Annotated in this window: 374 protein-coding genes, 5 tRNA genes, 4 pseudogenes and 1 riboswitch (2 of these 384 cut by a window edge); of the genes and pseudogenes, 198 read left to right on the top strand and 185 right to left on the bottom strand. The window is 67.6% G+C overall.

All coding sequences use genetic code 11. From position 1 onward, the window contains the following. On the top strand, window positions 1-699 hold the 3' portion of the coding sequence (locus HL653_RS07745) for an SMP-30/gluconolactonase/LRE family protein (protein ID WP_171744012.1). The gene continues 189 nt to the left of window position 1, outside the view; only the last 699 of its 888 coding nucleotides appear in the window; its start codon lies beyond the left edge, outside the window; the stop codon is at window positions 697-699. Window positions 700-726: 27 nt separating this feature from the next. After that, entirely contained in the window at window positions 727-2,130 is a 1,404-nt protein-coding gene (locus tag HL653_RS07750; protein WP_171744013.1) for a sugar porter family MFS transporter, read from the top strand. Window positions 2,131-2,370: 240 nt separating this feature from the next. On the opposite strand, the gene HL653_RS07755 is transcribed toward HL653_RS07750, so the two are convergent. Together HL653_RS07755 and HL653_RS07760 are read right to left on the bottom strand one after the other, a co-directional pair. After that, complete coding sequence (locus tag HL653_RS07755; protein WP_216599961.1) at window positions 2,371-3,954, bottom strand: alpha-L-rhamnosidase; 1,584 nt, start codon at window positions 3,952-3,954, stop codon at window positions 2,371-2,373. A 1-nt stretch (window position 3,955) separates the two neighbouring features. Beyond that, window positions 3,956-5,515 carry a glycoside hydrolase 43 family protein gene (locus HL653_RS07760; protein WP_253717691.1) on the bottom strand — a complete coding sequence of 520 codons (1,560 nt, stop codon included), beginning with the start codon at window positions 5,513-5,515 and terminating at the stop codon, window positions 3,956-3,958. 279 nt (window positions 5,516-5,794) lie between these two features. Between HL653_RS07760 and HL653_RS07765 the strand changes: the two genes are divergently transcribed. Beyond that, window positions 5,795-8,887 (top strand): TonB-dependent receptor, encoded by a 3,093-nt coding sequence (locus tag HL653_RS07765; protein ID WP_171744015.1) that lies wholly within the window; start codon window positions 5,795-5,797, stop codon window positions 8,885-8,887. A 199-nt stretch (window positions 8,888-9,086) separates the two neighbouring features. Further along, window positions 9,087-10,670 carry a glycoside hydrolase family 28 protein gene (locus HL653_RS07770; protein ID WP_171744016.1) on the top strand — a complete coding sequence of 528 codons (1,584 nt, stop codon included), beginning with the start codon at window positions 9,087-9,089 and terminating at the stop codon, window positions 10,668-10,670. A 165-nt stretch (window positions 10,671-10,835) separates the two neighbouring features. Here the strand turns inward: HL653_RS07770 and HL653_RS07775 are convergent, their stop codons facing one another. Both HL653_RS07775 and HL653_RS07780 read right to left on the bottom strand, forming a co-directional pair. Then, window positions 10,836-11,735, bottom strand: coding sequence for a polysaccharide deacetylase family protein (locus HL653_RS07775; RefSeq protein WP_171744017.1), 900 nt, complete (start codon window positions 11,733-11,735; stop codon window positions 10,836-10,838). Next, window positions 11,732-12,955 carry an endo-1,4-beta-xylanase gene (locus HL653_RS07780; protein WP_171744018.1) on the bottom strand — a complete coding sequence of 408 codons (1,224 nt, stop codon included), beginning with the start codon at window positions 12,953-12,955 and terminating at the stop codon, window positions 11,732-11,734. The genes HL653_RS07775 and HL653_RS07780 overlap by 4 nt, the downstream gene beginning before the upstream one ends. Before the next feature lie 81 nt (window positions 12,956-13,036). On the opposite strand from HL653_RS07780, the gene HL653_RS07785 reads away from it, so the two are divergent. Then, a complete protein-coding gene (locus HL653_RS07785; RefSeq protein ID WP_171744019.1) occupies window positions 13,037-14,101 on the top strand; it encodes a LacI family DNA-binding transcriptional regulator in 1,065 nt (354 codons plus the stop codon). A 93-nt stretch (window positions 14,102-14,194) separates the two neighbouring features. Here HL653_RS07785 and HL653_RS07790 read toward each other — a convergent pair whose 3' ends face one another. From HL653_RS07790 to cyoA, 7 genes are all read right to left on the bottom strand, one after another. Then, window positions 14,195-14,731, bottom strand: a complete 537-nt coding sequence (locus HL653_RS07790) for a response regulator transcription factor (RefSeq protein ID WP_171744020.1) — start codon at window positions 14,729-14,731, stop codon at window positions 14,195-14,197. Beyond that, window positions 14,728-16,014 carry an ATP-binding protein gene (locus tag HL653_RS07795; protein ID WP_253717694.1) on the bottom strand — a complete coding sequence of 429 codons (1,287 nt, stop codon included), beginning with the start codon at window positions 16,012-16,014 and terminating at the stop codon, window positions 14,728-14,730. The genes HL653_RS07790 and HL653_RS07795 overlap by 4 nt, the downstream gene beginning before the upstream one ends. Before the next feature lie 20 nt (window positions 16,015-16,034). After that, a complete protein-coding gene (locus HL653_RS07800; protein ID WP_171744022.1) occupies window positions 16,035-16,712 on the bottom strand; it encodes an SURF1 family protein in 678 nt (225 codons plus the stop codon). Window positions 16,713-16,765: 53 nt separating this feature from the next. Next, on the bottom strand, window positions 16,766-17,146 hold the full coding sequence (gene cyoD / locus HL653_RS07805) for a cytochrome o ubiquinol oxidase subunit IV (protein WP_171744023.1): 381 nt from the start codon (window positions 17,144-17,146) through the stop codon (window positions 16,766-16,768). Continuing rightward, window positions 17,143-17,685 carry a cytochrome o ubiquinol oxidase subunit III gene (cyoC, locus tag HL653_RS07810; protein ID WP_253718009.1) on the bottom strand — a complete coding sequence of 181 codons (543 nt, stop codon included), beginning with the start codon at window positions 17,683-17,685 and terminating at the stop codon, window positions 17,143-17,145. Before cyoC ends, cyoD begins: the two co-directional genes overlap by 4 nt. Window positions 17,686-17,771: 86 nt before the next feature. Beyond that, entirely contained in the window at window positions 17,772-19,778 is a 2,007-nt protein-coding gene (cyoB, locus tag HL653_RS07815) for a cytochrome o ubiquinol oxidase subunit I (RefSeq protein WP_171744025.1), read from the bottom strand. A 13-nt stretch (window positions 19,779-19,791) separates the two neighbouring features. Further along, window positions 19,792-20,841: a ubiquinol oxidase subunit II gene (gene cyoA, locus HL653_RS07820; protein WP_171746839.1), complete on the bottom strand. Its 1,050-nt coding sequence runs from the start codon at window positions 20,839-20,841 to the stop codon at window positions 19,792-19,794. A gap of 164 nt (window positions 20,842-21,005) precedes the next feature. On the opposite strand from cyoA, the gene HL653_RS07825 reads away from it, so the two are divergent. The 4 genes from HL653_RS07825 (at window position 21,006) to HL653_RS07840 (ending at window position 26,525) form a co-directional block, all read left to right on the top strand. After that, window positions 21,006-22,319: an MFS transporter gene (locus HL653_RS07825; RefSeq protein ID WP_171744026.1), complete on the top strand. Its 1,314-nt coding sequence runs from the start codon at window positions 21,006-21,008 to the stop codon at window positions 22,317-22,319. 308 nt (window positions 22,320-22,627) lie between these two features. After that, window positions 22,628-24,223, top strand: a complete 1,596-nt coding sequence (locus HL653_RS07830) for a flavin monoamine oxidase family protein (protein WP_253717696.1) — start codon at window positions 22,628-22,630, stop codon at window positions 24,221-24,223. A gap of 5 nt (window positions 24,224-24,228) precedes the next feature. Continuing rightward, window positions 24,229-24,681: a cytochrome c gene (locus tag HL653_RS07835; protein WP_216599962.1), complete on the top strand. Its 453-nt coding sequence runs from the start codon at window positions 24,229-24,231 to the stop codon at window positions 24,679-24,681. 137 nt (window positions 24,682-24,818) lie between these two features. Continuing rightward, window positions 24,819-26,525, top strand: coding sequence for an Hsp70 family protein (locus tag HL653_RS07840; RefSeq protein WP_171744027.1), 1,707 nt, complete (start codon window positions 24,819-24,821; stop codon window positions 26,523-26,525). A 1,614-nt stretch (window positions 26,526-28,139) separates the two neighbouring features. On the opposite strand, the gene HL653_RS07845 is transcribed toward HL653_RS07840, so the two are convergent. The 5 genes from HL653_RS07845 to HL653_RS07865 all read right to left on the bottom strand — a co-directional run bounded on the left by HL653_RS07845 (window position 28,140) and on the right by HL653_RS07865 (window position 44,999). Then, entirely contained in the window at window positions 28,140-31,205 is a 3,066-nt protein-coding gene (locus tag HL653_RS07845) for a CHAT domain-containing protein (RefSeq protein WP_171744028.1), read from the bottom strand. Then, complete coding sequence (locus HL653_RS07850; RefSeq protein WP_171744029.1) at window positions 31,202-38,770, bottom strand: hypothetical protein; 7,569 nt, start codon at window positions 38,768-38,770, stop codon at window positions 31,202-31,204. The genes HL653_RS07845 and HL653_RS07850 overlap by 4 nt, the downstream gene beginning before the upstream one ends. After that, window positions 38,770-40,500 (bottom strand): ShlB/FhaC/HecB family hemolysin secretion/activation protein, encoded by a 1,731-nt coding sequence (locus tag HL653_RS07855; protein ID WP_253717699.1) that lies wholly within the window; start codon window positions 40,498-40,500, stop codon window positions 38,770-38,772. The genes HL653_RS07850 and HL653_RS07855 overlap by 1 nt, the downstream gene beginning before the upstream one ends. Before the next feature lie 318 nt (window positions 40,501-40,818). Beyond that, a complete protein-coding gene (locus tag HL653_RS07860; RefSeq protein WP_171744031.1) occupies window positions 40,819-42,453 on the bottom strand; it encodes an alkaline phosphatase in 1,635 nt (544 codons plus the stop codon). Then, window positions 42,450-44,999: a TonB-dependent receptor gene (locus tag HL653_RS07865; protein ID WP_171744032.1), complete on the bottom strand. Its 2,550-nt coding sequence runs from the start codon at window positions 44,997-44,999 to the stop codon at window positions 42,450-42,452. Before HL653_RS07865 ends, HL653_RS07860 begins: the two co-directional genes overlap by 4 nt. Before the next feature lie 154 nt (window positions 45,000-45,153). On the opposite strand from HL653_RS07865, the gene HL653_RS07870 reads away from it, so the two are divergent. The 6 genes from HL653_RS07870 to HL653_RS07895 all read left to right on the top strand — a co-directional run bounded on the left by HL653_RS07870 (window position 45,154) and on the right by HL653_RS07895 (window position 56,475). Continuing rightward, window positions 45,154-45,828 (top strand): response regulator transcription factor, encoded by a 675-nt coding sequence (locus HL653_RS07870; RefSeq protein WP_171744033.1) that lies wholly within the window; start codon window positions 45,154-45,156, stop codon window positions 45,826-45,828. Continuing rightward, window positions 45,818-47,164 (top strand): HAMP domain-containing sensor histidine kinase, encoded by a 1,347-nt coding sequence (locus HL653_RS07875; RefSeq protein WP_171744034.1) that lies wholly within the window; start codon window positions 45,818-45,820, stop codon window positions 47,162-47,164. The genes HL653_RS07870 and HL653_RS07875 overlap by 11 nt, the downstream gene beginning before the upstream one ends. Before the next feature lie 159 nt (window positions 47,165-47,323). Continuing rightward, complete coding sequence (locus tag HL653_RS07880; protein ID WP_171744035.1) at window positions 47,324-50,545, top strand: efflux RND transporter permease subunit; 3,222 nt, start codon at window positions 47,324-47,326, stop codon at window positions 50,543-50,545. Continuing rightward, a complete protein-coding gene (locus HL653_RS07885) occupies window positions 50,535-51,692 on the top strand; it encodes an efflux RND transporter periplasmic adaptor subunit (RefSeq protein WP_171744036.1) in 1,158 nt (385 codons plus the stop codon). The genes HL653_RS07880 and HL653_RS07885 overlap by 11 nt, the downstream gene beginning before the upstream one ends. Further along, window positions 51,685-53,109, top strand: coding sequence for an efflux transporter outer membrane subunit (locus tag HL653_RS07890; protein WP_171744037.1), 1,425 nt, complete (start codon window positions 51,685-51,687; stop codon window positions 53,107-53,109). Before HL653_RS07885 ends, HL653_RS07890 begins: the two co-directional genes overlap by 8 nt. A gap of 192 nt (window positions 53,110-53,301) precedes the next feature. Then, window positions 53,302-56,475 (top strand): CHAT domain-containing protein, encoded by a 3,174-nt coding sequence (locus tag HL653_RS07895; RefSeq protein WP_171744038.1) that lies wholly within the window; start codon window positions 53,302-53,304, stop codon window positions 56,473-56,475. A gap of 12 nt (window positions 56,476-56,487) precedes the next feature. On the opposite strand, the gene HL653_RS07900 is transcribed toward HL653_RS07895, so the two are convergent. From HL653_RS07900 to HL653_RS07930, 7 genes are all read right to left on the bottom strand, one after another. Beyond that, window positions 56,488-68,100 carry a filamentous hemagglutinin N-terminal domain-containing protein gene (locus tag HL653_RS07900; protein ID WP_171744039.1) on the bottom strand — a complete coding sequence of 3,871 codons (11,613 nt, stop codon included), beginning with the start codon at window positions 68,098-68,100 and terminating at the stop codon, window positions 56,488-56,490. Next, a complete protein-coding gene (locus HL653_RS07905; RefSeq protein WP_171744040.1) occupies window positions 68,097-69,851 on the bottom strand; it encodes a ShlB/FhaC/HecB family hemolysin secretion/activation protein in 1,755 nt (584 codons plus the stop codon). The genes HL653_RS07900 and HL653_RS07905 overlap by 4 nt, the downstream gene beginning before the upstream one ends. Before the next feature lie 483 nt (window positions 69,852-70,334). Next, window positions 70,335-71,747: an efflux transporter outer membrane subunit gene (locus HL653_RS07910; RefSeq protein WP_171744041.1), complete on the bottom strand. Its 1,413-nt coding sequence runs from the start codon at window positions 71,745-71,747 to the stop codon at window positions 70,335-70,337. Further along, window positions 71,747-72,622 carry an efflux RND transporter periplasmic adaptor subunit gene (locus tag HL653_RS07915; RefSeq protein WP_171744042.1) on the bottom strand — a complete coding sequence of 292 codons (876 nt, stop codon included), beginning with the start codon at window positions 72,620-72,622 and terminating at the stop codon, window positions 71,747-71,749. Before HL653_RS07915 ends, HL653_RS07910 begins: the two co-directional genes overlap by 1 nt. Then, window positions 72,619-72,828 carry a DUF1656 domain-containing protein gene (locus HL653_RS07920; protein ID WP_171744043.1) on the bottom strand — a complete coding sequence of 70 codons (210 nt, stop codon included), beginning with the start codon at window positions 72,826-72,828 and terminating at the stop codon, window positions 72,619-72,621. Before HL653_RS07920 ends, HL653_RS07915 begins: the two co-directional genes overlap by 4 nt. Beyond that, window positions 72,825-74,867: an FUSC family protein gene (locus HL653_RS07925; RefSeq protein WP_171744044.1), complete on the bottom strand. Its 2,043-nt coding sequence runs from the start codon at window positions 74,865-74,867 to the stop codon at window positions 72,825-72,827. The genes HL653_RS07920 and HL653_RS07925 overlap by 4 nt, the downstream gene beginning before the upstream one ends. Next, entirely contained in the window at window positions 74,867-75,316 is a 450-nt protein-coding gene (locus tag HL653_RS07930) for a MarR family winged helix-turn-helix transcriptional regulator (protein ID WP_171744045.1), read from the bottom strand. Before HL653_RS07930 ends, HL653_RS07925 begins: the two co-directional genes overlap by 1 nt. Before the next feature lie 262 nt (window positions 75,317-75,578). On the opposite strand from HL653_RS07930, the gene HL653_RS07935 reads away from it, so the two are divergent. Then, entirely contained in the window at window positions 75,579-77,171 is a 1,593-nt protein-coding gene (locus HL653_RS07935; RefSeq protein WP_171744046.1) for an isocitrate lyase, read from the top strand. An 11-nt stretch (window positions 77,172-77,182) separates the two neighbouring features. Then, a complete protein-coding gene (locus HL653_RS07940; protein WP_171742663.1) occupies window positions 77,183-77,365 on the top strand; it encodes a hypothetical protein in 183 nt (60 codons plus the stop codon). Window positions 77,366-77,420: 55 nt separating this feature from the next. Here the strand turns inward: HL653_RS07940 and HL653_RS07945 are convergent, their stop codons facing one another. The 4 genes from HL653_RS07945 to HL653_RS07960 all read right to left on the bottom strand — a co-directional run bounded on the left by HL653_RS07945 (window position 77,421) and on the right by HL653_RS07960 (window position 82,176). Continuing rightward, entirely contained in the window at window positions 77,421-78,410 is a 990-nt protein-coding gene (locus tag HL653_RS07945; RefSeq protein ID WP_171744047.1) for a rhodanese-related sulfurtransferase, read from the bottom strand. A gap of 166 nt (window positions 78,411-78,576) precedes the next feature. Further along, window positions 78,577-79,398 (bottom strand): IclR family transcriptional regulator, encoded by an 822-nt coding sequence (locus HL653_RS07950; protein ID WP_171744048.1) that lies wholly within the window; start codon window positions 79,396-79,398, stop codon window positions 78,577-78,579. Window positions 79,399-79,553: 155 nt separating this feature from the next. Beyond that, window positions 79,554-80,903, bottom strand: coding sequence for a glycoside hydrolase family 105 protein (locus tag HL653_RS07955; RefSeq protein WP_253718012.1), 1,350 nt, complete (start codon window positions 80,901-80,903; stop codon window positions 79,554-79,556). A gap of 172 nt (window positions 80,904-81,075) precedes the next feature. Next, on the bottom strand, window positions 81,076-82,176 hold the full coding sequence (locus HL653_RS07960) for an aldose epimerase family protein (protein ID WP_171744050.1): 1,101 nt from the start codon (window positions 82,174-82,176) through the stop codon (window positions 81,076-81,078). A 169-nt stretch (window positions 82,177-82,345) separates the two neighbouring features. Between HL653_RS07960 and HL653_RS07965 the strand changes: the two genes are divergently transcribed. Further along, complete coding sequence (locus tag HL653_RS07965) at window positions 82,346-83,638, top strand: sugar MFS transporter (protein WP_171744051.1); 1,293 nt, start codon at window positions 82,346-82,348, stop codon at window positions 83,636-83,638. Between the two features lie 192 nt (window positions 83,639-83,830). On the opposite strand, the gene HL653_RS07970 is transcribed toward HL653_RS07965, so the two are convergent. Next, window positions 83,831-84,604, bottom strand: a complete 774-nt coding sequence (locus HL653_RS07970) for a FadR/GntR family transcriptional regulator (protein WP_171744052.1) — start codon at window positions 84,602-84,604, stop codon at window positions 83,831-83,833. Between the two features lie 73 nt (window positions 84,605-84,677). Between HL653_RS07970 and HL653_RS07975 the strand changes: the two genes are divergently transcribed. The 4 genes from HL653_RS07975 to HL653_RS07990 all read left to right on the top strand — a co-directional run bounded on the left by HL653_RS07975 (window position 84,678) and on the right by HL653_RS07990 (window position 89,945). Continuing rightward, a complete protein-coding gene (locus HL653_RS07975) occupies window positions 84,678-86,153 on the top strand; it encodes an aldehyde dehydrogenase (NADP(+)) (RefSeq protein ID WP_253717702.1) in 1,476 nt (491 codons plus the stop codon). Window positions 86,154-86,238: 85 nt separating this feature from the next. Next, window positions 86,239-87,240, top strand: coding sequence for an AraD1 family protein (gene araD1 / locus HL653_RS07980; RefSeq protein WP_171744054.1), 1,002 nt, complete (start codon window positions 86,239-86,241; stop codon window positions 87,238-87,240). Continuing rightward, a complete protein-coding gene (locus HL653_RS07985; protein WP_171744055.1) occupies window positions 87,240-88,169 on the top strand; it encodes a Gfo/Idh/MocA family protein in 930 nt (309 codons plus the stop codon). The genes araD1 and HL653_RS07985 overlap by 1 nt, the downstream gene beginning before the upstream one ends. Before the next feature lie 222 nt (window positions 88,170-88,391). Next, window positions 88,392-89,945 (top strand): alpha-N-arabinofuranosidase, encoded by a 1,554-nt coding sequence (locus tag HL653_RS07990; RefSeq protein WP_171744056.1) that lies wholly within the window; start codon window positions 88,392-88,394, stop codon window positions 89,943-89,945. A 209-nt stretch (window positions 89,946-90,154) separates the two neighbouring features. Here HL653_RS07990 and HL653_RS07995 read toward each other — a convergent pair whose 3' ends face one another. From HL653_RS07995 to HL653_RS08010, 4 genes are all read right to left on the bottom strand, one after another. Next, the gene (locus tag HL653_RS07995) at window positions 90,155-90,445 is read right to left on the bottom strand and encodes a barstar family protein (protein ID WP_171744057.1); all 291 of its coding nucleotides are present in this window, start codon (window positions 90,443-90,445) and stop codon (window positions 90,155-90,157) included. A gap of 278 nt (window positions 90,446-90,723) precedes the next feature. Beyond that, entirely contained in the window at window positions 90,724-91,356 is a 633-nt protein-coding gene (locus HL653_RS08000; RefSeq protein WP_171744058.1) for a 2-dehydro-3-deoxy-6-phosphogalactonate aldolase, read from the bottom strand. Window positions 91,357-91,368: 12 nt separating this feature from the next. Next, window positions 91,369-92,277 (bottom strand): 2-dehydro-3-deoxygalactonokinase, encoded by a 909-nt coding sequence (locus HL653_RS08005; RefSeq protein WP_171744059.1) that lies wholly within the window; start codon window positions 92,275-92,277, stop codon window positions 91,369-91,371. Beyond that, on the bottom strand, window positions 92,274-93,131 hold the full coding sequence (locus HL653_RS08010) for an SMP-30/gluconolactonase/LRE family protein (RefSeq protein ID WP_253717705.1): 858 nt from the start codon (window positions 93,129-93,131) through the stop codon (window positions 92,274-92,276). Before HL653_RS08010 ends, HL653_RS08005 begins: the two co-directional genes overlap by 4 nt. A 167-nt stretch (window positions 93,132-93,298) precedes the next feature. Here HL653_RS08010 and HL653_RS08015 point away from each other — a divergent pair, with 167 nt between their 5' ends. Next, complete coding sequence (locus tag HL653_RS08015; RefSeq protein WP_171744060.1) at window positions 93,299-95,095, top strand: IlvD/Edd family dehydratase; 1,797 nt, start codon at window positions 93,299-93,301, stop codon at window positions 95,093-95,095. A gap of 344 nt (window positions 95,096-95,439) precedes the next feature. Here HL653_RS08015 and HL653_RS08020 read toward each other — a convergent pair whose 3' ends face one another. After that, window positions 95,440-98,445, bottom strand: a complete 3,006-nt coding sequence (locus HL653_RS08020; protein WP_253717707.1) for a TonB-dependent receptor — start codon at window positions 98,443-98,445, stop codon at window positions 95,440-95,442. A gap of 259 nt (window positions 98,446-98,704) precedes the next feature. Between HL653_RS08020 and HL653_RS08025 the strand changes: the two genes are divergently transcribed. Then, the gene (locus HL653_RS08025; RefSeq protein WP_171744061.1) at window positions 98,705-99,433 is read left to right on the top strand and encodes a FadR/GntR family transcriptional regulator; all 729 of its coding nucleotides are present in this window, start codon (window positions 98,705-98,707) and stop codon (window positions 99,431-99,433) included. Here HL653_RS08025 and HL653_RS08030 read toward each other — a convergent pair. Genes HL653_RS08030 through HL653_RS08060 form a run of 7 tightly spaced genes read right to left on the bottom strand, consistent with a single transcriptional unit; the run spans window position 99,399 to window position 105,630 of the window. Then, window positions 99,399-100,028, bottom strand: coding sequence for an LUD domain-containing protein (locus HL653_RS08030; protein ID WP_171744062.1), 630 nt, complete (start codon window positions 100,026-100,028; stop codon window positions 99,399-99,401). The two genes, HL653_RS08025 and HL653_RS08030, sit on opposite strands and share 35 nt — an antisense overlap. Then, complete coding sequence (locus tag HL653_RS08035) at window positions 100,025-101,416, bottom strand: lactate utilization protein B (protein WP_171744063.1); 1,392 nt, start codon at window positions 101,414-101,416, stop codon at window positions 100,025-100,027. Before HL653_RS08035 ends, HL653_RS08030 begins: the two co-directional genes overlap by 4 nt. After that, window positions 101,413-102,174, bottom strand: a complete 762-nt coding sequence (locus HL653_RS08040; protein WP_171746844.1) for a (Fe-S)-binding protein — start codon at window positions 102,172-102,174, stop codon at window positions 101,413-101,415. Before HL653_RS08040 ends, HL653_RS08035 begins: the two co-directional genes overlap by 4 nt. Window positions 102,175-102,179: 5 nt before the next feature. Next, window positions 102,180-103,151 carry an alpha/beta hydrolase gene (locus HL653_RS08045; RefSeq protein ID WP_171744064.1) on the bottom strand — a complete coding sequence of 324 codons (972 nt, stop codon included), beginning with the start codon at window positions 103,149-103,151 and terminating at the stop codon, window positions 102,180-102,182. Next, window positions 103,151-103,993 carry a rhamnogalacturonan acetylesterase gene (locus HL653_RS08050; protein WP_253717713.1) on the bottom strand — a complete coding sequence of 281 codons (843 nt, stop codon included), beginning with the start codon at window positions 103,991-103,993 and terminating at the stop codon, window positions 103,151-103,153. The genes HL653_RS08045 and HL653_RS08050 overlap by 1 nt, the downstream gene beginning before the upstream one ends. Next, a complete protein-coding gene (locus HL653_RS08055) occupies window positions 103,993-104,757 on the bottom strand; it encodes an SDR family NAD(P)-dependent oxidoreductase (protein ID WP_171744065.1) in 765 nt (254 codons plus the stop codon). The genes HL653_RS08050 and HL653_RS08055 overlap by 1 nt, the downstream gene beginning before the upstream one ends. 39 nt (window positions 104,758-104,796) lie before the next feature. Then, a complete protein-coding gene (locus tag HL653_RS08060; RefSeq protein WP_171744066.1) occupies window positions 104,797-105,630 on the bottom strand; it encodes an IclR family transcriptional regulator in 834 nt (277 codons plus the stop codon). Window positions 105,631-105,829: 199 nt separating this feature from the next. On the opposite strand from HL653_RS08060, the gene rhmD reads away from it, so the two are divergent. The 7 genes from rhmD (at window position 105,830) to HL653_RS08095 (ending at window position 112,750) form a co-directional block, all read left to right on the top strand. Then, a complete protein-coding gene (gene rhmD, locus HL653_RS08065; protein WP_171744067.1) occupies window positions 105,830-107,023 on the top strand; it encodes an L-rhamnonate dehydratase in 1,194 nt (397 codons plus the stop codon). 15 nt (window positions 107,024-107,038) lie between these two features. Beyond that, a complete protein-coding gene (locus HL653_RS08070; protein WP_171744068.1) occupies window positions 107,039-107,896 on the top strand; it encodes a fumarylacetoacetate hydrolase family protein in 858 nt (285 codons plus the stop codon). Continuing rightward, complete coding sequence (locus tag HL653_RS08075) at window positions 107,893-108,642, top strand: SDR family NAD(P)-dependent oxidoreductase (RefSeq protein WP_171744069.1); 750 nt, start codon at window positions 107,893-107,895, stop codon at window positions 108,640-108,642. The genes HL653_RS08070 and HL653_RS08075 overlap by 4 nt, the downstream gene beginning before the upstream one ends. Window positions 108,643-108,708: 66 nt before the next feature. Beyond that, on the top strand, window positions 108,709-109,617 hold the full coding sequence (locus tag HL653_RS08080) for an amidohydrolase (RefSeq protein WP_171744070.1): 909 nt from the start codon (window positions 108,709-108,711) through the stop codon (window positions 109,615-109,617). Then, a complete protein-coding gene (gene rhaT, locus HL653_RS08085) occupies window positions 109,614-110,690 on the top strand; it encodes an L-rhamnose/proton symporter RhaT (RefSeq protein ID WP_171744071.1) in 1,077 nt (358 codons plus the stop codon). The genes HL653_RS08080 and rhaT overlap by 4 nt, the downstream gene beginning before the upstream one ends. 110 nt (window positions 110,691-110,800) lie before the next feature. Further along, window positions 110,801-111,868: a glycoside hydrolase family 43 protein gene (locus HL653_RS08090; RefSeq protein ID WP_253717715.1), complete on the top strand. Its 1,068-nt coding sequence runs from the start codon at window positions 110,801-110,803 to the stop codon at window positions 111,866-111,868. Between the two features lie 3 nt (window positions 111,869-111,871). Beyond that, a complete protein-coding gene (locus tag HL653_RS08095; protein ID WP_253717717.1) occupies window positions 111,872-112,750 on the top strand; it encodes an alpha/beta hydrolase in 879 nt (292 codons plus the stop codon). Between the two features lie 86 nt (window positions 112,751-112,836). Here the strand turns inward: HL653_RS08095 and HL653_RS08100 are convergent, their stop codons facing one another. The 11 genes from HL653_RS08100 to HL653_RS08150 all read right to left on the bottom strand — a co-directional run bounded on the left by HL653_RS08100 (window position 112,837) and on the right by HL653_RS08150 (window position 130,312). Then, window positions 112,837-114,159, bottom strand: coding sequence for a DUF418 domain-containing protein (locus HL653_RS08100; protein ID WP_171744072.1), 1,323 nt, complete (start codon window positions 114,157-114,159; stop codon window positions 112,837-112,839). Between the two features lie 231 nt (window positions 114,160-114,390). Next, window positions 114,391-115,359: a family 43 glycosylhydrolase gene (locus HL653_RS08105; RefSeq protein ID WP_171744073.1), complete on the bottom strand. Its 969-nt coding sequence runs from the start codon at window positions 115,357-115,359 to the stop codon at window positions 114,391-114,393. Beyond that, the gene (locus HL653_RS08110; RefSeq protein ID WP_171744074.1) at window positions 115,356-116,870 is read right to left on the bottom strand and encodes an MFS transporter; all 1,515 of its coding nucleotides are present in this window, start codon (window positions 116,868-116,870) and stop codon (window positions 115,356-115,358) included. The genes HL653_RS08105 and HL653_RS08110 overlap by 4 nt, the downstream gene beginning before the upstream one ends. Window positions 116,871-117,035: 165 nt before the next feature. Next, a complete protein-coding gene (locus tag HL653_RS08115) occupies window positions 117,036-118,859 on the bottom strand; it encodes a beta-L-arabinofuranosidase domain-containing protein (RefSeq protein WP_171744075.1) in 1,824 nt (607 codons plus the stop codon). Next, a complete protein-coding gene (locus HL653_RS08120) occupies window positions 118,856-120,451 on the bottom strand; it encodes a glycoside hydrolase family 28 protein (protein WP_171744076.1) in 1,596 nt (531 codons plus the stop codon). Before HL653_RS08120 ends, HL653_RS08115 begins: the two co-directional genes overlap by 4 nt. Continuing rightward, complete coding sequence (locus tag HL653_RS08125) at window positions 120,451-121,566, bottom strand: glycoside hydrolase family 105 protein (protein ID WP_171744077.1); 1,116 nt, start codon at window positions 121,564-121,566, stop codon at window positions 120,451-120,453. The genes HL653_RS08120 and HL653_RS08125 overlap by 1 nt, the downstream gene beginning before the upstream one ends. Before the next feature lie 57 nt (window positions 121,567-121,623). Further along, window positions 121,624-124,650 carry a beta-galactosidase gene (locus HL653_RS08130; protein ID WP_171746848.1) on the bottom strand — a complete coding sequence of 1,009 codons (3,027 nt, stop codon included), beginning with the start codon at window positions 124,648-124,650 and terminating at the stop codon, window positions 121,624-121,626. 13 nt (window positions 124,651-124,663) lie between these two features. Continuing rightward, window positions 124,664-124,978, bottom strand: a complete 315-nt coding sequence (locus HL653_RS08135; protein WP_171744078.1) for an L-rhamnose mutarotase — start codon at window positions 124,976-124,978, stop codon at window positions 124,664-124,666. A 188-nt stretch (window positions 124,979-125,166) separates the two neighbouring features. Continuing rightward, the gene (locus HL653_RS08140; protein WP_253717719.1) at window positions 125,167-126,696 is read right to left on the bottom strand and encodes a glycoside hydrolase family 28 protein; all 1,530 of its coding nucleotides are present in this window, start codon (window positions 126,694-126,696) and stop codon (window positions 125,167-125,169) included. A 4-nt stretch (window positions 126,697-126,700) separates the two neighbouring features. Further along, window positions 126,701-127,936: a rhamnogalacturonan acetylesterase gene (locus tag HL653_RS08145; RefSeq protein WP_253717721.1), complete on the bottom strand. Its 1,236-nt coding sequence runs from the start codon at window positions 127,934-127,936 to the stop codon at window positions 126,701-126,703. Between the two features lie 9 nt (window positions 127,937-127,945). Further along, window positions 127,946-130,312, bottom strand: coding sequence for a glycosyl hydrolase 115 family protein (locus HL653_RS08150; protein WP_171744079.1), 2,367 nt, complete (start codon window positions 130,310-130,312; stop codon window positions 127,946-127,948). Between the two features lie 539 nt (window positions 130,313-130,851). Here HL653_RS08150 and HL653_RS08155 point away from each other — a divergent pair. From HL653_RS08155 to HL653_RS08175, 5 genes are all read left to right on the top strand, one after another. Further along, window positions 130,852-132,147: an oligogalacturonate lyase family protein gene (locus HL653_RS08155; RefSeq protein ID WP_171746851.1), complete on the top strand. Its 1,296-nt coding sequence runs from the start codon at window positions 130,852-130,854 to the stop codon at window positions 132,145-132,147. A 206-nt stretch (window positions 132,148-132,353) separates the two neighbouring features. Continuing rightward, window positions 132,354-133,409 carry an alpha/beta hydrolase gene (locus tag HL653_RS08160; RefSeq protein WP_171744080.1) on the top strand — a complete coding sequence of 352 codons (1,056 nt, stop codon included), beginning with the start codon at window positions 132,354-132,356 and terminating at the stop codon, window positions 133,407-133,409. 290 nt (window positions 133,410-133,699) lie between these two features. Further along, complete coding sequence (gene glk, locus HL653_RS08165) at window positions 133,700-134,698, top strand: glucokinase (RefSeq protein ID WP_171744081.1); 999 nt, start codon at window positions 133,700-133,702, stop codon at window positions 134,696-134,698. Between the two features lie 26 nt (window positions 134,699-134,724). Beyond that, window positions 134,725-136,614 (top strand): phosphogluconate dehydratase, encoded by a 1,890-nt coding sequence (edd, locus tag HL653_RS08170; protein ID WP_171744082.1) that lies wholly within the window; start codon window positions 134,725-134,727, stop codon window positions 136,612-136,614. Between the two features lie 399 nt (window positions 136,615-137,013). Beyond that, window positions 137,014-138,057 carry an LD-carboxypeptidase gene (locus HL653_RS08175; protein ID WP_253717724.1) on the top strand — a complete coding sequence of 348 codons (1,044 nt, stop codon included), beginning with the start codon at window positions 137,014-137,016 and terminating at the stop codon, window positions 138,055-138,057. Window positions 138,058-138,431: 374 nt separating this feature from the next. Here the strand turns inward: HL653_RS08175 and HL653_RS08180 are convergent, their stop codons facing one another. Continuing rightward, complete coding sequence (locus tag HL653_RS08180; RefSeq protein ID WP_171744083.1) at window positions 138,432-139,217, bottom strand: SDR family NAD(P)-dependent oxidoreductase; 786 nt, start codon at window positions 139,215-139,217, stop codon at window positions 138,432-138,434. A gap of 191 nt (window positions 139,218-139,408) precedes the next feature. On the opposite strand from HL653_RS08180, the gene HL653_RS08185 reads away from it, so the two are divergent. The 4 genes from HL653_RS08185 (at window position 139,409) to HL653_RS08200 (ending at window position 141,508) form a co-directional block, all read left to right on the top strand. Next, a complete protein-coding gene (locus tag HL653_RS08185) occupies window positions 139,409-140,020 on the top strand; it encodes a TetR/AcrR family transcriptional regulator (RefSeq protein WP_171744084.1) in 612 nt (203 codons plus the stop codon). Window positions 140,021-140,171: 151 nt separating this feature from the next. Continuing rightward, window positions 140,172-140,861 (top strand): hypothetical protein, encoded by a 690-nt coding sequence (locus HL653_RS08190; RefSeq protein WP_171744085.1) that lies wholly within the window; start codon window positions 140,172-140,174, stop codon window positions 140,859-140,861. Between the two features lie 130 nt (window positions 140,862-140,991). Then, the gene (locus HL653_RS08195; protein WP_171744086.1) at window positions 140,992-141,183 is read left to right on the top strand and encodes a hypothetical protein; all 192 of its coding nucleotides are present in this window, start codon (window positions 140,992-140,994) and stop codon (window positions 141,181-141,183) included. A gap of 148 nt (window positions 141,184-141,331) precedes the next feature. Then, window positions 141,332-141,508 carry a hypothetical protein gene (locus HL653_RS08200; protein ID WP_171744087.1) on the top strand — a complete coding sequence of 59 codons (177 nt, stop codon included), beginning with the start codon at window positions 141,332-141,334 and terminating at the stop codon, window positions 141,506-141,508. Here HL653_RS08200 and HL653_RS08205 read toward each other — a convergent pair. Together HL653_RS08205 and topA are read right to left on the bottom strand one after the other, a co-directional pair. Beyond that, on the bottom strand, window positions 141,492-141,896 hold the full coding sequence (locus HL653_RS08205; protein WP_171744088.1) for a hypothetical protein: 405 nt from the start codon (window positions 141,894-141,896) through the stop codon (window positions 141,492-141,494). The two genes, HL653_RS08200 and HL653_RS08205, sit on opposite strands and share 17 nt — an antisense overlap. 87 nt (window positions 141,897-141,983) lie before the next feature. Beyond that, a complete protein-coding gene (gene topA / locus HL653_RS08210) occupies window positions 141,984-144,554 on the bottom strand; it encodes a type I DNA topoisomerase (protein ID WP_171744089.1) in 2,571 nt (856 codons plus the stop codon). Window positions 144,555-144,740: 186 nt separating this feature from the next. Here topA and HL653_RS08215 point away from each other — a divergent pair, with 186 nt between their 5' ends. Beyond that, entirely contained in the window at window positions 144,741-145,436 is a 696-nt protein-coding gene (locus HL653_RS08215; RefSeq protein WP_253717726.1) for a CAP domain-containing protein, read from the top strand. 104 nt (window positions 145,437-145,540) lie between these two features. Further along, window positions 145,541-145,842 (top strand): annotated as a pseudogene (locus HL653_RS08220) (GIY-YIG nuclease family protein). Window positions 145,843-145,930: 88 nt separating this feature from the next. Here HL653_RS08220 and HL653_RS08225 read toward each other — a convergent pair. The 3 genes from HL653_RS08225 to HL653_RS08235 all read right to left on the bottom strand — a co-directional run bounded on the left by HL653_RS08225 (window position 145,931) and on the right by HL653_RS08235 (window position 148,064). After that, a complete protein-coding gene (locus HL653_RS08225; RefSeq protein WP_171744090.1) occupies window positions 145,931-146,902 on the bottom strand; it encodes an L-threonylcarbamoyladenylate synthase in 972 nt (323 codons plus the stop codon). A 168-nt stretch (window positions 146,903-147,070) separates the two neighbouring features. Further along, window positions 147,071-147,418 (bottom strand): GntR family transcriptional regulator, encoded by a 348-nt coding sequence (locus HL653_RS08230; protein WP_171744091.1) that lies wholly within the window; start codon window positions 147,416-147,418, stop codon window positions 147,071-147,073. A gap of 61 nt (window positions 147,419-147,479) precedes the next feature. After that, window positions 147,480-148,064 carry a nitroreductase gene (locus HL653_RS08235; RefSeq protein WP_171744092.1) on the bottom strand — a complete coding sequence of 195 codons (585 nt, stop codon included), beginning with the start codon at window positions 148,062-148,064 and terminating at the stop codon, window positions 147,480-147,482. A gap of 125 nt (window positions 148,065-148,189) precedes the next feature. Between HL653_RS08235 and HL653_RS08240 the strand changes: the two genes are divergently transcribed. From HL653_RS08240 to thiD, 6 genes are all read left to right on the top strand, one after another. Continuing rightward, window positions 148,190-149,980, top strand: coding sequence for a peptide MFS transporter (locus tag HL653_RS08240; RefSeq protein WP_171744093.1), 1,791 nt, complete (start codon window positions 148,190-148,192; stop codon window positions 149,978-149,980). Further along, complete coding sequence (locus tag HL653_RS08245; protein WP_171744094.1) at window positions 149,967-151,379, top strand: amidohydrolase; 1,413 nt, start codon at window positions 149,967-149,969, stop codon at window positions 151,377-151,379. The genes HL653_RS08240 and HL653_RS08245 overlap by 14 nt, the downstream gene beginning before the upstream one ends. Continuing rightward, on the top strand, window positions 151,376-152,674 hold the full coding sequence (locus HL653_RS08250) for an amidohydrolase family protein (RefSeq protein WP_171744095.1): 1,299 nt from the start codon (window positions 151,376-151,378) through the stop codon (window positions 152,672-152,674). The genes HL653_RS08245 and HL653_RS08250 overlap by 4 nt, the downstream gene beginning before the upstream one ends. 100 nt (window positions 152,675-152,774) lie before the next feature. Then, window positions 152,775-154,112, top strand: a complete 1,338-nt coding sequence (glmM, locus tag HL653_RS08255) for a phosphoglucosamine mutase (protein WP_171744096.1) — start codon at window positions 152,775-152,777, stop codon at window positions 154,110-154,112. Continuing rightward, complete coding sequence (locus tag HL653_RS08260; RefSeq protein ID WP_171744097.1) at window positions 154,112-154,294, top strand: hypothetical protein; 183 nt, start codon at window positions 154,112-154,114, stop codon at window positions 154,292-154,294. The genes glmM and HL653_RS08260 overlap by 1 nt, the downstream gene beginning before the upstream one ends. Continuing rightward, entirely contained in the window at window positions 154,291-155,127 is an 837-nt protein-coding gene (thiD, locus tag HL653_RS08265) for a bifunctional hydroxymethylpyrimidine kinase/phosphomethylpyrimidine kinase (RefSeq protein WP_171744098.1), read from the top strand. The genes HL653_RS08260 and thiD overlap by 4 nt, the downstream gene beginning before the upstream one ends. Before the next feature lie 167 nt (window positions 155,128-155,294). On the opposite strand, the gene HL653_RS08270 is transcribed toward thiD, so the two are convergent. Further along, complete coding sequence (locus tag HL653_RS08270; RefSeq protein WP_216599963.1) at window positions 155,295-155,837, bottom strand: DNA-deoxyinosine glycosylase; 543 nt, start codon at window positions 155,835-155,837, stop codon at window positions 155,295-155,297. On the opposite strand from HL653_RS08270, the gene modA reads away from it, so the two are divergent. The 3 genes from modA (at window position 155,836) to HL653_RS08285 (ending at window position 158,021) form a co-directional block, all read left to right on the top strand. Beyond that, entirely contained in the window at window positions 155,836-156,588 is a 753-nt protein-coding gene (gene modA / locus HL653_RS08275; protein ID WP_171744099.1) for a molybdate ABC transporter substrate-binding protein, read from the top strand. The two genes, HL653_RS08270 and modA, sit on opposite strands and share 2 nt — an antisense overlap. A gap of 145 nt (window positions 156,589-156,733) precedes the next feature. Then, the gene (gene modB, locus HL653_RS08280; protein WP_171744100.1) at window positions 156,734-157,420 is read left to right on the top strand and encodes a molybdate ABC transporter permease subunit; all 687 of its coding nucleotides are present in this window, start codon (window positions 156,734-156,736) and stop codon (window positions 157,418-157,420) included. Beyond that, a complete protein-coding gene (locus tag HL653_RS08285) occupies window positions 157,410-158,021 on the top strand; it encodes an ATP-binding cassette domain-containing protein (protein ID WP_171744101.1) in 612 nt (203 codons plus the stop codon). Before modB ends, HL653_RS08285 begins: the two co-directional genes overlap by 11 nt. A gap of 146 nt (window positions 158,022-158,167) precedes the next feature. Here the strand turns inward: HL653_RS08285 and HL653_RS08290 are convergent, their stop codons facing one another. From HL653_RS08290 to HL653_RS08310, 5 genes are all read right to left on the bottom strand, one after another. Then, window positions 158,168-159,232, bottom strand: a complete 1,065-nt coding sequence (locus HL653_RS08290) for an AI-2E family transporter (protein WP_171744102.1) — start codon at window positions 159,230-159,232, stop codon at window positions 158,168-158,170. Further along, window positions 159,229-160,053, bottom strand: a complete 825-nt coding sequence (gene proC, locus HL653_RS08295) for a pyrroline-5-carboxylate reductase (protein WP_171744103.1) — start codon at window positions 160,051-160,053, stop codon at window positions 159,229-159,231. The genes HL653_RS08290 and proC overlap by 4 nt, the downstream gene beginning before the upstream one ends. Window positions 160,054-160,060: 7 nt before the next feature. Further along, a complete protein-coding gene (locus tag HL653_RS08300; RefSeq protein WP_171744104.1) occupies window positions 160,061-160,570 on the bottom strand; it encodes a YbjN domain-containing protein in 510 nt (169 codons plus the stop codon). A 101-nt stretch (window positions 160,571-160,671) separates the two neighbouring features. Continuing rightward, window positions 160,672-160,965, bottom strand: a complete 294-nt coding sequence (locus HL653_RS08305) for an accessory factor UbiK family protein (RefSeq protein WP_171744105.1) — start codon at window positions 160,963-160,965, stop codon at window positions 160,672-160,674. 278 nt (window positions 160,966-161,243) lie between these two features. Then, entirely contained in the window at window positions 161,244-163,340 is a 2,097-nt protein-coding gene (locus tag HL653_RS08310; RefSeq protein WP_171744106.1) for a malate synthase G, read from the bottom strand. Window positions 163,341-163,445: 105 nt separating this feature from the next. Here HL653_RS08310 and HL653_RS08315 point away from each other — a divergent pair, with 105 nt between their 5' ends. From HL653_RS08315 to HL653_RS08325, 3 genes are all read left to right on the top strand, one after another. After that, window positions 163,446-164,336, top strand: coding sequence for a LysR family transcriptional regulator (locus HL653_RS08315; RefSeq protein WP_171744107.1), 891 nt, complete (start codon window positions 163,446-163,448; stop codon window positions 164,334-164,336). A 96-nt stretch (window positions 164,337-164,432) separates the two neighbouring features. After that, window positions 164,433-164,678 carry a type II toxin-antitoxin system ParD family antitoxin gene (locus HL653_RS08320; RefSeq protein ID WP_171744108.1) on the top strand — a complete coding sequence of 82 codons (246 nt, stop codon included), beginning with the start codon at window positions 164,433-164,435 and terminating at the stop codon, window positions 164,676-164,678. Continuing rightward, window positions 164,671-164,961, top strand: coding sequence for a type II toxin-antitoxin system RelE/ParE family toxin (locus tag HL653_RS08325; RefSeq protein WP_171744109.1), 291 nt, complete (start codon window positions 164,671-164,673; stop codon window positions 164,959-164,961). The genes HL653_RS08320 and HL653_RS08325 overlap by 8 nt, the downstream gene beginning before the upstream one ends. Window positions 164,962-165,059: 98 nt before the next feature. Here the strand turns inward: HL653_RS08325 and HL653_RS08330 are convergent, their stop codons facing one another. From HL653_RS08330 to HL653_RS08340, 3 genes are all read right to left on the bottom strand, one after another. Further along, window positions 165,060-165,545, bottom strand: coding sequence for a hypothetical protein (locus HL653_RS08330; RefSeq protein ID WP_171744110.1), 486 nt, complete (start codon window positions 165,543-165,545; stop codon window positions 165,060-165,062). Then, entirely contained in the window at window positions 165,538-166,095 is a 558-nt protein-coding gene (locus tag HL653_RS08335; RefSeq protein ID WP_171744111.1) for an RNA polymerase sigma factor, read from the bottom strand. The genes HL653_RS08330 and HL653_RS08335 overlap by 8 nt, the downstream gene beginning before the upstream one ends. A gap of 125 nt (window positions 166,096-166,220) precedes the next feature. Continuing rightward, window positions 166,221-166,787 (bottom strand): helix-turn-helix domain-containing protein, encoded by a 567-nt coding sequence (locus HL653_RS08340; RefSeq protein ID WP_171744112.1) that lies wholly within the window; start codon window positions 166,785-166,787, stop codon window positions 166,221-166,223. 201 nt (window positions 166,788-166,988) lie between these two features. On the opposite strand from HL653_RS08340, the gene HL653_RS08345 reads away from it, so the two are divergent. Beyond that, complete coding sequence (locus HL653_RS08345; RefSeq protein ID WP_171746855.1) at window positions 166,989-167,426, top strand: DUF6456 domain-containing protein; 438 nt, start codon at window positions 166,989-166,991, stop codon at window positions 167,424-167,426. Beyond that, complete coding sequence (locus HL653_RS08350; protein WP_171744113.1) at window positions 167,423-168,163, top strand: TlyA family RNA methyltransferase; 741 nt, start codon at window positions 167,423-167,425, stop codon at window positions 168,161-168,163. Before HL653_RS08345 ends, HL653_RS08350 begins: the two co-directional genes overlap by 4 nt. Before the next feature lie 120 nt (window positions 168,164-168,283). Here the strand turns inward: HL653_RS08350 and HL653_RS08355 are convergent, their stop codons facing one another. Both HL653_RS08355 and HL653_RS08360 read right to left on the bottom strand, forming a co-directional pair. Then, window positions 168,284-169,501 carry an FAD-binding oxidoreductase gene (locus HL653_RS08355; protein WP_171744114.1) on the bottom strand — a complete coding sequence of 406 codons (1,218 nt, stop codon included), beginning with the start codon at window positions 169,499-169,501 and terminating at the stop codon, window positions 168,284-168,286. A 588-nt stretch (window positions 169,502-170,089) separates the two neighbouring features. Continuing rightward, window positions 170,090-171,631, bottom strand: a complete 1,542-nt coding sequence (locus HL653_RS08360) for a sodium:proton antiporter (RefSeq protein ID WP_171744115.1) — start codon at window positions 171,629-171,631, stop codon at window positions 170,090-170,092. A gap of 218 nt (window positions 171,632-171,849) precedes the next feature. On the opposite strand from HL653_RS08360, the gene HL653_RS08365 reads away from it, so the two are divergent. Next, window positions 171,850-171,987 carry a hypothetical protein gene (locus HL653_RS08365; protein WP_171744116.1) on the top strand — a complete coding sequence of 46 codons (138 nt, stop codon included), beginning with the start codon at window positions 171,850-171,852 and terminating at the stop codon, window positions 171,985-171,987. Between the two features lie 147 nt (window positions 171,988-172,134). Here the strand turns inward: HL653_RS08365 and HL653_RS08370 are convergent, their stop codons facing one another. From HL653_RS08370 to HL653_RS08380, 3 genes are all read right to left on the bottom strand, one after another. Continuing rightward, on the bottom strand, window positions 172,135-172,326 hold the full coding sequence (locus HL653_RS08370) for a hypothetical protein (RefSeq protein ID WP_171744117.1): 192 nt from the start codon (window positions 172,324-172,326) through the stop codon (window positions 172,135-172,137). 123 nt (window positions 172,327-172,449) lie between these two features. After that, window positions 172,450-172,614 carry a hypothetical protein gene (locus HL653_RS08375; RefSeq protein WP_171744118.1) on the bottom strand — a complete coding sequence of 55 codons (165 nt, stop codon included), beginning with the start codon at window positions 172,612-172,614 and terminating at the stop codon, window positions 172,450-172,452. Between the two features lie 87 nt (window positions 172,615-172,701). Further along, complete coding sequence (locus HL653_RS08380) at window positions 172,702-173,325, bottom strand: TetR/AcrR family transcriptional regulator (RefSeq protein ID WP_171744119.1); 624 nt, start codon at window positions 173,323-173,325, stop codon at window positions 172,702-172,704. A 49-nt stretch (window positions 173,326-173,374) separates the two neighbouring features. Between HL653_RS08380 and HL653_RS08385 the strand changes: the two genes are divergently transcribed. Next, complete coding sequence (locus tag HL653_RS08385; RefSeq protein ID WP_171744120.1) at window positions 173,375-174,217, top strand: oxidoreductase; 843 nt, start codon at window positions 173,375-173,377, stop codon at window positions 174,215-174,217. A 40-nt stretch (window positions 174,218-174,257) separates the two neighbouring features. Here the strand turns inward: HL653_RS08385 and HL653_RS08390 are convergent, their stop codons facing one another. The 8 genes from HL653_RS08390 to HL653_RS08425 form a co-directional block, all read right to left on the bottom strand. Beyond that, window positions 174,258-176,054: an ATP-binding protein gene (locus tag HL653_RS08390; RefSeq protein WP_253717728.1), complete on the bottom strand. Its 1,797-nt coding sequence runs from the start codon at window positions 176,052-176,054 to the stop codon at window positions 174,258-174,260. A 79-nt stretch (window positions 176,055-176,133) separates the two neighbouring features. Continuing rightward, window positions 176,134-176,820 (bottom strand): response regulator, encoded by a 687-nt coding sequence (locus tag HL653_RS08395; protein WP_171744121.1) that lies wholly within the window; start codon window positions 176,818-176,820, stop codon window positions 176,134-176,136. Beyond that, on the bottom strand, window positions 176,817-179,486 hold the full coding sequence (locus HL653_RS08400; RefSeq protein WP_171744122.1) for a sensor histidine kinase KdpD: 2,670 nt from the start codon (window positions 179,484-179,486) through the stop codon (window positions 176,817-176,819). The genes HL653_RS08395 and HL653_RS08400 overlap by 4 nt, the downstream gene beginning before the upstream one ends. After that, window positions 179,483-180,064: a potassium-transporting ATPase subunit KdpC gene (gene kdpC, locus HL653_RS08405; protein WP_171744123.1), complete on the bottom strand. Its 582-nt coding sequence runs from the start codon at window positions 180,062-180,064 to the stop codon at window positions 179,483-179,485. The genes HL653_RS08400 and kdpC overlap by 4 nt, the downstream gene beginning before the upstream one ends. Window positions 180,065-180,075: 11 nt before the next feature. Further along, complete coding sequence (gene kdpB, locus HL653_RS08410) at window positions 180,076-182,112, bottom strand: potassium-transporting ATPase subunit KdpB (protein ID WP_171744124.1); 2,037 nt, start codon at window positions 182,110-182,112, stop codon at window positions 180,076-180,078. Window positions 182,113-182,290: 178 nt separating this feature from the next. Beyond that, window positions 182,291-183,994 (bottom strand): potassium-transporting ATPase subunit KdpA, encoded by a 1,704-nt coding sequence (kdpA, locus tag HL653_RS08415; protein ID WP_171744125.1) that lies wholly within the window; start codon window positions 183,992-183,994, stop codon window positions 182,291-182,293. A 10-nt stretch (window positions 183,995-184,004) separates the two neighbouring features. After that, window positions 184,005-184,130, bottom strand: coding sequence for a K(+)-transporting ATPase subunit F (kdpF, locus tag HL653_RS08420; protein WP_216599964.1), 126 nt, complete (start codon window positions 184,128-184,130; stop codon window positions 184,005-184,007). Window positions 184,131-184,400: 270 nt separating this feature from the next. Then, window positions 184,401-184,477 (bottom strand) — tRNA-Arg (locus HL653_RS08425). 104 nt (window positions 184,478-184,581) lie between these two features. On the opposite strand from HL653_RS08425, the gene HL653_RS08430 reads away from it, so the two are divergent. After that, entirely contained in the window at window positions 184,582-185,316 is a 735-nt protein-coding gene (locus tag HL653_RS08430) for a queuosine precursor transporter (protein WP_253718016.1), read from the top strand. Window positions 185,317-185,482: 166 nt separating this feature from the next. Here the strand turns inward: HL653_RS08430 and HL653_RS08435 are convergent, their stop codons facing one another. From HL653_RS08435 to HL653_RS08445, 3 genes are all read right to left on the bottom strand, one after another. Next, window positions 185,483-186,382: a DMT family transporter gene (locus HL653_RS08435; RefSeq protein WP_171744126.1), complete on the bottom strand. Its 900-nt coding sequence runs from the start codon at window positions 186,380-186,382 to the stop codon at window positions 185,483-185,485. Between the two features lie 164 nt (window positions 186,383-186,546). Beyond that, a complete protein-coding gene (gene purL / locus HL653_RS08440; protein ID WP_171744127.1) occupies window positions 186,547-188,781 on the bottom strand; it encodes a phosphoribosylformylglycinamidine synthase subunit PurL in 2,235 nt (744 codons plus the stop codon). Window positions 188,782-188,814: 33 nt separating this feature from the next. Further along, a complete protein-coding gene (locus HL653_RS08445; RefSeq protein WP_171744128.1) occupies window positions 188,815-189,645 on the bottom strand; it encodes a helix-turn-helix transcriptional regulator in 831 nt (276 codons plus the stop codon). A 101-nt stretch (window positions 189,646-189,746) separates the two neighbouring features. Here HL653_RS08445 and HL653_RS08450 point away from each other — a divergent pair, with 101 nt between their 5' ends. Both HL653_RS08450 and HL653_RS08455 read left to right on the top strand, forming a co-directional pair. After that, complete coding sequence (locus HL653_RS08450) at window positions 189,747-190,640, top strand: SDR family oxidoreductase (RefSeq protein WP_171744129.1); 894 nt, start codon at window positions 189,747-189,749, stop codon at window positions 190,638-190,640. 195 nt (window positions 190,641-190,835) lie between these two features. Next, entirely contained in the window at window positions 190,836-192,941 is a 2,106-nt protein-coding gene (locus tag HL653_RS08455; protein WP_171744130.1) for a TonB-dependent siderophore receptor, read from the top strand. A 311-nt stretch (window positions 192,942-193,252) separates the two neighbouring features. Here the strand turns inward: HL653_RS08455 and HL653_RS08460 are convergent, their stop codons facing one another. Beyond that, a complete protein-coding gene (locus tag HL653_RS08460) occupies window positions 193,253-193,633 on the bottom strand; it encodes a hypothetical protein (protein ID WP_171744131.1) in 381 nt (126 codons plus the stop codon). 183 nt (window positions 193,634-193,816) lie between these two features. Between HL653_RS08460 and HL653_RS08465 the strand changes: the two genes are divergently transcribed. Further along, a complete protein-coding gene (locus tag HL653_RS08465) occupies window positions 193,817-194,800 on the top strand; it encodes a cysteine synthase A (protein WP_367613597.1) in 984 nt (327 codons plus the stop codon). Window positions 194,801-194,935: 135 nt separating this feature from the next. On the opposite strand, the gene HL653_RS08470 is transcribed toward HL653_RS08465, so the two are convergent. After that, window positions 194,936-195,460 (bottom strand): PilZ domain-containing protein, encoded by a 525-nt coding sequence (locus HL653_RS08470; protein ID WP_171744133.1) that lies wholly within the window; start codon window positions 195,458-195,460, stop codon window positions 194,936-194,938. Window positions 195,461-195,676: 216 nt separating this feature from the next. Here HL653_RS08470 and HL653_RS08475 point away from each other — a divergent pair, with 216 nt between their 5' ends. The 21 genes from HL653_RS08475 to HL653_RS08575 all read left to right on the top strand — a co-directional run bounded on the left by HL653_RS08475 (window position 195,677) and on the right by HL653_RS08575 (window position 217,851). After that, window positions 195,677-195,952 (top strand): hypothetical protein, encoded by a 276-nt coding sequence (locus HL653_RS08475; protein WP_171742664.1) that lies wholly within the window; start codon window positions 195,677-195,679, stop codon window positions 195,950-195,952. A gap of 307 nt (window positions 195,953-196,259) precedes the next feature. Further along, the gene (locus HL653_RS08480; RefSeq protein WP_171744134.1) at window positions 196,260-196,769 is read left to right on the top strand and encodes a division/cell wall cluster transcriptional repressor MraZ; all 510 of its coding nucleotides are present in this window, start codon (window positions 196,260-196,262) and stop codon (window positions 196,767-196,769) included. After that, entirely contained in the window at window positions 196,766-197,728 is a 963-nt protein-coding gene (gene rsmH / locus HL653_RS08485; RefSeq protein ID WP_171744135.1) for a 16S rRNA (cytosine(1402)-N(4))-methyltransferase RsmH, read from the top strand. The genes HL653_RS08480 and rsmH overlap by 4 nt, the downstream gene beginning before the upstream one ends. Then, window positions 197,725-198,597, top strand: coding sequence for a hypothetical protein (locus HL653_RS08490; protein WP_171744136.1), 873 nt, complete (start codon window positions 197,725-197,727; stop codon window positions 198,595-198,597). Before rsmH ends, HL653_RS08490 begins: the two co-directional genes overlap by 4 nt. Beyond that, window positions 198,594-200,351, top strand: coding sequence for a penicillin-binding protein 2 (locus HL653_RS08495; protein WP_253717731.1), 1,758 nt, complete (start codon window positions 198,594-198,596; stop codon window positions 200,349-200,351). The genes HL653_RS08490 and HL653_RS08495 overlap by 4 nt, the downstream gene beginning before the upstream one ends. Further along, window positions 200,338-201,771: a UDP-N-acetylmuramoyl-L-alanyl-D-glutamate--2,6-diaminopimelate ligase gene (locus HL653_RS08500; RefSeq protein WP_171744137.1), complete on the top strand. Its 1,434-nt coding sequence runs from the start codon at window positions 200,338-200,340 to the stop codon at window positions 201,769-201,771. Before HL653_RS08495 ends, HL653_RS08500 begins: the two co-directional genes overlap by 14 nt. A 148-nt stretch (window positions 201,772-201,919) precedes the next feature. After that, a complete protein-coding gene (gene murF / locus HL653_RS08505) occupies window positions 201,920-203,287 on the top strand; it encodes a UDP-N-acetylmuramoyl-tripeptide--D-alanyl-D-alanine ligase (RefSeq protein WP_171744138.1) in 1,368 nt (455 codons plus the stop codon). A gap of 2 nt (window positions 203,288-203,289) precedes the next feature. Continuing rightward, complete coding sequence (mraY, locus tag HL653_RS08510; RefSeq protein WP_171744139.1) at window positions 203,290-204,360, top strand: phospho-N-acetylmuramoyl-pentapeptide-transferase; 1,071 nt, start codon at window positions 203,290-203,292, stop codon at window positions 204,358-204,360. Further along, window positions 204,357-205,739: a UDP-N-acetylmuramoyl-L-alanine--D-glutamate ligase gene (gene murD / locus HL653_RS08515; RefSeq protein WP_171744140.1), complete on the top strand. Its 1,383-nt coding sequence runs from the start codon at window positions 204,357-204,359 to the stop codon at window positions 205,737-205,739. The genes mraY and murD overlap by 4 nt, the downstream gene beginning before the upstream one ends. Then, complete coding sequence (locus HL653_RS08520; RefSeq protein WP_171744141.1) at window positions 205,736-205,900, top strand: hypothetical protein; 165 nt, start codon at window positions 205,736-205,738, stop codon at window positions 205,898-205,900. The genes murD and HL653_RS08520 overlap by 4 nt, the downstream gene beginning before the upstream one ends. A 1-nt stretch (window position 205,901) precedes the next feature. Further along, complete coding sequence (locus HL653_RS08525; protein ID WP_171744142.1) at window positions 205,902-207,188, top strand: putative peptidoglycan glycosyltransferase FtsW; 1,287 nt, start codon at window positions 205,902-205,904, stop codon at window positions 207,186-207,188. Continuing rightward, the gene (murG, locus tag HL653_RS08530; protein WP_171744143.1) at window positions 207,185-208,381 is read left to right on the top strand and encodes an undecaprenyldiphospho-muramoylpentapeptide beta-N-acetylglucosaminyltransferase; all 1,197 of its coding nucleotides are present in this window, start codon (window positions 207,185-207,187) and stop codon (window positions 208,379-208,381) included. The genes HL653_RS08525 and murG overlap by 4 nt, the downstream gene beginning before the upstream one ends. Then, on the top strand, window positions 208,378-209,796 hold the full coding sequence (gene murC / locus HL653_RS08535; protein WP_171744144.1) for a UDP-N-acetylmuramate--L-alanine ligase: 1,419 nt from the start codon (window positions 208,378-208,380) through the stop codon (window positions 209,794-209,796). Before murG ends, murC begins: the two co-directional genes overlap by 4 nt. After that, window positions 209,793-209,990, top strand: a complete 198-nt coding sequence (locus HL653_RS08540) for a hypothetical protein (protein WP_253717733.1) — start codon at window positions 209,793-209,795, stop codon at window positions 209,988-209,990. Before murC ends, HL653_RS08540 begins: the two co-directional genes overlap by 4 nt. Continuing rightward, entirely contained in the window at window positions 209,972-210,901 is a 930-nt protein-coding gene (gene murB / locus HL653_RS08545) for a UDP-N-acetylmuramate dehydrogenase (protein WP_171744145.1), read from the top strand. The genes HL653_RS08540 and murB overlap by 19 nt, the downstream gene beginning before the upstream one ends. Next, entirely contained in the window at window positions 210,898-211,386 is a 489-nt protein-coding gene (locus HL653_RS08550; protein ID WP_171744146.1) for a DUF4262 domain-containing protein, read from the top strand. The genes murB and HL653_RS08550 overlap by 4 nt, the downstream gene beginning before the upstream one ends. Beyond that, window positions 211,383-212,330, top strand: coding sequence for a D-alanine--D-alanine ligase (locus tag HL653_RS08555; protein WP_171744147.1), 948 nt, complete (start codon window positions 211,383-211,385; stop codon window positions 212,328-212,330). The genes HL653_RS08550 and HL653_RS08555 overlap by 4 nt, the downstream gene beginning before the upstream one ends. Beyond that, window positions 212,327-213,265: a cell division protein FtsQ/DivIB gene (locus tag HL653_RS08560; RefSeq protein ID WP_171744148.1), complete on the top strand. Its 939-nt coding sequence runs from the start codon at window positions 212,327-212,329 to the stop codon at window positions 213,263-213,265. The genes HL653_RS08555 and HL653_RS08560 overlap by 4 nt, the downstream gene beginning before the upstream one ends. 41 nt (window positions 213,266-213,306) lie before the next feature. Continuing rightward, on the top strand, window positions 213,307-214,563 hold the full coding sequence (ftsA, locus tag HL653_RS08565) for a cell division protein FtsA (protein ID WP_171744149.1): 1,257 nt from the start codon (window positions 213,307-213,309) through the stop codon (window positions 214,561-214,563). 121 nt (window positions 214,564-214,684) lie between these two features. After that, on the top strand, window positions 214,685-216,136 hold the full coding sequence (ftsZ, locus tag HL653_RS08570; protein WP_171744150.1) for a cell division protein FtsZ: 1,452 nt from the start codon (window positions 214,685-214,687) through the stop codon (window positions 216,134-216,136). 344 nt (window positions 216,137-216,480) lie between these two features. Beyond that, the gene (locus tag HL653_RS08575) at window positions 216,481-217,851 is read left to right on the top strand and encodes a lipopolysaccharide assembly protein LapB (protein WP_171744151.1); all 1,371 of its coding nucleotides are present in this window, start codon (window positions 216,481-216,483) and stop codon (window positions 217,849-217,851) included. 174 nt (window positions 217,852-218,025) lie between these two features. On the opposite strand, the gene HL653_RS24470 is transcribed toward HL653_RS08575, so the two are convergent. After that, the gene (locus HL653_RS24470) at window positions 218,026-218,154 is read right to left on the bottom strand and encodes a hypothetical protein (protein WP_301337964.1); all 129 of its coding nucleotides are present in this window, start codon (window positions 218,152-218,154) and stop codon (window positions 218,026-218,028) included. A gap of 135 nt (window positions 218,155-218,289) precedes the next feature. Here HL653_RS24470 and HL653_RS08580 point away from each other — a divergent pair, with 135 nt between their 5' ends. Both HL653_RS08580 and HL653_RS08585 read left to right on the top strand, forming a co-directional pair. After that, complete coding sequence (locus HL653_RS08580; RefSeq protein WP_171744152.1) at window positions 218,290-219,450, top strand: deoxyguanosinetriphosphate triphosphohydrolase; 1,161 nt, start codon at window positions 218,290-218,292, stop codon at window positions 219,448-219,450. 107 nt (window positions 219,451-219,557) lie between these two features. Continuing rightward, on the top strand, window positions 219,558-221,141 hold the full coding sequence (locus HL653_RS08585; protein ID WP_171744153.1) for a peroxidase family protein: 1,584 nt from the start codon (window positions 219,558-219,560) through the stop codon (window positions 221,139-221,141). 18 nt (window positions 221,142-221,159) lie between these two features. On the opposite strand, the gene HL653_RS08590 is transcribed toward HL653_RS08585, so the two are convergent. Further along, the gene (locus tag HL653_RS08590) at window positions 221,160-221,675 is read right to left on the bottom strand and encodes a CcdC protein domain-containing protein (RefSeq protein WP_253717737.1); all 516 of its coding nucleotides are present in this window, start codon (window positions 221,673-221,675) and stop codon (window positions 221,160-221,162) included. 74 nt (window positions 221,676-221,749) lie between these two features. Between HL653_RS08590 and HL653_RS08595 the strand changes: the two genes are divergently transcribed. From HL653_RS08595 to HL653_RS08630, 8 genes are all read left to right on the top strand, one after another. After that, the gene (locus HL653_RS08595; RefSeq protein ID WP_253717744.1) at window positions 221,750-223,474 is read left to right on the top strand and encodes a M20/M25/M40 family metallo-hydrolase; all 1,725 of its coding nucleotides are present in this window, start codon (window positions 221,750-221,752) and stop codon (window positions 223,472-223,474) included. A 261-nt stretch (window positions 223,475-223,735) separates the two neighbouring features. Further along, window positions 223,736-225,463: an arginine--tRNA ligase gene (gene argS / locus HL653_RS08600; RefSeq protein WP_171744156.1), complete on the top strand. Its 1,728-nt coding sequence runs from the start codon at window positions 223,736-223,738 to the stop codon at window positions 225,461-225,463. Between the two features lie 3 nt (window positions 225,464-225,466). Beyond that, window positions 225,467-226,279 carry an SPOR domain-containing protein gene (locus HL653_RS08605; RefSeq protein WP_171744157.1) on the top strand — a complete coding sequence of 271 codons (813 nt, stop codon included), beginning with the start codon at window positions 225,467-225,469 and terminating at the stop codon, window positions 226,277-226,279. Window positions 226,280-226,435: 156 nt separating this feature from the next. Continuing rightward, a complete protein-coding gene (gene nagZ, locus HL653_RS08610; protein WP_171744158.1) occupies window positions 226,436-227,446 on the top strand; it encodes a beta-N-acetylhexosaminidase in 1,011 nt (336 codons plus the stop codon). Window positions 227,447-227,621: 175 nt separating this feature from the next. Continuing rightward, window positions 227,622-228,371, top strand: a complete 750-nt coding sequence (locus tag HL653_RS08615; RefSeq protein WP_171744159.1) for a ScpA family protein — start codon at window positions 227,622-227,624, stop codon at window positions 228,369-228,371. A 220-nt stretch (window positions 228,372-228,591) separates the two neighbouring features. Next, the gene (gene scpB / locus HL653_RS08620) at window positions 228,592-229,107 is read left to right on the top strand and encodes an SMC-Scp complex subunit ScpB (RefSeq protein WP_253717751.1); all 516 of its coding nucleotides are present in this window, start codon (window positions 228,592-228,594) and stop codon (window positions 229,105-229,107) included. Between the two features lie 23 nt (window positions 229,108-229,130). Further along, window positions 229,131-229,385, top strand: coding sequence for a twin-arginine translocase TatA/TatE family subunit (locus HL653_RS08625; RefSeq protein ID WP_171744160.1), 255 nt, complete (start codon window positions 229,131-229,133; stop codon window positions 229,383-229,385). A 225-nt stretch (window positions 229,386-229,610) separates the two neighbouring features. Continuing rightward, window positions 229,611-230,366 carry a DUF6683 family protein gene (locus tag HL653_RS08630; protein WP_171744161.1) on the top strand — a complete coding sequence of 252 codons (756 nt, stop codon included), beginning with the start codon at window positions 229,611-229,613 and terminating at the stop codon, window positions 230,364-230,366. Between the two features lie 39 nt (window positions 230,367-230,405). Here the strand turns inward: HL653_RS08630 and arsC are convergent, their stop codons facing one another. The 3 genes from arsC to accB form a co-directional block, all read right to left on the bottom strand. Further along, complete coding sequence (gene arsC / locus HL653_RS08635; protein WP_171744162.1) at window positions 230,406-230,741, bottom strand: arsenate reductase (glutaredoxin); 336 nt, start codon at window positions 230,739-230,741, stop codon at window positions 230,406-230,408. A 182-nt stretch (window positions 230,742-230,923) separates the two neighbouring features. Further along, window positions 230,924-232,282: an acetyl-CoA carboxylase biotin carboxylase subunit gene (gene accC / locus HL653_RS08640; protein ID WP_171744163.1), complete on the bottom strand. Its 1,359-nt coding sequence runs from the start codon at window positions 232,280-232,282 to the stop codon at window positions 230,924-230,926. A 110-nt stretch (window positions 232,283-232,392) separates the two neighbouring features. After that, on the bottom strand, window positions 232,393-232,863 hold the full coding sequence (gene accB / locus HL653_RS08645) for an acetyl-CoA carboxylase biotin carboxyl carrier protein (RefSeq protein ID WP_171744164.1): 471 nt from the start codon (window positions 232,861-232,863) through the stop codon (window positions 232,393-232,395). Between the two features lie 162 nt (window positions 232,864-233,025). Here accB and thiS point away from each other — a divergent pair, with 162 nt between their 5' ends. After that, window positions 233,026-234,060 (top strand): sulfur carrier protein ThiS, encoded by a 1,035-nt coding sequence (gene thiS, locus HL653_RS08650; protein ID WP_171744165.1) that lies wholly within the window; start codon window positions 233,026-233,028, stop codon window positions 234,058-234,060. A gap of 121 nt (window positions 234,061-234,181) precedes the next feature. Here the strand turns inward: thiS and HL653_RS08655 are convergent, their stop codons facing one another. Further along, on the bottom strand, window positions 234,182-235,141 hold the full coding sequence (locus tag HL653_RS08655) for a fatty acid desaturase (protein WP_171744166.1): 960 nt from the start codon (window positions 235,139-235,141) through the stop codon (window positions 234,182-234,184). A 705-nt stretch (window positions 235,142-235,846) separates the two neighbouring features. Between HL653_RS08655 and HL653_RS08660 the strand changes: the two genes are divergently transcribed. Beyond that, window positions 235,847-238,642: a pitrilysin family protein gene (locus tag HL653_RS08660; protein WP_171744167.1), complete on the top strand. Its 2,796-nt coding sequence runs from the start codon at window positions 235,847-235,849 to the stop codon at window positions 238,640-238,642. A gap of 211 nt (window positions 238,643-238,853) precedes the next feature. On the opposite strand, the gene HL653_RS08665 is transcribed toward HL653_RS08660, so the two are convergent. Then, window positions 238,854-239,114, bottom strand: coding sequence for a hypothetical protein (locus HL653_RS08665; RefSeq protein WP_171744168.1), 261 nt, complete (start codon window positions 239,112-239,114; stop codon window positions 238,854-238,856). Window positions 239,115-239,272: 158 nt separating this feature from the next. Further along, window positions 239,273-242,638 (bottom strand): glycosyltransferase, encoded by a 3,366-nt coding sequence (locus tag HL653_RS08670; protein WP_171744169.1) that lies wholly within the window; start codon window positions 242,636-242,638, stop codon window positions 239,273-239,275. 183 nt (window positions 242,639-242,821) lie between these two features. Here HL653_RS08670 and HL653_RS08675 point away from each other — a divergent pair, with 183 nt between their 5' ends. Together HL653_RS08675 and HL653_RS08680 are read left to right on the top strand one after the other, a co-directional pair. Then, on the top strand, window positions 242,822-244,429 hold the full coding sequence (locus HL653_RS08675; RefSeq protein ID WP_171744170.1) for an MFS transporter: 1,608 nt from the start codon (window positions 242,822-242,824) through the stop codon (window positions 244,427-244,429). Then, entirely contained in the window at window positions 244,426-244,671 is a 246-nt protein-coding gene (locus tag HL653_RS08680) for a hypothetical protein (RefSeq protein WP_171744171.1), read from the top strand. The genes HL653_RS08675 and HL653_RS08680 overlap by 4 nt, the downstream gene beginning before the upstream one ends. Before the next feature lie 66 nt (window positions 244,672-244,737). Here HL653_RS08680 and HL653_RS24145 read toward each other — a convergent pair whose 3' ends face one another. Further along, window positions 244,738-245,928, bottom strand: coding sequence for an esterase-like activity of phytase family protein (locus HL653_RS24145; protein ID WP_171744172.1), 1,191 nt, complete (start codon window positions 245,926-245,928; stop codon window positions 244,738-244,740). A 202-nt stretch (window positions 245,929-246,130) separates the two neighbouring features. On the opposite strand from HL653_RS24145, the gene HL653_RS08690 reads away from it, so the two are divergent. Next, window positions 246,131-247,636: an AarF/ABC1/UbiB kinase family protein gene (locus HL653_RS08690; protein ID WP_171744173.1), complete on the top strand. Its 1,506-nt coding sequence runs from the start codon at window positions 246,131-246,133 to the stop codon at window positions 247,634-247,636. A 161-nt stretch (window positions 247,637-247,797) separates the two neighbouring features. On the opposite strand, the pseudogene HL653_RS08695 reads toward HL653_RS08690, so the two are convergent. Further along, a pseudogene (locus HL653_RS08695) lies at window positions 247,798-248,328 on the bottom strand (cytochrome c family protein); the annotation flags it as partial. A 98-nt stretch (window positions 248,329-248,426) separates the two neighbouring features. On the opposite strand from HL653_RS08695, the gene HL653_RS08700 reads away from it, so the two are divergent. Continuing rightward, entirely contained in the window at window positions 248,427-249,317 is an 891-nt protein-coding gene (locus HL653_RS08700; protein ID WP_171744175.1) for a prephenate dehydratase, read from the top strand. Window positions 249,318-249,460: 143 nt separating this feature from the next. On the opposite strand, the gene nudC is transcribed toward HL653_RS08700, so the two are convergent. Both nudC and mutY read right to left on the bottom strand, forming a co-directional pair. Continuing rightward, the gene (gene nudC / locus HL653_RS08705) at window positions 249,461-250,342 is read right to left on the bottom strand and encodes an NAD(+) diphosphatase (RefSeq protein ID WP_171744176.1); all 882 of its coding nucleotides are present in this window, start codon (window positions 250,340-250,342) and stop codon (window positions 249,461-249,463) included. After that, complete coding sequence (gene mutY / locus HL653_RS08710; protein WP_253718018.1) at window positions 250,342-251,406, bottom strand: A/G-specific adenine glycosylase; 1,065 nt, start codon at window positions 251,404-251,406, stop codon at window positions 250,342-250,344. The genes nudC and mutY overlap by 1 nt, the downstream gene beginning before the upstream one ends. Window positions 251,407-251,447: 41 nt before the next feature. Here mutY and HL653_RS08715 point away from each other — a divergent pair, with 41 nt between their 5' ends. Genes HL653_RS08715 through HL653_RS08745 form a run of 7 tightly spaced genes read left to right on the top strand, consistent with a single transcriptional unit; the run spans window position 251,448 to window position 258,223 of the window. Then, window positions 251,448-251,999: a DUF721 domain-containing protein gene (locus HL653_RS08715; RefSeq protein WP_253717759.1), complete on the top strand. Its 552-nt coding sequence runs from the start codon at window positions 251,448-251,450 to the stop codon at window positions 251,997-251,999. 5 nt (window positions 252,000-252,004) lie between these two features. Continuing rightward, entirely contained in the window at window positions 252,005-252,703 is a 699-nt protein-coding gene (locus tag HL653_RS08720) for a thioredoxin domain-containing protein (RefSeq protein WP_253718019.1), read from the top strand. Window positions 252,704-252,752: 49 nt separating this feature from the next. Beyond that, the gene (locus HL653_RS08725; RefSeq protein ID WP_171744180.1) at window positions 252,753-253,514 is read left to right on the top strand and encodes a thioredoxin domain-containing protein; all 762 of its coding nucleotides are present in this window, start codon (window positions 252,753-252,755) and stop codon (window positions 253,512-253,514) included. A 22-nt stretch (window positions 253,515-253,536) separates the two neighbouring features. Continuing rightward, window positions 253,537-256,953 carry a chromosome segregation SMC family protein gene (locus HL653_RS08730; protein ID WP_171744181.1) on the top strand — a complete coding sequence of 1,139 codons (3,417 nt, stop codon included), beginning with the start codon at window positions 253,537-253,539 and terminating at the stop codon, window positions 256,951-256,953. A 6-nt stretch (window positions 256,954-256,959) separates the two neighbouring features. Continuing rightward, complete coding sequence (locus HL653_RS08735; RefSeq protein WP_171744182.1) at window positions 256,960-257,193, top strand: hypothetical protein; 234 nt, start codon at window positions 256,960-256,962, stop codon at window positions 257,191-257,193. A gap of 1 nt (window position 257,194) precedes the next feature. Next, window positions 257,195-257,344 carry a hypothetical protein gene (locus HL653_RS08740; protein ID WP_171744183.1) on the top strand — a complete coding sequence of 50 codons (150 nt, stop codon included), beginning with the start codon at window positions 257,195-257,197 and terminating at the stop codon, window positions 257,342-257,344. Between the two features lie 48 nt (window positions 257,345-257,392). Further along, entirely contained in the window at window positions 257,393-258,223 is an 831-nt protein-coding gene (locus HL653_RS08745) for an aldo/keto reductase (protein WP_171744184.1), read from the top strand. Window positions 258,224-258,334: 111 nt separating this feature from the next. Here HL653_RS08745 and HL653_RS08750 read toward each other — a convergent pair whose 3' ends face one another. After that, entirely contained in the window at window positions 258,335-259,774 is a 1,440-nt protein-coding gene (locus tag HL653_RS08750) for a UdgX family uracil-DNA binding protein (RefSeq protein ID WP_253717764.1), read from the bottom strand. A gap of 169 nt (window positions 259,775-259,943) precedes the next feature. Here HL653_RS08750 and HL653_RS08755 point away from each other — a divergent pair, with 169 nt between their 5' ends. Beyond that, window positions 259,944-261,440 (top strand): glycosyltransferase family 39 protein, encoded by a 1,497-nt coding sequence (locus tag HL653_RS08755; RefSeq protein ID WP_171744185.1) that lies wholly within the window; start codon window positions 259,944-259,946, stop codon window positions 261,438-261,440. Window positions 261,441-261,560: 120 nt separating this feature from the next. Here HL653_RS08755 and HL653_RS08760 read toward each other — a convergent pair whose 3' ends face one another. Together HL653_RS08760 and HL653_RS08765 are read right to left on the bottom strand one after the other, a co-directional pair. Next, the gene (locus HL653_RS08760; protein WP_171744186.1) at window positions 261,561-262,622 is read right to left on the bottom strand and encodes an NAD(P)-dependent alcohol dehydrogenase; all 1,062 of its coding nucleotides are present in this window, start codon (window positions 262,620-262,622) and stop codon (window positions 261,561-261,563) included. Between the two features lie 79 nt (window positions 262,623-262,701). Continuing rightward, on the bottom strand, window positions 262,702-263,808 hold the full coding sequence (locus HL653_RS08765; RefSeq protein ID WP_171744187.1) for an NADH:flavin oxidoreductase/NADH oxidase: 1,107 nt from the start codon (window positions 263,806-263,808) through the stop codon (window positions 262,702-262,704). A 163-nt stretch (window positions 263,809-263,971) separates the two neighbouring features. Between HL653_RS08765 and HL653_RS08770 the strand changes: the two genes are divergently transcribed. The 6 genes from HL653_RS08770 to HL653_RS08795 all read left to right on the top strand — a co-directional run bounded on the left by HL653_RS08770 (window position 263,972) and on the right by HL653_RS08795 (window position 272,009). Next, window positions 263,972-264,979, top strand: coding sequence for an LLM class flavin-dependent oxidoreductase (locus HL653_RS08770; RefSeq protein ID WP_171744188.1), 1,008 nt, complete (start codon window positions 263,972-263,974; stop codon window positions 264,977-264,979). Between the two features lie 352 nt (window positions 264,980-265,331). After that, the gene (locus tag HL653_RS08775) at window positions 265,332-267,974 is read left to right on the top strand and encodes a TonB-dependent receptor (protein WP_171744189.1); all 2,643 of its coding nucleotides are present in this window, start codon (window positions 265,332-265,334) and stop codon (window positions 267,972-267,974) included. A 52-nt stretch (window positions 267,975-268,026) separates the two neighbouring features. After that, entirely contained in the window at window positions 268,027-268,674 is a 648-nt protein-coding gene (locus tag HL653_RS08780) for a GDSL-type esterase/lipase family protein (protein ID WP_171744190.1), read from the top strand. 257 nt (window positions 268,675-268,931) lie between these two features. Further along, window positions 268,932-269,909 (top strand): glycoside hydrolase family 43 protein, encoded by a 978-nt coding sequence (locus HL653_RS08785; protein WP_171744191.1) that lies wholly within the window; start codon window positions 268,932-268,934, stop codon window positions 269,907-269,909. A 118-nt stretch (window positions 269,910-270,027) separates the two neighbouring features. Beyond that, window positions 270,028-271,035 (top strand): hypothetical protein, encoded by a 1,008-nt coding sequence (locus tag HL653_RS08790; protein WP_171744192.1) that lies wholly within the window; start codon window positions 270,028-270,030, stop codon window positions 271,033-271,035. A 35-nt stretch (window positions 271,036-271,070) separates the two neighbouring features. Further along, window positions 271,071-272,009, top strand: a complete 939-nt coding sequence (locus tag HL653_RS08795; protein ID WP_171744193.1) for a hypothetical protein — start codon at window positions 271,071-271,073, stop codon at window positions 272,007-272,009. Between the two features lie 58 nt (window positions 272,010-272,067). On the opposite strand, the gene HL653_RS08800 is transcribed toward HL653_RS08795, so the two are convergent. Further along, the gene (locus tag HL653_RS08800) at window positions 272,068-272,937 is read right to left on the bottom strand and encodes an OmpA family protein (protein WP_171744194.1); all 870 of its coding nucleotides are present in this window, start codon (window positions 272,935-272,937) and stop codon (window positions 272,068-272,070) included. Between the two features lie 237 nt (window positions 272,938-273,174). Between HL653_RS08800 and HL653_RS08805 the strand changes: the two genes are divergently transcribed. Beyond that, the gene (locus HL653_RS08805) at window positions 273,175-274,263 is read left to right on the top strand and encodes a serine hydrolase (protein WP_216599965.1); all 1,089 of its coding nucleotides are present in this window, start codon (window positions 273,175-273,177) and stop codon (window positions 274,261-274,263) included. 151 nt (window positions 274,264-274,414) lie between these two features. Next, window positions 274,415-275,701 (top strand): MFS transporter, encoded by a 1,287-nt coding sequence (locus HL653_RS08810; protein WP_301337965.1) that lies wholly within the window; start codon window positions 274,415-274,417, stop codon window positions 275,699-275,701. A 176-nt stretch (window positions 275,702-275,877) separates the two neighbouring features. Here the strand turns inward: HL653_RS08810 and HL653_RS08815 are convergent, their stop codons facing one another. The 4 genes from HL653_RS08815 to polA all read right to left on the bottom strand — a co-directional run bounded on the left by HL653_RS08815 (window position 275,878) and on the right by polA (window position 282,854). Continuing rightward, entirely contained in the window at window positions 275,878-277,665 is a 1,788-nt protein-coding gene (locus HL653_RS08815; RefSeq protein ID WP_171744195.1) for an amidohydrolase family protein, read from the bottom strand. 245 nt (window positions 277,666-277,910) lie between these two features. Next, the gene (locus tag HL653_RS08820) at window positions 277,911-278,291 is read right to left on the bottom strand and encodes a VOC family protein (RefSeq protein WP_171744196.1); all 381 of its coding nucleotides are present in this window, start codon (window positions 278,289-278,291) and stop codon (window positions 277,911-277,913) included. A 57-nt stretch (window positions 278,292-278,348) separates the two neighbouring features. Beyond that, the gene (locus HL653_RS08825) at window positions 278,349-279,896 is read right to left on the bottom strand and encodes a lipopolysaccharide biosynthesis protein (protein WP_171744197.1); all 1,548 of its coding nucleotides are present in this window, start codon (window positions 279,894-279,896) and stop codon (window positions 278,349-278,351) included. 198 nt (window positions 279,897-280,094) lie between these two features. After that, window positions 280,095-282,854 carry a DNA polymerase I gene (gene polA / locus HL653_RS08830; RefSeq protein WP_171744198.1) on the bottom strand — a complete coding sequence of 920 codons (2,760 nt, stop codon included), beginning with the start codon at window positions 282,852-282,854 and terminating at the stop codon, window positions 280,095-280,097. Window positions 282,855-282,982: 128 nt separating this feature from the next. On the opposite strand from polA, the gene HL653_RS08835 reads away from it, so the two are divergent. Beyond that, window positions 282,983-283,471 (top strand): superoxide dismutase family protein, encoded by a 489-nt coding sequence (locus tag HL653_RS08835; protein WP_171744199.1) that lies wholly within the window; start codon window positions 282,983-282,985, stop codon window positions 283,469-283,471. Window positions 283,472-283,579: 108 nt separating this feature from the next. Here HL653_RS08835 and HL653_RS24150 read toward each other — a convergent pair whose 3' ends face one another. Next, window positions 283,580-283,906, bottom strand: coding sequence for a hypothetical protein (locus HL653_RS24150; protein WP_253717772.1), 327 nt, complete (start codon window positions 283,904-283,906; stop codon window positions 283,580-283,582). A 74-nt stretch (window positions 283,907-283,980) separates the two neighbouring features. Between HL653_RS24150 and HL653_RS08845 the strand changes: the two genes are divergently transcribed. The 9 genes from HL653_RS08845 to HL653_RS08885 all read left to right on the top strand — a co-directional run bounded on the left by HL653_RS08845 (window position 283,981) and on the right by HL653_RS08885 (window position 294,494). Beyond that, entirely contained in the window at window positions 283,981-285,222 is a 1,242-nt protein-coding gene (locus HL653_RS08845; protein ID WP_171744200.1) for a L,D-transpeptidase family protein, read from the top strand. A 67-nt stretch (window positions 285,223-285,289) separates the two neighbouring features. Then, complete coding sequence (locus tag HL653_RS08850) at window positions 285,290-286,945, top strand: M28 family metallopeptidase (protein ID WP_171744201.1); 1,656 nt, start codon at window positions 285,290-285,292, stop codon at window positions 286,943-286,945. A 35-nt stretch (window positions 286,946-286,980) separates the two neighbouring features. After that, window positions 286,981-287,637: a ribose-5-phosphate isomerase RpiA gene (rpiA, locus tag HL653_RS08855; protein ID WP_253717775.1), complete on the top strand. Its 657-nt coding sequence runs from the start codon at window positions 286,981-286,983 to the stop codon at window positions 287,635-287,637. Between the two features lie 50 nt (window positions 287,638-287,687). Further along, window positions 287,688-289,760, top strand: coding sequence for a transketolase (tkt, locus tag HL653_RS08860; protein WP_171744203.1), 2,073 nt, complete (start codon window positions 287,688-287,690; stop codon window positions 289,758-289,760). Between the two features lie 41 nt (window positions 289,761-289,801). Further along, window positions 289,802-290,779 carry a phosphogluconate dehydrogenase (NAD(+)-dependent, decarboxylating) gene (gnd, locus tag HL653_RS08865; RefSeq protein ID WP_171744204.1) on the top strand — a complete coding sequence of 326 codons (978 nt, stop codon included), beginning with the start codon at window positions 289,802-289,804 and terminating at the stop codon, window positions 290,777-290,779. Between the two features lie 10 nt (window positions 290,780-290,789). After that, complete coding sequence (gene zwf / locus HL653_RS08870) at window positions 290,790-292,223, top strand: glucose-6-phosphate dehydrogenase (RefSeq protein ID WP_253717778.1); 1,434 nt, start codon at window positions 290,790-290,792, stop codon at window positions 292,221-292,223. An 11-nt stretch (window positions 292,224-292,234) separates the two neighbouring features. After that, window positions 292,235-293,068 carry a Cof-type HAD-IIB family hydrolase gene (locus HL653_RS08875; protein WP_253717781.1) on the top strand — a complete coding sequence of 278 codons (834 nt, stop codon included), beginning with the start codon at window positions 292,235-292,237 and terminating at the stop codon, window positions 293,066-293,068. Next, on the top strand, window positions 293,065-293,751 hold the full coding sequence (gene rpe, locus HL653_RS08880; RefSeq protein WP_171744206.1) for a ribulose-phosphate 3-epimerase: 687 nt from the start codon (window positions 293,065-293,067) through the stop codon (window positions 293,749-293,751). The genes HL653_RS08875 and rpe overlap by 4 nt, the downstream gene beginning before the upstream one ends. Further along, on the top strand, window positions 293,748-294,494 hold the full coding sequence (locus HL653_RS08885) for an HAD-IIB family hydrolase (protein WP_171744207.1): 747 nt from the start codon (window positions 293,748-293,750) through the stop codon (window positions 294,492-294,494). The genes rpe and HL653_RS08885 overlap by 4 nt, the downstream gene beginning before the upstream one ends. 156 nt (window positions 294,495-294,650) lie before the next feature. Here the strand turns inward: HL653_RS08885 and HL653_RS08890 are convergent, their stop codons facing one another. The 3 genes and pseudogenes from HL653_RS08890 to HL653_RS24580 all read right to left on the bottom strand — a co-directional run. Then, window positions 294,651-297,944 carry a carboxypeptidase regulatory-like domain-containing protein gene (locus HL653_RS08890; RefSeq protein WP_253717783.1) on the bottom strand — a complete coding sequence of 1,098 codons (3,294 nt, stop codon included), beginning with the start codon at window positions 297,942-297,944 and terminating at the stop codon, window positions 294,651-294,653. Window positions 297,945-298,028: 84 nt separating this feature from the next. Continuing rightward, the gene (locus HL653_RS24475) at window positions 298,029-298,151 is read right to left on the bottom strand and encodes a hypothetical protein (protein ID WP_301337966.1); all 123 of its coding nucleotides are present in this window, start codon (window positions 298,149-298,151) and stop codon (window positions 298,029-298,031) included. Between the two features lie 106 nt (window positions 298,152-298,257). Further along, a pseudogene (locus HL653_RS24580) lies at window positions 298,258-299,100 on the bottom strand (purine nucleoside permease); the annotation flags it as partial. A 191-nt stretch (window positions 299,101-299,291) separates the two neighbouring features. Here HL653_RS24580 and HL653_RS08905 point away from each other — a divergent pair. Continuing rightward, complete coding sequence (locus HL653_RS08905; protein ID WP_171744209.1) at window positions 299,292-299,933, top strand: peptidylprolyl isomerase; 642 nt, start codon at window positions 299,292-299,294, stop codon at window positions 299,931-299,933. Between the two features lie 21 nt (window positions 299,934-299,954). On the opposite strand, the gene HL653_RS08910 is transcribed toward HL653_RS08905, so the two are convergent. Both HL653_RS08910 and HL653_RS08915 read right to left on the bottom strand, forming a co-directional pair. Beyond that, window positions 299,955-300,029, bottom strand: a tRNA-Gln gene (locus HL653_RS08910). An 89-nt stretch (window positions 300,030-300,118) separates the two neighbouring features. Next, on the bottom strand, window positions 300,119-301,207 hold the full coding sequence (locus HL653_RS08915; RefSeq protein ID WP_171744210.1) for a branched-chain amino acid aminotransferase: 1,089 nt from the start codon (window positions 301,205-301,207) through the stop codon (window positions 300,119-300,121). 96 nt (window positions 301,208-301,303) lie between these two features. On the opposite strand from HL653_RS08915, the gene HL653_RS08920 reads away from it, so the two are divergent. After that, window positions 301,304-301,801, top strand: coding sequence for a MarR family winged helix-turn-helix transcriptional regulator (locus tag HL653_RS08920; protein WP_171744211.1), 498 nt, complete (start codon window positions 301,304-301,306; stop codon window positions 301,799-301,801). A 48-nt stretch (window positions 301,802-301,849) separates the two neighbouring features. On the opposite strand, the gene HL653_RS08925 is transcribed toward HL653_RS08920, so the two are convergent. Together HL653_RS08925 and HL653_RS08930 are read right to left on the bottom strand one after the other, a co-directional pair. Beyond that, the gene (locus HL653_RS08925; RefSeq protein ID WP_171744212.1) at window positions 301,850-302,182 is read right to left on the bottom strand and encodes a DUF2218 domain-containing protein; all 333 of its coding nucleotides are present in this window, start codon (window positions 302,180-302,182) and stop codon (window positions 301,850-301,852) included. 336 nt (window positions 302,183-302,518) lie between these two features. Next, window positions 302,519-303,109, bottom strand: a complete 591-nt coding sequence (locus tag HL653_RS08930) for a PadR family transcriptional regulator (protein ID WP_171744213.1) — start codon at window positions 303,107-303,109, stop codon at window positions 302,519-302,521. Here HL653_RS08930 and HL653_RS08935 point away from each other — a divergent pair. Both HL653_RS08935 and HL653_RS08940 read left to right on the top strand, forming a co-directional pair. Next, on the top strand, window positions 303,080-303,631 hold the full coding sequence (locus tag HL653_RS08935; RefSeq protein WP_171744214.1) for a hypothetical protein: 552 nt from the start codon (window positions 303,080-303,082) through the stop codon (window positions 303,629-303,631). The two genes, HL653_RS08930 and HL653_RS08935, sit on opposite strands and share 30 nt — an antisense overlap. Continuing rightward, a complete protein-coding gene (locus HL653_RS08940) occupies window positions 303,628-304,938 on the top strand; it encodes a replication-associated recombination protein A (protein WP_171744215.1) in 1,311 nt (436 codons plus the stop codon). The genes HL653_RS08935 and HL653_RS08940 overlap by 4 nt, the downstream gene beginning before the upstream one ends. Before the next feature lie 42 nt (window positions 304,939-304,980). On the opposite strand, the gene pnuC is transcribed toward HL653_RS08940, so the two are convergent. From pnuC to HL653_RS08955, 3 genes are read right to left on the bottom strand one after another with little or no spacing between them, the layout of a single operon-like run. Further along, on the bottom strand, window positions 304,981-305,538 hold the full coding sequence (gene pnuC / locus HL653_RS08945) for a nicotinamide riboside transporter PnuC (protein ID WP_171744216.1): 558 nt from the start codon (window positions 305,536-305,538) through the stop codon (window positions 304,981-304,983). Next, window positions 305,535-306,680, bottom strand: coding sequence for a phosphotransferase enzyme family protein (locus tag HL653_RS08950; protein ID WP_171744217.1), 1,146 nt, complete (start codon window positions 306,678-306,680; stop codon window positions 305,535-305,537). The genes pnuC and HL653_RS08950 overlap by 4 nt, the downstream gene beginning before the upstream one ends. Before the next feature lie 25 nt (window positions 306,681-306,705). Next, window positions 306,706-308,967 (bottom strand): TonB-dependent receptor, encoded by a 2,262-nt coding sequence (locus HL653_RS08955; RefSeq protein WP_171746867.1) that lies wholly within the window; start codon window positions 308,965-308,967, stop codon window positions 306,706-306,708. 58 nt (window positions 308,968-309,025) lie between these two features. Next, window positions 309,026-309,135: riboswitch (TPP riboswitch) on the bottom strand. Between the two features lie 96 nt (window positions 309,136-309,231). Here HL653_RS08955 and dld point away from each other — a divergent pair. After that, entirely contained in the window at window positions 309,232-310,902 is a 1,671-nt protein-coding gene (gene dld / locus HL653_RS08960; RefSeq protein WP_171744218.1) for a D-lactate dehydrogenase, read from the top strand. A 97-nt stretch (window positions 310,903-310,999) separates the two neighbouring features. On the opposite strand, the gene HL653_RS08965 is transcribed toward dld, so the two are convergent. From HL653_RS08965 to HL653_RS08980, 4 genes are all read right to left on the bottom strand, one after another. After that, the gene (locus HL653_RS08965; RefSeq protein ID WP_171744219.1) at window positions 311,000-312,319 is read right to left on the bottom strand and encodes a c-type cytochrome; all 1,320 of its coding nucleotides are present in this window, start codon (window positions 312,317-312,319) and stop codon (window positions 311,000-311,002) included. Between the two features lie 9 nt (window positions 312,320-312,328). Next, window positions 312,329-314,098, bottom strand: coding sequence for a GMC family oxidoreductase (locus tag HL653_RS08970; protein ID WP_171744220.1), 1,770 nt, complete (start codon window positions 314,096-314,098; stop codon window positions 312,329-312,331). 44 nt (window positions 314,099-314,142) lie between these two features. Then, window positions 314,143-314,862: a gluconate 2-dehydrogenase subunit 3 family protein gene (locus HL653_RS08975; protein ID WP_171744221.1), complete on the bottom strand. Its 720-nt coding sequence runs from the start codon at window positions 314,860-314,862 to the stop codon at window positions 314,143-314,145. 223 nt (window positions 314,863-315,085) lie between these two features. Next, a complete protein-coding gene (locus HL653_RS08980; RefSeq protein ID WP_171744222.1) occupies window positions 315,086-316,381 on the bottom strand; it encodes a carbohydrate porin in 1,296 nt (431 codons plus the stop codon). A gap of 211 nt (window positions 316,382-316,592) precedes the next feature. On the opposite strand from HL653_RS08980, the gene HL653_RS08985 reads away from it, so the two are divergent. The 6 genes from HL653_RS08985 to HL653_RS09010 all read left to right on the top strand — a co-directional run bounded on the left by HL653_RS08985 (window position 316,593) and on the right by HL653_RS09010 (window position 321,591). Next, complete coding sequence (locus HL653_RS08985) at window positions 316,593-317,633, top strand: LacI family DNA-binding transcriptional regulator (protein ID WP_171744223.1); 1,041 nt, start codon at window positions 316,593-316,595, stop codon at window positions 317,631-317,633. A 119-nt stretch (window positions 317,634-317,752) separates the two neighbouring features. Further along, entirely contained in the window at window positions 317,753-319,228 is a 1,476-nt protein-coding gene (locus HL653_RS08990; RefSeq protein WP_171744224.1) for a TadE/TadG family type IV pilus assembly protein, read from the top strand. After that, window positions 319,225-319,821: a TadE/TadG family type IV pilus assembly protein gene (locus HL653_RS08995; protein WP_171744225.1), complete on the top strand. Its 597-nt coding sequence runs from the start codon at window positions 319,225-319,227 to the stop codon at window positions 319,819-319,821. The genes HL653_RS08990 and HL653_RS08995 overlap by 4 nt, the downstream gene beginning before the upstream one ends. Next, window positions 319,818-320,570 carry a TadE/TadG family type IV pilus assembly protein gene (locus HL653_RS09000; protein WP_171744226.1) on the top strand — a complete coding sequence of 251 codons (753 nt, stop codon included), beginning with the start codon at window positions 319,818-319,820 and terminating at the stop codon, window positions 320,568-320,570. The genes HL653_RS08995 and HL653_RS09000 overlap by 4 nt, the downstream gene beginning before the upstream one ends. A gap of 29 nt (window positions 320,571-320,599) precedes the next feature. Further along, window positions 320,600-321,475, top strand: coding sequence for a hypothetical protein (locus HL653_RS09005; RefSeq protein WP_171744227.1), 876 nt, complete (start codon window positions 320,600-320,602; stop codon window positions 321,473-321,475). Window positions 321,476-321,516: 41 nt separating this feature from the next. Then, a tRNA-Thr gene (locus tag HL653_RS09010) sits at window positions 321,517-321,591 on the top strand. A 98-nt stretch (window positions 321,592-321,689) separates the two neighbouring features. On the opposite strand, the gene HL653_RS09015 is transcribed toward HL653_RS09010, so the two are convergent. The 6 genes from HL653_RS09015 to HL653_RS09040 form a co-directional block, all read right to left on the bottom strand. Then, entirely contained in the window at window positions 321,690-324,503 is a 2,814-nt protein-coding gene (locus HL653_RS09015) for a TonB-dependent receptor (protein ID WP_171744228.1), read from the bottom strand. Window positions 324,504-324,722: 219 nt separating this feature from the next. Beyond that, window positions 324,723-325,103, bottom strand: a complete 381-nt coding sequence (locus HL653_RS09020) for a DUF779 domain-containing protein (protein WP_171744229.1) — start codon at window positions 325,101-325,103, stop codon at window positions 324,723-324,725. Window positions 325,104-325,258: 155 nt separating this feature from the next. Next, a complete protein-coding gene (gene adhP, locus HL653_RS09025) occupies window positions 325,259-326,290 on the bottom strand; it encodes an alcohol dehydrogenase AdhP (RefSeq protein ID WP_171744230.1) in 1,032 nt (343 codons plus the stop codon). Window positions 326,291-326,372: 82 nt separating this feature from the next. Then, the gene (gene adh / locus HL653_RS09030) at window positions 326,373-327,899 is read right to left on the bottom strand and encodes an aldehyde dehydrogenase (protein WP_171744231.1); all 1,527 of its coding nucleotides are present in this window, start codon (window positions 327,897-327,899) and stop codon (window positions 326,373-326,375) included. Between the two features lie 149 nt (window positions 327,900-328,048). Continuing rightward, window positions 328,049-329,005, bottom strand: a complete 957-nt coding sequence (locus tag HL653_RS09035) for a GAF domain-containing protein (protein WP_171744232.1) — start codon at window positions 329,003-329,005, stop codon at window positions 328,049-328,051. Window positions 329,006-329,127: 122 nt separating this feature from the next. Beyond that, window positions 329,128-330,198 carry an FUSC family protein gene (locus HL653_RS09040; RefSeq protein ID WP_171744233.1) on the bottom strand — a complete coding sequence of 357 codons (1,071 nt, stop codon included), beginning with the start codon at window positions 330,196-330,198 and terminating at the stop codon, window positions 329,128-329,130. Window positions 330,199-330,435: 237 nt separating this feature from the next. On the opposite strand from HL653_RS09040, the gene HL653_RS09045 reads away from it, so the two are divergent. Continuing rightward, window positions 330,436-332,871, top strand: a complete 2,436-nt coding sequence (locus HL653_RS09045) for a beta-galactosidase (RefSeq protein WP_253717785.1) — start codon at window positions 330,436-330,438, stop codon at window positions 332,869-332,871. Between the two features lie 252 nt (window positions 332,872-333,123). On the opposite strand, the gene HL653_RS09050 is transcribed toward HL653_RS09045, so the two are convergent. The 6 genes from HL653_RS09050 to HL653_RS09075 all read right to left on the bottom strand — a co-directional run bounded on the left by HL653_RS09050 (window position 333,124) and on the right by HL653_RS09075 (window position 337,076). Continuing rightward, a complete protein-coding gene (locus tag HL653_RS09050) occupies window positions 333,124-333,306 on the bottom strand; it encodes a hypothetical protein (RefSeq protein ID WP_171744234.1) in 183 nt (60 codons plus the stop codon). Between the two features lie 152 nt (window positions 333,307-333,458). Further along, complete coding sequence (locus HL653_RS09055; RefSeq protein ID WP_171744235.1) at window positions 333,459-334,937, bottom strand: NAD(P)(+) transhydrogenase (Re/Si-specific) subunit beta; 1,479 nt, start codon at window positions 334,935-334,937, stop codon at window positions 333,459-333,461. Window positions 334,938-335,046: 109 nt separating this feature from the next. After that, complete coding sequence (locus HL653_RS09060; RefSeq protein WP_171744236.1) at window positions 335,047-335,361, bottom strand: NAD(P) transhydrogenase subunit alpha; 315 nt, start codon at window positions 335,359-335,361, stop codon at window positions 335,047-335,049. Beyond that, on the bottom strand, window positions 335,361-335,723 hold the full coding sequence (locus HL653_RS09065; RefSeq protein ID WP_253717786.1) for an endonuclease domain-containing protein: 363 nt from the start codon (window positions 335,721-335,723) through the stop codon (window positions 335,361-335,363). The genes HL653_RS09060 and HL653_RS09065 overlap by 1 nt, the downstream gene beginning before the upstream one ends. Before the next feature lie 104 nt (window positions 335,724-335,827). Next, complete coding sequence (locus tag HL653_RS09070; RefSeq protein ID WP_171744238.1) at window positions 335,828-336,955, bottom strand: NAD(P) transhydrogenase subunit alpha; 1,128 nt, start codon at window positions 336,953-336,955, stop codon at window positions 335,828-335,830. Window positions 336,956-336,962: 7 nt separating this feature from the next. After that, window positions 336,963-337,076, bottom strand: a complete 114-nt coding sequence (locus HL653_RS09075; RefSeq protein WP_253717788.1) for an aa3-type cytochrome c oxidase subunit IV — start codon at window positions 337,074-337,076, stop codon at window positions 336,963-336,965. A gap of 297 nt (window positions 337,077-337,373) precedes the next feature. On the opposite strand from HL653_RS09075, the gene HL653_RS09080 reads away from it, so the two are divergent. The 3 genes from HL653_RS09080 (at window position 337,374) to folP (ending at window position 339,952) form a co-directional block, all read left to right on the top strand. Next, window positions 337,374-338,501: a site-specific DNA-methyltransferase gene (locus HL653_RS09080; protein WP_301337967.1), complete on the top strand. Its 1,128-nt coding sequence runs from the start codon at window positions 337,374-337,376 to the stop codon at window positions 338,499-338,501. A 166-nt stretch (window positions 338,502-338,667) separates the two neighbouring features. Beyond that, window positions 338,668-338,847 carry a hypothetical protein gene (locus tag HL653_RS09085; RefSeq protein WP_171744240.1) on the top strand — a complete coding sequence of 60 codons (180 nt, stop codon included), beginning with the start codon at window positions 338,668-338,670 and terminating at the stop codon, window positions 338,845-338,847. Window positions 338,848-338,854: 7 nt separating this feature from the next. Further along, window positions 338,855-339,952 carry a dihydropteroate synthase gene (folP, locus tag HL653_RS09090; RefSeq protein ID WP_171744241.1) on the top strand — a complete coding sequence of 366 codons (1,098 nt, stop codon included), beginning with the start codon at window positions 338,855-338,857 and terminating at the stop codon, window positions 339,950-339,952. A gap of 182 nt (window positions 339,953-340,134) precedes the next feature. Here folP and HL653_RS09095 read toward each other — a convergent pair whose 3' ends face one another. Next, window positions 340,135-340,791 carry a ribonuclease HII gene (locus HL653_RS09095; protein WP_171744242.1) on the bottom strand — a complete coding sequence of 219 codons (657 nt, stop codon included), beginning with the start codon at window positions 340,789-340,791 and terminating at the stop codon, window positions 340,135-340,137. Between the two features lie 150 nt (window positions 340,792-340,941). Here HL653_RS09095 and HL653_RS09100 point away from each other — a divergent pair, with 150 nt between their 5' ends. Continuing rightward, window positions 340,942-341,886 carry a glucokinase gene (locus HL653_RS09100; RefSeq protein ID WP_171744243.1) on the top strand — a complete coding sequence of 315 codons (945 nt, stop codon included), beginning with the start codon at window positions 340,942-340,944 and terminating at the stop codon, window positions 341,884-341,886. Here the strand turns inward: HL653_RS09100 and HL653_RS09105 are convergent. The 7 genes from HL653_RS09105 to HL653_RS09135 all read right to left on the bottom strand — a co-directional run bounded on the left by HL653_RS09105 (window position 341,870) and on the right by HL653_RS09135 (window position 355,027). Next, window positions 341,870-343,048, bottom strand: coding sequence for a glycosyltransferase family 1 protein (locus HL653_RS09105; RefSeq protein WP_171744244.1), 1,179 nt, complete (start codon window positions 343,046-343,048; stop codon window positions 341,870-341,872). The two genes, HL653_RS09100 and HL653_RS09105, sit on opposite strands and share 17 nt — an antisense overlap. A gap of 46 nt (window positions 343,049-343,094) precedes the next feature. After that, a complete protein-coding gene (locus tag HL653_RS09110; protein ID WP_171744245.1) occupies window positions 343,095-343,628 on the bottom strand; it encodes a CHAP domain-containing protein in 534 nt (177 codons plus the stop codon). A gap of 184 nt (window positions 343,629-343,812) precedes the next feature. Continuing rightward, a complete protein-coding gene (locus HL653_RS09115; protein ID WP_171744246.1) occupies window positions 343,813-344,058 on the bottom strand; it encodes a hypothetical protein in 246 nt (81 codons plus the stop codon). Window positions 344,059-344,232: 174 nt separating this feature from the next. Then, complete coding sequence (locus HL653_RS09120) at window positions 344,233-344,589, bottom strand: PilZ domain-containing protein (RefSeq protein WP_171744247.1); 357 nt, start codon at window positions 344,587-344,589, stop codon at window positions 344,233-344,235. A 240-nt stretch (window positions 344,590-344,829) separates the two neighbouring features. Further along, a complete protein-coding gene (rpoC, locus tag HL653_RS09125) occupies window positions 344,830-349,110 on the bottom strand; it encodes a DNA-directed RNA polymerase subunit beta' (RefSeq protein ID WP_171744248.1) in 4,281 nt (1,426 codons plus the stop codon). Window positions 349,111-349,234: 124 nt separating this feature from the next. Further along, the gene (gene rpoB / locus HL653_RS09130; protein WP_171744249.1) at window positions 349,235-353,404 is read right to left on the bottom strand and encodes a DNA-directed RNA polymerase subunit beta; all 4,170 of its coding nucleotides are present in this window, start codon (window positions 353,402-353,404) and stop codon (window positions 349,235-349,237) included. 297 nt (window positions 353,405-353,701) lie between these two features. Further along, complete coding sequence (locus tag HL653_RS09135) at window positions 353,702-355,027, bottom strand: methyl-accepting chemotaxis protein (protein WP_171744250.1); 1,326 nt, start codon at window positions 355,025-355,027, stop codon at window positions 353,702-353,704. A gap of 103 nt (window positions 355,028-355,130) precedes the next feature. Between HL653_RS09135 and HL653_RS09140 the strand changes: the two genes are divergently transcribed. From HL653_RS09140 to HL653_RS09150, 3 genes are all read left to right on the top strand, one after another. Continuing rightward, a complete protein-coding gene (locus HL653_RS09140) occupies window positions 355,131-355,661 on the top strand; it encodes a GNAT family N-acetyltransferase (protein ID WP_171744251.1) in 531 nt (176 codons plus the stop codon). Window positions 355,662-355,967: 306 nt separating this feature from the next. Further along, window positions 355,968-356,492, top strand: coding sequence for an acyloxyacyl hydrolase (locus HL653_RS09145; RefSeq protein WP_171744252.1), 525 nt, complete (start codon window positions 355,968-355,970; stop codon window positions 356,490-356,492). 137 nt (window positions 356,493-356,629) lie between these two features. Then, complete coding sequence (locus tag HL653_RS09150; protein ID WP_171744253.1) at window positions 356,630-358,726, top strand: prolyl oligopeptidase family serine peptidase; 2,097 nt, start codon at window positions 356,630-356,632, stop codon at window positions 358,724-358,726. 223 nt (window positions 358,727-358,949) lie between these two features. On the opposite strand, the gene HL653_RS09155 is transcribed toward HL653_RS09150, so the two are convergent. Continuing rightward, window positions 358,950-360,350: a M20/M25/M40 family metallo-hydrolase gene (locus HL653_RS09155; protein ID WP_171744254.1), complete on the bottom strand. Its 1,401-nt coding sequence runs from the start codon at window positions 360,348-360,350 to the stop codon at window positions 358,950-358,952. Between the two features lie 256 nt (window positions 360,351-360,606). Then, window positions 360,607-362,331 carry a fatty acyl-AMP ligase gene (locus HL653_RS09160; protein ID WP_253718020.1) on the bottom strand — a complete coding sequence of 575 codons (1,725 nt, stop codon included), beginning with the start codon at window positions 362,329-362,331 and terminating at the stop codon, window positions 360,607-360,609. Window positions 362,332-362,497: 166 nt separating this feature from the next. Between HL653_RS09160 and HL653_RS09165 the strand changes: the two genes are divergently transcribed. The 6 genes and pseudogenes from HL653_RS09165 to HL653_RS24585 form a co-directional block, all read left to right on the top strand. Further along, on the top strand, window positions 362,498-363,034 hold the full coding sequence (locus HL653_RS09165; RefSeq protein WP_171744256.1) for a regulatory protein RecX: 537 nt from the start codon (window positions 362,498-362,500) through the stop codon (window positions 363,032-363,034). A 181-nt stretch (window positions 363,035-363,215) separates the two neighbouring features. Next, on the top strand, window positions 363,216-363,740 hold the full coding sequence (locus HL653_RS09170; protein ID WP_253718021.1) for a cold-shock protein: 525 nt from the start codon (window positions 363,216-363,218) through the stop codon (window positions 363,738-363,740). Next, window positions 363,737-364,228 (top strand): DUF192 domain-containing protein, encoded by a 492-nt coding sequence (locus HL653_RS09175; protein WP_171744258.1) that lies wholly within the window; start codon window positions 363,737-363,739, stop codon window positions 364,226-364,228. Before HL653_RS09170 ends, HL653_RS09175 begins: the two co-directional genes overlap by 4 nt. 75 nt (window positions 364,229-364,303) lie before the next feature. Then, window positions 364,304-364,699, top strand: coding sequence for an NADH:ubiquinone oxidoreductase subunit NDUFA12 (locus HL653_RS09180; protein WP_171744259.1), 396 nt, complete (start codon window positions 364,304-364,306; stop codon window positions 364,697-364,699). Beyond that, window positions 364,696-365,193, top strand: a complete 498-nt coding sequence (mlaD, locus tag HL653_RS09185) for an outer membrane lipid asymmetry maintenance protein MlaD (protein ID WP_171744260.1) — start codon at window positions 364,696-364,698, stop codon at window positions 365,191-365,193. The genes HL653_RS09180 and mlaD overlap by 4 nt, the downstream gene beginning before the upstream one ends. Before the next feature lie 206 nt (window positions 365,194-365,399). After that, window positions 365,400-365,633: pseudogene (locus tag HL653_RS24585) on the top strand (DUF2155 domain-containing protein); the annotation flags it as partial. A gap of 32 nt (window positions 365,634-365,665) precedes the next feature. On the opposite strand, the gene aat reads toward HL653_RS24585, so the two are convergent. From aat to HL653_RS09205, 3 genes are read right to left on the bottom strand one after another with little or no spacing between them, the layout of a single operon-like run. Continuing rightward, the gene (aat, locus tag HL653_RS09195) at window positions 365,666-366,409 is read right to left on the bottom strand and encodes a leucyl/phenylalanyl-tRNA--protein transferase (RefSeq protein WP_171744261.1); all 744 of its coding nucleotides are present in this window, start codon (window positions 366,407-366,409) and stop codon (window positions 365,666-365,668) included. 53 nt (window positions 366,410-366,462) lie between these two features. Then, window positions 366,463-366,651 (bottom strand): oxidoreductase-like domain-containing protein, encoded by a 189-nt coding sequence (locus HL653_RS09200; RefSeq protein ID WP_216599966.1) that lies wholly within the window; start codon window positions 366,649-366,651, stop codon window positions 366,463-366,465. Further along, window positions 366,648-367,556: a LysR family transcriptional regulator gene (locus tag HL653_RS09205; protein ID WP_171744263.1), complete on the bottom strand. Its 909-nt coding sequence runs from the start codon at window positions 367,554-367,556 to the stop codon at window positions 366,648-366,650. The genes HL653_RS09200 and HL653_RS09205 overlap by 4 nt, the downstream gene beginning before the upstream one ends. A 94-nt stretch (window positions 367,557-367,650) precedes the next feature. Here HL653_RS09205 and HL653_RS09210 point away from each other — a divergent pair, with 94 nt between their 5' ends. The 3 genes from HL653_RS09210 to HL653_RS09220 all read left to right on the top strand — a co-directional run bounded on the left by HL653_RS09210 (window position 367,651) and on the right by HL653_RS09220 (window position 370,219). After that, window positions 367,651-368,532, top strand: coding sequence for an aldo/keto reductase family oxidoreductase (locus HL653_RS09210; protein ID WP_171744264.1), 882 nt, complete (start codon window positions 367,651-367,653; stop codon window positions 368,530-368,532). Between the two features lie 394 nt (window positions 368,533-368,926). Then, a complete protein-coding gene (locus tag HL653_RS09215) occupies window positions 368,927-369,976 on the top strand; it encodes an aspartate-semialdehyde dehydrogenase (RefSeq protein WP_171744265.1) in 1,050 nt (349 codons plus the stop codon). 167 nt (window positions 369,977-370,143) lie between these two features. Continuing rightward, window positions 370,144-370,219 (top strand) — tRNA-Trp (locus HL653_RS09220). A 114-nt stretch (window positions 370,220-370,333) separates the two neighbouring features. Here HL653_RS09220 and HL653_RS09225 read toward each other — a convergent pair. Then, a complete protein-coding gene (locus HL653_RS09225) occupies window positions 370,334-372,304 on the bottom strand; it encodes a S9 family peptidase (protein ID WP_171744266.1) in 1,971 nt (656 codons plus the stop codon). 275 nt (window positions 372,305-372,579) lie between these two features. Here HL653_RS09225 and secE point away from each other — a divergent pair, with 275 nt between their 5' ends. From secE to HL653_RS09250, 5 genes are all read left to right on the top strand, one after another. Next, the gene (gene secE / locus HL653_RS09230) at window positions 372,580-372,780 is read left to right on the top strand and encodes a preprotein translocase subunit SecE (protein ID WP_171744267.1); all 201 of its coding nucleotides are present in this window, start codon (window positions 372,580-372,582) and stop codon (window positions 372,778-372,780) included. 15 nt (window positions 372,781-372,795) lie between these two features. Then, entirely contained in the window at window positions 372,796-373,335 is a 540-nt protein-coding gene (gene nusG / locus HL653_RS09235) for a transcription termination/antitermination protein NusG (protein WP_171744268.1), read from the top strand. Between the two features lie 154 nt (window positions 373,336-373,489). Next, window positions 373,490-373,921: a 50S ribosomal protein L11 gene (rplK, locus tag HL653_RS09240; RefSeq protein WP_171744269.1), complete on the top strand. Its 432-nt coding sequence runs from the start codon at window positions 373,490-373,492 to the stop codon at window positions 373,919-373,921. Between the two features lie 3 nt (window positions 373,922-373,924). Next, on the top strand, window positions 373,925-374,623 hold the full coding sequence (gene rplA / locus HL653_RS09245; RefSeq protein ID WP_171744270.1) for a 50S ribosomal protein L1: 699 nt from the start codon (window positions 373,925-373,927) through the stop codon (window positions 374,621-374,623). Between the two features lie 143 nt (window positions 374,624-374,766). Then, window positions 374,767-375,492, top strand: a complete 726-nt coding sequence (locus HL653_RS09250) for an energy transducer TonB (RefSeq protein WP_171744271.1) — start codon at window positions 374,767-374,769, stop codon at window positions 375,490-375,492. A 154-nt stretch (window positions 375,493-375,646) separates the two neighbouring features. Here the strand turns inward: HL653_RS09250 and HL653_RS09255 are convergent, their stop codons facing one another. Next, window positions 375,647-375,973 (bottom strand): hypothetical protein, encoded by a 327-nt coding sequence (locus HL653_RS09255; RefSeq protein WP_171744272.1) that lies wholly within the window; start codon window positions 375,971-375,973, stop codon window positions 375,647-375,649. Window positions 375,974-376,043: 70 nt separating this feature from the next. Further along, entirely contained in the window at window positions 376,044-377,243 is a 1,200-nt protein-coding gene (locus tag HL653_RS09260) for a polyhydroxyalkanoate depolymerase (RefSeq protein WP_171744273.1), read from the bottom strand. Window positions 377,244-377,342: 99 nt separating this feature from the next. Here HL653_RS09260 and HL653_RS09265 point away from each other — a divergent pair, with 99 nt between their 5' ends. The 7 genes from HL653_RS09265 (at window position 377,343) to HL653_RS09295 (ending at window position 382,733) form a co-directional block, all read left to right on the top strand. Next, window positions 377,343-377,993: a glutathione S-transferase family protein gene (locus tag HL653_RS09265; RefSeq protein WP_171744274.1), complete on the top strand. Its 651-nt coding sequence runs from the start codon at window positions 377,343-377,345 to the stop codon at window positions 377,991-377,993. Continuing rightward, window positions 377,933-379,504, top strand: coding sequence for an NCS1 family nucleobase:cation symporter-1 (locus HL653_RS09270; RefSeq protein WP_253717789.1), 1,572 nt, complete (start codon window positions 377,933-377,935; stop codon window positions 379,502-379,504). The genes HL653_RS09265 and HL653_RS09270 overlap by 61 nt, the downstream gene beginning before the upstream one ends. Then, window positions 379,501-379,671: a hypothetical protein gene (locus HL653_RS09275; protein ID WP_171744275.1), complete on the top strand. Its 171-nt coding sequence runs from the start codon at window positions 379,501-379,503 to the stop codon at window positions 379,669-379,671. Before HL653_RS09270 ends, HL653_RS09275 begins: the two co-directional genes overlap by 4 nt. A gap of 6 nt (window positions 379,672-379,677) precedes the next feature. Next, window positions 379,678-380,421: a hypothetical protein gene (locus HL653_RS09280; protein WP_171744276.1), complete on the top strand. Its 744-nt coding sequence runs from the start codon at window positions 379,678-379,680 to the stop codon at window positions 380,419-380,421. 341 nt (window positions 380,422-380,762) lie between these two features. Next, window positions 380,763-381,278 carry a 50S ribosomal protein L10 gene (gene rplJ, locus HL653_RS09285; protein WP_171744277.1) on the top strand — a complete coding sequence of 172 codons (516 nt, stop codon included), beginning with the start codon at window positions 380,763-380,765 and terminating at the stop codon, window positions 381,276-381,278. A 69-nt stretch (window positions 381,279-381,347) separates the two neighbouring features. After that, entirely contained in the window at window positions 381,348-381,725 is a 378-nt protein-coding gene (rplL, locus tag HL653_RS09290; RefSeq protein WP_171744278.1) for a 50S ribosomal protein L7/L12, read from the top strand. A gap of 255 nt (window positions 381,726-381,980) precedes the next feature. Next, a complete protein-coding gene (locus HL653_RS09295; protein ID WP_171744279.1) occupies window positions 381,981-382,733 on the top strand; it encodes a DUF6683 family protein in 753 nt (250 codons plus the stop codon). Window positions 382,734-382,743: 10 nt separating this feature from the next. Here HL653_RS09295 and HL653_RS09300 read toward each other — a convergent pair whose 3' ends face one another. From HL653_RS09300 to purD, 3 genes are all read right to left on the bottom strand, one after another. Then, window positions 382,744-383,364, bottom strand: coding sequence for an HAD hydrolase-like protein (locus HL653_RS09300; protein ID WP_171744280.1), 621 nt, complete (start codon window positions 383,362-383,364; stop codon window positions 382,744-382,746). Window positions 383,365-383,395: 31 nt separating this feature from the next. Continuing rightward, on the bottom strand, window positions 383,396-383,941 hold the full coding sequence (locus tag HL653_RS09305; RefSeq protein WP_171744281.1) for a hypothetical protein: 546 nt from the start codon (window positions 383,939-383,941) through the stop codon (window positions 383,396-383,398). A gap of 294 nt (window positions 383,942-384,235) precedes the next feature. Then, a complete protein-coding gene (purD, locus tag HL653_RS09310) occupies window positions 384,236-385,519 on the bottom strand; it encodes a phosphoribosylamine--glycine ligase (RefSeq protein WP_171744282.1) in 1,284 nt (427 codons plus the stop codon). On the opposite strand from purD, the gene xseA reads away from it, so the two are divergent. The 3 genes from xseA (at window position 385,518) to HL653_RS09325 (ending at window position 388,302) form a co-directional block, all read left to right on the top strand. Next, window positions 385,518-386,951 carry an exodeoxyribonuclease VII large subunit gene (xseA, locus tag HL653_RS09315; RefSeq protein ID WP_171744283.1) on the top strand — a complete coding sequence of 478 codons (1,434 nt, stop codon included), beginning with the start codon at window positions 385,518-385,520 and terminating at the stop codon, window positions 386,949-386,951. The two genes, purD and xseA, sit on opposite strands and share 2 nt — an antisense overlap. Window positions 386,952-387,190: 239 nt before the next feature. Further along, window positions 387,191-387,388, top strand: a complete 198-nt coding sequence (locus tag HL653_RS09320; protein WP_171744284.1) for a DUF2093 domain-containing protein — start codon at window positions 387,191-387,193, stop codon at window positions 387,386-387,388. After that, window positions 387,385-388,302 (top strand): M23 family metallopeptidase, encoded by a 918-nt coding sequence (locus HL653_RS09325; protein WP_253717790.1) that lies wholly within the window; start codon window positions 387,385-387,387, stop codon window positions 388,300-388,302. Before HL653_RS09320 ends, HL653_RS09325 begins: the two co-directional genes overlap by 4 nt. A 64-nt stretch (window positions 388,303-388,366) precedes the next feature. On the opposite strand, the gene HL653_RS09330 is transcribed toward HL653_RS09325, so the two are convergent. From HL653_RS09330 to HL653_RS09340, 3 genes are all read right to left on the bottom strand, one after another. Then, window positions 388,367-388,624, bottom strand: coding sequence for a GlsB/YeaQ/YmgE family stress response membrane protein (locus HL653_RS09330; protein WP_171744285.1), 258 nt, complete (start codon window positions 388,622-388,624; stop codon window positions 388,367-388,369). A gap of 170 nt (window positions 388,625-388,794) precedes the next feature. After that, a complete protein-coding gene (locus HL653_RS09335; protein WP_171744286.1) occupies window positions 388,795-389,094 on the bottom strand; it encodes a DUF1153 domain-containing protein in 300 nt (99 codons plus the stop codon). 124 nt (window positions 389,095-389,218) lie between these two features. After that, window positions 389,219-389,473: a hypothetical protein gene (locus tag HL653_RS09340; RefSeq protein WP_171744287.1), complete on the bottom strand. Its 255-nt coding sequence runs from the start codon at window positions 389,471-389,473 to the stop codon at window positions 389,219-389,221. A gap of 263 nt (window positions 389,474-389,736) precedes the next feature. Here HL653_RS09340 and mnmA point away from each other — a divergent pair, with 263 nt between their 5' ends. Next, window positions 389,737-390,870, top strand: coding sequence for a tRNA 2-thiouridine(34) synthase MnmA (gene mnmA, locus HL653_RS09345; protein ID WP_171744288.1), 1,134 nt, complete (start codon window positions 389,737-389,739; stop codon window positions 390,868-390,870). A 124-nt stretch (window positions 390,871-390,994) separates the two neighbouring features. Here mnmA and HL653_RS09350 read toward each other — a convergent pair whose 3' ends face one another. Further along, window positions 390,995-391,537 carry a type 1 glutamine amidotransferase domain-containing protein gene (locus HL653_RS09350; RefSeq protein WP_171744289.1) on the bottom strand — a complete coding sequence of 181 codons (543 nt, stop codon included), beginning with the start codon at window positions 391,535-391,537 and terminating at the stop codon, window positions 390,995-390,997. 283 nt (window positions 391,538-391,820) lie between these two features. On the opposite strand from HL653_RS09350, the gene HL653_RS09355 reads away from it, so the two are divergent. From HL653_RS09355 to HL653_RS09365, 3 genes are all read left to right on the top strand, one after another. Continuing rightward, window positions 391,821-392,159, top strand: coding sequence for a P-II family nitrogen regulator (locus HL653_RS09355; RefSeq protein ID WP_171744290.1), 339 nt, complete (start codon window positions 391,821-391,823; stop codon window positions 392,157-392,159). A gap of 101 nt (window positions 392,160-392,260) precedes the next feature. Next, window positions 392,261-393,673, top strand: a complete 1,413-nt coding sequence (gene glnA, locus HL653_RS09360) for a type I glutamate--ammonia ligase (RefSeq protein WP_171744291.1) — start codon at window positions 392,261-392,263, stop codon at window positions 393,671-393,673. Window positions 393,674-393,983: 310 nt separating this feature from the next. Beyond that, window positions 393,984-394,505, top strand: a complete 522-nt coding sequence (locus tag HL653_RS09365; RefSeq protein ID WP_171744292.1) for a PilZ domain-containing protein — start codon at window positions 393,984-393,986, stop codon at window positions 394,503-394,505. Window positions 394,506-394,784: 279 nt separating this feature from the next. Here the strand turns inward: HL653_RS09365 and HL653_RS09370 are convergent, their stop codons facing one another. Next, complete coding sequence (locus HL653_RS09370; protein ID WP_171744293.1) at window positions 394,785-395,441, bottom strand: response regulator transcription factor; 657 nt, start codon at window positions 395,439-395,441, stop codon at window positions 394,785-394,787. 224 nt (window positions 395,442-395,665) lie between these two features. Here HL653_RS09370 and HL653_RS09375 point away from each other — a divergent pair, with 224 nt between their 5' ends. Together HL653_RS09375 and HL653_RS09380 are read left to right on the top strand one after the other, a co-directional pair. Then, window positions 395,666-397,678 (top strand): ATP-binding protein, encoded by a 2,013-nt coding sequence (locus HL653_RS09375; RefSeq protein ID WP_171744294.1) that lies wholly within the window; start codon window positions 395,666-395,668, stop codon window positions 397,676-397,678. A gap of 69 nt (window positions 397,679-397,747) precedes the next feature. Beyond that, window positions 397,748-399,325, top strand: coding sequence for a M28 family metallopeptidase (locus tag HL653_RS09380; RefSeq protein ID WP_171744295.1), 1,578 nt, complete (start codon window positions 397,748-397,750; stop codon window positions 399,323-399,325). 241 nt (window positions 399,326-399,566) lie between these two features. On the opposite strand, the gene HL653_RS09385 is transcribed toward HL653_RS09380, so the two are convergent. The 7 genes from HL653_RS09385 to HL653_RS09415 all read right to left on the bottom strand — a co-directional run bounded on the left by HL653_RS09385 (window position 399,567) and on the right by HL653_RS09415 (window position 407,121). Next, the gene (locus tag HL653_RS09385) at window positions 399,567-400,046 is read right to left on the bottom strand and encodes a hypothetical protein (protein ID WP_253717791.1); all 480 of its coding nucleotides are present in this window, start codon (window positions 400,044-400,046) and stop codon (window positions 399,567-399,569) included. A gap of 78 nt (window positions 400,047-400,124) precedes the next feature. After that, window positions 400,125-400,574, bottom strand: coding sequence for an Rrf2 family transcriptional regulator (locus HL653_RS09390; RefSeq protein WP_171744296.1), 450 nt, complete (start codon window positions 400,572-400,574; stop codon window positions 400,125-400,127). Window position 400,575: 1 nt separating this feature from the next. Next, window positions 400,576-402,459, bottom strand: coding sequence for a signal peptide peptidase SppA (gene sppA / locus HL653_RS09395; RefSeq protein WP_171744297.1), 1,884 nt, complete (start codon window positions 402,457-402,459; stop codon window positions 400,576-400,578). Window positions 402,460-402,724: 265 nt separating this feature from the next. Continuing rightward, a complete protein-coding gene (locus tag HL653_RS09400) occupies window positions 402,725-403,975 on the bottom strand; it encodes a dicarboxylate/amino acid:cation symporter (RefSeq protein WP_171744298.1) in 1,251 nt (416 codons plus the stop codon). Between the two features lie 2 nt (window positions 403,976-403,977). Further along, window positions 403,978-404,958 (bottom strand): N-acetyl-D-Glu racemase DgcA, encoded by a 981-nt coding sequence (gene dgcA, locus HL653_RS09405; protein ID WP_171744299.1) that lies wholly within the window; start codon window positions 404,956-404,958, stop codon window positions 403,978-403,980. After that, a complete protein-coding gene (dgcN, locus tag HL653_RS09410) occupies window positions 404,931-405,953 on the bottom strand; it encodes an N-acetyltransferase DgcN (protein WP_171744300.1) in 1,023 nt (340 codons plus the stop codon). The genes dgcA and dgcN overlap by 28 nt, the downstream gene beginning before the upstream one ends. Before the next feature lie 277 nt (window positions 405,954-406,230). Further along, complete coding sequence (locus HL653_RS09415; protein WP_253717797.1) at window positions 406,231-407,121, bottom strand: LysR family transcriptional regulator; 891 nt, start codon at window positions 407,119-407,121, stop codon at window positions 406,231-406,233. Window positions 407,122-407,197: 76 nt separating this feature from the next. On the opposite strand from HL653_RS09415, the gene HL653_RS09420 reads away from it, so the two are divergent. The 4 genes from HL653_RS09420 (at window position 407,198) to HL653_RS09435 (ending at window position 415,539) form a co-directional block, all read left to right on the top strand. Next, window positions 407,198-408,601 carry a 2OG-Fe(II) oxygenase family protein gene (locus HL653_RS09420; protein WP_171744301.1) on the top strand — a complete coding sequence of 468 codons (1,404 nt, stop codon included), beginning with the start codon at window positions 407,198-407,200 and terminating at the stop codon, window positions 408,599-408,601. 109 nt (window positions 408,602-408,710) lie between these two features. Then, window positions 408,711-411,509: a M14 metallopeptidase family protein gene (locus HL653_RS09425; protein ID WP_171744302.1), complete on the top strand. Its 2,799-nt coding sequence runs from the start codon at window positions 408,711-408,713 to the stop codon at window positions 411,507-411,509. A 171-nt stretch (window positions 411,510-411,680) separates the two neighbouring features. Continuing rightward, complete coding sequence (locus HL653_RS09430; protein WP_171744303.1) at window positions 411,681-414,680, top strand: TonB-dependent receptor; 3,000 nt, start codon at window positions 411,681-411,683, stop codon at window positions 414,678-414,680. 364 nt (window positions 414,681-415,044) lie between these two features. Then, window positions 415,045-415,539 carry a hypothetical protein gene (locus HL653_RS09435; protein ID WP_171744304.1) on the top strand — a complete coding sequence of 165 codons (495 nt, stop codon included), beginning with the start codon at window positions 415,045-415,047 and terminating at the stop codon, window positions 415,537-415,539. A gap of 76 nt (window positions 415,540-415,615) precedes the next feature. On the opposite strand, the gene HL653_RS09440 is transcribed toward HL653_RS09435, so the two are convergent. Beyond that, window positions 415,616-416,752, bottom strand: coding sequence for an FAD-binding oxidoreductase (locus tag HL653_RS09440; RefSeq protein WP_171744305.1), 1,137 nt, complete (start codon window positions 416,750-416,752; stop codon window positions 415,616-415,618). A gap of 163 nt (window positions 416,753-416,915) precedes the next feature. Here HL653_RS09440 and HL653_RS09445 point away from each other — a divergent pair. Continuing rightward, a tRNA-Gly gene (locus tag HL653_RS09445) sits at window positions 416,916-416,989 on the top strand. 86 nt (window positions 416,990-417,075) lie between these two features. On the opposite strand, the gene HL653_RS09450 is transcribed toward HL653_RS09445, so the two are convergent. From HL653_RS09450 to HL653_RS09485, 8 genes are all read right to left on the bottom strand, one after another. After that, complete coding sequence (locus HL653_RS09450) at window positions 417,076-418,515, bottom strand: CapA family protein (RefSeq protein ID WP_171744306.1); 1,440 nt, start codon at window positions 418,513-418,515, stop codon at window positions 417,076-417,078. Between the two features lie 44 nt (window positions 418,516-418,559). Then, the gene (locus HL653_RS09455; RefSeq protein WP_171744307.1) at window positions 418,560-420,692 is read right to left on the bottom strand and encodes a BatD family protein; all 2,133 of its coding nucleotides are present in this window, start codon (window positions 420,690-420,692) and stop codon (window positions 418,560-418,562) included. Continuing rightward, window positions 420,686-422,377 (bottom strand): VWA domain-containing protein, encoded by a 1,692-nt coding sequence (locus HL653_RS09460; protein ID WP_171744308.1) that lies wholly within the window; start codon window positions 422,375-422,377, stop codon window positions 420,686-420,688. Before HL653_RS09460 ends, HL653_RS09455 begins: the two co-directional genes overlap by 7 nt. After that, the gene (locus tag HL653_RS09465; protein WP_171744309.1) at window positions 422,374-423,417 is read right to left on the bottom strand and encodes a VWA domain-containing protein; all 1,044 of its coding nucleotides are present in this window, start codon (window positions 423,415-423,417) and stop codon (window positions 422,374-422,376) included. Before HL653_RS09465 ends, HL653_RS09460 begins: the two co-directional genes overlap by 4 nt. Next, on the bottom strand, window positions 423,414-424,244 hold the full coding sequence (locus HL653_RS09470) for a DUF58 domain-containing protein (protein WP_171744310.1): 831 nt from the start codon (window positions 424,242-424,244) through the stop codon (window positions 423,414-423,416). The genes HL653_RS09465 and HL653_RS09470 overlap by 4 nt, the downstream gene beginning before the upstream one ends. A gap of 68 nt (window positions 424,245-424,312) precedes the next feature. After that, window positions 424,313-425,293: a MoxR family ATPase gene (locus tag HL653_RS09475; protein ID WP_171744311.1), complete on the bottom strand. Its 981-nt coding sequence runs from the start codon at window positions 425,291-425,293 to the stop codon at window positions 424,313-424,315. A 23-nt stretch (window positions 425,294-425,316) separates the two neighbouring features. Next, a complete protein-coding gene (locus HL653_RS09480) occupies window positions 425,317-426,960 on the bottom strand; it encodes an amidohydrolase family protein (RefSeq protein ID WP_171744312.1) in 1,644 nt (547 codons plus the stop codon). Between the two features lie 4 nt (window positions 426,961-426,964). Then, the gene (locus HL653_RS09485; RefSeq protein WP_171744313.1) at window positions 426,965-428,629 is read right to left on the bottom strand and encodes an amidohydrolase family protein; all 1,665 of its coding nucleotides are present in this window, start codon (window positions 428,627-428,629) and stop codon (window positions 426,965-426,967) included. Window positions 428,630-429,227: 598 nt separating this feature from the next. Between HL653_RS09485 and HL653_RS09490 the strand changes: the two genes are divergently transcribed. Next, window positions 429,228-429,626 (top strand): RNA polymerase sigma factor, encoded by a 399-nt coding sequence (locus tag HL653_RS09490; protein WP_171744314.1) that lies wholly within the window; start codon window positions 429,228-429,230, stop codon window positions 429,624-429,626. 43 nt (window positions 429,627-429,669) lie between these two features. Here the strand turns inward: HL653_RS09490 and HL653_RS09495 are convergent, their stop codons facing one another. Both HL653_RS09495 and HL653_RS09500 read right to left on the bottom strand, forming a co-directional pair. Continuing rightward, the gene (locus tag HL653_RS09495; protein ID WP_171744315.1) at window positions 429,670-430,032 is read right to left on the bottom strand and encodes a hypothetical protein; all 363 of its coding nucleotides are present in this window, start codon (window positions 430,030-430,032) and stop codon (window positions 429,670-429,672) included. Window positions 430,033-430,138: 106 nt separating this feature from the next. Continuing rightward, complete coding sequence (locus tag HL653_RS09500; protein ID WP_171744316.1) at window positions 430,139-430,624, bottom strand: hypothetical protein; 486 nt, start codon at window positions 430,622-430,624, stop codon at window positions 430,139-430,141. Window positions 430,625-430,739: 115 nt separating this feature from the next. Here HL653_RS09500 and HL653_RS09505 point away from each other — a divergent pair, with 115 nt between their 5' ends. From HL653_RS09505 to HL653_RS09525, 5 genes are all read left to right on the top strand, one after another. Continuing rightward, window positions 430,740-431,075, top strand: a complete 336-nt coding sequence (locus tag HL653_RS09505) for a DMT family protein (RefSeq protein WP_171744317.1) — start codon at window positions 430,740-430,742, stop codon at window positions 431,073-431,075. Window positions 431,076-431,319: 244 nt separating this feature from the next. After that, a complete protein-coding gene (gene pdxH / locus HL653_RS09510) occupies window positions 431,320-431,913 on the top strand; it encodes a pyridoxamine 5'-phosphate oxidase (protein ID WP_171744318.1) in 594 nt (197 codons plus the stop codon). Beyond that, window positions 431,910-432,710: a PhzF family phenazine biosynthesis protein gene (locus HL653_RS09515; protein WP_171744319.1), complete on the top strand. Its 801-nt coding sequence runs from the start codon at window positions 431,910-431,912 to the stop codon at window positions 432,708-432,710. Before pdxH ends, HL653_RS09515 begins: the two co-directional genes overlap by 4 nt. A 126-nt stretch (window positions 432,711-432,836) precedes the next feature. Beyond that, window positions 432,837-433,577 carry a dienelactone hydrolase family protein gene (locus HL653_RS09520; protein WP_171744320.1) on the top strand — a complete coding sequence of 247 codons (741 nt, stop codon included), beginning with the start codon at window positions 432,837-432,839 and terminating at the stop codon, window positions 433,575-433,577. Window positions 433,578-433,784: 207 nt separating this feature from the next. Next, a complete protein-coding gene (locus HL653_RS09525) occupies window positions 433,785-433,979 on the top strand; it encodes a hypothetical protein (RefSeq protein WP_171744321.1) in 195 nt (64 codons plus the stop codon). Window positions 433,980-434,119: 140 nt separating this feature from the next. Here HL653_RS09525 and map read toward each other — a convergent pair whose 3' ends face one another. Next, the gene (gene map, locus HL653_RS09530; protein WP_171744322.1) at window positions 434,120-434,956 is read right to left on the bottom strand and encodes a type I methionyl aminopeptidase; all 837 of its coding nucleotides are present in this window, start codon (window positions 434,954-434,956) and stop codon (window positions 434,120-434,122) included. Between the two features lie 64 nt (window positions 434,957-435,020). On the opposite strand from map, the gene HL653_RS09535 reads away from it, so the two are divergent. Further along, entirely contained in the window at window positions 435,021-435,779 is a 759-nt protein-coding gene (locus HL653_RS09535; protein WP_253717803.1) for a molybdopterin-binding protein, read from the top strand. Here the strand turns inward: HL653_RS09535 and HL653_RS09540 are convergent. Next, on the bottom strand, window positions 435,752-437,002 hold the full coding sequence (locus HL653_RS09540) for an MFS transporter (RefSeq protein WP_171744324.1): 1,251 nt from the start codon (window positions 437,000-437,002) through the stop codon (window positions 435,752-435,754). The two genes, HL653_RS09535 and HL653_RS09540, sit on opposite strands and share 28 nt — an antisense overlap. Continuing rightward, the gene (locus tag HL653_RS09545) at window positions 436,999-437,718 is read right to left on the bottom strand and encodes a glutathione binding-like protein (RefSeq protein ID WP_171744325.1); all 720 of its coding nucleotides are present in this window, start codon (window positions 437,716-437,718) and stop codon (window positions 436,999-437,001) included. The genes HL653_RS09540 and HL653_RS09545 overlap by 4 nt, the downstream gene beginning before the upstream one ends. A gap of 127 nt (window positions 437,719-437,845) precedes the next feature. On the opposite strand from HL653_RS09545, the gene HL653_RS09550 reads away from it, so the two are divergent. Then, window positions 437,846-439,765, top strand: coding sequence for a S9 family peptidase (locus HL653_RS09550; protein WP_171744326.1), 1,920 nt, complete (start codon window positions 437,846-437,848; stop codon window positions 439,763-439,765). A gap of 181 nt (window positions 439,766-439,946) precedes the next feature. On the opposite strand, the gene HL653_RS09555 is transcribed toward HL653_RS09550, so the two are convergent. The 3 genes from HL653_RS09555 to HL653_RS09565 all read right to left on the bottom strand — a co-directional run bounded on the left by HL653_RS09555 (window position 439,947) and on the right by HL653_RS09565 (window position 441,143). Next, on the bottom strand, window positions 439,947-440,408 hold the full coding sequence (locus tag HL653_RS09555) for a MucR family transcriptional regulator (RefSeq protein ID WP_171744327.1): 462 nt from the start codon (window positions 440,406-440,408) through the stop codon (window positions 439,947-439,949). A 178-nt stretch (window positions 440,409-440,586) separates the two neighbouring features. Then, window positions 440,587-440,856: an SWIB/MDM2 domain-containing protein gene (locus HL653_RS09560; protein ID WP_171744328.1), complete on the bottom strand. Its 270-nt coding sequence runs from the start codon at window positions 440,854-440,856 to the stop codon at window positions 440,587-440,589. An 83-nt stretch (window positions 440,857-440,939) separates the two neighbouring features. Beyond that, window positions 440,940-441,143, bottom strand: coding sequence for a DUF2945 domain-containing protein (locus HL653_RS09565; protein WP_171744329.1), 204 nt, complete (start codon window positions 441,141-441,143; stop codon window positions 440,940-440,942). A gap of 83 nt (window positions 441,144-441,226) precedes the next feature. On the opposite strand from HL653_RS09565, the gene HL653_RS09570 reads away from it, so the two are divergent. The 3 genes from HL653_RS09570 to HL653_RS09580 all read left to right on the top strand — a co-directional run bounded on the left by HL653_RS09570 (window position 441,227) and on the right by HL653_RS09580 (window position 444,701). Beyond that, window positions 441,227-442,339 (top strand): glycosidase, encoded by a 1,113-nt coding sequence (locus HL653_RS09570; protein WP_171744330.1) that lies wholly within the window; start codon window positions 441,227-441,229, stop codon window positions 442,337-442,339. Window positions 442,340-442,885: 546 nt separating this feature from the next. Next, complete coding sequence (locus HL653_RS09575; RefSeq protein ID WP_253718022.1) at window positions 442,886-443,353, top strand: MucR family transcriptional regulator; 468 nt, start codon at window positions 442,886-442,888, stop codon at window positions 443,351-443,353. A gap of 178 nt (window positions 443,354-443,531) precedes the next feature. Then, a complete protein-coding gene (locus HL653_RS09580; RefSeq protein ID WP_253717805.1) occupies window positions 443,532-444,701 on the top strand; it encodes a multidrug effflux MFS transporter in 1,170 nt (389 codons plus the stop codon). Window positions 444,702-444,821: 120 nt separating this feature from the next. On the opposite strand, the gene HL653_RS09585 is transcribed toward HL653_RS09580, so the two are convergent. Next, complete coding sequence (locus HL653_RS09585) at window positions 444,822-449,012, bottom strand: translocation/assembly module TamB domain-containing protein (RefSeq protein ID WP_171744332.1); 4,191 nt, start codon at window positions 449,010-449,012, stop codon at window positions 444,822-444,824. Beyond that, complete coding sequence (locus tag HL653_RS09590) at window positions 449,012-451,084, bottom strand: autotransporter assembly complex family protein (protein ID WP_253717813.1); 2,073 nt, start codon at window positions 451,082-451,084, stop codon at window positions 449,012-449,014. Before HL653_RS09590 ends, HL653_RS09585 begins: the two co-directional genes overlap by 1 nt. A gap of 112 nt (window positions 451,085-451,196) precedes the next feature. On the opposite strand from HL653_RS09590, the gene HL653_RS09595 reads away from it, so the two are divergent. Further along, window positions 451,197-451,382, top strand: coding sequence for a hypothetical protein (locus tag HL653_RS09595; RefSeq protein ID WP_171744333.1), 186 nt, complete (start codon window positions 451,197-451,199; stop codon window positions 451,380-451,382). Window positions 451,383-451,849: 467 nt separating this feature from the next. On the opposite strand, the gene HL653_RS09600 is transcribed toward HL653_RS09595, so the two are convergent. Both HL653_RS09600 and HL653_RS09605 read right to left on the bottom strand, forming a co-directional pair. Next, complete coding sequence (locus tag HL653_RS09600) at window positions 451,850-452,140, bottom strand: hypothetical protein (protein WP_171744334.1); 291 nt, start codon at window positions 452,138-452,140, stop codon at window positions 451,850-451,852. Between the two features lie 151 nt (window positions 452,141-452,291). Further along, window positions 452,292-452,990, bottom strand: a complete 699-nt coding sequence (locus HL653_RS09605; protein WP_171744335.1) for a helix-turn-helix transcriptional regulator — start codon at window positions 452,988-452,990, stop codon at window positions 452,292-452,294. Between the two features lie 109 nt (window positions 452,991-453,099). Between HL653_RS09605 and HL653_RS09610 the strand changes: the two genes are divergently transcribed. The 3 genes from HL653_RS09610 to HL653_RS09620 all read left to right on the top strand — a co-directional run bounded on the left by HL653_RS09610 (window position 453,100) and on the right by HL653_RS09620 (window position 454,763). Continuing rightward, on the top strand, window positions 453,100-453,285 hold the full coding sequence (locus tag HL653_RS09610; protein WP_171744336.1) for a hypothetical protein: 186 nt from the start codon (window positions 453,100-453,102) through the stop codon (window positions 453,283-453,285). Continuing rightward, window positions 453,282-453,605, top strand: a complete 324-nt coding sequence (locus HL653_RS09615) for a hypothetical protein (RefSeq protein ID WP_171744337.1) — start codon at window positions 453,282-453,284, stop codon at window positions 453,603-453,605. The genes HL653_RS09610 and HL653_RS09615 overlap by 4 nt, the downstream gene beginning before the upstream one ends. A gap of 123 nt (window positions 453,606-453,728) precedes the next feature. Beyond that, window positions 453,729-454,763: a DNA topoisomerase IB gene (locus HL653_RS09620; protein ID WP_171744338.1), complete on the top strand. Its 1,035-nt coding sequence runs from the start codon at window positions 453,729-453,731 to the stop codon at window positions 454,761-454,763. A 130-nt stretch (window positions 454,764-454,893) separates the two neighbouring features. Here the strand turns inward: HL653_RS09620 and HL653_RS09625 are convergent, their stop codons facing one another. Then, the gene (locus HL653_RS09625) at window positions 454,894-456,132 is read right to left on the bottom strand and encodes a polyhydroxyalkanoate depolymerase (protein WP_171744339.1); all 1,239 of its coding nucleotides are present in this window, start codon (window positions 456,130-456,132) and stop codon (window positions 454,894-454,896) included. Between the two features lie 158 nt (window positions 456,133-456,290). On the opposite strand from HL653_RS09625, the gene HL653_RS09630 reads away from it, so the two are divergent. The 3 genes from HL653_RS09630 (at window position 456,291) to HL653_RS09640 (ending at window position 459,450) form a co-directional block, all read left to right on the top strand. Next, on the top strand, window positions 456,291-458,078 hold the full coding sequence (locus HL653_RS09630; protein ID WP_171744340.1) for an ABC transporter transmembrane domain-containing protein: 1,788 nt from the start codon (window positions 456,291-456,293) through the stop codon (window positions 458,076-458,078). Further along, the gene (locus tag HL653_RS09635) at window positions 458,075-458,461 is read left to right on the top strand and encodes a DUF1801 domain-containing protein (protein WP_171744341.1); all 387 of its coding nucleotides are present in this window, start codon (window positions 458,075-458,077) and stop codon (window positions 458,459-458,461) included. Before HL653_RS09630 ends, HL653_RS09635 begins: the two co-directional genes overlap by 4 nt. 536 nt (window positions 458,462-458,997) lie before the next feature. After that, window positions 458,998-459,450, top strand: coding sequence for a hypothetical protein (locus HL653_RS09640; protein ID WP_171744342.1), 453 nt, complete (start codon window positions 458,998-459,000; stop codon window positions 459,448-459,450). 30 nt (window positions 459,451-459,480) lie between these two features. Here HL653_RS09640 and HL653_RS09645 read toward each other — a convergent pair whose 3' ends face one another. Next, the gene (locus HL653_RS09645) at window positions 459,481-460,671 is read right to left on the bottom strand and encodes a LysR family transcriptional regulator (RefSeq protein ID WP_171744343.1); all 1,191 of its coding nucleotides are present in this window, start codon (window positions 460,669-460,671) and stop codon (window positions 459,481-459,483) included. A 109-nt stretch (window positions 460,672-460,780) separates the two neighbouring features. Between HL653_RS09645 and HL653_RS09650 the strand changes: the two genes are divergently transcribed. Then, window positions 460,781-461,373, top strand: partial view of a phosphoenolpyruvate carboxykinase (GTP) gene (locus HL653_RS09650; protein ID WP_253717815.1) — the 5' portion only. Its footprint extends 1,279 nt past the window's final position; only the first 593 of its 1,872 coding nucleotides appear in the window; it begins with the start codon at window positions 460,781-460,783; the stop codon falls past the right edge of the window.

A 461,373-nucleotide genomic window follows, 5' to 3' on the forward strand; every position in this document is an offset into this window, starting at 1 on the left:
TCGGCCGATGGCGCCATGATCTGCGGGCTCAAGACGGGGCTGCATCGCTTCGGGCCGGAAGGCTTCTCGCTGCTGGCCGAGGTGGAGGCGCATCTGCCGGGCAACCGGCTGAACGACGCGACCGTCGACCATCGGGGCGGGCTCTGGTTCGGATCGATGGACGATGCGGAGGACCGGCCGACGGGGCAGGTCTATCATTATGCGGACGGCGATGTGCGGACCGTGTCGCTGGAGCCGGTCACGATCACGAACGGGCCGGCGCTCTCGCCTGACGGGCGCACGCTCTATCATGTCGATACGCTGGGTGGCGCGATCCATGCCGTGACGCTGGAAAGCGGGCGCGAGACGGTTGAGGCGCGCCTCTTCGCGACGATCGATCCGGCCGACGGCTATCCCGACGGGCCCACGGTGGATGCCGAAGGCTGCCTGTGGATCGGCCTGTTCGGCGGCTGGGGCGTGCGGCGCTACGACCCGGCGGGCAGGCTGATGGAGGTGGTGCGCTTCCCCGTCGCCAACGTCACCAAGATCGCGTTCGGCGGCGACGATCTGCGCACCGCCTTCGCGACGACCGCGCGCAAGGGGCTTGATGCCGCCGCGCTGGCGGCCCAGCCTTTGGCCGGGGATCTCTTCAGTTTCGATCCGGGAGTGGCCGGCTTGCCCACGCACATGATCGCCCGGGGGGAAACGGTCCCCCTCTGATCATTCGAACAACGATAAGGACAGACAATGGACAGGACAGAGGAAGGACACGTCAATCTCGGCTTCGTGGCCGCCATCGTGGCGGTGGCGACGATCGGCGGGTTCATGTTCGGCTATGACAGCGGCGTGATCAACGGCACGCAGGAGGGGCTGGAAAGCGCCTTCGGCCTGTCCAAGCTGGGCACCGGCTTCAACGTGGGCGCGATCCTCGTCGGCTGCGCGGTCGGCGCGTTCGCGGCGGGGCGGCTGGCCGATCTGCTCGGGCGGCGCACGGTGATGATGATCGCGGCTTTGCTGTTCCTCGTCAGCGCGTTGGCGGCGGGCGCCGCGCCTTCGTCGGCGGTTTTCATCATCGCGCGTCTGATCGGCGGTTTCGGCGTGGGCGCGGCGAGCGTGCTCTCGCCCGTCTATATCAGCGAGGTGACGCCGGCCTCGATGCGCGGGCGGTTGTCCTCGGTACAGCAGGTGATGATCATCACCGGCCTCACCGGCGCGTTCGTCGCCAATTACGTGCTGGCGCACTGGGCGGGCGGATCGCAGGCGCCGCTCTGGCTCGGCTATCCGGCGTGGCGCTGGATGTTCTGGATGCAGACGATCCCGGCTGCCGTCTATTTCATCGCTTTGCTGTTCATCCCGGAGAGCCCGCGCTTCCTGGTCGCCAGCAAGCGCGAGGCGGAGGCGGAGACGGTTTTGACCCGCCTGTTCGGCGCGGCGACCGCCGGGCGGATGGTGAGCGAGATCCGCGCCTCTCTGTCGGTGGATCACCGGCCGCGTCTGTCGGATCTGAAGGATGCCGGTGGCCGGATCCGCCCGATCGTGTGGGCGGGCATCGGCATCGCCGTGTTCCAGCAGCTCGAGGGCATCAACATCGTCTTCTATTACGGGGCGGTGCTGTGGCAGTCGGTGGGCTTCAGCGAGGATGACGCGCTGAAGATCAACATTCTCTCGGGCGCGCTCTCGATCGGCGCCTGCCTCGCGGCGATGGCGGTGATCGACAGGATCGGACGCAAGCCTTTGCTGCTGATCGGATCGGCCGGCATGGCGGTGACGCTCGGCATCCTGGCTTTCTGCTTCTCGACCGCGTCGATGGCGGGCGGCAGTCTGCACCTGTCGGACGGGATCGGGCGGACGGCGCTGGTGGCGGCCAACGCCTACGTGATCTTCTTCAACTTCAGCTGGGGCCCGGTGATGTGGGTGATGCTGGGCGAGATGTTCCCGAACCAGATCCGCGGATCGGCGCTGGCGGTGTCCGGCTTCGCGCAGTGGATCGCCAATTTCGGGATCAGCGTGAGCTTCCCGGCGCTGGCGGCGGGCGTCGGCCTGCCCGTCACCTACGGCTTCTATGCGGCGAGCGCGTTCGTCTCCTTCTTCTTCGTCCGCGCAGTGGTGAACGAGACGCGCGGCCGGGCGCTGGAGCAGATGACGGGCTGATCGGGTTGGCGCCGTCGGGGGAGCCCGGCGGCGCGCACCTTGTTTCGTTGAAGATCAGCGATATCGTACCCGTTCGTGCTGAGCCCTTCGACTGCCTGCCAAGGCAGGCGCTCAGGATAAACTTCAGCCCCTTGGGCTGAAGTCGAAGCCCGTGCTGCACGCGATGTCGCCTGAAGCCCGTCCTTCGACTTCGCTCAGGACGGGAAAATTTGCAGATAAGCGGGTTGTCTGACCTGTCGGTCAGGACAACTGGGTCTGCTGGTTCGCGGAAAGGGCGAAAGCCTGGCGCGGCGTGCCCGGAAACAGCATCGCGCCTTTCTGGCGGGTGGTATCGATGCCAAGCAACGACAGCGGCTTGCCCTTCGTATCGGTCACCAGTCGCACGCTGCCACCTGTGACCTGCGCGATCTCGCGGCCGCCGAGACGCAAAACCGCGCCCCGATCCGAATAGACGATCTCGGTCGTCTCGCCGCCCGCCAGCTTCACCGACAGGTTCGCGCCGTGTGCGGCCGGATGGCCGGGGCGGATATTCCAGTGGAGCGCGCCGGGCTCCTCGCGCACGCCGATCAGGCGCCACGTATAATCCACCATCACCAGCGCGCTGGGGGAGTAACCGGGATTGTCGCCGGCCGTATAGGCGCCGGTGCGCGGATCGATCTGCTGGCGGAAGCTGGTGTCGGCCATGATCGCTCCGCACCAGCGGTCCATCATCTGCGCGAATTCGGCCGCGCGCCCATAATGATCGAACCAGCGGCCGGCGCGCAGGGCGGTGAGCGCCTGCGTGGCGCCGCCCCAACTGTTCGGCACGGGCGGCACGAAATGCGGATCGTCGAGCGCGATCGAGGGGAGCGGGTAGGGCGCCCAGAAGGCCTTGGGATCGTGGATCTGGCGCGTCCACAATCCGTCGAACATCGCTTGATCGGGCACATGTTCGCCACAGACGCGCGAGAGGATATCGGAGCGGATGCGGACGAACCGGCCCTCGGCATCCAGATCGTAGAAGGCGGCATCCTCGGCCACGTAGAGGCGCGAGAGGATCAGGCGGCGGATCGTGGCGGCCTGTTCGTCCCAGCGATCGGCCTCGGCCTGCTTGCCCAGCGCGCGGGCCATCTCCGCCAGCGCACGGCGACCGCCGAAGACGGTCGCGGAGAGATCGGGGCAGAGGCGGGGAAGCGAGGCGATCGGGTGATGCCGCTTCGCATTCTTGTTCGGGCATTGATTGGGCATGCCCGCCCAGCGCGGGCTGTTGTCGTGGCCGGTATCGTAGGTGCAGAAACCCTCGATCAGCCCGGTGCCGCGCGTGTTGCGCCAGCGCGTCAGCCAGCCGTCCCACGCGGAGCAGGCGCGATAGGCGCGCTCCAGCAATTCCGCATCGTCCGTGTCGCGTGCGAGCTCCCAGGCGGTGGCGGCGATCGGCACGACCATCTGGATCTGGCCGAAGCCCGTCTCGGCCAGCTTGTTGTTGGCGGGCAGCTGCCCGTCGGCGCGCTGCAGTTCGAAGAAGGTGAGGTGGCTGTCGCGCGCCACGTCCGGCCGGAACTTCGCATAGACGAGCGATTCGTGCGGGCCGCATTCCTGCCAGATGCCCTGATAGTTGGAGCCCTCGATCAGCACCGGGCGGCTGACATAGGGCATGGTCTGCACGTTGCGGGCGAGGACGGCGAGCGCGGCGTCATAGGCGGCCTGCCAGCGTGCGTTGGTGGTGGTGAAGCGCCGCGCGCCGTCGGGCAGGGGGGTGTCGGAGGTGGCGGCCCCCAGCGCCGCGCCCGAACCCGACAGGCCGAGCGTGGCGAGCCCGCCCGCGAGAAAATGGCGTCGCTGCATCTCAATCCTTCGGAAGGGTGGTGGCGGGATCGACATGGACCCAGTCGAAATCGGCAAAGCCGCCGGGGGCGCCGCGCGTGAAACTGAACAGGGCCGGGCGCGAGCCTTTCCACCAGGAGAAACGCGCCAGTTTGATAGGGTCGCCCAGCGGGGTGAAGCTGCGGCCGCTGTCGAGGCTGTAGCTGTAGCGGACCCTCTGATCGGGCGTGACGTCGGCGCGCAGATCGACCGGCATGTCGCGCCATGTGGGGCCGCGCGTCTCGACCCCCGCAGTGGCGAGCGTGAGCCACGTGCGGCCCTGCTCGCGGACAAGCCCGATCCAGCTCGGGCCGACGCCGAACAGCGAGAGGCCCGCCCGCTGGCCGTCGCTCATATGGGCGGGATCGATCCGGGTGGTGATGCGGCTGCGCGGGCCGATCAGGATTTGCGTCAGCGTGTTGCGCGCGGTGACGAGATGCTCGGCCGGCCCGGCGGTGAGGCGCAGGAAGCCGGGGCGGGCGGTGAGGCTCCATTTGGCGTCGTCGGGATTGTGGTTCCATTCCCATTGCGGGCCGAGGCGGCGGGCGGAGAATTCGTCGCTCGTCTGGATCCGGTCGGCGGTGGGGGCGTGGCCGGTATCGGGCATCGGCGCCTCCGCGACGGGCTCACCCGCCGTATCGCCGGGGATCGGCTTGCCGATGATCGGCCAGTCGTCCACCCAGCGCATCGGCTCCAGATAGGTGATGCGGCCGAACGCGCCGGTGCTGTTGAAATGGACGAACCAGTCCTGCCCGGACGGCGTCTGCACCCAGCCTCCCTGGTGGGGGCCCTCCAGCGCGGTGGCACCCTGCTTCAGCACGACGCGCCACTCATAAGGCCCACGAATGTCGTGCGCGCGCAACACCACCTGCGCGCCTTTCTCCACCCCGCCGAAGGGCGCGAAGATGTAGATATAGAAGTTGCGCCGGTAGAGCTTCGGCCCTTCGAGGATCGGCAGGTTCGCCTTGTCCTCGACGATCACCGTGCCGTCATCCAGCACGCTTTTTCCGTCGGGACTCATGCGGTGGAGGATCAGCGGCCCGGCGCCGTGGCGCGAATGGACGAGCCAGGCGCTGCCATCCTCGTCCCAGAAGGGGCAGGGGTCTTCCAGCCCCGCTTGCGCGATCACCTGCACGGGCTTGCTCCAGGGGCCTTCGGCACGGCGCGCGGTGGCCATGAAGATGCCTTCGTCGGGCGTCGGCCAGTAAGCGTAGAACAGGCCGTCGTGGAAACGGAGCGAGGGCGCCCAGACGCCGCCCGCATAGCGCGTGCCGCCGATCGGCTTGGATGTCGCATCGGTCAGCATGTGCGGGCCCGGCATGTCATATTGAGGCGCGAAGGGCAGGCGGGGCAGCACATGGCCCACGATCGTCCAGTGGACCAGATCGCGCGAGCGCAGCACGGGCAGGCCCGGCGAGAAATGGAAGCTGGAAGCGACGAGGTAATAATCGCGGCCGACGCGGATCACGTCCGGATCCGAATAGTCGGCATGAAGTATCGGGTTGGTATAGCGCCCCGACGAAGGGGAGATCGGAGTGGTCACGGGCGCGGATCCGCCCGCGATAAACGCGCAGCACGCGACCGCGCAGACCGACAATCGCTGTCGCCGCCAGACCATACATCCCCTCTTCATCCTGGCGAGAATCACCATTGACGGATTTGAACCTAATCCGTACCGTTAGGGCTAACAACACCGTTTCTTCGCTGTAATATGGTAACGCTACCATGCTGCGGCGCAATAAATCGGCGGGGCAGAACCCCGCATAACTCAGGCTGAGCTACCGTCTTTCGAACGGAGCCGCATGAAGAGGGGGAGGATCTGATGAAGGATTTCACGCGTCACCATTGCGCCCGCTATCTCGCGGGCGTCGCGCTTTTCGCCGCCGGCATCGCGCTGGCTCCCGCAACCGCACAAACCGCACCGCAACCGGGTGTCGCGCCCGCCGCCGAACCGGGCGAGGCGGCGGCCGCCGCCGACATCGTCGTGACGGGCTCGCGCATCGCGCGCACCGGCTTCGATGCGTCCACGCCCGTGAGCGTGGTCAATCAGGAGGACGTGAAGCTCTCCGGCAACGTCAATATCGAGAAGACGCTGGCGCAATTGCCGCAGGCGGTGGGCTCCGCGCTGGGCAGCGCCACCTCGAACACCGTGCCCGGCGGCTTCGCCGACGTGAACCTTCGCGGCTTCGGATCGACCCGCAATCTCGTGCTCGTCAACGGCCGTCGCTATGCCATCTACGGGCCGGAACAGGTGACCGATCTCAACACGATCCCGTCGACGCTCATCAAGCGGACCGAGATCGTGACGGGCGGCTCGTCCGCCGTTTACGGTTCGGACGCGATCACCGGCGTCGTCAACTTCATCATCCGCGACGATTTCGAGGGCGTGGAGGCGCGCACCCAGCTCAATCTGGACGCACCGACCGGCACGCCGGTCTACAATGTCGATCTGACGGCGGGTGCGAACTTTTCCGAAAATCGCGGCAACATCGTCGTGTCGGGCAATTATCTGCGCCGCAACCCGATCACGCGCGGCGATCGCGGCGCTTATGCCTATGACTCGCTGGTGGACGGCTGCGTCGTCGCGGGCACCGGCAGTCGGCAGCGCGCGGGGACGCCCTTCTCCGTTCCCGCCGGGCAGACCTGCACCGGCGCCGGCGGCCAGCTGGGCTTCATCGCCAGCGGCAGCGGCGACATTCCCAACGGCCGCTTCTCGGGCATTCCCTCCTTCGGCGGCACGAATGCGGGCCTGAACGCGGCCTATGCGGCGGCGGGCCTGAGCGGGCTCGGCTCGCGCGGCTTCACCTTCAACGATGCCGGCTCGGCGGCGCGGCCCGCGCTCACCCCGCAGGACGACTTCAACCTCGGGCCGTACAATTATCTGATCCAGCCGCAGGAACGCTGGATGATCAACAGCTTCGCCCATTACGATTTCACCAATTCGCTCACGGGCTACATGGAGCTGCATTATTCGAACAACGTGGTGGACGCGCAGCTCGCGCCCACCAATGTCGGCGCGACGACGTTGTTCAACGTCAACAATCCTTATCTGACGCCCGCCTTGCAGAACGTGCTGCGCCAGCTCGATCTCGCCGAAACCGGCCCGATCACGGTGAGCAGCGGCACGACATCGCGCACCACCACGCCGGGCGACGGCCTCGCCGCGATCACCGCCGGCCGCCGCTATCTGGAAACGGGCGCGCGCTTCGCGACCGAGCGGCGCAACGTGTTCCGCGGCGCCTGGGGCGTGCGCGGCACGCTCGGCGACGTGTCCGAAAATTATCTGACCAACCTGAAGTTCGACGTTTATTACACCTACGCCCGCAGCGAGGACACGCTGCTGCTGAAGAACGCCATCTCGCGCAGCCGCCTGCAATCCGCCTTGCTGTCGGTGGGCACGGCGGCACCGGTCTGCAACATCTTCGGGCAGAACATTACCCCGGCCTGCGCCTCCGCGATCACGATCAGCGCCACGAACAGCACGATCGCCGAACAACAGGTGGCGCAGGCGAGCATCACGGGCGATCTGCTGAAGCTGCCGGCGGGGCCGCTCGGCTTCTCGTTCGGCACCGAATGGCGCAAGACCAAGGCGGTCTTCACGCCGGACACCTTCCTCGCCTCGGGTGACGTGGCGGGCTACAATGCGGGCCTGCCCACCAACGGCCAGGTCTCGGTGAAGGAGGTCTTCGCCGAAGTCCGCGTGCCGCTGATCCACAACACGCCCTTCATCCAGAGCCTCGTCGCCAACGGCGCGTTCCGTTATTCGGATTACAGCCTGAACGGCATCGGCGGCGTCTGGACCTATCTAGGCGGGCTCGACTGGAAGGTGAGCCGCGATATCGCCTTCCGGGGCCAGTATCAGCGCGCGATCCGCGCGCCGAACGTGGGCGAATTGTTCGGCGGCACCAGCCGTTCGTTCATCACCGCGACCGATCCCTGCTCCAGCCGCGCGCCCACCGCGCAGCAGACGGCGGCGGTGCGCGCGCTCTGCGTGGCGACGGGAACGCCGGCCGCCAACGTGTTTACCGCCGCGATCCAGCCCAACGCCTTCTTCCCGGCGGATTCGGGCGGCAATCCCTCGCTCGGCGCGGAAAGCTCCGACACCTATACGGCGGGCGTGGTGCTGACGCCCAGCTTCATCCCGCGCCTGTCCGTCAGCGTCGATTATTTCAACATCTCGCTGAAGGGGGCGGTCGCGCAGCTGGGCGGCGGCCTGCAGAACACGCTGAACCTGTGCTATTATGTGATCCAGGACACGAACAGCGAGTTCTGCCGCGCGGTCGCGCGCAATCCGCAGACGGGCGAGATCAACGAGCCTTATGTGGTCTCGATCCGCAACGCGAACACCGGCAAGCTGAAGACCTCCGGCCTCGATATCGCGCTGCGCTATCGCCTGCCGGTGAACTTCACCTTCCCCGGTTTCGACGGCACCAGTTCGTTCGATTTCGGCACCAACGTCACCTATCTGGACGAGTTCACGTCCACGCCGGTGGCGGCGATGCCGAACATCCAGAACAAGTGCGCCGGATCGTTCGGGCCGACCTGCGGCCAGCCGCTGCCGCGCTGGCGGGGCGTGACGCGCCTCACCTGGAATCTCGAGGATTTCAGCCTGAGCCTGCGCCACCGCTATGTCGGCAAGGTGACGACCGATCGCTATATCGTGCCGGAGCGTCAGGGTTCGGCGGCGACGCCCGCGCTCAGCAGCATTCCGTACCCCACGCTGCGCGCGCAGAATTATTTCGACCTCTCGTTCAATCTGAACGTGACGAAGAATTTCGAATTCTTCGGCGGCGCGAACAATATCTTCAACAAGGAGCCGCCGGTCTCGACGCAGGGACCGAACGCGAACACCTTCTCCGCCACCTATGACGTGCTGGGCACCGAATTCTTCATCGGCGCCACGGCCAAGTTCTGATGGCGGAGGCCGGGGGCTCGTGTGGCTCCCGGCTGTCCCTGGAGTATCTGGTTGGCCAATATATTCGCCGTTCGTGCTGAGCGTAGTCGAAGCACGTGCTGCAAATGATGTCGCCTGAAGCCCGTCCTTCGACTTCGCTCAGGACGAACGGGTTTTGGTGGCGGCGCTTCGTGCCAGCCATCAAGTCGGGAGAGCGGATATGACACTGGATCGGCGCGCGATGATGATGTCGGGCGCATTCGGGATGGCGGCGCTGGCCGGGACGGACGCGGCGCGGGCCGCCCCGCCTGCGATCAGGGCGGGCGAGGCGGGCTGGGTCGATATCCGCCACTTCGGCGCGAAGGGCGACGGCATCGCGATCGACAGTCCCGCCATCGATCGCGCGATCGATCATGTCGCGGCGCGCGGCGGCGGCACCGTCTATTTTCCGGCGGGTACCTATGCCTGCTACACGATCCACCTGAAGAGCCGCGTGACCTTGTGGCTGGACAATGGCGCGGTCGTGCTGGGCGCGGCGCCATCCAATGGGCGCGGCTATGATCTGGCCGAGCCGATCGGGCCGTGGGGCGCGTATCAGGATTCGGGGCACGGCCACTGGCGCAACAGCCTGATCCACGGCGAGGGGCTGCACGATATCGCGATCGTCGGGCAGGGCCTGATCTGGGGCAAGGGCATCGGGCGCGGCGACGGCAAGGACAATTGGCTGAAGGATCCGGTCGGCCCCGGCACCGCCAACAAATCGATCGCGCTCAAGAATTGCCGCAACGTCACCTTGCGCGATTTCCGCATGCTGGAGGGCGGCTGGTTTGCGCTGTTGGCGACGGGCGTGGACAATCTGACGATCGACAATCTGCTGGTCGATACCAATCGCGACGGCTTCGACATCGACTGCTGCCGCAACGTCCGCATCACCAATTGCACGGTCAATGCGCCGTGGGACGATGCGATCTGCCCCAAGAGCAGCGGCGCGCTGGGCGAGATCCGCGTGACCGAGAATGTGACGATCGCCAATTGCCTCGTCACCGGCAATTATGTGGTCGGATCGGTGCTGGACGGCACGTGGCGGCGCATGCCCGCCGATTTCGGCAAGCTGATCCACGGGCGGATCAAGTTCGGCACCGAATCCAATGGCGGCTTCCGTAACATCACGATCACGAACTGCCTGTTCGAGGAGAGCCGCGGCCTCGCGTTCGAGACGGTGGACGGCGCGATGATCGAGGATGTGGCGGTGAGCAACATCGCGATGCGCGGCACGGTCGACGCGCCGATCTTCCTGCGGCTGGGCAAGAGGATGCGCGGGCCCGAGGGACGGCCGATCGGCACGATGAAGCGCATCCGCATCCAGAATGTGGTGAGTTCGGGGGCGACGATCCTGCCGTCCGTGATCGCGGGGCTGGCGGGGCATCCGATCGAGGACGTGTCGATCAGCGACGTGCATCTCCACCATGTCGGCGGCGCACCCGAGGCGATGGCCTCGATCCAGCCGCCCGAGGCGGAGCTGGGCTATCCCGAGGCGACGATGTTCGGCCCGCTGCCCGCCACCGGCCTGTTAGTGCGGCATGCGCGCAACCTGCAGCTCAGCAATATCGAGGTGGCGGTGGCGGCGCCCGATCCGCGCCCGGCGATCCGGCTGGAGGACGTGGCGGATGTGGACGCGTTCCGCGTGCGCGCGCCGAAAGGACCGGCGGTCTTCTCGCTCAAGGATTGCGCGGACGTGCGCCTGACGGGCAGCCGGGGGATCAAGGATCGGGACATTGAGGGAGCGGTGAACGGGGTGTTTTGAGATGTTTCTGCTCCCCTCCCTGGAAGGGAGGGTTTGGGGGTGGGTCGCTGGCGAGGGCACGATACGCTTTCCACAAGACGGCGATAATGCCGCTTACCCGCTCACCGGGCGGCGCGCGGAGAGCCACCCACCCCCTGCCCCTCCCTTCCAGGGAGGGGAGAAGGATTACCGACACATCCCGCTCAGCATCGGCGCGTAGCGGGTCGTCTCCATCATCGGTGTGCCGCGTGCCGCCATCCGCGCCTCCAGCGTGGGGGTGGGGTCGCGGCGGGGATCGAGATCGGCGGCGTAGAAGGGGTCGCGCGTCGCCTGTTCCAGCGTGACGAAGCGGACGCCTTCGCGCCGATATTGGGCGAGCAGGCGCGGCAGCATCCGCGCATCGAACGCGCCGAGATGCATCAGCAGCACATGCGGAATATCATGCCCCAGCGTGGTGACGGCCATCTGCCGCGAGGATTTCGCCGTCTCGCTCGCGGCGGCGAGATAGCTCTCCTCCAGCCGGGTGATCGCGGCGGCGTCGCCGGTCGCGACGCAGCGGGCGTAGGCATCGTTCCAGAGGAAATCGCCGAAGCTCATCGTCACGCCCGCGATGCGATAGCCGCGCTCGGCCAGTCCGGCGCGCACCGCCTGCCGCGCCGGATCGCGGCCCTCCGCCAGATAGGGGAAGCGCAGCCAGCGCCAGTCCTGCCCCTTCATCAGCGAGGACAGGAGCGGCGCGTTGCGATCCACCTCCTCCAGAAAGGCGGGCGCATCCACCTGATCGAGGCCCAGATGGCTCCAGCCGTGATTGCCGAGCGGGAAGCCCGCCGCGCGCCACGCCTCCAGCACGCCCGCCGTGTCCGGCTCGCGCTCCAGCCCGCGCCCGTTCACGAAGCCCCAGACGTGGCGGACATGCGCGTCCTTCAGCGCGGCGATGATCTGCTGCGCGATCGCCGTGCGCGTGGTGTTCGCGGGCAGGGGGCCGTGCGTCGGCAGATCGTCGAAGGTCAGCGCGATCTGCGGGGCGGGCGCGGCGGCCGTGCCCAGCGCCAGCGCGGCGGCGAGCAGCAGGCGCCGCGCGATCATGCGGATCGCGGCGGTGCTGCGCGGAAGGCGGCGGCGATCGCGTCGCGCATCGGCTTGGGCTGGAAGGCGGCGTCGAACGGGCAGGGGCGCTTGGGCGTGCCGTCCGGGCGCGGGCGCGATCCGTTCAGCCAGCTATAGCGATCGCTCAACCCCCAGCACATCACCGTATGGAGCTGCGGATAGGAGAGCATCAGATCGAGATAGGCGTGCGTATGATCCGCCACGAGCCGGTCGCGCGCGCCGATCGCGGTCGGCAGTGGATTGTCGTGCACGTCCAGTTCGGTGACGAGCAGGCGCAGGCCCATGCCCGTCACCTGATCGAGGAAGCGGCGCCAGGCGCGCTCGTCGAGCGAGCCGAGGCCGGTCGGGGAATCGCTATATTTGCTGCCGAGATGGCTCTGCACGCCCAGCGCATCCACGGGCGTGCCGCGCGCCTTCAGCCGCTCCAGCAGGCGCAGCACGGCATCGCGGTGGACGCCGTCATCCGCGCGCCAGCTCATATAATCATTATAGACCAGTTCGGCCTTCGGCGCTGCGGCGCGGGCCGTGCGGAAGGCGAGATCGATCGTGTCTTCGGCGCCGAGATGGCGGGAGAGGGCGGTCTCGCGCAGCTGGCCGGTATCGGAATCGATCGCCTCGTTGACCACGTCGAAACTGTCGACCACGCGGGCATAGCGGCGCGCGACCGTATCGACATGCCGGGTGAGCAGGCGGGCGGCTTCCTTGCGCGGATCGGGGCCGAAATCATAGGTCGCCAGCCATTCGGGCATCCAGCGTTCGGAATGCCACAGCAACGTATGGCCACGCACGCCGAGATGGTTTTCCTGCGCCCACGCCACGATGTCATCGGCGGCGCGGAAATCGAAGTCGTGCGCGTTCGGGCGGGTCGCGCCCCACTTCATCTCATTCTCGGGCACGATCAGCCCGCATTGCGCGGCATTGAGCGCGCGATAGGCGGGATCGCGGAAATTGGCGCCGCCGATCGTGCTGCCGAAGTGGATGCCCCTGGCGCGCGCGATCGTGGCGAGCGAGTCCGGTGGCGGAGCCGCACCGAGCAAGGGCAAAGCTGCGGCGGAGGCGAAGCCGGCGAGAATGTCGCGCCGGCGCGGTTGCTGGCCGGAGGTTTCGCCGGCGGCGGGGGCATGATGGGGTGCGATGATCCCTCTCCTGTCTGGGCCCTCTGACGGGGCTGGTCGGCGCGTATCCGATAGCGCTAACATTACGGAGCCGAAGCGGATTCGGCAAGCGGCGGCGCGTCGCTCAAGATTGCGCTCGCCCGGTGTTCGTGAAAGCAAGGGGCCATGACAGAGAAGAGCACGCGCCGCCGCCGTACGGCGCCTACGATCGGGGATGTCGCAAAGCGGGCGGGCGTTTCGCAGATGACCGTCTCGCGCGTGATCAACGGCGAGGCCAATGTCCGCGATACGACGCGTGATACCGTGAACGCCGCGATCGCCGCGCTCAACTATTCGCCCAATCCGGCGGCACGCAGTCTGGCGGGCGCGGGGCAGGTGCGGATCGGCATTCTCTACTCCAATCCCAGCTCGGCCTATCTCAGCGAATTCCTCGTCGGCGGGCTCGATCAGGCGAGCCGCAGCGACGCGCAGATCGTGGTCGAGAAATGCGAGATCGGCGATCATGAGGTGGAGGCCGCGCGCCATCTGCTGGCGGGCGGGATCGACGGAATCATCCTGCCGCCGCCCATCTGCGATTCCCTGCCGGTGCTGAAGGTGCTGGAGGAGGCGCGCATCCCGACGGTGGTGGTCGCCTCCGGCCGCCCGCCCGAAAAGATGCTGTCGGTGACGATCGACGATATGGATGCCGCGCGCGCGATGACGCGCCACCTGATGGCGCTGGGCCACCGGCGGATCGGCTTCGTGATGGGCAATCCGAACCAGACGGCGAGCGCGCACCGGCTGCGCGGCTATCAGGCGGCGCTGGAGGAAGCAGGGCTGTCGAGCGATCCCGCCCTGATCGCGCCGGGCCTCTATACCTATCGCTCGGGGCTGGATGCGGCGGACCAGCTGCTCGATCTGGACGAACCGCCCACCGCCATCTTCGCCGCCAATGACGATATGGCCGCGGCCGTCGTCGCGGTCGCGCACCGGCGCGGGCTGGACGTGCCGGGCGATCTCAGCGTGTGCGGCTTCGACGATACCGCGCTGGCGACGGCGATCTGGCCCGAGCTGACGACGATCCACCAGCCGATCGCGCGCATGTCCCGCGCCGCCGTGGAGGTGATGATCGCCTCGATCCGGCAGAAGACGCGCGCGCCCACGACCGGGCCGCATCATGTGCTGGATTATACGTTGATCCGCCGCCAGTCCGATGCGCCGCCACGGCGCAGGCCGCGCGCGCGCGAGTGAGTTTCGTGCTCCGGCGAAAGCCGGAGCCCAGAGCTTCGAACACGACGCTTGCGGCCCTGGACTCCCGCATTCGCGGGAGTACGGAAAGACGCGCTATCGCAGCGGCCGTTTCTCCAGCTTCCGGGCCAGCGTGCGGCGATGCATGCCGAGGCGGCGCGCGGTTTCGGAGATGTTGAAATCGGTTTCCAGCAATGTCTGGTGGATATGCTCCCACTCGACCGTCTTGATCGTGGACTGGCGGCCGTCGAGCGGGGCATCGGTGTCGCCGTCGGTGCGCGCGAAGGCGGCCTCGATATCGTCCGTGTTGGAGGGCTTGGCGAGATAGTAGGACGCGCCGAGCTTGATCGCCTCCACCGCCGTGGCGATGCTGGCGAAACCGGTGAGGACCACGATCCGCATCGCCGGATCCTGCTGGTGCAAAGTCTGCACGCAGGTGAGGCCGGACGCGCCACCCCCCAGCTTCAGATCGACCACCGCATAATCCGGGCGGCAGCTTTCCAGCAACGTCACCAGATCCTCGTGGCTGGCGGCGGTGGCGACCTCGTAGCCGCGCCGCTCGAACGAGCGTTTCAGCGTCCGCGCGAAGGCCGCGTCATCCTCGACGATCAGGAGCAGGCGATCGTTGCTCATGCGGCCACCGCCGCCGCGTCGTAGCGCAGCGCCGAAAGCGGCAGGGTCAGGCGCACGACGGCGCCGCCCTCGGGCCGGTTGGCGGCGGAGGCGTCGCCGCCCAGCGTGCGGAGGACGTTGACGAGCAGGAACAGGCCCAGCCCGCCGCCGGCGCGCCCCCGCGTGGAGCGATAGGGCTGGCCGAAATGTTCGAGGATTTCGGCCGCGAAGCCGGGCCCGTGATCGGCGATCTCCAGTTGCAGCGCGTCGCCCTCGCGACGGGCGGTGATGCCGATCCAGTCCGGCGAGAAATCGGCGGCATTGTCGATCACGTTGCCGATCACCTGTCGCAGCGCCTCATCGGAGACGATCGCCACGTCGTCGCCGAAGCGATCATCATAATCGACGATGCCGGAGAGGCGGCTGACGCGCCAGCCATTGACGATGCCGTCGAGGAAGGCGCGGACGGTGGTGACCTTCGGCGCCTCGCCGCGCGCCTCGCCCGCGGACATCAGGATGCCGCCGACGATCGTCTTGCAGCGGCCGACCGCCGATTCCATCTCGGCGACGTCGGCCATCAGGTCGATCGAGGGATCGGACAGGTCCATCCGCTTCCAGTCACCGAGGATGACGGAAAGCATCGAAAGTGGCGTGCCCAGTTCGTGCGCGGCGCCGGAGGCGAGCAGTCCCATGCGGATGATATGATCCTCTTCTGCGGCGCGCTGTCGCGCGCTGGCGAGCGCGGCGTCCCGCTGGCTCAGGTTGCGGCTGATGCGCGTGATGAACGCGACCAGCAGGATCGCGATGAGCGTGAAGCAGGCGAGATTGCCGAGCAGGTAGAGCGCCAGCGGATTGGCCTGATAGGGCGAGGGCAGGGCCAGCGGCGTCGCGCGGAAGGCCAGGATGCCGAGCGCGCCGCAGATGGCGAGCATGATCGCGGCGCTGGAAACGGGCTTGAGCAGGATCGCGCCGAGCACGATCTGCAGGAGGAACAGCGAGGCGAAGGGGTTGGCGAGGCCGCCGCTGTGGAACAATTGCCAGCCCAGCGCGCCCACATCCAGCAGCAGGGCCGCCGTCAGCTCCGCATTGGTCACGACCAGGCGGCGGCTGATCAGCGGCAGGCTGGCGGCGTTGATCAGCACCATCAGCAGCGGCGTCATCAGCAGCGGCACCAGCGGTAGCGGGATATCGAGCAGCCACTGCACCACCGCGATCGTCAGGAGCTGCCCGCCGACGGCGATCCAGCGCAGCTGGATCAGGAGCAGCATGTTGCGCCGACCCGCATCGGCCGCAGGCGGCGTCATCGAGTCTAGCAGCCGGTTCATCAGGCGGCGGGGTCTGGCCTGTCCCGCCGCTCGCGCGAGAAGCGCCAGGCGGCGCCCAGCGACAGGAGCGCCATGCCGAACCAGGTCAGCGCATAGACGAGGTGATTGTCGTTGAAACGGATCACGGTGAGGCCGCCCACCGGCTTGCCCGGCGCGTTCGCATGATCGTCCGCGTCGATGAAATAGGGTGCCATGTGATCGAGCCGCCTGGCGGCCGCGATAGCGGCTACGTCGCGCGAATACCAGCGATCGCCCGCCGGATCGTTGGTGCGCAGGAAGCCGCCCTTGGGCTCGCTGATCCGCAGCAGGCCCGTGACCGTGGCCGGCTCGTCGGTGTCGGTGCGGATCCGCACGCGCTGGTCGGGCGTCACGAAACCCCGGTTCACCAGCACCGTGAAGCGGCCAGTCTCCAGCGGCGTCATCATCCAGTAGCCGGAGCCCAGATCGGTCGCGGCGCGCACGAACGTGTCGCGACCGGGCAGGAAACGGCCCGTGACGGTCACCCGGCGATAGGCGTCGCGGTCGGCGGTGACGCGGGGCCAGTCGGCGGGGGCGGGCGGGGCAACGGGCGCGGCGCGCAGCCGGGTGTCGATCGTGGCGACCAACTGGTGTTTCCAGGCGCGGCGCTGCACCTGCCACACACCCAGCGATACGAAAACGGCCGCGAGCAGAAGCATCGCGGCCGTCGTCAGTATCCGTGCCACTCCCCCGGAGGAGGAGCGAGCCGCACTCACGGCATCTGCCTCATGTCGGCAGGCATCGGCATCATGTTCGCGTTCAGGTGGTACATCACCCAGATCGAGCCGCTCAGCATGATCACGACCACGATGATCGTGAAGATCAAAGCCGTCATCGACCAGCCGCCCTCGGCCTTCCCGCTCATGTGCAGGAAATAGATCATGTGGACGATCATCTGCACGACCGCGAAGCCGAGGATGACCGCGGCGGTCGTCCCGTTCGGCAGCGCGTGCGTCATCACGAGCCAGAAGGGGATCGCCGTCAGGATGACGGAGAGGACGAAGCCGATCACATAATCCTTGAGCGACCCGTGTGCCTCGACGGCGCCGTGGTGGCCGTGCCCATGATCGTGGCTGTGGCCGTGATCGCTCATCGCAGCATTCCCATCAGATAGACGAAGGTGAAGACGCCGATCCAGATGACGTCGAGGAAGTGCCAGAACAGGCTGAGGCACATCAGGCGGCGCTGGTTGGCGGCGGTCAGGCCGTAGCGGCCCACCTGCACCATCAGCGTGATCAGCCAGATCGAGCCGAAGGTGACGTGCAGACCGTGCGTGCCGACCAGAGTGAAGAAGGACGACAGGAACGCACTGCGCTGCGGGGTCGCGCCCTCGTGGATCAGGCTGGCGAATTCGGTCAGCTCGATGCCGAGGAAGGCGCCGCCGAACAGCAGGGTGACGAACAGCCAGCCCAGCACCTGGCCCTTGGCGCCGCGCTGCATGGCCAGCATCGCGAAGCCGTAGGTGATCGACGAGAAGAGCAGCATCGCGGTGTTCACCGCGACCAGCGGCAGCTCGAACAGCGCCTTGGGGCCGGGGCCGCCGGCATAATTGCCGCCGAGCACCGCATAGGTGGCGAACAGGATCGCGAAGATGAGACAGTCGCTCATCAGGTAGATCCAGAAGCCCAGCATGGTGCTGTGGCCATCGGGGTGCTCGTGTTCGTCGAGATCGTAGAAGCGCACGGCTTCGTCGGTTGCAGCGATCCGGGTCTGCATGATCAGGCCTCCATCGCCAGGACGCGGGTCCGCTCGGCTTCGGTGGCAGCCACCGTTTCCGCCGAGATGTGGTAATCGCGCTTGTAGTTGAACGTATGGCCGATCGCGACCGCGAGGATCCCGACGAAGCTGATCGCCGCGAGCCACCACATGTACCAGATCAGACCGAAGCCCATCGCCAGGCTCAGGCCGGCCAGGATCACGCCCGTGCCGGTATTCTTCGGCATGTGGATCGGGCGGAAGCCCTCCAGCGGACGCTCGGCCTTGCGGGTCTTCATGTCATACCACGCATCGGCGGAATGAATGATCGGCGTGAACGCGAAGTTATACTCCGGCGGGGGCGAGGAGGTCGCCCACTCCAGCGTACGCGCGTCCCAGGGATCGCCGGTCGTGTCGCGCAGCTCCTCGCGCTTCCAGATGCTCACCGCGAACTGCACCAGCATCGCGCCGATGCCGGCGGCGATCATCGCGGCACCGAAGGCGGCGACCAGGAAGAACTTCTGCAGCGAGGGATCGTCGAACACGCGCATCCGGCGCGTCACGCCCATCAGGCCCATGATGTAGAGCGGCGTGAAGGCGAACCAGAAGCCGGGCACCCAGCACCAGAAGCTCACCTTGCCCCAGAAGGTGTTCAGCTTGAAGCCGAAGGCCTTGGGCCACCAGAAGTTGATCGCCGCGAACAGGCCGAACAGCACGCCGCCGATGATCACGTTGTGGAAGTGGGCGATCAGGAACAGCGAATTGTGCAGCACGAAGTCGGCGGGCGGCACCGCGAGCATCACGCCGGTCATGCCGCCGATCACGAAGGTCAGCATGAACGCGACGGTCCACATCATCGGCAGCTCGAAGCGGATGCGGCCGCGATACATCGTGAACAGCCAGTTGAAGATCTTCGCGCCGGTGGGGATCGAGATCACCATCGTCGTGATGCCGAAGAAGCTGTTCACGCTCGCGCCGGAGCCCATCGTGAAGAAGTGGTGCAGCCAGACGAGGTAGGACAGGATCGTGATGACGAGCGTGGCGTAGACCATCGAGGTGTAGCCGAAGAGCTTCTTGCCCGTGAAGGTCGAGGTGACTTCCGAGAAGACGCCGAACATCGGCAGGATGAGGATGTACACCTCCGGGTGACCCCAGATCCAGATCAGGTTCACGTACATCATCGGGTTGCCGCCGAAGTCGTTCGTGAAGAAGTTGGTGCCGGCGTAGCGATCGAGGCTGAGCAGCACGAGCACGGCCGTCAGCACCGGGAAGGAGGCGACGATCAGCACGTTCGTGCAGAGCGACGTCCAGGTGAAGACGGGCATCTTCATCAGCGTCATGCCGGGCGCGCGCATCTTCAGGATCGTCACGATCAGGTTGATGCCCGATAATGTCGTGCCGACGCCCGCTATCTGGAGCGACCAGATATAATAATCCACGCCGGTGGCGGGGCTGTAGGCGAGGCCGGAGAGCGGCGGATAGGCCAGCCAGCCGGTCTGCGCGAACTCGCCGATGAACAGCGAGGCCATCACCAGCACCGCGCCCGCCGTCGTCATCCAGAAGCTGAAATTGTTCAGGAACGGGAAGGAGACGTCGCGCGCGCCGATCTGGAGCGGCACGATGAAGTTCATCAGGCCGGTCACGAACGGCATCGCCACGAAGAAGATCATGATCACGCCGTGGGCGGTGAAGACCTGATCGAAATGGTGCGCGTTCAGAAAGCCGTCATTGCCGTTGAAGGCCATCGCCTGCTGGCCGCGCATCATCACCGCGTCGGCGAAGCCGCGCAGGAACATGACGAGGCCCAGCACCATGTACATGATGCCGATCTTCTTGTGGTCGATGCTGGTGAACCAGTTGCGCCACAGATAGCCCCAGAGCTTGAAATAGGTGAGCAGGCCCAGGACGGCGATGCCGCCGAGCGCGACGCCGCAGAACGTGCCGACGATGATCGGCTCATGCAGCGGGAGCGAATCGAGCGAGAGCCGTCCGAAGATCGGGCTCAACGCGGGAGCGGGGAGGGATGACATCTGGCTTGGGCCTTCAGGAATGGGGGCGCGCGGCGCCGGGCGCCGCGGAGTTCAGGTCGGACGTCGGGACGGTGAGGGGCTTCACGGCCGGCCCGGTGGGCTGCGGCTGCTCGGCGGCCTTCTGCTCTTCGTGCGCGCCCTCTTTCGGGCTGCCGCCCTGCATGTCCATCTTCATCTGATCCCGCACGCACATCTTGCCGGGTTCGACGCACATGTTGACGATCGCATCGAACAGCTGCGGATCGGCGGTGGCGAAGCGCTGGACCGGCGCGTCCTCGCTCGGCTTGGCGAGCGTGAGATAGCCGGCACGATCGAGCGTGCCGCCCGCCGCCTTCACCTGCTTCACCCAGGCGTCGAAATCGGCAGGGGAGACGCTGTTCGCGGTGAAATGCATCTTGGAGAAGCCGGCGCCGCTATAATTGGCGGAGATGCCCTTGAAGCTGCCCGGCTTGTTGAAGACGGCGTTCAGCTGCGTCTCCATGCCCGGCATCGCATAGATCTGGCCGGCGAGCGCGGGGATGTAGAAGGAGTTCATCACCGAGGAGGCGGAGATGCGGAAATGGACCGGGCGATCGATCGGCGCCGCCATCTCGTTGACCGTGGCGATGCCATATTCGGGGTAGATGAACAGCCACTTCCAGTCGAGCGCGACGACCTCGACCTCCAGCGGCTTCACCGAGGCGGCCAGCAGCTTGTTCGCGTCGACGCGGGTGAGCGGGCGGAAGGGGTCGAGCGTGTGCGTGGCGACCCAGGTGAGCGCGCCCAGGCAGATGATGATCAGCAGCGGCGCCGACCAGATGACGAGTTCGAGCTGGGTGGAGTGATCCCAGTCCGGCTCGTAGCGCGCTTCCTTGTTGCTGGCGCGGTAGCGCCAGGCGAACAGCACGGTCAGCGCCATCACCGGAATGATGATCAGCAGCATCAGCGCCGTGGAGATCAGGACCAGATGGGCCTGCTGACGGGCGATATCGCCCGCGGGATCGAGGACGATCATGTTGCATCCACCAAGAAAAGGCAGCGCAGCGAGCGGCAGCCAGCGCAAAAGCCGGGCTGGACGGGTCATCTGGGTCATGGAAGCGGCCGCGTAAGCATCGTTTGCTGCACTGCACATAGGACATTTTGTCCCATCTCCGTAGCGCGTCCGTGTCGACTCGTGTAGCCTGCATGCAACTAAAAACGGGTGTCGAGCGATTCGTATCGGCAACGACACCTTCAGGAGAGGTGGTAATGTTTATGCAGACTACTGCGGAACGTGATGCCGTCGCCCTTCACACGAAAGGGCACAAGGTCGCACCCGATGAAATCGCGGTCGGCGTGATTATTGGACGAACGTCCGAATTCTTCGATTTCTTCGTGTACGCGATCGCCTCGGTGCTGGTTTTTCCGAAGCTCGTTTTCCCCTACGTGGATCCGCTGACGGGGACATTGTATTCGTTCGCGATCTTCGCCCTCGCCTTCATCGCGCGCCCCTTCGGCACGGTGATCTTCACCGCGGTGGACCGGACCTACGGGCGCGGCGCGAAGCTCACCGCCGCCTTGTTCCTGCTGGGCGGATCGACCGCCGCCATCTCCTTCATGCCGGGTTATGAGACGATCGGCGTGGGCGCGGCGCTGCTGCTGTGCCTGTTCCGCATCGGCCAGGGCCTCGCGCTCGGCGGATCGTGGGACGGTCTCGCCTCGCTGCTCGCGATCAACGCGCCGGAGGGCCGGCGTGGCTGGTATGCGATGCTGCCGCAGCTCGGCGCGCCGCTTGGCCTGATCGTGGCGAGCCTGCTCTTCACCTTCCTGCTCACCACCCTTCCGACCGAGGATTTCCTCAGCTGGGGCTGGCGCTATCCCTTCTTCGTGGCCTTCGCGATCAACGTGGTGGCGCTGTTCGCCCGCCTGCGGATCGTCGTGACCCACGAATATGACGAGCTGTTCCAGCAGGGCGAGCTGGAGCCGGCGCCGATCGCCGAAACCGTCCAGTCGCAGTGGCGCACGATCGCGATGGGCGCGTTCGCGCCGATCGCCAGCTTCGCTCTGTTCCACATGGTCACGGTGTTTCCGCTGTCCTGGGTGATGCTGTTCACGAAGGAAACGCCGATCAGCTTCCTCGCGATCGAGGCGGTGGCCGCGGCGGTCGGCATCGGCTCGATCATCATCTCGGGCTATGTCGCGGATCGGGTCGGCCGGCGCACGTTGCTGGGCGCCTGCGCGGCGGCCATCGCGGTGTTCAGCGGCTTCGCCCCGCAATTGCTGAGCGCGGGCGAGAGCGGCGAGATCGTGTTCATGATCGGTGGCTTCATCCTGCTGGGCTTGTCCTTCGGCCAGTCGTCGGGCGCGCTCTCCTCGCGCTTCACGCCGAACCATCGCTACACCGGCTCGGCGCTGACCTCTGATCTGGCCTGGCTGTTCGGCGCCGGCTTCGCGCCGCTGGTGGCCCTGCTGCTGTCCAGCCATTACGGGCTGCTCGCCTCGGGCGCCTATCTGCTCTCCGGTGCGATCTTCACGCTCGGGGCGCTCTGGGTGAACCGGGAACTGGCGAATTCGATCGAATAAGCCGTTCCACGATCGAATCCATCAAGACGCGGTCGCACTTCGGTGCGGCCGCGTTTTTTTCTGCGTTGAGCCGCGTTGTTGCATCCGGATCACGCAATGCATGACGAATGTGGGTTGGAAGTCGGGGCTCATATATCCGTTTGACTTGCGGAATCGATCACGGGCACACATTCCGTAGAGTGATTCCGAAACGGTCCTTTCGTGGGGAGCGAAAATAAGGATCGGGCGGAGGCATTCGGCAAGATGACGGCCTCCCGCGAGGAGCGCCGCGGCTGGGGGAGCAGGACCGAACCAAGGGGGAAGCCTGCGTGCTCGATGACACTTCCGCGCCCATGAACCGCCGGGCGCTGTTCGCGATGATCGGCCGTACGGCCGGCGTCGCCGCCATGTATCAGGCGATGGCCTCGCTCGCTTATGCCGCCGATTCCACCTTCACCGGGCCGATCAACCTGACGGGCGCGCCCAAGGGGTCCTCCGTGCTGATCCTTGGCGCGGGGCTGGCGGGCATGGTCGCCGCCTATGAGCTGGGCAAGGCCGGCTACAAGGTCCAGATCCTCGAATATCAGAATCGCGCGGGCGGGCGGAACTGGTCGCTCTATGGCGGCGATACCTATACCGAGCTGGGCGGCTTCACGCAGACGATCGGTTTCGACAACGGCCTCTATCTGAATCCCGGCCCCTGGCGCATCCCGCACCACCACAAGGGCCTGCTCCATTATTGCCAGCTGCTCGGCGTCCAGCTCGAGCCGTTCATCCAGCTGAATTACAACGCCTATGTCCATTCCACGAAGGCGTTCGGCGGCAAGCCCAGGCGCTATCGCGAGGTGGAGGCGGATTATGACGGCTATGTCGCCGAATTGCTCGCCAAGACGATCCAGCAGGACAAGCTCGATCGCCCCGTGACGAAGGAGGATCGCGAGATCCTGCTCCAGTCGCTGCGCCAGTGGGGCGCGCTCGACAAGAATTACACCTATTCCAAGGGGCTCACCGCCAGCGACCGGCGCGGCTTCGATCATCCGCCCGGCGGCGGGCTGGATGCGATGCCCACGCCCTCCGATCCGATCGGGCTGGAGGATCTGATCCGCTCGCGCCTGTGGCAGGCGATCGGCCAGTCCAAGGTGTTCGACGTGCAGCAGACGATGTTCCAGCCGGTCGGCGGCATGGGCATGATCGGCAAGGCGTTCGGCAAGCAGCTGGGCGAGATCATCCATTACAACGCCAAGGTCACCGAGATCCGGCAGGATGCGCGCGGCGTCACCGCCTCGTTCGTCGATACGGTGAAGGGCGGTGCTGTCCAGACGGCGCGGGCCGAATGGTGCGTCTGCACGATCCCGGCCTCGGTCCTCAGCCAGATCCCGATCAATGTCGGCGCGCCGATGAAGGCCGCGATCGATGCCTTGCCTTATTCGGCCTCGGCCAAGGTGGGCCTGCAGATGAAGCGGCGCTTCTGGGAGCAGGACGAGGGCATCTTCGGCGGCATCACCTACACCGATCAGATGAACCGCCTGATCAGCTATCCCAGCACCGATTATTTCAAGTCGGGCAAGGGCGTGCTGCTCGGCGCCTATACGTTCGGTTCGCCGGCGTCCGAATTCACCGCCATGTCGCCGGCGGAGCGGATCGAGAAGGCGCTGGAATGCGGCGCCAGCATCCACCCGCAATATCGCGCGGAATATGAAACGGGCGCGTCGGTCGCCTGGCATCGCGTGCCCTGGACGCTCGGCTGCGCGGGCAGCTGGACCGAGGAGACGCGCGCCGCGCACTACAAGGATATCTGCGCGATCGACGGACGGATCGTGATGGCGGGCGAGCATGTCTCGATGATCCCCGCCTGGCAGGAGGGCGCGGTGCTCTCGTCGCTCGATGCGATCGCGCGGCTCCACAAACAGATCGTGCAGAGGTGAGGGCGATGGACAAGGCGTGGATGGGCGGCATCGGGATGCGCCGGATCGGGCTGGTCGCGGCGGCAGGCACGCTGGCGGCGATCGCCGTCACCGGCGTCACCGGCATCGCCTCGGCCCAGCGCGCGAGCGGCTACAGCTATCAGTCCGGGCAGGACATCTACACGCATGTCTGCCAGGGCTGCCACATGCCGGACGGCAAGGGCGCCCAGGGCGCGGGCGCCTATCCGGCGCTGGCGGGCAATCCGAAGCTCGCCTCGCCGCTCTATCCGGTGCTGGTGATGCTGAAGGGGCAGAAGGCGATGCCCTCCTTCTCCGATCTCACCGACGCGCAGGTGGTGGAGATCACCAACTATGTCCGCACCAACCTGGGCAACCATTTCCAGGGGGCGGTGACGCTGGATCAGGTCAAGGCCCTGCGCTCACAGGCCGTCCAGCAAAGTACGGTGCGGCCGGGCTGATAGGCAGCGCGATCGTCGCATCGGCGTTGCCAGTTCGCCTGTAATCTCGAAATTTCCGTCACTCTTGACGCTGTGATCGCCCGTGTCGGCTGGTATCGGTCGGTGCCAGCCGCTACCTTGATCGGTGGGGGGCAAGAATGATCGTCGGTATCGATTTGGGCACCACCAACAGCGCGGTTGCGGTGTGGCGCAACGGTGTCGCCGAGCTCATTCCAAATGCGCTGGGCGATGTCCTCACGCCCTCGGCGATCAGCGTGGCCGACGACGGATCCGTCCTGATAGGGAGCGCCGCGCGCGAGCGGCAATCGACGGAGCCCACTCGCACGGCCACCGCCTTCAAGCGTTACATGGGCACGGAACGTCGCATGATGCTCGGCGCGATACATGCCAATGCCGAGGATCTGTCCGCGCTTGTCCTGAGAAGCCTCAAGGCGGATGCAGAGGCGTTTCTGGGCGACACGGTAACCGGCGCCGTGATTACCGTCCCTGCTTATTTCAACGATCGGCAGCGCAAGGCGACCCAGCGCGCCGGTGACCTTGCGGGCCTCCAGGTCAAGCGCCTGCTCAACGAACCCACTGCCGCTGCGCTCGCATTCGGATTGCAGACCCGTGAGGCGCGCGAGCCCTTCCTGGTGTTCGATCTGGGAGGCGGGACCTTCGATGTTTCCGTGGTCGAGATGTTCGACGGGATCGTCGAGGTTCGCGCTTCGGCCGGCGATAATCGACTGGGCGGTGAAGATTTCAATGCCAGTCTCGCAGCGATGATGCGCTCGCGGATCGATCCCGACGGCCGCTTCGCCCGGCATGATGCGCGGCTTGTGGAGGAGCGCCTGCTGGTCGCGGCGGAACGCGCCCGTCGCCTTCTCACCAGCCAGGATACGGCATTGTTTGCCGTCACGATCGGCGACGAGCGGTTCGAGGGCATCGTATCGACAGAGGAGTTTGAGGCGCAGGTCGCGCCCCTGCTCGCCCGGCTGCGCGATCCGGTCGTCCGTGCCTTGCGTGACGGAGGGTTGCGGGCGGAAGCGCTGAGCGAGATCGTCTTGGTCGGTGGCGCGACGCGCATGCCCGCCGTTCGTCGCGCGATCACCAAGATGTTCGGTCGTTTCCCGAGCCATGCGGTTCATCCCGATCATGCGGTGGCGCTTGGAGCGGCCATGCAGGCGGGCCTTCTCCAGCGCGATGCCGCGCTCGAAGAGATACGCCTGTCGGACGTGTGTCCGTTTACGCTGGGCATCAACGTCGCTGAACGGGATGCGCAAGGCAGGTTCCATAGCGGGCTTTATTCGCCCGTCATCGAGCGGAACACGCCGATCCCCGCGAGCCGCGAAAACCGCTATTCCACGATGGCGGACAATCAGCGCGAAATAGTCATGGACGTGTTCCAGGGCGAAGCTCGTTTGGTCGCCGACAATGTGAAGATCGGGACCGTGTCCGTTCCGGTGCCGCCGCGCCCGGCTGGCGGGGTCGAGGTGAAGGTTCGCTTCAGTTACGATACCAGCGGATTGCTGGAAGTGGACGTTTCCGTTCCGTTGACGGGTGTCACCCGAAATCTTGTGATCGTCGATGAGATAGACAGCCCCGATGCCGCGACGATCGCGGCACGGCGCGAGAGCTTGGCAGCCCTCAAGGTTCATCCGCGGGATCAGGCGGAAAATGCGCTTCTGCTGGAGCGAGCGGCCCGATGTTATGAAGATCATATCGGAGATGCCCGCATACAGATCGGCCAATGGGTCACCGCGTTCGAGGCGGCACTGGATGATCAGAGGCCGCGCGCCATCAGCGAGGCACGCCAACAGCTTTCGGCGGAACTCGACCAACTCGACGGAGAACGAATATTGTGAACGCCGTCGAAGTCTGGCGGCTGCTCGGCATCGCTCCCACCGGCGACGTCGCTGCGATACGGAGCGCCTATGCGGCCGCACTGAAGGCCATCGATGTCGACGCGGATCCCGAGGCATTCATTGCCCTGCGCGCCGCTCGCGAACGCGCCCTGACCGGTGCTGCTCTGCCGGTTCTGTCCGACACCGATGACGACGACTACTACGATGATGACTACGACGATGATGATCTCGGGCTTCATGATGATGAAGCGACGGATTTCATGCTCTTGCAGTCCGACCATAACGTCGTCGATCCCGCGATTCATCATCAGGCTTTGGTGGCATTGCTTCTGCCCGAAGGCGAGACGCGGTCCGAGGCCCTCGAGGCGCATGAGGTCGAGGCTCTTCTGTGGCATTTTGACGCGCTCGCGCGCGATCCGCAGCTCGATCAGGTCGATATGTTCGCCCATGCCTCCGAATGGTTCGCTCGGCTGATCGCCGAAGCTTGCCCGCGCTCGGACCCGCTGATCGGGCCAGCCGCCACCGTGTTCGGCTGGGGGAGCGAGGCCAGTGTCAGCGATACGCCGGCCTTGGCGTTCGTCCTCGGTCGTCGGGCTGCCCTCGCATTTCGCGAGAGCGTCAGATCTCCCGATCACGCACTGCATGGCGCCTGGAAAGAGCTGATCAAACCGACCGACGAACACAGTCGACGGGGCTGGGTCAGGCGCCGCAACGTGCGCGACCTCCTCACTACGATCCGCACGCGTTATCCGACGTTGGAACGCGAGTTCGATTGGTATCGCGTCCAGCTCTGGGACAGACCGGTTGTTCGAGTGACGCTGCGACGTGGCATCATCGCGTTTTGGATCGTCTATGTTTTCGTGCGAGTCCTCATCTCGGTTTTTTCAACCGAAGAATCTCCCCCGTCAGTTCCGGTCCCGCCGCCAAATATCGTCAATCCGCTGGTCCTGCCGGTTCCGGACATCGACGCTGCGCTGGAACAGATGATCGGCGACGATTTGCCCGTCTCCGAATTCCAGCAGCTTCATCCAACTCTCTATGGGCTCCTGCTGACGAACTGGAATATCGCCCAAACCGAAGGAACAGTGCGCGACATCTTCATCGGTAATGCCAAACGGCAGATCCTCCAGATGGCGGAATTCACGCTTGCCGTGGCGCAGCCCGACATCCAGATGCGGGCCATCAGGCTGAAGCTGGCGCGTGTTCGGGCAGCTCGATCAAAAGGATGGGATGCCTGCGCTGCCATCGCCGATCCATTCGGTGGGCTCGCTGGCGTGGATCCCGCGACCCGATTGCCGAGAGACGAGGCAAGGTTGGTCGTCGATACGTTCAGATCAACACGGTCTCCAACGATGGAGGAGATGCGATCCGGATTGAGCGCCTCCTTCAACCTTCCCGGGCGGATGGCCGCGCAAGTCGCGAATCGGGTAAGCCTGCCCCTTACCGAGGTGATGGAAGTGCTGCAATATGGCGGTGGCGCGCGTCAGCGCTGCCTGGTGAGTATCGGGATGCTCGGAGCAGCGATCGAGGAACAGGGGACCACAGGTGAAATTCTTCGTAGCCATCTTCTCGGGGGAGGTCAGCCCCGCGGGACGGTGATTCTGCCGGCGCCCCCTATCGCTCCGGCGTCACAGGCTTCTCGCCATCGCCCACTACCGCGAAGGCGGACCAGTAGAAGGGGTGGGAGGTTTCGGCGGCGGCCATCAGCTTGGTCTGGCCGGCGCGAATGGCGGCCGCGATCGGCGTGCCGGGTTTGGCCGTGAACAGGGCGGTGATCAGGCTGGTCGTCGCGCCATAATCGTCCGGGATCGGCCAGTGGCTGGCCACCACCGATCGCGCGCCCGCGCCGACGAAGGCGCGCACCAGGCCGTCCAGCGCGAAATTGCCGCCGGTGGCGATGCCCGCCTCGCGCGTGGCCTCCTCGGTCGCCATGCCCGCCGTGTCGCAGGCGGAGAGGACGACGAGGTCGGCATCCAGCTTCAGATCGAAGATCTCGCGGAAGCTGAGCAGCCCGTCCGACCCCTTGTCGCCGAACGAGGTGAGCAGAGCGGGCCGCGCCGGGCAGCGCGGATCGGGCGCGGTGACGAGGCCGTGCGTGGCGAAGTGGATCACGCGATAGTCGGCCAGATCGGTCCGTGCCTCCAGCGCCGTGTCGCTGAAGGCGGCGCCGGTGATGACCATGCCGCTGCCCGCGCCCAGCGCGCGATCGGCGATGCCCAGTTCGGAGGCCGAGATCGGATTGTCCCACGCTCTGGCCGGCCACTGGCAGTCCAGCCCCGTCTGCATCGCCACGCGCGTATAAGCCTGCTGCGGCGAGAGCGGCGCATTGTGGCCCAGCCCCAGATAGGTGCGCTTCCCCCGCGCCGGCGCTGCCGCGCGCACGTCGACGAAGGAGCGGGGCGAGACGGCGGTGGTGATGTCGCGATCGCGGCCCAGCCAGGCGATGCCGCGATAATCGAACGGATCGCCGTCGGGCCTCGCCGCCTGCTTCTCATAGGCGACCACGCCCGTCGCCTCGGTCACGAGCAGATTGGGCGGTAGCTGCAGCATCGGCCCGTCCGGCTCGAAGATCAGGCTGGTGATGTCGGCCATGTCCGCGCCGAACGGATCGAACAATTCGGTATAGAGCTTGCGCGCCAGCACCACGTTGAACGGATAGGTGACGGTCTTGCCATTTTCGATCGTGACGACGCTGGCGCGCAGGCTGGCCACCTCGTCGCCCAGCGCGTCGGCGGTGATCGGCAGCTTCGCCGCGCGCACCGCACCGGGCGTCACCATCAGCGCATAGACATCCTGATCGACGATGCGGAGCTGATAATAGGCCTCGCGCGCGCGCAGCGCCTTCTGGAGATCGGCCACCGTCATCTCCGCCGGCGCCAGCACGCGATAGCGCGGATAGACGGCGAGGCGCGATTGCAGCGCGGTCTGCTCGCCTTCCAGACGGGTGAGGTCGGCGCGGGCGGTTTCCACCTGCGCCTCGCTCGCCTTGCCGTCCGCCGCCTGCGCGGTGACCGTGGTGACCTCGCCCGCCGCGCGCGCGACATCGCGCGAGAGCGAGACCGACTGGCGGAACAAGGCCGCCGCCTCGTCGTCCCCGCCCGAAAGCTCGCGCGCCAGCACGGCCTGCGTCTGCGCGACGCCGGGGCGCACCATCACCTGATTGGCCGCGAACAACGCCTCGGCCGCCTTGGGATCGCTGTTGGCGCGTGGCGCGAGCAGGGCGAAATAGGGGGCGAGCAGGCTGCGCATCGCGACGGCCGAGCCCGGCAGCTTCAGGCTGTCGCTGACGATCTGGGCGTAGAGCGGAAGGGCGCGATCGGGATTGCCGCGCCGCGCGAGGAAAGCGGCGAGGCGCGCCCGCGCCGCCAGCTCGGCCGAGGATTGCGGATAATCGAGCGCGAGGATCTGCGCGGATTCGGCGAAGTGGCTTTCGGCGAGCCCATAATCCTGCCGCGCCTCCGCGATCAGAGCGAGTTCGGCCAGCCCCTCGGAGCGCAGGAACGCGACCGAAGCGACGCGCCCCTCGCGCACCGACAGGAAGGTGCGGTTGCCCTGCTCGATCGACTGGATCGCCTCGGGATAGCGGGCGAGCGTACGATAGGCGACACCGCGCAACTGCTGCGCCTGCCCGTCGAGGATCGTCGCGCGTTCGGCCGGACGCAACTTGCCGTCCAGCCCCGCCAGCCGATCGAGCGCGGCATTCTGGCGGTTGATCTGTTCGGCCAGGGTCGGGCTGATCACGCCGCCTGCGATCGCGCCGTCATTGCCCTGCCCTTCGATCGGCGGGACGGGCACGTCGAGCGCGGTGATCGCCTCGTTCGGCTCCAGCTGGTTCAGCGCGTGCATCGCGCGATAATTGCGGATCAGGCGGCTGGCGACCGGATCGGTGGTGCTGCCGATCGCGGCGGCCTGCGCGAAGAAGCCGTCGGCGGCGGCGAAATTGCCGAGGTTTGATTGCTGCAGGCCCTGGTTGGCGAGATATTCCGCCTTGCGCGCGGCATCGTCCCCGCCACCGTCGCGCTCCGTGAGCGTCTGGAAGAATTCGGCCGCCTCGGCGAAGCTGCCCGCATTGTTGCGCAGATAGGCCTGGCTCAGTGCCAGCTCGGGATCCAGCACGCCCGCCTGCACGCGGGCGAAGGCGGCGGGGTTTCCGGACTCGGTCGTCGCCACCTCGACCGTGCCGTCGACCGGCCTGTTGGTGACGAGCGTGGCGAGGGCGAGGCGCAGCGCGCTGTCATAGCCGCCCAGCCCCTCGGCGATATACCAGGTGCGGCCGCGCTGGATCGCATAGGCGCGGTAGGCGAGCTTGTCGGTCGGGCGTTCGCAGACGGTGAGGCGCGCGCCGGCGAGCCCGTCTATCTTCGCATCCTCGGCGGTGGCGCAGGTGACGCCCGAATGGCGTGCGGCGAGCAAGGCGGGCAGGGGATCGGCACCGGCATTGCGGAGCGCGAACAGGGCCCCGACCTGCGCGGTCGCGTCGCGGCAGACGAGGCCATAGCCGCGATCGAACATGTCCTTCAGCGCGGGATCGAGCGGCTGCGCCTGCGCGGTGCAGAGCACGCCCTTGCTGCCGATGCGGAAACTGTCCTGCACGGCGATGCCGCCGGTGCGCGGGGTGGCGGCGGTGACGGGGGAGAGCGCGAGCAGGGAGAGAGCCGCGCAGGCGAGCGAGCGGATCATCGCGCTTTCTCCCGCTCGGCTTTCCTGCGGGCATCCTCGTCGATCTGCTTCTTGCCGGTGGCGGGGCCGGAGCGCGCCGTCTTCTGCAGCGTCGTCATGCTTTCCCACAGGATCGGATTGCCCGCGCTCGCGACCGGATCGGTGACGATGGCGGGCGTGTTGAGCAGGCTGAGATCGATCGTCACCGGCTCGTCGAACGAGGGCAGGAACACCGTGTCGCGCGAGAAGGCGATCAGCGTACCGTCGATCACGTCGCGCACGATCGCGGCGACCGGCGGCGGCGTGATGACGGTCGTGGGCGGCGGGGTGACGAGACAGCCGCCGATGATCGGGCAACCATTCACCACGGACTGGGTGGAAAAGCCGGCCGTGCCGCTGGCCTGCCCCGAGGCGAAGCTGACGGCGGGCAATGTATCATTGTTGGTGGCGAAGCCGGCCGCATTCTGGATGCGGCCATAGACCAATACGTTGAAGCCGCCGGTCGCCTGCGTGCCGCCGCGGTTCGTGATCGCGAGGCCGCCCGTGCCCGCCGTGAAGCCCGCCGCCAGCGCGGCGCTGCCCGTATTCTGGATGATGACGCCGTCGGTCGCGGCCAGCTCGATCCGGCCCGCCTGGATCACGCCTTCGGCGCGGGGCTGGCCGGCGGCCGCCCCGATGGCGGCGGTGGTGGCGGCGGACAGCGGGCCGGCGAAGCTGGTCGTGCCGTTCAGCAATTGCGTGGTGCCCGCCTCGATCCGGTTCGCGCCGATCGCGAGGCGCCCGCCCAGCGTGGTACCGGCGAACACGCCGATCGATCCGGTATCGGAGAAGAGGCGCACCGTGCCCGCATTCAGGATCAGGCTCTGGCCGGCGCCCGCATCGTTGAAGCGCAGATTGCCGGTGATGCTGATCGTGCCGGATGAGGTGAGCGTCAGCGCGCCGCTCGCGCCGGTGATGTTGGCGGAGGCGCCCGCGCCGGTGCCGGAGACAGTGGCGTCCCGCACCGTCAGAGCGGGGCCGCCGTTGAAGCTGACATTGCTCGCCCGCACGCGCGACAGTTCGCCTGCGTCCAGCGTATAGCCGTTGCCGTCGCCGGTGCCGCCGAGGAAGGCCGGGCCGGTGCCCGTGACGGTGAAGGCGACGGTCTGCGTCGCGGCATTGCCGATCGATCCGTTCGCGCCCAGCCTGAGATTGCCGCTGGAGAAAGCGAGGTCGGGCCCGATCGTGGCGGCGGCGAGGCTGATGTCCGCCGCCGTGAGCCGCGCGAACTGGGCCACGTCGATCGCGCCGGCGAAGCTGGCAGTGCCGCTGGTGGTGGTGCGCAGGATCGCGGCGCTCACCGGGCCGCCGACCGAGACGGGACCGGCGATGGCCGTGCCGGTGGCAGTGATGTCGATCGCGCCGGCATTGGCCGCATCGGCGAGCAGGACATAGCCGCCATTGGTGCGCCGCGCGGAGATGGCGCCCGTCGTGATGCCAGTCTTCGCGAGCAACGCCGCATTGCCGCCCGCCTGCACATTGCCGGTGGTGAGCTGCGCGGTGCGGCTGACGGCGAGGATGTCGCCGCCCGAGGTCAGCGCGCCGGTCGTCACCGCGCCGTCCGCCTGCAGGGTCAGGGCGTTGGGGGTGGTGACGTCGCCCGTTGCGATCGTGGTGCCGCCGTCGATCAGGACGCTGTTCGCCGTGATCGCGCCGCTCGTCACGCCGCCCGTCGCCGCCACGCGCAGCGCGCCGGTGCGGACCGCGCCGGCGATCGTGGCGGTTCCGGCGAGACGCTGCGGGATCGCGGTGGCGAGCGTCGTATAGTCGAACGCGGGATTGATCGATCCGGACGGACCGACCAGCCCGGCGACAGGTTGCGACTGGGTGGCGGACAGGTTCGAGAGGAACGCCACGTCGCCGGCATTGGTGCCGGTGGTGATCGCCCCGGTGGATATGCTCTGCGGCGCCAGCAGCGCCACGCTGCGGGCGGCCTGCAACGCGCCCGTTGCGATGCTTCCCGCGCGCGTGACCAGTGCGATCGATCCGGCGCCGCTCGTCACCGCGCCGGTGCTGATGCCGTTGGCGGCGGCGAAGGCAACGCCGGTGCCGCCGCTGGCCGCGAGGGTGGCGATCCGCCCGCCCGCCGTGACCGAATAGGCCCCGCCGGCGCCGAGCGCGCCGCCGAGGAGATAATCACCGCCGACGATCACGGTGAGATCGTTGGTCACGCCGATCGCGCCGGGCACATTGGAGGGCGTGGAACCGTCACCGAAGGTCAGCGTGCCCGTCGCCTGCAGCAGGCCCGTGCCGATCCGGATCCCGCCACCCGCGCCGGTCGTCAGCGCATAATCACCGATCGCCTGTACGGTGAGGGAGGAGGCTGTGAGTATCCCGTCCGTGGCACCGATGCGGGAGACCGTGGCGGACGGGGTCGTGCCGGCATTGCTGACCAGCAGGTCCCCCACGGTCGCATCGCCGGACGCGACCGTGAAGCTGCTCGTGCCCGCCACGGTCGCGCCGCCGTTGGAGATGGCGGACGTATCGATGCTGAACGAGCCCGTCTGCGTGAGGGCTCCGCGCGATCCGCCATTGGCGCGCGCCGCGACGCCGACAGTGGCCACGCCGCCGGTGCCGTCTCCCGCCGCGCCGGTCCCGCCCGCATTGATCAGGCCCCCGCTGGCGCCCGCACCGCTGGCGAAGATGGTGACGTTGGCGGCGGTCACGGGGGCGCCGGTGGAGGCGAACGTGAGCGAACCACCCCGGCCCGCGCCGCCTGATCCCGCCACAACATTGCCGCCGCCGCCGCTCCCGCCGCTCCCGCTCACGTCGAAGATGGCGTTGCCGAAGGTGGCGGAGCCGGTGGTGGGCGCGGTGCCGCCGGGATCGGTCGTGCCGATGAAGGCCGTGCCGCCCGTTCCGGTGCCGCCATTGCCGCCCGCTCCGGCCGCGCCGCTCGGCAGCGGATCGCCGCCGAACGCACCGCTGCCGCCCACGCCCGCGACGGTGACCGAGACAAGGCTGCCCGCATTGGCGACGATCGTGCCGAACGCCGCGTCGGCCGAAATCTCCGCCGTGCCGCCCACACCGTTGCCGCCCGCAGCGCCCTGCACGCCGGGATCGGGCTGGAGGCCGTTGCCGCCGCGCCCGCCGGCGTCGGCCGTCACATTGCCCACGAAGATGCGCCCGGCACTGGTGGAGACGGCGTCGGCATTGGCGCCGGTGTTCGATCGTCCGATCAGCACCTGTCCGCCCGTTCCGGTGCCGCCCGCGCCAGCAGCGGACGCACCGCCGAGGCCGGTGGCCTGCACCTGGCCGAAATCGGTGCCGACCGACAGATCGACCGTGCCGTTCATGCCGACGATCCACGCCTGCCCGCCCGTGCCCGCGCCGCCACTGGCGGTCAGGCTGCCGCCGCCGCTGCCATTGGCGCTGACGAGGAAGCCGGTCGATCCGGTGATCGTGCCGCCATTGGCGATCAGATACGCGCCGCCCAGCGTGGTGCCGATCGTCCGTCCGCCGAAGCCCGCCCCGCCGACCGAGCCGGTGCCGTCGGCGGCGAGATTGATCGTGCTGGTGCGGACCTGGCCGCCCTGCGTCGCCAGCAGGCGGACGAACCCGCCCGTGCCGGTGCCGCCGATGCCGGTGAGCGGGCTGCCGCCCCGGCCGCTGGCGGAGGCGGCGATACCGCCCGTCACGTCCAGCAGGCCGGTGACGGCGATGTCGATGCTGCCGCCGAAGCCGTCGCCGCCGGTGGCGTTGCTCAGCCCGAACACATTGCCGCCGATGCCGGCCGACGAGAGGCTGAGCCCGCTGCTCACCCGGATCGTGCCCGAGGCATCGACGAGGATCTGGCCGCCCGTGCCCGATCCCGCCTGTGCGGCGAGGCTCGATCGGCCGCTGATCGCATCGACCGCGCCGATGAAGCCGTTGGTGACGGTGAGCGTGCGTCCCGCCGCCGCGCGGAGCGTGATCGCGCCGCCGATGCTGGCGCCGGGGCCTGCGGGCGGATTGGAATTGAAGACGCTGGCGGCCTGACCGATCGCATAGACCGTCGCCGATCCGATCGTGATGTTGGCGCCGGTCGCCAGGATCTGCGCGGTGCCGCCCTGCATCGTCGTGGTCGCGGGATCGCTGCCGCCATGGCCGCCCGCGCTGGCGCCGACGATCAGATCGCCCGTGGTGATCGCGCCGGTGCCGGCGGACACTGTGAAATTGCCGCCGGTCGCCGCGCCGCCGATCCGCCCCTGATTCTGGAGCTGGCTGGCGTTGGCGTCGAGGCTCACCTGCAGGCCGGCCGTCGTGATCGATCCGCCGCCACCACCGACATCGGGATCGGGCTCGGTGCGGATGGCGACATTGCCGCCCACGGCGCTGTCGCCATCGCCGCTGCTGACCCCTCCGGTCGCGGTGGCGCTGATCCGGCTCAGGTCGCCCAGCGTGATCGATCCCACATTGGCGATGAGGGCGATCGTGCCGCCGGTGGCGACGGTGCCGACACCCGTGCTGCTGCCGCCGCTGCGCGCACTGGCGCTGAGGACGGACGTCCCCGCCACGCCGAGATTGCCCGTCGAAGCCGTCAGCGTGACCGAGCCCGCATTCGCCTGCCCGCCATTGGTGGCGGTGCCGTTCGCGAAGCCGGCATTGGCGTCGGCCGTCGCCGTCAGCGTGCCGGCGAGCTGCAGGCTGCTCCCGGCCTCGATGCGGATCGCGCTGCTCTGGGCATCGCCGCCATTGCCATTCTGCCCGTTGCCGCCCGTGGCGAGCGAGGAGAGGGTGACGGCACCGCCGATCGTGGCGCCCTGCGTGGTGCCGGTTTCGACCAGCGAGACGACGCTCGCTGCGGCCGCCCCGCCGGTGAGGCCATTGCCGCCGGTGGCGTTGGCGGACATGTCGACCGTGCCCGAAATCGCGGTGGGAGCGGCCGCGCCGGATGAGGGCGCCAGCCTGACCTCGGCCAGCCCGCTTTGCGCGTCTCCGCCGGTGCCGGCGGGCGATGCGCCGCCGACAGCGTTGGAGCGGGCGATGATCGATCCGACCTGCACCGGGCCGCTGCTCTGCAGAAGCAGCGACGCGTTGACCGCGCGGCCAAAGCCCCCGGTTGCGCCCGCGCCCAGCCCTGCGCCGCCGGTGCCGTTCGCGAACGCGCCGAGCCGGGCGGCGGATACCGCCGCATCGCCGAAGACGCTGATGATCGCGCTGCCGATGCCAGATATGCCACCCCCCGCAAGGCCCGCTCCGCCCGATCCGGTGCCCGCCGTTACCGATCCGCCGATCGCCTGATTGCCGACGACGACGCCGGGCACCAGACTGGCATTGCCGGTCGATCGCGTCGCCGTCAGCGATCCGCCGCTCACGCGCAGCACGGCCTGCCCGCTCAGCGCGTCGCCGGCATTGCCGGTGCCGCCCGTCTTGTCGCCGCCCATCGCGTCGGCGCTGAGCGACAGCAGCGAGAAATCGAGGATGCCGGTCGTATCGACGGTGATCCTGCCGCCCGTGCCGGTGCCGCCCGTGCCGCCGCCCGCCGATGTGCCGCCATAGCCGAAGGTGCTGAGGAAGCCGAAGTCGGAGGTCAGCTGCGCGCCCGATCCGATGTTGACCGTAACGGTGCCGCCGGTGGCGTTGCCACCCGCCGAGGCGGCTCCCGATCCGCCATTGCCGCCGCGCGCGGTCGCGGTGATGCTGAGCCCACCCGGCGCGGTGAAACTGGTGACCGGGCCGCTGGTCGCCAGCATGGTAAGGCTCGCCGTGCCTGCCGTGGCATCGTACCCCGATCCCGTCGCGACGAGCGCATTGCTGCCCTGCGCGTCGGCGGAGATCTGCGCCTGCGTCGTCGCGGAGACGATGCCGCCCGGCCGCACCGTCAGGCTCGCCGTGCCGCCTGTTCCCGCTCCGCCGCTCGCCGAACCTGCGGCGGTAACGAAAAGACTTTGGCTGAGCTGCAGCTGTCCGTTCGCGATATCCGCCGTGGCCTGCCCGCCCGTGCCGGTCGCACCGGTGCCGACGCCCGTGGCGTCCACCGTCAGATTCTGCGCCGTGACTGATCCGCCGTTGATCAGAAGCTGGGACGTGCCGCCCTGGCTGGCCTGGCCGGACGTGCCGCTGCCGGGCGTCGTCACGTTGATATATTGCTGGGCGGAGATCGTGCCGCCGCCAGTGGCGCTGATGACGGCGCTGCCGCCGGTGCTGAAATTGAACGCCAGCGGATCATAGCCGATCCCCGTCGGCGCACCGGCCTTGATCGTGGCGTAGGAGCCGAGCGTGATCGCGCCGCCCGCGCCCGCCGAAAGCAGGGAGGAGCCGGGCACGTTGGGCCCGAACGAATCCATCGTCAGCGCGCCGGCGATCGCGATCGTGCCGTTGGTGGCGATGAGCGTCGTGCTCGTGCCGCCGAGCAGCGAGAGGTCGCTCGCGAAGGCGATCGGGCTGGTCAGGCCGGAGAAGCTCGAGAAATTGGCGACGTCGATCGCGTTGCTGGCGCGGGCCGCCACGGGGGCGTTGAAGCGCCCGCCCGTGGCCGGCGCGGGCGTGATCGCGCTGCCCTCGATGCTGATATTGCCGCCCGCGATGACGGGTATGCCCTGTATCTGCCCCTGCGTTGCGCCCGACGGATCGATCTGGAGATTGCCACCGGACACCAGATAGATGCCGCCGTTCGAGATCGTCACGCCATTGGCCACGTCGAAGCCGAAATAGCCGTCCGGCGCCACGATCATCGAGACCGCGTTGTTCTTCGGCACGGCCACGGCATAAATGCCGCGCTGGTTGGTGGCGGCGCCGGTCTTGTCGAGTTTGATCGTGCCGCGCAGCTCGACCGGAAAGCCGTCCGCGTCGGCGCCGGTGGTGACGCTGATGTCGAACAGGCCCTGATTGAACGTGAGGGTCGCATTCTCGGCCGCGACGAAGGCGGCCGCGCCGTTCACGGTGATCGTGCCGCGCGTGAACACCTTGGGTGCTACGAGCGCGACGTAGCTGTTCTCGTTGATCGCGTTGATCGTCGCCTGCGAGAGGACGCTGACCACGCCGTTCGGATTGGTGGAGGTCAGGTTGAAGGTGTTCGATCCGAGGCTGCCGGTGGGATCGGCGGTGGTGAGCAGCAGGCTGCCCACGTTGAAGGCAGATCCGTCGCCGAGGATGATGCCGCCGGGGCTGTAGAACCATACCGAGCCGCCGGTCGTCATGTTGCCGGCGCCATCGACCAGCTGGCTCGTGACGCGGCCGTTGAACGCGACCGGCCGGGTGGGATCGGCGGGGACGATCCGGTTGAGAATGGTGAAGTTCGGCCCGCCGGGGGCGCTCCGATAAAAGACGTCGGTATTGGCGTTCTGGAAATTGATCGGGTTGTTGACGCCGCCGCCGGTCGCCGCGTCGCTCGGCGTGAAGTTCAGCACGGCCGTGGGCGTGCTGACCGTGTAGATGTCCGTATTGGGCGTATTATAGTCGGCCGTCACGCCGCCGCTGATCAAGGTAGGCGCGGGCGACACATACGAATTGGGCGAGGTCGCCTGCCCATAAACCGGCCCGGCCAGCGCGGTGGCCAGCGCCAGCGTGGAGGCCGCGAGGGGGAGGCCGCGGGGCGAGCGGCGCCGGATCGGGGCAGCGGACATCAGCGGTCCTTCCACGGAAAGAGCCGGGTGGTGAGCGACATCAGGATGCGCGTGTCGCCGCGCTCGGTCTGCAGCCCGGCGCGCTTGGTGGGCACCGCCACCGTAAGGTCGAGCCGCACGCGGCTGGCGAAGCTGGTCCGCACGCCCGCGCCCAGCGACGTCAGGCTCTGCGGATCGCCCGCCACGTGCCGGTTCCACACCCACGCCGAATCCACGAACACGAACGGCTGCAGCACCAGATTGAGATTGGTGAAGGGCACGATCCGGTTCAGGCGCAGCTCGCCCGTGAAGCCCGCGCCGCTGTCGCCGATGATCGTGCCGGGATCATAGCCGCGCCCGATCGTATAGGTGCCGGCCGAATATTCCTCGAAGCTCAGCAGCGGATTGAACGCAACTTGCACGCGCGGCGCGATCGAGGCGGTGATCTGCGGCGTCAGCGCCGCTTCGGCATAGCCCGAGGCGCGCAGCAATGTGGCTTCCGCATCGCCATCCGATCGGCTGGGGCCGACGCGGCCGGGCACGGAGGTGCCGTCGGTCGCGTCGAAAATGCCGAGGCCGTGGCGCAGCTCCAGCGAGTAAGAGGCACGCCAGCGGGTGAGCTTCCCCTCGCGCACGTCGGCCGTGTCGCCGTCGATGCGCGCATAGGCCACGCGCAGATGATCGCGCGTCAGCAACGTGCCCGCGAAGCGCACGTCCTGATCGACATAGTCGAAGCCGATGGAGCCGCGCAGGTTCGCGCGCTGGCTGCGCAGGAAGGGATAGCTGGCCTCGCCCGTGGCGAAGAGCGTCTCGGCGCGCAGATTGCCGTTCAGGCCGACATCCGGCTTCGTCCACGCATAGGTGAAGCGGCCCGCGAAGGTGAGGCCTTCCGGCCCGACGCGGAAATCGTGCGCGAGCTGCAGGATGTGCTGCTCGTCATAATCGGAGGTGGAATAGAAGCCGATCGTCGTGCGGTCGCCGAGGCCGGTCAGGCCATAGAGGCGGCCGGTGAGCTGGCCGCCGAAACGCCCGGTGCTCTTGGCGGCGAAATTCTGGATGTTGAGATCCGCCTCGAACGGCGTGCGCGTGACGATCACGTCGCCCAGCAATTCGCCGGGCTTCGCGCCGGTCGGGCGCAGCACGAGGCGCACGTCATAGCCCGGCATGTCGCGCGCGAGCAGCAGGTAACGCTCGGCGGTGAAGCGGTTGAAGACGGGATCGTCGGTCAGCTTGTTGAGATAGGAGGCGATCAGCCGCTCGTTGCGGCCGGCATCGCCGCGCACGCGCACCGCCGTGAGCTTCGCGTACAGCACCTCGAACGTGACGCTGCCATTCTCGATCTTCTGCGTCGGCACCTGCACGGCGGCGAGATAGCCCTGCCGGCGCAGATAGGTGCCGACCGCGTCGCGTATCTCGCAGATCGTGCTGACGGGCCGATCGGCGCCCAGATAGCTTTGATAGACGGGCAGCAGATCGGCCGGATCGACCGGCCCCAGATTATGGAAGGCCGCGCCCGTGATCGTGACGCGGATATCCTTGTAGGCGGGATCGTCGAGCGGGCAGGGCGCGCGCTCGATATCGCCTTCCACCTTCAGCTTCGGCGCGCTCTGGACGGGCGCGGTCGTGCCGGGGCGGGTGACCTCCTCGCGCGTCGGCAGGCCGCCATTGGCCAGCGCGGAGGGCGGCGGCGCCACGCGCTGCGCCCCTGCCATCTGCGCCGTGCCGGCCCCCGCCAGCAGCGCGCACATCATGCCCCCCCGCCATCTCATGGCCGACGCGACGCCCCCCTACGATACCCCCAGCGCCGTGCACGGACTCTCAACGAATCCGGTTCGGCCCTAACGACTCGGTGGTCGGCCTTTTGGACTGAAATGTCCATACCGTAAGTGGCTGAAAATCGCCGTGGTATGGCTTCGGGGTGTTCGGTCGCAGAGGCCTGCTCGTGCGCCCCATGACCTCCGTTCGCACTGAGCCTGTCGAAGTGTCGTCCTTCTTTCCGTCCGCGTCAGGGAGAAGAAAGACGGTGCTTCGACAGGCTCAGTACGCGCGGGAAAGGAGAGCGAGTGTGGCTACGAAATCCGCTTCAGGCGGACGCCGTCGGCCTTCGTTTCGTAGCGGGCGATCCGGTCCGCCTTGTAGGGCTTGGCCAGGATCGGCACCGCGACATAATCGGCCTGTGCCGCCTCGCGGGCGAGCGTCAGGCGGATATAGCCCTTGGCGCTCTGGTCGCAGAAGACGACCTCCTCGCCGGCTTTCTCCAGCATCGGCCCGAGCGGGACGCCCGGCAGGCTGTCGCCCACCGACGGGCTCGTGATCGAGGAGACGCCGAACTCGGCCGCGACGAGCGTACCCTTGTCGTCGAACAGATCGTTCGCCCAGAAAGCGTGGCTGTCGCCCGACAGGACGATCGGGCGCGACCCGGCGGCGCGGAAGCTGGCATAGAGCCGCTCGCGCGCGGCGGGATAGCCGTCCCAGCTGTCCAGATTATAGGGCAGGCCCGCGCGGAAGCCCGCATCCGCCACGCGCACCTGCGCCGCGATCGGGGCAGGCAGGCTGTCGATGACCTCCTTCGCCACGGTCGGCCCCGGCACGCGCGCCATCACCACCTGATTGCCCAGCACCTGCCACGGCTTGCCCGCCGCGACGGACGCTTTCATCTCGCGCTCCAGCCATTCCCGCTGTGTCTGCCCGAGCATCTCGCGCTCGGGCCGGGCGCGCTCGACCAGAGCCGCCTTGATCGAGGCGGCGTCGACCGGCTTGCTGACCTCGTCCGCCTGCTGGCTGCGCGCGAGCAGGCGCGTCTCCACCATCAGCAACGTGGCGAGATCGCCGAACTGGAAATCGCGGTTGATCGCTTCCCATGGCTGGCCCGGAATCGGATCGCGGATCGGCATCCATTCGAAATAGGCCTGCATCGCGGCGGCCTTGCGCTTGTCCCAGTCGCCTTCGGTGGCGGGCTGGTGGTTCACCGCGCCGTGGACCCAGCTGTTGTCCGCGGTCTCGTGATCGTCCCACACGCAGATCCACGCGGCGCGGGCATGCGCGGCCTGCAGATCGGCGTCGCTCTTGTAGGAGGCGTGACGCAGACGGTAATCGGCGAGGGTCACGATCTCGTGCGCGGGCTCCACGATGCGGTTGAGCTTGCGCGCATTGGCGCCGCCATAATCCAGCGCCTCATATTCGTAGATATAGTCGCCGAGGAACAGCACCGCGTCGAGCTTCGGCTCCTGCGCGATCGTCTCGTAAGCGTTGAACAGGCCGTTGCCGTACAGCTGGCAATTGGCGACCGCGAAGACGAGCTGGTCGAGCTTGCCTTCGGGCAGCGTACGGAAGCGACCGACCGGAGATTTCACCCCCGCCGCCTCGAACCAATAGACATAGTCCTGGCCGGCCTTGAGCGTCTTCGGCTCGACCTTGACGGTGAAGTCGCGGGCGGGGCGGGCCTGCGTGGCGCCGCTCTCGATCGGCTGCGCACCGGCGTTTTCGGCGACATGCCAGCTGACGTCGACGGGCGTGGACCCCTGCGTCGTCACGCGCGTCCACAGGATCGCGCCGCGCGGGGTCGGATCGCCGCTGGCCACGCCGTGGGCGAAGCGGACGCCGCCCTTCGGCGCCGCCTGCGCGCCCGTCGCGGGCAAAGCGGCCGCCGCGCCCGAGGCGATCAGGCCGAGTGCGGCGCGGCGATCGATCGTGAACTGGCTCACTTGGCACCTCCGAAGCGGACGGTGGCGCTCACGCCATAGAAGCGCGGTTCGCCCGAGATGAAGGTCGGCATGCCGAGCGAGTCACCCGTATTGCCGGCGTCCTTGATGTATTTCTTGTTGAAGAGGTTCTCGACATAAGCCTCGATCCGCCACGCCTTGCTGTTCGGCTCGAAACCGAAGCGGGCATTGGCCAGGACATAGCCGCCCTGCTGCTCGTCCTGGATATTGTCGGCGACCAGAGCGGCCGGCGGTTGCTGCAGATCCGGCCGATCATTGTCGTCGTCGAAGAAGACCTTGCTCTGATAGGTCAGGCTCGGTGCGAAGCTGATCCGGCCGGGGCCGACCGGCAGATCCATGATCGCGCCGAGCGAGGCCGAATGATCGGGCGAGAGGCGGAAGCGGTTGCCGTCGCGCACGCCTGCCTTGAAGCGGCTGTGATTGTACGCGTAGCTGGCGATCACCGAGAGATAATCGGTCGCCACCCAGCGCGCCTGGCTTTCGAAGCCATAGCTCTGCGCCTTGCCCGCATTGATCGTCACGATCTGCGTGCCCTGCTGCACCGTCGTCTGGAAATTGTTGTAATCGTAATAGAAAACCGCGCCGTCGAGGAACAATTTGCGGTCCAGCAGCGCCGTCTTCACGCCTGCCTCGTAGCTGTCGACCCGCTCGTTCGGCAGCACGCCGAAGCGCGCGGCGCCGAGAGGGGCGGACGGCCCGGAGACGGAGAGGACCTGCGGCCGGCGGCCGCGCGCATAGGTGGCGTAGAAGCTCGCCTGATCGGAGGCCGCATAGCGCGCGGTGAAGCGCCAGGCGAAGCCGTCATTCTTCAGCGCGCTGTCCGTGCGATTGCCGTTGCCCGTGGTCGGCTGCGTGCCCAGGCCGAACAGCGGCACCGGATAGGCGGCCGAGGTCGGGATGTTGGCCGCGCCCGGCACGGCGAGCGCGCCGAGCAGGGCGGTGCGCGTGGCGGCGGGCTGCGAGAGCGCGCCGATCAGCCCGCCCAGGATCGAGCGGCCGTTGAGCACGGCGGCGCTGTAGCCCGTATGCTTGTCGTCATGCGAATAGCGCAGGCCCGCGCCGAATTCGAGCTTGTCGGTCACGCGATAGGTGACGTCGCCGAACAGATCGACCGAATTGGTGCGCGAATAATTGGTGCTGGTCTCGAGATGGCTGCCCTTGAGGTTCGAGGCGATCGCCACCGCCTGCGCGGCCGGCAGCGGCACGCCGTAAGCCGCGGCCACGCCCTGCAGCAGGGCGGAGGTGAAGGCCGTGTTGGCGAGCAGGGCGGCGGGCGCCGGATCGGTGGTCGGGCGACCGGGGATCGCGGCCGTGCCCGAGAGCGAGCCGGCGAGACGCGCCAGCAGCGCGCGCTCGTCAAACTGCGCGGGCGTGCGCTGCGATCCGCTCTCGTGGAAATAGCTGCCGCCGATGAAGGCCGTGATCGGGCCCTGCTCGAAGGTGAGGCGCAGCTCCTGGCTGGTCTGCTTGCCGCGCGCATCCTCGGCTGCCGTCAGCATCGGCAGCGAGATGCCGTCCGCGTCGAAGATCTCCAGCGCGTGGAACGTGCGATAGGCGGTGATCGAGTTGAGCGTCAGCGTGTCGTTGAGCTTCCAGCTGGCGAGGCCGGTGACGCCCCACACCTTGCGGTTCAGCCCCAGATCCTTGCCGCCCTCGAAGCCCGCGCCGGGCGCCAGCGCCGCGCCGCTGTTGCGGCCCGCATCGCCGATCACGGCGCCCGTGGTCGGGTTGGTCGGGCGATAGGAAATCGACTTGAAGGCGGTGCCGGCGGGCGAATCCTTCTGGTAATTGCCTATCAGGTCGAACGTGATCGCGTCCGTCTCGGCATGCAGCGTGCCGCGGATCGCGCCGGTATCCACCGAGTTGAAATCCTGGCCGCCCAGCAGATTGGGGATGAAGCCGTCGCGCTTGCGATAGCGGCCCGAAATGCGTGCGGCCACGCCCTCGCCCAGCGGTGTGTTGACCATGCCTTCCACGACATAGGCGTTGTAATTGCCATAATCGGCGCGGAGCATGCCGGCGAAGGCGGACGGATCGGCCTTGTTCTCGACGAGGTTGACCGCGCCGATCAAAGCCCCGCGCCCGTAGAGCGTCGACTGCGGGCCCTTGGCCACCTCGATCCGGTTCATGTCGAACAATTCGACATAGGAGCCGCGCGATTTGGAGATGGAAACGCCGTCCTGGAAGACCGAGACGCGCGGCTCGTTATAGGCCGAGCCGCTGTCCGAGGTGATGCCACGCATCACGAAGCCCGGATTGTTGGGCGACTGGTTCTGCACCTCGAAGCCCGGCACGAAGCGGGAGAATTCCTCGAAATCCTCAAGGCCCAGGCGCGACAATTCCTCGCCCGTCGTCACGCTCAGCGTGATCGGCACCTCGATCGGATTCTGCGCGCGCAGCTGCGCGGTGACGAGGATCTCGTCCGCGCTGACCGGCGCGGCGGCATCGACCGGCGCTTCGGCGGCGGCGTTCGATGCCGCCAGCGCGGCCAGGCTCGCCATGCCCAGAAGAGTGACCCTTCGCGTCATTTTCATTCCCCCAACCCGAGATGGCTTCCCCGTAGGGAGGGCGGATGACGCTTGGGTTGCACTTTGGGGGCAGGCATGTGTCGCATTCCCGGCGCGGCCCTGTTGGCGGGGCGCCAATCCGGTGTAGGGACGGGGCCTGATCGAAGGACGGCATGTGGCGCATATCCTGATCGTCGAGGATGACGAGCTGACCTCCGAGGTGATCGCGCGCGAATTGCGGCCGCGCGGTCATGAGGTGGTGCAGGCGCGCGACGGCGTCACCGGGCTCCGGCTGGCGCAGGAGCAGAGGTTCGATGCGCTGACGCTGGATCGGATGCTGCCGGGGCTCGACGGGCTCAGCCTCGTCTCGCAATTGCGCGCGGAGGGCGTGACGACGCCGGTGCTGATGATCTCGGCCCTGTCGGATGTCGACGAACGCATCGCCGGGCTGCGCGCGGGCGGCGACGATTATCTGGTGAAGCCGTTCGCGCCGAGCGAGATGGCGGCGCGGATCGAGGTGCTGCTGCGCCGCGTGCAGCAGGCCGAATCCACCGTGCTGCAGGTGGGATCGCTCCGGATGGACCTGATCCGGCGCGAAGTGTCCGTCGATGGCGAGCCCGTCCGCCTGCTGCAGATGGAATTCCGCCTGCTGGAGCTGCTGGCGCGCGGCGCGGGCGAGGTGATCGGCCGGCAGATCATCTTCGAGCGCGTCTGGGGCTATTATTTCGATCCGGGCGCGAACCTGATCAACGTCCATATCGCGCGCCTGCGCAAGAAGCTGGACCGGCCCGGCCGTCCCTCCGCGATCGTGACGGTGAAGGGCGAGGGATACCGGCTCGATGCCGTCTGACCGGCTTCGCTTCGGCGATATCCGCCGGACCAGCGCCTTCCGCCTGACGATCTCGCTGGGGCTGGTCTTCACGCTCGGACTGCTGGCGCTGCTGGCGGCGATCTATCTGATGACGGCGCGCGAGCTGACCGAGCGCAACGATCGCATCCTGCGCAGCATCGCGGATCGCCTGCTCGCGGTCGATCCGGTGCGGCTGCCCGCCAGCGTCGGGCAGGAGATGCGGCGCGAGCGGGACGGCTTCAATTATGTCGGGCTGATCGCCAGCGACGGCGAGCAGATCGTGGGCGACATCAGCATCGATCGCCCGGTGAAGCCCGGCCGCCCGATCGAGGTGATGGCGGGCACTGTCCCGATCCGCCTGATCGCGGTCCGCACCGGCACGGGCGAAACCATCCTCGTCGGCCGCGATTTCACGCAGGTGCGCGATCTGCGCCGGCGCGTGCTGGCGATCGTGGCGGGCAGCGGCATCGTGATCCTGCTGGGCGTGGGCGCGGGGGGAACCTGGCTCAGCCTCAGCCCGCTCCGGCGCGTGAGCGAATTGCAGACCGCCGCGCGCAAGATCTCGCAGGGGCATTTCGAGGTCCGCATGCCGATCACCGGGCGGCGGGACGAGCTCGATCAGTTCGCCGGCACCGTCAATGCGATGGTCGAGGAGGTCGGCCGCGTGGTGGCGCAGGTGAAGGGCGTCACCGATGCGATCGCGCACGACATGCGGACGCCGCTGATGCATCTGCGCGCGCTGCTGGACGAAGCGGCGGATTCACCCGAGGCGTCGCCCGCCATCGTCGCGCTGGCCGGGCGGGGGCGCGAGGAGCTGGATCATGTGCTGGCGCGCTTCGCCGCCTTGCTGCGGATTTCGGAGATCGAGACGGGTGCGCGCCGGTCGGGCTTCCGCGCCGTCAATCTCGCCGCGCTTTTGCGGGCCTCGCACCAGCTCTACGCGCCGCTCGCCGAGGATCGCGGGATCGCGCTGGAGCATCGCACGGGGGGGCTCACCACGATCGGCGCGGACGAACAATTGCTGTTCGAAGCGCTCAGCAACCTGATCGACAATGCGATCAAGTTCGCCGGCTCGACGGTGCTCATCGCGCTGCACGAAGAGCCCGAGGGGATCGAGATCGAGGTGCGCGACGACGGGCCCGGCATCCCCGTGTCGGAGCGCGAGGCGGTGCTGCGGCGCTTCCATCGCGGGTCCAACGCGGCGGACGTGCCGGGATCGGGGCTGGGCCTTTCGATCGTGGTGGCGATCGCGCATCTGCACGGCGCCACGCTGCGGCTGGAGGACGCCCATCCCGGCCTTTCGGCGCGCCTCCGCTTCCCGTACGAGACCGACTGACGGTTCGGTTCAGAAACCGCTCAGATTGAGCGACCCGGCGCAGGAAACGGGCTTGCGTAATTCCGCTGTCGCCGCCTTTCAGCGCATGTGAAATTCATTTCATTCGATTTTGTTACACGACAGGGCGATTTGGGTTGCTGTCGCCGCGACGGAATCATCATGCTCCAACTCGTCAAGATCGCTCTCTCCAAGCCCTACACGTTCGTCGTTCTGGCGATCCTGATCACCCTTTCGGGGTCGATCGCGTGGATGAAGACCCCCACCGACATCTTCCCGGACATCAAGATGCCGGTGATCGCGGTGGTCTGGTCCTATCGGGGTCTTCCCCCCGAGGAGATGGCCGGGCGCATCATCTATTATTACGAGCGCCAGCTCTCGCTCTCGGTGAACGATATCGAGCATGTCGAAAGCCAGAGCCTGAACGGCAACGGCGTGGTGAAGATCTTCTTCCAGCCGGGTACCGACATCCGCACGGCGACCGCGCAGGTGACCTCCGTCAGCCAGACCGTGCTGAAGCAGATGCCGCCGGGCATCACCCCGCCGCAGATCTTGAACTACAACGCCTCGACCGTCCCGATCCTGCAGTTGGCGCTGTCGTCGAAGACATTGTCCGAGGGCGCGATCTTCGATCTCGGCCAGAATGCGATCCGGCCGGCGCTGGCGACCGTGCAGGGCGCAGCCGTGCCGACGCCCTATGGTGGCCGCGAGCGCCAGATCCAGATCGATCTGGATCCCGCAGCCCTGCAGGCACGCCACCTTTCGGCGGCCGACGTGGGCGCGGCGCTGGCGGCGCAGAACCAGATCATCCCGGCCGGCACCGCCAAAATCGGCCAGTATGAATATAATATCCGCCTGAACAACAGCCCGGAAGTCATCGACGATCTGAACAAGCTGCCGATCAAGACGGTCGGCAGCAGCACGGTGCTGATGGGTGACGTCGCCCATGTGCGCGATGGTTCGCCGCCGCAGAAGAATGTGGTGCGCGTCGATGGCGGTCGCGCCGTTCTGATGACGATCCTGAAGGCGGGGTCGGCCTCGACCATCCAGATCGTGGATGGCGCCAAGGCGCTGATCCCGAAGCTGAAGGAAACGCTGCCGGCCGCATTGAACGTGCAGCCGCTGGCCGATCAGTCGCTGTTCGTGAAGGCCGCCGTCTCGGGCGTGGTGCGCGAGGGCGCGATCGCGGCGGGTCTCACCAGCGTGATGATCCTGCTGTTCCTGGGATCATGGCGCTCGACCGTCATCATCGCCGCCTCGATCCCGCTCGCCATCCTGGCGGCGGTGGCGGCCTTGTCGGCGGTGGGCGAGACGCTGAACGTGATGACGCTGGGGGGCCTCGCGCTCGCCGTCGGCATCCTGGTCGACGACGCGACGGTGACGATCGAGAACATCAACTGGCACCTCGAACAGGGGAAGACCGTCACCCAGTCGATCCTCGACGGGGCCGAGCAGATCGTGCGCCCGGCCTTCGTGTCGCTGCTGTGCATCTGCATCGCGTTCGTGCCGATGTTCTTCCTGCCGGGCATCGCCGGCTTCCTGTTCGCGCCGATGGCCAAGGCCGTGGTGTTCGCGATGATCGCCTCGTTCATCCTGTCGCGCACGCTGGTGCCGACGATGAGCAATTATCTGCTGCGCGATCACGCGACCGAGCATTCGGTGGCGGTGGCGGCCAGCCATGATGCGGGCGCCGGCCGCCCTCACACGCAGAACCCGTTCCGTCGCTTCCAGCATGGCTTCGAGAAGCGGTTTGAGACGGTGCAGACCTATTATCTGTCCCTGCTGGATTTCGCGCTGGCGCGCCGCCGCGTGTTCATCCCGGGCTTCCTTGCCGTCGTGCTGCTGTCGTTCGCGCTGGTCCCGATGCTGGGGCGCAACTTCTTCCCGTCGATCGATGGCGGCCAGATCAGCCTTCACGTCCGCGCGCCGGTCGGCACGCGCATCGAGGAGACGGCCGCGCAGTTCGACCGGATCGAGGCGCGTATCCGCAGCATCATCCCGGCGGACCAGATCGTGTCGGTGGTCGACAATATCGGCCTGCCGGTGTCGGGTACCAACCTCGCTTATTCCAATACGGGCGGCATCGGCCCGCAGGATGGCGACATCCTCATCAGCCTGAGCGAGGACCACAGCCCGACGGACGGTTATGTGCGGACGCTGCGGCGCGAACTGCCGCAGGCGTTTCCGGGCACGACCTTCTCGTTCCTGCCCGCCGACATCATCAGCCAGATCCTGAACTTCGGCTCGCCGGCGCCGATCGACCTGCAGATCTCCGGCCCGAACCGCGAGGCGAACGAGGCGTATGCGAACCGGATGATGAACCGGCTCCACCAGATCGCCGGCATCGCCGACGTGCGGCTGGAGCAGGCCAATGACTATCCGGAGCTGGCCTTCGACGTGGATCGTGCGCAGGCGGACCGCGTCGGCATCACCGAGAATGACGTGACGCGCAGCCTTTCCGTCAATCTGGCGGGCAGCCTGCAGGTGTCGCCGGCCTTCTGGCTCAATCCGAAGAACGGCGTCTCCTATCCGATCGTCGTCCAGACGCCCGAATATCGCACCGATTCGATGACCTCGGTGCAGAACATCCCCGTGACCGGCTCCAAGGCGGGCGATTATCAGCTGCTGGGCGCGCTCGGCTCGCTCCACCGCGAGGCGTCGCCGGGCCTCGTCACCCACTATGACATCAAGCCCTCGTTCGACATCTATGCGACGACGCAGGGCCGCGATCTCGGCGCGGTGGCGGGCGATATCGACGCGATCATCAAGGATATGGCCAAGGATCGCCCGAAGGGCACCACCGTCACGCTGCGCGGTCAGTCGCAGACGATGAACACGGCCTTCTCCGGGCTTATCCTGGGCCTGATCGGCGCGATCGCGCTGATCTATCTGCTGATCGTCGTGAACTTCCAGTCGTGGATCGATCCGTTCGTGATCGTCTCGGCGCTGCCGGCCGCACTCGCGGGCATCGTCTGGATGCTGTTTGCCACGCACACGCCGCTCTCCGTGCCCGCGCTCACCGGTGCGATCATGTGCATGGGCGTCGCCACGGCCAACTCGGTGCTGGTCATCAGCTTCGCCCGCGAACGGCTGGCGATCACCGGCGATGCGATGAAGGCCGCGGCCGAGGCCGGCGCCACCCGCTTCCGCCCCGTGCTGATGACGGCGCTCGCCATGATCATCGGCATGGCGCCGATGGCATTGGGCCTGGGCGAGGGCGGCGAGCAGAATGCGCCGCTCGGCCGCGCCGTGATCGGCGGCCTGATCTGCGCCACCACCGCCACCTTGCTGTTCGTGCCCGTCCTGTTCGCGATCGCCCACAGCCGCAGCAAGCGCGGCGCGACCCACGATGTTTCCACCGGAGAACTTGTCCATGCAGAGTGATGCCACGGCGCCCGCCGCGCCGAAGGGCCTCAAGACGGCCGGCATCGTTGCCGGGGTCGTCGCTATCGGCGTCGTCGCCGCCGGCGCCGTCATCCGCCACCGCGATACGCGCGAGGCGCAGGAGTGGTCCGACGCGCGATCGATCCCGACGGTGCATCTGATCGCGGTGCCTTCCGCCGCCTCCGGCGCACCGCTCTCGCTGCCGGGCACGATCGAGGCGTGGAACAACGCCAAGCTCTATGCCCGCGTCGGCGGTTACGTGAAGGCCTGGTATCGCGACATCGGCGCGGACGTGCCGGCCGGCACGGCGCTCGGCCAGATCGACACGCCCGAACTGGACCAGCAGATCATCCAGGCGCGCGCCGCCCTCGCCCGCGCCAGGGCCAATGCCGCGCTCGCCAAGAGCACGGCGGTACGCTGGAACGATCTGCTGACGACCAACTCCGTCAGCCATCAGGAAGTCGACGAGAAGAACGGCGATCTGCTCGCGCAGAATGCGGCAGTGCAGGCGGCCGAGGCCGATCTGGGGCGGCTGACCGCGCTGAAGGGCTTCGCCACGCTGCGCGCGCCGTTCGCGGGCGTGGTGACGCAGCGCGCGGCGGATATCGGCGATCTCGTCGGCCCCGGCACCAGCGCGCAGCAGCCGCTCTTCTCCGTCGCGGACATCCACCGGATGCGCGTCTATGTCAGCGTGCCGCAGGCCTATTCGGCCGCGATGAAGCCGGGCATGACCGCCACCGTCACCGTCCCCGATTATCCGGGGCGGACATGGAAGGGGCCCGTGATCGGCACGTCGGGCGCGATCAGCGGCCAGTCCGGCACGTTCCAGGTGCAGGTGGCGATCGACAATCCGGGCGAGGCGCTGAAGGCCGGCGGCTATGGCCAGGTGTCGTTCGACATGGCCGGGCGCGAGAGCGCGGTGCAGATCCCGTCCAACACGCTCGTCTTCCGCGCCGCCGGCACCGAAGTCGCCACGGTGGGACCCGACGGCAAGGTCCATCTGGTGGCGATCACGATCGGCCGGGATCTGGGGGGCAAGGTGGAGATCACGCACGGCCTGAAGCCGGGCATGAAGATCGTCGACAATCCGCCCGATTCCATCGCTGAGGGCGAACTCGTCCGGGTCGGCACGCAGAGCAATGGCTAAGCGCCTGATCGCGGTGCTGCTGGGCGCGGCGGCGCTTGGCGGCTGTTCCTTCGCGCCGCCCTACAAGCCGCCGGTCGCGCCGGCCCCGCCCGCTTTTAAGGAAGCCGGGCCGTGGCAGCCGGCGCAGCCCGCCGCCGCCTCGGCCGCGCCCGCCGACTGGTGGAGCATGTTCGGCGATGCCCAACTGGGCGCGCTGGAGGCGAAGATCGCCTCCGACAATCCCACGCTGGCGGGGGCGCTCGGCCGTTACGATCAGGCGCGCGCCTATCTGTCGCAGGCGCGCGCGGGCCTTTTCCCGGAGGTCGGCGTGGGCGCCGATCTCACGCGCAACCGCCAGTCGGACAATCGCCCGCTGCGTGGCCAGACCCAGCCCGATTATTATTCGTCGGCCACGGTGGCGGGCGATTTCGGCTATGAGCTGGATCTGTGGGGCCGCGTCCGCAACAGCGTGCGCGCCGGCAAGGCCGAGGCGGAGGCCAGCGGCGACGATGCCGCCGCGCTGAAGCTCTCGCTCGAAAGCGAACTCGCCACCACCTATTTCGCGCTGCGCGGTTACGATCAGCAGATCAAGCTGCTCGCCGCCACGATCGATGCCTATGCCCAGGCCGATACGATCACCAGGCATCGCTTCGAGGGCGGCATCGCCAATGCGCTGGATGCGGGCCGCTCGGGCGCGCAGCTGGCCGAGGCGCAGGCGCAATTGGAAGATGTGAAGGCGGCGCGCGCGCTGGCCGAACATGCGATCGCCAGCCTGATCGGCATGCCGGCCTCCTCCTTCTCGATCGCGGCAAGCGATGACGCGATCACCTTGCCCGGCGTGCCGGCGCTGCTGCCGTCGACCTTGCTGGAGCGTCGCCCCGATGTCGCCGCCGCCGAACGGCGCATGGCCGCCGCCAATGCCGCGATCGGCGTGACGAAGGCCGCCTTCTTCCCCGCCATCACGCTGGGCGGGCAGGGCGGCTATCAGAATACCGGCATACCGGGCCTGATGACCGCGCCGAACATATTGTGGTCGATCGGGCCCAGCGCCGTGCTGAACCTGTTCGATGGCGGGCGCCGTCGCGCGCAGGTGCGCGTCGCGCGCGCGCGATGGGCGCAGGCGACCGCCGATTATCGCGGACAGGTGCTGACGGCATTCCAGGAGGTGGAGGACAATCTCTCCCAGCTCCACTATCTCGGGACCGAGGCCGAGGCCGAGAACCGCGCGGTGGAGCAGGCCGCGATCGCCGAGCAGACGGCGGTCAATCGCTTCTCCAAGGGTGCGGTCAATTATCTGGACGTGGTGACCGCGCAGACCGTGGCGCTGCGCGTGCGGCGCACCGCGATCGAGCTGCGGACGCGGCAGTTGCAGGCGAGCGTGAAGCTGACGCGCGCGACGGGCGGAGGCTGGCAGCCGGGACAGCCGTTGAAGAACTGACCTTCATTCCCCCGCTCGTGCTGAGCGAAGTCGAAGCACGTGCTGCAAGCGATGTCATCTGAAGCCCGTCCTTCGACTTCGCTCAAGACGAACGGCTTTAGGGAGGGCTGTCGCGAGCTCCATCCCCAGTAGCGATCAGCCTCCCGAACCTTTATCATCCCGGATCACCGGGGGGTACGGGACATCAAGGGCATGTGGGCGAAGCGCGGGGCTCTGGTCGCGGTGGCGGCGCTGTTGGCGTCCGGCAGCGGCACGGCCGCGCCGCGCGTGCGGGGTGCCGCGCCCGACATCTTCGTGCTGGGCCGCGATGCGACCGGCGAGCCCTGTTCGGCCACGCGCAACTGGCGCGATCCCCGGCTGGGTGACGCGTTCGATTCCGCCTGGGGGCTGACCTGCCGGGGCGTCGCCGCCAGCCGTCAGCAGGGCTATGCGCTGCGTCTCGCCCCAACCCACGCCGCCGGGGCCGACGAGACGGATTGCGGCGCCCCGCTCCAGCAGACGATCGCGGGGATCGGCCCCGTCGAGACGCGGGCCTGCTATGACGAGACGCTGGCGACCGCCGCCGTGCGCGTGCGCTTCCGGCATGACGGGCGGCTCTATGTGGGCGCCAGCGCCTCCACCGCGCTCGGGCCGCTGGAGGCGTTGCTGCGGACGATCGCGCGCGTGGCGCCCGCGCCCGCCGATCGCGACGTGGTGGTGAAGCCGACGCTTGCCGCCGATCGCCTGCAACAGCCCGCGAAGATCGCGCAGGCGAAGGACGCGCGGGCGGGCTTCGATGCCGCCGCCGCCCTGCAGGCCAGCATCCAGCTCAATCATCGCGGCCTCTATGTGGAGGCGTCGCGCCTGCTGAACGACGCGCTCTCGCGCCTCGACGGCGAAGCCGCGCCGCTCACCCGCGTCGAGCTGGAGCTGGAGGCAGGGCTCGCCGACAGCAATATCCGCCAGTTCGATGCGGCGGACGAGCATTTCACGCGCGCCAACGCCGTCCTCTCCGCCCATGCGGGCGCGGATCGCGCGGCCGCGCTGGAGGCGAAGCGCGCCGTCTATCGCGGGCTCGATCTGCTCAACCGCCGCCAATGGGCCGAGGCCTATGCGGCGATGGGGGCCACGGATGCGCGCGACAATCCGCTGCTCGATCCCGCCACGTTGAGCGCGCTCAATCAGGCGCCGGCGGGGGCGGGCGTGTCGGCGGCGCTCTCCGCCGTCGACGGCGCCCAGCTCGCGCGACTGTTGCTGGAGGCGCAGCGCCGCTGGGCGCGGAGCGTTGCGTTGCTGGCGCTCGGCCGCACCAGGGACAGCAATGAGGAACTGGATCGCGCCGCCGAGGGGATTGGCGAACTCCAGCGCAGCGTCGATTCCGATGCGCTGGTCGCGATCAAGTCCCGCGTGCAGCGCCAATATGCGCGCGTCGCCGTGCGCGAGGGCAAGGTGGATCTGGCCCTGTCGCTGTTCGATTGCTCGATCGCGACGTTGCAGGGCCAGCCGCCCTCGCTGGCGAAGCCCTGCCCGCTCGATCGGCCGGTGCGCCGCGCGGGCACGCCCGGCAATGCCGAAGGCTTGATGATCGCGGAGACGGAGCTGGAGCGCACCTCCATCCTCGCGCGCCGCCCCGGCGTGGCGATGAAGGATCTGCTGGCGGCCTATGATGCGGGCGTGGACGCGCTGATCGCCTCCACCGATGCGAGCGGCATCGTCCCCTCGTCGCTCGAAAATTATCTGGAGACGCTGGCGACGCTCTACGCGCAGACCCCCACGGACGAGATTGCCGAGCGCTATTTCCGCGCGGTCCAATCGGTGGGCGAGCCGGCGATCGCGCGCCAGCTGGCGCAGCTCCAGTCGGTCGTCACGGGGGACGGGATGCTCGGCGCCAAGGTGCGTGACCGGGGCGAGCTGGAGCGGCAGATCGTGCAGCTGCGCTATGCGATCGCCTCCGCCCCGGCCGACGATGCGGCGGGGCTCGCCGCGCTGGAAAGCCAGCGGCGCGGCGCCGAGGCCAAGCTGGTCGATCTGAACGCGACCATCTCGTCCGACAGCCGCTATCGCGCGGTGGACGATCGCCCCGCCACTATCGCGCAGATGCGCGCGGCGCTCCGGCCGGGCGAAATCTATGTGAAGGTCAGCCGCCTGCGCGGCCGCGCCTGGGCGACGACGATCGACGGCGCGCATACGTGGATCTATCCGCTCGCGGGCACCAGCGACGATGTCGACGAGACGGCGACGGCCGTGCTCAACTCGATCCGCGACAATAGCGATACGCTGCCGATCTTCGACGTCGCCTCGGCCCACACGCTCTTCCGCCTGCTGGCCGGGCCGGCCGAGCCCGCGATCCTGGGATCGAAGGCGATCGTGTTCGATCTCTCGGGCGCTCTCCAGAATCTGCCGGCGAGCGTGATGGTGGCGGAGGAAGCCTCGGTGAAGGCCTATGCGGCCCGCGCCGAGCAGGAGCCGAACGATTACAGCCATGTGGATTTCCTCGCCGGGCGCGCGGAGATTTCGAACGCGCTGTCGCCGCGCTCCTTCCTGATCGCGCGGGCCCTGCCGGAATCGGCGGCAGCGCGGCCCTTCATCGGGTTTGGCCAGAATGCGCCGCCGATCGAGGGCGGGGCGCGGGATACGGCGCGGCCGATCTCGTTCGGCGTCGGCTGCCCGATGTCCTATCTCAACCTCGCCAACATCATGCGCGCGGTGCGCCCCGTCTCGGCGGCCGAACTCGGCATCGCCGCGCAGGCGCTGGGCGATCCCACCGCGCCCGAGGTGACCGGCGCGGCCTTCACCGATACCGCGATGATGGCGGCCAGCGATGCGGGCGATTACACCCGCTATCAGGTGATCCACTTCGCCACGCACGGTCTGCCGGAATCGCATTGGGGCTGCTCGGTCGTTCCACCGTCCTTGCTCACCACGCTGGGGGCGCCCGCGCCGATCGACCAGCCGCAGTCGGATGGCCTGCTGACCTTCTCGGAAATCGCCCGGCTGCGGCTGGACGCCAATCTGGTGGTGCTGCTCGCCTGCGAGACGGCGGCGGGCGTCTCCACGCGCGGCGGGCGTCTGGGCGGGCAGGATGAATCGGCGGCGACGCTGGACGGTCTGGTCCGGGCCTTCATCACCGCCAATGCGCGTGCGGTGCTGGCCACTTACTGGAAGGTGCCGGATGGCGAGGCGACCCTGGATTTCGTCCGCACGCTCTACACGACCGGCCGGACCGGGACGATCGGCGCGGCTTTGCGCCGCGCGCAGACGCAGGTGATCGAGCGGCCCGACATATCCCATCCCTATTTCTGGGCGCCCTTCTTCCTGGTGGGCGATGCGAGCAAGACGATGCTGTCGCAGCCGCTGCCGGCGACGCAGCATGTGGCGACGCGATAGGCGGCACCCGGCCTACTGCCTCGGCGCGACCGGCAGGTCCTCGCCGATCGAAGCGACCGAGGAGATGTCCGAGAAGAGCGACTCGTTGCTGGTCCCCACCAGCGGATCGAACGGCAGCGTCAGATCGTCGCCCGTGCGGAACACGTTCGCGCGGCTGGTGTCGAACACGCTGAGCGTCGGCTGGACGAGCGAGGCGGAGAGGCAGCCGCCGCCCGCCGCCCCGATCAGGCAGCCATTGGCGCGGCTGTTCGCGCGCGTGACCTGGCTGCCCACCACCAAAGTCGCGCCGCTCAGCAGCGAGGTGGCGTTGCTGCCGATGCCGTTGATCGTACCGAACATCGCGAAGGCGTTGGTGCCCGCCGACGGCAGCAATTGCAGCGTCTGCGGCTGGCCTTCGCCGCCGAGGACCAGGCCGGTCTGCGTGCCGGGCGTGCCCGTATTCTGGAACAAAGCGAAATTGCCGTAGCGCACGATCAGGCGGCCCGCCTGCAGCGTCACGGGATCGCTGTAGAGCCCGCCCGCATTGCCGAGCGTGGCATTGTAGAGCGACGAACCGGATTGCGAGACGAAGCGCGTGGTGGCGTCCGCCGCCGTGACGGGCGTGCCGCTTTTCACGCCGAGCGTATCGAGGAAGCCGCCGTCCAGCCCCACGCCGATCGTGTCCGCGCGCAGATCCAGCGTGGCGCCGTCGGCCATTACGCGCCCGCCGCCCGCCGCCGTCGTCGCCACGCGCAGAACGGAGGCGCGGTCGTCCGCATTCGCGCCGCCGCCCAGCACGATCATGCGCGCCAGCGGAGAGCCGGTGGCGGTGAAGCGGCCGAGCATGTCCATCCGGCCGGTGGTGCGGATCTGGAACAGGCTGCTGCCGGCGGCGGTCGCCAGCGCGAGATCGCCGATGCGGACCGAGCCGCTGCCCGCGTCGACGATCAGGGTCGCGGCGGAGAGGCGGGCCATCTCGGCGGCGGAGAGATCGAAATGACCGTCGCTGGTGGCGAATTCGGTGCCGGCGTCTGCGGGGGCATCGCCCAGCCGGGTGAGGTTGGCGGGCGTCCGGTTGGTGAGCGTGAGGCTGGTGGCGGTGATCGGGCCGGCAAGCGCGAGATCATTGGCCATGAGCGCGATCGACCGGCCGGTGACCGTGCCGAGCGTGGCCGTGTTCGCCGTGGTGATCGCGAGCGTGCCGGCGCCGCCGGCGATCGTGGTCGAGGGCGCGAAGGTTACGGCGCCGGTGGTGCCGTTCGCCGTCATCACGATTCCACCCGCGCCAGAGGAGAGCGTGAGCCCGGCATAGCCGGTGATCGCAGCGGCATCTGCCGTCAGCGTCACCGTGCCACCGGCGCTCTGCGCGACCGATGTGCCGGCAGCATTGCCCAGCGCGATCGCGGCGGCGCGGATCGCAGTGTCCCCGGCGATGCTGGCGGCACCGCTCACCGCCACGATGCCCGAGGCGGTGAGCGTGACCGCCGATCCGGCGAGCGACCCGAGCGCGAGATTGCCCGCCGTCGCGGTGATCGCGATCGGGCCGGTGGTGGAGAGAGAGTCGATCGTGGCGTTGCGCGCCGTGAGCGTGAAGCCGCGCGAGGGCGCGACGGCGGCCAGCACCTTCTTCTCGACCAGAGGCTGCGCGCTGGCCGACGTGCCGCTGGCGAGCGACCGGATCGTGACCTCGCCCGCCGCATCCAGCGTCACGTCCTGCCCGGCCGCGAGCGTGTCGATCGCCAGCGCGCCGCCGGACGCAAGAGTGGCCGCGCCGCCGATCGTGGCGCGGGTGATCGCGAGCAGCCCGCTCTGCGTCGTCAGCGCCAGCGCCCCGCCCGCGCGGACGTTCGCCAGCGTCATCCGGCCGGCGGTGGCGGTGAGGCCCAGCGCGCTGCCGAGCGTGTCCGCCGTGACCCTGCCCGCCGCCGTCAGGCTCAGCGCGCCGGCCGAGCTGGCGAGGCTGCCGATGCCGAGATCGGTGGCGGAGGTGACGCCGATATCGCCTGTCGCCGCGATCGTCCCCAGCGTGGCGCCCCCCGATCCGGCGGCGAGGGTGAGCGTGCCGCCGCTGGTGAGGCCGGTCAGATCGAGGGTGGCGGCGCGTATGTCGGCGGCGCCACCCGATGCCAGCTGGGTGGCGGTCAGCGTGCCCGCCGCGAGCGTCAGCGCGCCGCCGGCGCGGAGCGTGCCGACCGTGGCGGTGACGGGGGTCGAGAGGGCGATGTCGCCTGCGGCGGTGGCGGTGGTGAGCGAAAGGGCGCCACCTGTGGCGGTCAGCCGGATCGCGCCCGCGCCGCTCGCCAGATCGCCCGCCGTGATCGTGCCCGCCGTGACGCCGATGCCGCCGGCCGCGCGCGCGAAGGCGAGGTTGGCGGTGCCGGCGCTGATCGCCAGCGCGCCGCCGGTCGCGATGTTCGTCGCGCTCAGCAGGCCGGCGGCCTCGATCGCCAGCGATCCGCTTGTGGCGATCGGGCTGGAGAGGGTGAGATCGCCGCTGCTGGCCAGCACGGTCATGCCGCTGGCGTCGAGCGGGCCGAGGATGACGGGCGCGGGCGCGCCGCTCGCGCGGATCGTGGCGTCGATCGCGGTGGCGTCGCCCGCCGTGATCCCGGAGGGGGCGGACGCGACGGCATTGAACGTGAGCAGCGAAAGCGTGCGACCGACGCTCATCGATCCGATCGCGATGCGGCCGCTGCGGCCGGCGACGTCGGGATCGCCGGCGCGGATCAGCAGATCCCGCGCGGCGGTGGCGGTGCCGATCGCGGCGAGGCCGCCGGTGGTGATGAGGATATCGCCGCCACTGCCCCGCGCCGTCAGGATCGGGCTGTCGGTGGCGAGGCCGGTGACGGTGCCGTCCTGCGTGGTGAGCGTGAGCGCGCCGTTGCGGGCGGTGGCCGTGCCGAGCGTGATCGCGCCGTTGCTCGCCGAGACGGGCGCGCCGGAGCCGATGCCGCTGGACAGAGTGAGGTGGGTGCCCGCATCGAGCGCGGTGGCGGTGAGCGAGACGGCGGTGGCGGCCGCGCCGCGCTGGCGGGCGGTGAGGGTGAGCGCGCCGTTGTCGGAGTGGGTCGATCCGATCGCGATCCGGCGCCCGGCGATCGTGACGTCGCCCGCCGCCTGCAGATTGGCCAGGGTGATCGCGCCGCCCGCGTCGCCGCTTTCCAGCGTGGCGATGTCGACCGAGCCGGAGCGGCTGCGCCACTGGGCGGGCGCGGTCATGTCGCCCGCATTGCCGCCGATATCACCCCCGGCGGTGGCGTCGAGCGCGCCGCCCGCATCGAGAGCGTTGAGGCGCAGATCGGTCGCGGCCGCCAGCGTGACGGGGCCGTCCGTCGTCACGCTCGCCAGATCGAGCGCGCCGGCGCGGCTGGTGGCGGCGAGCGATGTGGCGGAGATGGTGCCCACCGTGGCGGTGGCGGCATCGATCGTCAGCGCGCCGCTGGTCAGCGAGGTCGCGGTCAGCGCGGCCTGCGTGGCGAGCGAGAGCGCGCTTGTGCTGGACACGCTTCCCAGGGTCAGCGCCGAACCCGCGCCGGTGAGCGCGATCGTGGTGGGATCGCGCACCGTCAACTGCGCGATCGTGAGCGGGCCGTCCTGCGTCAGCGCGGTCGCGGCGAGTGCGGGATCATAGGAAACGAGCGTGCGCGCGGTCAGCCGGTCGAGCGTCAGCGCGGCGCCGCTGCCGGGGCTGATGCGCGAGGCGGCGGTGGCGAGCGGGCCGGCGGTGAGGCTGGTTCCGGCGGCGAAGGCGATGCCGCCGGTCGCGCGCAGGATCAGGTCGCCCGCGCCGTCGCCATCCGCGTCGGCGGTGAGCGAGAGGCCGCCGCGGCCCGTGATCGTCCCCGCCGTCGCCACCACGGAGACGGCGCCCGAGGCGGTCTGGCCGATCGCGCTGCCGGCCGTGCCCAGCGCCACCGACGCGCCCTGCACCGCATAGCTTTCGGCCGAGACCGCGCCGGCCACCGTCGCGAGGCCGCCCGCCGTGACGGTCACGCCGATGCCGCTCAGCGCGACGAGGTTCGCGGCGCCCCCGGCGGTGATGCCGAGCGTGCGGCCCGCCGCGAGCGACGGCGCAGTGAGGCTGCCGGACGCGCTCACCCGCGCATCCCGGCCCGCGATCAGCGCGGGGAGGGTGAGGCTCGTCTCGCTGACGAGGGTGGCGTCGCCCGTAGCGCCGGTGACGGCCAGCGCACCCGTCACGGTGAGGTCGCCGCCGGAGCCCCGCTTCGCGAGCGCCAGGCTCGTCCCGGCGGTGGCATCGCCCAGCCGGAACGCGCCGGTGCGCGCGGTGAGATCGATCCGGTCTGCGCGGACGCTGCCGATCGTGGCGGTCGCGGCGCTGGCGCGCAGGAGGGTGGCGGCGGTCAGGCCGGGCGCGGTCAGCGCGCCGTCCGCCATGATGTCGATCCCGCCGGCGCTGCTGCTCCCCTGTCCGATCGTGGCATCGGCGGCGGCGAGGATCGTCGTGTCGCCGGCCGCCGTGAAGGTGGCGAGGGCGAGCGCGCCGGTGCGGCTGCGCGCGCCCAGCGTGCCGCCGCTGGCGAGGGTGGTGACGGTGAGCGTGCCCGCATCGAGCGTGGCATTGCCGCCCGCCGAGAGGGTTCCGATCGTCGCGATGCCGGCGGTGGCGGACAGCGTGGCGGCGCCCGTGGTGGTGATGCGATCGGCCCGCAGGCTTCCGGTCGCGGCGGTGAGCGTCGCCTGGGCGGAGTCGAGCGTCGAGAGATCGATCGAGGCCGCGCCGAGGGTGGCGCCTGCGCCGGCCGTCACCGGACCGACCAGCGCATCGCCGCCGAGCGTGACGGTGAGGGCGCGGCCGGCCGACAGCGCTGCGCGCTCGCCCGGCGCGTGCCCGCGCAGGCTGGCGGCGGTGATCGAGAGGTCGGCCGTGGCGCCGCTCGCGCGGGCCGTATCGATCCGGGCGTCGCCCGCCGACTGGATCGTGAGCCCGGTGGCGCCGGTCGCCTGGCCGATGCTGATCGCGCCGCCGGTGCTGGTGAGCGCCAGCGCTGCCGCACCGTTCGCCGAGCCGATATCGAGCGTCGCGCCGCCGATCGTGCCGGTGCCGCGGGCGATCAACGTGGTCGCGGTCAGGGCGCCGGAGGCGAACGCTGTGAGCGCGCCGTCGAGCGTCTCGATCCGGCCGAGCGCCGCCGTGCCGCTCGCGCCGATCGTGGCGGCGGCGGCGATCAGGTCGGCCGTGTCGATTGCGCCGGCGATGCTCGTCAGCGATGCGGCGCCGGTCACGCGCGCCAGCGGCAGCGTGATGCTCGCGGCGTGGATCGTGGCACCGACGCCGCTGGCGAGGCTGTCGATCCGGGCGAGGCCCGCATCCGCCGTGATGCCCGCGTCCGTGCCCGTCACGAGCGCGCCGATCGTGGCGCCTCCGGTGCGGGCGATGAGGGTCGCCGCGCCGGTGGTGGCCGTCAGCTGCGCGATAGCGAGCGACCCGCCGGTGATCGTCGCCGAGCGGGCGGCGGTGGCGCCGTCCAGCATCACCTGCCCGCCGGCCGTGACCCTTATGTCCCGCGCGGAGGAGAGCGTGGCGCGTGTGCCCGCGGTCGGGCCGCCGAGCGCGGCGGCGGTGATCGAGAGGTCGGCGCCGACGCCGGTCGTCGTCGCGGTGCCGATGCGGGCGGCGCCGACGGACTGGATCGTGAGGCCGGTGCCGCGCGCGATCAGCGTGGTCGCGTCGAGCGCGCCGCCCGCCGTGGCCGTGAGCGGGCCGCCGGTGGCCTCGATCCGGCCGAGCGTGGCGTCGGCCTGCGCCGCGATCAGGGCCGATCCCGCGACCAGATCCGCCGCATCGATGGCACCCGCAAGGCTGGTGAACGAGGCCGCGCCGGTCACACGCGCGAAGGGCAGGGCGATGCTGGCGGCGCGGATCGTCGCATTGCCGCCCGTGGTGAGCGAGGTGATGCTGGCGAGCCCGCCATCGGCGATGATGCCCGCATGGAGGCGGGTGACGAGCGTGCCGATGACGGCGTCGCCGCTGGTGGCAGTCAGGGTGGCGGAGCCGCTGGTGGTGGCGAGACGGGTGATGTCGAGCGCGCCGCCGGCGAGCGTCGCGTCGCGCGTGGCGCTGGCGGTCGCGATCAGCACATCCCCGCCCGCCGTCATCTGGATGTCGCGCCCGGCGCCCAGCGTGGCGCGTGTGCCGGCCGTGCGGCCGCGCACGCCTGCGGCCGAGAGGATCGTGAGGTCGGTGCCGGCGCCGATGCTGTCGATCGCGATGCCGCCGCCGCTGGCGGTGAGCGTGACGCCGCCGCCGGAGGAGATGCCGGTGGCGATCAGGTCGCCGCTCGTGCCGGTCAGCGTCAGCGGGCCGCTCGCGCTGGTGGCGGTGCCGAGCGTGACGCTCGCGCCCTGCGCCGAGGCGCCGGTCTGACCCGACAGGGTGGTGAGCGACAGGGCGCCGACGGCCGTGGCCGACGCCGTCCTGCCGCCGACGAGGCTGGTGCCGGAGAGGGTCGTTCCGGCGCTCGCCGCCGCCGCGCCCGTCGTCGCCGTCGCGGTGGTGACGATGAGCGCGCGGGAGGCGGTGAGCTTCATGTCGTGCGCGGCGGTGAGGGGGCCGAGCGCGGTGAGCGTGCCGGCGCCGCCGGTGGTGGTGAGGATCAGATCCTGGCCCGTGCCGGTCACGTCGATCCGTGCGGCCGTGAGCGCGCCGGTGGACGAGGCGTCGAGCGTCTGCGTGGTGGTGACGGTGCCGCCGAAGGTGAGCGCGCCGGTGGTGGCGAGCGTGGTGGTGAGCGCGTGCGTGATCGGCGCCGCGCCGGTCAGTCGGCGCGCCGCGACGATGCCGAGCGCGATCGCCTGCCCGGTGCCGCTGCGGATGCCGACGTCGCCGCTGGCGCTCGTGCCGCCTTCCAGGCGCGAGGCGGGATCGAGCGCAATGCCACCCGCGCCGTCGATCACGAGCGTGCCCGTGCCGGTGCCGCCCGTGTCGCTCCGCAGCGTGAGCCCCGCCTCGCCCGAGACGGTGCCGCCCGTCGAGGTGAGCAGGATCGAGGCGGCGCGTTGCAGCACCGTGTCCGTCCCCTCGCCGAGTCGAACCGAGGCGCCCGTCACCTGATAGGCGCGGCCTGCCGTCACGGCCCCTGTCACGGTGGCGGTGCCGGTGGCGGTGATCGAGACATCGGCGCTGCCGCCGCTCGCCGTGGCTGTCCCGACATTGGCATCGCCGGAAGACTGGATCGCGATGCCGGTGGCGCCCGTCGCCTGCGCGATGTCGATCGGGCCGCCGGTGCTGGTGAGCGACAGCGCCGATCCGCTGCTGGCCGTGCCGATGTCGAGCGCCGATCCGGATAGGGTCAGGCTGGTGTTGGCGCCGAGCGTGCCGCCATAGCTTTGCGCGCCGCTGCTGCCGATCGCGATGCGGCCCGCAGTGGACGTGATCGCGTCGGTGGCGGTGACGGCGGACGCGATCACCGTCTGGCCGATCAGGATGTCGCCGGTCGCGGTGATGCCGGCGAGGCCGATCGCGCCCGCGCGGTTGATCGTGACGGTGCCGGGGGAGGTGATCGCGCCCGTGGCGATGAACCCGCCGGTGCCGGTCGTGGTGATCGAGGCACCGGACAGACCCGCGACCTGGATCAGTCCGTTCGAGGTGAGCGAGAGCGCGCCGGGGGTGGAGAGGGTGCCTGCGGTCAGAGCGCCCGTGCCGCTGGTCGCGATCGAGGCGGCGGAGATCGTACCGGTCCGGGCCGCCCCGTCCGCCGCGAGCGTGACGGCGCCGGCGATCGAAAGCGCGCCGGTGGTGAGCGCGCCCGCTCCGGAGCTGAGCTGCAGCGTGCTGCCGAGCGTGATCTCGCCGGTCGTGATCGCCGCGGTGCGGGTGATCCCCGGCGTATACCCGCCGCCACCGACCGCGCCGAACAGCGAGGCGGCGGTGATGTCGCCCAGCGTGACGCGGTTGCCGATCAGGCGCGAGCCGATCTGGATCGGGCCGCCCCGGCCGGTGGTGCCGGCGATGAGCGCTGTGCCGCTCATGTCGATATCGCCGCCGGTGGATCCGCTCGTCACCAGGGTCAGCGCCTGATTGCCGTCGCCGTTGGTGTCGGCGTGGAGCGTGAGGCCGGAGCGGCCGGTGATCGTGCCGCCGGTCGCGCGGATCGTGATCGTGCCGCGTGCTTCCTGCACGGTGTCGACGCCTGCCGTGCCGAGGACGACCGAGCGGCCCGTCACCGCATAATCGCCGGGCAGCGAGAGCGCGCCGGTGACGGAGGCGATGCCGTTCGTGGCGGTGAGGCTGGCGTCGGTGCCGGCGACCAGGGTGGTCGCGGACAGATCGCCTGTCGTCGCCGTGAGCGAAAGCGCGCCGCTGCTGGCGGAGAGGGCGCCCAAAGACAAAGTGCCGCCGCTGATCGTGACGTCGCCCGTGCCGGCCGTGACCGAGGCGGCGGACAGTGCGCCCCCGGCCGTGAGCGATACGCTCTGGGCCGAAAGCGTGCCAGCAGTGAGGGTCGATCCCGTCGCGGTCAGGCTCAGCGCGCCGGTCAGCGCGACGTTGCCGACGCGGATCGCGGCGCTGCGGGTGAGCCCAGGTCCGAAGCCGGCGGTGCCGATTGCGCCCCCGAGGCTGGCGGCGGAGACGTCGCCCAGCGTGACGGCATTGGTGACGTCGCGCGAGCGGATCTGCACGGCGGACTGGCGCGCGGAGCCGCCGAGCAGGGTGGTGCCGGAGAAGGCGATCACGCCGCCGCTCGATCCGCTGGTGGCGAGGGTCAGCGCCTCGCCGCCGATGCCGTCGCGGTTGGATTGCAGCGTGAGGCCGGACAGGCCGGTGAGCGTGCCGCCCGTCGCCTCGATCGTGACCGCGCCGGTGGCGGACTGGGTGAGCGTGCCGGAGGCGGAGCCGAGCGTGACCGAGCCGCCGGTGACCTGATATGCGCCGCCCGTGACGCTGACGGCGCCGGCGATGCTGGCCTGCGTGCCGGCGGAGAGGGTGGCGCCGCCGGCGGTGGTGGTGAGGGCGCCCGTCGACAGGCTGAGCGCCGTGAGCGCGATGCCGGGCGCCGTCAGCGAGCCGACACTGAGCGGGCCGTTGGGCGCGGACAGGGAAAGCGGATTTTCGGTGATCGTGATGTCGCCGGTCCGGATTCCGTCCGCGTGCGTGGAGGTGAGCCCGTTGAAGAACAGGATATCGCCGTCGATCCGGCTCGCGATCCGGCCCGCGCGGATATCGGCGAACGAGATGGCGACATTCGTGTGCGGGACCTGGATCAGGAGCGCGGCGGGCAGGCTGGTATCGGCGTCGATCGCGATGTCGCCGCCCGTGTGCAGGTCCAGCCGGAGCGCGGCGGCGGGATCGGTGCTGGTCAGGCGCAGCGTCAGCGGATTGGCGCCGATGCCGGCCGCGTTGGGGGTGAGCGATCCGGCGGCGGTGCTCGCGATCGATCGCGCGGCGGTGAGCGTGATCGCGCCGGTCGCGGCCTGCGCGCCGCCCAGCCGGATATCGCTGCCGTTGACGGCATAATTGCCCGCGATGCCGACCGTGCCGTCGACGGTGGCGGTGCCGCCCGCCGTGATCGTGGCATTGCCGGCGGTGGTGGTGAGCGTCCCTGTGGAGAGCGTGCGCCCCGCCGTCAGCGAAAGGCCTCCGGCGGAGAGCGGGCCGAGCGCGGACAGGTCGGCCGTCGCGCCGTTCGCGGCGAGGGTCAGGGTCTGGCCCACGCCCGTCACGGCGATGTCGTGGGCGGTGAGCGCGCCGGTGGCGGAGGCGTCGAGCGTCTGCGTGGTGGTGATCGCGCCGCCGAAGGTGAGCGGGCCGGACGCGGCGAGCGAGGCGGTGAGCGCGTGGCCGGCATCCGCACCGGTGAGCCTGCGCGCCGCCACCGCGCCCAGCGCGATGGCCTGCCCGGCGCCGCTGCGGACGCCGATGCCGCCCGTGCTGCCCGTACCTCCTTCGAGGCGCGAGGTGGGATCGAGGGCGATGCCGCCCGCGCCGTCGATGATGAGCGTGCCCGCGCCGGTGCCGGCCGTGTCGCTGCGGAGCGTGAGGCCGGCATCGCCCGCGACGGTGCCGCCGGAGGCTGTCAGCAGGACGGAGCCTGCGCTCTGCAGTACGGCGGCGGCGCCGCTGCCGAGCTTTACCGACGAGGCCGCCACCTGATAGGCGCCGCCCGCCATCACCGCGCCCGTGATCGTGGCGGTGCCTGCCGAGGCGGTGACGCCGATGTCGGTGCCGGCGCTGATCGTGCCGATCGTGGCGTCGCCGGTGCTGGCGGTGAGCGTGACGCCGCCCGATGTGGCTGAGGCCCGCGTGATGCTGAGCGCGGCGCCTGTGATCGCGGCATCGGTATTGGCATCGATCGCGGCCGATCCGGCGGCGAGGCTCGTGGCCGTGATGCCGCCGGTGATGCTGGTGAGCGAGGCCGTGCCCGTCACGCTGGCGGAGGCGAGGGCGATGCTGCCCGCGTGGATCGTGGCGTCTCCGCCTGCGGTGAGCGAGGCGATCTGGGCGAGGCCGCCGTCCGCGGTGATGGCCGCATCGGTGCCGACGGTGATCGCGCCCGAGAGCGTCGCCGCGCCTCCGGCATCGATCGTCACGTCCTTCGCGCCGGCCGTGCTCAGCGTGCCCCCGGCCGTGATCGTGCCCGCTGCCGCGACGGCGAGCGAGGAGGCGCTGGTGACGGCCGCGCCGATCTCCGCTCCGGCGGCGCTGTTCACCCCGGCGGCGGTGAGCGCGACCTTGTCCGCCACCGCGCGATCCGCGCTCAGGATCACGCCGTGATCGGTGGCGGTGGCGCCCGCCGCGGTGACGACGCCCGACACCGACAGCAACGCATCGGCCATCGCGTCCTTCGTCGCCAGCGCGAGCGTGACGTTGCGGCCGGAGATGGTGCCGTTCACCGTGAAGGCGCCGGCGATGGCGGTGCCCTGATCGATCGTCATCGCCAGCGGACTGCCGGGCTGGGACATGATCGTCACGTCGGTGGCGGCGACCAGCCCGACATCGCCATCCTGCGCGGTGAGCGTCGCCGTGCCGCCGGTGCCGGTGCCGACCGCGACCGAGGCGCCGATCAGGACGAGATCGCTGCGCAGACCCGCGAGCGCGCGGCTGCCGGTGGCGGTGAGGCTGGCGCCGGCCTCCACCTCGATCCCCTTCGCCGCCGCGCCGGGGCCGAAATGCAGCGTGCCGCCTGTGGAGAAGAAATCGTCATCCAGCAGGGATAGGCTGCTCGCGATCAGCCCGCCGACATTCACGGCGCTGCCCGTCTTGAAGACGATGCCCGACGGATTGACCAGATAGACGGCGATGTTGGACGGCGCGTTGAGCTGGCCCGCGATCATGCTCTGCGGGATCGTCGTCACGCCGGTCGTGCCGTTCGTGGTGCCGACGACGCGGTTCAGCACGGACATGGCCGAGCCGGGCGTCGCGGCGGCATCGGTGAAGGTGACCGATGTGTCCTTGGGGATGCTGAAGCTGCCCCAGTTCAGCACGGTCGCCCTGTCGGCCAGACCGATCGAGACGGCGTCGGCGCCGAAGCTGCTGTCCGGCGGCGTGACCGCATTGCCGTGGCTGTCGATCCCGGACACGAAATCGCCCTTGCCCGGCAGCGACTGCGCGCGCGCGGCCGGGCCGCCGAGCACCAGGACGGTGCCGAGCGCGGTGGACAGGAGCAGGCGGCGCGCGGCGATCATCGGATCTGCGGCGCGAATTGCGCGGTGAGCGAGGCGAGGACGCGCGCGGGCGGCGGGCGATCGTCGAAGCTCAGCGCGCGATCGAACGGATGGGCGTAGGTGATCTCGAACAGCAGCCGGCCGGGAAGGGTGGCGCGCACGCCGCCGCCGGCCGAGCGCAAGGTGCGCTTCCCCTCGGTGGTGTTCTCGTCGAGATTGCGCAGCCACACGATATCGCCGAAGCCGAACAGCTGGATCGGCAGCGCGCGCAGGATCGGCAGATCGAAGCGCAGCTCGTTCTGCAGGCCGATCGCGCGATCGCCGCTGTTCGAGCCCGGATCGTAACCGCGCCCGATCGAGAGATTGCCGAGCGAGAATTCCTCGAAGTTCAGCAGGGGGTGCGGCGTCCACTGGCTGCGCATGCCGCTGCCCGCCGACAGCAGGCCGAGATGGACCGTGGCATCGAGATTGGCGCGCACGATCCACGCCTGCGGATCGCCGCCGAAGCGCGAGGGGGTGTAGCCGCTGCCGCTGCTGCCTTCGCTCCGGCGCGTGGCCCCCCAGATGCCGAGCCCGCGCCGCACCTCGATCGATCCGCTCAGCGCATAAATGTCCCTCCCGTCGGCGCGCATCCGGCGGAGATTGCCGGTGCCGCGCAGATAGGCGACGCGCAGCTTGTCGCGGTTGAGGGGCGTGGACTGGCCGCCGCCGAACACCTTCGTGCGCTGCTCGATCAGCTCGGCACCGCCCGCGATCGTCAGGTTGCGCGTCACGGTGCGGACGATCGGCACGGTCAGATCGAACCCGCCGATCAGCGAGCGGGAGCGCAGATCCAGCAAGCCCAGATCGGGGCGCGAATAGGCATAGCTGGCGCGGAGGCCGAACGTGGCGCCGCCGCTCCTGAGCCCGGTGATATAGCCGATCTGGCCCACCTTCTGCTCGCGGACCGTGCGCGTGACGGAGGCGCCGACATAGCCGAGATCGGACGGCGTGAGCAGGCCATACATCTCGCCGCGCACATAGGCCGTCTCGCGTCCGATCTGCTTCGATCCGTAATTCTGGACGTTGCCGAGCAGCGCGAACCGGCGGCGCACGATCGTGAGATCGCCGATCACGGCGCCGGGCGCGGTGCCGGCCGGGCGCAAAGCGAGCTGCACGTCGAGCCCCGGAATGTCGCCGGTCAGCAGCAGGATGCGCTCGGCATCATGCTCGTTGAGCGGGGCCAGCGCCTTCAGTTGCTCGATCCGCTGGAGCAAAGCGCGGCGATAATGGCCGGGCTCGCCGCGCACGCGGACCTCGACGATATGCGCGAGGATCACCGTCAGCGTCAGTTCGCCTTTGTCGATCTCCTGCGGCGGCACCTGCACCGAGGCGATGAAGCCCGCCTCGCGCAAGGCGGCGGTGGCGGCATCGCGGATACGGCACACGGCGCCGACCGGCTGCTCGCCCGGCTTCGGCACGGTGACGGCCGCCAGTTCCTGCAGGATCGCATCGGGCAGCGGCTTGCCGTCGGCGGCGGTGAAGCGGACGGTGCGCAGGTCCACCTGCACGGTGGACGTATCGAGCGGGCAGGGGGCGGTGCCGAGCGCCTCGCTGGCATCGACGCGCACGCTGGGGCCCGCAGGCGCCGTGGACTGGGGCGTCGGCGGCTGGATTTGCTCGCGGCTGGGCACGGCATCGGGCACGCGCTCCTGCGCGACCGCAGGCGATGCGACCGCCAACGCGGCGATCAGCCCCGGCGTCCCTGTTCCGATATACGCACTCTTACGCATTCACCCCCCCGGGCGCCTGCGCGGCCGGGGATCACACGTCCCGAGGGACGGGGGTGAGGACCGAATCGCGCGAGGGCGGGACGGTTCTTAACATTATCTTAGCGCTTACGATAACGGCTTCGTGGTTAAGGATGAGCCTGGTGGTGCGGGGCGACGGGGGCTGCATTTGAAGTTTGGATCACCCCGTTCTTTAGGCAGTGTTGCGAAATTTCGCTTTTACCCCCGTTTGCACTGAGCCTGTCGAAGTGCAGTTCTTCTTTCTCTGGCGTTTTCAAGAAGGACGGTGCCCTTCGACTGCCTGCCAAGGCAGGCGCTCAGGACAGGCCCCGACAAGCTCAGCACGAACGGAATTGGGGTTTCGGAATCTCATCGAGAGCCCGGTCCGCTATAGCGAGGCCCCACCCCAACCCCTCCCCTGAAGGGGAGGGGCTTTGATCCCGTCTCTTCACGGCTTGGGCCATGAGCAGGTAAAGGCGCGACGCCTTATTGCTGCCAGCCGCCGCCGAGCGCCTTGAACACGTCGACCTGCTCATCGACCAGCTGCGCGTTGGAGGCGGCGAGGGTCACCTCGGCGGTGGCCAGCGATGCCTGTGCGGTCAGCAGCGACAGGAAATCGGTGCGGCCGAAGCGGTAGAGCTTGCCGGCCTGATCGGCCGCCGTGGCGGCGCTGGTGCGGGCGCGGGCGAGCGCGGCATTGTGATCGCCCTCGCGCGCATAGGCCGACAGCGCGGTTTCCGTCTGGCGCAGTGCCTCCAGCGTGGTGGAATCGAACTGGGCGAGCGCCACGTCCGCGCTGGCGCCGGCCTGCGCGATCTGCGCGCGCACCACCGGACGGTTCGGGAAGCTCCAGGTGATGAGCGGGCCGACGCTGAGGCGGAAGTGATTGCCCGAACCGAAGGCCGAGATCGGCCCGGTGAAGCCGGTCGAGCCGCCGAGGCTCACCTGCGGATAGAGATCGGCGGTGGCGACGCCGATGCGCGCGGTGGCGGCGGCGAGCGCGCGTTCGGCGGAGCGGACGTCGGGGCGGCGGCGCAGCATCGCGCCGCCGTCTCCGATCGGGAGCGGCCGGTTCATCATCGGCGCGGCCGTGCAGCCCTCGGCCTCCTTCGGATAGTCGGCGGGCGCGCGGCCCATCAACGTGGCGAGGCGATAGAGGGCGGCGGTGCGCGTGGCGATCGTGCCGGGGATCAGTGCCTCGCTCTGGTCCACCGCGCTCTGCGCGCGGGTGACGTCGAAGGCGGTGCCGCGTCCACCGCGCTGGAGACGCTTCGTGACGTCGAGCGTCTGGCGCTGGAGCGTCAGCACGCGATTGTTGGCGGCCAGCACCAGATTGGCGGTGCAGACGGCGGCATAGGAGCGCGCCGTCTCGGCCGCGACCGTGACGCGCACATTGTCGCGCGCGGCGGCGGTGGCCTCGGAATCGCCCTGTGCCGCCTCGATCGCCCGGCGGATGCGGCCGGCCAGATCCAGCGGATAAGCGAGCGCGATGCCCATATCGTAATTGATCCGGCCGGGCAGCTTCTCGCCCGTGGCGCTGGGGCGCGCGTCGTTGGTGCTGGCGCTGATGTCGGTGGTGACGGCGCGACCCGCCTGCACCTCGCGCACGACCGCGTCGGCCAGGCGGAGATTGGCGTCGGCCGCCTTCAGATCGGTGTTCGCGGCCAGCGCTTCGGTGACGTAGCCGTCCAGCCGGGCATCGCCGTAGAGCTGCCACCAATGATCGGGCAAAGGCGCATCGACGAACGCCTGTTCGTGGCCGCTGGCGAAGGGGCCTTGCGCGGAGGGGCGGTTCACGGCGGCCTTTTCGGGCAGCCTATAGTTCGGCCCGGCGGTGCAGCCAGCGAGTGTGATCGCGAGCAGGCTCGCGGCCAGACCCGCGGCGAGGGGCGCGCGCATCACCTCTTCATCCCGGAATCGACCGTGACGGTGGCGGTGCGGCCGACGATCAGCGCCACGCCCGGCGGCACATGATCCAGCTTCACGCGCACCGGAATGCGCTGCGCGAGGCGCACCCAGTTGAAGGTGGGGTTCACGTTCGGCAGCAGATTGGCGGTGTCGCTGCGTTCGCTGTCGTTGATGCCGGCGGCGATGCTGTCGACGCGGCCGTGCAACGGCTGCTTCTCGCCCATCAGGTGGACCGTCACGGAATCGCCGATGCGGATGCGCGGCAGCTTGGTTTCCTCGAAATAACCCTCGACGCGGAGCGAATCCGTATCGACCAGCGCCAGCGCCTGCGTGCCCGCGCCGATATAGTCGCCGGGGTGGAGATCCAGATTGGTGACGGTGCCGTGGACGGTGGCGCGGACGGCGGTGCGCGACAGGTTCAGCTCGGCGGTGTCGCGCGTGCTTTCGGCCTGCTCCAGCGCGGCGCTGGCGGTGGCGACGCGCGCGACATTCTGCTCGTGCGTTTCCTTCGCCACCAGATCGCCCAGAGCCAGATCGCGCTGCGCCTCGCGCCGGGCCTGGTTGAGCGTGGCGCGCGCGCTGGCGATCGCGGCGAGCTGCTCGTCCAGCGCGGCCTTGTAGCGGGGGCGATCGACCACGAAGAGCAGGTCGCCCGGCTTCACCGCCTGATTGTCGCGCACGAAGACCTGCGTGACGAGGCCCGACACGTCGGGCGTCACGCGCACCACATCGGCGCGGATATGGCCGTCGCGCGTCCAGGGATCGACTTCATACCGGCGCCACAGCCAGAGCGCGACCAGCACGGCAAGCAGCACGACCACGAGGGTCACGAGGGAACGGCCGAGAGAGGCGAGCAGGGGCTTCATGACAGAAAGGGTCCGGTAAGCAGGGACACAAGTCCCAGGATGAGGATGAACAGGGCGACTTCGACCAGCGGCCGATTGGCGACGAAGCGATACAGGCCGAGCGCGGAGAGCAGCAGCGCCACCGGGATGGTGATGATCGCCGCCCCGATCGCGAGGAGCAGGATGGAGGGCAGGAAGACCCCCGCGATGGAAATCTCTCCGATCATGCGGCCAGTCCGTAGGCAGGGGCGGCCGGAAACAGGTTCCGGCGCAGCGAGGTGAGGGCGAGGACGCCCGCGCGGCGGCGATCGGGCGCCTCGCGATGCGCCATCACGGCCATCGCGGCGTCCACGTCGGCCAGCAGATCGGGCTCGGGCGGGGCGGGACGATCGGGGCGCAGCGCGCGATAATGGGCGCCGACCCCGTCCAGCACGGGCGTGATCGCGGCGGCCTCCTGCGGATTGCCCTCCAGACGCAGCTGGCGCAGCTCGCCCACCGACACGCCGATGCGCAGATCGACGAGCGCGTCCAGCAGGGGCTTGCCGGGATCCTCGCCCTGCTGCGCCAGGCGCGGCGCGAGCAGGCCGATGCGGTCCAGCATGCGCGCGACCCAGCCCTGCGCATCGGGCTTGCCCGGTTCGGTCGCGCGCTCGGCCAGCTCACGCCAGCCCGCCCGGATCAGGCGGCGCGCGCTTGTATCCGCGCCGATCGTCTGGAACAGGCCCACCGAGATCGAGGCGAAGAAGGCGCCGAGCAGCTGCGCGATCGCGCCGTTGAGGAACGTATCGAACGTGCTGCTGTAATGATCGTCGAGCCCCATCGTGCCGAGGCCGCCGATGATCCCACCCAGCACCAGCAGCATCGACCGCGGCCGATAGAGATACACGCCGGCGGCGATCGCGGTGGGCGCGAGCACGGCGGCGAGCGTCACGAAATCGGTCACGCGCGGGAAGATCGCGAACGCATAGACGGCCGAGATCACGGTGCCGATCGCGGTGCCGTAAAAGAAGGTGCGGATGGCGGGCGCGGGATCGTCGCTGCTGCCGAACAGCGCGCAACAGACGCCCGCGAGCAGGACTCCGGCGGCGCCGTCCGGCCAGGCGGTGCCGATCCAGAAGGTGCAGCCGAGCAGGATCGCCACCACGGTGCCGAAGGCGGCGCGCAGCGCGAAGCCGTGATCCTGATGCAGCGGGCGGCGCGTGCTGCGCGCGAGCAAGGCCGGGATGCCCGGCGAAACCGGCGCGCGCGAGGGCGAATTCATCTGATCCCGCAGATCGCGCGCGTGGCGGTGCGCGTCGATCAGCTCGGCCAGCCGCGCGAGCAGGCTCAGGCGCAGCGCATCGCGCCAGATCAGCGGCTCGGCCACGGGCGGCTCCAGCGCGCGGGCGCGGGCGATCAGGTGATCGGCGGTCGTCTGACGCTCGGCCGGCGGGGGCGGCACGCGCAGCCATTCGCGTATATCCTCGATCAACACCATCGCCTCCGGCCGGGGTGCCTCGCTGGAGCGGAGCAGCTCGGTGATGCGATCGTCGACCGCGCTGGCCAGCGGCAGCAGCATCGACAGCTCGGCCTGCAGCGCGCGCAGGGTGCGGACGCGCGGAAGCAGGCGCGCGGTGTCGAAGGGCAGGTGGATCGAGAGCTGGTGCAACTCGTTGATGTCGAGCGCGAGGCGGCGCCGATCACGATCCAGCGTGCGATCGGCGGCGCCGGCGAGCGAATCGCGCGACCAGCGCTCGGCATCCGCCAGGATCGCGTCGATGCGTTCCAGCAGCTTGGCCGTGACGGTCTGGGGCAGGATCAGGCCGTGGATGACACTGCCGCACAGGATGCCGATCGTGATCTCCTGCACGCGCAAAGCGGCGGTGGTGAAGATCGCGTCGGGCGTCTGGACCGAGGGGAAACCGATGATGCTCGCGGTATAGCCCGCCAGCAGGAACACATAGGATCGCGGCGTGCGATCGAGCAGCGAGATGTACAGGCACAGGCCCAGCCAGAGCGCGAGACCCAGCACCAGCAATTCCGGCGCATTGACGAGATGGGGCACCAGCACGACGGCGGCGGCGGCGCCCAGCACCGTGCCCAGCACGCGGAACACGGCCTTGGACAGCACCGCGCCCGCCAGCGGCTGCGCGACGATATAGGAGGTGGCGACCGCCCAGAACGGCCGGGTCAGGCCGATGCGGAGCGACAGATAATAAGCGAGCATCGCCGCCGCGAAGCACTTTACCGCGAAAAGTGCTTCCTGCCCTCCGAACCGCGCCAGCATCAGGGCCTCCGCGGCTGGGCGAAACAGGCTTCGAGATGCTCGGCGACGCGCAGCGCCGTCGCCAGATCCGTATCGGTCACGTCGGCGAGGATCTCGCGCCGCAATTCGCCGAACGCGGATTCGATCCGGGTGGCGAGCGCGCGGCCGCTTTCCGTGAAGCCCACGCGGCTGACGCGCGCATCCACCGGATCGCGCCGCCGCTCGACGAGGCCGGCATCCACCAGTTGATCCACGACGCGCACCAGCGAGGGGCCGGTGATGTCGAGATGGGCGGCGAGATCGGACTGGCGCACATCGTCCCCCAGCCGGCCGACCTGCACGAGCGCCCAGCCGCCGGCGGCCGAGACGCCCATGTCGCTCATCGCACGATCGGCGAATTGCCGCCACTTGCGCGATAACGGCAGCAGCGTGCGGGCATAGGCCGCTTCCAGTTGGTATCGTTCGGACATGATTAGGATGCTATTTAAATCGGAATGTTTTTCCTGCAACCGGAAAAACATTCCAATGATGGGTTGAAATGGTTGCGAAACGGGCCTGGCCGCTTCCGTTTGCTGCACTTGCGAACATATCCGGCACTCATCGGGCCTGTCAGTCTGTCATGATATGACAAAATGATATTGTCGTTCACATACAGAGCGTCGCTCATCGTCCTTGTTCGCTTCGGGCGCGGGCCGCATCTCGGCCGCATCGAACAACAGCCGCAGGTGAGTGATGACCTATCAGAGCCAGATCCGTGAAACCGCCACGCTGATCCGCGAGCAGAGCGGCGCGTGGGACGGGATCGATCCGCAGGCGGTCGCCCGGATGGTGCTGCAGAACCGTTTCCGCACCGGGCTGGACATTGCGCGCCACACCGCGACGATCATGCGCGCCGACATGGCCGCCTATGACGCGGATCCGGCCGCCTACACGCAGAGCCTCGGTTGCTGGCACGGCTTCATCGGCCAGCAGAAGCTGATCGCGATCAAGAAGCATTTCGGCTCCACCAAGGGGAAATATCTCTATCTCTCGGGCTGGATGATCGCGGCCCTGCGCTCCGAATTCGGGCCGCTGCCCGATCAGTCGATGCACGAGAAGACGAGCGTTCCCGCGCTGATCGCGGAACTCTACACCTTCCTGAAGCAGGCCGATGCGCGCGAGCTGGGCATGATGTTCCGCGAACTGGATGAGGCACGCGCGACGGGCGACACGGCGCGCGAACGCACCCTGATCGACGCGATCGACACGTATGAAACGCATGTCGTGCCGATCATCGCGGATATCGATGCGGGCTTCGGCAATGCCGAGGCGACCTATCTGCTGGCGAAGAAGATGATCGAGGCGGGCGCCTGCGCGCTCCAGATCGAGAATCAGGTTTCGGACGAAAAGCAGTGCGGTCATCAGGACGGCAAGGTCACGGTCCCGCATGAGGACTTCCTCGCGAAGATCCGTGCCTGCCGTTACGCGTTCCTCGAAATGGGCGTGCTGGACGGCATCATCGTCGCGCGGACGGACTCGCTGGGTGCCGGCCTGACCAAGCAGATCGCCTACAGCCGCGAGGCGGGCGATCTGGGGGACCAGTATAACGCCTTCCTCGATTGCGAGGAGGTGGCCGATCTTTCGTCGCTGCGCGGCGATGTCGTGATCGAGCGCGACGGCAAGCTGATGCGCCCCAGGCGCCTCGCATCCAACCTGTTCCAGTTCAAGGCCGGATCGGGCGCGGATCGCTGCGTGCTGGATGGCATCACGTCGCTCCGCAACGGTGCCGATCTGCTGTGGATCGAGACGGAGAAGCCGCACATCGAACAGATCGCTTCGATGGTCGATCGCATCCGCGAGGCCGTGCCCAACGCGAAGCTCGTTTACAACAATTCGCCGAGCTTCAACTGGACGCTGAACTTCCGCCAGCAGGTCTATGACGCCTGGGCGAAGGATGGGCGCGACGTGTCCGCCTATGAGCGCGGCGCGCTGATGAGCGTGATCTACGACACGACCGATCTGGCCGCCGAGGCGGACGAGCGGATCCGGTGCTTCCAGAAGGAGGCCAGCGCGCGCGCCGGCATCTTCCACCACCTGATCACGCTGCCGACCTATCACACGGCCGCGCTCAGCACCGACAATCTCGCCCGCGACTATTTCGGCGAGGCGGGGATGCTGGGTTACGTCGCCGGCGTGCAGCGCAAGGAGATCCGCGAGGGCATCGCCTGCGTGCGTCACCAGAACATGTCGGGCTCCGACATCGGCGACGATCACAAGGATTATTTCGCCGGGGAGGCCGCGCTGAAGGCGGGCGGCGTCCACAACACGATGAACCAGTTCGCGTAAGGAGAGAGACGATGGCGACCCAGATGACGATCGAACCGATGAGCCCCGAGCCCGCCCGCGCGCGGCCGGTCTTCTCGACCGAGGATGCCGATCTGCTGAAGACGGCGGTTCTGGCCTATATCCGGGCGAATGAGGATTCGCCGGAATCGGTGAAGTACAACAACCTTTACCACCGGCTCGGACGGCTGGGCTGAATGACCGTGCTCCTGCGAAAGCAGGAGCACGGAAACCTTGCTCCGGAGTTCGGCCCTAACCCCGCTTGGGCGGATGCGTGGACCCCACATGCTCCGCCCCCCGCGCCATCGCCAGTTTCGTCTGGCGGTGGCGTTCGGCATAGCCGGCGCGCTGTTCGTCGGTGCGATCGGCATGGCAGGCCGGGCAACTGACGCCCTCGGCATAAAGCGGCGAGGCGCGATCCTCGGGGCGGATCGGGTGCATGCAGGCGTGGCAAAGCTCGTGCGTGCCGAGCGTCATGCCGTGGCCCACCGCCACGCGCTGATCGAACACGAAGCATTCGCCTTCCCAGCGGCTCTGCTCTTCGGGAATCTGCTCCAGATAAGCGAGGATGCCGCCCTTCAGGTGATACACCTCGTCCAGCCCCTCGGCCTTCACGAAGGCGGTCGCCTTCTCGCAGCGTATCCCGCCCGTACAGAACATCGCGATCTTCGGGGCTGCGCGGCCGTTCGCGAGCAGCTCGTCCCGCCTAGCGCGGAACCAGTCGGGGAAGTCGCGGAAGGTGCGCGTCTCGGGATCGATCGCGCCCTGGAAGGTGCCGATCGCCACCTCATAATCGTTGCGCGTGTCGATCAGGATCGTGTCGGGACGGTCGATCAGCGCATTCCAGTCGGCGGGCGCGACATAATGGCCGACATCGGCGAGCGGATCGATGTCGGGCTGGCCCATCGTCACGATCTCGCGCTTGATGCGCACCTTCATCCGGTGGAACGGCATCGTCAGCGCGCGGCTCTCGCGCACGTCGAGATCGGCGCAGCCCGGCAGCGCGCGGATATGCGCCAGCACCCGATCGATCGCCTCGTCCGTGCCCGCGATCGTGCCGTTGATCCCTTCGTGCGCGAGCAGCAGCGTGCCCTTCACGCCCTGCGAACAGCAGGCGAGCGCGAGCGGGCCGCGCACCGCCTCCGGATCCGGGAAGGGCGTGAAACGATAGAGGGCGGTGACCCGGATCGGCAGATCGGCATCGATCGCCGCGCCGGAATCGGCTGGGCTGGGCGTGGACATGATCGGCGCCCCATAGCCGCATGCGGGCGTTTCGCACAGGGCGGGGGGGTTCTACAGTTCATAACCGTCACCCTGAACTTGTTTCAGGGTCCATCACCCGACCGTAGCGCCAAGCGGACGGGTCAGGTCATGGATGCTGAAACGAGTTCAGCATGACGTCGGAATTTTAGCCCAGCGTCCCGCTCTCTGGCACTGTTGCCGTCCAGCCCAGTGCGCGGCTGATCGCTTCGGCGGTCGCCTTCACCGCCGGGGCCAGTTCGCGCATGCGGTCGGGGCCGAGATAGATGCCCGCGCCCGCGATGCTGATCGCCGCCACGATCCGGCCGGAGACGTCGCGCACGGGCGCCGCGATCGCATGGATATGATCGGGCGGAGGGCCGACGTTCAGGACATGGCCCTGCGCGGCGGTGCGCTGCATCTCCGCGACCCATTCGGCCACGTCGCGATCCGATTGGGTCGCGCGCAACGCCGCTTCCAGTTCGGCGGCGTTGGCATCCAGCAGCAGAGCCTTGCCGAGGCTGGTATCCGCCAGGCGGCGGCGGGTGCCGGGCGTCGTCGTGACGGCGACGCGCTCGTTGCCCGCGCTGCGATGGAGGTGGACCGAGAAATCGCCGTCGCGCCGGCCGAGAAAGGCGGAGTGACCCGTCTCGGCGGCGAGATCGTCGAGGTGGCGCCGCGCGATCATCAGCAGATCGGTCTGCTCCTGCGCGCGCGCGCCCAGCTGGAGCAATTTGGGGCCGGCATGGACCTCGCCCATGGCCGAGATGGACACGAAGCGCCGGTCGGCCAGCGCCTGCACGAGACGCCACGTCGTCGTCTTGGAGAGGCCGGACTGGCGGATGAGGTCGGGCATGCGCGTGCGCTGGCCGACGATATGCTCGAGCATGTCGAGCCCGCGCTCCAGCGTCTGCGCGCCCGATCCGGTGGGCGCGGGGCGCGTCACGGTCGCCGCGGGGGCGGACTGGTCGCTGCGATCCGACAGCTTCACTCGAAACATCCCCTCGGTGTGGCTCCCCTCGGCCACTCTTCAGGATCCCCTATCGCCTATCCCAAGCGGCCGCGTCACCCCCTAGTTTTGGATCGGGTCCGATCGGGAGCGATTCCCGCCACGGGGTTGAGAGGCGTTTCGGTATCGGTCCGCCGTCACTTCCCCGCAGGCGGATCGAAGGCGAGGTCGATCATCGCCTGACGCTCGGCCATCGCGCGTTGCCAGTCGGCCAGTTGCTGGGGCGTGGCACCCACGGGCTTTTCGTGGAACGCGATCGGCAGGCGCACCGGGCCTGCGGGATCGCGCTTCGGCTCCGGGATGGGCAGGGCCGAGACGGGGCGGCCGAGTTTCATCACCTCCACGCCCGCCAGCAGGAAGGCGCCGGTGCCGTAGAGCGCATGATCGCCGGGCGCGGAGGGCACGGGCTGGTCGCCCGCGCGCTGGGCGAAGCCGAGCAGGCCGTCCGGCTGCACCTTGCCCGCCAGCCCCGACCAGGCGCGCTCGGCGCGCGGCAGATAGGCTTTGCGATCGAGCAGGCCGTGATTGACGCCCCACGCCATCGCATAGGTGAAGAGTGCGGCGCCGGTCGTCTCGGGGCCCGAAGGATCCTGCGGATCGAGCAGGCTGGCGGTCCAGAGACCGTCCTCCTTGCGCTGGAGGCGGCTTACGCTGTCCATCAGCGTCTTGAAGGCGGCGATGTAGCGCGGGCGCGACGGATGATCGGCCGGCATCACGTCCAGCAGGCGGGCGAGGCCGGCCGCGACCCAGCCATTGCCCCGGCTCCAGAACAGGGGCTGGCCGTTGCGCGTCTTCAGCGAACGGAAGCGCTCGTCGCGGAAGACGAGCTTATGCTCGGGCGACCAGAGCCGATCATAGACATGCCACCACTGGGCATCCATCGCCGCCAGATAGCGGGGATCGCCGGTCTGCGCGGACAGGCGGGCGAAGACGGGCGGCGCCATGAACAGGGCATCGCACCACCACCAGACGAGCTTGCCCGGCGGAGGCGGCGTCTGGAGCAGAGCGAGTTGATAATCGAGCCGCTGGCGGAGCGGCGCGATCTCGCCCGCCTCGCCGCTGCGCGCATAGAGTTCCTCATAGACGTCGCCGATCGCGATATTGTCGGCGTCCATCATATTGTGGGGCGACCAGGCGCCGAGCATCCCGAAATTATAATGTTCGGCCACGTCGCGCGCATAGGCGCCGGCGCCCGCCGCCTCCGATTCCCGCGCGAGGCGGCCGAGGCCGATCAGGAAGGTGGCGGAGATCCAGTTGACCGTCACGGCCCGCGCCCGATTGGGCGGGATCGCGATCGGCGTGGCCTTCAGCGCATCGATCTGCGCCGCCGCCGTATGGTTCAGCACGGCCAGCACCCGACCGGGATCGGGGATGGCGGCGGGATCGAAGCGGAATGTCTCGGCGTGATAGGCGGGCGGTGTTGCGTTTGCCGCCATGGGCGGCACGAGGCAGGCGGCAAGGGCGCAGAGCGACAGTGCGGCGGGCATCTTCACGAGCGGCATCTCCCCCGGATGCGAGTTCGGCTTTTTAGTCCCGTTCGCCCTGAGCCTGTCGAAGAGCCGTCCTTTCCTTCTGTTGTTCCGAGAAGAAGGACGGTGCTTCGACAGGCTCAGCACGAGCGGAGTTGAAGTTGGGTGGAAGGTTCAGTCCAGCCAGGCGTCAGCGGGCGGGTGCCACCGAGAGCTTGTAGATCATCACGTGCGAATAGGGCTTGCCCGGATCGACGCGGGCCGAAACGAAGCTCGGCTGGTTCGGCGCGTTCGGAAATTTCTGCGGCTCCAGCGCGATGCCGTCGCCCATCCGGTACAGATGACCACCCTTGCCGAGATAGGTGCCGTCGAGGAAATTGCCGGTGTAGAATTGCACGCCGGGCTCGGTGGTGAACATCTCCAGCACGCGGCCGGACTGCGGATCCTCCAAGCGGGCGGCGAGGCCGGGCTGCGCGGTGAGGCCCTTGTCCAGCGCGAAATTGTGATCGTAGCCCTGGCCGAAGCGGATCTGCTCGTCGCGCCCGTCGCGGATCCCGTCCATCACGACGCGCTGCTGGCGGAAATCGAAGACGGTGCCTTCCACGGGGCGCAACTCGCCCGTGGGAATCAGCGTGGCATCGACCGGCGTGTAGGCCTTGGCCGGGATCGTCAGCAGATGGCCGGTCGCGCCCTGCGGCGCGCCTTCGCCCGCCAGATTGAAGATGCCGTGATTCGTCATGTTGATGACGGTCGGCTTGTCGGTCTTGGCCGCGAACGCGATCGTCAGCGCATTCTGCTCGTCGAGCGAATAGGTGACGGTCACGTCGAGCGTGCCGGGATAGCCCGAGGCGCCGTCCGGGCTCACCAGCCCCAGCACCAGCTTGGCGACCGGGCCGCCCGTGGCCGAGATCACCTTCCACGTTTGCTTGTCGAAGCCGTGGCCGCCGCCGTGGAGCGAATTGGTCTTGTCGTTCAGCGGCAGCGCATAGGTCTTGCCGTCGAGCGAGAAGCGGCCACCGGCGATGCGATTGGCATAGCGGCCGACCGTGACGCCGAAGAAGTTGGGCTTGCTCTCGTAAGTGGCGGCATCGTCATAGCCGAGCACCACGTCCGCGATCTTGCCCGCGCGATCGGGCCCCTTCAGCGCCTGCAGCGTGGCGCCATAGGTGAGGATGCGGGCGGAGACGCCCTTGCCGTTCGACAGCGTGATCGCCTCGATGGGCGTGCCATCCTTCAGCGTGCCGGCCGATTCGCGGTGAATGTCGGCTGCCATCGCGGGGGCGGCTGTCATAAGACCTGCCACCAGACAGATGGACCGAAGTCGAGCATTTCCCAGCATTTCCTCTCCTGACGACGCCGTTGACGCATCCCTCGCCGCTATCTAGTCCGACAAATTAGTGCAGGACAAGCGCCGAACCGCGAGGAGGCGGAGTCGCTCGTCCGATAAGGAGACGGACCGAATGCCAGCCCCGATCAACGCCCCGGCCGCGAACCCAGCCGGATCGTCCGGCCCGCAGAAAAGCTACGGCCCGGCCCTGAGCCTGCTCGCCAGCCTCTTCTTCATGTGGGGCTTCATCACCGTCATCAACAATACGCTGCTGCCGCATCTGCGCAGCGTGTTCGACCTGAGCTACACGCAGACGACGCTGATCGAGAGCGTGTGGTTCATCGCCTATTTCTTCGCCTCGATCCCCTCGGCCAAGCTGATCGAGCGGATCGGCTACCAGAAGTCGCTCGTCGCCGGCCTCGGCATCATGGCGGTGGGCGCGCTGGGCATGATCCTGGCGGCGTCGATCCCGTCCTATGGCGTCACGCTGGTGATGCTGTTCGTGATCGCGAGCGGCATCACGTTGCTGCAGGTGGCGGCCAATCCCTATGTCGCCGTGATCGGCGCGCCGGAAACCGCCTCGTCGCGCCTCAATCTGGTGCAGGCGATGAATTCGGCGGGCACGATGCTGGCCCCGGCGTTCGGCGCCTACCTGATCCTCGGCCGTTCGGTGAGCGGCACCGCCAAGGAAGGCGCCGCGCTCACGCAGGCGCAGCGTCTGGCCGACGCGCATTCGGTGGTGCTGCCCTATCTGCTCGTCGCGGTGGTGCTGCTGATCCTCGCGGTGGTGATCGCCCGATTCCCGCTGCCGGCGATCGGGCAGGGCGCGACCAGCCGTGTCGACAAGGAAGCGCGCAAGAGCCTGTCACTCTGGAAGCATCGCGCGCTCGTCCTCGGCATCCCGACGATGGTCGCCTATCTGCTGGCCGAGATCGGCGTGGCCAATCTGTTCGTCAATTTCGTCAGCCAGCCGCAGATTGCGGACCTCACCCACGAGCAGGCCGGCAAGTATCTGACCCTGCTGTGGGGCGGCATGATGGTCGGCCGCTTCGTCGGCTCGGCCGTGATGCAGAAGTTCCGCGCGGAAGACGTGCTGGCCGTGTTCGCGGCCGGCGCGCTGATCGTGATGCTGATCGTGCTGGCCTCCAGCGGCCATGTCGCGATGTGGGCGCTGATTTCGGTCGGACTGTTCCACTCGATCATGTTCCCGACGATCTTCACGCTCGCGATCCGCGGCCTCGGCCCGCTGACCGAGGAAGGTTCGGGCCTGATGATCATGGCGATCGCCGGCGGCGCGCTCGTGTTCGTGCAGGGGCTGCTGGCCGATCATTTCGGCCTGCAGGCCTCGTTCGGCCTGACCGTGGCGTGCGAGGTCGTGACCCTGGCCTATGCGCTGTGGGGCGCGCGGGTGAAGGCCGAGGGATAAGCGGTTCGCCCGCTCATCCGGTTGGGATGAGCGGGCCGGCTGCCCTTCGAGCAACATACCCCTCGTTCGTCCTGAGCGAAGTCGAAGGACGTGCCCCCAGGCGATGTCGTTTGAAGCCCGTCCTTCGACTTCGCTCAGGACGAACGGTTTTTTCTCGTCATTGCGAGTGAGGGGGCTCAGGAGGCCGGGGCCTCACCCCACCATATTGGCGGTATCGTCCAGCGCGAGCGCGACCAGCACGCGCATCGCTTCCGCTGCCGCATCGGGATCGCCCGCCGCGATCGCATCATAGACGCGGGCGTGATCGGGGATGGCATTGCGCGGCAGAGGCTGGCCGCGCTGCTTGAACACCGTCGTCCAGCTCACCGCCGCGCCGATGCTGGCGCTCAGCACGATGATCGCGTCGTTGCGCGTGGCCTGCAGGATCGCGCGGTGGAAATCGCGATCGGCCGCGCGGCCCTCGTCCGTCGCCAGCGTATGCTGGCGCATCGCGGCCAATGCATCGCGCATCATCTTCAGATCGGTCCGGTCGCGCCGCTCGGCCGCCAGACGCGCCGCGGCGGGCTCGATGATCGAGCGCAGCTCGAACAGGTTGCGTACGAAATTCATGTGCGGCTGGCCGGAAAAGGCCCAGGCCAGCACGTCGGGGTCGAGCAGATTCCAGCGCGAGCGCGGCAGGACGCGCGTGCCCGCCTTGGGCTTGCTTTCGACCAGCCCCTTGGCGACCAGCACCTGCACCGCCTCGCGATAGGCGGTGCGCGAGACGTCGAGGCTTTCGGAGAAGGCGACTTCGCCCTCCAGCCGATCGCCGGGCGCATAATCGCCGCCCACGATCGCGCGCCCCAATTTGTTGGCGATGGCGCCATGCAGCCGCCGTCCCGTGCCGCGACGCGCGCGCCCGACGGTGGCCGGCTCCGCCGCATCCGCGCTGTTTATCCCGTCCAGATCGGGTCCCGTTCGCTCCATCGCGCGTATCAGTGCCCGAGTCGGATGCATCGGGCAATTGCCACCCGCATTCGGCGCGCTTATTGTCCGAGTAATGAGCAGCACCCCGATCCTCCCCGCCGTCGAAGCCGCCTGTGTCGCCGCCGAGGCCGCCTTCGACACCTATCGCGCCACGAGCCGGGAGGCGCGCGCCGCCTTCCTCGAGCGGATCGGCGACGAGATCATGGCCATCGGCGCAGACCTGATCGAGACGGCCTCGCGCGAATCGGGCCTGCCGACCGCGCGGCTGGAGGGCGAGCGCGGCCGCACCGTCGGCCAGCTGAAATTGTTCGCCAGCGTCGTGCGCGCGGGCCTCTGGATGGGCGTGCGGATCGATCCCGCGCTGCCGGAGCGCACGCCGCTGCCGCGCCCGGACCTGCGCCTGCGCATGATCCCGCTGGGCCCGGTCGCCGTGTTCGGCGCGTCGAACTTCCCGCTCGCTTTCTCCACGGCGGGCGGTGACACCGCCTCCGCGCTCGCCGCCGGTTGCCCGGTGGTGGTGAAGGGCCATCCCGCGCATCCGGCGACGGGCGAACTGGTCGCCGCCGCCATCCGCCGCGCGGTCGCGGCCTGCGGCATGCCGGAGGGCGTGTTCGGCCATGTGACGGGTGCGGGCAACGATGTCGGCGTGGCGCTGGTGCAGGATCCGCGCATCACGGCGGTGGGCTTCACCGGATCGCGCGGCGGCGGTCTTGCGCTCGCCAAGCTGGTCCAGTCGCGTCCGGTGCCGATCCCGATCTATGCCGAGATGTCGAGCATCAATCCGGTGCTGCTGATGCCGGCGGCGCTGGCCGCGCGCGGTGCGGCGCTCGGCACGGCCTTCGCCCAGTCGGTGACGATGGGCGTCGGCCAGTTCTGTACCAATCCCGGCCTGCTGATCGCGATCGAGAGCGAAGGCCTCGAAGCCTTCGTGCAGTCGGCGAGCGCGGCGCTGACGGGGGCCGCCGCCGGCCAGATGCTGACGCAGGGCATTCACGACGCATACGACAAGGGCGCCGAGGCGCTGGCCGGGAGCGCCGATGTCGAGACGCTGGCGCGCGGCCTGGAGGGCGATCGCAGCGATTTCGGTCGCGCCGCTTTCTTCTCGACCACGGCGGAAGCCTTCCTCGCCAATCCGGCGCTGGGGCATGAGGTGTTCGGTCCCTCGTCGATCCTCGTCCGCTGCAAGGACGAGGCGGAACTGAAGGCCGTAATCGCGGGCGCCGAAGGCCAGCTGACCGCGACCCTGCACATGGACGATGGCGACGAGGCGCTGGCCGAGGCGGTGCTGCCTTTGCTGGAGCGCAAGGTCGGCCGTATCCTCGTCAATGGCTGGCCCACGGGTGTCGAGGTGACGCATGCGATGGTGCATGGCGGGCCGTTCCCGGCGACGTCGGACGCGCGCACCACCTCGGTCGGCACGCTGGCGATCGATCGCTTCCTGCGCCCCGTCTCCTACCAGAATTTCGGGCAGGCGCTGCTGCCGCCCGAGCTTCGCGACGGCGCGGCGGATGTGCCGAAGCTGATCGACGGGAAACCCTCGCTCGGCTGAGAAAACACCAGACGAAGCCCGGCCGGGCGCCATTCAGAACAAGACCCGGCCGGGCATGATCCCCCATAGGAAGAGAGAAGAGCGGATGAGCCTGAGGCTGCTGCAGCATCGTGATGAAAATGGCGCGCGTTCCGTGATCGCGGCGCAGGGCGATCGGGCGACGATCGTCCCGGGTGCCACCAGCGTGCGAGAGCTGGCGCTGGCGGCGATCGCGGCGAGCCAGAGCCTGGCCGAAGCGGTGGCGGCAGCGGGCGAAGGCGCCGAGGTGGATCTGGCGGCGGCGCACGCGGCCGGCCGCCTGATCGCGCCGATCGACCATCCCGATACGGCGCACGTGATCCTGACGGGCACCGGCCTCACCCATCTCGGCTCGGCCGAGGGGCGCGACAAGATGCACAAGGCGGCCGCCGCGGCCGAGACGCTGACCGACAGCATGCGCATGTTCCTCGAAGGCCTCGAGGGCGGCAAGCCCGGCGCGGGTGCGATCGGCCAGCAACCCGAATGGTTCTACAAGGGCGACGGCCAGCAGCTGGTCGATCCCGGCGCGCCGCTGACGATGCCGAGCTTCGCCAAGGATGGCGGCGAGGAACCGGAACTGGCGGGCGTCTATCTGATCGGCGACGACGGCACGCCCTATCGGCTGGGCCTGTGCCTTGCCAACGAGTTCAGCGATCATGTGACCGAGCGGCACAATTATCTGTGGCTCGCCCATTCGAAGCTGCGCCAGGCCTCGATCGGGCCGGAGCTGCTGGTGGGCGATGCGCCCACGGATGTGCGCGGCGCCAGCCGGATCAAGCGCGACGGCGCGGTGATCTGGGAAAAGCCGTTCCTGTCGGGTGAGGACAACATGTCCCACACGCTCGCCAACCTCGAACATCATCATTTCAAATATGATCTGTTCCGGCGGCCGGGCGATCTGCACGTCCACTTCTTCGGCACGGCGACGCTCTCGTTCAGCGACGGCATCGCCACCCAGCCGGGTGACGTGTTCGAGATCGAGGCGGCGCCCTTCACGCTGCCGCTCGCCAATCCGCTGGCGCGTGCGCCCGGCGATGCGGCGGTGCCTTCGGTCGTGAAGGCGCTCTGATGCTCGGGCCGATCCGCGTGGCCGTCGTCGGCATGGGCAAGATCGCCCACGATCAGCATCTGCCCTCCATCTTCGGCAATGCCGATTTCCAGCTGGCGGCCACCGTCAGCTCGCGCGGCGAGGCCACGGGCGGCGTGCCCTTGTTCCGCACGCTGGACGAACTGCTGGCGAGCGACACCGCGTTCGACGCGGTCGCGCTCTGCACGCCGCCGCAGGTGCGCTATGCGCTGGCGCAGGCGTCGATCGCGGCGGGCAAGCATGTGTTCCTCGAAAAGCCGCCGGGCGCCACGCTCGCCGAAGTGGCGGTGCTGGAGCAATATGCGAAGGCGGCGGGCGTCACCCTCTTCGCCAGCTGGCATTCGCGCTATGCGGCGGGTGTCGGCGCGGCGCGCGCCTGGCTGGCGGGCCGCGACATTCACAGCGCCTCGATCGTGTGGCGCGAGGATGTGCGCGTCTGGCATCCGGGGCAGGCGTGGATCTGGGAGCCGGGCGGCCTCGGCGTGTTCGATCCCGGCATCAACGCGCTCTCGATCGCGACGCATATCCTGCCGCGTCCGTTCTTTTTGGAGGAAGGCACGCTGTCGCTTCCGGCCAACCGCGCCGCGCCGATCGCGGCGATGCTGAGCTTCCGCGATGCGCACGGTACGCCGATTGCGATGGACCTCGACTGGCGCCAGACCGGCCCGCAGACGTGGGACATCACGGTGGAGACGGATGCGGGCACGCTGAAGCTCTCGAAGGGCGGTGCCGAACTCTATCTGCCGGACGGCGAGCATAAGAGCGAGGATCACGAATATCCGGGCCTCTATGCGCGCTTCGCCCATCTGGTGAAGGCGGGCGAGAGCGACGTCGACATTTCGCCGATGCGTCTGGTGGCCGACGCCTTCCTGCGCGGCCGCCGCGAACTGGTCGAGGAGTTTCACGACTAAGGGGGGCTCTGCTCCCCAAGGCCCGTTCGTTCCGAGCGAAGTCGAAGAACGTGCTGCGAACGCAGCGCCTGAAGCCCGTGCTTCGACAGGCTCAGCACGAACGGATCAGGGGGCACATACTTCTCAGGAAGAGGGGAGAGCGCAGGGGCAACGAACCCTGCCAGCCCCGACAGGAACGAATAACCGGCCAGACCGGCCGGGCGAACAGGAGGGAAATCGCTGATGATCCGGAAGCTAGGCGGCGCGACACTGGCTTTGCTGCTGGCCACCACGCCGATCGCGGCCAGCGCCCAAGAGGCGCTGACGGCCACCGCCACGATCAAGGGCGATACGCCCGGCCCGGTCTATGACCGGCATATCTTCACCCAGTTCGCCGAGCATCTCGGCACCGGCATCTATGGTGGCCTGTGGGTGGGCAAAAACAGCAAGATCCCGAACACGCGCGGCTTCCGCAACGATGTGGTGACGGCGCTCAAGGATCTGGGCGTGCCCACGATCCGCTGGCCGGGCGGCTGCTTCGCCGACGAATATCACTGGCGCGAAGGCATCGGCCCGCAGGCCGGCCGCAAGGTGAAGGTCAACACGCATTGGGGCGGTGTGATCGAGCCGAACACGGTCGGCACGCACGAGTTCATGGACCTGCTCGATCAGGTCGGCGCCGAGGCCTATATCTCCGGCAATGTCGGCGACGGCACGCCCACCGAAATGGCCGAGTGGGTGGAATATATGACGGCCCCCGCCGGCACGCTGGCGGACGAGCGCGCGAAGAACGGCCACAAGGCGCCGTGGAAGGTGCCCTATTTCGGCATCGGCAACGAATTGTGGGGCTGCGGCGGCAATATGCGCGCCGACTATGCGGCGGACGAGACGCGCCGCTACGCCACCTTCGTGAAGGTCCCCTATGGCGAGAAGATCACGAAGATCGCCTCCGGCGCCAATGCCGAGGATTATCACTGGACCGAAGTGATGATGCGCGATGCGCAGAAGGCGGTCGGCGGCCTCTCGCTCCATTATTACACGGTGCCGCACGGCTTCGACAAATTCGCACCCTCGGCCGATTTCGACGAGGTCCAGTGGGCCGAGACGATGGCCCGGACGTGGAAGATGGACGAGATCCTCGCCAAGCATACCGCGATCATGGACAAATATGATCCGGCCAAGCGCATCTTCCTCGCCGTCGACGAATGGGGCACCTGGTACAAGGAGGACGAGGGCACGCATCGCGGCTTCCTGCGCCAGCAGAATACGCTGCGCGACGCGCTGGTGGCGGGCATCAACCTCAACATCTTCGCCAAATATGCCGATCGCGTGCGGATGACGGCCATCGCCCAGATGGTGGACGTGCTGCAGGCGATGATCCTGACGGACGGCGCGAAGATGGTGAAGACGCCGACCTATTACGTCTTCCAGATGTACAAGCCGTACATGGACGCCACCGTCCTGCCGATCGAGCTGAAGAGCCCGTGGTATGGCAAGGATCAATGGGCGGTGCCCGCCGTCAGCGGCTCGGCCGTGAAGGACAAAGCGGGCGTGGTCCATGTCGGCCTCACCAACGCCGATCCGAACCGCCCGGCGACCGTGACGGTGAGCCTGACGGGCGTGGCGGGCAGTGCGGTGAGTGGCAAAGTGATCACCGCCCCGGCAATGAACGCGCTCAACAGCTACGCCAAGCCGGAGACGGTGGTGCCCGTGGCGTTCAACGGCGCCACACTCAGCGGCGGCACGCTGACGGTGACGCTGCCGGCAAAGTCGGTGGTGATGCTCGATCTGAAGTGAGGTGAGGGGGCGGCGGGGCGGCGTGTCGCCCTTGCTGGTGGAAGGAAAGTCTATTTGATCCTCCCCCGCCAGGGGGAGGTGTCAGGCTTTAGCCTGACGGAGGGGGCGGCAGCAGGCTGGTCGCTGACCTCTCCCTCCGTCGCCTTCGGCGCCACCTCCCCCTGGCGGGGGAGGACGAGGAATGGCCGCTATGGGTGGAAAGCGGTCGCTTACCTCAACTCAAGGGCCACATCTTGCCCGTATTGTTTCCGCGCGTCGACAAACACCTGCACGGCCTCCCCGAGAAAAGCCCTCATAGCGTCTGACAGACCGGACACCCCCGCGATTACCACCGTGAATGGCGGCTCCACCTCGTTAATCCCACCGTATAAACTGTCGTCGAGGGCATTGAGGCTCCGACCGTGCCAGCTTGGCGCGCCAAGTGCGGGCAGGAGGGCAGCAAAGAAATCGTCCGGGGACATCCAAGCCGAGCCGTCGAGTTGAATGAGCTTCATCGGCATAGGCTGACACCTAACCCTTGTGTCCGCTAGTGGGGCGATGGCGGTCATCAGAAAACCACATCGCCACCCACCTGTAGGACAGCTACGTCGCAGTCCTACAGAAAACCAACCAGGTCATCGGCCACGGCTCCCCGAACCGGAGTCGTCCATGCCGGCCCGCACCGTCAGCACCCTCGGCCAGTCGTTTCACCCCGAGGCCCTCACGCGCGAGCGCATCACGCGCGGGCGCGTAGAGGCGAGACTTTCGTGTGACTTTGGGGCCGGAGCCCCGCCGGGCTTCAGCCCTTCACGCTCTCCCAGGCGGCCACCAGCGCGCGGGCGCGTTCGCCGACCGTCTCGGCGCTGTCGCCGGGCTTGTAGAGCGCGCCGCCCACGCCGATTCCGCGCGCGCCGGCCGCCAGCCATTCGCCGAGATTGGCCGCACCCGTGCCGCCCACGGCCCAGACATGCGCATCCTTCGGCAGGATCTCGCGCACGCCCTTCAGGTAGACGACGCCGAAACCGGTGGCGGGGAACAGCTTGATATGGCGCGCGCCCGCCGCATAGGCGGCCAGCCCCTCGGTCGGCGTGGCGAAGCCGGGCATGGGATACAAACCGTGCGCGATCGCGCCGGAGATGATCTCCGGGTTCGTGTTGGGCGTCACCACCAGATGCGATCCGGTGCCCGGCAACTGATCCAGCTGCGCGCGCGTCAACACCGTGCCCGCGCCGCACAACGCGCGGTCGCCATAGGTGGCCTGCAGCTTGGCGATGCTGGTGAAGGGATCGGGCGAGTTGAGCGGCACCTCGATGAAGCGGATGCCCGCCGTCACGAGTTGCTCGGCAACGGGCAGGATCTCGTCGGGCGTGATGCCGCGCAGGATCGCCACGATCGGCGGCGCGCCCGAAGCCAGCATGTCATCGATCGTCATGTCGAATATCCTTTATCGGGTGAGCGTGGCGAGGCCCGCCAGCGCGCAATGATCGCCTTCCAGCAAGATCGTGTCGCAGTCCGCCGCCGCAAGGGCCTGCGTATAGAGCGCGCCGAGTGCGGGCGCGCCGATCAGCGTGACGGTGGTGCCTGGTGTCGCAGCGGCAAGGCGGAGATTTTCGATCACCTCGGCGCCGATCGCGAGTCCGGAGAGGAAGCCGGTGGCCCAGGCGCGGCTGCGCCCGTCGATCAACTGGGCGGCGCGCGCCTCGAACAGGGAGGCGATCAGCGCGCCGGTCTGGCGGATGCGCGCGAGGCCCGCCGCGAAGCCATCCTCGCCGTCCGCCTCGCCCACACCCTCGTTGGACCCGAGGCGGGTGAGGATCGACTGGTCGCGCAGCAGTGCGAACAATTCGCCGGTGAACGAGGTCTGGAAGCGGGTGACGCGGCCTTCGTCCAGCTCCACCCATTTGCTGTGCGTGCCGGGCATCACCAGCAGGCGACGCCCTTCGCCCAGCGACGGATCGAGCGACAGCGCGCCGAAGATCTGCGTCTCCTCGCCGCGCATCACATCCGACGCACCCGCGAAATTGGCACCGCTCAGGCCGCCCGCGATCCGCACCGCGACGCCGTCGACCGCGGTGGTGGCGAGCTTGCCCGCCCAGTCCGAGAAGCCGGCGGGGCAGGGGACATACGGCGCCTCGACCAGCCCGTTCCGCGATCCGGCCATGCCGCAGAGCGTGAGCCCGGTGGCGCGTGCCGCGTCGGCCCAATCGCCCAGCGTGGCGGACAGGGCCTCGGCCGGCGATCCGGTCAGCTGGCCGATACCCAGGCCGTCGCGCCGATCCGCGACCGCGCCATCCTCCAGCCGGAACAGGCGCAGGCGGGTCGTGCCCCAGTCGCCGACGAACTGCGCGCTCATGCGGCGACGATCGCGCGGGAGGCGAGGCGACCGGGCACGTCCACCGGGAAGGCGAAGAGGCCGCCCGCCAACGGCTGATCGGCCAGTGCGGCCTCGTCCATATTGTCGCGCGCGGTGGTGGCGTAGGCGGTCTTCAGATCCGGCCCACCGAAGGCGATCTTGGTGATGTTCGCGACGGGGAAGCGCACGACCTGCACGATCGTGCCGTCCGGCGCATAGCGGCGCGCCGCCCAGCCTCCCCACAGGCCCACCCAGAGATGATCCTCGCTATCCAGCACCACGCCGTCGGGCGTGCCGTCGGCTGGATCGATCGTGGCGAAGATTTCACCATCGACCAGCATGTGGTTCGCGTCGATGTCGAAGCGCCAGATCAGGCCTGCGGCGGTATCGACATGATAGAGGAAACGGCCGTCGGTGGTGACGGCGGGGCCGTTCGTGATCGCGGCCTCTCCGCCCACGGTGCGCAGCGCGCCGTCCGCAAACAGGTGAACCGCGCCGGTCGGCAGCTCGCAGCCGAAATCCATCGATCCGAACCAGATGCGGCCGGAGGGATCGACGGTGCCGTCGTTCAGGCGATTGCCGTCGCGCATCTCCACGCGGGCGATCTCTCCGGTCACGCGCTCGCCGTCGAAATGCTCCAGCGCATGGCCGCGCCCGAGGACGAAGCCACCCGCCTCGTCGACGAGCAGGAAGCCGGGATAGCCGCCCGTCTCGATCGTGCGCTGCGCGCCGGTGGCGGGGGTGTAGGCGTGGACGCGTCCCGAGATGATGTCGACGAACCAGAGCGTGTCGGTGCGGTCATCCCACAGCGGGCCTTCGCCCAGGGTCGCTCCGATGGGCCAAACGCACTCCACATCATCCTCCCGCATCAGTCCGACAATTGTCTGATAATTCCCATGCCATGGCCTGCGCGGCGGCGCCAGCCCGCTGCCGCTCGCCCGAAACATGCGGGCAACGGATCCGATTGCACTCCCGAACGCAAGCCGATAAATACTCCTACATTTGGAAATTAGGACGGATCATGGGCGAGGAACGGAAATTTAAGCTGCGGTCGCGTGCGTGGTTCGACAATCCCGACAATATCGACATGACGGCGCTCTATGTGGAGCGTTACCTCAATTTCGGCCTCACGCTGGAAGAGCTGCGCTCGGACAAGCCGATCATCGGCATCGCGCAGACCGGCAGCGATCTTTCGCCCTGCAACCGCCACCATCTCGTTCTGGCCGAGCGGATGCGCGAAGGCATTCGCGAAGCGGGCGGCATCGCGCTGGAATTCCCGGTCCATCCGATCCAGGAGACGGGCAAGCGGCCGACGGCCGGCCTCGATCGCAACCTCGCCTATCTCGGCCTCGTGGAGTCGCTGTACGGCTATCCGCTGGACGGCGTGATCCTGACGACCGGCTGCGACAAGACCACGCCGGCTCTGCTGATGGCGGCGGCCACCGTGAACCTGCCCGCGATCGCCTTGTCGGTGGGCCCGATGCTCAACGGCTGGTTCAAGGGCCAGCGCACCGGCTCCGGCACGATCGTGTGGCATGCGCGCCAGCTGCTGGCGGCGGGCAAGATCGATGACGAGGGCTTCATCCGCCTCGTCGCCTCGTCCGCGCCGTCCACCGGCTTCTGCAACACGATGGGCACGGCCTCGACGATGAACGCGCTGGCCGAGGCGCTCGGCATGATGCTGCCGGGCACGGCCGCGATCCCCGCGCCCTATCGCGACCGGCAGGAGGCCGCCTACAAGACGGGCTTGCGCATCGTCGACATGGTGCGCGAGGATCTGAAGCCCTCCGACATCCTGACGAAGGAAGCGTTCCACAACGCGATCGTGGTCAATTCGGCGATCGGCGGATCGACCAACGCGCCGATCCATCTCGCCGCGATCGCGCGCCACATCGGCGTGGATCTGCCGCTGAAGGATTGGGAGACGGTGGGCCACAAGGTGCCGCTGCTCGTGAACCTGCAGCCTGCGGGCGAATATCTGGGCGAGGATTATTACCGTGCGGGCAATCTGCCGGCGGTGGTCTCGCAGCTGATGGAGCAGGGCCTGATCAACGAGGCCGCGCTGACCGTGAACGGCAAGACGATCGGCGACAATTGCCGTGGCGTCGCGATCGAGGACGAGAAGGTCATCTACCCCTTCGCCAAGCCGCTGAAGGAAGAGGCTGGCTTCGTCGTCTTCACGGGCAATCTGTTCGATGCCGCGATCATGAAGACCAGCGTGATCTCGCCCGAATTCCGCGATCGCTATCTCTCCAACCCGGACGATCCCGAAGCGTTCGAAGGGCCGGCGGTCGTGTTCGACGGGCCGGAGGATTATCATCGCCGGATCGACGATCCCGCGCTCGGCATCACGCCGGCGACCCTGATGTTCATGCGCGGCGCGGGCCCGATCGGCTATCCGGGCGCGGCCGAGGTCGTGAACATGCGGCCGCCGGCCTATCTGATCACCGAGGGCGTCACGGCGCTGCCCTGCATCGGCGACGGCCGCCAGTCCGGCACGAGCGGCAGCCCCTCGATCCTGAACGCCAGCCCCGAGGCGGCGGCGATGGGGGGGCTGGCGCTGCTGCAGACCGGCGATCGCGTGCGGATCGATCTGGGCAAGGGCACGGCCAACGTGCTGATCTCCGACGAGGAATTGGCGACCCGTCGCGAGGCTTTGGTGGCGGCGGGCGGCTATGCCTATCCGGCCTCGCAGACGCCCTGGCAGGAAATCCAGCGCTCGGTGGTGGGCCAGATGAACACCGGCGCGATCCTGGAGGGCGCGGAAAAGTATCAGCGCATCGCCCAGACCAAGGGCCTGCCCCGCGACAATCACTAAGCCGCGGTTCGATTACGGAATGACCGAGGCGGGGAGGAAACTCCCCGCCTTTTTTGTTGTCCGGCCTGCTTGGGGGTGAGGCGCGCATCGCGCTTGCGGTGCGGGATTGCGCGAACGGCTACGCTTCCTGCGTATGGTGATATCCGTTCGAACCCATCGTGCTCCTGCGAAAGCAGGAGCCCAGGGCTGCAAGTGTCGCGTTCGAAGCTCTGGGCTCCTGCTTTTCGCAGGAGCACGGGCGGACCGCCGGTAGCGCATTGCTCCCGGTCTCCTTCACGCCAAGAAAAAGGGAGGCAGGTTGCCCTGCCTCCCTGGAGGATCTCGTCGGGGAGACGATGAGAGGATCAGAAGCCGACGGTGACGCCCGCCGTGATCGTGCGGCCGATCCGCGTCTGGAACAACGTGTCCTGACGGGTGCTGTCCGTATAGATGCGGTTCTGCTCGTCGGTGAGGTTCGAGCCCTCGATCATCACCTTGATGTTGTCGGTGATGGCGTACGAGGCCGAGGCATCGACGAAGATCGTCTTGTCGTTGGTCTGCACGTCGCTGCCCGGCGAGGCCGGAACGCCGCGCAGGAACGGATCGCGATAGTTGATCGTGCTGCGGATGCTGAACTTCTTGTCTTCGTAATAGATGGTGCCCGAGGCGGTGTTCTTCGACAGGCCGAGCAGCGCCGCCGTCGTGGTGCCCGTGACGGCGCCGTTGGCGGTCGAGGTGATGTAGCTGATCTTCGACGTCACGTGCGTGAAGTTCGCCAGCACGCCGAAATTCTTCAGGAACGGCGACGACAGGAAGGTGAAGGGCAGCTGGCCGTTCACTTCGATGCCGTTCAGGTTGCCGCCCGGCGTGTTCTGCGGCTGCGAAACCGTGAACAGTTCGGTCGGTGCGGTGTTCGAGCCGGCCAGCAGCGCATCGGGCAGGCCGAGCGTGTTGAACGCCACGATCTGCGGCACGGTCTGCACGAAGGTGCTGATCTTCTTGTGGAAGTAAGCGACCGACAGCAGCGAGCCGGGGCGGAAATACCACTCGGCGGCCACGTCGAGGTTGGTGGCCTTGATCGGATCCAGGTTCGGGTTCTGGATCGATGCCGTGCGGGTGACGGCATTGATCGTGGTGCTGGGGGCGAGGGTCGCCAGTTCCGGACGCGCCATCACCTTCGAGGCCGACAGGCGCAGCAGCAGGCTCTTCATCGGCTCGATCACGATGTTCGCCGACGGCAGCCAATTGTCATAGGAGCGCTTGGCCGAGGTGAACACGCCGGTCACGCCGGTGGGCGACGAGCCGAGCGGGGCCGGGTTGAAGGCGCTCGAGAACTGGTAGGTGTGGACGAAGCGGACGCCGAAGTCGCCGCGGACGCCGACCGGCAGGCGATCCTGCAGATCGAACGTGCCCATCAGGTAGCCGCTCGATTCCTCTTCCAGAACCTGGGTGAGGCCGGTGCCGCAGGTGACGCCGCAGGTGCGGGCCGTATCGAGGCTGGCCGCCGCGATCAGCTTCTCCGGATCGAGCGAGGCCCAGCTGGACGGCGCGCCATGGCCCCACAGCTTGTCGACACCCGAAATCTGCATAGAGATGTCGGAGACCGAGGTGCCGGCCGGCAGCGACTTCGTGGTGATGTCGGCGGTGTAATAGCCGGTCGAGAGCGTGGTGAAGTTGCTGCGGCGGAACTGGCCACCGGCCTTCACATTGAAGAACTCGGCCACCTTCCACTTCAGGTTCAGCTCGCCGGTCATGCCCTTGGTGTCGTTGTAGCGGGGCGCGCCCTGGAAGCCGAAGCCGCCCAGCACGGTGCCGTCCGCAGTGCCCGGAGCATAAGCGAAGTTGCTCGGGTTCGACACGTCGAAGCCGAAGCCCAGCTCCGGCGTGCTGGAACCGTTATAGGCGAACGAGAAGGGCTGGTTGATCGCGTCCATATAGTACTGGAAGCGCTGGCGCGTCTGCAGGCGCGAATCGTTGATGCCGACGAGGCCGGTCAGCTCGAGCGAGTCGGTGAACTCATGCTTGAAGTTGAAGTTCGCCTGCTTGAAGGTCGAGACGAAATTGTCGACCAGGCCTTCCGAGCGGACGTCGACGCCGGTGTAGCTGGCGCTCTGGACCGAGCCCTGCGGCGACAGCGAGATCGACTGGATCGAGGTCATCGGCTGACCACCGTTCGAGGCCGAACGGCCGAACGAGATCGCCTCGATATAATTGTCGCGGCGCACGACGTGGAAGCGCGAATAGAGGAAGTCGATCGACATGTCGGTGCGATCGTCCGGCTGGAACTGCAGCGTGAAGGTGCCGCCGATGCGCTCCTGCTTCTGCTCCGAATTCAGATAGCGCGGGATACGCGGGAAGAAGGCACCGCTGCCGGGCGTGCCAGCGAGGTTGGAGCGCGTCGCGTTCTGGACGGTGTTATAGGCGTCGATCGCCGCCTGTCCGGTCGCGCGGGGATTGCCGGTGCTGCAGTTGGTCGCCGTCACGCCGCGCAGCGCCAGCTGAGCCGCCGTCTGGCCGGCGGTGTTGATCGGCACGCCGACGGGCGAGCAGAAGCCGCCATTGGTGTTCGACGACAGGATATCCACGGCCGAATAGCCGACTTCGCGGATGTTGCGCTTCTGATAGGCGAGCGATCCGAGGATGCCCCAGCGGCCGTCACCGAACTTCTTCGAAACGAGCAGCGAGCCGCGCGGGTTCACGTCCTTCGAGACCGTGTTGTACAGGCCCTTCACGGTCGCGCTGACCAGGAAATCCTTGTGCTGTTCGAGCGGCTTCGGCGCCGTCAGGTCGACGGTGGCGCCGAGCGAGCCTTCCTCGACATCGGCCGACGGCGTCTTGCGGACGGCCAGGCCGTTGAAGATTTCGGTCGGGAAGACGTTGAAGTCGAACGAGCGGCCGTTGTTCTGCGCGCCGTAAATGTCGGACGAGCCGGCCTGCGCCGTACCTTCCATGCCGTTGATGCGGACGCGGGTGAAGCCGGCGCCGAGACCACGGACCGAGATGTTCTTGCCTTCACCACCGTCGCCGCGCGCCAGGGCGACGCCCGGAATGCGCTGCATCGATTCCGCGAGGTTCGAATCCGGGAACTTGCCGATATCCTCGGCCTTGATGCTGTCGATCGCGGCGGTCTCGGTGCGCTTGTCGGCGAGCGCGCTATCGAGCGAGGCGCGGAAACCGGAGACGACGATTTCCTGAGCGTCGGTCGTGTCGGGATTGGCGGGCGGATTGGCAGGCGCCGCGGGGGCGGCCGGTGCGGGAGCGGCGGTCTGGGCGAAGGCCGGCGTCGCGGCGATCAGCGTGGCGATCAGAGCGAGAGACGAAGGACCACGGAAACGCGCAGTAAGGGACGAAACCTGGGACATTAAGATCATGCCTCCCCTAGTAGGGTGTGAAGGGACGCCTTGGTTCAGGCGTCTCATATAGTGAAACGAACGTCCAGTTTATAAACCGTCCTATTTCTGCTGGCTAGCCAATAATCAGACATATCGGCCGCTTCCGCGCTCATTCGGGCGTTTTGGGCGGGGCGTTGCAGCCGTGCATCAGCCCTCCGCCCGGTTGCGCGGAGGACGGGCGTCGCTTGTGGCGCGAGTCGGAAGGGTGCTAGCCGGGTGAGGTTTGCAGGGGACAGGGATGGTAGCGACCAGAGAGGCGGATCGGCCCGGCCTCGGCCGTAATCTCACTTACGGGATGGTCGATGCGCTGGGGCGGGCCATCGTCGTCGGCGAATTTGACGCTGCCGCGTTTCCGACCGAGGCGGAACTGGCCAAGCAGCATGGCGTGAGCCGATCGGTCACGCGCGAAGCGGTGAAGATGCTGACGGCCAAGGGGCTGCTCAGCGCGCGGCCGCGCCAAGGCACGGTGGTGCGCCCGCGCGAATATTGGAACCTGTTCGATACGGATATCCTGCGCTGGCTGCTGGAGCGGCGCTTCTCGCTGGATCTGCTGGTGCAGTTCAACCAGCTCCGCATCGCGCTGGAGCCGGAGGCGGCGGCGCTGGCTGCCGTCCACGCCACGGATGCCGAGCGCGGCGCGATCGGTGCCGGGCTGGATCGGATGCGTGATGCCGCGCGTGGCGAGGATGAGGGGCTCGCCGCCGACATCGCGTTCCACGTCGCGATCCTCGTCGGATCGGGCAATCCCTTCTACCGCCAGTTGAGCGACATGGTGGAAACCGCGCTCCGCACCTCGATCCGTTTCACCAACCGGATCGAGGGGCGCACGGCCAGCGTAACGGACCATGCGAAGGTCCACGACGCGATCATGGCGCGCGATGCAGCGGGCGCGCGGGCGGCGATGCATGCGATCATCGCCGACGTGTTCACGGTCATCGATGCGGCAGAGGCGCCTGCAGCAGGATGACGTGAAGGTAGCGGGGGCCGTGCGCGCCGCGCACGTAGGTGCCCTCGATATCGGTGGTGCCGGAAACGCCGGTCACCCAATAATGCGCGCGCGGCTGGGCGCCCGGCAGGATCGCCTCTTCCAGATAGGCGACGATCGCGTCGGCCTGCACCAGCACGATGTGATGGAGCGCCACGAAGTTCGGCAGCATCGGCGCTTCGGGGGCGGTCTCGAACACGAGCGAGCCGGTTTCGGCGACGCCGCAGCGGGCGATGGCCAGCACGGCGGGTTCCTCGGTCGCGGCGGCCGCGTGCAGCGTGAAGGCGGACCAGTCGGCTCCGCCCAGCCTCGGATCGGGCGGGAGATAGAGGGCGGGGGGCAGGCCCTGCTCCGCGCAATAGCGTGCGATGGCACCGGGCAGATCGGCCAGCGTCTCGATCCGGTCGTGCGTCGCGGCGATGCTGGGCAGGGAGAGCTTGGCGACGAAGGCGTCTTCCAGCGCGTTCGTGCCCAGGGCCGGCCGCTCGGGCGCGACCAGCAACGCGTCCGCCTCGATCGTGATGTTGCCGGGCGAGGTGGAGGTGAGACGCGAGAGGATCGCTTCGCGCGCGTTCATCGCCGCCGGCCTTTCTTATATTGCGCCATGAAGCTCTGCGCTTCGGGCGCGGGCATGTCGCGATGCGCGGTCCAGCCGTCCGCCAGCGGAAGCTTGCTGATCCAGCCCCGGCCGAGCACGCGCATCGAGCGCAATGCCATGCCGCTCGCCATCCGATAGAGCGCCGGGCGCCGCGCGAACCACGCCCAGACGCCCAGGCCCGCGCGCATCGTCTTGGGCTCCAGTCCCTCGCGCCAGCTCTTCTCGCGCCAGCCGCGCAGCAGCGTCGGCAGCGGGATGCGGACCGGGCACACTTCCTGACACTTGCCGTTGAGCGTGCAGGCATTGGGCAGATCACGGCTCTTGGCCAGGCCATCCAGCACCGGCGTCAGCACCGCGCCCATCGGCCCGGGATAGGTGCCGCCATAAGCATGGCCGCCAATCTGCCGGAACACCACGCAGTGGTTCATGCAGGCGCCGCAGCGGATGCAGCGGAGCATCTCCGCGAGGCCCTCTTCGCGCATCGTGGTGCGGCCATTGTCGACCAGCACGATGTGCATCTCCTCCGGCCCGTCGCGATCGCCGGGGCGGCGGGGGCCGGTGTAGAAGGTGGTATATTGGGTGAGCGCGGCGCCGGTGGCCGAACGCGCCAGCATCCGCAGCATGTGCGTGGCGTGCGCCATCGAGGGCACGATCTTCTCGATCCCCGCCGTCACGATCTGCATGCGCGGCGGCACCAGCGACAATTCGGCATTGCCCTCGTTGGTGACGGTGCAGATCGCGCCCGTATCCGCGATCAGGAAATTGGCACCCGATATGCCGACGTCGGCGCCCAGCATCTGCGTGCGGAGTTCGCGCCGCGCGCTTTCCGCCATCGCCGCGATCGTCTCTTCCTCGTGCGGGGTGCGATGCCTGGCCTTGAACAGGGCCGACACCTGCTCGCGCGTCTTGTGCATCGCTGGCCAGATGATGTGCGAGGGGCGCTCGTCGGCCAACTGGATGATATGCTCGGCCAGATCGGTTTCGACGCGCGTGATGCCGGCCTCGGCCAGCGCATGCGGCAGGCCGATCTCCTCGCCCAGCATCGATTTGGAACGCGCGACCGATCGGGCGCCCGCCGCCTTGCACAGATCGATCACGATCCGGCACGCCTCGTCGGCCGTGCGCGCCCAGTGGACCCTGGCACCGGCGGCGACGGCGTTCGCCTCGAACTGCTCCAGATAATATCCGAGATGGGCGATCACATGATCCTTGATCGCCGCCGCCCGATCGCGCGCGCGATCGAAATCGGGGAAGGCGTCGACGGCGATCGCGCGCTTGGCCTCGGCGGTGCCCGCCGTCCGTTCGACCGCGATCTTCAGGATGCGATCGGCCAGCGCCGCGTCGGCGCGATCCGTGAAGCCGCTCATGCCGGCTCGCCGATCGCCGCGCCGTCGCCCATGCCCGCAAGCAACTCGATCGTGTGGAAGGCGCGTACCGGCGTGCCGCGCCGGTGGAGCTTGCCCGCCATGTTCATCAGGCAGCCGAGATCGCCTGCCAGCAGCAGGTCCGCGCCGCTTTCCTCGATCGCGGCGGCCTTCTCCTCGACGATCGCGTTGGAGATGGCGGGATATTTGACGCAGAAGGTGCCGCCGAAGCCGCAGCACGTCTCCTCGCCCTTGAGCGGGACGAGATCGAGCCCCTCGACCGCCTTCAGCAGGCGGCGCGGCTGCGCCTTGATGCCGAGTTCGCGCAGGCCCGAGCAGCTATCGTGATAGGCGGCCTTGGTGGCGGGGAGGGTCACGTCGTCCGGGCGCCAGCCGCGCACCTCGTCCAGATAGGCCATGATCTCGTAGGTCTTGGCGGACACCGCCTGCGCGCGGGCGAGCCATTCGGGATCATGTTCGAGGATTTCGGGATAGTGGCTGCGGATTGTCCCGGCACAGGAGCCCGACGGGATCACCACAGCTTCGAACGGCTCCAGCATCGCGATGGTGCGGCGGGCGAGATCCTCGGCGGTGGCGCGGTCGCCGGAATTGAGCGCGGGCTGGCCGCAGCAGGTCTGCGCCTCGGGCACCACCACCTCGCATCCCGCCGCCTCCAGCGTGGCGAGCGCGGCGAAGCCGATGCGGGGCCGCATCGCATCGACCAGACAGGTAACGAACAAGGCAACGCGCGGACGCGACATCGACATCAAACTCCGTGGCGCCCCGCAAAGGCGAGGAACAGATCGGGCCACGCGGCGGTGACGGCCGATTTGGCGCCTATACCGAAGCCGTGGCCGCCCGCCTCGAAGAAATGGCTCTCCACCGGCACATTCTGCCGCTTCAGCGCCAGCATCATCGCGATCGAATTCTGCACCGGCACGGTCTTGTCGTCCACGGCATGGGCGATGAAGGTGGGCGGCGCATCGGCCGCCACATTCTGCTCCAGCGAATAGGCCTTCGCGCGCTCCGGGCTCGGGGTTTCGCCCAGCAATTGCCTGCGCGATCCGGTGTGCGAGAAAGGCCCGTCCATCATGATGACCGGATACATCAGCCCGGCGATCTTCACGCCGAGCGGCTGGCGATCGATCGCGTCGATCGGCTGGTAGCTGTCCTTCGCATCCTGCGTCGCCAGCCAGGCGGCGAGATGGCCCCCCGCCGAAAAGCCGATCACGCCGACGCGGGCCGGGTCGAACCCTTCGCGCGGCGCCATGCTGCGGATGGTGCGGAGCGCGCGCTGGGCATCCTGCAGCGGCGCCTCGGCCCCCGCCGTCCAGCCGTCGGCGGGCAGGCGGTAGAGCAGGATGAAGCAGGTATAGCCGGCGGCCGCGAACCGGCGGGCAATCTCATACCCCTCCAGCCCGATCGCGACGCGGATATAGCCGCCGCCGGGGACGAGCAGCATCGCCGCGCCATTGGGCTTCTTCGGGCGCAGCATCGTGAGCGTGGGCGTCACGACATGTTCGAAATAGGTGTCGTCGGGCGGGCTGTCCGGACGGCGCAGCGCTTCCTTCTCGATCACGGTGACGGCGTCACCACCGGGCGCCTTGCCCGGCCAGATCGGAAAGCGCGTGAAGCCCTGCGGCAGCGGGAACGCGGGCGTGGCCGCGCCGCATCCGCTGGCGTGGAGCGAGAGGGCCGCGACGGACGCAGCCAGGAGCGTGCGGCGATCGATATGCATCAGTGGCAGGCTCCCCGTCCGAGCGGCGTGGTGCGCGTGAGATCTGGGCGGTCGGCCAGGATCTTCTGCGAGATGGGCAGGTTCAGCCCCGCGAGCGCGCCCGCGACGAGATCGGCCACGCCGCGCGCGCCGAGTTCGCTGAAATGGGTGTTGTCCTGGATGCCTTTGGGGAAGTTCGGCGCCTGCTCGGCCGTGAAGTGCATGTAAAACCGCAGCGACGCGTCCGACCCGGTCTTGTCGAGCCAGGCGCGCGACAGGCTTTCGAGATCGATCAGCGGCGTGCCGGTCTTCTGGGCGACCTCGCGCATCACGTCCGAATATTCGGCGAAATCGGCCTGGGCGAGGCCGCGATCGTTGAACGAATGGCGCGCCACCGGCGTCACCAGCACGGGCGTGCCCTTGGCGCCGCGCACCATCCACACGAAGCGCGTCAGATTGTCGCGATAATCGGTCCAGGCGCGGGCGAAGCGCTCCGGCTTGCTGCGATCGGCATCGTTGTGGCCGAACTGGATCATCACCGTGTCGCCGGGCTTCACGGCGGCCATCAGCTTGTCCCAGCGGCCTTCGGACAGGAAGGTGCGCGTGCTGCGGCCGCCGATCGCGAAATTCTGGAGCGTCACGCCCGGCGCCAGCGCGCAGCGCAGCATCATGCCCCAGCCGGCCTGTGGATAGGCTTTCGACTGATAGTCGGAGACGGTGGAATCGCCCGCGATCAGGATAGCATTGGAGGGCAGAGGGGCGGGGGGCGCCTCCGTCGCCGTGGGAGGCGGTCCCGCGACGGCGGCCGGAGGGGGCGCCGCCGCAGGAGCGGCGAGCATCAGGAGGATGCCCGCGCCCAGCATTACTGCAGGTTCACGAACATGCCGCCATCGACGAGCAGAGCCGCGCCGGTGACGTAGGCCGCCATGTCGGAGGCGAGGAACACGATCGGGCCGGCCAGATCCTCGGGCATGCCGAGGCGGCCGAGCGGCGTGCGCTCTTCCATATATTTGCGCTTCTCGACGTCGGCGAGATCGTCCTTGTTGATCTCGGTCAGGACCGTGCCGGGCAGCACGCTGTTGCAGCGGATGCCGTACTTGCCGAGTGCGATCGCGGTGGACTGCATCAGCGAATGCACGCCCGCCTTGGTGGGCGTGTAATGCGTCTGGAATTCACCACCGACGAGCGCGGAGATGGACGAGACCGCGACGATCGCGCCGCCATGGCCCTGCTTCACCATCTGCTGGGCGGCGGCCTGCACCATGAAATAGGCGCCGTGCAGGTTCACCTTGAAGGTGCGCTCCACCACGTCGACCGGCATGTCGAGGAAGGCATGGAACGGGCAGATGCCGGCATTGCTGACCATCACGTCGACCTTGCCGAACGCGTCCACCGCCTTGGCGACGAAATCCTGCGCGGTCTGCGGATCGGCGACGTCGCCCTTCACCGCGATGGCGCGCTGGCCGAGCGCCTCAATCTCAGCCACGCAGGACGCCGCCGGGCCGTCGCTATGCGCATAGTTGATCACGACATCGGCGCCGTGCTTGGCCGCACCGATGGCGGCCGCGCGGCCGATGCCGGTCGATGCGCCGGTGACGAGTACGGTCTTGCCTTCGAGCAGCTTCACGATCGTCTGTCCTTTTCGTAGGTCCTTGGGGGTCGGGTGTCAGCGGCGGCCGGGCTTCGCGCGCGAGCTCCAGCCGAGATCGGAACTGATGCGCTCGGCCGTCTCGCGCACATTCGTGCCGAGCGTCTCCATGCGCGCATCGTCCATATATTGCGCCGCGCTCGACAGGCTGATCGCGGCGACGATCCGGCCGGATGCGTCGCGGATCGGGGCGGCCACGCAGCGTATCTGGTCCTCATTCTCCTCCAGATCGAAGGAGCGGCCCTTGGCGACATAATCCTGCATGCGCGCCAGCCACACCGCATAATCGGCCTTGGGCGCGCCGGAGGTCTGATCGGCCGTGAAGGTGCGCTGCCAGGCGGCTTCGGAGCCGTCGAGCAGGAGCGCCTTGCCCAGGCCGGTCGACGTCAGGGGATGACGGTCGCCCACGCGGCTGGAAATATCGACGCGGCGGCGGCCGGGAATCTTGTCCAGATAGAGCGCCAGATCGGTATCGAGTCGGCCGAGATGCACCGTATCCTCGGTCTGCTGCGCCAGTTCCTCGATATGCGGGCGCGCGATCTGGACGAGGTCGGTCTGCGACTGGGCGAGGAAGCCGAGCTGCAGCAGCTTGGGGCCGAGCTGATAGCCTTCGCGCGGCAGGAAGGTGAGGAAGCCGCGATCGATCAGCGCGTTGGCGAGGCGATGCGCGGTGGAGCGGGTGAGGCCCATGCGGGCCGACAGGTCGGCCAGCTTGATCGGCCCGTCGACAACCTGATCGAGCATGTCGAGGCCGCGAAGGAGGGTCTGGCTACCCTGTACCTTCGCTTTTTCCTCTCCCGCGGTGGAATTTTCCGCCGCTCCGGAATCTTCGTTTGACGCCGCTTTTCTCATCTAATAACATCCTATCCCATAAAGTGAGACAATGTAAACAGGCTAGCCGGGAGAGATCGGCGACCTTCGCGTCGTTTTTCCAGCCCATTCCGACATCCGAGACCGGCCATCAGTATCGCACATGATGGCATGATGTGTCGCGAAATCCCATCATGTGGATGTCGAGGCGCATCGCACGAAGCATTGGGAGTTTCAGACCGTGGCGATCGTTTCGTTGCCGAAGATCAAGCATGTCCGCGCCTTCACCGTGCGCGGCGGTGGTGCCGACTATCATGACCAGGGCGAAGGCCACTGGATCGACAACCACATCGCCACGCCGATGTCGAAATATCCCGAATATCGCCAGTCGCGGCAGAGCTTCGGCATCAATGTGCTGGGCACGCTCGTCGTGGAGATCGAGGCCGAGGACGGCACGGTCGGCTTCGCGGTGACGACCGGCGGCGAGCCGGCCGCCTTCATCGTCGAGAAGCATCTGTCGCGCTTCCTCGAGGGGCGCAGCCCGACCGAATATGAGAAGATCTGGGATCAGATGTACTTCTCGACGCAGTATTACGGGCGCAAGGGCATCGTCGTGAACGCCATTTCCGGCGTCGATCTCGCGCTCTGGGATCTGCTCGGCAAGCTGCGGCAGGAGCCGGTCTATCACATGCTGGGCGGCGCCGTGCGCGACGAGCTGCAATTCTACGCGACCGGCGCACGCCCCGATCTGGCCAAGGAATTCGGCTTCATCGGCGGCAAGATGGCGCTGCACCACGGCCCGGCCGAGGGCGTCGAGGGGCTGCACAAGAATATCGCCGAGCTGGCCGAGATGCGCGAGCGCGTCGGCCCGGATTTCTGGCTGATGTGGGATTGCTGGATGGCGCTGGACGTGGATTACGCCACCCGCCTCGCCATCGCCGCGCACGAACTGGGCCTGAAGTGGATCGAGGAGGCGATCAGCCCCGACGATTATTGGGGCTATGCCGCGCTGAAGCGCAACGTGCCCAAGGGCATGCTGGTGACGACCGGCGAGCATGAGGCGACCCGCTGGGGCTTCCGCATGCTGCTGGAGATGGATTGCTGCGACATCATCCAGCCCGACGTGGGCTGGTGCGGCGGCGTGACCGAGCTGCTGAAGATCAGCGCGATGGCCGACGCCGCGGGCAAGATGGTCGTGCCGCACGGCTCGTCCGTCTACAGCTACCACTTCGTCATCACGCGCCACAATTCGCCGTTCGCCGAATTCCTGATGATGCATCCGGGGCCGACCGAGGTGGTGCCGATGTTCCATCCGCAGCTGATCGGCGAACCCGTGCCGCAGAATGGCCGCCTCAAGGCGTCCGCGCTGGATGCGCCGGGTTTCGGCGTCGAGCTCAATCGCGACATCGCGATGCACCGTCCTTACACTCACTGATCGGAAGCCATTTCAATGAAGCTTGTTCGCTACGGGCCGGTTGGCCAGGAAAAGCCCGGCCTCGTCGATGCCGATGGCAAGATCCGCGATCTCTCCGGATTCGTGGACGATATCTCGGTGGAGACGCTGGCCAAGGCGCAGGCCGTCGATCCGGCCTCGCTGCCGGTGGTCGAGGGTGATCCGCGCTATGGCGTGCCCTTCAAGGGCATCGGCAAGATCGTCGCGATCGGCCTCAACTATCGCGACCACGCGATCGAATCGAACCTGCCGATCCCGACCGAGCCGATGATGTTCATGAAGGCTCTGTCGAGCCTCTCCGGCCCGAATGACGACGTGATCCTGCCCAAGGGCTCGACCCATTCCGACTGGGAAGTCGAGCTGGGCGTGATCATCGGCAAGACCTGCCGCTACGTCTCCGAGGAAGACGCGCTGGACAAGGTGGCGGGCTATGTCCTCGCCAACGACGTGTCGGAGCGCTTCAACCAGAAGCAGCGCGGCAGCCAGTGGAGCAAGGGCAAGGGCCACGACACCTTCTGCCCGGTCGGTCCCTGGTTCGTGACCCCCGACGAGGTGGGCGACGCGCAGGAACTGGACATGTATCTCGACGTGAACGGCACGCGGATGCAGACCGGCAACACGCGCACGATGATCTTCGATCTGAAGCAGATCATCTCCTACGTCAGCGAATATATCACGCTCTATCCGGGCGATCTGGTCATCACCGGCACGCCCCCGGGCGTGGGCGAGGGCAAGAAGCCCGAGGCGATCTACCTGAAGGCCGGCGACGTGATGGAGCTGGGCATCGCCAAGCTCGGCACGCAGACGCAGAAGGTCGTCGAGTGGCGCCAGCTGGGTGACGAGGTGATCGCATGAGCGTCTATGCGGGTCGTTTCGAAGGCCGCTGCGCGATCGTCACCGGCGGGGCCTCGGGCCTGGGCAAGGCGTCGGCCGCGCGGATCGTGGCGGAAGGCGGCAAGGTCGTCCTCTGGGATCTGAACGCGGAAGCGCTGGCGACGGCGAAGGAAGAGGTCGGCGCCACCCACGTCGTCGCGCTCGACGTCTCGAATGCGGAGGCGGTCGCCGCCGCCGCGCTCGAGAGCGAGCAGGCGCTGGGCAAGGTCGATATCCTCGTCTGCTCGGCGGGCATCACCGGCGCGACCGTGCCGGTGCACGAATTCCCGATCGACAGCTGGCTGAAGGTCGTCGACATCAACCTGAACGGGCTGTTCTACTGCAACCGTTCGGTCGTGCCGCTGATGCTGAAAAACGGCTATGGCCGCATCGTCAACGTCGCTTCTGTCGCGGGCAAGGAAGGCAATCCGAACGCCAGCGCCTATTCGGCGACCAAGGCGGGCGTGATCGGCCTCACCAAGAGCCTCGGCAAGGAACTGGCGGGCAAGGGCGTGATCGCCAACACGCTGACGCCGGCCACGTTCGAAAGCCCGATCCTGGCCCAGCTGCCGCAGAGCCAGGTGGATTATATGCGCTCCAAGATCCCGATGGGGCGTCTGGGCGAAGTGCATGAATCGGCCGCGATGGTCTGCTTCATGGCGTCCGAGGAGTGCAGCTTCACCACAGCCTCCACCTTCGACACGTCGGGCGGCCGCACCACCTTCTGATCCGATCAAAGCCGCGACCGGCCACAAGAGCCGGCGCGGCATTCTACCTGTTACCTGGAGAGGCCGATGGCCCCGATACCGTTCGTCGACGCCCATATCCACCTGTGGGATCTGAAGCATATCCGCTATCCCTGGCTCACGCCGCCGTTCGGCAGCGATGGCCCCAATGGCAGCGTCGAGCCTATCGCGCACGATTACGGCCCCGAGGATTATCGCGCGGACACGGCGAAGTGGAATGTCGTCGGCACGGTGCATATCGATGCCGGTGCCGATCCCGAGCAGGCGCTGGACGAGACGATCTGGCTGGAAAGCCAGGCCGAGCAGCATGGCCTGCCGAGCGCGATCGTCGCCTTCGCGCCGCTGCATGATCCGAATGTCGAGGCTTTGCTGGAGCGTCATGCCGCGCACCCCCGCGTTCGCGGCATCCGCCAGATCGTCAACTGGCACACGAATCCGCTGCGCACCTATACGCCGCACGACGTGACGCAGGACGATCAATGGTGGGCCGGCTTCGGCCTGCTCGGCAAGTATAACCTGTCGTTCGATCTGCAATGCTATGCCGGGCAGATGGCGGGCCTCGCCCCGCTGATCGAGCGGCACCCCGAAATCCCCGTCATCATCAACCATATCGGCATGCCGGTGACGACCGACCGCGAGGGCGTGACGCGCTGGCGCTATGGCCTGCGCGCGCTGGCGGCGAACCCGCATGTGGCGATCAAGCTCTCCGGCCTCGGCTTCATCGCGCGCGACTGGACGGCGGAGGGCGTGCGGCCCTTCCTGCTGGAGGCGATCGACATGTTCGGCACGGATCGCTGCCTGTTCGCCAGCGACATCCCGACCGACAAATTGTTCGCGCCGCTCGATCGCTATCTGGAAGCCTATCACGCGATCGCGGCCGATTTCTCCGAGGATGAGCGGCGCGCGCTGTTCGGCCGTAACGCCAACCGCATCTATAGACTGGGTCTGGACCTATGACGCCCAATCCGCTGATCGGCGTATTCTATCACTGGCTGGGCGGGCTCGCCTCCGCGAGCTTCTACGTGCCCTACAAGGGCGTGAAGCGCTGGTCGTGGGAGATTTACTGGCTCACGGGCGGCATCTTCTCCTGGCTGTTCGCGCCGTGGCTGTTCGCCGGGCTGCAGACGCAGGACCTGCTGGGCGTGCTGGGCCGCGCGCCCGCCGGCGCCAAATATTGGCCGATCTTCTTCGGCCTGCTGTGGGGCTTTGGCGGTCTCACCTACGGCCTGACGATGCGCTATCTCGGCCTGTCGCTGGGCATGGCGGTGGTGCTGGGTCTGTGCACCGTCTTCGGCACATTGATCCCGCCGCTGTTCACGGGCGAATTCCACGAAAAATTGCTCGCGACCACGTCCGGCAATGTCGTGCTGCTCGGCCTGTTCCTGACGCTCGTCGGCATCGTGATCGTCGCCGTCGCGGGCGCCAAGAAGGATGCGATGCTCACGGCCGAGCAGAAGAAGGCCGTGGTCGCCGAATTCGATTTCAAGAAGGGCATCCTGGTCGCGATCTTCTCGGGCATCATGTCCGCCTGCTTCGCCTTCGGGCTGGCGGCGGGCGAGCCGGTGAAGGTGCTGTCGGCCTCGGCCGGCACGGGCCCGCTGTGGACCGGCCTGCCGGTGCTGTGCCTCGTCATGTTCGGCGGCCTCGTCACCAACGGCATCTGGTGCGCGTTCCTGATCCTGAAGAACGGAACGGCCGGCCAGTGGACCGGGCAGGCCAGCGACGGCGGCGCCCGGCCTCCGCTGCTCGCCAATTTCCTGTTCAGCGCGCTGGCGGGCACGACCTGGTATTTCCAGTTCTTCTTCTACACGATGGGCGAGAGCCAGATGGGCCGGCTGGGCTTCTCCAGCTGGACGCTGCACATGGCCAGCATCATCATCTTCGGCACCTGCTGGGGCTTCGCCTTCCGCGAGTGGAAGGATGCGGGCCCGAAGATCAAGGCGATCGTGTGGGGCGGTATCGCGATGCTGCTGATCGCCACCGTCGTGATCGGCTACGGCAACCAGCTGGCGCTCGCGTCGGGCTCGTGAGGTCACGTCCTTCGTTCCCGTTCGTGCTGAGCCTGTCGAACCATCGTCCTTCTTCGTCCGACCGGGACGTAGAAGGACGGCCCTTCGACAAGCTCAGGGCGAACGGCTTCTTGACTGCTGTTGTTGCTGGCCTTCTGGCCGTTGCGCCGGCATCCGCCCAGCTCGCTCCTGCCCCTCTCGCTGCGCCGCTGGTGATGACGGACATGCACCTGCACGATCCCTGGATCGTCGCGGACGAGGCGAGCCGCACCTATTACCTCTTCACGCGCAACGAAGCGGCGATGACGGGCGATCGACGGCTCGGCACGATGGTCTATGCCAGCCGCGATCTGAAGCATTGGACGAAGCCCAGGCTCGCCTTCGTGCTGCCCGAGGGCAGATGGGCCGATGCCGGCGCGTGGGCGCCCGAAGTGCATCGCTGGAAGGGCAGATGGTATCTGTTCACCACCTTCCACAATGCGAAGGCGGTGATCGGCAAGGCAGGCCCGCGCGACACCTATCGGCGCGGCACCGTGCTGGCGGTGTCGGACAAAGTCGACGGCCCCTACACGCTGGTGCGCGGCGGCGAGCCGATCGTGCCCAAGGGTCAGATGACGCTGGACGGATCGCTTTACGTCGATCCGAAGGGGAAGCCGTTCGTCGTCTATTCGCATGAGTGGTGGCAGATCGTGGACGGTACGATCGAGGCCGCACCGCTGAAGGACGATCTCTCGATCGCCGGCCCGTCGCGCGTCCTGTTCAAGGCGAGCGAAGGGCCGTGGGTGGTCGGCCAGAAGCAGCCTGAAGGCGATACCGTGTTCGTCACGGACGGGCCGGAACTGTTCCGCACGAAGACCGGCACTCTGCTGATGCTGTGGTCCAGCTACGGCACGAAGGGCTATGTCGAGGGGCAGGCGCGATCGACGAGCGGCGGGATCGAGGGGCCGTGGGAACAGCTCGGCCCGCTTGTGCAGCGCGACAGCGGGCACGGAATGCTGTTCCGCACGTTTGACGGCAGGCTGATGATGGTGCTGCACCGGCCCTTCGCCAACGCGCTCGGCAAGCTTTACGAGATGCGCGACGAGGGCGACCGGCTGAGCGTGGTGCGCGAGGCGACCGAGCTGGATGGCGAGGCCTATCCCACGCACCCCTGCGTGGCGGGTCACAGCTCGTTCGACGGCGCGACGCCGGGCTGCTGAGGGATGACGGATGTGACGATGCTGGGCGCGGATACGATCCGGCCGCTGCGCGGGGCGACCAGCCAGGCTCCTTCGGGCGACGGGCTGGAGCGGGGCGACGATGCGGCCGCCTTCACGCTGGCCGACGACAGCGCCGCGCCCGAGGCGGCGGTGGTGACGGCGGTCGCGGTGCCGGTGCTGCTGGGCTACGCGCCGGCCAGGCCCAACGGCCGCGCGATGCTAATCCTCGGCGGGGGCGGCTATACCGCGCTGATGGCGGGGCGCGAGGGCGTGCAGGTGGCACGCTGGCTCGCGGGGCTCGGCTATCAGGCCTATGTGCTGATCCACCGCTTTCCCGATGCCGCCAATGGCCCGTCGGCCGCGCTGGACGACGCGATCGAGGCGATGCGGATGATCCGCGCCGATGGCGATGCGGGCGGCGTGGGCGCGGTCGGACTGTCGTCGGGCGGCCATCTCGCCGCCTGCCTCGCGGCCGCCTATCCGGCCGAGTGGGGCGAGGCGCCCGAACCCGCCTGCCGCCCGGACGTGGCGGTGATCGGCTATGGCCCGATCTCCACCAACGCCAGGGGCCGCACGATCATCGCCGACAAGCCGCCGCTGCCACCTGCGGAGAAGCAGGCGATGTACGATCGCCTCCAGCCCGATGCGCGGCTTCTGCCGGGGCCGCCGCCCGCCTTCATCGTCTATTCGGGCAACGATCCGGTCGTGCCGGTGGAGAATGGTTTCCGCCTGCAGCGCGCCTGGAGCGAGGCCGGGGGCAGTGTCGAGTTCCACGTCTTCGGCGACGCGCCGCACGGCTTCGCGCTGGATACGGTGGGCCAGTCGGTGTCGCTATGGCCGCAATTGTGCGAGGCGTGGCTGCGGCAGGTGGGGTTCCTGTAAGGGCCTGACGCTGAGCGGTTGGGTGGGCAACGAACGGGCGACCGCTAACGTCCCCAATGTGGACATTCGGTGGAATTGCTGTTGGCCTAGACTTGGCGCAAACGAGGCGTCTCCATTGAGAGCGGCTTCCAGCGACCATATGCGCCGGCCCTGATCAGCCACTCCGCAGGCCCCATCGAAAACTTGCGCAGCCACAGCACGGCAAAGATCCCGGTCGCGACCCAGATCGTGACGGCAACCGCCATCAAACCCGAAAAACTAAGTAAGCCGACCATTCCACAACCATAAAAGAAGATCGACGTCAGCACGGACTGAAGGCTGTAGGTGGTCAACGACATGCGCCCCAGCGACCGCAGAGCCGTGGCTTTGCCTAAGGCTCCGAAACGGAAAAGGAGCGTGAACAGCGAGAGATGCCCCACGCTCACACACAGGCGAGCGGGCTCGTAAATGAAAGAGCGAAGCGCGGATATCTCCGGAATGACGCGATGAGGTTCGGCCTCAAATCCCGTCCGGGCGAGCCATCCCAAAGCTGCCAGTCTTAGGGTCAAGCCGACACCGTATCCCACCAAACAGACAATGACATAGGTTCTGCTTTGGGCCTGGGCCGTAACAAATCCTGTCCGATAAAGGCCGAGGCCGATCAGCATGAGGCTCAGGCATTCGGCGACGCTCGGCCAACTCCATGTCGATAGATGGCGGGCAACCCAACCATTTGCGCTCCAGGCGAGAAGAGTTCCCAGATGAGTGCGTTGTTGGATTTCGTCGTTAACGGTCGAGGGGCTTGGATACAGCGCGTCATGAGCACCGCGTGCGGCATCCAGCGATTTTTGCTGCGCGGGGGTCAATGTCTGACTACGGGCCTTCGCATCCTCCGCTTGGGCCGCAACCACAAAATTCTGGCTGCGTTCGTAGGTTACATAGGCGCGCAATCCGCATAGTCCGAGAAGTATCAGGGCGGCAAAGAGCCACAACGTCCGCAGCCGAGATACGCGGAACGCCAACAGCGCGAGCCCGGCAATTCCATAATCCCAAAGAACTTCGCCCGGCCACATGAAAACGGCAAACTGAATGACGCCGAAACCCAGCAGGATCAGACACCGGCGTGTCCAAACATCTACGGGTGTGATCTGAGGATTCGGCCCCTCGGTTCGCTTGAGCATCAACGCCATGCCGACTCCGAAAAGCATCATAAACATTCCGCGGGCCGGTCCCTCAAAAAGAACCTGCAGAACACTCCATAAAATGCGATTCAAATCCCAGTGAGACGGATAGAGGAGGCCCTCGCGGTCTCCGACCGTCCCCATGACAACGACGTTGACGGGCAAAATCGCGCAAAAGGCTATTCCGCGCAACAGGTCGAGATTGGCGATCCGATCGCTGGCACTCGTCGATGTAATGGCATTGCTCATTCTTGCAGCCTCGACCGGTGCCCCGCGATTGCTAGCAGGGAGACGGCCGTTTTCCACCAATAACCGTCGTTCCCGCGAAGGCGGGAAGCCATGGATTCCACAACTTGTCGTTGAGCTTCCCAGCGGTGGCCTGCCGTCCATGGATTCCCGCCTTCGCGGGAATGACGAGGGGTGGGAGGCGAGGGGGCGCTCTCTATTCTAACGCCGCCTCTGTTCTAACGCCGCCGCACCCTACTTCAGCACCACCTCGGTCGGGGCGTTGCGGTCCACCGTCACCACGCCACCGGCCTCGTGCAACTCCGTCATCTGGATCACGGTGCGGCGGCCCCAGGCGGGGTTGGTGGCGGCTTGCGGTTCGCCGGTCTGGTGGACGAAATAGATCAGGTAGGCACGGTCACCCGCGACGATCACGTCGGGATGCTGGCCCTTGGCGCGGTCCGTCTCGGCCTGGCCCGCATCGGCCACCAGATAGTCGGACTGCCGCGTCCAGTGCGTGCCGTCATCGGAGCGCATCACCAGCAGCCCCTTCCACGCATCCGAGATCAGCCACCACTTCCCCTTCCAGCGGAAGGCCTTGGGGCCTTCGCCGGGGGTTTCGGTCAGGCGGTCCTTCACCGTCCAGTGGACGAGATCGTTGCTGTCGGCGGTGCGGATCGCCTTGTTCATCCGCTCATCGTTGAAGAACAGGCGATAGCCGCCCTCGGGCAGCGCCGCGACGCTGGCATCGATGATCCGGTCCGATCCCAGCTCCAGCCGCTCGCCGCACTGCCAGCTCTTCAGATCCTTGCTGGTGAGGTGGACGAGGAAGCGCGGCGCGTTCCAGTCCTTGAACACGCCCGGCACCACCGTGATCCACATGTGCCACAGGCCGTTGAAGCGCTCGACATCGGGCGCCCACAAGGTCTCGCCGGTGCAGGACTTGGGGATGGCCGCGATGCCGCCATAGCGCCAGTGTGCGCCGTCCTTCGATCGGGCGATGCCGATGTGGGTGGCGTGGAACCAGCTGACGTCCTTGGGGTCCGCTGCGGGCGGCAGCGAGGCGCGGCGGTTCGTGTAGAACATCACCCACTCGCCCGTCTTCGGATCGTGGACCGTCGTCGGATCGGCGGCGCCGTCATAAACTGGATCGCGGAACAGGGGTTTCGGGGCGATGACGGGCTGCGCCGTGGCAGCGGCTGCGAAAGCGAGAAGACCGATCATTTCGCCGCCACCGGATTGGCCCCCCACAGTTGGTCATAGCGCCAGCCTGACAGGTCCTCGACGATGTGGCCATGCTCGGGCGTGGTTGGTGCGGTGTGGCCGGCGCGCAGATGCTCGATCTCGGCCATCAGGATGCCGTGCGTGCGCGGCGTGAGGCGGAAGCGACTGGAGACGAAGATGCCGAAGGCCAGCATCGCGATCGTGCCCGCGCCCATCACGCCCACGATCGCGGCGATCGCGGTGGGGCTCTGCGTGGTCGCCTTCGAGACGAAGCCGGACCATTCCATCACCTGCCCCACGAGGATCACGGCGAGCGCCTGGCTCATCTTGCGCACGAACGTCATCACGCCGGCGAACGCGCCCTCGCGGCGGCGTCCGGTGACGATCTCGTCCACGTCGGCCATGTAATTGTAGGTAGCCCACGGAATGTAGTTGAGCGCGCCGCGGCCCAGCCCTGCGAACACCACCGGCACCCAGAAGAGAGCAGAGGTGGCGGGATAGCCCGCCGCATACATGGCGAGGAAGATCACCACGCCGATCGCGAAGCTGATCGCCGCCATGCGATAGGCGGCGGCGGGCGACAGCTTCAGCGCGAAATTGATCGCGAGGATCACCGCCACGAACTGCACGATATACGTCACGCCCACCAGATTGGCGACGATCGCGGTGGAGCCGGCCAGCGCGAAGATCACGAAATAGGTGAAGGCCGCGTTGTAGATGTCCTGGCTGATATAGCCGCCCAGATACATGCCGAGATGCAGGCGGAAGGCGCGGATGCGCAATGTGGAGAAGAGGTTGCGATAGAGCGCCTTGAACGCGGCGCCCAGCGTGGGGCTGCTGCGGGCGGCCTCTTCCTCGTCCAGGCCCGGCGGGCGGGCGCGTTCCCAGCTGAACGCGTAGAGCAAACCGGCGGCGGCCATGAACAGGCCGGAGAAGATGATGCCCATGTAGAGATAGGTGTCGGGCGAATCCGGGCCGAGCCAGGAGATCAGCCAGCCGGGCAGGAACGCCGCGCCGATCGCCGAGCATTGGCCGAGCAGGATGCGCGCGCCGGCGAACTTCGCCTTCGTCCGGTAGTCGGTCGACATTTCGGAGGCGAGCGTCTCGTAGGGGATGATCTCCATCGCGTAGACCATCTCGAACAGCACGTAGGTGACGAGATAATACCAGAAATTCTGGCCCGCGACCCACATGATGGCGAAGCTGGGCAAGAGCGGGATGGCGGCGAGGATGAAGAAGCGCCGCCGCCCGAATTTGCGCCCCAGCCAACTGCGGCCGATATTGTCGGAGAGATAGCCGATCGTGGGGCTGGTGAACGCATCCAGCACGCGCGCGACGCCGAAGATGATCGTCGCCTGCGCCGCGGAGAGCCCGCAGAAGCTGGTGTAGAAGATCAGGATCCACGTGCTGATGACGGCCATCGATCCCGCGCCCAGCACGTCGTTCGAGCCGTAGGCGACGAGATTGTACCAGCGCACGGGCCGGGCGGGGGGCAAAACGGCCGAGGCCATGATCGTCTTCTACTCCTCAACCATCCACGGGATGGGTTTCACTCAATTCCCGCTTGCCCTGAGCCTGTCGAAAGGCCGTCCTTTTCTCAGCGGGAGATAAGAAGGACGGTGCTTCGACAGGCTCAGCACGAACGGGGGATAGGGGGCTCTACATGCGTTGGTTCGCTACACCGCCACCACCTGATAGAGGCGGGTCGGGCGGGCGGCCTCGATGGCGGAATAGGGCAGGAAATCCTTGGGACCGCTGTCGGTGGCGACGGTCCAGCGCGGGTTCGTCCCGTCCTGCGTCGCGCCCAGCAGATCCTCGCGGCGGAAGGTGACGAGATGGTCGCCCGTCTGGAACAGGGCCAGCGGCCCGCGCATCAGCGCCACGCGGCGCGGCGTTTCGGCCTCCACCGCCTCCAGCCGCAGCGGCGTGGCGAAGGCGAGGCTCACCCGATCGCCATCGGACCAGGTGCGGACGATCTCGGCGAACTGGCCGGGGCGGATCGCGGCGCCGGAGGGCTGGCCGTTGACGGTGAGCGTCGCGCCCGCCGTCGCCCATGCCGGGATGCGCAAGCGCAGCGCGAAGCGGCGCGGTTTGCGCGTCGCGACGGTCAACTGCGTCTCTGGGGTGACCGGATAGGTGGTGCGCTGCGTGAGCGTCACCCCCTGCCAGCGCACCTCCGAGGGCAGATAGAGGTTCACGAACACGCCGCCTGCATCATGCAGATAGGCGCTGATGCCATAGTCGGCGACCAGCTGGCCGATCGTGCCCGAGCAGCAGGGGCATTGATATTCGAAATAGGTCTTGGCGCCGATGCTGCTGTAATCGGCATAATAGAAAGCGGTGCCATTGGGTTTCAGCGGCAGCACGCCCAGTGCCGCGTTGAACAGCAGGCGCTCCATCGCATCGCCCCAGCGGCTGTCACCGGTCGCGCGGATCAGCGAGCGGGCGATCTTGAAATGACCGTAGCAGCCGCACGGCGCCTCGAAGCTGGCATGGGTATTCTCCAGCGATTTGCCGAGCGCGCCCTCGCCGGGCTTCACGAAGCCTTCGGCCGGGCCCCAGCCGCCGGTGGCGAAGCTCTGCTGCTCGACGAACTGGAGGCCGTTGCGCGCGGCGCGCAGATGCTTCTCGCTGCCGTCCACCGCCCATGCCTGCATCGCCGACGAGAGCGCGTTGACGTGGCTGTAGGCGTGGTTGCCAGCCAGCACATTCTGCCCGGCCGCGAGCGGATCGAAATAGGGCGCGTCGTAGAGATAGCGCCGCGCCATCACGCGGTAGCGATCGCCGCCGCCCAGCGTGGCCGCGCGGTAGAGATTTTCGGGTAGCGTGTAGCTCTCGTCCCAGGTCTGCGCCTCGTTGGCGTGGGGACGCGCGCGCATCTCGGGGCGGGAGAGCGCCTTTTCGGGAAGGTGGGGCAAAGCCGCGTCGGTCGCCTTGCCCAGCAATGCCATCGCGCCGGGCGTGCCGGCATAGGCATGCGCGTCGATCAGGCCGACCGCGATCTTGTCATAGGTGTAGGCGGGAAGCGCGTAATTCTCGCCGTAGAAAGCCGAGACCAGCGTCGGCCCCATCGCATCGACCAGACGGCCGACCTTCGCGCGGGTGGCGGCATCGCCGGCGACAGCGGACAGGCGCGCGAGCGCGGACACATATTGCCCCAGCGTGTGGCCGGGGATGAAGCCGTGCATATCGCGCGGGGGCAGGAAATTGGCGGAGAAATTATACCAGCCGCCGAGGTCCGGTCCCGGCGCGGCGAGGCCCGCACGCTGGCGGAAAGGCTTGAGCAGCGCATCCTCGTCCATCGCCATCAAGGCGGCGTGGGTGGCGCGTTGCTGGTCGAGCGCGGGGCCTTCCAGCAGGGTGACGTCGCCATAGTCGAACTGGTCGATCGGCAGGCGCCGGCCGGAGGCTGCGGCTCCGGCGGCGGGGAAGGGCGCGGCGGCGAGGGCGGCGCTCCCCGCGATCAGCATGTCACGGCGAGAGGGCTGGAAGGCGCTCATGCGGTCGGCATCCTGACGATCCCCGCCGCGCGGAGGCCCGTGGTGGAACGCTGCGCGAAAACGGGCGACGCGGCCGGCACCTTCAGCCCCGTAATGTCGCAGCCGTCAACGTTGCCGAGCCACACGGCCGGCCGGGCATCGGCGGCGCGGGTGCGGACCTCGACATGCGACAGCTCGATATTGCGGGCATGGCGGACGAAGAAGCCGCTCGCCGGCAGCGGGCCGAACCGATCGGGATCGGGATAGGTGGTGTCGGCCTCGGGCGGATCGATCGCGGCCATCGCCGCATCGCCGCCGCCGGGCAGGCTGAGGAAGACATTGCTGATCTTCACATCCTCGACCGGGAAACCCTCCACGCCCGCGACGATCGCCGGATAGAGCGAGGTGCCCATGCAGGTGACATTGTCGATCAGCACGCGCCGCATCGATCCCACGGGCACGCCCTTGGGCCCGCGCATCCGCCGCCCCAGCCGCAGGAAGAGCGGAGCCGAGAGACAATCGCGCATCGTGATGTTGCTGACGGCGATATCCTCCATGATCGCGCCGTCCACCGTCTCCAGCGCGAGGCCCCAGCATTTGTCGAACACGCAATTGCTGATCGTGATGTTCTTGAAGCCGCCGTTCGATTCCGTGCCGCATTTGATGCGGCCGAGCAGCCACGTGTCGCGGCTGCGCTGGAGCGGCTTGTACGTGGCATCGAGCAGCGTGCCGACCACATAGCTGCCGGTGACGTGGCAGTTCGTGATGGTGACGTTCTCCGTCGGCCGCGCATAGCCCAGCGCGAACGAGGATTTGGGCACGATCGCGTCGTCATACGGCGAGTTCACCGTGCAATTGCTGACGCGCACATTCTTGCAGCAATCGATGTCGAAGCCGTCGCGATTGGTGTCGACCGTCAGATTGTCGATGACGAGATTGTCGACGCCGGTGGCGAGCAACGCGAACCAGCCGCCCTCCAGCACGGAGAAATCACGCAACTGCACGTTGCGGCAATTCTTGAGCGCGATCGATTTGCAGCCGACGCCGGGCAGTTCCGCCTTCGGCTTGTCGGGATCGGGATGGCCGCGGCTCAGCCCCTTGCCCCAGATCAGGCCATCGCCAACGATGGCGATGTCGTGCAGGCCTTCGCCGTAGATCAGGCTGTTGCGCCAGTGATTGTGGCCATAATCCTGAAAGGGCTCGATCGCCGGATCCTGCGGCTCGGCCGGATCATAGCCGCCGCGCGTGGTGCCCTCGAGCGGCACCGAGGCGGCGAGGATCGTGGCGCCGCGATCGAGGTAGAGCGTGATCATGCTCTTCAGGTGGATCGTGTAGCAGGCATAGGTGCCGGGCGGCACATAGACGGTGCCGCCGCCCCGCGACGCGGCGGCCTCGATCGCGCGATCGATGGCGGGGGAGTCGATCGTCCTGCCGTCGCCCTTCGCGCCGAAATCGCGGATGTTGAGGAAGCCGCCCGTGGGCGACACCCCCAATTGCCGCGCCGCGCGCACGGGCAGGGTCGTGAGCGCGGCAAGACAGGCGGCTCCGCCCAGCAGGTGGCGGCGGTGATAACCGCCCTCCGCCTGCAGGATCGAAGTCGCCTCGTTCCGCATCAGATGTAGGTCCGCAGGAATTCGCCCAGAGCGATCATCGCGAGGCTCTGGCCATAGGGCATCGAAGTCAAGGCGATGTCCTTGTAGAATTGCTGCGTGTCGCCCATCGCGGTGCCGAACGACACCTGCTTCAGCTCGCCCGCATCGTCGATATTGGCGAGGACGCCCTTCACCGCGCGGATGCCGACTTCCTCATAATGGCGCGGCAGATAGCCCTTCCGCACGCCCTTCAGGATGCCATAGGCGAAGCCCGCCGTGGCCGAGGCCTCGAGATACGAGGTCGGATCGACGATCAGCGTGTGCCACAGGCCGGTCTCGGCATCCTGCGTCTCGGCCAGAGTCTTCACCTGGGCGGCGAGCGTATCGATCAGGAAGGTGCGGAGCGCATCGCCCTGCGGCAGATCGAGGATCTCGATGATCTCGGGGATCGCGATCGTCACCCAGCAATTGCCGCGCGCCCACAGGGCTTCCGCGAAATTGTGGCGGCCGTTGAAATCCCAACCGTGGAACCAGAGGCCGGTCTTCTTGTCGAACAGATATTTGATGTGGATGAGGAACTGGCGCTTGGCCTCTTCCACATAATGCGGGCGGTTCAGCAGCAGGCCGATCTTGGCCAGCGGCAGCACCGACATCATCAGCGTGTCGTCCCACATCTCGCCGGGGTTCACATCGTTATAGACGATGTGCTGGAAGCCGCCTTCCTCCGTCTTGGGCAGGCCGTCCGGCGCCATCAGCCACTCGGCCCACGTATCCAGATACGGGATGTAGCGGGGATCGGGCTCGTACTCATACAGATAGGCCAGCGTGATGAACGGGGCCATCGTGTTGATGTTCTTGGTGGGCGTGCCCTCGGCGAAGCGGTCCTCGAACCACTGCTTGATCACCGCCAGCGCCTTCTTGTCGCCGGTCTGCTCGAACAGGCGCCACAGGCCGAACAGGCCGACGCCGTGGGTCCATTCCCAGCCGGCCCAGCCCTTGGTGTCGATGATCCGGCCGTCTTCCAGGTGAAGCAGGAACTCGCCCGTCTCGTCCTTGATGTTCAGCAGATTGTCGATGAGCTTGTCGATGGCGGTGGTGACGGTGCCGTGCGGCACGTCATGGGTAAGGGCGGCCAATTTAGTCTCCTGTTGAAAGCTGCGGCGCGGGGCGCCGGATGAAGCGGTTGGAAAAGATCATTTGAGCTGGGACGGAGTCGCGGGCGCCTCGACCATCTTCACGGGCACGCCGCCCTTCACGGTGCGCAGGCTGACGAGCTTCACACCCTCCAGCGCATCGCCGGGCGCGCCATCGGAGGTGACGGCCAGCGCGATGCTGTTCGCCCCGTGATGATTGAGGATGCCCTCGGGGATCGGGAAGATGCGCTGCGGGCCGACATGGGCGATGAACTGGCCCATATTCCAGCCGTTCACGAACATCAGCACGCGATATTTGGCGACCGAACGCGGGGTGTTCGTGTCGCCGAAGGCGAGCGCGATCGTCGTATCCTCGCCCTTCGGCACGGCGAGCGTGACGTTGGTGCGATACCAGCTGGTGCCCGCCTGCGCCGAGGTGGCGGGGACGGTGGCGGGCTTCCAGCCGCGATCGTCGAAGCCAGGCAGGTGCCAGCCCATCCGCTCGCCATAGAGGCCGCCGCTGTTGGCGGGGCCGCGCGCGGGATCGGGCAGATCCTCGCCGCCCTTCTTGCCCTGGATCCTCCAGTCGATCGGGATGGTGAAGCTGCGGCCGCCGGGCGCCTCCAGCGAGGCCGAGATGAGGCCGCGCGCTTCCTTGTGGAAATCGTCGCCGTCCAGATCCCAGTTATGGCCGTCATTGCGGACCATCACGCTCAGCACATGCTCGCCCGGCGCCTGTGCGGCGGCGGGCAGGGGGATGGTGGCGAGCGCGGTCGTGATCGGGCGGGGCAGGCCGCTGGCGATCTCGTTCTGGCCCACGAACTGCCCGTCGAGCCACACCTGCGCGAGGCCCGCGCCGCCGCCGCCATAGAACAGAGCGATCTGCTTGGCGTCCGCACCGCCCTGGAAGCGGCCGCGATACCAGACGTCGCCGTCATGAAAACCGTAGGGGTCCATCACGAGCGTCGGCTGGCCATCGGGCTTGGCGGTGATCGTCGCGCTGCCGCGATGGTCGATTGTCTGCCAGCCGCTGTCGTCGAACCTGGGATCGGCCTCGGGCGAGCCTGCGGCCATGCGCCAGTTGGCGAGTACGGGCAGCGTGACGGGGACGGGGCCGTCGAGCGGCTTGGCCGCCATGCGGCTGCCGATGGCCGAGGCCTTGGTGGCGACCGCCACGCCGTTCCAGCGCACCGCCTTCACGGCGGCCGGCGCCCAGATTTCGAGCGGGGTGGCGTCGGCGGTGTCGCCGGTCAGCGCGAGCGTGCCGCCGGTGGTGACGGCGGTGCGGACCAAAGCGGGGCCGCGCACCAGCACGTCGCTGCCCTGCGGCTTCCAGTAGCGCACGCCCTCGGCCTCGTCGGCGAGGATCAGCGTCAGCGCCGGGCGGCCGCCGCCCTCGATGCGGACGACGTTGCGGGCCTTGTGGTCGTAATTCAGGCGCAGATCGCCCTTGGCGGCATCGAAGCTGCTGGTGGCGGCGCCTTCCAGCACCGTCACCTTGGGCGCGGAGGCGTAGCGCAGCATCGTCTCGCCGCTCTCGCCCGCGCGGCCATAGAGCAGGATCAGATCCTGCTTGTCCTGCGTCAGCGCGGCCTGCACCTCCGAGGTGGAATAGACCAGCCGCTGGCCGCCGAGAGTCACGCCCGCCACCAGCCACTTCGCGTCATAGCCATTGAGGCGCATCGAGGCGGCGGCGGGGAATGCATAATGGCCGTCGGGCAGATCGGCCGTGATCGTGAAGCTGTCGTCGCTCTGCCCGTTCGAGGGCTTGTGCGTGACGAGCAGGAAGCGCGCGTCGCTCTCCGGGCTCTTGTCGTGATAGACCGAGATGTTGGGCGAGGAAACCTGCACTTCGCCCGCCGGCACCATGCCCGCCAGATCGGGCACGGTGGCGATCAGCCCGCCCAGCTGCTTCATCTCCTCGGCCTTTTCGCGCACTTCGCGCGCCTCGGAGATGGCCGAGCCATAATCGTAGCTGGCGAAGACGACGGGCGCGGGCTGCCAGCCCCAGCTGGTGCCGCCAAAGCCCATGTAGAAGCTCTGGATGTCGATGCCGTTGGCGAGGTTCGTGCCGTAGAAGACGCGCTGGAAGCGCTTGCCACGCTGGATCGCGTTGCACTCATAGCCGCCGTTCGATCCCCAATAATCGAACCAGCCGCCGCCGAATTCGGCAAGGAAACCCGGCGTGTTGGGCGAGGCGGAGGCACCGCCCTTGGCGCCGCCGGGGCCGTAAAAGCCCCATTCGGGTGCCGCCACGCCGCGCGTGGGCTTGCCCTCGACGGTGCAGGTGCCGCCGGGATAGCCATCGAACGCATACATGTCGTTCGGACCCTTCACGACATTTTCGATCGTGGAGTTTTCGGGCACCCAGTATCCGTTGCGGCCCTGATCATTGTGGAACAGCGGCAGCGTGATGCCGTCCGCGCGCGCCTTGGCGTACAGATGATCCATGTAGCGGCGCTGGGTGGGGCCGGTGACCGAGAGTTCATTCTCGATCTGGTGGAGGATGACCGTGCCCTTATGGCCCTTGCCGTCGCCGTTGATCTGGTGGCGCGCGATGATCGGGTTGATCTTGTCCAGCCACTCGTCGACCGCGGCGAGATAGGTGGGATCGTCGGTGCGGGCGCGGGCTTTCTGGTTGACCAGCCAGCCGGGGAAGCCGCCGCGCGACAGCTCCGCATTCACATAGGGGCCGGCGCGCGTGATGACGTAGAGACCTTCCTCCTCCGCCATCGTCAGCAGGCGATCCATGTCGCGGATGCCGGTGAAGTCGTACACGCCCTGCTTCGGGCTGTGATAGCCCCAGTCGAAATAGACGGCGACGGTGTTGAAGCCGGACGCTTTCATCTTCTGGAGGATGTCGCGCCACAGATCCGGGCTCGGCAGCCGGAACGGGTGCATCTCGCTGGACCAGATGACGAGGCGCTTGCCGTCGATCATCAGCGAGCGCGCATCATAGGAGACGCGGCCGAACGTCTTGACCGGCGCGGACAGATTCTCGGTCTGGTGGCCCACCTGCGCGCTGGCGGCGAAGGGGGCGGGGGCGAGCGCGCTGGCGAGCAGCAGCGGCAGCAGGCGGCGATGCATCACGATCCTCCCCTCAGGCGTGGTGGAAGATCATCGGAAGCGCCCATTCCCTGGGCTTGTTGCCGGGCTCCACCTCCATAAGGGGGGCCATATGATCCCACCAGCGCTTCATCACCGGATGATGCGGCAGGTCGGCCTGCTTGTTGTCGTCGGTCAGCTTCAGGACGGCGAACAGCGACAGCGTCTCTTCGTCGAGGAAGATCGAATAGTCGTAGATGCCGCTCTCCGTGAGCAGCGCCGACAGTTCGGGCCAGATTTCGTCATGCCGCTTGCGATATTCGGCGATAACACCGGGCTTCAGCTGCATCTTGAACGCCTGAATCGACACGACCCCTCCAAGTTCCATTATGTGGAATTGATATGTACATGATGGTACGTGGGTTGGGCGCGGGCGTCAAACGCGGAGTGCCGCCGTGGGGTCGATTTTCCCCGGTGCTCCTGTGAACACAGAAGCCCAGAGCTGCGAACGCGGCGCCTGAAGCTCTGGGCTCCTGCGTTCGCAGGAGCACGTGCCTCCTAACCGCGCCAGAGCGGCGTTCGCGTGACCTTCAGGCCGGGCGCATCCTCGATTCCGAAGGGCGGGCGCGCATCCGGCTTGGCGGTGGCCAGCGTCAGGCCGTCGATCGTAATGTCCTTGGCGTGGCGAATCCACAGGCCCCATGCCGGGAGCGTGCCGAACATGCTGGGTTCGGGATAGGCGGTGGCGACTTCGGGGGGAACGAGCGCCGCGTCCGCGGCTGTGCCGCCGCCATCATAGGTCAGGCGGATGTTGCGGAGCGTGACCTGCTCCACCGGATGGCCGGGCAGACCCGCGATCGAGGCGGCATAACGATGATCGATGCCGATCGCCTCGACATCCTCGATCAGCACATTGCGGATCGCGCCGACGCCGGTGCCGGCAGGGCCACGGCGGCGATCGCCAATGCGCAGGAAGATCGGCGCGGTCGTCACGTCGCGCATCGTCAGGCGGCGGGCGACGACATTCTCCAGCACGCCGCCATCCACCGTCTCCAGCGCGAAGCCGCGGCAATGGTCGAAGGTGCAATCCTCGACCAGCACGTTGCGATAGCCGCCGTTGCTCTCGGTGCCGAGCTTGATGCGGCCGGTGGGGCGATCGCGATCGGGCGCGAACTCCTGCGTGGTGCCGCGCGTGCCATCCAGCATCGTGCCGAGATCATAGCCCGAGACGGCGCAGTGGCGGATGACGATGTCCTCGGCCGGGATCGCCTTGCCCAGCGCGTAACTCGCCTTCACGACGATCGCGTCGTCATTGCAGGTGTTCACGCGGCAGCGCTCGACCAGCACGCCCTTCGTGCAATCCAGATCGATGCCGTCGCGATCCGTGTCGATGGCAAGATCGGTGATCGTCAGCGCTTGCGTGCCGGTGGCGAGGATCGCGAAATGGCCGCACTTCAGCATCGAGAAACCGGAGAGGCGGACGTTGCGACCGTTCTTCAGCGCGATCGCCTTGTTGCCCTGGCCGCGCATCGCGGCGGCGGCGGGCTCCAGATGGCCGATCGCGTTGGCGGGCAGATCCTTCATCGAGAGCGGCCGCTCGCCGGTCTGTGCCTTCCAGCGCGCGCCGGGGCCGTTGCGGGTGAGGCCGACGCCATGGATCAGGCCGGGGCCGACGATCGCGACATTCTCGACGCCGTCACCCCAGATCAGGCTGTTGCGCCAGTAGCTGTGGCCGTAATCCTGATAGAGCTGGTCGATCTCCTCTTCGGGCAGATCGTACTTGCCGGGATGCCGCGCCGGATCGGCCGCCTCGATCACCGCGCCCTTTTCGAACATCAGCGTGATGTCGCTCTTCAGCCGGATCGTGAAGCAGAGGTAGCGGCCCGCCGGAAACAGAACGGTGCCGCCGCCGGCCTTGGACGCCGCCGCGATCGCGGCGTTGACGGCGTCCGTGTCCAGCGCTTTGCCGTCGCCCTTCGCGCCATGATCGCGCACGCTGATGCGGAGCGCGGCATGGGCCGGGAAGGGAAGCAAGGCGGCGCTGGCGGCGGTGGCGAGGCCGAGGCCCATTTCTCTGCGGGTCATCATCGGATCAGCTCCCGGCGGGGCGCTGCGTCAGCACGGTGACGCTGGGCGGGATGGGCACGGTTTCAGGCATGGGCGGATAGGACGGCACGAAGGTGGGCATCGTCACGTGCGGGGCGAGGTCGGGAATGTTGGCGCGGATGCGTTCCGCGATCGCGCTGGCCAGCAGGTAAGCACCGTAATTGTCATTGTGGGTCTTGTCGGTGCCGTGCGCCATGAAGGCCCTGGGCGACAGGTCCGGGCCCAGCGCCTCGTAGATCTTCACGGTGTCGGCATTGAGGTCGATCAGCGGCACATGCTGCTCGGCCGCGACCTGGCGCACGACCTCGGCATATTCCGTCATCGTGCCGACGATCTTGCCGTTGGCATCGAAGTTCCGCCGCTCGGGCGAGGTGACCAGCACCGGATGCGCGCCGCGCCGCCGCGCCTCGGCGATATAGGCGCGCAGATAAGCGGGGTAGGTTTCCTTCGTATCGGCGAAGGTCTGGGGCCACTGGGACTTCTGGTCGTTATGGCCGAACTGGATGAACAGATAGTCGCCCGGCTTGATCGTCGAGAGGATCTTGTCGAGCCGCAGGCCGGTGAGGAAGGATTTCAGCGTCTCGCCCGATTTGGCGTGGTTCGCGACCACGACCTGATCGTCGAGCATCGCGGGGAGCATCTGGCCCCAGCTGGCGGCATCCTCGCCATATTGATCGGTGACGGTGGAGTCGCCCGCCAAGTAGATTGTCGGCACCGTGACCGGCTCGATCCGGATCGAGGCGACCTTGGGGTGGCCGAGAAATTCCAGTGTCAGCTTCTCGTCCCACGCATAGCTGGCTTTGTCGGTCGCATCGATGCGGACGGCGGTGCCGCCGGGCGCGGTGGGCGGGGGCGGGGGCAGGGTATCGGTGCGGACGTTGACGAGGAAGCTGCGCTCGACGAAGCGGCCCGGCCTGGTCGGCACGTTGAGCAGCATCAGGCGGCGCGCCTCCGCCTTCACCGTCGTATCGCCCGCCGCCCTGGCATCGCCCAGCTTCACGGTGACGCGGTAATTGCCCTCGGGCACGGCGGCCGAGAACAGGAAGGCATCGGGCGTGGCGCCGGGCTCGAAGCCGAAGCCGCCCTTCGTATAGAGACGATCGGGGGCGACCGGGGTGCCCGAGGCGGAGCGCCCGGCGGGGGCGAGATCGAAGCGCAGCGGGGCTGCGGGGGCGGTCGCGGTGTCGGCCAGCATGAAGAGGGCGAATAAGGGCAGGACCACGGTTTGTCCTCAGTGAGCGGTGGAGGAGGGAGCGGGGCGGAGCGTCAGCCGGTCGAGTGCGAGGCCGGTGCCGCGCGCGGTTATGACGATGTCGTGCGGGCCGGGCGAGAGGGTGAGGCCGGTCGACACGGTCAGGAGATTGTCGAGCACGCCCTGCGCCCAGCCGCCGCCTTCGGCCTGACGGGGGACGTCGATCCGGTGGGGCGCCGCACCGTCGATCGCGACGTCGAAGTGGAGCGCGCTGTCGTCGCCCTCGGGGAAGAGGGGGATCAGGCCGAGGTCCAGCGTGGCGGAGGTGACGGCGATCAGCCTGTATGAAAGGCGCGCGCCGTCCGCCTCGGACATTATCGAGCCTTCTCCGTGGCTTAGGCCGGAAATCAGGCGCCACCCCCGGGGGGTGGCGGCGGTTTCGGCTTCGATAATGATAGGGGCGTCCACTGCGGGTGTGGCGGCGGGCCAGGGGGCGGTTCCGGCGAGACCCTCGGCGGGGAGGGCGACGGGGGCGAGGCGGAAGCCGCGCCACTGATTGTCGGCGGGCTCCTCCGCCATGATGTAGCGCCATTTGCCGCCCGCCACCTGATCGTTGAAGCGGCGGGTGAGCGCCTTGATCCCGGCATCGGCATCCCGCGCGATGCCGGCGGCGACGCGGGCCTCGGCCGGGTGGGCGTCGATCAGCTGGGCGTACCGCTCCGAGGCGAACAGGCGGCGATTGGCGAGCGCCGAGGCGCGGACGGGATAATCGACCAGCTCGAAGAAGGCGTCCTTCAGATCGGCCGGGATCGACGCCTCCACCGCACCGGTCGCCTGCGTCAGCGCATCGAAACGGGCGAGGCGGGTGTCGATCTCGGTGCCGCTCCACGCGCTGAAGCGCGGCTTTTCGGACGGCAGCCACCATTGGAGATGCTCGGGGCGGCGGACGTAATTCAGGCGGTAATAGTCATCCAGCAGCCCGCCGATCGCCTTGCCCTGGCTCGCGCCGAACGTGGCGCCCGCCCACTGATCGAGGAAGGCGCGCTGGGTGCGGCCGCGCGCGGCGCCGATATCCCACGCCATCCCGAGAAACAGGCTGATGTCGATCTCGGCCGGCTTGATGTCGCCGACATTGGCGATCCAGACAGTGCGGATGCCGTTGTCGTAAGCGCGCAGCATCTCCTCCTGCACCAGAGCGGGCGGGGTGGTGCTGAGCCAGAGATAGGAGAGCGGGGCGCCGAGATAGGAGAGGTGATAATAGACGCCGTTGCCGCCCGGCCGCGCCTGCTCGGAAGCATTGGGGAAATGGCGGATGTAGCCGAAATTGTCGTCCGGCCAGATCAACGTGACGTCCTCCGGCACCTTCAGGCCGTGGCGATAGACGTCCAGCACTTCCTTGTAGGGCGTGAAGGTCTGCGGAATGCGGTTCGGATCCCGGCCGATCGCCTGCGCGAGCAGCGCGCGTTGATCGGCGAAGATCTTCGTGAGCAGCGCGACCTTCTCGTCATCGGTGGCGGCGCCGAGCAGGCCGGAATCGTGGATGCCGCGCATGCCGATCGGCCACAGATTCTCGTAAGCCGCATTGGCGGTGGCGCGCTCCTTCCAATAGGCCGAGACGCCCGCCGGATTGGTCGCATAGTTGAAGCGATCGGGGGCGTCCTTCCATTCGCCCACATTGTTGCGGAGCATCGGCTCGGCATGGGACGAACTCATCACGATCGCGTAGGAATCGGCGAGGCGGGCGTTGGCGGGATCGTCGTTGAAGGGCGTGCTGCTGTGATGCATCGCCGGCCAGAGCGTGTTCGCCTTCAGGCGCAGCAGCAGCTGGAAGATGCGCTCATAGGTCTTCGGGCCGATATTGCCGCGCGCGGGATCGTGGGTGCGCGAGGCCCAGGGGATCAGGCCCCAATCCTCGTCATTCAGGAAGATGCCGCGATAGCGCACCGAGGGCGGGCCGAAGCGGCGCGTGCCGGATGCTATGATCAGGCTGTCGCGGTGGCGCGGGGCGACGTCCGCCCACCACACCCAGGGCGAGACGCCGATCGCCTGCGACAGTTCATAGGCGCCATAAGCGGTGCCGCGCCGATCGCTGCCCACGATCACCAAAGCCTGCTCCACGCCCGGCAGCGGGCGGCGGACGGTGGCGATCAGGAAGCTCTCCCATGCACCCTTCAGTTGTCGGACATCCAGCTTGCCCGCCGCGACGAGACGATCGATCGACGCGCTGTGGCCGAGCGTGCCGAGCAGGATCGGCATGCCGCCGGCGGGGAGCGTGGTGAGGATGTCGGGGCGGTGGCCGGTGACGAGCGCGAGATCGTCGGCCAGATCGGCGGCGGCATGGCCGACCACGGCGGCATCGGCCGGATCCGTGACGATCGGGGCGACGGTGCCGGCGTTGGCGAGCACGAAAGCGCCGCGCGTTGAAGTGTCTGTGATCAGGGGGCGGCGGTATTCAGGTGCCTGAGAACCCGGCTGAAAGGTCGGCTTCGTCTTCGATCCGTTCGTCCTGAGCGAAGTCGAAGGACGGGCTTCGGGCGTACCGTTTGCTTCCCGTCCTTCGACTTCGCTCAGGACGAACGGAGAATTTGAGGCGGACGAGGACTTTTCGGCCAGCGCCTCAGGATGGGCGGGTGTGGGAGATGCCTGGATGTCGCTCGGACTTGCGGGAGCAGGGGGGACAGCAAGTGCTGCAGCAGGCGCCGCCAGAGCCGCGAGCGCGATCAGGATCGATCCGGTGAGCCGCTGGTGGAATCGCATCGCCGCGCTTTCAGTCCCCTGTCAGGCCGGATGCGAAGCGGCCAATCCGATTATCATATTTATCTGCCCTTTACGGGTGCGCCGGGTAAGGTGCAAGGCAAGCGGCGAGCGCGGACGGCTGCCATGTCCGCCGCACGAGGATGAGGGAGAGGCGGATGGGCTGGCGCACTGTCGCGGTCTGGTGTGGGATGGCGGCGAGCCTTGGGGCGCTGGTCGCGCCGGCTGTGATGGCCGCCCCGGCGCGGCAATGGGTCGATCCGGCGACCGGCCATCAGATCGTGCGGATCAGCGAGGCGCCGGGCACGGCCAGCCTCTATTTTCACCAGATGAGCTACACGCCGCAGGGCGACAAGATGGTGATCTCGGTGCCGGACGGCATCGCGGTCGTCACGCTCAAGGACTGGAGCCTGACGCCGCTGGTGACGGGCAAGGACCTCCAGTTGCTGTTCACCGGCCGCAAGACGCGCACCGCTTATTATGCGAGCCGCAAACGCGACGACGGGCCGGGCGTCACGACGATCTTCGCGGCCGATATCGACACCGGCAAGGTCCGCACGATCGCGACCGTCGCCAAGGGATCGATCGGATCGATCAACGCGGACGAGACGCTTTTGCTCGGCCAGTGGGCGGCGAGCGACAAGCCGCTGCAGCCGGACGGCACGCAGAAGAAGGGCCAGCCCGAAATCCGCCAGCAATTCGGACAGGCGAGCTATGCCGCCAACAAGCCGGACGGCACGCCCTACACCTTTGCCGAGGCCAAGGAGGTTCGCCTCAACGAGCGGCTGGAAGCGGGCATCCCGATGGAGATCTTCACGATCGACATCCGCACGGGGCAGCGCAAGGTGGTGGTCGCCTCGAAGGACTGGCTCAACCATATCCAGTTCTCGCCGACCGATCCGACGCTGATCATGTATTGCCACGAAGGGCCGTGGCATAAGGTGGATCGCATCTGGACGGTGCGGACCGACGGCAGCGACAACAGGATCGTCCACAAGCGCACGATGAACATGGAGATTGCCGGGCACGAATTCTTCAGCCCGGACGGCAAGTGGATCTGGTACGATCTGCAGACGCCGCGCGGCGAGGATTTCTGGCTGGCGGGCTATGAGATCGCGACCGGCCAGCGCAAATGGTATCATCTCGAGCGCAACTGGTGGTCGGTCCACTATAACCAGGCGCCGGACCTCAAGCATTTCTCCGGCGACGGCGGCGACAGCGAGATGGTCGCCCATGCGCCGGACGGCAAATATCTCTACCTGTTCACGCCGAAGGACGTGCCCGACGTGGCGGGCATCCATGCGGACGATGCCGCCAGCCTGATCTCGCCCGGCACGATGACGACCGAGAAGATCGTGGACATGGGCAAGCATGATTACCGGCTGGAGCCGAACATCACCTTCACGCCGGATGGGCAGTGGATGGTGTTCCGGTCGAACATGGAGGGCGCGCCGCATGTCTATGCGGTGAAGGTGGCGAAGCCTTGAGGGGTGGGGCGGTTCCTTTCTCCGTTTGTGCTGAGCCTGTCGAAGCACCGTCTTTCTTCTGACGTAGGTTGAAGGAAGAACGGCACCCTTCGACTGCCTGCCAAGGCAGGCGCTCAGGACAGGCTTCGACAGGCTCAGTGCGAACGGGAAGAGTGGGTGGGCGCTGGTTCCACCTCGGGGGCAGGTGAACGGTACGGGAGAGTGGGATGCGGATCGATCGGCGTGAGTGGATCAAGGGTGTGGCGGCCACCGCGATCGCGGCGGGGGCGGCGGGCTGGCCGCTGCTGGCCGCGACGTCCGCCGAGGCGGATCGCTTCGCCGGGGTCGATCCCGAGATGATCGACGATCTGCGGCTGGTGAAGGAGATGATCGTCACCGCCGACAATCTCCAAGCCTTCCGCAACCGGCCGCCCTCGGCGCACGCGCATCTGCTGCCCGAACCCGATCCGGCGACGCTGCCGGTCACGCCGCAGACGATCCCCGGTCTGCCCGGCCAGCCGCCGGTGAAGGTGGTGACCTTTGATGGCGCGCCGGGGCGCAAGGGGCGCGGCGCTCTGGTGTGGATCCATGGCGGCGGGTTCGTCTCGGGCGCGGCGGGGATCGGCGTGGGGCTGCGCGCGGCGGCGAAGGAGCAGGGCTGGCTGATCGTGTCGGTCGATTACCGGCTGGCACCGGAGGCGCGTTTCCCGGCCTCGCTCGACGACAATTATGCCGCGCTCAAATGGGTGCATGACAATGCCGACCGGCTGGGCGTCGATCGCGCGAAGATCGCGGTGGGCGGATCCAGCGCGGGTGGCGGCCATTCGGCGATGCTGGCGATCGCCGCGCGCGACCGGCGCGAAATCCCGGTGGCGTTCCAGGTGCTGATCTATCCGATGCTGGACGATCGCACCGCCAGCACGCGCCCGGCGCGGCCGGGGACGGGCCAGTTCATCTGGACGCCCGAGGCCAATCGCTTCGGCTGGCGATCCTTGCTGGGGCAGGCGCCGGGCGGCGCGACCGTGCCGGCCGGATCGGTGCCGGCGCGGCTGACCGACGTGCGCGGCCTGCCGCCGGCGTTCATCGGCGTGGGGACGCTGGACCTCTTCTACGATGAGGACATCGCCTATGCGACCCGGCTGGCGGGCGCGGGGATTGCGGTGGATCTGGCGGTGGTGCCGGCGGCGTTCCACGCGTTCGACGGCGTAGCGCCCACCGCGCGGGCGTCCAGGGCGTTCACGGCGCGGTGGATGAAGGATCTGGCGGCGGCGATCGGGGGGTAGTCCCAGTTCCGCCCCATGCTTGTATGGGGAGGGGGACCGCGCGCAGCGCGGTGGAGGGGAAGAACGCGCGGTTGATGGTGGGGGCGAGGCGCAGGGGCGGGGCATCGCCCCTCCACCATCCTGCGGATGGTCCCCCTCCCCATCTGCGATGGGGAGGAACTTTGGCCTCAAATCCCGCGCCAGAGTGGCGCATCCTCGCGTCCGTCGGCCATTTCCTCGTCTTCCCATCGCGGGCGGATATGCCGTAGGAGACCCGCGCGCACGGGCGGCCGCCCGCTGCGGGATCGGACATGACGGACAGGAGCGACGGAGCAATGGCGGAGGGAGAGCCTCTCGGCATCGTCGCCGATATCGGTGGCACGAATGCGCGCTTCGCCTGCGCGCAGCGCGACGAGAGCGGCAGGATCGCGATCTCGGACGTGCAGAAATATCGCACGGCGGATTATCCGAGCTTCGAGGCGGCCTATCGCCATTATGCCGAAAGCATCCATGTCGCGGCCAAGCATGGCGTGTTCGCGCTGGCCGGGCCGGTGGGCAAGGACGAGGTGAAGCTCACCAACAGCCCGTGGGTGCTGCGCCCGGCGGGGCTGGGCGATCGGCTGGGCCTCGACAGCGTGAAGCTGATCAACGATTTCGAGGCGATCGCCAACGCGGTCGGCGCATTCGGCCCGGAGGATTTCCGGCGGCTGGACGGCGACCGGTTCGAGAATCCCGAAAATGGCGTGGTGTCGATCGTGGGGCCGGGGTCCGGCCTCGGCGTGGCCTCGATCCACTGGAAGGACGGCAATCCGCTGATCGTGCCGTGCGAGGGCGGGCATGTCGGCTTCGCGCCGGCGGACGATGTCGACATCCACATGCTGCGCTTCCTGCTGGGTCGCTATCCGCGTGTCTCGGCCGAGCGGCTCGTCTCCGGGCCGGGGCTGGTGCAGGTGCATATCGCGCTGGCGGATCTGGAAAATCGCGCGATCGTGCCGCCGCAGCAGGTCTCCCTGTGGGAGGCCGCCCAATCGGGCCGCGATCTCCATGCTTATGCCTCGATGGAGCGCTGGCTGATGCTGCTGGGCACCGTCGCCGGCGATATCGCGCTGGCGCAGGGCGCGTGCGCGGTGGTGCTGGCGGGCGGAATCCTGCCCCGCATCGGCGAGAAGCTGGATACCGGACTGCTGCTCTCGCGTTTCCGGGCCAAGGGCCGTTTTGAAACGATGATGCACGGCATCCCTGTCGCCATGATAAGCCATGCCGAGCCGGGCCTGTTCGGCGCCGCGTCCGTGCTGGCCGCGTCTTTGTGATCACCCCGTACCTGCAGGACTGAGCCATGACCCTCGATCCCCGCATCGCCGCCGTCACCGACCGTATCATCGAGCGATCGCGGACGACGCGCGCCGCCTATCTCCGCCTGATCGCGTCCGAGCGGGAGACGGGGGTGGATCGCCCGCGCCTGTCGTGCGGCAATCTCGCGCACGGCTTCGCGGCCTCGGGCGAGGACAAGAAAGCGATCATCGCCCAGCGCGCGATGAACATCGGCATCGTCACCGCCTATAACGACATGCTCTCCGCGCATCAGCCCTATGGCCGCTATCCGGAGCAGATGAAGATCTTCGCGCGCGAAGTGGGGGCGACGGCGCAGGTGGCGGGCGGCGTGCCGGCGATGTGCGACGGCGTGACGCAGGGCCAGCCGGGCATGGAGCTGTCGCTGTTCAGCCGCGACACGATCGCGCTCTCCACCGCGATCGGCCTCAGCCACGGCATGTTCGAGGGCGCGGCCTTGCTCGGCATCTGCGACAAGATCGTGCCGGGGCTGATGATCGGCGCGCTGCGCTTCGGCCACCTGCCGACGATCCTGATCCCGTCGGGGCCGATGGGCACCGGCCTGCCCAACAAGGAGAAGGCCCGCATCCGGCAGGATTATGCCGAGGGCAAGGTGGGCGAGGATGCGCTGCTGGAGGGCGAGAGCAAATCCTATCACTCGGCCGGCACCTGCACCTTCTACGGCACGGCCAATTCCAACCAGATGATGATGGAGATGATGGGCCTGCACGTGCCCGCTTCCTCCTTCGTCCATCCGGGCACGAAGCTGCGTCAGGAACTGACCCGCGCCGCCGTCCACCGCCTGACCGAGATCGGCTGGAGCGGCGACGATTATCGCCCGCTCGGCCTGTGCGTGGACGAGAAGGCGATCGTGAACGCGGCGGTGGGCCTGCTGGCGACGGGCGGATCGACCAACCACGCGATCCACCTGCCCGCGATCGCGCGCGCGGCGGGGATCCTGATCGACTGGGAGGATCTGGACCGGATCTCGTCCGCCGTGCCGCTGATCGCGCGCGTCTATCCGAACGGGCCGGGCGACGTGAACGGCTATCACGAGGCGGGCGGCATCGCCTTCACGATCCACACCCTGCTGGAGGCGGGGCTGGTGCACGACGATATCCTGACCGTGTGGAAGGGCGGCATGGCGGCCTATGGCTGCGCGCCGCAACTGGACGCGGCGGAGAAGCTGGAGTGGGTTCCGGCTGTCGAGACGCGTGACGAGAAGATGCTGCGCCCGGCCTCGGCGCCGTTCCAGCCGGACGGCGGCATGCGCCTGATCGCGGGCAATCTGGGCCGCGCGATCTTCAAGGCGAGCGCGGTCGACCCCGAGCGTTGGACGATCGAGGCGCCGGCGCGCGTGTTCGACGAGCAGGACGATGTGGTGCGCGCGTACAAGGCGGGCGAGCTGTTCTGCGACGTCGTGATCGTGGTCCGCTTCCAGGGGCCGCAGGCGAACGGCATGCCGGAGCTGCACAAGCTGACCCCGCCGCTCAGCTCGATCCAGGACAAGGGCTTCAAGGTGGCTTTGCTCACCGACGGGCGCATGTCGGGCGCGTCGGGCAAGGTGCCGGCGGCGATCCACCTGACGCCCGAGGCGCTGGCGGGCGGGCCGATCGGCAAATTGCGCGACGGCGACCTCGTCCGCATCTCGGCCGACGACGGGCAGATCGACGTGCTGGTCGACCCGGCCGAATGGGCGATGCGCCCGGCGACCCCCCGGCCGCGCCAGCGCTCCGGCACGGGGCGCGAGCTGTTCGCGTTCATGCGCTCGGGCGCGTCGAGCGCGGAAGAGGGCGGATCGGCGATGCTGGCGGCGATGGAAGCGACGCTGGACGTGGCCGAGCCGGCGGATCCGCCGCTGATCGACAATGTCGAGGATCGCACGATCGACGCGTGAGGGCGTATCGACATTTGCCCCATCTGACCCGTTCGTGCTGAGCCTGTCGAAGCACGGGCCTCAGGCGACGTCGTTCGCAGCACGTTCTTCGACTTCGCTCAGAACGAACGGGGGATGGGAGGCGCTCACAGACTGTTCGGCCTACCTCGCGGGATGCGCGAACGGGGAAATGGCGGAATGTCGATTGGCCCTGAACGTTCACCGTCCGTCATTCCCGCGCAGGCGGGAATCCATTGTCGCGGCGTCGCCGATCTGATCGATAGGCTGCGGCTGATGGATCTCCGCCTGCGCGGGGATGACGAAAAGGGGCGTGGGAGGACGTAAGGGGCGTGGGAAAGAAGAAGCGGGATCCCGGCGCAAGGCCGGGATGACGGTGGTGGGCCTGGAATGGAGAACGGCATGATCGATCGGCGCGCGACCTTGCAGGCGATAGCGGCCATGGGGGCGGCGGGCGCGGCTTTGCTCACGGCTCCCGCACTCGCGACCCTGCAGCCCACCCGCAAGCCGCCCCGGCTGAAGGCGGGCGATACGGTGGGGCTGATCGAGCCCGCCGGTTTCACCGACGACGTCTATGATCTGGAGCCGGTGAAGGAGACGATCCGGGCGATGGGTCTCGTGCCCAAGGCGGGGGCGACGCTCGGCAAGAAATATGGCTATCTGGCGGGCGAGGATCGGGCCCGCGCCGCCGACGTCAACGCCATGTATGCCGACAAGGACGTGAAGGCGGTGTTCGCGGTGCGCGGCGGCTGGGGCTGCGCGCGCATGCTGCCCTACCTCGATTTCGCGACGATCCGCGCCAATCCCAAGCTGCTGATCGGCTATAGCGACATCACCGCGCTGCACATGGCGTTCGCCGCCCATGCCGGCTTCACCACGATCCACGGACCCAATGCGTCGAGCGCCTGGGGCAAGGCCTCGTGGGAGCCGTTCCGCGCGCTCGCCTTCGACGGCGCGACGCCGACCTACGCCAATCCGCAGAGCGTGGAGGACCGGCTGGTGCCGCGCCAGTGGCGGACGCGGACGATCAAAGGCGGGAAGGCGCAGGGGCGATTGCTGGGGGGCAACCTCACCGTGCTGACCGCGCTGATGGGGACGCCCTATCTGCCCGATTTCACGGGCGCGATCCTCTTCATCGAGGATACGAACGAGGCCGAATACCGGATCGACCGGATGCTGACCCAATTGTCGCTCGGGGGCGTGCTCGGCAAGCTGAAGGGTGTCGTCTTCGGCCAGTGCACCGAATGCGTGAATACGGGCGCGGGCTATGGCAATTTCACGCTCTCCGAAGTGCTGCAGCAGCATCTGGAGCCGCTCGGCATCCCCGCGTTCGAGGGCGCGATGTTCGGCCATATCGCCAACCAGTTCAGCCTGCCGGTAGGCGCGATGGTCGAGGTGGACGCGGATGCGGCGACGATCCGCGTGCTGGAGCCGGTGGTCAGCTAGAGCGGCTTTGGGCTGGGTTCATACATAGCCCCTCCCCTTCAGGGGAGGGGTTGGGGTGGGGCCTCACTGCGAGCGAACGGCCCAGCCGCACTGCCCCACCCCCGCCCCCTCCCCTGAAGGGGAGGGGTGATTCCAACCAGCCCGGCTTCGCTCCGATCGCCATTGCTTCGCTGCGCTCGTAATGACGACTATTAGCGGCGGCGCCTGTGGCCCTGGGCTCCTGCGTTCGCAGGAGCACGTCGGGGATCACATCGGCGTATCGGTCAAGCCGCCGTGGATGCGGCGCGCTGCGGCGGTGGTGGGGCGATCCGACATTCCCTTTTCCCGTCATCCTGAAACGAGTTCAGCATGACGGGAGGGGAGCGATGCTTACCTCACAGCGTATCGACCAGACCGCCATCCACCCGCAGCGCCGCGCCGGTGGTGGCCGAGGCCTGGGGCGAGGCGACGTAGACGATCAGGTTCGCCACTTCCTCCACGGTCGCGAGGCGCTTGATGAGCGAGCCGGGGCGATGGGCGGCGATGAAATCCTTGCCCTTGTCCTCGACCGATTTGCTGGCGTCGCCGTCGTCCAGCATCGCCGCCACGCCCTCGCTGAGCGTCGGCCCGGGCAGGACCGAGTTCACGGTGACGCCCGTGCCCGCCATCCGCTTGGCGAGGCCGCGCGCCACCGCCACGTCGGCCGTCTTGCTGACGCCATAGTGGATCATCTCGACCGGAATGTTGAACGCGCTTTCGGAGGCGAGGAAGATCACGCGGCCCCAGCCGGCCTGCTCCATCGCGGGCAGATAGGCGCGCGACAGGCGCACCGTGGACATCACGTTGACCTGCCAGTGGCGATCCCAGGCAGCATCGTCCGTCTCGAAGAAATCGCCCGGCTGGAAGATGCCGGCATTGTTGACGAGGATGTCGACGGCGGGCTCGGCCGCGAACAGGGCCGCGCAACCCTCGGCCGTGCCCAGATCGGCGGCGGCGGCGCGGACGGTGGCGCCCGGCACGGCATCGCGCAGGCGTTGCGCCGCGGCTTCGGCCTTTTCGGGGCTACGGCCGTTCACGATCACCGTGGCGCCGGCGGCGGCGAGGCCCTTCGCGGCGGCGAAGCCGATCCCCTCGGTCGATCCGGTGACGAGGGCGGTCTTGCCGCTGAGATCGATGATCATGCGATGTCCTTTGCTGGCGCCCGGACCGGGAGTCGGCGGGCGATACGGCCGCCAGATGGGGCCTCGCGGCGGATCGAAAAGAGGGGCTGCGCGGATTATATCGGGGGTGGCCCACGGCTCGTCCTGTGTGCCCCCGCCGCTCGTCTCCTGCTCATGGACATTTAACCCGGCGCCACTATATACCGCTCGGTATGGAAACCATTTGCGCCCCCGTGACGAAAGGTCGCCCGCGCGAGTTCGACCCCGAGGTCGCACTTGCCGCCGCCCTGCGCGTCTTCTGGAAACGCGGCTATGAGGGCGCGTCGATGGCGGAACTGACCGCCGAGATGGGGCTGACCAAGCCGAGTCTCTACGGGGCGTTCGGCAACAAGGAATCGCTCTTCAAGAAGGCCCTCGATCTCTACGAGAAAGAGAAGATGGCCTATATGCGCACCGCGCTGGAGGCGGAGACATCGCGCGGCGTGGCCGAACGGCTGCTGATGGGCGCGCTGGAGATGCAGCAGAGCACCTGCGATCCCAAGGGCTGCCTCGGCGTGATCAGCACGGTGGCGTGCAGCCAGGAGGCCGAATCGATTCGCGACGACGTGATCGCGCGGCAGGCCGGCTCCAAGCAGGCGCTGATCGATCGCTTCGCGCGCGCCAAGGCCGAGGGCGACCTGCCCGAACATATCGATCCCTGCGCGCTGGCGCGCTATCTGACCGCCGTGATGCAGGGGCTGGCCGTGCAGGCCGGCTGCGGCACCGGCTGCCCCGATCTGCGGACGATCGTGGATACGACTTTGGCCGTCTGGCCGGGGCGCTGATCGCGGGCTGACTGCGCCGCCGGGAGAGTGGTGGTGTTGCAGGGCGTTTTTTGCCCTATTTCCGATCATTCGGTTTCTCAGCGGGCTTGCTCGTCAACCGCCGCCGTCACACCCTGTCGGAATGAGAGACGGGTGGCGACGGATACGCGATGTGGCCGCGACGATTGCGGTCTTTTTGGCCGGTTGCGGCGAAGTTCAGGCCGAGCCGCGCGCGGTCAACACATGGGCCAGCAGGATGACGCCCGCCGTGTCCCGCTGCTTGATCAAACGGGAGCCGGACCTCATCGCGGCATGGCTTCAAACGCTTCCCGGGACGGCGGAGGAGGCGGCCCTCGTCAAGCGCAACGAGCCGCGATTCTCCGCCTGTTTCGATCCTTATGCCCAAGCTGCGGGAGGGTGGCTCGAGATTTACGACGCAGGGGCCATGCGGCCCGCTCTTGTTCGCGCCATGCTGCAGTCCCGACGGAAGACATTGCCGCGTGACCTTGGGGCATCGACGGACCCGCAGCGCTGGTATCAGCCATCTCCCGACGCCTCGCGGCCGGACATCGCAAACGCCATCGTCGTAGCGGATCTCGGACTGTGTCTGGCGAGGAAGGATTGGGCGGACGTGACGGCCTTGATCCATGCGGTCGATCCGGAGGTCGAAGGCGCCAATTTCATCGCCATGCAGCGCCGGCGCAACGCGGCGAAGACGGAAAATCTGGAAGTATCAAAAATTCTTCCGAGATTTATCCCTTCCATGGGCGGTTGTGTGCCGGAGGGGATCAAGCTGCGATTGGATCAGCAAAGGCTCAGGGATATCATCGATGAGGCGGCCTATCACCTGATCGTGGAATGATGCCGGGCGGGCGCTGATCGCGGCGCGAGTGTGGCGTCGATCTTCTCGTTTCTCGCTCTTTTCCGGTCCTTCCGGTTGCCGGATGATGCGAAAGTGTGCGGGTCCGGTGCCGGCGTAACGTCATGTCGGCATGACAGGATTTACCGGAGAAGTGCGGGAGGTCCCCGCACGGGATGGCGCGTTTCAGGTCGTGATCGTCAATGGCGTGACGACCGTCGCCCGATTGAGCGCGTCTTCGCGATCGGAAGCGGAGCGCATCCGCGACGATATCGTCCGCAGGTTCCGCGATCTGGACGCGCGCTGGCCCTGGATGTGGTTTTAAGCGGGCCGGGCAAAAGGGGCTCGGCGCTTGGGCTGATGGGCGCGAGCGTCCGCTCCCGGGCAGGCCGTCATTCCCGCTTGCGCGGGAATGACGGGGGAGGGGGCAGCGGGGCTTGCATCGACGGCCGATCGGCGGGACGGAGGCCCTCATGCGGACCCGGCAGAGCATTTGTGCGCGCAAGCGGCGCTTTGCGTCCGAAGAGGCGGCCGTGGCCGAGGCGCTGGCGGCTGCGATCACGCTCCGGCCCTATCGCTGCGATCGGTGCGGCGCCTATCATCTGACCAGCCGGACCAAGGGCAAGAGGCCGCTCACCCGCCCGGCGTGACCCGGCCTTGCCCCATCCAGCGCCCGGCCGCCTCCACGCTGTTGGCCGGCGCGGTGTTGAAGGCGATCGGGACGACGGGCGCGTGGCGATGGACCGCGTTCACCACCGCCTCGAACAATTCGAGATTGGCCTTCGGAATGCGGATGCCGCCGATCACGATGCAATCGTAGGGGCGGCTGGCCAGCTGCGCGGCGATCGGCGCCTCGGGCGGTCCCTTCAGATCGAGCAGGCAGAGATCGCAGGCGTCGCCCTGCTCCGCGAACAGGCGCTGCGCCTCGTGCAGCCCGGCCGCGATCGTGTCCGCATCCGCGCCCGGCGGCAGGTCCGGATCCGAAAAATCGACCGCGTTCGGCGCGATGCCGATGATGAGGACGTGACGACCGCTCATGCCAATCTCCCGGCGATGGCTGCACCCGTCGCCCCAACGCGGCAGCGGCGGAGAAGAACCGCCGCCGCCGGAGCTTATTTCGCCGCCTTACTTGGCGGCCTTCTTCGCGGGCGCCTTCTTCGCCGGAGCCTTCTTGGCGGGGGCCTTTTTCGCCGCCGCAGCCTTCGGGGCGGCCTTGGGCGCGGCCTTCTTCTTGCCCTTGGCCGGGCCCTTGGCGGCGCGCTCGGCCAGCAGCACCAGTGCGGCTTCCTCGGTCAGCGTCTTCGGGTCGGTGCCCTTGGGCAGGGTCGCGTTGGTCTCGCCGTCGGTGACATAGGGGCCGAAGCGGCCCTCCATCACCTTCACCGGCTTGCCCGTGACGGGGCTGTCGCCGAACGCCGCGATCGGCTCGCGCGAGGCGCCGCGCGCACCGCGTCCGCCGCCCGCCGCCGCCTCCGCCAGCTTGGTGACGGCGAGATTCATGCCCGTCTCGAACACCTCGGCGGTGGACTGGAGGCGCGCATATTTGCCGTCATGCGCCAGATAGGGCCCGTAGCGACCGATCGACGCGACGATCTCCTTGCCCGATTCCGGATGCAGGCCGACCGTGCGGGGCAAGGACAGCAACTTCAGCGCCATCTCCAGCTCCACCTCGCCCACATCCTTGGGGATGGAGGCGCGCTTGGCGTCCTTCTCGTCGCCGAGCTGGACATAGGCGCCGAAGCGGCCGGTGCGGCGCGTGACCTCGGCGCCCGTCACCGGATCGCGGCCCAGCTCGACCGGGCCGGTGTCGGCCGATTCCTCGCTGCCGCCCTGCGCGAAGCGGCGCGTATATTTGCACTCGGGATAGTTGGAGCAGGCGACGAACGCGCCGAAGCGGCCGCCGCGTAGCGCCAGACGCCCGTTGCCGCAATTGGGGCACAGGCGCGCATCCACGCCGTCGCCCTTGTCGGGGAACAGGAAGGGCTCGAGGAAGGTGTCGAGCGCGGCCGTCACCTCCGACGGCTTCTGCTCCATCACCTCGGCCGTCTTCGGCTTGAAATCGCGCCAGAAGGCTTCCAGCACGGCCTGCCAGTCGGCCCGGCCGCCGGACACCTCATCCAGCTGATCCTCGAGCCCCGCGGTGAAATCATACGAGACGTAGCGTTCGAAGAAGCGCTCGAGGAAGGCCGTCACCAGACGGCCGCTCTCGTTGGCGTGGAAGCGGTTCTTCTCCAGCCGCACATATTCGCGATCCTTCAGCGTCTGCAGGATCGAGGCGTAGGTGGAGGGGCGCCCGATGCCGAGTTCCTCCATCTTCTTGACGAGGCTGGCTTCCGAATAACGCGGCGGCGGCTGGGTGAAATGCTGCTCGGCCAGCACGTCCTTCTTCGCGGGCGCATCGCCCTCGGACATGCGGGGCAGGCGCTTCGCATCCTCGTCCCCCTCATCGTCGCGGCCTTCCTCGTAGAGCGCGAGATAGCCGGGGAAGAGCACGACCTGGCCGGTGGCGCGCAAGGCATTCTGGCCGGTGCCGTCGGTCAGCTCGACCGTGGTGCGCTCCAGCCGCGCCGAGGCCATCTGGCTGGCGAGCGCGCGCTTCCACACCAGCTCGTAGAGGCGCGCATGATCGCCGCCGCCGATCCGGTCGCGGCCGAAATCGGTCGGGCGGATCGCCTCATGTGCTTCCTGCGCATTCTTCGCCTTGGTGGTGTACTGGCGCGGCTGATCGGGCACGTAGCTGCCGTCATAGCGGTTCGCGATGGCGCCGCGCGCGGCCGAGATGGCGCTGTGGTCCATCTGCACGCCGTCGGTGCGCATATAGGTGATCGCGCCCTGCTCGTAGAGATCCTGGGCGACGCGCATCGTGTGGCTGGCGGAGAAGCCGAGCTTGCGCGCGGCCTCCTGCTGCAGCGTGGAGGTGGTGAAGGGCGGCGGGGGATTGCGCGTGAGCGGCTTGGTCTCGACGCTGACGACGGTGAACCGGCCCGCCTCGACATCGCGCTTGGCGGCCTCGGCATCGCCCTGGTTGCCGATCGAGAGGCGATCGAGCTTCTGCCCCTTCCAACGGACCAAGCGGGCGGAGAAGCCCACGCCATCCTGCTCCAGCGCGGCCGTGACCGACCAATATTCCTGCGCGCGGAACAGCTCGATCTCGCGCTCGCGATCGACGACGAGGCGCAGCGACACCGATTGCACGCGGCCGGCCGACTTGGCCCCCGGCAACTTGCGCCATAAAACGGGCGAGAGCGTGAAGCCGACGAGATAATCGAGCGCGCGGCGCGCCCGGTACGCATCGATCAGATCCTCGTCCAGCGCGCGCGGGTTCGCCATCGCCTCCAGCACGGCGGCCTTGGTGATCGCGTTGAAGGTGACGCGGCGCGTGTCGGCCGGCAGCACCTTGCGCTTCTTCAGCACCTCCTGAACGTGCCAGCTGATCGCCTCCCCCTCGCGATCAGGGTCAGTCGCGAGAATCAGCGACTCGGCGCCCTTCGCTTCATCGGCGATCGCCTTCAGCCGGCTCGCTTTGTCCGGATAGGTCTCCCATTCCATCGCAAAGCCCTGGTCCGGATCGACCGATCCGTCCTTGGCTGGGAGGTCACGCACATGACCGTAGGAAGCGAGCACCTTGTGGCCCGGACCGAGATACGCCTCGATCGTCTTCGCTTTTGCGGGGGATTCTACGACGACCAGTTTCATAAGATGACGTTGCCGTTCCTTCACATGTACGCGCGAGGGTGAGGTGCCGATGATAAAGACGTCAAGCGCCGGGATCCGTAACGGAATCGCAACAGGTCGTTTTCGGACCTTTCATGTTCTGCTAATGCCCCTCTGGTAGCACGGACGCTCATGACAGTTTCCGTCTCCATGGGGCAAAGGTAAGGCGTGCGAGCGTTTTGTGCATCGGTCGGCATTCTTGCGTCCGCATTCGCGGCGCAGGCGACCCATGCGCAGGCGCCGTCCTCTCCGGCGGCGCTCACCCGCGACGTTCTCGCCGCGCTGAATGCCGCGCGGACCGATCCGGCGGCCTATGCGGGCGGACTAAAGACCTATCGCGGCTACTTCAAGGCGAACATCGTGACGATGCCGGGCAATCCGGTGGATTTCGAGACGGTGGAGGGCACCGCGCCGGTGGACGAGGCGATCACGACGCTCGCCACGCAGGGCTCGCTGACGCCGCTGACGCAGGCGGACATCCTCGCCCAGGCGGCCGCCGATCATGTGGCCGAGCAGAGCGTGTCCGGCCGCACCGGCCATTATGGCGCGGACGGCTCCGCGCCGGGCGACCGCGTCGTCAAGCGCGGCGGCGGACCGATGGTGGCCGAGGTGATCGCCTATGGCGCGGTGGATGCGTCCGACGTGATCCGCCAGCTGATCGTGGACGACGGCGTGCCCGATCGCGGCCACCGCGCGGCCGTGTTCGCGGGCCACCTGCGCTATGCGGGCGTCGCGTGTGGCCCGCATCCCGAATTCAAGACGATGTGCGTGATCGACATGGCCGATACGCCGGATGGCCTGAGCGGCGGCGCGCTGCGCCGCGTGCGCGTGGCGGCGAGCGACAATACCAAGCCGCCGAAATAGGGTCTGGGGCGGCCCGGGACGGCTGTGATGGTGGGTACGGGGTTGCTCTTTCCACCGTCACCCCGGGCTTGACCCGGGGTCCCGCTTCTTGATCCTGATGCCCGATGGGACAGGAAATGAAGGGCGGCTGGGTCCATATCATGGCCGATCGCTATCGCGGCACGATGTCCGTGGCGTCACCGCTCATCTTGCGGCGCGGATCGATCAGCACCGGGCTGGTGCTGGATTGGATTTCTGTCGTCGCTACGGTCTCAAGTTCCTCGTCTGGGCGGAATTCTCGTCCAACATCCTCGACTGTATCGCGCATGAAAAGCGGCTGAAGCGGTGGCGCCGCGAATGGAAATTCACGCTGATCGAAACGGCCAATCCTGATTGGGAAGACCTGTCCGGTACCTTGATCGGATGATGCCAGAAGAAGCGGGACCCCGGGTCAAGCCCGGGGTGACGGGGTTCGGTAAATGCCCCTCAATAAGGCGGGGGAGGATGAGGGGTGGCTAATCCCTTGGCGCGGCAGCGCGGTGAAGGCGGTCGTTGATCGCGAGGCCGAGGCCTTCTTCGGGGATGGGCGCCACGGCGATGCCGGCGCGGGCGGACATGTCCGCTTCGTGGAGCGCGTCGAACAGGGCGGCGGCGGCCTCCACCAGATCGCCCGAGGGGGAGAGCGTGCGGTCGCCCGCGACGGGGCCGAAGCCGATCAGCCATTCGCCGGGCCGGGCTTCGGTCGCGCCGAGGCGGACGGGGTGCGCGGGGGCATAATGGCTGGCGAGCTGGCCGGGTGCCTCGATCGAACCGTTGTCGGTGGTGGAGACGGGCAGGCCGGTCGCCGCCGTCAGCGCCTCGGGCGTGATCGGGCCGGGGCGGAGCAGGCGGAGCGTTCCGTCCGTCGCGCCCACGCCCGTCACGCCCACGATCGTCGATTCCAGCCCGAGCCCGGTGGCGCCCGCATCCAGCACCAGCGCGATCCGGCCGTCGAGCGAGCGCAGCACATGGTCCGCGCGGGTGGGGCTGATCGTGCCGCTGGCATTGGCGGAGGGCGCCGCGAGCGGGCGGCCGCAGGCGGCGAGCAGCGCCTGCATCGCCGGGTGCGCGGGCACGCGCAGCGCCACGGTGGAAAGCCCGGCCGTCACCAGCGAGGCGATCGGCGCGCCCGCGCGCAACGGCGCTACGATCGTGAGCGGGCCGGGCCAGAAACGGTGCGCGAGCAGCCGGCCCGTCTCGCCCAGATCGGCGAGCGCGTCCGCCGCCGCCATATCGGGGACGTGCACGATCAGCGGATTGAAGGAGGGGCGGCCCTTGGCCTCGTAGATGCGGGCCACGGCGGCGGCATCGGTGGCGTCGGCGGCGAGGCCATAGACCGTCTCGGTCGGCACCGCGACGAGCGCACCCGCGCGGATCAGGGCGGCGGCTTCCGTGATCGCATCTGGCGCGTCGGGGGAGAAGGGCAGGCGGCGGGTGGCGGTCAACATCGTCTCACGGTCGAAAGCGGAGCCCGATCCTTACTCCGTTCGTGCCGAGCTTGTCGAAGCACGGGGAGGCAGACGGAAGAACGGCACTTCGACAAGCTCAGTGCGAGCGGATTTTGGGAATCGACAGGCTCAGCGCGAGCGGGATTTCGAGTTGCGCACCGGACGCCCTCAGGCGTGAAGATGGTCGAGCAGGTCGGCGGGATCGAGATCCAGGCGGCGGATGCGCTGGGCGATTTCGGGCCATTCGTCCTCGAGGAAGGATCGGCGCGCGGCGACGCGCAGCCGATCGGCCGCCCCCGACACCACGAACATGCCGACGCCGCGCCGCACGGTGACGATCCCGTCTTCCTGGAAGGTCTGATAGGCCTTGGCCACCGTCAGCGGATTGGCGCCATGTTCGGCGGCCAGCGCCCGCACCGAGGGAAGCGCATCGCCCTCCCGGATGCGGCCGTCGAGGATCATCGCGATGACGAGATCGCGCAGACGGAGATAGACAGGGCGATCGGCACTGGACATTGCGTTATGCTGTTCTAACACAGCATGGCGGAATGCGCAAGCCCCTAACCATCGTGTTAAGTCAGCGCCCCTGCCATATTGCGACGACGCTGTCGCGATCGGGGCGGGGGCGCTCGTCCAGCTCGGCCTGCGGCGTGCCGATGAAGAGGAAACCGGCGATGCGGGCATCGCGTCCGCCACCGAAGGCATGGCACACTTTGGGGGAGAAGGCCGCCCAGGTGGTGAGCCAATTGCCGACGAATCCCTCGGCATGCGCGGCCACCAGCAGATTCTGGCAGGCGGCGCCCGCCGACAATTCCTGCTCCCAGATGGGGATGTGGCTGGCATGGGCGGGGGTGGAGAGCGCCACGATCAGGCAGGGCGCCTGATGCGCGAACTGCTCGATCGCCTCGCGCGCCATCTTGCCCACCGTCTCGGCCTGCGCGGCATAGGCCTCGTGGAGCAGCTCGGCGAACTCCGCGCGCCTGTCCTGCGGCACGATCACGAAGCGCCACGGGGCGAGCTTGCCGTGATCGGGCACGCGCGTGGCCGCCGCCAGAATGCGATCGAGCTGGGCGGAATCCGGCCCCGGCGCACCCAGATCGCGGGCCTTGCCGGAGCGGCGTGTGGCCAGCAGAGCGGCCGCGGACGAGAGATCGTTGAACATGGATTGCCCGCTACCAGCACGGCCCCGCGCCAACAATCTCTTCCCACACGGGATTTCGCCGCTAGGTTCGCGCCCATCCAGCCGAGGGCACGCCCCGGCGCCAAAGCATTGAAGAAAAGGGTCGCATGGAGACCGCAACCGAAGCCTCCCCGGCAGAACCGGACATCAGCCACGTCAATCCGGCCGATGCAGAAACCTGGTTCGGCCACCCGCGCCAGCTCGCCCGCCTGTTCACCACGGAGATGTGGGAACGGTTCGGCTATTACGGGATGCGGGCGCTCCTCACGCTCTATCTCGCCAAGCATTTCCTGTTCAGCGACAGCACGACGACCGGCCTCTATGGCGGCTTCACCGCGCTGGTTTACCTCACGCCGCTGATCGGCGGGCTGATCGCGGATCGCTATCTCGGCTCCAAGAAATCGGTGAAGTTTGGCGCGATCCTGATGTCGCTGGGCTATTTCATCCTCTGCTTCGGCGGCCAGCCGGCCAAGCCCTTCGCCACGATCGAGGGCACGCGCTACGAGATCGTCGTGGATCAGGCGGCGGGCGGCGACCAGCAATATGTGATCGACAATGGCCGCCGCCTCGCCGTGAAGGGCCACGAGGACGGCACGGTCACGCTCACCAGCCCCGAAGGCGCGGTCGCGCGCACGATCGCCAAGGGCGGTTTCGTGCCCGATGGCGAGCGCTCCATCTTCTTCACGATGCTGATGCTGGTCGGGCTTTCGTGCCTCACGGTGGGCAACGGCTTCTTCAAGCCGAACATCTCGACGATGGTGGGCGCGCTCTACGCCAAGGGCGACAAGCGCCGCGATGCGGGCTTCACCATCTTCTACATGGGCATCAACCTCGGCAGCCTGTTCTCGCAATTGCTGTGCCCCTTGCTCGCCACCGTGGTCGGCTGGTGGGCGGGCTTCGGCCTCGCCGCGATCGGCATGCTCGTCTCCTACAGCCTGATCCAGTTCGATGGCGGCAAGCTGGCCGGCTATGGCGAGCCGCCGGCAGGGCAGGCCAAGGATCGCTCGCTGCTGATCTATGCGGGCGCGCTGATCGCCGTGCCGGTGGCGCTCTTCCTGTTCGTGAACCTGATGGATTCGAAGCCGCCCGAGGCCGGATCGGGCCTGCTCGGCTATCTGCTGGGCCTGCCGATCATGGGCAAGATCCTGTTCGGCAGCTTCATCGGCGCCGTGCCGGGCATCCTGATCTGGGCGTGGAAGGACGGCAGCCGCGTCGAATTCCAGATGATGCTCGCGGCGATGGTGATGATCGTCTTCAACGTCGTCTTCTGGACATTGTTCGAGCAGGCCGGATCGTCGCTGACTTTGTTCGCCGATCGCAATACGGACCTGTCGATCTTCGGCCTCTTCTCGATCTCGGCGGGGCAGACGCAGTTCTTCAACGCCTTCTTCATCGTCACGCTGGCGCCGCTCTTCTCGATCCTGTGGAACGGGATGGCCAAGCGCGGGATCGAGCCCTCGACGCCGGTGAAGTTCGGCATCGCGCTGATCGGCGTGGGCGTGGGCTTCCTCGCGCTCGTCTATGGCACCAAATTCGCCGGGCCGGATTTCCGCGTCTCGGTGTGGTGGCTGGCGCTGCTGTACCTGATCCACTCGGCGGCCGAATTGTGCATCTCGCCGGTGGGCCTCTCGATGATCACGAAGCTGAGCCTGGCGCGCGTCGTCGGCCTGATGATGGGCCTGTGGTTCCTCTCGATCGCCTGCGCGCAATATGTGGCCGGGCTCGTCGCGCAGGTGGCGAGCGTGGAGACGGTGGGCGGTCAGGTGACCAACCTTCAGGTGAGCCTGAACACCTATGCGGGCGTCTTCTGGACGATCGGCATCGCGGCGGCCGTGCTGGGCGCGGTGCTGCTGCTGATCTCGCCGCTGATCAAGAAGTGGATGAATGGTGTCAATTAAGCGAATTTCCGCGCTGGCCCTGCTCGGGCTGGCGGCCTGTTCGGCGTCCACGGACGCAAAGCCGAAATCGGCCTCCTCGTCCTCGCCCAAGGTGGCGGAGCCGTGGACGGGCGATCCCTTCCCCTCGACCTACCATGCCTATGCGGGCGTGCCGACTTTGCTGACCAACGCGACGATCCTCGACGGCGAGGGCGCGCGGATCGACAACGGGCAGATCCTGTTCGCGGACGGCAAGGTCGTCGCGGTCGGCCAGACGGTGCAGGCGCCGGCCGGGGCCACCGTGATCGACGGGCAGGGCAAGTGGGTGACGCCCGGCATCATCGATATTCACAGCCATCTGGGCGACTATGCCTCGCCCGCCGTGCAGGCGCATTCCGACGGCAACGAGATGACCAACCCCACCACGCCGGAAGTGTGGGCGGAGCATAGCGTGTGGCCGCAGGATCCGGGCTTCAGCCGCGCGCTGGCCAATGGCGGCGTCACCACGCTGCAGATCCTGCCCGGCTCGGGCAACCTGATGGGCGGCCGCTCGGTCGTGATCAAAAACGTCTATGCGCGCACCGTGCAGGGGATGAAGTTCCCCGGCGCGCCCTACGGGCTGAAGATGGCCTGCGGCGAGAATCCGAAGCGCGTCTATGGCGGCAAGGGCCGCGCGCCCTCCACGCGGATGGGCAATATCGCGGTCGATCGCCAGACCTGGGCGAAGGCGGTGGAATATCGCCGCAAGTGGGACAAATATGAGAAGGACGGCGGCGAGGCGCCCGCGCGCGACCTCGGCATGGATACGCTGGCGGGCGTGCTTTCCGGCCAGATCCTCGTCCACAATCACTGCTACCGCGCCGACGAGATGGCCAACGTCCTCGATATGGCCAAGGAGTTCGGCTACCATGTCGCGAGCTTCCAGCACTCGGTGGAGGCCTACAAGATCCCCGATCTGCTGAAGGCCGCCGACACCTGCGCCTCCGCCTGGGCCGACTGGTACGGCTTCAAGATGGAAAGCTATGACGGCATTCCCGAAAATCTGGCGCTGCTGGAGCATGGGGGCGCCTGCGCGACGATCCATTCGGACAGCCCGAACGGCATTCAGCATCTGAACCAGGAAGTGGCCAAGGCGCGCGCGGCGGGCCTGCGCATGGGGATCGATATCCCGCGCGAAGTGGCGTGGCGCTGGGCGAGCTACAATCCGGCCAAGGCGCTGGGCATCGCCGATCGCACCGGCAGCCTGAAGCCGGGCAAGATGGCGGACGTCGTGCTGTGGAACGGCGATCCGTTCAGCACCTACACGCGGCCCGAAAAGGTCTGGGTCGACGGGGCGCTGATGTATGACATGCACGATCCCAAGCGACGGCCGGTATCCGATTTCGAGCTGGGCCAGGCCGGCGAAGGAGACGTGAAGTGAAGCGCCTTGCTCCTTGGGCTTCCGTCGCGTTGGCCGCTTTTCTCGCCGCGCCCGCCTTTGCGGAAACGATCGCCTTCACCGGCGGCACCGTCGCCATCGGCGATGGATCGCAGCCCATCCCTAACGGCACGGTCGTCGTGAAGGACGGCCGCGTCGTCGCCGCCGGCGCCGGTGTCGCGGTGCCGGCCGGCGCGCGCGTGGTGGACGCCACGGGCAAATGGGTGTCGCCCGGCCTCGTCGCGGGCACCAGCACGCTCGGCCTCGCCGATGTCGAGGGCGTCTCCGAATCGAACGACCTTTCGACGAAGGGCACGCCCTTCTCGGCCGCGATCGACATTTCGACGAGCATCAACCCGGTCAGCGCGCGCCTCGGCGTCGAGCGCGCGAAGGGCATGACGCGCGCCGTGGTGGTGCCCGAGGCGGGCAACACGATGTTCGGCGGGCAGGGCGCGGTGATCGATCTTGGTGCCGATCCCGATCCCGTCACCAAGGCGCGCGCCTTCCAGTTCGTCGAGTTCGGCGAGACGGCGATGAAGCATGGGGGTGGCAGCCGCCCCGCCGCGCAGGCCCTGCTGCGCGCGGCGCTGGCGGCGGCGCGCAATCCGGCGCTGGCGGGCACGCTCGCCCGCGACGTGCTGGTGACGCGCGCCGATGCGGAGGCGCTGGTGCCGGTGATCGAAGGGCGGATGCCGCTGCTCGTCCATGCCGAGCGGGCGAGCGATATCCTTTCGGCGCTGGCGCTGACGCGGGAATTCCCGAAACTGCGTCTGGTGCTGCTGGGCGCGACCGAGGGCTGGACGGTGGCCGACCGGATCGCCGCCGCGCACGTGCCCGTGATCGCCGCCGCTTATGCCGACCTGCCCGAGCAGTTCGAGATGATCGCCTCCACCCAGTCCAATGTCGGGCGGATGGCGAAGGCGGGCGTGATGGTCGCGATCTCGTCGATCGATGCGGGCGAGGAAAGCTACGAGAGCTATCTCAAGCAGTTCGCCGGCAATCTCGTCGCACTGACCAAGGTGGATGGCGCCACGGGTCTCGACTGGGGCCAGGCCTTCGCCACGATCACCTCGCGGCCCGCGCAGGCGCTGGGCCTGGACGGCGAGATCGGCTCGCTCCGCCCCGGCCGGAAGGCGGACGTGGTGCTGTGGGACGGCGATCCGCTGGAGGTCGCCTCGGCGGCGGTCGCGGTGTGGATCGACGGCGTGCAGCAGCCCGCCGGCAGCCGCCAGACGCGCCTGCGCAATCGCTATGCCAATCCGGTGGAAGGCGCGCTGCCCAAGGCCTATGATCGGTAGGCTGGCGGAGATGCGCTGAGGCGGCGAACCGGTCCGGTATGCGGGCCGGTTCGTCCCGCACCGTCTGGTACGATCAGAACTGAAGAGTACGGAAACCGACATGTCCCGCAAATATTTCGGCACCGACGGCATTCGCGGCCGCACCAACGAGGGCGCGATGACCGCCGAGATCGCGATGCGCGTGGGTCAGGCGGCGGGCGCGCACTTCATGCGCGGCACGCATCGCCACCGCGTGCTGATCGGCAAGGATACGCGCTTGTCCGGCTACATGATGGAGAGCGCGCTGACGGCGGGCTTCACCAGCGTGGGCATGGACGTGGTGCTGGTCGGCCCGATGCCGACGCCGGCCGTGGCGATGCTGACGCGATCGATGCGCGCGGACATCGGCGTGATGATCTCGGCCAGCCACAATCCGTTCGCGGACAATGGCATCAAGCTGTTCGGCCCGGACGGCTACAAGCTTTCCGACGACACCGAGGCCGCGATCGAGCGCGCGATCGACGGGCGCGTGGCGCTGCCGCCCGCCGAGCAGATCGGCCGCGCGCGCCGGATCGAGGATGCGCAGGGCCGCTATATCGCGGCGGCCAAATCGACCTTCCCGGATCATCTGCGGCTGGACGGCCTGCGGATCGTGGTCGATTGCGCGAACGGCGCCGCCTACAAGGTCGCGCCCGAGGCCCTGTGGGAGCTGGGCGCGGACGTGATCGCGCTGGGCGTGTCCCCGAACGGCGTCAACATCAACGATCATGTCGGCTCGACCGACCCGAGCGCGGTGCAGGCCAAGGTGCTGGAGACGCGCGCGGACATCGGCATCGCGCTGGATGGCGACGCGGATCGCCTGATCGTGGTCGACGACCGGGGGCAGGTGGTGGATGGCGATCAGCTGATGGCGCTGATCGCCGTGTCGCAGGCGCGCGCGGGCGCGCTGAAGGGCGATGGCATCGTCGCCACCGTCATGTCCAATCTGGGGCTCGAACGCTTTCTGTGGGGGCAGGGGATCGCGCTGCACCGGACGCCGGTGGGCGACCGCTACGTGGTGGAGGCGATGCGCGCTGGCGGCTACAATGTCGGCGGCGAGCAATCGGGCCATATCGTGCTGGCCGATCATGCGACGACCGGCGACGGCCTGATCGCGGCCTTGCAGGTGCTGGCCGAGCTGGTTTCTTCCGGCAAGCCCGCGCACCGGCTGCTGCGCCAGTTCGATCCTTTGCCCCAGCTGCTGAAGAATGTGCGCTTCACCGGCGGCCAGCCGCTGGAGGACGAGAAAGTGAAGGCCGTGATCGCGGCCGCCGAACAAAGGCTGGACGGCAATGGCCGCCTCGTCATCCGCAAGTCCGGCACCGAGCCGCTGATCCGCGTGATGGCCGAGGGCGAGGATGCGCGCCTGGTCGACGAAGTGGTGGACAGCATCTGCGACGCGGTTCGCAAGGCCGCGTGATGCGGGCGGCGAGCATCCGGGCGGCGTTCCGCGTCGGCGTTTTCGGCGCGCTGGGTGGCGTGATCGCCGAGATGATCAACGGCCATGCCGGCGACCGCGTGGCGCTGGCCCTGTTCGCCGTCGAGGTGTGGGCGATCGCCTTCGTGGCCTGGCTGCTGGTCGAGGCGATGCGGCGGCGGTGACGATCCCGCGCATCCTCTCGATCGCCGGATCCGACAGCGGCGGTGGCGCGGGCATCCAGGCCGATATCAAGACGATCACGATGCTGGGCGGCCATGCGCTGACCGCCATCACCGCGCTGACCGCGCAGAATACGCTGGGCGTGACGCAGGTGACGCCGGTGTCGCCCGAGATGGTGGTGGCGCAGATCGACGCGGTCGTCTCCGACATCGGCGTGGACGCGATCAAGATCGGGATGATCGGATCGCCCGAGGTGGCCGACGCGGTGGCGGACCGGCTGACGGCCTTGTTTCAGGGGCGCGAGATCGTGCCGATCGTGTTCGATCCGGTGATGATCTCTTCCAGCGGCGCCGTGCTGGCCGATCCGGCGACGATCGCCGCCTTCGGCCGGCTGATGCGGCTTTCCGTGCTGGTGACGCCCAATCTGCCTGAGCTGGCCGCTCTGGCCGGTGCCGATGCGCTGCCGGACGAGGGAGCGCAGGTGGCGGCCGCGATCGGGCTGGTGCGCGATCATCAGGCGGCGTTTCTGGTGAAGGGCGGCCATGCCGAGGGACTGCGCTTGACCGACCGGCTGGTCGGCTGGAACGGCACCGTGGCAGAATGGAGCGGCGACCGGATCGAGACGCCGCACACGCATGGCACGGGCTGCACGCTCTCCAGCGCGATCGCGACCGGCCTGGGCGCGGGGCTGGAGCCGGAGGCGGCGATCACGCGCGCGCGCTTCTACGTGCGCTCCGCGATCGAGGCGGCGCCGGGGCTTGGCGCGGGCCACGGGCCGATGGGGCATGGGCTCGGGCGCGAGCATTTCCGGAGCCGGCCGCCGCTCAGGATTTGAGGTGCGGCGCGGGTGCGCTCTCCTTCGTGATCCGTTTGTATCGAGCGTAGTCGAGATACTCGCAGACTTCGAGCACAGCCGAGAAGCCGGGACAGATAGCGCGGGCTCTCGGCTGCGCTCGATCCCTCTGATCCCTCGACTTCGCTCGGGACGAACGGAAGGAGCGGTCAGAGGAAGTCCCGCAATCCCAGCCATTTCTCGCGCTTCGCCGCGCGCGACATGCCCGCATGCGCCGCGCTGGACGAGGGGAGATCCACGAGCGCCAACCCTGTCACGCCCGCCAGTTGCCGCCGCCCGTGCTTCGCGGATGTCGCGCCGTTGAATGCCACCGCCGCCAGATCCGGCAGGCCGCGCACGAACCCCGCAAGGTCGCGCAGTTCCGCCTCGCGGATCGCCTGATCGAGGCTGCCCTCGCGCCGGGCGCTGGCGATCACGTCCCACAGGCCGATCCGGTGCGCGCGCAACCGCTCCAGCCGCGTCTCGTATGGCAGACCCGGCAAATCCTCCCCGATCACCTCGCCCACCAGCCACCAGAAGGCATTGCCGGGATGGGCATAATAGCGGCCCTGCCGCAGCGATTCCTCGCCCGGCAGGCTGCCGAGGATGAGCAGGCGGGCGTCGGGCGCCACGCTGGGCGGAAAGGCGGTCCTGATTGTCATGTCCGTATCCGCTCGCGCATAAAGGGTGGCGGCCTTAAAGGGGAGCATCATGCGCCGGATCCTTCTCTCCCTCCTCCTGTTCCTCGGCTTCGCGAACGCGGCGGTGGCCGCGCCGCCGCTGGTGCTGGCCGCCGCCAGCCTGCAGGAATCGCTGAACGCCGCCGCCGATGCCTGGGCCAAGGCCGGGCATGAGCGGCCGACCTTGTCCTTCGCCGCCTCCTCTGCGCTGGCGCGGCAGATCGCGGCGGGGGCGCCGGCCGATCTGTTCGTGTCGGCGGACATCCCCTGGATGGATTATGTCGAGCAGCGCCAGCTGATCGCGCCCGGCACGCGCGTCGATCTGCTGACCAACCAGCTCGTCCTGATCGCGCCCGCCGGCGGCACGCGGCCGATGCCGATCCGCAAGGGCTTTCCGCTCGCGATCGCGCTGGGCAGCGACCGGCTGGCCATGGCCGATCCCGATGCGGTGCCGGCCGGGCTCTACGGGCGCGAGGCGCTGACGAAGCTCGGGGTGTGGACCGCGGTGGCGCCCAAGGTGGCGCGCGCGGAGAATGTGCGCGCGGCGCTGGCTCTGGTGGAAAGCGGCGAGGCGCCTTACGGCATCGTCTATCTCACGGATGCGATGGCTTCGGACAAGGTGAAGGTGGTCGGCACCTTCCCCGAGGCGAGCCACGCGCCGATCGTCTATCCGGCGGCGTTGCTGGCGACCTCGAAGAGCCCGGAGGCGACCCTGTTCCTGCGCTTCCTCGCCTCGCGTCCGGCCAAGGTGATCTTCCACCAGTACGGCTTCGGGGTGAAGTGAGGCACCCATCCGTTTCATCTTTTCCCGTTCGCACTGAGCCTGTCGAAGTGCCGTTCTTCTTTTCCGAGTCAGAAGGACGGTGCTTCGACAGGCTCAGCACGAACGGGTTTGAAGTGGGGCGCGTGAGAGCGGTCCGGGGCGGGACATGACCGCCGAGGATACGGGCATCGTCCTCCTTTCGCTCAGGGTCGCGATCGTGGCGGTGGTGCTGGTGCTGCCCGTCGCCTTCGCGCTGGCCTGGCTGCTCGCGCGGGGGCGCTTTCCCGGGCGCGTGATCGTCGATGCGATCGTGCATCTGCCGCTCGTGCTGCCGCCGGTGGTGACGGGCTGGGCGTTGCTGCTGCTGTTCGGGCGGATGGGGCCGATCGGGAGCCTGCTGGAGCGCTGGTTCGGCGTGACGGTGATGTTCCGCTGGACGGGCGCGGTGATCGCGGCGGCGGTGATGGCACTGCCGCTGATGGTGCGCGCGATCCGGCTTTCGATCGAGGCGATCGATCCCCGGCTGGAGGAGGCCGCGCGCACGCTGGGCGCAGGGCGCGCGCGCGTGTTCCGCACGATCAGCCTGCCGCTCGCGCTGCCGGGCGTGCTGGCGGCGCTGGTGCTGGGCTTCGCGCGTTCGCTGGGGGAGTTCGGCGCGACGATCAGCTTCGTGTCGAACATTCCGGGCGAAACCAACACGCTGCCGATCGCCATCTACAGCGCGATGCAGATGCCGGGCGGCGAGGACCGGGTGCTGCATCTGGCGATCATCTCGGTGATCCTGTCGCTGGGGGCGCTGGTCGCGTCCGAGCTGATGATCCGTCGTTCGGGATCGCGCGCGCATGTCCTTTGAGATCGACGTCCGGCGGCGGATCGGGGAGGCGGAGATCCGCCTGGCCTTTTCGTCCGGGCCGGGGCTGACGGCTTTGTTCGGGCCATCCGGTTGCGGCAAGACGAGCCTGCTCAACATGGTGGCGGGGCTGCTGACGCCCGATGCGGGCCGGATCGTGGTGGCGGGGGAGACATTGTTCGGCGACGGCGTGGACCTGCCGCCCGAGGCGCGGCGCGCGGGCTATGTGTTTCAGGACCGGCGGCTGTTTCCGCACATGAACGTGCGCGCCAATCTCGCTTACGGGCGGCGCGAGGGCGGGAGGCTGATGTCGCTGGAGGAGGTGGCGGATTTCCTCGGCATCGCGTCTCTGCTGGATCGGCGGCCGGCGACCTTGTCGGGGGGCGAGGCGCAGCGCGTGGCGATCGGGCGGGCGTTGCTGTCCGGCCCGCGCTTCCTGCTGATGGACGAGCCTTTGGTGGCGCTGGACCGCGCGCGCGCCGACGAGATCATGGGGCTGATCGAGCGGATCCGCGACGAGATGCGCCTGCCGATCCTGTATGTGAGCCACAGCCAGCAGGAGGTGGCGCGGCTGGCGACCCATGTGGTGGAGGTGTCGCGGTGAGCGGAGCTTCGTGATCTCCCCTCCCGCTTGCGGGAGGGGCCGGGGGTGGGCGCGAGCGGAGCGAGCTTGGCCTTACCTTTCTGCCCACCCCAAACACCTCCCGCAGGCGGGAGGGGCTTAAAAGGCATCGCATCGAAGGGGCCGCCTCACTCCCCCCTCGCGCCGGCCCCCACATAATCGCGCCAGAGCATGATCAGCACCGCCATCGTCGCGGGGCCCACGAACAGGCCGAGCAGGCCCAGCATCTCGACGCCGCCGAGGATGCCGATCAGCACGAACAGGAAGGGCAGCTTGGTCGCGCCGCCGATCAGCACGGGGCGGATGAAATGATCGGCCACGAACACCACACCCATGCCGATCGCGAACAGGATGATCGCCGTACCGACCGCGCCCTGGCCTACCAGCAGCGCGCCCGTGACGAGGAAGATCGCGGCCGCGCCGAACGGGATCATCGCCGCGACCGCCGTGACAGCGCCGAACAGCAGGGGATGGGGCACGCCGCACGCGACATAGACCACCACCATCGCCACGCCCTCGCCAATGCCCACCAGCACCAGCCCGTCGATCGTGCCGCGTACGGACAGGATCACCTGACCGCCCAACCGCCGGCCCGCCGGGCCCAGCAGCCGTTCGCCGGCGCGGGAGAATTGGGCGACGATCTTGTCGCGATCACGCAGCACGAAGAACAGCGACATGAGCGTGAAGCCGAAGATCACGCTGCGCAGGATCAGCCCCTTGCCCAGCAATTGCGACTGTTCGATCAGCACCTTGCTGCGGAGCCGGTGAAACTGCTCGCCCGCCGCCTCCGGCGTGGCGAGGTTGTCGTGCCACCAGGCGGTCACCTGATCGGAGAAGAGCGGCACGCGCGCCAGCCATTGCGGCTCGGGCAGGCCGTTTTCCTGCGCGTCCGCCAGCCAGGCGAACAGATATTTGGCCTCGCGTGCCGCCTCGACCGCGCCCATCGCCAGCGGCACCAGCACCAGCAAGGCGATCAGGGTGGTCCCGATCAGCGGGAGCGCGAGATCGCGCGCCCACGGCCAGCGCATCTCGGCACGGCGATAGAGCGGGTCGATCGCGATGGCGATGATGCCGGCCCAGACCAGAGCGGGCAGGAAGGTGCCGCCGATCCACAGGCCGAACGCCACGAGAGCGATGGTCAGCACCACCTTGGCGATGCGATGGAGGCGCGCGGGATCGCTCGCCCGGATCATCGCGCGGCGGCGGCCATTTCGCGATTGCGCAGGATCGCCGCGTCGATCGTATCGCGCATCAGCGCGCGCAGCGCGCTGGGCTCGTCCAGCACATCAAGCCCGGCGCGCGTGCTGCCGCCCTTGCTGGCGACGCGATCGGCGAGCGCGGCGGGGCTTTCGGGGCTGCCCTGCGCGAGCGCGGCGGCGCCGCCGACCGTGGCGAGCGCGAGGCGCGCGGCCTGATCGGCATCCAGCCCGGCATCGGCGCCGGCGGCGGCCAGCGCATCGACGAAGCGGAACAGGAAGGCCGGGCCGGAGCCCGCCATCGCCGTCACCACATCGAACAGCCGCTCATCCACCCATTCGGCGCGGCCGAGCGGCGCCATCAGCGCCTCGGCCCGCGCGCGGGCGGCGGCGTCCAGCCCCTCGCCATGCAGCGCGATCACGCCCCGGCCGATCGCGATCGGCGTATTGGGCATCACGCGTAGAATCGCATGGGGGGCGGGGAAGCGGCGGCGCAAAGCCTCCGTCTCGACGCCCGCAAGCATCGAGACGAGCAAGGTCGCCCGGTCCAGCACCGGCGCCAGATCGGGCACGACCAGATCCAGCACCTGCGGCTTCACGCCCAGCACCACCAGAGCGGGCACGGCGCCGTCGGCGGGCGGAGCCGTCAGCACGGTTACGCCGGGTGCGATCGCCTCGCCCGATTTGCGGATGACGGTGACGCGCGCGGGATCGAGCCCGGCATCCAGCCAGCGGCGGAGCATCGCCCCGCCCATATTGCCGCAGCCGACGAACCAGACAGGCCCTTCGATCGGAAATGTCTCTTCGATCGCGGCCATCTGCGCCTCAGGCCTCGCCGTGCGTTTCGATCAGCGCGGCGGCGATCGCCTCGGTGGGCGACTTTCCGCCCCACAGCACGAACTGGAAGACGGGATAGAAGCGCTCGCACTCCTCGATCGCGGCCTCGATCAGCGTCTCGCACTGATCGAGCGACAAGGCCGCCTCGTTCGAGGTGTCGAGCAGCGCGCCGTGGCGGAACAGCAGGATGCCGCTGGCCGACCACAGCTCGAAATGGCCAATCCAGAGCTGCTCGTTCACCAGCCCGATCGTCTCATAGACGGCGGTGCGGCGATCGGCGGGCACGCGGATATCCGGCAGGGTCAGGATCTGGAGGACGCGATCTTCCTCGCGCCACACGCCGCGCAGCTCATATTTGGCCCAGCTGCCCTGAACGTTCGCGATCAGCTCATCATCGCCGAGACGCTCGAACGTCCAGCCGTGGGCCTCGCAATATTGTTCCAGCGTATCGATGGCGCCGCCGCCGTCGCGGTCGGCCTCATATTCGTCCGCTATCATCGTGTTCCCGCCCTCCGGTTCCGCCGAGGGTTAGCGGCCGCCTGTCATTGTGCAAGCATGCCCACGCGCACGTGGGCATAAAGCTGTGGATAGTCCGGGAATCAATCCTGGACAGGTGGGGGATTGTCGGTGCCCTTGCCGCGCGATTTGGGCGCGGGCGCGGCCTTGAGCGCGGCGATTTCGGCGCGGAGCGCCTCCACCTCGTCGCGCGCGGCGGCCGCCATCGCCTTCACCGCCTCGAATTCCTCGCGGCTGACGAAGTCCATGCCGCCGAGCCAGCCCTTCAGCTTTTCCTTCGCGCCGGCCTCGCCCTCGCGGGCCATGCCGGCGAAGGTGCCGGCGACGCCGTTCGCCATCTTCACGAAATCCTCGAACAGGCGGTTTTCGGTCTGCATTGGTTGCTCCTTGGTCGAGGGGCTAGATGGGACGGAAGCGCGCGACGCGCAACCGCCGCGGACCGTCTCTCCACAGCTATGTAGGCGGCTGTGTGGCTTCCCGGCTGCGGAAGCGCCGGAAAGATCCGGAATCGACCGAAGCGGCTCTCGCGCGGACCTGCCAGATTCCGTTCGTGCTGAGCCTGTCGAAGCACCGTCCTTCTTCTTCACCCGTTGGGTAGAGAGAAGGGCAGCACTTCGACAAGCTCAGTGCAAACGGTGGAGAGGATTTGGCGACCTCAGCCCGCCAGCGCCTTTTCCTTCAGGCGGAAGGCGTGCAGCAGGGGCTCGGTATAGCCGTTCGGCTGCTCCACGCCTTCGAACACCAGAGCGCGCGCCGCCTGGAACGCGAGGCTCTCCTCTTCGCGCCCCGCCATCGGCTGGTAGAGCGGATCGCCCGCATTCTGCGCGTCGACCCGCGCCGCCATCCGCCGGAGCGCCGCATCCGCCTCCTCGGGCGTGGCGACGCCGTGCAGCAGCCAGTTGGCGATATGCTGGGACGAGATACGGAGCGTCGCGCGATCCTCCATCAGGCCGATATCGTGGATGTCGGGCACCTTCGAGCAGCCGACCCCCTGATCGATCCAGCGCACGACATAGCCGAGAATGCCCTGGGCATTGTTGTCCAGCTCGTCTCGCACTTCTTCGGGCGCCCAGTTGACCCCGCCCGCCAGCGGGATCGTCAGCAGCGCATCGAGGCTGTCGACCGGCTCTGCGCGCCGCTCCGCGCGCCGGGCGAAGACGTCGACATCGTGATAGTGCGTCGCGTGCAGCGTGGCGGCGGTGGGCGAGGGGACCCAGGCGGTGTTCGCGCCCGTGTTCGGATGGCCGATCTTCTGCGCCAGCATGTCCGCCATCCGGTCCGGCGCGGCCCACATGCCCTTGCCGATCTGCGCCTTGCCCGAAAGCCCGCAGGCGAGCCCGATCTGGACGTTGCGATTCTCGTAGGCGCGGATCCAGTCGGACGTTTTCATGTCGCCCTTCCGCATCATCGCGCCCGCGCGCATCGACGTGTGCATCTCGTCACCCGTGCGATCGAGGAAGCCGGTATTGATGAACACGATCCGGTCCTTCACCGCCGCGATGCAGGCGGCGAGATTGGCGGAGGTGCGGCGCTCCTCGTCCATCACGCCGACCTTGATCGTGTGGCGGGGGAGGCCCAGCAGATCCTCGATCGCATCGAACAGGGCGTTCGTGAATGCGACTTCCTCGGGCCCGTGCATCTTGGGCTTCACGATGTAGATCGATCCCGCGCGGCTGTTCGCGAAGCGGCCATCGCCGCGCAGATCGTGCAGCGCGATCAGGCTCGTCATGATGCCGTCGAGGATGCCTTCGGGCGCCTGATGGCCATCGGGCAGCAGGATGGCGGGGGTCGTCATCAGATGGCCGACATTGCGGATGAACAGCAGGCTGCGGCCCGGCAGCGTGAAGCCGGTGCCGTCGGGCGCGGTGTAGGCGCGGTCTTCCTCCAGCCGGCGCGTGAGCGTCCTGCCGCCTTTCTGGAAGCTGGCCTCCAGATCGCCGCGCATCAGGCCCAGCCAGTTGGCATAGGCCGCGACCTTGTCCGCGCCGTCGACCGCCGCGACCGAATCCTCGAGATCGACGATCGTGGAGAGTGCCGCCTCCAGCACGACATCGGCGATGCCGGCGGGATCGTCGCGCCCGATCGGATGCGCGCGATCGATCACGATCTCGATATGCAGGCCGTGGTGGCGCAGCAGCAGGTTGTCGCCCGCGCGGCCGACCAGCTGCGCCGGATCGGCCAGAACCGGATCGCCGCCGGCAAAGTCCGCCCAGCGTCCGTCCGCCAGCGGGACGGCGCGATCGAGGAAAGCCCTGGCCCAGGCGATCACCTGCGCGCCGCGCGCCGTGTCATAGCCGCCGGGCGTCGCCGTGCCCGGCAGCGCATCCGTGCCGTAGAGCGCATCATAGAGGCTGCCCCAGCGCGCATTGGCCGCATTCAGCAGGAAGCGCGCATTGAGGACGGGGACGACCAGCTGCGGTCCGGCCAGCTGGCCGACCTCCGCATCGACATTGTCGGTCGTGATCGCGAAGGGCTCGGGCTCCTCGACCAGATAGCCGATCTCGCGGAGGAACGCCTGATAGGCGGCGGCGTCGAACGGCCGGCCCGCCTGCGCCTGATGCCAGGCGTCGATCCGCGCCTGCAGATCGTCGCGCTTGGCCAGCAGGCGGCGATTCTCGGGGGCGAAGCGGGCGAAGATGTCCGCCATCCCCGCCCAGAAGGCGGCGGAGGTGACGCCCGTGCCCGGTAGCGCCTGTTCCTCGATGAAACGGACCAGATCCTCGTCGATCCGCAGCCCTGCTCTCTCGATCATCGTCACATCCTTCTCGCCCGAGTCCCGGCCCGGGAAGGTCTAGCGCGGCCTTCATTACCCCACTAGATCGTAAAATCTGAAAGCAGTTGTGCCTGAGAGGAACGAATGGATCGCGACTATGCCCTGTTCGCGCGCATCGTCGAGGCCGGTAGCCTCTCCGGCGCGGGGCGGGCTCTGGGTGTTTCACCGTCCTGGGTGTCGAAACGCCTGTCCGATCTGGAGGAAAGGCTGGGCGCGCAGCTGATCGCGCGATCCACCCGCCGTCTGACGCTCACCGCCGCCGGGGCGCGCTTCCATGCCGACGTGCTGGCGATCCTCGCCGCCGCCGCCGAGGCCGAGGCGCGCGTGAAGCGGCTCGACGCATTCCCCTCCGGGCCCTTGGCGGTGACGGCGCCCACCTCGTTCGGCCGCCTCCATATCGCGCCGCATCTGAAGCCGTTTCTCGATGCCTATCCCGCGATCGACCTGTCGCTGGATCTGTCGGACGGCTTCGTCGATCTGGCGGCGGAGCGGATCGACATCGCCGTGCGCATCACCGCCGCGCCCGATCCGCATTTCGCCAGCGACCGGATCGGCGACAGCCCGCGCGTCCTGTGTGCGGCGCCCGCTTATCTCGACGCCCACGGCGCGCCCGCCACGCTGGAGGAACTGGCGCGCCACCGCCTGCTCGCCGCACGCGGCCAGATGCCGTGGCGGCTGAGCGGGGCCGGGGGCGAAGAGGTGGTGAGCGCCGCCAGCGCGGTGGAGACGAACAGCAGCGAGGTGGTGCGCGAACTGGCGCTGGCGGGGGTGGGCATCGCCTTGCGCTCGCTGTGGGACGTGCAGGCCGATCTCGCCGCCGGGCGCCTCGTGCGCATCCTGCCCGCGCTGACGGGCCGCCATGAGACGGGGATCTATGCGGTGCGACCGGCAGGCGCGCGCCTGCGTCCCGCCGTGTCGGTGTTTCGGGACTTCCTGATGGGGGCGGTGGCGGAGGCGATCGGCGGGCAGGGATGATGCGAGCCGCGCCGGTCGCAGGGTCGCGCCGCCGCTTCTTGGGGCAGGCAGGATGTGATATTCCGCACCAATAGTATGATCGTGTGAGAGATGGACATGGCGACCGTTAGGAAGACGATCACGCTGACGGAGCAGCAGAATGCGTGGATCGCTGCCCAGATCGAAGCGGGCCATTACACCAACGACAGCGAGGCCATCCGCGATCTGATCCGCCGCGAGCAGGAGCGGAGCGCCGAGATCGAGAGCATCCGTCACGCGCTGATCGACGGCGAGCAGAGCGGCGAGCCGGAGCGGTTCGACTTCGCGGCGTTCAAGCGGCGCAAGGCCGCGCAATATGGCTGACTATCGGCTGAGCCCAAGGGCGCAGCGCGATCTGGAGGCCGTGTTCGACTACACCGCCCATCATTGGGGGCTGGCGCAGGCGATGCGCTATACGGACCTTATCGAGGCCGCCTGTGCGGACCTCGCCGAAGCCCCGCAGCATGCACAGGACTGCTCCCACATCCGGCCCGGCTATCGACGGCGCGGTATCGGGCAGCACGTCATCTATTTCCGGCCAACCGGATTTGGCATCGCTGTCGTCCGTGTCCTGCACCAGCGCATGGATGTTGCCAGACATTTGTAACGGCCAAGCGTGCCAGCGGCTCTCGCCCCGGTTGCGGGCATTCCGGATAGCGCTCTCCCGCTTGCGGAGGAGCGGTTTGGGCGCACGCCATAAGACGCTCAGCCGCCATCCCGTATGCTGGCCGTCAGCTGGGCTCGCCGCCGTTGCAGCGCCGCATATTGCCGGCTCGCGCGGATCAGCAATCCTGTCGCGGCGGCGATCAGGGCGAGGCCGATCAGCGCCGCAAGATCGGCGGCCGGCACCTCCGACATCACGCCGATCGCGGCCGAGCCAAGCGTGAAGAGCGTGGACGCGGCGACCGCGATCCAGCCGGCGATGACGCGGTGACGGGACAGCATCGTGCGCCGAAAGCACAATATCCAGCCGGCATATCCCGCCCAGGCGAGGTTCGTGATCACGAGAGTGACCATCGCCCAAAAGGTTCTGCCCGGCAGATCGGGCTCGGTCAGCAGGAGCGAGACGAGCGCGGCGATGGCCGCTATCGTCACGATCAGCAGCGTCAGGTGGCCGGCCTTCGCGCGGAACGACAGCTGGTTCTCGGCGATCGACATGAGGGCGCCGAGCTGGTTGGGTTGATCACGCATCCTGGTCCCCTTTGGTCATCGAATCACGGAGCATCTGGCGCGCCCGGAACAGCCGCGATTTCGCGGTGCCGATCGGCACGGCCTGCACATCGGCCAGCTCGGCGAGGCTGAGCCCTTCCAGATAGAATAATGTCAGCGCCTCCCGCTCGACGAGCGGCAGTCTCGCAAGCTCGGCGTTCAAGAGCAGGCTGCGCGTCTCGGCATCGGCGTCAGGCTCAGCCGCGGGCACATCGGCGACGGCGGCAAGCATGGCCGTTTCGGCATAACGGTGGCGCAGACGGTCGATCGCCACATGATGCGCTATGCCGAACAGCCAGGCGCGCAGCTTCGCCCCGTCACGCAGGCGCGGGATCCCGCGCAGCGCCCTGATCCAGACCTCCTGCGCCAGATCCTCGGCCATGTCCTGACCCGCCGTTCGCTGCAGATGATGCAGCAGCCTGCCCGACCATTGCTGGATCAACTCGACAAAAGCCGCCGGCTCGCCCAGCTGACACCGAACGATCAGAAGCTCGTTTTCGGCATCGCTTAGAGGTTCGGTACGGTCGCTCAAGCCCATCTCCGTTTCGCATCATAGTCGCGACAAAACGGGAAAGGTTCACGGCGGCGAGCGGCGCGCGCGATCGGGCGGCGGATTCCGTGTCGGGCGGCCGAGGGTCTTGCTGGCCCCAGCCGACCTCACCGCACCTCGCGCACCAGCCTCCGCACGACGCCGAGCCAGGCCGCATCGGCCACCACCGTCTGTCGCGCGCCGCTCGCGGGGGGCAGGAGCAACAGCCGCCCCTCCTCGCGCTGGATCACGCGGCCGAAGACGAAGCGGCCGGCGGGGCGGGGGGCGATCACGTCGCGGTTGAGCGCCTCGCCGAAGCGGGACGGATCGATCCGCTCGCACCACAGCACGTCGCCCGCGCGATAATCGCCCACGCTCTCGATCACGCGCACCGCCACCATGCCGGGCTCGGCCTCGGGCAAGGGCAGTTGCACCGGCTTCGACAAAGCGCGCGCGCCCTCCAGCCCCAGATCGGCCACGATCGGCAGATCGGCGCGCTCGGGCAGGCGGACGAGATCGGCGGCGGTGACGCCCAGCGCATCGGCGATCCGGTTGAGCCATCCGACCGAGACGGTGCGCGTGCCCATCTCCAGCCGGCCGATCGTCTGCGCGGTGGTGGGCGGCGCGCAGCGCTCGGCCACGTCCAGCAGCGTCATGCCCTTGGCGCGGCGGATCTCGCGGATGCAGGTGATCATGACGAACCCCTTGAGTTGCCGGTCGTGAACCAGATCGGTTCTTCTCTTTCCTACAGGATCGCCGTCATGGCAAGCGCCAGGCATCCGATCGAAGGAGACGAGTCGATGGCGAGCGAGGGCGCACGGCAGGACATGGCGGCGACGAAGATGGCACGGCCGGGGCGTTTGCTCGTGGAGCGCTCGCTGCCCGATCCGGACGGCATGCGGCCAGGTGGGGCTGGTCGCGCCCGGCGCAGCGTGACCGTGAACCTTGCCGAATCGCCGCTCGGCTGGCTGCATGCGCGCGGGCTCGTCTCCACGCGCCAGTTCGATGCGGGCGAGCGGCTGCGCGCGGACTGGACGATGGCCCAGCTCGGCCCCCGCGTCACGATGCGCTGGGATCCCGCGCCGGTGGCGCGCGGCGCGCGTGGGGCGGAGGCGCCGCTCGATCCCACGCTCGCGGGCATCGCCGCCAAGCGCCGCTTCGACGAGGCGATCGCGGCGGCCGGCAAGGGGCTGGCCGACATTCTCTGGCGCGTCGTGTGCGACGGGGCGGGGCTGGAGGCGGCCGAGGCCGCGCTCGGCTGGCCCAAGCGCGCAGGCAAGCTCGTGCTGCTGATGGCGCTCGACCGGGTCGCGGACTATTACCGGCTCCCGTGACTGCTCCCAAGAAACTCCGTGCCGATCAACTGCTCGTCGATCGAGGCCTCGTCGAAAGCCGCAGCCGCGCGCAGGCTTTGATCCTCGCGGGTCTGGTCTATGCGGGCGAGCGCAAGATCGCCAAGGCGGGCGACCAGATCGCCGACGACGTGCCGCTGGACGTGCGCGGGCGCGATCATCCGTGGGTGTCGCGCGGGGGGATCAAGCTGGATCATGCGCTGGGGCATTTCGGCTGGGACGTGACCGGCGCGGTGGCGATGGACGTGGGATCCTCGACGGGCGGCTTTACCGACGTGCTGCTCACGCGCGGGGCCGCGAAGGTCTATGCGATCGATGTCGGCACGAACCAGCTGGCGTGGAAGCTGCGGCAGGATCCGCGCGTGATCGTGCACGAGAAGACCAATGCGCGGGCGCTGACGGCGGAGCAGGTGCCGGAGCCGATCGACATCCTCGTCTGCGATGCGAGCTTCATCGCCTTGTCGAAGGTGCTGGAGCGGCCGCTGGACTTTGCGGGGCCGGAGGCGCGGCTGGTGGCTTTGATCAAGCCGCAGTTCGAGGCGGGGCGCGAGGAAGTGGGCAAGGGCGGCGTCGTCCGCGATCCGGCGATCCATGCGCGCGTGTGCGAGGAGGCGCGGGCGTGGATCGAGGGCAAGGGCTGGACGGTCGCGGGGATCGAGCCGAGCCCGATCACCGGGCCCGAGGGGAATGTGGAATTCCTGATGGCGGCGGTGCGATAGGCGTTCCTCACCCCTCCCTGGAAGGGAGGGGCCGGGGGTGGGTGGGTGCTCGCGAGCGACCCGCTTGTTGGGGTGGCCTTGTCGCAACGGGTGCTCTTGAGGCGCAGGTATCGCCTGCCTCTACCCACCCCCAGCCCCTCCCTTCCAGGGAGGGGAGCTTCCTGACTTTACGCAAACCGCTCGGGGCGGAACGTCTCCAGCAGGTCCGCCTTGGGGCCGCCCAGCACTTCGATCGCGGCGAGCTGGCCGATCAGGGGGGGCCTGCGTCATGCCGCTGTGCATCGCCGCGACATAGGCGTTGGCGCTGCCCGGCAGGTGACCGACGATCGGGAAGCTGTCCTTGGGCAGCACGCGGTGGCCGAGCGTGACCCTGTCCAGCTTCGCGCCCTTGATGGCGGGGACATAGGTGGCGGCCTTGGCGAGCAGCGCCTCACCCACTTCGCGCGTGGGGGGAACCGTGCTGACGCCGAAATTCTCGCCGGTCACGAAGCCGCCGTCGGCCGTCTGCTTGATGTTCGCGCCGGGGCCGAAAGCGAGGCGGGTCAGCGCGATCGGGCGCGCGACGGAGTGGGCGAGGATGCCGGGGGTCGAGTCCAGCGGCACGTTCGCGCCCAGCATCGCGGCGAGCGGCTGACAGCCCATGCCGCCTGCGATCACCACCGCGTCGGCCGCGATCGCGCCCTTGTCGGTCAGCACGCGGGCGACGCGGCCGTCTTTCTGTTCGAAGCCGGTCACCTTCACCGGATAGTCGATCTTGGCGCCCCGCGCGGCGGCGGCCTTGAGCAGCGCTTGCGTGGCGACGACGGGGTTCACCGTGCCCTCGGCATCGCTGAACGTGGCGCCCGCGACCGGGCCGGGCGTGACGCCGGGAAGCAGGCGGGCGATCTCGTCCGCCTCGATCGTGCGGATCGGATAGCCCCACGCCTGCTGCGCATGCACCGAGGCGGCGGCGCGGCGCGCATCGGCGGCGTCCCCGGTCCAGTCGACGCAGCCGCCCCACTGGACGGGCAAGGTGGTGACGCCCAATTCCATCTGCAGCCGGTGCCAGCCCATCATGCCGAGCAGGTTCAGCATGTGATAGGGGCGGGGGCGCTTGCTGCCCGCATTGAGCCAGGCGAAGCTGTTCATCGTGGCACCTGCCGCCGGCTTCTCCGCCTCCAGCACGGTGACGCGCGCGCCCGCCATGGCGAGATGATAGGCGATCGACGCGCCGATGATCCCGCCGCCGATCACCACCACCTGCGTGCCGGCCGCCGCACGGAGGGGAGCCGCCGCCAGCGCGGCCGTGCCCCAGGCGGCGCGGGTGAGCAGGGTGCGGCGCGACAGCATCAGGGTCATGACGGTTTCTCGAAGAAGGAAGGGCGGAGGAGGCCAGTCTAGCCGAGATGCGATCTGCTTCCACGGAAAGCGTCAATAAATCCGCTTTCTTCATCGGGAAGGGGCGTGGACGATCTATAGGATAGGGGTATCGGTGGAATCATGGGTGTCCGAAGCCGGTTTCCGGCGGCGGATCTGTCCCGGATCTTAACCGGGCATTCGCGGATTCGCGATATTCGGCCAGGGCCGGCGTGGGGTGCCGGCGCGTTCGTTGGGGGCAGGCATGATCAGGCTCATCTGCGCGATCTGCATCGGCGGGATGCTGAAATCGGTGGTGGCGAGGGAGTGCCGGCCGGATTCGGGCGAGTCCCGCTGGCGACTGGTTCGCAGCCGGAACTGACATCGTCCTCAGCGCCGATCGACATTCAGCCGCTGGATGTCGCCGGTTCAAGAAACCGTCACCCTGAATTCGTTTCAGGGTCCATGACCCGATCGTCGAGCCAGGCCGACCCGGCAGGTCATGGATGCTGAAACGAGTTCAGCATGACAGTCTGGAATGATGCCCAGTTCATTCCTGCACATTATCCGAGTGTCGATCCGCGCTAGCCGTCAGCTTTCGTCGATCCGGCGATCCTCGTCGCCCATCGCGGCGATCTGCTTCCAGTCCAGATCCTCCTGCAGCAGGAGATAGGCCTCCGGCCCCACCTGAAAGCTGGCGCGGAGTTCGTCCAGCCGCCGCCGCTCGGCCAGCGCGGCCGCCGTCGCCAGCGCGTTGCGCTCCGTCAGCGGTCCGCGCGCATCGGGCGATCGCGCCGCGTCGCGCGCCTCGCGATAGGCCTCGCGCAGGGCGTCGGCGGCTCCGCCTTTCTCGTCCTTCAGCCGATCGAGCGCCGCCTCGGCCAGAAGGGCGCGGGCATGGTCCAGTTCGGCCTGCGCCTCATCCTCGCGATTGAGGTTGAACCAGCGGATCATCGGCGCCAGCGTGACGCCCTGGATCACGAGCGTGGCCAGCACCACCGCGAAGGCGGTCAGCACGATCATGTTCCGCTGGGGGAAATCCTCGGGCAGCGCGAAGGCGGTGGCGAGCGTCACCAGACCGCGCATGCCCGTCCAGCCGATCAGGAAGGTCTCGCTCGGCCGCAACGGCGGGGTGCCGCCATGGCTCCGGTAGCGGGCGACGATATAGGCGCGGTAGCAGAAGGCGACCGCCAGCCGCGCGCCGATCACGCCCACCACCACCACGCCCGCGAAGCGCGCGGCGCGCCACAGATCGGTCGGGTCCATCGCGGTGAAGATGGTGCGCGCCTGCATCCCCATCAGCAGGAAGGCCAGCACGTTCGACAGGAACACCACCGTGGTCCACACCGCGAAGGCGTGGACGCGCATGCGCGGACTGTCCCGCTCGTCGACCGAGGCGGCGATCGTCATCGCGCTGGCGACGGTGGCCAGCACGGCCGACAGATGCAGCCGCTCCGCCACGATCCAGACGAGGAACGCATAGACGAACTGGAGCAGGATGCCGCCGTTCGTCTTTTCCACCAGCGGCATCACGCGGCGGGTGACGAGGCCGAACAGGATACCGAACAGGATGCCGCCGGGCGCCGCCAGCGTGAGACGCAGCGCGGTCGCTCCGTCCAGCCCGCCGCGCGACTGGATCGTGACGGCGGCGGTGAACAGCATCAGCGCGCTGGCATCGTTGAACAGGCTCTCGCCCTTCAGCACCGCCTCGATCCGGCGCGCGACGGGCAGGTTGGAGAGGACGGCGGTGGCGGCGGCGGCATCGGGCGGGGCGACGATCGCGCCCAGCGCCAAGGCGGCGGCGAAGGGCAGGGCCACCATCTGCACGCCGATCCATGCGACGAGGAACGCCGTGACCAGCACCGCGATTACCGCATAGACGATCAGCGGCAGCAGCATCCTGCGCGCGGCCCCGATCGGAAAATCGTAAGCGGCGTCCACCAGCACGGGCGCGATGAAGAGCGCCAGCGCGGTTTCGGGCGCGATCGGGATGGAGGGTGCGCCCGGGATCATCGCCACCGCCACGCCGGCCGCCGCCAGCATGCTGGGATACGGCAGGCACAGGCGCCGTGCGACCTGCAGCAGCAGGGTGGCGACGCCGACCAGCAGGAGCAGGCTTTCGAGAAAGGTCATGCTGGCCCGAGTGTATCAGAGGATCGGCGCGCGCCTACCGGGTCCGTTGCGTCGGTTCCGCGGGAGCGGATCCGTTTGACGGCGGCGCGCCTTGGCGGGAGCGTGTGCCGGGCGGGGTGGTTTTTCGGGGATGACGATGCGGGGATGAACCGGGGCCATCGGGGCGATGCCGCTGGCCGGGGGAAGCGGCCTGATGCCGACGGCGGCGTCCGCGCAAGATGCGTCCGCGACCGAGCGGGCCGCGCACGGCGCCTATCTACAGCAACGATCTCGCGACGTTCCTCGCCGACCTGACTGACGATGTCGTGCTGCAGGCGCCGGGCGCGTCGGAGATGGTCGGCAAGGCGGCGCCGTGAGCTGGCGAAAGCCGAACCTTTTACGTCACCCCGGACTTGATCCGGGGTCCCGCTATTCTCTCCGGGCCACCAAAAAGGAAGAAGCGGGATCCCGGATCAAGTCCGGGATGACGAAGGGACAGGATGAGGCTTCCGCCCCGCACCCGATCAGCTCAGGGTGATGGTGCCCCGTTCGAGCGGATCCAGCTGCGGGAAGGCCGAGCGCGCGCGGCGCGAATATTCGATCGAGAGCGCGTGATGCGCGCTGGCGATCTCGGGCAGATCGGCCCGCAGCGCACGCCGCGATTCTTCTCTCGCGCGGCGCATATAATATGCCGCGTCGGTCATGGCCTCCGTCATGACATCCTCCATCCGCTCGTGTTGGCCGAGTCGTTATCCACAGACCCTATCACCGAAGGGGCCGTTCGCCCAGCATGGCCCTCAGGCATTTGTTTTTCCCCGATTTCCGGGGCGGCTGATGCTTCAGGGACGCGGGCCGCGCTCCAGCTGCGCCGCGCGATGGCGATATTCGCTCGCATAGGTGAGCAACTGTGCCGACAGGACCGGATTGTAGACGCCCGCGCACAGCCGTTCGCAACGGGCCGCATCGGTGCGGAGCTTGCTCGCCTGGGTCTGCCACTCGTCCATCGCCGGACTCCTCTCTTCGACGATGTCTTATCCGGCGCGCGCCTTGCACCGCGATGTCAGAAATCCAACGAAAAGCTTAACCATGTTTCAGCGCGAACATGTGGCGAGCAGGACACGCCGCATCTCCGGCGGCGCGAAACCCAGCATCGCCATCGCGGCGGCGCGACGGGCGCTGGCGACCAGATCGGCATCGGCAATCTCTCCCGCCGTCCAGAAGGACAGCACGCCGCGAAACGCGAAGGCGAGCTGATCGGGCAGGAGCGCGTTCGCCCCGGCCGGATCGGCGAAGGTGGCGGCATCGCCCATCGCCTCTGCCCACAGCGCGCGGGAGCGGGCGAAGACATGGCCCGGCGCGGCGGCGGGTGCCCCCAGCGCGCCCATCACGACGCGGTTCACTTCCGGGCGCTCCAGCATCACCGACGCCGCGATCTCCATCGCCGCCAGCACGCGGGCGGGCCCCGGCTCCGGCGGTGCGGAGGCGGCAAGGCGCGCGTGCATCGCCTCGATCCGCTCGGCCGAGAGCGCGTGCATGATCGCGACCTTGCTGCCGAACTGGTTGAACGGCGTGGCGAAACTCACCCCCGCCTCGGTCGCGAGATCGCGCATCGAGAATTCGGGGCGTCCGGTGGCGAGCAGCCGTTCGGCGGCGCCGAGAACGCGCTCGCGTGTCGATAGCGCGGGAGCGGGAAGGGCGGGCTTGCGGGTAGGCATCAGCGGACTATATCATGATATAATACATCGGACGAGCATGGAGCATGATATGAGCGGCGAGACCAGGACATTTCTGATCACGGGCGTCAGTTCGGGGCTGGGCCGCGCCTTCGCGCGCGGCGCGCTGGCGGCCGGGCATCGCGTGATCGGCAGCGTGCGCAAGCCCGAGGACGGCGAGGCCTTCGCCGCGCTGGCTCCGGAGCGCGCGCATCCCCTGCTGCTGGATGTGACCGATTATGCCGCCATTCCCGATGCGGTCGTGCGGGCCGAAGCGGCGGCGGGGCCGATCGACGTGCTCGTGAACAATGCCGGCTATGGCCATGAGGGCGTGCTGGAGGAATCCTCGATCGAGGATCTTGAGCGGCAGTTCGCGGCCAATGTGTTCGGCCCGGTCGCGATGATGAAGGCGGTACTGCCCGGCATGCGCGCGCGGCGGCGGGGCCATATCGTCAACGTCACGTCGATGGGCGGTTTCATCACGCTGCCGGGAATCTCCTTCTATTGCGGCAGCAAGTTCGCGCTGGAGGGCATATCGGAGGCGCTGGGCAAGGAGGTGGCGGGCTTCGGCATCCACGTGACCACGCTGGCGCCGGGCCAGTTCCGCACCGACTGGGCGGGCCGATCGATGGACCGGACCCCGCGCAGCATCGCCGATTATGATGCGGTGATGGATCCGATCCGCGCGGGCCGGGAGGCGCGGAGCGGCCACCAGCTCGGCGATCCGGACAAGGCGGCGCAGGCGCTGCTCGCGCTGGTGGAGGCGGAGACGCCGCCGACACGCCTGTTCCTGGGCGAGGATGCGCTGGGGCTGGTGGATCAGAAGCTGGAAGCGATGCGGGCGGAGATGGCGGCGTGGGATACGCTGTCCCGATCGACCAATTTCACGGGATGAGGCGTGCCCGAGGGGGCGAACGCCGTGAACGCCCCCGCCGTCAGCGGCGGGGGCGATAGGCGTCGCGCAGCACGCGCGACAGCTCGTCCACCGAATAGGGCTTGTTCAGAAGATCGAACCCCTGCGACCCGTTGTCGGCGAGGACATGGCTGTAGCCGCTGGTCAGGACGACAGGCAGGTGCGGCCAGCGCGCCTTGATCTCCCGGCCGAGCTGCACGCCATCCATGCCGGGCATCACCACATCGGAGAAGACGATGTCGATGTCGGCATGATCCTGTTCGAGGATCGCGATCGCCTCGCGCGCATTGCCGGCGAACCGCGTCGTGTAGCCGAGATCGTCGAGCAGTTGCGACGCGAACTCGCCCACCTGCTCATTGTCCTCGACGATCAGGATGCTGGCTTCGAGGGCCGACACCGCTTCGGGCGGGCGCGCCGCCTCGACACCCTCCGGCGCCGGGACGCGGCGCAGATACAGGCTGAAGGTGGTGCCGACGCCCACCTCGCTCGCGACGTCGATCTCGCCGCCCGACTGTTTCGTGAACCCATAGACCTGGCTGAGGCCGAGACCCGTGCCCTTGCCGACCTCCTTGGTCGTGTAGAACGGCTCGAAGATATGTTCGAGCTGGTCCGGCCGCATACCCGAGCCGATGTCGATCACGGAGATCTTCACGAAATCGCCTTCGGCGGCCGAATGGCCCCTGCGGGCCGGAACGCCATCCTCGGCCTCGATCGCGATCGTGATGCGCCCGTCGCCGTTCATCGCATCGCGCGCATTCACCGTCATGTTGACGAGCGCCGTCTCGAACTGGCTGGCATCCACCTCGACGAAACAGGGCGCGCAGATCGGATCGATGACGAGTTCCACCCTCGAACCGACCACGGTGCGCAGCATATCGGCCACGGAGCCGACCTTCGCCGCCACGTCGAATATTTCGGGGCGCAGCGCCTGGCGGCGGGCGAAGGCGAGCAGCTGGCCGGTCAGCTTGGCGGCACGATCGGCCGTGTCCGCGATCGCATCGACATATTTGACGCGCTTCTCGGGCGTCAGCTCGCGGCGGCGCAGCAGATCGGCCGAGGAGCGGATGATCGTCAGCAGATTGTTGGAATCATGCGCGACCCCGCCGGTGAGCTGGCCGATCGCCTCCATCTTCTGCATCTGGCGCACCTGGCCCTCGGTCGCGATCAGCTCGCGCGAGCGCTCCTCGATCCGGACTTCCAGCGATTCGTTCAGTACGCGCAGCGCCTCCTCGGAGGCGGTGCGATCCAGCAGGTCCGCGGCCTGCCGCGCGAGGATGTCCATCAGGCGAAGATCGCGCTGGGTGGGCGTGTGCGGCGCGCTCCAGTGGGTGGAGATCATGCCGAGCAGCTTGCCGGTGCGCGACAGCAACGGCGTCGTCTGCGCGGAGCGGATGTTCGCGCGGCGGAAGGCGAGCAGATCCTCGGTGCCGGCGATGTCGGTCCACGTCTCGAAATCGGGGACGAGCGCGCGCTGGCCGCACTTCAGCGCCAGCGTGCAGCTGCTATAGGCGGTGGGGCGCACCCACTGCCAGAAGCCAATCGCCTCGGGCGGCAGGCCGCGATGCGCGAGAAGCTGCAGCTCGCCGCCATGGCCCGAGGGATCGCCGTGCGGGCAGAGCAGCTGCATCGTGCCATATTGGGACCGCATGATCGCCACCGCCGCCGCGACGATCTTGCCATAGAGTTCGACGCGATCCTGCTCGCCGATCAGCTCGACGCTGATGCTGTGGAGCAGATCGATATCGTCGAGCCCGGCATCGAGCGGAAGATCGGCCACGCCGATCGGCATCACCTTCTGGCCGAGAAGCAGATCGGTCACGTTGAAATCCCCAGGGAGGTGCGCTGACAAGCGAAACGATCATAGCAGCGAATGTTTCCGGCGGCGACGGACAGGAGGGTCAGCCTGCGGCCAGCCGATATCCGACGCCCAGTTCGTTGGTGATCAGGGCCGGCCGCATCGGATCGACTTCCAGCTTCTGGCGCAGATTGCGCACGACGATCCGCAGATATTCGATGCGCCGGTCATAGGCATCGGGCCAGCCGGCCTCCAGCATCTGCCGGTGCGTGACGATGCGACCCGGCGCGCGGGCCAGTTGCTCCAGCACGGCGAATTCCTTGCGGGTGAGGTGGACCTCGGCGCCGTCCCGCACGACGACCCGGTCGACCAGATCGATCCGGATCCCGCCCGCTTCCACCAGCGGCCGCGATCCCTGGGCCTGCAGCCCGTCCCGCAGCGTGGCGCGCAGACGGGCCAGCACCTCCTCGCTGTCGAACGGCTTGGTCACATAATCCTGCGCGCCGAGATCGAGCGCGGCCACCTTCTGCTCGGTCGCCTCGCGCGCGGAGACGACGATGATCGGCGCCGAACCGCTCTGGCGGAGCAACTGGACGATCTCCAGCCCGTCGCGATCGGGGAGGCCGAGATCGAGCAGGATCGCGTCCGGCCGGGCGGTGCGCGCCGCAGCGAGTGCCTCCGCGGCGCTGGTGGCCTCGATCGCGTCATAGCCGGCGCGGGTCAGCGCGCTGTGCAGCAGGCGCCGGATGTGGAGATCGTCATCGACGATCAGGATGCGCGCGCCGCTCATCCCTGGGCCTCGCCCTGATCGAGGATCAGGAGCCGATCGGGAAAGCGAAGGCTGAACACCGCACCCTGTCCGTCGGGGCGATTGGCCGCGCTGACGCGCAGGCCCATCGCCTCCGCAAATCCCTTGACGATGGCGAGCCCGAGGCCGGTGCCGCCCGCCGTCCGATCCGATCCTTCGAGCCGCCGAAAGGTTTCGAACACCTCTTCCTCGCGACCGGGCGGGAGGCCCGGACCTTCGTCGACCACCGACAAAGTGAGCGCATCATAGGAGCGTTCGGCGCGGATGACGACCGGCGTGCCGGGGGCGCCATAGCGGCCCGCATTGTCGAGCAGATTGAGCAGGCAGTGGTGGAAAAGCTGCGGATCGACGGATACCAGCGGCAGATCGGGGGACGCCTCCAGCTGAATGGCGTGACCCTCCAGGGCGCGCCGCGCGTCATGCACCGCGCCCGCCACCGCATCCGCCAGATCCACCGGCTCGGTATTGAGGCGGAGCGCACCGGCCTCCACGCGCGTCATGTCCAGCAGGTTGGCGACGAAGCGGTTGAGGCGCAGCGCCTCGCTCTCGATCGTGTCGAGCAGAGGATCGTGGGTCTTGCGGCGAAGCTCGGCGGCGGCGGCCAGCACCGACGTCAGCGGCGTGCGCAGATCGTGGCTGACCGACGAGAGCAGCGCCGCGCGCAGGCGATCCCGCTCGCGCACCGCCTCGACATCGCGCATCTCGCCTTCCAGCCGCAGGCGTTCCAGCGCCAGCGCGGTCTGATCGATCAGACTGCCGAGCAAGGCGAGCTGATCCGATCGGATGGGATCGCCGCCATCGTCCCGCGCGAGACCCATGATCGCCAGCACGGGCTCGCCCGATCGCAGCGGCTGGAATTGCCAGTCGGACGCCGTCAGCGTGCCCGTGCCGCGCCCGGCGGGCTGGCCCGTGTCATAGACCCATTGCGCGGCGGCCAGCTCCATCGTCTCCAGCCGAACCTCGCCCCCGCTGGTCGCCTGCACCACGAGGCCGGTCGGCTCCCGCTCCAGGATCAGCACGCGCAGCCCCAGCAGCCGCCCGATCTCCGCGCAGGCCGCTCTGGCGACGGCCTGCGCATCGCTGAGCGCGGTCAGCTGGCGCAGATAGCCCGCCAGCGCCGCATTGGTGCGCGCGCTGGAGGCGGCCAGATCGGCCTGGACGCGGACGCGCGACGTCAGCTGGCTGGTGACGAAGGCCACGCCGATCAGCACGAAGATGGAGACGACATTTTCGGGATTGCTCACCGAAAACGTGCCGACCGGCGGGAGGAAGAAGAAATTGTAGGCGAGGCTGGACGCCAGCCCCGCATAGAGGCCGGGGCGCAGGCCGCACAGGCTGGCCGCCACCATCACCGGCAGCAGATAGAGCAAGGCGATGTTGCCGACGTTGAGGAAGCTGAGGACCGTGGCGCCGAGCGCGGTGACCGCCGCCACCATCAGCGTCGCCCAGAGATAGAAAGACGGCCTGCCCCAATCGCCCGATCGCGGCGCAGTCGTGGATCGGGCGCGCGGGGCGGTCTCGCTGCCGGACGGCAGCACATGGACGGCGACGCCCGGCGTCTCGCGCACCAGACGATCCACGACCGAGCCGTGCCGCAGCTCGAACCAGCGGGACCGCACCGACTTGCCGACGATGAGCTGGGTCGCGCGCGCCTCAGCGACGAAGCTCTTCAGCCCCTCGATCACGTTGACCGCGGGCACCGTCGCCACCTGCGCGCCCAGCCGGGTGGCGAGCGCCAGCACGTCGGCGATCCGCTGATGCTCGGCCGCGCCGAGCTGGCGGGTGCGCGCGGTCTCGATATGAAGCGCCGTCCAGGGCGCGTGGAGGGCATCCGCCATGCGCTTGGCGATCCGGACCAGCCCTTCCGCGCCGGAGACTTCGCTCACGGCGACGACGATCCGCTCGCTTGCGCCCCAGGTGCCGGTCTGCGCGCTGGCCCGCAGATGCTCCAGCATCCGGCTGTCCACCGCCTGCGCTGCCCGGCGCAGCGCCAGCTCGCGCAGGGCCGAAAGATTGGATTTCGAGAAGAAATGGGCGAGCGCGCGCGTCGCTTCCTCGGGCAGGTAGACCTTGCCCTCCCGGAGCCGCTCGATCAGCTCGTCGGGCGGAATGTCGACGACCTCGATCTCGGCCGCCTCCAGGATCGAATCCGGCACCGTCTCGCGCACCCGGACCCGCGTGAACGAGGCGACGACGTCGTTGAGGCTTTCGACATGCTGGATGTTGACGGTCGAGAAGACGTCGATGCCCGCCGCGAGCAGCTCCTCGACATCCTGATAGCGTTTGGAATGCCGGCTGCCGTGGGCGTTGGTATGGGCGAGTTCGTCGACCAGCGCGAGCGCGGGCCTGCGTTCGAGCAGCGCGTCGAGATCCATCTCGGTGAGCGTGCGGCCCTCATAATCGAGCGCGCGGCGCGGCAGGATTTCGAGCCCCCGGGTCAGCGCCTCCGTCTCGATCCGGCCGTGCGTCTCGACGACGCCGACGACGACATCGATGCCCGCGCGGGCCCGTGCGGCGCCTTCGGACAGCATTTCATAGGTCTTGCCGACGCCGGGCGCCGCGCCGAGGAAGATCTTCAGGCGCCCCCGTCCTTCCTGCGCCGCCTCGCGCAGGAAGGATTCCGGGGACGGTCGGGCAGGCTCGCTCAATGCGCCGCCGTTCGATCCAGAGCGAGGTTGAGCGCCAGCACGTTGACGCGCTCCTCGCCGAGGAAACCGGCCAGCGGGTGCGCGATGTGCGCATCCACCAGCGCTTTCACCCGCGCCCCGGCGAGCCCGCGCGCTTTGGCCACGCGCGCGACCTGCGCGTAGGCGGCGTCCGGCGACAGATCGGGATCGAGGCCCGAAGCGCTGGCCGTCACGAGATCCGCGGGGATGGCCGTCACGCCCTCCGCCTTCCGTCTCGCGACATCGGCCTTGACCCGATCGACCAGCGCCTGCGCCGTCGGGCCATAGTTCGATCCCGACGATGCGAGGCCGTCATAGCCCTTGCCGGCGGCGGAAGGGCGGGTCTGGAAGTAACGATCGCTGGTGAAGCCCTGACCGATCACGGTGGATCCGATCACGTCGCCACGCGCGTCGCGCACGAGGCTGCCATTCGCCTGGGAGGGAAAGATCGCCTGGCCGATGCCCGTCATGGCCAGAGGATAGGCCAATCCGAGCAGCAGCGCGAACAGGATCGTCAGCACGATGGCGGGCCGCAGCGCGGTGGTGAAGTCGTTGCCCATGATGATGGTCCTCAGGCGAGACCGAGGCCGCTGACGGCCAGGTCGATGATCTTGATGCCGATGAACGGGGCGACGAGACCGCCCAGCCCATAGACGGCGAGGTTGCGCGTCAGCAGCGCTCCGGCCCCCATCGGCCTGTAGGCGACGCCCTTCAGCGCCAGCGGCACGAGCAGGGGTATGATGAGCGCGTTGAAGATGATCGCCGAGAGGATGGCGCTCTCCGGTGTCTTCAGCCCCATGACGTTCAGGACGCCGAGCCCCGGATAGAGCACCACGAACATCGCCGGGATGATCGCGAAATATTTGGCGACATCGTTGGCGACGGAGAAGGTGGTCAGCGCGCCGCGCGTCATCAGCAATTGCTTGCCGAGGCCGACGATCTCGATCAGCTTGGTCGGATCGCTGTCGAGATCGACCATGTTGCCGGCTTCGCGCGCCGCCTGCGTGCCCGTGTTCATCGCCACGCCGACATCGGCCTGGGCCAGCGCCGGGGCATCGTTGGTGCCGTCCCCGCACATCGCCACCAGGCGGCCGCCGGTCTGCTCCTTGCGGATCAGCTCCAATTTGTCCTCGGGCGTGGCCTGGGCGAGGAAATCGTCGACGCCCGCCTCGGCGGCGATGGCGGCGGCGGTCAGCGGATTGTCGCCGGTGATCATCACGGTGCGGATGCCCATCGCGCGCAGCTCGCCGAAGCGTTCGCGGATGCCGGCCTTGACCACATCCTTGAGGAAGATCGCGCCGAGCAGATGCCCGTCCCGCGCCACCGCCAGCGGCGTGCCGCCGGCACGCGCGATCTCGTCGGTGATCCGGCGGAGTTCGGTCGCGGCGGCGGTGGCGCCGAGACCGGGATGGGCGCGCAGGATCGAATCCACCGCCCCCTTCTGGATTAGCGCGCCGCCGGTGCGGATGCCGGAGATGCGCGTCTGGGCGGTGAACGGGATCACCTCGGCATCGTCCGGCAGCGCGGCCGTCGTCACCCCGAACGTCTCGCGCGCGAGCGCCACGATCGATCGTCCTTCCGGCGTCTCGTCGGCCAGGCTGGCGAGCGAGGCCGCGTCCGCCAGAGTCCGCGCGCTCGCCCCGCCGACCGGGCGGAATTCGCTGGCCTGCCTATCGCCGATCGTGATCGTGCCGGTCTTGTCGAGCAGCAGCACGTCGACATCGCCCGCCGCTTCCACCGCGCGGCCGGATTTTGCCAGCACGTTGAAGCGCACCAGCCGGTCCATGCCGGCGATCCCGATCGCGGACAGCAAGGCCGCGATCGTCGTCGGAATGAGCGTGATCAGCAGCGCCGCCAGGATCACGACGGGCACCGCGCCGCCGGCATAGGAGGCGAAGCCGGGGATCGTGCCGACCGCGATGAGGAAGATGATCGTCAGGCCGACGAGCAGGATGGTCAGCGCGATCTCGTTCGGCGTCTTCTGCCGTTCGGCGCCTTCGACGAGCGCGATCATGCGATCGAGGAAACCCTTGCCCGGCTCGACCGTGACGCGGACCTTGATGCGATCGGAGATGACGCGCGTGCCCGCCGTCACCGCCGAACGATCGCCGCCCGCCTCGCGGATCACGGGCGCGCTCTCGCCGGTGATCGCCGCCTCGTTGACGGAGGCCACGCCCTCGATCACCTCGCCGTCGGACGGGATGAGATCGCCGGTCTCGACCAGCACGATCTCGCCCACCTGCAACTGGGTCGCGGGGACGATGCTATAGGTATCGCCCACGCCCAGCAGCCTTTTGGCCTTCAGCTCGGCCTTGGCGTCGCGCAGGCTGGCGGCCTGCGCCTTGCCCCGGCCTTCGGCCAGCGCCTCGGCGAAGGTGCCGAACAGCACCGTCAACCACAGCCAGACGGTGAGCTGCGCCTTGAACGGCGTCGAGAGGCTGTCATGGCCGATGAAGATCAGGATGGTCAGCAACGTCGCTACGCAGGCGGTGACGAACATCACCGGATTGCGGACGAGCTGGCGCGGATCGAGCTTGCCGAACGCGCCGCCGATCGCGGGAAGGATCAGGTCGGCGGTGAACAGGGATTTGGTCGCTGTGCGGCTCATGAGAGAACCTCAAGGAGTGGATGGTGGATCGCGATCCTCCCCCGCCAGGGGGAGGTGGCGCCGTAGGCGTCGGAGGGGGCGGACGGCGGAGCGCTATCGAGGACATTCCCGTCCGCCCCCTTCGTCAGGCTGCGTCTGCCACCTCCCCTTGGCGGGGGAGGATTTCGTGAGCCGCCCATCAGAACAAGCTCCCCCGCACCATCGCGAGATGATCGGCGATGGGGCCGAGCGCGAGGCTCGGCAGGAACGTCAGGCCGCCCAGGATCAGAATGATGCCGACGAGCAAGCCCACCCAGAGCGGCCCGGTCGTGGGGAAGGAGCCCGCGCTCTCGGGCGTGGCCTTCTTCGCCGCCAGGCTGCCGGCGATGGCCAGCATCGGCACGATGACGAAGAAGCGGCCGACCCACATCGCGATGCCCAGCATCCCGTTGTAATAAGGCGTGTTGGCGGTGAGGCCGGCAAAGGCCGAACCGTTGTTCCCAACCGCGCTGGTGAAGGCGTACAGGATCTCGGCAAAGCCGTGCGGCCCCTTGTTGAGCGGCCCGGCCAGCCCCTGCTGCAGCACGCAGGACAGTGCGGTGAAGCCGAGGATGACGAGCGGCAGCACCGCGATCGCCAGCACCGCGAGCTTCACCTCGCGGGCCTCGATCTTCTTGCCGACATATTCGGGCGTGCGGCCGACCATCAGCCCCGCGACGAACACGGCGAGGATGGCGAAGAGCAGGAAGCCGTAGATGCCGGCACCGACGCCGCCGACGACGACCTCGCCCAGCTGGATGTTGAACAGGGGCACCAGCCCGCCCAGCGCCGTGAAGCTGTCATGCATCGCGTTGACCGCGCCGCAGGATGCCGCCGTGGTGACGACCGCGAAAAGGGCGGAGGCGGCCGCGCCGAAGCGCACGTCCTTGCCTTCCATATTGGCCCCGGAAACCCCGAGGCCGTGGAGGACCGGGTTGCCCGCCGCCTCCTGCCAGTAACTGACCGCCACGCCGCAGAGGAACAGGAAAGACATGGCTGCCAGGATCGCCCAACCCTGGCGGGTGTTGCCGACCGCCTTGCCGAACGTCCACGTCAGGCCGAAGCCGATCAGGAAGATCGACAGCATCTGGACGAGGTTCGTCAAAGCGCTCGGATTTTCGAAGGGGTGCGCCGAATTGGCGTTGAAGAAGCCGCCGCCGTTGGTGCCGAGCATCTTGATCGCTTCCTGAGAGGCGACCGGGCCGATGGCGAGCGTCTGTCTGGCGCCTTCGATCGTGTGGACGTCGACCGTCGCGGCGAGGGTCTGCGGCACGCCGCTCGCGATCAGGAAGATCGTGTAGACGATGCACAGCGGCAGCAGCAGATACAGCGTGACGCGCGTGGCATCCGCCCAGAAATTGCCGATCGTGTGCGTCTGCCGCCGCGCGAAGCCGCGAAACAGCGCGAAGGCCAGCGCGATGCCCGTCGCCGCCGACAGGAAATTGTGGATCGTCAGCCCCAGCATCTGGCTGAGGTTCGACATCGTGCTTTCGCCCGAATAGCTCTGCCAGTTGGTATTGGTGGTGAAGCTGATCGCGGTGTTGGCCGCGAGATGCTCGGACGGCGCGGCGAGGCCTTGCCCGTTCCACGGCAGCACCGCCTGCAGCCGCAGCACCGCATAGGTGAACAGCATCAGCGCCGCGTTGAACATCAGCATGTGCACCGCGTAGCGCCGCCAGCTCTGCTCGGCCGTGGGATCGATGCCGGCGAGCCTGTAGAAGCCCGTCTCCACGGGGCCGAGCACGGCGTGCAGCGGCGTGCGGCGCCCCTCGTACAGCGCGAACAGCCAGGTGCCGACCGGCTTCGTCAGCGCCAGCAAAAGTCCCAGAAAGACGAGGATCAGGATCCAGCCCTGAAGCGTCATGTCCGCCTCCTCAGAATTTCTCGGGGCGGGCAAGGGCCGCCACGAGATAAAGGAGGAGGCCGATCGCGGTGATTCCCGCGAGCCAGAGGTCCAGCGTCATCGCCGCCGCCTCACGCATTGTCGCATAGCCGGACATAAGCGAGCGTTGCCGCCACCAGCCCGATCATGATCGCGATCCAGAGCAGATCCTGCACAAGAAAACTCCCGTTCGTCGGCGGACGGAAACCGTCACGCCGCGGGCCGTGCATTAGGAGGAGCGGGCGTAGCGTATCGAGAACGAGGCCCGGCGATCCGCATAGTATTTGCGTATAGTCAGGGGCAATGCGCGGCCGGGGGAAGGGCCGGCGGGCGCGAGCGGGCGACCGGCGCGCGGGCTTCGAGCGGTGGCGGAAAAGGCGAAGGGAAATGGCGCGCCCGGAGGGACTCGAACCCCCGACCAAGGAGGTAGAAGCTCCTTGCTCTATCCAGCTGAGCTACGGGCGCCCGCCGACGCCGATAGCGCGGATTGCGCGGGGCGGGAACCGCGATAGTCTGGTTTGATGACGGATCGGGTGGGAATGGGCAGCACGGTGGACGCAGTCGGAGCGGTGAAGACGATCAAGGCGGTGGACGCGGGGACGCTGACGGGGCGGCCGCTGCGCTATTTCGATCTCGTGATGTGCGCGTTCGTCGTCATCCTGCTCCTGTCGAACATCGTCGGGGCGGAAAAGCGCGCGGTGATCCATTTGCCGTGGATCGGCGACTGGCCGTTCGGTGCGGGCATCCTGTTCTTCCCCGTCTCCTACGTGATCGATGACGTGCTGACCGAGGTCTATGGCTATGCCCGCGCGCGGCGCGCGGTGTGGGCGGCGTTCGTGGCGCTGCTGTTCATGGCGGTAATGGAGTGGACGGTGGTCCACCTGCCCGTGGCGGAGGGCTGGAACGGGCAGGCGGCCTATGAGCGCGTGTTCGGCGCGGGCTGGCGGATCATCGGCGCGTCGCTCTGCGCCTTCTGGGTGGGGGATATCCTCAACAGCTTCGTGCTGGCCAAGATGAAGGTCGCCACCAATGGGCGCTGGCTGTGGATGCGCACGATCGGCTCGACGATCGTGGGCGAGGGGGCGGACAGCCTGATCTTCTATCCGCTCGCTTTCTATGGCCTGCCCGACTGGCCGGTGGCGGCGCTGGGCATGGTGATGCTCAGCCAGTTCGTGCTGAAGGTTTCGTGGGAGGTGCTGCTGACGCCTGTGACCTATGCGGTGGTGGGCTTCCTGAAGCGGCGCGAGGGGATCGACGTGTACGATACGGACACGGATTTCTCGCCGTTTCATGCGCGGGTTTAACGTCCGTCCCATTCCCCCGTTTGCACTGAGCTTGTCGAAGCCTGTCCTGAGCGCCTGCCTTGGCAGGCAGGCGAAGGGTGCCATTCTTCCTTCAGCGTTGCGAGAAGAAGAACGGTGCTTCGACAGGCTCAGCACGAACGGGTTTTGGAGTGCGTGCGGCTCGGTCTTACTCGTTCGGCAGGCCGTGGGCGGCGGCCTGTAGTTCGGCCGCTGCCGGCGCGCCGCGTTCGCCCAGCACGACGACGATGCTGCCGACGATGATCAGCAGGCCGCCGCCGATCAGGCCCACGCCCGCCGGATCGCCGAACAGGGTGATGCCGATGACCGCGCCGATCAGGGGCTCGATATTGATGAACACGCCCGCCGCCGCGCTGCCGACGCGCGCGGAGCCATAGGCCCAGGCGGCGGTGGCGACGAAGGTGGCCAGCACGCCCTGGCCGATGATCCCGGCCCACGCGGCGGCGGGAAGCGCCAGCGGCGGGGCGCCGTAGAGCAGCAGCGCGATCGGCAGGATCGTGGCGACCGCGACCAGCACGGTGACGGCGGGCACGGACATCGGGCTCTTCGTCTCGGGCGCGCGCCGCAACACGATCAGCCAGGCGAGGAACAGCAGGAGCGAGGCGAGCGACATGGCGATGCCATAGGGCGTGCCCGCGCCCTCGGGCTTGCCCGCGATCAGCGCGGCGCCGAGCGTGGCGGCGACGACGCCCGCCCAGGAGGTGCGGCTGACCCGCTCGCGCATCGCCCACGCCGCGATCGCGACCAGAGCGGGCATCGCGCCCACCAGCAAAGCGGCGAGCGATACGGTCACCTGCGTCAGCCCCTCGAACTGGATCAGGAAGGCAACGCCGTAGAGGAAGCCCGCGAGCAGCACGGGCGGCGAGCGGAACAGGGCGCGCGCCTCGGCGCGGAACGCGAAGGGCAACGCGACGAGGCTGGCGACGGCGAAACGCAGCAGGATCATGTGCGCGGGGCCGATGTCGCGCAGCGCGAGCTTGCCGAGCGGAAAGCCGAGGCCCCAGCAGAGCCCGGAGAGGGTGAGTGCGAGGAAGGGGAGGAGGCGCATGTCCTTATTGCTTTCTTCTGACCCCTTACCGCTCATGCTGAGGAGAGACTGAGCCTGGCGAAGGCTCGTCTCGAAGCACGGTTAGGAGCATGTCCTTCGAGACGCCGCTTCGGCTTCGCTCAGCGGCTCCTCAGGATGAGCGGGGTGGTGCAGGAAAGCGAATGTCACCCCAGCGCCGAATCCGCGCCCATCAGCTTCGGGAAGAAGCCTTCGTGCGCGGTGCGGAGCGTGTCGAGCGAGGCGCAGTGATCGCCCGCGCTGCCTTCGAAGATCAGGCGGCGGCCGGCGGTCGTCCGGCCGATCGGCTCGGCTTCGATGCCGGCGGCCTTGGCGCCGGCGAGGAAGCCCAGCAAGGCATGATCGTCGACCGTGACCACATAGAGGCCCTGATCCTCGGCGAACCACGAGGCGGCGAGGCCGAACGGCTCGGCGCCGTCGATCAGCGCGCCGATATTGCCGGCCAGCGCCATCTCCGCGAGCGTGACGGCGAGGCCGCCGTCCGACACGTCGTGACAGGCCGAGATCCAGCCCTGCTCGATGCCGTTGCGGACATAGTCGCCCGTCTTGCGCTCGGTGGCGAGATCGACCGACGGGGGCGCGCCTTCCTCGCGGCCGTGCAATTCGCGCAGCCACAAGGACTGGCCCAGCTCGCCCTTGCGCGCGCCGACCAGCAGGATCACGTCGCCGGGATTGCGGAAGCCGACGCCCACGGTGCGCGTCCAGTCCTTGAGCAGGCCGATCGCGCCGATGGCGGGGGTGGGCAGGATGGCGGAGCCGCCGCCCGTCGCCTTGCTCTCATTGTAGAGGCTGACGTTGCCCGAGACGATCGGGAAGTCGAGCGCGATGCAGGCGTCGCTCATGCCCTCCAGCGCGCCCACGATCTGGCCCATGATCTCGGGGCGCTGCGGGTTGGCGAAGTTCAGGCAGTTGGTGACGGCGAGCGGGGTCGCGCCCACGGCGGTCAGGTTGCGCCACGCCTCGGCCACGGCCTGACGCCCGCCCATGACGGGATCGGCGAAGCAGTAACGCGGGGTGCAGTCGGTGGTCATCGCGAGCGCCTTGGCCGTGCCGTGGACGCGGACGACCGCGGCATCGCCGCCGGGACGCTGGACGGTGTCGGCGCCGACCTGCGTGTCATATTGCTCCCAGATCCAGCGGCGCGAGGCGATGTCGGGCGAGCCCATCAGCTTCACCAGATCGGCCGCGACATCGACGCATTCGGGGATGTTGGCGAGCGGCGCGGGTGCTGGCGTCGGCACATGCGGGCGATCGTAGAGCGGGGCTTCGTCGGCGAGCGGCCCGAGCGGGATGTCGCACACCGTCTCGCCCTTCCAGACGAGCTCCATGCGGCCGGTGTCGGTGACGGTGCCGATGACGGCGAAGTCCAGCTCCCACTTCTCGAAGATCGCCTTGGCGAAATCCTCGCGGCCGGGCTTCAGCACCATGAGCATGCGCTCCTGGCTTTCCGACAGCATCATCTCATAGGGATTCATGCCGGTTTCGCGCTGGGGTACGTCGTCCATGATCAGGCGGATGCCGACGCCGCCCTTCGACGCCATCTCGACCGAGGAGGAGGTGAGGCCGGCGGCGCCCATGTCCTGAATGGCGACGATCGCGTCGGACGCCATCAGCTCCAGGCAGGCTTCGATCAGCAATTTCTCGGTGAAGGGATCGCCCACCTGCACGGTCGGGCGCTTCTCCTCCGAATCCTCGCCGAAATCGGCCGAGGCCATCGTCGCGCCGTGGATGCCGTCGCGGCCGGTCTTGGAGCCGACATAGACGATCGGATTGCCGACGCCCGAGGCGGCCGAATAGAAGATCTTGTCCGTGTCGGCGATGCCCACCGTCATCGCGTTGACGAGGATGTTGCCGTCATAGGCCGGGTGGAAATTCACCTCGCCGCCCACGGTCGGCACGCCGACGCAATTGCCGTAGCCGCCGATGCCGTGGACCACGCCCGAGATGAGGTGCTTCATCTTGGGGTGATCGGGGCGGCCGAAGCGCAGCGCATTGAGATTCGCGATCGGGCGCGCGCCCATCGTGAACACGTCGCGCAGGATGCCGCCCACGCCCGTCGCCGCACCCTGATAGGGCTCGATGTAGGACGGGTGGTTGTGGCTCTCCATCTTGAAGATGGCGGCCTGCCCGTCGCCGATATCGACGACGCCCGCATTCTCGCCGGGGCCGCAGATCACCTGCGGGCCCGTCGTCGGGAGCTTCTTCAGGTGGATGCGGCTGGATTTGTAGCTGCAATGCTCGGACCACATGACCGAGAAGATGCCCAGCTCCACCAGATTCGGCTCGCGGCCGAGGGCGTGCAGGACGCGCTCATATTCCTCGGGGGAAAAGCCGTGTTCGGCGACGATCTGGGGCGTGATGGCGGAGGCGGCGCTGGTCATGGAAGGGGCCGATAGCGGAGCCTGCGGCGCTTGTCAGCGTGGTGCGTGATAGGCGGCGACATGCGCGCGCACGCGGGCCTCATCTTCGGGCGACACGGCATTGTAGACGAGCATGCCGAGATCGGGCCGGCCATCGACCGAGAAATGCGAATATTCGAACTGGATCGGGCCCAGCACCGGATGATGGAGCCGCTTGAGCCCGTCGCCCTGCGCGTTCACCTCATTGTCGCGCCAGAGCCTCGCGAAATCGGTGCTGGTGCGGCACATCTCCTCCACCAGTTGCTCAATCTCGGCCGTGGCGCCCGCGCGGACCGCATCGGCGCGGAAGGCGGCGACCACATAGCGGGCCACGCTCAGCCAATCGTCCTGAGAGGCGCGCACGCGGCTGTTGCCGAACATCAGGCGCAGGATGTTGCGCTGGGCAGGCTCCAGCAATTGGTAATCGGTGAGGATCGCGGCGGCCGCGCGATTCCAGGCGATCACGTCCCATGTGGCGGTCTTCACGATGGCGGGGCTCGCCTCCAGCGCATCCAGCACGCGCTGGAGGCGAGGGGTGACCCCATCGGTGGCGCGATAATGGACTTCGGGCGGGCGGCCGAGGCCGAGCATGAACAGATGCTCGCGCTCCGGCTCGGTCAGCATCAGGCCGTTCGCGATCCGGTTGAGGACGTCGGCGGAGGGTGCGCCGCCGCGCCCCTGCTCCAGCCAGGTGTACCAGGTGGCGCTGATATTGGCGCGCTGGGCGACCTCCTCGCGGCGCAGGCCCGGCGTGCGGCGGCGGGTGGCGGGCAGGCCGAGCGCGACCGGATCGAGCCGGATGCGGCGATCCTTCAGATAGGTGCCGAGCGCGTTCACGGTCGCCATGAGGAGCCGATCCTGTTGATCATTATACCGGGATAAAGTCCCATCTTTAACGGGATGAAGCCTAGGCCGACATGCGCCTCCGGACAAGGACGGAGACGAAGATGCGTATATTCGTGACGGGCGCGACCGGGTTCATCGGCAGCCGGGTGGTGACCGATCTGATCGGAGCGGGCCATCAGGTGATCGGTGCCGCACGGTCGGACGAGGGGGCGGACAGGCTGCGCGCGGCCGGGGCGGAGGTGCATATCGGCACATTGGAGGAGCCGGCGGGGCTGGCCGCCGGGGCCGAGCAGGCGGACGGCGTGATCCACACGGCTTTCGATCATGATTTCTCGAACTTCCTGGCCAATTGCGAGAAGGACCGGCGCGTGATCGCGGCGCTGGGCGACGTGCTGAAGGGGAGCGATCGGCCGCTGCTGATCACCTCCGGCGTCGGCATGGGTATCGCAGCGCCGGGCGAACTGGCGCGGGAGGACGTGTTCAACACCGAACATCCCAATCCGCGTATCGCCTCCGAACTGGCGGGCGCCGCTTTGCTGGATCAGGGGCTGAACGTGGCCGTCGTGCGCCTGCCGCAGGTGCATGACACGGAACGGCAGGGGTTGATCACCTATTCGGTGATGCTGGCCCGCGAGAAGGGCGTCTCGGCTTATGTGGGCGAAGGGCGCACGCGCTGGTCGGCCGCGCCCGTGGCGGATGTGGCGCGCCTCTATCGGCTGGCGCTGGAAAAGGCGCAGCCCGGCGCACGCTATCATGCCGTGGCGGAGGAAGGCGTGTCGGCGCGTGAGATTGCCGAAATCCTGGGGCGGGGGCTGGGCATTCCGGTGGTGTCGCTGCCGAAGGAGGAGGCGATGGCGCATTTCGGCTGGATGGGCATGTTCGCCGATCTGGACCTGCCCGCCTCCAGCGCCTGGACGCGCGAGGCGCTGGGCTGGGCACCCACCGGCCCGAGTCTCGCCGCCGATTTGGAAGGCATGTTCGGCCTGAACGGGTGACCGCCGCCCCGGAAATTGCGTCAGCAATACTTTCTTACTTCCGACGTGTTGCGGATCAGTCGCAATAGCATTAATCGGCGGTCAAGGGCGGTGACACGTCCGATTTCCGGGGGAGTGAGCCATTTTCTCCCTCGGGCTTGCCTCATCGCTGCATGCGCGGCGCGCTGACGTGCGCCCGCATCGCAGGATCCGCTTTTGCCCCGTCTTTCGCTTTCGCTTGTCGCCGCTCTCGGCATGGCCGCTCCCGGCCAGGCCGCCGATCTCGCCGCCGCCGGGGAGCAGACCGACGACATCATCGTCAGCGGCCGCGCGGGCAAACTCTACCGCACCGACACGACCGAGATCGGGCGCGGCGCCGCCGATCCGCTCGATATCCCGCAATCGGTGCAGATCCTCACCGCCGATCTGATCCGCGACCAGGGCGCGCGCGACATAACCGATCTCTATCGCAACGTGGCGGGCGTGAGCGCGAGCCAATATGCGACCGTCACCTATCGCGGCTTCCGGCAGGACGGCTCCTTCTACGATGGCCTGCGCGGCGATCCGTTTCAGGGGTTCGCGGTGCCGAGCCTGTTCAGCATCGAGCGGGTCGAGTTCCTGAAGGGGCCGGTGGGGATGCTGTACGGCGCCAGCGCGCCGGGCGGCATGATCAATTATGTGACGAAGAAGCCGCTCGACCATTTCGCGGCCTCGCTGCGCGCGATCGGGGGCAATTTCAGCCGCTATGGCGCTTCGGGCGAAGTGACGGGTCCGCTCGACACGGATGGCGTGTTCGCGGGGCGGCTGGGCGCCTTCTACGAGAATCTCCACACGATCCAGACGAATAGCCGCAGCCAGTCCTTCGTGGCGGATGGCGGCCTGGCGACGCGGCTGGGGCCGGATACCAAGCTGACGACGCAGCTGACCCATTTCCGCCAGCATCTGCCGGGGCGGTTCCGCGGCATTCCGCTGGATGCGAACGGCGATTTCGCGGCCGACCGCACATGGAATCACCTGGAGCCGACCGACTTTTCCAAGCTGAACGGCACGGTCGCGCAGGCGCGGCTGGATCACAAGGCGAGCGATGCGCTGTCGTTCAATCTCTCGTCGCGCTGGTTCCGCTATCGCGAGCATCAGGAATATCACGAGCCGCGCCCGGTGACGGACAGCGACGGCGACGGCATCCTCGATACGGTGCCGCGCGAATATCGCAGCCAGCGTTACGATATCGAGGGCGTGACGGTGGTGGGGACCGTCACCGCGACATTCGACACGGGGCCGTTGCGCCACACGATCACGGCGGGCGGCGACTGGTATTGGCAGCGCTCGCAGCTGGACAGCATCGCGGTGCGCGCGGGCGTATCCTCCCTGTCGCTGCAGGATCCGGTCTACGGGCAGACGTCGCGCGCCGATTATGATTTCAGCACGGGCACGCCCGAACGCGCGGATACGCGCTCGCACCGTTACGGCGTCTACGCGCAGGATCAGATCGATATCGGGCGCTTCATCTTCGTGGGCGGCGTGCGCGAGGACTGGTTCGACGACAGCGATCCCGCCGCCGGCCAGCCGCGCGAGGCGGGCAGGCGCACCAGCTGGCGCACGGGCGCGATCTACAAGCCGATGAAACGCGTGTCGCTCTATGCCAGTTACTCGCAGAGCTTCGAGCCGCAATCGCCCAGCAGCCAGAACCCCGCCGTCGGCGGTCCGTTCGCGCCGGTGGCGAGCCAGCAGGTGGAAGCGGGCGTGAAGGGCGAGTTTCTGGGCGGCGCGCTCCAGCCGACGCTGGCCGTCTATCGGATCGTGCGGCGCGGGATCGTACAGGCCGATCCCGATCTGCCGCCCGTGAACGGCGTCGACCAGCTTTCGCCGGTGGGCGAAGTGACGAGCAAGGGCGTCGAGGCGACCTTGGCCGCCGACATCACGCGCGACTGGGTCGTCACCGCCAATTACGCCTATAATGACGCGCGCATCACCGACAGCGCGCCGGGCGCCGCGATCGACAATTCGGTGGGCGGGCGATTCCCCAATGCGCCCCAGCATCAGGCGGGGCTGTGGTCACGCTATCAGGTGCGGCGCCTGGATGCGGCGATCGCGCTGGGCGGACAATATGTGTCGAGCCAGCTCGCCCGCAGCGGCACGCGCATGCACGGCTTCACCATCTTCGACGCGAGCATCACCAAGAGTCTGGGCTTTGCCGACGTGATGGTGCGCGTCGAGAATATCTTCGACAAGGCCTACGCCACCTCGGCCTTCGATGCGCGGCGCGGCGCCTTCGTCGGGCGGGCGCGGACGGTGTTCGTGGAGTTGCGGCGGGACTTTTGAGGGGGGGGATCCGCCGTCCCGGTTCCGCTTCTGCCGAGAGGTCGACCGAAAGATCGGCGCCCTCATCAATCCGTTCGTGCTGAGCGAAGTTAAAGCACCGGCTGCACACGACACCGCTTGAAGCACGTCCTTCGACTTCGCTCAGGACGAGCGGAGAATGTGAGACTTGCAGGATGCGACCGCGCTTTCAGGATAAGCGGGCGGTAGGTCTGAAGATTGCTTCAGGACGCGATCAGCACCGGACGCCTCCCCAATGCAAAACGGGCGGGGATCGCTCCCCGCCCGCTCATGCCCTTGAAGGGGGTGACGGATCAGACGTTGCAGGCCTGGGCGCTGCCGCCGGGCTTCTTGACGGTGACTTCCTTCGCGTCGGGCGTGCCCGTCAGCTCATAGTCGCTGCCGACGAAGGGCTGGCCGGCGGCCGGAGCGGCGAGCGAGATCGGCTCGCCGACCTTCTTCGGGCGGATGTTGGCGGTCACGCCGTCGTTGAACCAGTCGATCGAGACGACGCTGTTGTCCTTGCAGCGATAGGTGACGCTCGCGAGCATCGCGGGCGGCAGCTTCACCGGCGGAGCGGCCTTCACCTTCTCCGCGTCGGGATCCATCAGGTTTCCAGCGGTGATGGTTTCCGGCTTGCCGCACGCGGAGAGCAGCAGGGCAAGAGCGATGGGGGCGAGGACGATCTTCTGCATGGCCTGTTCTTTTGCGGGCCGTGAACGGATCGTCAAGCGGGGTATCACGCAATCGCAACATTTTTGCTGCGGACGCGCTGAAAAACAGGGCCGAAGCGAGACGATAGGCGGAGTTTCCGGCAGTGAAGGCGAGGCTTCTTGCCGGAGGCGGCGCCTCTGCTATCTGCCTTGGCGATGACCAGCATGGCCCAAGACGTTACCGCGCTCGTCGGTAACACGCCGCTCGTCCGGCTCCGGCGCGCAAGCGAGGAAACCGGCTGCGAAATCCTCGCCAAGTGCGAATTCATGAACCCCGGCGGCTCGATCAAGGATCGCGCGGCGAAATTCATCATCGAAGACGCCGAATCGCGCGGATTGCTGCGGCCCGGCGGCACGATCGTGGAAGGCACGGCGGGCAATACCGGCATCGGCCTGGCGCTGATCGGCGCGGCCAAGGGCTATCGCACGATCATCGTGATTCCCGAGACGCAGAGCCAGGAGAAGAAGGACACGCTGCGCGCGCTGGGCGCCGAACTGGTCGAGGTGGCGCCCACCAGTTACTCGAACCCGGCCCATTATGTGCACCAGTCCCGCCGCATCGCGGAAGAGACGCCGAATGCGCTCTGGTCCAACCAGTTCGACAACACCGCCAACCGCATGGCGCACATTCGCGGCACCGCGCCCGAAATCTGGGCGCAGACCGACGGGCGGATCGACGGCTTCACCTGCGCGGCCGGCACCGGCGGCACGGTGGCGGGCGTCGGTCTGGGGCTGAAGGAATATAACCCCGACGTGACGATCGCGCTGACCGATCCGCACGGCGCCTCGCTCTACGAATATTATGCGCATGGCGAGCTGCGCGCCGAGGGCCATTCGGTGGCGGAGGGGATCGGCCAGAGCCGGATCACCGCCAATCTGGAAAGCGCGCCGATCGACACGCAATATCGCATCGCCGACGAGGCGGGGCTGTCCTATCTCTATGCGCTGCTGCGCGAGGAGGGGCTGTGCGTGGGCCTGTCCTCCGGCATCAACATTGCGGGCGCCGTGGCGCTGGCCAGGGATCTGGGGCCGGGCAAGCGCATCGTGACCGTGCTGTGCGACAGCGGGATGCGGTATCTCTCGACCCTGTTCAATCCGGCCTGGCTGGAGATGAAGGACCTTGCCGGGCCGGAGTGGCTGAAGCGGTAGGGGGATCCGGTGTGGGCCGTCACCCTGAACTTGTTTCAGGGTCCATTACCCAAACGTCGAACCAGATACGGACGGCAGGTCATGGATGCTGAAACGAGCTCAGCATGACGGTTTAAGAAGACAAGGCGCCGGCCCTCAGCCCAGCTTGCTGGCGACGACGGCGAGGGGGTGGGCGAGGACGTCCATCACGACGTTGGCGATCACGATCGCCCCCGCGACGCCGCCGCCCGAGAGCGCGGCGAACTGGAACATCGCGGCCTTCTGCCGATTGCGCTCGAACGCCTCCGCCGGATCGTTCGCCTCGGCGCGCGGCCGCGCGCGGCGCTCGGTGACGGGATCGTGCGACGGGGCCGCGACGCTGCCATCGTCGCTCATCATCGAGATGCCGATGCGATCCTGCGTGCGGATGCCGAAATGGCGATCGTCGTGCCAGACGACCTTGCCGACGATCGTGACCTTCGCGCCGCGCCGGATTTCGACATAAGAGCGCGACGGCGGCACCACCTTGGTGCGCGCCATCAGCCCGCGCGAGGAAATATTCAGGATCGTGATGTCATGCCACGTCTCGCCCGCGCACATCCGGGCGGGAACATGAACGCGGATACGCGGCTCGCGCGGGCGGAAACCCGCCCGCACGACATCCACCAGACTGTTGGCCAAGGTCGCGATGGGTCTTCTCCGAACAACCCTGCGCTTCTGTGGTGACGTGCGTTAAAATGACGTTGCCATGACCGTTTTTCCCGCCGTCCGACCCTTTTCGCCCGCCGCCCGGCAAAAAGCGCGCACCGAATCCGCGTGCGACTCGACGGTTCACAAGGGCGGTTCGGCGCATTATCTCTCTGCCATGGCCCATCGTCGCCCTTTCAGGACAAAAGCATGCAGCGCGTTCGCGTCGGCCTGACCGGGCTCGCCTGCGTCTTCCTGCTGGTGATGCTGGCGACGGCATTCCTGCGGATGGCGAACACATCGGAGGCGGGGGGCAATGCCGCCGTCGCCACCACCAACGCGACCGCGCCGAACGAGCCGCTCGCGCAACTGGGCGTCGCGCCCGGCAATCCCATGCCCGCCGAGCCCGTCCCGAACGGCGCCGTTCCGGCCAAGCCTGCCCCGCAGGCCGCGCCCGCCGCCCCGACGACCCCCGCCGCGCGCTGATCGGGACGGCCGTGCGCCATCCCGTCCCACAAAAAACCATGGTGGGCGCGGCTACAAATTTGTCCACACAGCTTTATCCACAGTTTATACCGGATCTATGCATCTGTAATATAAAGAAAATTCTGTTTTCGTCCCGACCCGTGGATGGGTTTTACTCACCATAAGAATCCATCCAGCGGTATTGAAAACCATAACATTCCCATGATAACCCCTTGGCATCCCTGGGGGTGGTGACGCCTGTCCGCGTCGCTGGCTCCGGGGAATGGGCAGGAGACAGGGACTTCTGCTCGCTCGGACAGGGGCCTCGGTGCAGATTGAACATGCCTTTCTCAGCCATGCGCTGAACGCGGTCGACGCGAAGGGAAGGGTGTCTGTGCCGTCCTCGTTCCGGTCCACTGTCGACCTGCGGGTCCGGACCTACGGCATTGCGGGCGACGAACTCCGCGCCACCGAACTCATGATCGGCATGCACTCCACGGGCGATCGGCTGCGCGCCTATGACGCGGTCGGCACGCGCCAGCTGATGGAGGAAATCACCGAAGGCGTGGCGGACCTGCCGGCGCGCGAGCGGCGCGAAGCACTGACGCGGGCCAAGCGCTCCGAAGTCTCCACTCTGATGCCGGTTTCCTACGATGCGGCGGGCCGCATGGTGCTGCCGCCGTGGCTGCGCAGCGAGGCGGGGATTGGCGACACGGCCTTGTTCCTGGGCGTCGACACCTATTTCGAGATCTGGAACCCGCTGAAGGCGCGCGAGGCGCTGTCGGACGATCCCATGCTCGTCCGCATGATCGATTATTATCTGGGTCAGCGCGCATGAGCGCCGCAGCCCACGATCCGCGCCACGCGCCGGTCCTGATCGAGGAGGTCATTGCCGGCCTCGCGCCCGCGCGCGGCGAGACGCATGTCGACGGCACGTTCGGCGCGGGCGGCTATACGCGCGCCCTGCTCGCCTCCGGTGCGCGCGTGATCGCGTTCGATCGCGATCCCGATGCGATCTCCGAAGGCCAGCCGCTGGTGGCCGAGGCCGCCGGTGCGCTGACGCTGGTGCCCGAGCGCTTTTCCGAGATGCAAAGCGCGCTGGCGGCGCTGGGGCTGGAGGAAGTGGACGGGGTGACGCTGGATATCGGCGTCTCCTCGATGCAGCTGGATCGGGCCGAGCGCGGCTTTTCGTTCCAGGCCGACGGTCCGCTCGACATGCGGATGGAGCAGGCGGGCATGTCCGCCGCCGACTTCGTGAACGAGACGGACGAGGCGGGCATCGCCGACGTGCTGTTCACTCTGGGCGAGGAGCGCCAGTCGCGCCGCGTGGCGCGCGCGATCGTGGCGGCACGCCCGATCGAGACGACCGCGCAGCTGGCGGGCGTGGTCCGCAAGGCGCTCGGCTATCGCGAGCATGACAAGAAGGATCCCGCGACGCGGACCTTCCAGGCGATCCGCATCCACCTCAATCGCGAGCTGGAGGAACTGGAAGACGGGCTCGCCGCCGCCGAGCGCGTGCTGAAGCCGGGCGGCCGGCTCGCCATCGTCTCGTTCCATTCGCTCGAGGATCGCATCGTGAAGCGCTTCCTCAAGGAGCGCTCGGGCGCGACGCCCGCCGGATCGCGCCATCTGCCGACCATCGCCGCCGAGCATGCCCCCAGCTTCGAGGCGGTCGCCAAGCCGGTGAAGGCCGGCGAGGCCGAGCTGGCCCGCAATCCTCGTTCGCGTTCCGCCACCCTGCGCGTCGCCCGGCGCACGGCGGCCAGTGCCTGGGCCTCGAAAGGTCGTTTGTCATGATCGCGCAGCGTTTTCGCTCGATCGGTTGGGTCGCGTGCTGCGCCGGTGCGGCCCTGTGTTGCTATCTCGCCTCGCAGTCGGTCGCGGCCGAGCGCGCGTCGCTGGCGCGGGTCGATCGCGAGATCGCGTCGACCAGCAGCGACATTCGCCGCCTGAACACCGAGATCGCGGCGCGCGGGCGCATGGGCCAGATCGAACGCTGGAATACGGAAGTGCTCGCGCTGCAGGCGCCGGCGCCGGGCCAGTTCGTGGCGGACGAGGTGCAGCTGGCGAGCCTGGCGGGCGGCAAGGGACTGCCGCTGGATCAGGACGTGATGGCGACGAAGGGCGCGGTGCGGACCGTGGCCTATCAGCCTGACGCGGCGCCCGCCGCGACGGCCGCGCCGACGCCCGTGTCGGCGGAGGCGGCTCCGGCGGTGCACCAGCCGATGCTGCGCCCGGCCACCTTCGTCCGCTCCAAGCCGGCCGCGATGGACGCGCCCGAAACCGGCATCGTCAAGGCGAGCATGATCCGGACGAAGCCCTTCTCGCTGGATCTGGATGCCGACGCGCCGGCGGAGGATGCGAAGCCCGTGAAGATCGCGCCGCCCAGGCCGGTGACTCCGGTGGCCAAGGCATCGACCGCTGCGGCGAAATCGACGGTGGCGCCCGCCAAGGTGGCGGACGCCGCAGCGAAGAAGCCTGCCAAGGCTGCCGACGAGCCGGCCAGGAAGCCGGCCGTGGTCGCCGCGAAGGCCAAGGCCGCGCCCGAAAAGGCGCCGCTCAAGCCCGCGACGGTGACGGCGAGCCTGCTGCCGACCGATCTCGGCAAACTGATCGCCGCCGAGAAGAAGGGTGCCAAGGCCTCCCGCGCTTCGGCCGATCGGTGAACGCCCCGGCTTCGATCCCCACCGACACCGTGCATCGGCCGCTGTTTCGCGCGCCCGAACCCGCGGGCGCGCCCGGCGGCCTCCAGCAATCGCATTTCCGCCTGATGGTGGTGATGATGCTGTTCATGCTCGTCACGCTGGCGGTGGCGCTGCGGCTCACGCAGTTCGCCATCTTCGGCAATGGCGAGGAAGCGCGCGTCGCGGCGCCCGCCAGCGCGCGGGCGGACATCATCGATCGCAACGGCGTGCCGCTGGCCACCACCATTCAGGCCTGGTCGATCGCGATCAATCCGCAGAGCGTGCTGGGCGACAAGAACGAACTGGCGCACCAGCTTTCGCTGCTGATCCCCGAAAAGAGCGAGGCCGATTACCGGCGCATCCTCTTTTCGAAGAAGAAGTTCGTCTTCCTGAAGGAAGAAGCGGTGCCGGCGCTCGTCGCGCGCGTCCACGCGCTGGGTGAGCCCGCGATCATGGAATTGCGCGTGCCCGAGCGGCTCTATCCGCAGGCGGCGCTGGCGGGGCATCTGCTCGGCTATTCGCAGATGGTGGCGGATGCGAAGGGCAAGGAAGAGCTGACCGGCATCGGCGTCGAACGCTTCTTCGACAAGCAGCTGTCGGCGGGCCAGCAGGTCCAGCTTTCGATCGACACGCGCGTGCAGGCGGCGCTGGAGAGCGAGATCGCGCGGCGCATCGCCGAAACCTCGGCGGCGGGCGGCGCGGGCGTGATCCTGGACGTGCATACGGGCGAGGTGATGGCGCTCGCCTCGCTGCCGGACATCAATCCGAACAGCCACGCGCATTATAGCAATGTCGACATGGCCAACAAGGTCACCCAGTCCGCGTTCGAGCTGGGATCGACCTTCAAGATGCTGACCTTCGCCAATGCGATCGAGCATGGCGTGCTGAACGACATGAGCCAGACGTGGGACGTGACCCACGTGATCCAGATCGGCGGTCACCAGATCCATGACGACGAGCCGATGCACCGCGCGATCACGACGCCGGAGGTGATGACCTTCTCGTCCAACATCGGCACCGCGAAGATCGCGGAGCTGGTGGGCGAGGACCGGATCAAGGCCTTTTTCCGGGAGCTGGGCTTCTTCGATCGCACCGGCATCGAGCTGCGGGAGCGCGGCGCGCCGATCCTGCCGCGCGACTGGGGGCGATCGACGATCATGACCACCGCCTTCGGCCACGGCATCGCCGTGACGCCGCTGCATCTGGCGCAGGCCTATGCGGCGCTCGCCAATGGCGGCATCTTCCACCCGGCGACGCTGGTGAAGCGCCCGCCGGGCGAGGCGGTCCCCTCCCGGCGCGTCATCTCCGAGGCGACGAGCGCACGCATGCGGCAGCTGATGCGACTGGTCGTGCTGCAGGGCACCGGCACCAATGCCGATGCGCCGGGCCTGCGGGTGGGCGGCAAGACCGGCACCGCCGAGAAGGTGGTGGGCGGCCGCTATGTGAAGAATGCCAACATCACCGTCTTTTCGGGCGCCTTCCCGATGGAGGATCCGCGCTATGTGCTGGTGGTGGTGATGGACGATGCCAAGGCGATCAAGGCGGCGCCCGGCATCCAGAGCACCTATGGCTTCAAGACGGCGGGCTGGATGACGGCTCCCCTCGCGAAGAGGGTCATTCGTCGCGTCGGGCCTTTGCTGGGCGTGCGGCCTGAGCTCAACCGGGATATCGACGTCTCCGATCTGATGCCGTTGATCCTCGAGAAGAAGGTGCCCGGCAAGAATGCGTATGAATGAGCTGTTCGAGGGGCTGCCCGCCGGATCGCCGGACGGCGACGCGCGCGTAACCGGCTTCGCGATCGACAGTCGCAAGGTGGCGCCGGGCACCGTGTTCGGCGCATTCCGGGGCGTCGTGCAGAATGGCGAGGATTATATTCCCGCCGCCATCGCCGCCGGGGCCGTCGCCATCGTCGCGCGGCCCGAGGCGATCGTGGACGGCGCGATCCACATTTCCGAAGCCGAGCCGCGCCGGGCCTTCGCGCGCGCGGCGGCGAAATTCTTCGCGCCGTTCCCGGACAAGGTCGTCGCGGTCACGGGCACCAACGGCAAGACCTCGACCGTGGAGCTGGCGCGCCAATTGTGGCGGATGGCGGGCTTTCATGCCGCTTCGATCGGCACGCTGGGCGTCACCACCTCCGACGAGAGCGTCTCGACCGGGCTGACCACGCCCGACATCGTCACCTTCCTGTCGAACGTGGCGGGGCTGCGGCGTGAGGGCGTGAGCCATGTCGCGTTCGAGGCGTCCAGCCACGGCCTTTCCCAGTTCCGCACCGAAGGCCTGCCGGTGCAGGCGGGCGCCTTCACCAATCTCAGCCGCGACCATCTCGATTATCATGGCACGATGGAGGCCTATCTCGAGGCGAAGCTGCGGCTTTTCTCGGAAGTGATCGTGCCGGGCGGGGCGGCGGTGATCTGGATGGACGATCCTTATGCCGCGCGCGTCGCCGAGATCGCGCAGGAGCGCGGGCTCAAGGTGATGGGCGTGGGCGCCGCCGGCAATGCGCTCAAGCTGGTCAAGCGCGAGCCGACGCAGCTCGGCCAGACACTGACGATCGAGGCGGAGGGCGAAACCCATGTGGTGAAGCTGCCGCTGATCGGCGCCTATCAGGCGGCCAACGCGCTGACGGCGGCCGGGCTGGTGCTGGCGACGGGCGGGAGCCTGACGGAGACGCTGTCGGCGCTGGGCCGGGTGCAGCCGGTGCGCGGGCGGCTGGAGCGCGCGGCGATCAGCAAGGCGGGCGCGCCCGTCTATGTCGATTATGCGCATACGCCGGACGGGCTGGAGGCGGCGATCGCGGCGCTGCGTCCGCATGCGGCCAAGCGGCTGATCGTGCTGTTCGGCGCGGGCGGCGATCGCGACAAGGGCAAGCGCCCGGAGATGGGCGCGATCGCGACGCGCTTCGGCGATCATGTGATCGTGACCGACGACAATCCCCGCAGCGAGGATCCGGCGGCGATCCGGCGCGACGTGCTGGCGGGTGCGCCGGGCGCGATCGAGATCGGGGACCGGCGCAGCGCGATCGGCGCGGCCATCGCGGAAGCGGGCCCCGACGATATCGTGCTGCTCGCGGGCAAGGGCCATGAGCAGGGGCAGATCGTGGGCGACCGCGTGCTGCCCTTCGATGACGTACAGGTGGCACGCGAATGCGCGGGGTGAGGGCGCCCATTCCTCCCCATGCTTTCATGGGGAGGGGGACCGGCGAAGCCGGTGGAGGGGCCGCCGCGAAGACGGCGGTCTGCGCCCGCCGCCCCTCCACCATCCTTCGGATGGTCCCCCTCCCCATCTTTGATGGGGAGGAACAGTCATGAGCCTCTGGACCTCCGCCACGATCGCGGCGGCCACGGGCGGCGTCGCTTCGGGCGATTTCGCCATTTCGGGTGTCGCGTTCGATAGCCGCGAAGTGGGCCCCGGCGATCTGTTCGTCGCGCTGAAGGGCGAGGCGACCGATGGGCATCGCTTCATGGCCCAGGCGCTGGCGCAGGGCGCAAGCGGGGTGCTGGTGTCCGAGCCGGTCGCAGGGCCGCATGTCCGCGTGGCGGATACGGCGGTGGCGCTGGATGCGCTGGGCGCCGCTTCTCGCGCGCGGATGCTGGGACGCGTGATCGGCGTGACCGGATCGGTCGGCAAGACGAGCGTGAAGGAGGCTTTGTTCGCCGCGCTCGATCGCTCGGCGCCGGGGTGCGCGCATCGCAGCCTGAAGAGCTACAACAATCATGTCGGCGTGCCGCTGAGCCTGTCGCGCATGCCGCGCGCGGCCCAATTCGGCATCTTCGAGATGGGGATGAACCATGCGGGCGAACTGGCGCAGCTGACGCGCCTCGTCCGCCCGCACGTGGCGATCGTGACGGCGGTGGCGCTGGCACACGGCGCTTTCTTCGCGGACGAAAGCGCGATCGCCGACGCCAAGGCCGAGATTTTCGAGGGGCTGGAGCCGGGCGGCACCGCGATCATCCCCTATGACAGCCCGCATCGCGACCGGCTGATCGCCGCCGCGCGGCCGTTCGCCAGCGACATCGTCACGTTCGGGCGCGACAAGGCGGCCGACGTATGGGCGCGGGAATCGATCGGGCAGGCGGCGGGCACGCTGATCGTGGCGCGGCTGCGCGATGCCGAGCTGACCTTCACGCTCTCCCAGCCGGGCGCGCACTGGGTGTCGAACGCGCTGGCGATCCTCGCGGCGGTGGAGGCGGTGAGCGGCGATCTGCCGGCGGCCGGGCTGGCGCTGGCGGAGATGGCGGGGCTGGCCGGGCGCGGGCGGCGCCTGCCGATCGCGCTGCCCGAAGGCGAGGCACTGCTGATCGACGAGGCCTATAACGCGAATCCGGCCTCGATGCGCGCGACGCTGGCCGTGCTGGGCGCCGAGAAAGCCAAGCGTCGCATCGCCATATTGGGATCGATGCGCGAGCTGGGGCCGTCCGAGGCGCGTGAACATGCCGCGCTGGCCGATCCGATCGCCGCCGCCAACGTCGATTTCGCGCTTCTGGTCGGATCGGAGATGGCCCCGCTCGCGGAGGCGCTTGAGGGCCGGACCGAATTCGCGCATGTGGCCGACGCCGCCGCCGCGGCGGATCAGGCCCGCGGGCTGATCGACGTCGGCGATGCGGTGCTCGTCAAGGGATCCAACTCAGTCGGGCTGGCGCGTGTCGTGAACGCGCTGGCGGGGACCGTTTAACCATGTTGTATGTGCTCGCGGAGACGCTCGGTTTTCCGCATGTCCTGAATCTGATCCGCTACATCACCTTCCGCGCGGGCGCGGCGGCGATGACGGCGCTGTTCCTCGGCCTGCTGATCGGGCCGCGCTTCATCGGCTGGCTGCGCGTGAAGCAGGGCAAGGGCCAGCCGATCCGCGCGGACGGGCCGCAGACGCATCTGAAGAAGGCCGGCACCCCCACGATGGGCGGGCTGATGATCCTGACGACCGTGACCGTCTCGATGCTGCTGTGGATGGACCTGAACAACCGCTACGTCTGGGCGTGCATGCTCGTGACGTGGGGCTTCGGGCTGATCGGCTTCCTCGACGATTATGACAAGGTGACCAAGCGCAGCCATGCCGGCCTGTCCGGCAAGGTGCGGCTGGCGGCGGAGTTCGTGATCGCCGGCATCGCCGCCTGGATCATCACCAGCGGCAACAGCACGATCCTGTATCTGCCCTTCTATAACGGGCCGGTGATCGATCTGGGGCCGCTCTACATCTTCTTCGCGGCGTTCATCATCGTGGGTTTCGGCAATGCCGTGAACCTGACGGACGGGCTCGACGGCCTCGCGACGATGCCGGTGGTGATCGCCAGCCTCGCTTTCTTCGTGATCAGCTACATGGTCGGCAACATCAAGTTCGCCACCTATCTCGGCATCCCGCACGTGCCGGGCGCGGGCGACCTGACGATCCTGACGGCGGCGATCATCGGCGGCGGCCTCGCCTTCCTGTGGTTCAACGCGCCGCCGGCGGCGGTGTTCATGGGCGATACGGGATCGCTAGCTCTCGGCGGCGCGCTGGGCGCGATCGCCGTGACGTGTCACCATGAGATCGTGCTGCTGATCGTCGGCGGCCTGTTCGTGCTGGAGACGGTGTCCGTGATCCTGCAGGTGTTCTTCTACAAGCGCACCGGCCGGCGCATCTTCAAGATGGCGCCGATCCACCACCATTTCGAGCAACTCGGCTGGAGCGAGCCGACCGTGGTGATCCGCTTCTGGATCATCAGCTTCGTGCTGGCGCTGGCCGGCCTTGCGACGCTGAAGCTGCGGTGATCACGAGCCCGGCCTTTGCGGGGAAGCGCTATGCGGTCCTCGGCCTCGCGCGGTCCGGCGTGGCGACGGTGGAGGCGCTGCTGGCGAGCGGCGCCCGCGTGACGGCGTGGGATGCCGATGAGGCGAAGCGGAATGCTCTTCAAGCCCCTTCCCTTCAGGGGAGGGGTTGGGGTGGGGCCTCGCTTGAGGACGAGCGCCCAGATGAGCTGCCCCACCCCCCGACCCCCTCCCCTGAAGGGAAGGGGGAGCTTCTGTTCGCCGATCCGATGGAGATCGATCTGGCGGGTTATGACGCGGTGATCGTCTCGCCGGGCGTACCGCTCAACCGGCATCCGATCGTGGCGCATGCCCACAAGGCGCGCGTGCCGATCATCGGCGATATCGAATTGTTCGCGCAGGCGCGTGGCGATCTTCCCGCGCATCGCGTGATCGGCATCACCGGCACGAACGGCAAGTCGACCACCACGGCATTGCTCCACCATATCCTCGAGACGGCGGGCATCCCGACGTTGATGGGCGGCAATATCGGCCTGCCGATCCTGTCGCGCGATCCGCTGTCCGAGGGTGGCGTCTATGTGCTGGAGCTGTCGAGCTATCAGATCGACCTGACCTGCACGCTCGACTGCGACGTGGCGGTGCTGACCAACATCACGCCCGATCATCTCGATCGCTATGACGGGTTCGAGGGCTATGCCGCCTCCAAGGCGCGGCTGTTCGCGATGCAGAGCGAGGGGCATGCGGCGGTGGTCGATGCCTGGTCCGAGGCCGAATATGCGGTGCTGGACGATGCGCCCGACGGCCTGGGCTTCATGCTGAGCGACGAGGTGGCGATCGGCGATCAGGCCAATTGGCCGGCGTTGCAGGGGCCCCACAATGCCCAGAACGTGCGCTGCGCGGTCGCGACCTGCCGGATCCTCGGGCTGGAGGAGGAGGCGATCGAGCAGGGCCTGCGCACCTATCCCGGCCTGCCGCACCGGATGGAGCGCGTGGCCGAGAAGGACGGCGTGCTGTTCGTGAACGACAGCAAGGCGACGAACGCCACGGCGACGGCGCCCGCGCTGGCCGCTTATCCACTTATCCACTGGATTCTGGGGGGCGTGCCCAAGACGGACGATCTGGACGATTGCGCTCCGCACTTCGATCATGTGCTTAAGGGCTACACGATCGGAGACGCGGGACCGATGTTCGCCCGGATCCTGAAGGAGGCCGGCAAGCCTGTCGAGGAGAGCGGTACGCTCGAGGCGGCCGTGCGCGCGGCGGCGGCCCATGCGAAGCCGGGCGAGGTGGTGATGCTGTCGCCGGCCTGTGCGAGCTTCGACCAGTTTTCGGATTACGAGGCGCGCGGCCGCGCCTTCCGCGATGCGGTGGCGGGGCTGTGAGTGCCGGGATCCATACCCGTTGGTTTCGAGCGCAGATCGAGCTTGTCGAGATCGAAGTCGAGAAGTCGGCCCTCGCTATCGGCGGCGTTCTCGACGGGCGCATCTCGACAAGCTCGATGCTGCTCGAACCGAACGGTCTCGGTCAGGTAGGGGAGGCGTAACATGGCATCCGTGGTCTTCGATCCGCCGCCGACTCCCTCGCGCAGGCCCGTGCAGCCCAAGCGCCGGGGCGATCGCTTCGGGCGGGGCGATCGCTCGGCGATGGCCGTGTGGTTCTGGGAAATCGATCGCGTGCTGCTCGCGCTCGTCACCGTGCTGATCGGCATCGGCCTGATCGCGGTGGCCGCTGCCGCGCCTGCGGCCGCGCATCGTTATTCCGATGCGACGCATGCGATGCCGACGCTCTATTATTTCTGGCGCCAGCTGATGTGGACGGCGCTGGCCGTGCCGGTGCTGATCGCGACATCGATGCTGCCCAAGGATCTGGCGCGTCGCCTGGCCCTCCTGGGCGCGGCGGTGTTCACGATGCTGCTGATCCTCGTGCCGATCCTCGGTGGCGCGGAGAAGAATGGCGCGCAGCGCTGGATCTTCTTCGGGCCGGTGCAGGTGCAGCCGTCCGAATTCCTGAAGCCGATGTTCGTGGTCGCGGTCGCGTGGATGCTGTCGCTGCGCAAGAAGGACCAGCAGCTGCCGATGGTGCCGATGACGTTCCTGTATCTGGGGCTGATCGGCGCCTTCCTGATGAAGCAGCCCGATCTGGGCCAGACGGTGATCTTCGCCAGCGTGTGGCTGTGCCTGCTGACGCTCTCGGGCTTTCCGGTCAAATATCTCGGCATGATCGGCGCGGGCGGCGTGGCTGCGCTCGGCTGCGCCTACATGTTCTATTCGGTCGCGCGCGTCCGCATCGACGGCTTCCTGAAGATCGGCGAGGCGGGCAAGCAGGTCGACAGCTATCAGGTGGAGAGCGCCTACAACACGCTCACCAATGGCGGCCTCGTCGGCATGGGGCCGGGGGCGGGGATCATGAAGTTCCGCCTGCCCGAGCCGCACACCGATTATATCTATTCCGTGATCGGCGAGGAATTCGGGCTGATAGCCTGCCTCGCCATCGCCTTGATCTATCTCGCGATCGTGATGCGCGTGTTCCTGAAGCTGCTGCACGAGGAGGACGAGTTCCTGTTCTTCGCGAGCGCCGGGCTGGTGACCCAGTTCGGCCTTCAGGCGTTGATCAACATGATGGTCAATGTTCACCTCGCGCCTTCGAAGGGCATGACCCTGCCGTTCATCTCCTACGGCGGATCGTCGATGATCGCGCTCAGCCTGGGCTTCGGCCTGCTGCTCGCCTTCACGCGCAAGAACCCGTATCTGACGCGCTCGCCCTATATCGTGACGTGGAATGCGGGGATGGGGAATAGCGGCGTCGGCGGCGCGGAGCGGCCAGGCCGATGAGCGTGAAGCGTCATTTCGTGCTCGCCGCGGGCGGGACGGGCGGCCACATGATGCCGGCCCACGCGCTGGCGGCGGAACTGACCGCGCGCGGCCATCATGTCGCGCTGATCACGGACGAGCGCGGCGCGCGCATCCCCGGTTTGTTCGAGGGGGTCGAGACGCATGTGATGCCCGCAGGACGCATCGCCGGCGGGCCGCTCGGCTGGCTGAAGGCGTGGGCCGGTATTCGCGCGGGCCGGGCGATGGCGCGGCGCCTGTATGAAGGCTTCCAACCGACCGCCGTGGTCGGCTTCGGCGGCTATCCCTCGCTGCCGGCGCTGCTGGGCGCGATGAAGGATCGCATCCCGACCGTGATCCACGAGCAGAATGCCGTGCTGGGCCGGGTCAATCGGCTGCTGGCCGGGCGCGTGGCGGCGATCGCGACCGCCTATCCGGTCGTCGATCGGCTGAAGCCGCGCTTCAAGAAGAAGACGCACCTGATCGGCAATCCGGTGCGCGAGATCGTAAAGGCGATGGGCGAGCGCCCTTTCCCCGCGATCGACGAGGACGGGCCGTTCCGCATCCTCGTCACCGGCGGCAGCCAGGGCGCGACGATCCTGTCCACCGTGGTGCCGGATGGGCTCGGCCTGCTGCCCGATGCGATCCGGATGCGCCTGCAGGTGGTCCAGCAATGCCGCCCCGAGGATATAGAGGGGCCACGCGCGCGCTATCAGGAGCTGGGCATTCCGGCGGAACTGGCGACCTATCTGGAGGATCTGCCCGCGATCCTCGACCGATCGCATCTCGTGATCGCGCGTGCGGGCGCCTCCACGATCGCGGAGCTGACGGTGGCGGGGCGCCCGGCCATCCTCGTGCCGCTGCCGAGCGCGATGGACGATCACCAGACCTGGAATGCGCGCGAAATGGCGTCCGAAGGCGGCGCGCGGATGATCCCGCAGAGCCAGTTCACGCCCAAGGAGCTGGCGCGCCAGATGGAGGCGCTGCTGGGCGATCCGGAGGCGTTGATCGTGGCGGCGAACCGGGCCAAGGCCTGCGGGCTGCCGCGCGCGACCGAGGATCTGGCCGATCTGGTGGAGAGCTTCGGGCGGCCTCCGGTGATGGATGCGATCGGCGACGACGTGCGCGGGCTCGGCGCGCCGTCGGGTGCCCTGCCGGCAATGGGACGACCCGCTTTGGGAAGGAATGCGATTTGAAGGGTGTAGCGACCGATATCGGCACGATCCATTTCATCGGGATCGGCGGCATCGGCATGTCCGGCATCGCTGAGGTGATGCACAATTTGGGCTATAAGGTGCAGGGCTCCGACGTGGCCGAGGGCTATGTCGTCGAGGGCCTGCGCGCGAAGGGCATCCCCGTCGCGATCGGGCACAAGGCCGAGAATCTGGGCGATGCGGCGGTGGTCGTCACCTCCACCGCGATCAAGCGCGGCAACCCCGAGGTGGAGCTGGCGCTGGAGACGCGCGTGCCCGTCGTGCGCCGCGCGGAGATGCTGGCCGAGCTGATGCGTCTGAAATCCACCGTCGCGGTGGCGGGCACGCACGGCAAGACGACCACGACCTCGATGATCGCTGCCCTGCTGGATGCGGGCGGCGTGGACCCGACCGTGATCAACGGCGGCATCATCAACAGCTATGGCTCCAATGCCCGCCTCGGTGCGTCCGACTGGATGGTGGTGGAGGCCGACGAGAGCGACGGCAGCTTCCTGCGGCTGGACGGCACGATCGCGGTGGTGACCAACATCGATCCCGAGCATCTCGATCATTACGGCTCGTTCGACAAGGTGAAGGACTGCTTCGTCGAGTTCGTCGAGAATGTGCCTTTCTACGGCGCGGCCCTGCTGTGCATCGATCACCCCGAGGTGCAGGCGATCATCCCGCGCGTGCGCGACCGCAAGGTCGTCACCTACGGTTTCTCGGCGCAGGCGGACGTGCGCGGCGTGAATGTGACGCCGTTTCCCGGCGGCAACCGCTTCGAGGCGATCATCCGCAGCCGTGACGGATCGACCCGCTCGATCGAGAATATCGAGCTGCCGATGCCGGGCCGCCACAATGTGCAGAATGCGCTGGCGGCGGTCGGCGTGGCGCTGGAGCTGGGCGTGCCGGACGACGTAGTCCGCACCGGCTTCTCGAAGTTCGGCGGCGTGAAGCGGCGCTTCACCAAGGTGGGCGAGGTCGCGGTGGATGGCGGCGCCGTGACGATCATCGACGATTATGGCCATCATCCGGTGGAGATCCGCGCGGTGCTGTCGGCGGCGACCGAGGGCGCGCGCGGGCGCGTGATCGCGGTGGTGCAGCCGCATCGCTTCACCCGCCTGCGCGATCTGATGACCGACTTCCAGAGCGCGTTCAACGAGGCGGACGTGGTGTATGTCGCACCCGTCTATGCGGCGGGCGAGCAGCCGATCGAGGGCGTCGATGCCGAGGCTTTGGTCGATGGGCTGAAGCAGCGCGGCCACCGCGCGGCGCAGGTGATCGCGGGTCCCGAGGCGCTGGCGAAGGCGCTGGCCGATACGGTGCGGGCGGACGACATGGTCGTGTGCCTGGGCGCGGGCGACATCACCAAGTGGGCGGCAGGCCTCGCCGACGCGATCCGGAGTGCGAGAGCATGACCGAGTGGATGAAGTCGATCATCGCGCTGCAGGAGCAGGCGCTGGAAGTGCAGCGCCTGCAGATCCAGATGGCGACCAAGGCGATGGAAGCCGGCCGCGATGCGGTGACCGCGCAGAAGCAGGGCCTCTCCGCGATGGAGGCGGGTGCCAAGGCGTGGCGCAACTGGTTCGAATTATGGTCGATCAAGCCGTGAGTGCGCTCGCGCCCGCCGCTTCGGTCGCCTTGCCCGCGCTGGCGGGGACGGCGGAGGCGCGCGGCTCCCTGGCAGACTTCATCTGGTTCCGCACGGGCGGGCCGGCCGAATGGCTGGTGCGTCCGGCCGATACCGCCGATCTCGCGCGCTTTCTGGCCGCGCTCGATCCGTCCGTGCCGGTGCTGCCGGTGGGCGTGGGATCGAATCTGATCGTGCGCGACGGCGGCGTGCCGGGCGTGGTGATCCGCCTGCCCAAGGCCTTTGCGCGCGTGGTGGCCGAGCCCGGCGATCTGGTGCGTGCGGGCGGCGCGGCGATGGGCATCACCGTGGCGAGCGCCGCGCGCGACGCGGGCATCGCCGGCATGGAATTCCTGCGCGGCATTCCCGGCACGGTCGGCGGGGCGGTGCGGATGAATGCGGGCGCCTATGGGCGCGACGTGAGCGACATCCTCGTCGAGGCGACCCTGGTGCTGCGCGACGGCAGCGTCGAGCGGTGGGAGGCCGAAAAGCTCGGCTACACCTATCGCCATTCCGCCGTGCCGGCAGGCGCCGTGGTGGTGGAGGCGCTGTTCCGCGGCACGCCGGGCGATCCGAAGGACATCGGCGCCGAGATGGACCGGATCGCGGCCGAGCGTGAGGCGAGCCAGCCGCTCCGCAGCCGCACGGGTGGGTCCACCTTCAAGAATCCGGACGGGCACAAGGCCTGGCAATTGATCGACGAAGCGGGCTGTCGCGGCCTGCGGCTGGGCGACGCGCAGGTGTCCGAGAAGCATACGAACTTCCTGCTCAATCTCGACAAGGCCAGTTCGGCCGATATCGAGGCGCTGGGCGAAGAGGTGCGTATTAGGGTGAAGGCGACAAGCGGCGTGGAGCTGGAGTGGGAAATTCAGCGCGTGGGGGTGGCGTCTTGACGCGCGACGATGACGAATATGAGCGGCAGATCGTCACCAACGTGCGTGAGCATGGTTGCCATATCATGTATGTGTTTGATCCGGACGCAGATAGCCCGGCATTCGCTTACTCGACAGGGTTCCTGGAGTCCGTTGGGCAACCGGAAGTTATCGTTTTTGGGCTGCCGTCCGAGATGATGCAATTCATGATCAACGAAACCCTTCGGCAATGTCGGAATGGGTTGGAACTGGTCGACAATGCAGAGATCGAAGGATTGCTCGAAGGGCATCGATGCGTGGTGTGTGCCATTCCGCCCGAGAATATTACGCGGGAATATTTTAATTCAGCGATGTGGTTTCAGCGATTTGTTGCGCGGGAGGATCTGACGGAGGCGTGTCAGATCGTTTGGCCGGGAGCTGCCGATGGACTCTTCCCTTGGGAAGAGGGGTGTTCCGACGCGGTACGCGCTTCTCAGGTCTGTTTGTTCGCTGAGGGCGCACAATGATCCTCCACGTCGCAGTCCTGATGGGCGGCTGGTCGGCCGAGCGGGCGGTCAGCCTCGTTTCGGGCGAGGGGGTCGCCAAGGCGTGCGAGAGCCTTGGGCATCGCGTGACGCGGATCGACATGGACCGCGATGTTGCCGCGCGTCTGGCCGAGGCGGCGCCCGATGTCGTGTTCAACGCGCTGCACGGCACGCCCGGCGAGGACGGCACCGTGCAGGGCCTGCTCGACATCATGGGGCTGGCTTATACCCATTCGGGCCTGGCCACCTCGGTCATCGCGATCGACAAGGAATTGAGCAAGCAGGCTTTGGTGCCGCACGGCATCCGCATGCCGGTGGGCACGATCGTCAAGTCCGAGAGCCTCTATGAGGGCGATCCGATCGCGCGGCCTTATGTGCTCAAGCCGGTCAACGAAGGCTCGTCGGTCGGCGTCGCGATCGTGACGCGCGAGGGCAATTACGGAAATCCGATCGCGCGCGACGCGGCCGGGCCGTGGCAGACGTTCGGGACGTTGCTGGCCGAGCCCTACATCAAGGGCCGCGAACTGACCGTCTCCGTACTGGATACGGCCGAGGGGCCGCGCGCCTTGGGGATCACCGAGCTGATCCCGAAGAACGGCTGGTACGATTACGACGCCAAATATACGGACGGCCTGACCACGCATGTCTGCCCGGCCGAGAACATCCCGGCCGATGTCGCGGCCTCGATGCTGGCCATGTCGATCGAATCCCACCGATTGCTCGGCTGCCGGGGCGTCTCGCGCTCGGATTTCCGCTGGGACGACGAACTGGGCGAGGCAGGCCTCTATCTGCTGGAGGTCAACACCCAGCCGGGCATGACGCCGCTGAGCCTGGTTCCCGAGCAGGCGCGCGCGATCGGCATGTCCTATGAGACGCTGGTGCAGGCGATCATCGACGAAGCTCTGGCGAGGAAAGCCGCGCGGTGAGCGCGAAGGCGGCCCCCAAGCGCACGCGCCCCCGGCCCGCGACCAGCGCGGCGCGGAGGGCGCCCGCGCGCGCGCGGCCGCCGGCGCGCACCAGGGGGCCGTCCGCCGCCGGCGCGATGATCAGCCGCGCGTTCAAGGCTTTGCCCCTGCCCGAGGGCTTCCTGAAGAGTCTCGGCAACTGGACTTTGAGCCTGCTGCTGGTGGGCGGCGTCGGCGCAGGTGTGGTCGCGATGGGCGTGCCGGGGATGGTGGGCCTCGCGCTTTCGCATGCGATCGGCCGGGCGGGCTTCGTCGTCCACACGATCGAGGTGAACGGCCGCGCCCATGTCGATCGCGACGCCGTCTATCGTGTGGCGATGGATTCGCGTGGGCAGGACATGCCGCTGGTCGATCTGGAGGGCATCCGCCAGTCGTTGATGGGGTTGGCCTGGGTGGAGGATGCGCGCGTCTCGCGCCGCCTGCCCGACACGCTGATCGTCGATATCGTCGAGCGCAAGCCGGCGGGCGTCTGGCAGCATGATTACAAGCTCTCGCTGATCGACGGGGAGGGGCGCGTGATCGCGCCGGTGGATCCCTCCTCGCCGATGGATCAGTTGCCGCTCGTGATCGGCACCGACGCCAATCTCCATGCGGGCGAGTTCGCCGCTTTGATCGCCAGCCAGCCGGTGCTGAAGCCCTTGATCGAGGGCGCGACATGGATCGGCGGGCGCCGCTGGGACGTTCGGTTCCAGTCGGGCGAGACGCTGATGCTGCCCGAAGGCGACAAGGCCGCGCGCGACGCCTTCGCTTTGTTCGCCCGCAAGGACAGCGAGGCGCGGCTGCTGGGGCAGGGGATCGTCCGCTTCGACATGCGCGTGCCGGACAGGATGGTGGTGCGCATGTCGAGCGAGCCGGGGGCGAAAGTGACGCCCCCACAGCCAGCCAATCAGATATAGGTCAGAACCGAACGATAAAATGTCAGTACAAGGCTTGAGTGATGGCCCAGACGCGTAGCGAAGGATTGATCACGGCGCTGGATATCGGCTCGTCCAAGGTGGCGGCGCTGATCGCGCAGCCCACCCCCGACGGGCTGATGGTGCTGGGCACCGGCCAGCGCGAGAGCCGGGGCATCCGCCGCGGCTATATCGCGGACATGGGCGCCACCGAGGGCGCCGTGCGCGAGGCGGTGGAGCAGGCGGAGCGGATCGCGCGCACCCAGATCGACGAGACGTGGCTGAGCTTCTCGGCCGGCGGGCTCGTGTCCGATGTCGCCTCGGTCGAGGTGGATCTGGGCGGGCAGCGCATCGCCCAGCGCGATATCGACGATCTGCTGGCGGCCGGGCGCCGCTCGATCGATCCCGACGGGCGCATGGTGCTGCACGCGCAGCCCACGCTCTATACGCTCGATGGGCTGAAGGGGGTGAAGAACCCGCTCGGCCTCCACGCCGATCGGCTGGGCGTGGATATCCATGTCGTGGTGGCCGAGCCTTCTCCGGTGCGGAACCTCGATCTGTGCGTCCGCTCGGCGCATCTGGCGGTGAAACAGATCGTGGCGAGCCCGATCGCGACCGCCATGTCCTGCCTCTCGGCCGAGGAGCGCGAACTGGGCGTGGCGCTGGTGGAAATGGGCGCGGAGGTGACGAACGTGTCGCTGTTCGCGGGCGGGCTGCTGGTGGGGCTCACGTCGCTGCCGCTGGGCGGCGGGGACATTACCGACGATATCGCCTCCGCGTTCGGCACGCGCCGCGCGCAGGCCGAGCGGATGAAATGCTTCCACGGCAGCGCGCAGACATCCCCCCGCGACAATCACGAGATGATCGACGTGGCGCCGCTTTCGGGCGAGCAGGATGCGGGCGAGGCGCCGCGCATCACGCGCGCGCAGCTGGTCGCGATCGTGCGCCAGCGGCTGGAGCAGATTTTCGGCGAGATCGAAGGCGCGCTGAAGAGCCTCGGCTTCGTCGGCCCGATCGGCCGGCAGGTGGTGCTGACGGGCGGCGGGGCCGAGCTGAAGGGCATCGCCGATTATGCGCAGGGCGTGCTGGGCCGTGCCGTCCGCGTCGGCCGGCCGCGCGGATTGATCGGCCTGCCCGAAGCGCATAGCGGCCCGGCTTTCTCCACGCTGGCGGGTCTGGTTCAGTTCGCCGCGTCCGATCCGATCGATCTGCGGCCCGCGCCCGCGCCGCAGACGATCGTGAAGCTTTCGCCGTCGAACATCGTTCAAAGACTGCTCGCCGTCGTCAAGACGTCCTATTGAGTGAACAAGTCTGTGGATAACACGTGGTTAATTTCTCAAAATTTGCTCGCGCCGAACGCCCGAGTCTGTCAGATTCACTATAACCGGCGGCGCGCCGCCCCGTCTGTGTAAGGTACACCCCATGACCATCGAATTCCTCCGGCCCGAGATTGACGAACTCAAGCCCCGGATCAGTGTCATCGGCGTAGGCGGCGCCGGCGGCAATGCGGTCGCCAACATGATCGCGGCCGAGGTGCAGGGTGTCGACTTCATCGTCGCCAATACGGACGCGCAGGCGCTGAACGCCTCGCCCGCCGAGCAGCGTCTCCAGCTGGGCCTGAAGATCACGCAGGGCCTGGGCGCGGGCTCGCGGCCGGAGATCGGGCGCGCGGCGGCCGAAGAGACGATGGATCAGGTGGAAAAGGCGCTGGACGGCGCGCACATGTGCTTCATCACGGCCGGCATGGGCGGCGGCACGGGCACGGGCGCGGCGCCGGTGATCGCCAAGGCGGCGCGCGAGCGCGGCATCCTGACGGTGGGCGTCGTCACCAAGCCGTTCAGCTTCGAGGGCAATCGCCGGATGAAGTCGGCCGATGCCGGCATCACCGAGCTGCAGAAGCATGTCGACACGCTGATCATCATCCCGAACCAGAATCTGTTCCTGATCGCCAATCCGAACACGACCTTCAAGGAAGCGTTCCAGATGGCCGATCAGGTGCTGCAGCAGGGCGTGCGCAGCATCACCGACCTGATGGTGATGCCGGGCCTGATCAATCTCGACTTCGCCGACGTGCGCTCCGTCATGTCCGAAATGGGCAAGGCGATGATGGGCACGGGCGAGGCTTCGGGCGACAATCGCGCGATCGAGGCGGCCGAGAAGGCGATCGCCAATCCGCTGCTGGACGGCGTGAGCATGAAGGGCGCCAAGGGCGTGATCGTTTCGATCACCGGCGGCGACGACATGCGCCTGATGGAAGTGGACGAGGCCGCGAACCACATTCGCGAGCTGGTCGATCCGGACGCGAACATCATCTGGGGTTCGGCCTTCAACAACGAGCTGGACGGCAAGATCCGCGTGTCCGTGGTGGCGACCGGCATCGAATCCGAGGCGAGCGGCGTGCCCGCGCAGGAGGCGAGCAAGCTGTTCAGCTTCCCGCCGCGCAGCCGCTCCGAAGTGCGCACGCCGAACGCCGAGGCGCCCGCCGCGCCCGCTCCGGCACCGGCCCCCGAGGCGAGCATCGAGACGCCGGCCGCGGCACCCGCTCCGCAGGCTCCCGAAGCGACCGCCGACGAGCAGGACGAACTGATCCTGGGCGAACCCGAGGCTCCCGTCGCGGCGGCACCGGCTCCGGTCGAAGCGCCGGCTCCGGAAGAGCCCGCGCCCGCTGGCGGCCCGCGCCGCTGGCTCCGCGCCGAGCGGGGCGAGGCACCGCGCCCCGCCGCCGCTCCGGCCCGCGAGGGCGGCACGTTGTTCGAGCGCATGTCGAGCATTGCCCGTGGCTCCGCCAAGGTGGGCAATGACGATGACGAGGAAGCCGGTGGCTCCGATCCGCTCGATATCCCCCGCTTTCTGAACCGCCAGAACAACCAGTAAGGCGCGCCGCGCTCCGCCCCCTCATCCCAGCCTGTGCCGGGATGAGGGGCGGGCGTTAAGCTAGTGAGGGATTGTCTCCGACAGACAGATCCTTCTGTCATGCCGGACCCTTCGACTACGCTCAGGACAGGCTTGGTCCGGCATCCGCCCCTCTCCGCGTGTCTGGGCCTGCTGTGCCCGTCGCCCGGTTGACCCCGGAACAAGTCCGGGGTGACGGTCATGTGTTGGCGCGAGGTACACGCCAAATCGTTTCGGGCAGCGCGCTCATCCGAGCCGCTGCCCGTTCTGTCGCTGGACGCGCGTTGTTCATCGCCGGGCCGTGCGATCCTGCTTATGGAGGCGCGATGCGCCTTCGCCCGATTCTCCGTTCCGCCCCGCTCGCTCTGACCCTCGCGCTCGCGGCGCCGATTTCCGCCCAGATCCCGCAGGACAGCGTCGAGGAGCCGGCCGAGCCCGTGCCCGCCGCCACCGCATCGGATCCGATGTCGATCGCGCGCGCGGCGGCAGAGCGCGGCGATCAGGCCGAGGCGCTCTCGCAATATCTCCATGCTCTGTCCAAATCGCCGAACAATGTCGAAGCGCTGGCGGGGGCGGGGCGCGCGGCGCTGGCCGTGGGCGACGTGAACGCGGCGACCGGCTTCTTCGCGCGGGCGGAAGAACTGGCGCCGAACAATGCCGTGGTGAAGGCCGGGCTGGGATCGGCCACGGTGCAGACCGGCAATGGTCGCGCGGCCCTGCGCTATTTCCGGCAGGCGCAGTCGCTGGGCGTGCCGGAGGGCGTGATCGCGGGGGATCGTGGCCTCGCTTATGATCTCACCGGGGACGGGCGGCGGGCGCAGGCCTCCTATCAGATGGCGTTGGTCGCCAAGCCTGGCGATCCCGTGGCGACGCGGCGCCTCGCGCTCAGCCAGGCGATCTCGGGCAACCTGCCGGGCGCGCTCGTCACGCTCGATCCGCTGCTTCGCAAGCAGGATATCCCGACATGGCGCACGCGCGCCTTCGCGAAGGCGGTGACGGGCGATCTGGCCGGGGCCGAGCAGGATGCCGCTTATGTGCTGCCGCCCAATCAGGTGGCGGTGCTGAAGCCCTATCTGGCGAAGCTCGCCACGCTGAAGCCGAGCGAGAAGGCGGCGGCTGTGTTTCTCGGTCGCTTCCCGCAGCCGGGCAACGGCCCGACGGTGGCGAGCGCGAACGCGCCCCGCGTGAAGCGGCCGATCGTGACGCCGGCGGCCGCGAAGCCCGCGCCTGCCGCCACGCTGGTGGCCGATGCGTCGGTCGCGACGAGCAGCGCGCCGCCACCGGCGGCCGAGCCGACCGTGGAGGATAGCCCGGCCCTGCGCGCGCAGGCGCGTCGCGTCGAGGCGGCGAAGCGGGCGGAGACGCTCGCCGCGCAGAAGAAGAAAGCGGATCAGGTCAAGGCGGCCGAGCAGGCGAAGGTGGCCAAGGCCAATCCGCCGCGCCATTTCGTGCAGGTGGCGGGCGGCGCGAACAAGACCGATCTGCCCAAGGCTTGGGCTGCGCTGAAGGCGAAATGGCCGAGCCAGCTGGGCGGCCGCTCACCCTGGACGATGCATTATCGCTTCACCAATCGCCTGCTGATCGGGCCGTTCCCCAGCTCGGCGGCGGCGCAGGATTGGGTGACCGCGCGCAAGAAGGAAGGCCTGTCCACGTTCCGCGTCTCCACCCGTGCAGGCGAGGAAGTGGAGAAGCTGTAGGCGGAGCTGCAACGGGCCCCCCTCCCTGGAAGGGAGGGGTTGGGGGTGGGTGGAGAGTGGCCGAAACCTCCGTGGCTCACGGAAAGGGCGGCGTCATGCGGCAACCGATAGATGGCGGCTCGCGGATAGCGACCCACCCCCGGCCCCTCCCTTTCAGGGAGGGGAGATTCACCCTTACGCCAGCGCGGGATGCCGGCGGGTGCGGCGGGCTTCGGCCAGCGCGCGGAGGCGGGCGCGGATCGCGGGGCGGCTGAAATGATCGCCGTCCAGCAGGGCGGTCTTGCTCGGGTCCTGATCTCGCATCGCGTGGCTCCTCCTTTTCCGGGGTCGTCCTGAGGGAACGCTGCCGCCCGCGCCAACGCGCTTTGTCGGTCAGAGTGATCGGCTAAGCCGCTTGAAGGCTCGACTTCGCGGGCCGGCACCTTATGTCGCGGTCCCGTGCTTGCCCCTCATGCCTCCGATCCCGCCCGCAGCCGTGGCCGCCGCTTCGGCCCGCCCGACGGCCGCTCGACCACGCCGCGCGACGCCTTCCAGCGCGATCGCGACCGGATCATCCACTCGATCGCTTTCCGTCGCCTGCGCCACAAGACGCAGGTGTTCGTCGCGCCCGACGGCGATCATTTCCGTGTGCGCCTGACGCACAGCATCGAGGTGGCGCAGATCGGGCGCACGATCGCGCGCGCGCTGGGGCTGAACGAGGATCTGACGGAGGCGCTGTGCCTCGCGCACGATATCGGCCATCCGCCCTTCGGCCATGCGGGCGAGGAGGCGCTGAAGGCGGCGACCGTCCAGGCCGGCGGCTTCGATCACAACGCGCACACGCTGCGCGTGCTGGCCCGGCTGGAATCGCCTTATCCCAGCCACAAGGGGCTGAACCTGACGTGGGAGATGCTGGAGGGGCTGGCCAAGCATAACGGTCCGGTCGCGAAGCCGACCTGGGCGCTGGCCGAGATCGACGCCGATTTCCCGCTGGAACTGGGCGGCCAGCCCTCGCTGGAGGCGCAGGTGGCGGCGCTGTCCGACGACATCGCCTACGACCATCACGATATCGACGATGGCCTGCGCGCGGGGCTGCTGTCGCTGGATCAGGTGCTGGGCGCGCCTCTGGTGGCGGACGGCTGGGCGGCGGTGCAGGCGCGCTGGCCCGATCTGCCGCCGGAACAGCTGGCGGGCGAACTGATCCGCGACCAGATCGGCCGGATGGTGGGCGATCTGATCGCGGAGAGCCGCCGCCGCATCGCCGCAGCGGCACCCCGATCGGTGGAGGATGTGCGCGCGGCGGACGGCCCCCTGATCGGCTTTTCGGACGAGATGGCGGCGGGCGAGCGCGCGCTGAAGCGCTTCATGTATGCCGAGCTGTATCATCATCCCAGCCAGCTCGCCGTGGCGGACAAAGCGGGGCTGATCGTGGCCGGGCTGGCCGAGGCCTATCTGGCCGATCCCGCGCTGCTGCCGCCGGCCTGGGCGGCCGCTCTGCCGGAAGAAGATCCCCAGAAAAGCCGCCATATCAGCGATTTCATCGCAGGCATGACGGATCGCTACGCCATATCCCGTTACCGTGAGGTGGTGGGCCCGGTGGATATGCCGGACGGTCTCTGAAGGTTTCGATCGGCCGGAGCGGCGATAGACTTGCCGATCCATTGGATCTGGTTCGACTTGCTCCCGCAACGACTTGATGCTTCTCTTGCCCGCGGGGGAGAGAAATCATGTCGATTCAGGATATTCTTCTGTCGGTGGCGAAGACGGTCGTCGGCAGGGACGCGATCAATGCGTTGCTTATCAACAGGATCGTCAAGGCGGCGCGCAATCGCCCGCACCCCTGGAGCACGCGATTCGATTATATCTGCTGGAGCGGCCTGACCGATCGCAGCTACAATGCGCGCCTGCTGCCGGCCAAGACCGTCACCGATCTGCCGCCGGTGGACAAGGTCGCCGCGTTGTTCGTCCCCGAGGCGGAGCAGCGCACATGCGCGAAATCGACCTGCCTGTTCCCGGCCTTCGCGCAATATCTCACCGACGGCTTCATCCGCACGCGGATCTTCAACGATCCGACCAAGGACGAGCGCAAGCGCACTACTTCCAATCACGAGATCGACCTGAGCCCTCTCTACGGCCGGATCGAGGAGCAGACCGCCGTGCTGCGCGCGCCACCATCCGGCAGCGGCAAGGGGCGGCTGAAATCGCAGATGCTGCATGGCGAGGAATATCCGCCGTTCCTGTTCGACGCGGCCGGGCAGGTAAAGGCGGAGTTCCGCGATGCCTCCGGCCGGCCCGTGCTGGACGAGCCGCTCGGCCTCGATCACACCAAGCCCGGCTTCGACAAGATCTTCGCAGTGGGCGGCGACCGCGTGAATGCCGCGCCGCAGGTGGCGATGATGAACACATTGTTCCTGCGCGAGCATAACCGGCTGGCCGGGCTGATCGCGCAGGCCCATCCCGGCTGGGACGACGAGCATGTGTTCCAGACCACGCGCAACAACGTGATCGTGATGTTCATCAAGATCGTGGTCGAGGAATATATCAACCACATCAACACATCGAACTTCCGCTTCCTGGCGGAGGGCAAGGTGGCATGGGATGCGAGCTGGAACCGGCCCAACTGGATGACGGCCGAGTTCAGCCTGCTCTATCGCTGGCACAGCTTGGTGCCCGAGGAATTGAGCTGGGGTGGCGCGCCGGTCAACGGCGGCACGACCCTGCTCAACAATGCGCTGCTGATCGATGCGGGCCTCGCCACCGCCTTTGCGGAGATATCGGCCAACAATGCCGCCTGCCTCGGCCTGCACAACAGCGCGACCTTCCTGTGGAAGGCGGAACTCAGCGCGGTCCAGCAGGCGCGCGACAACCGGCTGGCTTCCTATAACGATTATCGCGAGGCGATGGGGCTGAAGCGCAAGAAGAGCTTCGAGGATGTCGCCGGCACGTCGAGCGATCCCGTGGCGAAGGAGCGCCGCGCGCACCTCGCCAGCGAACTGAGGGGGCTTTACGGCGATGTCGACAGGATCGAATTCTATGTCGGGCTGTTCGCGGAGCCGACCGAGAAAAACGGCGTCCTGCCCGAGCTGATCCAGGCGATGGTGGCGATGGATGCCTTCTCGCAGGCGCTCACCAATCCGCTGTTGAGCCAGCATATCTGGGGCGACGACCGCAACAAACTGGACGCGTTCACGCAGATCGGCCTCGACGCGATCGTCGCGACGAAGACGCTGCGGGATATCCTCGTCCGCAACAGTGCCAATCTGGGCGATCGCTTCGTCGGCATGACGCGCGCCGACTGGAAGCGGAGCTGACGGGCTAGTCGCGCGGCGTCAGGCGAGTTGGGCGGACTTCGCGGCGCCCAGCAGCCGTTTCGCGCGCACATACATTTCCGCGCGCGTGGCGGAGAGCAGGCCGAAGCCGAAGGCGAGCAGGATGCCGGTGATCTTCATCAGGTTCACGCCCGCCTGCGCCGCCTCGTAGCGCAGGCCCTGCCGCGCCACGATCAGCAGCACGATGAAGAGCAGGGCCGCCGGGCTGTTCTGCTTGTTGAGCTGATGCGTGGCGGGATCGACGCTGATCTTCATCAGCTTGCCGCGCTGCCAGCCGAGCGCGCCGCCGCCGGCGGCCGCGACCACCAGCCATAGCCAGCCAATCGGCGTGGGGGGCGGTGCCTCATAGAGGCCGAACAGGAAGGCGAGGCCGAAGATGGCGGGGACGATCCAGAGCGTCTCCAGCCGCAGCCGGCTCGCGCGGCGCATGCCCCGGTAACGGAGGACCAGCACCAGCGCGATCGCGCAGCCGGTGATGATATAGGTGATCGTCTGCGGCGCCGGATGAGCCTGCACTCTCAATTCCCTCGACCTGGTCCGTCCGTATCCTATGGTTAGCGCATCAGGCGGGCAAGCGGGGGTGAAAGCGGGTGAAGCGGGCGATCTTCGTGGCGATGGCGGTGATGCTCGCCGTGCTGCTGGCTGTGTGGGCGGTGACGCCCGGCCGCCCCCGTCCGGCCGATGCGCCCGCGGCGACATTCTCGGCCGGGCGGGCGATGCGCGACGTGCGGATGATCGCGCGGGCGCCGCACATGACGGGCAGCGCCGAGGATCGGCGCGTGATGGCCTATCTGCTCGATCGGCTGGGCGGGATGGGGCTGTCCGTGGCGGTCCAGCCCGTGCCGCTGTCCGACAAGGCGCGCGCCAAGCTGGAGCGGCAGAGCGGCGCGAAGGTCTCGCCCGATCTGCGCGGCGGATCGATCATCGGCCTGTGGCCGGGGCAAGATCGATCGGCGCCGGCGGTGGTGCTGATGGCGCATCACGATACGGTCGGTGGATCGCCGGGCGCGGCGGACGATACGATCGGCGTCGCCGCGATCCTGGAGACGGTGCGCGCGCTGCGGACCGGGCCGCAGCCCCGGCGCGACCTGATCGTGCTGTTCACCGACGGCGAGGAACTGGCGACGAGCGGGGCCGAGGCGTTCTTCGCGCAGGCGGGCCTGCGCGATCATGTCGGCGTCGTGATCAATCTGGAGGCGCGGGGCGGCGGCGGGCGCGCGGCGATGTTCGAGACGGGGCGCGACAATGGCGCGATGATGCAACTGTTCCAGCGCAGCGTGCCGACGCCGTCCGCCGCCTCGCTGGCGATCTTCGTCTATCGGAGGATGCCCAATTATACGGACCTGACCGAGGCGCTGAAGCACGACATCGCCGGCTTCAATTTCGCGGTGACGGGCCGCGCCGCCCTCTATCATTCGCCTTTGTCGACGCCCGACCGGATCGAGCAGGCCTCCGTGCAGGATATGGGGCAGCAGGTGCTGGCGCTGTCCCGCGCGCTGACGCAGGCGGCGGCGCTGCCCGCGCCTTCGCCCGATCGCGTGTTTGCGGACATCTGGGGTACGCGGCTCGTCACCTATCCGCTGTGGGGCGGGTGGGTGATCCTTGGCGTTTCGGTCTTGCTGGTGGCGATCGGCGTGCGGGGGGCACGCGGCGAAGTGCGAGGGCGGGAGGTTGCGATCGGGCTGGCGCTGCCGTTCGTGCTGCTGCTCGGCGGGGCGGTGCTGCTGCTGGCGCTCAACTGGCTGTCGGGGGCGGGCGCCGGGGCCGATTATTATGATCGGCTGGCCGCCATTCCCCGTCTGCGGACGCAGGCCTTCGTCGCCTGTCTCGCCGTGCTGCTGCCCTGCCTGCGCTGGGGGCGGAGCCTGTGGAGCGGGTGGCTGGGGCTGATCGCGGTGTGGGGCCTGCTCTCGCTCGCGGCGCAGATCGTGGCGCCGCTGGTGACGCCGATCCTGCATTGGCCCCTGCTGGTGGCGGCGCTCCAGATGGCGATCGTCGGCTGGCTCGATCCCGTGATGCGGCGGACCTCGGCGATGGCGCCGGTCGCGCTGCTGGCGGCGGGATCGGCCGCGCAATCGGCGGCGATCGGCCTGTTCCTGTTCGGCGGGGTCGGGGCGGGGATGCCGGTGGTGGCTTTGTTCGCGCTCTTTCCGATCGCGCTGGTGGCGTGGCCGGTCGCGCATCGGCTGGCTTCGGTGCGGGCGCTGGGGATCGCGGCGGGGGTTGCCCTGATCGTGGCGATCGTCCTCGCGCTGACGGTGCGGCTCGATCCCCTCTCGCCCAGCGTGCCGACCTATGCGACCGACAAGCGGTGAGGGCGCGCGCGAAAACCGCCGCAACCCTTCTTCCGTTTGTGCTGAGCCTGTCGAAGCACCGTCCTTCCTTCCCCCCAGGACGTTGAAGGAAGAAGGACGGCCCTTCGACAGGCTCAGGGCGAACGGAACGTGAAGTCGGCGAACGGAGCTTGAAGTCGAATGACGCGCCGCCCCCACCCACGTCACCCCGCAACTTGGCGATGACGGTCGCGTCCCGATAGGCTAGAGGCCCGCTTCCCGTCCCTCACCGGAATTGTGTCCTTGCCCACGCTCTACGCCCGTTTCTCCGCCGATCTCGCCGCCGCCCTCGATGCGCTGGAAGCCGAAGGGGCGCTGCCCGCCGGGCTGAAGCGCGAGGCGATCACGGTGGAGCCGCCGCGCGACACCACGCATGGCGATCTGGCGACCAACGCCGCGATGGTGCTGGCAAAGCCCGCCGGCACCAATCCGCGCGCGCTGGCGGCCTTGCTCGTGCCCAAGCTGGAGGCGCTGCCGCAGGTGGAGGGCGTCGAGATCGCCGGCCCCGGCTTCATCAACCTGCGGCTGACCGAGGCGACGTGGCGCGGCGAACTGGGCACGATCCTGGCCGACGCCGCCGCGTATGGCGAGGCCACGGTGGGCGCCGGCACGCGCGTGAACGTGGAATATGTGTCCGCCAACCCGACCGGGCCGATGCATATGGGCCATTGCCGCGGCGCGGTGGTGGGCGATGCGCTGGCGCAACTGCTGGAATATGCGGGCTACGCCGTCACCCGCGAATATTATATCAACGATGCCGGCGCGCAGGTGCAGACGCTCGGCCGCTCGGTCCACCTGCGTTATCGCGAGGCGCTGGGCGAGGATATCGGCCAGATCCCCGAGGGCTTCTATCCGGGCGACTATCTGATCCCGATCGGGCAGGCGCTGGCCGCCGAATATGGCGACGCCTATGTGGACAAGCCCGAGAGCGAGTGGCTCGATCTGTTCCGCACGCGTGCCGTCGCCGCGATGATGGACATGATCCGCGCCGATCTGGCTTTGCTCGGCATCACGCACGAGATTTTCGCGTCCGAGGCGGCGGTGCAGGCTGAGGGCCGCGTCGACAAGGCGTTCGATCGGCTGCGCGCCGAGGGGCTGATCTATCAGGGCGTGCTGGAGCCTCCCAAGGGCGAGCTTCCCGACGATTGGGAGCCGACCGAGATGACCCTGTTCCGCGCCACCCAGTTCGGCGACGATCAGGATCGCCCGGTGCGCAAGTCGGACGGCGGGCTCACCTATTTCGGCACCGACCTCGCTTACCATTGGCAGAAGGCCGAGAGCGCCGATCAGCTGATCGACATCTGGGGCGCGGACCATGCCGGCACGGTCAAGCGCATCCAGGCGGCGGTGAAGGCGCTGACGGGCGGCAAGCCGTTCGACGTGAAGCTCGTCCAGATGGTCCGCCTGCTCCGCAATGGCGAGCCGGTGAAGATGTCGAAGCGCTCGGGCTCGTTCGTGACTTTGGCCGACGTGGTGCGCGAAGTGGGCAAGGACGTCGTCCGCTTCACGATGCTGACGCGCAAGGCCGATGCGCAGATGGATTTCGACTTCGCCAAGGTGGTGGAAGCCTCCAAGGACAATCCGGTCTTCTACGTGCAATATGCGCACGCCCGCATCGCTTCGCTCCATCGGCGCGCGGCCGAGGCGGGGCTGAGCCTGCCCGAGGCGGATCTGGCGTTGCTGGATGCGGAGGAACTGGGGCTGGTGAAGCTGGCCGCGCAATTCCCGCGCATGATCGAGGGCGCCGCCGCCGCGCGCGAGCCGCACCGCATCGCCTTCTATCTCTACGATCTGGCCGCCGCCTTCCATGCGCTGTGGAATCGCGGCAACGATGATCCGGGTCGTCGCTTCCTTCTGCCCGATGGTCTCGCTCTCACCGCCGCGCGGCTGGCGCTGGCCGACGCGATCGGGCAGATCATCCGCAACGGCCTTGGCGTGATCGGCGTCGAGGCGGCCGAGGAGTTGCACTGAGCGATGGTCGAGATCCGGCGGGGGAGTTCGGGCGACGCGGCGCGCGAGCGTTTGCCGTGGCTGGAGCCGGTGGAAGATGAGGATGACTATGCGGCCGAGGGCTCGGGCTATGGCGGCCTGATCCTCGCCGCGATCCTCGTGCTGGTGGCGATCGCGCTGCTGACGGCGGGCGTGATCTGGTATCGCGGCCAGCGCGGCGGTGCCGCCGGCGGCGACGGCCAGATCATCAAGGCCGAGCCCGGCCCTTATAAGGTGCGCCCGCCCAATCCCGGCGGGATGAAGCCCGATGCCAATGGCGAGGTGACCTACGACACCAGCGCCGGGCAGGACGTGAACAGCCCGATCGACCTGAACGCGCTGCCCGAGCAGCCGATGGTGGCGCCGGGGCAGAATCGCCCGGCTCCACAGCAGGCACAGCGTGAGCAGCCGCAGACGCCGGCCCGGCCCGCCGCCGTGCCTCAGGCGCCTGTCGCCAAGGCTGCGCCGCAACCGGCCGCACCTCCGGTGGCGGCCGCTCCGCCCCCCGCGTCCCGGCCCGCGCCGGTTCCGCAGGCGCCGGCTCCCTCCGCCGTGCCCGAGGCGGGTGGCGTGGGCACCGTCCAGCTCGGCGCCTTCTCCAGCGAGGCGAAGGCCAAGCAGGCGTGGAAGACGCTGTCGGGCCGCTATGCCGGCCTGCGCGATCTCGGCATGGCGATCAGCCCGGTGAAGAGCGACGACAAGACGCTCTACCGCCTGCGCGCCTCCGGTGCGCCGAACGCGGCACGGCTCTGCGCCCAGCTGCGCGTGGCCGGCGAGAGCTGCAGCCTGGTCAACTGACGAGGATCCATCCCGCCGTTCGGTTCGAGCAGCATCGAGCGTGTCGAGATGCGACCGTCGAGAACGTCTGCGCTGACGTCTCGACTTCGTTCTCGACAGGCTCGAACTTCGCTCGAAGCGAACGGTGGGACATCTGACGCGTAAGGAAAGTCCGTTATGACACCCCTGATCCTCGGTTTGTCCGGTCCGGCCCTCACCGCCGACGAGCGCGCTTTCTTCGCGGAGGTGCAGCCGGCGGGCTTCATCCTGTTCCGCCGCAACGTGGTGGATCGCGATCAAGTGCGCGCGCTCACCGATGCGCTGCGCGCGGTATCCGGGCGCGACGACGTGCCGATCCTGATCGATCAGGAGGGTGGGCGCGTGGCGCGGATGCAGCCGCCCGAATGGCCCGCTTTTCCGGCCGGGGCCGCGTTCGACACACTCTATGACGTGGCGCCCATGTCCGCGATCGAGGCGATCCGCGCGCAGGCGACCGCGCTCGGCCTGATGCTGCGCGAGGTGGGCGTGAACGTCGATTGCCTGCCCTTGCTCGACGTGCGCCAGCCGGGCGCGCACGATATCATCGGCGATCGCGCGCTGGGCACCGAGCCTTTGCGCGTGGCGGCGCTGGGGCGTGCCACGATCGAGGGCCTGCGCGCGGGCGGCGTGGTCGGCGTGGTCAAGCATGTGCCGGGCCATGGCCGCGCGATGGCGGACAGCCATCTGGAGCTGCCCGTGGTCGATGTGTCGGCCGAGGAGCTGGAAACCGATCTCGCGCCCTTCATCCGGCTGCACGACGCGCCGATGGCGATGACCGCGCATGTGGTCTACCCGATCTGGGATCCGGCCCAGTGCGCGAGCCTGTCGGCGAAGATCATCGCCGGCATCATCCGCAAGCGCATCGGCTTCGACGGACTGCTGATGTCGGACGATCTGGGAATGCACGCGCTCAACGGCGATTTCGGCGATCGCGCATTCGGCGTGATCGCGGCGGGCTGCGATGTCGCGCTGCATTGCTCGGGCGATATGGGCGAGATGATCGCCTGCGCCGATGCGGTGCCGACGATCACGGCGGAGGCGCGCATCCGGCTGGACCGCGCGATGGCGACGATCGCGGCGGGCGCGACGACGGGCGACACGTTCGCGGCGCTGATCGAGAAGAGGGATCAGCTGCTGGCATTGGCGTGAGCCGTGCTTTCACCTCCAGCGTCATCCTGAACTCGTTTCAGGATCCATGACCCTTCACCCGATCTGGATACGCGAGGAGGAAGGGCAGGTAATGGATCCTGAAACGAGTTCAGGATGACGGGGAGAGTGGGGCACTCTCGACTCACCCGTCTCTCCGGCTAATCTGCTCCGTTCCATGTCCGACGAATTCGATCTTTCCCAGCCCGACGGCGAGACGCTGACGCTCGACATCGACGGGTGGGAGGGGCCGCTCGACCTGCTGCTGACGCTGGCGCGCAACCAGAAGGTGGATCTCAAGCAGATCTCGATCCTCGCTCTGGTGGAGCAATATCTCGACTTCATCGCGCAGGCGCGCGCGCTGAAGCTGGAGCTGGCGGCCGATTATCTCGTGATGGCGGCGTGGCTGGCCTACCTCAAATCGGGCCTGCTGCTGCCACGCGATCCCGAGATCGAGCCGAGCCCCGAGGAACTGGCGCTGCGCCTGCAATTGCGGCTCCAGCGGCTGGACGCGATGCGCGAGGCGGGGGCGCGGCTGATGGCGCGCGACCGGCTGGGGCGCGACGTGTTCGCGCGGGGGGAGCCCGAGGGGCTCCGGGTGGTGAAGACGCCCGCCTGGGAAGCCCATCTGTTCGATCTGATCGCGGCCTATGGCGCGGTGAAGGCGCGCGCCGTGCCCGCCATCCATATCGTCTCGCGCCGCCCGGTGATGACGCTGGAGGCGGCTCTGGAGCTGGTCGCGCGGATGGTGGGGCAGGAACTGGACTGGGCTGATCTGGCGAGCTTCCTGCCACCCGCGCAGGATGAGGACTATCGCCGCTCGGCGGTGGCCTCCAGCTTCGTCGCGGCGCTGGAGCTGGCCAAGCAGGGGCGGCTGGCGTTGCGGCAGGAGAGCGCGTTCGCGCCTTTGATGGTGCGGCGGGCGTGAGGGGGACACATTCCACCCCCACCGTTTGGTTCGAGCTTGTCGAGAACCGGGCCAGGCTTCGAGCGAAGCCGAGAAGCCGGGACACAAAGCACGGGCTCTCGACTTCGCTCGATCCCTGCGGGTTCTCGACAAGCTCGAACCAAACGGATTGGGGGGACGGATTTTGATCGACGTTGACGTCCGTGCCCTCGAGGCCACCCTGTTCGCCGCTGAAGCACCTATGACGCCGCAGGATCTCGCCACCGCCACCGGGATCGAGGACGTGAGGGGTGCCCTCACGCGCCTGGGCGCGCTCTACGAAGGGCACGGCATCGAACTGGTCGAGCGGGGCGGGCGGTGGCGGCTGCAGACCGCGCCGGATCTCGCCCACATCCTGCGGCGCGAGAAGGTGGAGCCGCGCAAGCTGTCCCGCGCGGGGATCGAGACGCTGGCGATCATCGCCTATCACGAGCCCGTCAGCCGCGCCGAGATCGAGGCGATCCGCGGCGTGCAGATCTCCAAGGGCACGCTGGATGCGTTGCTGGAGGCGGGCTGGGTGAAGCCCGCCGGGCGGCGCGAAGTGCCTGGGCGGCCGCTCACCTTCGCCACCACGCCGGCCTTCCTCGATCATTTCGGCCTCACCTCGCGCCGCGATCTGCCGGGGAGCGAGGATCTGAAGGCGGCGGGGCTGCTCGATCCGATCGATCTTGTCATGGAACAGCAGCTAGAGGTGGCGAAAGAGGGCGAGGGCGACTAAGTGTCGGCCGGAGGAGATATCTGATGGGCGGTTTGAGCATCTGGCATTGGCTGATCCTGGCGGTCGTCGTCATGCTGCTGTTTGGCAAGGGCCGCCTGTCCGACATCATGGGCGATGCGGCCAAGGGCATCAAAAGCTTCAAGAAGGGCCTGCAGGACGACGAGGAGGAGCAGCGCTCGGCCCCGCGCCCCGCGCAGCGCCTGCAGAACCAGCCCCCGCTGGAGCCGAACCCCGATCACAAGCTGCAGCCGATGCAGGACGACCGCCCCTCGCATTGAGGGGATAGGGCGGCCTGACGTTCGGGCGGCCGTCCTGAAATTGTTTCGGTATCCGGAGGACGATCCTCGAAGGAAGGATCGCGTCCGGTAAGCGGAGAACATTTCGACCGTCGCGCGCGTCTCCCTGTTCGTCGCATATGGGGCGGCCTCGCGCCTGCGACGCGTTCGGATCGTCACGATCCCGCTGTACCGTTCGCTCGTTTCCGTGAGCGGGAGTGGCGTGACATGCTGCGGTTTCGGGGCGTCCTGCGTGGGTGTATCGTCGCCATCGGCCTTGCCGGGGTGTCCCCGGTCGCCGCAGAGGTCGATGGGTGGGGATGGAGCATCATCATCCCCTCCGTCACCCGGACCGACGTTCTCGGCACGCGGCTGCGCCAGCTGGATGAAGAGATTGAGGCGCGCGACGGCGCCACGCCCAAAGGCGGGGTCGTCCCCGCTCCGGTAGCGCCCGATCCGGCCCGGCTGCGCTACGCGCCGTCCAGGGCGCGCCGCAGCGCCAATCTCGCCGCCTTCGTCGCCAAGAGCCGCCAGCGCGATCAGGACGCCGCCCGCTCGCTGGAGCAATTGTTCGCGCAGGGCGACATCATCGAGCGGATGGGGACGGTGCTCGCGTCCTATGGCATGAGCATCGATAATGTCGCCGATGCCTATGCGGTGTGGTGGATCGATGCCTGGCAGGCGTCGCACCGCCGGAACGAGGATACCGACAAGCGCACCTTCGCGGCCGTCCGCGCGCAGGCGGCCCGTGCGCTCTCCGCCACGCGGGAACTGGCCATGGCGGACGATGCCGCCAAGCAGCGCTTCGCCGAGGCCTTGCTGCTTCAGGCCCTGCTGCTGGAAGGCGCGATGGATCAGGCCAAGGCCAATCCGGCGATGTCGGGCCCGGTGGCCGACGCCGCCACGCGGGGCGCGCGCGGCATGGGGCTGGATATCGCGACGATGACGCTCACCCCGGACGGTTTCATCGCCGCCGCCCGATAGACGGGCCACGCTCGGAATTTCTGCATCCGACCGGACGGGTCAGAGGATCTCGCGCACCTTTTCGGGCGGGCGGCCCAGGCGGACGCCCTTGGCGGTTTCCACCAGCGGGCGTTCGATCAGGATCGGGTTGGCGGCCATCGCGGCGAGGATATCCTCCTCGTTCGCATCCTTGAGCGCCTTCGCATCGGGCTCGGCCAGCCGCAGGCCGTCGCGCGCCGTCATGCCCGCGCGCTTGTAGAGCCGGGCCAGATCCTCGGCGGACGGCGGCGTCTTCAGATATTCGACGATCGTGACCTCGGCGCCGCTGGCCTCGACGATCGCCAGCGCCTCGCGCGATTTCGAACAGCGGGGATTGTGATAGATCGTCGCTCTCATTCGCGTTCCCCGTCCCCGATCATTCTTCCGTTCGTGATGAGCCTGTCGAAGCACGGGCCTCAAGCGATGCCCTCGGAGCCCGTCCTTCGACTTCGCTCAGGACGAACGGAAATGGAAGGCGGCTCAGGCGTCGCCCTGCCTGGCCAGAGTGGCTGGCCCGCGCGACGGGATGATCCCCCGGATCATCCCGTCGTTTCCTCGCGCGCCAGCCACTCCTCCAGCCACTTGATCGAATAATCGCCGGCCTGGAATTCGGGATCGTCCAGCAGCGCCTGGTGGAGCGGGATCGTGGTCTTCACGCCATCGATCACGAACTCTTCCAGCGCGCGCCGCAGCCGGCGCAGCGCGCCGTTGCGGGTGGTGCCGTAGACGATCAGCTTGGCGATCATGCTGTCGTAATAAGGCGGGATGCGATAGCCGGCGTAAAGCCCGCTATCGACGCGCACGTTCATGCCGCCGGGCGCATGATAGCCCTTCACGAGGCCGGGCGAGGGCGCGAAGGTGCGCGCATCCTCGGCATTGATCCGGCATTCGATCGCATGGCCCCGGAAGACCACGTCTTCCTGCCGCAGCGTGAGCGGATGGCCCTCCGCCACGCGGATCTGCTCGCGGACGAGATCGAGGCCGGTGATCGCCTCGGTCACCGGATGCTCCACCTGCAGGCGGGTGTTCATCTCGATGAAGTAGAATTCGCCGTTTTCCCACAGGAACTCGATCGTGCCCGCGCCGCGATAGCCCATGTCGGCCATCGCCTTGGCGACGATGCCGCCCATGCGCGCGCGCTCCTCGGCCGAGATGATCGGCGAGGGAGCCTCCTCGATCACCTTCTGGTGGCGGCGCTGGATCGAGCAGTCGCGCTCGCCCAGATGGATCGCATTGCCGTTGCCGTCGCCGAACACCTGGAATTCGATGTGGCGCGGATTGCCGAGATATTTTTCGAGATAGACGGTCGCGTCGCCGAAGGCGGCCTTCGCCTCGGTGCCGGCCTGGCTCATCAGCGTTTCCAGCTGATCTTCCGAGGTGCAGACCTTCATGCCGCGGCCGCCACCGCCCGATGCCGCCTTGATGATGACCGGATAGCCGGCCTTGGCGGCGATCGCCTTGGCTTCCTCGAGATCGGAGATCGGGCCGTCGGAGCCCGGCACCAGCGGCAGGCCGAGCTTGCCGGCGGTGCGCTTGGCCTCGATCTTGTCGCCCATCGTCCGGATATGCTCGGGCTTGGGCCCGATCCAGATGATGTCGTGCGCTTCCACGATCTCGGCGAACTTGGCATTCTCCGAGAGGAAGCCGTAGCCGGGGTGGATCGCGTCCGCACCCGAAATCTCGGCGGCCGAGATGATGTTCGGGATGTTCAGATAGCTTTCCGCCGCCGACGGCGGCCCGATGCAGACCGCTTCGTCGGCCAGCCGCACGTGCATCGCGTCCGCATCGGCGGTGGAGTGCGCCGCCACCGTGCGGATGCCCATTTCATGGCATGCGCGGTGGATGCGGAGCGCGATCTCGCCGCGATTGGCGATCAGGACCTTCTTGATCTCGGGCATAGTATTTCCTTGGCGGCACCGGCCCGCTCCCCCACCCGGCCTCCCGCAAGATACTGCCGCTGGGAGGCCGGGTGGGGGAGCGGGCCGGTGCGGTGCCCAATATTAAACGCTTACTCGACCACCACGAGCGGCTGATCGAACTCGACCGGCTGGCCATTGTCGATCAGGATCGCCTTGACGGTGCCCGCCTTGGGCGCGGCGATCGGGTTCATCACCTTCATCGCCTCGACGATCAGCAGCGTATCGCCGGCGGCGACCTGCTGGCCCACGGACACGAAATTCTTCGCCTCCGGGCTGGCCGCGAGATAGGCGGTGCCCACCATCGGCGACTTCACGGCACCGGCCAGGCCCGCGTCGGCGGGCGCGGCAGGGGCCGCCACGGGCGCGGACGCCGCCATCGGGGCGGGAGCATAGGCCACGGGCGCGGCGGGAGCGGCCACGCTCACCTTGCGGACGACGCGGATCTTGCGATCCCCGTCCTGCACTTCGATCTCGGTCAGCTGCGTCTCATCGAGCAGCTCGGCCAACTGGCGGACGAGCGCGGGATCGACCTGCATCGCCGTCTTGGACGTATCGGTCATCAAGACCACCTCATTCACATTGAACTCTATTTGGCCGGGCGCCATGTCAGAGCTTGCCACTTACGTCCAGCTTCAACGGGCGCCTAAACGCGCGTTAGCCATTTGAAAGCGGACGAAGGACGGCCTAGATCGCCCCTCTCGCTCACAGGAAAAGCGCCCGAAATGCACAGCGACGGTACGATCAGCATCATCGTCAACGGAGAACATCGCCGCGTCAATGGCGGGATGACGATTGCGGGGCTGGCGGGCGAGCTGGGGCTGGAGCCGGCGAAGGTGGCGGTGGAGCGCAATCTGGAGATCGTGCCGCGCTCCACGCTGGGCGACGTGACGCTGGAGGATGGCGACGAGCTGGAGATCGTCCATTTCGTCGGTGGCGGCGACCATGCGGTCGCGGGCGGCGGCGGCGACCATGTCCCCGCGCCGGTGGACGACGATAGCTGGACGGTCGCGGGCAAGACCTTCCGCTCGCGGCTGATCGTCGGCACCGGCAAATATAAGGATTTCGCGCAGAATGCGGCGGCGGTGGCAGCCTCCGGCGCGGAGATCGTGACGGTCGCGGTGCGGCGCGTGAACATCGCGGATCGCAACCAGCCGATGCTGACCGACTTCATCGATCCCAAGACGATCACCTATCTGCCCAACACGGCCGGCTGCTTCGATGCCGAAAGCGCGATCCGTACGCTGCGTCTGGCGCGCGAGGCGGGCGGCTGGGATCTGGTGAAGCTGGAGGTGCTGGGCGAGGCGCGCACGCTCTATCCCGACATGATCGAGACGCTGCGCGCGACCGAGATCCTCGCCAAGGAAGGCTTCCTGCCGATGGTCTATTGCGCGGACGATCCGATCGCGGCGAAGCGGCTGGAGGATGCGGGTGCTGTCGCGATCATGCCGCTGGGCTCGCTGATCGGCTCCGGCCTCGGCATCCAGAATCCGGTGACGATCCGGCTGATCGTGGAGGGCGCCAAGGTGCCGGTGCTGGTGGATGCCGGCGTCGGCACGGCGAGCGAGGCGGCGGCGGCGATGGAACTGGGCTGCGACGGCGTGCTGATGAACACCGCGATCGCGGAGGCCAAGGATCCGATCCTGATGGCGGCGGCGATGAAGGCGGCGACCGAAGCCGGCCGTCTCGCCTATCGCGCGGGTCGCATGGGGCGGCGGCGCTATGCCGATCCCTCAAGCCCGCTGGCGGGCCTGATCTAAGGCACTACGTCATTGCGAGCGCAGCGAAGCAATCCAGTTCCGACAGGGCGGGACTGGATTGCTTCGCTGCGCTCGAACCCACCCCCGGCCCCTCCCGCAGGCGGGAGGGGAGGGCCGCGTTTCAGTTCGCGGCCAGCATCGGCGCGGCGCGGCCCTCGCGCGGGCCTTTCAGGACGTAGCGCAGATAATCGAGGTGGCCGTTGAACAGCTGATCCTTCCGGACCAGATCCTCTTCGACGAAAATCTGATGCACCGCCGGCAGGTTGCCGAACGACACCGTCGGGAAATGATGGTGATAGACGTGCATCGAGAAATTCATGTTCGGATAGAAGATGCGGCTGGCCCAGGTCGGCAGGATCACCGGCGAGGTTTCCTCCACGGTGGCGCCCTCATGGCCATAGGAATGCTCGCAGATCGCGCCCCAGCGCACGATCGCCGGGAAGATGGTGACGAGCGGCAGCGCCCAATAGAGCAGGAAGGCGGTCCAGCCGTGCACCACGGTCAGAACGGCTGCGACGGTGATCAGAAACACCGGCTTCAGCCAGCCCGGCACGGGATGCTTCCGCTTGAAGCCGTTGCCCGTATAGGCCCGCTTCTTGCGATCCAGCATGTAGCGCACGAAGCTCACGCCCGTCACGTCCAGCAGGAACAGGCCCAGCAGCCGGGCGAGCGGCATCGGGAAGGTCCAGTCCGGGCCCTGCTTGCGGAGGAAGTCCGGATCGGCCTGCGTGAAATAATGGCGATGATGGCGCAGGTGGATCTTCGCATAATCCTCGATCGTCACGGCGATCAGCGGATAAGCGGTGAAGAGATTGCCCACCACGTCGCCATAGCGGCCCTTGAGGCCCAGCGAATGGGTCTGCTCATGGACGAGCAGGGCGAGCAATTGCTGGCGGGTCGCCACGAAATAGATGGCGATGATCGAGACGAACACGTTGTGCGCCACCAAAGCGGCCGCGATCGCGACCGCGATGACGAGCCACGTCGTCACGAGCGTCTGGATATAGTGTGCCGGCCGGGCGCCGCACAGGGCCCGGATACGCGCCCGCGCGTCGGGCGAGAGTTGAGAAACCAGCTCCATGTCGATCCCGCTGCTAAGTCCCATCGCGCGACGACTCTGCCGACCCTCGGCTCCGCGCGACCCCCATCTCGACCGAATCCGTTAAACATCGAGTTAATGCACTAGGTCCGATGTGGACTCAACGACGATCTGTTTCTGGATTGCGACAGATTGAGCAGGGTGCGGGGGTTGGCTGGCCAGATCGTCACGCGGAGCCTTTGCAGGCTCAGGACAGGCTGACCGGGGTGACGGGGGGAGTTTTGGGGAGGCGGGAGCTTTCGCTCTGGGCGCTCTACCGGTGCGGGAGCGCGGAGGCCTCGATCGTCTTAATCATGGCGCAGGAGCGCCGCGGCAGGCCCTCGCGCGGCGGAGGCCTGCCTCTCGTCGTTAGCCCGCGACGGCGAGCGACTTGCGGACGTTGTTGATCAGGATCAGCAGGCTGAACATTTCGAACCTCGATGTTGGAATGCTGCGGTGCAGTATGAGCGCTCCTTTCGCTCGGTTCGTCGCGCGGCGCAAATGCTGGATTTCGGGAGTTGGTTGCGTCAAATGCATTCGTAAAATGATCTTAATTTAAGTGTTTAGCGTCTTAACAGGATGGTCGGGCACGGTTCGTCGCATCCTCGATCCGCTCGTGATGCGCCGCACAGAAGGTCCGGTTCGGACATCGACGAAGCGATCGCCTTTCGGGGCTTGATCCTGAGGCACTTCTGCTACGCTGCGGACATGCGTGCTCTTCTCCTCGCCTCCGCCCTCCTTGCCAGCACCGCCTCCGCCGCGCCCGTCGCGGTGCCGCCGCTGGCCTTCACCACGCGCACCTTGCCCAACGGGCTGCGCGTCTATGCGATGCCGGACAAGACCGGGACGACCGTGTCCGTGCAGGTGTGGTACGATGTCGGCTCGAAGGACGATCCGCGCGGGCGATCGGGCTTCGCGCATCTGTTCGAGCATCTGATGTTCAAGGCGACGCGCAACATGCCGTCCGAGATGCTCGATCGGCTGACCGAGGATGTCGGCGGCGCGAACAACGCCTCCACCGACGACGATTATACCGAATATCACGAGACGGCGCCGGCCAACCATCTCGAGCGGCTGATCTGGGCCGAGGGCGAGCGGATGGGCGGGCTGGTGATCGATCAGCCGACCTTCGTGGCGGAGCGGCAGGTGGTGGAGGAAGAACTCCGCACCGGGCTCGCCCGGCCTTATGGCCAGCTGTTCAGCCACGATCTGGTGAAGGCCAATTATCGGGTCCATCCCTATGCCCGCCCCGGCATCGGCAACATCGCGGAGCTGGACAGTGCGAGCGTGGAGGATGTCCGCGCCTTCCACGCGACTTACTATCGGCCCGATAATGCCGTGCTGGTCGTCTCGGGCAATTTCGATCCGGCCAGGCTGGATGGCTGGATCGATCGCTATCTGGGCCCGATCGCGAAGCCGGACCGGCCGATCCCGCGCGTCGACGTGGCCGAGCCCCCGCGCACCGCGCCCGCTTCCTATGCGGTGACGGCGCCGAACACGCCGCTTCCCGCCGTTACGCTCTCCTGGCTGCTGCCACCCACGACCGATGCCGATCATGCGGTGGTGACGATGATCGACGGGCTGCTCTCGGGCGGCGAAAGCTCGCGCCTCTATCAGGCGCTGGTCTATCGTGATCGGGTGGCGAGCGAGGCCGATGTGGACTCCAGCTTCCGCAAGGGGCCGGGCCTGTTCACGGCCTATGCGATCATCGCCGGCGGCAAGGATGCGGGCGCGGGGGAGGCGGCGCTGCGGCGCGAGGTCGGCCGGCTGCGCGACGCGCCGGTGACGGCGGCCGAGCTGGACCGGGTCAAGAACATGATCGTCACCGCCGCCCTGCGCGAGCGGGAGACGGCCGAGGGGCGTGCTTCGCTGATCGCCTCCAGCGTGATCGTCGATGGGGATGCGCGCGCCGCCGATCGCCAGCTGGCCGCGATCCAGGCGGTGACGGCGGCGGACGTGCAGCGCGTGGCGCGGCGCCTGTTCGCCGACGATCGCGCGGTGGCCATCCGCTATGGCGCGCCCGCCAAGGGTGCCGCGCCGCGCGATCCGATCACGATCGCCGCCACCGTCGTCACCGCGCCCCTGGTATCGCCGCCGAACGTGCCGATCGTGACCGCGCTCGGCCCGGACCGGCGCGCGGCGCCACCCGCGCCGGGTGCGGCCGTCGCGCCGGTGGTGCCTGTGGCCAGCGAGCAGAAGTTGGCCAACGGTCTGCGCCTCGTCGTGCTGGAGCGGCATGATCTGCCGATCGTCACGGCGATGCTCGTCTCGCCGCATGGCTCGGCCGAGGATCCCGAGGCGAAGCTGGGCCGCGCCGAGCTGGCGGCCGGCCTGATGACGAAGGGCACGCCCACGCGCAGCGCGACCCAGTTCGCCGACGCGATCGAGTCGCTGGGCGCTTCGATCTCGGCCGATGCCACGCGCGATTCGGCGACGATGGGGATGACGGCGCGCAGCGATCAGCTGAAGCCCGCCATGGCGATCCTGGCCGATGCGGCGCGCAACCCGATCTTCGCGGAGGAGGAACTGGATCGCGCGCGCAGCGAGGCGCTGGACGGGCTGGCGGTGGAGATGAAGCGTCCGGCCGTCCTCGCCAGCCTGACGGCGACGCGTGCGGCTTATGGCGCGGCGCCTTATGGCAAGCCCGCCAACGGCACGGCGAAGACGATCGCGGCGATCACCCGCGCCGACGTGACCGAAGGCTATCGGGCGGCCTGGTCGCCCGCTTCGACGACATTGGTGCTGGCGGGCGACGTGACGCCCGACTCCGCCCGCGCGCTGGCGGAGGGACTGTTCGGGGACTGGACGGCGCCCACTGTCGCCGCCGTCGCCCCTGCGGCCGTGGCGTTCCCCAAGCCGCGTGCGATCCTGCTCGACATGCCGGGCGTGGCGCAGGCGGCGGTTTCGATCGTGCGGCCGACGCTGACGCGCACCGATCCCTCTTATTATCCGCTGCTGGTGGCCAATACGGTGCTGGGCGGGGGCTTTTCCTCGCGGCTCAATATCGAGGTGCGGATCAAGCGCGGGCTGGCCTATGGCGCGGGCAGCCGGCTGACGGCGGGGCGGCTGCCGGCGCCGCTGGGCGTGGCGACGCAGACCAAGAACCCGTCTGTGCCCGAGGTGATCGGCCTGATGCGCGCGGAGATGGCACGGCTGGGCCACGAGGAGGTGCCGCAGGCCGAACTGGCCGCGCGCAAGGCGACGTTGATCGGCGGCTTCGGCGACGGGATCGAGACGACCGACGGGCTGGCGGGCGTCGCGGGCAGCCTGATCGTGGAGAATGTGCCGCTGGGCGAGATGGCGCTCTATGCCGGGCGGATCGATGCGGTGACGCCGGCGGCGCTGAAGGCGGCGGCCGCCACCTATCTGGATCCCGCCGGGGCCAGCCTCGCCGTGGTGGGCGATGCCAAGCTCTTTGCGGCGGGGCTGGCGGAGAAGGGGATCGTCATGGAGCGGATCGCCGCCGATGCGGTCGATCCGGGGTCGGTCACGCTGGGAAAGTAGGGGAGGCCATCCGGTCATCCTGAGCCTGTCGGGGGATCGTCCTTTTCCTTTCAAGGAGAGAACGGTGCTTCGACAGGCTCAGCACGAACGGGATAGGCGGCGTTTCGATTGGATCACGCGTCATTGCGAGCGCGGCGAAGCCATCCAGTCCCTTGCGTTCGGGACTGGATGGCTTCGCTGCGCTCGCAACGACGATGGAATTAGGACAGGTTCAGGCGAGGGCGGTCGCGGCGGTGGCGCCGGCGATCAGGATCGCCATCCACAGCGCGCTGGCGCTGGCGACGATGAAGGCCATGGCGCGGCGATGCGACCAGAGCTCGACATGCGGATCGGGCAGCTGTCCGTTGCGCTCGTCGAGGAGCTGCTGGAGCAGGCGGGCCGGGGACTGGACGGCCATCACGCCTTCGCGCGCGGTCGACAGGGGCGAGCCCTGCTCTTCGGCCCATTCCGTCTTCAACTTACGCTGCGCCATTACACGACCCTCCTTGCGGTCGATTCCCTATGGCGCGATCAGCCTTTCCAATCGGTAAAAACGGGCGGTTACCCGTATTTTTACTATATGTTTTGCCCGGATTTCGGGCGCCGCATGACGCGATTCGATCGTTACGGGGGCGATCTTTCGGCCCATCGTCAGTTGGGGGAGGCGACCCGGCCCGATCGTTCCAGCTTGCCCCAGCCCACCCACAGGCCCCGGACCGCAGACGCCACCGCGCGCACGACGACCGAATACATGATCTGCCGATAGACGAAGCGCTGGGCCAGCAGCAGGAAGAGCGGAAAGCGTTTCTCCCGCTTTTCCAGCCGATAGGCGATCCAGCCGCACACGGCGTCGATCGTGGTGAAGGCGATCCAATAGGCGCCCATGTGCAGCACGTCGGACTGGGTCTGCGCCCAGCCATGCTGCTGGACGCGCACGAAGGTCGACACGATCGAGATGGCGAGCGCCAGATCGATCAGCGGCGAGATCAGGGCGAAGCCGATCTGAAACAGCCACGCCTGCGGGATGCCGACCAGGGCAAGGCCGGCCGGCTTGCGATCGGCCAGGATGCGGCGATGCTTCCACAGGCATTGCAGCGTGCCGAACGCCCAGCGGAAGCGCTGCTTGGAGAGCGCGCCGAAATTTTCGGGCGCCTCCGTCCACGCGACGGCATCGATATCGTAGCGCACCAGCCAGCCGTGCCGCTGGATCGCGATGGTGAGATCCTGATCCTCGGCCAGCGTATCGTGCGGATAGCCGCCGACGCTGTCGAGCGCGGAGCGGCGCCACGCGCCGACGGCGCCCGGCACCACCGTGATCGCATCGAAGCGGCTGAGCGCACGGCGCTCCAGATTCTGCGCGGTCACATATTCCACGCTCTGCCAGCGGGTGACGAGGTTGATGCGGTTGCCGACCTTTGCATTGCCCGCCACCGCGCCGAGCGCGGGATCGGCGAACCAGCGCGCGAGGCGGGCCATCGTCAGGGGCTCGAACTGCGTATCTGCGTCCAGCGCGACGATCACCTCGCCGCTCGCCAGTTCCAGCCCCTTGTTCAGGGCGCGCGCCTTGCCGCCATTTTCCAGCGTCAGCAGGCGCACGCGCGGATCGTCGGCGAAGGCCGCCTGCACGATCGCGCTCGTCTCGTCCTTCGATCCGTCGTCGATCACGATCACTTCGATGTCGATCTGCTCGCTGGCGAGCACGCGGCGCACCGAGGCCTCGATCACGCGCGCCTCGTTATACGCGGGGATCAGCACGGACACGAAGCGCGAGGGATCGATTTCGGGCGGCACCGCGCGATTGACCTTCGCATTCGAGCGGACGGCGAGGAAGGCCAGCAGAATCGCGCGGAACGTGCCCACGAAGATCGCGAGAAAGAACAGGAATTTCAGCGTGGCGTTGAGCCCCGCCAGCACCAGGAAGATGCCGACGTCGAAGCGCACCGCGAGCAGATCGCTGCCCGAAACGACGGGATTCACCTGCGCCCGCGACAAGCCCGCGAGCTGCGAGACGGGCACGAACGTGTAGCCCTTGGCGCGCAGATCATCGATGATCGTGGGCAGGGCCGCCACGGTCTGCGCGCGATCGCCGCCGGAATCGTGGAGGAGCACGATGTTGGCGGATTTGTTGGGATCGCCATTCTTGGCCTCCCACTCGCCGCTCTCGACCGCGTCGATCGTGTTGTCGATGATCTTCTGCACGCCGGGGCGCGTCCAGTCCTCGCTGTCGGCATGGAGGCCGACGATCGCATAGCCCTGCTTCTGGGCGAGCATCGCGGGGACGAGTTCGTCCTCGGTCGTCGGCTCGGCGTCGCCGAAATAGGGCGCGCGGAACAGGCGCATCGATCGGCCGGTATAGGCCTCCAGCAGGCGCTGCGTGGTGTTCAGCTCGATCCGCGTGCCGCGTGGCGAGGCCAGCGCGAGATTGGGATGCGTATAGGTGTGGTTGCCGATCTCCGATCCCGTATCCAGGATCCGCTGCAGCAGCAGCGGATGGGCCAGCGCATTCTCGCCCACCACGAAGAAGGTGGCGGGCACCTTCTTGGCGTTCAGGATGTCGAGGATGCGCGGCGTCCAGGTCGCGTCCGGCCCGTCGTCGAAGGTCAGGGCGATCTGCTTCGAGATGTAGCCGGTCCGGGCGACCACATAGGGGGTCGGATAGGCGCGGTAGGTCTCGCTGCGGATCAGTCCGTGCACATCGGCCGTCGCGGTGCGGAAGCCGGGCGTCGGCACGGCCGCGATCCGCAGGATCTCGCCATTCCCCTGCACGTCGGTATTGCCGATCGAGAGGACCTCGCCGAATTTGGGCGGGCGATTGCCCCGGCGCAGCGCGGTGAACGCATCCCAGATGCCCGGATCCTCGCCGCCGAGCCGCCACAGCGCGACGCCGAACGCGCCCGCCGTCTTGGCGGCGAGCATCTGGTTCCAGCCGCTCGCCGCATCCAGCATCCACACGTGGCGCAGCGTGCCGTCATCGTCATGATAATCGTAGGTGGCGTTGCCGCTGGCGGGGTCGAAATGGGTGACGGAATTGTTGTCGTGCGCGATCAGCCACGCGCGCTCCACCGTCATCGTATCGGCGTTGGTCTTCCCGTCCGGCCAGTCATAGGCATAGCTGCCGATCGCGGTGATCGCCTTGTCCGGGCCGATCGCGCGGGTGATGTGGCGGATCCTGTCGACGAACCAGGGCTGCGAGGCGATCGGCCCGGCGGGGCCGCCCGGCACATGCTCGTCATAGGCCATCAGGAACAGCTTGTCGGCGACCTTGGCATAGGCCTTCAGATCCCAGCTGTCGTCGTCCACCGGAACGGCGGCGGTGACGAGCAGCGCGCCGAAGCGTTCATTCGCCTCTTTCAGCAACGTGCGATAATCGGCCTGCGCGCTGGCCGGCAGTTCCTCGATATCGAAACAGACGCCGCCCGCGCGCTCGGCCCGCATCATCGCCGCCACGCGATCGAGGAACAGCTTGCGCTGCGCGGGATCGTGCAGCAGCCTGGCCATGCCCGCGCCGTCCCAATCCTCGTCCTGCACATTCTGGACGAGCGGCAGGATCATCGGGCGATGCTGGCTGGTCGCCAGCACGGCGCGCAGCTTGCGATCGGGCTTGTAGACGAAATCGTGATTCGGTCCGGTGACGGAGGCAAGCACCGGCACGAGCCAGTCCATGTCGTTGATATGCGCGGACAGGCTGGCGCGGCTCGCATCGTCCCACGGCACGTAGAAGCCGACGACGGTCTGCCGCCCGGTCGAGATCGCGCCGGGCTTGGGCGCCCCGGGCAGCCAGCTCTGCACCCCGCGCACGCGCCGCACGGTGCGGCGGATGTTCGCCACCTGCGCATTGAGCGAGCGCGGCTGCTGGCGCTCGATCCCCAGCTTCAGCGGATCGGGCGCAGGCACGTTCATGATCGTCGCGGCAAAGCCGATCGCCGCCAGCGCGACGATCACGATCACCGCCCACAGCAGCCTGAGCGACCAGATGCGTCGCCTGCCGCTCGGATCGTAGAAGACCGGCGCTTCCATCAGTTCTGGCCTCTCCGTCCCGCCGCCATCAGCATGGGGTGGGCCGCGCCTCTATGAGGAAGGCGGGCCGCGGGCAAGCGGCGGGCGAGGGCGGCGCGATCATGGCTGCTGCTGTACCGCAGGCGGCGGCCCCTTCCCAGCCGCCGCGATTGTCCCATAGAAAAGGGCCGGAGAGGACAGAAGATGACGGCAGCGGGACAGGGAGCGGCGCAGGCAGGCGGAGAGGCGCGCACGGGCATGGGGCTCGTCATCCTCGCCTCCACGCTGGGCACGGTGTTCGAATGGTATGATTTCTTCGTCTACGGCACGCTCGCCACGATCATCGCCCACCATTTCTTCCCGGCCGACAATCCCAACGCCTCGCTGCTGATCACGCTCGCCACGTTCGGCGTGGGTTTCGGCATGCGGCCGCTCGGCGCCGTGCTGTTCGGCGTGCTGGGGGACCGGCTGGGGCGCAAATATACGTTCCTCGCCACGGTCGCACTGATGGGCGGGGCGACCGCGCTGATCGGCCTGCTGCCCACCTATCGGCAGATCGGGTTGACCGCGCCGATCCTGCTGCTGCTCGCGCGCGTGGCGCAGGGGCTCGCGCTCGGCGGAGAATATGGCGGGGCGGCCATCTACGTGGCGGAGCATGCGCCGGCGCGGCGGCGCGGCCTTTACACCAGCTTCATCCAGGCGGGCGTGATCGGCGGCTTCCTGCTCAGCCTGATCGCGGTGCTGGCCTCCACCAGCCTGGTCGACAAGGCGCAGTGGGAAAGCTGGGGCTGGCGCGTGCCGTTCCTCTTCTCGCTCGTGCTGCTGGCGGTGTCCCTGTGGGTGCGGCTGAAGCTGCACGAAAGCCCCGTCTTCCGTGAGCTTCAGGCCGAGGGCGGGCTCGCACGCAATCCGCTGCGCGAGAGCTTCGACAGATGGGCCAAGGTGAAGCGCATTCTCGTCGCCTTGTTCGGCATTTCGGCGGGGCTCACGGTGATCTGGTATACGGCGCAGTTCCAGAGCCTCTATTTCATCCAGAATGCGCTGCGCGTGGACGATACGGCGGCGCGGCTGATCGTGGGCGCGGCGGCGGTGTGCAGCCTCGGCTGGTTCCTGCTGTTCGGCTGGATCTCCGATCTGGTCGGCCGCAAGAAGCCGATCGTGATCGGCCATGCGCTGACCCTGCTGCTGCTGTTTCCGCTGTTCCACTGGATGGCGGCGGCGGGCAATCCCGATCTGGCCGCCGCGATGGCGCGCGCGCCGGTCGTGGTGACGGGCGGGGACTGCGCTTACGATCCCTTCGCCACCGGCAAGCAGGCCACGCCCTGCGGCCGCCTGCTGGATGCGCTCGCCAAGAAGGGCATCGCTTACACCAAGGTGGACGCCCCCGCCGGCCAGCCGCCGCAGGTGCGCATCGGCGGCCAGCCGGTGGACGCGGCCGATCCGGCCCGGCTGGATGCGGCGCTGGCGGAGGCGGGCTACCGGCTGGAGAAGATCGTGCCGCCCTTCGGCCGCGCGGTGCAGGTGGCGCTCGCCATCATCGGCATCGGCTTCCTCTCGGGCATGACCTACGGGCCGGTCGCGGCGTTGCTGGTGGAGCTGTTCCCGGCGCGGGTGCGCTACACCAGCATGTCCGTGCCCTATCATATCGGCACCGGCTATTTCGGCGGCTTCCTGCCCTTCATCAGCCAGCTGATCGTGGTGAAGACGGGCGATCCCTTCGCGGGCCTCTGGTACACGATGGCGGTGGTGGCGATGGCTTTGGTGGTGACGGCGTTCGGTCTGCCCGAAACGGCGGGGAAGGAGCTGGAGTGATCCTTCTGGCCGCACTGGCCGCCGCTGCGACCGCGCCCGATGTCGCGCGCCTGCTCGAACGGCGCGAGGGTTGCGACCATTGGGCCGGGGAGGAGCCTTATGACCAGGCACGGGGCCGCGAGATCGCCGCGGCTCTGGCATCGCTGCGTTGCTCCGCCATCGAGCGGGACGAGAAGCGCCTGCGCCGGAAATATGCGCGCGATGCCGCCGCGCTGCGCCTGATCGATCAGGCGCCCGATTAGGGGCGATCGGAACGCGCGCATGGAATGGCGGAGCGGGCGCCGGCCCACCCCGCCATCCCGCTGCGATCAGGCGAAGCGGACCCGCGTCGTCGTCCGGCGACGCATCGAGCCGCCGACCGCGCCGAAGCCGATGATGAACATCGCCCAGGTCGCGGTTTCGGGCACTGCGGACGTCTCGTTCACGCCCAGCACGATGAACTGCGTCTTGCGCTGGCCGGTGCTGTTATTGTTGTCGGACACGAGCGTCAGGCTACGGCGGCCGTCCGCCAGCGTGGGGCCGAAGGTCATGCCCTCGATATTGTCGATCTTCGTATCATAGGTGCCGAGGACGGCCGCCAGCGACTGCGAATCGAACAGCAGGGTCTTGGTGAGCGCCGAATAAGGCGTGCCGCCGTCGAGGAACTGGATACCCGACACGTCCGTCGCGCCCGCCAGATCGACCTGATAGATGCGGATCGAATTGTGCGAGACGCCGTCGGTGGTGCTGAGGCCGTCCCAGGCGCGCTCCAGCACCAGGAAGCTGGTGTCGCTGACCGCGAGGATTTCGGACACGCCATTGTTGCCCACGCCGCCGCCCGGCGGATTGGCGATGACGCTGCCGGGGCGGTTCGGCGCGCTGACCGAATCGAGCTGATAGGCATATTGGCTCAGCAGCGCGCCGTCCGTGCCGATCTGCGACAGGCGGATGACGTTGGTGGCATCGCCCTGCAGCGCATTTTCGCGCGACACCCACAGGCTGCCGTCCGGCGTGAAGGTCATGCCTTCCAGCCCGTAATTGGAGGCACCCGCCGGGGTGCGGCCCGTGACCGAGGCCGGCAGCGTGATCTGCGTGCGCACGCCGTTGCTGTCGATATGATAGACGGCGTTCGGCGCCTCCGACGTGACCCACACGCCGTTGCCGTTCGGATCGTAGCGGATCGATTCCAGCCCGGTCAGGCCGTTGTTGGTGCCGCCCAGCGTGTTCACGCCGGTGAACTGCATCGTATAGCCGCCCCCCGCCTGCGGCACGGCCTGCAGCGTGAAGGCGACCGGGCTGACGCCGCTGATCGTATTGTCGCGCTGGGCGATGAAGGTGTTGGTCGCGGCATTGTAATCGATGCCGGAAAGGCCGGCGATCACCTGATTCTGATAGCGCGTGCCGGTCGTGAAGGTGGTGTTGCTCAGATAATCGAGCGAGGTGATCGCGGCCTCTGCGCTGCCGGCGCCGACGAGCGAGACGGCGGCGAGGAGCAAGGCGCGCTGGAGTTTGGTTAACATTCGGTAAATCCCCATCGGTGAAGGGCGCGCTTTACGAGCGGGGCACGACATTTCGGGTGCGAAATGATGACGGGGGCATGAAATCCGACCCGTCCTCTCCGGGCTGCCATCGGATATCATCGCCGTTGAGGCGCGTGGGCTCGGTTTCCCGCGAAACGGCGCTGAGGGAACCGGCACGCGGCTGGGCGATTGCGTCGGCCATATGCTGACCACCATCGCCGTCGCCGCGCGGGATCGCCGCCGCCTTGCCGAAATCAGCACCGTCGCGACGCGCTTCGGGCTCGATCTGTTTCTCGCCCGGCTGGGGCTGGGCAGCGGCGGGGAGGGCGCGGGCGAGCCGGCCGATCTGCCCGCGCGCACCCGCGCGGCGCTGGAGGAATTGGGGCCGACCTTCGTGAAGTTCGGCCAGATCCTCGCCACGCGGCGCGATCTGCTGCCCGATGCCTGGATCGAGGAACTGGAGCATCTCCACAGCCGCGCGCCGACGCGGCCGTTCGAGGAATTGCGCGGCGAGGTGGAGGCCGCCCTGGGCGAGCCACCGGAGACGGCGTTCGCCAGCTTCGATCCCGCGCCGCTCGCCGCCGCCTCGATCGCGCAGGTGCATCGTGCGACTCTGCAAGACGGCCGGGCGGTGGTGCTGAAGATCCGGCGTCCCGGCATCCGCGCGCAGATGGAGGCGGACCTGCGCCTGATCCGCCACTTTGCGGGGCTGGTGGAATCGAACAGCGCGGTCGCGCGCCGCTTCCGCCCGCAGGCTCTGGTGCAGCAGCTCGCGCAGGATCTGCTCGACGAGCTGGATTTCACCGCCGAGGCGCGCAACGCGGACCGGCTGCGCGCCGATCTGGCCGGGCGGGACGACGTGGTCGTGCCCGAGGTCCATTGGCAGTGGACGTCCGAAGCCGTGCTGGTGATGGACTATGTGGCGGGCGTGTCGCCGCGCAGCGGGGAGGCGCTGCGATCGGCCGGGATCGATCCCGATGCGATCGCGGCGCTGGGCGCCGATCTGGTGCTGGACATGGTGCTGGTCACCGGGCGCTTCCACGGCGATCCGCACCCCGGCAATTTGCTGTGCCTGCCCGGCGATCGGCTGGCCCTGCTCGATCTGGGCTCGGTCGGCACGGTCAGCGCGCGCCGGCAGCAGGAATTCCTCACCTTCGTGCTGTCGCTGCGGTCCAGCGACGCGGTCGCGCTGGCCGATACGCTGGCGATCTGGAACGAGGATTCGGGCGCGCCGCGCGCCGCGATCCTGGCGGCGTCCGAGCGGCTGATGGCGCGCCACGGCGGCGGCCCGCTGGTGATGAGCGCGCTGGTGAAGGATCTCTTCCCGCTGCTGCGCGAGGAAGGGCTCGTGCTGCCGCCCGATCTGTTGCTGGTGTTCAAGGCGATGATCACGATGGACGGCGTGCTGAACGGGATCGCGCCGGGCTTCGATCTCTCCCCCGCGATCGAGCGGGCCCGCGCGAAACTGCTCGCCCACCGTATCTCGCCCCAGCGCGGGCGGGACCGGGCCGAGGCGCTGATGCTGGAACTGGACCGCGTCGCGACCGAGGCGCCGCACCTGATCCGCCTGCTCAGCCGCAGGCTGGAGGCAGGGCAGGAGCCGACGGGCGCGCTGATCGCGCAGGCGGCGGGCAAGGGCGCGATGATGATCGCCGGCGCGATCGTGCTGGCGGCCTTGCTGATCGCGGTGGCGTTGGTTTTCGGTTAGTTCCCCACAACCCGTTCATGCTGAGCGTGTCGAAGCATCGTCCTTCTCCTCTCAGCGACGAAGGAAGAACGGCACCCTTCGACTGCCTGCCAAGGCAGGCGCTCAGGACAGGCTTCGACAGGCTCAGTGCAAACGGGGCTTGAGAGGGCGTAGTCTTACTTCGCCGCCGGCAAGGGCTGGGGCGAGGCGCTCTGCTGGTTCAGATAGGCGATCACGTTGGCGCGATCCTCGGGCTTGGAGAGGCCCGCGAACGTCATCTTCGTGCCGGGCGCATAGGCCTTCGGGCTGGTGAGCCACTTGTTCAGCTCGTCGAAATTCCAGGTGCCGCCCTTGCTTTTGAGCGCGTCCGAGAAGGCGAAGCCGTTGGCGCCCTGGCCGATCGCCTCGCCCACGACTCCGTAGAGATTGGGGCCCAGCGCGTTGGCGCCGCCCTTGTCGGCATTGTGGCAGGCGGTGCATTTCTTGAAGACATCGGCGCCCTTGGCGGGGTCGGCGGCCGCCATGTAGGTTTCGAACGGCTTTTCGGCGGGCGCGTCGCCCGCGCCGGCCTCGGCCTCCACGCCGGTGACGACATAGCCCATCTTCTCGGGCCGTTCGGGATGGAAATATTCGCCGGAGACGATCGTGAGACCGAGCGCGACGATTCCGCCCGCAAGGACCCAGCCCGCAATCGTGTTGCCTCGATCGTTCATGCCGCCCCCAGACTAGTTATTTTGGCCAGCTTAGTCAGCGACGGAGGCCCCCGCAAGGTTGCGGCGCGCGTGCAACCTTCCTAAGCCGCCGTGCCATTATGGAAAGCTATCCCGCACCCGCCCGCGCGCTCGTCGCGGAGCTCACCCAGGCCGCAGCGCAGGCGCCGGAGCGCGCGGTGGCGTTTCAGGGTGCGCCGGGCTGCAATTCGCACATCGCGGCGATGAACGTGGTGCCCGATGGCCTGCCCTTGCCCTGCTTCCATTTCGAGGATGCGCTGGATGCGGTGCGCGACGGGCGGGCGGCGAAGGCGCTGATTCCGATCGAGAATTCGCTGCACGGCCGCGTGGCGGACATCCATTTCCTGCTGCCCGAATCCGGCCTTTCGATCGTGGGCGAGCATTTCATGCCGATCCGCTACGGCCTGATGGGCTTCGGCGAGGGCATCACCGAGGCGATGAGCCATCCGCAGGCGCTCGGCCAGTGCCGTCGCTGGCTGCGCGAGCGCGGCATCAAGCCGGTGCCCTATCCCGATACGGCGGGCGCGGCGGCGGCGGCGGCCGAGCTGGGCCGGCCGGAGGTCGGCGCGATCGCTCCGCCGCTGGCGGCCGATCTTTATAGCCTGAAGATCCTGGCCGAGGGGCTGGAGGATTCGGACGACAATACGACGCGCTTCGTGCAACTCTCGCGCGAGCCGCTCGCCACCTCGTTCGAGGGCGTCGCGATGACGACCTTCATCTTCGAGGTGAAGAATATCCCCGCCGCGCTCTACAAGGCGCTGGGCGGCTTCGCGACCAACGGCGTCAACATGACCAAGCTGGAAAGCTACCAGCGCGGCGCGAGCTTCGCGGCGACCGAATTCTACTGCGACGTGGAAGGCCGGCCCGAGGATGCGACGCTCGGCCGCGCGCTGGAGGAACTGGAATTCCATACCAAGTGGATGCGCGTGCTGGGCACCTATCCGCAGGAACGTGCGAGGACGCTTACCTGAGCCATCACTCCCCCGTTCGTGCTGAGCGAAGTCGAAGCACGTGCTGCAAGTGATGCCGCCTGAAGCCCGTCCTTCGACTTCGCTCAGGACGAATGGAGGAGGGAGGCAGGGGCGCGTTGAGGGGCAAGAGCGTTAAAGGGCGCTCACGCCCCCTCCGCCCACGCCCTGAGCAAGGTATTCGCGATCGCATAGGGTGGCGGCGCCTGGAACGGCGCGCTCTCGTCCCCCGCCAGCGCGGCGAACACCTCGTCACGATCCACCCAGCGCGCATCCTCCAGCTCGTTCATGTCGAGCGTCACCGTCGGATCGGCCACCTCCGCGATGCAGGCGATCATCAGCTGCGAGGGGAAGGGCCAGGGCTGGCTGGCGACATAGCGGATCGCGCCGGCACGCACGCCCGCTTCCTCGGCCAGTTCGCGCGCCACCGCGCCCTCGATCGATTCGCCGACCTCCAGAAAGCCCGCCAGTGCCGAATAGCGGCCGGGCGGGAAAGTCGGCTGGCGGCCGACCAGCACGCGCGCCTGCGGCCCCCGCTCATGTTCGGCCAGCATGATCACGACCGGATCGGTGCGCGGAAAATGCTCGGTGCCGCAATTCGGGCAGAGCCGACCCCAGCCCGCGCGGGCAAGGTCGCTCGCATGGCCGCAAAACGCGCAGAAGCGATGCCGGGCGTGCCAGTCGAGCAGGCTGCGCGCGACCGCATAGGTGGTGGCGTCGCCGGCCGACAATGCCTCGATCAAGGCGGAGACGGCCGGCGTGCGTCGCCCACCCAGCAGATCCGGGGCGATGCGCGTGAAGCGCGGCCGGCCCGCGATGCGGCCGAGCAGCACGAGCTGTTCGGGGGGAATGTCGCCGGGAACGGCCGTCCATAGCAGCCCCGATTCGTCCGCCGCCGGCAGATAGTCCGGCATGTCGAGGAACAGCGCATCGCCCTCGGCCAGCAGACGGGGGACGATATCGGGGGCCAGACGCTCGATTTCGACGCGGTCGAGAACGGATCCGGTGAAGCCGGGCGTGAAGGGCATCAGGCGCTTTCCCTCTGGGATATGGCAATCGCGGCGGCGCGCGCGAACAAAGTGGGCAGGCCGGCCTCGTCGAGACGATCGATCGGCCACCATTCGCCCTCGGCCGATCGATCGGCAACGACGGTGCCGACCACGGCATAGTCCAACGCGAAATGCGTGAAGACGTGCCGCCCGCCACCGAGCGGGCGCCAGTCGGCCGCGAGGGGCGCGTCGGCCAGACTGGGATCGCTCGCTTCCCAGGAGCCCGACGGCAAAGCGCGCATCCCGCCCAGCATCCCCTTGGGCTCGCGCCGACGGAGCAGCACATGGCCCTCGGCCTCCAGCCAGAAGATCGTGCCGCGCCGCACCGGCTTGTCGCGCTTCGCCGCCTTGCGGGGATAATCCTCCTGTGTGCAGGCGGCGCGCGCGGCGCAGTCGGGCGAGAGCGGGCAGAGCGCGCAGGCGGGGCCGCGCGGCGTGCAGATCGTCGCACCCAGATCCATCATCGCCTGCGCGAAATCGCCGGCGCGGGCCTCGGGCGTGATCGAGTCGGCCAGGCGGCGCAGCTCGGGCCGGGCGGCGGGCAGGGGCTGCTCCACCGCGAACAGGCGCGAGACGACCCGCTCGACATTGGCGTCCACCACCACCGCGCGCCGTCCGAAGGCGATCGCGGCGACGGCGGCGGCGGTATAGGCGCCGAGGCCGGGGAGGGCGCGCAGGCCTTCTTCGGTATCGGGGAAGGTGCCGTCATGCTCCCCCGCCACGGCGCGGGCGCAGGCGATCAGGTTGCGCGCGCGGGCATAATAGCCGAGCCCCGCCCAGGCGGCCATCACATCGGCATCGTCCGCCGCCGCCAGCGCCGTCACGGTCGGCCAGCGATCGAGGAAGCGCGCGAAATAGGGCTTCACCGCCGCCACCGTCGTCTGCTGGAGCATCACCTCCGACAGCCACACCGCATAGGGGTCGGGCGCGGGCGCACCCGGCGCCGCGCGCCACGGCAGGGTACGGCGATGCACGTCATACCACGCCAGCAGCCGTCCCGCCGGGGACTGCTCGGCCGGAGACGCGGCGGATCGTGGGGCCATGCTATCGACGAGCATGGCGGGCCTATGGCATGGCGATGCCGATGACGGAACGAAAGACTCGCAAGGCCGCCCTCGCCGGGGCCGACGCCCCGCGCGCCAACGGCGTGCGCACCGTGGCGGAGATGGTGCCGCAGGTGGGGGCGATGGCCTTCAAGCGCTTCGGCTTCGTCCAATCGTCGATCGTGTCGCGCTGGGCCGAGATCGTCGGCGAGCGTTATGCCGAGGTTTCCACGCCCGAATCGATCCGCTTTCCGCAGGGCAAGAAGCAGGATGGCGTGCTGAACCTGAACGTGCAGGGCAGCCACGCCACGATGATGCAGCATGTGGCGCCCGCGATCATCGAGCGGGTCAACCGCTTCTTCGGCTATCCGGCGGTGGTGAAGCTGGCGATCAGGCAGGGGGCGGTGGTCGCGCCCAAGCCGCGCCGCGCGCCGCCTTCGCTGAAGCCCGTGCCGATCGAGCTGGGCGAAAGCCTGCGCGCGATCGCCGATCCCGAATTGCGCGAGACCCTGTCCGCGCTGGCCGGCGCGGTGGCAGCCTCCACCGGAATTCCGAAACTCTCGGCCGGACGGCCGCGCGGGAGCAACGATTGACCCAGATGATCCGGCGGCTGCTGCCGCTCCTGAGCCTCGCCTTCGCGTTCGCGATCCCCGCCACGGCGCCCGCCGCCACGCCGACCGTGGCCGCCAAGGACTGGTCGAAGGTCGCCGCGCGCACCCCTGCCGGCACCTTCATCCAGGGCAATCCGGACGCGAAGGTGAAGCTGGTCGAATATCTGTCCTTCACCTGCCCGCATTGCGCCTTGTTCGAATCGCAGGCGGCGGTGCCGCTCACGCAGCGCTACATCCGCACCGGCCTCGTCAGCTATGAAGTGCGTCTCGCGCTGCGCGATCCGTTCGATCTCGCCGCCGCCGTGCTCGCGCGCTGCAGCGGACCCGCCGCCTTCTTCGCGGTGAAGCCCGCTTTGTTCGCCGCCCAGCCGCAATGGGAGGCGCAGGGCCAGAAGTGGGGCGCGACCGCGCCGAAGCTGGATCAGATGACGGAGGCGGACGCCGGCAAGGCGATCGCGGCCGGCGCGGGCCTCGACACCTTCTTCCTGAAGCACGGCCTGCCCCGCGCGCGCATCGATGCCTGTCTCGCCAATACGGAGGAGCAGCATGATCTGTCCGCCGCCGCGCAGAAGATCTGGACGCCCGATTTCCCCGGCACGCCGATGTTCGAGATCAACGGCAAGCGCGCCGAGGATGTTCACGAATGGCCCCAGCTGGAGGCCAAGCTGAAGGCCGCGCTGGGCTGAGCCCGCCGCGCCTGTTCACCCCTTATCGAATAGTCTGAGGATGTTCCGAATGATGTCTCGTCGGCCCGCCGTCGCTGTGTTGATCGCTCTCTCGCTGGGCGCCTGTTCGAAGAAGGCGGCCGATGGCAATGCGGCCTCGCTTCCGGGCGGCCCGGTCGCCGCCGTCGCCCCGCCCGCCGGCAAGGACTGGACCGAGATCGCCAGCATGACGCCCGAGGGCGGCGTGCGGATGGGCAATCCCGATGCGCCGGTGAAGCTGGTCGAATATGCGTCGCTCACCTGCCCGCACTGCGCCGAATTCACGAAGGAGGGCGCCGAGCCGATCCAGGCGCAGTTCGTGAAGACCGGCAAGGTCAGCTGGGAATATCGCCCGTTTGTGCTGAACAGCTTCGACATTCCGGCCTTCATGCTCACGCGCTGCCGTGGTGCCGAGCCTTTCTTCAAGCTGGCGGAGCAGGCCTATGCCCAGCAGCAGGAGTGGGTCGGCAAGGCGATGGCGCTGACGCCCGCGCAGCAGGCCGAGCTGCAGAGCACCGAGCAGGCGCAGCTGTTCAAGAAGATGGCCTCGTTCATGGGCCTCGACGCCTTCTTCCGCGCGCGCGGCATCTCGCAGGCGGATCAGGACAAGTGCCTGGGTGACGTCGCCGCCGCCGAGAAGCTCGCGCAGGGCACGACGACCGCGACCAACGACAAGAACGTCACCGGCACGCCCACCTTCTTCATCAATGACGAGCAATGGTCGGTGCCCGTCACGACGCAGCCGGTCGCGCCGCAGCTGATCGCGCGCCTGAAGTCCGTCACCGGCGGCTGATCCCGAAGCGGGGGCCGGCAGCATGAGGATCAGGAAGCTCCGGCTCGCGGGCTTCAAGAGCTTCGTCGAGCCGGCCGAATTGCTGATCGAGCCGGGCCTGACCGGCATCGTCGGGCCCAATGGCTGCGGCAAATCCAATCTGCTGGAGGCCATTCGCTGGGTGATGGGCGAGGGCAGCCCCAAGTCGCTGCGCGGCGGCGGCATGGAGGATGTGATCTTCGCCGGCACGGCCAGCCGCCCCTCGCGCGATTTCGCCGAGGTGAGCCTGCTGGTCGAGCTGCGCGGCGACGATGCCAATTGGGCCGAGCAGGAGGTGGTGCGCCGGATCGAGCGCGGCGCCGGCTCCGCCTATCGTCTGAACGGGCGCGACGTGCGCCAGCGCGACGTGGCGTTGCTGTTCGCCGATGCCGCGACCGGCGCGCATTCGCCCGCTTTGGTCAGCCAGGGGCGGATCGCGGCGGTGATCGCGGCCAAGCCCCAGCAACGCCGCGAGATGCTGGAGGAAGCGGCGGGCATCGCCGGGCTCCACGTGCGCCGCCGCGAGGCCGAGATCCGGCTGCGCGCGACGGAGGCCAATCTCGAAAAGCTCGACGAGATGCTGGGCGAGATGGAGGTGCGTGCGAACGCGCTGCGCCGTCAGGCGCGCGCGGCGGAGCGCTATCGCACCTTGTCCACCGAGATCGGTCTGGCCGAGGCGCGGGCCCTGTTCGCGCGCTGGCGCGAGGCGGCGGCGGCGGCCGAACAGGCGCGCAGCAAGGCGGCTTTGTCCGAACAGGCGGTGGCGCAGGCGGCCGAGGCGCAGCGTGCCGCCGCCGCATATGTGGGCGGGGCAACGACCGCTTTGGCGGAGGCGCGCGCGGCGGCGGATGCGGCGCGCGAGGCGGCCAGCACGACGCGGCATCGTCTGGACGAGGTGCGTGCCGAAGCGGGCCGTGTCGGCCGCCGGATCGAGGAACTGGCGCGGCAGGTGGCGATGCTGAAGGCGGATCGCGAGCGCGAGGATGCGCTGGCGATCGACGCCGCTGCCGCGCTCAAGGCGCTGGAGGAAGAGGACAAGGCGCTCGGCGTGGCGATCACGCAGGCCACGGCCGAGCGCGCGGGCAGCGATCAGGCGCAGGCTGAGGCCGAGCGCAAGGTGCGCGATGCCGAGGTGGCGGTGGCGCAGGCGCTGGCGGCGGCCGCGGCCGAGGAGGCCGAGGCGCGCGTGGCGGAGGCGGCTCTGGTCGCCGCCCGCCAGCGTTTCGCGCGGGCCGATGCCGAAGCGCAGCGCGTGGCGCGCGACGTGGCGGCTTTGGGCGAGGCCGCGCCTTTGCTCGCTGCGGTCGAGGATGCGAAGACGCAAGTCGCGGCTGCCGAGGCGGCGGTCGCCACGGCATCGGCCGCGATCGGCGAAGCGGAGGCCGCGCGTGATCGGGCGGCGCTCGCGCGCGAGGAGGCGGAAACGCGCTCGGGCCTTGCCACCGCCGCGCTGGCCCGCGCGGAAAGCGAGGCCAAGGCGCTGACGGCGGGCCTCGCGCGCGATGCGGGCGATCGGGCGCTGACCAAGCTCACCGTGGCGGCGGGCTATGAGCGCGCACTGGCGGCGGCGCTGGGCGACGATCTGGATGCGCCGATCGGGGGCGAGGGCGCGCGGGCATGGACTGGCGCCGATCCACAGGCGGGCGATCCGGCTTTGCCTGCGGGTGTCGTCTCGCTGGCGGAGCATGTCGGCGGCGGCGAGGCGCTGGCGCGCAGGCTGGCGCAGATCGGCGTGGTGGAGAGTGATGAAGGCTGGCCGCTCGCGGTCGGCCAGCGGATCGTGACCTTCGCGGGCAGGCTGCGGCGCTGGGACGGCTATGTCGCGCGCGATGTCGGCGCGGCGGCGGCCGAGCGGCTGGTGCGCGCCAATCGCCTGCGCGAGATCGAGGCGGGATTGCCGGGCTTGCGCGAGGAGGCCGGTGCCGCCCGCGCCGCGCTGGACGGCGCCACCACGATGCAGCGCGCCGCGCGCGAGCAGGCGGAGGCGGCCCGCCGCGCGCTGGCGACAGCCGAAGAGCAGGTGCGCGCCAGCCGCCGGCGCGAGGATCAGGCGCAGGCGGCCGCCGAGCGTCACGCTGCCTCGCTCACGGCGCTGGCCGATCGACGGGCCCGCGCGGACTCGGAACTGGCCGAGGCGCAGGCGGCGGTGGGGACAGCCGAAGCCGCCGTGCAGGCGTTGCCGGATCGGGCGACATCGCGCGCCGCGCTCGACCAGTTGAACACCGCCGCCGATCTGGTCCGCTCCGAACTCGCCACCGCGCGGGGGCGGGCAGCGGCGCTGGGCGAGACGATCGCGCGCGATCAGCGGCGGCGCGATGCGGCGCGAGGCGAGGCCAAGGGCTGGCGCAGCCGCGCGGGCGATGCCGCCAAGCGGATCGACGAGATGGCCAAGCGCCTCGCCGCCGCCGAGGCCGAACATGCGAGCCTGGCCGCCAAGCCCGAAGCGCTGGCGCGCGACATCGAACAGGCCGAGGGGAGGGCGACCGAAGCGGAGGCCGCCGCCAAAGCCGCCCGCGAAACCGAGGCCATGCGCGAAACCGAGCTGCGCCGGATCGAGGCCGCCGCCGCGCAGGCGGGAGAGGCGCTCGCCAACGCCCGCGAGGCCCGCGCCACGCTCACCGCGCATGCCGAGCATCAGGAAAGCCGGCGCGGCGAACTCAGCCGCGCGGCGGGCGACCGCTTCCAGTGCCCGGCCGCCACTTTGCCCGAAAAGATCGGCTTCGATTCCGGCGCGCTGCTGCCGGCGGAGGAAGAGGGTGCGCGCCACGATCGGCTGGTGGCGGATCGCGAGCGGCTCGGCCCCGTCAATCTCGTCGCCGACACCGAACTGGCCGAACTGGACGCCACGCGCACCACCAACGCCGCCGAACGCGAGGAACTGGGGCAGGCCGTGCATCGCCTGCGCGGATCGATCGGCAGCCTCAATCGCGAGGGGCGCCAGCGCCTGCTGGCGGCGTTCGAGGCGGTGGACGGCCATTTCCGTCGCCTGTTCGCCACGCTCTTCGGTGGCGGCGAGGCGCATCTCGCGCTGATCGACAGCGACGATCCGCTGGAGGCGGGGCTGGAGATCATGGCGCAACCGCCCGGCAAGCGCCTCGGTTCGCTCACGTTGCTCTCCGGCGGGGAACAGGCGCTCACCGCCGTCGCTTTGATCTTCGCGCTCTTCCTCACCAATCCCGCGCCGATCTGCGTGCTGGACGAGGTGGACGCGCCGCTCGACGATGCCAATATCGAGCGCTTCTGCGATCTCTTGGTGGTGATGACGAAGGAAACCGACACACGCTATCTGGTCGTCACGCACAATGCCGTGACGATGAGCCGGATGCACCGTCTGTTCGGGGTGACGATGATCGAGCGCGGCGTCTCGCGGCTCGTCTCGGTCGATCTCGGCGGGGCGGAATCTCTGCTGGCGGCGGAGTAGAACGCCGTGGCCAAGCGTTACAGGGTCGTGCACCAGCGGAAAAGCATCTGGGAGGCGCTCGTTTCCGGGCGCGGCAGCCGCGACTGGTATCTCGCGCAGGCGGGTTATTGGTTCGGCTGGCGCACGATCGCGACCTGCCTGTCGACCGAGGAGGCGGAGGCCGCCTGCCGCGATCATGCCGGTGGCACCCTGCTGCGCGGCGGGCATCGTGTGGTGTCGGAATTCGAACGGCCGGATTGAGATGGTCGGCCTCACGCTCGCGATCGGCGACTTCATGATGTTGCTGATCTCCGCCGTGCTGTGGACGGGCGGGGGCTTCGTGCTGCTGGCTTTGCTCGGCGTCGGCGCAATCGGCGGGATCGCGATGCTGGCGAAGAAGTTGATGCGATAGCCGAACCGTCATCCTCCCCTGCAAGGGAAGGATGCAACAGGAGCGAATATGACCCAAGTGCCCCAGCAGTTGCTCAATGACGGCCGGACGATCCCCCAGCTGGGCCTCGGCGTCTATCAGACCCCGCCCGCCGAGACCGAGACGATCGTGCGCGCCGCGCTGGATGCGGGCTATCGCTATGTCGATACCGCCATGTTCTATCGCAACGAGGAGGGCGTGGGCGCCGCTGTGCGCGATTGCCCGGATTGGGTGTTCGTCACCACCAAGCTCTGGAATGCCGATCAGGGCTATGATCGCACGCTCGCCGCCTTCGACGAGAGCATGCAGCGCCTCGGACTCGACGAACTCGATCTCTTCCTGATCCACTGGCCGGTGCCGAAGATCGATCGCTTCGTGGAGAGCTGGAAGGCGATGATCCGGCTGCGCGAGGAGGGGCGCGTGCGATCGATCGGCGTCTCCAATTTCCGGGTCGAGGATCTCCAGCGCATCATCGACGAAACCGGCGTCACCCCCGCCACCAACCAGATCGTGCTGCATCCCGGTTTCCAGCAGCGCGAGCTGCGCGCCTTCCACGAGCGCCACGGCATCGTCACCACCTGCTGGGCGCCGCTGGGGCAGGGCGAGGCCTTGCGCGATCCCGTGATCGGCCGGATCGCGGAGAAGCATGGCAAGACGCCGGCGCAGACGATCATCCGCTGGCATATCGACAGCGGCTTCAACGTGATCCCCAAGACGGCGAGCGTCGGCCGCCTGCCCGAGAATATCGACGTGTTCGATTTCCAGCTGGATCACGAGGACATGCGCACGATCGAGGCGCTGGACCGCTCCGACGGCCGCATCGGCTCCGACCCCGCGACGATGGCGATGGGGGTGGAGTGAGGGTGTAAGCCCCTCCCGCAGGCGGGGGGGGCAGGAGGGGGAAGGCAAGGCTCGCTGTGCTCGCGCCCACCCCCGGCCCCTCCCGCAGGCGGGAGGGGAGATACACCTCTCCTAGCCAGCCAGTTCCCCCAGCCGCGCCTTCATTCGTGCCAGATCCTCCACGAAGCGGGCATATTCGGCCTCGGCCGCCTGCGCGTCGGGCAGGCGCAGCAGATAGGAGGGGTGGACGGTGACCCACGCCTCGCTTCCGTCCGCCAGAGGATGTGGCGTGCCGCGCGTGGCGGCGATCGTCACGGCCTTGCCCAGCACGGATCGCGCGGCGGTGGCGCCCAGCGCCACGATCAGCCTGGGCTGGATCAGCGTGCGTTCCTGATCGATCCACCAGCGGCAGGCGTCGATCTCCGGGCCGTTGGGCTTGGCGTGGATGCGGCGCTTGCCGCGCTGCTCATATTTGAAATGCTTGACCGCGTTGGTGACGTAGGCGGCGGCGCGATCCAGCCCGGCCTCGGCCAGCGCCTTGTCGAACATCTGCCCGGCCGGGCCGACGAAGGGGCGTCCGGCCAGATCCTCCTGATCGCCCGGCTGCTCGCCCACGAACATCAGGGGGGCGTCGATCCGGCCTTCACCGAACACGGTCTGGGTCGCGGGTTTGAACAGCGGGCAGCGCGTGCAGCCGGCGGCTTCTTCGCGCAAAGCCTCCCACGATGTTTCCCGGCTTGCGCCACGGCGTGTACCCGCTTCGCCCTTGGTCATCGCCGTATGACTGGCCGCCACCATGCCCGCCTCCCGCGCCTGCGCGCCCGCGATCAATGCCGGCACCAACGCGGTTTCAGGCATGTTTTTCCAATATTTGCGCGGCATCTCCTTCAGCATCGCGCCGACCTTCACGCGCGCCGGATTGAAGATGGAGGCATAATAGGTCTTCCACGTCTCCTCGAGCGGATCGCCGTCGGGCGCATCGGCGCGGGCGGCGCCGGGGCCCTCGCGCAGCGTTTCCCCGTCCCAGTCGAGCGAGAGTTCGGGCGTCAGGATCGTCCAGCGCATCGCGGCGAAGCGGTTGAGGAAGAAATCCGCATTGGCGCGGACGATATGATGATCGGGTTCGAACCAGGCGACGAAGCGCGCGCCACCCCCGTCCGCCACCTCACGGAAGCGCAGGAAGGCGCGCATCTTGTGGATGTCGCGGCGCACCTCCTTGGCCAGCTGCTCCAGCCGCCGGATCAGTGGATCGGCCTGGTCCTGCATCAGGCCCGGCGCCTCGCGTAGCCGGGCGAGCGCGGTGTGAAGCAGGGCGAAGCGCTCCGGATCGCGATGGCCGATCACGCTGCGGGCGAGATCGAGGAAGGCGCGCGGCACGGAGAAAGCGGGCGCCGTGGCGGCGGGAAGCGGCCCGGCCGCGCCGCCGAACAGATCGGTCACGCCCTCGCCCACCTGCCAGATCACCCGATCGGGCGACACATCGGCGCGCACCAGTGCGCGCGCGGCATCGCGCCAGCCGTCGAAATCGTCTTCGGCATCGAGCGGGACGATGAGGGAGGTCGTGCCGGTCACGGGATCAGATGAACGGTTTTGCCTTGGTCATCAGGCACATATAGGCGCCGCATTCCGCGCCACCCAGAGCGGTTTCAAGGGCAAAGGGCGGCGGCAACGTCGTGCAATCCGTGTGCAACGTAGCGAGGCCAGCACCATCTCCCGTAATCCGACTGCCACAGGATCGATCATGGCGAGCCGCGCCCTTCCTTATTCCCCAGGCCTGACCGGGCGCCTGTCCCTTGCGGGGCGGGGCTGGCGGGATGCGCTGGCGATGCTGGTGGTCGCCTTCGCACTGCGCTGCTGGTGGTTCGGCAATCCGGCGATCCAGGTGGACGAGCAATTCTATCTGCTGGTGGGCGATCGGATGCTCCACGGCGCGTTGCCCTATGTCGATATCTGGGATCGCAAGCCGATCGGCCTGTTCCTGCTCTACGCCGGCGTGCGCCTGCTCGGCGGGGCCGGGATCGTCCAGTATCAGGTGGTCGCGACCGTGTTCGCGGCGGCGACGGCCTTCCTTGTCGTGCGGATCGCGGCACGTATCGCGAGCCCCACGGCGGCGCGGCTGGCAGGCGCGGCGAGCCTGATCTTCACGGTCGTGTTCGATGGCGCGGGCGGGCAATCGCCGGTCTTCTACAATCCGTTCGTGGCGGGTGCCGCGTGGATGGTGCTGCAGGCGCTGGACGTGCCGCCGGCCGGGGAGCGCCGCTTCGTGGCGTGGGGCGCGGGCGCGATGGCGCTGATCGGCCTCGCCATGCAGATCAAATATACGGCCCTGTTCGAGGGCGTGACGATGGGCTTCGTTCTGCTGTGGGCGGCGCGGCGGCGGGGGATCGACGCGGCGCTGCCCGGCGTGGCGTTGCTGTGGATCCTGCTCGCGATCCTGCCGACCGCCGCCGCCTTCGCGGCCTATGCGGCGGCGGGGCATGGCGAGGCCTTCTTCTACGCCAATTTCGTCTCGATCGGGGATCGGCCGGGCACGGCGGCGCTGCAACTCGCCAAGCGCACGATCGTGGCGGCGGGCATGGGCCTGCCGCTGATCCTCGCCGCGATTGCGGGCGTGCGCGTGCGCCAGCATGGGGAAGAGGCGAAGCGTGCGCGGGCGTTCCTGATCGTCTGGCTGGCTGGGGCCGTGATCGGCTTCTTCGCGATCGGCAGCCTCTTCAAACATTATTTCCTGCCGGTGGTGACGCCGCTGGCCGTCTTCACCGCGCCCGCCTTCGATGTCGGGCGGCGCGATCGCTGGCGCGCGGTGGCGGTGCTGGCGATCGGGCTGGTGCTGGCGGCGGGGATGAGCCTCCATCGCGGCAGCACCCGTGGCGGCGAACGCCATATGGACGAACTGGTCGCCGCGATCCGTCCGCACCTGAAGGACGATCTGTTCGTGTTCGACGGGGAGCCGATCCTGTATCTGCTGACCGGCGCGAAGCTCGTCTCGCCTTATGCGTTCCCCAATCATCTGAACCAGATGAAGGAAGCGCCCGCGATCGGCGTGGATCCGGTGGCGGAGGTGCGGCGCGTGATGGCCGCGCGGCCGAGCGTGGTGGTGGTGACGGACCGACCGGGCGCCGATCGCAATCCCGTGACGTGGGAGATCGTGCGGGCCGGGCTGATGCGCGATTACGCGCAGGTGGGCGCGGTGCGTTTCCACAAGAAATGGCGGCTGGTCTACGCGCGGAAGGCGTGAAACCCATCACCGTCATCCCCGCGAAAGCGGGGACCCAGTTCTTCGGCTGAAGAAAGGCTGGGTTCCCGCTTGCGCGGGAATGACGATGGGTTGGTTTAGGCTTGGGTCAGGTCCAAAGCCTCAGGCCGCGAGCGTCGCCATGTCGATGACGAAGCGATACTTCACGTCGCTCTTCAGCATCCGCTCATAGGCGTCGTTGATGCCCTGCGCCGGGATCATCTCGATATCGGCGGTCAGGCCGTGCTTGGCGCAGAAATCGAGCATCTCCTGCGTCTCGGCGATGCCGCCGATCAGCGAGCCCGCAATCGCCTTGCGCCCGAAGATGAGCGTGCCGACGTTGGGCGAGGGATGCGCATGCTCGGGCACGCCCACCAGCACCAAGGTGCCGTCGCGCTTCAGCAGCGCCGTGAAGGCGTCCAGATTGTGCGAGGCGGCCACCGTGTTGAGGATCATGTCGAAGCTGCCGGCATGCGCCGCCATCTCGTCCTCGTTCTTCGACACGACCACTTCGTGCGCGCCGAGCTTCTTTGCGTCCTCGATCTTGGAGGCCGAGGTGGTGAAGGCGACGACATGCGCGCCCATCGCGGCCGCGATCTTCACGCCCATGTGGCCGAGGCCGCCGAGGCCTACCACGCCCACCTTCTTGCCGGGGCCCGCGCCCCAATGCTTGAGCGGCGAATAGGTGGTGATGCCCGCGCAAAGCAGGGGCGCGACCGCCGCCAGATCCGCTTCGGCGTGCGCGACCTTCAGGACGAAATCCTGATCGACGACGATCTTGTCCGAATAACCGCCGAACGTGTGGCCGCCGAGATGCGCGTCGGGACCGTTATAGGTGCCGACCATGCCGGTGCCGGTGCAATATTGCTCCTCGCCATCGCTGCACGAGGGGCAGGTGCCGCAGCTGCCGACCATGCAGCCGACGCCGACGATGTCGCCGACCGCGAATTTGGTGACGTCGCTGCCGACGGCGGTGACGTGGCCGACGATTTCATGGCCGGGCACGCAGGGGAAGATCGTGCCGTCCCACTCGCTGCGCGCGGTGTGGAGATCGGAATGGCAGACGCCGCAATAGGCGATGTCGATCGCGACGTCGGTGGGGAGCGGATCACGCCGCTCGAACGTGAAGGGCGCAAGCGGGGTCGTGGCGGACTGGGCCGCGAAAGCTTTGGCTTGGCTGGTCATGGAATGTCCCTGAGTTTGGGATGTGAAGTCGCGCCCGGGGAAGGCGCGACCCCTTTATAACCAGCTGCCGGCGATTTTTCTACCGCCCGGTAGTGAAAAGATCGCGATAACGGCTCGGCTGGCAGCGCAGATATTGCGGCGCCGCCTTCACCTGTGCGCGCAGATGCGCCGCCGCATGCCACGGCCAGCGCGGATCGTAGAGGATCGTGCGGGCCAGCGCGACGAAGTCCGCATCGCCCGTCGCCACGATCGCCTCGGCGTGATCGAAATCGGTGATCAGCCCCACAGTGGTGACGGGCATCGTCACGGCGTCCTTCACCGCGCGGCCCAGCGGCACCTGATAGCCGGGGCCGACCGGGATCTGCTGGCGTGCATCGAGACCGCCCGAGGAGACATGGATGCCCGCGCAGCCGCGCGCTTCCAGTTCCTTGGCGAAGGCGATCGTCTGCGCGACATCCCAGCCGCCCTCGACCCAGTCGGTGCCCGAGACGCGGACGGTGACGGGCTTGTCCGCCGGGAAGGCGGCGCGCACCGCATCGAAGATTTCGAGCGGGAAGCGCATCCGGTTCTCCAGGCTGCCGCCATATTCGTCGGTGCGCGTGTTGGAGAGCGGCGAGAGGAACTGGTGGATCAGATAGCCGTGCGCACCGTGCAGCTGGATCATGTCGATGCCCAGCCGGTCCGCGCGGCGCGCAGCCTCGACGAACGCATCACGCACGCGGCCCATCCCGGCCCGGTCCAGCGCCATCGACGGCGCGGTGCCCTCGGTGAAGGGCGCGGGGGAGGCGGAGACGACCTGCCAGCCATGTTCGGCGTCGGGCGCGATCTGCGCGCCGCCCAGCCAGGGCAGATCGGTTGAGGCCTTGCGGCCAGCATGCGCCAGCTGGATCGCGATCGGCATGTCGGACCAGCGGCGGATGCCCTGGATCACCGTGCCCATCGCCGCCTCGGTGCGATCGTCATACAGGCCGACATCGGCATAGGTGATGCGGCCCTCGGGCACCACGGCGGTCGCCTCGATCGTCAGCAGGCCCGCCCCGGATTGGGCGAGCTGGCCGAGATGCTGCGCGTGCCAGTCGGTCATCGCGCCATCCTCGGCCGAATATTGGCACATGGGCGCGATCACGATGCGATTGGCCAGGTCCAGCCCGCCGACGGCGTACGGCGCGAACAATTTGGATGCCATGAAATGCTCCTTGGAGGGAAAACGGGGAGGGGATTCGGATGATCGGAAGGCGCCGGCCCACTCTTATGGCTCGCGGCGGAAACAGCTCGACCGGCATTTATGTACCGAAAGGTATCTTTCAATCCCCGATCGGGCTACCCATGTGCGACGCGCAGGAGGCCCCATGGTTGCAATCTCGATCCTCGATCTCGTCCGCATTCGCGAAGGCGGCAGTGCGCGCACCGCGCTGGATGACGCGCGCGATCTCGCCGCGCATGCCGAAACACTGGGCTACACACGATTCTGGATGGCGGAGCATCATAACATGCCCGGCATCGCTTCCGCAGCGACATCGATCGCGATCGCGCATGTCGCGGCCGGATCGAAGACGATCCGCGTCGGCGCGGGCGGGGTGATGCTGCCCAATCATTCGCCGGTGGTGATCGCCGAGCAGTTCGGCACGCTGGAGGCTCTGTTTCCGGGCCGGATCGATCTGGGCCTCGGCCGTGCGCCGGGCACCGACCAGATCACGCTGCGCGCGTTGCGCCGCGATCCGTCCGCGTCCGAGCATTTCCCTCAGGACGTGCAGGAATTGCAGCAATTGCTGGGGCCGCTCCAGCCGGGGCAGCGCGTGCAGGCGGTGCCGGGCACGGATTCCAACGTGCCGCTCTGGATCCTCGGCTCCAGCCTGTTCGGCGCGCAGCTCGCCGCGCATCTGGGGCTGCCTTACGGCTTCGCCTCGCATTTCGCGCCGCAGTCCCTGCTGCCCGCGCTCCAAATCTATCGCGACCGTTTCCAGCCTTCGGCGCAACTCGCCCGGCCCTATGCGACGGTGGGCGTGAACATCGTCGCCGCGCCCAGCGACGAGGAAGCGCGCTTCCTGGCGACCACGCAGCAGATGGCGATCGCCAACCTGTTCAGGGGCGCGCGCGGGCTCAGCCTGCCGCCGATCGACGATATCGACAGCTACTGGACGCCGCAGGAGAAGGCGCAGGCGCACGGCTTCCTCGCCCGATCGATCGTCGGCGGGCCGGAGACGGTGGCCAAGGGCATCGCCGCGCTCGTCGCGGAGACGAAGGCGGACGAACTGATCATCGTCTCCGACGTGTTCGATCATGCCCTGCGCAAGCGTAGCTACAGCCTCATCGCCGAGGCCGCAGGGGTGGCGAGGCTGGCGGAGGCGGCGGAATGAGCGATGGGGTGACGAAGAGGCTCCGCTGTGCTGGGCGAGCGGATTTTCGGCGCTGAGGTGCTGAAGGGCGCGCATTTCGGGCTGCTGCTTCGATTGATGTCTGGGGCGCCTCCTCCCCTCCTGGAACCGTCATCCTGAACTCGTTTCAGGGTCCATGACCCGACCGTCGCACCGGGCGCACAGGATCGGTCATGGATGCTGAAACGGGTTCAGCATGATGAAGAGGAAAGAAGGGGAGGCGCGCTTAGCCCTCCCTAAATCCGCAAATTCGCGTTCGCACATTCGCAACATTGCACTCGCCTTGGCGCCGGGACCTGCTTAGGGGCGCCGCTCCGGTTTGAGGGGAGGATGGATGTTTGCGATCGCTCTGCTGGCGGCCAGTGCCTCCGGCGCCGTCGAGGCTGCGCCAGCGGCCGCCGAACCGGAGATCCTCGTCACCGCCACGCAGCGCCCGACGCCCGCCGGCGACGTGCCCGTCGCGATCACCTCGATCGGTCGCGAGGCGCTGCGCGACGGCGCGGTGGTCGATCTCCGCACGCTGAACGTGCTCGCGCCCTCCTTGCTCGTCTCCTCCTCGTCGAACGAGGCGGGCGGGGGCGGCGCGCGCATCCGCGGCATCGGCACGGTGGGCGACAATGCCGGGCTGGAAAGCTCGGTCGCGACGTTCGTGGACGGCGTCTACCGCGCCCGCGCCGCGACGGCTCTCACCGAACTGGGCCCGCTGGAGCGGGTCGACGTGCTGCGCGGGCCGCAGGGTACGCTCTTCGGCCGCAACGCCTCGGCCGGCCTCATCAACGTCGTCACCGCGCAGCCCTCGCGCACGCTGGGCGGCTATGCCGAGGCGAGCGTCGGCAATTACGATTACTGGCGTCTGGGCGCGGGCATCACCGGGCCGCTCACCGAAACCCTCTCCGGCCGGATCGACGGCGTCTATATCAAGCGGCAGGGTTTCTTTCAGGACGTCGTCTCGGGCCGACATCTCAACGGGCGCGATCGCGGGCTGGTGCGCGGCAAGCTGAAGTGGGAGCCGGATGCGAGCTTCGCCGCGACGCTGACCGTCGATTATGCGAAGCGCGACGAGGAATGTTGCGCGGGCGGCTACAGCGTCGTGCGCGATCTGCGCAGCAGCACGCCCGGCGCGGGCGGCGGCAGCCTCGTCACCGCGCCGTCCTCGATCGCGGCGCTGATCCGGGCGATGCCGGGCGGGCAGGTGCTGGACGATCCCGGCGTGCGCAAGGTGGCGCTCTCGCCCGGCCAGAGCTTTCGACAGGACGTGACCGACGGCGGCGTCGCGCTGAACATGACCAAGACGCTGGGTGGCATCACGATCGACAGCATCACGGCCTGGCGCTCCAACAAGTTCATCAAGGGACAGGATGCCGATTTCTCCAGCCTCGATCTGATCCGCCGGCCGAGCGACGGCAGCGGCTTCATCCGCTTCCGCAATTTCAGCCAGGAACTGCGCGCGCGGGGCGAGGCGTTCGGCGGCAAGCTCGACTGGCTGGTCGGCGGCTATTGGGGCGAGGAGCGCCTGACGCTGCAAGACAATATGGCTTACGGCGCGGACTATGATCGCTTCGCTTCGGCCCGGATCGGCGCGCTGGGCGGCGCCTTCGCGGCGTTCCCCACCTATGGCTTCGCGAACCTCAAGGGCTTCGCGCAAAATTATGGTGGCGCGGCGCTGGCGGCGGCCGTGCAGAATGTGCCGATCGCTGGCACCGGCGAACTCGATCGCTTCCGCCAGCATGACAGCAACCAGGCGCTGTTCACGCACGACATCGTCCACGTCACCGATCGCCTCTCGCTGACCTTGGGCGCGCGCTACACGCGCGACCGCAAGACGCTGGACGCGAACCTCGCCTCCACCAGCAGCTGCGGCATCTATCTCGACACTATCGCCCGGCTGCGCGCGTTGGGCACGGCCAGCGCCACCGCGCTCGCCAATTCGGTGCTGGCGCCGCTCGCGGGCTATCCCTGCAACATCAACAGCGTGAATGGCGCGATCGATCAGCGCCGCACCGAGCATCGCTGGTCGGGCACAGCCGCGCTCGATTACCGGATCGCGCGCGGTGCGAACGTCTATGCGAGCTGGTCGCGCGGCTACAAGGCGGGCGGCTTCAATCTCGATCGCGGCGGCCTGTTCAACACCGGCCGCCTCCAGCAGCTTCCCGCCTCCAGCCTCGCCTTCGCGCCGGAGACGGTGGAGGCGTGGGAGCTGGGCGCCAAGCTGCACCGGCGCCTGTTCGATCTGGATGTGGCGCTGTTCCGGCAGGCGTTCCGCAATTTCCAGCTCAACAGCTATACCGGCACGAACTTCGTCGTCTCGAACGTGCAGGGGTGCAGCACGTCGCTGGGCAATCGCGATTCCGACAATATCGCCGGCAATTCGGCCTGCTCGGACACGAAGGCGGGCGTGATCTCCAAGGGTGTCGAACTGGACGCCACGCTGCGCCCGGCCGCCGACTGGGTGCTGACCGGCGGCTTCACTTATGCCGACACGCGCTATGCGAAGGATATCGTCGGGTCGCCCGATGCGCTGACCGGCGACAATTCGCTACCGCCGGTGCTGTTCCTGCTGCCGGGCGCGCGCCTCTCCAACGCGCCGGCCTACACCGCGACCGGATCGGTGCGCTGGACGCCCGCAATCCGCGAAGGGCTGCGCGCGCTGGCCTATGTCGGCACGCGCTATCAGAGCAAGATCAACACCGGCTCCGATCTGCTGACCGAAAAGGCGCAGAAGGGCTTCGGCCTCGTCGATGCGCGGGTGGGTGTCAGCACGGCCTCGGGCTGGAGTCTCGAACTGTGGGCACAGAATGTGTTCAACGTCACCTATACGCAGGTGGCGTTCAGCGAACCGCTGCAGGGCGGCGGATCGGGCGGCATGCCCGGCACGGCGGCGGCGGTGACGGCGTTCGGCACCACCTCCAGCCAGCTGTTCGGCGCGTTCCTCGGCGATCCGCGCACCTGGGGGCTCACGGCACGGAAACGCTTCTAGCTGTCATGCTCCCCGGCTAGATTGCAGGTTTGGCAGGGAGCGGGGGACGGGCTTGGCGGCGATCATCCAGACGGCGTTGCGGAAGGCGGGGCGCGCGCGCGTCCAGGCGATGTGGATGGCGCATCGCGCGGGCGGCAAGAGGCGCCGCCCGATCGCGATCTTCCTCGGGGATTCCATCACCCGGCAATGGCTGGAGCATGATCCCGGCTTCTTCCGCGGCAAGAAGCGTCGCAATGCCGGCCTCGGCGGCGATACCAGCGCCGGGATGCTCGCCCGTTTCGATGCGGAGGTGCTCGCGGTCGGCCCGCGCGTCGTCCACATCATGGCGGGCACGAACGACCTGTGGCACGGCGATCCCGGCCCCGATGCCACCAAGACCATCGCCAACATCGCGGAGATGGCGGCGCGTGCGCGGGCGGCGGGCATCGCCGTGATCCTCGCCGCGCCGCCGCCGATCGGCCGCAACGCCGTGCCCCTGTTCAATCGGCCGGGCCTGGCCCCGATGCTGCGCGAGGGCGTGGCGCGGCTGTGCGGCGGCGAGGATGGCCCGATCCATGTCGATTATGCGGCGTCCCTGGGGGACGGCATCGGCGGCATCCGCTTCGATCTCACCACCGACGGCGTCCACCTCACCCGCGCCGGCTATTACGCGATCCGCGCCCAGGCGGAGCGCGCGCTGGCGCTGGCGCTGGGGGATTAGGGACTTGGCTCTCTCCCCCCGTTCGCACTGAGCCTGTCGAAGCCTGTCCTGAGCGCCTGCCTTGGCAGGCAGTCGAAGGGTGCCGTTCTTCTTCCTCCGCTGTGAGAGATAGAAAAGGACGATGCTTCGACAGGCTCAGCACGAACGGTTTTGTGAGAGAGCGAATGCCCAGCCGGCCCTCTGTAGGAAAATGTGCGTCGGCTTGACCTGCAACACATCGCTCCATTACTCCTACAAATAGGATGAGGGAGAGGGTGATGAAGCGCTTGGTTTTGGGCGGGATGCTCGCGCTGGCTTCCGGCATGGCGGCACAGGCGCAACCCGCCGCACCCGGATCGAACCCCATCCTCCGCGACCAGTTCACCGCCGATCCGGCGGCGCTCGTGGTGGGCGACACCGTCTATCTCTATGTCGGCCACGACGTGTCGGACGACGAACGCTACCGCATGCCGGACTGGCTGCTCTATTCGTCCAAGGACATGAAGCACTGGACGCCGCACGGCACGATCCTGCGGCCGACCGATTTCGCCTGGTCGAAGGGCGATGCCTATGCCTCGCAGGTCGTGGAGAAGGGCGGCAAATTCTATTTCTATGCCAATGCCAAGGAGGCCGCGACCGGATCGATGGCGATCGGCGTGGCCGTGTCGGACAAGCCCACCGGTCCGTTCGTGGATGCGCGCGGATCGGTGCTGATCACCAATGCGATGACGCCGCAGGGCCAGCATGGCTGGAGCGACATCGATCCCACCGTGCTGATCGACGATGATGGCACGCCGTGGCTGATGTGGGGCAACGGCAATTGCTTCCGGGCGAAGCTGAAGCCCAACATGATCGAGTTGGACGGCCCGATCGAGGAGGTGAAGCTCACGCGCTATGAGGAAGGCCCGTGGCTGCACAAACACGGCAAGACCTATTACGTCACCTATGCCTCGCGCGAGCGGGGGCCGAAGGAGCCCGAGACGATCTCCTACGCCACCGCGCCCGCCGTCACCGGCCCGTGGACCTATCGCGGCGAACTGACCGGCCCGGCCGAGAATAGCGGCACGATCCACCCCGCGATCATTGCGTTCAAGGGGAAGGACTATTTCTTCTATCACGATGGCACGCTGACGATCGGCGACAAGAAGGGCGGCAGCTATCGCCGCGCGGTGCGCGTGGAGCGTCTGTTCTACAATGCGGACGGCACGATGAAGCCGGTCGCGCAGACGGCTGCCGGGGTTTCCGGCCGCCCGTGAGGCGGCCGGCCGCTTCCGTCCAAAACGGTGGCGATAGTGCGTCCGACCGCTCTCTTCCCACGGATCGCGCGGGACATTCCGCCTCCGATCCGGCAGACTGGTCGCGGGAGAGAAGCCGATGCGATGGAAAATCGCCCCGTGCATCGCGTTGATCGCCGCCCCGCTCTGGGCGGCGAGTGCCGCCGCGCCACCACCGCCCGCCGATCCCGAGATCGTCGTCAACGGCAAGCGCATCATCCTCGAAGGCGGCGAATGGGAATTCGATCGCTCGACCGGGATCACGCAGTCGGCCGGGCTTTCCAACATGCCGGCCTCGAACTGGAGAGCATGCCTGCCCACCGGTTCCCAGGTGAGCATCCTGCGCCGGTTGCTCGGCGCGATGCCGGCCGTTCAGACGACCGCGACCGGCGGCACGATATGCGGGCAGATGGGGTTCCGGATTCGCGGCAATCGCGTGGTCGGCCATCAGAACTGCTCGATCCTGTTCGCAGGTGTCTTACCGGCCAGGACCTATCATCGCAGCCAGCGGATGATCGCGACCGTCGGGGAGGATCAGGTCGCCGTCGAATTCGATCAGACCGATGACATGCCGCCGCCGTCTCGATCGATCGGTATTCCGTCCGAGGGGCTCGGGCTGCGGCGATTCAACTGGCGGTTGGCCGCCCGGCGGGTGGGTGCGTGCCCGCTCCCGAACATGGCCGCGTCCCGTTCACGCGTTACACCTCCCTTGCTGGCCAACGCCGAGCCTGCACCGACAGCGATCCCGCCCCGAGTTTTCTTAGAGCCGCTGAACGTCTCCCTGACGATCACCGAGGATATGCTGGCATCACCCCTGACGGCGGCCCGCGATGCATTGCCCGCCAGCGAGGATGATATCGTCGTGATCGGTCGGCGCCTGCGCCGCGCCAAGCTGCATTTCGCCAATGAGGGCCGGTTGCTCACATGGTGCCACACCGACGTCTCGACCGGCGACGCCCGGGTCGACCGGATTGCCTGCGCAATCGTGCAGGCCTGTGTCCGCGAAGGCGTCACCGATCTGCTGCCGGTCCGGGCCTGCTATGCCCGCAAGGTCGCCTATTTCGACGATGCCGTCCACGCAGCGCGCAGCCGGGCACCTTCCTCCTGATGGTCCGCCGGAGTAGGATCTGGCTGTGCGCGGCATTGATCGCCGCCCCGATCTGGGGCGCGGGTGCCGCCGCGCCACCGCCGCCCGCCGATCCCGAGATCATCGTCAACGGCAAGCGCATCATCCTTGAAGGCGGCGAATGGGAATTCGATCGCTCTGTAGGGATCGGGGCAACGCATGTTTCCCGGCCCATGAAGTGGAAGGCATGCATTCCAGCCGGCGATCAAATCGTCATGCTGCGCCAACTGCTCGGTGCAATGCCCGCTGTTCAGGTCGCTGCTGGAAGCGGCACGTTATGCGGAAAGATGTCGTTCCGTTTCCGGGGTAACCGCGTGACCGGTCGCCAAGGTTGCAGGGTCGTGGTCGTGGGTGAGCAACTCACGGCCTCCTATGATCGCAGCCAATGGCTCGAGGCGATCGTGACGGAGGATCGGATCGCCGTGGAATCCGAAATAGCAACCGATGGCGGAGCGCGCGGGCCCTCGCGAACCAGCTGGCGAATGACGGCACGGCGGGTAGGGATCTGCAGGATGCCGCAAACATTCGCGTCGAAATCGGCGGCGCCTGGCATGCTGACCCGGGCGGCCGAGCCAGCACCGGCGGCGATCCCACCCCGGCTATTCCTGGAGCCGCTGGATGTCTCTCTCTCGATCACCAGGGACATGCTGGCCTCGCCCCTGATGGAGGAGGGCCGTGATACGTTGCCCGCGCGCGAGGACGATATTGTGGTGATCGGACGCCGTTTGCGCCGGGCGAAGCTGCATTTCGCCAATGAGGGGCGGCTGCTCGTCTGGTGTCACACCGACGTTTCGACCGGAGATGCGCGGGTCGACCGGATCGCCTGCGCGATCGTGCAGGCCTGTGTCCGCGAAGGTGTTAGCGAGCTGTTGCCCGTCCGGGCCTGCTATGCGCGCAAGGTCGCCTTGTTAGACGATGACATTCGCGCCGCACGTGGCCGGAAACCAACGTCCTGAAGCACGCTGAAAAATGCATGGCCGGGGGCGCGCATCCGCCCCCAGCCACCATCATCCGTCAGATCCCGTCGACGCTCTTGCTCACCATGATGTTGACGGCGACGCGGCGGTTCTGCGCCTTGCCTTCGGCCGTATCGTTGCTGGCCAGCGGATCGGCCTTGGCCATGCCGGTGGGCGTCAGCATGCGATAGGGTTTCCACCCGCAATTCTGCTGCAGATAATTGATCACGCGCGCGGCCCGCTTCTCGCTGAGCTGCTGGTTGATGTCGTCATTGCCGGTGGAGTCGGTATAGCCGACCACCAGCATCAGCGCATTCTCGGTCGCCTGCGCATTGGTCGCGGCGGCGCAAAGCTGGGTCTTGTCCTCGGCGGACAGTTCGGACCGGCCCGTATCGAAGTGCACGTTGGTGGTGCTCTTGATGTTATATTTGTCGATGTCGCCCATCCGGCCGCGCAGCGCTTCCGTGGCGGCGACCTGTTCGTCGAAGCGCTGCGACGTTCCGTTGCGGATCATCGAGGCCGTCTTGAAGTCGTTATTGCGGAAGGTGATCTGGTTGGCGACCAGTTCTCCGCCCGTCTGGCCGTCCGTCGGCTGGAAGGTCTTCACGGTCACGGGCAGGCCGTTGAGCAATGCATCCGCCGACATCTTGTTGCGGCTGGAACCGAACAGCCCGCTGGCGGATTTGATCCGCGTCGCATCATTGACGGCGATGACGGTGGCCGTGCCATCTTCCGCCGTTACCTTGAGCTTTTCGCCGTTGCGCGCAGTGATGACGCCCTTGATTTCCGGGCCTGCCATAGACTGGCCATTTACAACGATGCTCGGATCGGCGGATGGTATCTCCTGCGCAGACAAGCTGCCTGCCGACGACGCGGCCAGCATGAAAATGATCGCGTGAATTCCTGCCTTGTTCGTAGTGATACGCATCGAGCTACTCCTCTCAACTTATCAGCTGCCAAGGAGTGTTGGGGACAACCTGTCCGGCACATGAATGTCTGATTCGCGCGTTAACCGAGTCGATGATGCGACTTCGCAGTGCGGTGAGCCGAAGCGAGGATATGGCGGCCGGGAGCGATGCCGGCACCCGGACGCGCTGCAATCCGGCATTCATATCGCCCTTGCAATGACCCTCTTCTGGTAAGGGGTAGGGGAGGGACGGCCGGCATGCTGATCGATCGACGCGCGCTGTTGCGGGGCGGTGCGGCCACGGGAATGAGCGTGCTGGCCCCGCTGCCACTCCAGGCCAGCGGCCATCCCGACGATGCCAAGATCGACGCCTTCGTGAAGGCCAACGGATTTGCGGGCTCGATCCTCCGGGCCAAGGCCGGCAGCCCGGTCTATGCCCGGAATTTCGGGCTGGCGAATATCGCCGCGAACACGCCGGCGACCACCGATACGGTCTATGGCATCGCCTCGATCTCGAAGTTCCTGACCACGGTCACGGTGCTCAGGCTGGTGGAGGCCGGCAAGCTCGCCCTCGACGCTCCCATCGCGACGCTGCTTCCGGATTACCGCGCGGATACCGGCGCCCGCGTCCGGCTCGCGCATCTGCTGTCGAACACCAGCGGCATCCCCAACGGCTTCAGCGTGGCGACGAAGGCCGAGCCCGATCTGGTCAGCCGCGATCTCGGCACCGCGGAGGCGGTCCGCCGTTTCGCGTCCGGCGATCTCGCCTTCGAGCCCGGCAGCAGGTTCGATTATGCGATGACCAACTGGTTCATCGTCGTCGCGATCGTCGAGGCGGTGACGGGCAAGCCTTTCCAGCAGGCGATGCGCGCCATCACGCTCGATCCCATCGGCCTCAGCCATACCACCGCGGCGCTGGGCACCGAGAACCGGCCCGGCTCGGCTCTGTCCTATCGCACCGTGGAGCCGCCGGTCGAATGGGGCAATCCGCGCACGCCGGCGATGGCGGCCTCGGGCGGCTATTTCAGCAACGCCCCCGATCTGCTGCGCGCGGCCCACGCCGTGTTCGACCGGCGCTTCGTCTCGCCCGCCTCCCTGACGGCGCTGCGGACGGTGCGCGTCGCCGATCAGGATTATTCGCTCGGCGGGCGGGTCCGGACGATGATGATCGGCGGAAAGCCGGTCGAGGCGGCGTGGGAAACCGGCCGCACCGCCGGCTATCGCACGCTGCTCGCGCACCGCTACGACACGCAGGACAGCATCGTGCTGCTCAACAATACCGGCATTTCGCAAAAGGCGATCGACCTGTTCGCCGACGAGCTGTTCGGAGCGGCGCCACGGGCTTGAGACGGGACGCGGGTATTGCGCCCGTGTCGGCCAACGAGCTCGTCGCATGCGGGCGGAACGGTGCGGTTTCCGTCGACCGTCGGACTTGCGCATGCCGCGCCTTGCCCCGCCGCAGCCAATGTCCCACACCCCGCAACATGGGGAAACATGCATGACCGCCACCGCCGCACCGCGCACGCCGATCCGCTCCATCCTCGGCGCCTCGGGGGGCAATCTGGTCGAATGGTATGACTGGTATGCCTATTCGGCCTTCACGCTCTATTTCGCGCCGGCCTTGTTTCCGAAGAGCGATCCCACCGCGCAATTGCTGAGCGCGGCGGCGATCTTCGCGGTCGGCTTCGTCATGCGGCCGCTCGGCGCGTGGATCATGGGCGTCTATGCCGATCGGCACGGGCGCAAGGCGGGGCTCACCGTCTCCGTTACTTTGATGTGTGCGGGTTCGCTGCTGATCGCGGCCACGCCCACGTTCGAAAGCGTCGGCGTGCTGGCGCCGGCGATGCTGCTGATCGCGCGGCTGATGCAGGGGCTGTCCGTCGGCGGCGAATATGGCGCGAGCGCGACCTATCTGTCGGAGATCGCGACGAGCCGGCATCGCGGTTTCTATTCCAGCTTCCAATATGTCACGCTGATCGCAGGGCAATTGGTGGCCCTGTGCCTCGCTCTGCTGTTGCAGGCGATCCTGTCGCCCGCCGAACTGGAGGCGTGGGGCTGGCGCATCCCGTTCGTGATCGGCGGCGCGCTGGCGATCGCGGTCTTCATCATCCGGCGGAAGATGGAGGAGACGAAGGACTTCCTCGCCACCAAGGCGGGGGGGGCCGCGCGCTCCACCGGCCTCGCGCTGTTCCGGGAACATCCACGCGCCGTTGCGCTCGTGATCGGGCTTACGGCGGGCGGCACCGTCGCTTTCTATGCCTACTCGATCTACATGCAGAAATTCCTCGTCAACACGGCGGGCTTCGGCCGCGAGACGGCGACCGCGATCATGACGGCCGCGCTCTTCTGCTACATGTTGCTCCAGCCGGTGGTGGGCGCCCTGTCCGATCGGATCGGGCGGCGGCCTCTGCTGATCGCGTTCGGCGTGCTGGGCACGCTCGGCACGGTGCCTTTGTTTCAGGCGATTGCGGGCACGGCGGGCCACCCCTGGCTGGCCTTCGCCTTGGTGATGTGCGGCCTCGTCGCCGTCTCCGGCTATACGGCGATCAACGCGGTGGTGAAGGCGGAGCTGTTCCCCGCGCATATCCGCGCGCTGGGCGTGGCGCTGCCCTATGCGATCGCCAATGCCGTGTTCGGCGGCAGCGCCGAATATGTGGCGCTGCTGTTCAAGTCGCTGGGCGCCGAGCAGGGCTTCTATTGGTATGTCGCCGGGCTGATCGCGATCTCGCTGATCGTGTTCGTCCGCATGGGCGACACGCGCGCCAAATCGACGATCGGGGGATAAGCCCCGACTGTCTCCAAAACCCGTTCGTGCTGAGCCTGTCGAAGCACTGTCCTTCTTCCTACACGCGATAGGGATAAAGAAGAACGGCACCCTTCGACTGCCTGCCAAGGCAGGCGCTCAGGACAGGCTTCGACAGGCTCAGTGCAAGCGGGTGGGTAACGTTTGAATCACCCCGCTCAATACAGCGTCACATTGTCCAGCATCATCCAGATGCGCTCGCCGGCGGGGCCGTTGCCGCCGACCTCGATCTGGGTGATGCCGTCGCCCGTCCAGCCGGTCTTGGCGGCGGCCTGCTCCTCGCCGCCGGCGGGGCGGAGCGAGGCGAAGGGGATCGTGATGCCCTGCCATTCGCCCGTCACCGTGACGGGGGCGGACCAACTGCCATCGAGGCCGTTGAGGCGCAGGCGATAGCTGCCCTTGCCACGTATCTCGAAGCGGACGCCCTGATAGTGGGAGAGATTGACCGGCTTGATCGATCCCCGCGTCAGCGGAAGGACGACACCCGCATAGGGGTTCGCCTTCTGCGACATCTTGGCCGTCATCGAGAGGGCATGGCCGCCGCCTTCGCGAGTGATCACCTCGGCCACCTCGATCGAGCGGTCGAGGCCGCCGTCAGGATCGGTAATGCGGAGCGTGTCGAGGCCGGAGCGTCCATCGGGCCGCTCGAAATCGTCGACCAGCGCGGGCACCGTGACGGAGGGCAGCCGATCGGTGCGGTTGAGCGCGGGCAGCGCCGGGGCGCCCGCGCCGGAGACGAGGCGCCCGTCGATATAGACCTGCCACGTCTTGAACACGTCGCTGATCTTCGCCCAGGGCGTGCCGTCGACCAGCACGATGTCGGCGCGCTTGCCGGCGGCGATCGTGCCGCGATCCTGATCGACGCGCATCAGATGCGCGCTGACCGAGGTGCCGGACAGCAAGGCGTCGGTCGGCGTGAGGCCCGCCTGCACCAGTAGCTCCATCTCGTGGAGCGAAGAGCTGCCATGCGGCGTGCCGGGCATGCCGGCGTCGGTGCCGAGCGCGATCGGCACGCCCGCGTCGTGCAGCGTCTTCACGTTATAGAAAGCGGTGGCGAAGCGCGCGCGGCCGACGGCGAGGCGGGGATCGTCGGCGGCGCGGGCGGGTTGGCCGGGCTTCACCGGCTCATAGACGGCGAGCGTCGGCGCCATCGCCATCCCCGATTTCCTGATCGCCGCCACTTCGTCGGCGGTCAGCTTGCGGTCCTGCAGGCCGTGGGCGAGCGAGTCCACGCCGGCCCGCGCCGCCTCCAGCCCGCGCTCGACGGTGACGGTGTGGGTCAGCACCGGCCAGTTCTGCTTATGCGCCTCCACCACCACGGCGGCGAGCGCGTTTTCGTTGACATTGTTGTTGTTGGGCATGGTGCCGTAGCGCCAGCCGTCGTTGAACACCTTGATCAGGTCCGGCTTGTACGGGATCAGGCTGCGGATCGCGGCGCGGCCGCCCTCGGGCGTGGTGATCGCGATCGTGGTCGCCTCGTCCGCCCAGTCGGCGCCGTGCCCGCCCGGCGTGCTGATGCGGGCCGCGAAGAGAACGTGGGGCGAGGCGAGCTGGCTCAGCCATTCGCGGCGCGGCGCGAAGCTTTCGGGCTGGTCGTTGAAGTCGTTCACGGTGGTCACGCCCAGCTTCACATAGGCGTTGGCGATCTGCGGCGTGGTGCCGGGCAGGCCGGCGGGCGTCCAGTGGGTGTGGACGTCGAAGAAGCCGGGCAGCAACGCCTTGCCCCTGGCATCCACGATCTTCGCGCCGCGCGGCGGCTTCACCGAGGGGCCGACGGCGAGGATGCGGTCGCCGAAGAGAGTGACCGTGCCCGCATAAGGCGCCGTGCCGGTGCCGTCGAAGATGGTCGCGCCGACGATCGCGGTGACGCCGGAGGGCGTGGCGGCGAAAGCGGGGACGGAGGCGAGCAGGGCGGCGGCAAAAGCGGCGAACGACCGTGTGGACATCGAAGGCTCCGAAACGTGACCGCAATGTTATGGCGGATCGCGGCGTCGGCGGGCACTGGCTTCCCGTGCAGCATTCCGGCTTTTTCGGAGGCGGATCGATGCGGCGCGTGCCGAAACGGGCATTTGTTTTCGAGCGGGCTATTCCGAGAGAATGTCCCGTGCTCCGGCGAAGCCGGAGCCCAGGGCTGCAAGCGTAGCGGTCGAAGCTCTGGACTCCGGCTTTCGCCGGAGTACGGCGATGACGCTCAGGTCTCCGCGAGGCTCAACACATTGCCGTCGGGATCGAGGAACCACGCCACTTTCGTCTGGCCGTCAGGCGCGCTCCAGATGCCGTCCTGATCCTGGCCGATCCCGTCATAGATGGCGAGTTCCACGCCGCGCGCCTCCAGCGCGGCGGCGGTGGCGCGCACGTCCGCGACGTTCCAGCCGACCACGGGATGGGGATGCGGCACATAATCGGGGATCACCGTCATGCGCAGCAGCGGGCCGCCGAGATCGAGGAAATCCCCGAACGGATCGGAGCTGCGCAGCGGCAGGCCGAGCGCGCGCTCATAGAAATCGAGCGCGCGTGCCCGGTCGGTCACGTGAACGAAAGCGACGACCCTGGCCGAAAGCAGCTTGTCCATGCGCGCATTCCCGTTGCGGGATTATGGCTGCAGCTTGTTCGTCCCGATATGGCCCTGTCAAGCGGTGGCGGGTGTCGGATGCTTGCGGAAGAGCGCGCGATCGTCGGTGGTGAAGCCGAAGCGCCAGACGATCGCGCCATAGACGCCCAGGATCAGCGGCACGCCGATCGCCAGCTCCACCCATTCCAGGCTGTGCGGCAGGCGCGTGACGGCCCAGCCGGTGACGGCGGCGACGATCGCGGCGAAGACGAGCGACCAGCGCCAGCCCGACACCTTCGCGCGCAGGATCCGCCGCAGCAGCAGCGCCTTGGCCACCGATGCACCGCCCAGCGCCAGCATCAGCGCGATGGCGGGGCCGGCGGCGGCGATCACATCCTCATTCTCGTCCGGGCGGGGCTGGACCCAGTGCCAGTCGGCGAGCGACGGCAGGATCGCGCGGAGCAGCCACACCAAAGCCACCGACAGCAACGCCTGCGTGGCGATCATCAGCAGCGAGATCAGGAAATTGCGCTTGGCCGCCACGTAGATCAGTGCCGCCTCCGACACGACGGCGGTGGCGGCGATCGCTTCGGCCGCGAGCAGCACGGCCAGCGCGCCGGTGCCGCCGACGAAGCTGGGGCCGACGAGGCCCATCACCGCCTTGCCGGGAATGGAGAGCGCCAGCGCGATGCCGAGCTGCGCGGCGATGATCCAGAAGCCGACCTGCCGCACCTGCTTGGCGACCGCGCCGAGATTGTCCTCGGCCAGGTTCTGCGTGATGACGGGGCCGAGGATCGGATCGAAGCTGGTCTTCAATTTCTGCGGCAGGCTCGCGACCTGCTGGGCGACATAATAGATGCCGACGATGGCGGGCGAGAAGAACAGGCCGAGCATCGCGATATCGAGGCGGCGCGAGCCCCATTCGATCGCGTCGGCACCCGCGATCGGCAGGTTGCGGAGCGCGGTCTTGCCCAGCTGAAGCGGCTCCGGCCGCCATCTATCCGGGCGGCCATAGCTGCGGAACAAGGGCCAGAGCGAGGCGCCGAAGGCGGCGATGGCGGAGAGCGCGTAGGCGATAATCAGGCCGTCACGCGTCGAATAGAAAGCGAAGGCGAAGGCGGCGATGCTGATCGTCCACGGCTCGATCAGCGATCGCGCGCGGACCGAGGCGCCGATATCGCCGCGATAGGCGAGGGCCGCCAGCGCGATGTCCGATCCCGCCCAGCCGAAGATGGTGAGCGCCAGCAGCCGGTCCATGCCGTTGATCTGGCTGTTGGGGAACATGATCTCGGGCACCGCGATCAGGATGCCCGCCGTCACGAACGAGGCGAGGAAGCCGACGAGCAGCCCGTCCCACACGACATGGACGTGGGGGCGGCGCGTGTTGGAAAGCTGCTGGGCGAGGCCGCGCTTCAGGCCCATCGTCGCGAGCTGGCCGGCGAACTCCACGATGATCGTGGCATAAGCGAAGCGGCCGAGCGCATCCGCGCCATACCAGCGCCCCGCGATGAACAGGAAAGGCAGGCGCGCGGCGAGGCGCAGCAGGAAGCCGAAGAAATTCGTGCGCCCGCCCTTGGCGAGCTGCTCGATATCGCCGGGGCCTTCTTGGGCAGGACGGCTAGCCACGAGACGAGCGTTCCGATCTTCCGTTCGTGCTGAGCCTGTCGAAGCACGGGCTACGCGCGATGCCGCCTGAAGCACGTCCTTCGACTTCGCTCAGGACGAACGAGGCGAGGGACGTGGCGCAATAAGATCCGGGGCGAACTGGGGAGTTCCCACCCCCGACCCCTCCCGCAGGCGGGAGGGGAGACGCGATCGCGTTCGTCAATGCGCGGCGCCCCAGCTCTGGCCGTGGCCGATCTCGACGCCCAGCGGCACGGACAGGGTGACGTGCGGTTCGGCGGCACCCGCCATCACTTTCAGGATCACGGGCTTCGCGGCCTCCACCTCGGCATCGGGCGCCTCGAACACGAGTTCGTCATGCACCTGGAGCAGCATGCGCGTGTTCGTCAGGCCCGCGTCCGCGAGGGCGGCCGGCATGCGGACCATCGCGCGCTTGATGATGTCGGCGCAGGTGCCCTGGATCGGCGCGTTGATCGCCTGCCGTTCGGCCGACTGGCGCTCGCCCACCGTCTTGCCCTTGATGCCGGGCAGGTGCGTCTTGCGACCGAACAGGGTGGTGACGAAGCCCTTCTCGCGCACCATCGCCACCGTTTCGGCGATATAGGTCTGCACGCCGGGGAAGCGCTCGAAATAGCGATCGATGATTGCCTGCGCTTCGTTCCGGTCGACGCCGAGGCGCCCCGCCAGACCCCAGGAGGAGATGCCGTAGAGGATCGCGAAGTTGATCGTCTTGGCGCGGCCGCGCGTCTCGCGATTGACCTCGCCGAACAATTCCTCGGCGGTGAGATTGTGGATGTCGGTCCCCTGCGCGAACGCCTCGCGCAGCTGGGGTACGTCCGCCATGTGCGCGGCCAGACGCAGCTCGATCTGCGAATAGTCGGCCGAGATCAGGCTGTGGCCGGGCCGCGCCACGAACGCCTCGCGGATGCGGCGGCCGACATCGGTGCGGATCGGGATATTCTGCAGGTTCGGATCGGTGGAGGAGAGGCGCCCGGTCTGCGCGACCGCCATCGAGAAGCTGGTATGGACCCGGCCCGTGACCGGATTGATCTGCTCCTGCAGCGCATCGGTATAGGTGGATTTCAGCTTCGAAAGCTGGCGCCATTCGAGAACGAGGCGAGAGACTTCGGCGGCGGCATCCTCGCCCGCGCCGATCCGCTCCAGCTCGGTCACGTCGGTGGAATAGACGCCGCTCTTGCCCTTGCGCCCGCCGGCCGCGCCGAGGCGATCGAACAGCACCTCGCCCAGTTGCTTGGGGCTGCCGATCGTGAAGGGCCCCTGCGCGGCGGTGTGGATCACGCCTTCGAGGCGGAGGATCTCCTCGCCGAATTCGGACGAGAGCTTGGCCAGTTCGGCGCGATCGACGAGGATGCCCGCGCGCTCCATCTCGGCCAGCACGGGCACGAGCGGGCGATCGACCAGTTCATAGACGCGGGTGGCGGCCTCGTGCGGCAGGCGGGGCTTCAGCCGCTGCCACAGGCGGAGCGTGACGTCCGCATCCTCGGCCGCATATTCGGTGGCCTTGTCGAGCGCGACCTTGTCGAACGTGATCTGGCTCTTGCCGGTGCCGCACACCGATTTGAACTCGATGCAGCTGTGATCGAGGTGGCGCTTGGCGAGTTCGTCCATGCCGTGGCCGCCGAGACCGGCATCGAGATCATAGGAGAGCAGCATCGTGTCGTCATAGGAGACGATGTCGGTGCCGTTCTTCCGCAGCATGATCAGATCATATTTGAGGTTCTGGCCGATCTTCAGGATCGACGGATCCTCCAGCAGCGGCTTCAGCTTCGCGATCACCAAAGCCTGATCCAGCTGGACCGGCTTTTCGGCGAGCAGATCGTCGCTGGCATGGCCGTGCGCGAGCGGGATGTAGCAGGCCCTGCCCGCCGCGGTCGCCAGGCTGATGCCGACCAGCTTCGCGCGCACGCAATCGACATGATCGGTCTCGGTATCGACCGCGACCACAGTCTCCGCCCGGATCGCGGCGAGCCAGGCGTCGAGCTGGGCCTCGGTCGTGACCGTTTCATACTCCTTGTGGACGAACGGAATCGCATCCTCGATGCGCGGCGCGATCGTTTCGGTCGCGACCTCGGCGCCCGCCAGCTTGGTCAGCAGCGAGCGGAAGCCCATGTCCGCCAGGAATTCCTTGAGCGGCTCGGGCGGGATGCCCTTCATCGCGAGGTCTTCGAGCGGCTCCGGCAGCGGGCGATCGCAGACCAGGCGCACCAACTCGCGGCTGAGGCGCGCATTGTCCGCATGATCGATCAGATTCTGGCGCAGCTTGGGTTTCTTGATGTCGGGCGCGGCGGCCAGCACGGATTCCAGATCGCCATAGGTCTGGATCAGCTCGCTCGCCGTCTTGGGGCCGACGCCGGGCACGCCGGGAACATTATCGACGCTGTCGCCCATCAGCGCCAGCACGTCGCCCAGTTGGGCGGGCTCGACGCCGAATTTCTCCAGCACATGCTCGCGGCCCAGCCGACGATTGTTCATCGTATCGAACAGATCGAGCCGGCCGGGCTCGATCAGTTGCATCAGATCCTTGTCGGACGAAACGATCGTGACCTGCCAGCCCGCCTCCAGCGCGGCCTTGGAATAGCAGGCGATGATGTCGTCCGCCTCCAGCCCGACCTCCTCGATGCAGGGCACGGAGAAAGCGCGCGTGGCGGTGCGGATCAGCGGGAACTGGGGCACCAGATCCTCGGGCGGCGGCGGCCGGTGCGCCTTGTACTGATCGTACATGTCGTTGCGGAACGTCTTGGACGAGGCGTCCAGAATCACCGCGAGGTGCGTCGGCCCTTCGGCCTTGTGGAGATCGTCCAGCAGTTTCCACAGCATCGTCGTGAATCCGTAGACGGCGCCGGCGGGCACTCCGTGACGGTTCGTGAGCGGCGGAAGTCGATGATAAGCCCGGAAAATATAGCCCGAGCCGTCGATCAGATAGAGGTGATTGGCGGCCATCGGACGGCTTGTAGCAGCGCTTCGTGCCCCTTGCATCGCCCGTTTATTGCAACGAGAGGAACGGCGCGTGATCCGCGCGGGTTACGCCTCCAGACCAAGCCCTCGCCCAGCAGAAGGAAATGCCGACGATGCGCCTCTCTCTCCCGCTTGCGCTGATGATCGCCGCCACACCGGCTCTAGCCGCCGCCCATATGGTGACGCTGAAGAATGCATCCGGTGCCTCGGCCGGCACGGTCGAGCTGGTTTCGGCGCCCAAGGGCCTGCTGATCAAGGTGGACGCGACCGGCCTGACGCCGGGCTGGCATGCGATCCACCTGCATGAGAAGGCCGATTGCTCCGATGCGGGCTTCAAGGCCGCCGGCGCCCACACGCACAGCGCGACGCCCGCCGTGCACGGCCTGCTGAACCCGGCCGCGAACGACACGGGCGACCTGCCGAACATCTATGCGGCGGCGGACGGCACGGCGAAGGCCGAACTCTTCACCGCGCTGACGGCGATGGCGCCGCTGCACGATGCGGACGGATCGGCCATCGTGATCCACGCCAAGCCGGACGATTATACGACGCAGCCGATCGGCGGTGCGGGCGACCGCGTGGCCTGCGGGATCATCAAGTAAGGGGAGGGGCGCTCCCATCGGGGGCGCCCGTCGATCGAATCTTCGTCATTGCTTCGCTGCGCTCGCAATGACGAAGGACTAATAATCGGACTTTTCGCCTACGCCGCCTCATCCTTCCCGACGCTCGCGATCGGCGCGGTCGATCGCGCGCAGCAGCGCGTGGAAATCATGATCCTGCTCCACCCGATAGGCGCGGCGGAATCCTTGGCCGAGCACGCTCAGGTCCTGCTCGGTGAGCAGACCTACGGCGACGATGCGCTCATCTTCGGGAGCCTCGAGGGGGTTGAGCTTGGACATGGGAGGCAGGAACGACCGGGCGTCCCGATTTGTGCCATCCCAGACTGTTTCGAACTGCAAAAATCCCGCAGAATGGCATCCTGTCCACGTCGAAGCGTGCATGGACGGAGATGGTCTGCAAAAAATACGCAAAAACATCGTTGACTTTTGCATCCGATGGATCGTGCGGGCCGTAGCTTCGTTGTGCCTGTCAAGGTTCACGGAGCGTAAAAATGCAGTTCAAACGCCGGCCCGCGCCAGCCGATTGGCGCCTTCTCCTGCTCTCTGGCGCAGCCTTCTGCGCGGTAGGAGCCGGCAGCGTGCCGGACCAGCCCGTCACGGCGACGGCTGCCGCCCTCGACGCTCCGGCGCCCGCCGCCGCGGCTGTCTGGAAGAAGTCGGCCGTGCGCGATCTGATCGGCGCGATCGAGGCGTCCGCCGACGAGGGATTGCGGCCCGAGGATTACGGCCTCGCCGCGCTCAAGGGCGGGCTGGATGCGGGCGAGAGCCCGGCGCTGGATGCGCTGGCCGAGCGATCCGCGCTGACGCTGGCGCATGACTATCAATATGGCCGGGTCGGCGATCGCGCCGATCTGGGCTGGCATATCGATCGCGGCCAGGGCTCGGTCGATCCGATGGTGCTGAACGGTGCCGTATTGCGCGGCCAGGTGCGCTCCTATCTGGAAAGCCTGCTGCCCATCGATGCGCGCTACAAAGCGTTGAAGACCGCGCTGGCCGATGCGCCCGACGGCGCGAGCCGCGACCGGATCCGCGCCAATATGGAGCGCTGGCGGTGGATGCCGCGCGATCTGGGCCGCGACTATCTTTATGTGAACGTGCCCAGCTACCGCCTGCAGCGGATCGAGGATGGCACGGTCCTGTCTACCTACACGGTCGTGGTCGGCGCGAAGGATACGCCGACGCCGTGGATCGCGGGCGACGCGCCTTCGCTGGTGGTGAATCCGTGGTGGAACGTGCCGCAGAGCATCATCAAAAGCTCGAACCTCCGGCCGGGGCGCGGCGGCTATGTGTTCAAGGCATCGGCGGGTGGCTATACCGTTCGCCAGCCTCCGGGGCCCCGCAATGCGCTCGGCCGCTTGAAGATCAACCTGACCAACGATCAGGCGATCTATCTGCACGATACGCCCGCCAAGGCCGGCTTCGCCAAGGATGATCGCGCGCTGAGCCACGGCTGTATCCGGGTGAAGAATATCGACCAGCTCGCGGCCGAACTGATGTCGGACGGCGGCGACGGCACGCAGCTGGACGAGGCGCTGGCGCAGGCCGACACGCGCACGCTGCAGCTGCCGAAGCGCACCAACGTCTATCTCGTCTATTTCACGCTCGATCAGGACGAGAAGGGCGATCTCGTCTCTTATGGCGATCCCTATGGCCGTGACGCGCAGGTGATCGCGCGGCTCGACGGGCGCCCGGTTCGGGACACGCGCGCGCCCCTGCAGGTGGCGTCCAACTGAGTCGCCCCCTTGCTGGGCGGCGCGCGACACGGCAGTCAGGCGCCCGGATAATCCGGAGGCGTCGTTGATGAAGAGCGGTCTGATGTGTGGTGCGGCTTTCCTGCTGGGGGCCGCGCCGGTGTTCGCCCAGACCGCTCCTTCCCATTTCAATGCGACAAAGATCGCAGGCCATATCGAGACTTTGTCCTCCGACGCGTTCGAGGGCCGTGGTCCGGCCACCCCCGCCGAAGACAAGACGATCGCCTACGTCTCCGCCAAGATGGCCGAGGCGGGGCTGGAACCGGCGGGCGACATGAAGAATGGCGCGCGCGGCTGGACGCAGGACGTGCCGTTGCTGCGCGCCGAGACGGTCGGCAGCCCGACGATCACGCTGAACGAGGGCGGATCGACCAAGACGCTGACGCAGGGCGAGGAGATCGCCGTGCGGGCGCCGCTCGACGGCACCAAGGCGATCGACATCAGGAACGTGCCGCTCGTCTTCGTCGGCTACGGCGTGACCGCGCCCGAGAAGAAGTGGGACGATTTCAAGGGCGTCGACGTCAAGGGCAAGCTGATCGTCGTGCTGGTCAACGATCCCGATTTCGAGACGGGTGCCGGCGACTTCGGCGGCAAGGCGATGACCTATTATGGCCGCTGGACCTACAAATATGAGGAAGCCGCCCGGCGCGGCGCGATCGGCACCCTGATCGTGCATGAAAGCAAGCCCGCTTCCTACGAATGGGCGACGGTGAAGAATTCGAACACGAACGTGATGTTCGACATCGTCCGCGAGAATCCGAAGGCGAGCCATGCGCCGGTCGAGGCGTGGATCCAGCGTGATCTGGCGGTGCAGCTGTTCCGCGCGTCGGGCCTGGATTTCGACGGCGCGAAGAAAGCGGCGCAGTCGCGCGCCTTCAAGCCGATGCCGCTCAACGCGACGCTCTCGATCTATCTGAAGGCGCAGAGCGGCCGGATCGTCTCGCACAATATCGCCGGACGGGTGAAGGGCACGACGCACGCGGACGAAACCGTCGTCTATTCGGCGCACTGGGATCATCTGGGCGTCGGCGCGCCCGATGCGAAGGGCGACAAGATCTACAATGGCGCGCTCGACAACGCCTCCGGCACGGCGGCGCTGATCGAGATGGGCCGCGCCTTCGCGAGCGGCCCGAAGCCGCAGCGCTCGGTGCTGTTCCTCGCCGTCACCGCCGAGGAGAAGGGGCTGCTCGGCTCCGAATATTATGCGACGCACCCGCTCTTCCCGCTGGCGACGACGGTGGGCGCGATCAACATGGACGGCATCCAGATGCTGGGCCTCGCGAAGAATTTCAGCATTTCGGGCAGCGCCAAGCTCGGCCTGCTCGACGATCTGATCGCGCAGGGCGCCAAGGTCGGCCGCACCTTCACGCCGGAATCGCACCCGGAGGCGGGCGGCTTCTTCCGTTCGGATCATTTCCCGATGGCCAAGCAGGGCGTCCCCGCCATCTCCTTCAAGGGCGGCAACGATCTGGTCGATGGCGGCACCGCGAAGGGCGAGGCACTGGCGGCGGACTATACCAAGAACCGCTATCACCAGCCCGCCGACGAATGGGTGCCGGGCACGGATCTGAGCGGCGCGGTGCAGGATCTGGACCTGCTCTATACGCTGGGCGAGAAGCTCGCCAATTCGCGTGAATGGCCGCAGTGGAGCGCCGACAGCGAATTCCGCGCGGCGCGCGACAAGACGGCGGCGGCGCGGAAGTAAGCCCGGTGGCGCAGGACCACGACGCGGATAAGGCTATGGCGGCCGAGGCCGCCGTGGCTCTGGTCGAAGCGGGGATGCTCGTAGGGCTCGGTACGGGCACCACCGCCGCGCACGCCATCACCGCGCTGGGACGGCGTGCGGCGGAGGGGCTGGCGGTGCGGACCGTGGCGACATCGCTCGCCACGGCGCGCGCGGCCGAGGCGGTGGGCCTCGCCGTGCTGGACTTCGCCGATTGCGCGGCGGTGGACCTGTGCATCGATGGCGTGGACGAGATCGATCCCATGCTGCGCGCGATCAAGGGCGGCGGCGGGGCGATGCTGCGCGAGAAGATCGTCGCCAGCTCGGCCACGCTGAACGTCGCGATCGCGGACGGATCTAAGCGGGTGGCGCAAGTGACGCGGTCCGTGCCCGTCGAGATTTTGCCGTTCGCGCGCTCCTCGGTTCTGGCCGCGCTGGGGCGGCTGGGGGGCGAGGCGGTGCTGCGCGAGGGGAAGCGCAGCGATCAAGGCAATCTGCTCGCCGACTGCCGCTTCGCCGACATGGGCGATCTGCCCGCGCTGGCGGCATCGCTTTCGGCCGTTCCGGGCCTGCTGGGGCACGGAATTTTCCTGGACGAGATCGATCGGCTGATCGTCGCGCGGGACGGACTCGTCGAGCGATGCGACCGGCCGTTGCCTCAGATGAAAGCATAGGCATCCTTCCGGGCGAAACTGCGTTCAGGCCCCAACCGAGGGACATTTTCATGACCGATCAGAGCGCAGATTTCTCCCGTCTCCATGAGGACGGGTCTCCCGAACGGCTGGCCATCGATACGATCCGGACCTTGTCGATGGATGCCGTGCAGAAGGCCAATTCGGGCCATCCCGGCACGCCGATGGCGCTGGCGCCGGTGGCCTATACGCTGTGGCGGGATTTCCTGCGCTACGATCCGGCCAAGCCCGACTGGCCCAATCGCGACCGCTTCGTGCTGTCGGTGGGCCATGCCTCGATGCTGCTCTATTCGGTGCTGCATCTGGCCAAGGTGATCGAGATCGACGCGGACGGCGTGCCGACCGGCAATCCCGCCGTCAGCCTCGCCGACATCGAGCAGTTCCGCCAGCTCGATTCCAAGACGCCGGGCCACCCCGAATATCGGATGACGACGGGCGTGGAGACGACCACCGGCCCGCTCGGCCAGGGCTGCGGCAATTCGGTGGGGATGGCGATCGCGGAGCGGGCGCTGGCCGCACGCTTCAACCGCGACGGGCACACTTTGTTCGATCATGACGTCTATGCGCTGTGCGGCGACGGCGACATGATGGAAGGCGTCTCCGGCGAGGCGGCGTCGGTGGCGGGGCACCTGAAGCTTTCGAACCTCTGCTGGATCTACGACAGCAACCACATCTCGATCGAGGGCGACACGCAGATCGCCTTTACCGAGGATGTCGGCCGCCGCTTCGAGGCTTATGGCTGGAACGTCATCCATGTGGACGACGCCAACGACACCGCCGCCTTCGCGCAGGCGCTGGCCGCGTTCAAGGCGACCGACGACCGGCCGACCTTCATCGTCGTCCATTCGGTGATCGGCTGGGGCAGCCCGCGCGCCGGCAGCGAGAAGGCGCATGGCGAGGCGCTGGGCGAGGAGAATGTCGCCAAGACCAAGGAAGCCTATGGCTGGCCGGTCGACAAGAGCTTCTATGTGCCGGAGGGCGTCTCCGAAGCGTTCAGCGACGCGATCGCCGGGCGCGGACAGCCGCTGCGCGAAAGCTGGGAAGAGGCGTTCGGCCGCTATGCCGAGGCGTTTCCGGCCGAGGCCGCCGAATTTCAGTTGATGCGGCAGGGCAAGCTGCCGCAGGGCTGGGACGAGGCCCTGCCGACGTTCGAGGCAGACGCCAAGGGCATCGCCTCGCGCGATGCGGGCGGCAAGGTGCTGAACGCAATTTCGCCCAAGCTGCCGATGCTGCTCGGCGGCGCGGCCGATCTGTCGCCCTCCACCAAGACCGACATCAAGGGCGCGCCCTCGTTCGAGCCGAACGATTATGGCGGCCGCAACATGCATTTCGGCGTGCGCGAACATGCGATGGGATCGATCGCGAACGGCATGGCGCTGTCCTATCTGCGCTCCTACACGGCGACGTTCCTGGTGTTCGCGGACTATATGCGCGCGCCGATCCGGCTCGCCGCGATCATGGAAGTGCCGACCGTGTTCGTGTTCACGCACGACAGCATCGGCGTGGGCGAGGACGGGCCGACCCACCAGCCGATCGAGCATCTCGCCACGCTGCGCGCCATTCCGGGACTCGACACGATCCGGCCGGGCGATGCGAACGAGACGGCGGTGGCATGGAAGGTCGCGCTGACGCACACGCACGAGCCGACCGCGCTCATCCTCTCGCGTCAGGCGATCCCGACGCTCGACCGTAGCACCTATGCCTCGGCGGACGGCGTCGAGAAGGGCGGCTATGTGCTGGGCGACAGCGAGGGCACGCCCGAGCTGATCCTGATCGCCACGGGCAGCGAATTGCCGCTGGCGGTGCAGGCGCACGAGAAACTGACGGCGGAGGGCGTGAAGTCCCGCGTCGTGTCGCTGCCGAGCTGGTATCTGTTCGAGAAGCAGGACAAGGCCTATCGCGACAGCGTGCTGCCTCCCGATGTCACCGCGCGTCTGGCGATCGAGCAGGCCGGATCGTTCGGCTGGGATCGCTATGTCGGCACGAAGGGCGAGACGATCACCATGTCCACCTTCGGAGCGTCGGCTCCCCTCGCGAAACTGCAGGAGAAGTTCGGCTTCACGCTGGACAATGTGTGCAAGGTCGCGCGCGGCCTGATCGGGTAAAGCGTATCTCCATTTCTTACTGACTGACGGGACATTTGAGCATGAAGCTGGCGATGATCGGGCTGGGGCGGATGGGCGCGGGCATCGCGCGGCGGCTGATGCAGCATGGGCACGAGATCGTCGGCTATGATCGGGATGCGGGCGCGGTGGAGAAACTGGCCGGAGACGGCGCCACTTCCGCCACCGGCTTGGCCGATGTCGTCGCCAAGCTGGAGGCGCCGCGCATCTTCTGGGTGATGCTGCCCGCCGGCGGGCCGACCGAAAGCACGATCACCGAACTGCTCGGCCTCGTCTCGCCGGGCGACATCATCATCGATGGCGGCAACACCTTCTACAAGGATGATATCCGCCGCGCGAAGGCCAGTGCCGAAAAGGGCATCCACTATGTCGACGTGGGCACGTCGGGCGGCGTGTGGGGGCTGGAGCGCGGCTTTTGCATGATGATCGGCGGCGACGCCGACACGGTAACCCTGCTCGATCCGATCTTCGAGGCGCTGGCGCCTGGCGTCGGCACGATCGCGCCCACGCCGGGCCGCGAGGGCGCCGATCCGCGCCCCGAGAAAGGCTACATCCATGCCGGACCGGCAGGCGCGGGCCATTTCGTGAAGATGGTCCACAACGGCATCGAATATGGCCTGATGGCGGCCTATGCCGAGGGCTTCGACGTGCTGAAGGGCAAGACATCCGAGAAGCTGCCCGAGGAGGAGCGCTTCGAGATCAACCTGCCCGATGTGGCCGAGGTGTGGCGGCGCGGCAGCGTGATCTCGTCCTGGCTGCTCGATCTGGGCGCCATCGGTCTGGCCAAGGATCACAATCTCGATCAGTTCACCGGCAACGTCGCGGACAGCGGCGAGGGCCAGTGGACGATCGACGCGGCGATGGAGGAGGCGGTGCCCGCCTACGTCCTCTCGGCCGCTCTGTTCGCGCGCTATCGCAGCCGGGTGGAGCATACGTTCGGCGACAAGCTCCTGTCCGCGATGCGCTTCGGGTTCGGCGGCCATGTCGAGATGCCGCAGTGAGCGCCGTGAAGTGAGGAAGCCGCCGGTCGCGCCGCTCGCCACCTTCGTCATTTTTGGAGCCCTGGGAGATCTCACGCGGCGCCTGCTGGCGCCCGCGCTCGTCAATCTGGTGCGGGACGGTCTGCTGACCAAGGGGACCAAGATCCTCGGCGTCGCGCATACCGAAGGCGACGATAACTCGCTGAGGGACGTCCTGGGCGAATATATCGACGACAAGAGCGACTGGCCGAACATGTCGGCCAATGTCCATTATCGGCGTGGCGACTTCACGCAGGCCGAGACGTTCGCGGCGCTGGCGAAGGAGCTGACGGGCAATGTCGTCTTCTATCTGGCGACGTCGCCCGGCTTCTTCGGACAGATCGTCGACCATCTCGGCGATGCCGGGTTGCTGGACGAGAAAGGCGGCTTCCGCCGCGTCGTGATCGAAAAGCCGTTCGGTACTGATCTGGAGTCGGCGCGCGCGCTCAACCGGCAGATATTGGCGCGCGCCTCGGAAGAGCAGATCTATCGGATCGATCACTTCCTGGGGAAGGAAACGGTCCAGAACATTCTCGTCACCCGCTTCGGCAACGCGCTGATGGATGCGGTGTGGAACCGGCGATATATCGATTATGTCGAGATCACCGCGGCCGAGGTGGTGACGGTCGGCACGCGCGGCGCCTTCTACGATGGCACCGGCGCGCTGCGCGACATGGTGCCCAACCATCTTTTCCAGCTCTTGTCGCTGGTCTGCATGGAGCCGCCGGTCAGCCTGTCGGCGGACGCCATCCGCACCGAAAAGGCCAAGGTGATCGCGGCGGTGCCTCCGATCCCGCCGGAGGATGCGGTGCGCGGCCGTTACGCCAAGGGGAAGATCGGCAAAGCCAAGGTCCCCGATTATACGGCCGAGCCCGACGTGAACCCCAAGGGCCGCACCGAAACCTATGTGGCGCTGAAGGTGGCGGTGGAGACGTGGCGCTGGTCCGGCGTGCCTTTCTATCTGCGCACGGGCAAGGCGATGTCGGCGCGCGATACCGAGATCGTGATCCACTTCCGCGATGCGCCGCTGTCGCTGTTCCCGGACGCCGAAGGCGGCAAGCTGCCGCCCAACACGTTGATCCTGCAGATCCAGCCCAATGAGGGCATGACGCTGGACATCGCGGCCAAGGCGCCGGGGCCGATCGTGGCGCCCGTGCCCGTCAGCCTCGATTTCCTGTATGCCAGCCACTTCGATATCGGCCACCGGACCGGCTACGAGACGTTGCTCTACGACGTGTTGATCGGAGACCAGACCTTGTTCCAGCGCGCCGACCAGATTGAGGGCGGCTGGGCGGCCGTGCAACCTCTGCTCGATGCGTGGGGCAAGAAGGGCAAGCCCGAGCCCTACAAGGCCGGAAGCGACGGACCCGAAGCGGCGGCGGCGCTGCTGGAGCGCGACGGCCGCGCGTGGCATCCCATTCAGTGAGCGATGATCCTGTGAACCATGAAGCCGGCCGCAAGCCGCTGAAGCTCGTCATTTCCGATGTGGACGGCACGCTCGTCCGTTCCGACAAGACGCTCTCGCCCGCGACGATCGCGGCGGTGGGCCGTCTGGAGGCGGCGGGTCTGCCCTTCACCCTGATCAGCGCGCGGCCGCCGAGCGGGCTGCTGTGGATCGCGGAGGCGCTGAACCTCACGCATCCGATGGGAGCGTTCAATGGCGGCACGATCGTCAATCCGGACGGGACGGTGATCGCCGCCGAACGGATCGACACCGCCGCCGCCGAGACGGCGATCGCGATGCTGACCGAGGCGAAGGTCTCGATCTGGCTGTTCGCGGACGGCAAATGGTATGCGCAGGAAGGCGCGAACACGCATATGGAGTCCGAGCGCAACTCGGCCAATGCGGAGCCGGTGATGTTCGGGGATCCGGCCGAGGTGGAGGGGCCGTTCGACAAGATCGTCGGCGTGTCGGACGATTATCCCTATCTCGCCGCACTGGATGCCAAGGTGGCGGCGGCTTTGGGCGATGCGGCGACGGTGGGCCGCTCGCAGCTTTACTATCTCGACGTGACGGCGCCGCGCGCGAACAAGGGCGACGGCGTCGAGGCCTTGGCCGCGACGCACTGGCTGGGCCTCGACGAGGTGGCGGTGCTGGGCGACCAGCGCAACGATCTGCCGATGTTCGCGCGCGCGGGCTTTTCGGTCGCGATGGGGCAGGGGCCGGAGGAGGTGCGCGCGGCGGCCAGCTGCACCACGCTCTCCAATAACGAGGACGGCGTGGCCCACGCGATCGACACGATCCTGCTGCCGATGGCGAAGGCCGAATGACCCGGCCTCTGCTGATCGCCCCGTCCGTCCTCGCGGCGGATTTCGGGCGGTTGGCGGAGGAGGTGGCGGCGGTGGACCGCGCGGGTGCGGACTGGATCCATGTCGACATCATGGACGGCCGCTTCGTGCCCGAAATCTCGTTCGGGCCGCCGGTGGTGCGCGCGATCCGCAAGGCGACGACGAAGCCGCTCAACGTGCATCTGATGGTGGTCGAGCCCGAACGGTCGCTGGCCGCCTATGCGGAGGCGGGGGCGGATCATCTGCTGGTGCAGGCCGAGCCCGGATCGACCGTGCATCTCCACCGCGTGCTGAGCCAGGTGCGCGAGATGGAGAAGAAGGCCGGCGTCGTGATCGATCCGGCGACCCCGCTCGTCTGGATCGAGCATGTGCTGCACCTGGCGGACATCATCCTCGTCATGACCGTCAATCCCGGTTTCGGCGGGCAGAAATTCCTGCCCGAGATGCTGCCCAAAATCGCGGCCTTGCGTGGGCTCTGCGCCGAACGCGGCCTCGCTCCGCACATCGAGGTGGATGGCGGGCAGGATGCGAGGACGGTGCGCAGCGTGGTGGAGGCGGGCGCGGACGTGATCGTGGCCGGCACCGCCATCTTCGGTGCGGACGATCGCGCGGCCGCGATCGATCGGATCAGAACGTGCGGCGGTATGCCGGGAGGATGTGCATGAAGACGATGATCGCGTTCGATCTGGATGGCACGCTCGCCGCCAGCAAGCAGCCCTTGCAGGACGATATGGCGGCGACCTTGAAGGCGCTGCTGGACGTGGCCTCGGTCGCGGTGATTTCAGGTGGCGATTGGCCGCAGTTCGACAAGCAGGTCGCCTCGCGCCTGCCGGAGGGCACGAAGCTGGAGCGGCTGTTCCTGATGCCGACGACGGGATCGAAGCTCTACCGCCATCGGGACGGCCAGTGGACGCGCATCTATGCCGAGGATTTCTCGCGCGACGAGCATGACCATATCCTGCAGGCGCTGCAGAAGGCCGTGAAGGCATGCGGCTACGATCAGGAGAAGACGTGGGGGCAGCAGATCGAGGATCGTGGCAGCCAGATCACCTTCTCCGCGCTCGGGCAGGAGGCGCCGCTGGATGCCAAGGAAAAGTGGGATCCCGATCAGAAGAAGCGCGGCGCGATGCAGGCGATCATCGAGAAGGAGCTGCCGGGCCTGTCGGTGAAGGTGGGCGGCTCCACCTCGATCGACATCACGCGCGAGGGCGTCGACAAGGCGTGGGCGATCGGAAAGCTGTGCGAGCATTCGGGAGTGGCGCGCGACGAGATCCTGTTCATGGGCGACGCGATCTTCCCCGGCGGCAATGACGATCCGGTGCGGGCGGCGGGGATCGACAGCATCAAGGTGCGCGATCCGGCCGAGACGATCACGGCGATCACGGCCGTGGTGGCCTGTCTGAAATAGGGGCCGCTTTCGTATTCCTGCGTACGCAGGAATCCAGAGCTTCGGGCGGCGCCGCTTGCAGCCCTGGGCTCCGGCGTTCGCCGGAGTACGGTGAGATAAAGAAAAGAGCGGCGACACCCTCGTGTCGCCGCCCTTTTTGTTACGCGGATCGCCCGATCAGAATTCGAACTTGGCGCCGACGCGGATCGCATAGAGCGAGACGCGGCCGACATTGTCGACGGCGGGGTTCGAGAAGCTGGAGTAGCGATACTGGGTGCAGTTGTTGCCCGAGGTCGCGGCGCAGGTGACGTTCACGACGGAGGCGAGGTACGGGAACGAGACCTGGCGCAGCGAGCCCCAGTTCTTGTTGATCATGTTCAGCACGTTTTCCATGTCGGCGAACAGCTTGATGCGGCCGCTGCGGATCACAGGAACCGGGATTTCCTGATCGACGTGGAGATCGATCTTGAACCAGCTCGGCGCGCGCATCGTATTCTTGCCGACCGTCTGGCCCTGCTTCAGCTTGTTCGTCTGCACGAAATTCTGGAGCGAGGTGAAGGTGGCCGTGCTGTCATAGGAGACGAGCGGATCGGCGGTGATGCTCGACACGTTCGGCACATAGAGCAGGAAGCGGTTGTTCGATCCCGCCACGCCGAAGACGTTGCCATGGCCCTGCGTGGCAACGGTATCGGCCATCGTCAGGCTGTAGGGAATACCCGAGCGACGCTCGCCGAACAGGCTGAAGCGCGTCTTGTAATCGCCGAAGAAGGCGTGATCGAAATCGACGTGGAACTTGATGCTGTTCTTGATCTCGTAGATCGACGTTCCGTAGGCGGCGATGTTCGGATCGAGCATCGCATTCTGGCCATAGGTGCCCGATGCGGTCGTGCCGTTCATCGAGCTGCGATCCTTCACGTCCTGATAGGTGTAGCTGACACCCAGGCCCAGGCCGAAATCGAAGTTCTTGTCGAGGCGCGCCACCGAAACAAGCGAATAACCGTCGCGGCTGTTGGTCAGCAACAGATCGGTGTTGGCGCTGGTCGAGGTGAGCGAGGCGTAGCGAGGGCGTCCGTCCGGTGTCACGCCGATCTGGCGCAGGCGCAGATCCTTGTAGATCGGCGCATAATTGACCCAGCCATAATAGATGTCACCGCCGACATTCCAGCCGCCACCCAGAAAGCCCTCGAACTTGGGCGTCCAGTCGACCGACAGGCTCGACTTCCAGGTGGATTCAAGATGGTAGTGCGGGTCCATCGCGTTGACGTTGGCGACGGACAGCGAACCGGTGTTGGTGCGGAGATAATCCGTCAGCGCGGTGTTGAAGGTGCGGCCGTTCACATTGTCCAGCGCTGCCGAACACAGCGCGTCCGAAATGCCGCCTTGACAGCCGACACCGCTGAGGTTGCGCGTGATCGTGACCGAATTGGCATAGACGCCCGACACCGAATAGCTGTTGCCGACGAACACGTCCGGCGAACCGCCCGCGAACAGGCCGATGCCGCCGCGCACGCGCACCGTCGGCGTCACCTTCCAGGTCGCCTGCAGGCGCGGCTGGATCACTTCCTTGCCGTTGATCGCGCTCTGGTTGGTGAAACCATAGCGGGCAGAGAAGAAGTTGTTGAGCGGCGGGGCCGAGATGCCGCCATACATGTCGGTGCGGACGCCGGCCGTGACGTTCAGATTCGAGCTGGGATCCCAGGCGACCTGGCCACCGACCGTATATTGATCATATTTGAAGCTCGCGAGCGTATCGAGGAGATTGCCCGTGACGGAACCGGCGAGCGTGACGCTGCCGGCGCGGCGGTTCTGGAAATCGGCGACGCTGTCGAAATAATAAGTGCCGAGCGCATCCGAGGTGAAGGCGTTCGCCACGTCCAGATGGCTCCACGCGGCGGTCAGCTTCATCGAGAACTGGCCGGCTTCCCAGCGCATCGCGATGTCGCCGCCATATTGCTTGGTGCGGACATAGTTGAAGTGGCGGAAGCGATCCGGGCCGAGATACAGGCGCGCGGCGCCGGGGGCCGCCGTCGATCCCTGCGAGCAGAGCGTGGCGTTGCTGTTGGCGGCGCCATTCTGCTGGGTGGTGGCGTTCGGATCCAGGCAGACCTGCATCTGCGCGAAATTGAACTCGCCGAACGGAACCGGCGTCAGATCATATTTGCGGTAGTTGCCACGGATTTCGGTGTGGAATTTGCTCGACCAGTCGGAGTTCAGCTGGGCGACATAGCTGTCGACCTTTTCCGGGCGGCGATAATTGTCCGACTGGAGCCCGAGCGCGGGCGTCGCCGGCACGGTGGAGGAGAAACCGGCCGTCGCGGAGTTATTGCTGTTGTTGTGGATCCAGGTGGCCGAGAGGCGCTGGCCGGTGGTGATGTTCCAGTCGGCCTTGACCGTCCACTTCTCGTCGGTCTCGATCGTCGACTGCTGCACGCCGAGCGTGTCGTAATTGTAGATCGACTGCGCGATCGACGAGACGTTGGAGATCTGGGCGTCCGTCAGGTTCGGGACGACCGAGGGGAAACCCGCCGTGCCGATCTGGATCGGCGTGCCCTCGCGCAGATGCTCATAAGAGACGGCGAGGAACAGCTTGTCCTTGATGATCGGGCCCGACAGGAAGCCGCCGTAATTCTTGCTCTTGAAGTCCAGATTGATGCGGCCGCTCGGGTTGGCGATGCCGGGCTTGGTCTTGCTGCCGGTCAGCCCGTCGCTGCTGAAAGTGTAGAAGCCCGAGCCGTGATAGTCGTTCGTGCCCGAACGCAGCACGACGTTGACGGCGCCGCCCTGGAAATCGCCTTCGGAAATGTCGAAGGGCGCGATCTTGACCGACATCTGCTCGATCGCGTCGATCGGCACCGGGCCGCGCGCGGTGGGCAGACCGCCGACGTTCAGGCCGAAATTGTCGGAGAAGCGCAGGCCGTCGACCGAGAATTTGTTGAGGCGGGCATTCTGGCCGGCGATCATCACGCCGCGGCTCTGGCCCGGATCGATCGTGGCGAAGGGATCGCGGCGCACGATATCGCGAATATCGCGGCCAACCGTCGCAACGCTGGCGATCTGCTGGCGCGTAATGTTGGTCGACGGGCCGGCGGCGAGGTTGACCGTGTTGGTGCGGGTCGCGCTCACCACGATCTCCTGGCCTTCCGGCTCCAGCGCGAACGGCACGGCCAGCGGTTGGCCGGCGACGAGCTGGATGTCGGTCACCGTGCTGTCGGCATAGCCGGGCGAGGAGACGACGACGGTGAAGGGGCCGCCGACGCGCAGGCCCGAGGCCGAGAAGGCGCCGTCCGCGCCCGAGCGCGTGACCGCCTTCGTGCCCGAGGGAAGATGCGTGACGGTGACGGTCGCGCCTGCGACCGCGGCGCCGTTCGCCGTCACCGCGCCGCGGATCGACGAGGTGACTTCCTGGGCGTGCGCGCCGCCGGCGACGCACAGAGCCGCGATCGCGGCGCCCGCATAAAGAGTATTCCGCATTCCTGTTCTGCCCCTTTTCCTGTCGGAGCGTTCCGGCCTCCCACCGTCCCGCACCGATGCTCGATAAACCCCGTTGTCGATGTCTTACGGCGCGGCGCTGGCCCCGCTCGTGCCGGGCGTGGCGTCGCGATAGCGGCTCCAGTTCCCGGTGATCTCGTCCACCACCGTCCCGCCCACCGTGAAGGCGGCGTCCAGCGAGGCCTGCATCGCGGAAAGCCCCTTCAGCTCCCCGATCAGGCTGCCCGCCGCATCCTGCCCCCTTGGGCTGCGTGGTGAAATTGCTGCCCGTCCGCAGCACCATCAGCCGCTGCGGATCGGCCTTGCCGATCCGGCCGAGCATGGAGATCGCATTGGCGACGCCGGTATCCTCCATGCCGGTCATCACGAAGCTGTCCGGCCGGCCGGTCCAGTAGGCGACCCAGCGCTCGGCATGGTCGTTCATCAGCGTGCCGTGCCAGAAGGTCTGGCCGGTCGCCTCGTCCCCTCGGATCACCGAAGGCGGCTGCAGCGCGGCGCCGTTGCGCGGATCGCCCGCATAGCCGGCGCGGATCTGCTGCAGCACCGGCGTGTCGGGCAGCTTCATGCCCTTCGTCAGCGCATAGGCCCAGTCGCGCAGGCCCTTGTTGAGCGGGTAGAGATTATATTGGGTGTCGCCGGCCTTGCCCTGATAGGGCGCGGTGCGATCACGCGGGAAGGTGCCCGTGGTCCAGCCCTTTGGGGCCTCGCGCGGATCGACCCCGTAGCCGTAATCGGTATCCACCAGATCGCCGATCCAGGCGGCCGAGCCGACCGTGGCGGTGTGCGGATTGGCGCCCGCGATCGCGGCGATCATCCAATAGGCATGGGTGAGATCGAAGCGGGAATCGGTGCCCAGCGCCATGATCGAGGCGGCGGCGCGGTTCGTGCCGATGCCGGTCATGATCAGCAGCGCCTGCTTCTTCGGATCGTAGCGCAGGTGGCGGAAACCGGCGGGGAAGGGCAGGATCTCGGGCATCACAGTGGCCCAGGCCTGATATTCGGCGGCCCTGTCGCCGGTGTCCTCGCCAATCTCGAACGCGGTGACGATCACCATGCGGATTTCGAGTAGTTTCGCCGAGGCCGCGATGCTGGCCGGAGCTGGCGGCGTCTGGGCGCAAAGCGGAACGGCCGCGCACATGGCGGCCAGCAAGCCCAGGCGATGACGAAGATAGTCCCCCAAAAAGCGGCCCCGCTCTCGTTGCGTGCCCCTCCCGCCCCCGGCCTCTTTTCGTGCCTGTGTCTCGGGCCTTAGCAGCGTGTGAACGAAGCGGCCAAGTGCCGATCGCTTCGGGCTGGCGGCGGCCGTGCGCTTTCCGCTAGGCTGTGACCATGAAGCTGCACCTCCTGTCCGCTGTGGCCCTGATCGCCGCGCCGCTCCTTGCCCAGACCCCGCCGGCTCCGCCGCCCGAAGCGGCAGGCGCGATGCCCGCCGCCGCTCCCGCGCCCAAGCCCGCGACGGTGAAGGTCACGCTCACCACCAGCGAAGGGCCGATCGTGCTGGAGCTGGAGAAGGAGCGGGCGCCGATCACGACGGCCAACTTCCTCAGATATGTGGATGCCAAGCGTTTCGACGGGATCGGCTTCTATCGGGCGGTGAAGGTGCAGCCGGGCTTCGGCCTGATCCAGGCGGGCCTGCGCAACGATCCCAAGAAGGTCTTCCCGAACATCGCGCACGAGCCGACGACCAAGACCGGCCTGCACCATGAGGACGGCACGATCTCGATGGCGATGGCGGCGCCCGGCACGGCCTCGGCGGATTTCTTCATCATGGTCGGCCCGGCGCCGACGATGGATGCGGATCCTGCGACCAACAATGCCGGCTTCGCGGCCTTTGGCCATGTTGTCGAGGGGATGGACCTCGTCCGCAAGATCATGGACGAGCCCACGTCGCAGACGGCGGGCCCGGCCGCGATGAAGGGGCAGATGCTGGTCGCGCCGGTGAAGATCCTGACGGCGCGGCGGACGGGCTGATCGGCCGTCCCTTCGGGAAGCTGGCTGGGGCGGCAGGATTCGAACCTGCGGATGGCGGCACCAAAAGCCGCTGCCTTACCACTTGGCGACGCCCCAACGAGGAGGGCGGCTTATAGCCGCCCCGACGCGGGATGGAAGGTCCTAGTTGGCCTGCTTTCACCGATGGCGGGTCGGCCTCGTCACCCTCAGAAAAGCCGTTCCATCCAGCCGTGCGGATCGGGCGCGACGCCGCGCTGAATATCGACGAGGCGCGCCTTGATGCGGTCGGTCGCGACGCCGATGCCGCCATTGCCGATGCGGAAATCGCGGTTGCACCCGCGCACCCGGCCGATCGGCGTGACCACCGCCGCCGTGCCGCAGGCGAACGCCTCGCGCAGGCGGCCCGAGGCGACGTCCGCCTCCCACTGATCGATCGAATAGGGCTCCTCGCGCACCGTGAGCCCTTCCTCGCGGGCGAGGAGCATGATGCTCTCGCGCGTGATGCCGGGAAGGATCGTGCCGCCGAGCGGGGGCGTCTGGATCGAGCCATCCTCGAACACGAAGAAGACGTTCATGCCGCCCAGTTCCTCGACCCATTTGCGCTCGACCGCATCGAGGAAGACCACCTGATCGCAGCCCTCGCGGATCGCCTCCTGCTGGGCGACGAGGCTGGACGCATAATTGCCGCCGCACTTGGCCGCCCCCGTGCCGCCGGGCGCGGCGCGCGTATAATCCTCCGAGATCCAGATCGAGACGCCCGTGGGCGTCTTGAAATAGGCGCCGACCGACGAGGCGATCACCATGTACAGATATTCGGAGGCGGGCTTCACGCCGAGAAACACCTCCGACGCGAACATGAAGGGGCGCAGATAGAGCGCGCCGCCCTCCGCTTCCGGGATCCACTCGCGATCGACGGCGACCAGCTCGCGGCAGGATTGCAGGAACAATTCCTCGGGCAGCTCGGCCATCGCCATGCGGCGCGCGCTCTCGCGGAAGCGGCGGGCATTGGCGTCGGCGCGGAACAGGGCCGCGCCGCCATCGGGCAGGCGATAGGCCTTCAGTCCCTCGAAAATTTCCTGCGCATAATGCAGCACGGCGGTGGCGGGATCGAGCACGAGCGGCGCGCGCGGCGTGATCTTCGCATCGTGCCAGCCCTGGCCCTCGGTGTAGCGGATCGTCACCATATGATCGGTGAAAACCTTGCCGAAGCCGGGGTTGGCGAGCAGCGCGCCGCGCTCGCTGGCGGGGACGAGCGCCGGGTGCTCCTCTCGGGCGAAGAACGAAGGGGCGCTCATGTCAGTCTCCAACGCTGGAAATCGGTCAGAAAGTGCGACCAAAAGATGGACCGGATCGGTTGCATCCCCCTAATCACCGTGGCAGAAAGGGTCAACATGACTGTCCCGTCAGCATCGCCTCTCTTCCTCCGTGAAGCAGAAATCCGCCGCGGCACCGAGCTTCTCTTCTTCGGTTACGCGAATCTCTACAAGCCCACGGACAAGATGCTGGCGAGCCAGGGGCTCGGCCGGGCGCATCACCGCGCGCTTTATTTCATCGCGCGCCAGCCGGGGATGACGATCGGCAGCCTGCTGCGGCTGCTGGGCATCACCAAGCAATCGCTGGGCCGCGTGCTGAACGAACTGGGCGATCGCGATCTCGTGGAGATCGTGCCGGGCGAGGAGGATCGCCGCCAGCGGCTGCTGCGCCTGACCGAGAAGGGCGCGAAGCTGGAGGCCGACCTGTTCGCGATCACGCGCGAAAACCTGTCGGCCGCTTATGGTCAGGCCGGGCAGGAGGCGGTGACGGGCTTCTGGCGCGTGCTGGAACTGATGATGCCGCCGGCCGAGCGCGCGCGCGTGGCCGAACTGAGCCGGGAAACGCGCAAGGGCTGAGCGCGAAGGCGCGCGCTCCGATCGGAAGATGCCGTGCTGTCGGCGCGGTCAGACCGTCACCGTCTGCCAGTCGAATGTCAGGGGCGCTTCGCGGAAGGCGAAGCGGTCGAGGTGGCGGGCGACGACGCCTTCCAGCGCTTCCAACTGCTCGGGCGTGGAGGCGTCGATGCGGACGAGGAGGAAATCCTCCGCCGCGTTGAAGGTGCAGAGACCGTCGGCGGGGAAGGTGCCGGCGCGGCCCTCGCGCGGGAAGACGACCGTGCCATGGTCGGCGGTGAATTCCACCTGCAGATCGTGCGACCAATGCTTGCACAATTGCTGGAGATATTTGCTGCCGCTGGTGGTGGGAACGCGGGCGGCGGCGGTGATCGTATCGGTCATGGCATGTCGTTCCTGCTGGTCGATCCGGTCGTCTTGGTCCCGTCCGATCGCGACGCCCGCCGGGAGCGGGGCCGCGAGCCGGACAGGCCGAGAGCGATCGGAGCGGATATAGGAGGCAGAAGCGCCGGGGGCACCACCGGAGCGGTGATTCCCAGTCGACGCCGGAGGAGTTCGAGGCGCGGCATGATTACAGCCTCTTGAGAACGCGCCATCGCGCGTTGCGGCACTGGCCCGCTCCCCGACCGCCCACAGAATATCCTGAACAAGCGGCCGGGTAGGGGAGCGGCCCGGCGCCGCGTTCGAGATGCGTTCTTCCGCGCATTTCCAGACGACCCCTTACAGGCGCTCGATCTTGCGGGCGGCCTCGTCGAGGATCTCCGCGATCGCATGGCCGCGTTCGCTGCCCTCGTCGCCTTCGGCCTCCATCGCGGCCTCGCGCAGCGCGAGCTTCAGGTTCGTCATAGCGCGACGGATCGGCGCATGATCGGTGCGGTTGCGCTCCTCGCCCATGGCCGAGAGCCGGGCGAGCAGGGCGTCCGCCTGTTCGCGGCGCTCCTCCAGCCAGGCGGTGCCGGTGGCGGTGATGCGGAAGCGGCGACGGGCGCCTTCCTCCTTCACCTCCTCGATCAGGTCCATCTCGTCGAGCAGGGTAAGCGTCGGATAGACGACGCCGGGGCTGGGCGCATAGGCGCCGCCGGTGCGCTCCTCGATCTGGCGGATCAGATCATAGCCGTGGCGCGGTTCCTCCGCGAGCAGAGCCAGCAGGACGAGCTTCAGTTCCTCGCCGTCGAACACGCGCCGCCGCCCGCCGCCGCCGCGAAAACCGCGATCGCCGTCGAACGACCAGGCGAATTCGAACGGGCCACGGCGAAAGCCGCCGCCGCCGCGCGGGCCGAAATGATGGTGGTGGCCAAAGCCTCTCAACATAAAAAATCTCCTTTGATGCGACTCAAGATATATCTTAGACGGATTTTTGCAAGAGGGTTGTTGGGGCCGTCGTCGGGAAGGGTGCATGAGGACGGGATCGGAGCCGGACGGCGGCTGCTCGCCGCGACGATCCGGGCGCCGTCGCTGCGCGGGATTGCTTACCCTGCGGAAATCCGTCCCTATATCGGGGCCATGGCTGACCTCTTCGCCCACGCCCGCCTGCCCGACGACGCCGTGGTCGGGCTGCCGCCATTTACCGGGGTGGATCGACCATCATCGCTTTCGCTGCGCCTCGCCGTCATCCAAGCCTTGAGCCGGGGTGACGCTGCTTTGGGATTCGGGGTCGGCGGGCGAAGAAGCGGAATCCCGGATCAAGTCCGGGGCGATGGAATGACACGAAGCCGCGTCCGTCTTTTCGAGCGATCCGAATGCCGATCCGATCTTGTCGCCTCGATGCAGCGTTCCGGCCGGGTGTCGGATCGCAGGAGCCGGTGCGGAAGCCTTACGGACTTTGGGAAATGACTCTCACGCTTTTCGAGGATCCCGTGCAGCGCCCGCTGGCGGAACTTCTCCGCCCGAAAACCCTGGCCGAGGTCGTCGGGCAGGATCATCTTCTCGCCCCGTCGAGCCCGCTGGGGCGCATGATCCAGAGACGGCATCTGCAGTCGTTCATCCTCTGGGGACCGCCGGGTGTCGGGAAGACCACGATCGCGCGTCTGATCGCCAGCGCGGCGGGCTACAGCTTCGTGCAGTTGTCGGCCGTGTCCACAGGCGTCGTCGATCTGAGAAAGACCATCGCGGAGGCCGACAATCTGAGGCAGGCCAACGGGACGACGACGGCCGTCTTCATCGACGAGCTGCACCGATTTTCGAGGCCGGTGCAGGATGCGCTCCTTCCCGCTGTGGAGGAGGGGAGGATCATCCTGATCGGCGCCACGACCGAAAATCCCAGCTTCAGCCTGGTGTCCGCCCTCCTGTCCCGGTGCAAGGTGCTGACGCTCCGCCGTCTGGACGGCGCGGCGCTCGATCTGGTCATCCAGCGCGCCGAAGAACATTTCGGACGAGCGCTGCCTTTGACGCCGGACGCGCGGGATGCCGTGATCGCGATGGCTGATGGCGATGCCCGCTATCTGTTGGGCCTGTGTGACGAACTGCTCTCGCTACCGCCCGACGAGACGATCGATGCCAAGCAGCTTGCCGACCTTCTGCAGCAGCGCGCGCCGCTCTATGATCGGGGCAAGGAAGAGCATTTCAATCTGCTGAGCTGCTTCCATAAGAGCCTCCGGGGAAGCGATCCCGATGCGGCGCTCTACTGGGCCGCCCGGATGATGGCGGGGGGCGAGGATCCGGCCGTCATTTTCAGGCGGTTGTGCTGCGCGGCTTCCGAGGATGTTGGCCTGGCGGATCCGCAGGCGATGATACAGGCGACGACCGCGTGGCAGGCGTTCGAGCGTGTGGGCTTGCCGGAGGGGCGCCTGTTTCTCGCGCAGGCCATCGTCTACGTCGCGACCGCTCCGAAATCCAACGCCTGCTACATGGCCTTCGCGAAAGCGCAGGAACTCGCCCGGCAGACCGGCTCCGCAGCCCCGCCCATGCACATCCTGAATGCCCCGACCAAGCTGATGAAGGAACTCGGCTACCATGCGGGCTATCGGTATGATCATGACTTTCCGGACGCCTATTCCGGTCAGACCTATTTTCCGGACGAGCTCGGCGGCGCGGATCATCCGGAACTCTACCGGCCGAACGAGCGCGGTTTCGAGCGCGAGATCAAGCGCCGGCTGGATTTCTGGTCGAAGCGGCGGGCCCAGGCGAACGGCGAGGGGTGACGCCGGTCGGCATCGGCCGATCGGACGAGGCGCGGTGGCGCCTCACGCTGCCGTGGCCGTCCGCCAGCGTCTGTAGCCCAGAATCGCCAGCGCGATCATCACCGCATAGAGCCCGGCCGTCAGCGCCAGTCCCTTGAAGGCGAACATGCCGACGTAGAAGATATCCACCGCGATCCAGAGCAGCCAGTTGGCCGGATATCGCCGCGCGGTCCAAACTTGTGCGACGAGGCTGAAGCTGGTCAGCGTCGAATCCATCCAGGGCAAGGCCGCGTCGGTATGGTGGCTGGTGAACCATCCGATCGCCGCCGCACCCACGGCGCCCGCCGCCAGCCCCGTTACGGCCTGACGCGGCGCCATCGTCCTCGGGATGACGGTGCCGCCGACGTCCCGGTCCCGCGCCCACGCGATCCAGCCATACAGGATGGCGAGGCCGAACACCGCCTGCAGCATCATGTCGGCATAGAGGCGCTCGTCGAGGAAGAGTTTGAAATAGAGCGCGCAGGCCACGAGATTGACGGGCCAGCACAGCATATGCCGCTTCGCGGTCAGCCAGATGGCCGTGAGGGTGGCGGCGACCGCGACGATTTCTAGCCAGGTCATCGGGGCTGCGTCCATGCGCCGATCCGGTGCAGGACATCCTGTCCCGCGGCCGAGAGGAACCATTCGGCATGGCCGATCAGATAGGTGTCCCACGCCAGCGCCGCCTGATCGGGCCGGCCGGCCACGCCGGCGAAATAGTCGATCTCGGACAGCGCGAATTCGAGATGCACGAGCGGCAGCAGGCGGACGATCGCGTCGACCGCGCGAGGATCGATCGGGTGGACCGATGCATAGCCGGCCAGCAGGGCGATGGCCGCCTGCGGATCGGCCAGCGCATCGTCTGCCCCGTGCCCGAGATGCAGCCAGTCGATGGCCGTCCGCTCGATCGCGGTGGCGATATCGTGGACCGCGCAACCGCGATCGGCGAGGCCGAAATCGAACGCCGTCCGCACCGTGCCGTCGGGCGTCCACAAGAGGTTCGACGGATGCCAGTCATTGTGCGTCCACAGCGCCGGCTGTTCGGCCAGCCGTGGGGCCAGACCGGCGGCCGCCGCCGCGAACAGACGCGCCAGCGGCCGCCGCCAAGGCCGGCCGGCCAGATATCCGGCGAGGGCCGGGCGCGCCGCGACATAGGCCTCGGCGGCGGCAAGCGGGTCGGCGGCGGGCAGGATGGTGAAACTGGCGACCAGCGGCTGGGGTTTGCGGGCGGGCTCGGCGAAGCCGCGCGCCGCCCCGTGCAGCCGTGCGAGCGCGGCGCCGGCGGCCTCGGCATGGGGCTGCGAGAGGAAGGGCGTCCACGAAAGCCGGTCGCGATAGAGATCGGCGCCCGGCGCCTTGCGGTGCAGTTCGTAGGTCCACTCGCCCGCCGCGACCGCGCCGGGACCTTCGGCGGTCCGCATCGTCTCGGGCACCGGCATGCCGGCGGCGGCGAGATGCGCGATGAAGCGATGCTCCTCCGCCAGGCCCTCGGGCAGCCGCACCCGCCGGTGATGGCGCTTCAGGACGAACGCGCCCCGATCGGTGTCGATCAGGGCGGCGGCCGAGAAGGGGCGGGGGGAGTGCCAGCGCAGCGCTTCCATCCGGCCCGCCGCCGGGAAGAGGGCGAGCAAAGCGTCGGCCTCCGCCTCGGTGATGGCCGGCCACGTCGGGGCTTCCGGCGCGGTGCCCATGCCGTGGACGAGATGCCCGGCCGGCGACGCCATTCCGCTCATTCGGTCAGATGCGCGGTCAGAAGGCACGCGACAGCGTCGCCATGACGGCGCGCCCGCTGCCCACATAATAAGCGGGCGCGGTGCCGGAGATGATCGTCCCGCCGCGCCCCACCGTATCGTGCGCATTGGTGGTGACCGCCTGCACGCCCGAGAGCACATGCGGGTTCGTGATGTTGATCGCGTTCAGGCGCAGATCGGTGCGTTTGCCGTCGAGCCAGTCCGCCAGATGCACGCCGATCGACATGTCGAGCGTCGCATATCCGGCGATGCTCTCGTCGTTCATGAAGGTCGCATATTGCCGGCCGACATATTTGACCGCGCTGCTGCCGAACAGGTGGCCGTCGTCATAGGTGCTGCCGAGGCCGAATTGCAGGGTCGGCGCGGAAACCGCGTGCCGGCCTTTGGTGGGGAGAAAATCCCCGCCCACGGGCAGATCGTCGTCGATCCGGGCGTGCAGATATTCGCCCGAGACATAGATGCTGACGCCCCTGGCCGGGCGATAGTCGATCTCCGCATCCACGCCGTACGATGTCTGGCCGCCGGCGTTCAGCGTGGAATTGACCTGCGGACCGCCGCTTTCCACCACCGTCGCCAGCTGCCGGTTGCGGAATTGGTAGTGGAAGCCGGTCACCGATGCCGAGAAACTGGGCCCGATATAGCGGTAGCCTACCTCCTGCGAGACAGAATATTCGTTCTTGACCGCCGCCGTCCCCTCGCCGTCGCGCACGCCGCCATAATAGCTGTCGTAGAGCGTGAACTCGTTGGGCGTCCGGAAATTGGTCGTCACGTTCGCGAACAGCTGCTGGCGATCGTCGACCTGATAGCGCACCGATGCGCGCGGCAGCGCCGCGAAGCTGTCGATATGGACCCTGGTTTGCGGGCCGGGCAAATAGTTGCGGCCGTTGCGCAGGAGATCGACGCCCTTGAACCCGGCATCGAGCGTCAGGCGCGACGTGATGGCGATGCTGTCGGCAACGAAAAAGCCCTTGGTCACCGTCACGGTGCGCTGGTTCTCATAAGCGAGCAGGCGGCCGTCGGCGGTGCGGATCGCTTTGCGGCGATATCCCCAGCGATCGGTCGGCCGCCCGTCCGCATCGATCGCGGTATAGGATTGGGTGACGCGATCCGTGCCGTAATCGAACCACAGGCCCGCGCTGATCCGGTGCGCGCCGGCCTGGCGCGTCAGCTTGCCGACCTGCCCGGCCCGCATCTGATCGCCGGTATAATTGCCGAGCACGGTGGCGACGCCGTCGACGGCGCCCGGCAGCGCGATCGGATCGGCCAGCGCCTCGTTGCCGAGGAAATTGCCGGTCGTGGTCAGTTGCGTTCCATAGGGCGAATTGCCGTAGCCGAACTGGAGATAGGAGGTGCCGTCGAACGTCAGCCGATCGCCGAGCTTCAGATGGACCGGCGCGGCGGCGTAGAGATTGCGGAACGGCGCCCGATACAATTCCCAGTAATTCGTGTTTCCCGCGCTGTACCGCCGGTCGAAATTGAAGCCGCGCCCCTCGGCCCGCCACTCCTCCAGCGTAGGGCTGGGATAGGTCGAGGAATTGGCGTCGTTGAAGGACAGAGCGAGGCTCGCGCGATTGCCGTCGCCCCACTCGCCGAGCAATTTGGCATCGACATGGCGGCGCGTGTCATGTCCGGCGCCGCGCCAATTGTCCGCGCGCGTCTGCGAATAAGAGAGGAAGGCCCTGAGCCCGGTCCGGCCGATCGCGCCCGTATCGAGCCGCACGAAGCCGCGGAGCGCGGCATAGGACCCCGCCGAGAGATTGACGAGCATTCCGGTCTGCGTTTTCGGATCGTCGAGCGAGAGCGAGAGCAGGCCGCCCGCACCGCCGACGGTGGGAGAATCTATGTCCGCCGCCCCCTGGGCCAGCGTTACCTGCCGCACATTCTCCGCGTCGGCGAACTGCGACGGATAGGCATAATAATAGCCGATGTCGTTCTGCGGGGCGCCTTCCATCAGCACGCCGATCTCGTCCTGACCGAGGCCGCGCAGCGTGAGGCTGGAACTGGTCGACAGGCCGTAGGGATCGCTCGACGAGACGTTCGCGCCGGGCATCAGGTTGACGAGCTGAAAGGCGTTGAGCGTCGGCGCCTGCTTGGTGATGAACGCGGCGGCGATCGTGCTTTGCGCCTTGGCCACGGTCTGATCGGGCAGCAGCCCTTCGGGATCGGGATGGCCGACGACCTGTATGTCGTCCGCTTCGCCACGATCGGCCGCCGCCGCCGGAGCCGGGGACAGCGCGGCCAGAACCACGGGCGAAATCATTGCGATGCGCGAAAACCTACCGGTCACCAATCAGGTCCACTCCACTCGGAGGGACAACGGAACGACCGCCAGCCCTCCCTACGCCGGTATCAACCGGATCAGGTTCAGCGGGTCGTGAGCTGCTGCCCACCTCTCAGCCGCGCGTCAGCGGCCCCCCGGGGATGGCGCCTGTTAGGGGATCGGGCGTTGCGTTGGAAGGTCTATCTAGGTGAGTAATGCCGCGCACTTTCTGCAGGCGCGACGACAGGCGAAAGACGATGTCCGATGACCATCACCCGTGACACGCTGATCGCCGGACTGCGCGCCATCGTCGGCGGCGCTCATGTCCTGACGGGAGACGCGCGGACGCGCCGCTTCGCGACCGGCTATCGCTTCGGTTCCGGACCGGTGATGGCAGTCGTGCGGCCGGGGTCGCTCGTCGAGCAATGGCGCACGCTGCAGGCCTGCGTGGCGGCGAACGTGATCGTCATCATGCAGTCCGCCAATACCGGGCTCACCGGCGGATCGACGCCGCACGGCGAGTATGACCGGCCGGTCGTCCTCATCAACACGCTGCGCATCCACGGTCTTCACCTGATCGGTGGCGGCACCCAGGTGGTCTGCCTGCCGGGCACCACGCTCTACGATCTCGAGCGGAGGCTCGCCCCGATCGGCCGCGAACCGCATTCGGTGATCGGCTCGTCCTGCATCGGCGCCTCGGTGTTCGGCGGGGTCTGCAACAATTCGGGCGGATCCCTGGTCCAGCGCGGTCCCGCTTATACCGAACTGGCGCTCTACGCGCGGCTCGATGCCGACGGGGTGCTGCATCTCGTCAATCATCTCGGCATAGCACTGGGCGACGATCCCGAGACGATCCTGCGCCGCGTCGAAGCCGGTGATTTCTCCGCCGCCGACATCGAAACCCCGAACCGTGCGGCCTCCGATCACGGCTATGGCGCGCATGTGCGCCAGATCGACGCGGATACGCCCGCGCGCTTCAATGCCGATCCGACCCGGCTGTTCGAAGCCTCCGGCAGCGCGGGCAAGGTGATGCTGCTCGCGGTGCGGCTCGACACGTTCGCCAGGGAGGCGGAGACCGCGACCTTCTATATCGGCACCAACGACACCGCCGAGCTGACGTCGCTGCGTCGCGCGATCCTCGGCGGTTTCGCGTCGCTGCCGGTGGCGGGGGAATATATCCACCGCGACGCCTTCGACGTGGCGGCCGTCTACGGCAAGGACACCTATCTCGCGATCAAGCATCTCGGCACCGATCGCCTGCCCCGGCTGTTCGCACTCAAGAGCCGGATCGATGCGATCGCGCCGCATCTGGGCGATCGGCTGCTGCAGGGCGCGAGCCGGCTGTTCCCGAGCCACCTGCCGAAGCGGATGCGCGCCTGGCGGGAGCGTTACGAACATCATCTGATCCTCAAGATGGCGGGCGACGGGATCGCCGAGGCGCGCGCGCATCTGGCCGCGATCTTTCCGAGCGCCTCCGGAGACATGTTCGAATGCACGCCTGACGAGGCGACCGCCGCCTTCCTGCATCGCTTCGCGGTCGCGGGCGCGGCGGTGCGCTATCGCGCGGTCCATCCGCAGGAGGTGGAGGATATCGTCGCGCTCGACATCGCGCTGCGCCGCGACGACCGCGACTGGTTCGAAACGCTGCCGGGCGACATCGCGAAGCCGATCATCCGCGCGCTCTATTACGGGCATTTCTTCTGCCACGTCTTCCATCAGGACTATATCGTCGAGAAGGGCGTGGACGTGCACGCGCTGGAACACCGGATGCTGGACATATTGGAGACGCGCGGCGCGGAGTTTCCGGCCGAGCATAATGTCGGCCATCTCTACGCTGCCAAGCCGGCGCTGGCCGAACATTATCGCGCGCTGGATCCGTGCAACGCCTTCAATCCCGGCATCGGCCACACGTCGCGCGACGCGCACTGGCGCTGAGCCGCGCCTGTTCGTGACGGGCAGACCGTCCTCAGGTCACCGGCAGCGGATGACCTGAGGGCGAATTGTTCACGGACAGCCTGCTCCGAAGCCGGCGTCAGTTGGCGGGAAGCGAGGTGGCCGCGCTGGCCGCCTTGCGCATCCTCGCGACATCGGCCTCGCGGACGGGCCTGGCCGCATTGCCCCAGCTGTTGCGGACATAATCGAGCGTTTCGGCGATCTGCCGATCATCCATCTTCCACGCGAAGGAGGGCATGCCCGCGCCGGTCGGCTTATGGTGCGTGGAGGCGGCCCGGCCACCCACCAGCATCACCTGGATCAGGCTGCTCGCATCCGCCGATTGCAGCGCCTGATTGCCGGCGAACGGCGGCACCATATCGCCCATGCCCTCGCCGCGCACGCCGTGGCAGGCCGAGCAATTGACCTCGTAGCGCAACGCCGCGCGCTTCATCGCGGGGGGTTCGGCGCCGATCGGATCCGGGCGCGGATTGTTCGAGGCGGGCAGCGACTTGAGATAGATCGCCATCGCCGTGAGGTCCGCGTCGGAGAGATATTGCAGCGAATGTTCGACCACCTCGGCCATGGGGCCGGCGGCGATGGCGGTCCTGTTGCCGCCCGTCTTCAGATATTCGACGATGTCCGCGTCCGTATCGCGGCCCAGGCCGACATGGGCGTTCGCGGTGAGATCGGGCGCATGCCAGAAACCGATCCGGGCACCCTCAAGGTAGCGGCTCTGCTTCTCCGCGCCCAGCATGTTGCGCGGACTGTGGCAGACCGAGCAATGGCCGCCGCCGTCCACCAGATAGCGTCCGCGTTCCCATTCGGCGGACCGGCCGGCCGTCGGGCGATACGGGGCGGGATCGAAGAACAGCATGTCCCAGCCCGCCAAAGCGAGGCGGATGTTGAACGGGAACATCATCCCCGCATTCTCGTCGACCGCGTTGGAGATCGGGGCGACGGTGGACATATAGGCCCACAGATCATGCATGTCGCGGTCGGTCAGCCGGGCATAGGCGGTGTAGGGCATGGCCGGGTAGAGCAGGCCCTTCGATCCCTGGCCGTGGCGCACGGCGTTGAAGAAGGCCCGCTCGGTCATCGTGCCGATGCCGGTCTTTCGATCCGGGGTGATGTTCGAGGACAGCACCGTGCCGAAATTCGTATCGAACCGATAGCCGCCGGCGAAAACGCCTTTGGTCCCGTTGTGGCAGGCCGCGCAGTCGGCGGCGCGCATCACATATTCGCCGCGCCGGATCGCCGCGCGATCGGCGGACCGCACATCCGCCAGCTGGACCGTCGCATCGGCCACGGCGGAGCGCGACGTATCGAGCGCGCGATGGCCCCAGATGCCGATCCCGGCGGCGGCGATGAGCGCTGCGGCACCGGCGCCGAGCGCGATGCGTTTCCTGGTCTTGCTCATAGGTCAGCCTCAGGCGAGCCGTGCGGGATTGCGCACGTAGGTCTGGTGGATGGCCTGCGCGGTGCGGATCGCCAGCGCGCCGACGGTGCCGGTCGGATTGTAACCGGCATTGTTGGGGAAGGCCGATGCGCCGACGACGAACAGGTTGTGCGCGTCCCAGCTCTGCAGCCACGGATTGACCGCGGACGTCGCCGGATCGTCGCCCATCACCGCGCCTCCGATCACGTGATCGGAGGCGATGACGGCGGTGGAGAAGGCCTTGTCCGCGAAGTTGAAGCCGGTGACGTGCGCCGCGCCCATCGCGCGGGCGATCTCCACGGCGCGGTCCATCGTAAACTTCGCCATGTTGCGGTCGCTCTGCGCATAATCGTAGGTCAGCCGCAGCAGCGGCACGCCGAATTTGTCGCGATAGGTGGGGTCGAGATCCAGCGTCGCGGATCGCGTGGGCATCGAGCAGCCCTGATTGAAGATCGTCCCGTAATTCCGGTAATATTTGGCATAGGCCTTCTTGAAGCCGCTGCCCCAGCGCGGAGATCCTTCTGGCAAGGCGGCCGCCTTGGCGATCGGCGCGCCGTCGCGGGCGAGCGTGAGGATGCCGGCGCCACCGATGAAATCCAGCTTCGAATGGTCGAAATTGTCGCCGTTATAATCGTCGATCTGCGAGCCGAGACCGCCTGTGCCGATGAACGGATTGATATGCTCGTCCTCGAACCACATGTCGGTGCCGGAGACGGTCTGGAAGCTGAAATTGCGGCCGATCGTGCCTTCGCCGCTCTTCGGATCATAGGTCTTGCCGACGCCCGAATTGAGCAGGATGCGGACATTGTCCACCTGGAAGGCGGTGAGGCAGACGATATCGGCCGGCTGCTCCCACTCGTGGCCATTCTCGTCGATGAAGGTGACGCCGGTGACGGTCTTTCCGTCCGACGACTTATTCACCTTGGTGACGCAGGATCGGGTGATGACCTTGAAGTTCGGGCGGCGCACCAGCACCGGGAAGATGCACGCCTGCGGGCTGGACTTGGAGAAATTGCCGCAGCCATAAGCCAGGCAGAAGCCGCAATAGGTGCAGGCGCCCATGCTGACGCCGAGCGGGTTGGTATAAGGTTCGGAGATGTTCGCGCACGGAATCGTGAAGGGGTGCAGCCCCATGTCCGTGGTGGCTTTGTTGAACAGCTCCATGATCCGCAGGGTCTTGAGCTTGGGCGTCGGATAATCGCGCGCGCGCGGCCCTTCGAACGGATTGCCGCCGGGCTGGATCTGCCCCTTGATGTTGCCCGCCTTTCCGGAGATGCCGGCGATGCGCTCCCACTGATCGTAGAAGGGCTCCAGCGTGTCGTAGGTGACGCCCCAGTCCTGCAGCTGCATCTCGCCGTCTTCGGCCTTCCGGCGGCCGTAGCGCTCGATCGTCCTGGAGCGGACCTCGAAATCCCAGGGCGAGAAGCGCCAGGCCATGCCGGCCCAGTGGAAGCCCGCGCCGCCGACGCCGCGCCCCAGCTCGAAGATGCCGTAGTCGCGCAGCGGCGCCGCCGTCTGGCCGGCATGGTTGCGGAAGGTGACGGTGTTGTCGCGCGGCGGCGACAGGAATTCCTTGCGCTGGCCCCAGCGCAGCTCGTCCGGATCGACGGCGGGGGGCGTATGCGTCGACGTGTCGATCCACGGGCCGCGATCGATCGCCACCACGTTCAGGCCGGCGCGGGTCAGTTCCTCCGCCATGAGGGAGCCGGACCAGCCGAGCCCCACCACCACCACGTCCGCCTTGGGGCGCTTGCTCACCATATCATCTTGCCTTGCTGGGGGTCTTCGCCGACCGGGAGAGGCGCTCAGGCCTTCGGGACAAGGCTGACGGGCTCGAGGCCCAGATCTTCGCCGGTCCGATCGGCATAGAGACGGTAATCGTAGCGGGCGCCGGGGAAGCCGATCATCTTCCAGCCGGCCATGTCCTTGTTGCCGCCATAGAGCGGATCAGCGAAATAGCCTTCGCGCGCATTGGCCAGCATCAGCTCGAAGAAGGCGCGCGTATTGACCTCCGGCGCGAGTTCGATCTCGCCTTTTTCCATCCCGGTCAGGATCGCGTCCTGCTGCTCGGGCTTCAGGTCGGCGAAGGAGCCCTGATGGGTGCGGCGGGCATAGGCCTCCAGCGCGCGCAGGCCGGTTTCGTAGCGTTCGCGCGGGGTCGCGATGAACTGCGGCTTCTGCATCAGCGCATCCTCGCCCACCGCCTTCGGCCCGGCCCGGTAGAGCGTGGCGCCCTGGCCGAACGGGCCGGCAAGCTGCGCGTCGAGGAATTCGACACAGCCCGCCGCGCTGGCGGACGGCCCCAGCTCGTCGCCCGGAATGAACCGATCGAACACGGCCGTGATGGTGCGCCGATCGATGTCCCGCGTGAGGACCTGCGGCGCGCCGCCCGGCGCCGGCTTCGGAACGAAGGCGGGATCGAGCGCCATGTCGTGCGGGAAGGCGTCCATCTCGGCGGCGAGCAGCCGGGCGGCCGGGACCGCCCCGACCGCGACACCGAGGGAAAGGATTTCGCGCCGCCTCATCAAACCGCCTTTTGCTTCAGTGCCGAACCGGGGAAGCGGGCGAGCGGCGGGCGCAGAGATGGGCCCATCGCGGAGCCGGCCTGCGACCTGAGGCTCCCACGAGTTCCCGATGGCCGTATGTTTGGTCTGTCTTGGTGGCGGGCCGCATATGGCCGTGCCGGCAGCCAGGCAACGTTCTTGTGACAATTTTGACAGAATCTGTCATTTTGACAGCTGTTCCGCATCAGAAACCAATCGACGTGCGTGCGCCGGTGATGATCGCGTCGCGGTTGGCGGCGATGCCCCCCGGGCGACGGATCCACTGGATATCGGGGCGGAATTTGAGGAAGCGCGTGACCTGGATGCCGTAATAAAGCTCCACCACATTCTCGCCGACGCCGGGCATGTCCGTGCCGGTGCCGTTGAGCAGCCGCTCCCTGCGATAATCGGCGACGCGCTGGTTCAGGTGATTGTAGCTGACGGCGATGCCGATCTCGTCCTTGGGCCGGGCCGCCAAGGCGCCGGTATAGACGATGCCGGCGGCGAAGCTCTGATCGACGAGGCTGGTGCGCGTATCCGCCAGCGTGGCGTTGGCGAAGACCATGACGGTGCCCGGCCCGTCGCGTTCGCCGATCGGCATGCGCGCGACGAAGCTGGCATAGCCGCCATAGGATCCCGAGCGCTCCAGGAAGGGTGCGGCGGTCTGCGCGGCGCTGGCCCGGTTCCGGTCCAGATAGACGTCGTTGCGCGCGGCCGTGCTATACCATCCGCCCAGCTTCAGGGTGGTGTTGCCGGCCGCGCCGCGCAGCGGGGTCCAGCCGAATTCGAAGGGAATGAGCGTGCCGGTGCCGTGCGAAGGATCGAAAGGCGAGAAGAAGCCGAGTTTCAGATTGTTCGGATTGACCTGATAGGCGCCGACCTTGAACGAGGTGGTGCCGCCGATGCGGGCCTTGGCGATCGCGCCCCACTGGCTGATCGGATAATTGTACCAATAATCCGAGACGATGTTGCCGACCTGATTGCCGCAATAGGACAGGTTGATGAAATTGCAGTCGAACTCCTCGAAGTCGCTGCCTGGATTGACCCGTCCGATCCGGATCGACAGCCGCTTGCCGGCGAGATCCTGATCGAGCCAGAATTGCGAGATGCGGGTGACGTTGCCCCGCCCGTAAATCTCCTGCGGCCCCAGCAGCGCGCCGATGCCGGAGCGGGTGTTGATCCCTTGCCCGTCGCGCTTCGAGACCGACAGCGTGATCGCCGCGCCGCCCCATCCCGCGAGCCGATCCATGTCGGCCTGGCCGGTGAAGGAGAGCTGGCCGGCATGCACGACCGCGTCGCTGTTTCCGCCGCGCACCGCGACGAGATCCTCGGACGTATAATTGAGATCGAAGGTCAGGCCCTTTTGCCTGAGGCGCCCCTTCCAGCCCTCATAAGCGGAGAGAGGATCCCCGTGCGATGCCGGCGGCTCGTCCCGCTGGGCCACCGATTCGGCATGGGACGCGCTCGCCACGGCGGGCAGGCCGAGGAGCAAAGCGCGCATCGGGAGATAGGCCGGCCGGCCGCGAAGGGCGCCGGCAAGGGCTTCGGATTTTACGGGGATGGCTGGGGTCCGGTATCTGATGGGGGTGGTGGCCGAAGCCACGGCACGGTCCTTGGCGTCTGGACCGGATCGTTCAAGCCTAGGCTCGCATTTTCTGTCTTTTTATGTCATGATAGATGTCATGAAATGAGGCTTTCGAAAGGGCGATGAGATGGAGACAGCGGAGCGTCGGACGATCGTCGATCTGGCGAGCGCGGCCGGGGTCAGCGTCTCCACCGTGGACCGGGTGCTTAACGGGCGGCATCCGGTTCGGCAGGTCACGGCGGATCGCGTGCTGGAGGCGGCCGAGCGGATCGGCTTTCGCGGGCTGACCGCGATCCGCCATCGCGTGGCCAATTCGCGGCCCGTCGGCCGCCTCGGCTTCCTCCTCCAGCGGCCCGGCCAGAAGGAATATCGGCTGTGGGGCGAGCATCTCGCCGAGGCCACGCGCGCCAGCACGATCATCCACGGCCGGCCGGTCGTCCGCTTCGTGGAGGATCTGACGCCGGACAACGTCGTCGATCATCTGATGGCCCTGAGCCGCGAGGTGGATGCGGTGGCGCTCGTCGCCGCCGATCATCCCCGGATCAACCATGCGGTGGACATGCTCGCGGCGGACGGGGTGCAGGTGTTCACGCTCGTGACCGACCTGAGCGCCGCGGGGGTGGTGGGGCATATCGGGATCGACGATCTGAAGAAGGGCCGGACGGCCGGCTGGTTCGTGAAGGGTCTGGCCCGTCGGGCGGGGCCGGTCGCGGTCATCGTCGGGAACGCCCGCTACATGAGCCAGGATCTCGCCGAGACGGGCTTTCGGGGCTATCTGCGCGAGCATGCGCCGGACGTCCGCCTGCTCCAGACGGCTCCGACGCTGGAGGATGACGCACAGGCCTTTTCGATCACCGAAGCGCTGCTGCGCGACGAACCGGACCTTGCCGGAATCTATGTGGCGGGCGGCGGTATCGGCGGCGTCATCGCCGCGCTGCGCGCGCGGGGCGGCGCGGAGGAGGGGCCGGTCGTCGTCGTGAACGAACTGACCGAGGAAACGCGCGAGGCCCTGACGGACGGGGTGATCCGGGTGGTCCTGTCCCACCCGGCCGGGCAGATGGCGAAGACCGCCGTCGAAATGATGGCGCTGGCGCTGGTCGGGCAGAACCAGAGCGGGCGCAGGAGCGGGATCCTGCCGTTCGAGACCTTCACGTCAGAGAATGTGTAGGGGGCGACGCCGCCGAAACGAACCATTCGGTTACGCCGTTTTAATCGATCCTCCGGTAACCGCGTCTCTCGACAGAGCAAGGCGGGCGTGTGCGTAACCCTTTCAGACGCGAATGGTTGATGAGGAGGGTGCGCGCATTTTTCCCGGATAACCGGGGAAATGTGCTGATCCTGACGGCGGCGTTCCTGCTGCCGATGCTCGCGTTGATCGGCTCCGGCGTCGATATCGGCCGGGTCTATGTCGCGCGGTCGCGCATGCAGCAGGCGTGCGACGCGGCCTCGCTCGCGGGGCGCTGGGCGTTCAGCCAGGGCCAGACGACGGATACGGCGACGGCCGAGGCGCAGAAATTCTTCACCTTCAATTTCCAGCAGGGCAGCTTCGGCACCGCGCCGTTCACGCCGATCGTGACGGTGACGGGCACCACGACGAAGGTGGTGACCGTCTCCGCCAGCACGACCCTGCGGCTGACGATCATGGGCCTGTTCGGCTTCCCGCCGATGGCGGTGGCGACGACCTGCACCGCCGAGCAGAATTTCGTGAACACCGATATCGTGCTGGTCCTCGATACGACGGGTTCGATGGCCGACAAGGCTACGTCCAAGGATACGCAGACCAAGATCGAGGGGCTGCGCGCCGCCGTGCTGGCGCTGTACGATCAGCTGGCGCCGATCCAGACGCAGCTGGCGGCAGCGAACATGCGGATGCGCTTTTCGATCGTGCCTTATTCCAGCACTGTGAACGTCGGAAAGCTGATCTATGGGGTCGACAGTAGCTATATCCGCAATCCGGCACCGTATCAGAAGTGCTCCAACTACAGCAGTAACAACGGTTGTACCGGCGGATACCAAGCTATCAGCGTCACACACAGCACGAGCAATCCGAACTGGTTCACCTCCAGCAGTTGGGGCGGCTGTATCGAGGAGCGACAGACGACATCGACGATCACGGCCTCGACATCGGCGATTCCGGCTGCCGCTTATGATCTCGACATTGATCGCAAGCCGGACAGCGATGCAACGCGCTGGCCGCCTTACGATCCTTCTTACGCCAGTTACTCCAAACTCCAGGTCGCCTGTCCGCAGCCCGCAAAGCGCCTGCAGGCCTGGACGCGGTCGGATCTCGATACCTACCTGCAGGCTCTTTCGCCGGATGGTGGTACATATCACGATTTGGGCATGATCTGGGGCGCGCGGATGATCTCCAGCGCGGGCATCTTCGCGGACAGCCCCTCGACCTACAATGGCATGCCGACCAACCGCTTCGTGATCTTCATGACGGATGGCCTGCTCGATACCGGCCCCACGCTCTACAGCGCCTATGGCGTGGAGCAATATGACAAGCGCGTCACCGGCGGCTGGACGAGCAAGGCCGATCAGGATTCGCGCCACCAGCAGCGCTTCAACCTGATGTGCAGCGCCGTGAAGAATCGCGGCGTCTCGATCTGGGTGGTCGCCTTCGCCAGCTCGCTGGACACCAACCTCACCAATTGCGCGAGCAATTCGGGACAGGCCTCCACCTCGGCCAATTCGGCGGACCTGACGACCAAGTTCGTCCAGATCGGCAAGAGCATCGGCGCGATGAGGCTCACGCAATGATGCCCCTCTCCGGGTGCGTCCGCCTGCGCCGGCTGGCGCGCGACGGCAGGGGCGTCGCCGCCGTCGAGTTCGCGCTCGTGTCCGTGCCCGTGGTGCTGATGCTGCTCACGCTGATCGATCTCGGCTTTCGCAGCTATCTCTCGTCCCAGCTGCAGGGGACGATGGACCAGGCCGCGCGCAGGGTGACGGTGGGTGGCGTCACCACGACGAGCATCACCAACTTCGTGACGGACCGGATGAAGCGGATCCTGCCGGGCGCGCAGGTTCAGGTCGTGCCCAAAAGCTATGACGATTTCTCGCAGGTCGCCAAGCCCGAGCCGATCACGACGGATAAGGCGCCGATCGGCACCTACAATGCTGGCGACTGCTTCACCGATCTGAACGGGAATGGCATTTGGGACAGCGACGGCGGCTCCGCTGGCAATGGCGGGGGCGACGACATCGTCTATTATGTCGCCACCGTCACCTATCCGGCGCTGATGCCGCTGCGCGGGTTCCTCGGCTGGCCCAGTACCGAAACCGTCAGCGCGACGATGATGATGCGGAACCAGCCTTATTCGGCCCAGCCGCAGCCCGTGACGGTCTGCACATGAGCGCGTCGCTGCGCCGCCTGCGTGGGGCCGAACGGGGCGTGGTGCTGGTCGAGATGGGGCTGGCCCTGCCGCTCGTCCTGCTGGTCGGGCTGGGCGGGCTGGAAGTGGCGCGCTATTCGCTCACCGTGCTGCGGATGAACCAGATCGCGGCCGCCGTCGCCGACAATGCCGGCCGCGTGCGCCAGGGTCTGGACGAGACCGACGTGAACGAGATCATGATCGGCGGCAAGCTGATGGGCGGCAGCGATTTCGCCGCCAACGGCCGCATCATCCTGAGCGATCTGGAGCAGCGCACCAACACCAGCGGCAGCAACGGGACGGGCGCCACCTCGCCCGGCAATCCCAACGGCTATCGCCAGTGGATCCGCTGGCAGCGCTGCGCGGGGGCGCTCTCGCGCACCTCCAGCTATGGCGTGCCGACGAACGGCAGCGGCGTCGCCGTAGTCGATCTCGACAGCAAGACCAACGCCGATCACGGCGCGGTCGAGAAGAATTCTATCCTGGATGGCATGGGCCCGGCCGGGCAGCAGATCTCGGCGGCGGGCGGCACGGCGGTGATGGTGGTGGAGGTATTCTACACCTATCGGCCGATGGTGCCCTTTTATTCCTTCGCCACCTCCAGCATCCATGTGTTCGAGGCGTATAATATCCGGCAGCGGACGGACTTCACAGTGTCCAACGGCGCGAAGCTGAGCGGTAATGGCCGCTCCGATTGCCGACTGTTCAACACGGCGGTGCCTGCGGCCTGATCGGCTCGGATGGTAAGGAGGCGCGGGCGATGACACACCGCTTCGACCGCTTCGACCGCTTCGCCTGCATCGACTGGTCGGGCGCGGTGGGCGATCGGCTGAAGGGAATCGCCATCGCCACCTGCAAGGCGGGCGAAGAGGCGCCCAGCCTGGTGATCCCGCCGCGCGGGCGCTGGTCGCGGCAGGAGGTGCTGGACTGGCTGATCGCGCAGGCCCCGCGCCGGATGCTGATCGGGCTCGATCTCTCGCCGTCCCTGCCCTTCGCCGACGAGGGCGCCTTCCTGCCGGGCGAGGGGACCGCCCCGGCCGACGCGCGGGCCTTATGGGCCTATGTCGAGGCGGGCTCGGCCGGGCAGGCGCATCATGCCGTCTCGCATTTCGTGGCGGATCATGCCGCGCATTTCCGGATCGGGATGCGGACGGGCGCGCGGTTTCGCACGGCGGGCAACGGCCGGATGCGCGCGACCGAGGTGGCAGCGCGCGCGCAGGGCGTGCGGCCTTATTCCTGCTTCAACCTCGTCGGCGCCTCGCAGGTCGGGCGATCGAGCCTGACCGGGATGCGCGTGCTGCATGCGCTGGACGGGCGCATTCCGTTCTGGCCGTTCGATCCCGTGCCGGAGGAGGACGCGCTGCTGGTGGAAATCTATACGAGCATCGCCGCGCGCCGGGCGGGCGTGACGGGCGGCACGAAGCTGCGCTCGATCGAGGCGCTGAACCGGGCGCTGACGGCGCCGGCCATCGCCTCGGCGCCCGTGCCCGGCGCGGGCGCGATCGACGATCACAGCGGCGATGCCCTGCTCACCGCCGCCTGGCTGCGCCGCGCCGCCGTCGATCCGGATCTGTGGCATCCGCACGATCTGGAGCCCGTTCGCGACACCGAAGGCTGGACGTTCGGCGTTCGCTGACGCATGGAGCGCACGTCATGCGACGGGGCATTGCCCCACGGGCCGGCTTAGCACAGCGGTAGTGCAGCGGTTTTGTAAACCGAAGGTCGGGGGTTCGATCCCCTCAGCCGGCACCATTCCATTCCGATATCAAGGGCTTGAATCGCGCTTCGGGATGCGGAGGCGCGCTCTGGCTTTGGGCGAGCGACGCCTCCGGCCTTGGGTCAGGCCCGCGTCACAATTTTCCCCGGATGCCGAAATAGACGCGGCGGCCGTAGGTTTCGATCACGTTGCGGCGATAGATGCTGTTCGCATCCTCGATCCGGGTGGCGTCCGTCAGGTTCACGCCCTCCAGAAACACGGAGAAGTGCTTGTTGACGACGTAGCTGAGCGACGCGTCGAACTGGCCGAAGGCTTCTCCGAACGAGGGATTGTTGCCGCGATCCTGCGCGTTGATCAGGAAGCGGCTGCGCCAGTTATAGGATCCGCGGATCGCGACATGCCCGTCGTCGTAGAAGAGTGACGCGTTGTAGCTGTTGTGGGAGACGCCCGGAAAGGGCAGCTTGTCGCGGGTGAAATAGTCGCGCCCTTCATAGCCGCTGTCGTGCATGTAGGTGTAGTTCAGCACGGTGCCGAGATTGTGGAGGAGGCCCGGCAGGAAGCCGAACGTCACCTGCGCGCCCGCCTCGAAACCCTGGATCGTAACATGCTGGGTTCCGTTCACGGGCAGGCTGATCGCATAGGTCTGCCCGTTGATTGTCTCTTCCTGGATGCGCGTGTCGATGAAGGACGTGATGTCCTTGCGGAAACCGGTGAGCGACACATAATCGGTGCGCGACATGTAATATTCGGCGCCGAGATCATATTGCCAGGCGCGATAGGGCTTCAGCCCCGGATTGCCGCGCGATCCCGTCAGCGCCACCGGATCGAGGCGGACGTTTGGCGCCTGCTGCGACGGGGCGGGGCGGGCGAGCACGTCGGTCGCGGTCGCGCGCAGCACCAGCTTGTTCGGGATGATTTCGGCGCGCAGATTGGCCGAGGGCAAAGCCACCGTATAGCTGCCGCTGTAGCGCACCGGCGTGATCACATTGTTCGCGCTCTGGCTGCCGTAGGAGATGGTGCGCGTGTGGGCGAGGCGCACGCCGAACACGCCGGACAGATCGATGCCCACGTCGGCCTTCACCGCCGTCTGCAGATAGCCGGCGATATTCTCCTCCTTCACCCGATAGGTATCGAGCGGCGAGGCGCTGCCATAGGGATCGGGCACGCCGATCGCGTCGGCGAGGGGCTGGCCGAGATTCAGCCAGCGATCGATCCCGCTGAAGCCGAGGTCGCCGGTGCGGAAGAAGCTGCCGTCGCCCACGGTGGCGTGGGCGCCCAGCAGGCTCTGGATCTGGCCGAGCATGGCGGCCGGCGTGGTGGTGGAGAGGATCTGCGTGCCCGTCACGCCCGATTGCGTGCGGGTGGTCTGCCCGGTGACGCCGTTCAGCGTGTAGACCGAGTTGAAAAAGGTGCTGCTGGAGGTGAGGTTGCGCGCCTCCACGCCGGCCTTGAACGACTGGAAGATGCTGGCGCTTTCGGGCTTGAACTCGGCATCGAACTTGCCGCCCACCTCGCGCTGCCGGTTGATCCGTGGCCGCGCCTCGGCGGAGAGCGTGTTGACGCCTGCGGTCGAGGTCGGATCGATCGGCAGGATGATGTTGGGGCCCTGCTGCGGATTGCTGTAATCGATCTTGATCCAGGGCAGGGCGTCCCGGCCGGAAACGGTGGCGGTGAGGTCCACCTCGTTGTTGAAGACGCGCGATTTCGCATAGGTGCCGCGCGCCGACAGCGTCAGGCGGCCCAGCGTCCATTCGGATCCGGCGATGCCGTTGAACGTCCGCCGGTTGAGGCTGCCGATCACGCTGCGATAATTGACGGCGAGGCCGGACGGCGCGTTGAGCCCGTTGACGAACGTCACCGTGCGCGCGGTTTCGTCGGCGATGGCGACGCTGCCGGTATCGATGCCGCCATTGGCCACCGCCTGGGTCGTGCCGATCTGGAGATACTGATCGTCGGAGCGCGTATCGCTGCGGGTGAAGGTGCCTTCGACATAGGCCTTGAAGTTCGGCTCCGGGCGCCACTCGACGATGCCGTTCAGGGCGTAACGCTTGGTCGGCTCGTTCGACTGGATGTAGCGCGGGATATCGGGATAGAAATCGCCGAAGCCGCTCTTGTCGACATCGACGCAGCGGGCCTGATTGCGTCCGCTCAGGCAATTCTGCGCGGCGGGCGTCGCGGGCTGCACCGTCTCCACCTGACGCCAGCCGGTCGTGCGCGCCTGATCGTAGCGGATCGTGCGCTTTTCGTACGTGCCCGACAGCAGCACGCCCAGCGTGTCATGGGCGAACAGCTTGCTGCCGATCAGCGCCAGCCGGGGATCGGCGGTCTTGGCCAGCTGATTGTAGATGCCCTGCGCGGATCCCGCGAGATAGCCGTCCTTCGTATCGAACGGCCGCCGGGTGATGACGCGCACCGTGCCGCCCAGGCCGCCTTCGGTCATGTCCGCCGTCGCGGATTTCACCACCTCGACGCGCGAGAGGAACTCGGTCGGCAAATCGCGGAAATCCACCTGCCGGTTGCTGCCATTGCCCGCGGCGGCGGCGATGCTGGTGGAAAGCGCGGTCTGCCCGTTGATCTCGACGCGGTTGAGCGAGGCGTCGGCGCCCCGGATCGTGATGCTGGAGCCCTCGCCGCCTGCGCGGGTGAGCTGGACGCCGGTGACGCGCTGGAGCGCCTCGGCGATGTTCTTGTCGGGGAATTTGCCGGTATCCTCGGCCGAAATGGCGTCGATCACCTGCGGGGCATTCCGCTTCGCGGTCAGCGCGCCGGCCAGGCTCTGGCGAATGCCGGTGACGACGACTTCCTTCTCATCGGCGCCCTTCTCGTCCGCACCGTCGGTCTTGGCGGAGGGCGATGGCGCCGGTGCGCTCTGGATCGCCGCCTGAGCGATCACGGACGTGCTGGAAAGCAGCGCGAAAGGCGCCAGGAAAAAGCTGTAGCGTCCCATAAATCCCCGTTTTTTTGCGATTTTGTGGGGAGGGCGGCTAAATCCTACTTTATCGATAGGCAAAAAAGAAAAACTTCGCCCAAACCTAGGCGCGCGGCCTTGGACGTGCGGGTTGTCGATCCCGGTGTTGCGATGAGCGGGCGAGGTGGTCCACGCGGAGGAGGGTGGGGCGAGGGCGTCGCGACAAACACGCCCGGTTGGCGGCCCGGCCGCGAGGATTCAGGCGTGGGTGCGCAGCCAGTCGCGTTCCGCGTCGGTGAACACCCGGCCGCGCGTCAGGAAGCGTTTCTCGCGGCCATTGTCGAGGCTGAACATGCCGCCACGCCCGGCAACGACATCGAGGATCAATTGCGTGTGCGCCCAGGCCTCGCCTTGCGCGCGGCCGATATAGACGGGCGCGCCGCCGACCTCGCCCAGCAAGATGTCGCCCTCGCCGAGGCGGAAGTCGCCGGCCGGATAGCACATGGGGGAGGAGCCATCGCAGCATCCGCCCGACTGATGGAACAGCACCGGCCCATGATCGGCGCGGATCTCGTCCAGCAACGCCAGCGCCGCCTGGGTGGCGACGACCCGTTCGATTCCGGCTGCCTCATGCGCCATGCTCCGCCTCCTGCTGTCGGATGACGATCTGACCTTTCCAAACCCGTTCGTGCTGAGCCTGTCGAAGCACCGTCCTTCTCCTCTTCGGCATAGCTAAAGAAGAACGGCACTTCGACAAGCTCAGTGCAAACGGGAAGGTAGGATAAGGCTTCTGTCTAGCCCACCAGATCCATCACCACGCGCCCTTCGATCTGGCCCTTGTGCATGCGATCGAAGATTTTGTTGATGTCCGCCAGCTTCGCGGTCTCCACCGTGGCCTTCACCTTGCCCTGTGCGGCGAAGTCGATCGATTCCTGCAGATCCAGGCGCGTGCCGACGATCGATCCGCGCACGGTGATGCCGTTCAGCACGAGGCCGAAGATGTTGAGCGGGAAATCGCCCGGCGGCAGGCCGTTCAGCGCCACGGTGCCGCCGCGCGCCGTTACCCCGATCGCCTGCTCGAACGCCTTGGGGCTGACGGCGGTGACGAGCACGCCGTTCACGCCGCCACCCGTCTCGCGCTTGATGATCGTCGCCGGATCCTCGTTGCGGGCATTGACCGTCACGGTCGCGCCCAGCCGGCGCGCGAGATCCAGCTTCGCATCATCGATGTCGATCGCCGCCACGTTCAGCCCCATCGCGACCGCATATTGCACGGCCATGTGGCCGAGGCCGCCAATGCCGCTGATCGCGACGAAGTCGCCCGGCTTGGTGTCCGTCATCTTCAGGCCCTTATAGACCGTGACACCGGCGCAGAGGACGGGCGCGATCTCGGCGAAGCTGATCGAGCTGGGCAGGTGGCCGACATAATTGGGATCGGCGATCACATAATCGGCGAAGCCGCCATTGATCGAATAGCCGGTGTTGAGCTGTGTTTCGCACAAAGTCTCCCAGCCGCCCAGGCAGTGCACGCAATGCCCGCACGCGCTGTAGAGCCACGGCACGCCCACGCGGTCGCCCTCCTTCACATGCTTCACGCCCGCGCCGACCTGGCTGACGAAGCCGACGCCCTCGTGGCCGGGAATGAAGGGCGGATTGGGCTTGACCGGCCAGTCGCCCTCGGCGGCATGAAGATCGGTGTGGCACACGCCCGACGCCTGGATCGCGACCTGGATCTGGCCGGGGCCGACCTCCGGCACGGGCACTTCATCGATGGTGAGGGGCTTGCCGAATTCGCGCACGACGGCGGCCTTCATGGTCTTCGCCATGGTCTCTCTCCTTTGTCTGGAACGTCTGGAAAAGGGTGCGCCCGGCCGTGAGGATGGGGAGCGGCCGGGCGCGGGGGGACAGTCAGAAGAAGCCGAGCTTCTTCGGGCTGTAACTGACGAGCATGTTCTTGGTCTGCTGATAGTGATCCAGCATCATCTTATGGTTTTCGCGCCCGATGCCGGACTGTTTGTAGCCGCCGAACGCCGCATGGGCGGGGTAAGCGTGGTAGCAGTTGGTCCAGACGCGCCCGGCCTGGATCGCGCGGCCGAAGCGGTAACAGGTGTTGGCATCGCGGCTCCACACGCCCGCGCCGAGGCCGTAAAGCGTGTCGTTGGCGATCGCGAGCGCGTCGGCCGCGTCCTTGAAGGTGGTGACGGACAGGACCGGGCCGAAGATCTCCTCCTGGAAGATCCGCATCTTGTTGTGCCCGCGGAACACGGTCGGCTGGACATAATAGCCGCCCGCCAGCTCGCCGCCGAGATCGGCCGCGCCGCCGCCGATCAGCAGCTCCGCGCCTTCCTGTTTGCCGATATCGACATAGGACAGGATCTTGTCGCGCTGCTCGGACGAGGCCTGCGCGCCGATCATCGTCGCCATGTCGAGCGGGCTGCCCTGCACGATCGCGGCGACGCGCTTCAGCGCGCGCTCCATGAAGCGGTCGTAGATCTTCTCGTGCACCAGCGCGCGGCTGGGGCAGGTGCAGACCTCGCCCTGGTTGAGCGCGAACATCACGAAGCCCTCGATCGCCTTGTCGAGATAATCGTCATCCTCGCGCACCACATCCTCGAAGAAGATGTTCGGCGATTTGCCGCCCAGCTCCAGCGTGACCGGGATCAGGTTTTCGCTGGCATATTGCATGATCAGGCGGCCGGTGGTCGTCTCGCCGGTGAAGGCGATCTTCGCGATCCGGGGCGAGGTGGCGAGGGGCTTGCCCGCCTCCAGCCCGAAGCCGTTGACGATGTTCAGTACGCCGGGCGGCAGCAGATCGCCGACCAGATCGATCCACACCATGATCGAGGCGGGGGTCTGCTCGGCGGGCTTCAGCACGATGCAGTTTCCGGCGGCCAGCGCAGGCGCCATCTTCCAGGCCGCCATCAGCAGCGGGAAATTCCACGGAATGATCTGGCCGACCACGCCCAGCGGCTCATGGAAATGATAGGCGACCATGTCGTGGTCGATCTCGCCGAGCGAGCCTTCCTGCGCGCGGATGGCGCCCGCGAAATAGCGGAAATGATCGATCGCGAGCGGAATGTCCGCCGCCATTGTCTCGCGCAGCGGCTTGCCATTGTCCCACGTCTCGGCGGTGGCGAGTGTCTCGAGATTCTGCTCCATCCGGTCCGCGATGCGGTTCAGGATGCGGGCGCGCTCGGTGACGGAGGTCTGGCCCCAGGCGTCCTTGGCCTTGTGGGCGGCGTCGAGTGCGGCCTCGATATCCTCGGCCTGCGATCGGGCGATCTCGCCGACGACCTTGCCGGTGATGGGGGAGATATTCTCGAAGTAGCGGCCCGCCTTGGGCGCGGCCCAGCGGCCGCCGATGAAATTGTCATAACGTGCTGCGAACGGCGGCGTGAGCGTGGTGGCCGGACGGTCCTGAATGATGGCATCCATGTGCCTGATCCTCTTCATCTCTCGATCGGCGCCGTTTGACCCGGCGTCTGGAGAGGAGGTTGGACCTGGGGGATGCCGGGCGAAAGAGCCGGAAAATCGCGGCGGTCCGGATCCGTCTCACTATCGAGACAGGTGGGATCCGGAAACGATCAGTGCTTCATCCCGGCGCGCGCCATGCGCCGATAGAGGGTCGCGCGGCCGATGCCGAGCAGGCGCGCGGCCTCGCTGGCATTGCCGTTGGCGCGCGCCAGCGCGCGGCGCAGCACGGCGCGATCGGCATCGTCGAACGAGAGCGGCGCCTGTTCGCCCAGCAGCTGATCCAGCGCGCGCGGAGTCGCCAGCGCGGCATCCTCCAGCCGCAAGTGCAGCCGCGCGGCGCGGCTGGCGCCGATCACCAGATCGTCGCGGTCCACCGCCAGCAGCGCCGTGCCCGTCACCGCATCGTCGGAGAGCAGGACGATGCGATGCCCCTCGAAATGGCGGCAGAAAAAGTCGCGTTCGATCTGGCGCGCGGCATCGCGGACGAGGGCCGCGATCATCTCCGCCATCGCCGGGCTGTGATCATCGCGACAGCTGGAGACGTCGAGCGCGGCGGCCAGCCGGCCATAAGGATCGTGCACGGGCGCATCCATGCAGCTGATGTGCACGTTGCGGCTGGCGAAATGCTGGTCGCGGTGGATGATCACGGGCTTGCCCTCGAACAGGCAGGTGCCGATGCCGTTGGTCCCTTCCTCCGCCTCGCTCCAGCGCGCGCCCTCGACCAGCCCGGCGGCGGAGAACCCGTCCGCATCGCCATCGCCCGCCCGACGCTCCAGGATCACGCCGCGCGCATCGCTCAGGATCACCGCGCATCCCGATCGCGCGACCGAGCGATAGATGTGATCCAGCACGGGCACGGCGACCGAGAGCATCAGGCCATGCTCGGTGCGCAACGTCGCCAGCGCGGCGCCGTCCATCCGCTCGCGCTGGTCGCGATCCTCGGGGTCCAGCCCGTGGGCGAGGACCGATCGGCACCACGATGCGGCGATCGCGGATACGCCCGCGCTGCTCGGCGACCGCACCGCCTCGAACACCGACTCTCCGTGGCTGGCGCTGCTCTGCTTCATGCCTTCTCTCGTTGCCCGCAGGGTCGCAGACGGCCCCGCACGGAGTCAATGGCGAGGGTCGGGTCGGCCCCTGGCGGTCATCGTTTATCATGGCCCGGAACCATAAACCTGAGCGCGCCCCCTCAGCCGCCGGTCTTGCCGATCTCCTGTCCCAGCCGGCCGCCCAGATCGGCGAGGTCGCGGTGGAGAATCTCGATCGCGAAGGCGAGGCCGAAGACGCGGCCGGCATCGGCGAAATCCATTGTCCGGATCAGGCCGGACTGGCGCAGGCTGCCGAACGCCTCCTCGAAGGCCTGATATAAAGGCTGTTCGTCGCCGGTCGCCGCCGCCGTGCCTGCACGAAGCGCCGTGGCGCAGCGCCCGGCATATTCGGCTTCGGCCGCCAGCAATGCGGTGGCAGGCGCTGCGATGAGGTGCGCGGCGGGCGCGGGAAGCGGCAGATCGATCGCGCGTGCCACGAGGATCAGGTCGTTGCGGATCCGCCAGAGCGCGCGCGCGATCACGGGCGGCGGCGCGCCATAGGCCAGCCCGGAGGCGCGCTCGCGTTCGGCATCGCGGGCGGCCTGCTCCACCGCGCCGAGCGCGGCGCGCAGCGGTCCATGCTCTCCGGCCAGGGCGGGTGTCCCCGTATCCCCGACGGCGGCGGCGAGAACGCCGAGGATGCGCTGCATCTGCTCCAGCACGGCGGCGGCGCGCGCGATGACGAGCGGTTGCGAGCGCGCCGGGAAAACCAATACGCTGACCGCGACGCCGATCAGCCCGCCCAGCGCGATCTCGACGATGCGATCGATCACGAAGTGCAGGACGGGCATTCCCTGCGGCTGCGTGAGCAGCAGGATCGCGGCGGTGACGGGCGCCACCTTGAGCTGCGGGCGCACCGCCGCCGCAAAGGCCGTGATGCCGACCACCACGACCAGGGCGACGCCGATCGTGACATCGCCATGCTGGATCGCGACCGTGGCGATGCCGCCGATCAGCGCGCCGGCGATCGTTCCGAACAGCCGATCCAGCGCGGCGCCCAGCGTGGTGGCGATCGAGCCCTGCAGCACGATGATCACCGTGAACACCGCCCAATAGCCCTGGGCGAGGTGAAGCATGCGATAGGCCGTGTAGGTCAGCGCGCAGCCGATCAGCACCCGCGCGGCCTGGCGCAATTGGGAGCCGTAGCGGTCGAGAAGGTTCGAGTGGGGCATCGTGGACGATCGATCAGCGCGCTTCGGCCCGCTCTGCCCTCAACGGCCTAGGATGGCAATGTGGCGGGCGTCGTCGTCGGCCCTGAGGGCGCATCGGGATGCGGTCCGGAGTGACCTACGTCGTTCCGCATTGCGCACGGGATCGATCGGTCGCACAATAAGTATGACATATCATATGAATATGCCCGGCCGGTCAGGACGGGCCGGGCGGACCGGATCCGCCGGCAGGGGAGGACGATGATGAGGGCGTTTCGCAGCGGCATTCGGGGCTCGGCACTGGCATTGCTGGCGGCCGGACCGGCCTTTGCCGCGACCGTCACAGTGGATGCGACCGCCCCGTCGCCACAGCCACGCTCCGGCCATCTCATAATGGGCACAGGGGCAGGGCCGCATGGCACGCTCGGCGTCGACAGTCGGGAGCTGCTGCGCGACGGCAAGCCCTGGCTGCCGGTGATGGGCGAGTTTCATTACACGCGCACGCCCGCCGCCGAATGGGATGCCGAGCTGGCGAAGATGAAAGCCTCGGGCGTCTCGATCGTCGCCACCTACATCATCTGGAACCAGATCGAGCAGGAGCCGGGTCGTCTCGACTGGACCGGCGATCATGACCTCCGCCGTTTCGCACAACTCTGCGCCAAGCATGGCCTGATGCTGTTCGTGCGCCCCGGCCCGTGGGCGCATGCGGAGACGCGCTTCGGCGGCATTCCGGACTGGATCGTGGGTTCCACCCGCCCGCGCAGCAACGATCCCGCTTATCTCGCGCAGGTCGAGCGCTTCTGGTCCGGCATAGGCGATCAATTGAAGGGCCAATTGTGGAAGGAAGGCGGGCCGGTCGTCGGTTTCCAGCTGGAGAATGAATATAATACCGACGGCCCCGGTCAGGGGCGCGATCATATCCAGGCGCTGAAGGCGCTCGCGCTGAAGCTGGGCTTCGATGTCCCGCTCTATACGGTGACGGGCTGGGACCACACCATCTATCCGCGTGGGCAGGTGCTGCCCGTCTTCGGCGGTTATCCGGACGAGCCCTGGTCGGCGAAGACGACGGCGCTGCCGCCCAAGGAGAATTATCTCTTCCGCTTCCACAGCCGGGTGAGCGGCGATCTGGGCGCGCAGACCAAATCGGCCAAGCGCGGTGACGCCGATGACGATATCGCGGACACGCCCTTCCTCGGCGCGGAATATGGCGGCGGCGTGCCCACCATGTATCGCCGCCGGCCGATCCTGCAGCCGGAGGATATCGCCGCCGCCGTCACGACCCAGGTGGGCTCCGGCGTCAATCTGCTCGGCTATTACATGTTCCACGGCGGCGCGAACCCGCTCGCCCACGGGCGCACCCTGGAGGAGTCGAGCCGCTCGGGCGGCTATAATGACGTGCCGGCGATCGGGTACGACTTTCAGGCGCCGATCGGCCAATATGGCGAGATCAATCCGGTCAACGGCGCGCTCCGGCCGCTCCACGCCTTTCTGGAGGCCTATGGCGACCGGCTCGCGCCGATGGTGCCGCACGAGCCCGCCGTCGTGCCGAGCGGGCCGGGGGATCGCGCGTCGCTGCGTTGGTCGCTCCGAAGTGCTGGCGACAGCGGCTTCCTGTTCGTGAACAATCACATCCGCCAATACCCGATGGCGAAGCAGAGCGCGGTGCGCTTCACGCTGAAATTGCCGGGCCGGACGGTGACGATGCCGTCGCGGCCGATCGACATCGCTTCGGGCGCGAGCTTCTTCTGGCCGATCGATCTGGATCTCGATGGCGTCCGGCTGGCCTGGGCGACGGCGCAGCCGATGACGCGGCTGGAGGATCGCGATGGGCCGATCCATGTGCTGGCCGCAACGCAGCCGGGGCCGGTGGAGCTGGCGTTCGATGCGGGCGTGCGCGCCGTCTCCGTGCCGACGCGTGCGGAGGACGGCGGCAGGCTGATCGCGCAGGTGATCCCCGCGCCGAACCGGATCGTGACCGTCACCAAGGCGGATGGTGGGCGCGTGCGCCTGCTGGTGCTGGACCCGGCCTCGGCGAAGCAGGCGTGGGTCGGCGAGGTCGGCGGCCAGCGCCGGCTGGTGCTGACCCCGGCCGATCTCACCTTCGACGGCGATCAGATCACGCTGCGGAAGCGGGGTGGCGGGGATGTGCCGCTCGCCGTCTGGCCGGCCGTGCCGTCACTGGCGAAGCAGCCGGGCGTGCGGAGCGGGGCGAACGGGGCGATGATCGCGCGGCTCCCGGCGGCAGCGACGCAGACGCTCACGCCGCAGCAGTCGCGCGCGGCGGGCGAGGCGCCGCCGGTGGAGATTGGCGGTCCGGCCAAGGCCGCGATGCAGCCGCTGGACGAAGCGCATCGCGTGGACGCGGCGTGGACGTTCAGCGTGACGACGGACGCGCTGCCCAAGGGCGGCGATGCCTTCCTCGAGATCGATTATCGCGGCGATATCGGCCGTCTGTTCGACGGCACCACGATGATCGACGATGCCTTCTGGGACGGGCGCGTGTGGCGCATCGGCCTGCGTCGCTTCGCCGCCCGCCTCGGCCATCCGTGGACGCTCACGGTGATGCCGCTCCGCGCCGACGCGCCCATCTATCTGGACGAGAAGACGAGGGCGCTCGTGCCCGCCAAGGAGCAGGTGGCGGACCTGCTCTCGGTGCGCCTGATCCCGGAAAGCGAGCTGACGATCAGGCTGCGCTAGGGCGGCGTTCGATCACTCTGCCGATCATTCTGCCGTGCTCCTGCGAAAGCAGGAGCCCAGAGCTTCGGGCGCATCCGCCTGCAACCCTGGGCTCCTGCGTCCGCAGGAGTACGGATGGCCTGAAGATGTGCGGCAATCTGTTCGTCATTGCGAGCGCAGCGAAACAATCCAGACCCGCACGGGAGGACTGGATTGCTTCGCTGCGCTCGCAATGACGATCGTGGGAGGGAGGCGTCGATCGCCCCCGGAGCGTCAGTCCTTGGCCTGGCTCTTCTTCTTCCGGTAGCGCGTCGCGTAGAGCAGGGCCGCCGCCAGCGCGGCCGATCCGATCCCCGCGCCCACGCCCGCGCCGATCCACATGCCCATGTTGGGATTCGCCTTCGCCTTCTCGGCGTCGGTCTTGGTTTCGGGCGTCTTGTTGGCGTCGTCGGCCATGGCGGGCACTCCCTGAACAGAAACGGAAGGCGTCCGCCCTTATCGCGCGAGCTGCCGCGCTGTCGAGCCGGGCGCGGCGAACCGTTTCCGCGCGGGGGTAGCGGCGCGGGCTGGTCCGTCCTTACGCCGAAAGACGCATCTTCAAACGAGCCTCAGTGCGCCAGCGCCTTCACGATCTCCTCCACCATCTTCTTGGCGTCGGCGAGGAGCATCATCGTATTGTCCTGGTAGAACACGTCATTGTCGACGCCCGCATAGCCCACGCCGCCCATCGATCGCTTGATGAACAGCACGGTCTTGGCCTTGTTCACGTCGAACACGGGCATGCCGTAGATGGGCGAGCTTTTGTCGGTCTTGGCGGCGGGGTTCACCACGTCGTTCGCGCCGATGATGAAGGCCACGTCGGTCTGGGCGAACTCGCTGTTGATGTCCTCCAGCTCGAACACCTCGTCATAAGGCACGTTCGCCTCGGCCAGCAGCACGTTCATATGGCCGGGCATGCGGCCCGCGACCGGATGGATCGCATATTTCACGGTGACGCCCTCGGCCTTCAGCACGTCGGCCATCTCGCGCAGCGCATGCTGGGCCTGTGCCACCGCCATGCCGTAACCGGGCACGATGATGACCTGCTCGGCCTGGCTCATCAGGAACGCCGCATCCTCGGCCGAGCCGCGCTTCCATGGCCGCTGCTCCTTCGCTTCGCCGCCACCTGCGCCACCCGCATCGCCGCCGAAGCCGCCCGCGATCACGCTGATGAAGCTGCGGTTCATCGCCGCGCACATGATGTAGCTGAGGATCGCGCCCGACGAGCCGACCAGCGCGCCGGTGATGATCATCGCGGTGTTGTGGAGCGTGAAGCCCATCGCGGCGGCCGCCCAGCCCGAATAGCTGTTCAGCATCGAGACGACGACGGGCATGTCCGCGCCGCCGATCGGGATGATCAGCAGGAAGCCGATCGCGAAGGACAGGAGCGCGATCGCCCAGAACAGGATCGGTGTGTTCAGGTGGAACAGGCCGACCAGCACGAGGATCGCGACGAGCGTACCGAGGTTGATGATGTGGCGGCCGGGCAGCATGATCGGCTTGCCGCCCATATTGCCGTTGAGCTTCAGGAAGGCGATCACGGAGCCGGAGAAGGTGATCGCGCCGATCGCGATGCCGAGGCCCATCTCGATCCGGCTGTTGAGGAAGATGTCGGCGCCGCTCTCGTCGAGGATGCCGAACGCGGCGGGGTTCAGGAACGCGGCGATCGCCACCAGCACGGCGGCGAGGCCGACGAGGCTGTGGAAGGCCGCGACGAGCTGCGGCATCGCCGTCATCTGGATGCGCTTGGCGGTGGTGAGGCCGATCACGGCGCCGATCAGGATCGCGCCGGCGATTTCAGCGGCGGTGATCCAGTCGATCGTCCACGTCGTCCAGCAATCGGCGGCGATCGGGCAGACCCTGGTGCCCACGGCGGGGGCGTGGGTGATGAGCGTGGTCGCCACGGCGATGGCCATGCCGGCCATGCCGAAGCGGTTGCCGCGCTGGCTGCTCGACGGGCTGGAAAGCCCGCGCAGCGCCATGATGAAGCAGACGCCCGCGACCAGATAGGCCAGCATCGCCCACGGATTGACGGCTACATGCTCCATTAAAACCCCCTCGAACCTTTTATCGCGTCATGCCAGCGAAGGCTGGCATCTCCGGGCTATCAGGCGCTCGCCCGGCCACACGAGATCCCGGCCTGCGCCGGGATGACGATCAATGCTTGGGACCGGCGCCGGCCGGCTTGTCCTTCTTCTTGTACATGGCGAGCATCCGCTCGGTGACCGCGAAGCCGCCGAAGATGTTCACGCTGGCCAGCACCACCGCCGCCAGGCCGAGCCATTTCGACGCGGCGGATCCGCCCAGCACGCCGGCCGCACTCGCCACCAGCGCGCCGACGATGATCACGGACGAGATCGCGTTGGTCACCGCCATCAGCGGCGTGTGCAAGGCGGGCGTGACCGACCAGACGACATAATAGCCGACGAAACAGGCCATCACGAAAATCGACAGGATCGAGATGAAGTCCATCAGCAGGCTCCGCTAAATTCCTCCCCATGCAAAGCATGGGGAGGGGGACCGACCGCAGGGCGGTGGAGGGGTAAGGCGGCGCGCGCAAGCATATCGGCTGCGGCATCCGGATCGTTCAAAACCTTGCGCGCTTCGAGCCGGACAATTTTGAGCCCGCGCGCGATCAGAAAAGCATCGCGAATTTCGTCACGGTGCGGTCGATTTCCGTGTGCGTGGCTGGCGCCGTCGATCTCGGTGGCGAGCTTGGCCGACGCGCAATAGAAGTCGAGAATATAAGGGCCGATCGGATGCTGGCGACGAAACTTCGCGCCGCCGGCCTTGCGCCGCAGACGCTGCCACAACAGACCTTCCGGCAGGCTCATGTCGCGGCGGAGGGCGCGAGCCTTGCGGACGGGATCTGCCCCTCCACCAGCCTTCGGCTGGTCCCCCTCCCCATGCGGGGCATGGGGAGGAACTAGGTGGGCGATCATCCGAGCAGCCTCGGGTTCACGACCTTGCCGCCCTGCGTCAGGCGGATGGCGTCGCCGATTTCGGCGTCCAGCACGGGTTTGCCCGCTTCCTTGTCCCAGAAGGCCGAGAGGAAGTTGAAGAGGTTGCGCGCGAATAGGGCCGAGGAATCGGCGGCCATCGTCGCCGCGATATTCTTCGCGCCGATGATCTTCACGCCGTGCTTCACGATCGTCTCGCCCGCGACGACACCCTCGACATTGCCGCCGCTTTCGGCCGCCAGATCGACGATCACGCTGCCCGCGCGCATCGTCGCGATCTGCGCGTCGGAGATCAGGCGCGGGGCGGGGCGGCCGGGGATCAGGGCCGTGGTGATGACGATGTCCTGCTTGGCGATATGCGCGGAAACCAGTTCGGCCTGTGCCTTCTGATACTCGTCGCTCATCTCGGTCGCGTAGCCGCCGGAGCCTTCGCCCTCGATGCCCTTCACGCTTTCCACGAAGATCGGCTTGGCGCCGAGCGACTGGATCTGCTCCTTCGTGGCGGAGCGCACGTCGGTGGCCGACACCTGCGCGCCGAGGCGCCGCGCGGTGGCGATCGCCTGCAGGCCGGCCACGCCCACGCCCATCACGAACGCCTTGGCGGCCGAGACGGTGCCTGCGGCCGTCATCATCATCGGGAAGGCGCGGCCATATTCGGCCGCCGCCAGCAGCACCGCCTTGTAGCCGGCGAGGTTCGACTGCGAGGAGAGGATGTCCATCGATTGCGCGCGCGTGATGCGCGGCATGAATTCCATCGCCAGCGCCTCATAGCCCGCCGCCGCATAGGCATCGACGCGCGCGCGCTCCGCGAACGGCGCGAGGCCCGCGACGATCCACGCGCCGGGGTTCGCGCCCGCAAGGCCCGTCGGATCGGCCCCCTGTATGCCGAGGATGATGTCCGCGCCCGCCAGCGTCGCCGCGCGATCGCCGATGGCGGCGCCGGCCGCCGCATAATCGGCATCGGAGATCGAGGCGGTGAGGCCGGCTCCGCTCTCCACCGCGACGGTGGCGCCGAGGGCCGCAAACTTCTTCACGGTCTCGGGCGTCGCCGAAACCCGCGTCTCGCCGGGCGCCGTCTCCTTCAGGACGGCGATCTTGAGTGCCATCAGGGAATCAGCGCGTGATGAGGAAGATGACGAAGGCGGCGATCAGCGCGCAGGCGATCGTGCCGGCCTTGGCGAGGCCGATGAAGCGCGCATAGGTTTCCTCATGCGCCTTCTGGTCCATTGGAGCGCCTTCGGCCATCCCGTATCCCCGTCCCTGTTGTTTCCGCCGGTTTAGACGCGCGCACCCCACACCTCAAGTCCTTCGCGGAGACGAAACGATCGCGGCAAAATGAGTCTTTTGCGCCACACCCACCAGAGCTTGAGTCCGGGCATCTTGCCGGTCGCCATATCCTGTGGATAACTTTTCCGGGGGCACGGTATCCATACCGCGTCTGCGAAAATTCCGATCAGCGGGACTCTTGACCGGGGAGTCCTGTCGGATTCATTGAGCGCGCTCATTGCGGGAAGGGCGGAATTTATGGGGGTTGTGCGACCGATACGGGAGGCTGCCGCGCGGCCGGCTCTGTCGCTGCTGCCGCTCGACACGATCCTGATCGGGGATTGCATCGCCGAGATGGCGAAGCTGCCCGACAAGTGCATCGACATGATCTTCGCCGATCCGCCCTACAATCTTCAGCTGGGCGGCGATCTGTTCCGTCCGGACGGCAGCCAGGTCGACGCGGTCGACGACGAATGGGACAAGTTCGACAGCCTCGCGGCCTATGATCGCTTCACGCGCCGCTGGCTGGCGGAGGCGCGGCGCATCCTGAAGGATGACGGCTCGATCTGGGTGATCGGCAGCTATCACAACATCTTCCGCGTCGGCACGGCGCTGCAGGACGAGGGCTTCTGGATCCTCAACGACATCGTGTGGCGCAAGGCCAATCCGATGCCGAACTTCAAGGGCACGCGCTTCACCAACGCGCACGAGACGATGATCTGGGCGTCGAAGGGCCAGAAGGCGCGCTACACGTTCAACTATCGCGCGATGAAGACGCTGAACGACGACGTGCAGATGCGCTCGGACTGGGAACTGCCGATCTGCGGCGGCGCCGAGCGTCTGAAGGACGAGCATGGCCACAAGACGCATCCGACGCAGAAGCCGGAGGCCTTGCTGTATCGCGTGCTGCTTTCGGCCAGCAAGCCGGGCGACATCGTGCTGGATCCCTTCTTCGGCACGGGCACGACGGGCGCGGTCGCGCGCCGCCTGCGCCGTCGCTGGATCGGGATCGATCGCGAGACGACCTATGTGAAGGCGGCGCGCGCGCGGATCGATTCCACGCTGCCGCTGGACGAGAGCGCGATGCTCGTCGTGGCCGAGCGCAAGACGGAGAAGCGCGTGGCCTTCGGCCTGCTGGTGGAAAGCGGCGCGGTGGCGCCCGGCACCAAGCTGATGGACTCCCGCCGCCGCTGGACGGCCGAGGTGATGGCCGATGGCGGGCTGGTCTGCGCGGACGGGGCAGGGGGGTCGATCCACAAATTGGGTGCCACGCTGCAGAATGCGCCGTCGTGCAACGGCTGGACCTTCTGGCATTTCGAGGAAGCCGGCGCGCTGATGCCGATCGACGTGCTGCGCCAGCGCCATCTGGCGGCGGCGAAGGGATAGGCTCGATACTTTCCAATTCCGTTCGTGCTGAGCCTGTCGAAGCACCGTTCCTTCTTTTCCCCACTGAAAAGAAGGACAGCCCTTCGACAAGCTTAGGGCAAACGGGAGAGGATGTGGCACTCGAACGCCACATGACGATCGCTGTGCAACCCGCTAGAGCCTCCATATGGCCGAACGCTTCGAACGACATCGTCAGCCCTGGAAACAGGACGAGATCCAGAAACTCCACACGCTCGCGAAGAAGGGCATGGCACTCAAGGCGATCGCCAAGGCGCTCACCCGCAGCGAGGATTCGGTGAAGGAGCGCGCCAAGCTCGACGGGCTCTCCATCGCCAAACTGCACTGAGCGCGGGGTGACCGGCTCCCGCCTCTATCTGCGCCCGACGGCGTTCGTGGATGCGCCGTTCGGGCATGACGGCAAGGTGCTGCGGCTCGCGGGCGGGCTCTGCTTCTTCTCCGCCGTCGAGGTGATCGAGGTCGAGGCCGGGCGTCGCATCGCGCAGACCTTGGTCGCGGTCGAGGCGCTCGATGCTTTCCTTGGCGGACTCCCCGGCGCGCTGGCGGAGCAGGGCAGGGCGTTCCTCGCGCGGCTGATCGCACCCCGCGCCCCTCTGCAGCTGGGCGCGCGTACCATCCGGCTGGATCAGCCGCAGGTGATGGCGATCCTCAACATGACGCCGGACAGCTTTTCGGATGGCGGCCGCAATGCCGATCCGGCCAGCGCCGCCTTGTCCGCCACACGCATGCTGGAGGCGGGGGCGGCTTTGATCGACGTGGGCGGCGAATCCACCCGGCCGGGCGCGGCCGCCGTGTGGGAGCAGGACGAGATCGCGCGCGTCGTGCCCGTGATCCAGCTGCTGGCGGGGGCGGGCGCGGCCATCTCGATCGATACGCGCAAGGCGGCGGTGATGGCCGCCGCGCTGGATGCCGGCGCGGGGCTGATCAACGACGTGTCGGGCCTCACATATGATAAAGAGGCGGAGGCTCTGGTCGCGGCGCGCGGTGCGCCCGTGGTGATCATGCACCATCGCGGCGATCCGGCGACGATGCAGCAGGATCCGCATTATGGCGACGCGCTGATCGAAGTCTATGACTGGCTGGAGGATCGCGTCGCATCGGCGGTGGCGGCGGGGATCGATCGCACGCGGATCATGGTCGATCCGGGCGTCGGCTTCGGCAAGACGCTGCGGCACAATCTGGCGGTGATGAACGGCCTGTCGCTGTTTCACGGGCTGGGCTGCGCGATCCTGTTGGGGGCGAGCCGCAAGCGCTTCATCGGCGCGCTTTCCAACGAGGCGCCCGCGCAGGAGCGGCTGGGCGGATCGGTGGCGGTGGTGCTGACAGGTGCCGCGCAGGGCGTGCAGATGGTGCGCGTCCACGATGCCTATGAGACGGTGCAGGCGCTGCGGGTGTGGCGCGGGCTGAGGGACGAGGCGCTTTCGCCGGTTTGACCCTTCTCTTCTCCCCTCCCTGGAAGGGAGGGGCCGGGGGTGGGTGGAAGCTTGCGAGCCGCTCGCTGGACAATGGCAGGTCGGTCGGGCTCGCTGCCGGAGCCGATCGCCCCGCCTTCCTCAACCCACCCCCAACCCCTCCCTTTCAGGGAGGGGAGTTTGGTGGGGGAGCGCAGAGGGGTTTAGCGCGCCACCACCGGCTCCAGCCCCGCCAGCAGATCCCCGAACGAGCGGCGATGGTGGCGGGTGGAGCCGTGCGTCAGGATCGCGTCGCGATGCGCCTTGGTGCCGTAGCCGGCATTCTGCTCCCAGCGATAATAGATGTGGCGCTGCGCGAGGCGCGCCATCAGGCGATCGCGCATCACCTTGGCCATGATCGAGGCGGCGGCGATCTGCGGCACGATCGCGTCGCCCTTGATCACAGCGAGCGCATCGCCGGAAAGCCCGCGCGGCACGTCGATCCCGTCGATCCGTACGGGGGCGTCCAGGTCCAGCCGGGTGACGGCCTGCGTCATCGCCTGCAGCGTCGCGTTCCGGATATTATAGACGTCGATATAGCGTGCCGATCGCGCCGCGAAGGAGACGCGGGCGCAGCGTGCGATCAATGGGTAGAGCGCCTCGCGCTCGGCCTGCGCGATCTTCTTGCTGTCATCCAGCCGCGCGAGCAGCCCCTTGGGCAGCGCCTCGGGCTCGAACCACACCGCACACACCACCACGGGGCCGCAGAGTGCCCCCCGGCCCACTTCGTCGCAGCCGATCACCGGCGGGAACAGGCTCGCCCGTCGCCGCGCGAACGGGCGCACGCTGGACTTGCTGGATGGGGAGGACTTGGACGGCATCGCGCCGGAATTAGTCCGGGCCGTGCCGTGACGGAAGAGCCGGCTCTTCCCAATGGCTGCATTAACCGCTTATCTACTTGAACTCGCTAGATTGTGGGGATCGGAAAAGCCGCGGCCGACACGGATCGCGGGATCCGGGGGAGAGGCGCCGTGTCCGACGACTGGCTTTTGATCGATATAGATGGCGGAAATGCGCGCTTTGCGCTGGCGTGCGGCGCCGATCATGCGGAGCTTCGCCAGCAGCGCCATTATTCCAGCCGCGATTTCGTGACCGCCACCGATTGCATCCTCCATTATGGGCGGGAGGCGGGGATCACCTTGCGCGGCCTGCCGACGGCGGTGGTGATCAGCGGGCCCGTGATCGGCGATACCGTCCGGGTGGCGCGATCGCCGTGGATCATCTCGGTCCGAGGGCTGGCCTATGTGATGGACCGCATGCCCGCCGTGATGAACGACAGCGCGGCGAAGCTCTGGTCCGATCTCGCACCGTCGTCGAACCGGCATAGTCCGCTCGGCGGCCTGGCGGAGCCGAGGCAATTGCCGGACGGCAGCAAGGGTGGCTATCTCGCCGTCAATTTCCGGTCGGGGCTCGGTGCGGCTTTGCTGATCCACTCCCCGCACGGGATTGCGCATGCCGAAACGGAGATCGGCCACATCGCCTTTTCCCCCTTCGGCGATGTCGAGCGCACGGTGTGGACAGCGTTGTCGGGTGCGCGTGGGCCGGTCGGCTGGGAGCGGGCCCTGCTGGTCGGGCGGGACGATCCGATCTGGGCCGGCACGTCGCTGCGGGGCAATGCGATCGGGATCGCGCGGGCGCGCGCGGCGATGCTGGGCGCCTTCTGCGGCGATGCGGTGCTGGCGACAGGGGCGTGGAACGGGCTGCTGCTGCACGGCGCCGGCAACGATCTGCTCGCTGGCGATCAGCTCGCCGCCGCATTCAACGAGCGGTTCGAGGCGCGGGCGGGCTATGCCTCGATGCTTCGCCGCGTGCCGCGCTGGCGGGTTGAGGCACGCGAGGAAAATCTCGTCGGCGCGGCCAATTTCCTCCGCGCGCGGATGAAAGCCGGAGAGGGCTCCCTCAGCGCGCCTTGCTGATCGGGCGGCCGCCCATTTCGCGCAGCCGGATCACGCGCAGATAGCCTTCGACAAGGGCCTGATTGACGCGATCCCAGGTGTAGCGTTCGCTGGCGGCAAGGCCGGCGCGTCCGGCGGCTTCCCGCGCGCCGGCATCCTCGCAATAGAGGCGCAGCGCCTGCGCGAAGGCCTCGTTGGCGCCGGGGCGGATCAGGCGGCCGGTGATGCCGTCCTCGACCAGGCTCTCGCTGCCCGTCGCCTTGGCGGCCACCACGGGCAGGCCGCTGGCCATCGCCTCCAGCGTCACGTTGCCGAACGTCTCGGTGACGGAGGGGTTGAACAGCATGTCGCACGAGGCCATCGCGCGGCCCAGATCCTCGCCGCGCTGGAAGCCGGCGAAGATGGTATCCTCGGGCAGGCGCTTTTCGAACCATTCGCGCGCCGGGCCTTCGCCCACCACCACGATGCGGCCCTTCGTGCCGCGCTGGCGCATCAGATCGATCGTCTCGGCGAAGACGTCGAGGCCCTTTTCCATCACGAGCCGGCCGACATAGCCGATGGCGGGCTCGTCATCGGCCAGGCCGATGCTGCGGCGCCACTCCATGTCGCGCCGCTGAGGCGTGAAGATCGCATTGTCCACGCCGCGCGTCCAGATGCCGACGTCATAGCTCATGCGCTGTTCGCGCAGCACCTGGGCCATCGATTCGGACGGGGCGAAGATCGCGTCGCAGCGGCGATAGAAGCGCCGCAGATAGGCCTCCACCGCCGGCTCCAGAAACGCGAAGCCGTAATAGCGCGGATAGGTCTCGAAACGGGTGTGGACCGAGGCCACCACCGGCTTGCCCCAGTAGCGCGCGAGCGTGACGGCGCGGTGGCCGAGGATTTCGGGGCTGGCCACGTGGAAGATGTTCGCGCCGAATTCGCGCAGGTTGCGGCGCACCTTTCCGGGGATGCCGAGCGGCGCGCGATATTCGCCGCGACCGGGCAGGGGCAAAGAGGGGACGTTCACGACGCGGCCGGTGGAGGCGAAGGCGGGCTTGGCCACCTTGGGGCTGTAGATGCGGACCTTGGCCCCTTCGCGCATCAGATAGCCGACAAGGCGGTTCAGCGCCTGATTGGCCCCGTCCCGCACATAATTATAATTGCCTGAGAACAGCGCGACGCGCAGGTCGGTAACATCCATTGCGCGCCCCTAACGGACGGGCGGTGTCTATGCAATGAACCGGAGATCAGCCGCCGATGCCGGCGTTCTTGCCTTCCAGCGCCTGGCCGGCGGCAGCGGCCTCGGCGGCGACGGCCTTCGCGCCGCCATAGATGAAGCCGTAGGTGGGGTAAGCGCGCTGGCCGATATCGTGGATCGGCGAATACCAGACCTTCACCTGGCTCCAGTCGCCGTTCGGCGAGGCGTCCACCACGGTCACGTCATTCTCGACGCGGCCCTTGGCGCCGCCCCAATTGGCGTGGGTCACCTTGATGATGCGATCGGAGACGATCTTGGTGACGGTGGCGACATGGCCCGAGCGCATGGCGCCGATCGCCTTGAACACCAGCACCGAGCCCATCTTGGGCGCGCCGCCCTGAGCATATTTGCCGATCGCCTGATGCCACCAGCTGGCGGCCGCGCCGAACAGCTGAATGCCCGAGAAGACGCGGGCGAACGGGGCGCACTGCCAATAGGTCGACTGGGCGTTGGCGGCCGTGGGGGCCGAGATCGCCGTGATGAAGATCAGAGCGGCAACCGCCGCCCGGGCACTTTTAAACAACTGCGAATCCCCCGATCCCGCTGACACAGTGTGAGCTACGGGATGGCGGCGGGCCTGTTAAGCTGCGGTGCGGCGAAACGACGGAGTCCTGCGTTCATCTGCAGGCAAGGCGGGAGAGGCTTTCCGAAAGGTAAAAGCGGGCCCGTAAAAAGGGCAGGAAATCGGCGCGAATGAAGGTCCCGCGTTACGAATCCTGATTCCGCGCGGCCTCCTTCTGGCGCTTGCGTTCCTCCCGCGCTCGCTTCTCTTCGTCCTTGCGCATCTTGCGGCCGGCGTTGCGATCCGCCTCGCTCTGGCTGGTCGTCGCCTTGTCGACCGTCCAGCTCGCGGCCTTCACCGGCGCGGTGACGATCGTGCCGACGGTGCGGACGCAGCCCGAAAGCGCGAGGGCGCACACAGCGAGCGCGGGGAGGGCGAGAGCCTTTTTCATGACGCCCGTCTGCCGGGCATTTGCGGCCGGATCACGGCACGGGCGATGGGATGAGGTGGGGGGCGGCGGGAAGCCCCGCCCGCAAGCGGGAGGCAGAGGAGGAGCGCAAGGCTCGCTTCGCTCGCGCCCACCCCCGGCCCCTCCAGCAGGCGGGAGGGGAGAGCGCCGCCCGGACTAGCGCCGCGGCTCATCCTTGTCGTCGATGGCCACGGGGGTGGCGGTGGCGAGGGCGAGGGCGACTTCGGCCGGGCTGACCGGGCGCAGGAATTCGCAGCCCACCACATCCCCGATCCGCCACACAACGCGGGCGTCGGCATAGCCGGTGCGGCCGAGCCGGAAGGTCAGCCGATCGCCACCGGCGACGGCGGCCGCGCATTGTGCGCCGAAGCCGCCTTCCGAGATATTCCAGAGCGTGACCGAGGACGGCACCCCATCCGGCCCGCGAACGCCGCAGGTGGCGTGGGTCGGCCAGCGGCGGGTCCGCCGGCGATCCTGGGCAAGTCGTTCGCCCGTGGGCGTGATGAACACCATGCGTAACCCTACCTACGACCACGACCCCGGGCTGTGCCCCGGGCCGATACCGAACCGTATTGCGGCGCCCTGCGGGGGCGCAACGCTGCGCTGCACCATTTCCTTATGCAGAAATACGGCCGAAGTGTGCATTCGTTTCGTTTCTGAGACGGTTTTGGGGTTTTTTAAGCCGGCCCAAACGAAAAACGCCGCCGCCCCTTCCGGGACGACGGCGCTTTTTCGAGCCCGAAAGGGCGACGATCACTTGTCCAGGTAATCGCCCGCATCCGCGTCGGTGCCATGCGATTCGCCGACCACTTCGGCCAGGGCATCGCTGCCCGTATCGGCCTGGACCGGCTGACGCAGCTCGGCGGCATGCTCCTCGGCCGCGGTCTGCGGCGCGATGAGCGAGGCCTGCCAGCTCTTCTGCTGGGCCCGCAGCGCCGCATCGCGCGACGAGGCGGTGACGCGCAGGCGGTTCATGCCCGCACCCGTACCCGCCGGGATCAGGCGGCCGACGATGACGTTCTCCTTGAGGCCCGTCAGCGTATCCACCTTGCCCTGCACCGAAGCCTCGGTGAGCACGCGGGTGGTTTCCTGGAAGGACGCCGCCGAGATGAAGCTGCGGGTCTGCAGCGACGCCTTGGTGATGCCCAGCAGGATCGGCTTGCCCTGTGCCGGCTGGCCGCCATGCTCGGCCGCCTTGGCGTTGAGCTCGTCCATCTCCTCGCGGTCGACCTGCTCGCCCGGAAGGAGCGTGGTGTCGCCCGCGAACGTGATCTCAACCTTCTGCAGCATCTGACGAACGATCGTCTCGATGTGCTTGTCGTTGATCTTCACGCCCTGCAGTCGATAGACTTCCTGGATTTCCGACACGAGATATTCGGCGAGCGGCTCGATACCGAGCACCTCGAGAATGTCATGCGGATCCGGCGAACCGCCGATCAGGTTGTCGCCACGCTTCACGTAGTCGCCTTCCTGCGCGTCGATCGTCTTCGACTTCGGGATCAGATATTCGACGGGCTCGCCGCCATCCTCCGGACGGATCAGGATCTTGCGCTTGGCCTTGTAGTCCTTGCCGAATTCGACACGGCCCGAGACCTTGGCGATGATCGCATTCTCCTTCGGCTTGCGCGCCTCGAACAGCTCCGCCACGCGCGGCAGACCGCCCGTGATGTCGCGGGTCTTGGCGGCTTCGCGCGGGACGCGGGCGAGAACCTCACCGGCCTCGACCGACTGGCCATCGTCCACCGCGATGACGGCGCCGACGATCAGGCGGCTGACGCCCGCCTCGCCCGAGCTGTCGTCGAGAAGGGTGAGGCGCGGACGCAGATCATCCTTCTTGCCGCGGCCCACATCCTCGATCACGACGCGCTGCGTCAGGCCGGTCGTCTCGTCGGACTCTTCGCGAACCGTGCGGTTCTCGATGAGATCCTGATAGCGGACCGTGCCCTTCTTTTCGGTGATCACCGGCATGAAGGCCGGATCCCACTGCGCGATGCGATCGCCCTTCGAGACGAGATGGCCTTCCTCGAACAGCACCTGCGCGCCGTACGGCAGGCGATGGGTCGCCCGCTCGCGGCCGTCCATATCGACGATCGCGATTTCGCCGTTACGCGCCAGGCTGATGCGCTGGCCACGCGGATTGAGGATCGTGGGCAGGCCACGAAGCTCCAGCTTGCCGTCCGACACCGCTTCGAGGTTCGACTGCTCGTTGAGCTGCGCCGCGCCGCCGATGTGGAAGGTACGCATGGTGAGCTGCGTGCCCGGCTCGCCGATCGACTGCGCCGCGATGACGCCGACGGCCTCGCCGATGTTCACCGGCGTACCACGGGCCAGATCGCGACCGTAGCAGGCGGCGCAGACGCCGCCCTTGCTCTCGCAGACCAGCGGCGAACGGATCTTCACCGCCTGCGGCGAGACCGCCTCGATCTTCGCGATCAGCGCTTCGTCGAGCAACGTGCCCTCCGGAGCGACGACCTCGCCGGTCTTGCTGTCGACGATGTCCTCGGCCGTGGTGCGGCCCAGGATACGCTCGCCCAGCGACGCGATGGTCGCACCACCCTGCACGATCGCGCGCATTTCCAGCGCCCGCTCGGTGCCGCAATCCAGCTCGACGATGACGCAATCCTGCGACACGTCGACCAGACGGCGGGTGAGGTAACCCGAGTTCGCCGTCTTGAGCGCGGTGTCGGCCAGACCCTTACGGGCGCCGTGGGTCGAGTTGAAGTACTCAAGGACGGTCAGGCCTTCCTTGAAGTTCGAGATGATCGGCGTCTCGATGATCTCGCCCGAAGGCTTGGCCATCAGGCCGCGCATGCCTGCGAGCTGCTTGATCTGCGCCGCCGAACCACGCGCACCGGAGTGCGCCATCATGTAGATCGCGTTGATCGGCTTTTCGCGGCCGGCATTCTCGCCGTCCTCGTAACGCCGGACCGTCTGGATCTCCTTCATCATCTCGGCCGCCACGCGGTCGCCGCAGCGCGACCAGGCGTCGATCACCTTGTTGTACTTTTCCTGCTGGGTGATCAGGCCGTCCTGATACTGCTGCTCATAATCCTTCACGAGCAGCTTGGTCTCGTCGACCAGCTCTTCCTTGGCGGCGGGGATGACCATGTCGTCCTTGCCGAAGGAAATGCCGGCCTGGAAGGCGTGGCGGAAGCCGAGCGACATGATGCCGTCCGCGAACAGCACCGTCTCCTTCTGGCCGGTGTGGCGATAGACGATGTCGATGACGTCGCCGATCTCCTTCTTGGTCAGCAGGCGGTTGATCGTCTCGAACGGAACCTTGTGGCTCTTCGGCAGCGTCTCGCCGAGCAGCATGCGGCCCGGCGTCGTCTCGACGCGCTTCATGTAGGGCTGGCCGTTCTCGTCGGTCTGCGGCACGCGGCTCGTGATCTTCGTGTGAAGCGTCACGGCCTTGGCGTTGAGCGCCTGATGCACCTCGGTCATGTTGGCGAGGAGCATGCCTTCGCCGGGCTCACCCTCCTTCATCATGGAGAGGTAGTAGAGGCCCAGCACCATGTCCTGCGACGGCACGATGATCGGCTTGCCGTTCGCGGGGCTGAGGATGTTGTTGGTCGACATCATCAGCACGCGCGCTTCCAGCTGCGCCTCGAGGCTCAGCGGGACGTGCACGGCCATCTGGTCGCCGTCGAAGTCGGCGTTGAAGGCCGAGCAGACGAGCGGGTGCAGCTGGATCGCCTTGCCTTCGATCAGGACCGGCTCGAACGCCTGGATGCCCAGACGGTGGAGCGTCGGCGCGCGGTTCAGAAGGACGGGATGCTCGCGGATGACCTCATCCAGGATGTCCCAGACTTCCTTGCGCTCCTTCTCGACCCACTTCTTGGCCTGCTTCAGGGTCATGGAAAGACCCTTGGCGTCCAGGCGGGCGTAGATGAACGGCTTGAACAGCTCGAGCGCCATCTTCTTCGGCAGGCCGCACTGGTGCAGCTTCAGCTCCGGACCGGTCACGATGACCGAACGGCCCGAATAGTCGACGCGCTTGCCGAGCAGGTTCTGACGGAAGCGGCCCTGCTTGCCCTTGAGCATGTCGGACAGCGACTTCAGCGGGCGCTTGTTGGCACCCGTGATCGTGCGGCCACGACGGCCATTGTCGAACAGCGCGTCCACGGCTTCCTGCAGCATGCGCTTTTCGTTGCGGACGATGATGTCCGGCGCGCGCAGCTCCATCAGGCGCTTCAGGCGGTTGTTACGGTTGATCACGCGGCGATACAGATCGTTCAGATCCGAGGTCGCGAAGCGGCCGCCGTCCAGCGGCACCAGCGGGCGCAGTTCCGGCGGGATGACCGGAACGACGTCGAGGATCATCCATTCCGGGCGGTTGCCGGAATCGAGGAAGCTCTCGACGACCTTCAGGCGCTTGATGATCTTCTTGGGCTTCAGCTCGGACTTGGTGACGGCCAGCTCTTCGAGCAGGGCCTTCTTCTCGCCTTCAAGGTCGAGGTCCATGAGCATGGTCTTGACCGCTTCCGCGCCGATGCCGGCGGAGAAGGCGTCCTCGCCATATTCGTCCTGCGCGTCGAGCAGCTCGTCCTCGGTGAGGAGCTGGAACTTCTCGAGCGGCGTCAGGCCGGGCTCCGTGACGATATACGCCTCGAAGTACAGCACGCGCTCCAGCTGCTTCAGCTGCATGTCGAGCAGCAGGCCGATGCGCGACGGCAGCGACTTCAGGAACCAGATGTGCGCGACGGGGGCGGCCAGCTCGATATGGCCCATGCGCTCGCGGCGGACCTTCGAGACGGTGACTTCGACACCGCACTTCTCGCAGACGATGCCCTTGTACTTCATGCGCTTGTACTTGCCGCACAGGCACTCGTAATCCTTGATCGGACCGAAGATGCGCGCGCAGAACAGGCCGTCACGCTCGGGCTTGAACGTGCGATAGTTGATCGTCTCGGGCTTCTTGATCTCGCCGAAGGACCAGCTGCGAATGCGGTCGGGCGAGGCGATGCCGATCTTGATCTGGTCGAAGGTTTCGGGCTTCGCGATCGGATTGGCGAAATTGGTCAGTTCGTTCATGTGATCCCTCACTCAGCTCCCCTCCCGCATGCGGGAGGGGTTGGGGGTGGGCAGGCGCCGGAGCTCGCTCCGTTCGCGCCCACCCCTCGATCCCCTCCCGCAGGCGGGAGGGGAGGGTTCCTGTTTACTCCGCGGCTTCGGCCAGCCCGTCATCGTCGGCGTCTTCCGCCGAGTTCAGGTCGACGTTCAGGCCGAGCGAGCGCATTTCCTTCACGAGCACGTTGAAGCTCTCCGGAATGCCGGCCTCGAACGTGTCGTCGCCCTTGACGATCGCCTCGTAGACCTTGGTGCGGCCGACCACGTCGTCGGACTTCACCGTGAGCATTTCCTGCAGCGTGTAGGCGGCGCCGTAGGCCTGGAGCGCCCAGACCTCCATTTCGCCGAAGCGCTGGCCACCGAACTGCGCCTTGCCGCCCAGCGGCTGCTGGGTGACGAGCGAGTAGGGCCCGATCGAACGCGCGTGGATCTTGTCGTCCACGAGGTGGTGGAGCTTCAGCATGTAGATGTAGCCCACGGTCACCTTGCGGTCGAACGCGTCGCCGGTGCGGCCGTCATACAAGGTCGACTGGCCCGACGTATCGTAGCCGGCGAGCGTCAGCATGTCGGACACGTCGCTCTCGCGGGCGCCGTCGAACACCGGGGTCGCCATCGGCACGCCGTTCTTCAGCAGCTTCGCCATCTCGACGACCTGATCGCTGCTCAGCGCATCGATCTCGTCGTGATACTGCGCGCCGTAAACCCGCTTCAGGCTCTCCGACACCGCCGACGGGGCGGCGCCCGCCTTCGGATCCGGATTGGCATCGCGCCACTCTTCCAGAGCCTGCGTCACCTGCTGGCCCAGACCGCGCGCGGCCCAGCCCAGATGGGTTTCGAAGATCTGGCCGACGTTCATGCGCGACGGCACGCCCAGCGGGTTCAGCACGATGTCGACGTGGGTGCCGTCCTCCAGGAACGGCATGTCCTCGATCGGCAGGATGCGCGAGATGACGCCCTTGTTGCCGTGACGGCCGGCCATCTTGTCGCCCGGCTGCAGCTTGCGCTTCACCGCGACGAAGACCTTGACCATCTTCAGCACGCCCGGCGGCAGCTCGTCACCGCGCTGCAGCTTCTCGACGCGATCGTCGAACTTGGCGACGATCGCGGCGACCGCTTCGTCATACTGGGCCTTCACGGCTTCCAGATCCGACTGACGGGCATCGTCGGCGACGGCGAACTTCCACCAGTCGCGACGCTCGACCTCTTCGAGGATCGTCTCGTCGATCACGGCGCCCTTCTTCGTGCCCTTCGGGCCCGAAGCGATCGTGTGGCCGAGCAGCATTTCCTTCAGACGCGACCAGCTGGCGCGGTTGAGGATGGCGCGTTCGTCCTCGCGGTCCTTGGTGAGGCGGTCGATCTCTTCACGCTCGATGGCGAGCGCGCGCTCGTCCTTGTCGATGCCGTGGCGGTTGAACACGCGCACGTCCACGATCGTGCCGGCCACGCCCGGGGGCAGGCGGAGCGAGGTGTCGCGCACGTCCGACGCCTTCTCGCCGAAGATGGCGCGGAGGAGCTTTTCCTCCGGCGTCATCGGGCTTTCGCCCTTCGGCGTGATCTTGCCGCACAGGATGTCGCCCGGCTCCACTTCGGCGCCGACATAGACGATGCCAGCCTCGTCGAGGTTGTGCAGCGCTTCTTCGCCGACGTTCGGGATGTCGCGGGTGATGTCCTCCGGCCCGAGCTTCGTGTCGCGGGCCATCACCTCGAACTCCTCGATGTGGATCGAGGTGAAGACGTCGTCCTTCACGATCCGCTCGGAGATCAGGATGGAGTCCTCATAGTTGTAGCCGTTCCACGGCATGAACGCGACGAGGGTGTTGCGGCCCAGCGCCAGCTCGCCGAACTCGGTCGACGGGCCGTCGGCGAGGATGTCGCCGGCCTTCACCACGTCGCCCACCTTCACCAGCGGACGCTGGTTGATGCAGGTCGACTGGTTCGAGCGCTGGAACTTCATCAGCGTGTAGATGTCGACGCCCGAGCGGCCGGCATCGACCTCACCCGAGGCGCGGATCACGATACGGCCGGCGTCGACCTGGTCGACGATGCCCGGACGCTTCGCGGCGATCGCCGCACCCGAGTCACGCGCCACCGTCTCTTCCATGCCGGTGCCGACGAACGGCGCCTCGGCGCGGACGAGCGGCACGGCCTGACGCTGCATGTTCGAGCCCATCAGCGCGCGGTTGGCGTCGTCGTTTTCCAGGAACGGAATGAGCGATGCCGCGACCGACACGAGCTGCTTGGGGCTCACGTCCATCAGCGTGATGTGGTCGCGCGGCGCCATCAGGAATTCGCCGGCTTCACGCGCCGAGATCAGATCCTCTACGAACGTGCCGTCGGTCAGCACTTCGGCGTTGGCCTGCGCGATCGTGTGCTTGGCCTCTTCCATCGCCGAGAGGTACACGACCTCGTCGGTGACCTTGTGGTCGATGACCTTGCGGTACGGCGTCTCGATGAAGCCATATTTGTTGACGCGCGAGAAGCTCGCCAGCGAGTTGATCAGACCGATGTTCGGGCCTTCCGGCGTTTCGATCGGGCAGATGCGGCCATAGTGGGTCGGGTGAACGTCGCGGACTTCGAAGCCCGCACGCTCACGCGTGAGACCGCCCGGCCCGAGCGCCGAGACGCGACGCTTGTGCGTCACTTCGGAGAGCGGGTTGGTCTGGTCCATGAACTGCGACAGCTGCGACGAGCCGAAGAATTCGCGGACGGCGGCCACGGCCGGCTTCGCGTTGATCAGGTCGTTCGGCATCACCGTCGACACGTCGACCGACGACATGCGCTCCTTCACGGCGCGCTCCATGCGGAGCAGGCCGACGCGATACTGGTTCTCCAGCAGCTCGCCCACCGAACGCACGCGGCGATTGCCGAGATTGTCGATGTCGTCGATCTCGCCCTTGCCGTCCTTCAGGTTCACGAGCGTCTTGACGACCTCGAGAATATCCTCGGCGCGCAGGGTGGTGACGGTGTCCTCGACGTCGAGATCGAGACGCATGTTGAGCTTCACGCGGCCGACGGCCGAGAGATCGTAGCGCTCCGGATCGAAGAACAGGCCGGCGAACAAGGCCTCGGCGGTTTCCTTCGTCGGCGGCTCGCCAGGGCGCATCACGCGGTAGATTTCGGAGAGCGCATGATCGCGCTCCTCGACCTTGTCGGCGGCCAGAGTGTTGCGCATCCAGGCGCCGGTCGAGATGTGATCGATGTCGAGCAGGTCGACATGATCGAAGCCGGCATTGTCCAGCTTCTCGAGATTCTCCGGCGTCACTTCGTCGCCCGCCTCGATGTAGATCCGGCCGGTGGCCTCATCGATCAGGTCGAACGCGGAATAGCGGCCGTAAATTTCCTCGGTCGGGATCAGCAGGTTCTGCAGGCCGTCCTTGGCCGCCTTGTTGGCGGCGCGCGGGGAGATCTTGGTGCCCGCCGGGAACACGACTTCGCCGCTCTCGCCGTTGACGACGTCGAACGACGGCTTCTGGCCACGCCAATTCTCGGGGAGGAAGGGCACCTTCCAGCCGCCTTCGCCGCGCACATAGCGCTGCGTCTTGTAGAATTCGTTGAGGATCTGCTCGCCGTTCAGGCCGAGGGCGTACAGCAAGGTCGTCACCGGCAGCTTGCGCTTGCGGTCGATGCGGACGTTGACGATGTCCTTGGCGTCGAACTCGAAATCGAGCCACGAGCCGCGATACGGGATCACGCGGGCGGCGAAGAGATACTTGCCCGAAGCGTGCGTCTTGCCGCGGTCATGATCGAACAGCACGCCCGGCGAGCGGTGCATCTGCGAGACGATCACGCGCTCGGTACCGTTGATGATGAACGTGCCGTTCTCGGTCATGAGCGGCATGTCGCCCATGTACACGTCCTGCTCCTTGATATCGAGCACCGAGCGGGTTTCCGTATCCGGATCCACCTCGAACACGATCAGGCGCAGCGTGACGCGCATCGGCGCCGCGAAGGTTATGCCGCGCTGGCGGCACTCTTCGATGTCGTACTTCGGCTCTTCCAGCTCGTACGTCACGAAATCCAGCTCGGCGGTGCCGGCGAAATCGCGGATCGGGAAGACGGAGCGCAGCGTCTTTTCCAGGCCCGACACATAGCCGATCGAGGCATCGGACCGCAGGAACTGCTCGTAGCTTTCCCGCTGAACCTCGATCAGGTTCGGCATCTGCACCACTTCGTGGATGTTGCCGAAAACCTTGCGGATGCGCTTCTTCGCCGCACTCATGTGCGTCGGGGCGCGTGCCGGAACTGACTGGGTCGCCATCAATTATCCTCGCGGAGCATCACCAAAAATACCCGCCTCGCTGCGGGCCTGCGGCCTTTGCGTGGAAGGACTCCACGCAAAAAAGTGCGGGTCCGGACCGTCGGAACCGCACTGGCAGCGTCTGATCCCGTCTGCCCCCATTCGTCGCGGCCGTCGCGCTACAAGCGGCCGTGTCCCGGGGCGGGACGGGCGGCGCGACTCCTCCGAACGGAAAAGTGGCGCCTGGGATGTTGGATTGGGCGCATATAAGCCCTCTTCAGAATTTGGAAAGCCCCCCTGTGGCGCGGGGACAAGAAATCAGCCCGCAGTACCCAGCTCGGCGAGGAAGGCATCTACGCGCTCGCGCAGGCGGCGCGCGTCGCGGCCGAGATCGTCGGCGCGCGCGCGCAACGCTTCGGTATGGCCGGATGCGGTGGTGACGAGTCGCTCGGTTTCGGACGCGCCCGCCTGGATCGCGGCGCTCGCCTGTCGGGCGCGATGCACGTTGGAGGCGAGCAGGCGCGCCGAGTCGGCCTCGGCCTCCACTGCCTGCTCCACCGACAGCGAGACGCCGTCCACGATGCGGGCGATCTGCTCCACCGCCGCCTGGCTCGCGGCGATATCGACGGCGATGTCGCGTATCTCGCCCATCTGGCCGCCGATCGTGCCGACCGCCTCGCGGGTGCGGCCGGCGAACTGGCGCAGCTCGCGCGCGACGATGCTGAAGCCGCCGCCGGCCTCGCCCAGCCGCGCCGCCTCGATCGCGGCGTTGACGGAGAGCAGATGCGCCTGCGTGGCGACCGAGCGGATCAGCGCGAGATTCTCGTCGATCGACTGCGCGGCGGTGGCGAGCGCGGCGCCGCGCCGGCTGCCCGCCTCGGTCAGCTCGATCGCCTCGCCCGCGCTGGTGCGCGCGGAGGCGGCGGCGTCGCGCAGATGCTGGATGGTGGTGGCGAGGCGGGAGCCCTGGTCGGCCAGGCCGGTCATGTCGTCGGTCGTGCGCTGGCAGGCGGCGGCGACGATCGCGGACTGGCGCTGGAAGGCCTCGACGCGGGATCGCGTGCCGTCGGCGGCGCCGTCGATCGCGGTGGCGGCGTCGGTCAGGTCGTCGGCGATCAGGTCGACATCGCCCAGGAAGCGCGCGCTGGCCTGCGCGCTGCGCTCCCAGCGTTCGGCCTGCGCGGCGGCCAGCCGTGTCTCGCGCTCGCCCGCCAGCTTCAGCAGGGTCCGGTTCGCCAGCAGGCCGCAGAAGCGCCCCTTCTCGGTCAGCAGCATGCCTTCGCCGCCGCCGTTGCGCGCATAGATATCCAGCAATTCGCCCAGCGGCGTGCCGATCTCCGCCGTCGGGCAATCGCGGCGCCGGCTGGCCGCCGTCCGCGCGAATCCGGGATTCATCAGCAGCGAATGGCCGAAGGGATTATAAAGGATCGCGCGGATATCCTGCTCCAGCATCGCGCCGACAGGGCGGTCCGCCGCATCGACGATCGCCAGCAGGCGCAAAGTCGGCTGATCGCGGAACAGATCGATCGCGGCGCGCAGGGGGGCATCGGCCTCGACCTTGAGCGCCGCACCGCCCGGCTCGCATAAAGTGAGCAGGTCGGCCGTATCGGCGGCAGGCTCGGCACGCGGGAGGAGGGCGGTCATCGGCATCAGGGTCCGGTTAGCGGTTCATGCTTAATGAGGGGATAAACTGGCGTGACGTTTCAATGACAAGACGATGAAAAACGGCGGGAAAAGGCCAGCTTTGATGTCACACCCGATTTTGATCCGCCCCGTCCGGCAGGACGATGCCGCGGCATTGGCCACGATCTACGCGGCGCATGTGCGGCATGGCACCGCCACGTTCGAGGTGGAGGCGCCCGATGCGGAAGAGATGCGGTTGCGCGTCGCCACCGTCGTTTCGCGGGGCTGGCCGTGGATCGTGGCCGAGCGTGCGGGTGAGGTGATCGGCTATGCCTATTGCGGGCTCTTCCGCACGCGCCACGCCTATCGCTTCACCTGCGAGGATTCGATCTATGTCGATGCGGATCAGGTGGGGACGGGCGCGGGGCGCGCGCTGCTGGCGGGTCTGATTGAGGCGGCCCGCGCGGCCGGCTTTCGCGAGATGATCGCGGTGATCGGCGATGCGGACAATCGCGCCTCGATCGGCCTGCACGAGGCCTTGGGCTTCGATCATGCCGGCGTGATGCGGCGCGTGGGCTACAAGTTCGATCGCTGGATCGATGTGATCTACATGCAGAAATGCCTGGTGGAACCCGGAGATCCCATGCTCCGCTGATGCCGGCAACCCGCTGACGGCGGACCTCTGGCCGCTGGCGCTGATCGTGCCGCTCTTCGTCCGGGATCCCTATCGCCTGCGGACGGTGCATAGCGCGTATCGGCTCTAATTCGGCCTGTGCCTCGCGCTCGATATTCCGCTGTATCGGCTTTGGGGCGCACGCCCGGCTGGCGCGAGACAGCGACGCATCTGCTGGGATCTCGGGCAAGGCGGGTGAGCGCCCAGCGCCGTTTTTCCCGCAAATCGGCCTTATTCGACCGGCTTCCCCGGTTCCTCTAAAAGCAAAGGCTTTTCCAGGGGTTGCTGATGGTTCGTCGCGTGGCTTGGTGGGGTGGGATGATGCTGGCGGGGGCGATGCCCGCGCAGGCGACCGATCTGTTCGGCGGCCTCTACAAGCATGACGTGAACATCTTCGCCAAGAAGCTGCACGAGGGCGGCGCGGATATCGAGGCGGGGATACGCGGCGATGCGATATCGGCGCTCGGCTTCGTCGGTGGCCCCGCGCCTTACGCGTTCGTTTCGGTGAATACGGACGGCGGCACCAATTTCGCGGCGGCGGGCCTGTCGTGGACATTCGGCGGGCCAATCTACGTGCGCCCCGGCATCGGTATCGCCGTGCATGATGGGCCGCTCCGCCGTTATCGCGGTACCGACCGGATCGATCTGGGCAGCCGCGTGCTGTTCAAGCCTGAGCTGGCGATCGGCTGGCAGGTGGCGCCGCGCTGGTCGGTGGAGGCGAGCCTGACTCACCTCAGCCACGCGCAGATCTTCAGCCACCAGAATCCGGGCGTCGACATGGCCGGCATCCGGGTGAATTTCCATCTGCCGTGAATGCTGTCGCGCTCCGGCGAACGCCGGGGCACGGGGCGGTGCGGCCCGATCCTAACTAGGTCCGTGCCGGGCGCAGCCGATTGAAAGCGAGGCGCACCGCCCATAGGCTGCCTGCTCTGACTGGGCGGGAGCGACGGATGCGGGCGAAATACTGGCTGGCGACACTGGGAGGTTTCGGCCTGGCGATCACGGCCGTGCAGGCCGCCTCGCCGCCCGATCTGGAAACCTTCCTCGCTTATCCGTTCCTGAGCGGCCTCACCGCGCCCGCGCAGGGCGGCCGGCTCGCCTGGATCGAGAACCGGCAGGGCAAACGGTCCGTCTGGCTGGCGAAGGGGGCGGATCTCGCCGCGACGCGGCTGGCGGGCACCGGGCTCGACGACGGGATGGAACTGGGCGAGCTGACCTTCTCGCCCGATGGCCGCATCCTCGCCTGGGTGCGCGGCGGCGGCGAGCATAATGGCTGGGCGGCGAGCCTGCCTCCGCCCAATCCGGCCTCGGCGGTGGTGCAGCCGACCCAGTCCGTGTGGGTCTCGGTCGACGGCGCCGCGCCCATCGAGGTGGCGGAGGGCGCGGAGCCGGCTCTGTCCTCCACCGGGCGGCTGGCCTTCATCAAGGGCAATCAGGCGTGGACGGTGGCGCTGACTCCCGGCGCCAAGCCCGAGAAGCTGTTCTACGATCGCGGCCATGTCGGCGAACTCGTCTGGTCGCCGGACGGATCGAAGCTGGCCTTCGTCTCGCGGCGCGGCGACCACAGCTTCGTCGGCATCTATGCCGGGCCGGACGTGCCGATCCGTTGGCTGGCGCCGGCCACCGCCTATGACGGCGACTTCGCCTGGTCGCCGGACGGCACGCGCATCGCCTTCGTCCGCCGCGAGGGCGAGCCGGACGGCCTCGCCTCCCCGTTGGCCGAGACGCCCAATCCCTTCTCGCTCTGGGTGGCGGAGGTGACGGCGAACCGCGCCCGCAAAATTTGGGAGAGCCCGAAGACGCTCGACGGCTCCTATCCCGAAGTGCCGGACGGGATGTTCGTGCAATGGATGGCGGGCGACCGGATCGTCTTTCGCGCGGAGATGGACGGCTGGCCACATCTCTATGCGCTCCCCGCCGCGGGCGGCACGCCGAAGCTGCTGACGCCCGGGGCGTTCATGGTGGAGCATGTGACGGCGACACCGGATGGCAAGTCCTTGATCTACGACGCGAATACCGGGGCGACGCCGGGCGACGTGGATCGCCGTCACCTGTATCGCGTCAGCGTCGACGGCGGCGCCCCCGTCGCGCTGACCAGGGGCGTGGAGGGCGAGTTCACCGCCGCCGCCGTGTCCGACGATCGCCTCGCTTATGTCGGCGCGCCGGCGACGGGGGCGATGCGCGTGATGCTGGCGGGTGCGAAGGGTGCCGCGCATCCGATCGGCGAGGCGGGCGCGCCTTATGCGCCCTCTGGCATGGTGGTGCCGCAGCCCGTCACCTTCACCGCCGCCGACGGCACCACGATCCACGGCCAGCTCTTCGCCGCCAAGGGCGGATCGGCTCATAAACCGGGGCTGGTGTTCGTCCATGGCGGGCCGCCGCGACAGATGCTCGCGGGCTGGGCTTACCGCGAATATTACGCCCACTCCTATGCGATGAACCAATATTATGCCGCGCACGGCTATGTCGTGCTGTCGGTCAATTACCGGCTCGGCATCGGCTATGGCCGCGCCTTCCAGCATCCGGCCAAGGGCGGTATCGCGGGCAATTCGGAATATCAGGACGTGCAGGCCGGCGCCCGCTTCCTCGCCGCGACGAACGGCGTCGATCCGGCGCGGATCGGCATCTGGGGCGGCAGCTATGGCGGGCTGCTGACGGCCCACGCGCTCGCGCATGACAGCGCCACCTTCAAGGCGGGCGTGGATTTCCACGGCGTCCATGACTGGTCGCTCTTCCCCAGCCTGATCTCCAAGCCGGACCGCTATGAGCAGGGCGATTATGAGGCGGCGATGAAGTCCGCCTTTGAAAGCTCGCCCGAGGCCGCGCTGAAGGGCTGGACCTCACCGGTGCTGCTGATCGCGGGCGACGACGATCGCAACGTGCGTTTCGACCAGACGGTGGACCTCGCCCGCCGCCTGCGCGCGCAGGGCACGCCCTATGAGACGTTCATCCTGCCGAACGAGATTCACGGCTTCCTGCGCTACGAGAGCTGGCTGCGCGCGGACGAGGTTTCGGTGGAGTTTCTGGGGCGGACGCTGAAGCCGTGAGGTGCCTTCTCCCCTCCCTGGAAGGGATTGTTGCGAAATTTCGCTTTTACCCCCCGTTTGCACTGAGCCTGTCGAAGTGCCGTTCTTCTTTCTCTGGCGTTTTCAAGAAGAAGGACGGTGCTTCGACAGGCTCAGCAGGAACGGGAATGGGGCGGTGGCCTATTTCGCAACCCCTCCCTGCAAGGGAGGGGGGCCTGTTGTCTTTCGCCTCCGGGGCGTGGGTTCACTTCCCGTCGGCGTAGGCCTTGACCAGATCGGTCAGGAAATCGCGGCTCACATAGGCCGATTTCACCGCGTGGCGCTCGTTCAGGCCGTGGGCGCCGTTGCCGTCCGGGTCGCCCCACGGGCCGGGGACGCCGTAGGTGGGGATGCCGACGGGGGCGAGATAGGTCGCGTCGGTGGCGCCGGTCGACATGGTCGGGATCAGCGGCACGCCGGGGAAATAACGCGCGACCAGTTTCTCGGCCGGGCCCATGATCTGCGGGGTCAGCGGCGGCACCACGGCGACGGGGCGCAGACGGCCGACCATCGCCACCTGCAGCTTCGGATCGCCGATCGCTTTTTCCAGCGCGGCCTTGGTCGTGTCGCCATCCTCGCCCGGCGCGATGCGGCAGTTGATCGTGGCGACGGCGCGCTGCGGCAGCGCGTTCACGGCATGACCCGCCGCCAGCATCGTCGCGACGCAGGTGGTGCGCAGCATCGAATTATAGGTGCGGTCCGCGATCACGGTCGCCTCGGCGGCCTTGTCGGACGGGTTGGCGGAGAGCGCCGTCATCGCCTTGCCCAGATCGTCGCCGCGCGCCGCGCCCGCCTTGGCGAAGAAGGCCTTGGTGGTGGCGTTGAAGCGGATCGGGAATTTATACGCGCGCACCTTCTCCAGCGCGTCGGACAGTTCGTAGATCGCATTATCGTCGATGGGGATCGAGCTGTGGCCGCCCGGATTGGTGGCGGTCAGCTCGTAGCTGCGGTTCGATTTCTCGCCCACCTGCATCGATTGGGTGATGATCTTGCCGTGGCCGTCCGTATCGCCGCCGCCGCCCTCGTTGATCGCGAATTCGGCCGCGATCAGATCGGGCTTGTTCTTCGAGAGCCACTCGGCGCCGTTCATCCGCGCGCCCGATTCCTCGCCGCAGGTGAGCGCCAGCTTGATCGTGCGCTTCGGGCGATAGCCCTCCTTCTTGAAGCGCATGAACATATCGACCCAGATCGCGTCCATCACCTTCATGTCGGAGGTGCCGCGACCATAGAAATAGCCGTTCTCCTCGATGAATTTGAACGGATCGCGCTCCCAATCCTCGCGCTTGGCATTCACGACATCGAGATGGCCGAGCAGCAGCATCGGCTTCGCTTTGGCATCGCTGCCGGGCAGCATCGCGACGAGGCCGCCATCGAGCGGGAATTTGGGATCGGTGAAGAGGGTGATCTGGCTGTCGCTGTAACCCGCCGACTTCAGGTGGCCGGCGATCTTCTCGGCGAGCGCGGTGCAGCTTCCGGTCGCGACCGACGTGTCGGTCTCGATGAACTCCTTGTAGAGATCGCGGAAGGCGAGCTGGCCCGGCGCCTGCGCGTGCGCCGTGGTTGCGAGCAGAAAAGCGCCGAAAGTGGCGAGTGCGGAACGTGTCATCAGGCCGGAAACCCCCATCAGGAACGGGGGCAGGCTAGGGGCGGCTTTCGGGCGCTGTCAAACCGGCAAATCCTCCCTGAAGGGAGCGTCGCGAAATTCGCTTTTCCTGCCGTTTGCACTGAGCCTGTCGAAGTGCCGTTCTTCTTTCCCCGTTTCAAAGGAGAAGGACGGTGCTTCGACAAGCTCAGCACGAACGGGTTGTTGGCCCTGCCGATCCTGCAACGGGGCTCATGACAGCAAAAAACGACTGTGCAGATCAGGCCGCCAGATCGTAGGGCTGGATCTCGCCCGACAGATACAGGTTGCGCGCCTTGGCGCGGCTGAGCTTGCCGGACGAGGTGCGTGGCAGCGTCTTGGGCGGCACCAACTCGACCACGCAGTTCATGCCCGTGATCGCGCGCACGCGCTCGCGGATCTCGTCGCGCAGGCGCGAACGCTCCTGGGGATCGCTGGTACGGCACTGGACCAGCACGGCGGGCGTCTCCTCGCCGCCGGGCGTGGTGATGGCGAAGGCGGCGATGTCGCCCGCCTTGAAGCCCGGCAATTGCTCCACCGCCCACTCGATATCCTGGGGCCAGTGGTTCTTGCCGTTGATGATGATCATGTCCTTGGCGCGGCCGACAATGTAGATGTAGCCGTCGCTGATGTAGCCCATGTCGCCCGTATCGAGCCAGCCATCGACGAGGCAGGCGTCGGTCGCCTCCTGATCGCGGAAATAGCCGACCATCACGGGCGCGCCGCTGCACCAGACCTTGCCGATCGCACGCTCGGGCAGGGTGCCCCCATCCTCGTCGCGGATCTGGATCACGATGTCGCGCACGGGCTTCCCGCAATTGACGATCGCGCGGTAGCGCTGCGGGCGATCGAGCGCCTCGTCGCGGCTGCCGGACAGTTCGGTTTCCTCGACCAGCTCAACGACGATGCCCTCGCCCGGCGGCATGATCGAGACGGCCAGAGTCGCCTCGGCCAGACCATAAGAGGGCAGGAAGGCGGTGGACTTGAAGCCGGCTTCGGCGAACGCGTCGACGAAGGCCTGCATCACGTCGGGACGGATCATGTCCGCGCCGTTGCCCGCCACGCGCCAGCGCGACAGATCGAAGCGGTCCGACGCCTTCGTCTGGCTCGACATGCGCCGCGCGCAGATATCGTAGCCGAAGGTGGGCGAATAAGAGAGGGTGGTGCCGGGATTGCGGCTGATCAGATCGAGCCACGCGAGCGGACGGCGCGCGAAATCCTCGGTCTTCAGATAATCGGTCGAAACCTGATTGGCGACCGGCGACAGCAGGCAGCCGACCAGCCCCATGTCATGATACCAGGGCAGCCACGAGACGCAGCGATCGCCATCCTGCACGCTCATCCCGATCGAATGGGCGGCGAGGTTCGACATCAAGGCGCGATGCGTGATCGCCACGCCATGCGGGAATCGCGTCGATCCGCTGGAATATTGCAGATAGGCGATGTCGTCCGGCGACGCCTGCGGCAGCGCGATATCCGGCGCGGGCAAAGCGGACTGCGCGGCATAGGAACGCGCGGTCACGCCCTTCAGCAAAGCGGCGGCCTCGGCCATCGCCTCCAGCTCGGCCGGATAGAGAAGCAGGATCGGATCGGAACTGCCGAGCTGCACGGCCAGCTGATCGATATAGGCCTCACGCCCGCCGAACGAGGTGGGCAGGGGCAGCGGCACCGGCCAGGCGCCCGCATAGATGGCGCCGAAGAAGGCGGCGGCGAATTCGGTGCCCGTTTCGGCCAGCAGCGCGATCCGGTCGCCCGGCTTGATGCCGGCGGCGAGCAGCCCCCGCGCCGAGACGATGGCGTCCGCGCGCAATTCCGCGAACGGGTAGGGGCGAACCAGCGTGCCGCGCGGATCGTGGAAGTTCAGGCCGCGCGTGCCGCCCGCCGCATAATCGAGCGAGGCGCCCAATGTCGGGAAGTCGGCATAGCGTCGCGGCAGGCCGTCATCGCTGGGGGTGCTGCGGAGAATCGCTGCGTCGTCAGCCCCACCGTCTTGATCAAAGGTCTTGCCCGAACTCACTCTCTGGCAGCTCCAAAAAAAATCCCGCCGGGCGCAAGCACCCGTGTCACCAACCTTTAACCTATAATCGGCGGCGCGTTCTAAATTCGACAGCCTTGTGGCACAAACGTGGCGAATGAGACAGTCCACCGCATCCAGGCAGCGCCGAGGAACCCGTTCGCTGGATGCGAAAGGGCTGGAGGCGCTCGCGCTGCGCTATGTCGGCCGCTATGCCACGAGCCGCGCGAAACTGCGCGATTATCTGCTGCGGAAGATCGGGGAAGCGGACTGGGCGGGGGAGGCCGCGCCCGATCCCGACGCGCTCGTCGCCCGGATCGCGGAACTGGGCTATGTCGACGATCGCGCCTTCGCGGAGCAGCGCGCGGCCGCGCTCGGCCGGCGGGGCTATGGCGCGCGGCGCATCGGCATGGCCTTCCGCGCGGCGGGGATCGAGGCGGAGGATGGCGAAGAGGCGCTCGCCTCGGCGCGGGAGGGCGCGCTGGATGCGGCGCTGGCTCTGGCGCGGCGCCGGCGCGTCGGGCCCTATGCCGCCGAACCGCTCGACCGTCCCGCGCGCGAGCGGGCGATCGCGATGCTGGTTCGGGGCGGACACGATCCCGGCCTCGCCCGCCGCATCGCGATGAGCGAACCGGGCGAGATTCCAGAGACTTGAAGACCTTGCCTCACTTTTGGCGTTTTTAGGCCGGAGACTTTCCCTTATCGGGGACGCCTGCTAAGCTAACACTTTGTAGGCCTCTCCGGCCTCTGTGAAGGAATGCCCAAGTTCCATGAGTGACGACGAGGCGGGCCGGGGGCTCGCGACGGGAGTGGATCTGGACGAGGCTTCCCCAGCTATGGCGACGGGGGAAACGGTCCTCTGCGTCAGTGGTTCCGTCAAATGGTTCGATGGAACGCGCGGCTTCGGCTTCATGGTCGGGGACGATGGCGAGGGCGATGTCCTGATTCACTTCTCGGTGCTGCGCGAACATGATCGCCGCACCCTGCCGGAAGGCACGCGCGTCGTGTGCGAAGCGGTGGAGCGCCAGCGCGGCATGCAGGCGCGCCGCATCCTGAAGATCGATCTGTCGACGGCGATCGGCCCCGATGCCGACATGATCGCCAAGAAGAATGCCGACCGCGTCGATCCGATGGCTCTGCTCGCGATCGCCGGGCCGTTCGAGCCGGTGATCGTGAAGTGGTTCAACCAGATCAAGGGCTATGGCTTCGTGCTGCGCCCCGGCACGACGCAGGACATCTTCATCCATATGGAGACGGTCCGCCGCGCCGGGCTGGGCGAGATCGAGCCCGATCAGCCGCTGCGCGCGCGCATCGCCGACGGCCGCAAGGGGCCGCTCGCCGTCATTGTCGAGGGTGCATGATTCGTAATCTTCGTGCGGTGGGCGCCGCGTTGCTGATCGCCCCCGTCTGTGCCGCGTTCGTCCCGATCGCGCCTGTTGTGTTTGCTCCGGCCGCCGCCGAGCCGGCCGCCTCCGCCCAGTCGCTGCGGACGGTGCCGCTGAAGATCGGCGGGCAGGGCAAGGTCCGCACCTTCACCGTGGAGGTGGCGACCACGTTCGAGCAGCAGGAAACCGGCCTCATGTATCGCAAGACAATGCCGGCCGATCACGGCATGATCTTTCCGATGTCGCCGCCGCGCCCGGCGACCTTCTGGATGAAGAACACCTATCTGCCGCTCGACCTGATCTTCATCGGGCCGGACCACCGAATCGTCCGCATCGCCGAAAATGCCGTGCCCCTGTCGCTCGACCTGATCGACTGTCCGGAGCCGGCCGCGGCCGTGCTGGAGCTGAACGGCGGCGCGGTGAAGGCGCAGGGGATCGCCGTCGGCGATCAGGTCCGCTGGTAAATTTGCGATCGATGGCGGCCGTTCGTGTCGCACCCGGTTGCACAGGCGCCCGGTAAGCGGCTAAGCGCCCTGTCCATGTCTGCGCTGATGAAGATCTTCACCTGGTGGGAAGGTGCCACCATCGGCACCCTCCTGTACAGCCGCCGCAACGGCCGCTCGGTCGGCACCGATTCGCTCGGCAACGCCTATTTCGAGGCCAAGAAGGCCACGAACGGGCTGACCCGTCGGTGGGTGATCTACAAGGGCTCCAACGATGCGAGCCGCGTGCCCGCCGAATGGCATGGCTGGCTGCATCACACGACCGATCTCGTCCCCGATGCGCTGCCGCCGGCGCGCGTCTGGGAGAAGGAAACGCTGCCGAACCTGACGGGCACGCTCGGCGCCTATCGCCCGGCCGGCGCGCTGGAGCGCGGCGGCAATCGCGCGGCCGCGACCGGCGATTACGAGGCCTGGAGCCCCGGCAACCCATGAGGGGCCTTTTCCGCGAGAATGCCGGCGAGGCGATCGTCGGCCTTCTCGTCGTGATCCTCGCAGGGGTCTTCATCCTCTTCGCCTGGGATCGCACCGGCGGCGGTAGCCATGCGGACGGCTACAAGGTCACAGCGCTGTTCCCCAATGCCAGCGGCGTGAATGTCGGCACCGACGTGCGCGTCTCGGGCCTGAAGATCGGGAGCGTGACCGGCCAGAAGCTGGATCCGCAGACGTTCCAGGTCGCGATCACGATCGCGCTGGACCCGGCGGTGAAGCTGCCCGCCGATTCGAGCGCGGCGATCACGTCCGAAGGCCTGCTCGGCAGCACCTTCGTCGCGCTGACGCCGGGCGGCTCCGAAACCCCGCTCAAGAATGGCGACACGATCACCGATACGCAGGGCGCGATGGATCTGATGGCGCTGATCGGCCAGTTCATCAACAAGCCCTCCGCGCCTGCCGGGGGCGATCAGGGGGCCACGGGCGCCAAGCCGTGAGGATCGGCCGATCCGGCGCGCTGGCGCTGGGCGCGATCCTCGTGGGCGCGATCGGCCTCGGCGCCGCGGTCGCGGTCCAGTCTCCCGCGAACGGGAATGAGACGGCGGCGCTCGCGCCCGATGCCGCGCTCGCCAACGAATCGGCGCCCGCCGCCAAGGCCGCGCCCCGCACGCCCACGCCGCCTTTGTCCAAGAGCGACACGCCGATGGCCGAGCGCGTCGCCGTGCTGGGGGTGCTGAACAAGCGCGACGGCGTCTCGCGCGACATCACGCTGAAGCCGGGCGAGGCGCGCCGTATCGGATCGCTGATCGTGCGCCTGCGCGCCTGCGACCAGACGGCGGACTGGGAGCCGGAGCAGCTGACCGGCGCGTTCGTGCAGGCCGATCTGCACGGATCGGACGGCCAGTGGCGGCGCATCTTCTCGGGTTGGCTCTACAAGGAGAGCCCGTCGCTCAACGTCGTCGAAAATCCCTATTGGGACGTCTGGCCCAAGAGCTGCACGATGCGGCACGCGGACGTGGGCCCGGCGACCGTCTCGGCCGGATCGGCATCGGGTGCGGCACCGTCGAGCGCGAAGAAATCGGCGGACCCCGCCGCGACGACGCCCGCCGCCGAGGCGGCCGAGCCCAAGCCCAGCGCGGCATCCAACAGCACGACATAATCGGCGCGCGCGATCTCGATCGCGCCCATCGTGGCGAGATGGTCGGTCTGGAACTGGCAGTCGAGCAACTGGAAGCCGCCATATTTGAGCCGCGCCACCAGATGCGCGAGCGCGACCTTCGAGGCATCGGTCGCGCGGCTGAACATGCTCTCGCCGAAGAAGGCGCCCCCCAGCCGCACGCCATACAGGCCACCGACCAGCCGGCCCTCGGCAGGATCGCCTTCCCACGTCTCGATCGAATGGGCGTAGCCGCGCGCGTGCAGCTCGCCATAGGCCAACTCGATCTGCGGATTGATCCACGTATCCGGCCGCCCCGGCGTCGCCTCCGCGCACATCGCGACCACCCGCCCGAACGCGCGATCCGCCGTGGTGGTGAAGCGGCCCGAGCGCAATGTCTTGGCGAGGCTGCGCGAGAGGTGAAAGCCGTCGAGCGGCAGCACGCCGCGCTTCTTCGGCTCGACCCAGAAGACGTCGTCCGTCTCGCGGCTGTTCGCCATCGGGAACACGCCGACGGAATAAGCGCGCAACAGCAGGTCGGGGTCCAGCTCGGCCATGCGGCCAGTCTAACCCTTAACGCACGTCCATTCCACCGGCGACACGATGGCGTTCACCAATTCCGCCAGGGTGTCGCATCCGGAATGGAGGGGGGCTCCAGCCCGCGCGCCAGCATCGCGGCGCGCCAGCGGGCGAGCGCCTCGTTATAATAATCGAAGATGCACGGCGAGCAGCCCCGGCCGCAGCAGGCCCATGGCTCGGGACGGACGGGAGGGGGAGGAGGGACGGTGCCGTCCGTCATTCCCATGTCCCCTGCGCGCGGACGAAATCGACGAAGGCGCGGAGCGGGGCGGGAAGGTAGCGGCGGCCCGGATAATAGAGGAACGGGCCCGAGAAGCTGTCCCACCAAGGCTCCAGCACGGGCTCCAGCGCGCCGCTGTCGAAATAGGGTTGCAGCCATTCCTCGAACAGCATGATGACGCCGCTGCCCGCCACCGCCGCGCCGACCGCGAGATCCACCGCCGCGCCGATGCGGACCACGAGCGGCCCGGTCGGATCGATCCGCACCACCTCGCCCTCGCGCTCGAACTCCCACACCGTCATCGCGCCGCTCGCGTGGCGGGCGGCGAGGCAGGCATGATCCAGCAGATCGCGCGGATGATCGGGGCGGCCTTGGCGTGCGAGATAGGCGGGGGCGGCGGCGGTGGCGAAGCGCTGCGTGCGCGGGCCGATCGGCAGCGCGATCATGTCCTGCTCCAGCCGCTCGTCATAGCGGATGCCCGCATCATAGCCGGCGGCCAGCACGTCGACGAGGCCGTCCTCGGCGGTCACCTCCAGCCGGATGTCGGGATAAGCGGCGAGGAAGGCGGGCACGATGCGCGGCAGCACCAGCCGCGCGACGACCACGGGCACGTTCAGTTTCAGCGTGCCGATCGGCCGATCGCGGAAGCCGTTGACCACATCCAGCGCCGCCTCGACCTCGCCCAGCGCGGGGCGGAGCCGATCGAGCAGCATCGCGCCCGCCTCGGTGGGCGCCACGCTGCGCGTCGTGCGGTGGAGCAGGCGCACGCCCAGCCGCGTTTCCAGCCGGCGCACCGCCTCGCTCAGCCCCGACGCGCTGCCGCCGGTCGCGCGGGCGCCCTCGCGAAACCCGCCCGCCTGCGCCACCGCGACGAAGGCGGTCAGTTCGCCGAGATCGCTCGCCATTGTTCGCTCCTGCGCACGACCTGTACGGATTGTGCGATATTATCGTGCGGTGTGAGCCTGTCTATATGCGTTGTCACCTTACAGGAGACTCTCCATGACCCATCTCGGCACAGCTGGCACGTTCCCGCTCGGCGATCGCACCGTGAAGCGCATCGGATATGGCGCGATGCAACTGGCGGGGCCGGGCGTGTTCGGGCCGCCGAAGGATCGCGCGCAGGCCGTGGCGGTGCTGCGCGCGGCGGTGGAGGCGGGCGTCGACCATATCGACACCAGCGATTTCTACGGACCGCACGTCACCAACCAGATCATCCGCGAGGCGCTGCATCCCTATCGCGACGATCTCGTCATCGTCACGAAGATCGGCGCGAAGCGGGGCGAGGATGCGTCGTGGAATCCGGCTTTCTCGGCCGAAGAGCTGACAAGCGCGGTGCATGACAATCTCCGCAATCTCGGCCTCGACGTGCTGGATGTCGTGAATCTGCGCCTGATGTTCGGCATCCACGGCCCGGCCGAGGGATCGCTGGAGGCCCCGCTGACCGCGCTGGCCGAACTACAGCGGCAGGGGCTGGTCCGCCGGATCGGCCTCAGCAACGTGACGCCCACGCAGATCGAGGAGGCGCGCGGCATCGCCGAGATCGTCTGCGTGCAGAACCAGTATAATCTCGCGCACCGGGAGGATGATGCGCTGGTCGCGGCGCTGGCGGCGGAGGGCGTGGCCTATGTGCCCTTCTTCCCGCTGGGCGGTTTCAGCCCGCTGCAGTCGGACGCGCTGTCCGATGTCGCGGCCTCGCTGGAGGCGACGCCGATGCAGGTGGCGCTGGCGTGGCTGCTGCAGCGCTCGCCTAACATCCTGCTGATCCCCGGCACGTCGTCGCTCGGCCATCTGCGCGAGAATCTCGCCGTCGCCGATCTGGTGCTGCCGCCGGAGGCGGTCGCCACGCTCGACGGGATCGGAAGCAAAACCTCCGCGCTTTGAGGGGGCGCCTTTCGGCGCGAGGCGGCACCGGCCCGCTCCCCAACCGATCTCCCAATCAGTTCACTCTGTGGGAGGTTGGGTAGGGAGCGGTCCGATGCCGCCCCGAATGCGCTTTCGTGCATTTCGCAAACAGAATCCGCTGCGCAATGATAGAATCGGGCGGAATGGCGGGGGTGTTATTTACATGCGCGATTCCGCCCGCTAACGGGCGCTCCATGTCCGCTGCCGCACCCAAAGCGATTAGCATCAAGCCGACCCGCGCGAGCGGGGCGGTCCGTGCTGCGCTGGGGGTTTCCCGCTAAGCGCACCGGACATCAGCCCCGCCGAAGCGCGGGGCCGATCCTACCGGGATCAACGACCTCCGCGCCTCCGCACACTTCAGGAGACGCATTTCATGACCAACTTCCGTGGCCGCGATGGCCTTCCCAATGTCGGCGTCGTCGGCGCGACCGGCCTCGTCGGCACGATGATGACGAAGCTGCTGGCCGAGCGCGATTTCCCGCTCGATCAGCTGCGCCTGTTCGCCTCGGCCCGTTCGGCCGGCTCCACGATCCGCTTCCGCGATCGCGACGTGGTGGTGGAGGATGCGTCGACCGCCGATTTCGCCGGGCTCGACATCGTGTTCTTCTCGGCTGGTGGCAGCACCTCGAAGGACCTCGCGCCGAAGGTGGCGGCGGCGGGCGCGATCGTGATCGACAACAGCTCGGCCTGGCGTTCCGATCCGGAGGTGCCGCTGGTGGTGGCCGAGGTGAACCCCAAGGCGCTGCGCAACATCCCCAAGGGCATCGTCGCCAATCCGAACTGCACGACGATGGCGGCGATGCCGGTGCTGAAGCCGCTGCACGAGGCGGCGGGCCTGAAGCGCCTCGTCGTCAGCACCTATCAGGCGGTGTCGGGCGGCGGCATGGAGGGCGTCGAGGTGCTGCGCGACCAGATCGTGGCGGGAGCCGAGGGCTGCGAGGCGCTGGCGATGGACGGCGCGGGCGTCGATCTCGGCCCGGTGAAGAAGTGGGCAGTGCCGATCGCCTACAATGTCGTGCCGCTCAATTATGTGCTGGGCGAGGACGGCTATACCGAGGAGGAGCTGAAGCTGCGCGACGAGAGCCGCAAGATCCTCGATCTGCCCGATCTCACCGTTTCGGGCACCTGCGTGCGCGTGCCGGTCTTCTCGGGCCATGCGCTGTCGATCAATGCCGAGTTCGAGCGGGCGATCTCGGTGAATGCCGCGCTGGCCCTGCTGGAGGATGCGCCGGGCGTGGTCGTCACCGAAGTGCCGAATCCGCTGGACGCCACGGGCCACGATCCCGTGTTCGTCGGCCGCGTCCGCCCCGATCCGACGGTCGCGAACGGGCTGGCCCTGTTCGTGGTGGGCGACAATCTGCGCAAGGGCGCCGCGCTGAACGCGGTGCAGGTGGCCGAAGTGCTGGTGGCGCAGAAGGGCTGATCCTGTCGCGCTCCTGCGAACGCAGGAGCCCAGGGTTTTCGGGCGCCGTTGTCCGAAGCTCCGGGCTCCCGCGTTCGCGGGAGTACTTTCCAAAGTTCGGCGGTCGCTCCGGATAGACGCCCTTGCGCACCGCCGCCCCCGCCGCTATGCGCGCTCCACCTCTGCGGAGGAGTGTAGCTCAGTTGGTAGAGCATCGGTCTCCAAAACCGAGGGCCGTGGGTTCGAGTCCCCCCACTCCTGCCATTTTCGCCTGATCTTTCCCCGAAAGGGGGCCCCGGCGAAATCGTGTTCGAGAATGCGTCCGTGGCGCTGGTGCGGTCTGCGCATGCGCTCTTCCGCGCATGCGCAGACCGACTCTCACATCCCGAAGGCCTTGCGCAGATGCGCGTCGCTCTGTTCCAGCAGTTGCGCGCGGGCGGCGCCGTCCTCCAACTGATGATCCAGTTCGGGGAAGGTGATCAGCACGGGCTTCGCGCCCGACGCCTCCAGCTTGCCCTTCATCAGCGTCGATTCGCCATAGCCCACATTGCTGTCGAGCGTGCCGTGGACCAGCAATACGGGGACCTTGATCTTCGCCGCATTCTGCGCGGGTGAGGCCTCCGCCATCACCGGGCCGACATAATCGGCGGTCGCGCGATGATTGGACCAGTTGCGAAACTCTTCGCGCCACACACCGAAATCAGTGACGGGCGCGATCGCAACGACGGCCTTGTAGAGATCGGGCGCGATCACCGCCGATTGCAGCGCTGCATAGCCGCCATAGGACCAGCCGACGATGCCGAGCCGCTTCGGATCGGCGATGCCTTCCGCCACCAGCCAGCGCCCGGAATCCACCACGTCACCGATCGCGATGCGCCAGGATTTGAAGCCATTTTCCATCTGGAAATCATCGCCGAAGCCCTCGGAGCCACGGAAGTTCGGCTGCAGCACCGCATAGCCCTTCGCCGCGAAATATTGGGGCAGCCAGTCGAAGCCCCATTCGTCGCGGGCAGCGGGACCGCCATGCGGCATCACGATCGCGGGCAGGCCCTTGCCGCTGCTGCCGGGCGGCAGCGTGAGATAAGCGGGGATCGCGGTGCCGTCGCTCGCCTTCAGGGTGATCGGGCGCACCGTCGCCAGCGTGCGGCCGGCGAGCTGCGGGCGCACTTCCAGAATGCGCTGGAGCCGCTTGGTGGTCTTGTCGAACACATAATAGATGCCCGGATCATTGTCGGACGAGGCGATCAGGAGCAATTTGCTCTCATCCTCGCTCGCATCGACGATGTCGACGATCGGAGCATTCGGTAGCGCCTTGCCGAGCGCGGTTCGGAGCGCCTTCAGCGCCGGATCGAAATAGATGACCTCGCGGCTGTCGGTCGCATAGCTGGCGCCGACGATGCGCCGCTTGCGCCCGATCCGCACCAGATCGTCCACGTCCACGTCGGGCCGTGCGAGGACGAGCGTTTCGGTGTTCGATCCGTCGAGCGCGTGGGTGTAGAGCGCCAGCCGCCCGTTCAGCTTGCGAAAGCCGTAGGCGATATTCTTGTCGGGATCGACGGCGTAGGGATTGAAGCCCTCACGATTGACGGAGTCGTAATCGCCGAGCGTCTGCCAGTCGCGCGACCCTTGCGTGCGGTAGCGATAGCCATAGACGCCGGTGCTCTGAAACGTCTGCCCGGCATAGCGGGCGAAGCCGGCGATGCGGACAGTGCCGAGCCCGTCCGTGATATATTTGATCGCATCGGCGCGGGGTTGCTCGATCGTGGTCGACCGCAGCGTGCGGCTGTCGACGCGATCGACGCTGAGCCCTTGCTCACGGCTGCCGATATTGGTGCCGCTCTGGTCGGTGCGCTGGTGCTGGCGAGCGAGCAGCACCTGTCCGTCGGTGCCGGGCAGCCAATCCAGCACGGCGCCCCCATAGAAGGTCGCGCTGCGCTGGTTCACATCCTGCGCGGTCAGCATCTGCTGGTTGCCACCGCCGGCATCCACCGCGATCAGGCGGGAATAAGAGAGGGGGCGCGAGAGATCCGGCGATTTGACCATGCCCCAGAAGGTGCAGACGAGCCGGTCGTTCGAGATCCAGCTGCATTTCGCCAGCCTGTCCGGCGCACCCGATACCGCCAGCGCGGGGCGCGGCGTCGCGCCTTCTTCTGTGCCGACGGTGAACAGGGTCGATCCCTGGCCCCTGGTCGGCACGATGAAGGCCACCTTGCTGCCGTCGGGCGAGAGCGAGGCCTGCTCCACGCCGGGCCGTGCCCCGAATGCTTCCGCCACCGGATCGGCCGCCTGTGCCGCGCCGCATCCCACCCCGGCCAGCGCGAACAGCGCCGCCGCCTTCACAAATGTCATTCTGCCCCCAAAACCCCATCGGGCGTGGCATCCTCCCGATGCACGGCCCCGTGACCAGACTAAAGGGGTGGGCCCCCAAGGCAAGTCTCCGCATCGCGTCGCAGCCAGCCTTCCGGTCCGGTCGCGGGGCGGCGCGACGGGTGGCGTCTTGCGTCCGGGCGCCCAAAGAGGTATCTGGCGCCCCAATCCGAAAGCGTGGATGGGTCCGCACCGGCTCCGATAAGGACCGGGCGACGGTCCCATGCCTCGTTCAGGAATTAAGGAAGAAGCATTTCGTGGCGAAGATCAGTCCCACCGAATTCATGAACCAAGTGAAGGCCGAGACCGCCAAGGTCTATTGGCCCAGCCGGCGTGAAACGGTGATGACGGCGATCATGGTGGTCGCGCTGACCCTGATCCTCGGGATCTTCTTCTTCGTCGTTGATTGGGGTTTCAGCCGGATCGTCAAGTTCCTGCTGTCGCTCGTCCAGGGTTGAGGCACGCCTAGAACAATGTCGCGCTGGTACATCATCCACGCTTATTCGGGCTTCGAGAACAAGGTGCGGGAGCAGATCCTCACCGATGCGACCCGTCTCGGCCTCGAAACGCTCGTCGAAGCCGTCGAGGTTCCGACCGAGAAGGTCACCGAAGTCCGCCGCGGCAAGAAGGTGACGTCGGATCGCAAATTCTTCCCGGGCTATGTGCTCGCGAAGCTGGCGATGAACGACGACGTCTATCACCTGGTGAAGAACACGCCGAAGGTGACGGGCTTCCTCGGCTCCTCGGGCAAGCCGCAGCCGATCTCCGATGCGGAGGCCGCGCGCATCCTGAACACCAAGGAGGAGGCCGCCGCCGCCCCCGCCAAGACCAAGATCAAGGTCGATTTCGATATCGGCGACTCGGTCAAGGTGCTGGACGGTCCGTTCGCGAGCTTCAACGGCGTGGTCGAGGAACTCGATTTCGACCGCAGCCGCGTGAAGGTTTCGGTTTCGATCTTCGGTCGCGCCACTCCGGTGGAGCTGGAGTTCGAGCAGGTCGAACGGGTCAAGTAAGAATTCCGGTATTCCCGCCAACGCGGGAATCCAGAGTCACAGGCGCTGCGCTCGCGGCCCTGGGCTCCTGCTTTTGCAGGAGCGCGTAGCGAGCAAATCCGCGGGAGGCGGGCTTCGGCCTGCCGCCATCACCGCTAAGCCATAGGAGGTAATCATGGCGAAGAAGATTACTGGTTACATCAAGTTGCAGGTGCCGGCCGGCAAGGCCAATCCGTCGCCGCCGATCGGCCCCGCGCTCGGTCAGCGCGGCGTCAACATCATGGAATTCTGCAAGGCGTTCAACGCGCAGACGGCTGGTGAAGCCGTGGGCACGCCGCTGCCGACCGTGATCACCGTCTATGCCGACCGTTCGTTCTCGTTCGAGACGAAGACGCCGCCGGCGACGTATCTGATCAAGCAGGCCGCCGGCCTGAAGTCGGGCTCGAAGGAGCCGGGCAAGGTGTCCGCGGGCAAGATCAAGCGTTCGCAGCTCTCCGAGATCGCGACCGCGAAGATGAAGGATCTGAACGCCAACGACATCGACGCGGCGACGAAGATCATCGAAGGCTCCGCGCGCGCGATGGGCCTCGAAGTGGTGGAGGGCTGATCCATGGCTAAGCTGACGAAGAAGGCCAAGGCTCTGGCCACCGCGGTCGACCGCGAGAAGCTGTACGGCGTGAACGAGGCGATCGCTCTCGCCCGCACCAACGCCACCGCCAAGTTCGACGAGACGATCGAAGTCGCGCTGAATCTCGGCGTCGATCCGCGCCACGCCGACCAGATGGTCCGCGGCGTCGTCAATCTGCCGAAGGGCACGGGCAAGGACGTTCGCGTCGCCGTGTTCGCGCGCGGCGCCAAGGCTGAAGAAGCCACGGCCGCCGGTGCGGAGATCGTCGGTGCGGAAGACCTGCTCGAGATCATCCAGGGCGGCACGGTCGATTTCGACCGCTGCATCGCGACCCCGGACATGATGGGCATCGTCGGCCGCCTCGGCAAGGTGCTGGGTCCGAAGGGCCTGATGCCGAACCCGAAGCTCGGCACCGTGACGATGAACGTCGCGCAGGCCGTGAAGGACGCCAAGAGCGGCCAGGTGGAATATCGCGTCGAGAAGGCCGGTATCATCCACTCGGGCATCGGCAAGGCGAGCTTCCCGGCCGAGGATCTGCGCGCGAACTTCGACGCGCTGGTCGATGCGGTCGTGAAGGCCAAGCCGTCGGGCGCGAAGGGCAAGTACCTGAAGAAGGTCGCCATCTCGTCGTCGATGGGCCCGGGCATCAAGGTCGACGTCGCGGAAGTCGCGACCGCCTGAGCCACACGGCACAACCGAACAGGAAGGGCCGGGGAGCGATCCCCGGCCCTTTTTGTTTGCGCGGCGTGGGGCGGACCGGGCGCGAAAGGCGGGCGCGGGCGAGAGGCCGTGGCGCCGGATCGCCAGACGCGCGTTGATAGGGCATGCAGGCGCGCATACGGGACAGGATGATCGCCGGATCGGGCACCGCGCTCGTGCTGGCATCGGCGGCCGGGCTGCTGATGAGCGCGTTCGACGTGTCGGTCGCGCGGATCGGCGAGACGGCGCTGGCTTTGGTCGATCTGCGGCCGCCCGCACCGCCGCCTCCGCCACCCCCCGAGCCCGTCGTCCCGCGCGAGCGTGCGAAGGGCGCGCCCTCACCGCCCAATCTGAGGAACAAGGCGACCGAGATCGTCGCCAAGCCGCCGGTCATCCGGTTGCCGCCTCCCGTGCCCGTGGTGGCGGCACCGGCGCCGAATATCGGCATGGCCGCGCAGTCCGGCGCTTCGGACCGGTCCGGTCCGGGGCAGGGCGCGGGCGGCCGGGGCGATGGCGATGGTGGCGGCGGGGATGGCGGCGAGGGGAATGGAACGCCGCCGCGCTGGGTGAAAGGGCGGCTGTCCTTCGCCGATCTGCCGCCCGAATTGCGAGCGACCGGCTGGAGCGGGACCGTCGGCGTCAGCTATGCCGTGGGCGTGGACGGCCGCGCTTCGGCGTGCCGGATCGATCATTCCAGCGGCAATCCGGTGGTCGATGCGATCACGTGCCGCCAGATCGAGCAGCGTTTCCGCTTTCGTCCGGCTCTGGATGAGGATGACCGGCCCGTTCGATCGGTGCTGGTCGAAAATCACGAATGGATCGTGGAGCGGGAACCTGAGGACCGGCGCTAGGCTGGCCGATCGTGCAAGTTTCCGTTCGCACCGAGCCTGTCGAAGCGCCGTTCTTCCTTTCGATCGCCGGGTGCGAGAAAGGAAGGACGGTGCTTCGACAGGCTCAGCACGAACGATGAGGGGCGCGGCTGGCTTACGCCAACCGCCTCAGCCCTCAGCAGCCATTCTTGCGGTTCTGGGCAGAGTCATGCTTCTTGTCGAGATGCTTGCCGAGCAGGGCGCCGCCGACGCCACCAGCAACCGTGCCGAGCGTACCGCCGCCCAGCACGTTGCCGAGCACCGCGCCACCCGCACCACCGGCGATCAGGCCGGTCGTGCCGCTGCTGCGCTTGCAATTCTGGTAATAGCGGCGGTCGCGGCCACGATAGCGGCGATCATCGCGGTCATAGCGACGGTCCTGTGCCGAGGCCGCGCCGATCGGGCCGACGGCGAACGAGGTCGTGGTGGTGGCCAGCATGGCCGCGATGAGCAGTATGCGCATTTTCATTCTCCTTCTCGCGCACAACGACGGGAAGGCGAGAGGGTTTCCAATAATCGTTACGCTCTCGGCATCAGTTCACCGCCAGCACGAGGCTCTTCACCTGCGGATAGACCTGCGTTTCCCACTTGCTGCCGGAAAAGACGCCATAATGGCCGACGCCGGGCTGCAGGTGATGCCGCTTCAGATGCGGGCGCAGCGACGAGCAGAGATCGTGCGCCGCCGCCGTCTGGCCGACCGCGCAGATATCGTCGCGCTCGCCTTCCACCGTCAGCAACGCCGTCTTGCGGATCGCCCCCGGCTTCACGCGCGCACCGCGATAATCGAGTTCGCCCTTCGCCAGCAACGCGCGCTGGAACACGCGGTCCACCGTCTCCAGATAGAATTCGGCGGTGAGGTCCAGCACGGCGAAATATTCGTCGTAGAAATTGCGGATGCGCGATCCGTCCTCGCCGTCCGCCAGCTGCTGGAAGAGCTTGCGATGCTGCTCCATGTGGCGGCCCATGTTCATCGCCATGAAGGCGGTGAGCTGCATGAAGCCCGGATAGACCTCGCGGCCCCGCCCCGGATAGCGCAGCGGCACGCGCGTGATCAGATTGTCGCGAAACCAGCCCAGCGGCTTGGAGGTGGCCAGTTCGTTGACGGAGGTGGGGGCGATGCGCGTGTCCACCGGGCCGCCCATCAGGGTCATCGAGCGCGGCTGGCAGGGATGATCCTGCTCCGCCATCACGGCCACCGCCACCAGGGCCTGCACGCAGGGCTGGCACACCGCGATCAGGTTCGCGCCCGGCCCGATCGCCTCCAGGAAGCGGATGACGTAATCCACATAATCGTCGAAGCCGAAGGCGCCGGCCGACAGCGGCACGTCGCGCGCATTCTTCCAGTCCGTGATGTACACGTCATGATCGCGCAGCAAGGTCGCGGCGGTGTCGGCCAGCAGGGTCGCGAAATGGCCCGAGAGCGGCGCCACCACCAGCATCTTGGGCTTCAGCTCGGAATCCTCGCGGACGAGGTGGAGCAGATCGCCGAAGGGCAGCGACAGCGCCACCTCCTCATGCACGCTCAGCACGCGATTGCCCGAGGGCACGCTTTCGATGCGGAAGGGCGGGCGGCGGTGCGTGAGCTTCGTTTCCGCCACCATATGCGCGAACGCCATCGCGCTGCGGCCGATGGGCAGCGTGTTCGCCGCCGTCTCGTTGAGCAGGGCGAACCGCGCGCCCAGCCGGAGCGGGCTCATGAAATCGGTGAAGGTCTGGTAGGCTTGGTACAGCATGATGCAGCCGTTCCCCCAAACGGTGAGCAAGGGCCTATGCTTTTTTGCTGCACTGCGCCACAAGAACAAGCACCGTGCGGGCACGGGAGAGGGTGGGTCATGAGCGCGACGCTGACGATCTCGAGCAAAAATTATTCGTCCTGGTCGCTGCGCGGCTGGCTTCTGTGCAAATTGGCGGGGCTGGAGGTGACCGAGGAGGTCGTTCCGGTCGATGCCGATTCGCGCGCGGAACTGCTGCTGCTGTCGCCGTCGGTGCGCGTGCCCCGGCTCACGCATGACGGGGTGAGCGTCTGGGATACGCTGGCGATCGCCGGCTATCTGAACGAGGTGTTCCCGGAGGCCGGCATGTATCCGGCCGATCCCAAGGCGCGCGCGCATTGCCGATCGATCACCGGCGAGATCCATTCGGGCTTCTTCAATCTGCGCTCGGCTTTGCCGATGAACCTGCATTCGCAGTTCAAGACCTTCAAGATCTTCTCGGGCGCCAAGCCGGATATCGAGCGGATCGAGGATATCTGGGGCGATTGCCTCGCCCGCTATGGCGGCCCCTTCCTGTTCGGCAAAAAGCCGACGATCGCGGACGCGATGTTCGCGCCCGTCGCCACGCGCTTCGTCACCTATGACGTGCCGCTGGGCGAGGCGGCGGCGGCCTATCGCGACACGATCATGGGCTGGGAGCCGATGAAGGAGTGGATCGCGGCGGCCAAGGCGGAGCCGGTCGAGATGCAGGAACTCGAGGTGGAATTCTGACCGCCGGGGGTGCCGGAGCGGGCGGAGCGCCCGATCTCTGGAATCCCGATCTCGCGCCGACGGGCCCCGAGCAGCGGACCTGGGCCTGGTATCATTTCGCCGCGCTCTGGGTGGGCATGGTCGTCGCCGTGCCGAGCTGGATGCTCGCCTCCGGCCTGATCGAGCAGGGCATGTCGGCGGGCCAGGCGACGCTCACCGTGCTGCTCGGCAATGTCGTCCTGCTCGTGCCGCTCACGTTGATCGGCCATGCCGGTGCGCGCTACGGCGTGCCCTTCGCGGTGCTGGCGCGCGCCTCGTTCGGCACGAAGGGCGCGCGCGTGCCCGCCGTCGCCCGCGCTCTGGTCGCCTGCGGCTGGTATGGCATCCAGACGTGGATCGGCGGCGAGGCGTTGCTCACCCTGCTCGGCATCTTCCTCGGCCGCGATCTGGCGGGGGCGCCGCTGCCGTTGCTGGGGATCGGCGCGGGGCAGTTCGCCGCCTTCCTCGCTTTCTGGCTCCTCCAGCTCTTCTTCGTCCGCAAGGGGCTGACGACGATCCGGCGGCTGGAGACATGGACCGCGCCGATCAAGATCCTCGTCTGCCTCGCGCTCGTCTGGTGGGCGGTGTCCCGCGCGGGCGGCCTGGGCCCGATCTTCTCGGCACCCTCGGCCTTCGCGCCCGGCGGCGCCAAGGCGGGGCAATTCTGGGTGGTGTTCTGGCCGACGCTGACGGCGATGGTCGGCTTCTGGGGGACGCTGGCGCTCAACATCCCCGATTTCACCCGCTTCGCACGCAGCCAGCGCGATCAGATGCTGGGGCAGGCGATGGGCCTGCCTCCGACAATGGGGCTGATCGCGCTGGCCAGCGTCATCACCACCTCCGCCACCGTCGTCATCTACGGGCAGGCGATCTGGGATCCGGTGAAGCTGGCGGGTACGCTCTCGGGCCCGTTCGTGCTGCTCGGCCTGATCGTGATCAGCGTGGATACGATCAGCTGCAACATCGCCGCGAACCTCGTCTGCTCGGCCTATGATTTCTCGTCGCTGGCGCCGTCGCGCATCTCCTATCGCACGGGCGGGCTGATCAGCGCGCTGATCGGCGTGCTGATGATGCCGTGGAAATTGCTGGCCACCACGGGCGGCTTCATCTTCGTCTGGCTGACCGGATACAGCGCATTGCTGGGGCCGATCGCGGGCATCCTGATCGCCGATTACTGGATCGTGCGGCGGGGCGTGATCGAGGTGGAGGCGCTCTACCGCGAGGAGGGCGCCTATCGCTATCGCGGCGGCTGGAACCCGGCCGGCCTGATCGCGCTGGCGGCGGGCGTGCTGCCGAACCTGCCCGGCTTCCTCGCCACGGCCTTTCCGGGCGCAGGCGGCGGGATCGGGGCCTTCTGGACCGGCCTCTATGCCTATGCGTGGTTCGTGGGCCTGGGCGTGGCGATGCTCGTTTATGTCGGGCTGATGGCGGGGGCGGGCGCCTTCTTGGAAACACGGCCTCCGTCGGCTATATTCGTCGATAGGAGGCCATGATGCGCGTCAACACCGAGGAATCGATCCGGCTCGGCGAGCGTATCTATCGTCGTTTCGGAAGCTGGGAGGCCGCGCGGGAGGCATCGCGCCTGCACGACGGCGTCTATCTCGTGCCCGCCGTCGATCATCGGCAGGACGACAGGAAGGACGATGCCGCGGCGGCCTGATCCGTCGTGACCTTCAGTTACACGCTCGTTCTGGCATTGCTGCTGCTGTTTCCCGGCCTGTGCGCGTTCGCCGGGCTGCGATCCGGCGAGCGGACCGATTTTCTCGCACCCCGCCCGGAAAAGCCCAATTCCACGGGCACGCTCTTCGTGGTCGTCTCGGGCACGATCGCGGGGCATCTCGCCGGCGCCGTCCTCTTCGATCTTCAGGCGATCTGGTGCCGGTCGACGGGTCTGTGCGTGCCCGTCGCATTCGATCCGAACATCTACCGCGTGCTGCTCGGCATGGGGCACCCGGCCGGCGCGCCCACGGACGGGGCGATCGCCTGGTGGATCTTCTTCCTCGGGGCGCTCGGCGTGCTGACCGGCTGGGCCTTCGCCAGGGCATCCCGTACCGCCGCCTTCAAGCGCAACTTCGATCCCGTCGAATTCGGGTGGCTCGATCCGGCCGTGCAGGCGGTGAAGGCCGGACGTTCGGTGATCGTCGCCTATGTGGTGACCAAGACGAGCCACGATGGCGCCAGCATCGCCTTCGAGGGGATCGTCGACCGGCTGGCGCTGGACGATGATCAGAAGGTGGCGATGATCGTCCTCAGCCAGGTCGATCGCTTCACGGTGACGATCGAGTCGAAGGGCGGGATCCGCCGCCGCAACGGTGGTGGCCGGCCGATCGCGCAGATGCAGCTCGCCGCGTCCGAGATCGCGAACATCGCGTTCGAGGTGCTCACCGCGCCGCCGGAGACGAGGGTTTGACGGCCATGGACCCACGCACGGGTCCTTGACCTTGGCCCTGATCCTGCTATGGGCGCGCACCTGTTCGTCGGCTTGCTGGCGAACATCCGTCCGAGACAGCAGGTGAGGGGACTACGCCCCTCTTAATGCCCTGCCGAGACGGGGAAGAGATTTTGCCGGTCGCGTCTTCATGGCCGCGCCGGTCTGCCTGTCGGGTTCATTCCCTGCGGGTCAGGCATCCCATCCCCATCGGACTCTGACCGTTCCGGTTCTGCCGGGGCGGTTGGTCGCGTTCGGCGCATGTCGCGCCGCGCGTTCGAATGCGTCCGGCGAGCGATCGTCGGACGATGTGGAGAATGGCAATGGATCGTGCTCAGAAGTCCGAGCAGGTTGCAGCGCTGAACCAGGTCTTGAGCGAAACGTCCGTCGTGGTCGTGACGCGCAACCTCGGGATGACCGTCGCCCAGTCGACGGCTCTCCGGGTCAAGATGCGGGCAGCGGGCGCCAGCTACAAGGTGACCAAGAACCGCCTTGCCCGCATTGCCGCCGAAGGCACGCCCTACACCTCGCTCAGCGACATGCTGACGGGGCCGACGGCGCTGTCCACCTCGGTGGATCCGGTCGCAGCCGCCAAGGTTGTCGTCGATTTCGCGAAGACCAACGACAAGTTGGAAATCGTCGGCGGCGCCATGGGGACGACCGTCCTGGACGTGAACGGGGTGAAGGCGCTCGCAGAGCTGCCCAGTCTCGACGAGCTGCGCGCCAAGATCATCGGTCTGGTGCAGGCTCCGGCGCAGAAGATCGCCTCGGTGCTTCAGGCGCCGGCCGGTCAGCTCGCCCGCGTGTTCGGGGCCTATGCGGCCAAGGAAGACGCATAAACCTGACCTTATCGGGCGCCCTCGCGCCCGATCATTATCTGGGCGTACCGCGCCCGCATGGAGAATATCATGGCAGACCTCGCAAAGATCGTTGAAGACCTGTCCGCGCTGACCGTCCTCGAAGCCGCTGAGCTTTCGAAGCTTCTCGAAGAGAAGTGGGGCGTTTCGGCTGCCGCCGCTGTTGCGGTTGCCGCTCCCGCCGGTGGCGGCGCCGGTGCTCCGGCCGCCGAAGAGAAGACCGAGTTCGACGTGATCCTCACCGGCGACGGTGGCAAGAAGATCAACGTCATCAAGGAAGTCCGCGCCATCACCGGCCTGGGCCTGACGGAAGCCAAGACGCTCGTCGAGAGCGCTCCGAAGGCCGTCAAGGAAGGCGTGAGCAAGGACGAGGCCGAGAAGCTGAAGAAGCAGCTCGAGGAAGCCGGCGCGACCGTCGAGCTGAAGTAAGCCTTTCGGGGGCGCTGCCCCCGAAGACTTGCCCCCCGCTTCGGCGGGGCCTTGGTCGAAAGACAGAGAAGGGCGGTCCGGCAACGGGCCGCCCTTTTTCTGTGCGCGGCGCGCCCGTCCGGGCGTTTCGATCCCCGCCGGCGGCGGCTCGGCGGACGGGCATGTCCGTTCGTCTCGCGAACCTGTCCCCGCGATTGCAAACGTAACCTGCCGTGCGGCAGCCTCCCGCCGGATCCGCGTACGGGAGACGGGGTGATGTCGTATCGGTCGATCCTGCAGGCGCGCATCCTGATGCCGGCCGCTGGAACCATCCTGCTCGGTCTGGCGTGGCCTGCGGGGCCCGCCTGCGCCCAGATGATCCAACCCTCGCTTTATCTGGGGCCGCAAATCTCCTTCCAGGCGCATGTCGCCGCGCAGAATGCCGGCCGCGCGGCGGCGGATCGCGGAGCGGAGGGCGCCGCTGATGCTCCGGCGGCGGTGGATCGGGCCGTCCTGCTCTACCGGCCGGATCCCGCCCGCCGCCGCGCCAATCTCGCGGGCTTCGTGAAGCGGCTGCGCGCGATCGATCCGCAAGGTGCGGCCAATGTCGAGGCGATCCTGGCGCAGGGCGATATCATCGAGCGGGCTCGCCCGACGCTCGCCGCGCATGGCCTCGACACCAACGATATTGGCGATGCCTATGCCGCCTACTGGATTTCGGCTTGCCAGGCCGCGCGCGGCGATACCGCCACGCCCGACCGGACGACGATCGCGGCCGTGAAGGCGCAGGCGGCCGAGACGATCGGCATGAAGCCCGAATTCCGGATGGCGGGGGACGCGACCAAACAGGAGATCGCCGAGACGCTGTGGCTGCAGACGATGCTGCTGGATGGCGCGGTGGAAGGCGCGCAGGGCAAGCCGGACCAGCTGCGCGTGCTGCATGAAGCGGCGGTGCTGGGCGCGCGCAAGGTGGGGCTGGATCTGAACCGGATGACGCTCGGCCCACAGGGCTTCGTCCCGGTGCAATAAGGCCCTGCGGCTAGAGCCCGGCCAGATCGCCCACCCGCTCGATCACGATATCGGGGCGGCGCGCGCGCAGAGCTGCGGGTGCCGCATAGCCCCACAGCACCGCGCCCGTCGCCGCGCCGATCGATCGCGCCGCTTCGATGTCGCGTATCTCGTCGCCGATGCAGATAGTGCGAGCCGCTGTGACTGCGGCGTTCCCGATGGCCTTCTCCAGCTTGGCCGCCTTGCCGAACAGCGAGGAGCCGCAGCCGAAGAAGCCGATCCGCGCCGCGAGGGCCGCTCCCAGCACGTGGCGCACATTGGCCTCCGCATTGGAGCTGACGATCGCCAGCTGCGTGCCGCGCGCGTGCAGCGCCACCAGCGCCTCTTCGATTCCGTCGAACAGCCGGATCGCCTCGATGTCCTCCGCCGCGCGCGTGCGCATATGGCGGGCGATCAGGGGCAGCTTCCACATCGGCACATCGAGCCGCCGCAGGATCTCGCGGCTGTCGCAATGACGCAGCGTCTCGCGCTCGTCCGACGTCGTGATGCGGAAACCGAAGCGCCGGGCGGCGTCGTTCAGCGATCCGAAGAACCAGTCGGCGCTGTCGGCCAGCGTGCCGTCGAAATCGAAGATGGCCAGGTCATACGGCATCGCGAGGGGATGCCGTCGATCCGCCCGGGCCTCAGCCCAGCTTGCCGAACTGCGCTTCGAACGCTTCGGTGTCGCCCTTGGCGAGCAGGCGGGCCTGCTCCACCCACTTGTCGCGCACGATGCGGCCCTTGAAGGCGCCCATCTGCGCGTCGACGGCGGCGACGTCGTCGGTCGTCCAGGCGGCGATCTGGTCGAAGCGCGTCACGCCCAGTTCGTGCAGGCGGCTCTCCGCCTTGGGGCCGAGGCCCTTGAGCGTGGTGAGCGTGTCGCCCGCGCCCTTCGTGGCGGTCTGGCCCGAGGGATGCGCGTCGATGCCGATGAACTGATCGACGACATCCTCGATCGCGGCCGTGATCTCGGAATCGACGCCGTGCCCTTCCTCGATCGGGGCAGGGACGGGCGCGGCGGCAGGCCTGGGGGCCAGGGGCTGGGGTGCCGCCACCTTCTGCGCGGGCGCCATCGTCGGGGCGGGCGCATCGCCGAAGCGCACATGCTGCTTGCGGCTGCGGAGCAGGACGAACGCGAGCAGCAGGATCGCCACGATCACGGCGATGATGATGATCGTGGTCTGGCTCATGAAGGTTCCCTGTTCTCTTACGGTCGATCCGCAGGCGATGCGCCGCCCCCTAGCCTCCGTGCGACCGATCGCGCAAGGGCGGGCGTCATGCCTGCGCCTTGGGCCCGATCGACATTGAGAGCGTTCGAGGGGGGACGATCTCGACGTCGTTTCATTCCGTCATCCCGGACTTGATCCGGGATCCCGCTTCTTTCTGCTCAAATCGGACGCGAAGGCGGCGGGACCCCGGATCAAGTCCGGGGTGACGGCGGGAGGCCGGGAAACGAATGAATGTCGATCCGCGCCAGCGCTGCTTCAGCGCTGCGCCTTCTCCCGCGCCACCTCGCGCCAGCCGATGTCGCGGCGGCAGAAGCCCGACGGGAAGGTGATCCGGTCGATCGCGGCATAAGCGGCGGCCTGCGCCTCGGCCACCGACGCGCCCGTGCCCGTCACCGCCAGCACGCGCCCGCCCTGGGCGACGAGCTGGTCGTCGCGCAGCGCCGTGCCCGCATGGAACACGATGGCGCCGTCCGTTTCGGCCATCTTGATCCCGCTGATGTCGCCGCCTTTTTCGGGCGTGCCGGGATAGCCGCGCGCCGCCATCACCACCGTCAGCGCCACGCGCGGCGACAAATGGGGTACGGGGATATTGGCAAGCCTCTCTTCGGCCACGGCCAGCATCAGTTCGATCAGGTCGCCCTCGAAGCGGGGCATCAGCACCTGCGTCTCCGGATCACCGAAGCGGGCATTGTATTCGATCAGCTTGGGGCCGTCGGCCGTCAGCATCAGGCCCGCATAGAGCACGCCCGAATAGGGCATGCCGGCATTGGCCATCGTGCGGACGGTGGGCAGGATGATCTCGCGCATCACCTGCGCCTGCAGCGCGGGCGTCAGCACGGGGGCGGGGCTATAGGCGCCCATGCCGCCCGTATTGGGGCCGGTATCGCCCTCGCCGACGCGCTTGTGATCCTGGGCCGATCCGAACGGGATGGCGGCACGGCCGTCGGTCAGGGCGAAGAAGCTCGCTTCTTCGCCCTCCAGAAATTCCTCGATCACCACTTCGGCGCCGGCACCGCCGAAGCTGCCGCCGAACATGTCGCGCAAAGCCGCCTGCGCCTCCGCCTCGGTCTGCGCGATCACCACGCCCTTGCCGGCGGCGAGCCCGTCCGCCTTGATGACCACCGGCAGGCCGAAGCCCGCGAGCCCCGCCTGCGCCGAGGGCAGGTTGGAGAAGCGCGCATAAGCGGCGGTGGGGATGCCGGCGCGCGCGCACAGATCCTTGGTGAAGCCCTTCGAGCCCTCGAGTTGCGCGGCGGCCTTGTTCGGCCCGAACACCAGCACGCCATCCTCGCGCAGCCGATCGGCGAGCCCTTCCACCAGCGGCTGTTCGGGGCCGACCACGACGAGGCCGACATTCTCGTCGCGCGCGAAGGCGACGATCGCCTCGATATGCGTGGGATCGAGATCGACCAGCTCGGCGCAGGCAGCGATTCCGGGATTGCCCGGCGCGGCATAGAGTTTAGTCAGGCGCGGCGATTGCGCGAGCTTCCAGGCGAGCGCATGTTCGCGTCCCCCCGAACCGATAAGCAGGACTTTCATGACGATCCCCGATGAGAACGGCCGGCTGCTAGCCGAGGAAGCCGCAGGGGACAACGCGCCTGCGCTCTCCGTGTCCGAACTTTCGGGCGCATTGAAGCGATCGGTGGAGGACACGTTCTCCCATGTGCGCGTGCGCGGCGAGATTTCGGGCTATAAGCGCGTCGCCTCCGGCCATTCCTATCTGACGCTGAAGGATGATCGCGCCAATCTGGATGGCGTGATGTGGAAGGGCACGCCCGTCGCCTTCCGGCCGGAGGACGGGGCCGAGGTGATCGTGACCGGGCGGCTCACCACCTATCCGGGGCGCTCGCGCTACCAGATCGTGATCGAGCGGATGGAACTGGCGGGGCAGGGCGCCTTGATGGCGCTGCTCGATCAGCGCCGCCGCGCGCTCGCGGCCGAGGGGCTGTTCGATCAGGAGCGCAAGCGGCGCCTGCCCTTCATGCCGCGCACGATCGGCGTGGTCACCTCGCCCACCGGCGCCGTGATCCGCGACATCCTTCACCGCCTGCGCGATCGCTGCCCCAGCCATGTGCTGGTGTGGCCGGTGCTAGTGCAGGGCGAGGGCGCGGCCGCGCAGGTGGCGGCGGCGGTGCGCGGCTTCGCGCGCATGGCGACGCCGCCGGACCTGATCATCGTCGCGCGCGGTGGCGGCTCGATCGAGGATCTGTGGGCGTTCAACGAGGAGATCGTGGTCCGCGCCGTGGCGGAATCCCCGATCCCGACCATCTCGGCCGTGGGGCATGAGACGGATACGACGCTGTGCGACTTCGCCGCCGACGTGCGCGCGCCGACGCCCACCGCCGCCGCCGAAATGGCCGTGCCGGTGAAGGCGGAGCTGGACGAGGCGGTGCAGAAGATGTGGCTGCGCGCGGGCCGCTGCGTGCGCCGCTATCGCCAGCTGGGCGAGGAGCGGCTGGCGGTGGTCGCGCGGCGCCTGCCCCAGCCGGAGCGCCTGCTCGCGCCCCAGCGCCAACGGCTGGACGATGCCGGCGATCGCCTGCCGCGCGCGCTCTCCGGCCGGCTGGCCGAGGCGCGGCGCGAACTGGCCGATGCGGCGGGCGCGCTGCGCCCCGCTTTGCTGGAGGCGCGGGTGACGCGCGGGCGGGAGAGGCTGGCGGGGCTGCGCCTGCGCCCGGCGCTCGTCACCGCGCGGATCGAGGCGGACCGCGTGCGCCTTTCGCAGACATGGCGGCTGATCGAGCAGCTCAATCCCGAGCGCGTCCTTTCGCGCGGCTATGCGTGGGTCGAGGATCGGGACGGGGGCGTGGTGACGACCGGGGCCGGCGTGCGCGCGGCGGGCGCGGTGACGCTCGTGTTCGCGGGGCAGGATCGGGTGGATGTGCAGGTGGAGGGTGGCGGCGTCACTGCGCCAAGACCCGCCCGCCCGGCCAAGCCCGGCAAGGGGCCGGATCAGCCGACCTTGCTGTAGTTCCCACCTATTTCGTGGAATCCCGAGGTCATCCTGAAGTTACGTCATCCTGAACTGGTTTCAGGATCCATGTCCCAACGTCGCCGTCACGCGCGGCAGAGAGGACAGGTGATGGATCCTGAAACAAGTTCAGAATGACGGCGTGGGGGGAGGGCCGAGAAGCCCAACCACCACCCCGCGCTTGCCGTCGCGCCGGGAGCCGCTATCTCCGCGAGGATACGGAATAAGGATAAAAGACTATGCTGATGGCGCAGGGGCGGCCCGCCCGGCTCCACTATATGGCGAACGGGTTTCGCGTGATGGCGGCGGGCGATCATGTCGTCTGCGCGATCTCCGGCGCGAAGGTACCGCTCGACGAACTGCGCTACTGGAGCGTGCTGCGGCAGGAGCCCTATGCCAGCTGCGAGATGTCCACGCAGGCGGAGCGCAAGGGTTGAGGCGCACGGTCGCTTCGGCCTCGCTCCTTCTCCTGCTGGCGGGCTGCGCGACGCGGCCGATCGCCCCCGGCCCGGCCACGCCGCCCCCGCCTCCCGGCAAGCCCGTCGCCCCGCCGCCGCCGCGCATCGTCGGCGCAGCTTTGTTCGCGCTGAAGGGTGAGATGACGCAGGGCACTTTGCTGCGCGGCACGGCGCCCGCGGGCACGGCCCTGCTGCTGCTCGACGGCAAGCCCGTCCGCATGGCGCCGGACGGCAGCTTCATCATCGGCTTCAATCGCGACGCGCCCGATCATGCGCTGCTGGAGGCGCGGCTGCAGGACGGGCGCCTGCTGCAGGCCCCGCTCACGATCACGAAGCGCGCGTGGGACATTTCCAATCTCTCGACGCTGCCGATGGGCACCTCGCCCAGCCCCGCCTTCCAGAAGCTGCGGTCCGGCGAACTCGCGCAGATCGCGGCGGCGCGCGCGCTGAATGCGGACAGCGACGGCTGGCGCCAGACATTCATCTATCCCACCACCGGGCGGATCAGCACGCTCTTCGGATCGCAGCGCATCTACAAGGGCGGGGTGGAGGGGGCCTATCATGGCGGGATGGACATCGCCCGGCCGACCGGCACGCCCGCGCTGGCGCCGGCCGATGGCGTGGTGGCGCTGGCGACCGATCATCCGTTCAGCCTGGAAGGCAATCTGGTGATGATCGATCACGGCTTCGGCCTGATGAGCGCGATCATGCATCTGTCGCGTATCGACGTGAAAGCGGGCGAGCATATCCGCCAGGGTCAGGTGATCGGCCTTGTCGGCGCCACCGGCCGCGCGACGGGGCCGCATCTCCACTGGGGGCTGACATGGCAGGGTGCGCGGATCGATCCGCTGCTGGTGACCGGGCCGATGCCGGGTGCCGCACCGGCCCACTGACCGCCACACGAAAAAGCCCGCCCCGGCGCGTGCCGGAGCGGGCTTTGGATCGGATCGGGGCCGCTTAGCGGACGGTGCCGCGACGGACCAGATTGACGATCGCGAGCAGGATGATCGCACCCACCAGCGAAGTCAGGAACGTGTAAAGCGACAGGCCGGCATTGTTGATCGTGCCGCCCGTGAAGATCAGGCCGCCGATGAACGCGCCGACGATGCCGACCACGACATTAAGAACGATGCCCTGCTGGGCGTCCGTGCGCATCACCATGCTTGCGAGCCAGCCCACGACGCCGCCGATAATCAGCCAAAGAATAAGACCCATTTCATCCTCCATCCGTCCGCGTGCATCCGTTTGTCGGACGCTCGATGCTGAAGGACTAGACGCTCTGGGGCCGAAACGGTTCCCGCGATTCCCATAAGTCAAGGCCCCCGATCCGGGGATCGGAGGCCTTTGGAGAGCGTCGGGCACGTGCGTCCGTGGCCGGACGCCGATCAGAAGCGCTGCTGGCGCTCGTAGAGAGACTTGTAATGCTGGATGCGCGTCACGCGCAGGCCCGGCATGCCGGAGCGCTCCACCGCGCGCTTCCAGCCGGCGAATTCCTCCATGGTGAGGTCGTAGCGCTCGCACACCTCCTCGAAGGTGAGCAGACCGCCATCGACGGCCGCCACCACCTCGGCCTTGCGGCGCACGACCCAGCGCGTCGTGCCGGGGGGGGGCAACGAATCCAGGGTCAAAGGTTCCCCCAATGGCCCGACGACCTGCGCCGGCCTGATTTTCTGGTTTTCGATCATTTCGGTCCCTGTACCTGGCCGATCGACCGCAAGCCGATCAGGTGACGTTTCCTGGAGAGGGGTTGTACGGATGGCGTTTCAACGAACTTTAAAATGCCAGGGTTAAGAAAGCGGTCATCTTTGTTCATGCGCTTTCCTCCGGCCTTGGGGCATCGATGCTGAAGCGGTGGTCCAGCGCTTCCGCCGATTCCTCCGCGCTGGTTTCGTTGGAAAAAAGCGCATGAAGGGCTTCGTGCGGATCGACCGCCTCGCTCTTCTTCCGTGCGCGATTCGCCCTCCCCGTGGGGGTGGCGGCCTGGGCCGCGACGAGAGCTGCCTTCAGCATCGAATAATCGGGCGCGATCGGTGCCGCGCCGTTCATGCCGATAGTAACCTTCATCGTAACCCGCCTTCCGTCCTGATCTCTTTCACGGCGCGGCGGCGCGGGTTTTTAGAGGCTTGTGCGGAAATGCGTGCTGCGGCGCATCGCGGCATCGGCCTGCTCCCTTCCGACCTCCGTCCTGCTTTCCTTGTAGGAAGGCGGGCGGGGGGACAGGTCGGCCGAGTCTCGAAATATTATCCATATCGGGCGTTCCGGCGGGCTTTCCCGGCGGTTTCCGCTCCGCTGGTCTGAAGGGGCGGGTTGGGGTAAAGGCCCGCCGCATGTCGCAGGTGGATTTCCAGCTTCCGGCGGGCATCGCCCGGCCGCGTATCGTCGTCGCCATGTCGGGCGGGGTCGACAGTTCGGTGGTGGCCGCGCTCGCCGCGCGCACGGGCGCCGAAACGATCGGCGTCACGCTCCAGCTTTACGATCATGGCGCCGCCGTGGGCCGCGCGGGCAGCTGCTGCGCGGGGCGCGACATTGCCGATGCGCGCGCTGTGGCCGACAAGCTCGGCATCGCGCATTATGTGATCGATCGCGAGAGCAGCTTCCGCGAAAGCGTGATCGATCGCTTCGCCGACGATTATATCGCGGGCCGCACGCCCATTCCCTGCGTCCGCTGCAACATGGGCGTGAAATTCACCGATCTGCTCGGCCTCGCGCGCGAGCTGGGCGCGGATTGCCTCGCCACCGGCCATTATGTGCGCCGGCTGATCGGGGGCGAGGGGCCGGAGCTGCACCGCGCGATCGATCCCGCGCGCGACCAGAGCTATTTCCTGTTCGCCACCACGGCGGCACAGCTCGATTTCCTGCGTTTTCCGCTCGGCGGGCTGGAAAAGACCGAGGTGCGCGCGCTCGCGGCCGAACTCGGTCTGGGGGTCGCGGGCAAGCCCGACAGTCAGGACATCTGTTTCGTGCCCGACGGCGATTATGCCGGGCTCGTCTCGCGCCTGCGCCCCGAGGCGGAGACTCCGGGCGACATCGTCGATCTGGCGGGCCGCGTGATCGGCCGTCATCGCGGGATCACGCGCTATACGGTCGGCCAGCGCCGGGGCATCGAGATCGGCGGGCAGAGCGATCCGCTCTACGTGATCCGGATCGAGGCCGAGACGCGGCGCCTGGTGGTCGGCCCGCGCAGCGCGCTCGCGGTGGCGTCGGCGCGCCTGTCCGATCTCAACTGGATCGGCGGCGCGATCGATCCGGCGCGGCCGCTCCTCGCCAAGGTCCGCTCGCTCGCCAAGCCCACCGCGGCGACCTTCGACGGCGCGGCGGTGCATTTCGCGGCGCCCGAATATGGCGTGGCGCCGGGGCAGGCGGCGGTGCTGTACGAGGGCGACCGCGTGCTGGGCGGCGGCTGGATCGAGGAAACCGAGGCGGCCGAGCCCCAGCGCGAAGGCGCGATGGCGGCGGCCTGATCCGTCCGACCTTCTTCGTCATCCTGAACTTGTTTCAGGATCCATGGCCAAACCTCTCTGCCACGCGCGCCGGCGGTGTCGGTCGCTAGATCCTGAAACAAGTTCAGGATGACGCTCCGGGTGCTTAGCCCGCTGCCATCCCCAGCGCGTCGAGGATCGCCCGATTGAAGGCGGGGATGTCGTCCGGGCTGCGGCTGGTGATGAGCGGGCCGTCCACCACCACCTCCTCATCCACGATCGTCGCGCCCGCGTTGCGCAGGTCGGTGCGGATCGACGGCCAGGGCGCCACGGCGCGGCCCTTCACCACGTCCGCCTCGGCCAACAGCCACGGCGCATGGCAGATGGCGGCGACGGGCTTTCCGGCCGCCACGAAATCGCGGATCAGTTGGACGGAGGCCGCGTCCCTCCGCAGCGTATCGGGATTGGAGACGCCGCCGGGCAGCAGCAGCGCATCGAAATCCGCCGCTGCCATGTCCGCGATCAGCGCGTCGGGGGTGATCCAGTCCGCCGGCTCATCGCGGATCGTGCCCATGATCGGATCCAGCGAGAGCGACGCGAGCGTCACCGCCGCGCCCGCCTCGATCAGTGCCCGGCGGGGCTCGAACAGTTCCGCATTCTCGAAGCGGTGGGTGGCGATGATCAGGACTTTCCCGGGTTCGATGGACATGACATACCTTGCGTGGACAGGCCGGAATCGACCGGCGCGACAGAGCGACTCCCTCCGCTCCCGAGGCCTCGGAGTCGGCACGGCTTTAGCCTTAATCGCCGTGCCGCTGCTGCAAAAGCGGGCACTATTCCCGCAGGTTGCACGATCCGTAAGCAATTCGATCACAGGCTGACGCATCCCGGCGCGATCCGCTTGCCAGCGCCCGAATGCCGCGCCTATTGAAGCATAGCGTTGTTAATCTGTGTCGTGGTCCGGGACGCGGTCTGCGTCCGGGGAGGGGCTCGTGAAGAAAGTCGAAGCGATCATCAAGCCGTTCAAGCTGGATGAGGTGAAGGAAGCCCTGCACGAGGTGGGCGTGTCGGGCATCACGGTCCTCGAGGCCAAGGGGTTCGGCCGTCAGAAAGGGCATACGGAGCTGTATCGCGGCGCCGAATATGTCGTGGATTTCCTGCCCAAGGTGAAGCTCGAGGTCGTGGTGGAGGACGCGCTGGCGGAGCGCGTCGTCGAGGCGATCCAGAACGCCGCGCAGACGGGCCGCATCGGCGACGGCAAGATCTTCGTCAGCACGATCGATACGGTCGTGCGGATCAGGACCGGGGAGAGGGATGCCGACGCGATCTGACAGGTCGCGCGAAAGGCAAGGCGGCCAGCGAGCCGCGCACATCATCTGCGGCTGGCGAGGCCGCGCATTCACCGAATTCCATAGCGGGAAGGGCTATACTCATGGCGAACAAGGCTTCCGACGTTCTCAAGATGATCAAGGACAAGGAGGTCGAGTGGGTCGATCTTCGCTTCACCGATCCGAAGGGCAAGTGGCAGCATCTCACGATGGTGTCGAAGGTCGTCGGTGAGGATGAGCTGAACGAAGGCTTCATGTTCGACGGCTCCTCGATCGAGGGCTGGAAGGCCATCAACGAGTCCGACATGATCCTGAAGCCGGATCTGGACGCCGTGTGGATCGATCCCTTCTCGGCCACGCCGATGCTGATCCTGGTCTGCGACATCGTCGAGCCTTCGACCGGCGAGCTGTATGCCCGCGATCCGCGCTCCTGCGCCAAGCGCGCCGAAGCCTATGTGAAGACGCTCGGCATCGGCGACACGATCTATGTCGGCCCGGAAGCCGAATTCTTCATGTTCGACAGCGTGCAGTTCGACAGCACCTATGACTCGTCCTACTACAAGATCGAGGACATCGAGCTGCCGACCAATAGCGGCAAGGAGCTGGAAGGCGGCAATCTGGGCCACCGTCCGCGCGCCAAGGGCGGTTACTTCCCGGTCGCCCCGGTCGACAGCGCCGTCGACATCCGCGCCGAGATGGTCTCGACCATGCTCGACATGGGCCTGCCCTGCGACAAGCATCACCACGAAGTCGCCGCCGCGCAGCACGAACTGGGCCTGACCTTCGGCACGCTGGTGCAGACCGCCGATCGCATGCAGATCTACAAGTATGTCGTGTGGCAGGTGGCGCAGGCCTACGGCAAGACCGTCACCTTCATGCCGAAGCCGATCGCCAAGGATAACGGCTCGGGCATGCACACCCACATGTCGATCTGGGACAAGGGCAACCCCCTGTTCGCCGGTGACGGCTATGCGGGCCTGTCTGACATGTGCCTGTATTTCATCGGCGGCGTGATCAAGCACGCCAAGGCGCTGAACGCCTTCACCAACCCGACCACCAACAGCTACAAGCGTCTGGTGCCGGGTTATGAGGCGCCGGTGCTGCTGGCTTACTCGGCGCGCAACCGCTCGGCTTCGTGCCGCATTCCTTATGGCGCGGGCGCCAAGGCGAAGCGCGTCGAATTCCGCTTCCCGGATGCGATGGCCAATCCGTACCTCTGCTATGCGGCGCTGCTGATGGCCGGCCTCGACGGCATCGAGAACAAGATCCACCCCGGCGAGGCGATGGACAAGAATCTCTATGACCTGCCGCCGGAAGAGCTGAAGGAAATCCCGACCGTGTGCGGCTCGCTCCGCGAAGCGCTCGACAGCCTGGCCGCCGACCACGCCTTCCTCACCAAGGGCGGCGTGTTCACCGAGGACCAGATCGAGAGCTACATGGAGCTGAAGTGGCCGGACGTGTACCGCTGGGAAATGGCGCCCAGCCCGGTCGAGTTCGACATGTATTATTCCTACTGATCCCACGCCGGATCATCGGAACAAGGGGGCGTCCACAGCGTTGTGGGCGCCCCTTTTCTTTGTCGAAAAACATGCTATTCACGTTGTGTAAGTCGGTTTTGAATACCGTATTCATACTATAGTGATTATACTGTGGTAGTCATACGCGCGCGTCGTCAAGCATGTAGAAAAGATTAACCGTCAAGACTGCCTCCGAGGGTTAGGAGGCGTCTCCATGTTTGGCTTGTTTCGAGCAAGATCTGCCGACGCTCTTGTGAGCGACGAAATTGCAACGCGTGAAAAGCGTCAGCACAAGCGCCATAAGGTGCGGATGTCGGCATCCGTTCACCCGATTGACGTGTATCAGGAAGTGACGATCCACAATGCGTCGCGCAGCGGCCTGATGGGGGAATCCCCCATCGAGGTCGAGGTCGGCCAGACGATCTTCGTCAGCCTTGACGACAGGACCTATCTGTCCGGCGTCGTGCGCTGGACCAAGGGCCAGCAGTTCGGCCTCGATCTGGACGATCCGCTGGATCTGGCCGGCATCGCCCCCGAGGTGGATCATGGCCGGGAGATCGGCCACAAGCCGCGCGCGGAACGCGTCGATCTCAATCTGCCGGCGCGTCTCCATTCGGGCCAGTCCGCCCGCCCGGCGACGATCCGCAACCTGTCGCGCAGCGGCATGGCGATCGAGGCGGGCGAGGGGCTTCTGGCGGGCCAGCAGGTGCTGGTGCGCATCCGCGAGCGGCCGCTGATCCTCGCGCGCGTCCAGTGGAACCGCACGGGCCTGGTGGGTGTCGCCACGGTCTCCGACGTGCCGCTGCTGCAATTGCTCTATTCCGAGGACTGAAGGCCTGCCGGGTCCGTGCCGGCCTTGGCGGCCCGGCACGGATCGACATTCCCCGCTCATCCCGAGGAGGCGCTGCATCCCGCACAGCCTCGGCCCGAAGGACATGTCACGGCGCGTACGTCCTTCGAGCCGCCATTGGTTCTGGCTTATGGCAGGCCCAGCCGGTGCATCCGCGTCAGCGGGCGCGGCAAGGCCCAATGGCTCCTCTGGATGAGCGGGGGTGACGCAGCGAAATGAAGCACCCCTCGTCTTTTCGAAGGGCCTGAAGGCCGATCCGCGCTAGGCGTGGCCGATTGCCGTCCTGCCGCCTTCGACCACCGCCATCAGCGCGACCAAGCCCACCACATTGCCGGTCTGCAGCTTGCGCATCGCATTGGCGCGATGCATCTCCACCGTCCGCACGCTGAGATCCAGCTCGCGGGCGATTTCCTTGTTCGAAAGCCCGGTCGCCAGCCGGTTGACGATCTCCCGCTCGCGCTGGGTCAGGCTTGCCAGTCGCGCGAGCGCGGCATTGCGGTCCCGCTCTTCCGTGGCGCGATCCTGCAGCGCATCGAACGCCATATCGAGCGCGCCCTCCAGTTCCCCCATTTCGAAGGGCTTGGAGAGAAATTCGATCGCGCCCAGCCGCATCGCGCGCACCGCGATCGGCACTTCGCCATGGGCGGTGATCACGATCACGGGCCAGGTCTTGGCCCTCCGCCGAAGCTCGCCCATCAGTTCCAGCCCGTCGATATCGGGCATGCGGATATCCATGAGGATCGGGGCCGGTTTCAGATCGTCGATCCGGTCGAGAAAGTCGCAGCCGGAGCGGAAGGGGAATGCGTCGATACCCATCGCGCCGAACAATTTGTGAAGGGAACGGCGCATCTCCGCGCTGTCGTCGACGACGTAAACGCTCTTGTTAACCTGAAGGTCGCACTGCTTCCCGATATTCATTCCGCTACCAATACAAACCATTTTGCTAGACAAAAATACCCATTGTGGGGAACTACATGTCGTACAAATCGTTCCCGCGCCGGAAAGGGGGAGACGAAATTTTCGATAAACTGCCATTTTTTAACGATAATGCGCAGTTTTTGAGCGGCAGTGCATTGCCTCGCTCCCCTTCGTCAAGGAAAGCGAAGTTCGCAGTTGCAGCAATTTCACTTTCGCTGATCGCGGTGATCTGGATCGCCTCGGTCAGTCGGGCGCATCTGCTGCATCGTCATGGGATCACCCTGGCCGTGGAGGGCAACGACGCCCGCGTGCGCGATCACGAACTCTATGTCGCGCGCACGCTGGATGCGGTGCGGATGGCCATGGATCATGTGTTCCAGCTTTACGGAGAGGCGTTGATCGCGGGCGCGCGTTCCCCGTCCGGGCCGATCTTCCTCGGGAGTGATCCGGTACTCGCCGGGCGGCTTCTGGCCGGCACGCGGATCGCGTCCGGGGACGGGAGGATCATCGCCGCTGTCGGCCGCTCGCCGACGGCGCTTCCCGCGGATCTTCTGGCATGGATGGGCCGTGCGCCCATGCAGGACGGGCGGCTCCTGATCAGCCCGCCATTCCGGGACCCGGCGACGGGGGCGGAGCGCATTTACGCGATACGACGCTTCATGCGGGCGCCCGACCGCACCGACCGCACCAATCGCATCCTGGCGATCGTGCCGATGGCGCCGGCGGCGCTGCTGGGGGTGACGGGCGATGCGTGGGGCGCGACGAACACGGATACGGTGATCATCGGGGACGACGGCATCGTTCGCGCGCGCATGATCGGCGACCGTGTCGTTCCGAACGTGCGGCTGAGCGGTGCCGAGTGGGCATGGCTCGGCCTCGGTCCGGGGGCCTGGGACCGGATCCGACACGGCGATGCGCATGGGCGCCATTCCGGAGAGGGCGGGCGGGATCATGTCGCCCGTTCGGCCAGCTTCCATCATGCGCGGGCCTATCCGCTGATCGTGGCGAGCGCGGTGGGGCATGGGGCCACCCTCAATCCGTTTCATTGGTTCGGGCGGGTCCATCTGGCCGGCGCGCTGACGCGCACGATCGCCGTGCTGGCCGTCGCCTGGCTGGCCTTCCGCGCGATCGATGCGCAGGTGCGACGCGAACTGGCTCTGGCCGAGAATAATCGCCGCCTGCTGGTCGCCCAGATGATGGGGCGGATGGGCGAGTGGAGCTGGGATGCCGCCACCGATACGGTCTGGCGTTCGCCGGTGCTGGATTGGCTGTATGGCGATCGGGGCCGGCAGCGAAAGAAGCTGGCGGACATTCTGCCCGGCCTCGATCCCGAGGATCGCAGGCGGGTGGAAGAGGCGTTCCACGTCGTGATGGCCACCGGCGAGCCCTGCGAGTTCCAGCGGCGGGGCGGGGCCCAGGATGGCGGGCGGCGGGTGCGCCGCGTGATCGCCTATCCGACCCGCAATGCCGAGGGCACGATCATCGGCGTGCACGGGATCGATCAGGACGTCACCACCGCGAAGCGCCTCGAAAGCCTGGAGAGCCGGATCGTCCAGCTGTCGCGGCTGGATGCGATGCATCTGATGGCCGCCACGCTGGCGCATGAGATCAACCAGCCGCTCGCCGCCGCCGCCAATTATCTGGTCGCCAGCCGGCGCCTGCTCGCGCGGCCCGGCACGGCCCCCCATCCGGAGATCGAGGATCTGATCCTGTCGGGCGAGACGCAGGTCCGCAACGCCGGGCAGATCGTCCGGCGCGTCCGGGAGATGGTGATGAAGCGGGACGAGCATGTTCCGATCGTCGTGTCCGGCGCTTGGCACAGGGCCGCGGAACTGGTCGAGGCCGTGACAGAGGACAGGGCCATCCTCTTCGAAACCGAGATCGACGAGGATGCCGCGATGGTGATCGCGGACGAGGTGCAACTGAGCCAGGTCTTCACCAATCTGATGCGGAATGCGGTGGAGGCCGTGCCGGCCGGCCCTGTCCTGATCGGCCTGCGCGTGCGGAGAGACGACAAGGGCTGCGTGCGGCTGGACGTGCGCGACAATGGCAGCGGCGTCGCCATGCCCGATCACGACGTCTTCGCGCCGCTGGAGACGACGAAGGAATCGGGCTTCGGCCTCGGTCTCATCATCTCCCGCACGATCGTGGAGGCGCACGGAGGGCGCATCTGGATCGAGTCGTCCGGCGCCGAGGGAACGGTCGTCGCCTTCACGCTGCAGAACGGGGTGCCCTGAAGAAGGGCTCCGCCCTTTGCAATGCGCGGCCGGCTCGGCCATCGTGCCCAGGTCATTCGAGGAGACATCATGCGCCGCGCTTTCGCCCTCACGCTCGCCCTTTTGGGCGCCACCTCCGCCACCGCCGCCACGCGCGGAGAGACATGGTGGGCGCATGTGCAGGCGATCGCCAATGACGACATGAAGGGCCGCCTGACCGGCACGCCCGATCATCTGCGCGCGGCCGATTATGTGATCGGCCGGCTCAAGGCGATGGGGCTGGAGCCGGCGGGCGTGGACGGCTTCTTCCAGCCGGTGGGCTTCACCGAGCAGCGCATCCTTGGCCCCCAGACGGTGGCGTCGCTGGAGGGGCCGGGCGGTTCCGTGCCGCTCAAGGTGCCCGATGCGATGATCGTGTCGGGCGGCGGCGGCCCCGCGCCGGACATGATCGACGCGCCGATGGTGTTCGCGGGCTATGGCCTGCGCATTCCCGAGGCGGGCTATGACGATTTCGCCGGGCTGGACGTGAAGGGCAAGATCGTCGTCGTGATCGCGGGCGGGCCCTCCACCATCTCCGGCGCGCTCAAGTCCAACGCGCGATCGGAACGGACCAAATATCTGGCGGAGAAGGGCGCGGTCGGCATCCTCGCGCTCACCCCGCCCAAGCAGATCGAAATTCCGTGGGCGCGCCGGATGGGCATCTCCTCGCAGCCCGCGATGTTCCTGGCCGATGCCGCGCTGCGCGACATCAAGGTGCCGTTCTTTTCGGCGATGTTCGACACCGCCCAGTCGGAGCTTTTGTTCAAGGGATCGGGCCACAGCTTCGAGGAGGTCGGCACGCTGGCCGACGCATCGAAGCCGGTGCCGCGCTTCGATCTGGGCGAGCGGCTGAAGGTGAAGGTCGCGGCGCAGCGGCGCGAGGTGACCTCGCCCAATATCGTCGCGAAGATGCCGGGCACGGATCCGAAGCTGAAGAACGAATATGTCGTCGTCTCGGCGCATCTCGATGGGCTCGGCGTGGGCGAGCCGATCAAGGGCGACACGATCTATAACGGCGCGATGGACGATGCCTCGGGTGTCGCCACCGTGCTGGAGATCGCGGCCAAGCTGAAGGCGGACGGCGCGACGCCGAAGCGCTCGATCCTGTTCGCGTTCGTGACGGCGGAGGAGAAGGGGCTGCTCGGCTCGCGTTACTTCGCCAGCCGGCCGACCGTGCCGAGGAAGGACATCGTCGCGGATCTGAACTTCGACATGCCGCTGCCGCTGTGGCCGTTAAAGAGCGTGCTGGTGCTGGGCGCCGAGGAAAGCAGTCTGGGTGAGGTGGCCAAGGCGGTGAGCGCCGCGCGTGGCCTGCCGCTGGCGCCCGATCCGCTGCCCGATCGCAACAGCTTCACGCGATCGGACCAGTTCAGCTTCATCCGTGCGGGCATCCCCTCGGTCGCGTTCAAGTTCGGCTTCGCGCGCGGCACGCCCGAGGAGCAGATCGAGAAGGAATGGCGCGCCGTGCGCTACCACTCGCCCTCGGACGACATCGATCAGCCGGTGGAGAAGGAGGAAGCGGTCAAGCTCAACGATTTCGTGGCGGACATGGCGCTGAGCGTGGCGAACGGGGCCAAGCGCCCGGCCTGGAATGCGGACAGCGCGTTTCGGAAGTTTGCTGTGAAATAGGGGGAGGGGTGGAGGATTGCGTTCTCGATCGCGTGAGCCGCTTCCTCCTCCCCCGTTCGTCCTGAGCGAAGTCGAAGGACGGGCTCTAGGCGACATCGCTTGTGGCACGTGCTTCGACTTGGCTCAGCACGAACGGGGGGTCTTATAAGGCTTCGTCATTGCGAGCGCAGCGAAGCACTCCAGTCCCGAACGAGCGGACTGGATTGCTTCGCTGCGCTCGCAATGACGGGCGGTTGGCCCCTCACGCGTAGGTGGCGGAAACGTCCAGTTTCAGGCCGCGCAGTCCGGTCACGCGCGCCCCGTTGCAGAAGGGGGCGGCGATCAGTCGCATCCAGCGGCGCTGCCCGTCTCCGCCGTTGATCACCGTATCGAGGATGAAGCCGCGCCGGTGGCGGATCGCATAAGCGCGCAGCCGCTCCATCGCCGCGCGCGATTCCTCGGCATAGAAGCCCACCGTCTCCGCGCGCCTCAGCGTGGCGCCGCGCGGCAGGCCGAACATGTCGAACACCTGATCGGACCAGGTCAGCCGGTTGCCGTCGAGCAGATCGCAGGACCAGATGCCGATGCCGCCGCGCAGAGCCGCGTCGCGGTCAATCTCGCTGATGGGCGCGAAAGCGCGCTCGAAGCTGTCTGTACGGTCCATCAGGCCGAGATCGAAGCGCTGCTCCTGCTCGAACAGCGGCCAGCTATGATTCAATTCCAGCGGGAGGACAGGCAGCAAGGTCGATCCTTCGCGGAGGGCATTCTCCGATTAGTTTCGACAGGTAACTAAAAGATTTCAGCTGGCAAGAAAGGCAGATTATTCCGTCGTTTCCAGTTCATTGCCGGCAAAGGCCGGGTCGCTCACCGCATCGGCGAGCGTGCGATGGTCCAGCACCGAGACGAGCTGTTCGCGCGCATCCATCATCACGCGGCGCAGCGCGCAGGCGGCTTCGTCCGAGCAATCGCGGCAGGGGCGGTAGAATTTCTGGCTCGCGCAGCCGATCAGCGCCAGCGGCCCCTCGATCGATCGGATCACCTCGCCGAACGTGATCTCGCCCGGCGGGCGCGTGAGGACATAGCCGCCGCGCGGGCCGCGCGTGCTGGCGACGAAGCCGTTGCGCTTGAGATCGACGAAGATCGCCTCGAGAAACTTCCTCGGCACGTTGGCGGCCGTCGCGATCGAGACGATCGGCTCCGGCCCCTCCCGTTCGCAGGAGGCCATGTGGAGCAGCGCCTTCAGCGCATAGCGGCTATGTTGCGACAGCATCTTAGCGAGCCAGCTTCGCGACGAGGCCGGGCAGCATCGCGCGGACCGAGGCGGCATCGGGCGCGGGCGCCGTGCCGCCGCATTCCAGGCAGCGGACCTGCACCACCGGGCCGGAGAGGATAGTGCCGGCATCGGCCAGCGCGTTCAATGCCGTCGCCTGCGGCGCGCGGGCGATGCGGGCGAGGGGATCGGTCACCGCGGCATCGGCATCGCCGTCCGGACGGCGACCGGCCCATTCGGCCAGCAGCGCCTTGTAGGGATTGGGATCGCGCTCGATCCAGCGCGGCCGCGCGTCGCCGCCCGAAAGCTTGGCGGCGGAGGCGGCGAAAGCGATCGCATCGTCCAGCCCGCCGAAGCGATCGACGAGGCCCAACTGGCGCGCGGTGCTGCCCGCCCACACATGGCCCTGGCCGATCTCGTCGACATGCTCGGGCGTCATGTGGCGCGCGGCACCGACGATGTTCATGAAGCGCGCATAGGTGCTGGTGATGCTGCCCTGGATCAGCCGGTCGATCGTGGGCGAGGTGCCCTTCAGCACGTCCGGCTGGCCGGAGAGCGGCGTGGTCGCCACGCCGTCCGCCGACAGGCCAAGCTTGGCGAGCGTGCCCTCGAAGGTGGGGATCAACGCGAACACGCCGATCGATCCGGTGATCGTGGCGGGATCGGCGAACACCATCTGGCCGGGCGTCGACACCCAATAGCCGCCCGAAGCCGCCACCGATCCCATCGAGACGACGATCGGCAGCCCCTGCGACTTGGCTTCGAGGATCGCGCTGCGGATCCGCTCCGAACCCGTCACCGAGCCACCGGGGCTGTCGACGCGCACCACCAGCGCCTTGATGCGCTTCTTGGCGAGTTCGTCGGTCAGCAGGCGCGCGATCGTCTCGCCGCCGGCGGTGCCGGGGCCGCGCTCGCCGTCCACGATCTCGCCCGCGATCGTCAGCACGCCGACCTTGCCGGCGGCGGGCTCGGGATGGGCCGCGAGATAGCGATCGATCGGGATCGCCTGATAGTCGCCGGGCTTGCCGCCAGCGGCGTCGCCGGCAATCTCGGCGACGCGGCGGCCAAAGGCGATGCGATCGCCAAGCTTGTCGACCAGGCCCGCATCCAGCGCGGCCTTGCTCGTATCGTTGCCGGCGCGCTCCAGCGCTCCGGCCGGATCCTTCTCATAAGGGGCGAGCTGCGCCTTGGGGCGGGCCTTCGCGACCTCCTCGTTCCATCGCGCCCACAGGCTGTCCGCCAGCGCCTGATTGGCGGCGCGCGCCTCGGGCGAGAGATCGGCGCGGATATAGGGCTCGCCCGCCGACTTGAAGCGGCCGACGCGATAGAGGTGCGCGGTGACGCCGATCTTGTCGAGCAGGCCCTTGTAATAGAGCTGCGAGCCGCCGGGCCCGCTCAGGAAGATCGCGCCCAGCGGATTGAGCCACAGGTCGCTGGCGTGCGCGGCGAGCTGGTATCCGTCATCGGCATAGCCGGTCGCATAGACGAAGACTGGCTTGCCGCCGCGCCGCGCGCCGTCGATCGCCTCGCCCACTTCGGCCAGCGCCGCCTGACGCCCGCCCGCGAAGCGATCGAGATCCAGCACGATCGCCTTCACCAGCGGATCGGTGGAGGCCACCTGCAGCGCGCGCACCACATCGCGCAGGCGATATTCGCGCGTCGCCGGCCCGTTGCCGGAAATGACGGAGAGCGGATCGGCATCGGCCGGCTGCTCGACGATCGTGCCGTCCAGCTTCAGCACCAGCGCGCCGGAGGTGGGCACGGACGGATTGGGGCGTACCGACAGCAGGGCGAAGAGCGCACCGAAGAACAACAGCAGGAGCAGGAGCACGAGAGCATCCTTGATCCCGACCAGAAGCCGCCAGAAACCCCGTACGACGCGCATCACTGTCTCCGCGGCGCGCATGTCGCGTCCATCCACCGGGATGGGGAAAGAGCGGGCGAGATCATGTCCCTCGCTCTGCCCTGCGCCGGATCCGCGCCATAGCTGATCCGATCGGCCGGGAAAGTTTCCCACCCACTCGCCGATTTGCCCATTTTCGGGGCCAAATCGAAGCGAAAAGTGTGACGTCCCTCACCGAGCATAAGCGAGCGATATAGGGCATCGGCCGGGACGCCGTAAGGGGCCGCTTCGGCGAGAAATTTCGGGCCTATTCCTGCGCGGGGCGAGAGGCGGCGGTACGGTCCAGCTCCCCCTCCCACGCGGCGACGCTGGTGGCGACAACGATGTTCGCCGATGCGCTCGGCACGGTGCGCGTCATGTCCAGCAGCCGATCGAAGGGCAGGATGAAGCCCACCATCAAGGCGGTCTGCTCCGCCGGTACGCCCACTGCAGACAGCACGGCGGCCAGCATGAACAGCGAGGCGGACGGAACGGGCGCGGTGCCGAAGGCCGCCAGCGCACCCGTCAGCCACACCGTCCCCAGCACGACGGGCGAGAGCGGGACGCCGAACGCCTGCAGGCTGAACAGGCTGATCAGGCCGACATACATGGCCGTGCCGTCCTTGCCGATCGCGGCGCCCAGCGGCAGCACGGTGGAGGTGATCGTGCGCGAGACGCCGAGATTATCCTCGGCGCAGCGCATCGCGACCGGCATCGTCGCGGAGCTGGAGGCGGTGGAGAAAGCGATCGCCAGCGCATCGACGATCCCGCCCAGGAAGCGGCGCGGGCCGATGCCGGCGACCGTGCGGACCAGCGGCAGGTGGACGAAGGCGATCTGGATCAGAGATCCGATCACGACGCCCAGGGCCAGCCAGCCGATATGCGCGAACACCTGCACGCCGCCCGCTGCCACCGCATTGGCGACGAGCGCGAACACGCCGAACGGCGTCAGCTCCATCACGAGGCGCACGATGCGGAGCAGGACGGCCGAGGCGGCGGCGAGGAAATTCGCGACCGGGCGGCCATCCTCCCCCGCCAGCACGACGCCCACCCCGATCAGGATCGAGAAGAGGATGATCGGCAGCATCTCGCCCTTGGCGAGCGAGTCGAAGATGTTGGTCGGCACGATCCCGATCAGCTGATCGTGGAGCGTCTTGGCCTCGCCCAGCGACTGCGCGGCGGCGCCCGCCAGCGTTACGCCCTCGCCCGGCCGTAGCAGAATCGCGACGATCATGCCGACCGCGACCGCGACGAAGGTGGTGGCGAGGAACAGGCCCAGCGTCCGCCCGCCGAGCGAGCCCAACCGCGACGGATCGCCCAGCGTGGTGATCCCCGCCGCGATCGTGATCAGCACGACGGGGACGACCAGCATCCGGATCAGGCGTACAAAGAGTTCGCCGACAAAGGCGATCGTCGGTGCCACGCCCGGAAAGGCGAAACCCAGGGCGATGCCCAGCAGCAGGCCGATCAGCACGCGCTGCCACAGGATCAGGCCGCGCCTGCCTTCACGTCCCCGCATTGTCACGCTCGGTTCGTGCCCCAGAAGCCGGGGGCGGGGGGCAGGATCATGCCGTCTTCCACGGTGATGCCACCGGGCCGGTCCTGCTTGAGCCACCACGGCCCGTCGAGATCGGCATAATCGGCGTGCATCGCCACGGCGAGCGCGGGCACGATCGAAAGCGAGGTGGAGATCATGCAGCCGACCATCACACCGAAGCCCCGTGCCCGCGCCGCTTCCAGCAGAACGAGCGCCTCGGTCAGGCCGCCCGTCTTGTCGAGCTTGATGTTCACCATGTCGTAGCGGCCGACGAGGTGATCGAGATCGCGGCTGACATGCACCGATTCATCGGCACAGATTGGCACGGCGCGCTCGAACCCGGCAAGCCCCGCATCAATCTCGGACGGCACCGGTTGCTCGACGAAATCGACGCGCAGTTCGGCCAGCAAAGGCTGAAGGCTGGCGAGCAGGGCCAGATCCCAGCTTTCGTTGGGATCGACGATCAGCTTCGGCGCGGGCGCGCTCTTGCGGACGGCGCGCAGGCACGCCTCCACATCCTCGGCGTTCACCTTCACCTTCACGAGCGGGGCGGCGGCCAGCGCCACAGCGGCCTCGCCCATCGCCTCGGGCGTGTCGAGGCTCACAGTGAGGGCCGTCGCCAGCGGACGGGTGAGCAGGGGGAGCGAGGCTTTGCCCTGCTTCAGTTCCCAATCCCACAGCGCGCAATCGATCGCGTTGCGGGCCGCTCCCGGCGCCAGCAGGCCGGGGAGGTCGGCCCGCCCGGCACCGGAGGCGAGCGCGTCCGTCACTTCCCGTATTTCGGCGAGGACGGTGGCGGGCGTTTCCTCATAGCGGGCATAGGGCACGGCCTCGCCGCGACCCATGACGCCGTCCGCCTCGATCTCCACCGTCACCACCTCGGCGGCGGTCTTCACCCCGCGCGAGATGCGGAAGGGCCGCTCCAGCGGCCAGCTTTCTATGCCGCTACGGATGTCGCGTCGCATTCCAGCAGCCTGTCGATGATCCGGTTCACACCCATTCGCAGAGGATCCTGGCAGGGCAGCCCATATTTGTCTTCCGCCTCGGCGCACACGCGCAGCGCATCCTCATCGGACAGACGCGACGTGTTCAGGCCGATGCCGACGAAGCGCGCGCCCGGACGGGTGAGAGCGGCGGCGGCGAGGTTCGCTTCCATACATTCGCCGATGTCCGGCAACGTGCGATAAGACAAGCCGCGCATGCTCGGCCGGCCATATTCGTGGCACATGACGAGCGCTTCCGCCTGCGCTCCGTGCAGCAGGCCGAGCGAGACGCCCGCGAAGGAGGGGTGGAACAGCGAGCCCTGGCCCTCGATCAGATCCCAGCCGTCGTCGGTGCGGGCGGGCGAGATCATCTCGGCGGCGCCAGAGATGAAATCGGCGACCACGGCATCGATCGGTACGCCGGACTGGGCGATGAGGATGCCGGTCTGGCCGGTGGCGCGGAAATCGGCGGGCAGGCCGCGCGCATGCAGTTCGCGCTCCAGTGCCAGCGTCGTGTACATCTTGCCGACCGAGCAATCGGTGCCGACCGTCAGCAGGCGCTTGCCTGCGCGCGGGCGGCCATTGCCGACGACGAGACCCTTCGGCGGCTCGCGCACGTCGAACAATTGCAGGCCGGCTTCCTCGGCGGCGGCGACCAGATCGGGATGATCGTTGAGGCGGTCATGCAGGCCCGCGGCGACATTGAGCCCGGCGGCGAGCGCCGCCAGCACGTCGGCCTTGGCCGACGGCCCCATGATGCCGCCCGCATTGGCGACACCTAGCACCAGCGTGCGCGCGCCGCGCGCATAGGCCTCGGCGAAGTCGAGATGCTCGAGGCCGAGCGTCACGGTGCAGTCGGGATTGCGATATTCGCCGACGGCGACCTCCGGCCGCCAGACGGCGATGCCACGCGAGGTCTTCACCGAAAGCTCATCGGTCGATGAGCCGAGATACAGCAGATAGGGGCTCGGGATCATTCCGCTCTCTTCTTGGGAGGGGCGAGGGATGCTCGCTGTCCCCAATCGATGTCAGATTTCCCGGCATTGCCGATATTTCAAAGGAAGAGGCGGCGTATAGACGAAGGCTATGAGGGGTTTGATGATCCGCTCATGTGGGCGGCGGCACCGGCCTTCTCACTCCGCTTGCCCCGAGCATGTCGAAGCTATTCTTCTTTTCCGGTCTTTCAGGAAGAAGGGCGGTGCTTCGACAGGCTCGGCACGAACGGGAGAGGGCCGCGCATTTCGCAAACAGCCTCTAAGCACTGATCTCCGCGATCGTCTCCCGCAGCGTGCGGATGAACTCGCTTTGGAGGCGCGACAGCGGGCGATCTTCCAGATGGATCGCATAAACACCGAACGCCGCCTTCTCGACGAGCGGACGGAAATCCATCCCGTCCGACAGGCAGGCGCGCGCGGTGAATTCATCGACGATCGCGACGCCCGCGCCGCGCCGCACGAGCGCGGCCGCGACATAATAGGTCTGCACGCTCACCTGGGCGCGCACGGGCGTCTCCTCGCCCATCTCCTCGTTGAACAGGTTCGCGAGCGTGCCCGTCGAGGACAGGCTGATCACGTCCCGCTCGGCCACCATCTCCAGCGAGACGCGCTCGGGCGCGTCGGGCCAGTCCTCCTTGCGGAACAGCAGCACCAGTTCGCCGCTCGCCAACTGGATATGGGCGAGGCGCGGGTGGCGCGGCAGATCGTAGCTCACCGCCAGATCGCATTCGCGCTCGTAGAGCGAGCGCAGGATATCGTCATTGTGCAACGTCTGGATGTCGATCGAGACGTCGCGATTCTTCGCGCGGAAGCGGCTCACCGCCGCCGGCGCCACGTCCAGCCCCAACGAGGGCAGCACGGCGAGGCTGAGCCGTCCCTCGCTGCCGCGCCGCAAATTGATCGTCGTCTGCTGCAGCGAATCGAGCCGCGTCTGCAGTTCGCGCACCTCGCGGAACAGGATATGCGCCTCGTCCGTGGGAACGAGCCTGCCCTTGACGATGCGGAACAATGTGAAGCCGATCCGGCTCTCCGCGTGGCGCAGCACCTTGCTGACCGAAGGCTGCGAGACATTGAGCGCCCGCGCCGCCGCGCTTACCGAGCCGGATTGATAGACGGCGTGGAAGACTTCGATATGACGGTGCTTCAACATGTGTGAACGCACGATCACCTGCTTCGTCCGCCGCTGCAAGCGCGCGTTCGCGCGGGCCCCAAGAAGGCGCTGACCTGTGACATCCGATCCACGCTTATTGCAGGAACAGGCCTCGCGCCTGAAGGCTGCCGGGCGGCTGGAAGAGGCTTTGGCCTTCAATCTTCGCGCGGTGGCGGCCGCCCCCGCCAGCGCCGTGGCCGAGCATAATCTCGCCTCCACGCTGGGTGATCTGACCCGCTTTGCCGAGGCGGAGGAGGCGACGGGGCGGGCCTTTGCCAAAGGGCTTGATGCACCGGAGACGTGGCTGGTCCGCGCCCGCGCGCTGCAGGGGCTGGGGCGGCTGGACGAAGCGGAAGCCGCCTATCTGGAAGCGATCGCGCGCCGCGCCGCCTATCTCGAGGCGCAGCGTGATCTGGCCCAGTTGCGCTGGATGCGGACCGCGGATGCCAACACGGCGCTGGTGACGCTGGAGGCGACGATGCGCACCCTGCCGACCGTCCCTGAATTGGCGATGCTGCACGCCAAGGTGCTGATCAATGCGGGGGAGGGGCGGCGGGCGATTGCGTCCCTGAAGGCGGCGCTGGCGCGCAGCCCCGATCATGCCGGGCTCCATGAGGCCGCCTCGCGTGCCGCTGCCGATCTGGGGGACGCGGCGGCGCAGCTCGATCATGCGATCGCGGCGCTGCGGGCTGCGCCGTCCTCGGCGGGGGCGGCGCGGGCGGCGGTGGAGGCGTTGTTGCACATGGGCAGGGCAGGGGAGGCGGAGCAGCTCGTCCAGCGCATCCTGCCCTCCGCACCGAACGATCAGGGGTTGATCGCTCTGCTGAGCACGGCCTGGCTCCTGCAGAAGGATTCGCGCCATGCCGCGCTGTGCGAGGATCCCGCCTTCGTCAGTTTCTCACCGATCGTGGCGCCGACGGGCTGGCCGAGCCTCGATGCCTTCCTTGCCGAACTCGGCGAGACGCTGCGCGGCCTGCACGGCTGGCGGACGCATCCGCTGGAGCAATCCTTGCGCCATGGCAGCCAGACCCAGATCGATCTGGCCCGCTCGGATCTGCCCGTACTGCGCGCTCTGTTCGCCGCGCTCGATGCGCCGATCCGCACGCATATCGGCGGCCTTGGCACCGGTGCCGATCCGCTGCGCGCGCGGCCGCGCCTCGGTGGCGATTACCGCATCCTCGGCGCCTGGTCGGTGCTGCTCCAGCCGGGCGGGCGGCATGTCGATCATGTCCATCCCGAAGGCTGGCTTTCCTCGGCTTTCTACGTCGATCTGCCCGACGCAATCGATCGGGGGCGGGAGGGCTGGCTCTCCTTCGGTCGGCCCGGAATCCCGACCACGCCGCGCGTCGAGCCCTTTCGCGCGATCCGGCCCGAGCCGGGCCATGTCGCGCTGTTCCCCTCCTATCTCTGGCACGGCACCGAGCCGTTTGCGGGCGACGAACCAAGGCTCACGGTGGCGTTCGATCTGGTCCCCGCCTGAATTGATCAGATTTATTTTTGTTGCTGCGTGAGGGCGACCTGCGCTCATGCGTCTTCCTCCGCGACCGTCCCTCCGAGGACGGCAGAATGACGATAAGGGGTCCGGATTTATGGTGAAGCGCGGGATGCTGCTCGGTGCGGCAGCGATAGCGTTGATGGCGGCAGCGGCCGGTGCGGCGGGGGCGGCAGGCCCGATCACGCCGCCCGTGGCGGGCGTGACTGCGCCGTCGCAATTCTTCCCGCAGGAGCCGGGCAGCGATTACTTCCTGGCCAACTACACTCAGTATGAAGCCTACCTGCGGAAGCTGGCGACCGAATCCAACCGGATGAAGCTGGTCGAGATCGGTAAGAGCGCCGAGGGCCGCACGATGGTCGTCGCGATCGTCTCGACGCCCGAGAATCTCGCCAAGATGGAAGACTATCGGCTGATCGCGAAGCGCCTTGCCAAGGCCGAGGGCCTGACCGACGAGACGGCGCGTGAACTGGCCGCCAAGGGCAAGTCGATCGTGTGGATCGATGCCGGCCTGCACGCAACCGAGACGATCACCACCCAGAGCCAGATCCACGTTCTCTACCGGATGCTGACCGCGACCGATGCCGAGACGATGAAGATCCTCGACAACGAGATCATCCTGTTCGGCCAGGACAATCCGGATGGCCTGCAGCTGGTGGCCGACTGGTATATGCGCAATGGCGATCCCAAGAAGCGCGAGATGCGCTCGATCCCGCGCCTCTACCAGAAGTATATCGGCCACGATAACAATCGCGACAGCTTCATGTCGCAGCAGCCCGAGACGACCAACGTCAACAAGATGCTGTTCCGCGAATGGTATCCGGAAATCGTCTACAACATGCACCAGACCGGGCCGGAGGGCATGGTGGTGTTCGTTCCGCCGTTCCGCGATCCCTTCAACTATAATTACGATCCGCTGCTGATCACCGAGCTGGACGAGGTCGGCTTCGCGATGCACTCCGGCCTGATCGCCGAGGGCAAGGCCGGATCGGGCGCGCGCAGCGCCGCCAATTACTCGACGTGGCATAACGGGATGGAGCGCTCCGTCTCCTATTTCCACAATTCGATCGGCCTGCTGACCGAGATCATCGGCGGCCCCACGCCCGAGATGATCCCGCTCATCCCGGATCAGCAGCTGGCGCGCAACGACGTGCCGATGCCGGTCCGCCCACGCGAATGGCACCTGAAGGACAGCCTCGATTATACGTGGACGATGAACCGCGCGGTGATGCGTTTCGCCGCCGACAATCGCGAGCGCCTGCTGTTCAACATCTATCGCATGGGTTCGAACGCGATCGCGCGCGGCAAGACCGATAGCTGGACGACCACGCCGAACGACATCGATCTCTTGAAGGCCGCCGCGAAGGAGCATCCGGTCGAGACGGCCAATATGTTTGGCGGGCGCACGCCGGCGGCCGATCCCGCGCTTTACGACAAGATCCTGCGCGATCCGGCCAAGCGCGATCCGCGCGGCTATGTCATCACCACCAATCAGAAGGACATGCCGACCACGATCGTGTTTCTGAACACGCTCATCAAGAATGGCGTGGACGTGCTGAAGGCGACCAAGCCTTTCACCGTCGCGGGCAAATCCTATCCGGCAGGCTCGTTCGTGGTCCGCACCGATCAGGCTTACCGCCCGCACGTGCTCGACATGTTCGAGCCGCAGGATCACCCGAACAATCTCGCTTATCCGGGCGGGCCGCCGATCGCGCCCTATGACATCACCGGCTACAATCTGACCTACCAGATGGGCTTCTCCTACGATCGCGTGCTGGACGCGTTCGACGGCCCGTTCGAGAAGCTGCCCGATCAACTGCTGACCGCGCCCGCCGGCAAGGTGATCGGCACCGGCAAGGCCGGCTGGCTGATCAGCCACGAGACGGACAATGGCTATACGCTCACGAACCGCCTGCTGAAGGCGGGGGCTCCGGTCTTCTGGCTGAAGGCGCCGGTGAAGGCGGGCAAGGCTTCGATGCCCGCAGGCACGGTCTGGGTGCCGGCGAGCGCGCAGGCCGCCTCGATCATCGCCGACGGCACGAAAGGGCTGGGCATCGATGCCTATGCCGTCGCGGCCAAGCCCACGGCGGCGGCGATCCCGCTCAAGCCGGTGCGGATCGGCCTCGTCGATCAATATGGCGGCGTGATTCCCGCCGGCTGGACCAAGTGGGTGCTCGAACAGTTCGAATTCCCCTACACGGTCGTCTATCCGCAGGAACTGGATGCGGGGAATCTGAACGCGAAATATGATGTGCTGCTGTTCGCGGACGGCACCGTGCCGTCGAATGGCGACGGCGCGTTCCGCGGCCGTCCGCCGATGATGCCGAAGGCCGAGGATATTCCGGCCGAATTCCGTCCCTGGCTCGGCACGATCAGCGACACCAAGACGGTGCCGCAGCTGGCCGCCTTCGCCAAGGCCGGCGGCACGATCGTGACGATGGGAAGCGCCACCCGCCTCGCCACCGCGCTGGGTACGGATCTGAAGCCGGCGCTCGTCACCACGGTCAACGGCAAGCAGCAGATGCTGGACGGGAAGACCTTCTACATCCCCGGATCGATCCTGCAGGCGACGGTGGATAACAGCCAGCCGCTCGCTTACGGGCTGCCCGCGAAGACGGACATCTTCTTCAACCAGAACCAGACCTTCACGCTGCCTTCCGGCGCCGCCGGCACCAGCAAGATTGCCTGGTTCGATAGCGCGACGCCGCTGCGCTCGGGCTGGGCGTGGGGCCAGGACAAGCTCAACGGCACCACCGCGATCGCCGATGTCGATCTCGGTCGTGGCAAATTGTTCGTGATGGGCCCGGAAGTCGCCCAGCGCGCGCAGAGCTACATGACGTTCAAATTCCTGTTCAACGGTCTGCTCTACGGCCCGGCCGTGGCCGCGAGCCGCTAACCCTCAAGGCCCCGCCCGTCCGGTGACGGCCGGGGCCTTTCCTTCGGTTGGCCGATAAAGTTCCCGCACATTGCATTTTTTTTGCAGTCTGCGGTGAGGATCTGTTTCTCGCCTGCGTCTTCCCTCACGGCCGCACCTCAAAAACGGGCGGCGAAAAGGGGACATGGCACAATGACACGCTCGGTTTACCGCGGCCTCCTGGTCGGAACCTGCGCTTATGGCGCGATGATGTCGGGGACGGCCTGGGCGCAGGTCGCGGCGCCCGCGGAGGCGGCGTCCGAAGAAGCGTCGGCGCAGGAAATCACCATCACCGGTTCGCGCATTGCACGGCCCGATTATGTCGCCGAAAGCCCGATCCTGTCCTTCAGCAAGGATACGTTCGAGAATACCGGCAAGGCCACGCTGGAACAGTCGCTGTCCACGCTGCCGCAATTTTCGGGCTCGTTCGGCTCCAACAATGCCGGCAGCACCTCCACCGGCCTCAACGGCGGCCAGTCCTATGTCAGCCTTCGCGGCCTCGGCCCGCAGCGCACCCTGATCCTGCTTGACGGCCGCCGCCTGCAGCCGTCCAATCCCAACGGCTCGATCGACCTCAACATCATCCCCGAAGGCCTGATCGACAGCACCGAGATCATCACCGGCGGCGCTTCCACCACCTACGGTTCGGACGCGACGGCGGGCGTGGTGAACTTCCACCTGCGCAAGAACTTCACCGGCGTCGAGGTCAAGAGCAACTACGGCGTCAGCACCTACGGCGACGGCCAGCAGTTCAAGATCGGCGCGATCGGCGGCCTGAAGTTCAACGAGGATCGCGGCAGCGTGATGCTGGGCTTCGAATATACCAATCGCGGCCGCGCCTATCAGAAAGTCCGCCCCTTCTATCTTTCGCGCACGCCCACCCAGGCCGGCACCTCGACGCTGCCGCAGGGCAACGTGCTGTTTGGCGCCAACACGCCGACCGTCGCGGCCGTCAACAGCGTCTTCGCGCGATATGGCATCGCCAATGCCGTCGGCACGACCGGGCGCTACAGTGGCCAGCTCGGCTTCAATCTCGACGGCACGCTGTTCACCAACCTGTTCCGGCAGGTGCTGAACTATCGCGATCCCGAGACCGACCTCGCCTACATCGCGCGCACCGCGACCAGCCAGCAGATCAACTTCGGCTATCCCGACAGCTCGATCCAGGCCAACCTGAAGCGCTATACCGGCTTCGGCAAGGCCGAATATGAGCTGACGGACCACATCAAGGCCTTCGCCCAATTCGGCTACACGCACTACACGTCGGTCGGCGTCAGCAATCCGACGCTCGCCTCGAACGTCTATGCGCTGTCCTCGCCCGTCAGCAACCCGTTCATCCCGAATGACCTGCGCACGATCCTCGCCTCGCGCACCACGCCGGGCGCCGACTTCATCCTCTACAAGGCGTTCAATATCGCCGGCCCGCGCTATCAGGGCTACAAATATGACGTGTGGCAGGGCACGGCCGGGCTTTCCGGCGATGTCGGCATCAGCGACTGGACCTGGGATCTGTACGGATCGGTCAGCCAGGCGAAGTTCGACAATTATCAGACCGGCGGCGTCAGTGCGTCCGCGGTTCGAACCCTGCTCTATGCGCCGGACGGCGGCCGCAGCATCTGTGCGGGCGGCCTCAACCTGTACGGCGACTTCACGCCGTCGCAGCAGTGCGTCGACTATATTTCGCGCCGCACCAACAACACCAACGACCTGAAGCAGCGCACGGTCGAGGGCAACGTCCAGGGCAAGATCCTGAGCTGGTGGGCGGGCGACATCCGCTTCGCCGCTGGCGCGGACTATCGCTACAACAGCTTCGCCTTCAATTCGGATCCGCTGTTCAATCTGAACGGCTCCAGCGACGTGCTCGGCTATTCGGTGCTGCTGCCCACGTCGGGCGCGATCAACACCAAGGAAGTCTATGGCGAGTTGCTCGTGCCGGTCCTGCGGGATCTGCCGCTCATCAAGAAGATGAGCCTCGATCTCGGCTATCGCTATTCCGATTACAACACGGTCGGTGGCGTCAGCACCTACAAGATCAGCGGCGACTGGGAAGTGTTCAGCGCGCTGCGCTTCCGGGGCGGCTACAACCGGGCGATCCGCACGCCGTCGGTGGGCGAACTCTATGCGCCGGTCTCCACCGCCAGCGTCGGCATCGGCACGGCGACCGCCACCAGCACGCTGGGCGATCCCTGCGACGTCCGCTCGTCCTTCCGCCAGGGTTCGAGCGCTTCGCAGGTCCGCTCCCTCTGCCTCGCGCAGGGCGTGCCGGCCGGTGTCATCGATACCTACCAGCTCGGCACCGCGCAGGTGTTCGCGCTCAACGGCGGCAATCCGGACCTGAAGGAAGAAACCGCCAACACCTATTCGGCGGGCGCGGTCATCACGTCGCCGTTCAGCCATCCGCTGATACGCCGGATCACGCTGTCGGTCGACGCCTACAAGATCCAGATCAAGGACGCGATCGGACCGCTCGCCATCGGCCAGGCGATCCAGAACTGCTTCAACGTCGGCGGCAACAACCCCACGTTCAGCGCCAGCAACTATTATTGCTCGCTGATCGGCCCGCGCAACACCTCGACCGGCGTGCCGATCAACCCGAGCCAGCCGCTGCTGAACCTCGGCCAATATACGGTGCAAGGTATCGACATCCAGGCCGACTGGAAGTTCGCACTCGCCGATCTCGGCCTGGGCGAGAATGGCACGCTCGCGTTCAACACGGCGGTCAGCTACCTCGACAAGTTCAAGATCCAGGCGCTGCCGGGCGGCCCGACCTACGATTTCGCAGGAAAGATCGGCACGGCGGGGCGGATCGACGAGACATCGGGCCAGGCGCATCCGCGCTGGAAGTCCGTGACGTCGGCGACCTACACGCGCGGCATCGCCAGCGTCGGCGTGGTGTGGCGCCACATCAGCGCGATGAAGGACGCTACCACCGCGGCCAACCCGGCCTCGACCACGCCCGGCGTGCCGAAGTATGACGTGTATGATTTCAATTTCCGGATCAACACGCCGTTCGGCAGCCAGATTCGCGTCGGCGTGACGAACGCGTTCAACAAGAAGCCGCCGATCCTGCAGGGGCTGTTCAACACCTTCGACGCCCAGAATTACGATACGATCGGCCGATACTTCTTCGCGGGCATTACGCAGAAGTTCTGATGATTTTCCGGGTGGGGCAGGGATCCGCTCCACCCGGTGCTCCCGTGCCGCGGCGAACACTGCCGCATCCTCGTCTGACCCGTCCGGCTCCCGTCGGACGGGTTTCTTTTTGTGTGAGGGAGAAACCCCTCAACCGTCACGCTAGCCATTCGACGCCGCCTGCGGCGTCGCTCAGGATGACCTGCGGCAAAGCCGAATGCTGGCATCCATCTCTATCACGGCAGCGGCTGTCCTGCGAAAGAGAGTCATGGATCCCGGCCTTCGCTGGGATGACAGCAAGAGGGAGTGTCGGCTTTTACCCATTTGCGGACGATGAAGCAGCAATCTGTCTTGCCGCAAAGCCGACATTAGCTAAGGTCGAAGGATGATCCGGCGCGCAGCGATCGTTGCCTTTTTGTCGATCGCATTGAGCGGCTGTTCCTATGGATATGATCTGCTTGCGGTCGTTAGGGGTGGGCATCTGACTTTCATTGTCGATCCCAAATCGGCGCAGCAGCCATCTTGCTTGCGTTATGTCGATGTCACGTCTGACCTGACCGTGATCGGATCGGACGGTAAGCCCTATGATCCCGCTCCCAGACAGCACACGGCATGGCTTGAAAATATCGACTATGACGATGATTGCTTGAACAAGTTTCCCCTCGTTTACGGACGTCCGCTAAATGGACGCCATCAATCCGAAAGCCCGTTGATTACGGCTACACCTCTACGGCGAGAGGTCATCTACGGAGTGACTACTACTACTGGCGCGACCGGCTATGGCGGCGGCCGCTTTGTGATCCATGCCGATGGTCGTGTTGAGAACTTGAAGCCACAAACCATTCCCGAGCCGAGCGGTGGAACAGCACCCAAGACCTAAGTGTCAGCTATCATTAGCCAGACTCCCGTAAGCCGACAGTCCGCTTCCCACCAAAAGCCGCCACCGCCCCACGCACTTACCCAAACAAGCGATCCGGCATCACCTGCTCCGGTCGCACGCCATAGGCCGCCAACTCCTCCGGCCACGCATCGCCGAACAGCAGGGCCTCGGCCGCGAGCGCCATTGCGGGGGCGGTCTGCAGACCATAGCCGCCCTGTCCGGCCAGCCAGAAGAAGCCGGGCGCGTCCGGCGCGAAGCCGGCGGTCGGCACCTTGTCCGCCGTGAACGTCCGCAGGCCGGCCCATTTGGTCTTCACGCGGCCCACTTCCAGCGTGGTCGCCTCCTCCACGCGCCAGGCGGCGACGGCGACGTCATAATCCTCGGGCTGGGCGTCGGTCGGCTCGGTCGGCGTCACGTCCATCGGCGAGGCGAGCAGGCGGCCGGCATCGGGCAGCATGTAAAAGCCCTCGTCCCCCGCCGTCTTCGTGAACGGCCATTCGGACACGTCGAGCCCGGCGGGCGGATCGAAGCCGATGATCGTCCGCCGCAACGGCTGCAACCCCAGCGGCCGTACGCCCGCGCCGATCGCGATTTCGTCCGCCCAGGCGCCGGCCGCATCCACCAGGATCGCGGCCGAATAAGCCGTGCCCTGCGTCTCGACGATCCAGCGCTCGCCCGATCGCGTGACGGAGAGCGAGCCCGCATCGGTGACGACCTCGCCGCCCGCCGCGCGCACCTGCTTCGCACAGCCCTGCAGCAGCAGATCGCTGTCCAGCTTGCGACCGCCCGTATCCAGCAGCCCCTCGACGATGCCGCCCTCGCCCGTCCTCAGCACCGGCACGATGCCCAGCATCTCCTGCGGGCCGACGCGGTGGATCGTGTCGGTGAAGCGCGTCATCTCCGTTTCCAGCGCGCGCAGTTCGCCGATGATCTCCTGGGTGGCGATGAACATGGCCGGCCGCGCGATCGAGAGAGCGCCCTCCACGAAGCCCTCCGGCGGCGTCTCGAAGAAGGGCCGGCTGGCGGCCGTCATGCCGCGCACCGCCGCATCGCCGATGCCGAAATGGGAGAAGGTCGCGCTGCGGCCCGACGAATGATAGCCAAGCGCGCCTTCCCGTTCGATCACGACCGTCTTGGCCCGGCGGGCGAAGCGCATGGCCGCGGACAGGCCAGCAATCCCGCCCCCGATCACGATGATATCGACCTGTCGCATCCACACTCTCTTTCCGTCGCCCGATCGCGTCTTCAACGCCGCCTTGCCAGCGCCCCCGGCGCCCGCTAATCCGCCCATAGCCGGGGCTCGACGGAATTCCATCACCGAACGTGACGGAAAGGATGTCATTCCGGCACGATAAAGCACCGCTTTTCAAACGGTTGCGGGTGTAGCTCAATGGTAGAGCAGAAGCTTCCCAAGCTTACGACGAGGGTTCGATTCCCTTCACCCGCTCCAGCTGCGAAATCAGATACTTAGGTCGCCAGTGACGGCAAAGGGGCGCCGACCGTCGGCCGACGCCCCCTCGATAGCCTCTTCAAGCCTTACTTCGGCTGCGCGATCCGGATCACGCCGACATTGTTCTCGATCGTCACCTTGGTGCCGAATGGTTCGGAGAGCTTGGCGATGCGCTCCAGCACGGTCTTGCCCTGTTCGGGCGTGGCGAGCAGCGGCATGCCGCGCAGCTGATCGCGACCGCCCTTGCCCAGCCAGATCGGATAGAGCCGGATCTCGCTGACGACCCCATTTTCGAATTTGCTGGTCGCGACGACGCTTTCCAGCAGTTCCTGCCGGCCGAACATGGTCTCCACCCAATAGTGCATCATGTCGCCCAGCGGCGCCGCCTCGGGCTCGCGGCCGAGCTGATCGTAAAGCTGCTGCGGCTGCGGGAATTGCGGATCGTCCATGTGGCAGAAATTGCCGAGCGAATAGAAGATCGGCTTGCCCTTGTAGATCTCGATCCCGCGCACCTGATGCGGGCCACTGGCGAAGAAGGCGTCCGCGCCCGCATCGATCGCCTGATGCGCGATCTTGGGAAGGAAGTCGGCGGGCTGACGCGCGGTTTCGCCACCTTCATGCGCATGCATATAGACGGCCTGGAACGCGCCGCCGAGCTTGCCCTGCCGCACCGCATAGGTGATCTGGCGCACGTCGGTGGGGTTCATCTCATAGGTGGTGCTCACCTTGTCGCCCACGTCAGCGGCGCGATAGGTGGCGCCGGCCAGCGTCACATCGCCGGGGGTGGCGTCGAGCGGCGTGCGCTCGCCCGAAGCCTTGGCGATATCGCCCAGCTGCTTCAGCCGTTCGGCCGAGACGAGGCTGACCTTCTTGGTGTGGAGCGCGCTCATGCCGGGGCGGCCGGGCACTTCGCCCAGCGCATTGAGCGCAGGCGACATCGTCTCGAAGCTGGAGGCGAAGGAGACCAGGCCGACGCGGCCGACCGTCTTGGCTTCCAGATAGCGCGCGGCGCGGGCAGCGCCCAAGGTCTCGCCGGTGCCGGCGTGGATGATCCCCGCCTTGTCGAGGAAATTGTCCGTCATCTCCATGCCTTCCACGCCCCAGTCGGTGCTGTGGTTGTTGGCACGGCCGACCATGTCGAAGCCCATGTCGGCCAGATCCTGCGGCACGCCCGGCGTGGTCACCAGCCAGCTGCCGCCGGCCTCGGCCTGCGGGTGTCCCTTGTAGGTTTTGAAGTCGATCGCATTGTCCTCGAAATTCGCGATCGCGACGTCGGCGCTCTTGATGATCTCGATCAGCCTGGGCGTGCGCTGCTTCACATATCCCGAGATCGGGAAGTGGCAGATCGTGTCGCCGGCGGCCAGCACGGTGAAGCCGTTCGGTACGTCGGCCGGCGGCGGAGCGGGCATCACATAATCGGCGGCGATGGCCTGCCCGGCGAGAGCGAGCGCCAGCACGCCGCTGAGCGCGGCGCGACCCAGCAGGCGACGGTGAGGGCGGGAGGCGGCGGGCGCCGGATGCAACATGGTCGATCGGTCCTTCTGGTTGAGGGGGTACGCGGAACGCAGGGTCAATGGGCCCGCCAGAGCGGCAGGAGTTCGGAGCGGCGGAGCCAGCCGGAGCGGCCATCGGGAAGACGGAGTTCGACCCAGCCGAGGAAATTGCGGCCAAGATGGCCGGCGGTGCCGGGAGCGAGGACGATCGGCGCCTCGTCGTCGGGCGTATCGACAGGAAGATCGCGGAGCGGGACCTGCCGCCAGACGATCGCGGCATCGGCGGCAGCGGCGGGGCCATAGCCATCGACACCCACCGCGCCGACGAACGCGCCGATCAGGCCCACGCCGAGAGCGATCTGCGCCGGCAGGCGGGTGGCGCGCGGAACGTGGCCGAAGCGGCGCAGCAGCAGAACGGCTGCGCCCAGCGTGGCGAGGGCGAGGAGCGAGAGCGTCAGCGCCTGCCAGCCGGCGGGAGACAGCAGGCCGCTGAACGGCCCCCTGCCTTGTTCCGGCAAGGGCAAGCCACCGACCGGGCGACCACCGAAACCGGCCTCGCGCGCGGAGCGGGTCCAGAGCAGGGCCGCCTCGGGCGAGCGGGGATGCTGGACCCAGGCGATGCCGGCGTGCGCGGCCGCGAGCCCCCAATGCTTCGCCTGCGCCTGATCGAGGGCGAGATCGTAGCGGGCGATCCAGTCGGTCGGGGCGGCGGCGATGCGGGCGGCGGGAGTGGCGGAGGTGACGGCGGGCAGAGGGGCTGGCGCGGTCAGGATCAGCGCGACGAAGAGGGCGGCGACCGGATAGAGATTGCGCGCCGCGAAGATCGTGCGCGGATCGAAACGCGGGGGCGTACCCTGCGTCACCAGCGCCACCTGCGCGCGCGCCTGCCAGTCCTGCGGCAGCGGCACCGCGCGGCCGTAGAGATGGCTTTCGGCCTCGTCCCACAGATCGGCCCATGCGGCTGCGTCGAAGGCGCTGGCGGCGGGCGCGGCGAGGCCCAGCTTCAGCCGTACCGCCGCATCCCTCTGCCAGGCGCGCACCAGCGCGCGGCGGCGGGCCTCGTCCGTCTCGCCTGCCAGTGCGGACAGGGTGCGGACGAGACGGGCATGGGCGCGACGGGCGATACGCTCGGGATCAGCGGCGCGGGCGCGAGCAATGGCGAGGCCCAGCCACAAGAGTGCCAGCAAGGCGACGGGGAGCGTCAGCGCGGTGCGCCATGCGGTGGTCGACAGGGGCACCCAGGCATGGCCGATGCCGGGAAGCGGCGGGGGCAGCGCCTCGCCCACGGGGGTCGGATCGGGCTCGGCCTCGTAGGCGGGCGGCGTGCTGCCGGCGGCACCTGGCGCGACATCGAGCGCGATCGCGGGCGCGGTGATCGTCAGGTAGCGGCCGGCCTCGGGGTCGAACACGCTCATCTCGACCGGGCCGAGGCTGTAATGGCCGGGCTTCTTCGGCACGATGCGGATGCGTTCGGTGACTTTGCGCTCAAACAGGCTGCCGCCCGTCTCTTCCTTCTGATCAGGTTGACCTACCATATCGAAATCGCGATCGAGCGAGCGGGCGGGCACGCCGCCGAAGCCCGCCCAATTGCCGGTGCCGGACAAGGTGACGCTCCAGACGAGCGGCTTGCCCACCTCTCCGCTTTTGCCGTCCAGCGAGGAGGAGAGCGTGAAGCGGCCAACCGCGCCGGTGAAACCCGCCGGGGCCGTCGGCAGCGGCCGCACGGCGAGCGTCGCCGCTGCGCCCGTCGCCACGCCATCGCCGATCGTGACGATCTTCACGCCGTCCGTCTCATAGCCGCCATTGACGACCTGCATCTCCTGACGCGGCGCCTTCAGCGTGATCTTGCCGGGCTGGAGCGCCATCGCGCGCGTGGAGAGGGTGAGCGTGGCGATGGTCTTGCCGCTCTCGGGCGCGGGCGCGCCGGGCGGATCGCGCGTCCACGCATCGGCCACGAGCGGATCGGGCTTCCACACCGGATCGCCTTCCAGCGCGCGATACTGATCCCAGTCGACCCGCCAGAGCAGCTTCAGATCGAACACCTGCCCGGCCCAGACCGGCTTGTCGGGAAAGACGAAGCGGCCCGCCGCCACATCCTTCGGCACAGCCGGACCATGCAGCGCCACGGGCGGGGTGGCGGGCGCAGACGGCGTCTGCGCGAGCGCCGGCGCGGCGAGCAGCGCCAGAGCCAGACCGCCGCCCCTCACCATGTCTGGCCGCCCTTGCGCGGCGGGCCCGGCTGCTGGATCTGCATCAGGCGGAACAGCTCGCCCGGCCGATCGCTGCCGCGCAATTTCTGCAGCGCGTAGAGCGGCTTAACCAAAGAGGGCACGCGCCACTCGGCCTCCTCGGCCTTGCTGCGCTGCGTGCCGCCGACCTTGCGGGAATCCTGATCGGCTTTCTTGCCGCTATCCTTGCCGTCCTTCTTGTCCTGGTCCTCACCGGGGACGGGCTGGGGCATGTTCAGCTTGGCATCGACCGGATCGTTGGCAGGATCGGGCGCGCCCTTGTCCGGATTGTTCACCGGCTTGGGCGGGCGCAGCAGGTGGATCAGCTTCGCGCGCGCATCGGCCCAGCCGGCCATGCGCGGATCGATCGCTTCGCCCGCATCGATCGCGACGAGGCCGTCGCGCATCACGCCATCCTGCAGCACATGGGCATGCTGGCGATGCACCTCGCCATAGCGCACCGCCGCCTGCGCCAGCGCCATATAGTCCTCAGCGGTGGCCTGCCCCTCCGCCAACACCTTGCGGGTGCGATCCTTCACCACCAGCAAAGGATCGGGTTCGGTGCCGTGCAATTCGAGCGAGATGGGCGGCGGCTTCACCGCCTGACCGCGCGGGCCCGCGAGCCCCACCGCAAGCACGGCGAGCGAGGCATAGGCCGCCGGGCGCTGCCAGTGGCGGGGCGCGCGCAGCAGGCGCGGCAGAGCGGGCCATTCGACCAGCGCGCTCCACAGCAGGAGCAGGAGTCCGGGCACGAGGACCCAGCCGAAGCGATCCTGCTTCGCTTCGCCGGGTTTCGGCGCGGCGGTGGCGGCCGCCGCCGCATCGGCATCGGCCAGTGCCTGCACGCGCGCGGAGAGATCGCGCGACTTGGCCGCATCCAGATAGGCGCCGCCCGTGCCGTTCGCGATCGCGCGCATCGCGTCGGTATCGAGTCGGGAAACGACGGCGGTGCCCGAAGGCCCGATCAGATCGCGGCCACCACTGCGGATATGCGCGCCCGCCGTCGTGCCCAGCCCCACCGCGACGACATGCACGCCGGCCGCGCGCAGCTTCGGCAGGATCGGCCGCCACGGCGTCGGCTCCGCCTCGCCATCCGAGAGGATGACGAGCGTGCGGCTGACGGCCTTGGCACCAAAGCTGTGCTGCGCGACATCGAGCAGGCTGGCGAAATTGCTGCCGGGCACCACCATCTGGTCCGGCATCAGCGAGGGCAGGAAGAAACGGAGCAAGGCGCGATCGGCGCTGGGCGCGGCGAGTGGATAGGCTTGGCCGGCAAAGGCGATCAGGCCGATATCAGCGCCGGGCGACTGCGCCACGAAGCGCGTCGCGATCGTGCGCGCGCGTTCGAGACGCGAGGGCAGAGCATCGGTTGCGGTCATGCTGCGCGACAGATCGAGCGCGATCATCACCTGCGGGCGCGTGTCCGCCGCATCGGGCTTCGCGCCATATTGCGGCCGGGCGAGCGCGACGACGAGCAACAGAAGCGCGCACCAGAAACGCCACGGCCGGCCGATGCCGCGCCCGCCGATCCGCAGCCGTCCACCCGCCGCCACCGCGCGCAGCACGGCCGGAAGCGCCTCTCCCGTCCCTTCGCGCCGGGCCATGAGGAAGGACAGCGCCAGCGGCAACAGGGCAAGCAGCAGGAACCAGGGCGCGGCGAAGCTCATGCCGGGCGCGGCCGAAAACGGGGGAATGTCAGGCCGCCCAGCAGGCCAGGCAGCGCGGCCACGAGCAGCAGCAGGGAGCCGCCGACGAACCAGCCATAGAGTTCGCGCACACGCACGTCGCTGCGGACGTGGAAGACGGCCTTGCGCTGCGCGTCGATCGCGCGGAACGCGGCCTCCAGCGCGGCAGTGTCGCCTGCCATGAAGAAGCGACCGCCCGTCTCGTTCGCCATCGTCTTCAGCGCATCGATGTCGATCGCGGAGGGCTGCTGGCTGGTGCCGGTGCGGCGGCCCGCCGCATCGAACACCGGGAAGGGCACCATTCCGTTGCGCCCCGTGCCGATCGCATAGACCGGCACCTTGCGATACCGCGCGAGCGCGGTCGCCTCGGGCGGGGTGAGATCGCCGCTGTTGCTGCTGCCGTCGGTGAGCAAAACGATGAACGCGCCGACCGAACCGGCACCGTTCGCCTGCGTCTCGTCCTGCCGCCCGCCCTCCAGATCGGTGAGCGCGATGCCGAGCCCGTCGCCGATCGCGGTGCCGTCCTCGATCACGCCGGTCTTCAGGGCCGCCACCTGCCGATCGAGCCAGCCATGATCGGTGGTGAGCGGCGCCAGCGTCAGCGCACGGCGCGCGAAGGCGACGATGCCGATCCGGTCGTTGGGCCGCCGCTTGATGAAGGCGCGGATGATCGGCCGGATCGTCTCCAGCCGGTTGATGCGGCCCTTCGGCCCCTCATAATCCTCGGAGAGCATCGACGTGGAGAGATCCACCGCGAGCATCAGATCATAGCCGTGCTGCTCGATCTTTTTCAGGCTGTCGACGCGCTGCGGCTGGGCGAGCGCGATCACGGCCAGCGCCATCGCTCCGTAGAACGCCACGATCCACCAGCGCGATTTCTCAGCCCCGCCCGTCGACCAGCTGGCGGCATAAGGCACCACCAGCAGGGAGGCCCGCCCCCGCCACATACGCCACAGGATCGCCGCCGGGATCAGCAGCAAAGCGAGCAGCGCCAGCGGTTCCTCGAAGCGCAGGCCACTCATCGCGCGGTCCACGCATCGCGCGCGCGCAGGAAATGGGTGAGGGCCGCCAGCGCATCCTCGTGCGGCCCGATCGTGAGCCTGTCGGCGGGGTTGGGCCACCAGCTGTTCCAGCGCGCCTCGCGCGCGGCGCGCCAGGCGGCGTGGCGCTCGCGCGTCTCGGCATCGTCGCGCAACCGCACGACGCGGCCCGCGACCGGATCATAAGCCTGCAGCGCCCCGGCGGCGGGGCCGTCGCGCTCCCAGCGATCCTCGGCACGCACGCCGATGACGGGGTGGCGGCGCGTCCAGCCGCCCCATTCCGGCGGAGGAGGCGCATCCGGCACCTCGCCGATCCAGACGATGATCGAGCCCTTCGGAATGTCGTGGCGGACGAAGGGCGACGCCGAGGCGCGCGCCGCGAGCGGATCGGGCGGCGGGGATGCGAACAGCGCGCCCGCCGTGGCCATCACCCGATCACGTCGCCGCGCGGGCGGATAGGTGCGCGCGCCTTCGGGCCGATCGTGGATCAGCATCACCCGCTCGCGATTGAGCACGCCCAGCAGCATGACGAGCCCGGCCAGCTCCAGCAGCGTATCGCGCTTGGTGCGCTCGCCCGATCCGAACTGGAGCGCGGGGTGATCGGCGAAGATCACGGCGATGCTCGCCTCGCGATCCTCGATGAAGACCTTGCGATAGACCTCGCCCAGACGGGCCGTGACGTTCCAGTCGACATCGCGGATGTCGTCCCCGAATTCGAAGCGGACGACCTGATCGAATTCCATGCCCCGCCCGCGAAAGATCGAGCGATGATCGCCCGTCAGCGCGGTTTCCACGCGGCGTCCCCGCATGCGCCACTCCAGCCGGCGAAGCGCTGCCCGCGCCCGCTCGTCCAAGGCCGGAGAGGGCGCGGGCGCGATCAGGAAGGCACCGCCACTGCGGCGAGGGTCGCCGCGACGACCGCATCGGCGGTGAAGCCTGTGGCCTCCGCCTCATAGGACAGGCCGATGCGGTGGCGCAGGATATCGGGCGCGATCTCCTGCAGCAAAGCGGGCGAGACATGCCCCTGTCCGCGCAGCAAGGCGAGGCCGCGACTGGCCTGATACAGAGCGAGCGAGGCGCGGGGCGAGGCGCCGAAGGAGAGCATCCGCACGCCATCCACCACCTCAACCGCGCGGCGGCGCGTCTCGCGGACGATCGCGAGGATATAGGCCTCGATCTCGGGCGCGACGTGAATGTCGTCGAGCGCAGGGCGCAGCGCGAGGATCTCGCGGCCGCTGGAGACAGGCAGCACTTCGGGCGCGCGCGTGGCGGAGCCCCAGCGGCGCAGCACCTCCAACTCGTCGTCATGCGCCGGATAATCGAGCAGCAGCTTGAACAGGAAACGATCGGTCTGTGCCTCGGGCAGCGGATAGGTGCCCTCCTGCTCCACCGGATTCTGCGTCGCCATCACGAAGAAGGGGGTGGGCAGGCGATGCGTGACACCGCCGATCGTGACCTGCCCTTCCTGCATCGCCTCCAGCAAAGCGCTCTGCACCTTGGCGGGCGAGCGGTTGATCTCGTCCGCCAGCACCAGATTGGCGAAGATCGGCCCGTGATGCGGCGAGAAGCTGCCGTCGGTGGGCGAATAGACCATCGTGCCGACCACGTCCGACGGCAGCATGTCCGGCGTGAACTGGATTCGCTCGAAATCGAGGCCGAGGGCTGCGCCCAGCGACTTCACGAGCAGCGTCTTGGCGAGGCCCGGCATGCCTTCCAACAGCACGTGGCCGCCGACCAAAAGCGCGATCTGCATCCGCTCGACGATCGCCTGCTGGCCCAGCACGGCCTTGCCGATCTCGGCGGAGAGTTTAGCGCCCCAGGCCCGCGCCTCCGGCTTCGTCGCAACCTCGATATTCATCGGCGGGCAGGCCTTTCCGTGGGTCAGCTCCGGCCGCGCAACAGGACGCGGCCGTAACGGTGATCGGTCACGGCGCCGCCGTCGACGGCCTCGTGACCGTTGACGAGGACGGTGGTGATGCCGACCGAATAGGCGTCCGGCTTTTCATAGGTCGCCATGTCGCGGATCTTCGCCGGATCGAACACGACGATGTCGGCATAATATCCGGCCTTCAGCACGCCGCGCTCGGGAATGGTGAAGACCTGCGCGGGCAGGCCCGTCATCGAATGGATCGCCTGCTCCATCGGGATCACCGGCTTATCCAGCACATATTTGCGAATCTTGCGCGGGAAGGCGCCGTAGGCACGCGGATGCTCGGTGCCGGAACCGAATTTGGAGAGGCCGCCGTCCGTGGAGGTCATCGTCCACGGCTGCTTCATGATGTTCTCGATGTCGGCATCGTTCATGTTGAACGAGACGATGAAGGCGCCGCCGAGCGGCATGCCATCGGGCGCGCTGTTGCCCTTGATGAGCATGTCGATCGCCGTATCGAGCGGATCCTGCCCCTTCGCGCGGGCAATCTCGTCGAGACGCTTGCCGTTGAGCGAGGGATCCGGCTCGTACTTCGCGATCTGGATCGCGTTGGCACCCCCGCGCCGGGCGAGGTTGCGGACCATTTCCGGTCGCATCTTCGCGCGCGTCTCGGGATTTTGCAGGCGCTTGGCGATCGCCTCGGGGCCGCCTTCCTGCGCCCAGCCGGGCACGAGCGACGCCTGAAGCGACGATCCCGACGCGCCATAAGGATATTGATCGGCCCAGATCGACAGGCCCTCGGCGCGGGCCTTGTCGATGATCCGGATCGCGTCGGCCGACTTGCCCCACACGTCCGGCCCCAGCATCTTCATGTGCGTGACGATGCCGGGCAGCTTCGCCTCGCGCGAGACGGTGATCAGCTCCTGGATCGCATTCAGGACGCCGATGTCGTAGCTGGATTCGTCGCGGACGTGGCTGATGTAGAAAGCGTGCGGATATCTGGCCGCGACCTTCGCCAGATCGACGATCTCCGGCGTCTTCGAATATTTGCCGGGCACGTAGAAGGGGCCGTCCGAAAAGCCGTAGGCGCCGAGCTTCATCGCCGCATCGACATAGCCTTCCATCTTCTGGAGTTCGGCCGGGGTGGGCTGGCGATCGGCGATGCCCATCACGGCTTCTCGCACGCCATTATGGCCGATCATCGGGACCACGTTGATGCCGGGCACCTGCTTCTCGATCGCATCGATCTGCGGCTTCAGATCGGCCGGGCCGAAGCCGTCCGGGTTGATCATCACCGTCGTGATGCCCTGCAGCAGCACCGGCTTGGCGGGCGCCAGCTCGGGCGTGAGGATGCCGGGCATCGTCACATGGCTGTGCGCGTCGATGAAGCCCGGCACGACATACTCGCCGGTGGCATCCACCACCTTGTCCGCCGTGGCCGAGGCCGGGATCGCGCCGACCAGCACGATCCGCTCGCCCTTCACCGCCACGTCCGCCTTGCGACGGGCCGCGCCGGTGCCGTCGACGACGGTGCCGCCCCGGATCAGCACGTCATAGTCGGCGGCCGCCGCTGCCGTCGCGAACGAGGCAGTCGCGGCAAGCAGCCCGGCAACGATGCCGAGCCGCGCAATGCCGGCCATCGGAACGATCTTCATCCGCTTATTCCACCCGGCCCGATGTGGCGGGCGGCATCATCTGCGCCGTGGCCGCCGACGGCGGATTCTCCTGCCGCAGCAGCACCTTGCCATAATGATCGGGCGTGACCTTGTCGGCCCAGATGGCCGGCTTGCCGTTCACGAACACATAATCCATGCCGACCGAATAAGAGTGCGGATTGTTGTAGGTCGCGGTGTCGCGCACCGTCTTCGGATCGAACACGACCACGTCGGCGAAATTGCCGGTCTTCAGCTCGCCCCGGAACGGGATCTTGAAGACATGGGCGGGCAGGCCCGTCATCGAATGGATCGACTGCTCCATCGTGATCACATGCCGATCGAGCGTATAGAGACGCAGCTTGCGCGGGAAGGCGCCATAGGCACGCGGATGCTCGGCACCCTTGCCGAAGGTGACGAGGCTGCCGTCGGTGGACGTCATCGTCCACGGCTGCTTCATGATCGCCTCGACATCCTTCTCGTTCATGTTGAACGAGACGATACCGGCGCCGCCCTTCTTGAGCATGTCGATCGCGGTATCGATCGGATCCTGCCCTTTGGCGCGGGCGATCTCGTCGAGGCGCTTGCCCTCCAGCGAGGGATCGGGCGCGTAGCTGCGGATCATGATCGCGTTGGCCCCTGCGCGGCGGGCGAGATTGCGGACCATCTCCTTGCGGATCACCGCCGCCTGCTCCGGATTGGCGAGGCGCTTGGCGATCGCATCCGGCCCACCTTCCTGCGCCCAGCCCGGCACCAGCGAGGGCTGGAGGCCCGAGCCCGAGGCGGCATAGGGATATTGATCGGCCCAGATCGAAAGACCCTCGGCGCGGGCGGCGTTGATGATCCGGATCGCCTCGGCCGACTTGCCCCACACTTCCGGCCCCAACATCTTCATGTGGGTGACGATGCCCTCGATATGGGCCTGGCGTGAGACCGTGATCAGTTCCTGGATCGCGGCGATCACGCCGATATCGTAGCTCGATTCATCGCGGATATGGCTGATGTAGAAGGAGCCCGGATATTTGGCGGCGACCTTCGCCAGATCGACGATCTCGTCCGTCTTCGAATATTTGGCGGGAATGTAGAAGGGCCCATCCGAGAAGCCCCACGCGCCGAGCTTCATCGCATTGTCGACGAGCCCTTCCATCTTCTGGAGTTCGACCGGCGTGGGCTGGCGATTGGCGAGGCCCATCACGGCCGAGCGCACGCCATTGTGGCCGATCATCGGGATGACGTTCACGCCGGGCACATTCTTGTCGATGTCGGCGATCAGCGGCGCGAGATCGCCGGGGCCGCCGCCATCGGGATTGGCGAAGACGGTGGTGATGCCCTGCGTCAGGATCGATTTGGCGCCGGCCAGTTCGGCCGTGGCGATACCGGGCACGGCGTGGCTGTGCGGATCGATGAAGCCGGGAGTGACGTATTTGCCGGTGGCGTCCACCACCTTGTCGGCCGTGGCCGAGGCCGGGACCACGCCGACCGCGACGATCCTGTCGCCCTTGATGGCGATGTCGCCCTTCTTCGCGGGCGAGCCGGTGCCGTCATAGAGAGTGCCGCCGCGGATCAGAACGTCATAATCGGCGGCAAGCGCGGCGGTGGCAGCCGACACGAGGAGGCCGAGAGCTGCCGCTGCCTTTGCGGCGCGCACTGCGAATGTCGTGGCGGTCGTCATGCCTGAATTCCCCCTCTTATGATGATGTCCGCGTGGCTGAGGGGCTCCTGTGCCGGGGCGTCCTTGCACCCATCGGTCGATAGCCGGCCCCTTGTCACCGATCGTCACCGGATCATGGCTCTCGATGATTCGAGTTGTGCGATGATCCCTCCCCCCGGTGCCCGCCTTTCCGTGCCTGGCCCGGCGCCTGCAAGCCCACGAGCCTCCGCACTTTTCGTCGGAATTGACCGGATTGTGACAAAGCGCTCACAACTACGTCAATGGCTTTGCCGTTTCCGAGGCTTGGGTCGCCCATAACCGCACGACATGGTCCTGCACGGATCGCGACTTTCCCGCAACATCCATGCGCAAAAGCTAACGCCATTGCCCGAAAAGGTATGGCTCACTGTCTTGACGGTTAGACCCCAGACATGATCGATTGAGGGCAGAGAGGGCGTCTGCAGGAAGACAGAACAGATGGCAGGGGCGATCTATGTTCATGGGGACAGACGCAGCAACGATTGAGCCGCGCGGCGAAGTCCGCAAGGCCCTGTATGAGCGCTTGCCGGGATTACGATCCTTTTTCGCCGTCCGAGTCGATGCGGACGATGTCGAAGACATGATGCAGGACGTCGCCCTGCGCCTTCATCTATGCCGTCGCACGGACGGCATCGAGAATGGCCGCGCCTATATTTATCAGGTCGCGCGCAGCGTCGTCACCGATCAGCGCCGTCGCAGTTCCTGCCGTCAGCGCGATCGCCACGATCCGTGGAGCACCACGCACGAGCCGGTCGACGAACATTGCCCCGAACGCGTGCTGGAAGGGAAGCAGGAACTGGAGCGCGCGATGCAGGCGCTGCACGAGCTGCCCGAGCGCACCGCGCAGGTCTTCACGCTCCACCGGATCGAACAGATGCCCTGCGCCGCGATCGCCGCACGGATGGAGATTTCCGTGAGCGCGGTGGAGAAGCACATCATGCGCGCGATGCGGCATATGGCGGCGGCGCTGGCGGCCTGAGGGCGGTTGACGCAAGCCTACAGCCGTAATGGATGGTTAGCGGTCATACAAGCTGAACGGCGATGCGGTGCCATTCAGGTGGAATTATTCGCCGTTTTAGGGAGGATCGTATCCTGTCGAAGAAGTTGGTCGATAAGGCCATCCTGATCGACCGCTCCATGATTTCGCGGACTTGAGCCTCCGGCCACGGCTGCCACTCTCCTGCGATTGAAAGCAGATTTGCAGCGAAGGCTGGCGATACTTCGTTCTTCAAAATGGCTTCTACTTCGCGCGAGCTATATGGCGATCTCGCCAGCACGGCGACAATACGAGCAATGTCATCCTCTTGAAGCTCGGTATCGAGGAACAATTCGCTCAGGGCCGTCCAAACCGGCAAGCGTTCGTCCATCAGCGATTGGAAGTTCATCGGTCCAAAGTGACGAGCTTGCGCAATGTCCGCAACTGGGGCGATTGCCGATAGAGGGATGGATGCCAGCCTTCGCTGGCAGGACGTGAAAGGGGGCGAGAGAGGCTTATTCCGCGCCCCGCTTCCGTGTCCGCGTCCGCACCTTTTTCGGCGCCGCCGCGGGCTCCTCGCAGTCCGTCTCGCGCGTGGTCCAGCTGAGGTTGCTGATTTTCCATTCGCCGGCAATGCGGGTCAGCTGGAAATGATCGACGCCGCAATGGTGGATCTTGCCGTCGATCAGGAAGGTGTAGGCGCCCCAGACCACCGCGATGTCGCCGTCCGCGCGCACGGTCGCGGTGCCGAGTTTCTCCTCGTAGGTTTCGGCGCTCGGCCTGATCGCGTCGGCGAACTGCGCCCAGTTGAGCTGGCGGACGCTGCCGGCACCGTTTTTCACGGACGAAACCGTCACGCCGCCATTGCCCCAGGTCTGTGCGCGCAGCGCCTGCCCGTCATGCGCGGCGATCGCGGCGAAGGCCGCATCCACCGGCGCCATGATCGCGGCGCGCTCCGGCACGGTGAGGGCCGCGGTGGCGAGGAAGAGAAAGGGCAGCATCGGATCGGCCTCGCGGGATCGGGTTGGATCGGCCGGGTGTAGGCGATTTCGGCCGCCCGGAAAAAGGGGAGGGGCGGATTGGCGTACGGCCCGCCCGCACGATACATCCGCGGGCATGCCTACGATCGCTTTGCTCATCCTCTCCAACCTGTTCATGACCACCGCCTGGTACTGGCATCTGAAGGGCGGGATGAACAAACCGCTGCTGGTGGTGATCCTGATCAGCTGGGGCATCGCCTTCGTCGAATATTGCTTCGCGGTGCCCGCCAACCGGATCGGTTACGCGCATGGCTGGTCGGCCGGGCAGCTGAAGATCGTGCAGGAGGTGATCGCTTTGGTCGTGTTCGGCGGCTTCATGGTGCTGGTGCTGGGCGAACCGCTCCACTGGCGCCACGCGGCGGCCTTCCTGTGCCTGATGGGGGCGGTGGCCTTTCTGTTCGCGGGAAAGTGAGGGCGCAACGTGCACGGGACAACCCGTTCGTCCTGAGCCCTTCGACTGCCTGCCAAGGCAGGCGCTCAGGATAAACTTCAGCCCGTGGGCTGAAGTCGAAGGACGTGCCTCAAGCGACATCGTGTGTAGCACGTGCTTCGACTTCGCTCAGCACGAACGGGTATCGAGAGAGCATGCATCCTTCCGTCCCTATGTCGCTTTGTCCGCTTCGCGCGTGCCCGCGCCCGGCCTATAGAGCCGCTCCATGAGCAGCCCCCTGACCACCACCGATCCCGATGCCCTGTTCGAAGCCTGGCTGGACGAGGCTAAGGCGTCCGAGCCCAATGATCCGGTCGCGATGACGCTCGCCACCGTATCCGCAGCCGGCCAGCCGGCGGCGCGGATGGTGCTGCTGAAGGGGCATGATGCGCGTGGCTTCGTGTTCTACACCAACCAGCAGAGCCGCAAGGCGGGCGATCTGGCGGATGTGGCGCGCGCTGCCCTGCTGTTCCACTGGAAGTCGCTGCGGCGCCAGATCCGGATCGAGGGGCCGGTCTCCACCGTATCGCCCGAGGAGGCGGACGCCTATTTCGCCAGCCGGGCGCGCGACAGCCAGCTGGGCGCCTGGGCATCCGATCAATCGCGCCCGCTGGACGATCGCGCCACGTTCGAGGCGCGGTTCGAAGCGGTGAAGGCGCGCTACGAAGGCGGCCCCGTGCCGCGTCCGCCGCACTGGAGCGGCTATCGCGTCGCGGCCGAGCGGATCGAATTCTGGCAGGATCGCGCGCATCGCCTGCACGAACGCCGCCTGTTCGCGCGCGTCGAGGGCGGCTGGACGGAAGGCCTGCTCTACCCGTGATGCGCCTGCCGCTCACGCAGGTCGACGCGTTCGCCGATCGCCCGTTCACCGGCAATCCGGCGGCGGTGATGCCGCTGGAGGCGTGGCTGGACGACGATCTGCTGCAGGCGATCGCGGTGGAGAACAATCTCGCGGAAACCGCCTTCACCGTGCCTTTGGCGGTGGGCGACGAGGCGGAGTATGAACTGCGCTGGTTCACCCCCACCACCGAGGCGGCGATGTGCGGCCATGCCACGCTCGCCACCGGCCATGCGCTGATGGGCGATCGGGAGCGCCTCCGCTTCCGCACGCGCCGCGCGGGCGTGCTGGAGGTGGCGCGCGCGGGCGAGGGTTATGCCCTCTCGCTCCCCGCCTGGGTGCCCGCGCCCAAGCCGTTGCCGGAGGTGGTCGCGGCGCTCGGGATCGACCCTGCCGCCGTGGTCGAAACGCTGTGGCACGAGATGGATTATGGCGTGGTCGTGCTGGCGGACGAGGCGGCGGTGCGCGCCTGCGATCCCGACTTCCGCGCGCTGGCCCGCTTCGGCGACTGGCTGACGATCGTGACCGCGCCCGGCGACACGACCGATATCGTCAGCCGCGCTTTCGTGCCCGGCGCGGGGATCGACGAGGATCCCGTCACTGGCTCTGCGCATGCCGTGATCGTCCCTTATTGGGCGGAGCGGCTGGGGCGGACGAGCCTCACCGCCTTTCAGGCCTCGACGCGGGGCGGGCACATGACCTGCCGGCTGGAGGGCGATCGCGTCGTGCTGGGCGGGCGCTGCGTCACCGTGATCGAAGGCGCGATGCTGCTGCGCTGATTGCGGCAGAACCACTGTCATTTCGGCAGGATGATCGCCCGGATCGACGACCCGCTTTGTCCTCCGCTTGACGATCGCGGAGGGCGCGCGCACGTGGCGCTTATCCCCCACAGGAAAGAGTTCACGATGCCGCACGAACAGGTTTCGATCCGCACGGCCGATGGCATCTGCCCGGCGCATGTCGTGACGCCGGAAGGCGCCGGACCCTGGCCGGCGGTGATCGTCTATATGGACGCGCTCGGCATGCGTCCGGCGCTGGTGCAGGTGGCGGATCGTCTCGCCGCCAACGGCTATCTCGCGCTGCTGCCCGATCTCTTCTACCGCTCGGGCGACTATCATATCCCGACGCCGACCGAGGCGTTCGCGACCGGCGATCTGATGGCGATCATCGGCCCGCACATGGCGCTGACCGGCCCGCTCAAGGCGGCCGAGGATACGCGCTATCTGCTGGAGTATCTCGACACGCGCGATGACGTGAAGGGCGAGGCGATCGGCACGGTCGGCTTCTGCATGGGCGGCGGCATGGCGCTGGCGGCGGCGGGCAGCTTCCCGGATCGCGTGGTGGCGGCCGCCAGCTATCATGGCGGCAACATCGCCTCCGACAAGCCGGACAGCCCGCATCTGCTCGCGCCTAAGATGAAGGCCGAGGTCTATGTCGCCGGGGCCGACGAGGATCCCAGCTATCCGTCCGAAATGGCTGAGCGGATGGAAAAGGCGCTGACGGACGCGGGCGTGACGCATCGCGCCGAAATCTATCCGGGCGCGCATCACGGCTGGATGAAGCCCGATTTCCCCATCTACAACAAGGACGCGGCCGAGCGCGGCTGGCGCGAGATGCTGGCTTTGTTCAAGCGCAATCTGGGCTGAGAGGGCGCCGACCTTATCGTGCTCCGACGAAAGCCGGAGCCCAGGGCTTCGGGCGCAGCGCTTGCAACTCTGGGCTCCTGCGTTCGCAGGAGCACGATTGACCGCTATGGGCGGTATGGGGACACCCTCCGGCCCCGCTGGCGGCCTTCTCCGAACTCCGGTATCATCTCCTTGAGCCAGAAAATGGCCGGGCCGGGGAGATGGCCAATGGAGAGTGAGAGAAATCCTTGCCATTTCTGGCTGGGAATCGAGTCGGAACACGACAGCGCCGAATGGGAGGCGCTGGTGCTGCAGCGCCTCAGGAGCCGGCACATTGAGCCGGAGCCGCCCTTCCTGCTCGCGGAAATCGTGCGGCCCGAAATGCCGCAGCCTGTCCCGAGGATGACCGTGCGGGCCGGTTAAAGACCCTCGCCTACCCAAGACTGTCATGCTGAACTTGTTTCAGCATCCATCGACCAACCGTTCCGCTTGGCGCAACGGTCAGGTGATGGACCCTGAAACAAGTTCAGGGTGACGACGTCAGGAAGTCGGGCTTTACCGGCTCAGCCCGCCATGCCGAGATGTGGCACGTGCAGCCCGGTCGGGCTCAGCGTGAAGACCTCGCAGCCCGTCTCGGTGATGCCGATCGAATGCTCGAACTGGGCCGAAAGGCTGCGGTCGCGCGTCACGGCCGTCCAGCCGTCGTCCAGCACCTTCACGTCGGGGCGGCCGATATTGATCATCGGCTCGATCGTGAAGAACATGCCAGGCTTCAGTTCCGGGCCGGTGCCGGGGCGGCCGACATGCACCACTTCGGGCGCGTCGTGGAAGATGCGGCCCACGCCGTGGCCGCAGAAATCGCGGACCACGCCGTAGCGATGCTTCTCGGCATGCGTCTGGATCGCATGGCCGATATCGCCGAGATGATTGCCGGGCTTCGCCTGCGCGATGCCCAGCATCAGGCATTCGTAGGTCACCTCGACCAGCTTCTTCGCCTTCAGCGGCACGTTGCCCGCCAGATAGGTTCGGTTCGTGTCGCCATGCCAGCCGTCGAGCAGGGGCGTCACGTCGACATTGACGATGTCGCCGTCCTTGATCGTCTTGGCGCTGGGGATGCCGTGGCACACGACATGGTTGATGCTGATGCAGCAGCTGTGCGTATAGCCGCGATAGCCGAGCGTTGCGGGCACGGCGCCGCCCGCGATCGTCATGTCATAGACGATCCGGTCGATCTCCTCGGTCGTCACGCCGGGCACGATATGCGCCGCCAGCGCGTCGAGGATCTCGGCGGCGAGCCGACCGGCACGGCGCATCCCCTCGAATCCGTCCTGGCCGTAGAGCTTGATCGAGCCGGTGCGCTGGACGACGTCGTCCGCAGTGATCGCCTGATAATGGGTCATGCCACCGATATAGAACGACGGGCGCCGCTTTGCCAGTCGCGCGGGCGGCGCTATGGGGGCGGGGATGGAGCCCACCCGGATCTGGACCGCCGCCCTTTTGGTGATCGGCGACGAAATTCTCTCGGGCCGCACGCAGGATCGCAACGTCGCCCAGATCGCCACCTGGCTCAACGTGCAGGGCATCCGCCTGGCCGAGGTGCGCGTGGTGGCGGACCGGATGGAGGCGATCGGGGAGGCGGTGACGATTCTCGCCGCCCGCAACGATTATCTGTTCACGACGGGCGGCATCGGCCCGACTCACGACGACATCACCGTGGATGCGATCGCCGCCGCGCTCGGCGTGCCGGTCGTGATCCACCCGCGTGCCCGCGCGATCCTGGAGGATTATTATGTCGATCGCGGGGGGCTGAGCGATGCGCGCCTGCGGATGGCGCGCACGCCCGAGGGCGCCTCGCTGATCGAGAATGCGATGTCGGGCGCGCCGGGCATCCGCGTCGGCAACATCTTCATCCTCGCGGGCGTGCCCAATATCGCCGCGCGCATGCTGGATGCGCTGACCGGCACGCTGGAGGGTGGCCTGCCGGTATTATCGCGCACGATCGGCTGCTGGGTGGGGGAGAGCGCGGTGGCGGAGCTGTTGCGGTTGACCGAGGCGGATCATCCCGGCTGCCAGATCGGCTCCTATCCCTTCTTCCGCGAAGGGCGCACCGGCGCGAACTTCGTGATCCGCGCGACCGACGCGGACCTGCTCACCCGCTGCACGGGCGAATTGCTCGTGCGCCTGGCCGAGGCCGGCTACATGGGCGTCGACGGCGGGATCTGATCCTGACCCCGGCCGGCGACCGAGAGGATCGCCATCGAGATCAGGCCCAGCACGGTCGCGATCGCGAAGCCCACGCCCACGAAGCGGAACGGCGCCGCGTCGCTGGTGAAATAAGCGAGCGCCGGGCTGAACAAGGCGGGCGCGATGATCGCGCCGATCGCGGCCACGCTGCCGTTGAAGCCCTGCAATTCGCCCTGCGCATCCGGCGGCACCTTGCGCGACATCAGCCCGTTCATCGCCGGGAAGACGAGGCTCTGGATCGGCTGGAGCAGCATCACCGCGAACACCATCCAGCCTTCGCGAATGACAATGTAGCAGACGAATTGCCCGATCGCCGCCGCCATGCCGAGCAGCACCGAGGATCGCTCGCCCAGCCGTTTCACGATCGGGCCGACGACCACCATCTGCCCGAACGCCATCAGCAGGCCGACCACCGCCAGCGAGGCGCCGATCATGCCCGGCGACCAGCCGAAGGCGGCGATGGCGAAGAAGGCCCAGGTGGCCGGATAGATCATGCTCGCCACCTGCCAGAAGAAGGCGGCGACGCTGATCGGGATCACGCCGTGCAGCTTGCCCAGCGATTGCCAGGCACCCACCGGATTGGCGCGGCGCAGGCTGAACGGGCGGCGGTTTTCCAGCCTCAGCGTCTCGGGGAAGAGGAACAGGCCGAACAGCAGATTGACCGTCGCCAGCGCCGCCGCCGCATGGAAGGGCGCGCGCGGGCCGAATTCGCCCAGCAGGCCGCCGATGGCGGGCCCGACGACGAAGCCGATGCCGAAGGCCGCGCCCATCATCCCGAAATAGCGCGCGCGCTCGTCGGGCGTGGACATGTCGGCGAGCGCCGCGCCCGCCGGGCCGAACGAGGCGCCGAACAGGCCGGCCAGTGCGCGGCCGAGGAACAGCCAGCCGAGCGAGGGCGCGAACCCCATCAGCGCATAATCGATCGCGAACCCGGCCAGCGCGCCCAGCAACACCGGCCGCCGCCCGAAGCGGTCGCCCAGATTGCCCACCAGCGGCCCGGAGAGGAATTGCACGGCGGCATAGACCACGCCCAGCCACCCGCCGATCCGTGTCGCCTCCGGCAGATCGACATGGCCCAGCTTCATCACGATATCGGGCAGCACCGGCAGCACGATGCCGAAGCCGATCGCATCGATCAGCACCGCCAGCAGCACGAAATAGACGGCGTGGCGCGAGGCGCCGGCTGCGGGCGCCGCCGTCATGCGGGGATGTTCGGGGTGGCGGAGGTGGCGGCGGTCTGGCCGAACAGGATTTTCTTCTCGGCGTCCGTCATCTGGTGGCCGGAGGCGCGGATGGCCTCGCCCTTGGCATAGGCCGCCACCGTGGCGGGCCGGGCGGCGATGGCGCCGAACCAGCGCTCAAGGTTCGGGAAATCCTCCAGTTTCTGGCCCTGTCGCTCGTGCGGTACGATCCAGGGATAGGCGGCCATGTCCGCGATCGAATAGTCCCTGCCGGCGAGGAAGGCGCGATCGGCCAGACGGCGATCCAGCACGCCATAAAGCCGGTTCGTTTCCTTCACGTAACGATCGATCGCATAGGGGATCTTCTCGGGCGCATATTGGGAGAAATGGTGGTTCTGCCCGGCCATCGGGCCGAGGCCGCCCATCTGCCACATCAGCCATTGCAGGATCTCGGTGCGGGCGCGCGGCGTGTCGCCGTAGAAACGGCCGGTCTTCAGCGCGAGATAGATCAGGATCGCGCCGCTCTCGAACACGCTCTGCGGTGCGCCGCCGTCGGCGGGTTCGTGATCGATGATCGCGGGCATGCGATTGTTGGGCGCGATCGCGAGGAAATCGGGGGCGAACTGCTCGCCCTTTCCGATGTCGATCGGCACGATGCGGTAGGGAAGGCCGGTTTCCTCGAGGAAAAGCGTGATTTTATGGCCGTTGGGGGTGGGCCAGTAATAGAGATCGATCATCACTCTTCTCCCGCGACAGGCGCCTTCCTCTACTGCGCCGCTTCGCAATCGGAAACTGCAGCGCTTGCAACCCTGCCACGCCCGTCGCATGGCGCGCGCCTTCGCCTTGAATGGATGCCGTTTGCCGATGTTCGCTTTGATCGCCGCCGCCGCTCTCGCTCCCGCCGCCACCCCCGCCAAAGCCGCACCCGTCCCGTCCGCGGCGCTCGCCAAATATGCGGCGCTGGCGATGGATGCGTCGGGCAAGCGCATCGCCACGGTGGACAGCCTCCACGCGGCGGGCGCGCCGGCCGCCGGCCACGGTATCGTCACGATCCGCGACACGACCGGCCGCGCTCGCCCGATGGGCTACGATCCGTGCGACGTGTGCCGCTATGACGGCCTCTCCTGGTCGCCCGACGGCAAGACGCTCGCCTTCGTCGCGAGCGGACGGGGCGAGGCGACGCTCTATCGGCTGGACGGCGGCACCGTCGCCAGGGTGACGAGCGTGAAGGGCCTGATGGCCAATCCGCGCTGGTCGGCGGACGGCAGGACGATCGCCTTCCTCGCCACGATCGATGCCGCCAAGGAAACGGGTGCCGCCATGCCCGGCGTGCGCCAGGTGGGCGTGATCGGCGAGAAGAATGACAGCCGCCGCATCGCCACCGTCCCCGCGCTCGGCGGCGCGCCGCGCCTGATCTCGCCCGAGGGCACGTTCGTCTATGAATATGACTGGACGCCGGACGGACGCGGCTTCGTCGGCACGGCGGCCGAGGGCAATGGCGACAATCAATGGTGGGTCGCCAGCCTGCGCGCCTTCCCGATCGACGGCGCGATGCGGACTCTCGCCGCGCCGAAGCTGCAGATGAACTTCCCGCGCGTCGCGCCCGATGGCGCCAGCATCGCCTTCATCGGCGGGCTGATGAGCGATTTCGGATCGGTCGGCGGCGATGTCTATGTGGTGCCGATCGCGGGCGGCACGCCGCGCAACGTGACGCCCGGTTACGCCGCCACCTTCACCTCGCTGGTGTGGCGCGGCACGCGGCTGATCGCGGGTGTCACGCAGGGCGGCTCGACCGGCACTGCCGTGATCGATCCGGCCAAGGGCGTGCTCGCCGCGCCGATCGTGGCAGCGCGGACGATCGACGCGGGCGACGGCCGCGTCGCGCTCGATCGCTCGGGCGTGTGGGCGGCGGCCGTGGCGGAGGATTATGCGACCCCGCCGCGCATCCTGTTCGGCCCGCTCAATAACATGAAGCCGATCAGCCACGAGAATGATGCGATCGTCTCGACCAACGTCGCGACCGATATTCGCTGGCGCAATGCGGGGCGGCAGGCGCAGGGCTGGCTGCTCGCGCCCTCCGCCACCGTCCCGGCGGACAAGGCGCCGATGATCACGATCGTGCATGGCGGCCCGGCCTCCGCCGCCACGCCGCGCTTCCCGTGGACCGGCCCCGTCGCGTCCTTCCTGAAGGCGGGGTATTGGGTGTTCCAGCCCAATCCGCGCGGCAGCTATGGCCAGGGCGCGGCGTTCGTGCGCGCCAACGTGCGCGATTTCGGCGGCGGCGATCTCTCCGACATTCTCGCCGGCATCGATGCGGTGGAGAAGCAGGCGCCGATCGATGATGCGCGCCTCGGCGTCTATGGCCACAGCTATGGCGGCTTCATGACGATGTGGACCGTCACGCACAGCCAGCGCTTCAAGGCGGCGGTGGCGGGCGCGGGCATTGGCGACTGGGTCGCTTATTACGGGCAGAACGGGATCGATCAGTGGATGATCCCCTATTTCGGCGCCTCGGCCTATGACGAGCCCGGCATTTACGACAAGCTCTCGCCCGTCCGCTACGTGCGCGCCGCGAAGACGCCGACGCTAATGTATGTGGGCGAGCGCGACGTGGAGACGCCCGCCGCGCAGAGCCTGGAATTCTGGCACGGCCTGAAGGCGATGAACGTGCCGACCGAACTCGTCATCTACGCCGACGAGGGCCACGCCATCCGCGATCCGAAGAACCTCGCGGATCAGGAGACGCGGATGCTGGGCTGGTTCGATCGCTATCTGAAGAAGTGAGCGAGTGGCTCGTTCGGTAAGGGAAAGGAAGAAAGAGGTTCACGCAGAGGCGCGGAGAGGGTTGCGATTGTCGCGGCGGAGCCGCTTGATCTCCATGCTGGGGAATAATGACAGGCGCTTCGCGCCCTGATCCCTCCGCGTCTCTGCGTGAACCCTTTCCTCTTCTCTTATCCGCCGGCGATCAGGCCGCAGCCTTGGGCTTGCGGCCGCGCTTGGCCGGGGCGGGAGCTGCTGCTTCCTTGGGTTTGCGGCCGAGGCCGATCTGCTTGGCGAGTTCGCGACGGCGATCGGCATAATTGGGCGCGACCATCGGATAATCGGCCGGAAGCTTCCATTTCTGGCGATATTGCTGGGGGGTCATGCCATAGCGCGTCTGCAAGTAGCGCTTCAGCATCGTCAGCTTCTTGCCGTCTTCCAGGCAGACGATGTAATCGGGCTTCACCGAAGAGCGCACCGATACGGCGGGCTTCGCTTCGGTGGAGGGCGCTGCTTCTACGGTATCTTTACCAAGGCCGCTCAGCGCTTCGTGAACGCGCTGGATAAGATCGGGAAGATCGCCGGGAACAACCCGGTTGTGCCCCACATGGGCGGCGACGATCTCGGCGGTCAACGTGAGGATCGTCTGGTCGGCTTGCTCCGTCATCGATCATTCCCTCCGCATAGCGCGACAAGCTGTTGGGAGCGCGCCGGGTTGTTGTGGCGGCTGCATAACAGGAGAAGTGGTTCGATGAGAAGAGTTTATCTTTCGTTTGGGATGCTTTCGAAAAAACGGCCCAAAAGCTTTTGGCGGACGGCCGTCCGGGCCGTCCGCCAGATACCGCTTACTTGACGTGCGCGGAGATGTGCTTGTTCATCTCGAACATGCTAACGCTCTTTTTGCCGAAGACCTTCTCCAGCTGGGCGTCCGCATTGATCTGGCGCTTGTCCTTGGAATCCTGCAGATTGTTCTTCTTGATATATTCCCACATCTTGCTGACGATCTCGCTGCGCGGCATCGGGCCGGTGCCGACGATCGCGCCGAGATCGGCCGACGGGGTCACGGGCTTGTGAATGCCGCCGGTCGGCGCCTTCGCAGTGGTTTCCTTAGCCATTACATTTCTCTCCTGCTCTGAGAATGAGCCTCTCCTTAGGCGGCGTTTTCGGAGAGGGCGAGTGCTTTCGTGAGGGGAAATGGTCACTCCCGCCTCAGGGCGCCGGGCTTGTGCGCCGCTTCACCGCCTTTGTCGGATCGTACGAGATATTGCGCATCGTCCGGCGACGCCGCCACCTTATGGCCTTTGATGTGGCGTTCCGCGGTCAGCTTGCGCTCGACCGTGCCGTGCGCGGTGCCGCCGTGCGAGGCCCAGCGGACCTTATCGCCCTTCCGAAAGCTGGTCATGACGCGCAAGCTCCTTACTCCACGGGAGCCAATCGCGCGGTCGCGGTTTTGGTTGCGAGCAGGCGGCGGACGATGAGGGCGCGATGGACGATTATCTGATCTTCACGCCGGACGACGTGGATCTTGCCCGCTCGCCGCTGCGTGCGTCGCTCTCCGCCGAAACCTATGTGCTGGGTGCGTTCAATCCGGGCTTCACGCGCCTGCCGGGCGGCAATCTGCTGCTGATGGTGCGCGTGGCCGAGGCGCTGAAGGAGCCGGTCGCGGGCGATCAGGTTCATGCGATCCGCTGGGCGGACGGCGCCTACGTGCTGGACGCGCATCCGCTCACCGCCGTCAACATGAGCGATCCGCGTCAGTTCGACATTGGCGGCTCCCCCTATCGGATGCTGGGGCTCACCTCGATGTCGTGGCTGCTGCCCGTCGAACTGGATCCCGAGGGGCGGCGCGTGCTGGCGGTGCATTACGATCGCGCGATCGCGCCGACCCGATCCTATCAGGTCTATGGGATCGAGGATCCGCGCATCACGAAGGTGGGCGATCGCTGGTACATGACGACCTGTTCCGTCTCGCCCGAGCGCCATTCCACCACACTCTACACGTCCGGCAATGCGCTGGACTGGACGCTGGAAGGTATCGTCCTCGATCATCAGAACAAGGACATGATCTTCTTCGAGGGCAAGGTGGGGGGGCGCTTCCTGGCGCTCACCCGTCCGCTGGGCGAACTCTACTTCGCCTATCCGGAGGGAAGCGACTATGTCGGCGGCCCCTCGATCAACCTCGCCCAGTCGCCCGATGCGCTGCACTGGAAGCCGATCGATCATCCGGGCATCCGCGCGCGGCGGGGATCGACATCGGCGATGAAGGTGGGCGGCGGCGCCCAGCCGGTGCTGACCGATACGGGCTGGCTCGTCCTCTATCACGGCGTGGAGACACGGGCGAAGGTGGGCGTCTATCGGACCTTCTGGGCGCTGCTCGACAGAGACGAACCGTGGAAGATCCTGCGCCTGGAAGACGAGGCGCCGCTGCTGGAGGCCAATCCGGCGCTGACCGCGCCAATCGCGCATCAACTCTATCTGCCGACCGAAGTCGTCTTCACCACGGGCATCGTTGAGGCCGGCGATCATTATATCGTCGCGAGCGGCGAGGCTGATCTCGCCTGCCGCATCACGCATGTCGCGAAGAGTCGCTTCGCCTGAAGATCAGGCGTGCCCTGCGCCACCGGGACGACGGAAGCATGTTCCTCGCCCGATGACTGTCCGAGTCTTCGATCCGGGCGTCGCGGCGGTCGCTCGTTTTTTCGGCGAGACGGTCGCTGCAGTTCGATCGGGACCGTGGCGGCGGGATCCTTCATCAACCCGCTTGATCGATTCCGATGAGCCTTTCGGCTTTTCGGACGTTGAAGCGATGTCATCTTGTGCCGATGCTAGGGCGCGTCGGCGCGGTGAATGACGGTATTGATGGAAAGCGGCGCGACATCTTCTCTTCAGGCCACTTTCGAAGACGCTGCGCTCAAAAGCGGCCGAGGCGGGACGATTAACCATATCGTGACGCTTGAGACGCCAAAGAAGCGATTTTCCGTAGATCGTATGGGTAATCGCTGTTTTGGCCTTTATAGCCAAAATCACGTGTCCCAGGGCCCGCAGACAGGATCAGTTCATCACAGTTGGTATGGAATGTTACAAATTTCTACTGGCCATCCGAAATCATCGAACTATATCGCGCCCGTCCCTAAGGAGCTAGCCGTGTCCACTGATAATCAGGATTTGATCACGCTCACCGCCGATATCGTGTCGGCTCATGTGAGCAACAACAGCGTCCCCACCGCGGAAGTCGCGGCGCTGATCCAGAGCGTGTATGGCGCGCTCGGCGCGCTGGGCACGCCGGCGCTTGAGCCGGTTGCCGAGAAGCCGAAGGGCGCCGTTTCGCTGCGCTCGTCGATCAAGCCGGATTTTCTGATCAGCATGATCGATGGCAAGCCCTACAAGATGCTTCGCCGTCACATTTCGCAGCACGGCTATACGCCGGAGAGCTATCGCGAGGCTTTCGGCCTGCCGCGTGACTATCCGATGGTCGCCGCCAATTATGCCGAGCAGCGCCGCGCGCTCGCGCACAAGATCGGCCTGGGCCGCAAGCCGCGCTCGGCCACCGCTGCCCCGGCGGCGGCTGCTGCCGCGCCGAAGCGCCGCGCCCGCAAGGCGGTCGAGGCCTGAACCGTTCGCGGCGCCTCCCCAAAAGGTGCCGACGACGTAAATAAAGGGGCGGGAGCGGTTGCTCCTGCCCCTTTTCTTTGGGAATAGGCCGCGTATGTCCGTGCCACCTGTTCGTGCGCCCGGCGCCAGCGATCCCGGTCTTTCCTTCCGGCCTTTCGTCGCGCTGATGGCCTGTCTCATGGCCATGAATGCGCTTGCGATCGATATCATGCTCGCGGCGCTGCCGGAGATTGCGCGCAGCCTCCACATCGCCACCGAAAACCAGCGGCAGTGGATCATCGCCACCTACGTGATCGGCTTCGGCTCCGCGCAACTGGTGTGGGGGCCGCTGGCGGATCGCTTCGGGCGCAAGCCGATCGTGGTGGCCAGTACCGCCTCCTTCTGCGTGCTGAGCCTGGTGGCAGGGCTCTCCAGCACCTTTCCGCTGCTGCTGATCGCCCGCTTCTGGCAGGGGGTGGCGGCGGCCGCATCGCGCGTGCTGGTCGTCTCGATCGTGCGCGATTGCTATGAGGGACGGCAGATGGCGCGGGTGATGAGCCTGGCCTTCATGTGCTTCCTCGCCGTGCCGATCCTGGCGCCCAGCATCGGCCAGATCATCCTGCTGGCGATGGGAAGCTGGCGCTGGATCTTCCTGCTGCTCGGCGCCTTCGGCGGGCTGCTGGGGATCGTGGCGTGGTTCAAGCTCAAGGAAACGCTGCACCCCGAATATCGCCAGCCCATCTCGATCGGCGGCGTGGCCACGGCGATGGCGCGCGTGATCGGCGATCGCACGGCGGCGGGCTATTCGCTGTCCAGCGCCTTCGCCTTCGGCTCGCTGATGGGCTTCATCAATTCGGCCGGGCAGATCTTCGCCGACATCTTCCATGCGGCGGCGATGTTCCCGCTGGTCTTCGCGTGCATCGCGGGATCGATGGGAGTCTCGTCCTTCCTGAACTCGCGCATCGTCGGCCGGTTCGGCACGCGGCGCGTCTCGCAATCGGCGATGTTCGGCTTCACCGTTCTGGCGATCATCCACCTCGTCGTCGCTTTGAGCGGGCGGGAGACGATCTGGACGCTCGCCATCATCCAGTCCGCCACGATGTTCTGCTTCGGCATGATGGGCGCGAACTTCGGATCGATGGCGATGGAGCCGGTGGGCGACATCGCCGGCACGGCCTCGTCGATCCAGGGCTTCTTCCAGACGTTGATCGGCGCGCTGATCGGGCTGGTGATCGGCCAGTCGTTCGACGGCACCACCGTGCCGCTCGCCATCGGCTTCACCGTGATCGGCTTCTGCGTGATCGCGACGGTGACGTTCACCGAGCGCGGCAAGCTCTTCCGCCCCCACCACGCGCCGGTCCTGAGCTGATTTCTCTTTTTCGCCATCCCGGACCTGATCCGGAATCCCGCTTCTTTTTGCGTCGAGAAGAAAAAGCGAGACCCCGGATCAAGTCCGGGGTGACGATAAGACGGACATGCCCCGCCGCGCTCAATAATCCTTCGAGACGCGCACGTTGCCGCTCTGTCGCCCGATCGTGGAGATGGTCGAGAGCAGGGACAGCCAGCGCGTGATGCGGAATTCGGCGCTCGTGGCGGAATAGCCGGCGCCGTCGGTGACGACCTCCACATAGGTGCGGCGTCCGATATATTTGCCGGCCGCCACCGCCGACTTCGCGCCCGTGGTGGGATCGGCGGGCAGGATGCGCAGGCGATCGAGCCGCACCGCGCGGCGCACCGCGTTGATCGGATCGAGATTGAGCCCGCCCTTGTTGCCCGAGCTGCGCAGCGAGGCGACCGCCGCCGCCAGCTGAAGCGCTTCCGGCGCGGACAGGTTCGTGATCGAGGTGCCGAACAGCAGGCGCGAGAGTAGCTCGTCCTCCGGCAAAGCGGGGACGCTCTGGAAGCTGATCTCGGGCTTCAGCCCGGTGCCAGACACCTGGATCGAGGCGTTCAGCCCTTGCAGGTCGGCGCGCGCGGTGATGTCCAGGATCGGATCGGGCGGGGCCGCGCCGGTGAAGCGGATGATGCCGCGCTCCAGCTCGAACCGGCGGCCGGCGAACTGATAGCCGCCGCGCACCAGATCGGCCTTGCCGCCGATCGCGGGATTGTTGACCGCGCCCTTGATCGTCAGGTCCGCGCGCCATTCGCTGTCGAGGCCGAGGCCGCGCACCAGCATCTGGTTGCGCGCATGCGCCTTCAGGTCGAGCTGCCAGGGGCGGGGCGGGGGCGTGTCGTCGAAATCCTCGTCGTCGGCGTTGACGTCCGTCACGGTCAGCTGCGCCACCTGCGCGGCGGCGGCGCTGCCCAGTTGATAACGGCTCTTGATCAGATCCAGCGAGCCGCCGATCGTGCCGGTGCGCCCGTCCGACTTGATCGTGATCGGCCCGGTGACGGTGGCTCCCAGATCGTCGCGGTTCAGGATCTGCGCGTTGGTGGCCATCAGCGCGAGGTCCATCGCCACGCCGGTCGCGCCCGACAGGTCGAAATCGCCCCGGCCGGTGACGGTGCCGTCGCCCGGCGTCGATCCGCTCATCTGCGAGAGGATCAGGCGCGAGCCTTCGAACGTGCCGCTCGCCTTGATCCCGCGCACCACCGTGCCGGTGACGCTGCTTTCGAGGCGGCCCGCATCGGTGCGGAGCGAGCCGCGGATCTGCGGATCGGCGAGCGTGCCGCCCGCATCGGCCGTCACGGTCAGTGGGCCCGAAAGATCGATCGTTTCCACGCCGGTCAGCCGCCAGAGGATGTCGGCGGGCCCCATGTAGCGCAGCTGCGCGAAGAGCGGCGCGTTCAGGATGCGGTCGGCCAGATCGGCCCCCGCGCCCAGCGGCGCCACCTTCGCCTGCGCGCGCCCGATCGTCTTCCCCTGCGAGACGGCGACGGCGCGCGCGGCGATGCCGCCCGGCGTGAGCGCCGCGGCCAGCCCCAGATCGATCGGCTGCGAGGCGAGGACGAGGCCCGCGCGGGCGAGGCCGCGCACCGTCACGTCCATCCGGCCGGTCGGGGCGGCCTGCCCCTCGCGCCGGAAAGCCAGCTTGCCGCTGGCATAGCCGGAGAGGCCGAGCTTCGGCGCGAAGATGTCCGCCAGGATCAGCGGCACATGCTCCAGCGTGGCATCGAACGCCACGCGGCCCGGCCCGAACTCGCCGCCGACCAGAGCGGCGCCGCCCGCATAATCCAGCCGTGTGGGTGCGAGCTTCCAGCCATCGCCCTGCGCGCTGATCCGGGCGGGCTGGGGCAGGCTGATCGGGCGGCCGTCGAGATTGCCCGAGGCGCTGATCGCGGCCTGGCCGGGCTCCAGCTGCGCGCCGACCTTCAGATCGAACGTCTTGCCCCGGCTGCCGACGATCGTGCCCGATACGGTGCCGCGCCCGCCGCGCAGATGCGCCTGCGCCGCCAGCCGCGCGATAGAGACCGCGCCGCGCCGCAGCCCGCGCCCGGTGAAGGTGCCGTCCAGCCCCAGCGCGTCCGGATCCAGCAGGATCGTGCCGTCCAGCTGCCCGCGCCCGATCCCAATCGGATTGGCGGCGGCCAGCTTCGCGCCGGTGAAGCTCAGATGCGGATCGATCCGCTGGATCGTGCCCTGTGGCGCGAAATTCAGCGCGCCCGCCATGCCGCCGCCCGAAAGATCGAGCCGGCCGGTGAAGCCTTCGGGATCGGAGCGCAGCCGCCCGCTGGCGCGCGTACCGGAGGCATCCAGCGCGCGCACGTCGATCACGGTGGGCTGGCCGGGCGGCGTCTCGATCGCGCCGTTCGCGGCGAACGGCCCGAGCGTGGAGCCACCGGTCGCGCGGAAATCGAAGCCGTTGGGCAAGGGATCGAGCGTGAGATGGACATCGGTGGTGCCCAGCGCCGGCACGGGCGCGTCGAGCATCAGATCGACCTTCGGATGATCGATCATCCCGTCCAGCGCGAGGCGGAAGGCGCCGTACACGTCCTGCTGGCCCGCGCCGTCAAACTGGAACGTGCCGTCGCGGCGGCGCATGCCGGTGCCCGTGATGCGGATCGCGGGGCCGGTGAGGACGAGATTCTGGAAGCGCAGCGTGCCGTCCGGATCGCGGATCAGCTTCGTATCGAGATGCGGCAGGCCGCCGGCCAGCGATCGCAGGAAGGCATTGTCGAAGCGGCGCACGTCGGCCGTGCCGTGGCCCGTCACCACCGTGCCCTTGCCGCCCGGTCCCGGCGCCACCGACAGCACGCTATCCACATCGACGATGCCGAGGCCGGGGATCAGATAGCGTTTGAGCCCGCCCGTGAGCGCGACATCATAGGCGCCGCTGACGAGATCGATCCGCAGGCCGAGCTTGCCGTTGAGCTTGTCCGACGAGAGGGCGAGGCCGGTGCCCGTGATCGCCTTGCCGTCCACCGACAGCGTGCCCACCACCTTCAGATTGGCGAGGATGCCGCCCGCGACATCGCCGATGCCGGTGACCCGCGCGGCGGACAGCGTGATCGGCAGCGCGACGGGGATCTTGCCGAAGCGGCCCGCGCCGGTGGCGGAGACGCGATCGAAGCCGGTATTGTCGAAGGCGATGTGCGGGCTCGTCAGCGCATAACGGAATGCGGGCTCCTTGAAGTCGCCGTCCAGCATCATGTGGAGCCGCACCTGCTGGCCCGTCATGTTCGGGAAGAGGGCGGAGGGATCGCGTAGATCCACGTCCAGCGCGAAGTCGCGGAACGCGCTGTTGGCCAGATCGAGTCGGCCTTTCGTGCCCAGCCGCAGCGCCTGGCTCGCCACCGCGAGGCTTCCCGTCAGCTGGCGATCGGCGAGCTTTGCATGCCCCGCCACGGAGATGATGTTCGCCGTCAGCCGCTGCAATTTGCCGGTGAGGAAGGGGGAGGGGGCGAGGCGGCCGTTCAGGCCATAATCGCCATCCTTCACGGTCAGCGCCAGATCGGCGATCGCCTTGTCGTCCAGCCGGGCGTGGGCGTGGCCCTGCCAGCGATGCCAGGTGCCGCGCCCGTCGACGGCGGCGAGGATCGGCCGCTTCGTGCCGAACAGGCCGCCGATCACGCCGCCGGCTGGCCCCTCGGCCCGCGCGATCAGGCGGAAGACGTCGCCATCGGGCTCCGCATCCAGATCCACCGCGAGCCGGTCGCGCTTGTTGCTCGCCGTCTGCAGCCAGATCATCGCGCGGCGGCCGTGGACATCGGCGCGCGCCGCGAGCTTCGCCTCCGCCGCCGTGCCCGCCACGGCCTTGCCCAGCCGGAAGTGGCGCACCTCCAGCTTGCCGATGCGGATGTCGAAGCCGGGCAGGATCGGGCCCTTCTTCGTGCTGCGGAGCTTGGGCAGCCGATCCAGCGTCACCAGATCGGACGAGAGGCTGCGTATATCCAGCCGATTGGAGAGCCAGCCGAGCGGGCGCCAGTCGAGCCGGATGGCGGGCGCCTCGAAGAACTGGCCCTTCAGGTCATAGAGCCGCACGTCGCGCAGCACCGCCCGGTTCCAGATCGACCCCTCGATCCGGCCGATGCGGATGCGCAGGCCCGTCTTGATCTTCAGCTCCGCGATGCGATCGACGATCAGCCGATGGCCGGGGCCGGTATCCACGGCCAGGATCGCCAGCCCGAACGCCATGAACAGGCTCAGCAGCGCGACGCCCAGGCCGCGCAGCAGGCGGTTGCGCTTCGCCGGCGGCGGGGGCGCCTCTGCGGGGATCTCTTCGGGCGGCAGCGCGTCCATCAGAAGGCCTGCCCGAGCGACACATAGACGGCGACGCGGGATTCGCCCGGCCGCCGTGCGATCGGCGTGCCCACGTCGATGCGGATCGGGCCGAAGCTGGTATAATAACGCGCGCCGAGCCCCGCGCCGTAGCGCATGTGGCTGACCTTCGGGATATTGCTGTCGGTGAGGCTGCCGCCGTCGAAGAAGGGCACCACGCCGAACGATCCGAAGCGGAAGCGCACCTCGCTGCCGAACTCGGTCAGCCCGCGCCCGCCCACGGGATCGCGATCCACGTCGACCGGGCCGATGCCCTGATAGCTGTAGCCGCGCACCGATCCGCCGCCGCCCGAATAGAGCCGGCGCGACGGCGCGATGATCGACGTGCTGGCGCCCGTGATCGAGGCGACGCGGATGCGCCCCGCCAGCACGATCGAGGATGTCGCCGGCCAATAGGCGCTCGCATCGAACTGCATCTTCACATAGCCGTCGAACGTCTTGTGGAGCGAGGCTTCGGGCGAGATGCGGCCCGTGATGCGATAGCCCTTGCTGGGGTTCAGCAGGTCGTCCGTGCCGTCATAGGAGAGCGTGGCGGGCACGGCCGCGACGAGGAAGTTGCGGCGGCGCGCCTGGCCCGTCGCCTGGATCGTGTCGCGTTCGTCCGACGCGAGCAGCTCGCCACCGAGCGACCAGGTCCATTTCTTCTGCCAGATGATGTTGGTCTGCCGCTCCAGATTGGCCGAAACCGAGAAGGTGCGCGCGTCATAGGCGTTGAGATTGCTGTGGGAGGCGGCGATCTGCGCGTTCAGCACGCGATCGCGCGCCCGATAATTGGAGCGGCGCAGCGTGGCGCTCAGCAATTGCTCGCGCGTGCCGGCGATGCCCCGGAAGGTGACGGCGCCCTCGGGCGGCAGCAGATTGCGATGCTGCCACGAAATTTCGGCGCGCGCGCCTTCGCCCGTGCCGTAGCCCAGCTCGCCCGCGATCGTGCGCGGCGGCGCGGGCTCGGTCAGCACCCGGATATCGACCAGCGCCGGGTCCTCCGCCGGCACCGGCGTGATCGTCGCGACCGAGACGAGGCTGGTCTGGATCAGCGCGCGGCGCAGATCATCGAGCAGGGGCGCGTCGAATTCGTCGCCCTCGTGGAAGCGGGCGATCTCGCCCAAGTGGCGCGAGGAGAAGACCGGCTTGTTGCCCGTGGCGACGATCTTGCCGAAGCGCGCGGGCGCGCCGGGATCGACGTCCAGCTTCAGCGTCGCCTCGCCGCTGGCGTGATCCACCGTCACCTGCGGCTCGCCGACCTTCGCGAAGGGGAAGCCTTCGTGGCCCAGCCGCGCGCGATAGGCGATCACCTCGTTGGTGACGCGATCGGCATCCACCGCGTCGCCGGGCTTGACCGCGAAGGCGGATCCCAGCGCCGCCGCTTTCGCCCCGGCCTTGTCGACGCCGACGAGATCGACGGTGGCGAAGCGATAGCTGCGCCCCGGCGTCACGGCCAGCGTCACCGCGATCGGCATGGCAGCGGTGTCGACGCGGCTCAGCACCTCGCCGTCATAGCGGCCGATCGAGCGCAGCAGCTGCTTCATCAGCGCCTCGTCCTCGTTGACGCGGCGGTTGATCTGGGCGGCGTTGGCGGGCTTGTCGTCGCCCGCATCCAGCGCGGAGAGTGCGTTGAATCGCAGGCGGAAATCGGCGCCCAGTTCCTCGATGCCGGTGATCGTGACGCGATAGGGGCGGGCCAGCTCGGCCTCGACGGCGGCGGAGTCGGAGCGTCGGGCCTTGCCCGTGCCGGATGCCGATGCCGCGCCGGTGGCAGGGGCTGATGCGTCCGGGGCCGGGGCGGGGGCCGCGTCCGGGGCGGAGAGATCGGGCCAGTCGACGCCCAGATCGGGCATCGGCGCCAGCGGCAGATCGGCGGAGATCAGGCCCTGATCCGGCGCGGGCGGTGCCAGGACGGGCAGGGGGGCGGCCGACGGGGCCTGCTGGCCAGGTGCGGCAGGCGCGACTGTCTGGGCCCCGGCGGACAGCGAATTCAGGCAGAGTGTCGCAGCCGCGGCGGCATATTTCGCCGCCCGCATCCGTACCGCAGGCATGCCTCTCCCTAGGGCAGGCGCGCGCGCGCCGCCAGCGCTTGCGACACGTTAACGCCACGGGCTGGCCACGCCCGCGCGACAGTGGCAGGGAGGGCACAATGAGCGAGGAACGATGAGCGACCGAAACGAACCGGCTCCCGCCGCGGCGGGCGTGCTGCTGGCGATCGCCATCCTGGCGGGCACCACGATCGGCATGTTTTGGGGCGAGCCCTCGGCCGGCGTGGTCGGCGGTGTCGCCGTGGGTGCGGTGGCGGCGCTGCTGTTCTGGCTGCGCGACCGGAAGCGCACGGGGCGCTAGGAGGCGGGCGGGCTAGGGTTGCTCGACATTCAGCGATTGGAAACGGCTGCTTTCGAGAAAGCGTCACCCTGAACTCGTTTGGCGCATGTCCCGTTCGGACATGGAGCTTCGTCATGCCGGACCCTTCGGCAGGCTCAGGACAGGCTTGTTCCGGCATCCACCCGTCTGCGCGCGCCTTGGTCCGCTGTACGTGTCGCCCGGTGGACCCCGGAACAAGTCCGGGGTGACGGGCACGTGTTCGAACGGGATACCCATCAACTCGTTTCAGGGCCCATGACCCGACCGTCGAACCAGGCCGATCCGTCAGGTCATGGATGCTGAAACGAGTTCAGCATGACAGTCTGGAATGATGCCCAGCCCAGTCTTTCACATTATCCGACTGTCGATCCGTCCTAGACGGCGGGCGGCCTAGCCGTTCCTCACGTCCGGCGCGACGGACGCGTCAGCGGGGACATCCCCCTGCTTGCTTACATGCGGCATCGATTGCGGGAAACGATCCCGCGGCCCGTGGGCTTGGAGCCGACAATCTCGCACGCTTTCTGGCGAATATAGGCCGCATGCGCCGGGGTCAGCGTGCCATTGTCCTGCTCCAGCAAGGCGGTGGCCTCGGCCCGCAGCGCGACGGCGCGCTCATATTTCGCCTGCTTCATGGACGGCGTCTCGTCGAGGCCGGTCGTCATGGCGGGCAGCGGAGAATAAGGCTCGGCATGCGCCGCGACGCCGGTGAGCGCGATCAGGCAGATGGCGACAATTTTCATGGCGCAGGCTCCGATAGGGTGGGTGCGGTCCAGCAAATCCCGTTGTTATTTCTATGCTTCCCCGCATCGGGATCAAGGCGGGCCCGCGTCATAAGCATCCGTTTCCGTCGTTCCTCGCAAACGACTATGCTTCATCGCCTCCTTATCGTCCCTACCGCACCCGTCCTCCCGCCCAGAGCACGCGGCCCACGATGCGGATGCGGCTGCGGTCGGCGTCGGGCCAGCTCTGGTGGGCGGGATTGTCGCTGAGGATGGCGAGGCCGCCGTCGGGGCGCAGCACCAGCCGCTTCACCATCAACGCCTCCTCGTTGCGGAGGACATAGACGCCGTCGCGCAGCCGCTCGGCTCCGTCGTGCGTGTCGACGAGGATGTCGTCGCCGTCGGCCAGCAGGGGCAGCATGGAATCGCCTGCCACCCGGATCACCGAGAGGCCGGAGGGATCGCCCACGCCCAGCTCGCGCAACTGCCCCGGCGCGAAATGGATCGCGCGGGCCGAGCCTGCGCCGTCCTCCTCCAGCGATCCGGGCCCGGCCGAGGCGCCCAGCGCGTGGCGCGGCACCGCCACGATCGCCGCGTCGCGCACCTGCTCGCGCGGGGCATCGGCGGGGATGGCGCGCGGGCGCTCGGCCGGGCCGCCCAGCGCCTCTTCGGCCACGCGGAAATAGCGGGCGAGCGCGCGCCGATCCTCCTCGGCCAGCCGGCGCGGCGTGCCGCGCTTCACATATTGCTGGATATAGGCGGGGTTGCGCCCCAGCATCCGCGACAGGCCCGCATAATCCTCGCGCCGTTCCTCGATCAAAGCCGCCAGCGCCGCGCGCGCATCGATCGCCGCATCTCCCGTCATGGCCATCCTCGCGCCTGATCCGATCGGATCGTCCAAAATCGATAGGAAAAATCCTAGACATGTAGGATTTGACCTGCAAGCAGAACATAGCAGGAACAAACGAGGAGGGCGAATCATGTATCTGCTGCGTCTGATCAATCGGCATCTGGAGCGGACCCGCATGCCGGAAACCCTGTTCGGCCGGACGGTGGTGAACGATCCGCGCTTCGTGAGCGACCTGCGCAACGGGCGCGAGCCGGGGCCGCGCGTCACCGCGAAGGTCTGCACCTACATCGCCGACGCGCAGGAACGGGGCCGATGAGCGGCCGCAGCCGGGAGAGGCGCATGCGCGGCAATGCCCGCGACGCGCTGGTGGAGGCGCTGGCGGCGCGCGGCGGGGACGGGGCCGTCGTCCGCGCCCGGCCCAGCCATGACTGGGCGAGCGCGACCTTCGCGGGCGCGCGCCACCGGCTGGAGATCCGCCTGCCGGCCGAGGCGGCGGACGCGTTCGCGCGGGGGCTGGGCGAGGCCGAGTTCAGCCTGCGCGGCCATTTGCTGGCCGACATCGCCATCGTCGATCGTGGAGCGGCTGATGGCGAGGTGCTGCTGGAGGTGGAGGCGCTGACGATCGAGGAGAGTTGAGATGCGGTCGGGAGGGGGCGACCTCCCAAGACCCTTGGGCATCGACGGGCCTGCCGAAGTCTCTGAGGCGGCTCCGCAATCCGGCCGGTGGAACCGCGCGGCGCTCCCTCCCGTTTCGCCGCCATGTCAGATGCGGAACGACCGACGATCCTGTGCTATGTCGACGATGCGCTGCCGGGGATCACGCGCCGGAAGGCCGGACGCGGCTGGGCCTATGCCGATCCCAAGGGCAAGCGCATCACCCAACGCGACGAGATCGATCGGCTGAACGCCATCGCCTTGCCGCCGGCCTATGTCGATGCGTGGTTCTGCCCCAGCCCGCACGGCCATATCCAGGCGACCGGCATCGACGATCGCGGCCGCAAGCAATATCGCTATCACGCCGCCTTCCGCGCCCAGCAGGACGCGCAGAAATATGAGCGCTGCGCCGATTTCGGCCGCGCGCTGCCCTTGCTCCGGGCGCGGGTGGCGGAGGATCTGGCGTCGCGGAAGCTGGACCGGGCGACGGTGGTGGCCGCCGTGGTGCTCCTGCTGGATCTCGGCCACATCCGCGTCGGCAACGAGGCTTATGCCAAGGAGAATAAGAGCTTCGGCGCCACCACGCTGCGCAATCGGCATGCGAAGGTGAGCGGCGCGAAGCTGCGGCTGGAATATAAGGGCAAATCCGGCAAGGTGCAGCGGCTGTCGATCGAGGATCGCCGCCTCGCCGCGATCGTGCGGCGGACGCAGGATCTGCCGGGCCAGCATCTGTTCGCCTATGTGGGCGAGGATGGCGTGCCCCATCCGGTCGGCTCGTCCGAGGTGAACGACTATATCCGCGAGGCGATGGGCGGCGATTTCACCGCCAAGCATTTCCGCACCTGGAGCGCCAGCCTGCTCGCGTTCGAGCATATTCTGACGGCGGCCAGATCGGGCAAGCTGTCGCTCAAGCCGATGCTGGAGGAGGTGGCGGCGGCGCTGGGCAACACGCCCGCGATCAGCCGCAAATCCTATGTCCATCCCGCGCTTATCGAACTGTGCCGCGAGGGAAAGTGCGAGGATTGCTGCGCGCTGCGATTGCCGCGCGCGACCAAATATATGACGGGCGCCGAACGCGCGCTTATCTGCTTCCTCGACGAGGTGGCGGCCAGCGCGAACCGTCAGGCGGAGGCCGCCTGACGGCAGTTCCGGTCGAGGTTGAGGCGGGCCGCTCCTCTCAAGGATCATGGCCCGACCGTCGCGCTGGAAAGCTCCGGTCGGGTCATGGATGCTGAAACAAGTTCAGCATGACGGTTTAAACGATCGAGCCTCAGGCCTTCTTGGCGCGGGCGTCGGCGTCGAGGATGAACTTCTCCACCACCGGCGCGATTTCGGTGCGCCAGCGGCGGCCGTTGAAGATGCCGTAATGGCCGACCTTCGGCGCCATATAATAAGTCTTGTAGGCGTCGGGCAGATTGGTCGCGAGCGTCAGCGCCGCCTTGGTCTGGCCAAGGCCGGAAATATCGTCCCGCTCGCCTTCCACCGCGAGCAAAGCGATGTCCTTGATCGCGCCCGGATCGACGCGGTCGTCCCGGTGCATCATCTCGCCCTTGGGCAGCAGATGGCTCTGGAAGACGGTGTCGATCGTCTGGAGATAGAATTCGGCGGTCATGTCGCAGACCGAGCGATATTCCTCGTAGAAGGCCTTGGTGGACTCGGCATGTTCGTCGTCGCCGTCGACCAGATGCTTGAACATCTGCCAGTGGCTGACGAGGTGGTTGCCGAAGTTCATCGCCATGAAGCCGGTGAGCTGGAGGAAGCCCGGATAGACCTTGCGCCCGCCGCCGGGGTGGAACCACGGCACCGTCTGGATCACATTCTGCTCGAACCAGCTGAACGGGCGCTGAGTGGCGACGGTGTTCACCGCCGTCGGCGCCTCCCGCGTGTCGATCGGTCCGCCCATCATCGTGATCGAGCGCGGGCGGGCATGATGCTTTTCGGCGGCCATCAGGGCCGCGGCCGCATAGACGGGCACGGCGGGCTGGCACACGGCCAGCACATGCGTGCCGGGGCCGATATGGTCGAGGAAATCGACCACGTAATCGATATAATCGTCGAGATCGAAGGAGCCGAAGGCGAGCGGCACCTGCCGCGCATCGGCCCAGTCGGTGATCCAGACGTCATGGCCGGGCAGCATCCGCTCGACCGTGCCGCGCAGGAGCGTGGCATAGTGGCCGGACATCGGCGCCACGATCAGCAGCTTGGGCTGATCCTTGGGGGCGCGGGTGCGCGTGAAATGGATGAGCTGGCCGAACGGCTTCACCGCCTCGATCTTCTCGGTGACCTTCACGGTCTTGCCGTCGATCTCGGTCGTGGCCAGCCCGAAGGCGGGCTTGCCGTAGGTCGCCGATGCATGGGCGAACACATCGAGCCCGGAGGCGACGATGGGCGTGAAGGGGGACTGCGAGAACGGATTGGACGGATTCGTCATCCAGTCCGAGCTCGCGCCTGCCAGCGCGCTCGCGCTTGCAAGAAAGCTCCGCTGAAGTTCGTAGGCCTCGTACAACACGCGTTTCGTCTCCTGAATCCGCGGAAATGTGGGATCGTCCTTGCTGCAATGCAATATATAACGACCTCACATGTATCCCGGCATAACAGCACACAGATATTAACGACCTGGCATGGCCATCGATTGAGCGGCCTTCGCGGCGCTGCTACTAGCGCGTGATGGCACGATCGACCGACATCCCAGCGAATGAGAAACGCCGCTTGGGCGAACTCGGGCTCATTTGGGGAATAGCCGCCAAATATCCCGGCCGGATCGCCTCTGCGCTGGCGGCGCTCGTCATCTCCTCGGCGGCGACGCTGGGCATCCCCTACGGCTTCCAGCGCGTGATCGATCGCGGCTTCGTGGCGAGCGGCGGATCGGCCCAGCATGTGGCGACCAGCTTCCACTATCTGCTGATGATCGTGGCGGTGCTGGCGATCGCGACGGCTTTGCGCTTCTACTTCGTCTCCTGGCTGGGCGAGCGCGTGATCGCGGACGTGCGGCGCGCGGTGCAGGCCAATCTGCTGACGCTGAGCCCGCGTTATTTCGAGGAAAACCGCCCCTCCGAAATCGCCTCGCGCATGACCTCCGACACGGCCCTGATCGAGCAGATCGTGGGCTCCAGCGTCTCGATCGCGCTGCGCAACCTGTTCATCGGCGCGGGCGGCATCGTCTATATGTTCATCCTCTCGCCCAAGCTGGCGGGGATGCTGCTGCTGGTGATCCCGGTGGCGGTGGTGCCGATCGTGGTGTTCGGGCGGCAGGTGCGGACGCGATCGCGCGCCTCGCAGGACCGGATCGCCGATATCGGCTCCACCATTTCGGAGACGCTGGGCGCGATGAAGATCGTGCAGGGCTTCAACCAGGAATCGCGCGAGCGCCGCCGCTTCGCCGACGTGGTGGAGCGCGCCTTCGCCGCTTCCCGCACGCGCATCATCATCCGCGCGATCATGACGGCGGTGGTGATCGGCCTGATCTTCGGATCGATCACTCTGGTCCTCCAGCAGGGTGCGGTGGACGTGGCCTCGGGCCGGATGTCCGGCGGCGCGATCTTCGCTTTCGTGGTGACGGCGGGCCTCGTCGCGGGTGCGCTGGGCGCGCTGACCGAGGTGTATGGCGATCTACTGCGCGGTGCGGGTGCGGCCAGCCGGCTGCACGAGCTGCTGTCCGAAAGGGCCGAGATCGCGGCGCCCGCCAAGCCGCAGGCGCTGCCGCTGCCGCCGCGCGGCGGTCTGTCGTTCGATCATGTCGAGTTCCGCTATCCGACGCGGCCCGAGCCGGCTGCGCTCCACGATTTCAGCCTGACGATCGAGCCGGGCGAGACGGTCGCGATCGTCGGCCCCTCGGGCGCGGGCAAGTCGACCTTGTTCCAGCTCGCCCAGCGTTTCTACGATCCCACCTCCGGTACGGTGCGGATGGACGGCGTGGCGCTGACGCAGGCCAACCCGGCCGACATCCGCGCGCGCATCGCCACCGTGCCGCAGGATACGGTGATCTTCGGCGCCTCGGCCCGCGACAATCTGCGCTACGGTCGCTGGGATGCGGACGACGCGGCGATCTGGGCGGCGGCCGAGAGCGCCAATGCGGCGGGCTTCCTCAGCGAGCTGCCGGACGGGCTCGACACCTTCATGGGCGAGGGCGGCGCGCGGCTTTCGGGCGGCCAGCGCCAGCGCGTGGCGATCGCGCGGGCGCTGCTGCGCGATGCGCCGATCCTGTTGCTGGACGAGGCGACCTCCGCGCTGGATGCCGAGAGCGAGCAGCTGGTGCAGCGCGCGCTGGAGCGGCTGATGACGGGGCGCACCACGATCGTGATCGCGCACCGCCTCGCCACCGTCCGCATGGCCGACCGGATCGTCGTGATGGACAAGGGCCGGATCGTCGAGGAAGGGCGCCACGACGCGCTCGTCGCGCGCGGCGGGCTCTATGCGCGCCTCGCCAAGCTGCAGTTCGACAGCGAGGCGGCATGAGCGCGGCGGACGGGGCCTCTCCGTCCGCACTGATCGACGCGCGTATCGCGGAACTGGGCGACTGGCGTGGCGAGACGCTCGCCCGTATCCGCGCGCTGATCCACGAGGCGCTGCCCGATGTGACCGAGGCGTGGAAATGGCGCGGCGTGCCCACCTGGGAGCGCGGCGGCATCCTCTGCACGGGCGAGACCTACAAGGCGGTGGTGAAGATGACCTTCGCCAAGGGGGCTTCGCTGGCGGACCCGGCGCGGCTGTTCAATGCGAGCCTCGACGGCAATGCGCGGCGCGCGATCGACTGGCGCGAGGGCGATGTGATCGACGCGGTGGCACTGAAGGCGCTGATCCGCGCGGCGGCGGCGCTGAACGAGACGAAGGCCCGCTGAGGGGCGGGTGGGGCGACTGGGTGTTTCGTCATTGCGAGGGCAGAGGAGCAATCTGGCGGTGCGACTGGATCGCCATGGCGCTGCGCGCCTCGCGATGACGAGCGGTGGGTTCGGGCGGGCATCCGAACCCCGAAAGTCACACGAAAGTCTCGCCTCTAAACGCGCGCGACGCGCTCGCGTGGGCGCACGCGCGCACGTGAGGGATGATCTGCGCGAGTAGCGCGCAGGGACCGAGTGGGCAGCATTTGGGGCATGGCGTCCGACTCCATCGACCGGGGTGGACAGACCAAGTCTCACACGAAATCTTACATTGCAAAGGGGGATTTTAGGGAGCGGGGTGCGCCGCCGGGGGCCTTCCGCGCCTTCCGTCACCCCGGACTTGATCCGGGTTCCCACTGCCTTTGTCGTTGGCGGAAGAAAAGGAAGAAGCGGGATCCCGGATCAAGTCCGGGATGACGGGAGAGGGAACGGCAGCTATCGCCCCCTTGCGGACATTCAGTTTTCCATGAACCATGCCTTTCGGCAGGGGGAGGTGGATGCAGCGGCAAGGAACGACGCGAGGTATTGCGCTGGCGGTTTTAGTTGCGGCTGCTGTCGCAGGCTCCCTTGTTGTTCTTGGAGTGCGACCGGACAGCATCGCAAGCCATTATCGCGACACGCTAAGTTCAGCTGGCTTCGTCGTTTGGTTATCCGGATTAATGGTAGCCACGCTGTGCCCGCCTCTCGTAGCGATAGCCTGCCGGTTCGGCTCAAAAAAGATGCGCCACGGCTGGCTTCTTCATATCCTTCTCTTGCCCGTCACCTATGCAGTAGTGATAGGGTCGGTTAAGGTCATGCTACTGGCCGCAAATGAACCGGATCGCGATAGTTTAACTGGATGGGCTACTGATCCCGCAGCGATGCTGATGCTGCTTTGTCCGTTAGTGTATTTCGTCGCGCTTGGTTTCACGAAGCTGCGTAACCGAACCGGGTCAGCGAACGTCCGCTAACCACCAAAAGCCGACACATCGCTACAAGCCCTAACCCGGCATCGCCTCGCGCCCCGTGCGCCTCAGCGCGACCATGAAGGCTTCCTGCAGCTTCGTCGGAAACCAGTCGCGCCGCGTGATCGCGCCGATCGTGCGCATCGTATCGGGGACGGCGGATTCGATGCGGACGAGCGTGCCGGCCTCGATCTCGGATCGCACCTGATCGGTGGAGAGCAACGTCAGGAAATCGGTGCGGAGCAGAAGCCCGCGGATCAGCGCGACCGAGCCGCACTGGATCGGCGCCTCGGGGCGTGGCTTGCCCGTGCGATCGAACATCTGCTGCCAGCGATCGAGCAGGCCCGAGGCGCGGCGCGCGACGATCCACGAATAGTCCGCCAGCTGTTCGAAATCGGCGAAGTGGCCCGCCAGCGGATGTTCGGCGCGGCCGATGATCGTGAGGCGATCGGTGAAGAGCGGCTCCTGCGTCAGGTCGCGGCCCGGCGCGTCGCGCAGCGCGCCGATCAGGATGTCGATCTTGCCCGCCCGCAGCAATTCGACCAGTTCGAGGAACGATCCCTCGACCACGTCGACGCGGATGTGCGGGCGCTCCAGCAGCAATTCGGCGAGCGTGGCGGGCAGGAGCTGCGAGCGGGACAGCGCCATCGCGCCGATCGAGAGGCGGCCGCCGCCGTCGGTCGTCTCCTCGATCGCGGCGCCCAGTTCGGTGACGGCGATGGTGAAGCCGCGCGCCAGCTTCAGCCCCGCGCGCGTGAGGCCCACGCCGCGCCCGCGCCGCTCGACCAGGACGGTGCCCGACAATTTCTCCAGATCGCGCACGGCGCGGTGGAGCGAGGGAACGGAGACGCCCGCCTCGTCCGCCGCGCGCAGGAAGCTGCCCGCCTCGGCCAGCGCCATCAGGCCGCGAACGTGCGCCATCGTCAGGTAGTTTTCGAACTGGCTGACGGGCGCGGTGCGCGCGAAACGGCGGCAGGCGAGCGCGAAGCTTTTCAGCGCGCGATCCACACGCTGCAGCACCCGCCGGCCGCTCGTGGTGGGGACGACGCCCGCCGTGGTGCGATCGAACAGGGCCGTGCCGAATGCGCTCTCCAGCTTGGCGAGCGCCTGCGTGAGTGCGGGCTGGGAGATGGAGGCGGCCTTGGCGGCGGCGCTCAGGCTGCCGTTTTCCGCGATAATCGCCAGCATCCGCAGGTGCCGCAGATTGAGGTCATATGTGTCGGCCATGCATCACGTTTAGCCCAGGCTTATAGCTTTCCGATAAACATATTTGTGGGCGATGCACGGGCGGAATAGCTCAATGCCAGAATCGGATCCTGGAGAGGGAGACAACGATATGCTTATGCAGCCGGCTGACGAGCGGAAAAGCGCCGTCGACGGAGCCCCCACGGCGCACCGCGCGCTGCTGGATTGGGTGGAGGACATCGCCGCACAGGTGCAGCCGGATGCGGTGCGTTGGTGTGACGGTTCCGAGGCGGAATGGAACGAATTAACCGCTCAGCTGGTGGATGCCGGTACTTTGGTGCGGCTGGACCCCGCCAAGCGCCCGAATTCTTTCTATGCCCGCTCCGATCCGCGCGATGTCGCGCGCGTCGAAAGCCGGACCTTTATTTGCTCCGATTCGGAAAATGACGCTGGTCCGACCAATAATTGGGCCGAGCCGGGCGAGATGCGCGCGCGGCTGGACGGCCTGTTCGACGGCACGATGAAGGGCCGCACGATGTATGTCGTGCCGTTCTGCATGGGCCCGCTGGGATCGGACAAGAGCATCATCGGCGTGGAAATCACCGACAGCCCCTATGTCGTCCTTTCCATGAGGATTATGACCCGCATGGGCGCGCCCGTGCTGGCCGAACTGGGCGACGACGGCTTCTTCATCCGCTGCGTCCACTCGGTGGGCATGCCGCTTGTGGACGGCGTGCAGGATGT

Source organism: Sphingomonas sp. AP4-R1, assembly GCF_013113735.1.
Lineage (GTDB): Bacteria > Pseudomonadota > Alphaproteobacteria > Sphingomonadales > Sphingomonadaceae > Sphingomonas_I.

Coding starts and splice junctions, on each gene's coding strand:
- HL653_RS07750 (WP_171744013.1), top strand. CDS start 727: ATGGACAGGACAGAGGAAGGACACGTCAATCTCGGCTTCGTGGCCGCC.
- HL653_RS07755 (WP_216599961.1), bottom strand. CDS start 3,954: ATGCAGCGACGCCATTTTCTCGCGGGCGGGCTCGCCACGCTCGGCCTG.
- HL653_RS07765 (WP_171744015.1), top strand. CDS start 5,795: ATGAAGGATTTCACGCGTCACCATTGCGCCCGCTATCTCGCGGGCGTC.
- HL653_RS07770 (WP_171744016.1), top strand. CDS start 9,087: ATGACACTGGATCGGCGCGCGATGATGATGTCGGGCGCATTCGGGATG.
- HL653_RS07775 (WP_171744017.1), bottom strand. CDS start 11,735: ATGATCGCGCGGCGCCTGCTGCTCGCCGCCGCGCTGGCGCTGGGCACG.
- HL653_RS07780 (WP_171744018.1), bottom strand. CDS start 12,955: ATGTTAGCGCTATCGGATACGCGCCGACCAGCCCCGTCAGAGGGCCCA.
- HL653_RS07785 (WP_171744019.1), top strand. CDS start 13,037: ATGACAGAGAAGAGCACGCGCCGCCGCCGTACGGCGCCTACGATCGGG.
- HL653_RS07790 (WP_171744020.1), bottom strand. CDS start 14,731: ATGAGCAACGATCGCCTGCTCCTGATCGTCGAGGATGACGCGGCCTTC.
- HL653_RS07795 (WP_253717694.1), bottom strand. CDS start 16,014: ATGACGCCGCCTGCGGCCGATGCGGGTCGGCGCAACATGCTGCTCCTG.
- HL653_RS07800 (WP_171744022.1), bottom strand. CDS start 16,712: ATGCTTCTGCTCGCGGCCGTTTTCGTATCGCTGGGTGTGTGGCAGGTG.
- cyoD (WP_171744023.1), bottom strand. CDS start 17,146: ATGAGCGATCACGGCCACAGCCACGATCATGGGCACGGCCACCACGGC.
- cyoC (WP_253718009.1), bottom strand. CDS start 17,685: ATGCTGGGCTTCTGGATCTACCTGATGAGCGACTGTCTCATCTTCGCG.
- cyoB (WP_171744025.1), bottom strand. CDS start 19,778: ATGTCATCCCTCCCCGCTCCCGCGTTGAGCCCGATCTTCGGACGGCTC.
- cyoA (WP_171746839.1), bottom strand. CDS start 20,841: ATGACCCGTCCAGCCCGGCTTTTGCGCTGGCTGCCGCTCGCTGCGCTG.
- HL653_RS07825 (WP_171744026.1), top strand. CDS start 21,006: ATGTTTATGCAGACTACTGCGGAACGTGATGCCGTCGCCCTTCACACG.
- HL653_RS07835 (WP_216599962.1), top strand. CDS start 24,229: ATGGACAAGGCGTGGATGGGCGGCATCGGGATGCGCCGGATCGGGCTG.
- HL653_RS07840 (WP_171744027.1), top strand. CDS start 24,819: ATGATCGTCGGTATCGATTTGGGCACCACCAACAGCGCGGTTGCGGTG.
- HL653_RS07845 (WP_171744028.1), bottom strand. CDS start 31,205: ATGATCCGCTCGCTCGCCTGCGCGGCTCTCTCCCTGCTCGCGCTCTCC.
- HL653_RS07850 (WP_171744029.1), bottom strand. CDS start 38,770: ATGTCCGCTGCCCCGATCCGGCGCCGCTCGCCCCGCGGCCTCCCCCTC.
- HL653_RS07855 (WP_253717699.1), bottom strand. CDS start 40,500: ATGATGTGCGCGCTGCTGGCGGGGGCCGGCACGGCGCAGATGGCAGGG.
- HL653_RS07865 (WP_171744032.1), bottom strand. CDS start 44,999: ATGACGCGAAGGGTCACTCTTCTGGGCATGGCGAGCCTGGCCGCGCTG.
- HL653_RS07875 (WP_171744034.1), top strand. CDS start 45,818: ATGCCGTCTGACCGGCTTCGCTTCGGCGATATCCGCCGGACCAGCGCC.
- HL653_RS07880 (WP_171744035.1), top strand. CDS start 47,324: ATGCTCCAACTCGTCAAGATCGCTCTCTCCAAGCCCTACACGTTCGTC.
- HL653_RS07885 (WP_171744036.1), top strand. CDS start 50,535: ATGCAGAGTGATGCCACGGCGCCCGCCGCGCCGAAGGGCCTCAAGACG.
- HL653_RS07890 (WP_171744037.1), top strand. CDS start 51,685: ATGGCTAAGCGCCTGATCGCGGTGCTGCTGGGCGCGGCGGCGCTTGGC.
- HL653_RS07895 (WP_171744038.1), top strand. CDS start 53,302: ATGTGGGCGAAGCGCGGGGCTCTGGTCGCGGTGGCGGCGCTGTTGGCG.
- HL653_RS07900 (WP_171744039.1), bottom strand. CDS start 68,100: ATGATCGCCGCGCGCCGCCTGCTCCTGTCCACCGCGCTCGGCACCGTC.
- HL653_RS07905 (WP_171744040.1), bottom strand. CDS start 69,851: ATGCGTAAGAGTGCGTATATCGGAACAGGGACGCCGGGGCTGATCGCC.
- HL653_RS07910 (WP_171744041.1), bottom strand. CDS start 71,747: ATGCGCGCGCCCCTCGCCGCGGGTCTGGCCGCGAGCCTGCTCGCGATC.
- HL653_RS07915 (WP_171744042.1), bottom strand. CDS start 72,622: ATGAAGCCCCTGCTCGCCTCTCTCGGCCGTTCCCTCGTGACCCTCGTG.
- HL653_RS07920 (WP_171744043.1), bottom strand. CDS start 72,828: ATGATCGGAGAGATTTCCATCGCGGGGGTCTTCCTGCCCTCCATCCTG.
- HL653_RS07925 (WP_171744044.1), bottom strand. CDS start 74,867: ATGCTGGCGCGGTTCGGAGGGCAGGAAGCACTTTTCGCGGTAAAGTGC.
- HL653_RS07930 (WP_171744045.1), bottom strand. CDS start 75,316: ATGTCCGAACGATACCAACTGGAAGCGGCCTATGCCCGCACGCTGCTG.
- HL653_RS07935 (WP_171744046.1), top strand. CDS start 75,579: ATGACCTATCAGAGCCAGATCCGTGAAACCGCCACGCTGATCCGCGAG.
- HL653_RS07940 (WP_171742663.1), top strand. CDS start 77,183: ATGGCGACCCAGATGACGATCGAACCGATGAGCCCCGAGCCCGCCCGC.
- HL653_RS07945 (WP_171744047.1), bottom strand. CDS start 78,410: ATGTCCACGCCCAGCCCAGCCGATTCCGGCGCGGCGATCGATGCCGAT.
- HL653_RS07955 (WP_253718012.1), bottom strand. CDS start 80,903: ATGCCCGCCGCACTGTCGCTCTGCGCCCTTGCCGCCTGCCTCGTGCCG.
- HL653_RS07960 (WP_171744050.1), bottom strand. CDS start 82,176: ATGACAGCCGCCCCCGCGATGGCAGCCGACATTCACCGCGAATCGGCC.
- HL653_RS07965 (WP_171744051.1), top strand. CDS start 82,346: ATGCCAGCCCCGATCAACGCCCCGGCCGCGAACCCAGCCGGATCGTCC.
- HL653_RS07970 (WP_171744052.1), bottom strand. CDS start 84,604: ATGGAGCGAACGGGACCCGATCTGGACGGGATAAACAGCGCGGATGCG.
- HL653_RS07975 (WP_253717702.1), top strand. CDS start 84,678: ATGAGCAGCACCCCGATCCTCCCCGCCGTCGAAGCCGCCTGTGTCGCC.
- araD1 (WP_171744054.1), top strand. CDS start 86,239: ATGAGCCTGAGGCTGCTGCAGCATCGTGATGAAAATGGCGCGCGTTCC.
- HL653_RS07985 (WP_171744055.1), top strand. CDS start 87,240: ATGCTCGGGCCGATCCGCGTGGCCGTCGTCGGCATGGGCAAGATCGCC.
- HL653_RS07990 (WP_171744056.1), top strand. CDS start 88,392: ATGATCCGGAAGCTAGGCGGCGCGACACTGGCTTTGCTGCTGGCCACC.
- HL653_RS07995 (WP_171744057.1), bottom strand. CDS start 90,445: ATGCCGATGAAGCTCATTCAACTCGACGGCTCGGCTTGGATGTCCCCG.
- HL653_RS08000 (WP_171744058.1), bottom strand. CDS start 91,356: ATGACGATCGATGACATGCTGGCTTCGGGCGCGCCGCCGATCGTGGCG.
- HL653_RS08005 (WP_171744059.1), bottom strand. CDS start 92,277: ATGAGCGCGCAGTTCGTCGGCGACTGGGGCACGACCCGCCTGCGCCTG.
- HL653_RS08015 (WP_171744060.1), top strand. CDS start 93,299: ATGGGCGAGGAACGGAAATTTAAGCTGCGGTCGCGTGCGTGGTTCGAC.
- HL653_RS08020 (WP_253717707.1), bottom strand. CDS start 98,445: ATGATCTTAATGTCCCAGGTTTCGTCCCTTACTGCGCGTTTCCGTGGT.
- HL653_RS08025 (WP_171744061.1), top strand. CDS start 98,705: ATGGTAGCGACCAGAGAGGCGGATCGGCCCGGCCTCGGCCGTAATCTC.
- HL653_RS08030 (WP_171744062.1), bottom strand. CDS start 100,028: ATGAACGCGCGCGAAGCGATCCTCTCGCGTCTCACCTCCACCTCGCCC.
- HL653_RS08035 (WP_171744063.1), bottom strand. CDS start 101,416: ATGAGCGGCTTCACGGATCGCGCCGACGCGGCGCTGGCCGATCGCATC.
- HL653_RS08040 (WP_171746844.1), bottom strand. CDS start 102,174: ATGTCGCGTCCGCGCGTTGCCTTGTTCGTTACCTGTCTGGTCGATGCG.
- HL653_RS08045 (WP_171744064.1), bottom strand. CDS start 103,151: ATGCATATCGATCGCCGCACGCTCCTGGCTGCGTCCGTCGCGGCCCTC.
- HL653_RS08050 (WP_253717713.1), bottom strand. CDS start 103,993: ATGCTGGGCGCGGGCATCCTCCTGATGCTCGCCGCTCCTGCGGCGGCG.
- HL653_RS08060 (WP_171744066.1), bottom strand. CDS start 105,630: ATGAGAAAAGCGGCGTCAAACGAAGATTCCGGAGCGGCGGAAAATTCC.
- HL653_RS08070 (WP_171744068.1), top strand. CDS start 107,039: ATGAAGCTTGTTCGCTACGGGCCGGTTGGCCAGGAAAAGCCCGGCCTC.
- HL653_RS08075 (WP_171744069.1), top strand. CDS start 107,893: ATGAGCGTCTATGCGGGTCGTTTCGAAGGCCGCTGCGCGATCGTCACC.
- HL653_RS08080 (WP_171744070.1), top strand. CDS start 108,709: ATGGCCCCGATACCGTTCGTCGACGCCCATATCCACCTGTGGGATCTG.
- rhaT (WP_171744071.1), top strand. CDS start 109,614: ATGACGCCCAATCCGCTGATCGGCGTATTCTATCACTGGCTGGGCGGG.
- HL653_RS08095 (WP_253717717.1), top strand. CDS start 111,872: ATGACGGATGTGACGATGCTGGGCGCGGATACGATCCGGCCGCTGCGC.
- HL653_RS08100 (WP_171744072.1), bottom strand. CDS start 114,159: ATGAGCAATGCCATTACATCGACGAGTGCCAGCGATCGGATCGCCAAT.
- HL653_RS08105 (WP_171744073.1), bottom strand. CDS start 115,359: ATGATCGGTCTTCTCGCTTTCGCAGCCGCTGCCACGGCGCAGCCCGTC.
- HL653_RS08110 (WP_171744074.1), bottom strand. CDS start 116,870: ATGGCCTCGGCCGTTTTGCCCCCCGCCCGGCCCGTGCGCTGGTACAAT.
- HL653_RS08115 (WP_171744075.1), bottom strand. CDS start 118,859: ATGAGCGCCTTCCAGCCCTCTCGCCGTGACATGCTGATCGCGGGGAGC.
- HL653_RS08120 (WP_171744076.1), bottom strand. CDS start 120,451: ATGCGGAACGAGGCGACTTCGATCCTGCAGGCGGAGGGCGGTTATCAC.
- HL653_RS08130 (WP_171746848.1), bottom strand. CDS start 124,650: ATGCATCGCCGCCTGCTGCCGCTGCTGCTCGCCAGCGCGCTCGCCCCC.
- HL653_RS08140 (WP_253717719.1), bottom strand. CDS start 126,696: ATGATGACCCGCAGAGAAATGGGCCTCGGCCTCGCCACCGCCGCCAGC.
- HL653_RS08155 (WP_171746851.1), top strand. CDS start 130,852: ATGGCGGCGAGCCTTGGGGCGCTGGTCGCGCCGGCTGTGATGGCCGCC.
- HL653_RS08160 (WP_171744080.1), top strand. CDS start 132,354: ATGCGGATCGATCGGCGTGAGTGGATCAAGGGTGTGGCGGCCACCGCG.
- glk (WP_171744081.1), top strand. CDS start 133,700: ATGACGGACAGGAGCGACGGAGCAATGGCGGAGGGAGAGCCTCTCGGC.
- edd (WP_171744082.1), top strand. CDS start 134,725: ATGACCCTCGATCCCCGCATCGCCGCCGTCACCGACCGTATCATCGAG.
- HL653_RS08175 (WP_253717724.1), top strand. CDS start 137,014: ATGATCGATCGGCGCGCGACCTTGCAGGCGATAGCGGCCATGGGGGCG.
- HL653_RS08180 (WP_171744083.1), bottom strand. CDS start 139,217: ATGATCATCGATCTCAGCGGCAAGACCGCCCTCGTCACCGGATCGACC.
- HL653_RS08185 (WP_171744084.1), top strand. CDS start 139,409: ATGGAAACCATTTGCGCCCCCGTGACGAAAGGTCGCCCGCGCGAGTTC.
- HL653_RS08195 (WP_171744086.1), top strand. CDS start 140,992: ATGACAGGATTTACCGGAGAAGTGCGGGAGGTCCCCGCACGGGATGGC.
- HL653_RS08200 (WP_171744087.1), top strand. CDS start 141,332: ATGCGGACCCGGCAGAGCATTTGTGCGCGCAAGCGGCGCTTTGCGTCC.
- HL653_RS08205 (WP_171744088.1), bottom strand. CDS start 141,896: ATGAGCGGTCGTCACGTCCTCATCATCGGCATCGCGCCGAACGCGGTC.
- topA (WP_171744089.1), bottom strand. CDS start 144,554: ATGAAACTGGTCGTCGTAGAATCCCCCGCAAAAGCGAAGACGATCGAG.
- HL653_RS08225 (WP_171744090.1), bottom strand. CDS start 146,902: ATGTTGACCGCCACCCGCCGCCTGCCCTTCTCCCCCGACGCGCCAGAT.
- HL653_RS08230 (WP_171744091.1), bottom strand. CDS start 147,418: ATGTCCAGTGCCGATCGCCCTGTCTATCTCCGTCTGCGCGATCTCGTC.
- HL653_RS08235 (WP_171744092.1), bottom strand. CDS start 148,064: ATGTTCAACGATCTCTCGTCCGCGGCCGCTCTGCTGGCCACACGCCGC.
- HL653_RS08240 (WP_171744093.1), top strand. CDS start 148,190: ATGGAGACCGCAACCGAAGCCTCCCCGGCAGAACCGGACATCAGCCAC.
- HL653_RS08245 (WP_171744094.1), top strand. CDS start 149,967: ATGGTGTCAATTAAGCGAATTTCCGCGCTGGCCCTGCTCGGGCTGGCG.
- glmM (WP_171744096.1), top strand. CDS start 152,775: ATGTCCCGCAAATATTTCGGCACCGACGGCATTCGCGGCCGCACCAAC.
- HL653_RS08260 (WP_171744097.1), top strand. CDS start 154,112: ATGCGGGCGGCGAGCATCCGGGCGGCGTTCCGCGTCGGCGTTTTCGGC.
- modA (WP_171744099.1), top strand. CDS start 155,836: ATGCGCCGGATCCTTCTCTCCCTCCTCCTGTTCCTCGGCTTCGCGAAC.
- HL653_RS08270 (WP_216599963.1), bottom strand. CDS start 155,837: ATGATGCTCCCCTTTAAGGCCGCCACCCTTTATGCGCGAGCGGATACG.
- modB (WP_171744100.1), top strand. CDS start 156,734: ATGACCGCCGAGGATACGGGCATCGTCCTCCTTTCGCTCAGGGTCGCG.
- HL653_RS08285 (WP_171744101.1), top strand. CDS start 157,410: ATGTCCTTTGAGATCGACGTCCGGCGGCGGATCGGGGAGGCGGAGATC.
- HL653_RS08290 (WP_171744102.1), bottom strand. CDS start 159,232: ATGATCCGGGCGAGCGATCCCGCGCGCCTCCATCGCATCGCCAAGGTG.
- proC (WP_171744103.1), bottom strand. CDS start 160,053: ATGGCCGCGATCGAAGAGACATTTCCGATCGAAGGGCCTGTCTGGTTC.
- HL653_RS08300 (WP_171744104.1), bottom strand. CDS start 160,570: ATGATAGCGGACGAATATGAGGCCGACCGCGACGGCGGCGGCGCCATC.
- HL653_RS08305 (WP_171744105.1), bottom strand. CDS start 160,965: ATGCAGACCGAAAACCGCCTGTTCGAGGATTTCGTGAAGATGGCGAAC.
- HL653_RS08310 (WP_171744106.1), bottom strand. CDS start 163,340: ATGATCGAGAGAGCAGGGCTGCGGATCGACGAGGATCTGGTCCGTTTC.
- HL653_RS08315 (WP_171744107.1), top strand. CDS start 163,446: ATGGATCGCGACTATGCCCTGTTCGCGCGCATCGTCGAGGCCGGTAGC.
- HL653_RS08320 (WP_171744108.1), top strand. CDS start 164,433: ATGGCGACCGTTAGGAAGACGATCACGCTGACGGAGCAGCAGAATGCG.
- HL653_RS08325 (WP_171744109.1), top strand. CDS start 164,671: ATGGCTGACTATCGGCTGAGCCCAAGGGCGCAGCGCGATCTGGAGGCC.
- HL653_RS08330 (WP_171744110.1), bottom strand. CDS start 165,545: ATGCGTGATCAACCCAACCAGCTCGGCGCCCTCATGTCGATCGCCGAG.
- HL653_RS08340 (WP_171744112.1), bottom strand. CDS start 166,787: ATGATCACCTGCATCCGCGAGATCCGCCGCGCCAAGGGCATGACGCTG.
- HL653_RS08345 (WP_171746855.1), top strand. CDS start 166,989: ATGCGGCCAGGTGGGGCTGGTCGCGCCCGGCGCAGCGTGACCGTGAAC.
- HL653_RS08355 (WP_171744114.1), bottom strand. CDS start 169,501: ATGACCCTGATGCTGTCGCGCCGCACCCTGCTCACCCGCGCCGCCTGG.
- HL653_RS08360 (WP_171744115.1), bottom strand. CDS start 171,631: ATGACCTTTCTCGAAAGCCTGCTCCTGCTGGTCGGCGTCGCCACCCTG.
- HL653_RS08365 (WP_171744116.1), top strand. CDS start 171,850: ATGCGTCCGCGACCGAGCGGGCCGCGCACGGCGCCTATCTACAGCAAC.
- HL653_RS08370 (WP_171744117.1), bottom strand. CDS start 172,326: ATGACGGAGGCCATGACCGACGCGGCATATTATATGCGCCGCGCGAGA.
- HL653_RS08375 (WP_171744118.1), bottom strand. CDS start 172,614: ATGGACGAGTGGCAGACCCAGGCGAGCAAGCTCCGCACCGATGCGGCC.
- HL653_RS08380 (WP_171744119.1), bottom strand. CDS start 173,325: ATGCCTACCCGCAAGCCCGCCCTTCCCGCTCCCGCGCTATCGACACGC.
- HL653_RS08385 (WP_171744120.1), top strand. CDS start 173,375: ATGAGCGGCGAGACCAGGACATTTCTGATCACGGGCGTCAGTTCGGGG.
- HL653_RS08395 (WP_171744121.1), bottom strand. CDS start 176,820: ATGAGCGGCGCGCGCATCCTGATCGTCGATGACGATCTCCACATCCGG.
- kdpC (WP_171744123.1), bottom strand. CDS start 180,064: ATGGGCAACGACTTCACCACCGCGCTGCGGCCCGCCATCGTGCTGACG.
- kdpB (WP_171744124.1), bottom strand. CDS start 182,112: ATGAGCCGCACAGCGACCAAATCCCTGTTCACCGCCGACCTGATCCTT.
- kdpA (WP_171744125.1), bottom strand. CDS start 183,994: ATGACGCTTCAGGGCTGGATCCTGATCCTCGTCTTTCTGGGACTTTTG.
- kdpF (WP_216599964.1), bottom strand. CDS start 184,130: ATGTCCGGCTATGCGACAATGCGTGAGGCGGCGGCGATGACGCTGGAC.
- HL653_RS08435 (WP_171744126.1), bottom strand. CDS start 186,382: ATGCGCCTCCTCCCCTTCCTCGCACTCACCCTCTCCGGGCTCTGCTGG.
- purL (WP_171744127.1), bottom strand. CDS start 188,781: ATGACCAGCGCCGCCTCCGCCATCACGCCCCAGATCGTCGCCGAACAC.
- HL653_RS08445 (WP_171744128.1), bottom strand. CDS start 189,645: ATGGCGACCGTGAACGCGCTCGGCACCTATCTGAAGGATCGCCGCATC.
- HL653_RS08450 (WP_171744129.1), top strand. CDS start 189,747: ATGCGTATATTCGTGACGGGCGCGACCGGGTTCATCGGCAGCCGGGTG.
- HL653_RS08460 (WP_171744131.1), bottom strand. CDS start 193,633: ATGCAGAAGATCGTCCTCGCCCCCATCGCTCTTGCCCTGCTGCTCTCC.
- HL653_RS08465 (WP_367613597.1), top strand. CDS start 193,817: ATGGCCCAAGACGTTACCGCGCTCGTCGGTAACACGCCGCTCGTCCGG.
- HL653_RS08475 (WP_171742664.1), top strand. CDS start 195,677: ATGCAGCGCGTTCGCGTCGGCCTGACCGGGCTCGCCTGCGTCTTCCTG.
- rsmH (WP_171744135.1), top strand. CDS start 196,766: ATGAGCGCCGCAGCCCACGATCCGCGCCACGCGCCGGTCCTGATCGAG.
- HL653_RS08490 (WP_171744136.1), top strand. CDS start 197,725: ATGATCGCGCAGCGTTTTCGCTCGATCGGTTGGGTCGCGTGCTGCGCC.
- HL653_RS08500 (WP_171744137.1), top strand. CDS start 200,338: ATGCGTATGAATGAGCTGTTCGAGGGGCTGCCCGCCGGATCGCCGGAC.
- murF (WP_171744138.1), top strand. CDS start 201,920: ATGAGCCTCTGGACCTCCGCCACGATCGCGGCGGCCACGGGCGGCGTC.
- mraY (WP_171744139.1), top strand. CDS start 203,290: ATGTTGTATGTGCTCGCGGAGACGCTCGGTTTTCCGCATGTCCTGAAT.
- HL653_RS08525 (WP_171744142.1), top strand. CDS start 205,902: ATGGCATCCGTGGTCTTCGATCCGCCGCCGACTCCCTCGCGCAGGCCC.
- murG (WP_171744143.1), top strand. CDS start 207,185: ATGAGCGTGAAGCGTCATTTCGTGCTCGCCGCGGGCGGGACGGGCGGC.
- HL653_RS08540 (WP_253717733.1), top strand. CDS start 209,793: ATGACCGAGTGGATGAAGTCGATCATCGCGCTGCAGGAGCAGGCGCTG.
- murB (WP_171744145.1), top strand. CDS start 209,972: ATGGTCGATCAAGCCGTGAGTGCGCTCGCGCCCGCCGCTTCGGTCGCC.
- HL653_RS08555 (WP_171744147.1), top strand. CDS start 211,383: ATGATCCTCCACGTCGCAGTCCTGATGGGCGGCTGGTCGGCCGAGCGG.
- ftsA (WP_171744149.1), top strand. CDS start 213,307: ATGGCCCAGACGCGTAGCGAAGGATTGATCACGGCGCTGGATATCGGC.
- ftsZ (WP_171744150.1), top strand. CDS start 214,685: ATGACCATCGAATTCCTCCGGCCCGAGATTGACGAACTCAAGCCCCGG.
- HL653_RS08575 (WP_171744151.1), top strand. CDS start 216,481: ATGCGCCTTCGCCCGATTCTCCGTTCCGCCCCGCTCGCTCTGACCCTC.
- HL653_RS24470 (WP_301337964.1), bottom strand. CDS start 218,154: ATGCGAGATCAGGACCCGAGCAAGACCGCCCTGCTGGACGGCGATCAT.
- HL653_RS08585 (WP_171744153.1), top strand. CDS start 219,558: ATGTCGATTCAGGATATTCTTCTGTCGGTGGCGAAGACGGTCGTCGGC.
- HL653_RS08605 (WP_171744157.1), top strand. CDS start 225,467: ATGGTCGAGATCCGGCGGGGGAGTTCGGGCGACGCGGCGCGCGAGCGT.
- nagZ (WP_171744158.1), top strand. CDS start 226,436: ATGACACCCCTGATCCTCGGTTTGTCCGGTCCGGCCCTCACCGCCGAC.
- HL653_RS08615 (WP_171744159.1), top strand. CDS start 227,622: ATGTCCGACGAATTCGATCTTTCCCAGCCCGACGGCGAGACGCTGACG.
- scpB (WP_253717751.1), top strand. CDS start 228,592: ATGACGCCGCAGGATCTCGCCACCGCCACCGGGATCGAGGACGTGAGG.
- HL653_RS08625 (WP_171744160.1), top strand. CDS start 229,131: ATGGGCGGTTTGAGCATCTGGCATTGGCTGATCCTGGCGGTCGTCGTC.
- HL653_RS08630 (WP_171744161.1), top strand. CDS start 229,611: ATGCTGCGGTTTCGGGGCGTCCTGCGTGGGTGTATCGTCGCCATCGGC.
- arsC (WP_171744162.1), bottom strand. CDS start 230,741: ATGAGAGCGACGATCTATCACAATCCCCGCTGTTCGAAATCGCGCGAG.
- accC (WP_171744163.1), bottom strand. CDS start 232,282: ATGCCCGAGATCAAGAAGGTCCTGATCGCCAATCGCGGCGAGATCGCG.
- accB (WP_171744164.1), bottom strand. CDS start 232,863: ATGACCGATACGTCCAAGACGGCGATGCAGGTCGATCCCGCGCTCGTC.
- thiS (WP_171744165.1), top strand. CDS start 233,026: ATGCACAGCGACGGTACGATCAGCATCATCGTCAACGGAGAACATCGC.
- HL653_RS08655 (WP_171744166.1), bottom strand. CDS start 235,141: ATGGAGCTGGTTTCTCAACTCTCGCCCGACGCGCGGGCGCGTATCCGG.
- HL653_RS08660 (WP_171744167.1), top strand. CDS start 235,847: ATGCGTGCTCTTCTCCTCGCCTCCGCCCTCCTTGCCAGCACCGCCTCC.
- HL653_RS08665 (WP_171744168.1), bottom strand. CDS start 239,114: ATGGCGCAGCGTAAGTTGAAGACGGAATGGGCCGAAGAGCAGGGCTCG.
- HL653_RS08670 (WP_171744169.1), bottom strand. CDS start 242,638: ATGGAAGCGCCGGTCTTCTACGATCCGAGCGGCAGGCGACGCATCTGG.
- HL653_RS08675 (WP_171744170.1), top strand. CDS start 242,822: ATGACGGCAGCGGGACAGGGAGCGGCGCAGGCAGGCGGAGAGGCGCGC.
- HL653_RS24145 (WP_171744172.1), bottom strand. CDS start 245,928: ATGTTAACCAAACTCCAGCGCGCCTTGCTCCTCGCCGCCGTCTCGCTC.
- HL653_RS08690 (WP_171744173.1), top strand. CDS start 246,131: ATGCTGACCACCATCGCCGTCGCCGCGCGGGATCGCCGCCGCCTTGCC.
- HL653_RS08700 (WP_171744175.1), top strand. CDS start 248,427: ATGGAAAGCTATCCCGCACCCGCCCGCGCGCTCGTCGCGGAGCTCACC.
- nudC (WP_171744176.1), bottom strand. CDS start 250,342: ATGCCCTTCACGCCCGGCTTCACCGGATCCGTTCTCGACCGCGTCGAA.
- mutY (WP_253718018.1), bottom strand. CDS start 251,406: ATGGCCCCACGATCCGCCGCGTCTCCGGCCGAGCAGTCCCCGGCGGGA.
- HL653_RS08715 (WP_253717759.1), top strand. CDS start 251,448: ATGACGGAACGAAAGACTCGCAAGGCCGCCCTCGCCGGGGCCGACGCC.
- HL653_RS08720 (WP_253718019.1), top strand. CDS start 252,005: ATGATCCGGCGGCTGCTGCCGCTCCTGAGCCTCGCCTTCGCGTTCGCG.
- HL653_RS08725 (WP_171744180.1), top strand. CDS start 252,753: ATGATGTCTCGTCGGCCCGCCGTCGCTGTGTTGATCGCTCTCTCGCTG.
- HL653_RS08730 (WP_171744181.1), top strand. CDS start 253,537: ATGAGGATCAGGAAGCTCCGGCTCGCGGGCTTCAAGAGCTTCGTCGAG.
- HL653_RS08740 (WP_171744183.1), top strand. CDS start 257,195: ATGGTCGGCCTCACGCTCGCGATCGGCGACTTCATGATGTTGCTGATC.
- HL653_RS08745 (WP_171744184.1), top strand. CDS start 257,393: ATGACCCAAGTGCCCCAGCAGTTGCTCAATGACGGCCGGACGATCCCC.
- HL653_RS08755 (WP_171744185.1), top strand. CDS start 259,944: ATGGCGAGCCGCGCCCTTCCTTATTCCCCAGGCCTGACCGGGCGCCTG.
- HL653_RS08760 (WP_171744186.1), bottom strand. CDS start 262,622: ATGACCAGCCAAGCCAAAGCTTTCGCGGCCCAGTCCGCCACGACCCCG.
- HL653_RS08765 (WP_171744187.1), bottom strand. CDS start 263,808: ATGGCATCCAAATTGTTCGCGCCGTACGCCGTCGGCGGGCTGGACCTG.
- HL653_RS08770 (WP_171744188.1), top strand. CDS start 263,972: ATGGTTGCAATCTCGATCCTCGATCTCGTCCGCATTCGCGAAGGCGGC.
- HL653_RS08775 (WP_171744189.1), top strand. CDS start 265,332: ATGTTTGCGATCGCTCTGCTGGCGGCCAGTGCCTCCGGCGCCGTCGAG.
- HL653_RS08785 (WP_171744191.1), top strand. CDS start 268,932: ATGAAGCGCTTGGTTTTGGGCGGGATGCTCGCGCTGGCTTCCGGCATG.
- HL653_RS08790 (WP_171744192.1), top strand. CDS start 270,028: ATGCGATGGAAAATCGCCCCGTGCATCGCGTTGATCGCCGCCCCGCTC.
- HL653_RS08800 (WP_171744194.1), bottom strand. CDS start 272,937: ATGCGTATCACTACGAACAAGGCAGGAATTCACGCGATCATTTTCATG.
- HL653_RS08805 (WP_216599965.1), top strand. CDS start 273,175: ATGCTGATCGATCGACGCGCGCTGTTGCGGGGCGGTGCGGCCACGGGA.
- HL653_RS08810 (WP_301337965.1), top strand. CDS start 274,415: ATGACCGCCACCGCCGCACCGCGCACGCCGATCCGCTCCATCCTCGGC.
- HL653_RS08815 (WP_171744195.1), bottom strand. CDS start 277,665: ATGTCCACACGGTCGTTCGCCGCTTTTGCCGCCGCCCTGCTCGCCTCC.
- HL653_RS08820 (WP_171744196.1), bottom strand. CDS start 278,291: ATGGACAAGCTGCTTTCGGCCAGGGTCGTCGCTTTCGTTCACGTGACC.
- polA (WP_171744198.1), bottom strand. CDS start 282,854: ATGGCCGCCAATCACCTCTATCTGATCGACGGCTCGGGCTATATTTTC.
- HL653_RS08835 (WP_171744199.1), top strand. CDS start 282,983: ATGCGCCTCTCTCTCCCGCTTGCGCTGATGATCGCCGCCACACCGGCT.
- HL653_RS24150 (WP_253717772.1), bottom strand. CDS start 283,906: ATGTTTTTGCGTATTTTTTGCAGACCATCTCCGTCCATGCACGCTTCG.
- HL653_RS08845 (WP_171744200.1), top strand. CDS start 283,981: ATGCAGTTCAAACGCCGGCCCGCGCCAGCCGATTGGCGCCTTCTCCTG.
- HL653_RS08850 (WP_171744201.1), top strand. CDS start 285,290: ATGAAGAGCGGTCTGATGTGTGGTGCGGCTTTCCTGCTGGGGGCCGCG.
- rpiA (WP_253717775.1), top strand. CDS start 286,981: ATGGCGGCCGAGGCCGCCGTGGCTCTGGTCGAAGCGGGGATGCTCGTA.
- tkt (WP_171744203.1), top strand. CDS start 287,688: ATGACCGATCAGAGCGCAGATTTCTCCCGTCTCCATGAGGACGGGTCT.
- gnd (WP_171744204.1), top strand. CDS start 289,802: ATGAAGCTGGCGATGATCGGGCTGGGGCGGATGGGCGCGGGCATCGCG.
- rpe (WP_171744206.1), top strand. CDS start 293,065: ATGACCCGGCCTCTGCTGATCGCCCCGTCCGTCCTCGCGGCGGATTTC.
- HL653_RS08885 (WP_171744207.1), top strand. CDS start 293,748: ATGAAGACGATGATCGCGTTCGATCTGGATGGCACGCTCGCCGCCAGC.
- HL653_RS08890 (WP_253717783.1), bottom strand. CDS start 297,944: ATGCGGAATACTCTTTATGCGGGCGCCGCGATCGCGGCTCTGTGCGTC.
- HL653_RS24475 (WP_301337966.1), bottom strand. CDS start 298,151: ATGCAGGCCTCGCTGGACGCCGCCTTCACGGTGGGCGGGACGGTGGTG.
- HL653_RS08905 (WP_171744209.1), top strand. CDS start 299,292: ATGAAGCTGCACCTCCTGTCCGCTGTGGCCCTGATCGCCGCGCCGCTC.
- HL653_RS08915 (WP_171744210.1), bottom strand. CDS start 301,207: ATGAGCGCCCCTTCGTTCTTCGCCCGAGAGGAGCACCCGGCGCTCGTC.
- HL653_RS08920 (WP_171744211.1), top strand. CDS start 301,304: ATGACTGTCCCGTCAGCATCGCCTCTCTTCCTCCGTGAAGCAGAAATC.
- HL653_RS08925 (WP_171744212.1), bottom strand. CDS start 302,182: ATGACCGATACGATCACCGCCGCCGCCCGCGTTCCCACCACCAGCGGC.
- HL653_RS08935 (WP_171744214.1), top strand. CDS start 303,080: ATGATGGTGGTGGCCAAAGCCTCTCAACATAAAAAATCTCCTTTGATG.
- HL653_RS08930 (WP_171744213.1), bottom strand. CDS start 303,109: ATGTTGAGAGGCTTTGGCCACCACCATCATTTCGGCCCGCGCGGCGGC.
- HL653_RS08940 (WP_171744215.1), top strand. CDS start 303,628: ATGACTCTCACGCTTTTCGAGGATCCCGTGCAGCGCCCGCTGGCGGAA.
- pnuC (WP_171744216.1), bottom strand. CDS start 305,538: ATGACCTGGCTAGAAATCGTCGCGGTCGCCGCCACCCTCACGGCCATC.
- HL653_RS08950 (WP_171744217.1), bottom strand. CDS start 306,680: ATGGCGTCGCCGGCCGGGCATCTCGTCCACGGCATGGGCACCGCGCCG.
- HL653_RS08955 (WP_171746867.1), bottom strand. CDS start 308,967: ATGATTTCGCCCGTGGTTCTGGCCGCGCTGTCCCCGGCTCCGGCGGCG.
- dld (WP_171744218.1), top strand. CDS start 309,232: ATGACCATCACCCGTGACACGCTGATCGCCGGACTGCGCGCCATCGTC.
- HL653_RS08965 (WP_171744219.1), bottom strand. CDS start 312,319: ATGAGCAAGACCAGGAAACGCATCGCGCTCGGCGCCGGTGCCGCAGCG.
- HL653_RS08970 (WP_171744220.1), bottom strand. CDS start 314,098: ATGGTGAGCAAGCGCCCCAAGGCGGACGTGGTGGTGGTGGGGCTCGGC.
- HL653_RS08975 (WP_171744221.1), bottom strand. CDS start 314,862: ATGAGGCGGCGCGAAATCCTTTCCCTCGGTGTCGCGGTCGGGGCGGTC.
- HL653_RS08980 (WP_171744222.1), bottom strand. CDS start 316,381: ATGCGCGCTTTGCTCCTCGGCCTGCCCGCCGTGGCGAGCGCGTCCCAT.
- HL653_RS08985 (WP_171744223.1), top strand. CDS start 316,593: ATGGAGACAGCGGAGCGTCGGACGATCGTCGATCTGGCGAGCGCGGCC.
- HL653_RS08990 (WP_171744224.1), top strand. CDS start 317,753: ATGAGGAGGGTGCGCGCATTTTTCCCGGATAACCGGGGAAATGTGCTG.
- HL653_RS08995 (WP_171744225.1), top strand. CDS start 319,225: ATGATGCCCCTCTCCGGGTGCGTCCGCCTGCGCCGGCTGGCGCGCGAC.
- HL653_RS09000 (WP_171744226.1), top strand. CDS start 319,818: ATGAGCGCGTCGCTGCGCCGCCTGCGTGGGGCCGAACGGGGCGTGGTG.
- HL653_RS09005 (WP_171744227.1), top strand. CDS start 320,600: ATGACACACCGCTTCGACCGCTTCGACCGCTTCGCCTGCATCGACTGG.
- HL653_RS09015 (WP_171744228.1), bottom strand. CDS start 324,503: ATGGGACGCTACAGCTTTTTCCTGGCGCCTTTCGCGCTGCTTTCCAGC.
- HL653_RS09020 (WP_171744229.1), bottom strand. CDS start 325,103: ATGGCGCATGAGGCAGCCGGAATCGAACGGGTCGTCGCCACCCAGGCG.
- adhP (WP_171744230.1), bottom strand. CDS start 326,290: ATGGCGAAGACCATGAAGGCCGCCGTCGTGCGCGAATTCGGCAAGCCC.
- adh (WP_171744231.1), bottom strand. CDS start 327,899: ATGGATGCCATCATTCAGGACCGTCCGGCCACCACGCTCACGCCGCCG.
- HL653_RS09035 (WP_171744232.1), bottom strand. CDS start 329,005: ATGAAGCAGAGCAGCGCCAGCCACGGAGAGTCGGTGTTCGAGGCGGTG.
- HL653_RS09040 (WP_171744233.1), bottom strand. CDS start 330,198: ATGCCCCACTCGAACCTTCTCGACCGCTACGGCTCCCAATTGCGCCAG.
- HL653_RS09045 (WP_253717785.1), top strand. CDS start 330,436: ATGATGAGGGCGTTTCGCAGCGGCATTCGGGGCTCGGCACTGGCATTG.
- HL653_RS09050 (WP_171744234.1), bottom strand. CDS start 333,306: ATGGCCGACGACGCCAACAAGACGCCCGAAACCAAGACCGACGCCGAG.
- HL653_RS09055 (WP_171744235.1), bottom strand. CDS start 334,937: ATGGAGCATGTAGCCGTCAATCCGTGGGCGATGCTGGCCTATCTGGTC.
- HL653_RS09060 (WP_171744236.1), bottom strand. CDS start 335,361: ATGGACTTCATCTCGATCCTGTCGATTTTCGTGATGGCCTGTTTCGTC.
- HL653_RS09065 (WP_253717786.1), bottom strand. CDS start 335,723: ATGAGCCTGCCGGAAGGTCTGTTGTGGCAGCGTCTGCGGCGCAAGGCC.
- HL653_RS09070 (WP_171744238.1), bottom strand. CDS start 336,955: ATGGCACTCAAGATCGCCGTCCTGAAGGAGACGGCGCCCGGCGAGACG.
- HL653_RS09075 (WP_253717788.1), bottom strand. CDS start 337,076: ATGGACCAGAAGGCGCATGAGGAAACCTATGCGCGCTTCATCGGCCTC.
- HL653_RS09080 (WP_301337967.1), top strand. CDS start 337,374: ATGGGGGTTGTGCGACCGATACGGGAGGCTGCCGCGCGGCCGGCTCTG.
- HL653_RS09085 (WP_171744240.1), top strand. CDS start 338,668: ATGGCCGAACGCTTCGAACGACATCGTCAGCCCTGGAAACAGGACGAG.
- HL653_RS09095 (WP_171744242.1), bottom strand. CDS start 340,791: ATGCCGTCCAAGTCCTCCCCATCCAGCAAGTCCAGCGTGCGCCCGTTC.
- HL653_RS09105 (WP_171744244.1), bottom strand. CDS start 343,048: ATGGATGTTACCGACCTGCGCGTCGCGCTGTTCTCAGGCAATTATAAT.
- HL653_RS09115 (WP_171744246.1), bottom strand. CDS start 344,058: ATGAAAAAGGCTCTCGCCCTCCCCGCGCTCGCTGTGTGCGCCCTCGCG.
- HL653_RS09120 (WP_171744247.1), bottom strand. CDS start 344,589: ATGGTGTTCATCACGCCCACGGGCGAACGACTTGCCCAGGATCGCCGG.
- rpoC (WP_171744248.1), bottom strand. CDS start 349,110: ATGAACGAACTGACCAATTTCGCCAATCCGATCGCGAAGCCCGAAACC.
- rpoB (WP_171744249.1), bottom strand. CDS start 353,404: ATGGCGACCCAGTCAGTTCCGGCACGCGCCCCGACGCACATGAGTGCG.
- HL653_RS09135 (WP_171744250.1), bottom strand. CDS start 355,027: ATGACCGCCCTCCTCCCGCGTGCCGAGCCTGCCGCCGATACGGCCGAC.
- HL653_RS09140 (WP_171744251.1), top strand. CDS start 355,131: ATGTCACACCCGATTTTGATCCGCCCCGTCCGGCAGGACGATGCCGCG.
- HL653_RS09145 (WP_171744252.1), top strand. CDS start 355,968: ATGGTTCGTCGCGTGGCTTGGTGGGGTGGGATGATGCTGGCGGGGGCG.
- HL653_RS09150 (WP_171744253.1), top strand. CDS start 356,630: ATGCGGGCGAAATACTGGCTGGCGACACTGGGAGGTTTCGGCCTGGCG.
- HL653_RS09155 (WP_171744254.1), bottom strand. CDS start 360,350: ATGACACGTTCCGCACTCGCCACTTTCGGCGCTTTTCTGCTCGCAACC.
- HL653_RS09165 (WP_171744256.1), top strand. CDS start 362,498: ATGAGACAGTCCACCGCATCCAGGCAGCGCCGAGGAACCCGTTCGCTG.
- HL653_RS09170 (WP_253718021.1), top strand. CDS start 363,216: ATGGCGACGGGGGAAACGGTCCTCTGCGTCAGTGGTTCCGTCAAATGG.
- HL653_RS09175 (WP_171744258.1), top strand. CDS start 363,737: ATGATTCGTAATCTTCGTGCGGTGGGCGCCGCGTTGCTGATCGCCCCC.
- HL653_RS09180 (WP_171744259.1), top strand. CDS start 364,304: ATGTCTGCGCTGATGAAGATCTTCACCTGGTGGGAAGGTGCCACCATC.
- mlaD (WP_171744260.1), top strand. CDS start 364,696: ATGAGGGGCCTTTTCCGCGAGAATGCCGGCGAGGCGATCGTCGGCCTT.
- aat (WP_171744261.1), bottom strand. CDS start 366,409: ATGGCCGAGCTGGACCCCGACCTGCTGTTGCGCGCTTATTCCGTCGGC.
- HL653_RS09200 (WP_216599966.1), bottom strand. CDS start 366,651: ATGACGGACGGCACCGTCCCTCCTCCCCCTCCCGTCCGTCCCGAGCCA.
- HL653_RS09205 (WP_171744263.1), bottom strand. CDS start 367,556: ATGGCGAGCGATCTCGGCGAACTGACCGCCTTCGTCGCGGTGGCGCAG.
- HL653_RS09210 (WP_171744264.1), top strand. CDS start 367,651: ATGACCCATCTCGGCACAGCTGGCACGTTCCCGCTCGGCGATCGCACC.
- HL653_RS09215 (WP_171744265.1), top strand. CDS start 368,927: ATGACCAACTTCCGTGGCCGCGATGGCCTTCCCAATGTCGGCGTCGTC.
- HL653_RS09225 (WP_171744266.1), bottom strand. CDS start 372,304: ATGACATTTGTGAAGGCGGCGGCGCTGTTCGCGCTGGCCGGGGTGGGA.
- nusG (WP_171744268.1), top strand. CDS start 372,796: ATGTCGCGCTGGTACATCATCCACGCTTATTCGGGCTTCGAGAACAAG.
- rplK (WP_171744269.1), top strand. CDS start 373,490: ATGGCGAAGAAGATTACTGGTTACATCAAGTTGCAGGTGCCGGCCGGC.
- rplA (WP_171744270.1), top strand. CDS start 373,925: ATGGCTAAGCTGACGAAGAAGGCCAAGGCTCTGGCCACCGCGGTCGAC.
- HL653_RS09250 (WP_171744271.1), top strand. CDS start 374,767: ATGCAGGCGCGCATACGGGACAGGATGATCGCCGGATCGGGCACCGCG.
- HL653_RS09255 (WP_171744272.1), bottom strand. CDS start 375,973: ATGCGCATACTGCTCATCGCGGCCATGCTGGCCACCACCACGACCTCG.
- HL653_RS09260 (WP_171744273.1), bottom strand. CDS start 377,243: ATGCTGTACCAAGCCTACCAGACCTTCACCGATTTCATGAGCCCGCTC.
- HL653_RS09265 (WP_171744274.1), top strand. CDS start 377,343: ATGAGCGCGACGCTGACGATCTCGAGCAAAAATTATTCGTCCTGGTCG.
- HL653_RS09275 (WP_171744275.1), top strand. CDS start 379,501: ATGATGCGCGTCAACACCGAGGAATCGATCCGGCTCGGCGAGCGTATC.
- rplJ (WP_171744277.1), top strand. CDS start 380,763: ATGGATCGTGCTCAGAAGTCCGAGCAGGTTGCAGCGCTGAACCAGGTC.
- rplL (WP_171744278.1), top strand. CDS start 381,348: ATGGCAGACCTCGCAAAGATCGTTGAAGACCTGTCCGCGCTGACCGTC.
- HL653_RS09295 (WP_171744279.1), top strand. CDS start 381,981: ATGTCGTATCGGTCGATCCTGCAGGCGCGCATCCTGATGCCGGCCGCT.
- HL653_RS09300 (WP_171744280.1), bottom strand. CDS start 383,364: ATGCCGTATGACCTGGCCATCTTCGATTTCGACGGCACGCTGGCCGAC.
- HL653_RS09305 (WP_171744281.1), bottom strand. CDS start 383,941: ATGAGCCAGACCACGATCATCATCATCGCCGTGATCGTGGCGATCCTG.
- xseA (WP_171744283.1), top strand. CDS start 385,518: ATGACGATCCCCGATGAGAACGGCCGGCTGCTAGCCGAGGAAGCCGCA.
- purD (WP_171744282.1), bottom strand. CDS start 385,519: ATGAAAGTCCTGCTTATCGGTTCGGGGGGACGCGAACATGCGCTCGCC.
- HL653_RS09320 (WP_171744284.1), top strand. CDS start 387,191: ATGCTGATGGCGCAGGGGCGGCCCGCCCGGCTCCACTATATGGCGAAC.
- HL653_RS09330 (WP_171744285.1), bottom strand. CDS start 388,624: ATGGGTCTTATTCTTTGGCTGATTATCGGCGGCGTCGTGGGCTGGCTC.
- HL653_RS09335 (WP_171744286.1), bottom strand. CDS start 389,094: ATGATCGAAAACCAGAAAATCAGGCCGGCGCAGGTCGTCGGGCCATTG.
- HL653_RS09340 (WP_171744287.1), bottom strand. CDS start 389,473: ATGAAGGTTACTATCGGCATGAACGGCGCGGCACCGATCGCGCCCGAT.
- mnmA (WP_171744288.1), top strand. CDS start 389,737: ATGTCGCAGGTGGATTTCCAGCTTCCGGCGGGCATCGCCCGGCCGCGT.
- HL653_RS09350 (WP_171744289.1), bottom strand. CDS start 391,537: ATGTCCATCGAACCCGGGAAAGTCCTGATCATCGCCACCCACCGCTTC.
- glnA (WP_171744291.1), top strand. CDS start 392,261: ATGGCGAACAAGGCTTCCGACGTTCTCAAGATGATCAAGGACAAGGAG.
- HL653_RS09365 (WP_171744292.1), top strand. CDS start 393,984: ATGTCGGCATCCGTTCACCCGATTGACGTGTATCAGGAAGTGACGATC.
- HL653_RS09370 (WP_171744293.1), bottom strand. CDS start 395,441: ATGAATATCGGGAAGCAGTGCGACCTTCAGGTTAACAAGAGCGTTTAC.
- HL653_RS09380 (WP_171744295.1), top strand. CDS start 397,748: ATGCGCCGCGCTTTCGCCCTCACGCTCGCCCTTTTGGGCGCCACCTCC.
- HL653_RS09390 (WP_171744296.1), bottom strand. CDS start 400,574: ATGCTGTCGCAACATAGCCGCTATGCGCTGAAGGCGCTGCTCCACATG.
- sppA (WP_171744297.1), bottom strand. CDS start 402,459: ATGCGCGTCGTACGGGGTTTCTGGCGGCTTCTGGTCGGGATCAAGGAT.
- HL653_RS09400 (WP_171744298.1), bottom strand. CDS start 403,975: ATGCGGGGACGTGAAGGCAGGCGCGGCCTGATCCTGTGGCAGCGCGTG.
- dgcA (WP_171744299.1), bottom strand. CDS start 404,958: ATGCGACGCGACATCCGTAGCGGCATAGAAAGCTGGCCGCTGGAGCGG.
- dgcN (WP_171744300.1), bottom strand. CDS start 405,953: ATGATCCCGAGCCCCTATCTGCTGTATCTCGGCTCATCGACCGATGAG.
- HL653_RS09415 (WP_253717797.1), bottom strand. CDS start 407,121: ATGTTGAAGCACCGTCATATCGAAGTCTTCCACGCCGTCTATCAATCC.
- HL653_RS09425 (WP_171744302.1), top strand. CDS start 408,711: ATGGTGAAGCGCGGGATGCTGCTCGGTGCGGCAGCGATAGCGTTGATG.
- HL653_RS09430 (WP_171744303.1), top strand. CDS start 411,681: ATGACACGCTCGGTTTACCGCGGCCTCCTGGTCGGAACCTGCGCTTAT.
- HL653_RS09435 (WP_171744304.1), top strand. CDS start 415,045: ATGATCCGGCGCGCAGCGATCGTTGCCTTTTTGTCGATCGCATTGAGC.
- HL653_RS09440 (WP_171744305.1), bottom strand. CDS start 416,752: ATGCGACAGGTCGATATCATCGTGATCGGGGGCGGGATTGCTGGCCTG.
- HL653_RS09450 (WP_171744306.1), bottom strand. CDS start 418,515: ATGTTGCATCCGGCGCCCGCCGCCTCCCGCCCTCACCGTCGCCTGCTG.
- HL653_RS09455 (WP_171744307.1), bottom strand. CDS start 420,692: ATGGTGAGGGGCGGCGGTCTGGCTCTGGCGCTGCTCGCCGCGCCGGCG.
- HL653_RS09460 (WP_171744308.1), bottom strand. CDS start 422,377: ATGAGCTTCGCCGCGCCCTGGTTCCTGCTGCTTGCCCTGTTGCCGCTG.
- HL653_RS09465 (WP_171744309.1), bottom strand. CDS start 423,417: ATGAGTGGCCTGCGCTTCGAGGAACCGCTGGCGCTGCTCGCTTTGCTG.
- HL653_RS09470 (WP_171744310.1), bottom strand. CDS start 424,244: ATGCGGGGACGCCGCGTGGAAACCGCGCTGACGGGCGATCATCGCTCG.
- HL653_RS09475 (WP_171744311.1), bottom strand. CDS start 425,293: ATGAATATCGAGGTTGCGACGAAGCCGGAGGCGCGGGCCTGGGGCGCT.
- HL653_RS09480 (WP_171744312.1), bottom strand. CDS start 426,960: ATGAAGATCGTTCCGATGGCCGGCATTGCGCGGCTCGGCATCGTTGCC.
- HL653_RS09485 (WP_171744313.1), bottom strand. CDS start 428,629: ATGACGACCGCCACGACATTCGCAGTGCGCGCCGCAAAGGCAGCGGCA.
- HL653_RS09490 (WP_171744314.1), top strand. CDS start 429,228: ATGATGCAGGACGTCGCCCTGCGCCTTCATCTATGCCGTCGCACGGAC.
- HL653_RS09495 (WP_171744315.1), bottom strand. CDS start 430,032: ATGAACTTCCAATCGCTGATGGACGAACGCTTGCCGGTTTGGACGGCC.
- HL653_RS09500 (WP_171744316.1), bottom strand. CDS start 430,624: ATGCTGCCCTTTCTCTTCCTCGCCACCGCGGCCCTCACCGTGCCGGAG.
- HL653_RS09505 (WP_171744317.1), top strand. CDS start 430,740: ATGCCTACGATCGCTTTGCTCATCCTCTCCAACCTGTTCATGACCACC.
- pdxH (WP_171744318.1), top strand. CDS start 431,320: ATGAGCAGCCCCCTGACCACCACCGATCCCGATGCCCTGTTCGAAGCC.
- HL653_RS09520 (WP_171744320.1), top strand. CDS start 432,837: ATGCCGCACGAACAGGTTTCGATCCGCACGGCCGATGGCATCTGCCCG.
- HL653_RS09525 (WP_171744321.1), top strand. CDS start 433,785: ATGGAGAGTGAGAGAAATCCTTGCCATTTCTGGCTGGGAATCGAGTCG.
- map (WP_171744322.1), bottom strand. CDS start 434,956: ATGACCCATTATCAGGCGATCACTGCGGACGACGTCGTCCAGCGCACC.
- HL653_RS09535 (WP_253717803.1), top strand. CDS start 435,021: ATGGAGCCCACCCGGATCTGGACCGCCGCCCTTTTGGTGATCGGCGAC.
- HL653_RS09540 (WP_171744324.1), bottom strand. CDS start 437,002: ATGACGGCGGCGCCCGCAGCCGGCGCCTCGCGCCACGCCGTCTATTTC.
- HL653_RS09545 (WP_171744325.1), bottom strand. CDS start 437,718: ATGATCGATCTCTATTACTGGCCCACCCCCAACGGCCATAAAATCACG.
- HL653_RS09550 (WP_171744326.1), top strand. CDS start 437,846: ATGTTCGCTTTGATCGCCGCCGCCGCTCTCGCTCCCGCCGCCACCCCC.
- HL653_RS09555 (WP_171744327.1), bottom strand. CDS start 440,408: ATGACGGAGCAAGCCGACCAGACGATCCTCACGTTGACCGCCGAGATC.
- HL653_RS09560 (WP_171744328.1), bottom strand. CDS start 440,856: ATGGCTAAGGAAACCACTGCGAAGGCGCCGACCGGCGGCATTCACAAG.
- HL653_RS09565 (WP_171744329.1), bottom strand. CDS start 441,143: ATGACCAGCTTTCGGAAGGGCGATAAGGTCCGCTGGGCCTCGCACGGC.
- HL653_RS09570 (WP_171744330.1), top strand. CDS start 441,227: ATGGACGATTATCTGATCTTCACGCCGGACGACGTGGATCTTGCCCGC.
- HL653_RS09580 (WP_253717805.1), top strand. CDS start 443,532: ATGGCCATGAATGCGCTTGCGATCGATATCATGCTCGCGGCGCTGCCG.
- HL653_RS09585 (WP_171744332.1), bottom strand. CDS start 449,012: ATGGACGCGCTGCCGCCCGAAGAGATCCCCGCAGAGGCGCCCCCGCCG.
- HL653_RS09590 (WP_253717813.1), bottom strand. CDS start 451,084: ATGCCTGCGGTACGGATGCGGGCGGCGAAATATGCCGCCGCGGCTGCG.
- HL653_RS09595 (WP_171744333.1), top strand. CDS start 451,197: ATGAGCGACCGAAACGAACCGGCTCCCGCCGCGGCGGGCGTGCTGCTG.
- HL653_RS09600 (WP_171744334.1), bottom strand. CDS start 452,140: ATGAAAATTGTCGCCATCTGCCTGATCGCGCTCACCGGCGTCGCGGCG.
- HL653_RS09605 (WP_171744335.1), bottom strand. CDS start 452,990: ATGGCCATGACGGGAGATGCGGCGATCGATGCGCGCGCGGCGCTGGCG.
- HL653_RS09610 (WP_171744336.1), top strand. CDS start 453,100: ATGTATCTGCTGCGTCTGATCAATCGGCATCTGGAGCGGACCCGCATG.
- HL653_RS09615 (WP_171744337.1), top strand. CDS start 453,282: ATGAGCGGCCGCAGCCGGGAGAGGCGCATGCGCGGCAATGCCCGCGAC.
- HL653_RS09620 (WP_171744338.1), top strand. CDS start 453,729: ATGTCAGATGCGGAACGACCGACGATCCTGTGCTATGTCGACGATGCG.
- HL653_RS09630 (WP_171744340.1), top strand. CDS start 456,291: ATGGCACGATCGACCGACATCCCAGCGAATGAGAAACGCCGCTTGGGC.
- HL653_RS09635 (WP_171744341.1), top strand. CDS start 458,075: ATGAGCGCGGCGGACGGGGCCTCTCCGTCCGCACTGATCGACGCGCGT.
- HL653_RS09640 (WP_171744342.1), top strand. CDS start 458,998: ATGCAGCGGCAAGGAACGACGCGAGGTATTGCGCTGGCGGTTTTAGTT.
- HL653_RS09645 (WP_171744343.1), bottom strand. CDS start 460,671: ATGGCCGACACATATGACCTCAATCTGCGGCACCTGCGGATGCTGGCG.